This window comes from Salipiger sp. H15, assembly GCF_040409955.1.
Taxonomy (GTDB): Bacteria; Pseudomonadota; Alphaproteobacteria; order Rhodobacterales; family Rhodobacteraceae; genus Salipiger.
Window position 1 is genome coordinate 884284 of sequence record NZ_CP123384.1, and the last position, 325717, is coordinate 1210000.

General features: G+C 68.5%; 302 protein-coding genes and 2 tRNA genes (1 of these 304 cut by a window edge). 146 read left to right on the forward strand and 158 right to left on the reverse strand.

The window, feature by feature from the left end; translation table 11 throughout:
• Positions 1-447: the end of an L-lactate dehydrogenase gene (locus PVT71_RS04330; RefSeq protein WP_353473272.1), read on the forward strand. Its footprint begins 483 nt before the window's first position; the window shows 447 of its 930 coding nt (coding positions 484-930); its start codon lies off the left edge, out of view; its stop codon occupies positions 445-447.
• 59 nt (positions 448-506) lie between these two features.
• On the opposite strand, the gene PVT71_RS04335 is transcribed toward PVT71_RS04330, so the two are convergent.
• The 3 genes from PVT71_RS04335 to PVT71_RS04345 all read right to left on the reverse strand — a co-directional run bounded on the left by PVT71_RS04335 (position 507) and on the right by PVT71_RS04345 (position 3578).
• Positions 507-1007: a YbjN domain-containing protein gene (locus PVT71_RS04335; protein ID WP_353473273.1), complete on the reverse strand. Its 501-nt coding sequence runs from the start codon at positions 1005-1007 to the stop codon at positions 507-509.
• Between the two features lie 439 nt (positions 1008-1446).
• The gene (locus PVT71_RS04340) at positions 1447-1980 is read right to left on the reverse strand and encodes a DUF3859 domain-containing protein (protein WP_353473274.1); all 534 of its coding nucleotides are present in this window, start codon (positions 1978-1980) and stop codon (positions 1447-1449) included.
• Positions 1980-3578, reverse strand: coding sequence for a phosphoenolpyruvate carboxykinase (locus PVT71_RS04345; protein ID WP_353473275.1), 1599 nt, complete (start codon positions 3576-3578; stop codon positions 1980-1982). Before PVT71_RS04345 ends, PVT71_RS04340 begins: the two co-directional genes overlap by 1 nt.
• Positions 3579-3960: 382 nt before the next feature.
• Here PVT71_RS04345 and PVT71_RS04350 point away from each other — a divergent pair, with 382 nt between their 5' ends.
• From PVT71_RS04350 to PVT71_RS04380, 7 genes are read left to right on the forward strand one after another with little or no spacing between them, the layout of a single operon-like run.
• Positions 3961-4662 carry a response regulator transcription factor gene (locus tag PVT71_RS04350; protein WP_353473276.1) on the forward strand — a complete coding sequence of 234 codons (702 nt, stop codon included), beginning with the start codon at positions 3961-3963 and terminating at the stop codon, positions 4660-4662.
• Positions 4663-4665: 3 nt separating this feature from the next.
• Positions 4666-6381: a sensor histidine kinase gene (locus PVT71_RS04355; protein ID WP_353473277.1), complete on the forward strand. Its 1716-nt coding sequence runs from the start codon at positions 4666-4668 to the stop codon at positions 6379-6381.
• Positions 6382-6385: 4 nt separating this feature from the next.
• Positions 6386-6826: an HPr kinase/phosphatase C-terminal domain-containing protein gene (locus tag PVT71_RS04360; RefSeq protein WP_353473278.1), complete on the forward strand. Its 441-nt coding sequence runs from the start codon at positions 6386-6388 to the stop codon at positions 6824-6826.
• Complete coding sequence (rapZ, locus tag PVT71_RS04365; RefSeq protein WP_353473279.1) at positions 6819-7742, forward strand: RNase adapter RapZ; 924 nt, start codon at positions 6819-6821, stop codon at positions 7740-7742. The genes PVT71_RS04360 and rapZ overlap by 8 nt, the downstream gene beginning before the upstream one ends.
• A complete protein-coding gene (locus PVT71_RS04370) occupies positions 7739-8137 on the forward strand; it encodes a PTS fructose transporter subunit IIA (RefSeq protein ID WP_353473280.1) in 399 nt (132 codons plus the stop codon). Before rapZ ends, PVT71_RS04370 begins: the two co-directional genes overlap by 4 nt.
• Before the next feature lie 36 nt (positions 8138-8173).
• Positions 8174-8455, forward strand: coding sequence for an HPr family phosphocarrier protein (locus tag PVT71_RS04375; RefSeq protein WP_353473282.1), 282 nt, complete (start codon positions 8174-8176; stop codon positions 8453-8455).
• Positions 8456-8503: 48 nt separating this feature from the next.
• Positions 8504-9379 (forward strand): lysophospholipid acyltransferase family protein, encoded by an 876-nt coding sequence (locus tag PVT71_RS04380; protein ID WP_353473831.1) that lies wholly within the window; start codon positions 8504-8506, stop codon positions 9377-9379.
• A 109-nt stretch (positions 9380-9488) separates the two neighbouring features.
• Here PVT71_RS04380 and PVT71_RS04385 read toward each other — a convergent pair whose 3' ends face one another.
• Positions 9489-10364, reverse strand: a complete 876-nt coding sequence (locus PVT71_RS04385; protein ID WP_353473283.1) for a 3-hydroxybutyryl-CoA dehydrogenase — start codon at positions 10362-10364, stop codon at positions 9489-9491.
• 161 nt (positions 10365-10525) lie between these two features.
• Between PVT71_RS04385 and PVT71_RS04390 the strand changes: the two genes are divergently transcribed.
• Positions 10526-11401: a DUF6473 family protein gene (locus PVT71_RS04390; protein ID WP_353473284.1), complete on the forward strand. Its 876-nt coding sequence runs from the start codon at positions 10526-10528 to the stop codon at positions 11399-11401.
• A 24-nt stretch (positions 11402-11425) separates the two neighbouring features.
• Here PVT71_RS04390 and PVT71_RS04395 read toward each other — a convergent pair whose 3' ends face one another.
• From PVT71_RS04395 to PVT71_RS04425, 7 genes are all read right to left on the reverse strand, one after another.
• A complete protein-coding gene (locus tag PVT71_RS04395; protein ID WP_353473285.1) occupies positions 11426-12007 on the reverse strand; it encodes a phasin family protein in 582 nt (193 codons plus the stop codon).
• Between the two features lie 220 nt (positions 12008-12227).
• Positions 12228-13592, reverse strand: coding sequence for an aminotransferase class III-fold pyridoxal phosphate-dependent enzyme (locus tag PVT71_RS04400; RefSeq protein WP_353473286.1), 1365 nt, complete (start codon positions 13590-13592; stop codon positions 12228-12230).
• A gap of 4 nt (positions 13593-13596) precedes the next feature.
• Entirely contained in the window at positions 13597-14358 is a 762-nt protein-coding gene (locus PVT71_RS04405; RefSeq protein WP_353473287.1) for a carbon-nitrogen hydrolase family protein, read from the reverse strand.
• A 17-nt stretch (positions 14359-14375) separates the two neighbouring features.
• Positions 14376-15401 carry an extracellular solute-binding protein gene (locus tag PVT71_RS04410; protein WP_353473288.1) on the reverse strand — a complete coding sequence of 342 codons (1026 nt, stop codon included), beginning with the start codon at positions 15399-15401 and terminating at the stop codon, positions 14376-14378.
• 44 nt (positions 15402-15445) lie between these two features.
• Positions 15446-16255: an ABC transporter permease gene (locus tag PVT71_RS04415; protein ID WP_353473289.1), complete on the reverse strand. Its 810-nt coding sequence runs from the start codon at positions 16253-16255 to the stop codon at positions 15446-15448.
• Positions 16255-17172 (reverse strand): ABC transporter permease, encoded by a 918-nt coding sequence (locus PVT71_RS04420; RefSeq protein ID WP_353473290.1) that lies wholly within the window; start codon positions 17170-17172, stop codon positions 16255-16257. Before PVT71_RS04420 ends, PVT71_RS04415 begins: the two co-directional genes overlap by 1 nt.
• Entirely contained in the window at positions 17172-18257 is a 1086-nt protein-coding gene (locus tag PVT71_RS04425; RefSeq protein ID WP_353473291.1) for an ABC transporter ATP-binding protein, read from the reverse strand. The genes PVT71_RS04420 and PVT71_RS04425 overlap by 1 nt, the downstream gene beginning before the upstream one ends.
• A gap of 87 nt (positions 18258-18344) precedes the next feature.
• Between PVT71_RS04425 and PVT71_RS04430 the strand changes: the two genes are divergently transcribed.
• A complete protein-coding gene (locus PVT71_RS04430) occupies positions 18345-19136 on the forward strand; it encodes a helix-turn-helix transcriptional regulator (protein WP_353473292.1) in 792 nt (263 codons plus the stop codon).
• Here the strand turns inward: PVT71_RS04430 and PVT71_RS04435 are convergent.
• Positions 19133-19750, reverse strand: a complete 618-nt coding sequence (locus PVT71_RS04435; RefSeq protein WP_353473293.1) for a glutathione S-transferase — start codon at positions 19748-19750, stop codon at positions 19133-19135. The two genes, PVT71_RS04430 and PVT71_RS04435, sit on opposite strands and share 4 nt — an antisense overlap.
• Positions 19751-19947: 197 nt before the next feature.
• Between PVT71_RS04435 and PVT71_RS04440 the strand changes: the two genes are divergently transcribed.
• Positions 19948-21084, forward strand: a complete 1137-nt coding sequence (locus tag PVT71_RS04440) for an SRPBCC family protein (protein ID WP_353473294.1) — start codon at positions 19948-19950, stop codon at positions 21082-21084.
• 81 nt (positions 21085-21165) lie between these two features.
• Here PVT71_RS04440 and PVT71_RS04445 read toward each other — a convergent pair whose 3' ends face one another.
• Positions 21166-21480, reverse strand: coding sequence for a DUF1244 domain-containing protein (locus PVT71_RS04445; protein ID WP_353473295.1), 315 nt, complete (start codon positions 21478-21480; stop codon positions 21166-21168).
• A 12-nt stretch (positions 21481-21492) separates the two neighbouring features.
• Positions 21493-22230, reverse strand: coding sequence for an N-formylglutamate amidohydrolase (locus PVT71_RS04450; protein WP_353473296.1), 738 nt, complete (start codon positions 22228-22230; stop codon positions 21493-21495).
• A 199-nt stretch (positions 22231-22429) separates the two neighbouring features.
• Here PVT71_RS04450 and pyk point away from each other — a divergent pair, with 199 nt between their 5' ends.
• The 4 genes from pyk (at position 22430) to pheS (ending at position 25924) form a co-directional block, all read left to right on the forward strand.
• Positions 22430-23875, forward strand: a complete 1446-nt coding sequence (gene pyk / locus PVT71_RS04455) for a pyruvate kinase (protein ID WP_353473297.1) — start codon at positions 22430-22432, stop codon at positions 23873-23875.
• Between the two features lie 179 nt (positions 23876-24054).
• The gene (gene rpmI / locus PVT71_RS04460) at positions 24055-24255 is read left to right on the forward strand and encodes a 50S ribosomal protein L35 (RefSeq protein ID WP_092426082.1); all 201 of its coding nucleotides are present in this window, start codon (positions 24055-24057) and stop codon (positions 24253-24255) included.
• 17 nt (positions 24256-24272) lie between these two features.
• Positions 24273-24638 carry a 50S ribosomal protein L20 gene (gene rplT / locus PVT71_RS04465; protein ID WP_066102884.1) on the forward strand — a complete coding sequence of 122 codons (366 nt, stop codon included), beginning with the start codon at positions 24273-24275 and terminating at the stop codon, positions 24636-24638.
• 215 nt (positions 24639-24853) lie between these two features.
• Positions 24854-25924, forward strand: a complete 1071-nt coding sequence (gene pheS / locus PVT71_RS04470; RefSeq protein ID WP_353473298.1) for a phenylalanine--tRNA ligase subunit alpha — start codon at positions 24854-24856, stop codon at positions 25922-25924.
• Positions 25925-26011: 87 nt separating this feature from the next.
• Here pheS and holA read toward each other — a convergent pair whose 3' ends face one another.
• The 3 genes from holA to leuS are packed head-to-tail and all read right to left on the reverse strand — an operon-like array spanning position 26012 to position 30091.
• A complete protein-coding gene (holA, locus tag PVT71_RS04475; protein ID WP_353473299.1) occupies positions 26012-27040 on the reverse strand; it encodes a DNA polymerase III subunit delta in 1029 nt (342 codons plus the stop codon).
• On the reverse strand, positions 27037-27534 hold the full coding sequence (gene lptE / locus PVT71_RS04480; RefSeq protein ID WP_353473300.1) for an LPS assembly lipoprotein LptE: 498 nt from the start codon (positions 27532-27534) through the stop codon (positions 27037-27039). The genes holA and lptE overlap by 4 nt, the downstream gene beginning before the upstream one ends.
• A complete protein-coding gene (gene leuS, locus PVT71_RS04485; RefSeq protein ID WP_353473301.1) occupies positions 27521-30091 on the reverse strand; it encodes a leucine--tRNA ligase in 2571 nt (856 codons plus the stop codon). The genes lptE and leuS overlap by 14 nt, the downstream gene beginning before the upstream one ends.
• 208 nt (positions 30092-30299) lie before the next feature.
• Here leuS and PVT71_RS04490 point away from each other — a divergent pair, with 208 nt between their 5' ends.
• Positions 30300-31559: a glycosyltransferase gene (locus PVT71_RS04490; protein WP_353473302.1), complete on the forward strand. Its 1260-nt coding sequence runs from the start codon at positions 30300-30302 to the stop codon at positions 31557-31559.
• Between the two features lie 85 nt (positions 31560-31644).
• On the opposite strand, the gene PVT71_RS04495 is transcribed toward PVT71_RS04490, so the two are convergent.
• A complete protein-coding gene (locus tag PVT71_RS04495; RefSeq protein WP_353473832.1) occupies positions 31645-32025 on the reverse strand; it encodes a DUF3576 domain-containing protein in 381 nt (126 codons plus the stop codon).
• Between the two features lie 408 nt (positions 32026-32433).
• On the opposite strand from PVT71_RS04495, the gene PVT71_RS04500 reads away from it, so the two are divergent.
• The 7 genes from PVT71_RS04500 to PVT71_RS04530 all read left to right on the forward strand — a co-directional run bounded on the left by PVT71_RS04500 (position 32434) and on the right by PVT71_RS04530 (position 39850).
• The gene (locus PVT71_RS04500) at positions 32434-33483 is read left to right on the forward strand and encodes a porin (RefSeq protein WP_353473303.1); all 1050 of its coding nucleotides are present in this window, start codon (positions 32434-32436) and stop codon (positions 33481-33483) included.
• 147 nt (positions 33484-33630) lie between these two features.
• Positions 33631-35097: a sulfotransferase gene (locus PVT71_RS04505; protein ID WP_353473304.1), complete on the forward strand. Its 1467-nt coding sequence runs from the start codon at positions 33631-33633 to the stop codon at positions 35095-35097.
• Complete coding sequence (locus PVT71_RS04510) at positions 35088-35741, forward strand: YggS family pyridoxal phosphate-dependent enzyme (RefSeq protein ID WP_353473305.1); 654 nt, start codon at positions 35088-35090, stop codon at positions 35739-35741. Before PVT71_RS04505 ends, PVT71_RS04510 begins: the two co-directional genes overlap by 10 nt.
• A gap of 186 nt (positions 35742-35927) precedes the next feature.
• Positions 35928-37397, forward strand: coding sequence for a PLP-dependent aminotransferase family protein (locus PVT71_RS04515; protein ID WP_353473306.1), 1470 nt, complete (start codon positions 35928-35930; stop codon positions 37395-37397).
• Between the two features lie 10 nt (positions 37398-37407).
• A complete protein-coding gene (locus PVT71_RS04520) occupies positions 37408-38340 on the forward strand; it encodes a bifunctional riboflavin kinase/FAD synthetase (RefSeq protein WP_353473307.1) in 933 nt (310 codons plus the stop codon).
• Positions 38337-38807 (forward strand): YcgN family cysteine cluster protein, encoded by a 471-nt coding sequence (locus tag PVT71_RS04525; protein WP_353473308.1) that lies wholly within the window; start codon positions 38337-38339, stop codon positions 38805-38807. The genes PVT71_RS04520 and PVT71_RS04525 overlap by 4 nt, the downstream gene beginning before the upstream one ends.
• Positions 38807-39850: a beta-eliminating lyase-related protein gene (locus PVT71_RS04530; RefSeq protein WP_353473309.1), complete on the forward strand. Its 1044-nt coding sequence runs from the start codon at positions 38807-38809 to the stop codon at positions 39848-39850. Before PVT71_RS04525 ends, PVT71_RS04530 begins: the two co-directional genes overlap by 1 nt.
• Positions 39851-39919: 69 nt before the next feature.
• On the opposite strand, the gene hspQ is transcribed toward PVT71_RS04530, so the two are convergent.
• A complete protein-coding gene (gene hspQ, locus PVT71_RS04535) occupies positions 39920-40246 on the reverse strand; it encodes a heat shock protein HspQ (protein ID WP_353473310.1) in 327 nt (108 codons plus the stop codon).
• 221 nt (positions 40247-40467) lie between these two features.
• Between hspQ and PVT71_RS04540 the strand changes: the two genes are divergently transcribed.
• A complete protein-coding gene (locus tag PVT71_RS04540) occupies positions 40468-41064 on the forward strand; it encodes a lytic transglycosylase (protein ID WP_353473311.1) in 597 nt (198 codons plus the stop codon).
• A 71-nt stretch (positions 41065-41135) separates the two neighbouring features.
• Here the strand turns inward: PVT71_RS04540 and PVT71_RS04545 are convergent, their stop codons facing one another.
• The 3 genes from PVT71_RS04545 to PVT71_RS04555 all read right to left on the reverse strand — a co-directional run bounded on the left by PVT71_RS04545 (position 41136) and on the right by PVT71_RS04555 (position 46742).
• On the reverse strand, positions 41136-41717 hold the full coding sequence (locus tag PVT71_RS04545; protein ID WP_353473312.1) for an outer membrane lipoprotein carrier protein LolA: 582 nt from the start codon (positions 41715-41717) through the stop codon (positions 41136-41138).
• Positions 41718-42014: 297 nt separating this feature from the next.
• Positions 42015-45539, reverse strand: a complete 3525-nt coding sequence (locus tag PVT71_RS04550; RefSeq protein WP_353473313.1) for a DNA translocase FtsK 4TM domain-containing protein — start codon at positions 45537-45539, stop codon at positions 42015-42017.
• Positions 45540-45560: 21 nt separating this feature from the next.
• The gene (locus PVT71_RS04555) at positions 45561-46742 is read right to left on the reverse strand and encodes an aminotransferase class I/II-fold pyridoxal phosphate-dependent enzyme (RefSeq protein WP_353473314.1); all 1182 of its coding nucleotides are present in this window, start codon (positions 46740-46742) and stop codon (positions 45561-45563) included.
• Positions 46743-47038: 296 nt separating this feature from the next.
• Here PVT71_RS04555 and PVT71_RS04560 point away from each other — a divergent pair, with 296 nt between their 5' ends.
• Entirely contained in the window at positions 47039-48445 is a 1407-nt protein-coding gene (locus PVT71_RS04560) for an SLC13 family permease (RefSeq protein WP_353473315.1), read from the forward strand.
• Between the two features lie 15 nt (positions 48446-48460).
• On the opposite strand, the gene dapE is transcribed toward PVT71_RS04560, so the two are convergent.
• Positions 48461-49612: a succinyl-diaminopimelate desuccinylase gene (gene dapE, locus PVT71_RS04565; RefSeq protein ID WP_353473316.1), complete on the reverse strand. Its 1152-nt coding sequence runs from the start codon at positions 49610-49612 to the stop codon at positions 48461-48463.
• A 268-nt stretch (positions 49613-49880) separates the two neighbouring features.
• Here dapE and rnr point away from each other — a divergent pair, with 268 nt between their 5' ends.
• Positions 49881-52220, forward strand: coding sequence for a ribonuclease R (gene rnr / locus PVT71_RS04570; RefSeq protein ID WP_353473317.1), 2340 nt, complete (start codon positions 49881-49883; stop codon positions 52218-52220).
• Here rnr and PVT71_RS04575 read toward each other — a convergent pair.
• Entirely contained in the window at positions 52192-52902 is a 711-nt protein-coding gene (locus PVT71_RS04575) for a glutathione S-transferase family protein (RefSeq protein WP_353473318.1), read from the reverse strand. The genes rnr and PVT71_RS04575 overlap by 29 nt on opposite strands.
• Before the next feature lie 106 nt (positions 52903-53008).
• On the opposite strand from PVT71_RS04575, the gene PVT71_RS04580 reads away from it, so the two are divergent.
• Positions 53009-53716, forward strand: a complete 708-nt coding sequence (locus PVT71_RS04580) for a YafY family protein (RefSeq protein WP_353473319.1) — start codon at positions 53009-53011, stop codon at positions 53714-53716.
• Between the two features lie 131 nt (positions 53717-53847).
• Positions 53848-55137, forward strand: coding sequence for a lytic murein transglycosylase (locus tag PVT71_RS04585; RefSeq protein WP_353473320.1), 1290 nt, complete (start codon positions 53848-53850; stop codon positions 55135-55137).
• 2 nt (positions 55138-55139) lie between these two features.
• Here PVT71_RS04585 and PVT71_RS04590 read toward each other — a convergent pair whose 3' ends face one another.
• From PVT71_RS04590 to PVT71_RS04645, 12 genes are all read right to left on the reverse strand, one after another.
• The gene (locus PVT71_RS04590) at positions 55140-55574 is read right to left on the reverse strand and encodes a hypothetical protein (protein ID WP_353473321.1); all 435 of its coding nucleotides are present in this window, start codon (positions 55572-55574) and stop codon (positions 55140-55142) included.
• Complete coding sequence (locus PVT71_RS04595) at positions 55571-56053, reverse strand: RNA pyrophosphohydrolase (protein ID WP_353473322.1); 483 nt, start codon at positions 56051-56053, stop codon at positions 55571-55573. The genes PVT71_RS04590 and PVT71_RS04595 overlap by 4 nt, the downstream gene beginning before the upstream one ends.
• 126 nt (positions 56054-56179) lie before the next feature.
• Positions 56180-57544 carry a S41 family peptidase gene (locus PVT71_RS04600; RefSeq protein WP_353473323.1) on the reverse strand — a complete coding sequence of 455 codons (1365 nt, stop codon included), beginning with the start codon at positions 57542-57544 and terminating at the stop codon, positions 56180-56182.
• Between the two features lie 7 nt (positions 57545-57551).
• On the reverse strand, positions 57552-58664 hold the full coding sequence (locus tag PVT71_RS04605; RefSeq protein ID WP_353473324.1) for a peptidase M23: 1113 nt from the start codon (positions 58662-58664) through the stop codon (positions 57552-57554).
• Positions 58661-60178, reverse strand: coding sequence for a 2,3-bisphosphoglycerate-independent phosphoglycerate mutase (gene gpmI, locus PVT71_RS04610; protein ID WP_353473325.1), 1518 nt, complete (start codon positions 60176-60178; stop codon positions 58661-58663). The genes PVT71_RS04605 and gpmI overlap by 4 nt, the downstream gene beginning before the upstream one ends.
• A gap of 79 nt (positions 60179-60257) precedes the next feature.
• Positions 60258-61538, reverse strand: a complete 1281-nt coding sequence (locus PVT71_RS04615) for a TRAP transporter large permease (protein ID WP_353473326.1) — start codon at positions 61536-61538, stop codon at positions 60258-60260.
• Positions 61538-62035 (reverse strand): TRAP transporter small permease, encoded by a 498-nt coding sequence (locus PVT71_RS04620; RefSeq protein WP_353473327.1) that lies wholly within the window; start codon positions 62033-62035, stop codon positions 61538-61540. The genes PVT71_RS04615 and PVT71_RS04620 overlap by 1 nt, the downstream gene beginning before the upstream one ends.
• Positions 62036-62154: 119 nt before the next feature.
• A complete protein-coding gene (locus PVT71_RS04625) occupies positions 62155-63165 on the reverse strand; it encodes a TRAP transporter substrate-binding protein (protein ID WP_353473328.1) in 1011 nt (336 codons plus the stop codon).
• A gap of 214 nt (positions 63166-63379) precedes the next feature.
• Positions 63380-63634 (reverse strand): DUF6455 family protein, encoded by a 255-nt coding sequence (locus tag PVT71_RS04630; RefSeq protein ID WP_353473329.1) that lies wholly within the window; start codon positions 63632-63634, stop codon positions 63380-63382.
• Positions 63635-63637: 3 nt separating this feature from the next.
• Entirely contained in the window at positions 63638-63973 is a 336-nt protein-coding gene (locus tag PVT71_RS04635) for a DUF6455 family protein (RefSeq protein ID WP_353473331.1), read from the reverse strand.
• A 4-nt stretch (positions 63974-63977) separates the two neighbouring features.
• Positions 63978-64235 (reverse strand): DUF6455 family protein, encoded by a 258-nt coding sequence (locus PVT71_RS04640; protein WP_353473332.1) that lies wholly within the window; start codon positions 64233-64235, stop codon positions 63978-63980.
• A 91-nt stretch (positions 64236-64326) separates the two neighbouring features.
• Positions 64327-65040, reverse strand: coding sequence for a M48 family metallopeptidase (locus tag PVT71_RS04645; RefSeq protein ID WP_353473334.1), 714 nt, complete (start codon positions 65038-65040; stop codon positions 64327-64329).
• A 178-nt stretch (positions 65041-65218) separates the two neighbouring features.
• Between PVT71_RS04645 and PVT71_RS04650 the strand changes: the two genes are divergently transcribed.
• Entirely contained in the window at positions 65219-65452 is a 234-nt protein-coding gene (locus PVT71_RS04650; RefSeq protein ID WP_353473335.1) for a hypothetical protein, read from the forward strand.
• On the opposite strand, the gene PVT71_RS04655 is transcribed toward PVT71_RS04650, so the two are convergent.
• Entirely contained in the window at positions 65453-65710 is a 258-nt protein-coding gene (locus PVT71_RS04655) for a DUF167 domain-containing protein (protein WP_353473336.1), read from the reverse strand.
• A 164-nt stretch (positions 65711-65874) separates the two neighbouring features.
• Here PVT71_RS04655 and PVT71_RS04660 point away from each other — a divergent pair, with 164 nt between their 5' ends.
• Positions 65875-66453 carry a nitroreductase family protein gene (locus PVT71_RS04660; RefSeq protein WP_353473337.1) on the forward strand — a complete coding sequence of 193 codons (579 nt, stop codon included), beginning with the start codon at positions 65875-65877 and terminating at the stop codon, positions 66451-66453.
• Entirely contained in the window at positions 66450-67151 is a 702-nt protein-coding gene (locus PVT71_RS04665; protein WP_353473338.1) for an EI24 domain-containing protein, read from the forward strand. The genes PVT71_RS04660 and PVT71_RS04665 overlap by 4 nt, the downstream gene beginning before the upstream one ends.
• A gap of 19 nt (positions 67152-67170) precedes the next feature.
• Here PVT71_RS04665 and PVT71_RS04670 read toward each other — a convergent pair whose 3' ends face one another.
• Complete coding sequence (locus PVT71_RS04670) at positions 67171-67464, reverse strand: DUF1467 family protein (RefSeq protein ID WP_353473339.1); 294 nt, start codon at positions 67462-67464, stop codon at positions 67171-67173.
• A 9-nt stretch (positions 67465-67473) separates the two neighbouring features.
• Positions 67474-67878: a methylmalonyl-CoA epimerase gene (gene mce / locus PVT71_RS04675; RefSeq protein WP_353473340.1), complete on the reverse strand. Its 405-nt coding sequence runs from the start codon at positions 67876-67878 to the stop codon at positions 67474-67476.
• Between the two features lie 157 nt (positions 67879-68035).
• Here mce and PVT71_RS04680 point away from each other — a divergent pair, with 157 nt between their 5' ends.
• From PVT71_RS04680 to PVT71_RS04690, 3 genes are all read left to right on the forward strand, one after another.
• Complete coding sequence (locus PVT71_RS04680) at positions 68036-68755, forward strand: response regulator (RefSeq protein ID WP_353473833.1); 720 nt, start codon at positions 68036-68038, stop codon at positions 68753-68755.
• 81 nt (positions 68756-68836) lie between these two features.
• The gene (locus PVT71_RS04685) at positions 68837-69313 is read left to right on the forward strand and encodes a hemerythrin domain-containing protein (protein WP_353473342.1); all 477 of its coding nucleotides are present in this window, start codon (positions 68837-68839) and stop codon (positions 69311-69313) included.
• A 205-nt stretch (positions 69314-69518) separates the two neighbouring features.
• Entirely contained in the window at positions 69519-70151 is a 633-nt protein-coding gene (locus PVT71_RS04690; RefSeq protein ID WP_353473343.1) for an MT-A70 family methyltransferase, read from the forward strand.
• A 60-nt stretch (positions 70152-70211) separates the two neighbouring features.
• On the opposite strand, the gene PVT71_RS04695 is transcribed toward PVT71_RS04690, so the two are convergent.
• Both PVT71_RS04695 and aspS read right to left on the reverse strand, forming a co-directional pair.
• Positions 70212-70943, reverse strand: a complete 732-nt coding sequence (locus PVT71_RS04695; protein WP_353473344.1) for a BglII/BstYI family type II restriction endonuclease — start codon at positions 70941-70943, stop codon at positions 70212-70214.
• A gap of 5 nt (positions 70944-70948) precedes the next feature.
• On the reverse strand, positions 70949-72730 hold the full coding sequence (aspS, locus tag PVT71_RS04700) for an aspartate--tRNA ligase (RefSeq protein WP_353473345.1): 1782 nt from the start codon (positions 72728-72730) through the stop codon (positions 70949-70951).
• Between the two features lie 182 nt (positions 72731-72912).
• Here aspS and PVT71_RS04705 point away from each other — a divergent pair, with 182 nt between their 5' ends.
• On the forward strand, positions 72913-74145 hold the full coding sequence (locus PVT71_RS04705; protein ID WP_353473346.1) for a cyclopropane-fatty-acyl-phospholipid synthase family protein: 1233 nt from the start codon (positions 72913-72915) through the stop codon (positions 74143-74145).
• A 270-nt stretch (positions 74146-74415) separates the two neighbouring features.
• Positions 74416-77748 (forward strand): carbamoyl-phosphate synthase large subunit, encoded by a 3333-nt coding sequence (gene carB, locus PVT71_RS04710; RefSeq protein ID WP_353473347.1) that lies wholly within the window; start codon positions 74416-74418, stop codon positions 77746-77748.
• 69 nt (positions 77749-77817) lie between these two features.
• On the opposite strand, the gene PVT71_RS04715 is transcribed toward carB, so the two are convergent.
• The 5 genes from PVT71_RS04715 to PVT71_RS04735 all read right to left on the reverse strand — a co-directional run bounded on the left by PVT71_RS04715 (position 77818) and on the right by PVT71_RS04735 (position 82386).
• Positions 77818-78504 (reverse strand): ABC transporter ATP-binding protein, encoded by a 687-nt coding sequence (locus PVT71_RS04715; protein WP_353473348.1) that lies wholly within the window; start codon positions 78502-78504, stop codon positions 77818-77820.
• Complete coding sequence (locus PVT71_RS04720; RefSeq protein ID WP_353473349.1) at positions 78501-79250, reverse strand: ABC transporter ATP-binding protein; 750 nt, start codon at positions 79248-79250, stop codon at positions 78501-78503. Before PVT71_RS04720 ends, PVT71_RS04715 begins: the two co-directional genes overlap by 4 nt.
• Positions 79243-80226 carry a branched-chain amino acid ABC transporter permease gene (locus tag PVT71_RS04725; RefSeq protein WP_353473350.1) on the reverse strand — a complete coding sequence of 328 codons (984 nt, stop codon included), beginning with the start codon at positions 80224-80226 and terminating at the stop codon, positions 79243-79245. The genes PVT71_RS04720 and PVT71_RS04725 overlap by 8 nt, the downstream gene beginning before the upstream one ends.
• Positions 80223-81143: a branched-chain amino acid ABC transporter permease gene (locus PVT71_RS04730; RefSeq protein WP_353473351.1), complete on the reverse strand. Its 921-nt coding sequence runs from the start codon at positions 81141-81143 to the stop codon at positions 80223-80225. The genes PVT71_RS04725 and PVT71_RS04730 overlap by 4 nt, the downstream gene beginning before the upstream one ends.
• A 112-nt stretch (positions 81144-81255) precedes the next feature.
• Positions 81256-82386: an ABC transporter substrate-binding protein gene (locus PVT71_RS04735; RefSeq protein WP_353473352.1), complete on the reverse strand. Its 1131-nt coding sequence runs from the start codon at positions 82384-82386 to the stop codon at positions 81256-81258.
• A 191-nt stretch (positions 82387-82577) separates the two neighbouring features.
• Between PVT71_RS04735 and PVT71_RS04740 the strand changes: the two genes are divergently transcribed.
• The 5 genes from PVT71_RS04740 (at position 82578) to PVT71_RS04760 (ending at position 86382) form a co-directional block, all read left to right on the forward strand.
• Positions 82578-82982 (forward strand): winged helix-turn-helix domain-containing protein, encoded by a 405-nt coding sequence (locus tag PVT71_RS04740; RefSeq protein WP_353473353.1) that lies wholly within the window; start codon positions 82578-82580, stop codon positions 82980-82982.
• Between the two features lie 69 nt (positions 82983-83051).
• On the forward strand, positions 83052-83840 hold the full coding sequence (modA, locus tag PVT71_RS04745) for a molybdate ABC transporter substrate-binding protein (RefSeq protein WP_353473354.1): 789 nt from the start codon (positions 83052-83054) through the stop codon (positions 83838-83840).
• A gap of 3 nt (positions 83841-83843) precedes the next feature.
• Entirely contained in the window at positions 83844-84536 is a 693-nt protein-coding gene (gene modB / locus PVT71_RS04750) for a molybdate ABC transporter permease subunit (protein WP_353473355.1), read from the forward strand.
• Complete coding sequence (gene modC / locus PVT71_RS04755; RefSeq protein ID WP_353473356.1) at positions 84533-85636, forward strand: molybdenum ABC transporter ATP-binding protein; 1104 nt, start codon at positions 84533-84535, stop codon at positions 85634-85636. Before modB ends, modC begins: the two co-directional genes overlap by 4 nt.
• Positions 85637-85779: 143 nt before the next feature.
• The gene (locus PVT71_RS04760) at positions 85780-86382 is read left to right on the forward strand and encodes a GntR family transcriptional regulator (RefSeq protein ID WP_353473357.1); all 603 of its coding nucleotides are present in this window, start codon (positions 85780-85782) and stop codon (positions 86380-86382) included.
• Positions 86383-86392: 10 nt separating this feature from the next.
• On the opposite strand, the gene PVT71_RS04765 is transcribed toward PVT71_RS04760, so the two are convergent.
• The 4 genes from PVT71_RS04765 to PVT71_RS04780 form a co-directional block, all read right to left on the reverse strand.
• Positions 86393-87307 (reverse strand): DMT family transporter, encoded by a 915-nt coding sequence (locus PVT71_RS04765; protein WP_353473358.1) that lies wholly within the window; start codon positions 87305-87307, stop codon positions 86393-86395.
• A 67-nt stretch (positions 87308-87374) separates the two neighbouring features.
• Positions 87375-87761 carry a hypothetical protein gene (locus PVT71_RS04770; RefSeq protein WP_353473359.1) on the reverse strand — a complete coding sequence of 129 codons (387 nt, stop codon included), beginning with the start codon at positions 87759-87761 and terminating at the stop codon, positions 87375-87377.
• Positions 87762-87774: 13 nt separating this feature from the next.
• The gene (locus PVT71_RS04775; protein WP_353473360.1) at positions 87775-88548 is read right to left on the reverse strand and encodes a DUF6478 family protein; all 774 of its coding nucleotides are present in this window, start codon (positions 88546-88548) and stop codon (positions 87775-87777) included.
• A 136-nt stretch (positions 88549-88684) separates the two neighbouring features.
• Positions 88685-89302, reverse strand: a complete 618-nt coding sequence (locus PVT71_RS04780; RefSeq protein ID WP_353473361.1) for a dihydroxy-acid dehydratase — start codon at positions 89300-89302, stop codon at positions 88685-88687.
• Positions 89303-89494: 192 nt separating this feature from the next.
• Here PVT71_RS04780 and PVT71_RS04785 point away from each other — a divergent pair, with 192 nt between their 5' ends.
• From PVT71_RS04785 to PVT71_RS04795, 3 genes are all read left to right on the forward strand, one after another.
• Complete coding sequence (locus PVT71_RS04785) at positions 89495-90382, forward strand: CPBP family intramembrane glutamic endopeptidase (protein ID WP_353473362.1); 888 nt, start codon at positions 89495-89497, stop codon at positions 90380-90382.
• A gap of 137 nt (positions 90383-90519) precedes the next feature.
• Positions 90520-91470 carry an acetyl-CoA carboxylase, carboxyltransferase subunit beta gene (gene accD / locus PVT71_RS04790; protein ID WP_353473363.1) on the forward strand — a complete coding sequence of 317 codons (951 nt, stop codon included), beginning with the start codon at positions 90520-90522 and terminating at the stop codon, positions 91468-91470.
• Between the two features lie 53 nt (positions 91471-91523).
• Entirely contained in the window at positions 91524-92762 is a 1239-nt protein-coding gene (locus PVT71_RS04795) for a folylpolyglutamate synthase/dihydrofolate synthase family protein (protein WP_353473834.1), read from the forward strand.
• A 403-nt stretch (positions 92763-93165) separates the two neighbouring features.
• Here PVT71_RS04795 and zapE read toward each other — a convergent pair whose 3' ends face one another.
• A complete protein-coding gene (gene zapE / locus PVT71_RS04800) occupies positions 93166-94227 on the reverse strand; it encodes a cell division protein ZapE (protein ID WP_353473364.1) in 1062 nt (353 codons plus the stop codon).
• 166 nt (positions 94228-94393) lie between these two features.
• Here zapE and PVT71_RS04805 point away from each other — a divergent pair, with 166 nt between their 5' ends.
• Positions 94394-95632 (forward strand): MFS transporter, encoded by a 1239-nt coding sequence (locus PVT71_RS04805; RefSeq protein ID WP_353473365.1) that lies wholly within the window; start codon positions 94394-94396, stop codon positions 95630-95632.
• Positions 95633-95653: 21 nt separating this feature from the next.
• On the opposite strand, the gene PVT71_RS04810 is transcribed toward PVT71_RS04805, so the two are convergent.
• From PVT71_RS04810 to PVT71_RS04835, 6 genes are all read right to left on the reverse strand, one after another.
• Positions 95654-96595, reverse strand: a complete 942-nt coding sequence (locus PVT71_RS04810) for an alpha/beta hydrolase (RefSeq protein WP_353473366.1) — start codon at positions 96593-96595, stop codon at positions 95654-95656.
• On the reverse strand, positions 96592-97212 hold the full coding sequence (locus PVT71_RS04815; protein ID WP_353473367.1) for an HAD family phosphatase: 621 nt from the start codon (positions 97210-97212) through the stop codon (positions 96592-96594). Before PVT71_RS04815 ends, PVT71_RS04810 begins: the two co-directional genes overlap by 4 nt.
• Before the next feature lie 3 nt (positions 97213-97215).
• On the reverse strand, positions 97216-97665 hold the full coding sequence (locus PVT71_RS04820; RefSeq protein ID WP_353473368.1) for a YaiI/YqxD family protein: 450 nt from the start codon (positions 97663-97665) through the stop codon (positions 97216-97218).
• Positions 97662-98492: an S-formylglutathione hydrolase gene (gene fghA / locus PVT71_RS04825; protein WP_353473369.1), complete on the reverse strand. Its 831-nt coding sequence runs from the start codon at positions 98490-98492 to the stop codon at positions 97662-97664. The genes PVT71_RS04820 and fghA overlap by 4 nt, the downstream gene beginning before the upstream one ends.
• Before the next feature lie 88 nt (positions 98493-98580).
• Positions 98581-99507, reverse strand: coding sequence for an AEC family transporter (locus PVT71_RS04830; protein ID WP_353473370.1), 927 nt, complete (start codon positions 99505-99507; stop codon positions 98581-98583).
• Positions 99508-99536: 29 nt separating this feature from the next.
• A complete protein-coding gene (locus PVT71_RS04835) occupies positions 99537-99716 on the reverse strand; it encodes a zinc-finger domain-containing protein (protein ID WP_353473371.1) in 180 nt (59 codons plus the stop codon).
• Positions 99717-99790: 74 nt separating this feature from the next.
• Between PVT71_RS04835 and PVT71_RS04840 the strand changes: the two genes are divergently transcribed.
• Positions 99791-100717: an ABC transporter ATP-binding protein gene (locus PVT71_RS04840; protein ID WP_353473372.1), complete on the forward strand. Its 927-nt coding sequence runs from the start codon at positions 99791-99793 to the stop codon at positions 100715-100717.
• A gap of 178 nt (positions 100718-100895) precedes the next feature.
• On the opposite strand, the gene PVT71_RS04845 is transcribed toward PVT71_RS04840, so the two are convergent.
• Together PVT71_RS04845 and PVT71_RS04850 are read right to left on the reverse strand one after the other, a co-directional pair.
• Positions 100896-101264 (reverse strand): histidine triad nucleotide-binding protein, encoded by a 369-nt coding sequence (locus PVT71_RS04845; protein ID WP_353473373.1) that lies wholly within the window; start codon positions 101262-101264, stop codon positions 100896-100898.
• A gap of 9 nt (positions 101265-101273) precedes the next feature.
• Positions 101274-102848 (reverse strand): DUF5928 domain-containing protein, encoded by a 1575-nt coding sequence (locus PVT71_RS04850; RefSeq protein ID WP_353473374.1) that lies wholly within the window; start codon positions 102846-102848, stop codon positions 101274-101276.
• A gap of 136 nt (positions 102849-102984) precedes the next feature.
• Between PVT71_RS04850 and PVT71_RS04855 the strand changes: the two genes are divergently transcribed.
• Complete coding sequence (locus tag PVT71_RS04855; RefSeq protein ID WP_353473375.1) at positions 102985-103803, forward strand: sulfotransferase family protein; 819 nt, start codon at positions 102985-102987, stop codon at positions 103801-103803.
• Positions 103804-103819: 16 nt separating this feature from the next.
• Here PVT71_RS04855 and PVT71_RS04860 read toward each other — a convergent pair whose 3' ends face one another.
• Positions 103820-104422, reverse strand: a complete 603-nt coding sequence (locus PVT71_RS04860; RefSeq protein ID WP_353473376.1) for a TetR/AcrR family transcriptional regulator — start codon at positions 104420-104422, stop codon at positions 103820-103822.
• A gap of 77 nt (positions 104423-104499) precedes the next feature.
• On the opposite strand from PVT71_RS04860, the gene PVT71_RS04865 reads away from it, so the two are divergent.
• Positions 104500-105255: an SDR family NAD(P)-dependent oxidoreductase gene (locus PVT71_RS04865; RefSeq protein WP_353473377.1), complete on the forward strand. Its 756-nt coding sequence runs from the start codon at positions 104500-104502 to the stop codon at positions 105253-105255.
• Positions 105256-105257: 2 nt separating this feature from the next.
• Here the strand turns inward: PVT71_RS04865 and PVT71_RS04870 are convergent, their stop codons facing one another.
• Entirely contained in the window at positions 105258-105848 is a 591-nt protein-coding gene (locus PVT71_RS04870; RefSeq protein WP_353473378.1) for a DUF1285 domain-containing protein, read from the reverse strand.
• A gap of 69 nt (positions 105849-105917) precedes the next feature.
• Here PVT71_RS04870 and PVT71_RS04875 point away from each other — a divergent pair, with 69 nt between their 5' ends.
• The 4 genes from PVT71_RS04875 to PVT71_RS04890 are packed head-to-tail and all read left to right on the forward strand — an operon-like array spanning position 105918 to position 112636.
• Positions 105918-106919 carry a MoxR family ATPase gene (locus tag PVT71_RS04875; RefSeq protein WP_353473379.1) on the forward strand — a complete coding sequence of 334 codons (1002 nt, stop codon included), beginning with the start codon at positions 105918-105920 and terminating at the stop codon, positions 106917-106919.
• Positions 106916-107794, forward strand: coding sequence for a DUF58 domain-containing protein (locus PVT71_RS04880; protein ID WP_353473380.1), 879 nt, complete (start codon positions 106916-106918; stop codon positions 107792-107794). The genes PVT71_RS04875 and PVT71_RS04880 overlap by 4 nt, the downstream gene beginning before the upstream one ends.
• Positions 107791-110580: a DUF4159 domain-containing protein gene (locus PVT71_RS04885; protein WP_353473381.1), complete on the forward strand. Its 2790-nt coding sequence runs from the start codon at positions 107791-107793 to the stop codon at positions 110578-110580. Before PVT71_RS04880 ends, PVT71_RS04885 begins: the two co-directional genes overlap by 4 nt.
• Positions 110581-110593: 13 nt before the next feature.
• Complete coding sequence (locus tag PVT71_RS04890) at positions 110594-112636, forward strand: glutamine amidotransferase (RefSeq protein WP_353473382.1); 2043 nt, start codon at positions 110594-110596, stop codon at positions 112634-112636.
• A gap of 84 nt (positions 112637-112720) precedes the next feature.
• Here the strand turns inward: PVT71_RS04890 and PVT71_RS04895 are convergent, their stop codons facing one another.
• Together PVT71_RS04895 and PVT71_RS04900 are read right to left on the reverse strand one after the other, a co-directional pair.
• Complete coding sequence (locus PVT71_RS04895; RefSeq protein ID WP_353473383.1) at positions 112721-113428, reverse strand: DUF599 domain-containing protein; 708 nt, start codon at positions 113426-113428, stop codon at positions 112721-112723.
• 2 nt (positions 113429-113430) lie between these two features.
• A complete protein-coding gene (locus tag PVT71_RS04900) occupies positions 113431-113841 on the reverse strand; it encodes a CopD family protein (RefSeq protein ID WP_353473384.1) in 411 nt (136 codons plus the stop codon).
• Positions 113842-113973: 132 nt separating this feature from the next.
• On the opposite strand from PVT71_RS04900, the gene PVT71_RS04905 reads away from it, so the two are divergent.
• The 6 genes from PVT71_RS04905 to PVT71_RS04930 all read left to right on the forward strand — a co-directional run bounded on the left by PVT71_RS04905 (position 113974) and on the right by PVT71_RS04930 (position 120187).
• A complete protein-coding gene (locus tag PVT71_RS04905) occupies positions 113974-115422 on the forward strand; it encodes an FAD-linked oxidase C-terminal domain-containing protein (protein WP_353473385.1) in 1449 nt (482 codons plus the stop codon).
• Between the two features lie 72 nt (positions 115423-115494).
• Positions 115495-116592, forward strand: a complete 1098-nt coding sequence (locus PVT71_RS04910) for an FAD-binding protein (RefSeq protein WP_353473386.1) — start codon at positions 115495-115497, stop codon at positions 116590-116592.
• 24 nt (positions 116593-116616) lie between these two features.
• Positions 116617-117921 (forward strand): glycolate oxidase subunit GlcF, encoded by a 1305-nt coding sequence (glcF, locus tag PVT71_RS04915; RefSeq protein ID WP_353473387.1) that lies wholly within the window; start codon positions 116617-116619, stop codon positions 117919-117921.
• Between the two features lie 151 nt (positions 117922-118072).
• A complete protein-coding gene (locus PVT71_RS04920) occupies positions 118073-118780 on the forward strand; it encodes a trypsin-like peptidase domain-containing protein (protein WP_353473835.1) in 708 nt (235 codons plus the stop codon).
• Complete coding sequence (locus PVT71_RS04925) at positions 118777-119562, forward strand: trypsin-like peptidase domain-containing protein (RefSeq protein WP_353473388.1); 786 nt, start codon at positions 118777-118779, stop codon at positions 119560-119562. The genes PVT71_RS04920 and PVT71_RS04925 overlap by 4 nt, the downstream gene beginning before the upstream one ends.
• 148 nt (positions 119563-119710) lie before the next feature.
• Positions 119711-120187, forward strand: coding sequence for an Hsp20 family protein (locus tag PVT71_RS04930; RefSeq protein ID WP_353473389.1), 477 nt, complete (start codon positions 119711-119713; stop codon positions 120185-120187).
• A 78-nt stretch (positions 120188-120265) separates the two neighbouring features.
• Here PVT71_RS04930 and PVT71_RS04935 read toward each other — a convergent pair whose 3' ends face one another.
• Both PVT71_RS04935 and PVT71_RS04940 read right to left on the reverse strand, forming a co-directional pair.
• The gene (locus tag PVT71_RS04935) at positions 120266-120886 is read right to left on the reverse strand and encodes a hypothetical protein (protein WP_353473390.1); all 621 of its coding nucleotides are present in this window, start codon (positions 120884-120886) and stop codon (positions 120266-120268) included.
• A gap of 364 nt (positions 120887-121250) precedes the next feature.
• Positions 121251-123410 (reverse strand): esterase-like activity of phytase family protein, encoded by a 2160-nt coding sequence (locus PVT71_RS04940; RefSeq protein WP_353473391.1) that lies wholly within the window; start codon positions 123408-123410, stop codon positions 121251-121253.
• Between the two features lie 211 nt (positions 123411-123621).
• On the opposite strand from PVT71_RS04940, the gene PVT71_RS04945 reads away from it, so the two are divergent.
• Entirely contained in the window at positions 123622-124170 is a 549-nt protein-coding gene (locus tag PVT71_RS04945; protein WP_353473393.1) for a hypothetical protein, read from the forward strand.
• A gap of 34 nt (positions 124171-124204) precedes the next feature.
• Here PVT71_RS04945 and PVT71_RS04950 read toward each other — a convergent pair whose 3' ends face one another.
• Positions 124205-125005, reverse strand: coding sequence for an alpha/beta hydrolase (locus PVT71_RS04950; protein WP_353473395.1), 801 nt, complete (start codon positions 125003-125005; stop codon positions 124205-124207).
• Between the two features lie 89 nt (positions 125006-125094).
• Between PVT71_RS04950 and PVT71_RS04955 the strand changes: the two genes are divergently transcribed.
• The 3 genes from PVT71_RS04955 (at position 125095) to PVT71_RS04965 (ending at position 128901) form a co-directional block, all read left to right on the forward strand.
• Positions 125095-126570 carry an NAD-dependent succinate-semialdehyde dehydrogenase gene (locus PVT71_RS04955; protein ID WP_353473396.1) on the forward strand — a complete coding sequence of 492 codons (1476 nt, stop codon included), beginning with the start codon at positions 125095-125097 and terminating at the stop codon, positions 126568-126570.
• 288 nt (positions 126571-126858) lie between these two features.
• The gene (locus PVT71_RS04960) at positions 126859-128094 is read left to right on the forward strand and encodes a M24 family metallopeptidase (RefSeq protein WP_353473397.1); all 1236 of its coding nucleotides are present in this window, start codon (positions 126859-126861) and stop codon (positions 128092-128094) included.
• Positions 128095-128277: 183 nt separating this feature from the next.
• Positions 128278-128901: a DUF1523 family protein gene (locus PVT71_RS04965; protein ID WP_353473398.1), complete on the forward strand. Its 624-nt coding sequence runs from the start codon at positions 128278-128280 to the stop codon at positions 128899-128901.
• Between the two features lie 11 nt (positions 128902-128912).
• Here the strand turns inward: PVT71_RS04965 and PVT71_RS04970 are convergent, their stop codons facing one another.
• From PVT71_RS04970 to PVT71_RS04990, 5 genes are all read right to left on the reverse strand, one after another.
• Positions 128913-129857 carry an ester cyclase gene (locus PVT71_RS04970; protein WP_353473399.1) on the reverse strand — a complete coding sequence of 315 codons (945 nt, stop codon included), beginning with the start codon at positions 129855-129857 and terminating at the stop codon, positions 128913-128915.
• A gap of 2 nt (positions 129858-129859) precedes the next feature.
• Positions 129860-130753, reverse strand: coding sequence for a DmsC/YnfH family molybdoenzyme membrane anchor subunit (locus PVT71_RS04975; RefSeq protein ID WP_353473400.1), 894 nt, complete (start codon positions 130751-130753; stop codon positions 129860-129862).
• 1 nt (position 130754) lies between these two features.
• Positions 130755-131504: a 4Fe-4S dicluster domain-containing protein gene (locus PVT71_RS04980; protein WP_353473401.1), complete on the reverse strand. Its 750-nt coding sequence runs from the start codon at positions 131502-131504 to the stop codon at positions 130755-130757.
• 54 nt (positions 131505-131558) lie between these two features.
• Complete coding sequence (locus PVT71_RS04985) at positions 131559-134366, reverse strand: molybdopterin oxidoreductase family protein (RefSeq protein WP_353473402.1); 2808 nt, start codon at positions 134364-134366, stop codon at positions 131559-131561.
• A 106-nt stretch (positions 134367-134472) separates the two neighbouring features.
• Entirely contained in the window at positions 134473-135711 is a 1239-nt protein-coding gene (locus tag PVT71_RS04990; protein ID WP_353473403.1) for a glycosyltransferase family 4 protein, read from the reverse strand.
• Positions 135712-136017: 306 nt separating this feature from the next.
• On the opposite strand from PVT71_RS04990, the gene PVT71_RS04995 reads away from it, so the two are divergent.
• The 5 genes from PVT71_RS04995 (at position 136018) to PVT71_RS05015 (ending at position 143256) form a co-directional block, all read left to right on the forward strand.
• Positions 136018-137412 carry a hypothetical protein gene (locus tag PVT71_RS04995; RefSeq protein ID WP_353473404.1) on the forward strand — a complete coding sequence of 465 codons (1395 nt, stop codon included), beginning with the start codon at positions 136018-136020 and terminating at the stop codon, positions 137410-137412.
• Complete coding sequence (locus PVT71_RS05000) at positions 137394-138734, forward strand: glycosyltransferase family 4 protein (protein ID WP_353473405.1); 1341 nt, start codon at positions 137394-137396, stop codon at positions 138732-138734. The genes PVT71_RS04995 and PVT71_RS05000 overlap by 19 nt, the downstream gene beginning before the upstream one ends.
• 180 nt (positions 138735-138914) lie before the next feature.
• Positions 138915-140921 (forward strand): acyltransferase family protein, encoded by a 2007-nt coding sequence (locus PVT71_RS05005; RefSeq protein ID WP_353473836.1) that lies wholly within the window; start codon positions 138915-138917, stop codon positions 140919-140921.
• A complete protein-coding gene (locus PVT71_RS05010) occupies positions 140918-142486 on the forward strand; it encodes a GMC family oxidoreductase (protein WP_353473406.1) in 1569 nt (522 codons plus the stop codon). The genes PVT71_RS05005 and PVT71_RS05010 overlap by 4 nt, the downstream gene beginning before the upstream one ends.
• Positions 142483-143256 (forward strand): SDR family oxidoreductase, encoded by a 774-nt coding sequence (locus tag PVT71_RS05015; RefSeq protein ID WP_353473407.1) that lies wholly within the window; start codon positions 142483-142485, stop codon positions 143254-143256. Before PVT71_RS05010 ends, PVT71_RS05015 begins: the two co-directional genes overlap by 4 nt.
• Here PVT71_RS05015 and PVT71_RS05020 read toward each other — a convergent pair.
• A complete protein-coding gene (locus PVT71_RS05020; protein WP_353473408.1) occupies positions 143253-144017 on the reverse strand; it encodes a WecB/TagA/CpsF family glycosyltransferase in 765 nt (254 codons plus the stop codon). The genes PVT71_RS05015 and PVT71_RS05020 overlap by 4 nt on opposite strands.
• Positions 144018-144358: 341 nt before the next feature.
• Here PVT71_RS05020 and PVT71_RS05025 point away from each other — a divergent pair, with 341 nt between their 5' ends.
• The 6 genes from PVT71_RS05025 to PVT71_RS05050 all read left to right on the forward strand — a co-directional run bounded on the left by PVT71_RS05025 (position 144359) and on the right by PVT71_RS05050 (position 152149).
• The gene (locus tag PVT71_RS05025; protein ID WP_353473409.1) at positions 144359-145486 is read left to right on the forward strand and encodes a Gfo/Idh/MocA family oxidoreductase; all 1128 of its coding nucleotides are present in this window, start codon (positions 144359-144361) and stop codon (positions 145484-145486) included.
• Positions 145474-146454 carry an NAD(P)-dependent oxidoreductase gene (locus PVT71_RS05030; protein ID WP_353473410.1) on the forward strand — a complete coding sequence of 327 codons (981 nt, stop codon included), beginning with the start codon at positions 145474-145476 and terminating at the stop codon, positions 146452-146454. Before PVT71_RS05025 ends, PVT71_RS05030 begins: the two co-directional genes overlap by 13 nt.
• Positions 146451-147668 carry a glycosyltransferase gene (locus tag PVT71_RS05035; RefSeq protein WP_353473411.1) on the forward strand — a complete coding sequence of 406 codons (1218 nt, stop codon included), beginning with the start codon at positions 146451-146453 and terminating at the stop codon, positions 147666-147668. The genes PVT71_RS05030 and PVT71_RS05035 overlap by 4 nt, the downstream gene beginning before the upstream one ends.
• Positions 147665-148624, forward strand: coding sequence for a glycosyltransferase (locus tag PVT71_RS05040; RefSeq protein WP_353473412.1), 960 nt, complete (start codon positions 147665-147667; stop codon positions 148622-148624). The genes PVT71_RS05035 and PVT71_RS05040 overlap by 4 nt, the downstream gene beginning before the upstream one ends.
• 10 nt (positions 148625-148634) lie before the next feature.
• Positions 148635-150740: an NAD-dependent epimerase/dehydratase family protein gene (locus PVT71_RS05045; RefSeq protein WP_353473413.1), complete on the forward strand. Its 2106-nt coding sequence runs from the start codon at positions 148635-148637 to the stop codon at positions 150738-150740.
• A gap of 254 nt (positions 150741-150994) precedes the next feature.
• Positions 150995-152149 carry a CpsD/CapB family tyrosine-protein kinase gene (locus tag PVT71_RS05050; RefSeq protein ID WP_353473414.1) on the forward strand — a complete coding sequence of 385 codons (1155 nt, stop codon included), beginning with the start codon at positions 150995-150997 and terminating at the stop codon, positions 152147-152149.
• A gap of 51 nt (positions 152150-152200) precedes the next feature.
• On the opposite strand, the gene PVT71_RS05055 is transcribed toward PVT71_RS05050, so the two are convergent.
• From PVT71_RS05055 to PVT71_RS05090, 8 genes are all read right to left on the reverse strand, one after another.
• Positions 152201-152521, reverse strand: a complete 321-nt coding sequence (locus PVT71_RS05055) for a hypothetical protein (protein WP_353473415.1) — start codon at positions 152519-152521, stop codon at positions 152201-152203.
• A gap of 112 nt (positions 152522-152633) precedes the next feature.
• Positions 152634-153944, reverse strand: coding sequence for a chain-length determining protein (locus PVT71_RS05060; RefSeq protein ID WP_353473416.1), 1311 nt, complete (start codon positions 153942-153944; stop codon positions 152634-152636).
• A gap of 221 nt (positions 153945-154165) precedes the next feature.
• Positions 154166-154822 carry a 4'-phosphopantetheinyl transferase superfamily protein gene (locus PVT71_RS05065; RefSeq protein WP_353473417.1) on the reverse strand — a complete coding sequence of 219 codons (657 nt, stop codon included), beginning with the start codon at positions 154820-154822 and terminating at the stop codon, positions 154166-154168.
• A gap of 1 nt (position 154823) precedes the next feature.
• On the reverse strand, positions 154824-159548 hold the full coding sequence (locus PVT71_RS05070) for a MupA/Atu3671 family FMN-dependent luciferase-like monooxygenase (protein ID WP_353473837.1): 4725 nt from the start codon (positions 159546-159548) through the stop codon (positions 154824-154826).
• 5 nt (positions 159549-159553) lie between these two features.
• Positions 159554-160561 carry a glycosyltransferase family 2 protein gene (locus PVT71_RS05075; RefSeq protein WP_353473418.1) on the reverse strand — a complete coding sequence of 336 codons (1008 nt, stop codon included), beginning with the start codon at positions 160559-160561 and terminating at the stop codon, positions 159554-159556.
• Between the two features lie 3 nt (positions 160562-160564).
• Positions 160565-166975 (reverse strand): SDR family NAD(P)-dependent oxidoreductase, encoded by a 6411-nt coding sequence (locus PVT71_RS05080; RefSeq protein ID WP_353473838.1) that lies wholly within the window; start codon positions 166973-166975, stop codon positions 160565-160567.
• Between the two features lie 241 nt (positions 166976-167216).
• Complete coding sequence (locus PVT71_RS05085) at positions 167217-168584, reverse strand: oligosaccharide flippase family protein (RefSeq protein ID WP_353473419.1); 1368 nt, start codon at positions 168582-168584, stop codon at positions 167217-167219.
• Positions 168581-169447, reverse strand: a complete 867-nt coding sequence (locus tag PVT71_RS05090; RefSeq protein WP_353473421.1) for a glycosyltransferase — start codon at positions 169445-169447, stop codon at positions 168581-168583. Before PVT71_RS05090 ends, PVT71_RS05085 begins: the two co-directional genes overlap by 4 nt.
• 155 nt (positions 169448-169602) lie before the next feature.
• On the opposite strand from PVT71_RS05090, the gene epsE reads away from it, so the two are divergent.
• On the forward strand, positions 169603-170814 hold the full coding sequence (gene epsE / locus PVT71_RS05095) for an exopolysaccharide biosynthesis GT4 family glycosyltransferase EpsE (protein WP_353473422.1): 1212 nt from the start codon (positions 169603-169605) through the stop codon (positions 170812-170814).
• Between the two features lie 51 nt (positions 170815-170865).
• Here epsE and PVT71_RS05100 read toward each other — a convergent pair whose 3' ends face one another.
• Positions 170866-173847: a calcium-binding protein gene (locus tag PVT71_RS05100; RefSeq protein WP_353473423.1), complete on the reverse strand. Its 2982-nt coding sequence runs from the start codon at positions 173845-173847 to the stop codon at positions 170866-170868.
• A gap of 334 nt (positions 173848-174181) precedes the next feature.
• Here PVT71_RS05100 and PVT71_RS05105 point away from each other — a divergent pair, with 334 nt between their 5' ends.
• Positions 174182-175747 (forward strand): 2-isopropylmalate synthase, encoded by a 1566-nt coding sequence (locus tag PVT71_RS05105; protein WP_353473424.1) that lies wholly within the window; start codon positions 174182-174184, stop codon positions 175745-175747.
• A gap of 87 nt (positions 175748-175834) precedes the next feature.
• Here the strand turns inward: PVT71_RS05105 and PVT71_RS05110 are convergent, their stop codons facing one another.
• The 3 genes from PVT71_RS05110 to PVT71_RS05120 form a co-directional block, all read right to left on the reverse strand.
• Positions 175835-176737, reverse strand: a complete 903-nt coding sequence (locus PVT71_RS05110) for a hypothetical protein (RefSeq protein WP_353473425.1) — start codon at positions 176735-176737, stop codon at positions 175835-175837.
• 132 nt (positions 176738-176869) lie between these two features.
• Positions 176870-177724 carry a dTDP-4-dehydrorhamnose reductase gene (gene rfbD / locus PVT71_RS05115; RefSeq protein WP_353473426.1) on the reverse strand — a complete coding sequence of 285 codons (855 nt, stop codon included), beginning with the start codon at positions 177722-177724 and terminating at the stop codon, positions 176870-176872.
• A gap of 36 nt (positions 177725-177760) precedes the next feature.
• Positions 177761-178747, reverse strand: a complete 987-nt coding sequence (locus PVT71_RS05120) for a D-glycerate dehydrogenase (RefSeq protein WP_353473427.1) — start codon at positions 178745-178747, stop codon at positions 177761-177763.
• 106 nt (positions 178748-178853) lie between these two features.
• Here PVT71_RS05120 and PVT71_RS05125 point away from each other — a divergent pair, with 106 nt between their 5' ends.
• A complete protein-coding gene (locus tag PVT71_RS05125; RefSeq protein ID WP_353473428.1) occupies positions 178854-179354 on the forward strand; it encodes an SH3 domain-containing protein in 501 nt (166 codons plus the stop codon).
• A 6-nt stretch (positions 179355-179360) separates the two neighbouring features.
• Here the strand turns inward: PVT71_RS05125 and PVT71_RS05130 are convergent, their stop codons facing one another.
• The 7 genes from PVT71_RS05130 to PVT71_RS05160 all read right to left on the reverse strand — a co-directional run bounded on the left by PVT71_RS05130 (position 179361) and on the right by PVT71_RS05160 (position 187645).
• Complete coding sequence (locus PVT71_RS05130; protein ID WP_353473429.1) at positions 179361-179795, reverse strand: GNAT family N-acetyltransferase; 435 nt, start codon at positions 179793-179795, stop codon at positions 179361-179363.
• Between the two features lie 87 nt (positions 179796-179882).
• A complete protein-coding gene (locus PVT71_RS05135; RefSeq protein ID WP_353473430.1) occupies positions 179883-180749 on the reverse strand; it encodes a Hint domain-containing protein in 867 nt (288 codons plus the stop codon).
• 408 nt (positions 180750-181157) lie between these two features.
• A complete protein-coding gene (locus PVT71_RS05140; protein WP_353473431.1) occupies positions 181158-181874 on the reverse strand; it encodes an LrgB family protein in 717 nt (238 codons plus the stop codon).
• Positions 181871-182245 (reverse strand): CidA/LrgA family protein, encoded by a 375-nt coding sequence (locus PVT71_RS05145; protein WP_353473432.1) that lies wholly within the window; start codon positions 182243-182245, stop codon positions 181871-181873. The genes PVT71_RS05140 and PVT71_RS05145 overlap by 4 nt, the downstream gene beginning before the upstream one ends.
• A gap of 1087 nt (positions 182246-183332) precedes the next feature.
• On the reverse strand, positions 183333-185351 hold the full coding sequence (locus PVT71_RS05150; RefSeq protein WP_353473433.1) for a Druantia anti-phage system protein DruA: 2019 nt from the start codon (positions 185349-185351) through the stop codon (positions 183333-183335).
• A gap of 57 nt (positions 185352-185408) precedes the next feature.
• Entirely contained in the window at positions 185409-187196 is a 1788-nt protein-coding gene (locus PVT71_RS05155; RefSeq protein WP_353473434.1) for an ATP-binding protein, read from the reverse strand.
• Positions 187197-187273: 77 nt separating this feature from the next.
• Positions 187274-187645: a hypothetical protein gene (locus PVT71_RS05160; RefSeq protein WP_353473435.1), complete on the reverse strand. Its 372-nt coding sequence runs from the start codon at positions 187643-187645 to the stop codon at positions 187274-187276.
• Between the two features lie 310 nt (positions 187646-187955).
• On the opposite strand from PVT71_RS05160, the gene PVT71_RS05165 reads away from it, so the two are divergent.
• From PVT71_RS05165 to PVT71_RS05180, 4 genes are all read left to right on the forward strand, one after another.
• A complete protein-coding gene (locus PVT71_RS05165; protein WP_353473436.1) occupies positions 187956-189119 on the forward strand; it encodes a tyrosine-type recombinase/integrase in 1164 nt (387 codons plus the stop codon).
• Positions 189120-189318: 199 nt separating this feature from the next.
• On the forward strand, positions 189319-189912 hold the full coding sequence (locus PVT71_RS05170) for a hypothetical protein (protein WP_353473437.1): 594 nt from the start codon (positions 189319-189321) through the stop codon (positions 189910-189912).
• 311 nt (positions 189913-190223) lie between these two features.
• Entirely contained in the window at positions 190224-190835 is a 612-nt protein-coding gene (locus tag PVT71_RS05175; RefSeq protein WP_353473438.1) for a hypothetical protein, read from the forward strand.
• A 10-nt stretch (positions 190836-190845) separates the two neighbouring features.
• On the forward strand, positions 190846-192522 hold the full coding sequence (locus PVT71_RS05180; RefSeq protein WP_353473439.1) for a virulence-associated E family protein: 1677 nt from the start codon (positions 190846-190848) through the stop codon (positions 192520-192522).
• 564 nt (positions 192523-193086) lie between these two features.
• Here PVT71_RS05180 and PVT71_RS05185 read toward each other — a convergent pair.
• From PVT71_RS05185 to PVT71_RS05200, 4 genes are all read right to left on the reverse strand, one after another.
• Positions 193087-193162, reverse strand: a tRNA-Thr gene (locus tag PVT71_RS05185).
• A 180-nt stretch (positions 193163-193342) separates the two neighbouring features.
• Positions 193343-194911, reverse strand: a complete 1569-nt coding sequence (locus tag PVT71_RS05190) for a heme biosynthesis HemY N-terminal domain-containing protein (protein ID WP_353473440.1) — start codon at positions 194909-194911, stop codon at positions 193343-193345.
• Positions 194912-194929: 18 nt separating this feature from the next.
• Positions 194930-196456: a hypothetical protein gene (locus PVT71_RS05195; RefSeq protein ID WP_353473441.1), complete on the reverse strand. Its 1527-nt coding sequence runs from the start codon at positions 196454-196456 to the stop codon at positions 194930-194932.
• Positions 196457-196469: 13 nt separating this feature from the next.
• A complete protein-coding gene (locus PVT71_RS05200) occupies positions 196470-197267 on the reverse strand; it encodes a uroporphyrinogen-III synthase (RefSeq protein ID WP_353473442.1) in 798 nt (265 codons plus the stop codon).
• Positions 197268-197354: 87 nt separating this feature from the next.
• Between PVT71_RS05200 and tsaD the strand changes: the two genes are divergently transcribed.
• The 5 genes from tsaD to PVT71_RS05225 all read left to right on the forward strand — a co-directional run bounded on the left by tsaD (position 197355) and on the right by PVT71_RS05225 (position 200559).
• The gene (gene tsaD, locus PVT71_RS05205) at positions 197355-198434 is read left to right on the forward strand and encodes a tRNA (adenosine(37)-N6)-threonylcarbamoyltransferase complex transferase subunit TsaD (protein ID WP_353473443.1); all 1080 of its coding nucleotides are present in this window, start codon (positions 197355-197357) and stop codon (positions 198432-198434) included.
• A complete protein-coding gene (locus PVT71_RS05210; RefSeq protein WP_353473444.1) occupies positions 198431-199390 on the forward strand; it encodes an NAD(P)H-dependent glycerol-3-phosphate dehydrogenase in 960 nt (319 codons plus the stop codon). Before tsaD ends, PVT71_RS05210 begins: the two co-directional genes overlap by 4 nt.
• A 2-nt stretch (positions 199391-199392) precedes the next feature.
• A complete protein-coding gene (locus tag PVT71_RS05215; RefSeq protein ID WP_353473445.1) occupies positions 199393-199665 on the forward strand; it encodes a YciI family protein in 273 nt (90 codons plus the stop codon).
• 4 nt (positions 199666-199669) lie between these two features.
• Positions 199670-200089 carry an EVE domain-containing protein gene (locus PVT71_RS05220; protein ID WP_353473446.1) on the forward strand — a complete coding sequence of 140 codons (420 nt, stop codon included), beginning with the start codon at positions 199670-199672 and terminating at the stop codon, positions 200087-200089.
• Positions 200090-200166: 77 nt separating this feature from the next.
• Positions 200167-200559 carry a DUF1761 domain-containing protein gene (locus PVT71_RS05225; RefSeq protein ID WP_353473447.1) on the forward strand — a complete coding sequence of 131 codons (393 nt, stop codon included), beginning with the start codon at positions 200167-200169 and terminating at the stop codon, positions 200557-200559.
• A gap of 215 nt (positions 200560-200774) precedes the next feature.
• Here the strand turns inward: PVT71_RS05225 and PVT71_RS05230 are convergent, their stop codons facing one another.
• Positions 200775-201116, reverse strand: a complete 342-nt coding sequence (locus PVT71_RS05230; RefSeq protein ID WP_353473448.1) for a DUF2853 family protein — start codon at positions 201114-201116, stop codon at positions 200775-200777.
• Between the two features lie 264 nt (positions 201117-201380).
• On the opposite strand from PVT71_RS05230, the gene PVT71_RS05235 reads away from it, so the two are divergent.
• Positions 201381-201818, forward strand: a complete 438-nt coding sequence (locus PVT71_RS05235) for a universal stress protein (RefSeq protein WP_353473449.1) — start codon at positions 201381-201383, stop codon at positions 201816-201818.
• Positions 201819-201835: 17 nt separating this feature from the next.
• Positions 201836-203401, forward strand: a complete 1566-nt coding sequence (locus tag PVT71_RS05240) for an alanine/glycine:cation symporter family protein (RefSeq protein WP_353473450.1) — start codon at positions 201836-201838, stop codon at positions 203399-203401.
• Positions 203402-203463: 62 nt separating this feature from the next.
• Here the strand turns inward: PVT71_RS05240 and PVT71_RS05245 are convergent, their stop codons facing one another.
• On the reverse strand, positions 203464-204813 hold the full coding sequence (locus PVT71_RS05245; protein ID WP_353473451.1) for an esterase-like activity of phytase family protein: 1350 nt from the start codon (positions 204811-204813) through the stop codon (positions 203464-203466).
• A 206-nt stretch (positions 204814-205019) separates the two neighbouring features.
• Entirely contained in the window at positions 205020-206405 is a 1386-nt protein-coding gene (gene ahcY / locus PVT71_RS05250) for an adenosylhomocysteinase (RefSeq protein WP_353473452.1), read from the reverse strand.
• A 123-nt stretch (positions 206406-206528) separates the two neighbouring features.
• On the opposite strand from ahcY, the gene PVT71_RS05255 reads away from it, so the two are divergent.
• The 3 genes from PVT71_RS05255 to PVT71_RS05265 are packed head-to-tail and all read left to right on the forward strand — an operon-like array spanning position 206529 to position 208293.
• Positions 206529-207209, forward strand: a complete 681-nt coding sequence (locus PVT71_RS05255) for an FkbM family methyltransferase (RefSeq protein ID WP_353473453.1) — start codon at positions 206529-206531, stop codon at positions 207207-207209.
• A 2-nt stretch (positions 207210-207211) separates the two neighbouring features.
• Positions 207212-207805: an HD family hydrolase gene (locus PVT71_RS05260; protein ID WP_353473454.1), complete on the forward strand. Its 594-nt coding sequence runs from the start codon at positions 207212-207214 to the stop codon at positions 207803-207805.
• A 50-nt stretch (positions 207806-207855) separates the two neighbouring features.
• Positions 207856-208293: a GNAT family N-acetyltransferase gene (locus PVT71_RS05265; protein ID WP_353473839.1), complete on the forward strand. Its 438-nt coding sequence runs from the start codon at positions 207856-207858 to the stop codon at positions 208291-208293.
• Positions 208294-208380: 87 nt separating this feature from the next.
• Here the strand turns inward: PVT71_RS05265 and PVT71_RS05270 are convergent, their stop codons facing one another.
• Together PVT71_RS05270 and PVT71_RS05275 are read right to left on the reverse strand one after the other, a co-directional pair.
• The gene (locus PVT71_RS05270; RefSeq protein ID WP_353473455.1) at positions 208381-208935 is read right to left on the reverse strand and encodes an ActR/PrrA/RegA family redox response regulator transcription factor; all 555 of its coding nucleotides are present in this window, start codon (positions 208933-208935) and stop codon (positions 208381-208383) included.
• Positions 208936-209030: 95 nt separating this feature from the next.
• Entirely contained in the window at positions 209031-209657 is a 627-nt protein-coding gene (locus PVT71_RS05275; protein WP_353473456.1) for an SCO family protein, read from the reverse strand.
• Positions 209658-209792: 135 nt separating this feature from the next.
• Between PVT71_RS05275 and regB the strand changes: the two genes are divergently transcribed.
• From regB to trxA, 8 genes are all read left to right on the forward strand, one after another.
• The gene (regB, locus tag PVT71_RS05280) at positions 209793-211181 is read left to right on the forward strand and encodes a sensor histidine kinase RegB (RefSeq protein WP_353473457.1); all 1389 of its coding nucleotides are present in this window, start codon (positions 209793-209795) and stop codon (positions 211179-211181) included.
• Positions 211182-211293: 112 nt separating this feature from the next.
• Positions 211294-212799, forward strand: coding sequence for a PAS-domain containing protein (locus tag PVT71_RS05285; RefSeq protein WP_353473458.1), 1506 nt, complete (start codon positions 211294-211296; stop codon positions 212797-212799).
• A 48-nt stretch (positions 212800-212847) separates the two neighbouring features.
• The gene (gene tsaE / locus PVT71_RS05290; protein WP_353473459.1) at positions 212848-213309 is read left to right on the forward strand and encodes a tRNA (adenosine(37)-N6)-threonylcarbamoyltransferase complex ATPase subunit type 1 TsaE; all 462 of its coding nucleotides are present in this window, start codon (positions 212848-212850) and stop codon (positions 213307-213309) included.
• Positions 213306-214265 (forward strand): phosphotransferase, encoded by a 960-nt coding sequence (locus tag PVT71_RS05295; RefSeq protein WP_353473460.1) that lies wholly within the window; start codon positions 213306-213308, stop codon positions 214263-214265. Before tsaE ends, PVT71_RS05295 begins: the two co-directional genes overlap by 4 nt.
• On the forward strand, positions 214265-214939 hold the full coding sequence (locus PVT71_RS05300) for a nucleotidyltransferase family protein (RefSeq protein ID WP_353473461.1): 675 nt from the start codon (positions 214265-214267) through the stop codon (positions 214937-214939). Before PVT71_RS05295 ends, PVT71_RS05300 begins: the two co-directional genes overlap by 1 nt.
• A complete protein-coding gene (gene addB, locus PVT71_RS05305; RefSeq protein ID WP_353473462.1) occupies positions 214932-217862 on the forward strand; it encodes a double-strand break repair protein AddB in 2931 nt (976 codons plus the stop codon). The genes PVT71_RS05300 and addB overlap by 8 nt, the downstream gene beginning before the upstream one ends.
• The gene (addA, locus tag PVT71_RS05310; RefSeq protein WP_353473463.1) at positions 217859-221233 is read left to right on the forward strand and encodes a double-strand break repair helicase AddA; all 3375 of its coding nucleotides are present in this window, start codon (positions 217859-217861) and stop codon (positions 221231-221233) included. Before addB ends, addA begins: the two co-directional genes overlap by 4 nt.
• 93 nt (positions 221234-221326) lie before the next feature.
• Positions 221327-221647, forward strand: a complete 321-nt coding sequence (trxA, locus tag PVT71_RS05315) for a thioredoxin (protein ID WP_095881202.1) — start codon at positions 221327-221329, stop codon at positions 221645-221647.
• A gap of 149 nt (positions 221648-221796) precedes the next feature.
• Here the strand turns inward: trxA and PVT71_RS05320 are convergent, their stop codons facing one another.
• On the reverse strand, positions 221797-222768 hold the full coding sequence (locus PVT71_RS05320; RefSeq protein ID WP_353473464.1) for a phosphotransferase: 972 nt from the start codon (positions 222766-222768) through the stop codon (positions 221797-221799).
• Between the two features lie 100 nt (positions 222769-222868).
• Here PVT71_RS05320 and hslV point away from each other — a divergent pair, with 100 nt between their 5' ends.
• Both hslV and hslU read left to right on the forward strand, forming a co-directional pair.
• Entirely contained in the window at positions 222869-223426 is a 558-nt protein-coding gene (hslV, locus tag PVT71_RS05325) for an ATP-dependent protease subunit HslV (protein ID WP_353473465.1), read from the forward strand.
• A 22-nt stretch (positions 223427-223448) separates the two neighbouring features.
• Positions 223449-224756: an ATP-dependent protease ATPase subunit HslU gene (hslU, locus tag PVT71_RS05330; protein ID WP_353473466.1), complete on the forward strand. Its 1308-nt coding sequence runs from the start codon at positions 223449-223451 to the stop codon at positions 224754-224756.
• A gap of 174 nt (positions 224757-224930) precedes the next feature.
• On the opposite strand, the gene PVT71_RS05335 is transcribed toward hslU, so the two are convergent.
• Both PVT71_RS05335 and pip read right to left on the reverse strand, forming a co-directional pair.
• The gene (locus PVT71_RS05335) at positions 224931-226469 is read right to left on the reverse strand and encodes an ABC transporter substrate-binding protein (RefSeq protein WP_353473467.1); all 1539 of its coding nucleotides are present in this window, start codon (positions 226467-226469) and stop codon (positions 224931-224933) included.
• A gap of 109 nt (positions 226470-226578) precedes the next feature.
• Complete coding sequence (gene pip / locus PVT71_RS05340) at positions 226579-227577, reverse strand: prolyl aminopeptidase (protein ID WP_353473468.1); 999 nt, start codon at positions 227575-227577, stop codon at positions 226579-226581.
• A gap of 51 nt (positions 227578-227628) precedes the next feature.
• Here pip and ubiG point away from each other — a divergent pair, with 51 nt between their 5' ends.
• Positions 227629-228369, forward strand: coding sequence for a bifunctional 2-polyprenyl-6-hydroxyphenol methylase/3-demethylubiquinol 3-O-methyltransferase UbiG (gene ubiG / locus PVT71_RS05345; protein ID WP_353473469.1), 741 nt, complete (start codon positions 227629-227631; stop codon positions 228367-228369).
• Between the two features lie 80 nt (positions 228370-228449).
• On the opposite strand, the gene PVT71_RS05350 is transcribed toward ubiG, so the two are convergent.
• The 5 genes from PVT71_RS05350 to PVT71_RS05370 all read right to left on the reverse strand — a co-directional run bounded on the left by PVT71_RS05350 (position 228450) and on the right by PVT71_RS05370 (position 232247).
• Positions 228450-229793: a dicarboxylate/amino acid:cation symporter gene (locus PVT71_RS05350; RefSeq protein ID WP_353473470.1), complete on the reverse strand. Its 1344-nt coding sequence runs from the start codon at positions 229791-229793 to the stop codon at positions 228450-228452.
• 157 nt (positions 229794-229950) lie between these two features.
• The gene (locus tag PVT71_RS05355; protein WP_353473471.1) at positions 229951-230391 is read right to left on the reverse strand and encodes a MarR family transcriptional regulator; all 441 of its coding nucleotides are present in this window, start codon (positions 230389-230391) and stop codon (positions 229951-229953) included.
• Positions 230388-231221, reverse strand: coding sequence for a carbon-nitrogen hydrolase family protein (locus tag PVT71_RS05360; RefSeq protein WP_353473472.1), 834 nt, complete (start codon positions 231219-231221; stop codon positions 230388-230390). Before PVT71_RS05360 ends, PVT71_RS05355 begins: the two co-directional genes overlap by 4 nt.
• 12 nt (positions 231222-231233) lie before the next feature.
• Complete coding sequence (gene grxC / locus PVT71_RS05365) at positions 231234-231491, reverse strand: glutaredoxin 3 (RefSeq protein WP_353473473.1); 258 nt, start codon at positions 231489-231491, stop codon at positions 231234-231236.
• 45 nt (positions 231492-231536) lie between these two features.
• Positions 231537-232247, reverse strand: a complete 711-nt coding sequence (locus tag PVT71_RS05370; RefSeq protein ID WP_353473474.1) for a ComF family protein — start codon at positions 232245-232247, stop codon at positions 231537-231539.
• Positions 232248-232288: 41 nt separating this feature from the next.
• On the opposite strand from PVT71_RS05370, the gene PVT71_RS05375 reads away from it, so the two are divergent.
• Both PVT71_RS05375 and hemH read left to right on the forward strand, forming a co-directional pair.
• Positions 232289-233125 carry an SAM-dependent methyltransferase gene (locus PVT71_RS05375; protein WP_353473475.1) on the forward strand — a complete coding sequence of 279 codons (837 nt, stop codon included), beginning with the start codon at positions 232289-232291 and terminating at the stop codon, positions 233123-233125.
• Positions 233126-233176: 51 nt separating this feature from the next.
• Complete coding sequence (gene hemH / locus PVT71_RS05380; RefSeq protein WP_353473476.1) at positions 233177-234241, forward strand: ferrochelatase; 1065 nt, start codon at positions 233177-233179, stop codon at positions 234239-234241.
• Positions 234242-234321: 80 nt separating this feature from the next.
• Here the strand turns inward: hemH and PVT71_RS05385 are convergent, their stop codons facing one another.
• Positions 234322-234516, reverse strand: a complete 195-nt coding sequence (locus PVT71_RS05385) for a ferrochelatase (protein ID WP_353473477.1) — start codon at positions 234514-234516, stop codon at positions 234322-234324.
• A 148-nt stretch (positions 234517-234664) separates the two neighbouring features.
• On the reverse strand, positions 234665-235264 hold the full coding sequence (locus PVT71_RS05390) for a L,D-transpeptidase (protein WP_353473478.1): 600 nt from the start codon (positions 235262-235264) through the stop codon (positions 234665-234667).
• A gap of 232 nt (positions 235265-235496) precedes the next feature.
• Between PVT71_RS05390 and PVT71_RS05395 the strand changes: the two genes are divergently transcribed.
• Positions 235497-236039, forward strand: a complete 543-nt coding sequence (locus tag PVT71_RS05395) for a CAP domain-containing protein (protein WP_353473479.1) — start codon at positions 235497-235499, stop codon at positions 236037-236039.
• Between the two features lie 153 nt (positions 236040-236192).
• Here the strand turns inward: PVT71_RS05395 and PVT71_RS05400 are convergent, their stop codons facing one another.
• The 8 genes from PVT71_RS05400 to PVT71_RS05435 all read right to left on the reverse strand — a co-directional run bounded on the left by PVT71_RS05400 (position 236193) and on the right by PVT71_RS05435 (position 245185).
• Positions 236193-236717 (reverse strand): L,D-transpeptidase family protein, encoded by a 525-nt coding sequence (locus PVT71_RS05400; RefSeq protein WP_353473480.1) that lies wholly within the window; start codon positions 236715-236717, stop codon positions 236193-236195.
• Positions 236718-236814: 97 nt separating this feature from the next.
• Entirely contained in the window at positions 236815-238032 is a 1218-nt protein-coding gene (locus PVT71_RS05405) for a class I SAM-dependent RNA methyltransferase (RefSeq protein WP_353473481.1), read from the reverse strand.
• 72 nt (positions 238033-238104) lie between these two features.
• Positions 238105-239937, reverse strand: coding sequence for an ABC transporter ATP-binding protein (locus PVT71_RS05410; protein WP_353473482.1), 1833 nt, complete (start codon positions 239935-239937; stop codon positions 238105-238107).
• A 27-nt stretch (positions 239938-239964) separates the two neighbouring features.
• Positions 239965-241809, reverse strand: coding sequence for an ABC transporter ATP-binding protein (locus PVT71_RS05415; protein WP_353473483.1), 1845 nt, complete (start codon positions 241807-241809; stop codon positions 239965-239967).
• A 42-nt stretch (positions 241810-241851) separates the two neighbouring features.
• Complete coding sequence (locus PVT71_RS05420) at positions 241852-242433, reverse strand: LysE family translocator (RefSeq protein WP_353473484.1); 582 nt, start codon at positions 242431-242433, stop codon at positions 241852-241854.
• 9 nt (positions 242434-242442) lie between these two features.
• A complete protein-coding gene (locus PVT71_RS05425; RefSeq protein WP_353473485.1) occupies positions 242443-243594 on the reverse strand; it encodes a CCA tRNA nucleotidyltransferase in 1152 nt (383 codons plus the stop codon).
• Entirely contained in the window at positions 243591-244193 is a 603-nt protein-coding gene (locus PVT71_RS05430; protein WP_353473486.1) for a CoA pyrophosphatase, read from the reverse strand. The genes PVT71_RS05425 and PVT71_RS05430 overlap by 4 nt, the downstream gene beginning before the upstream one ends.
• On the reverse strand, positions 244190-245185 hold the full coding sequence (locus tag PVT71_RS05435) for an Hsp33 family molecular chaperone HslO (RefSeq protein ID WP_353473487.1): 996 nt from the start codon (positions 245183-245185) through the stop codon (positions 244190-244192). The genes PVT71_RS05430 and PVT71_RS05435 overlap by 4 nt, the downstream gene beginning before the upstream one ends.
• Positions 245186-245261: 76 nt before the next feature.
• Between PVT71_RS05435 and PVT71_RS05440 the strand changes: the two genes are divergently transcribed.
• On the forward strand, positions 245262-245699 hold the full coding sequence (locus PVT71_RS05440; protein ID WP_353473488.1) for an NUDIX hydrolase: 438 nt from the start codon (positions 245262-245264) through the stop codon (positions 245697-245699).
• Positions 245700-245705: 6 nt separating this feature from the next.
• Here the strand turns inward: PVT71_RS05440 and PVT71_RS05445 are convergent, their stop codons facing one another.
• On the reverse strand, positions 245706-246944 hold the full coding sequence (locus PVT71_RS05445; RefSeq protein WP_353473489.1) for a fused response regulator/phosphatase: 1239 nt from the start codon (positions 246942-246944) through the stop codon (positions 245706-245708).
• Positions 246945-247090: 146 nt separating this feature from the next.
• On the opposite strand from PVT71_RS05445, the gene PVT71_RS05450 reads away from it, so the two are divergent.
• Positions 247091-247480, forward strand: a complete 390-nt coding sequence (locus tag PVT71_RS05450) for an Hpt domain-containing protein (RefSeq protein ID WP_353473490.1) — start codon at positions 247091-247093, stop codon at positions 247478-247480.
• Between the two features lie 48 nt (positions 247481-247528).
• Here PVT71_RS05450 and ilvA read toward each other — a convergent pair whose 3' ends face one another.
• Together ilvA and PVT71_RS05460 are read right to left on the reverse strand one after the other, a co-directional pair.
• Positions 247529-248755, reverse strand: a complete 1227-nt coding sequence (gene ilvA / locus PVT71_RS05455) for a threonine ammonia-lyase IlvA (RefSeq protein WP_353473491.1) — start codon at positions 248753-248755, stop codon at positions 247529-247531.
• A gap of 49 nt (positions 248756-248804) precedes the next feature.
• Positions 248805-249548 carry a hypothetical protein gene (locus tag PVT71_RS05460; RefSeq protein ID WP_353473493.1) on the reverse strand — a complete coding sequence of 248 codons (744 nt, stop codon included), beginning with the start codon at positions 249546-249548 and terminating at the stop codon, positions 248805-248807.
• Between the two features lie 133 nt (positions 249549-249681).
• Here PVT71_RS05460 and PVT71_RS05465 point away from each other — a divergent pair, with 133 nt between their 5' ends.
• The 3 genes from PVT71_RS05465 to msrA all read left to right on the forward strand — a co-directional run bounded on the left by PVT71_RS05465 (position 249682) and on the right by msrA (position 252661).
• On the forward strand, positions 249682-250902 hold the full coding sequence (locus tag PVT71_RS05465; protein ID WP_353473494.1) for an argininosuccinate synthase: 1221 nt from the start codon (positions 249682-249684) through the stop codon (positions 250900-250902).
• A gap of 209 nt (positions 250903-251111) precedes the next feature.
• Positions 251112-251549, forward strand: a complete 438-nt coding sequence (locus PVT71_RS05470; protein ID WP_353473495.1) for a DUF1810 domain-containing protein — start codon at positions 251112-251114, stop codon at positions 251547-251549.
• 467 nt (positions 251550-252016) lie between these two features.
• On the forward strand, positions 252017-252661 hold the full coding sequence (gene msrA / locus PVT71_RS05475) for a peptide-methionine (S)-S-oxide reductase MsrA (protein ID WP_353473496.1): 645 nt from the start codon (positions 252017-252019) through the stop codon (positions 252659-252661).
• A 25-nt stretch (positions 252662-252686) separates the two neighbouring features.
• Here the strand turns inward: msrA and PVT71_RS05480 are convergent, their stop codons facing one another.
• Together PVT71_RS05480 and PVT71_RS05485 are read right to left on the reverse strand one after the other, a co-directional pair.
• Positions 252687-253559 (reverse strand): ribokinase, encoded by an 873-nt coding sequence (locus PVT71_RS05480; protein WP_353473497.1) that lies wholly within the window; start codon positions 253557-253559, stop codon positions 252687-252689.
• 70 nt (positions 253560-253629) lie between these two features.
• The gene (locus tag PVT71_RS05485) at positions 253630-255885 is read right to left on the reverse strand and encodes an NADP-dependent malic enzyme (RefSeq protein ID WP_353473498.1); all 2256 of its coding nucleotides are present in this window, start codon (positions 255883-255885) and stop codon (positions 253630-253632) included.
• A 134-nt stretch (positions 255886-256019) separates the two neighbouring features.
• Between PVT71_RS05485 and mutS the strand changes: the two genes are divergently transcribed.
• Positions 256020-258659 carry a DNA mismatch repair protein MutS gene (gene mutS, locus PVT71_RS05490; protein ID WP_353473499.1) on the forward strand — a complete coding sequence of 880 codons (2640 nt, stop codon included), beginning with the start codon at positions 256020-256022 and terminating at the stop codon, positions 258657-258659.
• A 122-nt stretch (positions 258660-258781) separates the two neighbouring features.
• Here the strand turns inward: mutS and PVT71_RS05495 are convergent, their stop codons facing one another.
• Positions 258782-259336, reverse strand: a complete 555-nt coding sequence (locus PVT71_RS05495; protein WP_353473500.1) for a nucleotide exchange factor GrpE — start codon at positions 259334-259336, stop codon at positions 258782-258784.
• A 9-nt stretch (positions 259337-259345) separates the two neighbouring features.
• Positions 259346-260410: a heat-inducible transcriptional repressor HrcA gene (gene hrcA, locus PVT71_RS05500; RefSeq protein WP_353473501.1), complete on the reverse strand. Its 1065-nt coding sequence runs from the start codon at positions 260408-260410 to the stop codon at positions 259346-259348.
• 114 nt (positions 260411-260524) lie between these two features.
• Between hrcA and rph the strand changes: the two genes are divergently transcribed.
• From rph to hemW, 3 genes are read left to right on the forward strand one after another with little or no spacing between them, the layout of a single operon-like run.
• Complete coding sequence (gene rph / locus PVT71_RS05505) at positions 260525-261235, forward strand: ribonuclease PH (protein WP_353473502.1); 711 nt, start codon at positions 260525-260527, stop codon at positions 261233-261235.
• A complete protein-coding gene (rdgB, locus tag PVT71_RS05510; protein ID WP_353473503.1) occupies positions 261232-261855 on the forward strand; it encodes an RdgB/HAM1 family non-canonical purine NTP pyrophosphatase in 624 nt (207 codons plus the stop codon). The genes rph and rdgB overlap by 4 nt, the downstream gene beginning before the upstream one ends.
• Positions 261845-263017: a radical SAM family heme chaperone HemW gene (gene hemW, locus PVT71_RS05515; protein ID WP_353473504.1), complete on the forward strand. Its 1173-nt coding sequence runs from the start codon at positions 261845-261847 to the stop codon at positions 263015-263017. Before rdgB ends, hemW begins: the two co-directional genes overlap by 11 nt.
• Positions 263018-263260: 243 nt before the next feature.
• On the opposite strand, the gene PVT71_RS05520 is transcribed toward hemW, so the two are convergent.
• From PVT71_RS05520 to rho, 6 genes are read right to left on the reverse strand one after another with little or no spacing between them, the layout of a single operon-like run.
• Entirely contained in the window at positions 263261-264166 is a 906-nt protein-coding gene (locus PVT71_RS05520) for a ParB/RepB/Spo0J family partition protein (protein WP_353473505.1), read from the reverse strand.
• Positions 264167-264193: 27 nt separating this feature from the next.
• A complete protein-coding gene (locus PVT71_RS05525; protein WP_353473506.1) occupies positions 264194-265003 on the reverse strand; it encodes an AAA family ATPase in 810 nt (269 codons plus the stop codon).
• A complete protein-coding gene (gene rsmG, locus PVT71_RS05530) occupies positions 264996-265616 on the reverse strand; it encodes a 16S rRNA (guanine(527)-N(7))-methyltransferase RsmG (protein ID WP_353473507.1) in 621 nt (206 codons plus the stop codon). Before rsmG ends, PVT71_RS05525 begins: the two co-directional genes overlap by 8 nt.
• Positions 265613-267490 (reverse strand): tRNA uridine-5-carboxymethylaminomethyl(34) synthesis enzyme MnmG, encoded by a 1878-nt coding sequence (gene mnmG, locus PVT71_RS05535; RefSeq protein WP_353473508.1) that lies wholly within the window; start codon positions 267488-267490, stop codon positions 265613-265615. Before mnmG ends, rsmG begins: the two co-directional genes overlap by 4 nt.
• Positions 267491-267493: 3 nt before the next feature.
• Positions 267494-268777, reverse strand: a complete 1284-nt coding sequence (mnmE, locus tag PVT71_RS05540; protein WP_353473509.1) for a tRNA uridine-5-carboxymethylaminomethyl(34) synthesis GTPase MnmE — start codon at positions 268775-268777, stop codon at positions 267494-267496.
• A gap of 24 nt (positions 268778-268801) precedes the next feature.
• On the reverse strand, positions 268802-270085 hold the full coding sequence (rho, locus tag PVT71_RS05545) for a transcription termination factor Rho (RefSeq protein WP_353473510.1): 1284 nt from the start codon (positions 270083-270085) through the stop codon (positions 268802-268804).
• A gap of 539 nt (positions 270086-270624) precedes the next feature.
• Between rho and PVT71_RS05550 the strand changes: the two genes are divergently transcribed.
• Genes PVT71_RS05550 through dnaQ form a run of 4 tightly spaced genes read left to right on the forward strand, consistent with a single transcriptional unit; the run spans position 270625 to position 273326 of the window.
• Positions 270625-271224 (forward strand): nucleoside triphosphate pyrophosphatase, encoded by a 600-nt coding sequence (locus PVT71_RS05550; protein ID WP_353473511.1) that lies wholly within the window; start codon positions 270625-270627, stop codon positions 271222-271224.
• On the forward strand, positions 271221-272051 hold the full coding sequence (locus PVT71_RS05555; protein ID WP_353473512.1) for a shikimate dehydrogenase: 831 nt from the start codon (positions 271221-271223) through the stop codon (positions 272049-272051). The genes PVT71_RS05550 and PVT71_RS05555 overlap by 4 nt, the downstream gene beginning before the upstream one ends.
• On the forward strand, positions 272051-272641 hold the full coding sequence (coaE, locus tag PVT71_RS05560; protein ID WP_353473514.1) for a dephospho-CoA kinase: 591 nt from the start codon (positions 272051-272053) through the stop codon (positions 272639-272641). The genes PVT71_RS05555 and coaE overlap by 1 nt, the downstream gene beginning before the upstream one ends.
• Positions 272634-273326, forward strand: coding sequence for a DNA polymerase III subunit epsilon (gene dnaQ / locus PVT71_RS05565; protein ID WP_353473515.1), 693 nt, complete (start codon positions 272634-272636; stop codon positions 273324-273326). The genes coaE and dnaQ overlap by 8 nt, the downstream gene beginning before the upstream one ends.
• Before the next feature lie 22 nt (positions 273327-273348).
• Here the strand turns inward: dnaQ and secB are convergent, their stop codons facing one another.
• Complete coding sequence (gene secB / locus PVT71_RS05570) at positions 273349-273858, reverse strand: protein-export chaperone SecB (protein WP_353473840.1); 510 nt, start codon at positions 273856-273858, stop codon at positions 273349-273351.
• 69 nt (positions 273859-273927) lie between these two features.
• Complete coding sequence (locus PVT71_RS05575) at positions 273928-274440, reverse strand: FxsA family protein (protein WP_353473516.1); 513 nt, start codon at positions 274438-274440, stop codon at positions 273928-273930.
• 104 nt (positions 274441-274544) lie between these two features.
• Between PVT71_RS05575 and PVT71_RS05580 the strand changes: the two genes are divergently transcribed.
• From PVT71_RS05580 to PVT71_RS05590, 3 genes are read left to right on the forward strand one after another with little or no spacing between them, the layout of a single operon-like run.
• A complete protein-coding gene (locus PVT71_RS05580) occupies positions 274545-275204 on the forward strand; it encodes a Tim44/TimA family putative adaptor protein (protein WP_353473841.1) in 660 nt (219 codons plus the stop codon).
• Positions 275201-276268 (forward strand): MltA domain-containing protein, encoded by a 1068-nt coding sequence (locus PVT71_RS05585; RefSeq protein WP_353473517.1) that lies wholly within the window; start codon positions 275201-275203, stop codon positions 276266-276268. The genes PVT71_RS05580 and PVT71_RS05585 overlap by 4 nt, the downstream gene beginning before the upstream one ends.
• Positions 276265-276855, forward strand: a complete 591-nt coding sequence (locus PVT71_RS05590; RefSeq protein ID WP_353473518.1) for a Smr/MutS family protein — start codon at positions 276265-276267, stop codon at positions 276853-276855. The genes PVT71_RS05585 and PVT71_RS05590 overlap by 4 nt, the downstream gene beginning before the upstream one ends.
• A gap of 15 nt (positions 276856-276870) precedes the next feature.
• Here PVT71_RS05590 and idi read toward each other — a convergent pair whose 3' ends face one another.
• Entirely contained in the window at positions 276871-277386 is a 516-nt protein-coding gene (gene idi, locus PVT71_RS05595; protein WP_353473519.1) for an isopentenyl-diphosphate Delta-isomerase, read from the reverse strand.
• A 149-nt stretch (positions 277387-277535) separates the two neighbouring features.
• Between idi and PVT71_RS05600 the strand changes: the two genes are divergently transcribed.
• Positions 277536-277949, forward strand: a complete 414-nt coding sequence (locus tag PVT71_RS05600) for a c-type cytochrome (RefSeq protein WP_353473520.1) — start codon at positions 277536-277538, stop codon at positions 277947-277949.
• A 79-nt stretch (positions 277950-278028) separates the two neighbouring features.
• Here the strand turns inward: PVT71_RS05600 and PVT71_RS05605 are convergent, their stop codons facing one another.
• Positions 278029-279156 (reverse strand): polysaccharide biosynthesis/export family protein, encoded by a 1128-nt coding sequence (locus PVT71_RS05605; protein ID WP_353473521.1) that lies wholly within the window; start codon positions 279154-279156, stop codon positions 278029-278031.
• Between the two features lie 143 nt (positions 279157-279299).
• Between PVT71_RS05605 and PVT71_RS05610 the strand changes: the two genes are divergently transcribed.
• Positions 279300-279911: a sugar transferase gene (locus PVT71_RS05610; protein ID WP_353473522.1), complete on the forward strand. Its 612-nt coding sequence runs from the start codon at positions 279300-279302 to the stop codon at positions 279909-279911.
• Here the strand turns inward: PVT71_RS05610 and PVT71_RS05615 are convergent, their stop codons facing one another.
• Positions 279912-280586, reverse strand: coding sequence for a YjbF family lipoprotein (locus tag PVT71_RS05615; protein ID WP_353473523.1), 675 nt, complete (start codon positions 280584-280586; stop codon positions 279912-279914).
• Positions 280583-282721: a YjbH domain-containing protein gene (locus tag PVT71_RS05620; protein WP_353473524.1), complete on the reverse strand. Its 2139-nt coding sequence runs from the start codon at positions 282719-282721 to the stop codon at positions 280583-280585. Before PVT71_RS05620 ends, PVT71_RS05615 begins: the two co-directional genes overlap by 4 nt.
• A gap of 208 nt (positions 282722-282929) precedes the next feature.
• Here PVT71_RS05620 and PVT71_RS05625 point away from each other — a divergent pair, with 208 nt between their 5' ends.
• From PVT71_RS05625 to PVT71_RS05685, 13 genes are all read left to right on the forward strand, one after another.
• Complete coding sequence (locus tag PVT71_RS05625; RefSeq protein ID WP_353473525.1) at positions 282930-283763, forward strand: flagellar motor protein MotB; 834 nt, start codon at positions 282930-282932, stop codon at positions 283761-283763.
• Positions 283764-283913: 150 nt separating this feature from the next.
• Positions 283914-285212, forward strand: coding sequence for a flagellar hook-basal body complex protein (locus PVT71_RS05630; RefSeq protein ID WP_353473526.1), 1299 nt, complete (start codon positions 283914-283916; stop codon positions 285210-285212).
• Between the two features lie 85 nt (positions 285213-285297).
• A complete protein-coding gene (gene flgK, locus PVT71_RS05635) occupies positions 285298-286758 on the forward strand; it encodes a flagellar hook-associated protein FlgK (RefSeq protein ID WP_353473527.1) in 1461 nt (486 codons plus the stop codon).
• Positions 286759-286769: 11 nt separating this feature from the next.
• Positions 286770-287294, forward strand: a complete 525-nt coding sequence (locus PVT71_RS05640) for a hypothetical protein (protein WP_353473528.1) — start codon at positions 286770-286772, stop codon at positions 287292-287294.
• A gap of 144 nt (positions 287295-287438) precedes the next feature.
• The gene (locus PVT71_RS05645; protein ID WP_353473529.1) at positions 287439-287771 is read left to right on the forward strand and encodes a flagellin; all 333 of its coding nucleotides are present in this window, start codon (positions 287439-287441) and stop codon (positions 287769-287771) included.
• Complete coding sequence (locus tag PVT71_RS05650; protein WP_353473842.1) at positions 287768-288895, forward strand: flagellar basal body P-ring protein FlgI; 1128 nt, start codon at positions 287768-287770, stop codon at positions 288893-288895. Before PVT71_RS05645 ends, PVT71_RS05650 begins: the two co-directional genes overlap by 4 nt.
• A gap of 63 nt (positions 288896-288958) precedes the next feature.
• The gene (motA, locus tag PVT71_RS05655) at positions 288959-289828 is read left to right on the forward strand and encodes a flagellar motor stator protein MotA (protein WP_353473530.1); all 870 of its coding nucleotides are present in this window, start codon (positions 288959-288961) and stop codon (positions 289826-289828) included.
• A complete protein-coding gene (locus tag PVT71_RS05660; protein ID WP_353473531.1) occupies positions 289825-292122 on the forward strand; it encodes a hypothetical protein in 2298 nt (765 codons plus the stop codon). Before motA ends, PVT71_RS05660 begins: the two co-directional genes overlap by 4 nt.
• 198 nt (positions 292123-292320) lie before the next feature.
• Positions 292321-292980 (forward strand): transglycosylase SLT domain-containing protein, encoded by a 660-nt coding sequence (locus tag PVT71_RS05665; protein ID WP_353473532.1) that lies wholly within the window; start codon positions 292321-292323, stop codon positions 292978-292980.
• A 1-nt stretch (position 292981) separates the two neighbouring features.
• Positions 292982-295069, forward strand: a complete 2088-nt coding sequence (flhA, locus tag PVT71_RS05670) for a flagellar biosynthesis protein FlhA (protein ID WP_353473533.1) — start codon at positions 292982-292984, stop codon at positions 295067-295069.
• The gene (locus tag PVT71_RS05675) at positions 295066-295833 is read left to right on the forward strand and encodes a flagellar biosynthetic protein FliR (RefSeq protein WP_353473534.1); all 768 of its coding nucleotides are present in this window, start codon (positions 295066-295068) and stop codon (positions 295831-295833) included. The genes flhA and PVT71_RS05675 overlap by 4 nt, the downstream gene beginning before the upstream one ends.
• A 6-nt stretch (positions 295834-295839) precedes the next feature.
• Entirely contained in the window at positions 295840-296934 is a 1095-nt protein-coding gene (locus tag PVT71_RS05680) for a flagellar type III secretion system protein FlhB (RefSeq protein ID WP_353473535.1), read from the forward strand.
• Positions 296931-297362: a hypothetical protein gene (locus PVT71_RS05685; protein WP_353473536.1), complete on the forward strand. Its 432-nt coding sequence runs from the start codon at positions 296931-296933 to the stop codon at positions 297360-297362. Before PVT71_RS05680 ends, PVT71_RS05685 begins: the two co-directional genes overlap by 4 nt.
• 7 nt (positions 297363-297369) lie before the next feature.
• On the opposite strand, the gene PVT71_RS05690 is transcribed toward PVT71_RS05685, so the two are convergent.
• The 9 genes from PVT71_RS05690 to PVT71_RS05730 form a co-directional block, all read right to left on the reverse strand.
• Positions 297370-297927 carry a flagellar basal body-associated FliL family protein gene (locus PVT71_RS05690; RefSeq protein ID WP_353473537.1) on the reverse strand — a complete coding sequence of 186 codons (558 nt, stop codon included), beginning with the start codon at positions 297925-297927 and terminating at the stop codon, positions 297370-297372.
• Positions 297928-297938: 11 nt separating this feature from the next.
• Positions 297939-298667 carry a flagellar basal body L-ring protein FlgH gene (gene flgH, locus PVT71_RS05695; RefSeq protein ID WP_353473538.1) on the reverse strand — a complete coding sequence of 243 codons (729 nt, stop codon included), beginning with the start codon at positions 298665-298667 and terminating at the stop codon, positions 297939-297941.
• 3 nt (positions 298668-298670) lie between these two features.
• Entirely contained in the window at positions 298671-299090 is a 420-nt protein-coding gene (gene flgA / locus PVT71_RS05700; protein WP_353473539.1) for a flagellar basal body P-ring formation chaperone FlgA, read from the reverse strand.
• A gap of 2 nt (positions 299091-299092) precedes the next feature.
• Positions 299093-299878 (reverse strand): flagellar basal-body rod protein FlgG, encoded by a 786-nt coding sequence (gene flgG / locus PVT71_RS05705; RefSeq protein WP_353473540.1) that lies wholly within the window; start codon positions 299876-299878, stop codon positions 299093-299095.
• 15 nt (positions 299879-299893) lie between these two features.
• The gene (locus tag PVT71_RS05710) at positions 299894-300607 is read right to left on the reverse strand and encodes a flagellar hook-basal body complex protein (RefSeq protein ID WP_353473541.1); all 714 of its coding nucleotides are present in this window, start codon (positions 300605-300607) and stop codon (positions 299894-299896) included.
• Between the two features lies 1 nt (position 300608).
• Complete coding sequence (locus tag PVT71_RS05715; RefSeq protein ID WP_353473542.1) at positions 300609-300878, reverse strand: flagellar biosynthetic protein FliQ; 270 nt, start codon at positions 300876-300878, stop codon at positions 300609-300611.
• Positions 300879-300881: 3 nt separating this feature from the next.
• Entirely contained in the window at positions 300882-301172 is a 291-nt protein-coding gene (gene fliE, locus PVT71_RS05720; RefSeq protein ID WP_353473543.1) for a flagellar hook-basal body complex protein FliE, read from the reverse strand.
• Positions 301173-301216: 44 nt separating this feature from the next.
• Positions 301217-301609 carry a flagellar basal body rod protein FlgC gene (gene flgC / locus PVT71_RS05725; RefSeq protein ID WP_353473544.1) on the reverse strand — a complete coding sequence of 131 codons (393 nt, stop codon included), beginning with the start codon at positions 301607-301609 and terminating at the stop codon, positions 301217-301219.
• A gap of 62 nt (positions 301610-301671) precedes the next feature.
• Complete coding sequence (locus PVT71_RS05730; RefSeq protein ID WP_353473545.1) at positions 301672-302046, reverse strand: FlgB family protein; 375 nt, start codon at positions 302044-302046, stop codon at positions 301672-301674.
• An 85-nt stretch (positions 302047-302131) separates the two neighbouring features.
• Here PVT71_RS05730 and PVT71_RS05735 point away from each other — a divergent pair, with 85 nt between their 5' ends.
• Positions 302132-303505, forward strand: coding sequence for a FliI/YscN family ATPase (locus PVT71_RS05735; RefSeq protein WP_353473546.1), 1374 nt, complete (start codon positions 302132-302134; stop codon positions 303503-303505).
• Between the two features lie 81 nt (positions 303506-303586).
• On the opposite strand, the gene PVT71_RS05740 is transcribed toward PVT71_RS05735, so the two are convergent.
• The 6 genes from PVT71_RS05740 to PVT71_RS05765 form a co-directional block, all read right to left on the reverse strand.
• A complete protein-coding gene (locus PVT71_RS05740) occupies positions 303587-304396 on the reverse strand; it encodes a DUF1217 domain-containing protein (protein ID WP_353473547.1) in 810 nt (269 codons plus the stop codon).
• Positions 304393-304797: a flagellar biosynthesis repressor FlbT gene (gene flbT, locus PVT71_RS05745; RefSeq protein ID WP_353473548.1), complete on the reverse strand. Its 405-nt coding sequence runs from the start codon at positions 304795-304797 to the stop codon at positions 304393-304395. Before flbT ends, PVT71_RS05740 begins: the two co-directional genes overlap by 4 nt.
• The gene (gene flaF, locus PVT71_RS05750; RefSeq protein WP_353473549.1) at positions 304794-305252 is read right to left on the reverse strand and encodes a flagellar biosynthesis regulator FlaF; all 459 of its coding nucleotides are present in this window, start codon (positions 305250-305252) and stop codon (positions 304794-304796) included. The genes flbT and flaF overlap by 4 nt, the downstream gene beginning before the upstream one ends.
• Before the next feature lie 83 nt (positions 305253-305335).
• Positions 305336-306646, reverse strand: coding sequence for a flagellin (locus tag PVT71_RS05755; RefSeq protein WP_353473550.1), 1311 nt, complete (start codon positions 306644-306646; stop codon positions 305336-305338).
• Positions 306647-306903: 257 nt separating this feature from the next.
• Positions 306904-307215 (reverse strand): hypothetical protein, encoded by a 312-nt coding sequence (locus tag PVT71_RS05760; protein ID WP_353473551.1) that lies wholly within the window; start codon positions 307213-307215, stop codon positions 306904-306906.
• Between the two features lie 56 nt (positions 307216-307271).
• Positions 307272-307502, reverse strand: coding sequence for a hypothetical protein (locus PVT71_RS05765; protein ID WP_353473552.1), 231 nt, complete (start codon positions 307500-307502; stop codon positions 307272-307274).
• 123 nt (positions 307503-307625) lie between these two features.
• Here PVT71_RS05765 and PVT71_RS05770 point away from each other — a divergent pair, with 123 nt between their 5' ends.
• Positions 307626-310226 carry a flagellar hook-length control protein FliK gene (locus PVT71_RS05770; protein ID WP_353473553.1) on the forward strand — a complete coding sequence of 867 codons (2601 nt, stop codon included), beginning with the start codon at positions 307626-307628 and terminating at the stop codon, positions 310224-310226.
• Between the two features lie 28 nt (positions 310227-310254).
• Positions 310255-310917 (forward strand): flagellar hook capping FlgD N-terminal domain-containing protein, encoded by a 663-nt coding sequence (locus PVT71_RS05775; protein ID WP_353473554.1) that lies wholly within the window; start codon positions 310255-310257, stop codon positions 310915-310917.
• A gap of 22 nt (positions 310918-310939) precedes the next feature.
• Here PVT71_RS05775 and ubiB read toward each other — a convergent pair whose 3' ends face one another.
• Together ubiB and ubiE are read right to left on the reverse strand one after the other, a co-directional pair.
• Positions 310940-312472 carry a 2-polyprenylphenol 6-hydroxylase gene (gene ubiB, locus PVT71_RS05780; protein WP_353473555.1) on the reverse strand — a complete coding sequence of 511 codons (1533 nt, stop codon included), beginning with the start codon at positions 312470-312472 and terminating at the stop codon, positions 310940-310942.
• A gap of 1 nt (position 312473) precedes the next feature.
• Complete coding sequence (ubiE, locus tag PVT71_RS05785) at positions 312474-313226, reverse strand: bifunctional demethylmenaquinone methyltransferase/2-methoxy-6-polyprenyl-1,4-benzoquinol methylase UbiE (protein ID WP_353473556.1); 753 nt, start codon at positions 313224-313226, stop codon at positions 312474-312476.
• Positions 313227-313307: 81 nt separating this feature from the next.
• Here ubiE and mutM point away from each other — a divergent pair, with 81 nt between their 5' ends.
• Both mutM and PVT71_RS05795 read left to right on the forward strand, forming a co-directional pair.
• On the forward strand, positions 313308-314159 hold the full coding sequence (gene mutM, locus PVT71_RS05790; protein ID WP_353473557.1) for a bifunctional DNA-formamidopyrimidine glycosylase/DNA-(apurinic or apyrimidinic site) lyase: 852 nt from the start codon (positions 313308-313310) through the stop codon (positions 314157-314159).
• A gap of 64 nt (positions 314160-314223) precedes the next feature.
• The gene (locus PVT71_RS05795; protein WP_353473558.1) at positions 314224-315000 is read left to right on the forward strand and encodes an enoyl-CoA hydratase; all 777 of its coding nucleotides are present in this window, start codon (positions 314224-314226) and stop codon (positions 314998-315000) included.
• Positions 315001-315082: 82 nt separating this feature from the next.
• On the opposite strand, the gene PVT71_RS05800 is transcribed toward PVT71_RS05795, so the two are convergent.
• Positions 315083-315265 carry a hypothetical protein gene (locus tag PVT71_RS05800; RefSeq protein ID WP_353473901.1) on the reverse strand — a complete coding sequence of 61 codons (183 nt, stop codon included), beginning with the start codon at positions 315263-315265 and terminating at the stop codon, positions 315083-315085.
• A 267-nt stretch (positions 315266-315532) separates the two neighbouring features.
• On the opposite strand from PVT71_RS05800, the gene rpsT reads away from it, so the two are divergent.
• The 5 genes from rpsT to gyrB all read left to right on the forward strand — a co-directional run bounded on the left by rpsT (position 315533) and on the right by gyrB (position 322760).
• Entirely contained in the window at positions 315533-315796 is a 264-nt protein-coding gene (rpsT, locus tag PVT71_RS05805) for a 30S ribosomal protein S20 (RefSeq protein WP_353473559.1), read from the forward strand.
• Positions 315797-316328: 532 nt separating this feature from the next.
• A complete protein-coding gene (dnaA, locus tag PVT71_RS05810) occupies positions 316329-317726 on the forward strand; it encodes a chromosomal replication initiator protein DnaA (RefSeq protein WP_353473560.1) in 1398 nt (465 codons plus the stop codon).
• Positions 317727-317917: 191 nt separating this feature from the next.
• Positions 317918-319036, forward strand: a complete 1119-nt coding sequence (gene dnaN, locus PVT71_RS05815; protein WP_353473561.1) for a DNA polymerase III subunit beta — start codon at positions 317918-317920, stop codon at positions 319034-319036.
• A 120-nt stretch (positions 319037-319156) separates the two neighbouring features.
• Positions 319157-320263, forward strand: coding sequence for a DNA replication/repair protein RecF (recF, locus tag PVT71_RS05820; RefSeq protein ID WP_353473562.1), 1107 nt, complete (start codon positions 319157-319159; stop codon positions 320261-320263).
• Between the two features lie 79 nt (positions 320264-320342).
• Positions 320343-322760, forward strand: coding sequence for a DNA topoisomerase (ATP-hydrolyzing) subunit B (gene gyrB / locus PVT71_RS05825; RefSeq protein WP_353473563.1), 2418 nt, complete (start codon positions 320343-320345; stop codon positions 322758-322760).
• A 78-nt stretch (positions 322761-322838) separates the two neighbouring features.
• Here gyrB and PVT71_RS05830 read toward each other — a convergent pair whose 3' ends face one another.
• Complete coding sequence (locus PVT71_RS05830; protein WP_353473564.1) at positions 322839-323285, reverse strand: GFA family protein; 447 nt, start codon at positions 323283-323285, stop codon at positions 322839-322841.
• 69 nt (positions 323286-323354) lie between these two features.
• A complete protein-coding gene (locus PVT71_RS05835; protein WP_353473565.1) occupies positions 323355-324338 on the reverse strand; it encodes a complex I NDUFA9 subunit family protein in 984 nt (327 codons plus the stop codon).
• A gap of 148 nt (positions 324339-324486) precedes the next feature.
• Here PVT71_RS05835 and PVT71_RS05840 point away from each other — a divergent pair.
• A tRNA-Leu gene (locus tag PVT71_RS05840) sits at positions 324487-324573 on the forward strand.
• A 92-nt stretch (positions 324574-324665) separates the two neighbouring features.
• Here the strand turns inward: PVT71_RS05840 and PVT71_RS05845 are convergent.
• Positions 324666-325142 carry a nucleoside deaminase gene (locus PVT71_RS05845; protein WP_353473566.1) on the reverse strand — a complete coding sequence of 159 codons (477 nt, stop codon included), beginning with the start codon at positions 325140-325142 and terminating at the stop codon, positions 324666-324668.
• Positions 325143-325717 lie beyond the last annotated feature (575 nt).

Genomic DNA, 325717 nt, shown 5'->3' on the forward strand with positions numbered 1-325717 from the left:
CAGTCGGTCCACGCCTACGTGCTGGGCGAGCACGGGGATTCAGAGGTGCTGGGCTGGAGCTCGGCCCGCGCCGGGGCGCTCACCGTGGGCGAGTTCGCCGAGCAGGTGCAGGCCCCGATCACCGCGGAGGTCCGCGCCCGCATCGACGAGGCCGTGCGCCGCGCCGCCTATCGCATCATCGAGGGCAAGGGCGCCACCTGGTACGGCATCGGCGCGGGGCTCGCGCGCATCGTGCAGGCGGTGCGCGACGACCAGCGCGCGGTCTTCTCGGTCTCGGTGGTGACGCCGGAGGTCGAGGGGGTCGAGGACGTGGCGCTGAGCCTGCCCCGGGTGGTCGGCGGCTCGGGCGTCATGGCGACGCTCACGCCGGAGCTCGATCCGGCCGAGGCGGCGGCGCTGCGCGCCTCGGCGGAGATGCTGAAGGAAACCGCGCTGGGGATCCGCTGAGACCGGAGGCCGATGTCCGGCCCCCGTCCCGCCTGCCCCGGCGCTATGTCAGCCCGCGCTCAGGCGCGACCGTAGGCTTCGGCGATGGCGATCTGCAGCGCCTCTTCCGCCGTCTTGCCGGCCCAGGAGATGAGCTGGAAGCAGGGGTAGTAGCGCTCGGAGGCCGCGACGGCGGCACCGATCATCGTGTCGATCTGCTCGGCGCTGGCGATCTGCCCACCGGCGAGCACGAGCCCGTAGCGATAGACCATCAGCTTGGACTCGGCCCAGTAGCAGAAGGCGCCCGCCCAGCACTGGTCGTTGACCGCGTTGAGACCGGCGTAGAGCTCGGGCAGCGAGTCCGTCGGCGGCTCCATCTCGAAGCTGCAGATCATCCGCAGGGTCTCGTCGTAGGGCGACCAGGCAAGGGTGATCGAATAGGTGCGCCACTGCCCCACGACCGCCATCGCGATCTGGTCTTCGCCGACGCGGTCGAAATCCCAGTCGTTGTACTCGGCGAGGGTCTCGACGATGTCGATGGGATGCAGCTCTTCGCTCAGGAATTCTTCGGACAATGCCATGCGCCACCTCTTATGGTTGTAGCTTCGGGGCTTGGCAGCGCCCCAGTGCTAGGTGCCTGCTCGAGAGATGTAGGGGGTACGCCCTCATCTCTTACCATATATCGTGCCTGTGGCCCGCACTCCCTGTAAAGCGAAATGTTCGTGACGCACGCAATAAGTTGTGGAGTGATCTGTTATTTAATCAACATGCGGATTCGCCCTCTGTGGGCAACTGCGGGGAGTCCCGAGGGGGGTGAGTCGAAGGTTCCGAGTCTTTTCAGCAGCCTGAGTCGCTTTGCCCCCATGTGGATGAAATCGGAGAAACGCGGGGGCTTCGTGGGACAAGATCCAAGGGCTTTGCAGAGGCGATTGAACGCGCGGATCCACCCAGATCGTGCTTAGGGCGACCAAGATTCACAGCAACTCTCGCTATAGGGGAGTCGAGCAGCCGAACCGCCCGTCAGGACATCGGCACAGGGCCGTCGCAGGCGGCCAGAACCGGCCGCGCGGCATCGGCGGGGACGACGGTGAAATGCTGCTCGAGCAACCGCTCTCCGCCCGCCTCGAGCGCCATGGTCCAGTCCCCCAGAACCATCTCGTAGGGGAATTCGAAGGTGAAGAGGCTGAGGCTCGGCGCGCCCGGCTCGGCGCCGGTGGTCCAGCTCTCGACCTCGACCCCGCGCGGGCCCATCGGCGGGTGCGTGACGATCACCCGCAGCAGCATGGGCTGCGCCGGCTCGGCGAGGGTGAAGCGGATGCCGAAGCTTATCCCCAGCGCCGCGGGCACGACCTCGGTCGCCACGTCGACGCGGCGGCCGGGCTCGATCAGGTTGATCACCCCCTGCTCGGTCTCGGGCGCGGGGCGCTCGCCTTCCGGGGTCACCTGGCAGATCACGCCGCGCTCGATCAGCATGAGCGGCGGCTCGGCAAAAGAAAGGCCGGACCCCGCCAAGGCGGGTCCGGCCAGCATCATGAGGATCGCTGCGAGGCGCATCAGCCGATCGCGGCGGCTTTCACGTCTTCGTCGATGTAGGGCACGTATTGCGCGAAGTTCTCGGCGAACATGTTCACCAGCTTCGCCGCCTGCGCGTCGAAGGCCGCCTTGTCCGACCAGGTGCGGCGCGGATCGAGCAGCAGCTCGGGCACGCCCTCGACCGAGACCGGCACCTCGAAGCCGAAGTTCGGATCCTTGCGGAACTCGACCTTGGCCAGCGAGCCGTTCAGCGCCGAGTGCAGCAGCGAGCGGGTCGCCTTGATCGGCATGCGGTGGCCGGTGCCGTAGGCGCCGCCGGTCCAGCCGGTGTTCACCAGCCAGCAGGTCGCGCCGTGCTTGGCGATCTTGTCGCGCAGCAGGTTGCCATAGACTTCCGGGCGCAGCGGCATGAAGGGCGCGCCGAAGCAGGTCGAGAAGGTCGGCTGCGGCTCGGTCACGCCACGCTCGGTGCCCGCCACCTTCGAGGTGAAGCCCGACAGGAAGTGGTACATGGCCTGCGCCGGGGTCAGCCGCGCGATCGGCGGCAGGACACCGAAGGCGTCGCAGGTCAGCATGATGATGTTCTTCGGATGCCCGCCGAGCGCGGTGGCCGAGGCGTTCGAGATGTACTCGAGCGGGTAGGCGCAGCGCATGTTCGCGGTCAGGCTGTCATCTTCGAAATCGAGCTCGAAGGTCTCGGGATCGAAGACCATGTTCTCGATCACGGTGCCGAACTTCGAGGTGGTCGCGTAGATCTCGGGCTCCGCCTCGGCCGACAGGTTGATCGTCTTGGCGTAGCAGCCGCCCTCGAAGTTGAAGGTGCCGCGGTCCGACCAGCCGTGCTCGTCGTCGCCGATCAGCACGCGCTCGGGATCGGCCGAGAGCGTGGTCTTGCCGGTGCCCGACAGGCCGAAGAAGACGGCGGTGTCGACCGGGTTGCCGGGCGCGTGGTTGGCCGAGCAGTGCATCGCCATGATGCCCTTGAGCGGCAGCATGTAGTTCAGCAGCGTGAAGACCGACTTCTTGTTCTCGCCGGCATATTCGGTGCCGCCGATGAGGATGGTCTTCTTGTCGAAGTTCAGCGCGATGACCGTGTCGGTGCGGCAGTCGTGCTTCTTCGGGTCCGCCTTGAAGCTCGGGCAGTTGATGATGGTGAAGTCGGCGAGGAACTCGTCGAGCTGCTCGCGCTCGGGGCGGCGCAGCATGTGGCGGATGAACAGGCCGTGCCACGCGAGCTCGGTCACCATGCGCACCTTGATCGAATGCGCCGGGTCCGCGCCGCCGATGAGGTCCTGCACGTAGTAGTCCTTGCCCTTCATGTGCTCGAGCATGTCGGCATGCAGCACGTCGAAGCCCTCGGGAGACATGGCGCGGTTGTTTTCCCACCAGATCTTGTCCTCGACCGAGGGGGTCTTGACCACGTGCTTGTCCTGCGGCGAGCGGCCGGTGAACTTGCCGGTGGTCACGTAGAAGGCGCCGCCCTTGCCCAGCGTGCCCTCGCCGCGTTTCAGCGCGGCCTCGATCAGCGCAGGCTCCATAAGATTGTAATAGACATTGCCCAGCCCTTCGATCCCCTGATCTTCAAGCCGGAATTGCGGGTTCACCCGTCCAAATGTCATCTGCCAAGCTCCTGTAGCCGCACTGATGGGCGGCGGTAGTCATTGGGGCGGCATAGTGCCTGCCGTCCGCCGGCGGCGCCCGCCACCGGTATCAGTGCCTTTAACATGCTGGGTTCGGCCAAGAACAGGAGTGATCCGGCCAGTTAGCGCAACCAAAACAGCTTTAGCGTTAGCAGCCGTTTAGGCTAGCGTTACCATCGGTCACGGCTTTTGCAACTTTAGCTGGCATGGTGAGGCATTTTAGCCATTCCTTACCCTATTCGCGCTGCAATTAAGTCGCAGCTCTGGACTGATTCGCAGTATGGGATTGTTGAACAATCCGAAACTCCGCATAGTGCGCGGAAAAAGAAGGCATAACAGAGCAGTACAAGGATGAAGTGCTATGTCTAAAATCGCCCTGGTGGACGATGACAGGAACATCCTGACATCCGTGTCCATGACACTCGAGGCGGAAGGGTTCGAGGTTGAAACTTACAATGACGGGCAGTCTGCGCTGGATGCATTCAGCAAGAAGATGCCCGACATGGCCGTTTTCGACATCAAGATGCCGCGCATGGACGGGATGGATCTGCTGCAACGGGTGCGCCAGAAATCCCGCATGCCGGTGATCTTCCTCACCTCCAAGGACGACGAGATCGACGAGGTGCTCGGCCTGCGCATGGGCGCGGACGACTACGTCAAGAAGCCCTTCAGCCAGCGCCTTCTGGTCGAGCGCATCCGCGCGCTGCTGCGCCGCCAGGAAGCTCAGGCCGGCGAAGTGGTCGGGGATACCGAAGACACCAAGCTGATGACCCGCGGCTCGCTCACCATGGACCCGCTGCGCCACGCGGTGACCTGGAAGGGCAAGGACGTCTCGCTCACCGTCACCGAATTCCTGCTGCTGCAGGCGCTGGCCCAGCGTCCCGGCTTCGTGAAGTCGCGCGACCAGCTGATGGACGTCGCCTACGACGATCAGGTCTACGTCGACGACCGGACGATCGACAGCCACATCAAGCGCCTGCGCAAGAAGATGCGGACCGTGGACGAGGATTTCTCCGCCATCGAAACTCTCTATGGCATCGGGTATCGTTACAACGAAGAGTAAGCGATGGCCCTGGCCGAAAGGATCTCGATGCGCGGCGACGAGTCGGGCGACAGGCAGGATGCCGATGTTGTTCTGGGCGACGACTGGGTCGCCCCGGACAGCACCGTCGAAAAGGAACTGCGTGACAGCCGCGCGCGGCGCTCGCTCTTTTCCCTGAACCGATCCCCGCTGACGCGCAAGATCATCACGTTCAACCTGATCGCGTTGAACGTGCTGGCCGCGGGCATTCTCTGGCTCAACTCCTCGCGCGACACGCTGGCCCAGCAGCGCGCCGATGCGACGCTCGCCCAGGCCGAGCTGATCGCCAACATGTTCGAGATGCAGCTGCCCGAGGGGGCGACCGTCAGCCTCGGCTCCTCCGACGGGATCGATGTCGCGGCCACGCTCGACGCGCTCGACCTGCACCGCGGCACCGACGTGCTGATCTTCGACAGCGGCAACTTCCTCGTCGGCGAGGCGGGCGGCCCGCCGCCGCTTCCGGCCGGCCCCACCGGGCGCGAGACGATGATCTCGCATTTCCTCGACCAGCTCTGGCACGGGATCTCGGGGGTCTTCTCCTATTTCCAGCAGACCGAGACGCTGGGGCTCGAGGACCGGCTGCGCCGGCAGATCGAGGCGGGCGACCCCGCCTCCGCCCGCGTCAAGGCTGGGCTGGGACCGGAGGGCGAGTCGCTCTTCACCGCCTTCACGCCGATCCACCAGGGCGGCACCGTCATCGGCAGCGTCGCCCTCGTCGCCGCCGCGCCCGAGATCGACAAGGCGGTCAGCGCCGAGCGCGAGCGCGTGCTGCAGATGTTCGTCATCGCGACGCTGGTCTCGATCGGGCTCAGCCTCGTGCTGGCCTCGACCATCGCCAACCCCATCTCCGACCTTGCCGACGCCGCCGAGATCGGCCGCGACCGCAACAAGTCGCAGGGCAATTCCCGCCGCATCCGCATCCCCGACCTGACCGCCCGCCCCGACGAGATCGGCCGCCTCTCGGGCGCGCTGCGCGGCATGGTCGCGGCGCTCTACGACCGGATCGACGCCAACGAGCAGTTCGCCGCGGACGTGGCGCACGAGATCAAGAACCCGCTCGCCAGCCTGCGCTCGGCGATCGGCAGCCTGCGCATCGTCAAGAAGGAAGAGCACCGCGACAAGCTGCTCAACGTGATCGAGCACGACGTGCGCCGGCTCGACCGGCTGGTCTCGGACATCTCCAACGCCTCGCGACTCGATTCCGAGCTGGTCAAGGAAGAGGAGCAGGAGTTCAACCTGCTCGGGATGCTCGGCAACCTCGGCCAGTTCCTCGGCGAGGACGCGCGCAAGAAGGGCATCGAGTTCATCACCGACCTGCCCGAGAAGCCGATCCAGATCAACGGGCTGGAGCCGCGGCTGGCGCAGGTCTTCGTCAACCTCATCACCAACGCCATCTCCTTCTGCGAGGACGGCGACGCGATCCGCGTCTGGGCCCGCCGCCGCGACAACCGCGTGCTGGTGGTGGTCGAGGACACCGGCCCCGGCATCCCCGAAGAGGCGCTGCAGAAGATCTTCAAGCGCTTCTACTCGCAGCGCCCGGAAAGCGATTTCGGCAACAATTCCGGCCTCGGCCTCGCCATCTCCAAGCAGATCGTCGAGGCGCATGGCGGGGTAATCTGGGCCGAGAACATCCGCCCGACCGAGGCCGACATCACCTCCGAACCGCTCGGCGCGCGCTTCGTCGTCGGCCTGCCCATCTGACCCCATGACCAGCCCCGCCCCGCTGATCCTGCACGCCACCGCGGTGGCGGTGAACGGCCGCGCGCTGCTGATCCGCGGCGCCTCGGGGGCGGGAAAATCCGGGCTCGCACTCGAGATGATGGCGCGCGGCGCGCAGCTCATCGCGGATGACCGGGTGGTGCTGACGCTCGAGGACGGGCGCCTCTGGGCCAGCCCCCCTGCCCCGATCGCCGGGCTGATCGAGGCGCGCGGGCTGGGGCTATTGCCCGTCGACCACCTGCCCCGCGCCGAGGTGGTCGCGGTGCTCGACCTCGACACCCCCGAAACCGAGCGCCTGCCGCCTGACCGGGAAATCATGCTGCAGTCGCGAATTCTCCCCTTGCTTCACAATGCCGCGCATCCCTATTTTCCCGCAGCGCTCGTTCAATATCTGAAAGGCGCAACAAGGGATCCGCAGAATGGATGACTCGCCGAAAGGACCCCAGCACGTCGTGCTGGTCACCGGCCCCTCGGGTGCCGGGCGCTCCACCGCGATCAACGCGCTGGAGGATTTCGGCTTCGAGGCGATCGACAACATTCCGCTGGGGCTGATCCCCCGGCTGATCGAGGGCCCGGCGCTGGAGCGCCCGCTGGCGCTCGGCGTCGACATCCGCAACCGCGACTTCACCGTCGACGGGCTGCTCTCGCTTCAGTCCGTGCTGGCCGGGCAGCCCCAGTTCACCGCCCAGCTGCTCTATCTCGACGCCGCGCCAACCGTGCTTGCGCGGCGATATTCCGAGACCCGCCGCCGCCATCCGCTCGCCCCCGACAGCGCCTATACCGAGGGCATCACCCGCGAGCTGGCGCTGCTCGAGCAGGCCCGTGCCGCCGCCGACATCCTGATCGACACCTCCGAGCTCAGCCCGCACGAGCTGCGCGCCCAGCTCGCCACCTGGTTCGCCGGGGAGCAGACGCAGCAGCTGGCCGTCTCGGTCGAGAGCTTTTCCTACAAGCGCGGCCTGCCGCAGGGGCTCGACACGGTGTTCGACTGCCGCTTCCTCGACAACCCGCACTGGGTCCCCGAACTGCGCGGCCTGACCGGGCTCGACGCGCCGGTGCAGGCCCACGTGAAGGCCGATCCGCGCTTCGAGCCCTTCCTGCAGAAGGTCGTCGACCTCGCGCTCTTCCTGCTGCCGGCCTGCACCGAGGAGGGCAAGGCGCACCTCTCGCTGGGATTTGGCTGCACCGGCGGACAACATCGTTCCGTCACCGTGACGGAATCCGTCGCGGGCGCCCTTGCGGACCGGGGCTGGCAGGTGTCAACTAGGCACCGGGAACTCGAACGCCGCGGCCATGCCGCCAAGGGCGTGGCAACTGGACTGGACGAGAGGTCGCAGGCGTGATCGGCATCGTGATCGTGGCGCATGGTGGGCTGGCCAAGGAATACCTTGCAGCCGTGGAGCATGTGGTCGGGGCGCAGCCCGGAATCATGGCGATCTCGATCGAGGCCGACCACGACCGGGGCAAGAAGCAGTCCGAGATCTGCGCGGCGGCGGACAGCGTCGACACCGGCGACGGCGTGGTGCTGGTCACCGACCTCTTCGGCGGCTCGCCGTCGAATCTCAGCCTGCTCGCCTGCCAGCCCGAGAACCGGCGCATCCTCTACGGGATGAACCTGCCGATGCTGATCAAGCTCGCCAAGACCCGCCAGCTTCCGGTTCCCGACGCCGTGCGCGGCGCGCTCGAGGCCGGGCGGAAGTATATTGACAGCCAGAACGTCAGACCCGATCCCGTCTGAGGCCGCGTTACGGCCCGAACAATCAAGAGACCCGACATGAGTGATACCTGCGTTCGCCGCGTTCTGAACATCGTCAACGAGAAGGGGCTGCATGCCCGCGCATCGGCCAAGCTGGTCGAGGTGGTCGAGGGATTCGACGCCCACGCGGAAGTGTCCAAGGACGGGATGAGCGCCGGCGGCGACAGCATCATGGGGCTTTTGATGTTGGCAGCCTCCAAGGGAAGCTCTATTGAGGTCAAGACCTCCGGCCCCGATGCGGCCGCGCTTGCCGACGCGCTGGAAGCGCTGGTCGCCAACCGCTTCGGCGAGGACAACTGACAGCACCAGAGACGCCTGGGTGGGTGCATGACGAAGCAGGGTGGCCAGATGCGTGACAGCTATGACGCCTCGACCGGACGGGAAGCGCCGCTGCCGCCGCCCCCTGCGCCCTATGACAAGCGCAAGCTGAGCTACGCCAACACCTTCACCAACCCGTGGAAGGCCAACACGATCCGCGCGCTGGAGTGGATGACCGGGAAGATCCCGCTGATCCGCCTCGTGCGCCGTTTCGAGCGCGCCGGCGTGCCCGACGGGCAGGACTTCTGGGCGCAGGCGCTGCGCATGATGCGCATCGAGCTGCAGACCCCCTCCGAGCAGATCGCCCGCATTCCCGCCAAGGGTCCGGTGATCGTCGTCGCCAACCACCCGCACGGGCTGGTCGACGGGATGATCCTCGCCGAGCTGATCGGCCGGGTGCGCACCGACTACCGCATCCTCACCCGCTCGCTGCTGACCGGGGTGCAGGAGATCGCCGAGTTCATGATCCCCGTCCCCTTCCCGCACGAGGCGACCGCGCGCGAGCAGAGCCTCGAGATGCGCGCCACCGCCATGGACCACCTGCGGCGCGGCGGGGTCATCGCGCTCTTCCCCTCGGGGGTGGTGGCCTCGTCGGGCTCGATGTTCGGCGCGGCGGTCGAGGCGGTGTGGAACCCCTTCACCGCCAAGATGATCCAGCGCTCGGGCGCGACCGTAGTGCCGGTCTACTTCCCCGGCCAGAACAGCCGCGCCTACCAGATCGCCAACCGGCTCTCGCCGACGCTGCGCCAGGGCCTGCTGATCCACGAGGTGATCCACGCCTGCGGCCGGCCGCAGACGCCGGTGGTCGGCGCGCCGATCAGCCCCGAGGAGGTGCGCGGCTGGAGCGGCACCCAGCGCGAGTTCGTCGCCTGGCTGCGCGAGCGGACGCTGGCGCTGAAGGGCTGAGGTTCTGCAAAGGACGTGAGGGGGCGCTGCCCCCTCTTGGCCTGCGGCCAATTCACCCCCGGCGTATTTTCAAAGCGAAGAAGGGGCGGCGGCCCCCGCCGGGCGCGGCTCAGCGGGTCGGGACAGGCTCCTCGCCGCGGTAGTCGTAGAAGCCGCGCTTGGTCTTGCGGCCGAGCCAGCCGGCCTCGACGTACTTGGTCAGCAGCGGGCACGGGCGGTACTTGGTGTCCGCCAGACCGTCGTGCAGCACGTTCATGATCGCGAGGCAGGTGTCGAGCCCGATGAAGTCGGCGAGCTCGAGCGGGCCCATCGGGTGGTTCGCGCCGAGCTTCATCGCCATGTCGATCGAGCGCACGTTGCCGACGCCCTCGTAGAGCGTGTAGACCGCCTCGTTGATCATCGGCACCAGGATGCGGTTGACGATGAAGGCCGGGAAATCCTCGGCCGAGGCGGCGGTCTTGCCGAGGTTCTCGACCACCTTCAGGCAGGCATGGTAGGTCGGCTCGTCGGTGGCGATGCCGCGGATCAGCTCGACCAGCTGCATCACCGGCACCGGGTTCATGAAGTGGAAGCCGAGGAACTTCTCGGGCCGGTCGGTGCGCGAGGCGAGCCGGGTGATCGAGATCGACGAGGTGTTCGAGGTCAGGATCGTGTGCGGCAGCAGGTGCGGCACCAGCCCCTCGAAGATCTTGGTCTTCACCGCCTCCTGCTCGGTGGCGGCCTCGATCACCAGGTCGGTGCGGGCCACCTCGACCACGTCGAGCGTGGTGGAAATCTTCGCCAGGGCGGCGTCGCGGGCCTCGGCCGAGATCTTCTCGCGGCTGACCTGGCGGTCGAGGTTGCGGGTGATCAGCTGCACCGCGGCGTCGAGCGCGTCCTGGCTGACGTCCGACAGGCGCACCTCGTAGCCCGCCAGCGCCATGACATGGGCGATGCCATTGCCCATCTGGCCCGCGCCGACGACACCGATGCTCTTGATTTCCATGGGCCCTATCCTGCTCTGATGCGCGGCAACCTTATGCGCCCGCGCCCGCCCGCCGCAAGCGGAACACCGGCAATTTTTGCGAGGATTTTCGCATTAGCGAATTGTTGGGGCGGCGCGGCGATCCTGATCCCGGGTGAATGGGAATCAATTTGGGGGGCGTCATGTCCGTTGCCGGATCCTTTCAGGGTGCACTGGAATATTTTCCATGCCGCTATGGCCGCTCGCGGCTGCTGTTCCGCGGCCCGAAACGCGCGCTCGACGGGCGTTACCTCGCCTTTCTCGGCGGGGCGGAGACCTTCGGCCGGTTCGTCGAGGCGCCCTTCCCGGTGCTGGTCGAGCGGGCGCTCGGCCCGGTGGAGGCGGCGGAGGAGCCGGGAGTGCCCTGCGTGAACCTCGGGGTGATCAACGCCGGGATCGACCTCTTCCTTGGCGATCCGGCGATCCTGAACCTCGCCGCGCGGGCGGAGCTCTGCGTCATCCAGGTGATGGGGGCGCAGAACATGTCGAACCGGTTCTACGGCGTGCATCCCCGGCGCAACGACCGCTTCCTGCGCGCCTCGGACCGGCTGCAGCAACTCTTCCCCGAGGTGGATTTCACCGAGTTCCACTTCACCCTGCACATGCTGGGGCGGCTGCGCGAGATCTCGGAGGAGCGTTTTGCCGAGGTCACCGCAGAGCTGCGGCTGGCCTGGGTGGCGCGGATGAAGCACCTGCTGACGCTGCTCGGCGGGCGCGCCGTGGTGCTCTGGGCGGCGGGCCATCCGCCGCCGGACACCCATGTCAACGCGCTCTCCCCCGCCCCGCTTTTCGTCGAGCGCGGCATGATCGAGGCGCTGCGCCCGCGGGCGGCGGCGCTGCTCGACCAGCCGCTGTCGCCCGCCGCGCTGCAGGCGGGCACCGGGGGCATGGTCTTTGCCGACTTCGAGGCGGGTGCGGCGGGCGAGGCGCTGAGCCCCGCCGCCCATGTCGAGATCGCCGCGGCGCTGGAGCCGGTGCTCCAGAGACTGCTCGCCCGGAAGCGGCGGCGCGCGCCCTGAAAGGCGGCGCGCCGGGCCCGCGGATCAGCCGGGGAAGACCGCGAGCTTGTTGCCGAGTTCGGCAAGCCGGCCCCAGTGCGCCCGGTAGTCCTCGCTCGCCTTCTGGAAGAAGGCGCTCTGGATGTGGATCAGGTCGGCCGGGGTCTTGCAGTGCAGGATCCGGTGCTGCGTCGCCACGTCCTCGCGCACGCGCTCGGCGGTGAAGCTCTGCAGCTCGGCGCCGATGTCGAGCATCGTGTCGACGAGCGCGGTGGCGGCATAGGGCTCGAGGTTCCAGCTCATGCGGAAGCTGCGCTCGTCCGCTGCGGCGGGCATCGCCTTCACCGCGACGGGTTTCGCGGCGACCGGCTTCGGGGCGGCGGGTTTCGGCGCGACCGGCGCCGGAGCCACCGCGGCCGGGGCGGGTTTCGCGGCCACGACCGTCGCCTCGGGCGGGGTCGATTCGGCGGGTTTCGCCGCACTGCGGCGTGCCGGGGCGCGGGGCGCCGGCGCGGGTTTCACCGCCTCGGGCGCGGCCGTCTCGACCGGTGCCGGGGCCTCGACCTGCGGCGCCTCGAGGGCGGGCGCGGCGGCGGTCTCGATGACCTCAGGTGTCTCTTTTGCCACGGAAGTTGCGGCCTGTGCCGGTGTCACGGAGGCAGGTTTTACTGGGGTTCTGCGACGCGTCGCGCTGCCCCGCGACGATGTTGACTGGCCACGCGCTGCGGTCTTGCGGGGGGTCGGCTTATCCATGTCCGGGCTCCTTCCAAGCAGGATGGTACTGCCCAACCCTTACCACAGGTCAGGCCCGGGCGGCACGCTGCAGGCCCCGCCCGGAGCCAATTTGTCACAGGCTGCTCTGCAATGCAGCAATGCTTTCGCGGAGAATGTCCGCAACCCGGTCGATCATCGCGTCATCCATGATGAGCGTCGGCGACAGGATGAGGATATTGCCCAGCGGGCGCGCGATCAGGCCGCGCTTCTGCGCCTCGCGGGCGACGCGCAGGCCGATCAGGTCCTCCGGCGCGAAGGGGATCTTGCGCGCCTTGTCCTTCACGAACTCGATGCCGATCATGAAGTGGCTGCCGCGCACCTCGCCCACCACGTCGAACTCCTCGAGCTGGCGCAGCAGCGCCTCGAAGCGCTTGCCGGTCACCCGCACCCGCTCGGGGATCTGCTCGCGCTCCATCAGGGCGATGTTGGCGAGCCCCGCGGCGGCGGCGGCCGGGTGGCCCGAGTAGGTCATGCCGTGGAAGAACATGCCGCCGGGGCCCGAGATCACCTCGTAGATCTCATCCGACATGATCGTCGCCGAGAGCGGCTGGTAGCCCGAGGTCAGCCCCTTGGCGGTGTTGATGATGTCGGGCTGCACGCCGAACACGTCCTTCGAGGCGAAGAAATGCCCGAGCCGGCCGAAGGCGGTCACCACCTCGTCGGTCACGTACTTGATGTCATGGGCGCGGCAGATCTCGGCCATGGCGACGTGGTAGCCCTCGGGCGGCACGATCACCCCGCCGGCGCCCATGATCGGCTCGGCGACCATGCAGGCGATGGTCTCGGCGCCGTAATGGGCGATGGTGTCCTTGAGGTCCTGCTTCAGCGCCCCGAGGAACTCGGCCTCGGTCATCTCGGGCGCCTCGCGCCAGTGGTGCGGGCTGCGCAGGTGGTGGACCAGCTCGCCCGACTTGCCCCAGCCCTCGGAATAGCCCGGCGTGGTCATCGCGACGGTGAGGTTGGTCGAGCCGTGGTAGGCGCCGAAGCGGCAGAGGATGCGCTTCTTCTTCGGTTGGCCCAGCCGGTTGAAATAGTGGTGCAGGATGCGGATCGCGGTCTCGTTGGCGACCGAGCCCGAGTTGCCGAAATGCACCTTGTTGAGGGGGCCCGGCGCCAGTTCGGCCAGCTTCACCGCCAGCGCCGCGGCGGCGGGGTGGGTGAAGTTGTAGAAGGTCGAGTAGAAGTCGAGCGTCTCGAGCTGCTCCTTGATGGCGTCGATGATCTCGGGGCGGCGGTGACCGACGTTGACGCACCAGAGCCCGCCGATGCCGTCGATCAGCTCGTTGCCCTCACTGTCGCGCACCATGGCGCCCTCGGCGCTGACGATGACCGTGCGCGCCCCCGACTGCTTGAGCGCGTTGAGATCGGCCCAGCTCTGCACGAGGTTGGTGTCGGCGGTGAGCACGCCGTCGGTGGAGATGTCGAGATCGAGCGACATGGGGTCAGACCTCCCTGAAGTCCTGGATTTGGGTGGAGCGGAGCTCGGGCGCGACGGGCGTGCCGACCTCGGCGATCAGAAGCGTCTCGGTGGTGCCGGCCCGCGCGATGACGCGCGCATCGGGGCCGACGATGACGGAGTTGCCGCCGAATTCGAGCCCGGCATCCGGGCCGCAGAAATTCGCATAGGCGATGGTCACGTTCGACTCCGCGGCGCGGGCGGGCACGAAAACTTTCGAGACATGCTCGAAGCCCGCCGGGTTGGCGGTGGGCACGAGGATCAGCTCGGCGCCGCGCTGCGCCAGCGCCCTCACATGCGGGGCGAACTCGACGTCGTAGCAGATCAGCATCGACGTGCGCATGCCCTCGAACTCGAACAGGCAATAGGCGTCGCCCGGGGCGAAGCTGGCCTTCTCCATCGGGCCGAAGAGCTGGATCTTGCGGTAGTGCCCGGCCTCGGCGCCGGTGGCGTCCCAGCAGGTCGCGGCGTTGTAGACCGTCTCGCCGTCGCGCTCGGCCCAGCCGACGCAGAGGCCGCAGCCCGCCGCAGCCGCCATGTCCGACAGGCGCCGGCACCACTCGCCGCCGCGCGGCTGCGCCAGCGCGCCGTGCAGCTCGGGCCAGTTGTAGCCGGGCAGGAAGAGCTCGGGCGCGACCAGCAGCCGCGCGCCGGCGGCCGCGGCCACGAGGAGTTGTCTTTCGAGGCGGGCAAGGCCCGCCTCGATGTCACCGCCGATCGGCGGACCCTGGTAGAGGGCGAGTTTCATCGTCACTTTCTGGGGGTTCACTTCTTCAGGTTGGTCCAGATCGCGTCATACATGACCTGCACGTCCTCCGGGCAGGCCTGCACGAACACGCCCTTGGCATCCGCCGGCGGGTTCGATTCCGGCGAGTTGGCGACCTCGGGGTCGAGGAAGGGCTCCACGCCCTTCACGCCCGAGGTGTATTGCGCGTAGTTGGTGACCGCGGCGGCATTCTCGGGCTCGAGCAGGAAGTTCATGAACTTCAGCGCGTTGTCCCGGTTCGGCGCGTCCTTGAGCAGCACCACGTTGTCCATCCAGACGATCATGCCCTCCTTGGGGAAGACGTATTCGATCGGCGCGCCCTCGACCCGGGCCTTGGCCGAGAAGCCCGACCAGATCATCCCGGCGGCAGCATCGCCCGACACCAGCACGTCCTTGGCCACGTCCGAGCCGAAGCTGGCCCAGCCCGCCTTGGCGCCTTGCACGAGGTCGTTCAGCGCCTTCAGCTGCTCGCGATCCGAGGTGCATTGCGGGATGCCGAGATAGAGCGAGCCCAGCGTCAGCGTCTCGCCCGAGGTGTCGAGCACGTTGATCTTGCCCTTCAGCTCGGCGGGCGGCTCGAAGATCAGCGACAGGCTGTCGAGCGGGCCCGAGTAGACCTCCTTGTTGACCGAGAAGGAGGTCGAGCCCCACTGGTAGGGGATCGAGGAATGCCGGCCCGGATCGAAGTCGACGTCCATCCAGCGGTCCTCGATATTGGCGAAGTTCGGGATCTCCGAGGGCTCGAACGTGTCGAGCATGCCCTCGTCGCTCATGATCTTGACCATGTAGTCGCCGGGCACCGCCACGTCGTAGCTGCCCATCTTGCCCGCCTTCAGCGCGGCCAGCAGCGCCTCGTTGCTGTCGAAGGTGTCCATGGTCACCTCGACGTCGTACTCGGCGGCGAACTTGTCGAGCAGCTCCTGCGGGATGTACTCGAACCAGTGGTAGATCGAGAGCTTGCCCTCGGCGCTGGCACCGGTCGCCAGCGACAGCGCCAGCACGGACGTGGTGAGGAAGGTCTTCATGAAGGTCTCTCCGCTGTTGATCTGTTGGATGTGTTTCTTGGTTTTTATCGTTTGGATTGCCCCGCCCGCCCGATGATCCAGGAAAGCGTGACGAAGACCACCGAAACCCCCAGAAGCAGGGTCGAGATGGCCATGATGTTGGGCTTGATGCCCTGCTTGACCGATCCGAAGATCGCCGTGGGCAGGGTCTCGACCCCGGCGCCCTTGACGAAGTTCGTGATCAGGAAGTCGTCGAGCGAGATGATGAAGGCCAGCAGGAACCCCGACAGGATCCCCGGCACCATCAGCGGCAGCAGCACCAGCCGGAACGCCTCCCACGGGGTGGCGTAGAGATCCATCGCCGCCTGCTCGTAGACGTCCGGCACGCTCTGCATCCGCGCCGAGATCGGCAGGTAGGCGAAGGGGATGCAGAACACCACATGTGCGATGAAGATGGTCAGCAGCCCGGTCTTGAAGCCGATGGTGATGAAGAACACCAGCGAGGCCACGGCGGTGACGATCTCGGGCACCATCAGCGGCAGGTTGATCAGCGCAAGGCTCGCGGTCTTGCCCCGGAAGCGCCCGGTGCGGTTCATCGCCACGGCGGCGGCGGTGGCGATGAGCGTCGCGCAGATCGCCGCCCCTATGGCGATCGAGAAGCTGTTGATCGCCGCGTCGCGGAACTTCGGCGCCTCGGGGCCGGTGAAGACATCCACGTACCACTTGAGCGAGAAGCCGCCCCAGCGGGTGATCGAGGTGCTGTCGTTGAAGCTGTAGATCGCGACGATCACCAGCGGCGCGTAGAGCACGAAGAGGCAGAGCCAGGTGATCGCGCGGAACCCGGTGAAGCGGCGCAGGTCGACGGGCTTGGCCATCACTTCTCCCCCTTCGTCTGCGCGCGGGCATGCACCAGCAACACGCCCATGACGATGGTCAGCAGGATCATCGAGGCCGCCGCGCCGAAGGGCCAGTTGCCCGCCGCGCCCTTGAACTGCTCCTCGATCAGCGAGCCGATCATGAAGGTCTTGGCCCCGCCCAGCAGGTCCGGCGCGAGGAAGGCGCCGAGCGAGGGCACGAAGACGAGGATGCAGCCCGCCACGATCCCCGGCTTCACCACCGGCAGGATCACCAGCCGCAGCGTCTGCCAGCTGCTGGCGTAGAGATCCGCCGCCGCCTCGGACATCGAGAAGTCGTAACGCTCCACCGCCGCGTAGATCGGCAGCACCATGAATGGCAGGTAGCTGTAGAAGAGCCCGAGCTGCACGGCGAAATTGGTGTTCACCAGCGCCAGCGGCCCGTCGATCACGCCCAGCGCCAGCAGAAGCTCGTTGAGCGGCCCGGTGTCACGGATCAGGAACTTCATCGACACGGTACGGATCAGCAGGTTCACCCAGTAGGGCACGGTGATCAGGAACAGCCAGACCGAGCGCTCCTTCACGTCCCGCGTGGCGATGAACCATGCCGTCGGGAAGCCGATCAGCAGGCAGAGCACCGTCGCAAGGCCGGCCTGCCAGATCGAGCGCCAGAAGATGCCGATGTAGGTCCATTCGATCGAGGCCGGCTCGTCCCCGAACAGGCCGCGGTCGAGGAAGAACTGGTCGTAGGCGGCAAGGGTGAAGTCCCAGATCACCCCGCCGCGGAACTCCTTGGTCAGCACCGAGTAGACCGCCATGATCGCCACCGGCGCCACGAGGAAGACGCCGATGAAGATCCACGCTGGCAGCATCAGCCGCGGGCCGTTGCCCCTGTAGATGTCGGATTTCGAGGCGCCCCCCGGCGCGCCGCCGGACATCAGTCCGACAGCAGGCGCGCCGCGCCCGCCTCGATCTCGAGCCCCAGCCGCGCGCCCCGCTCGGGGATCGCGCCGGTGCCGTTCTGCATCCGCACCACCAGCGCCTCGCCGCTGCCGAGTCGCGTGTGCAGCTGCGTGTCGGTGCCGAGGTAGACGTGGTCCTCGACCGTCGCCTGCAGCTGGCCCTCGCCCGGCGCGGCGATGCCCAGCCGCTCGGGCCGCAGCGACAGGTGCCCCTGCCCGACCCGCGCCCCCGGCGCCGCCGGGCAGCTGAGCCGCGCGCCGCCGGGCAGGAGGATCTCGGCGATCCCGTCCGAGACGCGGTTCGCGGTCACGTCGAGCAGGTTGGTCTCGCCGATGAAATCCGCGACGAAGCGGCTCGAGGGCGCCTCGTAGATCTCGCGCGGGGTGCCGATCTGCTGCACGTGTCCCGCCGACATGACCGCGATGCGGTCCGACATGGTCAGCGCCTCTTCCTGGTCATGGGTGACGAAGACGAAGGCGATGCCGGTCTCGCGCTGGATCGCCTTCAACTCCGACCGCACCGCCTGCCGCAGCTTGAGGTCGAGCGCCGAGAGCGGCTCGTCGAGCAGCAGCACCTTGGGCCGCGGCGCCAGCGCGCGCGCCAGCGCGACGCGCTGCTGCTGGCCGCCTGACAGCTGCGCCGGGCGGCGCTCGGCGAACGGGCCGAGCTGCACCAGTTCCAGCACCTGCCGGGCCCGCGCCTCGGCATCCGAGGCGCTCCAGCCCAGCCGCAGCAAGCCGAAGCTTGCGTTCTGCAGCACGGTCATGTGCGGGAAGAGCGCATATTGCTGGAACACCGTGTTCACCTGCCGCTTGTGCGGCGGCAGCGGCGCGATGTCCTGCCCGTGCAGCCGGATCGCCCCTTCCGAGACGTCCTCGAACCCGGCGATGCAACGCAGCAGCGTGGTCTTGCCGCAGCCCGAGGGGCCGAGCAGGGTGAAGAACTCGCCATCCCCGATCTGCATGGAGACGCCGTGCAGCGCGGTGACGAAGCCGTAGCGCTTCACCACCTTGTCGATCTCGACCGCATTCGCCGTCACAGGAGCCACGTTCTCCGACATCGATTCCCCTTGCCCTATACCCCCGGTTTTCTGAGGATCAGGCTACAAACCGGCGAAACGGGGGGTATATACCCCCAAAGAGGTATGATGCAGGAGCTTGCAGGCACCCCCGAGGCCCACCTCGGGCATACGATCACGGCCCTCGGAACCGAGGATTTCGCGCCGTCCCTCTACCGCTGGCTGACCCACAGCTACGACATCGACAACACCACGATGCTGGCCTATTTCCAGTCGCGCAAACCGCAGGTTCTGTTCACCCAGTCGCGCGCGCCGCAGGTGCATGAACGTCTGGAAGATGATTATCTTTCAGGTGCTTACCTTCTCGATCCCTTCCACGACCTGCACGTGCGCAGGGTCCCTGCGGGGCTCTACCGGCTGCGCGACATCGCCCCCGACGCCTTCCTGCGGAACGAGTATTTCGCGGCCTACTACCGGCGGACCACGCTGATCGACGAATTCGCCTACGTCGCCAACCCGGCAGAGGGGGTATCCGTGCATGTCTGCCTTGGGCGGGATGCCTCCTCGGGGCGCAGCTTTTCGCAGCGGGACATGGAGATCGCCCAGAAAATAGCCCCGATTGCCTGCGGATTGTGCGAAAAGCAATGGGCGGGACTGTCCTCCTCGGGCGACTATACCGACAACGCGCTCACCGAGAGGTTGATCGGCGCACTTCAGGACGAACACCGCATCCGCCTCAGCCCGCGGCAGGCCGAGGTCGCGCTGCTGATCCTGCGGGGGCATTCCACCGTGTCGATCGCTCTGCGGCTCGAGTTGAGCCCGCAGACCGTGAAGGTCTTCCGCCGCCAGCTCTACCGCAAGTGCGGGATCTCCTCGCAGGGCGAACTCTTCTCGCTGGTCCTGCCGCTGCTGACCGACTAGGCGGGAAACCAGTCGTCCCCGCGGGGACGCATCTGCGGCAAGGCCCGCATCCGAGCGATCCAGCCCGCCATCGCCTCCGAGGGCGCGACCCCGGCCTTGTCGAGCCATTGCACGTAGCCCCAGATCGCGCAGTCGCCGATCCCCGGCGCATCGCCATGGAAGAAGGGCCCGTCCCCCAGCAGCCGGTCGAAGTTGGCGCGGTCGGTCTCGTAGCGCCCGGTGAGCCACTCGATCGCACCGTCGGGGAAGCTGTCCCCGCCGGGACGCCGGGATTCGACCAGCTGCGGCAGGCACATGCCGATGCGGTTCGCCTCCCAGATCAGCAGCTCGGCCCCGCGGCGCAGCCCCGCGGCGCTTTCGCCGCCCAGCACCTGCCAGCGGCGGGCGATCTCGAGCAGGATGGCGCCCGACTGGGTCATGGCCTCGCCGTCCACCACCAGAGCGGGCACCTGCGCCAGCGGGCTCGCGGCAAGGAAGGCGGCGGGGCGTGTTTCGGGCGCGGCCCAGATGTCGACGAAGACGGTCTCGTGGTCGATCCCGGCAAGGGCGAGCGCCAGCGCCACCTTGCAGGCGTGGCCGCTGTCGGGGTGTCCGTAGAGGGTGATCGTCGTCATGTCGGTGGTCCTGTGCTTGTCCGCGCCCAGTGATCGCCGTCCCCGCGGGGACGGTCAAACGCGCTTTCGTGCGCCCCCCGATCACGAGGGTTGATGACACGCCGGAGTGACTTGACGGGGGCGCGATTTGCAGGCTCGGTGCGCGCCGTCCCTTAACGGTTTCTCAACGTCTTCCCGAGCCGCACCGGAGTCGCCGCATGACCTTCCACGATCCCGCCGCCGAGCTTCGCGCCAATGTCGCCGTCCCCTTCGAGAGCGCGCAGGCGATGCCGGTCTCGGTCTACACATCCGAGGACTTCCTCGCGCTCGAGCAGGCGCATGTCTTTGCGAAGAGCTGGCTCTGCGCCGGGCGGGTGGACGCGCTGAAGGCACCGGGCGACTACCTGACGATGGAGATCGCCGGCGAGCCGATCGTGGTGCTGCGCGACCGGGACGGCGCGCTGCGGGCGCTGTCGAACGTCTGCCGCCACCGCATGTCGGTGCTGCTGGAAGGGCGGGGCAACGTGCGGACCATCACCTGCCCCTACCACGCCTGGAGCTACAACCTCGACGGCTCGCTGCGCGGCGCGCCGGCGATGGAGCTGAACACCGGCTTCTGCAAGGAGAGCACCCGGCTGCCGCCGGTCCGCTGCACCGACTGGAAGGGCTGGATCATGGTCACGCTCGACCCGGGTCTGCCCGAGCCAGGCGAGACGCTGAAGGAGGTCGACGACCTCGTCGGCTACCTGCGGATGGAGGATTACGTCGAGACCTTCCGCGAGGAGCACCGCTGGGACACCAACTGGAAGATCCTCGCCGAGAACTTCATGGAGAGCTACCACCTGCCGATGTGCCACGGCGGCACCATCGGCGGCGCGGTGGACCTCAGGAAGATGACCTGCCCCGAGGGGTTCGAGGGCTTCAACTACCACCACATCCTCAAGGACGACTCGATCGCCCTGTCGATCGCCCATCCGGGCAACACCGAGCTGCAGGGCGAGGAGCGTTACCGGACCTGGCTGCTGGCGGTCTATCCCTCGCTGCTGATCACCCTGACGCCGGGCTATTTCTGGTACCTCAGCCTGACCCCCGACGGGCCGGGCCACGTGCGCATCCTCTTCGGCGGCGGGCTGCACCCGGATTTCATCGCGGACCCCGAGGCCGCCGCGCATTTCGACGCGCTGAAGGGCCTGCTCGACGCGGTCAACGACGAGGACCGGGGCTGCACCGAGCGGGTGTGGAAGGGGATGCAGTCGCGCTTTGCCGCGCCGGGCGCGCTGTCGCATCTCGAGCGGCCGAACTACGAGTTCGCGCGCTGGATCGCCGGGAAGATCCCGGCTGACCTTCCGGCCTAGCGCGGGGATCCCGGCGGCGGACCGGGGGTTTCACACCCCCGGACCCCCGTGGGATATTTGGACCATGTGGAAATCCGGGGCTCAGGGCTTCCGGGTGACGTTTTCCGCGAAGGCCTTGTCGAAGGCGGCCTGCTTCTCGGGGCTCGCCTCGGTCTGGTTCTGCGCGCGCCACTCGTCATAGGGCATGCCGTAGAAGATCTCGCGCGCCTCGGCCTTGCCCATCGCGATGCCGCGCTCGTTCGCGGCCTCCTCGTACCAGCGCGACAGGCAGTTGCGGCAGAAGCCGGCGAGGTTCATCAGGTCGATGTTCTGAACGTCGGGCCGGTCTTCCATCAGGTGCTGGCGCAGGCGGCGGAAGGCGGCGGCCTCGAGCTCGGTGCGGGTCTGGTCGTCCATGTCTCTCTCCTCTCAGTCGGGGGCGCGGGCGAGCGCGGTCTTCAGCAGCGGCGCGAGGCGGCGGCCCCAGTCCTGCTGCGCTCCGGGCTCGGCGATGAGATCGTTGCGCAGCTCGATCAGCGTGTTGTGGCGGCCGTGTTGCAGCGCGTGGCGGTGCACCGAGTCGCCCGGCAGGTGGCCGGGATAGGGCTCGTTGCGCCCCACCACCAGATCGGGTTGCGCCGCGAGCAAGTCAAGCAGCGCGTCCGACAGGCGCGAATCCCAGCCGTGCAGGATGCCCACGTGCCAGGGCCGCGGCAGGCGGCCGCGCAGCTGCGGGGTGAAGGAATGCACGGCGATCAGCGCCAGCTCGGGGCGCTTTTCGAGGAGCCCGGCCACGGCATCGTGATAGGGGCGCCAGTAGGCCTCGGTCCGGCGCGCGCGTTCGGCGTCGTCGGCGTGGCGGTTGCCGGGGATGATCGAGCCGTCGTAGAGCCGCATCAGCAGCGTCGGATCGTCCTCGCCGCGGTTGGGGTCGATGACGAGGCGCGAGAAGTCGGTCCAGACGAAGGGGCTGTCGAGCGCCTCGGCCAGGGCGCGGGCGGTGCCGAGCGCGCCGATGTCGTAGGCGATGTGGCGCGCCATGTCCTCGGGCGGCAGTCCGAGGCATCCGCCGAGCTCGGCGGGCACGCTGTTGGTCGCATGGTCGCAGGTAACGAGGAACCTGCCTTTCCGCGCCGCCCCCTCGATGTGATATGCCGTGTGAGTCATCTTCTTTTCGCAGTTTGCAGCGACTGTGGGACCGTGTGTAGATGAGTTGCACCGCGAAGGGAATTCGACAATAAAAGGGGCGCATGTTAGCGATAACTGTTGGCGGCCGGTTCAAAGTTGAACCATGACGCTGACCAGGAAGGCCCAGGCGAAGACCCCCGGATCAACCGGGCGCGGGCAGGAGGTCCAGGAGTTTCAGATGAGACGTTTGCGCAAAGTCAAGATCGTGGCCACGCTCGGGCCGGCGAGCAACACCTACGAGATGATCCGCACGCTGCACGAGGCCGGGGCGGACGTGTTCCGACTCAACATGAGCCACGGCAGCCACGAGGACATCACCAAGCTGCACCGGGCGATCCGCCAGGTGGAAAAGGACCTCGACAGCCCGATCGCGATCCTCGCCGACCTGCAGGGTCCGAAGCTGCGCGTGGGCGAGTTCGCCAATGGCTCGGAAGAGCTGGAATGGGACGAGACCTTCCGTCTCGACCTCGACACCGCGCCGGGCACGGTCAAGCGGGTCTGCCTGCCCCATCCCGAGATCTTCCAGGCGCTCGGCGTCGGCGCGCACCTGCTGGTGAACGACGGCAAGATCCGCCTGCGGGTCGAGGAATGCGGCGAGGATTTCGCCAATTGCGTGGTCGAGGCGGGGGGCACGATCTCGAACCGCAAGGGGGTCAACGTGCCCGACGTGGTGCTGCCGCTGGCGGCGCTCTCGGAGAAGGACCGGGACGATCTCGAATTCGCCGCGGCGCTCGGCGTCGACTGGCTGGCGCTGAGCTTCGTGCAGCGTCCCGAGGACGTGGAAGAGGCGCGCAAGCTCTGCGACGGCCGCGCCGCGATCCTGTCGAAGATCGAGAAGCCCGCGGCGGTGAAGGCCTTTGACGAGATCCTCAAGGTCTCGGACGGGGTCATGGTGGCGCGCGGCGATCTCGGCGTCGAGCTGCCGGTGCAGGCGGTGCCGCCGATCCAGAAGCGGCTGATCCGCAAGTGCCGCGCCGCCGGCAAGCCGGTGATCGTGGCGACGCAGATGCTTGAATCGATGATCGAGAGCCCGATGCCGACCCGCGCCGAGGTCTCGGACGTGGCGACCGCCATCTACGAGGGCGCCGACGCGGTGATGCTCTCGGCCGAATCCGCCGCCGGGCAATACCCGGTCGAGGCGGTGACGACGATGAACAACGTCGCCATCAGCGTCGAGAAGGACCCGACCTTCACCGAGGTCATGGAGAACTCGCGCAACATCCAGCGCGCCACCGTGGCCGACGGCATCGTCGCCGCGGCGCGCGAGATCGCCGAGACCGCCAACGTGAAGGCGATCTGCTGCTTCACCTCCTCAGGCACCACGGCGGCGCTGGTCGCGCGCGAGCGCCCGCGGGTGCCGATCATCGCGATGACCTCGCTGCGCGGCACGGCGCGGCGCCTGTCGCTGACCTGGGGCACCCATTGCGTGATGACCGGCGAGCTCGAGCGCTTCAAGCAGGCGGTGGTCAATGCCGCGCGCGCGGCGCGGGCGCAGGGCTATGCCGGCACCGAGGACCAGATCGTGGTGACCGCGGGCGTGCCCTTCAACATGTCGGGCACCACCAACATCCTGCGCGTCGCCCCCTGCGACGAGCGGCTGATCTACTCGACCGATCCCGAGTGATCCGCGGCTGACAGGGACGGGGCCGCGCCCGGCTGCGGGTGCGGCCCCTCCCCCCTTCCGGTGGCGAATCCGGCTTGCAAATATCCGGCCCCCCGCCTATAGGGGCGCCTCTAACCGCGCGGCCGGCCCATTGCGGCATGCCGAGTCGCGCCAGTACGCACTTCGTTAAGGAGACGAAAATGCCCAAGATGAAGACGAAGTCGAGCGCCAAGAAGCGCTTCAAGGTCACCGCGACCGGCAAGATCGTCGCTGGTCAGGCAGGCAAGCGCCACGGCATGATCAAGCGCACCACGAAATTCATCCGCGACGCGCGCGGCACGACCACGCTGTCGGCTCCCGACGCGAAAATCGTCAAGGGCTACATGCCCTACGACCGCTGATATAGGAGAGCTGAACAATGGCACGAGTCAAAGGTGGTGTCGTCACCCACGCCCGTCACAAGAAGGTCATCAAGGCAGCCAAAGGTTACTACGGCCGCCGCAAGAACACCTTCAAGGTTGCAGCCCAGGCCGTCGACAAGGCCAACCAGTACGCGACCCGCGACCGCAAGAACCGCAAGCGCAACTTCCGCGCCCTGTGGATCCAGCGGATCAACGCGGCAGTGCGCGCACATGACGAGGCTCTGACCTACTCGAAGTTCATCAACGGCCTGAACCTGGCCGGCATCGAAGTCGACCGCAAGGTGCTGGCGGATCTCGCCGTGCACGAGCCGGAAGCCTTCAACGCCATCGTCGACCAGGCGAAGGGCGCGCTGGCAGCCTGATAGGCGCCAACGGCAGACTTCAGGAAACGCCGCTCCCCCGGGGGCGGCGTTTTTCGTTTGGCGGGATCGGAGGGGGGCTCTGCCCCCGCCGCGCGGGGCGCGGCTCCCCCGGGATATTTTCGACAAGTGGAAGCGGCAGGCGGCCCCCGCCCTTGCGCGCCGGACCCGCAGCCGGTACTGCACGAACCCGAATAGATGCTCGGAAGAGGCCCGGAATGGACGACCTGCGCGACAAGTATATCGACCTGATTGGCAAGGCGGCGGATGAATCCGCGCTTGAGGATCTGCGGGTGCAGGCCGTCGGCAAGAAGGGCGAGATCAGCCTGCAGATGCGCGAACTGGGCAAGATGAGCCCCGAGGAGCGCCAGCTCATGGGGCCGAAGCTCAACGCGCTGAAGGACGAGATCAACGCCGCGCTCGGCGCCAAGAAGGCGGCGCTGGCCGATGCCGCGCTGAACGAGCGGCTGCAGGCGGAGTGGCTCGACGTGACCCTGCCGGGCCGGAGCCGCCGCGTCGGCAGCATCCACCCCGTCAGCCAGGTCTGGGAAGAGTGCACCGCGATCTTTGCCGACATGGGCTTTGCCGTCGCCGAGGGCCCGCAGGTCGAGACCGACTGGTACAACTTCGACGCGCTGAACATCCCCGGCCACCACCCGGCCCGCGCCGAGATGGACACGTTCTACATGCACCGCGCCGAAGGGGACGACCGCCCGCCGCACGTGCTGCGCACCCATACCTCGCCGGTGCAGATCCGCTCGATGGAAGCCGGCGGCGCGCCCACCCGGATCATCTGCCCGGGCCGCGTCTACCGCGCTGACTACGACCAGACCCACACGCCGATGTTCCATCAGGTCGAGGGGCTTGCCATCGACAAGGACATCTCGATGGCGAACCTCAAGTGGGTGCTGGAGGAGTTCTTCTCGGCCTATTTCGGCCGCTCGGTGAAGACCCGCTTCCGCGCCTCGCACTTCCCGTTCACCGAGCCCTCGGCCGAGGTGGACATCCAGTGCCAGTGGAAGGACGGCTCGGTCACCGTCGGCGAGGGTGACGACTGGCTGGAAGTGCTGGGCTCGGGCATGGTGCACCCCAAGGTGCTGCAGGCCGGCGGGATCGACCCGAACGAGTGGCAGGGCTTTGCCTTCGGCATGGGGATCGACCGGATCGCCATGCTGAAATACGGCATCCCCGACCTGCGCGCCTTCTTCGATTCGGACCTGCGCTGGCTGCGCCACTACGGCTTTGCCTCGCTCGACATGCCGACGCTGCACGGCGGCCTCTCGCGCTGAGGCGCGGTGCACAACGAGACAGAAGGCCCGGTGCGCAAGCGCCGGGCCTTTTTCTTTGCGGTTTTGGGACGGGTGGATGCGCCGCTGTCAGCGCCGCGAGGCGAGCCAGGCGAGGCGCACGAAGTTGCGCTCGACGAGGGCCATGGCGGGGGCGCGGGCGCCGGCGGAGCGGATCGAGAGGTCGGTCTCCATCAGCATCCCGAGCGCATCCTCGAGCCGGTCGGCGTTCCAGTTCGAGGCCTGGCGCAGCATGCGGTCGCGGCGCGGGCCGAAGAGCGGCGGGCGCAGGCGCTGCACCCCGGCCTGCGGCCCGCCCTGGGCCGAGGCCAGCGCGTAGAGCACGCGGAAGTGGCGCATGGCCATGATCAGCAGAGTGACCGGCGCGACCCCCTGCCCCGAGAGCCGCTGCATCAGCGGGCCGATCTCGGGCGAGCGGCCCTCGGCCACGACGTTGAGGATGTCGTCGAGCTCGGCCTCGATCGAGGCGGGGGCGCAGAGCGCCACCTCCGCCGGGGTCAGCGGCGCGGGATCGTCGAGCTTGTAGAGCGCGAGCTTCTCCAGCACCTGCCGGAAGTCGCCGGGCTCGAGCGCGCGGGCGAGATGCTCGAGCGCGTCGAAGGCGGCGCGGTCGACCTGGGTGAGCCCGGCCTTTGCGAGCGCCGCCTCGATCTCGTCGCGGCCCGGCGGGTCGGAATAGATGCCGATGGCCAGCGCCGCGGGCGCGGCCTCGAAGAGCTTGCGCAGCGCGGACTTGGCGGTGAGCGAGCCGGCGGTGACGATGATCTGCGCGTCGCCCGGGCGCCAGTCGGTCAGCGCCGCGCCCATCACCTTGGCGAGCCCGTCGGAGGCCTCCTCGACGAAGACCACGCGCGGGCCGGGAAAGAAGCCCTGCGCCTTCACCGCGTCGAGCAGCAGCGCGGGATCCTTGCGCAGGTCGGCACCGCCCATGCGGGTGAGGCGCATCTCGGCCTCGGCCTCGGGGCCGACGAGGGCGGCGATGATCTCCTGCCGCCGGTGCGCCACGCGCATGGCATCCTCGCCGTAGAGCAGCACGCCCGCGCGGCTTGGATCCGGCTTGCGGAAGAAGGCCTGCGCCTCGCGCCCCGCCAGCTTCATCGCGGCAGGTCCGCCGCGGCCAGCAGCAGCCGGTCGATCACCCGGTCGGCGAGCATGACCATCAGCCGCTCCTCGGCGTCGCGCTCGGCCGCCTGGGTGGCGGCGGTGGAGCCGGTGGTGGAATAGCCGGTGAAGGAGGAGGTGTCGCCCGAGCTCAGCGCCGTCTCGGTGGCGGCATCGCGCAGGGTGAAGCTGACGTCGCCGACCACGCGGATGCGCGTGGTGTTGCCGTCGGCGAGCGAGCCGTGGCCGGAGGTGCTGGTCCTCAGCCGCGTGTCGAGCCGGTAGGGCGCGCCGGGGGCGGCGCGGCCGAGCCGTTCCTCGAACCGGCGGTTGAAGAGATAGGCGTTGGGCGAGTCGGGCTCGACCAGGGCGATCTGCCCCAGCAGGCGCTGCCCGCCCCCCTGCGGCCCGTAGGCCGGGGTGAAGCCGCAGCCCGCGAGCCCGAGGGCGCCGCAGGCTGCAAGCAGGGTTCTTCGATCAGGCGACCACATTGACGATCCGGCCAGGCACAACGATGAGCTTCTTCGGCGCGGCCCCTTCGAGGGTCCGCACCACAGCTTCGTGCGCGAGGACGAGTTTTTCAATCTCTTCCTTGATCATGTCCTTGGGAACGGTGAGTTCGCCGCGGCGCTTGCCGTTGACCTGGATCGGCAGGGTGACGCTGTCCTCGACCAGCATCGCCTCGTCCGCCTTCGGCCATGCGGCGTTGGCGATGAGACCTTCGCCGCCCAGCAGCTGCCAGATTTCCTCGGAGAGGTGCGGGGTCATCGGCGACATCAGCTGCGCAAGGACCTTGGCGGCCTGCTTCTTCGCCGCCGCGCCCGCCTGCGATTTCGCGAGGGTGGCGGTGAAGGCGTAGAGCTTGGCGATGGCCGCGTTGAAGCCGAAGCTGTCCACGCCCATGGTCACGTCATGGATCGCCTTGTGCATCTCGCGCAGCAGCGCGGCATCCTCGTCCCCAGCGGGGGCGTCCGACGCGGCGATCTCGGCGGCGATGCGGTAGACCCGGGCGAGGTGCTTCGAGGCTGCCTCGGCGCCCGAGGCGGTCCATTCCACGTCACGCTCGGGCGGGCTGTCCGACAGCACGAACCAGCGCGCGGTATCGGCGCCGTACTGGCCGATGATCGCCACGGGGTCGACGACGTTGTTCTTCGACTTCGACATCTTGGCCGAGGGGATGATCTCGACCTCGGTGCCGTCCTTGAGGAAGCCCTTGCCGTCGCGCAGCTCCACCGCCTCGGGGTAGTGGTAGACCGGGCGGCCGTCGGCGTTGCGCGTCTGGTAGATCGCGTGGGTCACCATGCCCTGGGTGAAGAGTGCGTTGAACGGCTCCTTGGACTTCTCCGGCAGGTGGCCGGTGATGTTCATCGCGCGGGCGAAGAAGCGCGAGTACAGCAGGTGCAGGATCGCGTGCTCGATGCCGCCGATGTACTGGTCGACGTTCATCCAGTACTCGGCCTCGGCCATGTCGACCGGGGTTCCGGCGCGCGGCGAGGTGAAGCGGGCGAAGTACCAGCTCGAGTCGACGAAGGTGTCCATCGTGTCGGTCTCGCGACGCGCCGGGGCGCCGCAGGACGGGCAGGCGCAGTCACGCCACGAGGGGTGACGGTCGAGCGGGTTGCCGGGCACCGAGAAGTCGATCGGCTTGCCGTCCTCGTCGTAGGGCAGGCTGACCGGCAGGTTTTCCTTCTTCTCGGGCACGACGCCGCAGGCCTCGCAATGCACGACCGGGATCGGGCAGCCCCAGTAGCGCTGGCGCGACAGGCCCCAGTCGCGCAGGCGGTACTTGGTGACGCCCTCGCCGATGCCTTTCGCGGCACAGAAATCGACGGCGGCGTTCACGCCCTCCTCGCCGGTCTGCACCTCGGTCCCGGCGACGAGGCGGGTGTAGCGCACCTTCTCGGTCTTGGCGGGAACGAAGGGTTCCTTGAGGATGTCGATCTCGCCCTCGAGCGGGACGAAGGTCTCGACGATCGGCAGGCCGTACTTGCCGCAGAAGTCGTGGTCGCGCTGGTCGTGGCCCGGGCAGCCGAAGATCGCGCCGGTGCCGTAGTCCATGAGGATGAAGTTGGCGATGTAGACCGGCAGCTCCCAGTCCGGATCGAACGGGTGACGGACCTTGATGCCGGTGTCGAGCCCGCGCTTCTCGGCCTTCTCCAGCTCTTCCTCAGAGGTGCCCATGCGGCGGCACTCGGCGACGAAGGCGGCGACCTCGGCGTTGTCCTTCTCCAGCTCCTTGGCGAGCGGGTGGTCGGGCGAGATGCCGACGAAGGACGCGCCCATCAGCGTGTCGGGACGGGTGGTGTAGCACTCGATCCGCTCGAAGCCGGCGGGGGCCTCGATGGTGTCGAAGGAGAACTGCAGCCCGCGCGAGCGGCCGATCCAGTTCGCCTGCATCAGCTTCACCTTGGCGGGCCAGTCATCGAGCGTGTCGAGCGCGTCGAGCAGCTCGCCCGAGAAGTCCGAGATCTTGAAGAACCACTGGGTGAGTTCCTTGCGCTCGACCAGCGCGCCCGAGCGCCAGCCGCGGCCGTTCTCGACCTGCTCGTTGGCAAGCACGGTCATGTCGACCGGGTCCCAGTTCACCACGGCGTTCTTGCGGTAGACCAGCCCGGCCTCGAGCATGTCGAGGAAGAGCGCCTGCTGCTGGCCGTAGTATTCCGGATCGCAGGTGGCGAACATGCGCGACCAGTCGAGCCCGAAGCCCAGCGGCTTCATCTGCGCGACCATCGTGTCGATGTTGGAATAGGTCCAGTCCTTGGGGTGACCGCCCGAGGCCATGGCGGCGTTCTCGGCCGGCATGCCGAAGGCGTCGAAGCCCATCGGGTGCAGCACGTTGAAGCCGTTCTGCTTCTTGTAGCGGGCGATCACGTCGCCCATCGTGTAGTTCCGCACGTGGCCGATGTGGATGCGGCCCGAGGGATAGGGGAACATCTCGAGCACGTAGTATTTCGGCTTGTCTGCCGAGCGGGTGGCCTTGAAGGTCAGGGCGTCTTCCCAGGCGGCCTGCCATTTCGGCTCGATCGTGGCGGGGTCGTAGCGCGACATAATCTCTTGTCCCTCGGAGCGGATGGGTCTTGGCGGGTGATAGGGCAGGCCCTGCCTGACGTCCAGTGCCCGGGCCCCCGCAGCGGGCCGCACGGGCGACATTTCCGCAACCTTGGGGCGGTGAAATCAACTCCGCGGCGCTTTCGGCGTGGGCATGGGCGCGCGCCCGTGGAACACTGGGCGGATCGCCTTTGTCGTACCGAAGATCATGAAGATACTTTGTATTCACCAGAATTTCCCCGGCCAATACAAACATCTCGCGCCGGAACTCGTCCGCCTCGGACATGAGGTCACCGCCCTGACCCCGAAGGTCAAGGAGCCCACGCGCTGGAACGGGGTGCGTGTCCTGCCCTACGAGATCCGCGGCAGCAGCACCCGCGGCATCCATTCCTACCTGATGGATTTCGAGACGAAGATTCTGCGCGGGGTCAGCTGCTGCAACGCCGCGCTGACGCTCAAGCGGCAGGGCTACGAGCCCGACGTGATTCTGGCCCATCACGGCTGGGGCGAGAGCCTGTTCCTCAAGGATGTCTGGCCGCGGGCGCGGCTCGGGCTCTACTGCGAGCTCTACCACCTGACCACGCCGGACTTCCTCAGCTTCGATCCCGAGTTCGGCAAGACCATCTCGATGGGCGACGTGCAGCGGATCCGGATGAAGAACCTCAACAACCGGATGCACGAAGAGGTCATGGACGCCGGGATCAGCCCCACCTGCTTCCAGGCGGGCACCTTCCCCGAGCCCTGGCAGGACCGGCTCACCGTCGCCCATGACGGCATCGACACCGACCTCGTCGTGCCGAACCCCGCCGCCCGGCTCGAGCTTGCGGATGGCCGGGTGCTGACCCGCGACGACGAGGTGATCACCTTCATCAACCGCAACCTTGAGCCCTACCGGGGCTATCACGTCTTCATGCGCGCCCTGCCCGAGATCCTGCGCCGCCGTCCCAAGGCCGAAGTCACGCTGATCGGCGGCGACGAGGTGAGCTACGGCGCCAAGGCCCCGGACGGCACGAGTTGGAAGCAGGTCTTCATCGACGAGGTGCGCGGGCAGATCCCCGATGCCGACTGGGCGCGCGTGCACTTCCTCGGCCGCGTGCCCTATGACCGCTACCTGTCGATGATCCAGGTGAGCCGGGCGCATGTTTACCTCACCTACCCCTTCGTGCTCAGCTGGTCGCTGCTCGAGGCGATGAGCGCGGGCTGCGCGATTCTCGCCAGCGACACCGCGCCGGTGCGCGAGGTGCTCACCGAGGACGAGACCGGCTGGATGGTGGATTTCTTCGATCCCGCCGCGCTGGTCGAGCGGCTCTGCGCCCTGCTCGACGATGCGCAGGCGCGCGACCGGCTGGGGCGTGCCGCCCGCGCGCACGTCCGTGCCAACTACGACCTGCGCAGCCACTGCCTGCCGCAGCACGTGGACTGGGTGACCCGGCTCGCCGGGCTCGAGCCCCGGCCGCCCCGCGACTGAGCGACAAGGCAAAAGGCCGCAACGCAAAAGGCCCGGGCTTGCACCCGGACCTCTGCAATTCCGCCTCCGCGTGGGCGGCGAAGGATCAGATCTTGCCGTCGATGGCGCGCAACTGCCGCGCGCGGGTGAGGATCGCATCCTCGACCGCATGCACCGCCGAGGCGCTGGCCGGGCCCGAGCGGGTCATCAGCGCGACGTTGAGCGAGCGCGCGTCCAGCGCCGGGTCCGACACGAGGATGGTCGCGCGGTAGGCGGTGCCGCCGCCCGGCGGCGTGCCGTAGCCGGTGGTGATCACGCCGGTGAACGGGTCCACGGATTCCACAGGCAGGAAGTCCAGCACCTGCAGCGAGGCGTTCCAGATGTACTTGTTCACCGCGCCGACGCGGCCGGCGTCCGGCTTCGCCTTGAAAATGTCCCAGACGGTGGAATCGGGAGCGCCGCGCCCGTCGTAGACGTCGGCTTCCATGATCTCGTCGGCAGACCGGGTCTGCGCCATCTGCTGGGTTCCGCTCTGCGAGCAGGCCGCCAGACCCAGCGCCAGCGCGACGAGGGCAAGACCCTTTGCAAACCGCTCATACATCATGAAATCAAAGCTCCTGCCCGTCCGGTTCTTTGACCCTGCATACCCGCGGGCACCGCGTATAACAAGCCGTCAATCCCGGCGGCCCGGCGGGGCTCCGCGCCCACCCCGGACGCGGCGGCAGGACATTGAAACCCCCATGATATTTTTGTGGCAATTGGGCATCACTGATCCGCTTCGTGGGGCGCTGACCCAGCGACGGGTTGCCAGAGCCCGAGCCCCAAGCGCATAGAAGTGGCCATCAAGGCCGGGCTACCCGGATTGGTACGTGCCTTAGAACACATGAGGGAAACAATGAAAAAGATTCTGTTTGCTTCCACCGCGCTGGTTGCAACCGCAGGCATCGCCTCGGCGGAAGTCACGCTGTCCGGTTACGCTGAAATGGGTATCTACAACCCCGGCAACCGCTTCGATCAAAAGAACGACGAAGTTCAGTTCTTCACCGACATCGACCTGACCTTCACCATGTCCGGCGAAGCCGACAACGGCCTGGTGTTCGGTGCGAACATCGACCTCGACGAAGCACAGAAGCCGTTCACCAACCCCTGGCAGCAGGGCGGTGAGGCACTGTTCGTTTCGTACGGCGGCGCGACCCTGACCATGGGCGACACCGACTCGGCATACGACAAGATCGTTCCCGAGATGAACCTCGGCGGCGCAGGCTCGATCGCTGACGACGAAACCGTGCACGCTGGCTTCAACGACGGCGCAGAGTTCGACGGCGGCGTGAACGGCTCCGACGGCCAGATCGCACGCTTCGACTACGCCCTCGGCGGCATCACCTTCTCGGGTTCGGCCGAGCAGATCGCAGACGGCTCGAAGCCCAGCGATTTCGTGACCGCGTACGACGCAGCCACCGACACCAAGACCTTCGGCCGCGCAGACTCGGGCGAGACCCTGTGGTCGGCAGGCGTTGGCTACAAAGGCGAATTCTCGGGCCTCGACCTGAACGCTGGCCTTGGCTACCTGAAGCTCGACGAGTGGGCTGAAGTCTGGGGCGTGGGCGCGACCGTTGCCTTCGCAGGCGGCTTCGAAGTTGGCGCGACCTACAGCGACATCCAGGGCGAAGACGATTTCGCAGTCGACAGCGGCGACCATTGGGGCCTCGGCTTCGGCTACTCGATGAACGCTCTGTCCGTCGGTGTGAACTACGGCGCGTACGACTTCGATGATGCCGGCGGCCGCGAAGGCTACGGCATTGCCGTGAACTACGATCTCGGCGGTGGCCTCGTTGCACAAGCTGGCTACGGCCACTCGAGCTTCGACAACGAGCAGATCAACAGCAAAGGCACCAAGTTCGACGAAGACGATACCTTCTCGATCGGCCTGGCGATGTCCTTCTAATCTCATCTGAGATTGGACTGATCAGGGAAGAGCGGGCTTCGGCCCGCTCTTTTCTTTTGCGCGCCCAGCGGGCAGAACGGTCGCGCAAGACGACCGCCCGGCCACGGCACCGGGCGCAAGACACAAGACGCAAGACGGGGGATCCCCATGCTGCCACTCTCGGCCGCGCGCAAGGCCAGCCTGCTCGACAAGGTCCGCCCCGCCCTCGCCCAGGGCCGCCTCGGCGAGGCCCGCGCCGCGCTGGAAGAGGTGCTTCCCTCCGAGCCGGGCCGTGGCGACCTCGCCTTCCAGCTGTCGCAGATCTGCTTCGAACAGGGCGACCGCGACGCCTGCCTGCGCTACCTCGACCGCGCCGTGGCGCTCGCCCCGACGCAGCCGCAGGTCACCGCCATGGCCGCCGAACGCTACCGGGCCCTCGGCCGCCCCGAGGATGCGCTGGCCGCGCTCGACCGGCAGATCGCGGCGGATCCGAAGGCGATCAAGCCGCGCGCCGACAAGGCCCATTACCTGCAGCTGCTCGGACGCTTCGACGAGGCCGAGACGCTGTTCCGGGCGCTCATCAAGCGTCACCCCGACGAGACCGAGCTCTACCGCATCTTCCTCGCCACCAAGAAACTCGCCGCCGGTGATCCGCTGCTGGTCGCGATGGAGCGGCTCTGGGCCCGGCGCGACCTTTCGGACCGGCACCGCATGCACCTCGGCTTCGCGCTGGCCAAGGCGATGGAGGAGACCGGCCAGACGACCCGCGTCTTCCCCTACCTCGCCCGCGCCAACGCGCTGCAGCGCAAGGCCGCGCCCTTCGACAGCGCCGCGCAGGCGCGCGAGTTCGCCGCCGTGCGCAAGGCGCAGGCGGGGCTCACCCCCGCGCCCGCGGGCACCCCGGCGCTGCGCCCGGTCTTCGTCACCGGCATGCCTCGCTCGGGCACCACGCTGGTCGAGCGCATCCTCGGCGCCCATCCCGAGGTCGCCGCGGGCGGCGAGCTCGGCCACGCGCTGAAGCTGGCCTACGGCTATTTCGGCGCCGGCGAGCAGATGCGGCCGATCACGCAGGAGCCCCCCGCCCGCGTCGCCGCCTTCGCCGAGCATTACATGCGCCTCGCCGCGCGCGACGCCGGGCGTGGCACCGGCGTGATCACCGACAAGTCGATTCTCTGCCACCTGGTCTTCGGCCTGCTCGACCACGCCCTTCCCGGCGCGCGGATCATCGTGGTGCACCGCGACCCGCGCGACATCGCGCTGTCGATCTACAAGAACCACTTCGTGCTCGGCACCCACCGCTATGCCAGCGACCTCGCCGAGATCGCCACCGTCATCAAGCGCTTCCGCGCCAGCGTCGCGCATTGGAAAGAGGCTCTGCCGGACCGCATCCACCAGATTCGCTACGAGGATCTCGTCGCGGACCCCGAGGGCCAGTCGCGCGCGCTGGTCGCCGCGGCGGGGCTGGGCTGGGATCCCGCCTGCCTCGAGTCGCACGAGAGCGCGGGCGCGGTGAAGACGCTCAGCGTCAGCCAGGCGCGCCAGCCGATCTACCGCGGCTCGGCGCAGGCCTGGCGGAAATACGAAACCGAACTGGCGCCCTTCATCGAAGCCTGGGGAGAGGAACCATGGGACTGAACGACATCAAGGCACGCATCGCGAAGGCCGAGAAGAAGGCCGGCCGCGCCCCCGGCTCGGCGCAGCTGATCGCGGTCAGCAAGGTGCAGCCGGACGACCGCGTCGAGGCGGTGCTGGCGCAAGGCCACCGGCTCTTCGGCGAGAACAAGGTGCAGGAGGCCGCTGGAAAGTGGCCGGCCTTCCAGGAGCGCTTCCCCGACGCGCGGGTGCATCTCATCGGCCCGCTGCAGACCAACAAGGCGCGGCAGGCGATGCAGCTCTTCTCGGCCATCCACTCGGTCGACCGGCCGAAGCTCGCCACCACGCTGGCGCGGCTGGCGCAGGAGCTCGGCCACTGCCCCGAGCTCTTCGTGCAGGTGAACACCGGCGAGGAGGAGCAGAAGGCCGGCATCCTGCCCGCCGAGGCCGATGCCTTCATCGCCGAGGTGCGTAGCCTCGACCTGCCGCTCAGGGGGCTGATGTGCATCCCGCCGGTGGACGAGACCCCGAGCCTGCATTTCGCCCTGCTCGGCAAGATCGCCGCGCGCAACGGGCTCGAGGGGCTGTCGATGGGCATGAGCTCGGATTTCGAGCAGGCCATCGCCCTCGGCGCCACACATGTGCGCGTCGGCTCGGCGATCTTCGGCGAGCGCGACCACACCTGAGCCCCGCCCCGGCGCCGCGCACGCGGCACCGGACGGCCTGCCTCCGGCGGGGATATTTGAAACATGTGGAAGCCGGGGCGCCCCGAGGCTTCCACATGTTTCAAATATCCCGGGGGGTGAGGCGCGCAGCGCCGAGGGGGGCAGCGCCCCCCTTCCCCTCCCTGCAGCGCAGGATAGAGTGCGCCGATGGCAATCCCGGTCGAGACCTTCTTCCTGCGCCCCGGCGATCAGGGCACGCTGCAGGCGCGGATCCAGCAGATGGTGGCCGAGGGCGTGCTCTCGGGCCGGTTCCGGCGCGGCGAGAAGATGCCCTCGACGCGGCGGCTGGCGGCGCATCTCGGGGTCAGCCGGATCACCGTCGCGCTGGCCTATACCGAGCTGCAGGCAAGCGACTATCTCACCGCGCGCGACCGCTCGGGCACCTACATCTCCGACGGCGCGCCCGAGCCGCCGGACTTTCCCGAGACGCCGCGCGCCGAGCGGGTCGACTGGCAGCGCGCCATGGGGCGGCGCTTTGCCGCCGGGGCGGTGCCCGAGCGGCCCGCCGACTGGGCCTCCTTCCGCTTTCCCTTCATCTACGGCCAGGCCGACCCGCGGCTCTTCGACCATGCCAACTGGCGGCTCTGCGCGGTGCAGGCGCTGGGGGCGCGCGACTTCGGCGCGATGACGCAGGACTATTACGACCGCGACGATCCGCAGCTGGTCGAGTTCCTCGCCCGCCAGACCCTGCCCCGGCGCGGCATCCAGGCCCGGCCCGAGGAGATCCTCATCACCCTCGGCGCGCAGAACGCGCTCTGGCTCGCCAGCCAGATCCTGCTCTCGCCGGGGCGGCGCGCGGCGGTCGAGGATCCGAGCTACCCGGCGCTGCGGGTGCTGCTCGGCCAGACCGGCTGCGCGCTCTCGCCCGTCGCGGTGGACGCGCAGGGGCTGCCGCCCGAGGCGGTGCCCGAGGGCACCGACGTGATCTTCACCACCCCCGGCCACCAGTGCCCGAGCGGCGCCACCCTGCCGCTGGCGCGGCGGCGCGCGCTGCTCGAGCGGGCGCGCGAGCTGGAAGCGGTGATCGTCGAGGACGACTACGAGTTCGAGATGGCCTATCTCCAGCCGCCCACCCCGGCGCTGAAGAGCCTCGATGGCGACGGGCGCGTGGTCTACGTCGGCAGCTTCTCGAAGTCGCTCTTCCCCGGGCTGCGGCTCGGCTACCTCGTCGGGGCCGAGCCCTTCATCCGCGAGGCCCGCGCCCTGCGCGCCTCGGTGCTGCGCCACCCGCCGGGGCACATCCAGCGCACCGCTGCCCATTTCCTGAGCCTTGGCCATTACGACAGCCTCGTGCGGCGAATCGGCCGCGCGCTGGGTCAGCGGCGGCAGGTGATGGAGGAAGAGATCGCCCGCAACGGGCTCGAGGTGGCCGGGGTCGCGGCCCACGGCGGCTCGTCCTTCTGGATGCGCGCGCCGCGCGGGGTCGATACCGCCGAGCTTTCCGCCGAGCTGCTGCGGGACGGCGTGCTCATCGAGCCGGGCGCACCCTTCTTCCTGCGCCCGGACGGGCCGCGCAACTTCTACCGGCTGGGCTACAGTTCGATCCCCTCCGAGCGCATCGCCGAGGGGCTGGAGCGCATTGCACAGGCGCTTGCACGTCCCCGCAGGGAAAGCTAGGGCTTGCCCCATGCGGACGATCCGGGATTACCAGTCAACAGAGCCTCGCGACCGGGGCGCCAGCGTCGCCATCGGCAATTTCGATGGCGTGCACCTTGGCCATCGCGCGGTGATCGAGCTGGCCCGCGAGAAGGCGGACGGCGCGCCCTTCGGCGTGCTCACCTTCGAGCCGCACCCGCGCGAGTTCTTCGCCCCCGATGCCCCGCCGTTCCGGCTGATGTCGGCCAAGGCCCGCGCCTCGCGGCTCGAGAAGCTGGGCGTCGAGCGGCTCTACGAGCTGCGCTTCGACGCCGCGCTCGCCGCGCTCACCCCCGAGCAGTTCGCCCGCGAGGTGCTGACCGAGGGGCTGGGCCTGAGCCACGTCGTGGTCGGCGCCGACTTCTGCTTCGGCAAGGGCCGCGCCGGCACGGTCGAGGACCTGAAGCGCTTCGGCGCCGAGATGGGCTTTGGCGTGACCGTGGCCGAGATCCTCGACACCGACGGGGCGCAGATCAGCTCCACCGCGATCCGCCGCGCGCTTTCCGAGGGCGACCCGCGCGCCGCGCAGGCGCAGCTCGGGCACTGGCACCGGATCGAGGGCGAGGTGATCGGCGGCCACAAGCTCGGTCGCACCCTCGGCTATCCCACCGCCAACATGAGCGTCGACGGGCTGCACCCGCCGCGCTACGGCGTCTATGCCGTGCTGGTGGACGTGCTGACCGGCCCGCACAGGGGCAGCTACCACGGCGTCGCCTCGCTGGGCGTGCGCCCGATGTTCGGCGAGAACAGCGCCAACCTCGAAACCTTCCTCTTCGATTTTTCCGGCGATCTCTACGGCGCCGTGCTGTCGGTCGGCCTGGTCGAGTTCCTCCGCCCCGAGCTGAAGTTCGACGGGCTCGAGGCGCTTGTCACCCAGATGGACCGCGACAGCGCCGAAGCCCGCCGCGTGCTGGACGCGCTATGACCGACCATATCGACCGCAACGGGCTGACCCCGCGCTTCTGGGAAACCAAGCCGCTTTCCAAGCTGAACGACAAGGAGTGGGAAGCGCTCTGCGACGGCTGCGGCAAGTGCTGCCTGAACAAGCTCGAGGACGAGGAGACCGGCGAGGTCGCGCTGACCTGCGTTTCGTGCCGGCTGCTCGACGACCAGTCCTGCCTCTGCTCGAACTACGAGATCCGGCACCAGTTCGTGCCGGAATGCATCGTCCTGCGTCCCGACAACATCGACCAGCACGCCTACTGGATGCCCGAGACCTGCGCCTACCGCCTGCTCTGGCAGGGCAAGCCGCTCTACGACTGGCACCCGCTGATCTCGGGCGATCCCGAGAGCGTGCACGCCGCCGGCGTCTCGATGCGCGGCCGCACCGTGCCCGAGTTCGAGGTCGGCGAGGACGACTGGGAAGACTACATCATCGAGGAGCCCACCTGATGTTCTTTGCCTCCGACAATTCCGGCCCCGTCCCTTCGCAGGTGCTCGAGGCGATCGCCCGCGCCAACGAGGGCCACGCCTCGGGCTACGGTTCGGACGCGCTGTCGCAGCAGGTGGCAGAGCGGATCCGCGACCTCTTCGAGGCGCCCGAGGCGGCGGTCTACCTCGTGCCCACCGGCACCGCGGCCAACTCGCTGGCGCTGGCGACGCTCTGCCCGCCCTACGCGACCGTGTTCTGCTCGCCCGTGGCGCATATCCACGAGGACGAGTGCAACGCGCCCGAGTTCTACTCCGGCGGCGCCAAGCTGACACTGGTCAAGGGCAGCGACCGCATGACCCCCGAGGCGCTGCGCGCGGCGATCGAGGGCGAGGGCAACCGCGGCGTGCACGGGCCCAAGCGCGGCCCGGTGTCGATCACCCAGCTGACCGAGAAGGGCAACTACTACACGCTGGCCGAGCTGCGCGCGCTGACCGCCGTGGCGAAGGAGTACCGGCTGAAGGTGCACCTCGACGGCGCGCGCTTCGCCAATGCCGCGGTCAAGCTCGGCGTCACCCCGGCCGAGATGAGCTGGAAATCCGGCGTCGACATCTGCGTCTTCGGCGGCACCAAGAACGGGTTGATGGGCGTCGAGGCGGTGGTGATCTTCGATCCCGAGCTGGCGCTGGAATTCGAATACCGCCGCAAGCGCGGCGCGCATCTCTTCTCCAAGCACCGCTACCTCGCGGCGCAGATGGACGCCTACCTGCAGGGTGACCTCTGGAAGGAACTTGCAGAGAAGGCCAACGCGCGCTGCGACCAGCTGCTGCAGGGGCTGAAGGGGCTCGGGCTGACGGTGCACAACGACACCCACGCCAACATGATCTTCTTCGAGATGCCGCGCGCGGCGCACCGCAAGGTGCTCGAGGCCGGGGCGGTCTACTACGTGACCGGCGATCTTCAGGGCGACGATGCCGAGCTGCTGACCGGCCGGCTGGTCTGCGACTGGTCGCTGACCCCGTCGGACGTCAGCGCCTTCGTCGACGCCCTGCGCGACGCGGCCTGACGCGGCCCAAATTTCTTCGAAGAAATTTGCAAGAGCCTTCCAAGGCTCTTGCCCCTTCCGGCGACTCGCTCAGTTCAGCTGGAAGTGCAGCTCGTAGCTGCCATCGACGAAGGCCCCGAAGAGATCGGGGATGTCGGGGTGCTCCACCGGCTCGCCGGAATAATCGGCGACGAGGTTCTGTTCCGAGACATAGGCCACGTAGAAGCTCTGCTCGTTCTCGGCCAGCAGGTGGTAGAAGGGCTGCTCGCGACGCGGGCGCGAGTCCTCGGGAATGGCCTCGTACCATTCCTCGGTGTTGCTGAACTCGGGGTCGACGTCGAACACCACCCCCCGGAACGGGTGCTTGCGGTGCCGAACGACCTGGCCCAGATGATATTTGGCGCGCGCTGTGTGCATGTTCACCTCTGAGAACAATTTTTGACATTTTTGCGGCAACATGTCCAACGCCCTGCCATGCACCGGCGGAAACACACTGTGGACCCCAGGCCGACAGTTTGGCGGATATCCGCGCGAGCCACTTGAAAGAATTGTGATTCCAACGCGGGTGGCTTTGCGGTAAAATCCCTGTCAACAAAAGGCAAAAAACTTCCATAAGAGCAGAAAAAAGCGAGAGGCAGATGAGCAGATGGCTTCGCGCGGCGACGCTGGTCTTGTTGGCGGCGTCCTGCGGTGGCGGCGGTGCAGGCCGCGCCCCCAATGACCTAGAGGACGCATGCGCCATCATCCGTGAGCGCCCACAGTACATCCGCGCCTTCCGCGCGGCGGAACGCAAGTGGGGGGTTCCCGTCCACGTGCAGATGGCGACGATCTACCAGGAGAGCAAGTTCATCTCGGATGCGCGCACGCCCTTCCGGTACGCGCTCGGGGTGATTCCCTACGGCCGGCAGAGTTCGGCCTTCGGTTACAGCCAGGCGCTCGACGGCACCTGGGACGAGTATCTCAAGGAGACCGGGCGCTGGCGCGCCGACCGCGACGACATCAGCGACGCGGCGGATTTCATGGGCTGGTACATGGCCGGCAGCCGCGACCGGCTGGGAATCAGCCTGCGCGACGCGCGCAACCAGTACCTCGCCTACCACGAGGGCCGCGGCGGCTATTCGCGCGGCACCTACAACGGCAAGTCCTGGCTGCTACGCGTGGCCGAGGACGTGGGCAACCGCGCCGTGGTCTACGAGGTGCAGCTGGAGAATTGCCGGCAGGCGCGCCGCTGGTGACCCCCTGACGGAAAAAGGCAGAAGGCCGGGCAGATCGCCCGGCCTTCGCCTTTTAGGCTCCCCCTGCGGGCTCATTTCACGTTGTTCACGTCGAAGATCGAGTTCGGCAGCGAGGCATTGTCCAGCGCCCCCAGCACCACCGTGGTCTTCGAGCCGTTGCCGTCGGTGATCACCCACTGGCGCAGCTGCACCGGGTTGCCGGTGAACTTCATCTGGATCGAGCCGCGGTCGGGATGCTCGGGATCCTGCGCGGTCACCGTGGTGGCGGTGCCGTCGTAGCCGTGCCCGGTCACCATGCCGGCGCGGCCGAGGTTCACGTTCTGCGCCAAGATGATCGAGAGCGGCGTCTGGCTCAGCGGGTAGGTCTCGGGCTGGCCGCCCAGCTTCTTGTCGAAGACGTAGACCGCCCCCGCCCAGGCCAGCACCAGCGCCTGGTCCGGCGGGTTGTACTCGAAGCGCACCTTGCCCGGACGCTTGATCGAGATCGTGCCGGTCGAGATAGAGCCGTCGTTGTTGATCTGGGTGAACTGGCCCTTCGCCGACTGGATCGAGTTCAGGTACTGGGACACCTCGCCCAGCGAGAGCTTCTGCGCCGCGGCCGGCAGCGTGGTGAGCACAAGCGCCGTGAGCGCGGCGATGAGAGTGCGGATCATAGGTTTCGGTCCTTCTGCTCGGGATCTGCCGATCTGTCGCATGCCGCGCCGCGGATATGCGATAGCAGGCAGGCGTCGATGCCTATCTAGGGCAGCCCGCGGCCCGATCAAAGCCCCGGCGCGCCACGGGCGGCGTGGCTCCGCCCAGAACCCGCGCGCCGCCCCCTCCGCCACGGGCGGCTTCCGCAAGGACATTCCGACACGAAAGAAAAGCCCGGGAGCGCGCACTCCCGGGCTTCTTCTCTTTTCAAATACGCCCGCCCGGCACCTGCCAGAAGCGCGGCGCGGGGATGGGGCTCACTGCTCGGGAACGAGGATCTCGCGCTTGCCGACGTGGTTCGCGGGCGAGACAACGCCCTCTTCCTCCATCTGCTCCACGAGCCGGGCGGCCTTGTTGTAGCCGATGCCGAGCTTGCGCTGGATGTAGGAGGTCGAGCACTTGCGGTCCTTGATCACGATCGCGACGGCCTGGTCGTAGAGCGCGTCCTCGCCCTCGGTGTTGCCGCCGGTGTTGAGGCCCAGCACCGCGTCGATGTTCTCGGCCTTCTCGTCATCCGGTCCCTGCACCACGCCCGACACGTATTCCGGCGGACCGAAGGCCTTGAGGTGGTTCACCACCTCCTCGACCTCCTCGTCGGACACGAAGGGACCGTGGCAGCGGGTGATCTTGGCGCCGCCGGCCATGTAGAGCATGTCGCCCATGCCGAGCAGCTGCTCCGCGCCCATCTCGCCGAGAATGGTGCGGCTGTCGATCTTCGAGGTCACCTGGAAGGAGATCCGGGTGGGGAAGTTGGCCTTGATCGTGCCGGTGATCACGTCCACCGAGGGACGCTGCGTCGCCATGATGAGGTGAATGCCCGAGGCCCGCGCCATCTGCGCGAGGCGCTGGATGCAGGCCTCGATCTCCTTGCCCGCGACCATCATCAGGTCGGCCATCTCGTCGACGATGACGACGATGTAGGGCATCCGGCGCGGCTCGAACTCCTCGGTCTCGAACACCGGCTCGCCGGTCTCGTCGTCGAAGCCGGTCTGGACGGTGCGCTTGAACATCTCGCCCTTCTTCAGCGCCTCGGCGACGCGGCCGTTGTAGCCGTCGATGTTCCGCACGCCCATCTTGGACATCTTGCGGTAGCGGTCCTCCATCTCGCCCACGACCCACTTCAGCGCCACGACGGCCTTCTTGGGATCGGTGACGACGGGGGAGAGCAGGTGCGGGATGCCGTCGTAGACGCTGAGTTCCAGCATCTTCGGGTCGATCATCACCAGCCGCAGGTCCTCGGGGGTGAGCTTGTAGAGCAGCGACAGGATCATCGTGTTGATCGCCACCGACTTGCCCGAGCCGGTGGTGCCGGCGATCAGCAGGTGGGGCATCTTGGCGAGGTTGGCGACCACGGGATCGCCGCCGATGTCCTTGCCGAGCGCCAGCGGCAGGCGCTGGGTGCCGTTGTCATAGTCGCGGCTCGAGAGGATCTCGCGGAACGAGACCATCTCGCGCTTGTCGTTCGGGAGTTCGATGCCGATCACCGAGCGGCCCGGCACGGTCGAGACGCGCGCCGAGAGCGCCGACATCGAGCGCGCGATGTCGTCGGCGAGGCCGATCACCCGGCTGGCCTTGAGGCCCGGGGCGGGCTCGAGCTCGTACATGGTGACCACGGGGCCGGGGCGGACCGAGACGATCTCGCCCTTCACGCCGTAATCGTCGAGCACCGATTCCAGCATCCGCGCGTTCTCTTCCAGCGCCTCGTCCGAAAGCACGTGTCGCTCGATGTTGTCGGCGCTGGCCAGCAGGTGCAGCGGCGGCAGCTCGTAGTCGATGGCGCGGTGGTCGAAGCCGAGCGACGGCTGCGCCTCGGCCTGGGCGCGGCGCGACGGCTGCATCACCCGCGGCTCGGGCTTCTGCACGACCTTGCGGGGCTGCGCGACGGGGATCGCCGGGCGCGCCATGCCGCCGTGGCCCCCTTCGGCCGACCAGCTCTGCACGTCGTAGCCGTCGTCCTCGTCGTCGATGTCGAAATCGCCGCCCACGTCCTCGCCGTAGCCGGCGTCGCGGTATTCGTCCTCGCCGTAGCCGTCGTCGGAATAGTCGTCCGCGGCGTAGTCATCCTCGACGTAGTCATCCTCGGCGTAAGCGTCCTCGGCATAGGCCTGCACGGCGGGCGCCGGGCTTGCGTGGCGCGTCGCGGTGAGGACGGGCTGGGCGCGGTAGGCGGCGGGGGCCGCCGGAGCCGGCTCGTCGCCGTAATCGCCGTAATCGTCGAAGTCGCGGAAATCGTCGAAGCCCTGCGCCGCGGCATAGGGATCCTCGGCATGGGTGAAGGGCGCGGGGCCCGAGCTCCGGCCATGGCCCTGGTGCACCGAGGGCGCGGGCATGTGCTCGGGCGCGGGCGGCACGGCGCGCGATCCCGGCACCGCGGCGCGGGTGGCGGTGAGCGGCGGCTCGGGCGGCAGCGCCTGCGCCGCCTGGGCAGCGGTCAGCGGCGGCTCGGCGCGCAGGAGCTGCGTCGGCTTGTAGATCAGCGGCGCCGGACCACGGCCGCGACCCTTGGTCAGCGGCTTGCTGGGGTCCTCGGTGCGGCTGGCGCTGCCGAACGAGGGGATGGCGGGGCGTTTGCGGCTCTTCACCGCGTGGGCGATCTTGGCGCGGATCCGGTCCTCGCCGTTGTCGGGTTCGATCGGCAAGAGCTCGACCTCGTCGTCATAATTTTCGGGTTCGGGTTCAGGCTCGGCGCGGCGGGTGATGCGGGCCAGCAGGCCCGGCTTCTTCACCGGCTCGGGCGCGGGGCGCGGAATCGGCGTCGGGGCGGGCGCGTGCACGGGGGCCGCGGCCTGCTCCCAGGCCTGCATCTGCGCGTAGGCATAGGCGTCGTCCTCGTCGAGCAGCTCGGGCTCTTCAGGCTCCAGTTCGAGCGGCGGCGGCGCGGCGCGACGCACCCGCGAGACCTGCGGCGCGGCATGGACGGCGGGCGCGGCCACAGGAGCGGCAACCGGGCGCCGGATCGGCGGCTCGGGCGCGTAGTGGTGCTGCGGCTCCTCGTAGTCGTAGTCGTCTTCCGCCTCGGTGTCGCCGTAGCGGGTGTTGGCCCAGGCCTCGGCCTCGGCGGCCTCCTCGGCGCGGCGGGCGCGGCGATCGGAATGCGCCGCCTGCGCCTTCTGCGCGGCGGCCATGGCGCCCCCCGCGCCGCGGCCCAGCACCGACAGCAGCGAGGCGTAGGACATGATCAACCCGACCAGCAGGAAGCGCGACACGCCCTGCAGCTCGGGCTTGGTGAAGCCGAGCACGAAGGCCCCCATCGCCAAGAGCCCGCCGCCCAGCAGCACGGTCAGCAGTTTCAGCCCGAAGCCAGCGCTCAGCGGCAGGATGCCGAGCGCCGTGCCCATCATCATGTCGCCGAAGAGCCCGCCAAGGCCGAAGCTGTGGGTCCATTCCGGCCCGGTGGTGAGCCCGGCGGCATAGACCGAGGCGAGCGCGATCCAGATCGGGGCGAAGACGACGCGCGAGACGGCGCGCTCGTCGCCGCGGTGCAGGGCAAAGCGCACGCCCCAGACCAGCAGCACCAGCGCGAGGCCCCAGCTGCCGAGCCCGACGATCATGAACAGCGGCGCGGCGATCGAGGCGCCGAGCCGCCCGAGCCAGTTCTGCACCGGCGCGTCGGTGGCCGAGAGCCACGACGGATCGTCCGGCGTGTAGGAGCCGATCATCGCCGCCGCCAAGAGGCCGAGGAAAATCAGGGCGATGCCGCCCAGCTCCCTGCCCCGCTTTTCGATCGCGGCCTGCATGTTGCTGTCGAAGAGCGGGTCACGCCCCTTCACCTGATATGCCATCGCTCGCCTCGTCGTTTTTTCTTATTGCCCGTACAGGCAGTCCCGGATCCGGGTCAGCCCCCGTTCGGTTTCCTCGCGGGATGCCACGAGAGCCACCCTGAGGAACCCCTTCCCCGGATTCCCCGCCTCGGTATCGCGCGAGAGGTACGCGCCCGGCAGCACGCGCACGCCGGTCTCCTTCCAGAGCTTCAGCGCCGCGTCCTCGCCATCCTCGACCGGCAGCCAGAGGAAGAACCCGGCGCGCGGCGGCATGTAGCCCGGCACGTTGCCGAAGATGCGGTCCGCCAGCTCGAACTTCTCGAGGTAGAGCGCGCGGTTCTCCTCGACATGCGCCTCGTCCGCCCAGACGCGTTCCGAGACGCGCTGGATGGGCAGCGGCAGCGGCGCGCCGGCAAAGGACTTGTGCTGCTTGATCCGGCGCAGGCTCTCGGGCCCGCCCGCCACGAAGCCCGAGCGCAGCCCGGGCAGGTTCGAGCGTTTCGAGAGCGAGTGGAAGATCACCACGCGCTCGGGATCCGCACCCATCTCGGTCGCCACCTGCAGCGCGCCCACCGGGGCCTCGCCACGGTAGATCTCGGAGTAGCACTCGTCCGCGAGGATCTGGAAATCATGCTTCTCGCCAAGCGCGATCAGCGTCTCCCAGTAGGCGCGGTCCGCCACGGCGCCCTGCGGGTTGGCGGGCGAGCAGAGGTAGACCAGCGCGGTGCGTGCCAGCAGCTCCTCGGGCAGGCCCGCGAGATCGGGCAGGTGGCCATTCTCGGGCGTGGCGTTCACGTAGACCGGCTCGGCGCCGACCGAGAGCGTGGCGACCGCGTAGACCTGGTAGAAGGGGTTGGGCATCAGCACCACCGGCTGCTGCCCGTTCTTGGTCTCGGGGCAGAGCGCCATCGCGGCGTTGTAGAGCCCCTCGCGGGTGCCGTTGACCGTGGCGATCTGGGTGTCGGGATCGACGCTCACGCCGTAGCGGCGCCCGATCCAGCCGGCGATCGCCTCGCGCAGTTCCAGCGTGCCCTCGTTGGGCGGGTATTTGCCGAGCTCGTGGACATGCGCCGCCAGCACCTCTCCGACGAAGGCCGGGAAGGGATGCTTGGGCTCGCCGATGGTCATGTGGATGACCTCGCCGCCCGGCTCGAAGGAATCGAGCAGCGCCCGCAGGCGCGGAAACGCGTAAGCCGGAAGGTTCGAAAACCGTTCGGGGAACATGCCAGTACTGCCTCTGTAAGTCGGGATCGTAAGCGCCCCGTTTTGCCGTGAGGATACGCAAGGCAGCGCGGTTCGTCTACCGCAACTCCACGCAGCGGATGGGCCGTGGCAGGAATGTCGCAACGCGGCAAAATTTTCGCGCCGCCACGGGAGCGCCAGGATTTCCTTCGACGCCCCCGAGGGTTAGCGCAGGGCGGCAGGCCGCGCGCAGCCAAGCCCGCAAAGCGCGAATCGCGCCCCTGACGCAGGGGCATCCGGACGGACGCGGACGCTGCGGAAACGAGCAGGAGAGAGCGATGAAATCCGCCGTCCAGATCGCCCCGAAACCGCTCTTCCTCGGCGCGATGATCGCGTTCGCGGTCTGGCTCGGCTGGGCGCCGCCGCAGGCGCTCAGCCTCGAGCAGGGGCGCATCCTCGGCATCGTGCTGGTGACGCTGACGCTCTGGTCCACGGCACTGGTGCCGGGCTACCTCGCGAGCCTGATCTTCTTCACCGCGCTGCTGATGCCCGGGCTGGCCACGCCGGCGGTGGTCTTCTCCGGCTTCACCTCGACCGCGAGCTGGCTGATCATCTCGGGCTTCGTGATCGGCGAGGCGATCTCCGGCTCGGGCCTTGCCGCCCGGCTGGCCCGGGGCATGGCCCCGGCGCTCACCGGCTCCTACGCGCGGCTGCTGTCGGGGCTGATGCTGCTGGCCATGGCGCTCGGCTTCGTCATGCCCTCGTCGATGGGCCGCGCCGTGGTGCTGGTGCCGATCGGCATGGCGCTGGCGGACCGGGCAGGCTTCGCGCGGGGCTCGCGCGGGCGCATCGGCATCGCCGTGGTGCTGGCGACGGGCTGTAACCTGCCGAGCTGCGCGATCCTGCCCTCGAACCTGCCCAACATGGTGCTGACCGGCGCCGCCGACACGATCCTCGGCGTGCAGCTCGGCTATTTCGAGTACCTCGCCCTGCACTACCCGGTGCTCGGGCTGGTGAAGGCGGCGCTGATCGTCGCGCTGACCCTGCGGCTCTTCCCCGCCACCGCCAGCGCCCCGGCCTTGGCGCCCGCCGACGAGGCCAGCGCCGGGGCCACGCCGACCGAGACCCGCGCGCAGATCCGCGTCGCGCTGGTGCTGCTGGTGACGCTGGCGCTGTGGATGACCGACCGGCTGCACGGGATCAACGCCGCATGGGTGGGCATGGGCGCCGCGATCCTGCTGCTGCTGCCGGGCGTCGGCGTGGTGGCGCCCCCCGCCTTCCGGCAGGCGGTGGATTTCGGAATGCTGCTCTTTGTCGCCGGGGCGCTGGCGCTTGGCGCGGTGGTGCAGGGCTCGGGGCTGGGCGCGGTCGTCGGCGCGGCGCTGCAGAGCGTGCTGCCGCTCGAGCCGGGGCAGGACTTCCTCAACTACATGTCGCTGGCGGGCATGGCGATCCTGACGGCGATGCTGACCACCAACCCCGGCGTCCCGGCGGTGCTGACCCCGCTCGCGCCCGATCTCGCGCAGGCCAGCGGCTTCGGGATCGAAGCCGTGCTGATGACCCAGGTGCTGGGCTTCTCGACGCTGTTCTTCGCCTACCAGGTGGCGCCGCTGGTGGTGGCGATGCAGCTCTCGGGCGAGAGGCTCTCGCATCTCGCCCGTCTCATCCTGCCGCTGGGGCTGATCACCGTGGTGATCCTGCTGCCGCTCGACTTCCTGTGGTGGCGCCTTCTGGGCTGGCTCTGAGCCCGGCGCCCCGGTTCAGGCGAAGTAGTCGCGCAGCATCCGGGTGTAGATCGCCTTCAGCTGGGTGATCTGCGCCACCTCGACGTTCTCGTCGACCTGGTGCAGCGTCTTGCCGACGAGGCCGAACTCGACCACCGGGCAGTGGTGCCGCACGAAGCGCGCGTCCGAGGTGCCGCCCGTGGTCGAGAGCTCGGGAATGCGCCCGGTCTCGGCCTCGACCGATTTCGCCACCAGCTCCGAGAGCGGCCCCGGAGGGGTGAGGAAGGCCTCGCCCGAGATCTTGATTTTCACCTCGGTGCGGGTGCCGAACTCGGCGTCGACCTTGGCGGTCTCGGCGCGCAACCAGTCCGACAGCGAGGCGCCGGTGTGGATGTCGTTGAAGCGGATGTTGAGCGTGGCGCGGGTCTGCGCGGGCACGACGTTGGTCGCCGGGTTGCCGGTGTCGATGGTCACCACCGCCAGCGTCGAGGGGTCGAAATGGTCGGTGCCCTCGTCGAGCACGTGCGAGGACAGCCGGTCCATCAGCCGCGCCATGGCGGGCATCGGGTTCAGCGCGCGGTGCAGGTAGGCCGAGTGGCCCTGCTTGCCGGTCATGGTGAAATGCGCGTTCATCGAGCCGCGGCGGCCGATCTTCATCATGTCGCCCATTTCCTCGGGGCAGGTCGGCTCGCCGACGATGCAGATCGACATGCGCTCGCCCTCGGCGTCCATGTAATCGAGCAGCGCCGTGGTGCCGTCCACCGCGTCGCCCTCCTCGTCGCCGGTGATGGTCAGCACGATGGCCCCTTCGGGCGGGGTCGCGCGCACGAAGTCGATGGCGGCGGCAGCAAAGGCGGCGACGCCGGACTTCATGTCGGTCGCGCCGCGCCCGTACATGATCCCGTCCTTCACCTCGGCGCCGAAGGGATCGACGGTCCAGGCGGCAAGATCGCCCACCGGCACCACGTCGGTATGGCCGTTGAAGCCGAAGCTCTTCGCGTGGCCCTTCTCGCCCCAGCGGGCGAAGAGGTTGGCGACGCCGCCCCGGTCGACCCGCGTGCAGGCAAAGCCCGCCGCTTCCAGCAGGCCCTGCAGCAACACCAGCGCGCCGCCCTCCTCGGGGGTGACCGACGGGCAGCGGATGAGGTCGGCGGTCAACTGGACGGGATCGGTGGGCTGGATGGTCATGAGCGCAACTCCGGTGTGGTTTGCCCTTGGCTACAGCGCGGCGCGCGCGCGTGCAAACGCGATGAGGACGGCGCGCCGCCGCCACGCGCCCGCGGCGCCTCCCCCCGCGGATATGTTGACCTGCCAGAACGCCCGGGCGCGCGTGTCCCGGGGCTTCTTCTCTTTTCAAATACGCATATCCCTCCGGTGCCACGGGCGCGGCGTCGGGCAGCACCGGGCCGGCGAGAATCGCGATGACGCTGACGGCGGCGCGTGTTACGGCTGCGGCATGAGCAAATTGCCTTCGAAAGCCGAGATCCTCGACTGGATCATGGCGCACCCGACCCAGACCGCGAAACGTGACATCGCCAAGGCCTTTGGCATCAAGGGCTCTGCGCGGATCGACCTCAAGCGCATCCTCAAGGAGCTCGAGGCCGAGGGTCACCTCGAGAAGCGGCACAAGACGTACCGCGACCCGGACCGGCTGCCGCCGGTGTCGGTGCTGCAGGTCAAGGCGCCGGACGAGAGCGGCGATCTCTTCGCGCAGCCGCTGGAATGGCACGGCGAGGGTGTCGAGCCCATCGTGCTGCTGGTGCTGCGCGCCTCGGACCCGGCGCTCGGCGAGGGTGACCGCATCCTTGCCAAGCTGCAGGTGGTGCACGAGGCCGACCACAATTACGAGGCGCGGCTCATTCGCAAGATCGGCGTGAGCCCGCGCAAGATCGTCGGCATCTTCCGCAAGAGCCCCGAGGGCGGGCGGATCGTGCCGATCGACAAGGGCGCCGACAAGGAATGGCTGGTCGCCCCCGACGCCATGGGCGGCGCCAAGGACGGCGAGCTGGTCGAGGCCGAGCAGGCCGGGCCGCGCGCCTCGCGCATGGGGCTGCCGAAGGCGCGCATCGTGATGCGGCTCGGCGATCCCTCGGAGCCGCGGGCGGTCTCGCTCATCGCCATCCACCAGCACGGCATCCCGGACGACTTCCCCGCGAAGGTGCTGGAAGAGGCCGACCGGATGAAGCCCGCCGGGCTCAAGGGCCGGACCGACCTGCGCGAGCTGCCGCTGGTCACCATCGACCCCTCGGATGCGCGCGACCACGACGACGCCTGCTACGCCGAGCCCGACGAGGATCCGAAGAACCCCGGCGGCCACGTGATCTGGGTCGCCATCGCCGACGTGGCGCATTACGTGCTGCCGGGCTCTCAGCTCGACCGCGAGGCCAAGAAGCGCGGCAACTCGAGCTACTTCCCCGACCGCGTCGTGCCGATGCTGCCCGACCGGCTGTCGGGCGATCTCTGCTCGCTGCACGAGGGCGTGCCGCGCGCCTGCATCGCCGTGCGCATGGTGATCGATTCCGAGGGCAACAAGCGCTCGCACAGCTTCGTGCGCGGCCTGATGCGCTCGCCCGCCTCGCTCAACTACGCCGAGGTGCAGCGGGCCATGGACGGGCAGCCCAACGACAAGACCGGGCCGCTTCTGGATGACGTGATCCGCCCGCTCTACGACGCCTACTACGCCCTGCGCGCGGCCCGCGAGCGGCGCCAGCCGCTGGATCTGGAGCTGCCCGAGCGCAAGATCGTGCTGGCCGAGGACGGCACCGTCTCCTCGGTGAACTTCGTCGAGCGGCTCGACGCGCACAAGCTGATCGAGGAGTTCATGATCCTCGCCAACGTCGCCGCGGCCGAGACGCTGATCGCCAAGCGCGTGCCGCTGCTCTTCCGCGTGCACGAGGAGCCGCCGCCCGAGAAGCTCGACGCGCTGCGCGAGACGGCGATCGCCTCGGGGCTGACGCTGGCCAAGGGGCAGGTGCTGAAGACCTCGCATCTCAACAAGCTGCTGCACGACGCGGCGGGGCGCGAGGATGCCGAGCTCATCAACCTCGCCACGCTGCGCTCGATGACGCAGGCCTATTACAACCCCGAGAACTTCGGGCACTTCGGCCTCGCGCTGCGCAACTACGCGCATTTCACCTCGCCGATCCGCCGCTACTCGGACCTCATCGTGCACCGCGGCCTGATCACCGCGCATGGCTGGGGTGACGACGGGCTGAGCCCCGAGGACATCGAGCGGCTGCAGCAGACCGCCGAGCACATCTCGGACACCGAGCGGCGCTCGATGATGGCCGAGCGCGACACCACCGACCGCTACCTCGCCTCCTACCTGTCCGAGCGCGTCGGCGCGGAATTCGGCGGGCGGATCAGCGGCATCGCCAAGTTCGGGGTCTTCGTGAAGCTCGACGAGAGCGGCGCCGACGGGCTGGTGCCGATCCGCAACCTCGGCAACGAGTTCTTCCACTTCGATCGCGACGCGGGCACGCTGATGGGGGCCGACACCGGCACGCTCATCACGCTCGGCCAGCGGGTGAAGGTGAAGCTGGTGGACGTCACGCCGGTGACCGGCGGCATCGGGCTGGAACTTCTGGAGCTTGCGGGCGAGCAGATCGAGGCGCCGCGCAGCCGCAAGCCCGCGGGCTTCGGGCGCTTCAAGAAGACGCCGGGCGGGCCGAAGGGCAAGGGACCCAAGGGCCCGGGCGGCAAGGGCGGACCCGCGCGCCGCAAGGACGTGCAGGCCCGCAAGAAGGACGAGAAGACCGCCCGCAAGGTCAGCCGGACACGTAGAGCCGAGCGTTGAGCGGCGCGTAGAGCGCCTCTCGCCCGCGCGCGACGTAGTCCATGAGCGGCTGCCTCGCGCGCAGCGCCCGGCGCAGCGCGGTGTCGCCGGGCAGACGGTCGATCATGCTCAGCACCGGCAGCACCGAGGCATCCGCTGCCGTGGGCCGCGCGCCGAAGAGCCACGGCCCCTCGCCCAGCACCGCCACCAGCGCGTCCATGTCCATCGAGGCCAGCGCGCAGCGGTCCTCTTCCGAGTAGCGCGCGATGCCCAGCCACGTCATGCCCTGCCGCTGGCCCTCCTGCACCTTGGCCTCGAGCCCCTCGGGCATGCCCCTGAACACCTCGGGGAAGAAGCGCGGCCAGACCCGGGCGTCGAGCCAGCGGTCATGCGCCATGTGCGGGCGGAGGCTGTCCTCGGCCATGCGCATCACCGCCTGGGCCATGCCGCGCGCGGCGGCGTCGAAACCGGGGAAGAAATCGGCGCCGCGCGCCTCGAGCCAGCGCTGGATGAGGGCGCTGTCCGGCACCGTGCCCTGCGGCGTCTCGAGCACCGGCAGCTTGCCGTAGGGCCCCTCGGGCATCGGCACGAAGCGCGGCTCCCAGTCCTCGCCGGACATCTGCAGGAGCAGCATGGCCTTGACGCAGAACGGGCTGTTGGAGGGCTCGCCGAGGGCGGGCGGGAAGGAAATCAGGGTCAGCATGGGAAGGTCCTTTTCGGGACTTGGAAGGGAATGGGGTGCCGGCCCCTCGGACCCTAGCCGCGGCTCTTGCCGGAAACTGTCAGCAGGGTGCAGGATGATCGCATCCATGTCCCGCACCCTACGCCTCTTCCAGCTCATGCAGGCGATGCGCCGCCTGCCCTCGCCCGTCACCGCCGCCACGCTGGCGCAGGAGACGGGGGTGTCGGAACGCACGCTCTACCGCGACATCGGCGCGCTGCGCGGGCTCGGCGCGGTGATCGACGGCGAGGCGGGCTACGGCTTCACCCTGATCGAGGATCCGCACCTGCCGCCGCTCTCCTTCGACGAGGACGAGCTCGAGGCGCTGGTGCTGGGGCTGCGCGAGGTCGCGGCGCTGGCCGACCCGGCGCTGGCGCATTCGGCGCGCAACGCGCTGGCCAAGCTGCGCGCCCGCCTGCCCGAGCGGCAGGCCCACCAGCTGCGCCACGCGGTGCTGACCGCGCACCGCTTCTCGCCCCCTGCCCCGCCCACCATCGACGCGGCACTCCTGCGCAGCGCCTGCCGCGAAGAACGGCACATCCGCTTCGACTACCGCGACGCTCAGGGCGCCGCGACGCAGCGCGAGGTGAAGCCGCTGTCGCTGCTGCTGCTCGACAATTCGCACTGCCTGATCGCCTGGTGCCTGCTGCGCGAGGATTACCGCACCTTCCGGCTCGACCGGATGGCCGCGATGGAGGTGCTGGGCACCTTCTTCCGCCCCGAGCGCGTGCCGATGCTGCGCGCCTTCATGGCGCGGATGGAGGCCGAGCGGGGCAGCTGCGCCATCCAGCTCTGAGGGCCGCGCGGGCGCGAGGTCCGCGAGGTCTCGCCGATGGTGCGAAAAGTGATCGCCGCGCGCCCTTCGCAAATCGGCCGGTCCGGGGTAGCCTTTCAGGCAATAAGAACACGAGCAGTAGGTGACCCCAGATGAAACGGAGCCTTTCCGGCCTCGCGCTGTGCCTCATGGCCACGCAGGTGCAGGCCGAGCGCATAGACGACTTTACCGCCCCGGTGATCTCGCAACGCCCGTCGCTGCGCCCGATGGCCTTTGCCGCGGCGGCGCCGGCGCCGGTGGCGCAGGTGGTGCCCTCGAGCGAGGTGCAGCAGGACTTCGCGCGCTGGCTCGGCGGCTTCCGCGAGCGCGCCCGGGCCGAGGGGATCGGCGAGCGCACGCTCGACGCCGCGCTGCGCAACGTGGCGCTCGATGCCGACGCGCTGCACAAGATCAACAACCAGGCCGAGTTCACCAAGACGCTCTGGGACTACCTCGGCTCGGCGGTCTCGGACACGCGGATCGAGAACGGGCGCGCGGCGCTGGCGGCCAATGACCAGCTGCTGCGGCAGATCGAGGCGCGCTACGGCGTCGACCGGCAGGTGGTGCTGGCAATCTGGGGCATGGAGAGCGCCTATGGCACCCATCGCGGCACGCATCCGGTGATCCCGGCGCTGGCGACGCTGGCCTACGGCTCGCGGCGGGGTTCCTTCTTCGAGGGCCAGCTCATCGACGCGCTGCGCATCGTGCAGGACGGCGACACCACCGCCGAGAAGATGACCGGCAGCTGGGCCGGGGCGATGGGGCACACGCAGTTCATCCCGTCGTCCTACCGCGCGCTGGCGGTGGACTGGACCGGCGACGGCAAGCGCGACATCTGGTCGGACAACCCCGCCGACGCACTGGCCTCGACCGCGCATTACCTTGCCGAGAACGGCTGGATCCACGGCCAGCCCTGGGGCGTCGAGGTGCAGCTGCCGCGCGGCTTCGACTACGAGCTCGCGGGCAGCACCGACCGCATGCCCTCGGACTGGGCGAAGCTGGGCGTGGTCGGCATGGACGGGCGCGCGGTGCAGGATTTCGGCGCGGCCAAGCTGCTGCTGCCGGCGGGCTACAAGGGCGCGGCCTTCCTGACCTTCAAGAACTTCAAGGTGATCTCGCGCTACAACGCCGCCGACGCCTACGTGATCGGGGTCGGGCACCTCGGCGACCGGATCATGGGCGGTGCGCCGATCCACTCGAGCTGGCCCGACGACGAGCGCGCGCTGACCAGCGACGAGCGCAAGGAGCTGCAGGTACGGCTGAAGCAGGCGGGCTTCGACCCCTCGGGGGCCGACGGGCGCATCGGGCCGAACACGGTCAAGGCGCTGCGCGACTACCAGCGGGCGGTGGGCGTGGTGCCCGACGGCTACGCCTCGCTCGAGCTGCTGCACCGGCTGCGCTGAGGTCAGCGGCAGCCCGGGCCGCAGCTCTTCTCCAGCGCCTTCACCTGGCGGGCGCTGGGTTCCGGCCAGCGGTTGGCGTTGCAGGGGTCGGCGATCAGCACCAGCCGGCCCTCCTCGCGCTTCAGCAGTGCCGCCATCGGGCCGCTCTCGGCGCTGCCGCACCATGGCCCGTAGCACGAGACCCGCAGGGTGATGTGCGCATCGAAGGGGCGGCTGAACCCGCCCTTGCCGAGGCTCCAGCCCCAGAACCGCGCCGGCACCTCGCCCGCGCTGCGCGGCACCGTGCCGGTCTCGAGCATCCCGTTCACCGCGATCCACTCGGTCTGCCCGCCCTCGGCGGCGCGCACGTCGCGCGCCACGTCCGGCGGCAGGCACTTCAGCGCAAAGGCCGGCCCGGCAGTCCAGAGAAGCAGGACGACAAGCGCGCTGCGGATCACAGCTTGTCCCGGAAGGCCGCGATCACCCGCTCGTAGACCGGGCGCTTGAAGGGCACGATCTGGCCCAGCACCTCGTCCGCCGGCAGCCAGCACCATTCCGAGAATTCCGGGTGCTCGGTCTGGATGTTCACCTGCGCGTCCTCGCCGTGGAAGCGCAGCAGGAACCACTTCTGCTCCTGCCCCTTGTAGCGGCCCTTCCAGATGCGCGGCACGATGTCATGCGGCAGGTCGTAGGCGAGCCAGCCGTCGGTCTCGGCCTCGACGGTGACCAGCGAGGGGCTGACGCCGATCTCTTCCTCAAGCTCGCGCAGGGCGGCCTCCCGCGGCGCCTCGCCCTTGTCGATCCCGCCCTGCGGCATCTGCCAGGCGGGGATCTCGCTGTCGAGCCGCTGGCCGACGAAGACGTGCCCGGCGGCATTGACGAGCATCACGCCGACGTTGCGGCGGTAGGGCAGCGCGGCGATCTCTTGGGGGGTCATGGGCATCATCCTGCTTCGTGTGTCGCGGCGCACGCTAGCGCCCGAGGGGCGGATTTGGAAGTGGCGCCGCAAAAGCAAAGGCGCGCCCCTCGGGACGCGCCTTGCCGGTCTTGCGGGATCACTCCCTTACTTGTCGGTCGCCTGCGCCTGCTGCATCAGCACCTGCTCGTCGCCGAGCACGCTGAGGCCCTTCAGGATGTCGATCGCATAGGCCAGCTGGTAGTCGTCCTGGCGCAGCTTCGCGGCTTCCTCGGCCTTGGCCCGGTCTTCCTCGATCTGGCGGATCTCGTCCTCGGTCAGGCTGTCGTTGTCGAGCGCGCCGCGCAGGTCGGCCTCGGAGCGGCCGAAGCCCGGGGTCGTGGCCTCATCCTCCTGCGGCTCGGGCGGACGCTGCTCGACGACGATGTCGGGCGAGACGCCGAGCGCCTGGATCGAGCGGCCCGAGGGCGTGTAGTAGCGCGCGGTGGTCAGGCGCATCGCGCCATCGCCCCGCAGCGGCATGACCGTCTGCACCGAACCCTTGCCGAAGCTCTTGGTGCCGACGACCACCGCGCGGCGGTGATCCTTCAGCGCGCCGGCGACGATCTCGGATGCCGAGGCCGAGCCGCCGTTGATCAGCACGACCATCGGCTTGCCGTTCGACAGATCGCCCTCGGTGGCGTTGTAGCGCTCGCCGTCGGCGGCGTTGCGGCCGCGGGTCGAGACGATCTCGCCCTTGTCGAGGAAGGCGTCGGCGACCTTGATCGCCTGGGTCAGCAGCCCGCCCGGGTTGTTGCGCAGGTCGAGCACGATGCCGTTGACCTTGTCGGGGCCACCGGCGGCCTCGATCTCCTTGGCCAGCCCCTCTTCGAGGTTGGGATAGGTCTGGTCGTTGAAGGTGGTGACGCGCAGCACCACGGTATCGCCCTCGCGGCGGGTGCGCACGGCGGTCAGGGTGATGGTGTCGCGGATGATCGAGATGTCGAAGGGCTCATCCGTGCCCTCGCGCACCACGGTGATGACGATCTCGGAGCCGACCGGCCCGCGCATCTTGTCCACCGCCTCGTCGAGCGACAGGCCGAGCACCGACTCGCCGTCCACATGGGTGATGAAGTCACCGGCCTGGACCCCTGCCTCGGCGGCGGGGGTGCCGTCCATCGGCGAGACGACCTTCACGAAGCCGTCTTCCTGGGTGACCTCGATGCCGAGGCCGCCGAATTCGCCGCGGGTCTGCACGCGCATGTCGGCGGCATCGTCGGGCGGCAGGTAGCTGGAATGCGGGTCGAGCGAGGTGAGCATGCCGTTGATCGCGGCCTCGATCAGCTTCTTGTCGTCGACCTCGGTGACATACTGCGCGCGGATGCGCTCGAAGATGTCGCCGAAGAGGTCGAGTTGTTCATAGACGCTGGTGTTCTTCTCGGCTTCCTGGGCGAGCAGCGGGCCGACAAACTGCGTCGTCGCCACCACGCCTGCCACGGTGCCGCCCACTGCGGCCATCAGAAACTTGTTCATCCTCAGATCATCCCTTGTCGCTGGCGAACCATTCTAGCGGGTCCACGGGGGCGTCGCCCTCTCTTACCTCTATATACAGGGTTTCCGTGCGTCCAGCGCCGGAAGCTTCACGTGACGGTGACGCGCTGTCACCTGCCGCATCCCCCATCAGTCCGACCGGAGCCCCCTCGGAGAGGATTTCCCCAGTGGCGGCATAGGTCTCGTCGAGTCCGGCCAGCACGAAAAGCAGGTCCGGCTGCGGCTCGAGGATCGTCACCAGCCCGTAATCGAGCAGCGGGCCGGAATAGCGCACGGTGGCGGCGGTGGGCGTGGTGACGATGGCCTGCGGCAGCGTGGCGATGACGATGCCGGGGCGCGAGACCCCGGCCGCATCCGCCTCGCCCGACAGGCGCAGCACCTGCCCGCGCACCGGCAGCGGCAGCGCGCCGCGCCGCGCGTCGACCGGCGGCAGCGTGTTCGGTGTCTCGCCCTGCGAGATGTTCGACAGGCCCGAGGCGAAGCCCTCGAGCGTTTCGGTCGCGGCGATGAGGATGGCGGTGCGCACCGGGTCCTCGGTGAAGCGCATCGGCAGGTCGGTGCGGTCGGCGACCGCCTGGCTCAGCTCGGTGCGCGCCTCCTGCACCCCGGCGAGCCCCGCGCGCAGCGTCTTCGCGGCGTTTTCCTGCAGGCTGCGCAGCTGCGCCACCTCGTCGAGATCCGAGCGCAGGTCGCGCGCCTCCTGCGCCAGCCCGGGCGTCACCGCCGCCAGCAGCATTCCCGCCCGCGCCGAGCCCACCGGCCCCGCCGGGTGCAGCAGCGCCTCGGGCGCGGCGGTGGTGCCGAGGCTCGAGAGCACGCCCAGCAGCTGCGCCACCTCGCCCTCCTGCGCGGCAAGGCGGCGGCTCAGCTCGGTCTCGCGGATGGCGGCCTCGCGCAGACCGTCGCGCAGCGCGGCGAGCCCGTCCTCGTAGGCCTCGACGGTCAGGGTCAGCGCCTTCACGCGGTCGCGCGAGGTCTCGGCCTCCGACAGCTGCACCGAGGCTTCCTCGAGCGCCCGCGCCGCCGCGCGCGCGGCATCACCCGGAGCCTGCGCCAGCGCCGGGCCCGCCATCAGGCAGAGGATCAGCGCGGCGGCTCTCATTTGTCGATCAGGCTCGTCCCGGTCATCTCGCCGGGCTGCGGCAGGTTCATCAGCTGCAGCAGCGTCGGCGCGACGTCGGCAAGGATGCCGTCATGCACGGTCGCGCCCTCGGGCCCGCCGAAGAGGATCACCGGCACCGGGTTGGTGGTGTGGGCGGTGTGCGGGCCGTTCGTCTCGTCGTCCCACATGGTCTCGCAATTGCCGTGGTCGGCGATCACCAGCATCGCGCCGCCGACCTTCTCGAGCGCCGCGACCACCTTGCCGAGCCCGTCGTCCACCGCCTCGCAGGCCTTGATCGCGGCATCGAGATCGCCGGTGTGGCCGACCATGTCGGGGTTGGCGAAGTTGGTGACGATGAGGTCATAGCCCTTCTCGATCGCGTCGACAAAGCGCTCGGCCACCTCGGGCTCGGACATCTCGGGCTGCAGGTCGTAGGTCGCCACCTTGGGCGATTTGGGCATGAAGCGGTCCTCGCCCTCTTCCGGGGTCTCCTTGCCGCCGTTGAGGAAGAAGGTGACGTGCGGATACTTCTCGGTCTCGGCGAGGCGGAACTGCGTCAGCCCGTGCTTGGCCACCCATTCGCCCAGCGTGTTGACGATGACCCGTTTGGGATAGGCGGTGGTCATGTAGGCGTTGTGCCTGTCGGAATACTCGACCATGCCGAGCAGCGCCGAGAGCTCGGGCTTTTCCCGCTCGAACCCGTCGAAGTCCGGCGCACCGATGGCGGCGAGGATCTCGCGCGCGCGGTCGGCGCGGAAGTTGAGGCAGAAGAACCCGTCGCCCGATTTCAGCCCCGAGTAGCCGCCGACGACCGTGGCGGGGATGAACTCGTCGGTCTTGTCCTTCGCGTAGCTCTGGGCAACGGCGGTGACCGCGTCGGGGGCGGTCTCTCCCTTGCCGTCCACCATCGCGTCATAGGCGGTCTCGACCCGCTCCCAGCGGTTGTCGCGGTCCATGGCGTAGTAGCGGCCGATCACCGTGCCGATGCGGGCCCCCTCGGGCAGGCTTTCGGAAAGGTCCCTCACGAAGCCCTCGCCCGATTTCGGCGCCACGTCGCGGCCGTCGGTGATCGCGTGCAGCACCACCTCGAGCCCCTGATCGACCAGCAGCTTCACCGCCGCCTTGATGTGGGTGATGTGGCCGTGCACGCCGCCGTCCGAGACGAGGCCCATCAGGTGCGCGCGGCCGCCCGCCGCCTTCACCTTCGCGGCGAAGTCGAGGATGGCCTCGTTGCCGAAGAAGGTCCCGTCCTCGATCGCGAGGTCGATCTGGCCGAGGTCCATCGCCACGACGCGGCCCGCGCCGATGTTGGTGTGACCCACCTCCGAGTTGCCCATCTGCCCAGTCGGCAGGCCAACCTCGGGCCCGAAGGTGGTCAGCTTGGCATGCGGGCAGGTGGCGTAGAGCCGGTCCATCGTCGGGGTCTTGGCCAGCGCCGGGGCGTTGTACGCCGTCTCGTCGCGCAGCCCCCAGCCGTCGAGGATGGTCAGGACAACGGGTTTCGGAGTGGTCATGTCATGGCCCTTCTGCTCGCGATGTTGCGGCAGGTGTAGCAGGGCCGCGCGGCGATGTGGAGAGCCGCCGCGCGCCGCGTCAGCCGAAGATCAGTTTCGGGATGAAGAGCGAGATCTGCGGCACGTAGGTGATCAGCAGCAGCACGAGGATGTTGACCACCACGAAGGGCCAGACCCCGCCGATGATCTGCGCCACCGGCTTTCCCAGCGTCGAGGAGGCGACGAAGATGTCGAGCCCGAAGGGCGGCGTGATCATCCCCAGCGAGATGTTCAGCGTGACGATCATGCCGAAATGAACGGGGTCGATGCCCAGCGACTGCGCCACCGGGAAGAGCGGCGGCACCAGCACCAGCAGCGCCGAGTTCGGGTCGATGAACATGCCCGCGATGAAGAAGCAGAGGTTCGCCACCATCAGGAAGGTGATCCAGCCCGCGTCCACAGAGTCCAGCATGCCGATGATCCCGGCGGGCACCTGCGCCAGCGTCACGAAGAACGAGATCAGCCCGCCCATCGCCAGCAGCACGAAGATGATCGCGGTGTTGATGGCGCTGCGCTCGGTGATCGCGAAGAGGTCGGACCACGTCAGGCTGCGCAGGATGAAGGCCTCGACCACGATGGCGTAGACCACGCTGACCGCCGCCGCCTCGGTCGGGGTGATGACCCCCGAGTAGATGCCTCCGAGGATGATGACGGGCATCCCGAGCGCCCATTTCGCCTGCCAGATCGCGCAAAGCCGCTCGGCCCATGGCACGCGCGGCTCGCGAGTCACGCCGGCCTTGCCCGCCTCGAGCCAGACGAAGATCGCGAAGGCGAGGCCGAGCACGATGCCGACGGCGAGCCCGCCCGCGAAGAGCCGCGAGATCGAGGTGCCGGTCATCCAGCCGTAGACGATGAAGGTGATCGAGGGCGGGATCAGCAGCGAGGTCTCGGCGCTGGCGACCAGCAGGCCGAGGCTGAACTTGTCGGAATAGCCCGCGCGGCGCATCTCGGGATAGACCATCCGGCCCATCGCCGCGACCGTCGCCGGGGCCGAGCCCGAGACCGCGCCGAAGGCCATGGAGCCGCCCACCACCACGTGGCCGATGCCGCCGCGGGTGTGCCCCACGAGCGCCTTCACCACGTTCACCAGCTGCGCCGCGATCTGCCCCGCACCCATCAGGTTGGCGGCGAAGATGAAGAACGGAATGGCCAGCAGCGTCGTGTGGTCGATGCCGCCGACGATCTTCTGCACGATCGCCGGATCGGGCAGCTTGGCGTAGAAGAGTTCCTTGTAGGCCAGCGCGGGCACGCCCAGCACCAGCAGCATCTCGAAGCCCGCAAGCAGCAGGAGCGCGGCGAGAAGGATGATCAGGATCAGCATCACTCGGCCTCCGCCTGCGCCGCGAAGCGGTCGATGAGGCCGAAGAGGCTGAGCCCGTAGCGCAGCCCCAGCAGCAGGAAGCCGATGACCGGCGCGAGGTAGATCAGCCCCATGGGGATGCCCAGCGTCGGCGAGGTCTGGCCGGATTTCAGCACGAACTGCACCATCTGCACGCCGAGCCACGCCACGTAGAGCGAGAAGAGCAGCCCCACCGTGTCGATCACCCGCAGCAGCCAGCGCCGCGCGGGTTCGGGGAGTTTCTCGCGCAGGTTGGTGATGCCGACGTGCTTGCCGCGCTCCAGCGCGAGGCCGAGCGCAAGGAAGACGAGGAAGAGGTTCATCAGCCGCACCGCCTCTTCGATCCAGGCGAAGCGGCTGGCCATCGTGCCGCCGAACTCGCGCATCACCACGGAGCCGAAGAACAGCGCCACCATGGTCAGGAAGAGCACGACGAGGATCGTGCGCTCGACCTTTCGCAGGAGGGTGAGAAGGGGCATGGGCAATCTCCGGTTCAGCTGGCGGCGGTGGGGCGGCTTATCTTGCAAAGAGGCGCCCGGGGGTCCGGGCGCCTTTCAAGGTCTTGGAAAGGTTGCGCGCCAAGGGTGGCGCGGCGGGCTCACTCAAGCCCGGCGACCGCCTCTTCATAGGTGGCGAGCAGCGCCTTGCCGGTGTCACCGGCCATGGCGATGTAGGCCTCCGAGGCCGGGCCCCAGGTCACGTCGCGCAGCGCGGCGCGCTCTTCGGGCGAGGCGACGCGCACGTTGGTGCCCGAGTCCTTGATCACCTGCAGCGCCTCTTCGACGGCGGCGGCCTTGTGCGCGGTCAGCTCGGGGATGACCTCGGCGAAGGCGCCCTTGATCACGTCCTGGTACTCGGCCGGCAGGCTCTCCCAGAACATCGGGTTGAAGAGGACCACGTCCTCCATCGCGCCGTGATCAGAGATCACCACGTTTTCCTGCACCTCGTAGAACTTCATGTTCTTGATGGTGTCGAGCGGGTTCTCCTCGCCGTCCACGACGCCGGTCTGCAGCGAGGTGTAGAGCTCGCCGAAGGGCAGCGCGATGGCCGAGGCGCCGAGCGCGTTGAACTGCTCGATGAGGATCGAGCTGTCCATCACGCGGAACTTCTGGTCGGCGAAGGCGGCGAGATCGTCGAGCGGCTTGTTCGACGAGAACTGCTTCTTGCCATTCGGCCAGAGGGTCAGCGCGACCATGCCCTTGTCGGCGAAGGTCGCCAGCAGCGCCTGGCCGAAGGGACCGTCGCGCAGCGCCTGCGCCTTCGCGGCGTCCTCGGGCAGCAGGTAGGGAATGTCGAGGATCGAGACCGCCGGGTTGAAGCCGCCGAGGAAGGCGGCGGGGGCGACGGTGCCCTCGAGCGTGCCGAGCTGCACGCCCTCGTTCATCTGGCGCTGGTTGCCCAGCTGGCCCTGCGGGAAGATCTGCAGTTCGACCGCGCCGCCGGTGCGTTCCTTGACCAGCTCGGCGACCTTCTCGAGGTGCACGTGGCGGCTCTGCGCGGTGCTTTCGAGGTGGCCGATCTTGGCCACGAACTCCTGCGCCGAGGCGGCTCCGGATGCGAGGGAAAGCGCAAGCGCAAGCGCGGCGCCGGCAAAGCGGGTCATGACCATGCGGGGTACTCCAGAATTTTCAACGCCACTAGCTATCGGCGGCGCGGGGCGCAAGTCAAAGCGAACCGCCCAGCGCGCGGGCAGGCAGGGCCTGCGGGCCGATTATTTGGGCGCGGCGCCGGAAATCGCCCCGCGGGGCAAAAAAAGGCGGCCCGCCCAGAAGGAAACGGGCCGCAGTGTGATGCACTCCCCTCTCAAAAAAAGTGCACCAATCTCAACTCGCGCGGCGCAGCCGCATCAACGGACCCGAGATCCGGCAGCCCGGGGGCGGCGCTCCGGCGCCGCTCCGGGGCTCGGCGAGCCATTTCTCGCATTGCTCGACCAGCGCGCAGCCCCGGCAGGCGGCGACCATCACCTCGTAGTCCTCAGCACGCAGGTTGCCCCGGCGCATCTGGTCACCGAGGTTGAGCCCCATGACCCGCGCGACGCTTCGCGCCATCCAGAAATGCCGTGCCTCGTCGCCCAGCATCCGTCACACCTCGTGGCCGAGCCGGTCCTGCAGCGCGGCAAGCCCGGGTCGGTTCGCACAGTCCTCGGGGCAGGCACGCGGCGCGTCCTGCCCGTCCAGGGATTCTTCCGAGACTTCGGCCCGGAGCGTGAGCCAGTGGTCGCACTCCTCGGTCCAGAGACAGCCGCGACAGCGCAGCACCATTCCCGCCCAGTCCGGCTGCGCAAGCATCCCGAGGCGCTGCGCCTGCGCGAGGTCGACGCCGGTGGCGCGGGCCATGCGCTGCACGCGCCAGTAATGCGCCCGCTCTCCCCCGAGGGGATGCGGACGCGGACCGTTCAGCAGGCTGGCAGAGATCATCGCCTCAGCCTCCCGCGAGCTGGCGGAAGAGATCGGCGTTGCGGCAATAGGCGGGCGCCGCCTCGGCGACGCTCTCCTGCGAGTCGAGCCATGTTTCGCAGTCGCAGGGCTTGTGGCACCCGGTGCAGGCGAGGACGGCATCCTCGAGCCCGCCGAAGCTCAGCTCCCCGCGCAGCATCTTCTCCTCGAGATCGACCCCAAGCGCGCCCGCCATGCGATCGACAAGGGTGGCGTGAAGTTTGAAATCCCGGGTTTCCGACATGGCTCATCTCCCTCATGCACGGCCGAAACGGCCTTACCTGAGGTCAGAGCCTAGCCGAGTCGGAGCCTGCCGCCCTTGATGCACATCAACGTCACACCCCGCCGCCGGCCAGATAGGCCTCGGTGGTGCGGCGCACGGTGTCGATTCTCTCGGAATTCGGCGGATGGGTGCCGAGGAAGCGGTTTCCGGGATCGGGCAGGCGCTCGAAGAACCGCGCGCCGCGAATCGGATCGAAGCCGCCGCGCAGGGTGATCACCGTGCCGAGCTCGTCCGCCTCGAGTTCGTAGCCCTTGGTGAAGGTACGCGCACCGACAGAGGCGCCGAACTCCTCGGCGCTGCGCACCGAGGCCTCGTCGGCCCCGGTCATCGCGGCGATGCCCGAGAAGATGATCGCGCCGATGGCGGCATCCTCCTGCACCCGGTCGAGATGTCCGAGGATGTGGTGCGACGCCTCGTGCCCCATGACGAAGGCCAGCTCGTCGGCGTTCTGCGCCTCGCGGATCAGCGCGAGGTTGAAGGCCAGCACCGGCCGGCCCTGGCTGTCGCGGGTCTGGAAGGCGTTCGGCGTCTCGTCGGGGCGGTCGTCCACGACGATCAGGAAATCGCAGTTCGCCCCGTCGCGGGTGATGTTCCGGCACTGGCTTTCGGCCACCGGCTCGACGCGGTGCACGACCTCGGTGAACCGCTGCGCCGCCTGCGAGTCGGTGCCCGACAGGGCGTTGCTGCCACCCGTGGGCATCGAGGAGATCGGCGCGACGGCACAGGCCGAGACGAGGAAGGGCAGTAGGGGCAGAAGTCGGCGCATACGTCGGGTCGCTCCGGTTCGGGTCATGGCGCAAGGATAGGCGGCGGCGCCCGGCTGCGCCAGTGCCGCGCTGGGTCGATGGCGGCATTGTGCTTTCCGCGTCGCCCCCCGGCCCGGCGCGGGGGGCGGTACATTTTGTGGATTGTGCGGCGCCGCGCGGCAGGTCTAGGCTGATCGCATGTTCAGCATCGAGCACGAATTCGACGCCACCGTGGTCACTCTCGTCGACGAGGGCGAGCCGCATCTGCAGGAAGACGTCATTGTCTCGACCTTCGAGGAATGCGTCACGGTCGAACAGTATGATCCGCGCACCGATACGGTGAACAAGATCACGCTCTCGATGACCCAGATGCGCGATCTCGTCGCCGCGATCGGTCTGCCCGAGGGCGTCTACACCCGTCAGGGGGAGTGATCACTCCTCCACCCGGAAGGCCTTGTCCCGCGATGTCGCGCCGCGGACCAGCGTGAGCCTTGATTTCGGCACCCCCAGCGCCTTGGACAGCAGCTTCACCACCGCCTCGTTGGCCTTGCCGTTCTCCGGCACGGTGGTGACGTAGACGCGGATCTGCCCCTCCTCCTCGCGGATCTCGTTGCGCGAGGCCCTGGGCGTGACGCGCAGTTCCAGCACCGCGCCCGGCACGGCAAGATGGGAAAGGTCGGGCTTGGCCATGCGGGCTCCTTCGCGGTGGTGCGCGCAGTCATAGCAGCCGGGCCGCCGCCGCGCACCCGTTCCCGCCGCCGCACCAGCCGCCCGGGACAGGCGGCGCATCGCAAGCGGTTGAATCCCCGCGCCCGAACGCAGACATAGGAGGCGACTGACTTGAGGAGATGGTGATGCCCACCCCCAACCCGCAGGCGATGGACTTCCTGCTCAGCCGGCGCTCGCGCCCGGCCAAGACCCTGACCGGCCCGGCGCCCGACCGCACGGCGCTGCTGCCGCTGCTGACCGCCGCGGCGCGCACGCCGGACCATGGCAAGCTCGAGCCCTGGCGCTTCATCGTGCTGGAACGCGGCGCACTCGACCGGCTTGCCGCGGCGGTGACCGCCCGCGCCGCGGCGCTCAACATCGACGAGGACCAGGCCGCCAAGGCCCGCGCCGCCTTTGCCGACAGCCCGCTCTGCGTCGCGGTGATCGAGGTGCAGAAGGAAAGCCCGAAGATCCCGCCGCTGGAACAGACCTATTCCGCCGGTGCCGTCTGCCTTGCCCTGCTCAACGCCGCGCTCGCCTCGGGCTGGGGCGCCAACTGGCTGACCGGCTGGGCCTCGCAGGACCGGACCTTCGTCGCCGAGACGCTGGGACTCTCGGACAACGAGCGCGTCGCGGGCTTCATCCACATCGGCACCGAGACCTCGGCCCCGCCGGACCGCCCCCGCCCCGACCTCGACGCGATCACCACCTGGATGGACGCATGATCCCGGCCTCCTTCCTTGCCGCGATCGGCCAGATCGGCGACGCGCGCTTCCGCTCGGTTCTGCTCAAGGGGCTCGGCCTGACGGTCGGGCTCTTCGTGCTGATCTACGTCGTCTTCGTCACCGTGGTCGGCTGGCTGGTCGGCGACACCGTCTCGCTGCCCTGGATCGGCGAGGTCACCTGGGTCGACACGGCGATCAGCTGGGGCGCGGTGCCGCTCATGCTGCTGCTGTCGATGGTGCTGATGGTGCCCGTCGCCTCGGCGATCACCTCGTTCTTCCTCGACGACGTGGCGCAGGCGGTCGAGGACCGGCACTACCCCGCGCTCGGTCCGGCCACCGAGGTCGGCTTCGGCGAGGCGATGCGCGACACGCTGAGCTTCCTCGGCGTGATGATCGGGGCGAATATCGTGGCGTTGGTGCTCTACATCTTCTTCGCGCCCTTCGCGCCCTTCATCTTCTGGGGGCTGAACGGCTTCCTGCTGGGGCGGGAATACTTCACCCTCGCCGCGATGCGCCGCGTCGGGCGGGAACAGGCGGGCGTGCTGCGCCGCCGTCACCTCGTGACGATCTGGATCGCCGGTGTGCTGATGGCGCTGCCGCTGACGGTGCCGCTGGTGAACCTGCTGATCCCGATCCTCGGGGCCGCGACCTTTACCCACCTCTTCCACCGGCTGCAGGGCGAGCGCCCCGCAGGCTAAGCGCAAGCGTCTGGCGGGGTCACCCGCCAGCCGAGACCGGCGGGCCCATCCGGTTGAACATCCAGCCGTCGATGTCCCGCACCGAGATCATCCCGCTGAAGATGATCGCGGCGAAAATCCCCCAGAGCAAGACAGAGATGCCCGTGGTGATCCAGGCCTTGCGCTTGAGGTTGTGCACCTCGGGGCTGCCTGCATGGGTGCCGGGCACGATCTGGCCGAGATCGCCCTGCGTCTTCAGCCGCACGGGGATCACGCAGAGGAAGGTCATGAACCAGATGACCGCGAAGAGCACGATGCCGGAGGTGATTGCCATGATGCGCCCTCAGACCTGCTCGAGCTCGACGAGCGTGCCCTGGAAATCCTTCGGATGCAGGAACAGCACCGGCTTGCCATGCGCGCCGATCTTCGGCTCGCCGCTGCCCAGCACCCGTGCGCCCTGCGCCTTCAGGTGATCGCGCGCGGCGAGGATGTCCTCGACCTCGTAGCAGACGTGGTGAATGCCGCCCGAGGGGTTCTTTTCCAGGAAGCCGTTGATCGGGGACTCGTCGCCCAGCGGGTAGAGCAGCTCGATCTTGGTGTTCGGCAGCTCGATGAACACCACCGTCACGCCGTGATCCGGCTCGTCCTGCGGCGCGCCGACTGTGGCGCCCAGCGTGTCACGGTACATCGCCGAGGCCGCCTCGAGATCGGGCACGGCAATGGCGACATGGTTGAGACGACCGATCATGACACTCTCCCTCGAATCCTCGCGTCGCCCGGTTATCGCGCGGCGGGCCCCTGCCCCGCAAGCCGGGTGCGTCCATTAACCGCCCATTAGGCACGGGGGCGCAGGATGGGCGGGCCCGAGCACCCCAAGGACGGAGGCCAGCATGACCGAGAGCGACATGACCGAAAGCGACCGCAACACGCCCTTTCCGCCGCGCCCCACCGCCACGCGGCCCCTGCTCGGCATGACCGTGCTGGCGGTCGAGGACAGCCGCTATGCCTGCGACGCGCTGCGCCTGATGGCGCTGCGCAGCGGCGCGCGCATCCGGCGGGCCGACTGTCTCGAGGCGGCGCGGCGGCACCTGTCGCTCTACCGGCCGACGGTGGCGGTGGTCGACCTCGGCCTGCCCGACGGCTCCGGGGCCCAGCTGATCACCGAGCTGGCGTCGCAGAGCCCGCGCCTGTCGGTGGTGCTGGGGACCAGCGGCGATCCCTTTGCCGAGAACCTGATGCGCGCCGCCGGAGCCGACGGCTTTCTCGAGAAGCCGCTGAGCAGCCTGCTCGATTTCCAGAATGCGATCCTTGCCGCCCTGCCCGCCAGCCGCAGGCCCTGCGGCATCCGGCTTGTCCCCGACGATCCGATCTGCCCCGACCCGCTGGCCTATCGCGACGACATCGCCCATGCCGCCGCGCTGCTGCGCGAAGAGCCCGAGCCGGAGCTCACGGATTACCTCGCGCAGTTCCTCGGCGGGCTCGCGCGCAGCGCCGGGGACTCGGCGCTCGAGACGGCGGCGCTGCGCCTCGCCGCGGCGCGGGCCGACCCCGGCCCCGCCTCCGCCGCGCTGGCGCAGCTTTCCGCCCTGCTGCAGCAGCGGCTCGCCACCCGCGTCGCCATCTGACCCGGCAGCGGGCCGCCGCCCGGAACCGGGCGCGCGTCCTTCGCGTTTCGGCCCCAAAGCCACCCTCACGCGGAGAGCCCCATGACCTCGATCTACGACGCCATCAGGAAGGACCACGACACCCATCGCAAGCTGCTGGACCGCATCGACCAGACCCAGGGCGACAGCCCCGAGCGGCGCGAGGCCTGGACGGCCTTCTACCGGGACATCAAGTCCCACTCCGCCGCCGAGGAGGAGGAGTTCTACGCCGAGCTTATGAAGCACACCTGGGGCCAGGACGCCGCCCGCCACTCGGTGCACGAACACGCCGAGATGGACGAGATCCTCGAGGAGCTGAACGAGATGGACATGTCCTCTCCAGGCTGGCTGACCCGTTTCCGCACGCTCAAGCACGATTACGAGCACCATATGGACGAGGAGGAGGACGAGGTCTTCACCCGCGCCCGCAAGGTGGTCGGCGAGGAGGACAACGACGCCTACGGCAAGCGCTTCCTCGCGCGCAAGAAGAAGGAAATGGGCCTGATCGAGGAAAAGAAGGAAGACCACCTCGAGGACTGAACCCCGGCCCGGACCATCCCCTGCCGCAGGCCCGGCGCGCCCGGGCCAGCCGCCGCGACGGCGCCGCAACGTCGAGGCAGTTTCCCGCCTTCCCCAACGTCGAATCGTTCCATTTTTGTTCGCGAGCTGGCATAGAGCGCGAATGCCCCGCGCGGGGCACGAAAGCCGCGTGACATTCGGACGATCAGGGGTCTATATTTCGACGATGACACAAAGCGCTGCGCAACATCTGTCCGAGTTTCTGGGTGAAGACCGGTTCGCCACCGTGATGGCGGACCCGCCGTGGCGGTTTGCCAACCGTACCGGCAAGGTTGCGCCCGAGCACAAGCGCCTTGCGCGCTACCCCACGATGACGCTGGACGAGATCTGCGCGCTGCCGGTGGCCGGCCACCTGCAGGACGCGGCGCATTGCTACCTCTGGGTGCCGAACGCGCTGCTGCCCGAGGGGCTGCAGGTGCTGCGCTCCTGGGGGTTCGAGTACCGCTCGAACATCGTCTGGCACAAGATCCGCAAGGATGGCGGCTCGGACGGGCGCGGCGTGGGATTCTACTTCCGCAACGTGACCGAACTGCTGCTCTTCGGCACCCGCGGCACCGGCGTTCCCGCCGCGCTGGCGGACCCTCATCGCGTCAACCTCATGCAGACCCGCAAGCGCGAGCATTCGCGCAAGCCGGACGAGCAGTACGAGCTGATCGAGAGCTGCTCGAAGGGCTCCTACCTCGAGATGTTCGGCCGCGGCGTGCGCGAGGGCTGGACGGTCTGGGGCAACCAGGCCGACGCCGACTACAAGCCCACCTGGAAGACCTACAGCTACAATTCGAGCGTCGCGGCGGAGTGATCCGCGCCGCCGCCGCTTTCCCGTAATGTGAACTTGGCGCTGGCCGCCCCGCGCCGCGGGTCAGCCCTGCAGGATCGCGTCCGGAAGGCCGATCAACACCAGCGGACACGGGTTGCCGACGCCGCGGCGCACCCGCTCGTCGAGCTTCGACCAATGCGTGGTCGCCGTGCCGAACTTGTCGGCGACGAACTTGCGCGCGAAGGCCTCGGGGAAGGTCATGCCCTTGGCCACCTGCGCCTCGACCGCGGTGCGCTGCTTCGAGGTGCGGTCGCCGATGCCGAGCCGTTGCAGGTCTTCCTCGGACTGCAGCCCGTTCGCCTCGAGCCAGCCGCGGATGCGCGGCAGCATGCGGTCCTGCAGCGAGGAGCCGCGGGTCACCACGATGCCGAGCGAGATCGCCGACTGCGCGTGCAGGCGCTGGAAATTCTCGAGATCGCGGTCGAAGAACGGATCCTTGTTGTTCCACTCGATCTCGAGCGCCAGCCGCCCCGCCCCGGCGCGGCGCACGTGGTCGATCTCGTGCGAGATCGCCTCGCGCTCGACGCCGTCGACGATGGTCTGGACAAGGAAGTTGTGCTTTTCCCAACCGCGGGCGCTGAGCGCGCGCCGCAGCCGCTGGGTCTGCCCCGACTCGCCGCCGCCGCCGGCGATCAGCTCCGACAGTTCGATGGTGAACTCCGAGAGCGTCTCGACCAGCTCCGCCGTCTCGTCGGGGAAGTCGACGCTCAGGATCGCCGCGGCATGGTTGCGCACTTCGACATCGAAGCCGCGGGATCTGAGCGTCTCGAGCATCAAGGTCACTCCTGCGGAATGACCCGCAGGGACAGTTCCATCAGCTGGTCCGGGCTGGGCTCGGACGGGGCGCGCATCATCAGGTCCTCGGCGCGCTGGTTCATCGGGAACATGATGACCTCGCGGATGTTCTGCTCATCCGCCAGCAGCATCACGATCCGGTCGATGCCGGCCGCGCAGCCGCCGTGCGGCGGGGCGCCGTAGTGGAAGGCCTGGTAGAGCGCGCCGAAGCGGTTCTTCACTTCCTCTTCGCCGTAGCCCGCGATCTCGAAGGCCTTGATCATGATCTCCGGCTTGTGGTTCCGGATCGCGCCCGAGACCAGCTCGTAGCCGTTGCAGGCGAGGTCGTACTGGAAGCCGCGCACGTCCATCGGATCGCCCATCAGCGCGTCCATGCCACCCTGCGGCATCGAGAACGGGTTGTGCTCGAAATCGATCTCGCCGGTCTCGGCATCCTTCTCGTAGATCGGGAAGTCGACGATCCAGGCAAAGGCGAAGCGGTCGGTCTCGGTGAGGCCCAGCTCGGCGCCGATCACGTCGCGCGCCTTGCCCGCCACGCGCTCGAAGCTCGAGGGCTTGCCGCCAAGGAAGAAGGCCGCGTCGCCGACGCCGAGGCCGAGCTGCTGGCGGATCGCCTCGGTGCGCTCCGGGCCAATGTTCTTGGCGAGCGGGCCGGCAGCTTCCATCGCGCCGTCGGTCTCGCGCCAGAAGATGTAGCCCATGCCCGGCAGGCCCTCTTTCTGGGCGAAGGCGTTCATCCGGTCGCAGAACTTGCGCGAGCCGCCAGTCGGCGCGGGGATGGCGCGCACCTCAGTGCCCTCCTGCTCGAGCAGCTTGGCGAAGATCGCGAAGCCCGAGCCGCGGAAGTGCTCGGAGCAGTCCTGCATCTTGATCGGGTTGCGCAGGTCGGGCTTGTCGGTGCCGTACCACTTGGCCGCGTCGCGGTAGGAGATCTGCGGCCACTCGCCGGGCGCGTCGACCTTACGGCCGCCGCCGAACTCTTCGAAGATGCCCGCGATCACCGGCGAGACCGTGTCGAACACGTCCTGCTGGGTGACGAAGCTCATCTCCATGTCGAGCTGGTAGAAGTCGGTGGGCGAGCGGTCGGCGCGCGGGTCCTCGTCGCGGAAGCAGGGCGCGATCTGGAAGTACTTGTCGTAGCCCGACACCATGATCAGCTGCTTGAACTGCTGCGGCGCCTGCGGCAGCGCGTAGAACTTGCCCGGGTGCAGTCGCGACGGCACGAGGAAGTCGCGCGCGCCTTCCGGCGAGGAGGCGGTGATGATCGGCGTCTGGAACTCGCGGAAGCCGTTGCCCCACATGCGGCGGCGGATCGAGGCGACCACGTCCGAGCGCAGCGTCATGTTGCGCTGCATGCCCTCGCGGCGCAGGTCGAGGTAGCGATAGCGCAGGCGCGTCTCTTCCGGGTAGTCCTGCTCGCCGAAGACCATCAGCGGCAACTCGTTGGCAGCACCCAGCACCTCGATGTCGCGGACGAACACCTCGATCTCGCCGGTCGGGAGCTTGGCGTTCACCAGCTCGGGATCGCGCGCCTTCACCTCGCCGTCGATGCGGATGCACCATTCGGAGCGCACCTTCTCGACCGCCGCGAAAGCGGGGCTGTCGGGGTCGCACAGGACCTGCGTGATGCCGTAATGGTCGCGCAGGTCGATAAAGAGAATGCCGCCGTGGTCGCGGATACGGTTCACCCAGCCGGAGAGACGCACGGTCTCGCCCACATTGGCCTTGGTCAGATCTGCGCAGGTATGGCTGCGATAGGCATGCATGGCTCTTGCCCTTCGGAAACTGCTGGAAAGTTAGGCGCCGATACACCGCTAGAGCCGCGGGAAGTCAAGGGACGCCCTCGGGATTTGCCATATTTCGTTCATGTTGTAACGTCTGGGAACCTTTTTGCGATTCCAAACGTTTTCGCTCGTTTACAAACAGCAAGCATTATGGGGGTCCGGCAATGTGGCAATCCGTCCTCGAACGCATTCTCAAAAGGCTCATTGTCGAAGGCCGCTTGCGGGTCACCTGGCCCGACGGCAGCAGCCGCGACTACGGTCCCGGCGCCGGCCCGAAAGGCGAAGTTTCGCTCACCGACGACAGCATCATCCGCGAGCTCTGCCAAAACCCGGTCATGGCGCTTGGCGAAGGCTACATGGACGGCAGAATCGATTGCCCGCCGCACAAGCTCTACGAGCTGATCGCGCTGCTGGTGCGCAACCAGCAGTCGGGCCGGATGCCCAGCTGGTTCACCGCCATGGACCGGATGCGCGTGGCGCTGCGCGGCATCGAGCAGCGCAACAACCCGCTGCGCTCGCAATCGAACGTGAAGCACCATTACGACATCTCGGACGATCTCTACCGGCTCTTCCTCGACGAGGACATGCAGTATTCCTGCGCCTATTTCTCGGATCCCGGGCTCAGCCTCGAGGCGGCGCAGAAGGCCAAGAAGGACCACATCGCGCACAAGCTGCTGCTGAAGCCCGGCATGCGGGTGCTGGACATCGGCTGCGGCTGGGGCGGCATGGCGCTGACGCTGGCGCGCGACTATGGCGCGCATGTCACCGGGGTCACCCTCTCCGAGAACCAGCTGGCGACGGCGAAGCGCCGGGCCGAGGCGGCCGGGCTCGCAGGCCGCACCGAGTTCCGCCTGCTCGACTACCGCAAGATCGAGGACCGCTTCGACCGGGTGGTCTCTGTCGGGATGCTGGAACACGTCGGCTATCCGCACCTGCGCGAGTATTTCGCCAAGGTGCACGACGTGCTGGACCCGGACGGGGTCGCGCTCATCCACACCATCGGCCATACCGCGCCGCCCGCCCCCACCTCGCCGTGGATCGATCGGTACATCTTTCCCGGCGGCTACATCCCCAGCCTCTCGGAAGTCTCGTCGGCGGTCGAGAAATCCGGCCTCTGGACCGCCGATGTCGAGGTGCTGCGCGGCCATTACGGCCCGACGCTGAACCACTGGCGGCGGCGCTTCGAGGCGGCCTTGCCGAAGGTGCGCGCGCTTGGCTACGACGAGCGCTTCATCCGCATGTGGCGGCTCTACCTCGTGGTCTGCGAGGCGGCCTTCGAGGAAACCCGGCAGGGCGTCTTCCACATGCAGCTGTCGCACAAGCAATACGCCGTGCCGACGACCCGCGACTATCTCTACGGCCACCACGAGCAGGAAATGCTGCACGCCGCGCAGTGAACCGGCCCCGGCAAGCTGCCCTAGCGTGACCCGAGCCGCCGCGCGAGCCCGGATCCCGGGCGCGTCGCCGTGACCCTGCGGCAGGCCCGATGCCACCTTCCATGTCACTCCCCTGTCACCGCCATTTGCTTTGCAGAGGAAAACAAGGTGGATCTGGGGTTGCGTGCCCAAAGCTTCTGTCTATAACGCACGACAATTTGCGGGGAGCGACGACTCCAGCGCGTGCTGCCCCATGCCCGACCGCCACAGACATCACATGAAGGTGCCCCCATGCCCAAGAGAACCGATATCAAATCCATCATGATCATCGGCGCGGGGCCCATCATCATCGGGCAGGCCTGCGAATTCGACTACTCCGGCGCACAGGCCTGCAAGGCCCTGCGCGAGGAAGGCTACCGGGTCATCCTGGTGAACTCGAACCCGGCCACGATCATGACCGACCCCGAGCTCGCCGATGCCACCTACATCGAGCCGATCACCCCCGAGGTCGTGGCCAAGATCATCGAGAAGGAGCGCCCCGACGCGCTGCTGCCGACGATGGGCGGCCAGACCGGCCTCAACACCTCGCTCAAGCTCGAGGAAATGGGCGTGCTCGCGAAGTACGGCGTCGAGATGATCGGTGCCAAGCGCGACGCCATCGAGATGGCCGAGGACCGCGCCCTGTTCCGCGAGGCGATGGACCGCATCGGCCTCGAGAACCCGCGCGCCACGATCGTCACCGCGCCGAAGAAGCCGAACGGCAAGGTCGACCTCGACGCCGGCGTCGCCATCGCGCTCGAGGCGCTGGAAGACATCGGCCTGCCGGCGATCATCCGCCCCGCCTTCACCCTCGGCGGCACCGGCGGCGGCGTCGCGTACAACCGCGAAGACTACATGCACTACTGCCGCACCGGCATGGACGCCTCGCCGGTGAGCCAGATCCTCGTCGACGAGTCGCTGCTGGGCTGGAAAGAGTATGAAATGGAGGTCGTCCGCGACAAGGCGGACAACGCGATCATCGTCTGCGCGATCGAGAACGTCGACCCGATGGGCGTGCACACCGGCGACTCGATCACCGTCGCCCCGGCGCTGACCCTGACCGACAAGGAATACCAGATCATGCGCAACGGCTCGATCGCCGTGCTGCGCGAGATCGGTGTCGAGACCGGCGGGTCGAACGTGCAATGGGCGGTGAACCCCGAGAACGGCCGCATGGTCGTGATCGAGATGAACCCGCGCGTGTCGCGCTCCTCGGCGCTGGCGTCCAAGGCCACCGGCTTCCCGATCGCCAAGATCGCCGCGAAGCTCGCCGTCGGCTACACGCTCGACGAGCTCGACAACGACATCACCAAGGTGACCCCGGCCTCCTTCGAGCCGACCATCGACTACGTCGTCACCAAGATCCCCAAGTTCGCCTTCGAGAAGTTCCCGGGCTCCGAGCCGCACCTCACCACCGCGATGAAGTCGGTCGGCGAGGCCATGGCGATCGGCCGCACCATCCACGAGTCGCTGCAGAAGGCGCTTGCCTCGATGGAATCCGGCCTGACCGGCTTCGACGAGGTCGAGATCCCCGGCGCGCCCGAGAAGTCGGCAGTGATCAAGGCGATCAGCAAGCAGACCCCGGACCGCATGCGCACCATCGCGCAGGCGATGCGCCACGGCCTCTCGGATGACGAGATCCACGGCGTCACCATGTTCGACCCGTGGTTCCTTGCCCGCATCCGCGAGATCGTCGAGGCCGAGGAGCAGGTCCGCACCGAGGGCCTGCCGAGCGATGCCGACGGGCTGCGCGCGCTGAAGATCATGGGCTTCACCGACGCCCGCCTCGCCAAGCTGACCGGCTTTGCCGAGAAGGACGTGCGCAAGCGCCGCAAGGACCTCGGCGTCGTCGCCAGCTTCAAGCGCATCGACACCTGCGCCGCCGAGTTCGAGGCGCAGACCCCCTACATGTACTCGACCTACGAGATGCCGATGATGGGCGAGGTCGAATGCGAGGCGCGTCCCTCGGACCGCAAGAAGGTGGTCATCCTCGGCGGTGGCCCGAACCGCATCGGCCAGGGCATCGAGTTCGACTACTGCTGCTGCCACGCCTGCTTCGCGCTGACCAATGCCGGCTACGAGACCATCATGGTCAACTGCAACCCCGAGACCGTGTCGACCGACTACGACACCTCGGACCGCCTGTATTTCGAGCCGCTGACCTTCGAGCACGTGATGGAAATCCTGCGCGTCGAGCAGGAGAACGGCACGCTGCACGGCGTGATCGTGCAGTTCGGCGGCCAGACCCCGCTGAAGCTGGCGAACGCGCTCGAGGCCGAGGGCATCCCGATCCTCGGCACCACGCCCGACGCGATCGACCTCGCCGAGGACCGCGAGCGCTTCCAGGCGCTGGTCAACCAGCTCGGCCTCAAGCAGCCGCACAACGGCATCGCCTCGACCGACGCGCAGGCGCTGGCCATCGCCGAGACCATCGGCTTCCCGCTGGTGATCCGCCCCTCCTACGTGCTGGGCGGCCGCGCGATGGAGATCGTCCGCGACATGGCCCAGCTCGAGCGCTACATCGCCGAGGCGGTGGTGGTCTCGGGCGACAGCCCGGTGCTGCTCGACAGCTACCTCTCGGGCGCCATCGAGCTTGACGTCGACGCGCTCTGCGACGGCGAGGACGTCCACGTCGCGGGCATCATGCAGCACATCGAGGAAGCCGGCGTGCACTCGGGCGACAGTGCCTGCTCGCTGCCGCCCTTCTCGCTCTCGGACGAGATCATCGCCGAGATCAAGGTGCAGACCGAGGCGCTGGCCAAGGCGCTCAACGTCGTCGGCCTGATGAACGTGCAGTTCGCGATCAAGGACGGCGAGATCTACCTCATCGAGGTGAACCCCCGCGCCTCGCGCACCGTGCCCTTCGTCGCCAAGGCCACCGACTCGGCCATCGCCTCGATCGCCGCGCGGATCATGGCGGGCGAGAAGCTCTCGGCCTTCCCGATGCGCGCGCCCTACCCCGAGAACGCCGACTACGACACCACCCTGCCGCTCGCCGACCCGATGACGCTGGCCGACCCGAACATGCCGTGGTTCTCGGTGAAGGAAGCCGTGCTGCCCTTCGCCCGCTTCCCCGGCGTCGATACGATCCTCGGGCCGGAAATGCGTTCGACCGGCGAGGTCATGGGCTGGGACCGCTCCTTCCCGCGCGCCTTCCTCAAGGCGCAGATGGGCGCGGGCACCCACCTGCCGACCGAGGGCGCGGTGTTCATCTCGATCCGCGACGAGGACAAGACCCCGCAGATGATCGAGACCGCGCAGACCCTCGCGGACCTCGGCTTCAAGATCGTCGCCACCGTCGGCACCGCGAAGTTCCTCAAGGCGGCCGGCATCACCTGCGAACTGGTCAAGAAGGTCTACGAGGGCCGTCCGAACGTGGTCGACCTGCTCAAGGACGGCGGCGTGCAGCTGGTGCTGAACACCACCGAGGGCTCGGCGTCGATCTCGGACTCGCGGGAAATCCGCTCGGTCGCGCTCTATGACAAGATCCCCTACTTCACCACCGCGGCCGGCGCCCATGCCGCCGCGCAGGCGATGAAGGCCCGCGAAGAGGGCGAACTGGTGGTCAAGTCGCTGCAGGCCTGAGCCTCCGGGACCAAATGCAAGAAGGGGCGGGAAATTTTCCCGCCCCTTTTCTTTCGTGGCTGAAAGCGCCTAGACCCCGAGGTAGCGCTCGGCCACCTCGCCCTTCACCTCGGCGAAGCGCCCGTCCCAGACCGACCGGCCCCGCTCGAGGATCACCGCCCGGTCGGCGACCTGCGCCAGTTCCGCGAGCGCCTTGTCCACCACGAGGATCGACAGGCCGCTCTCGCGCTTGAGCAGGGCCAGCGCGTCCCAGATCTCCTGCCGGACCAGCGGGGCGAGCCCCTCGGTCGCCTCGTCCAGCACCAGCAGGCGCGGGTTGGTCATCAGCGCCCGGCCGATCGCGAGCATCTGCTGCTCGCCCCCGGAAAGCGTGGCCGAGAGCTGCCCGCGCCGTTCCGCCAGCCGGGGAAACAGCGCCTCGACCCTGGCCTGGTCCCAGGCGCCGGGCCGGGCGGCGGCGATGAGGTTCTCGGTGACCGTCAGGTCGCGGAAGCAGCGCCGGCCCTCCGGCACCAGCCCCACCCCCAGCCGCGCCACCCTGTGCGAGGGCATCCGGGCGATGTCCTGCCCGGCAAAGCGCCGCAGCCCGCCCGCCGCCATCATCCCGCAGAGGCAGCGCACCGTGGTGCTCTTGCCCATGCCGTTGCGCCCCATCAGCGCCAGCACCTCGCCCTCGGCGATCTCCAGCGACACGCCGAAGAGCGCCTGCGAGGCGCCGTAGGAGGCGGTGACCTCGTGCAGTTCCAGAAGGCTCATGCCGCGTCTCCAAGGTAGGCGTCGCGCACCTCGGGGTTGGCGCGGATCTCGTCGACGGTGCCGGTGGCGATAATGCGCCCGTAGACCAGCACCGAGATGCGGTCCGCGAGGGCGAAGACCGCGTCCATGTCATGCTCGATGAGCAGGATCGGCGCCTCGGTGCGCAGGCCTGAGAGGACCTGCGTCAGCTGCTTCGAGCCCTCGCCGCCCAGCCCCGCCATCGGCTCGTCCATCAGGAAGGCCTTGGGCTGCAGGGTCAGCGCCACGGCGACCTCGAGCTGGCGGCGCTGGCCGTGGCTGAGCTCGCTGACCACGGTGGCGGCGTGACCCGCCAGCCCCATGCGCTCGAGCGCCGCCATCGCGCGGTCCCTCAGCTCGGCCCGGCCGAGCGCCGGGCGGAAGAAGCGGTAGGGCCTTCCCGAGGCCCCGAGCGCGCCCAGCACCGCGTTCTGCAGCACCGTGTCCTCCATCGCCAGCGCCGAGACCTGGAAGGTCCGACCCAGACCGGCGCGGGCGCGGGCCATGGTGCTGAGCCCCGTCACGTCGCGGCCGAGGAAATGCACCGTGCCCTCGTCGGGCGCGATATTGCCCGAGAGCTGCTTGATCATCGTCGACTTGCCGGCACCGTTCGGGCCGATCACCGCGTGGATCTCTCCCGGGCGCAGGTCGAGCGTGATGCCGTCCGAAGCGCGCAGCGCCCCGAAGCTCTTGACCAGCCCGCGGGTTTCCAGAACCGGATCAGTCATGAGCCTTCTCCCGTCCGGCGACCAGCCCGACGATGCCGCCGCGCGCGAAGAGCACCACCGCCAGCAGCAGCAGCCCCAGCCAGATGTGCCAGAACTCCGACAGCGCCCCGAGCCAGTGCTCGAGCAGCACGTAGACCACCGCGCCGACGACCGGTCCGAAGAGCCGCCCCACCCCGCCGAGGATCACGAAGACCATGATCTCGCCGCTGGTCTGCCAGCTGAACATGGTCGGGCTAACGAAGCGGTTGAGATCGGCGAAGAGCGCCCCGGCGAGCCCGGTGATCGCCCCCGAGAGCACGAAGCCCACCAGCCGCAGCCGCACCGGGTCGAGCCCCACCGCCTGCACCCGGTCCGGGCTCTGCCGCGCCGCGCCGAGGGCGAGGCCGAAGGGGCTGCGCGCCAGCAGGCGCACGCCCAGCAGCACGAGGCAGAGTACCGCGAAGGCAAGGCCGAAGAACTGGATCGGGTCGAGCGTGTTCAGCCCCGGGAAGCCGTTGCGCACGTAGATCGACAGCCCGTCCTCGCCGCCGTAGCGGCTCCACGAGATCGAGAAGAAGTAGAACATCTGCCCGAAGGCGAGCGTGATCATGATGAAGTAGACGCCCGAGGTGCGCAGCGCCAGGAGCCCGATCAGCAGCGCCACCAGCGCCGAGACCACCACCGCCACCAGCCAGATCAGCGGCATGGAGGTCGAGCCCTCGAACAGGAAGGGCCATTCGAACATCGGCTCGTAGTCCTGCACGTGGCTGGCGAGGATGCCCATGGCATAGCCGCCGATGCCGAAGAAGGTCGCGTGGCCAAGGCTCACCAGCCCGCCGAGCCCGAGCGCGAGGTTGAGCCCGACGGCGGCCAACGCGAGGATCGCGGCGCGGGTCGCCAGCGTGATGGTGAAGGGCTCGCCCATGACATGCGCGGCCAGCGGCACGAGGCCGAGCGCCAGCAGCACCGCGGCGTTGAGAAGACGTTCGCGGTTCATGACCTGGCTCCGAAAAGTCCGGTGGGTTTCCAGACCAGCACCCCGGCCATCAGCACGTAGATCGCCATCGAGGCCAGCGCGGCACCGGTCTGCGTGGCGGCGGCGGGCTCCATGAAGAGCGCGAAGATCTGCGGCAGGAAGATTCCGCCCAGCGTGTCGGTGAGCCCGACGAGGATCGCACCCACCAGCGCGCCCTCGATCGAGCCGATGCCGCCGATGACGATCACCACGAAGGCAAGGATCAGCACCGGCTCGCCCATGCCGACCTGCACCGACTGGATGGCGCCCACCAGCGCGCCCGCCAGCCCCGCCAGCGCCGCGCCGAGCGCGAAGACCAGCGTGTAGAGCCGGGCGATGTCGACGCCGAGCGCGGCGATCATCTCGCGGTCGTTCTCGCCCGCGCGGATGCGGATGCCGAGCCGGGTGCGGGCGATCAGCCAGAACAGCAGCGCGGCGACGACGAGCCCCATGCCGATGATGAAGAGCCGGTAGAGCGGGTACTGGATGCCGCCCGGCAGGGTGACCGGGCCCGAGAGCGCAGCGGGAATGTCGAGATAGAGCGGGAAGGAGCCGAAGACCCACCGCGTGCCTTCCGAGAAGATCAGGATCAGCGCGAAGGTGGCCAGCACCTGGTCGAGGTGGTCGCGGTCGTAGAGCCTGCGGATCACCAGACGCTCGACCAGCGCGCCCGCGGCGGCGGCGGCGGCAAGCGCCGCGACCAGCGCCAGCAGGAACGAGCCGGTGGCGGCGGCGGTGGCGGCGGCGGCAAAGGCGCCGATCATGTAGAGCGAGCCATGGGCGAGGTTGATCAGCCCCATGACGCCGAAGATGAGCGTCAGCCCGGCAGCCATGAGAAACAGCATCACGCCCGATTGCAGCCCGTTGAGGACCTGCTCGGCGATGAGGATGGGGGTCATTCTGTGGTCCGTCTCAATTCAGCAGCGGGCCCCGGCCCGCGTCGCCCGACCCGCGGGCCGGGATGGAGAACGGCCCTCCGCGCTGTCGCTCGGAGGGCCGCACCCGTCTGAATTACATCTTGCACTCGGCCTCGTAGGCGTGGCCGCGATCCTCCATCGCCGTGGCGACGATCTTGTTGGTGAGGATATCGCCTTCCTTGACCACTTCGCGCACGTAGATGTCCTGGATCGGGTGGTGGCTCGGCGAGAACTTGAACTCGCCGCGCACCGACGCGAAGTCGGCCGCCTCGAGCGCCGCGCGGAAGGCGTCCTTGTCGGCGATGTCGGCCTTGTCCATCGCCGAGATCAGCAGCTGCGCGGTGTCATAGCCCTGCGCGGCGTAGAGCGACGGCAGGCGGTCGTACTTGGCGAGGTAGGCCTCGACGAAGTGGGCGTTGGCCGCGTTGTCGAGATCCTTGCTCCACTGCGAGGTGTTCTTCACGCCAAGCGCCGCGTCGCCCACCGCCTGCAGGATGTTCTGGTCGAACGAGAAGGCCGGGCCGACCAGCGGCAGGCCGACGCCGCTGTCGGCGTATTGCTTGAGGAACGAGATCCCCATGCCGCCGGGCAGGAAGAAGAACACGCTGTCGGCACCCGAGGCGCGGATCTGCGCGATCTCGGGGGCATAGTCGGTCTGGCCGAGCTTGGTGTAGACCTCGCCCGCCAGCTCGCCCTTGAAGAAGCGCTTGAAGCCGTTGAGCGAATCCTTACCGGCCGGGTAGTTCGGCGCGAGGATGAAGGTCTTCTTGAAGTCGGCGCTGGTGGCATAGGCGCCCGCCGCCTCGTGCAGGTTGTCGTTCTGGTAGGAGACCGAGAAGTAGTTCGGGTTGCAGCCCGCCCCGGCCAGCTGCGCCGGCGCGGCGTTGGTCGAGAGGTAGAACAGCCCCTGCGCAGTGGCCGCGGGCACGACCGCCATGGCGAGGTTCGACCAGACGATGCCGGTCAGCAGGTCGACCTTGTCGGACTGGATCATCTTGTCGGCGATCTGCACCGCGACGTCGGGCTTCTGCTGGTCGTCCTCGACCACCACCGTCAGATCGCTGCGGCCCGCCTCTTCGACGGCCAGCATGAACCCGTCGCGGGTGTCGATGCCAAGACCTGCACCGCCGCCGGAAAGCGTGGTGATGAGCCCGACCTTGACCTCGGCCGAGGCGGCGGAGGCGCAGGCGACGAGCGCTGCGGAGGCGAGAAGATGTTTGAACATGAATAACTCCCTGGGTTTCTTCGGGACCGCCTCTTGCGTGCGACCCGCAGTTTTTTGTGAGGGTCAGTCTTCGCCAGACGCAGTGGAAATACAATGGAAGAAACGCGGCGCGGGCGTCTCGCGTGATCTTTTCGCCCCGCCGGTGCGTCGAGTGCTTGTCAGCCCAGCCATGATGCGGGAAGACTTTAGGCATGAAAGAGTCCAGACCCGAGACGCAGAGCCCGCCGAGGCTGCGTCTGCGCATCCTCTTCGGCACCGACGCGATGCTCGGCCCGGGCAAGGCCGACCTGCTGGAGCGTATCCGCGAGACCGGCTCGATCGCCGCCGCGGGCCGCGCCATGTCGATGAGCTACAAGCGCGCCTGGAGCCTCGTCGAGGAGATGAACCGTGCCTTCCGCGCGCCGCTGGTGGACAGCAGCCGCGGCGGCGCGAAGGGCGGCGGCGCGCATCTGACCGAGACCGGCGAGGAGGTGCTGGCCAACTACCGGGCGCTCGAGGAGACCATCGCCGAGGCCGGGGCGGACCGGATCGAGACGCTGCGGGGCCTGCTGCGCGAGACGCCGCTCCCGCCCTCCGATATTCCCGAGGGGAAATAACGCTTGCCGGGCGCCCTTGCGATTGCGATATGTTTCGCCGAACATATCTATTTCCAAGGATTTTCTCCCATGCCTTTCGCCCGCTCCCTCCGCCCGGCGCTTGCCGCCGCGCTGCTCTCGACCCTCCCCCTCGCCGCGCAGGCCGAGGAGGTGGTGGTCTTCGCCGCAGCCAGCCTGAAGAACGCCATGGACGAGATCGCCCCCGCCTTCGAGGCCGGCACCGGGCACGAGGTGACCGTCTCGCTCGCCGGCTCCTCGGCGCTGGCGCGGCAGATCCAGCAGGGCGCGCCCGCCGACATCTTCATCTCGGCCAACGAGGAATGGATGGACGCGCTCGATGAGGACGGGCTGGTCCGTGAGGGCACCCGCGGCGACCTGCTGCGCAACTCGATCGTGCTTATCGCCCATGGCAAGGACGCCGCCCCCGTCGAGATCGGCCCCGGGCTCGACCTCCCCGCGCTGCTGGACGGCGGGCACCTCGCGATGGCGCTGGTCGATGCCGTGCCCGCGGGCATCTACGGCAAGGCGGCGCTGGAAAGCCTCGGGCTCTGGGACAGCGCGGCGCCGCAGGTGGCGCAGGCGGACAACGTGCGCGCTGCGCTGACGCTGGTCTCGACCGGCGAGGCGCCGCTCGGCATCGTCTACGCGACGGACGCCGCCGCGGACGAAGGCGTCTCGGTGATCGGCACCTTCCCCAAGGACAGCCACCCGCCCATCGTCTACCCGGCGGCCGGGCTTGCCGGGCGCGACACCCCGGCCGCGGCCGCCTTCCTCGACTACCTGCACGGGCCCGAGGCGCGCGCCGCCTTCGAGGCGCAGGGCTTCGTGGTGGTGCCCGCCCCCGGCGCGGGCGGCTGAGGCATGGACTGGCTTGGCCCCGAGGAATGGCAGGCGGTGCGGCTTTCGCTGCGTGTCTCCCTCTGGGCCACGCTCTGCGGCCTGCCGCCCGCGCTGCTGGCGGCCTATGCGCTGGCGCGCTGGCGCTTTCCCGGCAAGCAGCTGCTCAACGGGCTGGTGCACCTGCCGCTGATCCTGCCGCCGGTGGTCACCGGCTACCTGCTGCTGCTGACCTTCGGCACGCGCGGCCCCGTCGGCGGCGCGCTGCAGGAGATCGGCGTGGTCTTCGCCTTCCGCTGGACCGGCGCGGCGCTGGCCGCTGGCGTGATGGCCTTTCCGCTGGTGGTGCGCGCCATCCGGCTCTCGCTCGAGGCGGTGGACCCGAAGCTGGAACAGGCCGCCGCCACGCTCGGCGCGTCGAAACCCTGGGTCTTCCTGACCGTCACCCTGCCGCTGATCCTGCCCGGGATCATCGCCGGCGCGGTGCTCGGCTTCGCCAAGGCGATGGGAGAGTTCGGCGCCACGATCACCTTCGTGTCGAACATCCCCGGCCAGACCCAGACCCTGCCCTCGGCGATCTACGCCTTCCTGCAGGTCCCCGGCGGCGAGAGCGCGGCGCTGCGGCTGGTGGCGGTCTCGGTCGCCGTGGCGATGGGCGCGCTGCTGCTGTCGGAGGCGCTGGCGCGGCGGGCGCAGCGGCGGGTGGCGGGCACATGACGCTCTCGGTCGACCTGCGCCACCGCTTCGGCGGCTTCGACCTCGACGCGCGGTTCGAGGCGCCGGCGGGCATCACCGTGCTCTTCGGGCGCTCCGGCTCAGGCAAGACCACCATCGTCAACGCCGTGGCCGGGCTGCTGCGCCCCGACGCCGGGCGGATCGCGGCGGAGGAGCTGGTGCTTCTCGACACGGAGCGCGGCCTGTGGCTGCCACCGCACCGGCGCCGGATCGGCTACATCTTCCAGGAGGGGCGGCTCTTCCCGCACCTGTCGGTGCGCCAGAACCTGCGCTACGGCGCGTGGTTCTCGCCGAGCCGCGCCGCCGCCGCCGACTTCGGCCGCGTCGTCGAGATGCTGGGCATCGGGCCCCTGCTCGACCGCCGCCCCGGCGCGCTCTCGGGCGGCGAGAAGCAGCGCGTGGCGATCGGGCGCGCCCTGCTCTCGGCACCGCGGATGATCCTTGCCGACGAGCCGCTCGCGGCACTGGACGAGGCCCGCAAGTCCGAGATCCTGCCCTATTTCGAGCGGCTCCGCGCCGAGGCCTCGATCCCCATCCTCTACGTCAGCCATTCCGCCGCCGAGGTCGCCCGGCTTGCCACCACCGTGGTCGCGCTCGAGGCCGGGCGGGTGACGCGGCAGGGCCCCGCCGCCGAGGTGCTCGCCGACCCGGCGGTGACCCCGCTCGGCGCGCGGGCGGCCGGCGCGGTGCTGCACGCGACCGTCGCGCGGCATCATGACGACGGGCTGACCGAGCTCGACGCCACGGGCACGCCGCTCTTCATCCCCCGGCTCGGCGCGGCCCCCGGCACGCAGGTCCGCGTCCGCATCGCCGCGCACGAGGTGATCCTGTCGCGCGCGCGGCCCGAGGGGCTTTCGGCGCTGAACATCATCAGCGGCCACGTGCAGGAGATCCGCAGCGGCGAGGGGCCGGGGATGCTGGTCTCGCTGGAGACCGGCGCCGGGCGCGTGCTGGCGCGGATCACCCGCCGCTCCGCCGCGGCGCTGGAGCTTGCCCCCGGCGTGCCCTGCCACGCGGTGATGAAGACCGTGGCAGTTGCCCCGGAAGACATCGGCGGACCTGTCAGAAACGACAGTCCGTGATTGCGCGGAGCGCGGCGAATATATATCTTTGAGATGTATGTTTCGAGTGTCTGAAAAGGACTCACCGGGCCATGACGTCCGCGGAATTCGACCTTGCCTCCCCTCCTGAATACAAGATTTTCAAGACCTTGCGGGATGCCATTGTGCGCAACCTGATCCCCGCCGGCACGCCCATCCTGATGACCCGCGTCGCCGAGGAGAACGCCAGCACGCCCGAGGCCGTGAGCGGCGCCTTCGCTCTGCTGCACGAGCACCGTCTCGCGGTGCGCAGCGCCCCCGACCGGGTCACCGTCCTGCCGATCTCTGAGGGGCAGCTGCGCGACGCCTGTTTCCTGCGCGAGCAGGCGGAGGTCGAGATCGTCCGCATCGTCGCCGGGAACGCCGATTCCGATTTCCTCGGCGAGTTGCGCGAGCAGATCCAGCGCCAGAAGGTGGTCGGCCTGCGCAGCCCGCGCGACCTGCTGCGGCTCGACGACCGCTTCCACCTGACCCTCGCGGAACGGGCCGGTTTCGGCTCGATCTGGCCGCAGCTGGAAAGCTGGAAGCTCTGCACCGACCGTGTGCGCCATACCGTCGAGGAGAGCCTCGACCCCGAGCTGATGATCAGCCAGCACAGCGCCATCGTCGACCGCATCGCGATGGGCGACGCCGAGGGCGCGGCGGCGGCGATGCGCTACCACGTCTGCGGCGTGCTGCGGCAGGTGCCGGAGTACCGGCTCTCGCACAAGGCGCTGCTGGCCGACTGAGACGGGCGGCTCAGCCCTGCGGGGTCATGCCGCCGCGCGCCTTGAACCGCTTCAGCCCGAGCGCCCGCTCGCGCAGGATGATGGCGATGCCCGAGGCGATGATGATCGCCGAGCCGAGCAGCGTCAGGCCGGTCGGCACCTCGTCGAAGACCACGTAGCCGATGAGGATGGCAAAGAGGATCGAGGCATAGTCGAAGGGCGCCAGCAGCGCCGCCTCGGCGCCCTTGTAGGCCGAGGTCAGGAAGATCTGCGCCACGCCGCCGATCAGCCCCGCGCCGATCAGCAACGCCAAGGTCTGGGGCTCGGGCATCACCCAGCCGAAGGGAATGCTCAGCAGCGACAGCAGCGTGGTGGTCAGCGAGAAGAAGAAGACGATGGCCGAGGTCTGCTCGGTCTGCACCATGCGCCGGATGTGGATCTGCACCAGCGCCCGCAGCACCGCCGAGGTCAGCACGAAGCCGACGCCCCAGAGCACCGCCGGGCTGGCTTCCTTGACGGTGAGCAGCGGCAGCATGATCACCATGACCCCAAGCAGGCCGACGAACACCGCCGAGATGCGGAAGAGCCGGATCTTCTCACCCAGCAGCAGCGCCGCGAAGATCACCGTGAGCGGCGGCGCGGCATAGTCGAGCGCGGTCACCTCGGGCAGCGGCAGCAACCCCAGCGCCGCGAAACCGAAGCCCATGGCCGCGCCGCCGACGATGCCGCGCAGGAAATGCGCCATCGGGCTCGCGACCTTGAGCCCGGTCTTCATCTTCCCGGTCCAGACCAGCCAGGCGATGATCACCGGCATGGCGAAGAACGACCGGAAGAACACCGACTCGCCGGTCGGCACCTCGTCCGAGACGGCCTTGATCATCGCGGACATGATGACGAAGAGCACCACGGAGGTGAGTTTCAGCGCAATGCCGCGAAGGGGGGACATGGGGGCTCCGGGCGATGCGCCGAACAGGGAAAAATCCCGGGCACACTGGCGCTTGCCCGAGGCAAGGTCAACCTGCCGAAGAGCTTCCCGTCTCGAGGCAATGGCGGCGGAAGGCGCGCTTGAGCATGTCGAGTTCGGCGCGCAGCAGCGACATCTCGGCGCGGATGTCGTCGCCGAGCGCCTCGCCCGCGACCAGCGTGAAACTCTCGAGAAGATCGCCGCTCGCCGCCTCGCGGATCAGGATGGTCCGCACCCCGTCGCCGATCGCCTCGGCGGGCACCGGCACCTCGAGCGCCCATTGCCCGGGGCTGCCCATGCCCACAAGGCTCACGCCGCGCACCGGCGCGTCCTCGAGCGTCACGGCGATCTCGGGCTGGCTGCCCTCGGGCCCGGTCAGCATCCCGTGCCAGACGCCCTCGCGGAACCGGGTCTTGGTCAGGCTGTACTCGCTCATGCGCGCTCTCCGCTCAGAGTTCCGCCCGCGGGCGGCGGCTGAAGGTCAGGTCCCGCAGGATGACCTCGTTCATCTCGGGCCCCTCGAAGATCAGGTCGAGCCACATGCCGTCCACCCGCTTCTCGTTGAGCCGGGTGTAGGCGAGGTCGAACTCGACGTTGATCTCCTCGGCGTTCAGCGGCAGCTCGCGCACGATCTGCTCGACGTTCGGCCCGTGGCGGATGTTGAGCCGGGTGAAGATCTCGAGCGGCTTCTCCATCTCCACGATGGTCTCGACCCGCACGAGGTGCCGCCGTCCGAGACCGGCGCAGGCCTCCTGCGGCAGCTCGACCGCCAGCGACAGGTAGCTGCCGCAGAAGCGGAAGACGTCGAGCCGCAGCCCGAAGGGCGCAAGGTCGGCCTCGCGCAGGTTGCGGATCTGGCGCAGCGTGAGCTCGGTGCGCGGGCAGTCGTGGAACAGCGTCACCTCGGCCCCGAGCTGCGCCTTCTCCGGCACCGAGGCGATGCCGGGCTGCGGCAGCGGGCCGCGCCAGAGTTCGGGTCGCCAGGACCAGTCGGCGTCGGCGGGGCGCGGAAAGGCCTGGTTGCCGATCAGCGGCAGCGCCAGCCGCGCCTCGGCCACGTGCAGGAGCTCGTCGAGCCGGCTGCGCAGGCGGCGCGCGGCGCGGCGCTGGCGGCGCAGCTCGGGCAGGGGCATCTCGGCCGCGGCACCCGCAAGCCGCGACCAGCGCCGCAGCGCCGCCGCCTGCAGCGCCTGCCGCATCCACCCGCCCCATTGCCTTGCCATGCCCGACCTTCTTCCCTGCCCTGCCCGCCGATCCCGGCGCGCCCCCGTGTTTCCGGCACGCCGCTTCCGGCGTACGTTCCCGGTGTTATGGCAAATCCTTGCGATCGAATAAACGGGGCCGCGTCGCGTGCGTGGCTCAGCGTTGCGCCGCCGCCTCGGGGCTGAGCTGGGTGATCCGCGCCCGCACCGCCTGCAGCATGGCCGCGCCGTCGCCCCCGGCCAGCACGCCACCGCTCGGCGCGTAGAGCGCCATGACCACCAGCCGCCCGTTCAGAAGGAAGGCGCCGCGCCAGTGCCGCGGATCGCCGCCGGGCAGCGCCCGGTCACCGCCGCCGGCGAGATAGGCCACCGACAGCCCGTCGCGGATCTCGCCCCCGGCGAGGCGCAGCCGCCCCGCCTCGGCGGCCAGCGTCTCGGGCGCGGGCACCTCGCCCGCCGCCCCCGCCGGACCGACCGTCACCGTCAGCATCATCGGATCGACGACGGCGCCGGTCTCGCCGCCGCTCAGGATCTGGCACGAGGCCAGCACGGCAAAGCCGCGGCCCGCGCCCCGCTTGAGCGTGACGGGATCGACGCAATAGCCGCCCGGCCCCGCGACGACCACCGCGCCGCCCTCGAGCACCGCCTGCTGCAGCGGCGGGCGCCCGCTGCCGTTCACGGACTCGCAGGATGCCAGCGCCAGAGGCGCCAGGAGCGCCAGGAGCGCCGCGCCGCGTCGTCCGCGCAGGGCGCGGCTGGATCCCGGGATCGCCATCATGCGTTCGGGTTAGCGAAGCGCCCTGCGCCGCACAAGAAGGAAAGCCGGGCACCTGATCCTTCCGGGAATTGACAGGCCCGGCCAAGCGCCTGAACATCGGGAAGAAAGGACGGCCGACATGTACGCAGACAGACCCGGGACCGCAGCGTCTCCGGCACGCGCGCCCCGGCACCGGCGGGCCGCGGCGGAATGAGATACCACCCCTTCGTCATGCTGACCGCGACCGCAAGGCGCACCGAGCTCTGGCGGCTGGCGCTCGGGCTGGGCTTCGTGCTGGCGGTGAGCTTCGTGCTCGGGCAGTTCCTCTTCGGCCTGATCATGCTGCTGGTGCCCGCGGATCGCACCGCGGCGCTGGTGCAGGCGGTGCGCGATGCCGATGCCCCGCCGGGCATGCTGCTGCTGCTGCTCTCGATGGGCACGCTCGGCGTCGGCGCCGCGCTCGCCGCGCGGGTGCTTCACGATCGCGCGCCGGTGACGCTGGTCGGCCCGCCGCCGCTGGCTCTGGCGCAGTTCCTGCGCTGCGCCGCCGCCGCCGGGCTCGCCGCCCTGCTTGGCGCGGCGCTGATGGTCTGGGCCGTGGACGAGCCGCTGCACCCGGGCCTTCCGATGCTGCGCTGGCTGGCGCTGCTGCCGCTGACCCTGCCCGCGATCCTGATCCAGACCGCCTCCGAGGAGCTGTTCTTCCGCGGCTACCTGCAGAGCCAGCTTGCCGCGCGCCTGCCGCAGCCCTGGGTCTGGCTGAGCCTTCCCTCGGCGCTCTTTGCGCTGGGGCATTACGCGCCCGGCACCTATGGCTCGGCCGCGCCGACCGTGGTGATCTGGGCCTTCCTCTTCGGCGTCGCCGCCGCCGACCTGACCGCTCGGTCGGGCACGCTCGGCCCCGCCATCGCGCTGCATTTCATGAACAATATCGTGGCGCTCGCGCTTGTCTCCCCCGAGGGCGACATGTCCGGCCTCGCGCTTTTCCGCTGGCCCTTCGCGCTTGGCGACACCGAGGCGCTGGCCCGGATGCTGCCGATGGATCTGGTCACCCTGCTGGTCAGCTGGCTCGCCGCGCGGCTTGCCCTGAGACGCTGACGCCGCCGCGTTCCGGGGCTCCGGGCCGCGCCCCGGTGCAGGCCACGATTGCATTTCCCCCGCCTCTTGCTTAAGTCACCGCCAACAGAAAACCGCTGACGCCGCACGGAACGCTCGGAAAACAAGGGCAGCACCGCATGAACTGGATTACCAACTACGTCCGTCCCCGGATCAACTCGATCTTCTCGCGCCGCGAGGTGCCCGAGAACCTGTGGACCAAATGCGACTCCTGCGGGACGATGCTCTTCCACCGCGAAGTGGCCGACAACCTCGGCGTCTGCACCAGCTGCAGCCACCACATGAACATCACGCCCCGCGCCCGGTTCAGCGCGCTGTTCGACGGCGGCGTGTTCAACGAGATCGCGGTGCCCGAGCCGATCACCGACCCGCTGCAGTTCCGCGACCAGAAGAAATACCCCGACCGGATGAAGGCGGCGCAGAAGTCCACCGGCGAGAAGGAAGCGATGCTCGTCGCCGCCGGCGACATCAACCGCACCCCCGTCGTGGCCTGCGCGCAGGACTTCTCGTTCATGGGCGGCTCCATGGGCATGTATGTCGGCAACGCGATCATCGCCGCCGCCGAAGAAGCGCGGAAGCTCAAGCGCCCGCTGATCCTGTTCTCGGCTGCCGGCGGCGCGCGCATGCAGGAAGGCATCCTGTCGCTGATGCAGATGCCGCGCACCACCGTCGCCGTGCAGATGCTGCGCGAGGCGGGCCTGCCCTACATCGTCGTGCTGACCCACCCCACCACCGGCGGCGTCACCGCCTCCTACGCGATGCTGGGCGACGTGCAGATCGCCGAGCCGGGCTCGCTGATCTGCTTCGCCGGCCCGCGCGTCATCGAGCAGACCATCCGCGAGAAGCTGCCCGAGGGCTTCCAGCGCGCCGAGTACCTGCTCGAGCACGGCATGCTCGACCGGGTGACCGACCGCCGCGAACTGCGCACCGAGCTGACCACCATCCTGCGCATGCTGATGGGCCTGCCGCCCGCCGTCGCGGGCGACCTTCCCGCCCCCGGGGCCGAGACCGCGCCGACCCCCGCCCCGGCGGAAGAGCCCAAGGCAGAGAAGAAGAAACCCACCAAGTGACCAGCGAGAGCAGCGTGACCGGCACCCCCGGCTCGGACGTCATCCTCGAGAGGATGATGACCCTGCACCCCAAGATCATCGACCTGACGCTCGACCGGGTGTGGCGGCTGCTCGACGCGCTCGACCACCCCGAGCGCGCCCTGCCGCCGGTGATCCACCTCGCCGGGACCAACGGCAAGGGCTCGACCCAGGCGATGATCCGGGCCGGGCTCGAGGCCGCCGGCAAGCGCGTGCACGCCTATATCTCGCCGCATCTCGTGCGCTTCCACGAGCGCATCCGTCTCGCAGGCGAGCTGATCTCGGAAGAGGCGCTGAGCGCCGTGCTCGACGAGTGCTGGGAGAAGAACCGGCACGAGCAGATCACCTATTTCGAGATCACCACCTGCGCCGCGCTGCTGGCCTTTGCCCGCACGCCCGCCGATTACACGCTGCTGGAGACCGGCCTCGGCGGCCGTCTCGACGCGACCAACGTCGTCGAGCAGCCCGCGCTGACCATTCTCACGCCGATCTCGCTCGATCACCAGCAGTACCTTGGCGAGACCATCGCCGAGATCGCCGGTGAAAAGGCCGGCATCCTCAAGCGCGGCGTGCCCTGCGTCGTCGGCCCGCAGCCGGACGAGGCGATGGACGTCATCGAGGCCCGCGCCGCCCAGCTCGGCGTGCAGCTTCTGGCGCATGGCCAGCACTGGCACGTCTGGGAAGAGCGCGGCCGCATGGTCTACCAGGACGAGACCGGCCTGCTGGACCTGCCGCTGCCGAACCTGCCGGGCAAGCACCAGCTTGCCAACGCCGGTGCCGCGCTCGCCGCGCTGCGCCACCTCGGCTTCGACGAGCCCGCCTGCGAGGCGGCTGTGACCAGCGCCGACTGGCCCGCGCGGATGCAGCGCCTGACCCGCGGCCCGCTGACCAGTGCCGCACCGCTGGCCGAGCTCTGGCTCGACGGCGGCCACAACCCGGCGGCGGGCGAGGCGCTGGCCGAGCATATCGCCCGGATGCCGCGCCGCCCGACGCACCTCATCTGCGGCATGCTGAACACCAAGGACGTCGGCGGCTACCTGCGCCCGCTCGCATCCGTGGCCGACAGCCTGACCTCGGTGTCGATCCCCGACGCCCCGGCGACGCTCGAGGCCGAGGAGACCGCGCGCATCGCCCGCGCCTCCGGCCTGCGCGCCCATGCCGCCCCGAACGTGACCGCCGCGCTTGCCGCGATCACCGCCGAGGAGCCGCGCGCGCGCGTGCTGATCTGCGGCTCGCTCTATCTCGCGGGCACCGTCCTGCGGGAAAACGGCTGACAAACGGGCTGACCCAGGGGCACCAAGGGTGGTGTTTCGAAAAAAACGGACTCTTAGGGTTCGTTTAACCAACTATATCTTGACGCATCGCGCGATCGTGACCTACGCTTAGAGGTGTAAGGTTTTGCTTCACTGCAATCTGCGCGGCGGAGCACTCGGGGACAGTCAGAGTTACGGGGCGGTGCCAGCCAAGTCGGCACCCCAGGGACAGAACAGGCCGCACGGAATTATTGTGCGGTTTCCGCTGCCGGACTCTCTGCCATGCCCACGGCCCTTCCAGGCCGAAGACGATTTCTATCGCAGGCAGAAAATCTATATAAAACGAGCAGTTTGAAGGGTCCCTCGGGACCCTTCCTTTTTGCGTGCCGGCGCCCTCGCGCGCGCGGCGCGAGGCAAGCCTGTCTCAGATCGGCTTGCCCCACTCGGCGTCCTGCATCTCGCGCAGGCGGCTGGCGGTACGCTCGAACTCGAAGGCCCCCGCCCCCTCGATATAGAGGCTCTCGGGCTCGTCCACGGCGCTGGCGATCAGCTTCACCTTCGCCTCGTAGAGCGCGTCGATCAGCGTCACGAAGCGCTTGGCCTCGTTGAAGTTGCCACGTCCGAGCCGGGGAATGTTCTCGATCACCAGCACCCGCACCGCGTCGGCAAGCGCGAGGTAGTCGGCCGGGCCCAGCGGCTGGCCGCAGAGATCGTAGAACGAGGCCCGCGCCACGCCGTTCCAGTAGCGCGGCAGCTCGACCTTGCGGGTCTTGATGTGCAGCGTCAGCACTTCCTCGTGGCCGTGGGTCAGCTCCTGCCAGACGCGGTCGATCTCGGCGCGGGTCTCGGCCGTCACCGGGCAGAAATAGACCTGCGCCCCCTTCAGCCGGTCCTGCCGGTGGTCCTTTTCCGAGACCAGCTCGCGCACCTCGAGCCGCTCCTTGATCTGCTTGATGAAGGGCAGGAAGAGCTGGCGGTTGAGCCCGTCCTTGTAAAGCTCGTCCGGCACCCGGTTGGAGGTGGTCACCACCACCGTGCCCGCCGCGAAGAGCTGCTCGAAGAGCCGCCCGACCAGCATGGCGTCGCCGATATCGGTGATCTGCATCTCGTCGAAGGCCAGCACCTTCACCGTGTCCGAGACCTTTTTCGCCATCGGCACGACCGGGTCCGACACGCCCTCGCCGCGCAGCCGGTGCAGGTCGGCCTGCATCTCCTGCATGAAGGCGTGGAAGTGCACCCGGCGCACCGGCACGTGCAGGCTCTCGACGAACATGTCCATCAGCATGGACTTGCCGCGCCCCACCCCGCCCCAGAGGTAGAGCCCCTTCGGCGGCTCGGGCGCCTTGCGGAAGAAGCCCTTCTTCACCGGCCTGGCAAGCTCGGCACGGATGCGCTCGAAATGGGGAAGCGCCTCTTCCTGCGCCGGATCGCGCAGCAGCAGGCCCTCGGCCACCTTCTCGTCGTAGAGGTCCATCAGCGTGGTCATGCACGCGCCATAGCGCGGCGCGCGGGGATTGTGTAGGGCCTGCCGGGCGCTTCCGCGCCGCACCGCCGCAATCATTCCGATCCGTGATGTTTTTCATCAAGATCCGCGAATTGACCCGGCGTTCAGATGTCGTAAAGCTGCCGCGGCGCAGCAGGAGCCTTGCCGAATGACCCGCACCCCTCTCTTCACCCCCGTCCTCGTGGTGGGATGTCTCATCATCCTCGTCTCCTTCGCGATCCGCGCCAGCTTCGGCGTGTTCCAGATCCCGATCGCGCAGGAGTTCAACTGGCCGCGTGCCGAGTTCAGCCTCGCCATCGCCATCCAGAACCTTGCCTGGGGCATCGGCCAGCCGATCTTCGGCGCGATGGCCGAGAAGATCGGCGACCGCAAGGCGATCATCCTCGGCGCCATCATCTACGCCGCCGGCCTCGTGCTCTCGAGCTTCGCCGTCAGCCCCGAGCAGCACCAGATGTACGAGATCCTCGTCGGCTTCGGCGTCGCGGGCACCGGTTTCGGCGTGATCCTCGCCGTGGTCGGCCGCGCCTCCTCGGACGACAACCGCTCGATGAGCCTTGCCATCGCCACCGCCGCGGGCAGCGCCGGGCAGATCCTCGGCGCGCCGATGGCCGAGTGGATGCTGAGCATGATGCCCTGGCAGCAGGTGTTCCTGGTGTTCACCGCGGCGATCCTCGCCGTGCTGCTCTTCCTGCCGCTGATGCGCGCCCCCGCCGCCAGCAAGGCCGAGCTCGAGGAAAGCATGGGCACGATCCTGAAGCGCGCCTTCCGCGATCCGTCCTTCTCGCTGATCTTCCTCGGCTTCTTCTCCTGCGGCTACCAGCTGGCCTTCGTCACCGCGCATTTCCCGGCCTTCGTGACCGAGCTCTGCAGCCCGATCGCCGCGGGCAGCGTGCTGCACAACATCGGCATCACCAGCACCTCGGCGCTTGGCGCGGTCTCCATCGCGGTGATCGGCGTCGCCAATGTCGGCGGCACGCTGCTCGCCGGCTGGGCGGGCAAGCGCTGGCCGCGCAAGTACCTTCTGGCGCTGATCTACCTCGGCCGGACCATCGCCGCGGCGCTGTTCATCTCGCTGCCGATCACCCCGGTCAGCGTGCTGGTCTTCTCGGTGGTCATGGGCTCGCTCTGGCTGGCCACCGTGCCGCTGACCTCGGGCCTCGTCGCGCATCTCTACGGGCTGCGCTACATGGGCACGCTCTACGGCATCGTGTTCTTCAGCCACCAGCTCGGCGGCTTCCTCGGCGTCTGGCTGGGTGGGCGGATGTACGACATCTACGGCGACTACACGCTGGTGTGGTGGATCGGCGTCGGCGTCGGCGCGCTCAGCGCCATCGTGCACCTGCCGGTGCGCGAGACGCCCCGCACGGCGGTCGCCCAGCCGGCCTGAGGCCGGCCGGGCGCGCCAGGGTCAGGCGAGCTTGCGCGCGCGCTCATCCTTCGAGATGAGCGCCGCAACCTCGCCGGCATGGGTGTGCGGCAACCCGTGCCAGGCGTCCTCGATCAGCTTCTGCTCCGCCACCGGGTTCCAGACCGAGAGCTGTGCCATGCTGCCCGCCGGCACCATCCGGTCCTGCCCGCCCCAGATCGCCAGCAGCGGGATCCCCAGCTCGGCAACCCGCCGGTGCGCCGCCTCCTGCGGCTCGAGCAGGCAGCCGCGCAGGCTCGACAGGACCGAGCGCACGTAGCCCCGGCGCTCGAGCTCGGCGACGTGCTGGCGGTCGATGTCCGGCACCTCGCTGCGCGCGTCCGAGCTTTCGATGACGTTCTGACGGTGCGCCTTGGGGAACACCACGTGGAACAGCCAGTCGCCGCTCAGCGGATGCCGCGCCGTCCATTCGACGATGGGCGAGAGCTCGGACTCGATCCCCGCCGGCGCCAGCAGCACCAGCCGCGAGACCCGCTCGGGCATCTCGGCGGCGAACTGCACCGCCACCGTCGCGCCGAGCGAATAGCCGAGCAGCGTCATCGGTCCCTGCAGGTTCAGCGCCGCGAGCAGCTCGTGCAGCTGGCGGGTCAGGAAGGCCGGGGTCTGCAGCGCCCGCGGGCGGTCGGAAAGCCCGCGCCCGTAAAGATCGTAGACCAGCACCCGCTTGCCCTGCGCTGCGAGGTGACGCGCCAGCGCGTGGAACACCGCCGAAGAGGCGGTCAGCCCGTGGATGCAGACCACCAGCGGGCCCCGCTCGGGCCCCATCAGCATGTAATGGGTCTCGCCCTGCGAGAGCCGGGCAAACTTGCCCGGCGCCTCGGCACGGCGGGTGTCGTCAAGCTTCCGGCGGCGGATTTCCCCAATCCCCGGAAGTGCCGCGAGCAGCGGAAGCGCCACACCGATGGCGCCAAGAACGTAGCTCATGCGGCGTCCCGCTCCGGCAGCAGCCCGTGGGCGACAAGGCTGCGCGCCCAGCCCTCCGGCCCGTCGAAGAGGTGCACCTGCCAGCCGCGCGCCGCGGCGGCGGCGATATTGTCCTCGCGATCGTCGGTGAACAGCAGCCGCTCCGGCGCCACCCCGGTCTCGGCCTCGAGCCGCGCGTAGATCTCGGCATCGGGCTTCGTGACGCCCATGTAGCCGGAAATGAAACGGCGGTCGAATTCCTTGAGGAACGGGTAGACGTCTTCGGCGACCTCGAAGGTGCCGATGCCGAAGTTGCTCAGCGCGAAGACCGGCACGCCGCGGGCGCGCAGCGCCCTGAGCAGCGCCACCGAGCGCGGGATCTCCGGGCTCGCGAGCTCGATCCAGCTGTCGTGCCAATGCCGGATCTCGTCGTGCCAATCCGGGTTCTGCACGGCCGCCTCGTAGACGGTGTCTCGAAAGTCCTCGCCCCGGTCGACCCGGTCGTTCATCGCGTGAAGATCAACCTCCGCGAACATCGCCTTGCGGCGTTGCTCACCCATGAGGCGATCGAAGTATCGCTCGGGCTGCCACTCGATGAGCACGTTCCCGATGTCGAAGACAACAGCTTCGATGGTCATTTCCTAGTCCCCTGCAGCGCGGACCTCGCGCTCTAGAGCATTTAGGAAACGGGAACGGTCATTCTTTGTAAAGCTCCGGCCTTTCCCGCTCTGGTAGAATGGATCCGAAGCGCGGATATCTTGCATCAGGTCGCGCATCGCCAGCTGCGCGCCGATGTTGCCGGGGGTGAAGACCTCGCCGTCGGGGCGCAGCACCCGCGCCCCGCCCTCGATGCAGCGCGCCGCGAGGGGGATGTCGTTGGTGACGACCACATCCCCCCTGCCCGCGCGCTCGGCGATCCACATGTCCGCCTCGTCGGGGCCCGCCGCCACCGTCACCACCTGCACGAGCGGGTTGCGCGAGGGGCGGAGCCCGCCGTTCGACACCAGCACCATCGGCAGGCGGTGGCGGGTTGCCACGCGCTCGGCCTCCTCCTTCACCGGGCAGGCATCGGCGTCGATGTAGAGCGTCACGCGTAGAGCGCCTCTGCGTGGAAGGCGATGTGCTCTTCCATGAAGGTCGAGACGAAGAAGTAGCTGTGGTCGTAGCCCGGCTGGGTGCGGAAGCTGCCCGCCTGCCGCTTCGCCGCCATCGCCTCGGCCAGCGCCTCGGGCTTCAAGAGGTGCAGGAACTGGTCGTTGCCGCCCTGGTCGATCAGCACCGGCCCGTCAAAGCCCTTCTCGCGCATCAGCAGCGTGGAATCATGCGCCGCCCACGTGCTTTCGTCCGCGCCGAGATAGGCGCCCAGCTGCTTGCGGCCCCAGTCGCTCTGCGTCGGGTTGGCGATCGGCGCGAAGGCCGAGACCGAGCGGAAGCGGCCGGGCAGCGACATGGCCAGCGTCAGCGCGCCGTGGCCGCCCATCGAGTGGCCGGTGATTGCCTGCCGCTCCATGTCCACCGAGAACTCCTGCCCGATCAGCGCCGGAAGCTCCTCGGCCACGTAGTCCCACATACGGAAATGCGGCGCCCAGGGCGCCTCGGTGGCATTGACGTAGAAGCCCGCACCCTGCCCGAGGTCATAGGCCTCGTCGTCGGCCACGCCCTCGCCGCGCGGCGAGGTGTCGGGGAAGACCAGTGCAACGCCCGCCTCGGCGGCCCAGGCCTGCGCCCCGGCCTTGGTCATGGCGTTCTCATGCGTGCAGGTCAGCCCCGAGAGGTACCACAGCACGGGCACTTCCATGTCCCTGGCCAGTTCGGGCAGGAAGAGCCCGAAGGTCATCTCGCCGCCGCAGGCATCGGAGGCATGGGTGTAGACCCCCTGCACGCCGCCGAAGCAGCGGTTCTCGGATTTGGTTTGCATGGTGGCACTCCTGTTTGCGCCCGCGTTTCGTCGCGCAAGGGCTACCCCGCAGGGACGCCGCCGCGCAAGCGAAAGACGGGGGCAGGGATCAGGGGTGGACCCAGGCGATGACCGCGCTGACCGTGAGGATGCTCGCCGCCGTCGAGACGAGGATCGCCGCCGAGACCCGCTGCGGCGCGATGCCGTAATGCTGCGCCAGGATGAAGACGTTGCCCGCCACCGGCAGCGCCGAGGCCGAGACCATCACCGCCGCCTGGAATTCGGTGACCGGGAAGATCACGTAGGCGCCGAGCGCCACGAAGGCCGGGTGCAGCGCCAGCTTGCAGAAGCTGAGCCATCCCGCCACCGCCAGCCGCTCGGCGCTCTTCGAGGCGAGCGAGGCGCCGATGGCGAAAAGCGCGCCGGGCGTCGCGGCATTGCCGAGGATCGCCAGGAACTCGGTGACCGGCGCGGGCAGCGTCAGCCCCGAGCCCGAGACGCAGAGCCCCGCGCCGATCGAGACGATCATCGGGTTCTGCACCAACCCCAGCGCGACGCGCTTCAGCAGCGCCGGAGAGAGCCGCCCCTCGCGCGCGCCGGTGACGAGGATGACCAGCAGCGTCGAGAAGACGATGAGGTCGATCGACAGCATCAGGATGATCGGCCCGACCGCCGCCTGCCCGAGCAGCACCGCCAACATCGGCACGCCGAGAAAGCCGGTGTTGCCGATGGCGGCGCATTGCGCCTCGATCGCCGTAGTCTGCAGGTTCTGCCGCCGGGCCAGCCCCACCAGCGTCGCCACGGAATAGACCGCGGCCGTGCCGAAGAGATAGGCCGAGGCGACGCGCGGGTCGAAGATCTCGGAGATCGACAGCGTCGCGGAGAAGCGGAAGAGCATCGCCGAGAGGGCGAAGTAGAAGACGAAGCGGGTGATCGCCGCCACCGATTCCTCGGAGAAGAACCTGATCCGCGCGGCCCCGTAGCCGAGGCCGATCAGGGCAAAGAACGGCAGGACCTTGAGAAAGACGGCGAGCATGCAGGAGGGTCAGGGAGCGCGGCGCGCGCTCAGACCTTGCCCTCGAAATCCCGGTGCACGTAGCGCGCGTCGCAATAGGGGCATTCCACCACGCCGCTGTCATGCGGCAGCGAGAGCCAGACGCGCGGATGCCCAAGCGCCCCCTCACCGCCGTCGCAGGCGATGCGGTAGCTGTCGACGAGTTTGGTCTCGGGCGCCTCGGTGGCCATGCTCCGGTTCCCTTTTCACTGGCTTTGCACTACCTGCGTTATGAGACAAGTCAGGCACGGGAGCAAGGCTCGGCATGAGTGACGACGCGATCCGCATCGAGGGGCTGCGCAAGACCTACACGGGGGGCAAGGAGGCGCTGAAGGGCATAGATCTTTCGGTGCCCCGGGGCTCGATCTTCGGCCTGCTCGGGCCCAATGGCGCGGGCAAGTCCACGCTGATCAACATCCTTGCCGGGCTGGTGGTCAAGAGCGCCGGCAAGGTCTCGATCTGGGGCTGGGACCAGGACCGCAACCCCCGCCAGTCGCGCGCCTCGATCGGGGTGATGCCGCAGGAGCTGAACCTCGACCCGTTCTTCTCGCCGCGCGGCGCGCTCGAGGTGCAGGCCGGGCTCTACGGCGTGCCGAAGCACGACCGCCGCACCGACGAGATCCTCGAGCTGGTCGGGCTGACCGACAAGGCCGAGGCCTATGCCCGCACGCTCTCGGGCGGCATGCGCCGCCGGCTGCTGCTCGGCAAGGCGCTGGTGCACGCGCCGCACATCCTCGTGCTCGACGAGCCCACCGCCGGCGTCGACATCGAGCTGCGGCAGATGCTCTGGCGCAACGTGCGCCGGCTCAACGCCGAGCGCGGCATGACCATCATCCTCACCACCCACTACCTCGAGGAGGCCGAGGAGATGTGCGACGAGATCGCCATCATCAACCACGGCGAGGTCGCGGCGCGCGACAGCACGGCGAACCTGCTCGGCAACATCGACGCCAAGACCATGGTGATCACCCCCGAGACCATGCCCGAGACCCTGCCGGAGGCGCCCGGCATCACCGCCGAGCGGCGCGAGGGCGGGCTCATCGCGCTCAGCTACCACGCCCGCCGGACCTCGGCCGAGGACGTGCTGGGGATGGTGCGCGCGCATGGCATCAGCCTGCGCGACGTGCGCACCGAGCAGGCCAACCTCGAGGACGTCTTCCTCGAGCTCACCCGCAGCCGTCCCGCCGCCTGAGCCGCCGCGCCGCCTCCGGCGGGAGTATTTGGAGAAAGATGAAAGGGCGGCGCCAGACCTCCGGCGCCGCCCTTCCTGTTCGACGTTCGGCAGGGGCGCGCCCCCTGCCTTCTTCTCTTTCCAAATACGCCCGCCGGAGGCGGTCCTGCCCGCCCCGCCGGCGCGGCGCCGGGATGGGTCAGCCCTGCGACAGCATCCGGCCGAGCGGCCGCCCGGCGAGGATGTGCACGTGCAGGTGCGGCACCTCCTGCACCCCGGCCTCGCCGGCGTTGGCGATCAGGCGGAAGCCGCCCTCCGCGACGCCCTCCATCTCGCAGACCTTGCCGATGGTGCGGGTGAAGTCGAGGATCTCGGCGTCCGAGGCGGTCTGCGCGAAATCGTCGTAGCAGACGTAGGCGCCCTTGGGGATCACCAGCACATGGGTCGGCGCCTGCGGGCGGATGTCGCGGAAGGCGAGGCTGTGCTCGGTCTCGAGCACCGTGCTGTTCGGGATCTCGCCCCGGAGGATCTTCGCGAAGATGTTCTGGTCGTCGTAGCTGTAGCCCATTGGCTTCCCTCAATCGGAATAGAGTTGGTCGTCGGAGACGATCTGCCGGGCCACGCCCGGCGAGACCGAAAGGAACTGTGCCACCGCCTGCGCCTGCGCCTCGCGCGGGTCGAGCTCGCGCAGGTGCAGGTGATCGGGCAGCTGCGCGTCACGCAGCGCGTCGCTCTCGTGCAGGATGTCGTTGCGGATGGTCGGCACGAGCCGCGCCATGGCCGCCTCGGTGGTGCGCTCCCCGGCCAGCCCGATGCGCGTCGCGTGGCCGGCAAGGAAGCTGTCCGAGAACTCGCAGTCGATCTGCAGCAGCCGGGTGCGGGCGCGGTCGCGGCTGAAATCCTCGATCAGGTCGAGATTGCCCGGATCGAGGCAGATCACCAACCGCTCGCGACCGAAGGACTCGTAGAGCATCCGCATCAGCGCCCGGCGGTGGCGGTGGCGCTTGTCCATGCTCGACTGCAGCCCGCCGAGGTCGGGCAGCTCGCAGCTTTCCTCGTTGAAGAGATAGTCGATGCAGGGCAGCCCGGTCGCCTCGCGGATGCGCCCGATCAGCCGCTTGGCCACGTGCCATTTCTTGCACACGAGGATCAGCAGTTCGCGCTCGCGCCCGAGCGAGCTCTCGGTCTCCCAGAAGCGCGGCGCGAAGCGGTGCCCGTCCCGGCCCTTCTCGGTGAGGAACTGGTAGAGCGAGCGCCCCTCCCCCGAGATCTCGAACCGCACCCGCTCGGAGGAATAGAGCACGCCGAGCCGGCGCTTGAGATCGAGCGCGCCGGGGCTGATCTTGCGGGCGAAGAGGTAGTCCTGTGCCAGAAGGAGGTCGTAGTGGTCGTTGTAGAAGGTGACCGGCATCCCGTAGTCCGAGAACATCAGGAAGGTCAGCGTGCGGTTCTCGATCTCGGGCTCGGGCACGAGGTGGCGCACCAGCGTCTGGAAGAAGGTCTCGTCGGGAATCCACGTGCCGCGGAAGAAGCGCACCACGTCGGGCCGCCCGGCGATGAACGCGAGGATCGCCTCGACCGTGCGCCGCCGCAGGCACCACCATTGCGAGCCGATCATCACGTCGAGATCGGCGGGGATCTTCCGCTTCAGCCCGAGCCGCTTCTGCAGCTCGAACATGGCGTAGAAGCGTCGCTTCTGGGTGCGCTCGTTGAAATGGTGGCGGTAGATCAGCCGCTCTTCCTTCCAGCCGGTCCTGATCCAGCCGGAGGTGAAGAAGTCGACGCTCTCGATGTAGTCCGCCTCGCGCGCGTCGAGCCGCTCATGCGCATATTCGGCCGACTTGATCGCCATGCAGTCGCCCGAGACCATGTAGAAATGCGTCGCGCGCGGGAACCGCTCGAGCGCCGCCTCGACGGCGTTCAGCGTCGCCTGCACCAGCGACCAGGCGCCCCAGCCGCATTTCACCCGGCGCGAGAAGGTGACGTTAGGGTTGTCCGCCAGCGCCGCGCGGATGCGCTCGTAGTCGGCCTGCGGCGCGCCGGCGTCGAAATGGATGGCCATGCAGTCGCCCACGGCGGTCAGGCTCTGCGCCTGCTTGATGATCGCCTCGGGATCCCTGTGGCACAGCAATATGAAGGCAATCTTCGCCAAAGGATCAGGTCCGCCCAATTTTCGCCCGTTTCATCGCCTTTACCCGCGCGGAGGCGTTGAACAGGCCGATGTCTTTTGCTTTTTTGCATGCAGAGGGAGCCCGCGACAAGCCGGGCAGGTACGAGGAGCGGGCGGTATGGGGTTTCCGGGCACATGGATGACCGAGAGCGAGAGCATGGTCTATCGCGTGGTGCCCAAATGCGCCTGCTCGACCATCGGCCAGATCATGTACTACTCGGACCACGGGCAGTTCTACGACGGCGACATCCATGACGCCGGGCAGGGCCTGCACAAATGGGCCCGCGACGAGAGCCAGGGCGCGATCCGCGCCAATGTGAAGACCCGCGGCGCCTATGCCTTCACCTGCGTGCGCAACCCCTACAGCCGCATCCTGTCGAGCTTCTTCGACAAGATCTGCGGCATCCAGCGCAACGGCAACCGCTACCGCGGCAACCTCGTGCCGATGCTGGTGCAGAAATACGGGATCGAGGTCGGCGGCGAGGATGGCAAGGAAGAGTTCGACCAGGTCCGCTCGTTCCGCCGCTTCCTGCTCTTTGCCCGCGACACCATCCGCTGGCGTCGTCCGATGGACCCCGACATCCACTGGTCGGCCATGTCGGGCCATGTCTCGACCTTCATCGTGAACGGCGGGCGCTACGACCGGATCTTCTGGACGGAACGCTTCGACGAGGGGATGCAGGGCGTGCTCGACAAGGTGCAGACGCGGGTCCCTGTCGATCTGCAAGCCATCCCCCGCTTCAACGAATCCGAGGGTCACGGTCCGAAGCGCGCGCATCCGGTCGAGGACTATTTCGACGACCTGTCGATGCATCTCGTCTACGAGATCTACAAGCGCGACTTCGAGCTCTTCCGCTATGATTTCGAGAACCCGGCGAACAAGATGCCGCTCGGCGAGATCGACCTCGACGAGGTGCACGCCAAGCTCGGCGACTGAGCGCCGGGGCCGCGCGTCAGGTGATGCGCAGGTAGCCGAAGACCGCCGGGAGCAGCCGCGCCTCGATGGCGGCAAGGTCGGATTCCTCGGCCAGCAGCGCCGCGTGCACCATGCCCCGGCAGAGCGCCGAAAGATCGCGCGCGGCGATCTCGGGCTGCGCGATGCCGAAGCGCCGCAGCAGGGCCACCATCGCCGCGTCGACCTCCGCCCCCACGGCGCAGACATCGGGCCCCAGCGGCAGCTGCGTCTCGGCCTTCTCAAGCTCGCGCGACAGCACCGGCGCGCGGGCGTGGTGCAGGATGGCGGCGTGCAGCACGGTGGCCGCCGCCTCGCGCAACCCCATCGCGTGCGCCGCCGCGACCGCCTGCGCCATGTCCTCGAAGAACTGCGCCTTCTGCCGCCGGATCAGCTCGGCAAGGATTGTCTCCTTGTTGGGGAAATACTGGTAGAGCGTGCCGATGCTCACCCCCGCCCGGTCGGCCACACCATTGGTGGTCAGCGCGGCGGCGCCGCCGGCCTCAAGAATCTGAGTCGCGGCGGTCAGGATCGCCTCGACCGAGGCGCGCGAGCGGCCCTGACGCGGTGTTTTCCGGGGAGATAGCGCTGCGATCTGGGCCATGGCGGAATGCGAGTAGGAAACCTGAGGGAATGCTCACATTCTACCCCGGACAGAGGATCGCACAAGGGGAAACCGCCATGACCGGGTACTGGAACGGCCGCAAGGTGCTGCTGACCGGCGCGACGCGCGGCATCGGCCTTGCCATGGCCGAGCAGCTGGCGCGCGAAGGCGCGACGGTGCTGGGCGTGGCCCGCAACCTTGCCGCGCTCGACGAGATGGCGCGCCGGCTCGGCCCGCGCTTCGACGGGCTCGAGGCGGACCTCGGTGATCCCGAGATCCCCCGCGGCGTGGTCAACTGGGTGGCCGACGCGCATCCGGACTGCTCGGTGCTGATCAACAACGCCGCGGTGATGAGCCACCCGCTGCTCACCGACGGCGGCAACCACGATGTCGGGATCGAGGAGGAAGTGCAGATCAACCTGATCGCCCCCATGCAGATCGCCACGGCGCTGCTGCCGCGCCTTGCAGCCCAGCCGGGCGCGCGGATCGTCAACGTTACCTCGGGGCTGGCCGTCGCGCCGAAGACCGACGCGCCGATCTACTGCGCCACCAAGGCGGCGCTGCGCAGCTTCACCCGCAGCCTGCGTTACCAGGCCGAGGACGCCGGGCTGCGCATCCGCATCTGCGAGGCGCTGCTGCCCTCGGTGAACACCTCGCTGTCGCGCGGGCGGGCGGAGCGCAAGATGCCCGCCCTCGAGGCCGCCGCCGCGATCCTCGCCGGGGCCGAGGCCGGAAAGCCCGAGATCTGGATCGGTCGGACCCGGCTGCTGCGCCGGGTGATGCGCCTGTCACCCGCGCTGGCGCACGGGATCATGCGCCGGATCGAGGCCTGAGCTCAGCCCTCGAGCTCTTCCGAGGGAATCATCGGGAAGAACGCGCCGGACGACCAGAGGCCGAACCAGCGCGCGCCCTCGTGCTCGTGGTGCTGCCCGAGCTCGACCAGCCGGTAGAAGCTCTTGCGGTCGATCAGCGCCTCGAGGTTGCGGCGCACGTGGATGTAGGGCGATGGCTCGCCGGTTTCGGCATCGCGCACGACGCGGATCGGATGCTCGGGCCCGGCCACCGCGAAATCGCCGACATGGGTCTGGAAGGTCAGCACCTGCGCATCGCCGTCGCCCTCGGCCTCGAAGTCGGTGGCGACGAAGGGCGCGTCCTCGACGGTGATGCCGACCCGCTCGACCGGGGTGACGAGGAAATAATCGTCGCCGTCCTTCCGCAGGATCGACGAGAACAGCTTCACCAGCTCGAAGCGCCCGATCGGCGTGCCGAGGTAGAACCACGTGCCGTCGCGGGCGATCCGCATGTCGAGATCGCCGCAGAACGGCGGATTCCAGCGTTCGACCGGCGGCAGTCCGCGCCCGGAAGCGGCGCGCGCTGCAGCAGCAATGCCGTCAGCCGAGGGAGTCACGTAATTTTGTGTGCGCATTGCTTTTGCCATTTTTCACCCCCGCGATACACTCGCTTCGGTAAAGGATTTACGCAAGGGAGTCTCCCCATGGCCGAAGACCTGGTCGCCGAGATCGAGGCGCTGGAAGAAAAGCTCGCCGAAGCCAAGTCGGCGATCACCCGGCGCTTCATCGGGCAGGAACGGGTCGTCGACCTGACCCTCGCCGCGCTGCTCTGCGGCGGGCACGCGCTGCTCATCGGCCTGCCCGGGCTCGGCAAGACCCGGCTGGTCGAAACCCTGTCGACGGTGATGGGCCTCAACGGCAACCGCGTGCAGTTCACCCCAGACCTGATGCCCGCCGACATCCTCGGCTCCGAGGTGCTGGAAACCGCCGCCGACGGCAGCCGCGCCTTCAAGTTCCTGCCCGGCCCGGTCTTCTGCCAGCTGCTGATGGCGGACGAGATCAACCGCGCCTCGCCGCGCACGCAGTCGGCCCTGTTGCAGGCCATGCAGGAGAAATCGGTGACCATCGGCGGGGAAACGCGCCAGCTCGAGCTGCCGTTCCACGTGCTCGCCACGCAGAACCCGATCGAGCAGGAAGGCACCTACCCCCTGCCCGAGGCGCAGCTCGACCGCTTCCTCGTGCAGATCGACGTGGCCTATCCCGACCGCAAGACCGAGAAGGACATCCTGCTGGCAACCACCGGCACCGAGGAGGCGCAGGCGCACCAGGTCTTCGATCCCGCCACGCTGATGGCCGCGCAGCACCTGCTGCGCCGGATGCCGGTGGGCGACGCGGTGGTCGAGATGATCCTCGACCTCGTGCGCGCCTTCCGGCCCAGCGATCCCTCGTCCTCGGCGCGGGTGCGCGACACCGTCGCCTGGGGCCCCGGCCCGCGTGCCGCGCAGGCGCTGATGCTGACCGTGCGCGCCCGCGCGCTGCTGCAGGGGCGCCTTGCCCCCTCGCCCGAGGACGTGATGGACATGGCCCGCCCGGTGCTGGTGCACCGCATGGCGCTGACCTTCTCGGCCCGCGCCCGCGGCGAAAGCCTCGGCGCCCTCATCGACGAGGTCTGCAGCACGCTGGAGCCCTCCGAGGCCGCCGCTTGATCACCCCCGTCGCCCAGCTCCGCAAGAGCGCCCAGGAAGAGGCCGCGCGGTTCCCGGCCCTGCTGGCGCGTGCCGAGCATCTCGCCGGCACCGTCCTGCTGGGCGAGCACGGCCGGCGACGCTCGGGGCTCGGGGACGATTTCTGGCAGTACCGCCCGCTGCGCCCCGGCGACACCTACCGCTCGATCGACTGGCGCCGCTCGGGCCGCGGCGACGACCAGTATGTGCGCGAGCGCGAATGGCAGATCGCGCAGAGCGTGCAGCTCTGGGTCGATACCGGCGCGTCCATGCGCTTTACCTCGCACCGCGACCTGCCCAGCAAGGGCGACCGCGCGCGGCTGGTGGCGCTGGCCGTCGGCATCCTGCTGATCCGCGGCGGCGAGCGGGTGGGCTTCACCGGCTGGTCGCTGCCGCCGCGCAACGGCGACATCCAGATCCTGCGCCTTGCCGAGGCGCTGACGAAGGACGGCGACGAGGACTACTCCGAGCCCGAGGCGCGCGGCATGATCCCGCACGCGCGGGCCATGTTCGTCTCGGATTTCCTCGGCGACATCGCCCCGGTGGAGGCGGCGCTGACCAAGGCCGCCGACCGCGGCGTGCGCGGGGTCCTGCTGCAGGTGCTCGACCCCTCGGAAGAGACCTTCCCGTTCAAGGGCCGGACGATTTTCGAAAGCGTCGGCAAGACCCTGGCCCATGAGACGCTGAAGGCCGGCGACCTGCGCGAGCGCTATCTCGAGCGCCTCGCCGAGCGCAAGGCGCGACTGGACCATCTGTCTCGCTTAACTGGTTGGCAATTTATGTGCCATCATACGAGCGACAGCGCGCAGAACGCCCTGCTCTGGGTCTATCGCGCGATGGATGGAGGGCACGGATGACCGTACTCGGCCCGCTGGGCTTCACCGCCCCCTGGCTCCTGCTGGGGCTGCTTGCCCTGCCGGTGCTCTGGGTTATCCTCCGCGCCGTCCCCCCGGCCCCGATCCGGCGCCTGTTCCCTGGCGTGGTGCTGCTGCTCGGGCTCAAGGACGACGACCAGGTCACCGACCGCACCCCCTGGTGGCTGCTGCTGCTGCGCCTGCTGGCCGTGGCGGCGGTGATAATCGGGCTGGCCGGGCCGATCCTGAACCCCGAGGACGACTCGCAATCCGTGGGCACCGGCCCGCTGCTCGTGGTGATGGACGCCAGCTGGTCCTCTGCCGCCGACTGGCGCGCGCGTCAGACCGCGCTCGATGCGCTGCTCTCGCGGGCCGAGCGCGAGGCGCGGCCGGTCGCGGTGATCCGCCTGACCGAACCCGAGGTGCCGCAGTTCCAGCAGGCCGCCGTGATGCGCTCACGCCTGTCGGGGCTGCAGCCCGAGCCCTGGGAGCCCGGCGAGGAGCACGTGACCCGCGCACTGTCGATGCTGCCCGAGGGGGATTTCGACAGCTACTGGATGTCCGACGGGCTTGCCCGCGACAGCCGCGAGCCGCTGCTCGACGCGCTGATGGAGCACGGGCAGGTCACCGTCTTCGAAAGCCCGCGCAACCTGACCGCGCTGCTGCCGCCGCGCTTCGAGGACGGGCATGTCCAGCTGACCGCCCGCCGCCTGCACCCCGGCGCCGCGCGCGAGATTTCCATCGCCGGGCACGGACTCGACCCGGCGGGCAACCCCGCCGTGCTGGTCCGCGCGCCGCTCACCTTCGCCGAGGGTGCCTCGGAAGGCCAGCTCGACCTCTCGCTGCCCGCCGAGCTGCGCGCCCGCATCACCCGCTTCGAGATCGACGGTGCCCGCAGCGCCGGCGCGGTCAGCCTGCCCGACGACAGCCTGCGCCGCCGCGAGGTCGCGCTGATCGCCGGGAACGAGAACCGCGAGGGGCTCGAGCTGCTCTCGCCGCTCTACTATCTTCACAAGGCGCTGGAAGAGGATGTCGACATCCTCGACGGTGCGCTGACCGAGGTGCTGCCCGCCAACCCCGACGTGATCGTGCTCGCCGACGTGGCGACGCTTGGCCCGGGCGAGGCCGAGGGCGTGACCGAATGGCTCGAGAAGGGCGGCACGCTGCTGCGCTTTGCCGGGCCGCGGCTGGCCGCCTCGGACCTCTCGCGCGACCGCGAGGACCCGCTGATGCCCGTGCGCCTGCGCGCCGGCGGGCGCTCGGTCGGCGGCGCGATGAGCTGGGGCGAGCCGAAATCGCTGGCCCCCTTCCCAGAGGGCAGCCCGTTCGAGGGGCTCCGGATCCCGGCCGACGTCACCGTGACCAGCCAGGTCATGGCGCAGCCCGACCCGACCCTCGCCGAGCGCGTCATCGCCCAGCTGAGCGACGGCACCCCGCTGGTGACCCGCAAGCGCGTCGGACAGGGGCAGGTCGTGCTCTTCCACGTCACCGCCAACGCCGAATGGTCCACACTGCCGCTCTCGGGGCTCTTCGTGCAGATGCTCGAGCGGCTGGCGATCTCGGCCATGCCCGCGACCCCCGACCCCGAAGAACTGGTGGGCACCATGTGGCAACCCATTCGCGTGCTCGACGGCTTCGGCGCCGTGGTCGATGCGGGCACCCTGCCCGGCGTGCCCGGCGAGGCGCTGCTCTCCGCCCCGCTCGGCCCCGAGCTGCGCCCCGGCCTCTACCAGGGCGAGGATCGCAGCCTCGCGCGCAACGTGGTGACCGAGGACACGGTGCTCGAACCCGCCGTCTGGCCCGACACGGTGCCGGTCGAGGGGATGACCCGGCCACAGGAGACCCCGCTCGCCGGCTGGCTGCTGGCGCTGGCGATCGCGCTGCTGCTCGCCGATGTCATCGCCTCGCTCGCCCTCTCGGGCCGGCTGCGCGGCGCCCGGCCCACCGCCGTCGCGCTGCTGCTGGCGCTGAGCCTCGGACCGCTCGCCGCCCCCGGCACGGTCCGGGCGCAGGGCGCGGCGTCGGGCGGGGGCGACGCCTTTGCCGAGGCGGCCACCGCCGAGGTCACCCTCGCCCATGTCATCACCGGCGATGCGCAGCTCGACGACCTGGCGCAGAACGGGCTGCGCGGCCTGTCGGAGACGCTCTTCTACCGCACCTCGGTCGAACCCTCCGAGCCGATGGCGGTCGACCTCGAGAAGGACGAGCTGGCCTTCTTCCCGTTGCTCTACTGGCCGATCACCCCGTCGCAGCCCACCCCCTCGCCCGCCGCCTATGCCAAGCTCAACGAGTACCTGCGCTCGGGCGGGATGATCCTCTTCGACACCCGCGACGCCGATGTCGCGGGCTTCGGCACGGCCAGCCCCGAGGGGCGCAAGCTGCGCGAGCTCGCCGCCCCGCTCGACATCCCGCCGTTGGAGCCGGTGCCGCAGGACCACGTGCTGACCCGCACCTTCTACCTGCTGCAGGACTTCCCCGGCCGCTACACCAGCCGCGACGTCTGGGTCGAGGCCGCGCCGCCCGATGCTGAGCTGATCGAGGGCATGCCCTTCCGCAACCTCAACGACAACGTCACCCCGGTGGTGATCGGCGGCAACGACTGGGCCGCGGCCTGGGCGGTGGACGCGCGCGGCAACCCGCAGGTGCGCATCGGCTCGGGCTTCGCCGGCGAGCGCCAGCGCGAGATCGCCTATCGCTTCGGGATCAACCTGGTGATGCACGTGCTCACCGGCAACTACAAATCCGACCAGGTCCACGTGCCTGCGCTTCTCGACAGGCTGGGCCAATGAACGGATTGCACGCATGACCGGCGAAATCGTCTTTGACCCGCTGCTGCCCTGGCCCGTGATCTGGGCCCTCGGCGGCGTGGCGCTGGTCTCGGTCGCGCTGGCGCTCTGGCGCGGCATGCCCGGCTGGGCGCTGCGCTTCTTCGCAGGCTTCGTGCTGGTCGCGGCGCTCACCCAGCCGTCCTTCCAGGAAGAGGACCGCGCGCCGCTTTCCGACATCGTGCTGCTGCTCGAGGACCAGAGCGCCTCGCAGAAGCTCGGCGACCGGCTCGAGACCACGAAGGAAACGGCGGACGCGCTCGAGGCGCGGCTCGCCGCCCGGCCCAACACCGAGGTGCGCCGCATCACCGTGCCCGACGGCGAGGGCGACAGCGGCACGCTGCTGATGACCGCCCTCTCCGAGGCGCTGGCCGAGGAGCCGCGCGGCCGGGTCGCGGGGATCTTCCTGCTCTCCGACGGGCGGCTGCATGATCTCGAACGCGCGCCAAACCTGCCCGCGCCGCTGCACCTGCTGCTGACCGGGCACGACACCGACTGGGACCGCCGCCTGATCGTCAAGAACGCCCCGGCCTTCGCCATCCTCGGCGAGCCCGTCACCCTGACCCTGCGGGTCGAGGATGACGGCGCCGCCCCGCGCGAGATCGACACCGAGCTGCAGATCTCGATCGACGGCGGCACCCCGAGCAGCTACCGCGTCCCGCTCGGCCAGGACATCGAGCTGCCGGTGACCCTGCCGCACGGCGGGCTCAACGTGATCCAGTTCACCGTCCCCGAGGGCGAGGCCGAGCTGACCGACCGCAACAACACCGCGCTGGTGCAGATCAACGGCGTGCGCGACCGGCTGCGCGTGCTGCTGGTCTCGGGCGAGCCGCACGCGGGCAGCCGCACCTGGCGCAACCTGCTGAAATCCGACAGTTCCGTCGATCTCGTGCATTTCACCATCCTGCGCCCGCCCGAGAAGCAGGACGGCGTGCCGGTGACCGAGCTCTCGCTCATCGCCTTCCCGACGCGCGAGCTCTTCCTCGAGAAGATCGAGGATTTCGACCTGATCATCTTCGACCGCTACAAGCGCCGCGGCATCCTGCCCGCCATCTACCTCGACAACGTGCGCAACTACGTCGAGAACGGCGGCGCGCTGCTGATCGCGGCCGGGCCCGACTATGCCAGCGCCGACTCGCTCTACCGCTCGCCCCTGGCCGAGATCCTGCCCGCCGAACCCACCGCCCGCGTCATCGACCAGGGCTACCGGCCCAAGGTCACCGACCTCGGCCAGCGCCACCCGGTCACCGCCGGGCTCACCGGCGCCGACACCTGGGGCCGCTGGATGCGCCAGGTCGAGGTGACCCCGCTCGACAGCGCCGAGGTGCTGATGTCCGGCGCCGAGGACAAGCCGCTGCTGGTGCTCGACCGGATCGGCGAGGGGCGCGTCGCGCTGATCGCCTCGGACCAGGCCTGGCTCTGGTCGCGCGGCTTCGAGGGCGGCGGGCCGCAGCTCGACCTGCTGCGACGCCTCGCGCACTGGATGATGAAGGAGCCCGAGCTCGAGGAAGAGGCGCTCTGGGCCGAGGCCACCGGCCAGCACATGCGCATCATCCGCCGCACGCTCGAGGATGGCGTCGGCGCGGTCACCGTCACCCGCCCGGACGGCACCGAGGAGAGCCTGCAGATGCAGGAGGTCTCGCCCGGCCGTTTCGAGGCCACCTACGACGGGCCCGAGATCGGCCTCTACCGGTTGAAGGAGGGCGAGCAGGAGGCGGTGATCGGCCTCGGCCCGGCAGCTCCGCGCGAGTTCGAGCAGACCATCGCCAGCGGCGAGGCGCTGGAGCCGGTGGTCGCCTCCCTGCGCGGCGGCGAGGCGAATATCGAGGACGGTCTGCCGAGCATCCGCGCCGTGGGCGCCGGGCGTCCCGCCGCCGGGCGCGGCTGGATGGGCATCACCCCGCGCGAGGCCTTCGAGACCATGGACGTGACCCGCATCCCGCTGCTTCCAGCCTGGCTGACCCTGCTGCTCGCCGCGGGCTTCATCGTCGGCGCCTGGCTGCGCGAAGGGCGGCGCTGATCCTGCACCGGAACTTGGCACGCGCCGCCGGGCATGGCGCAACTCCCTTTGAAGGGAGTTGCAAAAGCCTTCGAAGGCTTTTGCTCAGGTGTCCTCGGAGGCAAGCAGCACCTCGCGCGACTGCGAGGTGAACTCGCGCCGCAGGATCACCGACAGGGTGATGACTACCGCGATCAGCAGCGGGATCGAGCCCAGCAGCCAGGCGGTGGAGCCGATGCCGTAGTAGACCGACCGCAGCCCGCGGTTGTAGCTGCGCGCGGCAAGGATGTTGATCTCGGCGGCCTTGGCGGCGCGGGAATAGGCGATCGTGCTCTCGTCGTTCGGCACCGCCCCCATCATCACCGAGCAATAGCCGAAGAGCCGGTTCGACCAGACGAACTTCAGGAAGGCATTGGCGGCGAAGGCGAGGATCAGCAGCAGCTTCGCCTCCCAGACGATGGTCGGCGCGTCGCCCCCGGCGGAAAGGTCCTCGGCCACGCCGCGCACCCGGTCGGGGTTGCCGAGCAGCGCGAAGATGCCGCCGATGGCGATCATCGAGGTCGAGGCGAAGAAGGCCGTGCTCTGCCGCAGGCTGCCGACGATGTTGGAATCGAAGATGCGCGGCTGGCGGGTGACGAAATGCTTCATCCACTGCCGCCGGTAGCGCGCCATCAGCACCGAGACCGAGGGCCGCCGCGCCGGCGGATGTTCGATCAGCCAGGAACTGCCCAGCCAGCTGACCACCAGCAGCACCACCCCCGCGAGGTCGAGCGGCGCGAAGTAGAAGAACGGGTCGAGCGAGGGAAGCGCCATGGTCAGAACGGTTTCGCCACGACCAGCCAGAGGATGGCGATCGTGCCCACCACGCTGATCTCGTTGAAGATTCGCAGGAACGTGTCCGACTCGCGGAACTCGCCCTTCTTGGCGCGGCCGACCAGCACCCCGGTCCAGACGTAATGCGCCGCCAACAACGCCACGAGGCCGATCTTGGCGTGCAGCCAGCCCGGGAAGCCCCAGAGCACGCCGAGCCAGAGTCCGGTGATCACCGCGATCACCGCCAGCCCCGCCGAGAAGCGGTAGAGCCGGTAGGTGAGATCGCCCAGCGGGCCGAACTCGCCGGTCCTGGCGTAGTCGCGTTTCCAATAGATGAGCGCACGCGGCACGGCGAAGATGGAGGTCATCCATCCCATGACGCAAAGAATGTGAATGATCTTCAGCCAGTCCATGGGCTCCACCTGCTACCATTCCCCTGCGCCGCGCAAGATGCTGCGGTGCCGCGAGAACCCGAGCGTGGCAAAAACGCTTGGCGAGCGCCGAAATTGGTTATATGAACTTACCAATTCGAGGAGGAGACCCCGATGGAGATGCCAGCCCCCGACGCAAGCATCCTCGCGCGCAAGGACGAGATCGTCGCGCGGCTGAGGGCGGTTCTGCCCGAAGATGCGGTGATCTCGGACCTGTCCGAGACCCGCGCCTACGAATGCGACGCGCTCACCGCCTACCGCTGCCCGCCGCTCTGCGCGGTGCTGCCCTCCACCACCGAGGAAGTCGCGGCGGTGCTGAGAATCTGCCATGCCGAGGGTGTGCCCGTAGTGCCGCGCGGCTCGGGCACCTCGCTGGCGGGCGGCGCGCTGCCCACCGCCGACAGCGTGATCCTCGGCGTGGCAAAGATGAACCGCGTGCTCGAGACGGATTACGCCAACCGCTTCATCCGCGTGCAGACCGGGCGCACCAACCTGTCGGTCAGCGGCGCCGTGGCCGAGGAGGAGTTCTTCTACGCCCCCGACCCCTCGTCGCAGCTGGCCTGCGCCATCGCCGGGAACATCGCGATGAACTCGGGCGGGGCGCATTGCCTCAAGTACGGCGTGACCACCAACAACCTCATGGGCGTCACCATGGTGCTGATGGACGGCACGGTGATCGAGCTCGGCGGCGCGCATCTCGACGCGCCGGGGCTCGACCTGCTGGGGGTGATCTGCGGCTCCGAGGGCCAGCTCGGCGTCGTCACCGAGGCGACGCTGCGCATCCTGCGCAAGCCCGAGGGCGCGCGGCCGGTGCTGATGGGCTTTGCGTCCAACGAAGTGGCCGGGGAATGCGTGTCGGACATCATCAAGGCGGGCGTTCTGCCGGTCGCGATCGAGTTCATGGACCGCCCCTGCATCGAGGCCTGCGAGGCCTTTGCCCATGCCGGCTACCCGATGTGCGAGGCGCTGCTGATCGTCGAGGTCGAGGGCTCGGAGGCCGAGATCGCCGAGCAGCTCGCGAAGATCATCGAGATCGCGAAACGCCACGACCCGGTCGAGCTGCGCGAGGCGAAGGACGAGGACGAGGCGGGCCGCATCTGGCTCGGCCGCAAGTCCGCCTTCGGCGCGATGGGGCAGATCAACGACTACATGTGCCTCGACGGCACGATCCCGGTCTCGTCCCTGCCCCACGTGCTGCGGCGCATCGGCGAGATGTCGGAGGAGTTCGGCCTCAAGGTCGCCAACGTCTTCCACGCCGGCGACGGCAACATGCACCCGCTGATCCTGTTCAACGCCAACCAGGAGGGCCAGCTCGAGCTCTGCGAGCGCTTTGGGGCGGAGATTCTCAAGCTCTGCGTCGAGGTCGGCGGCTGCCTGACCGGTGAGCACGGCGTCGGGATCGAGAAGCGCGACCTCATGCACACGCAATACGCGCCCGCCGACCTCGAGGCGCAGATGGCGGTGAAGGACGTCTTCGACCCGCGCTGGCTGCTCAACCCCGCCAAGGTGTTCCCGCTCGACGCCTCGGAAAGCCGCCGCCACCTCGCGGTGGCGGCCGAGTGAGCCGCAGAGGGGGCTCTGCCCCCGTCCGCTGGCGCGGACTCCCCCGGGATATTTTGACCATGTGGAAGCCTGATGAGACCTGAGACCGAGACCGACCTTGCCGAGATGATCTCCGCCAGCACCGGGCCGCTGCACATCCGCGGCGGCGGCACGCGCAGCGCCGGCGCCGCCGCGGGCGCGCCGCTGGAGACCGGCGGGCTTTCGGGCATCACGCTCTACGAGCCGGGCGCGCTGACGCTGGTGGCGAAGGCGGGCACGCCGCTTGCGGAGATCGAGGCCGCGCTCGACACCGAGGGCCAGCGGCTGGCCTTCGAGGTGCCCGACATGCGCGGGCTGCTTGGCACGGAAGGCGCCAGCACGCTCGGCGGGATCGTCGCCGCCAATGCCTCGGGGCCGCGGCGCATCGCCTCGGGGGCCTGCCGCGACTTCCTGCTGGGCGTGCGCTTCGTCGACGGCGCCGGCACGGTGGTGTCGAACGGCGGGCGGGTGATGAAGAACGTCACCGGCTACGACCTCGTCAAGCTGATGGCGGGCAGCCACGGCACGCTCGGGGTGCTGACCGAGCTCAGCTTCAAGGTGCTGCCGAAACCCGAGACCGCCGCGACGCTGCTGCTGCACGGGCTTTCGGACGCCGAGGCGGTGGCGGCCATGGCCGCGGCGCTCGGCTCGCCCTTCGACGTGACCGGCGCGGCGCATGACCCGGCGGCGCGGCGCACGCTGCTGCGCATCGAGGGGTTCGAGCACTCCGTCGCCTACCGGCTCGGCCAGCTCGCGGCGCTCTTCCCGGGGCGCGAGCTTTCCGAGGAGACCGGCGCGGAGGAAGTGGCCGCGCTCTGGGCCGGGGTGCGCGACGTGGCGCCGCTGCAGGGCCGCGCGGGGGATGTCTGGCGCATCTCCTGCAAGCCCTCGGACGCGCCCGGCCTCGCGGCACGGCTGCGCGCCGGCGCGCTGCTCTACGACTGGGGCGGCGGGCTGGTCTGGGCGCTGCTGCCCGAGGGCACCGACGCCCGCGCCCGGCTCGGTGCCTTCGCCGGCCATGCCACGCGGGTGCGCGGCGCGGGCAGTGCCCCTGCCTTCCACCCCGCCCCCGCCGCCGTCGCCGCACTCTCCGAGGGGCTGCGCCGCCGTTTCGATCCGCGCGGGGTGCTCAACCCCGGCCTGATGGCGTGACCCGCCGGAGCTGAGGACCAGGACATGCAGACCAATTTCACCGATGCCCAGCTTCAGGATCCGGGCACGCAGCGGGCCAACGAGATCCTGCGCTCCTGCGTGCATTGCGGCTTCTGCACGGCGACCTGCCCCACCTACCAGGTGCTGGGCGACGAGCTCGACAGCCCGCGCGGGCGCATCTACCTGATCAAGGACATGCTCGAGAACGAGCGGGTGCCGGACGCCAAGACCGTCAAGCACGTCGACCGGTGCCTGTCGTGCCTGTCCTGCATGACCACCTGCCCTTCGGGCGTGCATTACATGCACCTCGTCGACCACGCGCGCGCCTATATCGAGAAGACCTACACCCGCCCCTGGCATGACCGCGCGCTGCGCTGGATGCTGGCGCAGATCATCCCGCACCCGATGCGCTTCCGCGTGGCGCTGATGCTGGCGAAGCTGGGCCGCCCCTTCGCCGGGCTGCTGCCCGACCCGCGGCTGAAGGCGATGCTGCAGATGGCACCCAAGCGCATCCCGCCGGTCAGCCGCAACGACGACCCGCAGAGCTTTGCCCCGACCGCGCCGAAGCGCAGGCGCGTGGCGCTGATGACCGGCTGCGCGCAGAAGGCGCTCAACACCGACATCAACGACGCCACCATCCGCCTGCTGCGCCGGCTCGGCTGCGAGGTGGTCGTGGCGAAAGGCGCGGGCTGCTGCGGCGCGCTCACCCATCACATGGGGCGCGAGGCGCAGGCGCATGGCTCGGCCGAGGCCAACATCCGCGCCTGGAAGGCCGAGATCGACGGCGAGGGGCTCGATGCCATCGTCATCAACACCTCGGGCTGCGGCACCACGGTGAAGGATTACGGCCACATGTTCCGGACCTCGCCGCTGGCGGCCGAGGCGGCCGAGATCTCGGCCAAGGCGAAGGACATCAGCGAGCTGCTGCGCGATCTCGACATCCCCGCAGAGAGTTTCACCGCCGCCCCGAAGGGTCTGCGCGTCGCCTACCACGCCGCCTGCTCGCTGCAGCACGGGCAAAAGGTCAAGGCCGCGCCCAAGGACCTGCTGAAGCGCGCCGGCTTCGAGGTGGTCGAGCCCGCCGACAGCCACCTCTGCTGCGGCAGCGCGGGCACCTACAACCTCCTGCAGCCCGAGATCTCGCAGCAGCTGCGCGACCGCAAGGTCAAGACGCTCGAGGCCAAGGCGCCGCAGCTCATCGCCGCGGGCAACATCGGCTGCATGATGCAGATCGGCTCGGGCACGGGCGTGCCGGTGGTGCACACGGTCGAGCTGCTCGACTGGGCGACGGGCGGGCCGAAACCGCGCGCGCTGGAGGCGCTTGGCTGAGACCGCAGTCTTCCCGCAAGCGCCCAAATTTTGCCCAAGACTCTGCCTAGCCTGACCGGGCGAACAGGGAGTCATTTGCGTGAGATACCTCATTGCGCTGCTCGCCGCGCTGCTGGCACCGCCGGCGGTTGCGCAGGGTGGCCTGTTTTCCATGGAAAGCCGCGAGGACGGGCGCGGCTGGGAGGCGGTCGGACGGCTGGAGATCGCCGGCAAGGCCTTCTGCACCGGGGCGCTGATCGCGCCCGACCTCGTGCTGACCGCGGCGCATTGCCTCTATGACGCGCGCAGCGGCGCGCGGGTGCCGGTGGACCAGATCCAGTTCCTCGCCGGCTGGCGCAACGGCCGCGCCGCCGCCTACCGCCGCGTGCGTCGGGCGCTGTCGCTCGACAGCTACGACTTTGCCGCACCCGCCAGCCCCGACCGGGTGCGCAGCGACCTTGCGGTGATCGAGCTGCAGCTGCCGATCCGCAACAGCAGCATCGCGCCCTTCGGGCTTGGCCCCTTCCCCGAGGCCGGGGACGAACTCGGGGTGGTGTCCTACGCCCATGACCGCTCCGAGGCCCCGGCGCTGCAGGACTACTGCGGCGTGCTCGACCGGCAGGAGGGGATGCTGGTGCTCGACTGCTCGGTGGATTTCGGCAGCTCCGGCTCGCCGGTCTTCTCCTTCGAGGGCGGCGAGCCGCGCATCGTCTCGGTGATCTCGGCCAAGGCCGAGGCCGGGGGCGCGCCGGTCTCGCTGGCCACCGGCCTCTCGGGCCCGCTCGCCGAATTGCGCGGCGCGCTCGACGCCGACATCGTGCGCAACCCGCTCGGCGCGGGCAGCCGGCGCGACACCGGCGCGAAGTTCATCCGGCCATGAGGCTGCTTCTCCCCCTCCTTGCCCTGCTGGCCGGTCCCGCCGCCGCGCAGGCGACCTTCGACGTGATCGACGGGCGCGGCGACCTCCTCGGCTGGGAGGCGGTGGGCCGGCTCGATGCCGCGGGCGCCTTCTGCACCGGCGCGCTGATCGCCCCCGACATCGTGCTGACCGCGGCGCATTGCGTCTTCACCCCCGACGGCACGCCCCGCCCGCCCGAGAGCCTGACCTTCCGCGCCGGCTATTTCCGCGGCACCGAGGTCGTCGCGCAGAGGGTGCGCCGCTGGGTCGTCCCCCCCACCTACGTCAAGCGCCCGCACCCGACCCATGAGACGGTGGCGGTCGACGTGGCGCTGCTGAAGCTCGAGGCCCCGGTCACCAGCGCCGAGGCCGACCCCTTCCGCCTGCTGCAGGGCGCGCCCGAGGGCAGCGCGGTCACCGTGCTCAGCTACGGCAAGGGGCGCGAGGAGGTGCTCTCGCGCGAGCCCTCCTGCGCGGTCACCGCGCATTACGCCGACGACGTGCTCGGCTTCGACTGCGACGTGACCTTCGGCAGTTCCGGCGCGCCGGTCTTCCTGCGCGAGGATGGGCGGCTGCGCATCCTGTCGGTGATCTCCTCGGTCGGCGGCGGCATGGCCTACGGGCCCGGCATCGCCGCGCTGGTGCCGGATCTGGCGGCCCGGCTGCGCAACGAGGACGCGCGCCCGCCGGTCGGCACGGGCGCGCGGCGCATCACCGTAGGCGACGCCCGCGGCGAGACCGGGGCGCGGTTCGTGCGGCCGTGACGGGACGCGCCCGCGCCCCCTTGAAACCACAAAAACCCCTCCCCATCTGAGTGTTACCGGGGCGCCTGCGACAGGGCTCCGGACCAGTCCCGCGCCTGTTCCACGTGGAAAGGCGCAGCACAACGGTATCGCTCAACGGAGGATTCCCATGCGACATTTCGATCTTGCCCCGCTCTATCGCGCCACCGTCGGTTTCGACCAGATCGCCGACATGATGGACCGGGTGCTGGCCAGCGACGTGGCCCAGCCCAGCTACCCCCCCTACAACATCGAGAAGACCGCCGATGATGCCTACCGCATCTCGATCGCCGTGGCCGGCTTCGCCGACGAGGACCTGACGGTCGAGGTGAAGGAACACGCGCTGGTGGTCTCGGCCAAGAAATCCGACGAGGGCCAGGGCCGCACCTACCTGCACCGCGGCATCGCCACCCGCGCCTTCGAGCGCCGCTTCACCCTCGCCGACCACGTGCGGGTCGAGGGCGCCACGCATGAGAACGGCATGCTGCACATCGACCTGCGCCGCGAGATCCCGGAAGCGCTGAAGCCGCGCCGGATCGCCATCGCCAAGCCGCAGGGCGCGGCCGCCATCGAGACCGACGTGGTCGACGCGCAATCGGTGAACTGAGCCTCGGGCTCCGATTTCACGATCAACCGACAGGGGCCCCGGCGGGCGCGCCGGGGCCCTCTTGCATGGGGCGGCGCGTCACTCGATCGAGATCACCATGTCGAAGGTCAGCGGCGCGCTTTCGTGGCTCACCACCTCGACGATGAAATCGCCCGATTGCGGCAGCGTGCCGCGATAGGGCGTCGCGGCGTCGGTGCCCTCCAGCAGGATCGCCCCGTCCGGGCCGCGCAGGATGTAATACATCGCGCCCCCCGCGGGCACGACGCGCAGGTTCAGCACCTGCCCCTCCCGCGCGCCCAGCACGTATTGCTTGGCGCCCCCCGCCTCGAGCGTGCGGGTGATCGTGGCGCCGCTGGTGCCGGGCGCGAACTGGATGCGCTCCGGGGCCAGCGCCGCCTGCTCCGCCGCCCGCGCCCGCGCCTCGTCGATCTCGTCGTTGGTGGCGGGCTCGAGCGACTCCACGCTGCCGTCGCGATAGCCGAAGCATTTCCAGACGCGGCCATCCGCGTCCTGCAGGAAGACCATGGACCCGGCCTCGGAATACATCGTGTCGATCACCTGCCCGCCGGGGCGCGAGGCAGAGCCGCTCTCGACCAGCTTGTCGATGCAGCCGTCGATGACCGGCTGCACCAGCGGGTCCTCGGCGAGGGCCGCCTGCGCGGTGCAGAGCAAGGCCAGGATCAGGGGTAGGGCTTTCATCGTCTTGCCTCCTTCGGCGAACTGCGCACACGGCACCGGCAATCCGGTCCGACCTGTCGCGCCTGCCGGTGCCGGGCGGCTTCGACCGGCGCGCCCATGTCAGGGAGCAGCGGCAGGATGCGTCCAAACGACTTCATGAAAAGAGACCTCCGGCAAGCGGCACAATGGCGCCAAGGGTAATCGCTCGGGCCCATCGTGTCATGCCAAAGAAACACCCCGGGCGGATGCCGCCTGCCCCTCTCGCCGCGCCCGCCCCTTCTTCTCTTTCCAAATACGCCCTTTTCTGACCGTGCCACGGGCGCGGCAAAAGGCAGGGGCGCCGCGCGGTCTCCCGCACGGCGCCCCCTTCCAGCTGACCCGAGGATCAGTCGAGCTTGAAGGACCAGAAGAAGGTCTCGCCCGAGCTGTCGTCGACGCCGTCGTTGTCGGTCGAGACATAGGCCGTGCCGTCCGCCGCGATGGCGAGGCCCTCGACCTTGTCCACCACGTAGCCGCCCCAGCCCTTCAGGTCGGGGATGAGGTCACGCACCTCTTCCTTGCCGACCACCGGCAGCTCGCCGCCCAGCGGCGCGGGCACCAGCTCCGACAGCGGGATGCGGTAGACCTTCTTGGTCGCCGCCGCCGCGCCGATCTGGTTGTCGCGCTCGACCACGTAGGCAAAGTCGCCATGCGCGGTGATCTCCGACAGGCCGGTCCAGCCCTTGTCCACCGGCGCCTTGGCGTAGCGCACCGCGCCCCATTCCTCGGTCTCGGGGTTGTAGGCGACGAGCTTGACGTGATCCTTCGGATCGTCGCCCCACTCGCGCTGCACCGCCATCCAGAGCGTGCCGTCGACCATGGTGACGCCCTCGAAGCCGAAGCGGGTCTCGCCGGCGAGCAGCTCGGCGGGCAGGCCGATCTCGTCCTCGATCTCGCCCTCGGCGCTCACGTGGTAGAGCGCGTGCGGCACCAGCTTGGCGGTGTTGCCCTCGGAGGCGAGCCAGAAGCCGCCCTCGCCATCCAGAGTGATGCCCTCGATGTCGAGCTTCTGCGCCGGCATGCCCGCGCGGGTGATCTCGATGGCGCGGGTGATCTTTGCCGGTTTCGAGCTCGGGTCGATGACGAAGATGCGCGGCTGGAAGCCGTAGAAGCTGTCGTTGACCGCGTAGATCATGCCGTCATCGCCCGCGACCATGCCCGAGATCGCGCCCCAGCCGATCAGCTGATCCGCGCCGGCGGAAGTCAGCGTCGGATACATCGCCTCGCCCTCGGCATATTCGTAGATCATCACGTGGGCGCGCGCGCCGCCGTCCTCGACGAGGTCTTCCTCGTTGGCGGTGACCAGCAGGTTGCGCTGCGGGATGGCCACGGTGCCTTCGGGCGCGATGCCCGAGGGCAGGATCTGCTTCAGTACCGGGGCGGAGGGGTCGGTCATGTCGTAGATGCCGGCGACCGAGCCGCGCTCGGAAAGCAGGATCATGTAGGGCGTGCCCTCGAAGGTCGCGACTTCCATGCCCTCGGGCTCGACGCCCTTGGCGTCCGAGCGCTTGTCCGGGTAGTGGCCGACCTGGATGACCGCATGCTCGAAGCTGTTGCCGCTGTCGTAGAGCTCGGTGCCGTCCTTCCTGAACACGGTGAAGCTGCGCGAGCCGCCGTCCATGTCGCCCTCGTTGGCGATGGCGAAGGTCTCGTCGTCGATCCACTGCACCGAGTCGGGCTCGCGCAGGCGGCCGGGCTGGCTTTCCGTGAAGATCAGCGCGCCGCGCTCGTCGGTGGCGTCGATCTCCGTCAGGTCGGTGGTCCCGGCCGGGAAATGGCTCAGCACCTCGCCGGCCTTGTTCAGCACGACGATGTGGTTGTTCTCCTGCAGCGTGAGGACGATCTCGCCAAGGCCGTTGACGTCGACGAACTCGGGCTCGGGATCCTCGGGCGCGATCTCGGCAAGGCCGGTCACGTCGGCTTTCACGAGGCTGGCGCAATCCGCCGCGCCGTCGACCACGTCGAGGATCGCGACATAGCCCGCGGGCATCTGCGGCACGCGGCCATCGCCTGCGTCCTCGTCACGCTCGTTCTCGATCGCCACGGCGACGAAGCTGCCGTCCTTCGCCAGCGCCACGCTGTCCGGCTGGCCGCCGAGGTCGCATTCGCCGGTGATCTCGCCCGACGCCATGTTCACCATCTCGAGCTTGCCCGAGGGATTGGTGAAGCTCTCCGAGGTGTTCACCCCGACGAAGGCGGTGCCGCCCGAGACGGCCACCGAGGTCGGCTCGCCGCCCATCTCGATGTTGCCCAGCGGCTTCGGCGCGCGCGGGTCGGTGATGTCGATGCGGCCGATCACGCCCAGCGGGCTGTCGGTGTAGACCAGCGTGTTGCCGTCTTCCGAGGCATAGATGATCTCGGCCGAGGTCACGCGGGCGCGGTCCTCGCCCTCGCCCATGTTGTCGGGCGTGGCAAAGCTGGCAATGCGGTTGAAGGTCATGTCGGCCTGCGCGGCCCCGGCGCAGAGCGCCAGTGCCGAGGTCAGGCACAGCGAGCGGATGATCATGGGACGTCCCCCTGTTGCGGTCCGCACCGCCATGGGGCCGCAATGTAACGCGCGCGTGATGCTTGCATGACGCCTTGGTGACGCCGCGGAATTCCTCGGGGCCGGGGCACCCGCGCCCGCTGATCAGTCGGCAAGGGGGGCGCGGCGCTTCGTCCCGTTCCCCGGTCCCCGGCGCGCTCCTAAGCTTCTTGCGTCACGAAGGAGTTTCATCTTGGCAGACGCATTTCAACGCCCCGGGCACGACCATTTCCGCCCGCTTCGCCCTTTCCGCACCGCCGGCTGCGCCCTCGCCCTGCTCGGCCTCCTCGCCGGGCCCGCGCTGGCCTCCGAGCCGCTGCTCACGCTGCATGCGGCGGACGGGCGGCAGGCGGTTCTCGACCGCGACGCGCTCGAGGCGCTGCCGCAGCACGAGTTCAGCACCGAGACCTACTGGACATGGGAGGAGCAGCGCTTCAGCGGCCCGCTGCTGAGCGACGTGCTGGAGCTCGCCGGTCTGCCCGGGCCCGCCTCGGGCGGTGTGATCGAGCTGGTCGCCGACGACGGCTACCATTCGCGCATCGACCTTGGCGAGGCGGCGCAATATTTCGCGCCGACCTACCCGATCATCGCCACGCGCATCAACGGCGCGCCCTTCCCGATCGAGGAGAACGGCCCGCTCTGGGTGATGTTCCCCTATGACGCGCATCCCGAGCTGAACATAGAGCCGGTGCATCACATGACCGTCTGGCAACTGCTCGAGATCGTCGAAAAGCCGGAGTGAGGGCGCCCTGCGCGCCCTCCGCCCGGGGCGGGGCTCAGGCCCCGGTCACCGCCCGGCAGAGCGGGCTGCCCGCTTCGGCCAGCCCGTCGATCACGTCGAAATGGTGCAGCCCCGCGTCGATCACCACCTCGCAGCCGCCCGACGCGGCCCAGGCCTCGCCGAGCCAGCGCGCCTGGTCGAGGAAGGCGGGACGCTCGGCGCCGCCCACCCAGACCGTCACCGGCACCGCGGGCGCGGGCTGGAAGATCGGGCTTTCCGCCCCGGCTTCGGCCTCGTCTAGCCGCAGCCCGGCGTTCATGTCGGTCAGCATCAGCGGCCGCAGGTCCGACAGCGGCGAGATCGGCACCACCCCGGTGATCCGCGCCGCCACCGCCGCGGGCAGCACGCCCGGCGCCAGCATCCGGGCCACGAGGTGCCCGCCCGCCGAATGGCCGGTGAGCCGGATCGGCCCCGCCACCTCGCCCGCCGCGACGCTCACCGCCGCCGCCACCTGCCGGGTGATGTCCGAGATGCGCACCTCGGGGCAGAGGTCGTAGGACGGCATCGCCACCGCCCAGCCCGCCTCGAGCGCCCCGGCGGCGAAATGCGACCAGACCGAGCGGTCGAAGCGCAGCCAGTAGCCGCCGTGCACGAAGACCACGAGCCCCCTGGGCTCGCCCTCCGGCAGGAACAGGTCCAGCGCCTCGCGCGCGCCTGGCCCGTAGGCGAGGCTGCGGAAACGCCCCTGCGCCTCCATGCCGGCGCGGAAGGCCGCGGCATCGGCGCTCCAGCGCGGCGGGAAGGCGTCCGCGCCGGGAATATGGGCCGCATTGGCATATGCGTCACTGAGGTTCATCGTCTTTCTCCCAAACCGTACTACAGTCGGGCATAGCAGATGTGCTGCGCGCCGCAGCAGGAAATGCCGACCGACCCAAGGAGGATCCCATGCTCGACCAGACCACCAACCTTCCCGCCCTGCTGAAGGACCCGACCCTGCTCGAGACCCGCGCCTATGTGAACGGGGCCTGGATCGACGGCGCGGACGGCACCTACGACGTGACCAACCCCGCCCGTGGCGACGTCATCGCGCAGGTGGCGGACCTGAGCCGCGCGCAGATCGCCAAGGCCATCGACGCCGCCCACGCGGCGCAGAAGGACTGGGCGCAATGGACCGGCAAGGAACGCGCCAAGGTGCTGCGCCGCTGGTTCGAGCTGATGATGGAGAACCAGGACGACCTCGGCACGATCATGACCGCCGAACAGGGCAAGCCGCTGGCCGAGGCCAAGGGCGAGATCGCCTACGGCGCGTCGTTCATCGAGTTCTTCGGCGAGGAGGCCAAGCGCGTCTACGGCGAGACCATCCCCGGCCACGCCCGCGACAAGCGCATCACGGTGATGAAGCAGCCGATCGGCGTCGCCGCCTCGATCACGCCGTGGAACTTCCCCAACGCGATGATCACCCGCAAGGCCGGGCCCGCGCTCGCCGCCGGCTGCGCCTTCGTCGCCCGCCCGGCATCCGAAACCCCGCTCTCGGCGCTGGCCATCGCCGTGCTGGCCGAGCGCGCCGGCATCCCCGCGGGCGTCTTCAACGTGGTGCCGACCTCGTCCTCCTCGGAGGCGGGCAAGGAGTTCTGCGAGAACCCCAAGGTGCGCAAGCTGACCTTCACCGGCTCGACCGAAGTCGGGCGCATCCTGCTGCGCCAGGCCGCGGACCAGGTGATGAAATGCTCGATGGAGCTCGGCGGCAACGCCCCCTTCATCGTGTTCGACGACGCCGATCTCGACGCCGCCGTCGAGGGCGCCATCGCCTGCAAGTTCCGCAACAACGGCCAGACCTGCGTCTGCGCCAACCGCATCTACGTGCAGTCCGGCGTCTACGACGCCTTCGCCGAGAAACTCGCCGCCGCGGTGGCGAAACTGAAGGTCGGCGACGGGCTCGAGCCCGGCACCGACCTTGGCCCGCTGATCAACCGCAAGGCCATCGACAAGGTGCAGGAGCACATCGCCGACGCCACCGCCAAGGGCGGCACGCTCATCCTCGGCTCCGAAGCGCAGCAGATGGACGGCCAGTTCTTCGCCCCGGCCATCGTCACCGGCGCGACGCGCGAGATGAAGTTCGCCACCGAGGAAACCTTCGGCCCGCTCGCCCCGCTCTTCCGCTTCGAGACGGTGGACGAGGTGATCGAGATGGCCAACGACACGATCTTCGGCCTCGCCTCCTACTTCTACGCCAAGGATCTCAGCCGCGTGTACAAGGTCGCCGAGGCGCTGGAATACGGCATCGTCGGGGTCAACACCGGGCTCATCTCGACCGAGGTCGCGCCCTTCGGCGGGGTCAAGCAATCCGGCCTCGGCCGCGAGGGCAGCCACCACGGCATCGAGGACTACCTCGAGATGAAATACGTCTGCCTGAGCGTCTGAGGCGCGCAGGAACGTCCGTTCTTCCATATGTCGCAAATATCCCGGGGAGCGCGAGGGGCTGGCCCCTCGCCGCTTCGCCCTCCCCCTGCGTAACGCTCCACGTGAAACAGCACCCTTGCCAAACGCCCCGGCCCGCCGCATCCTTCGCCCCGGGCAGGCGATGGCGTCGCCGGTGCCGCAAGGCATTGCCCCGTCTCACCGCAGACGTTCCGTCCTGAACGCCGGGACCTTGCTTTGTCTCTGCGGCAGGGTCGGGTCCTCCCCCCTCCGCATCCAAAGGAGGGCCGTATGGACCACCAACTGACCAGCCGACACCTGACCGCCCGCCCCGAAACCTACCGCTTCCACAACGGCGAGAAGGTGCCCCTGCCCTTCGCGCCTGCGGAATACGACGCCCGGCTCGCCGGGCTGCGCGCCGCCATGGCGGCCGAGGGGCTCGACGCCTGCGTGCTGAGCTCGATGCACAACATCGCCTACTACTCGGGCTTTCTCTACTGCAGCTTCGGCCGCCCCTACGCGCTGGTCGTCACGCCCGGCGAAAGCGTCACGATCAGCGCCGGGATCGACGCCGGCCAGCCGTGGCGGCGCTGCCATGGCGACAGCATCACCTATACCGACTGGGCGCGGAACAACCTCTGGCGGGCGGTGCGCGGGGTGACCGGCCCCGGCAAGGTGATCGGCTACGAGGCCGACCACCTGACGCTGGCGCAGAAGGCACTCCTCGACACGTTCCTCGGGCCCCGCCGCAGCCATGACATCGCCCCCGCCACGATGCGCCAGCGGATGCTGAAATCCCCCGCCGAGATCGCGCTGATCCGGCAGGGCGCGCAGGTGGCCGACATCGGCGGCTACGCCATCCGCGAGGCGATCCGCGAGGGCGCGCGCGAGATCGACGTGGCCATGGCCGGGCGCGACGCGATGGAGCTCGAGATCGCCCGGCGCTTCCCCGACGCCGAGTACCGCGACACCTGGGTGTGGTTCCAGTCCGGGCTCAACACCGACGGCGCGCACAACCCGGTCACGTCGCGCGCCCTGCGCCGGGGCGACATCCTCTCGCTCAACTGCTTCCCGATGATCTCGGGCTATTACACCGCGCTCGAGCGCACGCTCTTCGTCGGCGAGGTCGATCCCGCCTCGCTCGCCATCTGGGAGGCCAATGTCGCCACGCACGAGCTTGGCCTCTCGCTGCTGAAACCCGGGGCGAGCTGCGCCGAGGTGACCCATGCGCTCAACGCCTTCCTGTCCGAGCGGGACCTGCTGCAGTACCGCACCTTCGGCTACGGCCACAGCTTCGGGGTGCTGTCGCATTACTACGGCCGCGAGGCCGGGCTCGAGCTGCGCGAGGACGTGGACACGGTGCTGCGTCCCGGCATGGTGGTCTCGATGGAGCCGATGCTGACCCTCCCCGAGGGCCGGCCCGGCGCCGGCGGCTACCGCGAGCACGACATCCTCGTCATCACCGAGGACGGGGCCGAGAACATCACCGGCTATCCCTACGGGCCGGGGTTCAACGTGGTGGGCTAGGGTCCGGCAGGACGCAGGGGACGGAGAGGGCCTGCCCCTGTCCGCTCCCGACGATCGTCGGGCCTTGAAGAACCGACGGGGCGGCGGCGCTCCGCCGAGCTTTCTGCGCTGAGTGGTTGATTTTCCAGCGCCGACGGGTCACCTCATGGGGATTGAACCGGGATGTGACCCAAGGAGAGCCCCATGCGCTACGTGAAATGGACCTTCATCGTGCTCTTCTGGGTGCTGGTGGCGGGCTTCCTGCATTACACCCTGCCACAGCACGACATCGCGCGGATCACCGACACCTACGAGAAGCGCGAGACGCCGGGCACGATGAACCGCTGGTTCTGGAGCCAGGCGGGCAGCAAGAGCGCCGCCGCCACCGGCGGGCGCGACGTGTTCTTCATCCAGACGCGGCTCGCCAACGACAAGGTGATGGTCTACCGCAACGAGGACACCACCTGGGGCTGGCCGCCCTATTTCAAGTTCGACACCTCGAACCTGCAGGCCGAGGCGAACGACCTGCGCTCGGGCTCGGCGCAGCCGCAATGGGTGGCGATCAAGCATTACGGCTGGCGCAACGAGTTCCTGTCGATCTACCCCAATGCGGTGAAGATCACCCCGGTCGACGGGCCGGACGTGCGCATCATCCCCTGGACCAACATCATCGTGCTGACCCTGCTGGCGGCGATCTGCTGGGCGGTCTGGGTGCGCTGGCGGCGCTTCCGCCGCGCCCGCATCGACCCGGCGCTGGACCAGATGGGCGACAACCTCGACGAGGCGGGCGGGCGCATCCGCGGCTTCTTCGGGCGCCGCAAGGGCTGAGCGCCCGCCCGCTACCCGCCCGCGGCGCGCAGGATCTGCGCCCAGACACCCGGCACGTCGTAGAGCGTCCATTCCCGGCGCAGCCCGTCGGGGCCGAACTCGGCCTGGGTCATCCCGAGGATGCGCACCGGGGCGCCGGTCGGCGTGCCGAAGGCACCGTGGCCATCATGGTTGCCGGTCAGCGACCAGCGCAGGCAAGCGCGGGGGGCGGTCAGCGGCTCTTCGGCGCCGAGCGCGTGGTCGATCTCGAACCGGGCCGAGGGGAAGGCCGCGCGCAGCCCCAGCCAGAAGGTCTCGGCGTCGCGCGGGCCACAGCCGGTTTCCCCGCCGGGCAGGACCAGCTCCGCCGCCGGGTCGTATTGCGCCACCGCCGCCAGCTCGCCGTCCATCACCCGCGCCAGCAGCCCGGCGAGCGCCGCCCCCCAGGGGCTGCCGTTGCCGGGCCCGGCGGGGCGCGGCTCGAACCCGGCGCGGGGCGCGTCGGCAAGGCGCCAGCGCGCCCCCTGCATCACGTCGACGCCGATCTGGGCGAGGATCGCCGCCTCGTCGCGCAGCACCCATTGCTCACGCAGCTGGCCCGCGACGCAATACCGCTCGGACATCTGGGTGAAGCGCAGCTTGCGGCGCGTCGGCGGGCCGTAGAGCCCCGCCCCGTCGTGTCGCGCGGTGACGTGGAAGCGCTCGGCCGCGACGAAGGCGTTCTGCGCCGTGGCCTGCCAGATCCGCTCCTCGGTCAGCAGCCGCGCACCGGTCAGCGCCGCCGCGCGTGCGGCCAGCTCGGCGCCCAGCACCTCGGGCTCGGCCAACGCGCCCAGCCCGTCATGCGAGACCACCTCGGGCGACAGGTGCTCGGCGAAGAGGTCGAGCCGCCGCGCCTCGTCGAGGTCCTGGATCAGCGCCGCGAGATAGCTGCCGACATCCGGCCAGCGCGCATCGAACCCTGCGAGAAACGGCACACTCAGCGACTCCCGTAGTAGAGCCCGACCACATGCTCGGCCTCTGCAAAGAACAACCACCGCGAAACAAGCACGCCCGCGACGTGCGCGCCAAGCGAAATGAACGTAAAAAGCTGCGGAACCGGGCCGGGCAGCGCCGATGCCAGCCCCGCGAGCAGCAGCGCCCCGGGCAGCAAAGTCGCCAGCAGGAGGGCCAGCACGCGCAGCTTCCGCGCGTGGCGCCGGGCCACGACGAAGACCATCTCGCGCAGCAGGTAGCTGCCGCCGGCATGCGGCGGGAAGAGGGCGCGGGGCGTGCCGCGATCTCCAAGGCCGGTGGCGCTGGCAAGGCTGCTGCCGCTGCGGGCAAAGCGGGTGTCGCCATCCCGCCAGACCCAGATCTGCAAGAGCGCGGTGAGCGCCAGCAGCACCACAGCCGCGATCTCCTGCCCCGCCAGCAGCGCCCCGCCCGAGAGCGCGTAGGCAAGAAAGAGCACCGGCGTCGAGCCATGGTGCCAGCGCGGCACCGACCGCAGCTGCGCGTAGATCATCCCGGTGCAGGCCACCGTGCCGAGCGCGCAGAGCGCGGTGAGCCAGCCCAGCGGCAGGACCGGGCGGCCGAGCAGCAGCGAGAGCCCGTAGCCCCCGCCCAGCAGCAGCGTCGCCAGCGCCGCCCAGGCCTCGCGCGAGAGCCAGCTTGTGCGCCACTGGCTGAAGGCCTTGAGCGCCCGTTCGCGGCGTCCGAGATGCAGGGCCGAGGCCCCGAGCCCCGCGAGGCAGAGCGCGAAGGCGAGCACCAGCAGCGCGGGACCGCCCGCGCGCGACGGCGGCGAGGGGTCGATGCCGAGCCAGGCCAGCAGCCCGAAGCCGAGCCCCGAGAGCGTGGTGAAGAAGAGGAGCGAGGGCGCCGGGTGCATCTCAGAACCTCGCCAGGGTCCGGTCGATCCAGCCGAGCAGCCCGCGCGGCTCTTCGGCCACCGGCTCGAGCCAGGGGGCGAGCGCGTCCACCTCGCCCTCCCAGCCGTCGCGCGGGCGGGGCGGCAGGTACTTGTTGGCGGGGCGGGTGCCCTGCTCGGGCATGAGATCGACCCCGCCGCGCTCTTCCACCAGCAGGCTCACGGCGCTTTCCGGGTCCGAAAGGTCGCCGAAATGCCGCGCCCCGGCGGGGCAGGTACGGACGCAGGCGGGCTCGCGGTCCTCCTCGGGCAGCGTGAGGTTGTAGATGCGGTCGACGCAGAGCGTGCATTTCTTCATCACGCCCTCGGCCAGGTCGAGCTCGCGCGCGCCGTAGGGGCAGGCCCAGGCGCAGAGGCCGCAGCCGATGCAGTCGGCCTCGTTGACCAGCACGATCCCGTCCTCGGCGCGCTTGAAGCTCGCGCCGGTGGGGCAGACCGTGACGCAGGGCGCCTCGGCGCAGTGCAGGCAGGATTTCGGGAAATGCACCACCTGCGCCGGCCCGCTTGCGGGCTGGACCTCGTAGGTGTGGACGCGGTTGAGGAAGGTGCCCGAAGGCTCTGCCCCCTGCGCGTCCTGGTCCGACAGCGGGCTCGGCTGGCTTTGGGTGTTCCAGCCCTTGCAGGCCACCACGCAGGCCTGGCAGCCGACGCAGGTGTCGAGGTCGATGACGAGGCCGAGCTGGCGCTGCACGTGGCTTGGATGGTCGGTCATTCTGGCGTCTGGCTCGCGGCTTGCGGGTGGTTCGGGCCCTGCCCGGAAAAGGCCCTAGGCGGGGCGCGGGACGGGAGAGCGGAGCGGCGGGAAGCCCGGACGGGACTCGCGGGGCGGGGCGATCCTCTCGAGCCGGACGCGCAGGTCGAACCAGGCGGCCTGGCCGGTGATCGGGTCGGAGTTGGACCGGCGGTGCCCGTCTTCGCGCGGCGGCAGCAGCTCGGGGATGAGGTGGTTGAGCAGGACGCCCCGGGTCGCCTCGGGCGCGTCCGGGTCAAGCCCCCAGGCACCCCGGCGCTTGCCGAGCGCGTTCCAGGTCCAGACGACGTCCGGGTTCTGCGCCTCCATCCGCGCGGCGGGGGCGGTGATCTCGCCATGGGCAGAGACGACGCGGACCCAGTCGCCCTCCTGCAGCCCCAGCTCGCGCCACCAGCTGCCGGGAACGTAGAGCGGATCGCTGCCGTGGATCTGCCGCAGCCAGGCGTTCTGGCTGCCCCAGCTGTGGTACATCGCCATGGGCCGCTGGGTGAGCGCATGCAGCGGATAATCCTCGGCGTCCCCGGGCGAGTCGGAGAGCGGCGGGTACCAGACCGGCAGCGGCGTCATCACCGCCGCGAGCCGGTCCCGCAGCGGCTCGGGCGGCAGGCGCTCCCCCTGCCCCTCGGCGGCGCGCTGGAAGCGGCGCAGCGGCTCGGACCAGAGCTGCACGAGATGGGGCGCGGGCGCCTCCAGCAGCCCGGTCGCCACCGCCCAGTCCTGGTAGGCGCGGTTCCACGGCTTGTAGTAGGCGGCCCCCGGCGGCACCGGGATGGCGTGGGTGCCACCCGCCGCGATGTAGCTGTCGAGCTGGGCTTCGTTCGGCGTGCCGCGCCCGTCCTGCAGCCCGTGCGGCCCCATGCGGAAGCCGGCGAGCGGGCCGATGCCGGGCCGACGCTCGTGGTTGGTGATGTAATCGGCGTAGTCGCGGTAGACCGGCCTGCCGTCCTCGGACATCCCCGGCAGGCCGAGCCGCGCGCCGAGGTCCAGAAGCACCGTCTGGAAGGGGCGCACGTCGCGGTCGGGCGTCACCACCGGCCAGCGGATCGCATCGGCAGCGGCGTCGGGTTCGGAGATCGGCCGGTCGAGCAGCGAGATGCAGTCATGCCGCTCGAGGTAGGTGGTGTCGGGCAGGATCAGATCGGCATAGGCGACCATCTCCGAGGCATAGGCGTCGGAGTAGATGATCCGCGGGATGAGGTAATTGCCCTCCTCGTCCTGGGCGGTCAGCATCTCCATCGTGCCGCCGGTGTTCATCGCCGAGTTCCACGCCATGTTCGACATGTAGAGAAACAGCGTGTCGATCGGGTACGGGTCCCCGGCCACAGCGTTGGCGATGACCATGTGCATCATCCCGTGCACCGCCAGCGGCGCCTCCCAGCTGAAGGCCTTGTCGAGCCGCAGCGGCGCGCCCTCCGAGTCCACCGCCAGATCCTCGGGCCCGAGCGGGAAGCCGAGCGGCGGACCCTCGAGCGGCTGACCGGGGCGAGCATGGGCGTGGGGGCGGCAATGCGCCTCGGGAGGTTTCGGATAGGGCGGCTTGAAGCGGAAGCTGCCCGGGGCCTCGACCGCGCCGAGCAGCGCCTGCAGCAGGTGGATCGCGCGGCAGGTCTGGAAGCCGTTCGAATGCGCCGAGACGCCGCGCATCGCGTGCACCGCCACCGGCCTGCCCGGCATGGTGGCGTGCTCGCGGCCGCGGAAGTCGGTCCAGGGGCGGTCAAACTCGAGCCGCGTGTCGAAGGCGGCGCGGGCGATCTCGGCGGCGAGCCAGCGGATGCGCTCCGCCGGCAGGCCGACGCGCCCGGCCACCGCCTCGGGTGCATAGCCCGCATCCATGTACTGCGCCGCGATCATGTGCATCACCGTGCGGTGGGTGATCCCGGCGCGGCGCAACTGGCCGGTGAGCTTCGGCATCACCCCCTCGCCGTCCCAGGGCGCGGTCCGCCCCGTGGCGGCGTCGATCACCAGGGGCCTGCCCTCCTCGTCACGCAGGAAGAGTCCGTAGTCCGCGGACCTCGGGTCGCAGTCGACCAGCACCGGGGCATTGGTGAACTGCGCGAGGAAGTCGAGGTCGATCCGCCCGGCGCGCAGGAGCTCGTGCACCAGCGACAGCACCAGCAGCCCGTCGGTGCCCGGCGTGATGCCGAGCCAGTCGTCGGCGATGGCGCTGTAGCCGGTGCGCACCGGGTTGATGCTGACGATCTTCGCGCCGCGCGCCCGGAGCCGCGCGAGCCCCATCTTGATCGGGTTGCTGTCATGGTCCTCGGCCACGCCGAAGAGCAGCAGGAGCTGGGCGTGCTCCCAGTCGGGAGTGCCGAACTCCCAGAAGCTGCCGCCGAGCGTGTAGATCCCCGCCGCCGCCATGTTGACCGAGCAGAAGCCGCCGTGCGCAGCGTAGTTGGGCGTGCCGAACTGCTGCGCCCACCAACTCGTCAGGCTCTGCGACTGGTCGCGCCCGGTGAAGAAGGCAAGCTTCTCGGGAGCGGTCCCGCGCAGCGGCGTCAGCCACGCGGTCGCGGTCTCGAGCGCCTCGTCCCAGCTGATCTCCTCGAAGGTGCCCGAGCCGCGCGGGCCGGTGCGGCGCAGCGGCGCCCGCAGCCGCGCCGGAGAGGTCACCTGCTTCAGCCCCGCCGCGCCCTTGGCGCAGAGCACGCCGCGGTTCACCGGGTGGTCGCGGTTGCCCTCGATGTAGACCGGGGTGCCGTCCTTCAGGTGGACGTCGATGCCGCAGCGGCAGGCGCACATGTAGCAGGTCGTCTTGCGGATCTCGTCCGAGATCTGCACCTGGGTATCGGGGGTTTCGAGCTGCCGTTCCGTCTGCGCCATTCGGGTCCACGTCCGTGCCTGGCAGGAAGGCTAGGGCACGCGCCCCGACCTGACCAGTTCTTTCCCGATCACGCCCGCGCGACCGGCGGCGCGGCGCCCGCCGGTTTCAGTGCCTCGCGGCCCGGCGCAGATCGGCGCCGCGGCAGGCGCGATCCGCGGTCGCGGCGGGCGCGCAGGCCGCGTCGCGCTCGGCCACATGCGCCTCGAGCAGGTCCCCGACGCGACGCCCCCAGGCGTCCCAGTTGAGCCGCGTCTCGTATTCCTCGCGGCTGCTCCGCGCCAGCGCCGCGTAATGCCCCGGCGCGTCGAGGCAGGCGAGGATCCGGGCGGCGAACGCCTCGGCGCCGCTGCCGATCGGCAGCGCGTAGCCGTTGATCCCGTCGCGCACCGGAACGCCGCCGACCCGCAGGCAGAGCGAGGGAACGCCATGCGCCGAGGCCTCGCAGAAGGCGAATCCGTAGCTCTCGAAGCTGGGCATGACGACGAAATGCGCGCGGGCGTAAAGCTCGCGGAACAGCGCCTCCTGCTCGGGCACCGACTTGTCGAGATGCGGGTGCACCTCGATGAAGGGCCCCTGCGCCTCGGGCGGGGGCACGCAGCCGATGACCGTCAGCCGGGCGTCGATGCCGCGCGCGCGCAGCAGGCACATCACCTCCTGCGCGACCGGGCCGCCCTTGGCCCACCAGTTCCGCCCGACGAGCAGCAGGTGCAGCCTGCCCGACCGCGAGAGGCTGCGCGGCGGTGGCGGCGGCGGCGGCGCGATATTGGCCCCCCAGGGCACCAGATGGGCCGAGCCGCCGGACAGGCCGTAGCGCGCCGCGGTCTCGTCCATCATCCATTGCGACGGCCAGAGCAGCAAGTCGGCGCGGCGGAAGACCTCGGCCTCGGCGCGCTCGACCCAGTCGTCCATGAGCCGCCCGCCGGGGATCAGCGCGGGGTGCGCCCGGCCGATCTCGGACTCGCGGTAGACGCTGTGCGTCGCGTCAGAGGTATAGGCGACGGTCATGGGATAGGGCAGGCGCAGGCAGAGGAGCGACTGGAAGGCATAGGCTCCGAAAAGCACGTCGTAGCAGCCCTCGCGCAGCGCCGCCTCGACGCGCCGCGCGACGATCGCGGCCAGCGCCATGTGCGCCCGCCAGCGCAGGCGCAGGCTGAGCGCGTCGGGAAGCGAGAGGATGGCGCGGCGGATCGGATCGGCGCTGCCCCAGTCCATCGGCAGGATCGTCACCTCTCCCGCATGGGCCCGAAGCGCGTCGTGAATCCGCGCGTTGCCGCCGGAATAGAGGTTCCGGTCGAGCGGCGAGAAATCACTCAGATAGGCGATCCTTAGCGGGCGACGGGCCATGTTTGACTCGCTTGCTTGCAACCTTCCTTCCGGAAAACCTGCGTGTCCAATAAGGCAGGAACATGTCCCCAAAAGAACAATCCCGCGGTTTTACAGGGATTTAAGCAAAGCAGGATACGCAGGACCAGCACCGCCCGGGCAAAGGGCGCGCGATTGTGCCAATTCTGCCAACGCGGCGGCTTTCGCGCCGGTCCGCAGGCGACAGTCGCCGCGCCGCATGCTAGGGTCCCTCCCGTACCGAAGGCTTGGGGGCTGCCGGTCGGACACTGTTCTGAGTTCACTGGTCCACGCGCGTCGCAACACGGTATGCCGAACCCTCTCGCCTATCTGATGCTGGCCCTCTGGCCGATCGTCACGGTCGTGCTGTTCCGGCGCATGGCCCCCGACCGGGCGCTGATCGCGGCGCTGCTGGCGGGCTATCTGCTGCTGCCCGAGCCGCCGGCCGCCTTCGACGCCCCGATGTTCCCGCCGCTGACCAAGCACAACATCCCGGCGCTTGCCGCCTTCGCCTACTGCCTGTGGAACCACGGCATGCCGGGCGGTCTGCTGCCGCGGTCGCTGGCCGGCAAGGCGCTGCTTGTCGTCTACGTCCTGTCGCCCGCGATGACCGCCGTCACCAACACCGAGCCGGTGTTCTACGGCCAGATCGGGCTGCCCGGGCTGACGATCAAGGACGCCGTGGCGCTGGTGCTGCAGCAGGCGCTGATGGTCCTGCCCTTCCTGCTGGCGCGGCAGTTCCTCGCGCAGGGGGGCTCGCAGCGGCGGCTGCTGGCGGCGCTGATCGTCGGCGGGCTGGTCTACACCCTGCCGATGCTGGTCGAGATGCGCCTGTCGCCGCAGCTCAACAACTGGGTCTACGGCTACTTCCAGCACCTCTTCGGCCAGTCGATCCGCGCCGACGGCTACCGGCCGGTGGTCTTTCTCTACCACGGGCTCTGGGTCGCCTTCTTCCTGATGACCGCGACGGTCTCGGCCTGGGCACTGTGGCGGCTCGAGCGCAACGGCCTGATGCTGATGGCGGCGCTCTGGCTGACGGCGATCCTCGTCCTCGCCAAGTCGCTCGGCGCGCTGATCTTCGCGGTGGTGCTGATCCCCTGCGTGCTGCTGCTGACGCGGCTCGCGCAGATCCGCGTGGCGATCCTCATCGGCCTGCTCGCGATCACCTACCCGATCCTCAAGGGCACCCATCTCGTCCCCGAGGAGGCGATCCTTGCCCAGGCCGCCGCGATCAGCCCCGAGCGCGCCTACTCGCTCGAGTTCCGCTTCGACAACGAGAACACGCTGCTCGACCGCGCCTATGAAAAGCCGGTGTTCGGCTGGGGCAGCTGGGGGCGGAACCACATCCTCGACCCGGTGAGCGGCAATATCCTGACGGTGACCGACGGGCGCTGGATCATCGTCATCGGGGTCTATGGCTGGGTCGGCTTCCTTGCCGAGTTCGGCCTGCTGCTGCTGCCGCTGCTGCTGCTCTGGCGCGAAAGCACCGCGCGCGGCCGCGACGAGGTCTCGCCCTTCATCGCCCCGCTGTCGCTGCTGCTGGCGATCAACCTCTCGGACATGGTCCCGAACGCCACGCTCACCCCGCTGACCTGGCTCGTCGCCGGCGCGCTCACCGGCTACGCCGAGGCGTTGAAGGCCGCGCGGCTGAAGCGGATCGCGCGGGAGCGGCCGGGCGCGCTCGAATGGCGGTCGATCCTGTGAGCCGCGACGTCGCACTCTCCCCGCTGGTGCAGAGCCAGACCCGGCACCGTGTGCTTGCCATCGCCGAGGCGGCGAACCCCGAATGGGTCAGCGTCCCGCTGGTCGGCTGGTCGCTGGCCACGGCGCTGCGCGAGGTGGCCGACGTCCACATCGTCACGCAGGTGCGCAATCGCGACGCCTTCCTGCGCGCCGGGATGATCGAGGGGCAGGACTTCACCGCCATCGATTCCGAGGCCTTCGCCCGGCCGATGTGGAAGCTCGCCGAGCTGCTGCGCATGGGCGAGGGCAAGGGCTGGACCATGGTGCAGGCGGTCAACGCGCTGAGCTATCCCTATTTCGAGCGGCTGGTCTGGCAGCGCTTCGGCGCGTCGATCCGCGCCGGAGACTGGGACATCGTGCACCGCATCACCCCGCTCAGCCCGACCATCGCCTCGCCGCTCGCCGGGCATTGCGCGCGCGCCGGCGTGCCCTTCGTGCTCGGGCCGCTCAACGGCGGCGTGCCCTGGCCGAAGAGCTTCGACGCCGAGCGGCGGCGCGAGAAGGAATGGCTGAGCTACCTGCGCGGCGCCTACAAGGCCCTGCCCGGCCGCGGCGCCACGCTGCGCCATGCGCAGGCGATCCTCGCCGGATCGCGTCACACGGCCTCCGAGATTCCCTCCCGATATCGGGAAAAGCTCGTCTACCTGCCCGAAAATGCCATCGACCCGGCGCGGTTCAACAAGCGCGCCGCGCCCGCGCCCGGCCCGCTGCGCGCCGGTTTCGTCGGGCGGCTGGTGCCCTACAAGGGGCCGGACATGCTGCTCGAGGCGGCCGCACCGCTGCTGCGCGACGGGCGCCTGCGGCTCGAGATGATCGGCGACGGGCCGATGCGCGCGGAACTCGCGGCGCAGGCGGCCCGGCTCGGCATCGAGGAAGCGGTCACCTTCCACGGCTGGCTCGAGCATCGCGCGGTGCAGGACGTGCTCTGCGGCTGCCACCTGCTGAGCTTCCCCTCGATCCGCGAATTCGGCGGCGGCGTGGTGCTGGAAGCCATGGCGCTGGGGGTGGTGCCGATGGTCGTCGACTATGCCGGGCCGGGCGAGCTGGTCACCGCGGACACCGGCTTCCGGCTGCCCTGCGGCGACCGCGCCGCGATCACCGCCGGGTTCCGCGCCGCGCTCGAGGCGCTTGCCGCCGACCCGGGCCCGCTTCCCGCCATGTCCGCCGCCGCGCGGGCGCGGGTGCATGACGGCTTCACCTGGGCGCAGAAGGCCGCGCAGGTGGCGCAGGTCTACGACTGGGTCGCGGCCGGACGGCCCGGCACCCCTCCGGCGCCGCTGTGACCCGCGCCCCGGCCCCGCGTCCTTCTTGCGGCGCTTCCGCGCGGGAGCCTATAGTGGCCCCCGTGTCCATGCGGGAGCCAAGCCGCATTCGTGTTGTCCGGTGTTCGGGTCCGGTGATGTATGATCTCGTCCAGTTCTCCAGAGGCTCCCGTGCGCATCCCTGATCCGGCGCATGCGCCCATGCCCTACCGCCCCGACATCGACGGCCTCCGGGCCATCGCGGTGCTGACCGTGGTGCTCTACCATTTCGGCCTTCCCTGGCTCGGCGGCGGCTTCACCGGCGTCGACGTGTTCTTCGTCATCTCGGGCTTCCTGATCGGCGGCATCCTCTGGCGCGACTACGAGGCCGAGGGGCGCATCCGCCTCGGCGCCTTCTACCTGCGCCGCTTCCGCCGCCTCGCCCCGGCCTTCTTCACCATGGTGCTGGTCACCTCGGCGCTCGGCGCGGCGCTACTGCTGCCCTTCGAGTTCCGCGCCTTCGGCAAGAGCCTGATCGCCGCCACGGTCTACCTGTCGAACGTGCTCTTCTTCCGCGAGTCCGGCTACTTCGACACCGGCGCGGCGGAAAAGCCGCTGCTGCACACCTGGTCGCTGGCGGTCGAGGAACAGTTCTACATCTTCCTGCCGCTGCTGATCCTCGTGCTCGCGCGCAACCGCACGCTGCTGTTGATGGCGCTGGCGACGATCTGGGTCGCCTCGCTGGCCTCGAGCGTCCTTGCCACCCCCAGCCATCCCGGCGCGGCCTTCTACCTCTTCCCCTTCCGCGCCTGGGAGCTGCTGTCGGGCGTGCTGCTGGCGATCTGGGGGCTCGAGACGGGGCGCGTCTGGCGCGGCCACCCGGCGCTCAGCTGGGCAGGTCTCGCGCTGGTGCTGGGCTCGGCGCTGCTGATCCCCGCCGGGCCGATGTTCCCCGGACTGCTGGCCATCCCGCCGGTGCTGGGCGCGGTGCTGCTGATCGCCAACGGCACCGGGCGCAACCCGGTCAACCGGGCCCTCGCCCATCCCGCCGCGCTGTTCTTCGGGCGCATCTCCTACTCGCTCTACCTCTGGCACTGGCCGGTGCTCACCCTGTCGCTCTACCTGCGCGGCACCTATTCCGGCCCGGCCGAGGCGCTGTGCTGGATGGCGCTTTCGGTGGCGCTGGCCTGGCTCTCCTGGCGCTATGTCGAGACCCCGATGCGCCGCGTCCGCCTGCCCTCCGCCGCGATCTACGGCGGCACCGCGCTCGCCTCGGCGGCGACGCTGGCGATCGGCGGCTGGCTCTATCTCGGCGACGGTCTGGCCGGGCGCTTCGGCCCCGCCGCGCGCACGCACATCGCCGCCTCGGCCGACTTCCTGCAGGACTGGAGCCGCTGCACCACGCCGACGAGCGGCCCGCTGATGGGCATCGAGACCTGCCCGATCGGCCCCGAAGGCGCGCCGCAGGTGCTGATCTGGGGCGACAGCCACCTGCGCGCCTTCCAGGACGGGCTCGCGCTCGCCGCGCAGGAGGCGGGGGTGCCCGGGCTGATCATCTGGCGCGCGGGCTGCCCGCCGCTCTTCGGCATCCGCAAGACCGAGAGCGCTGCAACCCCGGCGCAGGATCTCGCCTGCAGCCGCGCCAACCTGCAGATCCGCCAGGCATTGCCCGCCCTGCCCGAGTTGCAGCGCATCGCGCTGATCGGCCGCTGGACCTATTACGCCCATGGCACCGGCATCGGGCGCGACGCGAACAACACCATCACCGTCCTGCCCGCCGACGCGCCGACCCCCACGGCGGTGCCGCAGGCGCAGATCGTCGCCGAGGCCGCCCGCGCCACCGTGGCCGAGCTGCGCGGCGCGCTGCCCGAGGTGATCGTGATGCGCCAGCCCCCCGAGATCCCCGCCTATGACAGCCGCGCCGCCGCGCGCGAGGCCGCCCACGCGGGCTGGCCGCTGGCCCCCGCCCCGACGACCTCGCCCGACGTGCCCCGCGCGGCGCTGGCGCAGCGCGCGACCGAGGCCGAGGCGCCGTGGCGCGCCATGGCCGAGGCCGGCGAGATCACCTTCATCGACACCTGGCCCCGCTTCTGCGACGCCGAGACCTGCCACGCGCTGCGGGACGGTGCCGGCTGGTATTTCGACAACAACCACATCACCAACACCGCCGCCCGGGCGCTGCGCGATCTCTTTGGCCCGATCTTCGGCACCAAGGTGGCCGGCCTGTGACCACCGCGCCGAGCGACACGAACTGGGACACCATCGTCATCGGCACCGGCATCGGCGGCGGCACGCTCGGCCGGGCGCTGGCCGAGGCCGGGCAGAAGGTGCTCTTCGTCGAACGCGGCCCCGCCGGGCAACGCGCCGCGCGCAACGGGCTCTCCGAGGTCTTCGTCCCCGAGGCACGGCTGGCGCGGGGTCTCTGGCCCGAGCCCCTGCACGCGACGGTGGACGGGGTCGAGACCTCGTTCTACGCGCCGCTCGGGGCCGGGCCCGGCGGCTCGTCGGTCTTCTACGCCGCGACGCTCGAGCGTCCCGAGCGGCACGACCTCGACGACCTGCCCGGCCTGCCCCACCCCGCCGGCGGCTGGCCCGTGGGCTTCGATGCCATGCGGCCCTGGTACGACCGCGCCGCCGGGCTCTACCGCCTGCACGGCACGCCCGATCCGCTCTCGTCCGAGCCCGCGCCGCCGCTGCGCGCGCCGCCGCCGCTCACCGCCACCGAGGCCGCGCTCTTCGCCGCGCTGCAGGCGGGCGGGCTGCATCCCTACCACGCCCACACCGCCATCGACCGCACGCCGGACTGCCTGAACTGCCTCGGCACGAAATGCCCGCGCGCCTGCAAGATGGACGGGCGGTCCGCCGGGGTGGAGCCCGCGCTGGCGACCGGCAACGCCATGCTGCTCGACCGCGCCGAGGTGACGCGGCTGCTCGGGAGCGGCGACCGGGTGGAGGGCATCGAGGTCCGCCGCGACGGCGAGACCCGGGTGCTGCGCGCCCGCAGCTACGTGCTGGCCGCCGGCGCGCTCAACTCGCCGCGGCTCCTGCTCGCCTCGGCCTCCGAGGCATGGCCCGCTGGGGCGGCCAACGGCTCCGGGCTGGTCGGGCGCAACCTGATGTTCCACCTCAACGAGATCTTCGCCCTCTGGCCGCCGCGCGGCACGCCCGACGCGGGCGCGACCAAGGCCGTCGCGCTGCGCGACCTCTACCGCGCCGGCGAAACCCGCATGGGCGCGGTGCAGGCCATGGGCATCCGCGCTTCCTACGGCGAGATCGCCTTCTACCTCGACCGGCGGCTGTCGCGCTCGGCGCTGCGCCGGGTGCCGGGCCGGGGCCTGCTCACCCGCCTTGCCGCCGCCACCGCCGCCAGCCTCCTCGGCCATGCGCAGATCTTCGTCGGCCTGCTCGAGGACCTGCCCTACCCGGAGAACCGCGTGACCCACGATCCGGCGCAGCCGCAGCGCCTTTCGGTCGACTACACCCTGCACCCCGAACTGCTGGCGCGCCGCCGCGCTTTCCGCCGGGCGATCTCGGGCGCGCTGAAGGGCCAGCGCCGGCTGCTGCTCGGGCAGGGTCCCGAGCTGAACTTCGGCCATCCGTCGGGCACGCTGCGCTTCGGCACCGATCCCGCGACCTCGGTGCTCGACGCGGATTGCCGCGCCCACGGGCTGCGCAACCTGCGCGTCGCGGATGCCTCGTTCATGCCCAGCTCGATGGGCGTGAACCCCAGCCTGACCATCGCCGCCAACGCCCTGCGGGTGGCGCATTCCCTGCTCGAGGACCCGGACAGATGACCCAGCTCACCCCCGACAGCGGCATCGCCGTGGTGACCGGCGCGGGCTCCGGGCTGGGCCGCGCCATGGCCATCGAGCTTGCCCGCCGCGGCTTCACCGTCGCCGGGATCGGCCGCCGCCGGGCCGCGCTGGAAGAGACCCGCGCCATGGCCGGGCCGGACCGCTTCCACCCCTACCCCGCCGACGTCGCGCTGCCGGAGGAGGTGGCGCAGGCCTTTGCCCGCATCCGCGCCGAGCGCGGCCGCATCGCGCTGCTGATCAACAACGCCGCCACCTATCCCCGCCGCGACCTGCTCGACGAGAGCGCCGAAAGCTTCATGGCGACCGTCGCGGCGAACCTCGGCGGCACCGTCGCCTGCAGCCGGGCGGCGCTCGAGGACATGGTCGAAACCGGCCGGGGCCGCATCCTCAACGTCGCCACCTTTGCCGATCTCGCGCCGCTGCCCGCTTCGGCGGCCTATTCCGTGTCGAAGGGCGCGGCGCGCATCTTCACCCGGGCGCTGATCGCCGACCTCGGCGACCGCTTCCCCGGGATCGTCATCGGCGACTGGATGCCGGGGATGCTGAAGACGCAGATGGGCATCCCCGACGGGCTGCCGCCCGAGCAGGCGGCGGCATGGGGCGTCGCGCTTGCCGTGAACGCCGATCCCGCGCTCACCGGCGCGGTGTTCGAGATGGACCGCGAGATCCTGCCGCCGCGCGGGCTCAAGGGAAGGCTGAAGGACCTGCTGTTGCTGCGCCGCCGCAGGCCACGCCGGATCCTGCCCTAGGGCCGGAGCGTGAAGAACCGCAGCAGCAGCGCCCGCAGCGCCTGCCCGGGCAGGATGCCGAAGCAGCGCAGGTAGCGCAGCCCGAGCCGCTGCGGATTGTTCACCGCGCGCCACAGCCATTCGAGCGCCAGCTTGCGGGTCCATTCCGGCGCACGCGGCTGCGTGCCGGCAAGGAAGTCCAGCCCCGCGCCGATCCCGGCGAAGCCCACGCCGGGAGCCAGCTTGCGCCCCACCGCGCCAAAGATTTCCTGCTTGGGCGCGCCCAGCGCGACGAAGCACAGCCCCGCGCCCGAGGCCACGATCTCGTCGAACACCGCCCGCGCCTCGGGAGTCTCGGGGTCGAAGCCCATCGGCGGCGCGATCATGGCGACGACGCTCAGGTCGCGCACCTCGCGCTCGAGATAGCTGCGCGCGCGGGACAGGGCCATGGGCGTGCTGCCGACCAGCGCGACGCGCACGCCCTGCTTCGCGGCGATGCGCGCCAGCGGCAGGATCGCGTCGGAGCCGGGGATCAGCTCGACCGGACGCCCGGCAAGGCGTGACATCCAGACGATGGGATTGCCGTCGGCGACGACGAGGTCCTGCGCGGCGTAGGCGGCACGGAACTTGGCCGAGCTGCGCAGCTTCACGAGGTGGTCGAGGTTGATCGTCGCAAGCGCGAAGCCCTGACGCTGGGCGAGCCTCTCGGTCACCCGCGCCTGCAGCGCTGCCCACGTGGGCACGGTGATGGCGACGCGCTGGCCGCCAATCCTGAATTCCATCCGCGGATCCATCGGCGCGCGACATCCCCTTTTCGCCCCGCCGCGAACTCTGGCGTATCACGCTGGGCGATCCTAGCTGGCGGGCGCGATTTGCCCCTGACCGTGGCCGCCGTGCCGCAGTCGCGAAACAAATGCCGCGCAATCCGGGCGATGCTCCGAAAACGCCTGCAAATGGTCGAATTTCCGTCAAAGGTCCGCGGTCAGAGAGGGGGTTGTCACCTCCTCGAAGCGGGCATCCGGTTTCTTTGTACGGTCCATAGTCTAGGTATCCCGATGATCGCCTTCCCCTCCCCCGACAGCGCGCGCCCGACCGGCGCGCCCCGCGCCGCGCCGGCCGTCCGATGACGGGAACCATCGCCCTGCTCGGCTGCGGCTTCGTCGCGGATCTCTACATGCGCTCGCTGAAGGTCATGGGCGGGATCACGGTGCATTCGGTGCATGACCGCGACACCGCGCGCCTGACCCGGTTCTGCGACCACTGGCAGCTGCGCGCCGAGCCCGAGCTCGCGACCTTCGTCGCCGGCCTGCCCGAGGGCTGCGTCGTGCTGAACCTGACCAACCCCGCCGAGCATTACGCGCTGAACAGGGCTCTGCTCGAGGCCGGGCACCACGTCTATTGCGAGAAACCCCTCGCCATGGACCTTGCCCACGCGCGCGAGCTGCACGCGCTCGCCGATGCGCGCGGGCTCCTGCTCGCCTCGGCCCCCTGCTCGATGCTGGGCGAGGCGGCGCAGACGCTTGGCCATGCGCTGCGCAGCGGCGTCGCGGGCACGCCCCGCGCGATCTATGCCGAGCTTGACGACGGGTTCATCCCGCAGGCCCCCTATGCCCGCTGGCAGAGCGAGTCCGGCGCCGCCTGGCCGCATGAGGACGAGTTCCGCGTCGGCTGCACGCTCGAGCACGCGGGCTATTACCTCACCTGGCTGATCTCGTGGTTCGGCACGGTGCGCAAGGTGATCGCCGCCTCGGCCGAGACGCTGCCCGACAAGGCGGGGCTCGGCCCCACCGCCCCCGACCTCTCGGTCGCCACCCTGTTCTTCGAGAACGGCCCGGTGACGCGGCTCACCTGCTCGATCGTCGCGAGCCACGGCCACCCGATCCGCATCTTCGGCGATCGGGGCGTGCTGAGTTGCGACGCCTCCTGGAACAATGCCGCGAAGGTGCGCTTCGCGCGGCGCGGCGCGGTCCGGCGGCGGCTGGTCGAAAGCCCCTTCCCCCGCCGCATCCGCCTGAAGCAGCCGACCCATCCCAAGGTGAAGCGCACGGGGGCGGCCTCGATGAACTTCATGCTCGGCCCGGCCGAGATGCTGGAGTCGCTGTGCGAGAACCGGCCCTGCCGCCTGTCCTCGGACTTTGCGCTGCACCTGACCGAGGTCACGCTGGCGATCCAGAACGCCGGCGAGGATGCGGGCGTGCAGGTGATGACCACCCGCTGCGATCCGATGGAGCCGATGCCTTGGGCGATCTGACCGGCGAGAGCCGCATCCTGCTGACCGGCGCAAGCGGCTTCGTCGGCCGCGCCGTGCTTGCCGAGGCCCGCGCGCAGGGCGTGCAGGTGGTGGCGGTCAGCCGCTCCGCCGCGCCGGGCCAGGTGCCGCAGGGCAAGGGGCTGACCTGGATCGAGGCCGACCTCTCGGACCCCGCCAGCATCCCGGCGCTGCGCGCCGCCGCGCAGGGCTGCACCGCGGCGATCCATGCCGCGGCGCATCTCGGCAGCGACGAGGGCGCGGTCAGCGCCGCCACGATCGGCGGCACCCGGCACCTGCTGGCGGCGCTAGACGGGCTGCCGCTGCATCTCGTGCTGGTCAGCTCCATCGCCGTCTACGACACCGCGCGCCTGTCCCCGGGCAGCGAGGTGACCGAGCAGACGCCACTCGAGTCCCCCGCCAGCGCCCGCAACGCCTATGTTTCCGGCAAGCTGACGCAGGAGGCGCTCTGCCGCGCCTCGGGCCTGCCGCTCTGGATCCTGCGCCCCGGCGCGATCTTCGGCGAGGGGCGGACCTGGAACGCCCATCTCGGCCCGTCGCTCGGCCCGGTGCTGCTGCGCGTCGGGATGAAGGGAGAGCTGCCGCTCGCCCATGTCGGCCACGTGGCGAGGCGCCTGCTGCAGGCCGCGCGGCGGCGCCCCGACGGCGTGCGGGTGGTCAACGTCATCGACCCCGACCGCCCTGACCGCACCCGCTTCCTGCGCGCCCATGCCGCCTCGGGGTGGCCGAAGCTGGTGCTGCCGCTGCCCTGGCCGCTGTGGATGCTGGCCGCGCGCCTGCTCGCGCCCTTCGCCGCGCGCCTTCCCGGCCTGCTGCGGGTGCCGGTGATCAAGGCGCGGATGATGCCGCTGCGCTACCCCGACAGGGGGCTGCAGGCGGCACTCGGCCCGCTGCCGCAGCCACGCTTCGGCACGCTGATGGCGCAGTCGGTCAGGGAGGGCAAGGAATGAGCCTTCCGAAGATCGCCTACCTCACCGGCGAGTATCCCCGTGCCTCGGACACGTTCATCCAGCGCGAGGTCGCCGCCCTGCGCATGCTCGGCCACGAGGTGCTGACCTGCTCGATCCGCACCACCGGGCCCGAGCATCTGGTCGGACCCGAGCAGCGCGAGGAGCACGCCCGCACGTTCAGGGTGCTGGCGGCCTGCCGCTCGCCGCTGCGGCTCCTGCGCGCCCATGCCCGCTGGCTGCGCCACCCCTCCCGCTACCTCCGCGCGCTCTCCCTCGCGTGGCGCACCGCGCCAAAGGGCATCCGGGGGCGCTGCTTCAACCTGATCTATTTCGCCGAGGCCGGGGTGCTGGCGTCGCATCTGGCGGAAGCGGGCGCCCAGCACCTGCACAACCACATCGCCAAGGCCTCCTGCACCGTCGCCATGCTCGCGTCGGAGCTCTCCGGCATCCCCTACAGCTTCACCATCCACGGGCCGGACATCTTCTTCGAGCCGCTGCACTGGCGGATCGACGAGAAGGCCCGCCGCGCGCGTTTCGTCGCCTGCATCAGCGCCTTCTGCCGCGCGCAGCTGATGTGCTTCGCCGCGCCCGGGGACTGGGACCGGCTGCACATCGTGCATTGCGGCATCGACCCCGCCCGCTACGCCCCCTCTGCCCATGACGGGCAGGACCTGCTCTTCGTCGGCCGCCTCGCCGGGGTGAAGGGCGTGCCGCTGCTGCTGCGCGCGCTCGCGAGCCTCGCCCCGCGCCACCCGGCGCTGCGCCTGCGGCTGATCGGCGACGGGCCCGAGCGCGCGGCGCTCGAGGCCATGACGCGCGACCTCGGCATCGCCGGGCGCACCGAGTTCCTCGGCTACCGCTCGCAGGCCGAGGTGGCCGAGGCGCTGGCCGGGGCGGATGTCTTCGTGCTGCCGAGCTTCGCCGAGGGCGTGCCCGTGGTGCTGATGGAGGCGCTGGCCGCGCAGGTGCCGGTGGTGACCACCCGCATCGCCGGGGTGCCCGAGCTGGTCGAGCACGGCACCAGCGGGCTGCTCGTCCCCCCGGGCGACGCCGAGGCGCTGGCCGCGGCGCTGGAGGTGCTGCTGGCCGATCCCGACAGGCGCCGCGCCATGGGCGCCGCGGGCCGCGCCAGGGTCGAGGCCGAGTTCGACGTGACCATCGAGGCGGCGAAGCTCTCGGCGCTTTTCACCCACGGCCCGGAGGCGCGGCCATGACCCCCGTCGACGTCGTGCTCATCGGCCGCAACGAGGGCGCCCGGCTGGTCGCGGCGCTGGCCTCGGTGCGGGGACAGGCGCGGCAGGTGATCTACGTCGACAGCGGCTCGACCGACGACAGCCTCGCCGAGGCCCGCCGGGCCGGGGCAAGGGTGGTGGAGCTCGACCTCTCGACCCCCTTCACCGCCGCCCGCGCCCGCAACGCCGGCTTCGAGGCGCTGGACGATCCGCAGCTCGTGCAGTTCATCGACGGCGACTGCGCGCTGGTGCCGGGCTGGCTGGACCGTGCCCGCGCCCATCTCGAGGCCCATCCGCAGACCGCCATGGTCACCGGCTGGCGCTCGGAGATCCACCGCGACGCCAGCCTCTACAACCAGCTCTGCGATGCCGAATGGCGGCGCCCGGCGGGGGTGATCCTTGCCTGCGGCGGCGACATGATGGTGCGCGCCGGGGCCTTCCGCGCGGTCGGCGGCTTCGATCCCGTGGTGATCGCCGCCGAGGACGACGAGTTCTGCACCCGCCTGCGCAAGGCGGGCTGGACGCTCGAGCGCCTCCCGCACGAGATGACCCGGCACGACGCCGCGATGACCCGCTTCGGGCAATGGTGGCGACGGGCGGTGCGCACCGGCCACGGCTTCGCGCAGGTCGGCGACCTGCACCCCGAGTATTTCACCACCGAGCGCAGGCGGACGCTGGTCTACGCGCTGGCGCTGCCGCTGCTCGCCATCATGGGCGCATGGCTCTTCTGGCCGCTCGCCCTCGCCGCGCTTGCCGCCTACCCGCTCAACTGGGCGCGAACCGCGCAGGGCCTGCGCCGCGACGGCCTGCCCGCCCCCGAGGCGCGCCGCCACGCGCTGCTGCTCACCCTCTCCAAGTTTCCCAACCTCGTCGGCATGGCCACCTATCACTGGCGCCGGCTGAGGCAGGCGCCCATGCGCCTGATCGAGTACAAGTAAGGAGCCTCCCATGCCCCAACCCGTCCGCGTAGGCCTGATCGGCGCAGGCTACATCGCAAGCTGGCACGGCGATGCGCTGAGGGCGACGGAGGGGGCGCAGGTCACCGCCGTCTGCGACCTCTCGGAGCCCGCGGCCGAGGGGCTGGCCATGGCCTACGGCGCGGTGCCCTTCACCTCGGTCGAGGCGCTGATCACCTCCGGGGCCTGCGACGCGGTGCACATCCTCACCCCGCCCGCGCACCATGCGAGGATCGCCGAGCAATGCCTGAAGGCCGGGCTGCACGTGCTGGTGGAGAAGCCGGTGGCGGTGAGCCTCGACGAGACCCGCGCCATCGCCGCCGCGGCGCAGGCCGCGGGCAGGCGCTTCCACCCCGGGCACAATTTCCTCGGCCTGCCGTCCTACCTTCGGATGAAGGCGGCGCTGACGGCGGGCGACTATGGCCGCGTCTCGCAGGCCGAGATCACCTGGGCGCTGCCGCTCGCGCCGCTGCGCTCGGGTCCTTTCAACCTGTGGCTGCTGCGCGAGCCGAAGAACCTGCTGCTCGAGCTGGGCCCGCATCCCTTCGCCTTTGCCGTCGACCTCTTCGGCCCGCTGGAGATCCTCCATGCCGAGGCCAGCAAGCCCATCGCCCTGCCCGGCGAGGACATCCGTCCACAGGGCTTCCGCGTGCTCGCCCGCGCCGGCGGGGTCGAGATCAGCTTCACCCTGTCGATGGTCGAGACGGTGGATGACCGTTCGGTCACGCTGCGCGGCTCCTCGGGGCGGGCGCGGCTCGACTTCGCCGCCGACACGCTGGTGGTGGACCGCGAGAACGCCTCGGACCTCGTGGTGAACCCGCTGCGCCGGCAGATGGACCAAAGCTGGCAGCACCTGCGCGAAGGGCTGCGCAATGCCGCGATCCAGACCTCCTCGCTGAACCAGAAGGGCCCCTATGCCCAGAGCTTCCGCGGCATGATGGCGGCGGTCTACGGCCCCCTCGCCAACGGCCAGCCGCAGGACAGCCGCTTCTCCGCCGAAAGCGCGCTCGCGGTTATGGAAGCGCTCGACGCCGCGCTCGCGAAACTGCCGCCCGAGGCGCTGGCGGTGAAGGCCCCGGCGGTGCAGACCCGCAAGCCGAGGCCCACCGCCATGGTGATCGGCGGCACCGGCTTCATCGGCCGCGCCCTCACCCGGCGGCTGGTGGCCGAGGGGCAGGACGTGCGCGTGCTCTCGCGTGGGCGCAGCGGCCCCTTCCCCGACCTGCCCGACCGGGTCGAGACCGCCGCGGTCTCGCTGCACGACCTCGACGGGCTGACCGAGGCGATGCAGGGCATCGACGTGGTCTACAACCTTGCCCGCGCGCTGGAAAAGAATTGGGCCGCGGCGCTGGTGAACGACGTCGGCGTCAGCACCCGCATCGCCATGGCCTGCGAGGCGGCGGGGGTGAAGCGCCTTGTCTACACCGGCACCATCGCCAGTTACGACATGTCCGACCCGCATGTGCAGATCACCGAGGAGACGCGTTTCCCGGACGACATGACGGACCGCAACCTCTACGCCCGGTCCAAGGCGGAATGCGAGCGCCAACTGATGAAGCTGCACGCCGAGCGCGGCCTGCCGGTGACCATCGCCCGGCCCGGCATCGTCGTCGGCCATGGCGGGCCGCTGCAGCACTGGGGCATCGGGCGCTGGCACGGTGCGGGGGCGGTGCGCATCTGGGGTCCGGGGCGGAACATCCTGCCCTTCGTGCTGATCGACGACGTGGCGGACGGGCTCTTGCGCATGGGGCGGGACCCGGCGGCCGTGGGTGAAAGCTTCAACCTCGTCGGAGAGCCGATGCTGACCGCGCGCGGCTATTTCGACGCCATCGCCGACACGCTCGGGGCGAAGATCCGCGTGAGCCCGGGCAATCTCACCGCCTTCTACGCCAGCGATGCGGTGAAATACGGGCTGAAGAAGGTCGCGCTGCGCAAGCAGGGCCTCGTGCGCCCCTCGCTGGCCGACTGGCAGAGCCGGGCGCATTTCTCGCCCTTCGTGAACGACAAGCCCAAGAAGATGCTCGGCTGGCAGCCTGAAACCGACCGGGCGGCCTTCATCGACAGGGCGATCACCGGGGCGAATCTCTTCGGGTTCTAGGCGGAGTGCGGAGGATTGCGGCGCGCGCGGCCTGCCGCGGGGCGTGAACAATCCCCGCAATTCCTCCTTATTCTTGACCGAATCTCGTGGTGATCTGGCCCCAAGGTTCAAGTTTGCGTGCAGGGCGCGCGTCCCGGGACATCCGGCGGGACAGCCCAGCGGTCACGCGGTAGTCTTGCCCGGTCCGGCGCCGACGGCGCCCTCCGGACAAGTCGAGGGTACGGCGCCTGCGTGTGGGGTGCGGAGAGACGAGTATGGTAGAACGCCGAAAATTCCGCCGTCGCAATCGGAGCGATGAGACCCCCGAGGATCCGCCGATCGCGCCGCTCGAACGCCGCGAGGAGCGGCTCGCCCGCCGACAGGCCGACCGCGAGGCCGAGGAGGCCGCCCTCCTCGAAGCGCGCCGGGCCGAACAGCTTCGCGCCGAACAGCTTCGCGCCGAACAGCTTCAGGCAGAACGGCGCCGTGCCGAGGCGGAGGCCGCGCAGCTCGAGCTTGCCGCGACCCGTGCCCGGGCCGTAGCCGAACAGCCCGCCCCGCCTTCGATTGCCCCGGTGCGCCCGGAGCGTGTCCGCGCAAGCGCGCCCGCGCGCCCCGCGCCGCAGGCTGTCGCCGAGGCGCCGCCCGCCGAGCCGCGTGCCGCCTTCCGCCGCCCGATCACCCATCGCACCGCGCCGCAGGCCGAGGCGCTCTGGGACCGGCTTCCGGTCTTCGACGTCGATGCCGATCACCTCGACCGCAACCGCATCATCACCGCCAGCCGCGAGGATCCCGCCCACGCGGTCTTCGACGTGCTGCGCACCCGGCTGACCCAGGCGCTGGCCGAGCACGGCTGGACCCGCGTCGGCATCACCTCGCCCAGCAAGGGCTGCGGCAAGACCTTCACCGCCGCCAACCTCGCGATCTCGCTGTCGCGGCAGGAGGGCGTGCGGACGCTGCTGATGGACCTCGACCTGCGCAACCCGTCGCTGCACAAGGTGATGGGGATGCGCACGCCCGGCGCCATGGGGGCGCTGCTGCGCGGCGTGATCTCGCCCGAGTCGCACCTGACGCGCATGGGCCAGAACCGCGTCCACGCCGGGCAGAACATCGCCTTCGGTTTCAACGAGGTGGTCGAGCCCTATGCCGCCGAGCTGCTCAGCACCCCGACCACGGCCGAGGTGATCACCTCGATCGAGGCGCGGCTGCAGCCGGACATCATGCTCTTCGACCTGCCGCCCGCGCTCTATTACGACGACGTGCTGGCCTTCCGGCCGCAGATCGACGGCGTATTGCTGGTGGTGGGCGGCGGGCTGACCACCGAGAAGGAAATCCGCGAGGTCGAGCGCCGCCTCGGCGCCAACACGCCCCTGCTCGGCATGGTGCTGAACAAGGCCGAGGGCACGGACCTCAAGAAGTACCAGTACTGAAGGACCGCGTGGGCCCGGCAAGACCGGGCCTCGTGCCCCGCGGCAAGGCGCTCAGCCCGCCGCCCGGTCGAGGATGACCTCGTAATGCTGCGAGCGCGCGTCGAAGCGCGACAGCACGGCCCGCGCCCGCGGCGGCACATGGCTCCGCTCGACGTCGTCACCGACGAAGGCGCGCACCGAGGCCATGTCCCGGAACCACATCACGGTGATGAATTCCACCTCCTCCGCGCGGTCCTGCCTGAAAAGCTCGATCCGCTCGAAGCCGGGAATCCTCATGTCGAAGATCCCCGGGATCACCTCGCCGGTCACGATCGCCTGGTAGCTGTCGGCGTTCCCGGGGGTCGTGTAGCCATGCCAAATGCGGGAAATCATCCTGCACCCTCCTCGCGACGCGGCCGGGCGCGCGCCCGGCCCTGCGACAGCAATAGCATGTGACCCCGCGACGGGTGTGGCCAAAGACGACGGCGCCGTCAGTCCGGGCGGGTCACGCCCCGACGCGCGGCAGGAAGCGCTCGATCAACGGCAGCCGGTCACCCAGCAGGCGCAGCACGCCCCAGAGCACGGCCCCCAAGGCCAGCGCCAGCGCGGCGATGCCGAGCCCGGTCCGGCGCCGGTCGCGGCGGGCCTTCACCGGCGGAATGGCGACCACCGGCTGCACGCCCAGCACCCGCTCCATCTGCGCCGCGCTGCGCAGCGCGGGGTTCAGGAACTCGGCGCCGAGACCGCTCAGCAGCCCGGCGATCAGGCTCGCCACCGCACCGACGGCCAGCAGCTTGCGGCGGCTCTTCGAGGTCGAGACCTCGGGCACCAGCGCGGTTTCCAGCACCTCGAAACGGTCCGACTGCTGGCGATCCTCGAGCATCTGGCCCATCTCGGCATCGGCCTTGCGACGGGTCACGGCGCTGTACTGTTCCTGCAGCTGGCTGCGCTCGCGCTCGAGCCCGCTCAGCTCGCGCTCGATCTCCGGCGCCCGGCGCAGCATGTCCTCGATCGTGTCGACACGCGCCGCGATCAGCTGCTTCTGTTCGCGCAGCAGCGCCAGCTGGCGGGCCTGCACGTCTTCGCGCTGGCGCGAGGCATTCGCCTCGAGCGCCACGATGTCGCGGTCGAGCGAGAGCTTGTTGTCCTCGAGCGTCGCCAGCTGGTCGCGCATGGCGCCCACACCCGCCGGCAGCGCCTCGGAATTCTGTTTCTTGAACTCGGCGATCCGGGCATCCATCGCGCCGATCTCGCTCTCGACCCGCGCTTCCTCGGATTCGAAGAAGGAGAGGGCGTCGCGGGCGCGGGTCTCGCTGCGGCTGCGCGACATCTCGATAACCGAGTGCATCAGTTCGTTGGCGACATCCGCCGCCTTCTGCGCATCGTCGAGCCGCACGGTGATCATCAGCCCCGAGGGTGCGTTCTGCGGCGCATAACCGTTGGTGTTCGCGCGGATTTCCTGGATCGACGCCGACTCGCGCATGTAGAAGACGCGCTGGTTCATCGACAGCGACGGATCCTCTGCAAAGAGGTCATGCGCCTGCATGATCCGCACGAGATTGTCGCGCGACATGATGCGCTGCTCGATCAGCTGGAGCCGGCGCGAGGCATCCTCGCTCGCCGTGGCGGGGCTGGTGGGATTGGCCGCCACCCGGGCTTCCTCGATCTGCACCACGGCCGTCGCCTCGTAGAGCTTGGCCTGGTTGAGGGCGAAGAACCCCGAGATCCCCGTGCCGACCACGAAGATCAGCGCGATGAGCCCAAGACGGCGACGCAGTGCGGAGAGCACTTCGGAAAACGATTGCAACTGGTTCACGACTACACTCCCGCAAAGGCCCCCAATGCGTTCGGAAAGCGGCGCATCCGAACCGGCCAATTTGGGGTTGGGACCGGAAACGAGTGCGCCGCTTTCATGTCAAAATCTAACAAAATCGCCCAGTTTACGCCATGTTTATACGCGCCATTTTGGGAAACACTTCGTGTCTGGAACCGGGATCAGGAACACATTTCCGACATAAAGCGCGGTATTTGCGCGCTTCACCCGTGCGGAAGGGCGCAGACCGACAAGATGAGGCCAAATTTCGCGTGCTGCAGCATGGGAAACTGCGCCCCGGAGCCCAGCCCAATTTCCGCCACCATGCGCATCCCGCCTTCGGGCAGGCGCGATTCCATCGCCGCGAAGCCGAAAAGCGTCTGGGTCAGCGGGTACTGCGCCTTGTAGGCGGCCTCCTTGGCGCTGAAGATTCGCATCGCGGCGCGCGAGAAGGGCAAGGGCGACAGCCGGGCCAGCTCGGTGACGCTGGCGATGGCCGGGATCATCTCCGAGCGCATCGGCTCGTCGCGCTCGAGGTCGACCCCCAGCCCCCGCCAGTCCCGCGCGCGGGCCGCCATCGCAAGGCAGATGCCGCCGGCATGGGTGATGCTGGCGACGACCCCCTCGGGCCAGACCGGCGCGCGGTCCTGGGCCTTGGGGATGGCGCGCGCCGGGAAACCCAGCTGGCGCAGCGCGGCGCGGGCCGCCAGCCGGCCGCCGGCGAATTCCGCCTGCCGCTTCGGCACGGCGCGGGCGATGCAGTCGCGCTCCTCGGGGAAGAGCTCGCCAAGATCGGCGACGGGCTCCGAGACGGCCCAGGCGATGCCCCTCGGCAGGTCGAGCCCGCCCAGCAGGTCGCGAAGGTCCTCGGGGCCCGCCATGTCAGGCGGTTCTCCTTGCGCGCATCTCGCGGCGGCGCGCCATGGCATCGGTGCGGATGCGGGCGCGTTCGTTGAGCGGCGGCGCGGGGGTGTCCTCGGGCTCGGACACGGCCAGCGGCGGTGCGGGCTCGGGGGCCGCGGCGACGGGCTCGGCCTGAACGGGCGGGGCGACAGGGCGCGCCGGGGCCGGACCGGCCAGCGCGGCGACGCGGCCCGCAAGATCGGCCAGCACCGGGAAGCGGAAGATGTCAGTGATCGACAGCGCCCGCGCCCCCAGCTCGTCGCGGATCGCCCGGTGCGCCTGCACCGCCAGCAGCGAATGCCCGCCCAGCTCGAAGAAATTGTCCCGCCCCGACAACCCCTCGACGCCCAGCACGCCGGACCAGATCGCGGCGATGCGCGCCTCGGTCCTCGCGAGATCGGCCTTTCCGGGTGCGGCCTCGGCAGCGGCAACCGGGCTCGCCTCGGGCCGGGGAGCGACCGGCGCGGCCACCGGGGCGGCGGGCGCGGCTTTCGGTGCAGCGGCCCGGCGCGCGACCGGCGCGGGCAGCGCCTTGCGGTCGACCTTCTTGTTCGGGGTCAGCGGGAAGGCGTCGAGCCTGACGAAATGCGCCGGCACCATGAAGGGCGGCAGCGCGCCGCCCATGCCGGCGCGCAGCGCGGCCTCGGGGATCTCAGCGGGGCCGGTGTAATAGCCGACCAGCCGCAGGTCGCCGGGCGTGTCCTCCCGCGCCGAGACCACCGCCTGCGCGATCCCCGGCTGCGCCTCGAGCACGGCCTCGATCTCGCCCAGCTCGATGCGGTAGCCGCGCAGCTTCACCTGCGTGTCGACACGGCCGATGAAGTCGATGCGCCCGTCGATGCGCCGGCGCACCAGATCGCCGGTACGGTACATCCGGCCCTTGTGGAACGGGTTCGGCACGAAGCGCTCGGCGGTCAGCTCCTCGCGGCCCCAGTAGCCGCGCGTCACCCCCTCGCCGCCGATCCAGAGCTCGCCCGGCACGCCCACGCCCACCGGCTGCCGGTCCTCGTCCAGCACATAGAGCTGCTGGTTGGCGAGCGGCAGGCCGATGTTGACCACGCCCTCCGTGCCGCGCGCCTCCTCGGTCGAGGACCAGATCGTCGTCTCGGTCGGCCCGTACATGTTGGTGAGGCTTGCGCCGGTGATGCGGCCGAACTCCTCGACCAGCGCGCCGGGCAGCGGCTCGCCGCCAAGGAAGAGGTGCTGCACCCTGGAAAGGGCAAAGCGCGCCTCGTCGTTCATCGCGATCATCCGCGCCATCGACGGGGTGCATTGCAGGTGCGTGACGTCGTGGCGCAGGATCTGCGCGGCGATCGAGAAATCATCCGCCGCCAGCTCCGGCGCGACATTGGCGCGCTTCACCACCTCGGCGAGCGGCTTCAGCCCCTCGAGCACCGTGTCCACCGGGATGCCGTAGTCGATCAGGCAGGCGATCTCGCCGACGCCGATGCGCTTGAGCTGCTCGGCGCGCGCCAGCGCGTCCTCGACTGTGCCGAAGAGCCCGCTCTCGTTGAAGTAGCGCTCGAAGGCGAAGTCGAGGATGGCCTCGAGATCCTCGGGCTCGAGGATGTCGAGGTCGAGGTCGAAGGCGTTGTTCACCCCCTTCGGCCGCTTGAAGGCGGGGAAGGCCCAGGCGTATTGCCGGATCAGCGCGGCGGCCGAGCGCAGGTATTCGCGCATCGGCCCGCGCGCGGTCTCGCGCGCCTCCTCGCGGGTCCCGGCGACGTAGCTGTGCAGCATCAGCGTGACGGTGAAATCCTTCGGATCGCGCCCGGCCTCGCGCAGCGCGGCATGGTAGAGGCGGATCATCTCGGCCACGTCGTCGATGCTCTGGCCCAGAAGGTGCGTCAGCACGTTGCAGCCGAGGGTGCCGGCGTCCTTCCAGGTCTGCGGGCTGCCCGCGACGGTCAGCCAGATCGGCAGCTCGGGCGACACAGGACGCGGCTGGGTCACCACGTCGAAGCTGCTGCCGTCCTTGCGCGGGAAGGCGACGGGCCGTCCGGCCCAGAGTTCCCTGATCTGGGAAATATTCTCGATGACCGCCTTCTTGTTGTCCGGCGGGGTGTTCTCGGGGCGCAGCACGAAGTCGTCGGGCTGCCAGCCCGAGGCCAGCGCCAGCCCGGCGCGGCCGTTCGTCAGGTTGTCGATCACAGCCCATTCCTCGGCGATGCGCGCCGGGTGGTGCAGCGGCGAGACCACCGAACCGGCGCGCACGGCCAGCGTCTCGGTCACCGCGGCCACTGCCGCGCCGGTCACCGAGGGGTTCGGATAGGGCCCACCGAAGGCGTGGAAGTGGCGCTCGGGGGTCCAGACCGCGCAGAAGCCGTTGCGGTCGCCGAACTTCGCGCCCTCGAGCAGAAGCCGGTACTTGTCGCGCCCGACGCCGTCGTCGTTGCCCCAGTAGTAGAGCGAGAAATCCATGCGCCGGTCCGAGAGCGGCATCGGCCCCTTCGAGATCAGCCCGCGGTCCTCGTCCGAGCTCAGCACGACGCGGAAGCCGCGCGCCAGCGTGTAGAAGATCTCGAGCACCGAGATGTCGAAGCTGAGCGAGGTCACCGCGAGCCAGGTGCCGGCGGGCGCGTGCGGCACGATCGCGTCCATGCCGGTGAAGAAGTTCACCACGTTGCGCTGCTCGACCATCACCCCCTTGGGCGTGCCGGTCGAGCCGCTGGTGTAGATGAGATAGGCCAGGTCCTCCGGCGCGCTGGTCATCTCGGGGCGGGTCCCCGGCGCCTGCGCGAGGCGCGGGTCGGCGTCGAGCAGCAAGAGCTCCGCACCGTGCTCCGGCAGCGCGCCCGCCAGCGCCGATTGCGTGACGATCACCGGCGCGCCGCTGTCGGCGATGTAGTGCTTCAACCGGTCCGCCGGGTAGGCCGGGTCGAGCGGCAGGTAGGCGCCGCCCGCCTTGAGGATGCCGAGCGCGCCGACCACCAGGTCGACCGAGCGGCGGGTGCAGAGCCCGGCCACCACGCCGGGGCCGACGCCCATGGCCTGCAGCACGTTCGCGGCGCGGTTGGCGCGGGCGTCGAGATCGGCGTAGCTGAGGCTCTGCCCCTCGAAGACCAGCGCCACGGCCTGCGGCGTGCGGGCCACCTGCGCCTCGAACGCGGCCTGCATGGTCAAACTGCGGTCATGCGCGACGCCGGTGGCGTTCCACAACTCGACGACCATGGCACGCTCGGCCTCGGGCAGGATCGGCAGGGCGCGGATCGCCGCGCCGCCCGCGAAATGCGCGGCGATGAGCTCGAGCCGGGCCGCGACAAGCTCGGCCTGGGCGGCGGGGATGCGGCCGGTGTCGGCGTGCAGCAGCGCGCCCTCGGCGGTCTGCTCGACGGTCAGCACGGTGCCGGGAATCATTCCCGCGGCCATGCTCAAGCCCAGCTGCGGCACCCGCGGCGCGCCGCCGAGATCGGGGGCGCGGGCAGGCAGGTCGGTGGCGAAGCCCCTGCGCTGCCGCGCCTCGTCCAGCGCCGCGGCCATGCGCGCCTGCAGCGCCGCGGCATCCCCCTCGACCTCGGCGCGCAGCGGCACCCAGGGGGCGATGATGCCGGTCTTGGCCAGCCCGCTCAGCGCCAGCGTGGCGAAGGCGATGTCGCAGGCGCCGTGCTCGTCGTGGCGCGCGGCAAAGGCGGCCACGACCGCGGCGATGTCGGCCGCGCCGAGCGAGAGCGGCCGCGTGAGCATGCCGCCCGGCCCGCGCCCGAGGCCCGGCATCTCGAAGGGGCGCAGCGCGGCGAGGCGGCGGCGCCAGAAGGGCTCGTGCGGGGCGACGGCGCGGATCGCGCCATCGATCCGGGCGCGCTCGTCGGCGGCGACGATCTCGAGCGCCCCGCCGGCCGCCCCGAGCAGCGCCGCCGGCGCCGGCGCGCCGCAGACATGGGCGATGCCCGAGAGCCGCAGCGCGCCGCTGCCGCAGGCGACGGTGAGATGGTCCTCCCCGGCCGCGAGGATCTCGCCCGGTGCGCCCTGCCCTTCGGCCTCGCGCGCCTCGGCGACGATCCAGAGGCGGTTGCCGGCGCGGACCTTGGGCGCCGAGAGCGGGTTGGCATAGCCGCCATGGTCGAGCGCCCGCACCAGCCGCGCCAGCTCGGGCGCGGGGCGGGTGAAGTCGAGCAGCCCGTGGCCCGAGGGCCTGTCGGCCAGCGCGTGGTAGCTGCGCTGCGAGAGGTCCTGCGGCAGGCGGCGCAGGCCGGAGGCAAGCTGCTCGATCACCTCGTCGAAACTGTCGATCGCCGCCTCGAAGGCCTTGGCGTTCAGCGTCAGCGCCGTGTCGCTGGCCGAGATGTCGAAGCCGCGGCTGACGAGGATGTCTCCCTCGTCCACGCCGCCCTCGATCATGTGCCAAGTGATGCCGTGGCGGGTCTCGCCCTCGATCAACGCCCAGACCGGCGCGTTGAGCCCGGCATGGCGCGGCAGCGGCCCGTCGTGGAAGTTGACCGCGCCCTTCGCGGGAAGGGCGAGCACGTCGGCGGGAATGATGCCCAGATTCGAGATCGACAGCAGGAAATCGAAGTCCCTCGGCAGCCGCGCGGCGAGGTCCTGCCCGGGGGCCACCACGTCGATTCCCTGATCCGATGCCCATTTCCCGATATCGGGATTGCGCGTCACCACGGCGGCGATGCCATGCCCGGCGTCGCGCAGCTTGCCGCAGCATTGCACCAGCAGGGACTCGTTGCCGATCACGACAGAGGTAAACCGGGTCATCATGCTCACTCCGCGTTTGCCCCCGCGCGCGCCGTCCCCGCGGGGACGCGCCGGGCGACGCCCGGCCGGACCAGCGCGCGCAGGTCATGGGAAAGAAGGTCGCGCAGGAAATGCGCGGGATCGGCGGCGGGCCTGCGCTGCAGCAGCCGCCGCAGCTGCCAGAGCGTCCCGCCGCAGAGATGGGCAAGCGTCGCCAGCGCGGCATAGCCCCGCCCGTGGGTCTTGCTGAAATAGTGCCAGCGGCTGTCGAGCCAGAAGCCGGGGATCCGCGTCCAGCGCTTCATGCCGGTCGAGACCGAGCCGATGTGCATGACCTCGCTGCCGCGCACGTAATGGGTCGGGTGACCGGCGCGGGCGGCACGGTGGCAGAGCTCGGTCTCCTCGAAATAGAGGAAGAAGGTCTCGTCGAAGAGGCCGATCTCGGACAGCACCCGGTCGCGCATCATCAGCGAGGCCCCGGCCAGCCAGTCGACCGCCTGCGTCCCCACGGGGACGGGCAGCGGCACGACCTTGCGCCGCAGCAGCCGCGACACCGGGCCGAGGCGGATCGCCCCCTCGAACTCGGAGGCGATCGAGGGGAAGCGGAAGGCGGTCACATGCGCCGCGCCGTCCTCGCCATGGATGTAGCTGCCGGCGAATGCGGCCTCGGGATGGGTCTCGAGGTGATCGGCCAGCGCGCGGATCGCCCCCGGCGCGGGAAAGGCGTCGGAGTTCAGCAGGTAGACGTAATCGGGCCGGCTGCCGTCGCTCATCCCGGCGCGGATGCCGATGTTGTTGCCCGCGCCGAAGCCGCCGTTGTGGCCCGACGCGATCAGCCGCACCGGCGCGCCCCGCGCCCAGTCCTCGGTGGCGAGCGCCGCCTTCATGGTTTCGTAGGATCCGTCGCCGCTGGCGTTGTCGACGATGACCAGCTCGGCGTCGAGCCCCTGCATCGCGCGCAGCGCCGCCTGCACCGAGCGCAGGGTCATCTGCGCCGTGCGGTAGTTGAGCGATATGACGAGGATGCGCGGCATGGGTTACTCCGCCGCCCGGACGCTGAGGGCCGGAAGCGCGCCCTCGTCCGGCGCGGCCTCGGCCCCGGCGATGGCCCGGCGCAGCTGCGCCGCCAGCACCCGGACGTTGGGCTCGAGCACCATGGAATCGTGATCGCCCGGCACCTCGTGGACCTCGACCTGCGGCGCGTATTGGCCCCAGTCGTTGTCATGCAGCACGTAGGCGCGTTCCGAGTTCACCATGCGGCCCGCGCCGACCCGCCACTTGCCGACCAGCGGCGGGCGGTAGAGCACCAGCGGCCCGTCCCAGCGGCGCATCCGGTAGCCCGCCACGGCCTGCAGGAAGGCGGCCTCGATCTCGGCGTTGTGGAAGGCGTGCCCGGCCTCGGCCCCGGTGCCGGTGGCGGCCCGGCGCCTGGCGATCTCCCAGCGCAGGCGGTTGCGCGCCCAGACGAGCGGGTAGAGCGGGCCCTTGGCCCGTGCCTCCTGCCACTGGATGCGCAGCCGGTCGCCGCGCGCCAGCGGCCGGCGCACCGGCAGCGGCGTGTCGAGCAGGACGCAGAGCGCGACCTCCTCGCCCATCGCCTCGAGCTGGCGGGCGATCTCGAAGGCGGTGATGCCGCCGCCGGAGAAGCCGCCGACCATGTAGGGCCCCTCGGGCTGCACCTGCCGCATCTCGGCGATGTAGTCCGCGGCCGCCGCCTCGATGGTCTCGTGCGGGGCCTCGCCGCCGTAGAGCCCCTTTGCCTGCAGCCCGTAGAAGGGCCGGTCGGCGCCGAGCAGATGCGCGAGGTGGCGCAGGTTGAGCACGTTGCCGAACATGCCCGCGACGAGGAAGAACGGCCGGCGCGGCCCGCCCTCGCCGTCGTGCATCGGCACGAGATGGGTGAAACGGCGCTCGGGGGTCTGCGCCTCCGCCGCGCCGCCCTGCGCGCCCGGGGCCTCGCGATGGCCGGTGCGCGCGGCGATGAGCGCGGCGCAGCTGCGGATCGTCGGCGCCTCGAACAGCACAGAGATCGGGAAGTCGACGCGGAACGCCTTCTTGACCATGGCGAAGAGCCGCACGGCGATCAGGCTGTGCCCGCCAAGGTCGAAGAACCCGTCCTCGGCGCCGACGTTCTGCACCCCCAGAAGCTCTTCCCAGAAGCCGGCGAGGGTGCGCTCGATCTCGCCCTCTGGCGCGACGTAGTCGCCGTCGAGCTGCGGGCGGTCGAACTTCTGCCCCTCCGCCTTCTCGGCGGTGGCGGCGGCGGTCTGGCGGGTCAGCGCGACGAGGTCCAGCGACGAGACCACCACCTGCGGCAGGCCCAGCGACAGCGCCCGGGCAAAGGCCTCGACCCCCTCGGCGGGCAGGATGCCCTGGCCGAGATTGTGGGCGAGCCGCTCCTCGGCGGGCGAAAGCGGCTGCGTCGTCCCGGCCTCGTCGAACTCGACCTCGGCGGCGGTGAGCCGCGGCGCGGCCTTCAGCAGGTCGGGCGAGGCAAGGCGGCGCAGGGTGAAGCCCGAAACCTCGAGCAGCACGGTGCCGTCGGGGGCGGAGAGCGTGACGTCGAAACTGGCGGTCTCGGACGCGGCGCTGTTTTCAGCGGCGCTGCGCACCCAGCTCACGATGCGGTCGGTCAGCGGCGCGTGGACACGGACCCGGGCATAGGAGACCGGCACCCACAGATGCGTCGGCTCCCAGCCCGCGATCAGTTCCATCGCCCAGCCGGTCGCGATGTCGAACAGCGCCGGGTGCAGCAGGCAGTCGTCGCCCGCCGCCTCGGGGGCCAGAGACAGCTCGGCGAGCCCCTCGCCCTGCCCGAGCGCGCGGCTGTCGAGCACCTTCCAGCGCGGCCCGAAGCGCAGCTGCACCTCCTGCGCGGCGGCGAGCCTGCCGCCCGCCGGGTCGCGCAGCGCGGCGCCGCAACGGGCGCGGATCGCCGCGAGGTCTAGCGGCGCCGGGCTCGGCATCGGCAGCAACGCCAGCGTCGCCTGCGCGGTGAGCGCAAAGCCGCGGCGGCTGTTCAGCGTGGCATCGGCGAGAACCTCGAAACCGTAGCCCTCGTCGCGGCGGGTGAGGCGCAGGCGCATCTCGCGCGCGCCGCCCTCGGCGACGCGCAGCGGCCGCAGGAAGGTCAGGTCGCGGATCTCGAAGGGCCGCTCCTCGCGCTGCGCCTTCAGCGCGTGGGCCGCGAGAGTCAGGTAGCCGGTGCCCGGCAGCAGCGCGTCGCCGTCGCGGGTGCGGTGCTCGTCGATGATCCAGTCCGCGGCCGAGAGGCGGGTGGTGAAGAGCCGGTTGCCGCGCGCGTCGAAGGTCGCCTCGTCCAGCAGCGGCAGGCCGGTGGGTTCGACCGGCGGCGCGGGCAGCTCGCCGCGCCGCGCCGCGACCGCCTCGGCGGCCATGCCGACCTCGTTCCAGATGCCCCAGTTGATCGCGGTGACCCGCGTCTGCCCGCCGGCACGGGCGCGGGCGAAGGCGTTGAGATACTCGTTGGCGGCGACGTAATCGACCTGCCCCGCCGGGGCGGTGACGGTGGACGAGGAGGAAAAGAGCGCGATCCAGTCGCAGGCGCCGTCGGGGAAGACCTCGCCCAGAACCTCGGTGCCGTGGATCTTCGGCGTGAAGACATCCTCGACCGAGGCGGGGGTCTTGGTCAGCAGCGGCGCGTCGTCGATCACCCCGGCGCCGTGGATCACCCCGGTGATGCGGCCGAAGCGCGCCTCGGCCACGTCGCGCACCGCCTGCAGCTGGGCGCGGTTGCAGACGTCGGCGGCGGCGACCATGACCTCGGCCCCGGCGGCCTCGAGCGCCTGCACCGCGCGGATGCGCCGCGACAGCACGTCCTGCGGCGCATGGCGGGCGAGGTGCTCGGCCCAGAGCGCGCGGTCCGGCAGGGCCCGGCGGGCGACGAGCACCAGCTTGGCGCCCTGCCGCGCGAAATCCATGCCGAGCGTGAGGCCGATGCCGCCGAAGCCGCCGGTCAGCAGGTAGGTGCCCTGCCCCGGCCGTGCCACGCCCCCGGGCAGGGCGGCGGGCGCCATGGTGCTTTCGAAGCGCCGCCCGCCGCGCAGCGCGGCGATGGCGTTGCCGGGCGTGGCGAGCAGATCCTCGAGCACGAGGTCGGCAAGCTGCGCCAGTTCCGCCTCGCGCGCCGCCTCGGCCCGGCGGCGGGCGCGCAGGCGGCCGGTTGCGGGCGCGGGCAGCTGCAGGTCGAGCGTGGTCACGCTCACCCCCGGCAGCTCGCGCGGGATGACCCGGGCGGGACCGGCGATGGTGGCCTTGGCGGGATGGGTCAGCGGCTCGGCCCGCACCTGCGCCGCGCCGGATGTGAGCACGGTCAGCGGCAGCGGGCGCGGCAGCGCCTCCTCGGCCATGGCCTGCGCGAGGAACAGCAGCGAATAGAAGCCCTGCTCCTGCACCCGGTGGAAGAAGCTCGAGCCGGGGCGGTGCGTCTCGCCCTCGGTCACCAGCCAGAAATGCGCGAGGCGCGTGGGCAGCCTTCCGCGCAGCGCGAGATCGCGCAGCAGCAGGTCATAGCCCTCGCGGCCACGCTCCGGCGGCAGGATGTAGGCGCTGTCCGAGAGCCGCGCGAAGGCGTCGCCGGGCCGGACCTCGACCACCGCGTGCCCGGCGGCGACCAGCCGCGCGGCGCAGCGGGCGGCGAGCCCCGCCTCGTCCATGAACATCAGCCAGACCTGCGGCTCGGCCCCGGCAAGCCCGGTCGCGACGTCGAGCTCGACCTCGGCGGCGCGCGGCCGCCAGACCGGCTTCCAGCCCCAGGCGCCAACGTCGTCGCTGCGCATCAGGTACTGCGGCGCAACCTCGGCCTGCGTCCTGCCCGGCGCGATGAAATAGGGGGCGCGCTGGAAGGCGTAGCCCGGCAGCACGACGCGGTTGCGCCGCGCCCCGCCCCAGACCTGCTCCCAGTCAATCGCCGCGCCGAGCGCCCAGAGACGGCCCAGCACCTCGAACATGTAGCGGTCGTCGGCGATCTGCTCATCGGGGTGGCGCAGCGAGCTCAGCACCTGCTGCCCCGGCACGTCGGGATGCTGGCGGGCGAGCGAGGAGAGCGCCTTGCCCGGGCCCACCTCGAGATAGACCCGGCTCCGCTCGGTCGCCAGCGTGGCGACGCAGTCGGCGAAGCGGACCGTGCCGCGCAGGTGCTGCACCCAGTAGTCGGGGCTGGTGGCCTCCTCGGGGGTCATCCACGTGCCGCTGCGGTTCGAGGTCAGCGGGATCTGCGGCGGCGAGAGGTCGATCGAGCGCAGGTAGGCTCGGAACTGCTCGAGGATCGGCTCGAGCATGCGGCTGTGCGCGGCGATGTCGATGGCGATGCGCCGGCACTCGATGCCCTCGGATTTCAGTCTCTGTTCAAGGGCAATCAGGGCCTGCTGCGGGCCGGAGGCGACCGAGAGCCCGGGCGCGTTGACCGCGCCGAGATCGAGATCGGCGCCGAGATGGCCCCGCAGCGTCTCGGCAGGCAGGCTGACCGAGAGCATTCCGCCCGCCGGCACGGAATCGAAGAGCCGCCCGCGCAGGTGCACCAGACCGATGCAATCCTCGAAGCTCATCACCCCGGCGAGGCAGGCGGCGGTGTTCTCGCCCATGGAATGGCCGGCAAGCGCCGCGGGGGTGATCCCCCAGCCCATCCAGAGCCGCGCCAGCGCGACCTCGGTGATCAGGATCAGCGGCAGTTGCAGCGACGGCGTCTGCAGCGCCGCGTCGGCCGCTGCCTCCTCGCCGGGCGCGGGCAGCCAGAGCGCGCGGATGTCCGCGTCGGTGATCTCGGCCAGCGCCGAAAGCCCGCGGTCCATCCACTCGGCGAAGACCGGCTCGGTCTCGTAGAGATCGCGCGCCATGCCGGCATATTGCGCGCCGCCGCCGGGGAACATGAAGACCACGTCGGGCCGATCAAGCGCGCTGTGCGAATGCACCCGGCGGGGATTGTCCTCCTCGAGCAAGCGCGCGGCCTCCTCGTGGCTCCCGGCCACCACGACGCGGCGCTTCTCGAAGGCGTGGCGCCCCTCCTTGAGGGTAAAGGCGACATCCGCCAGCGGCTGCTCGGGATGGGCGCGCAGGTGCGCCGCGAGCCGGTGGGCGTTCGCGTCCAGCGCCGCCTTGCTGCGGCCCGAGAGCGCGAGGATCTGGAACGGCCAGTCGCTTTCCTCCGAGGCGGCGCGCGGCGGCGCCTCCTGCAGGACGACATGGGCATTGGTCCCGCCGACGCCGAGCGCGTTCACCCCGGCGCGGCGCGGATGGTCCCGGCGCTCCCACGGGGTGAGCGCGTCGTTCACCACGAAGGGCGAAGTTTCGAAGTCGATGGCCGGGTTCCGCGCCTCGTAGCCCAGCGAGGGCGGGATCTGCGCGTGGTGCAGCGCCAGCGAGGTCTTGATCAGCCCCGCCACCCCGGCCGCCGTGTCGAGGTGGCCGATGTTGGTCTTCACCGAGCCGATCCGGCAGTGTCCCTGCCCCGAGCCGCTCTGCGCGAAGGCCTGGGTCAGCGCCGCCACCTCGATCGGATCACCAAGATAGGTGCCGGTGCCGTGGCATTCGACGTAGTCGATAGTGTCCGAGCCGACCCCCGCCACCGCCTGCGCCTCGGCGATCGCCTGCGCCTGCCCGTCGACGGAGGGCGCGAGGTATCCCGCCTTGCCCGCGCCGTCGTTGTTGATCGCCGAGCCCTTGATCACCGCCCAGACGTGGTCGCCGTCGGCCAGCGCGTCCTTCAGGCGGCGCAGCACGACGACCCCCGCGCCGGAGCCGAACACCGTGCCCTGCGCGCGGTGGTCGAAGGCGTGGCATTCGCCGTCGGGCGAGAGGATCTCGTTTTCCTTGTAGAGATAGCCGCGCGTCTGCGGCAGCTCGATGGTCACCCCGCCCGCCAGCGCCATGTCGCATTCGCCGTTCAGCAGCGCCTGCACGGCGAAATGGGTGGCCACCAGCGAGGTCGAGCAGGCGGTCTGCACGTTGACCGAGGGCCCGTGCAGGTCGAGCACGTAGCTCAGCCGCGTGGTCAGGAAGTCCTTGTCGTTGCCGGTATGGCGCAGCAGGAACATCCCGGTATTCTCGACGAGGTCGGGGTTCGAGCAGAGGTTCACGTAGAAATAGCTGCCCATGCCGACGCCGCCGAAGACGCCGATCGCGCCGTCGAAGCTTTCCGGCACGTGGCCGGCGCTCTCCAGCGCCTCCCAGGCGGTCTCGAGGAACTGGCGGTGCTGCGGGTCCATGATCGCCGCGTCCTTCGGGGCGAAGCCGAAGAACTCCGCGTCGAAGTACTCGAACCCGTCGAGCGGCGCGCCGAAGGGCACGTAGTCGCGGTGGCGCAGCAGGCCCGGGTCCTCTCCCGCGGCGAGCAGCTCAGCCTCGCTGAACCGGCGGATCGAACGGACACCGGAGCGCAGGTTCTCCCAATAGGCAGAGATGTCCCCGGCCCCCGGAAGATGCGCCGCCATCCCGACGATGGCTATGTCCGTTTCGGCAACATCCAGACGCAAATCCAAGAACCAACCCTCACTCGCACGAACCCGCGATGTCACGTGCCGTAAAATAAGAATACGGAGAAAATTGGGCGCAAACCCGACCGCCCCACCCTCCGGGGAAACAAAGCAGCACCTTTGCGCTGCACTGTCCGCCTTGTTCGAGGTTACCAAGAAAGGGCGGCGCTGTCTGCCGCCCCTCCCGGCCGCCGGAGACTCACCCCCCCTGCGCGACCAGTGCCAGGATGGCCGGCCAGTTGAGCATCACCGCCAGCCCCGCCAGCGCCGCGCCGAGCAGCGCGAAGACGAGGTCGTGCAGCGGGTCCCAGACGCCCATGCGCCGCGCCAGCCAGACCACCACCGGGTAGGCCAGCAGGAAGGCCGCGCCATAGCCGAGCAGCGCGCCGATCAGGCCGTAGCTCTCGAGCCCGACGAGGATGCAGACCACCATAAGCACCGCCCGCGCCAGCGCCAGCGTGAAGAAGCTGCGGCTGTCGCCCGCCGCCAGCGCCGCCTGGTCGTAGGTCTGCACGACGATCTGCGGCATCTGCATGCAGGCGATGATCACCGTGACCGCCCCGGCGGCGAGGTAGCGGTCGTCGTACATCAGCGCGACCAACCAGTGCCCGCAGACCGCGAAGCTGGCGACCAGCAGCAGCAGCGGCCCGGTGACCGAGCAGCGCATCTTGCGCAGGCGCAGGAAGTTCCGGCGGCTCTCGCGCGGGGGGCTCTCGCGGTAGATCGGGATCAGCACCTTGCGGGTGACCATCCCGCCCAGCAGCATCGGGAAGGAGGCGAGGAAATAGCCGATGTTGTAGACCCCGAAGGCATCGAGGCTGAGGTACTTGCCGATCAGGATCTTGTCGCCCTGGCTGAAGAAGAAGCCGCAGACGGTGGACAGGAAGATCCACTTGCCGAAATGCACCAGCTCGTGCCGCGCCTCGGCCTCCATGCGGAAGCGGTTGCGCTGGCCCGGCAGCAGCAGCGAATTGGCGATCACCTCGAAGAGGCTGCTGACCAGCCCCGAGACCACCAGCGCCCAGACCGAGCCCGTCGCCCAGGCCAGCAGCACCGCGCTGACGACGCCCACGCTTTGCGTGAGCAGGTCGATCAGCGTGACCCGCCCGAGCAGCAGGTGCCGGTTGGCGCTGTCCATCCGCGTCGGGCGGAAGCCGACGATGAGCAGCGACAGCGCCGCCGCGGGCAGAAGCTGCAGCAGCTGCGGCTCGTCGTAGAAGGCCGACATCGGCCAGGCCAGCGCGCAGGCCGAGAGCCACAGCCCCGCCCCGCGCAGCACCTGGATGGTCCAGGCCGTGTCGAGGAAGTCGCGGTCGTCGCCGCGGCGGCTCTGCAGGATGGCCGGGGTGACGCCCACGTCCGAGAACTGCATGAGCCCCATCAGGAACACCGAGACCAGCGCCATGAGGCCGAAGGCCTCGGGGAAGAGCAGCCGGGTGAGCAGCAGGTTGCTGGCCAGCCGCAGCATCTGCGCAAAGCCGAATCCCCCGACGGTGAGCAGCGACGAGCGCAGCACGCGCGCGCCGAGCGAGGCGCCGGAGAATCTCTGGAAAAGGGCTGTGGTCACCGGCTGCGGCTCCAATCGGGGCGGGCCTGCGGGGTCAGCCGCACCAGCAGCGCGACGCCGGTGTAGACGGCGAAGCCCAGCGGGTCGCGCAGCGCCATGCGCAGCTTGCCATGCGCCGACAGCGGCAGCTTGTCGTCGTTGCCCAGCAGCCGCGGGTAGAGCGCGCCGACCTGCGCCACGCCGGCATCCTGCCGGCGCCGCACGCGGACGAGGGCGCGCAGCCCCTCGGCGATGGGCCATTCGTAATGGGCGGTCACGGCGACGCGCTCCTCGGGGGTGAAGCTCAGCCGCACGAAAGTGTCGTCCGAGATGATGTCGGGGAAGTCCTGCCAGCGGGCGCGGCCCTCGGCATTGACCGCGAAGACGCCGCAGCCGGGCACGCCGCGGGCCATGAAGGGCACCTGCCGCCAGGTGCGGGCATAGGCGCGCGCCGCCCAGCCATGGGCGGTGATCCGCAGCCGCCCGCTGGCATAGCGCGCCCCGGGGCGCGACAGCGCGGCGTGGAGCTGCGCGAGCAGCCCCCTGCTCACCGTGACGTCGGCGTCGAGGTAGATGCGGTTGCCGGATCGCGCCGCGGCGTCGCCGGCGTTGAGCGCGGCGAGCTTGCCGCCCTCGGCGCGCTCGATCACCCGCAGGCCCCAGCCGCGTGACGCGAAGTCATCCGCGACGGCCCGCGCGCGGTCCGCAGTGTCGTCACGGCAGCCGTTGGCGACGACGATCACCTCGGGGGGCGGCGCTTCGCCGGGCCAGTCCGAGGCCAGAAGCGCCTTCAGGCACGCGCCGATCAGCGCGCTTTCATTGCTGGCCGGCAGGATCACCGAAACGGCGGGATCGCCGGAGAACCGAAACTCGTCAGACGCCATGACCCGTACCAAGGACGACACACCTGCAGAACTCTTGCACCAGCACAGGGTGGCTTTGCCAGCAAACTGTGGCCAAAGAATGATGACAGGCAATGTGTTGTGTATTTGCCGGGCGGAAGTGCCGCAAGGTCCGCCCGGAGCATGTGGGGGGTCGATTGCCTCAGAAACTTCGCATCGGGTATCTCGTGCCCCAGTTCCCGGGGCAGACGCACATCTTCTTCTGGCGGGAGGTGCAGGCGCTCGAACGGATGGGCCACGAGGTGCACCTGCTGTCGACCCGCGTGCCGCCGCTGGGGCTGATCGCGCACAGCTGGTCCAAGGAGGCCATCGCCCGCACCACCTACCTCGGCGAGGTCCGGCCGCTGAGCGCCGCCGGGGCCGCGGCGCTGCTGCTGCCGCGCGGCCTGCTGCTCGACCTGCTGCGCGAAGGGCCGCGCTTTGCCAGGGACGTGGCGCTGACGCTCTCGGCCGCCGCGGCGCTGCGCGACTATGCCGCCGCGCACCGCCTCGACCACGTGCACGTGCACAGCTGCGGCCGCGCCGCGCTGGTGGCGAACCTCGCGCACCGGCTCGGCGGCGTGCCCTACTCGCTGACGCTGCACGGGCCGCTTTCGGACTACGGCCCCGGCCAGCGGGTGAAATGGCGCGGCGCCGCCTTTGCCACGGTGATCACCCGCAGGCTGACCGAGGAGCTGCACGCGGCGCTCGCCGGGCACCTGCCGCCGCGGCTGGTGATCCGGCCGATGGGGGTCGATACCGACGTGCTGCGCCGCGACCTGCCCTATGTCCCGCCCGAGAAGGGCCGACCGGTGCGGCTGTTCTCCTGCGGGCGGCTGAACGTGGTGAAGGGCCACCAGGACCTGATGTCGGCCATGCGCCAGCTGCTCGACCAGGGCGTGGACGTGCGGCTCGAGATCGCCGGCGAGGATGACGCGGGCGGCTCGGGCTACCGCAAGGAGCTCGCGGCGCACCTGCGCAAGCTGCGGCTGCAGGACCACGTGAAGCTGCTCGGGGCGATCGACGCCGGGGCGGTGCGCGACAAGCTGCTCTCGGCCCATGCCTTCGTGCTGGCCTCGTGGCACGAGCCGCTCGGCGTCGCCTACATGGAGGCGATGGCCTGCGGCGTGCCGACGATTGGCACCGACGCGGGCGGCGTGCGCGAGCTGATCGACGACGGCCATAGCGGCAAGCTGGTGGCGCCGAAGGATCCGACCGCGCTGGCCCGGGCGATCCGCGAGCTGGCGCAGAACCCCGAGAGCGCCCGGCGCTTCGGCGAGGCGGGCCGGGCCCGCGTCGAGGAAGGCTTCCGCGCCAGCCTCGGCGCCGAGACGCTGGTCGAGGAGATCCTCCGCGCGCGGCAGGGATAGGGCCAACGGCCTTGGAAGGCCGTTGCAAATCCCTTCGAAGGGATTTGCGGCTCAGAGCCCGGCGGCGGGGACTTCCTCGCCCGGCGCGTCCTCGAAGCCCAGAAGTTCGACCGAGAAGAGCGTCACCCGCCCCGCCGGCCCGTCGGCGATGAGCCGCCCCGAGGCGTCGCGGGTGAAGCTGTAGCCCTGCCGCGATCCCGGCAGCAGCGCCCGGTCCTGCCCGGGGCCGCCGTGCAGGTGATCGTCGCCGCCGCCCCCGACCAGCACGTCGTCCCCCGCCCCGCCGAGCAGGATGTCGGGACGCGCCGTGCCCTCGAGCCGCCCGCCCTCCGGCGCGGCGCGCAGCAGCAGCCCGTCGTCGAAGGTGCCCGCCTCGCGCGTCTCCCAGCCGGTCGGGGCCGAGGCGTTGTAGCTCATCAGCATGTCCCAGCGCGGGTTGGCGTCGTCGAGGTGGCGCAGCGCGCCCCAGCTGCCCCATTGCGAGGCCTGCGCGACATCGACGAAGGCGTTGAACAGCGTGCCCCCGGCGGCGATCCAGCCGGTCAGCAGCTGCTCGTAGAGCTTGGCCATCTCGGGCGTGTAGTTGAAGGTCTCGAAGAACCCGGTGAGCCGCGCATCCTGCAGGCGCTCGGCCTGCGCCGCCACGTGGGTGCCGCCCTCGTACATCACCAGCCGCAGCCCGGCCGCCTCGGCCACCCCGGCGTGATAGGGCAGGATCTCGCCCGTCAGTTCCGCCAGCGATCCCTCCTGCAGCGCCAGCGCCACCGGCAGGATCGCCGCGTCGAAGCGATGCTGGCGCACGTATTCGCGCAGGGCGACGCGGCGCAGCCCCTGCGCCTCGCCGTCTTCCTGCGCCTGCATCTCGGCGCGCGAGAGCCAGTCGTCCATCTGCGCCGCCATCTCCTCGCCGCCGAGCTCGTAGCCGAAGTATCCGGCCACGGCATAGGCGTCGAAACTCTCCTGCGGCGGGCGGTCGAGCGCGAGATAGGCGAGCGGCGCGGTGAGGATCTGCTCCTCGAGCCCCGGCCAGCCGGTGTGGGTGGAGATCACCCGCACGAGCCGGTCCGCCGCCTCGTCGCCGTAGACGTCGGACCAGATGTCCATCACCTGCGCGGCGCGCAGCCCGTAGAACTGGATCCAGCCCGATTCGGAATGGCCCCAGCGCGCCTCGGCCTGCTGCGCGGCCCAGCCGGCCTGCGGGAAGATGTGGTTCCAGACCTCGTTGGAATACTCGACATAGGCCTTGAGCCGGGGATCGAGACGCGCCTTCACCAGCTCGGCGAAGCGGCGGACATAATCGTCGTCGGCCATGTGCGGCAGGGTGAACCAGGGATCGGCGCCGACCTCGTTGGCAAGCGCGATCATCACCTCGGGCGGCACGCCCCAGGCGGTCCAGGTGGCATCGCTCATCCGCGGCCGGTCGTCCCAGCCCTGCACCGGCGAGCCGTTGGTCATCATCCAGTCCATGAAGCGCAGCGCCCGCAGGTCGTGGATGCGCGCCAGCCAGTCGGGGTTGAACAGCGCCCCGGCCTCGTAGAGCGGCATCTGGTCCTCGCGCACCACGTGGATGTCGCGGATCGGGTCGGCGGGGTCGGTGGCCGAGATCGAGATGCCGACCGAGCCCTCGCCCGGGGCGTAGTCGAAGAGCGCCCGCCCCTCCTCCATCCGCACCCGGCTGGCGCGGCCGGTGAGCTCGAGCTCGCCCTTGCCCTGCCACAGCACCACGTAGGTGCCGCGCAGGTGCCGCGCCGCCTCGGGCTGGTCGGTGAGCAGCAGCGCCTCGAGCCGCTCGACCCCCTCGGGGATTCGCAGCGGCCAGCCGTCGTCGTCGAGCACGCCCTGCGCCCGCAGCGCGTCGATCTCGACCCCGCCCCACTGGCCCGGCAGGTGGCCGACCCAGACGCGCGAGGATTTCATCAGGTCGACGAAGGGATGCTGCGTCGACCAGTCCGAGAGCCCGCTCAGCCCCATGGCGAGCGCCGGCGCCCCCTCGGGATGCGCGCCCGGCCCCGGCAGGGCAAGCTCGGGCCGCGCCGGAAGCGGCTCGGTCGCGGCGGGAGCGGGCCCTGCCTCGGCAGCCTTCTGCGGCTCCGCGGGCGGCGCGGCGGGGGCAGCGGCGGCCTTCTCGGGCAGGAGAGCGGACACCACCTGCCAGACGTGGTCCGCGATCTGCGGATAGGCCTCGGCGATGGCGGTGTCGATCTCGGGCGGTGGCGCGAAGCCCTTGGGCGGCGGCGCGGCGTAGAGCGCGCTGTAGGAGACCATGGCGGCAAGGAAGTAGAGCGAGGGCGTGCCGTGCGGCGCGTCGTCGACGTAGAGCGCAAGCGCCGGCACGTCCTGCAGCAGGCCGCCCTCGTCCAGCAGCTCCGACAGCACCCGCGCCACGGGAATCACCTGCACCGGGCGCCCGGGCCGGGCCTCGCGCAGCTTGCGCAGCAGGTCGTCGTACCAGACCCCGTAGGCGCCCAGCGTGTAGTCGTGGTAGCGCCGCATGCCGCGCGCCGAGGGTGGAAACTCCCCGGCAACTCCCGCCATGTCGGGCCAGCCCTCGTAGACCCAGAGCGGCGTGCCGGGCGCGTGGCCCTCGACCCAGTCCGCGACGGTCAGGATCGCGTCCATCGGGCTGGTACCCGAGGGGTTGTTGCCGGGATAGGGCGCATCCGGGGCCTGGTACTGCAGGAAGTTGGCGGGGGTGATCACCACCGCGTCGTAGCCGGCGTCGCCGAAGCTGCCGCGCCCCTGGTCCCAGTTGTTCGCCACGCCGGGGATGGTCCAGTTGGGATCCGGCGGCAGCCCGTCCGAGAAATCGCGCAGGAAGCCCCATTGCCCGTCGAGTGCAAGCCGCGCGCCCGCCGCCTCGGCCAGCCGCGCCATCCAGTAGGGGGTGTTGCTGTGGTCCTCCTGCCCGAGGAAATGCACCAGCGAGTTGCCGAAGACATAGACCTCGCGCGAGGGGGTCCCGCCCGTCTGCGCCAGGGCCGCCAAGGGCCAGCCGGCGGCGAGAACCGCCGCCCTCAGGAATCGCCAGACCATGAAACTCCCCTGAACCAAACCCTTCACATGAAACATATGGGCACCCGGCGCGGCCACTCAAGCGCCGCGCATCGCCTCGCTGCGCCGCGGCGAAACTTTCCGCCAGCCGGGCGGCTTTTGCGGTTTTCATTTCTTTCGCCGCGCGTATAGTCGCGGCCATGATGACCCTTGGCCATATCCCCGCTGCTGCACGTGCGTTCCGCGCGCCGGTTGCGCTTGGCCTGCGTCTAGTCCTAATCCGCCTCTGAGCGCGCATCTCGGCGCGACCGCTCAGAGGAGGACCGTTTCGCGCCGGCGAACCCTTTCCAGGACGACGACTCAAGAGAGCCGAAAAATGACCGACCAAGCCAAAGACCGCGTGTACATCTTCGACACGACCCTCCGTGACGGCGAACAGTCGCCCGGCGCGACCATGACCCATGACGAGAAGCTCGAGATCGCCGAGCTGCTCGACGAGATGGGTGTCGACATCATCGAGGCGGGCTTCCCGATCGCCTCCGAGGGCGACTTCCGCGCCGTCTCGGAGATCGCCGAGCGCAGCCGCAACGCGGTGATCTGCGGCCTTGCCCGCGCCCAGATCCCCGACATCGACCGCTGCTGGGAGGCGGTGAAACACGCCGCCCGCCCGCGCATCCACACCTTCATCGGCACCTCGCCGCTGCACCGCGCCATCCCGAACCTCACCAAGGACGAGATGGCCGACCGCATCCACCAGACGGTGACCCACGCGCGCAACCTCTGCGACAACGTGCAGTGGTCGCCGATGGACGCGACCCGGACCGAGCATGACTATCTCTGCCGCGTGGTCGAGATCGCCATCAAGGCCGGCGCCACCACGATCAACATCCCCGATACCGTCGGCTACACCGCGCCGCGCGAATCGGCGGACCTGATCCGCATGCTGCTCGAGCGCGTGCCGGGGGCGGACAACATCATCTTCGCGACCCACTGCCACAACGACCTCGGCATGGCGACGGCGAACAGCCTCGCGGCCGTCGAGGCCGGTGCGCGGCAGATCGAGTGCACGATCAACGGCCTCGGCGAGCGGGCGGGCAACACCGCGCTCGAAGAGGTGGTGATGGCGCTCAAGGTGCGCGGCGACATCATGCCGTATGAGACCAGGATCGACACCCGCAAGATCATGCACATCTCGCGCCGCGTCGCGACGGTGTCGGGCTTCCCGGTGCAGTTCAACAAGGCGATCGTCGGCAAGAACGCCTTTGCCCACGAGTCCGGCATCCACCAGGACGGCATGCTCAAGAACAAGGAGACGTTCGAGATCATGCGCCCCGAGGACGTGGGCCTTGCCGGCACCTCACTGCCGCTCGGCAAGCACTCGGGCCGCGCCGCGCTGCGCGCCAAGCTCAAGGATCTCGGCGTCGAGGTGGGGGACAACCAGCTCAAGGACATCTTCGTGCGGTTCAAGGACCTTGCCGACCGCAAGAAGGAGGTCTTTGACGAGGACATCCTCGCGCTGGTGACGGCGGCGATGACCGATGGCGCGGATCACCTCGAGATCGTCTCGCTGAAGGTCATCTGCGGCACCGGCGGGCCCGCCGAGGCGACGCTCGAGATGGAAGTCGGCGGCGAGGAGAAATCCTGCGTGATGGAAGGCGATGGCCCGGTCGACGCCACCTTCAAGGCGGTGCGCGCGCTCTATCCGAACGCGGCCCGGCTGCAGCTCTACCAGGTGAACGCCGTGACCGAGGGCACCGACGCCCAGGCCACCGTGTCCGTGCGCCTCGAAGAGGACGGCAAGATCGCCACCGGCCAGTCGGCGGACACCGACACGGTCTATGCCTCGGCCAAGGCCTACGTGAACGCGCTCAACCGCCTGCACGTGCGCCGCAGCAAGACCGGAACCGACCAGAAGGAAATCAGCTACAAGGACGTGGGCTGACCCGGCCCGCGCCCCCGGCGTGACGGATCGAGGCCCGCTCCCACCGGAGCGGGCTTTTTCTTGCGCCGGGCGCGGCAGCGGTGCGGCTCAGGCGAAGAGCCCATCGCCGAAGGCGCCGTGCCCCTCGTGATCGTGGGTGCCGGGGCGATGAGAGTGCGAGAAGCCCTCCTCCGCCAGCCCCGCGTCCCCGGCCATGCCGTCCTGCCCGTCCCAGGCGGCGTCACCGTCGAATAGCGCGCCGTGCAGCGCGGCATACTGGCTTTCGACGAAGAGAAGCTCTTCCTGGGCATGATGCCCGTCCGGGGCGTAGGCGCCGCCCTGCGCCTGCTCTGCCGCGTGCCAGTCGTCCGGCGCGCCGAAGACGAAGCTGTCGGCCGCGTCCTCTTCCTCGCCGGCCAGCATCCGGGCGAGGAAGGCGCGGCCCTCCTCCGTGAGGTCGGGCCCGGTCACGTCGGTCGCCACCGCCGACAGGCCGCCGTGGAACGGGTCCGGGATCGGCTGGCGCAGCGGCACGTGGCCCATCGCCTCGAGCGGCCCGTCGACCGAGAGTTGCATGATCTCCGGCAGGAGCTCGGCCCAGCCGATGCGCCAGCTCTCGGCATAGCCGCCGGTGTCGGGCGCCGCGACGGTTCCGCCGGGGGCGTGGTCCATGTCGTGCCAGTGCCCGAGGCTGATGACCGCGTTGCGCAGCCCGCGCACGCTGCCGTCGGACTCGCCGCGCAGCAGGGCAAGCTTGGACTTGCGCCCCTGCGCCAGCGACGCCTGTTCCTGCGAGAGCATGTCCTCGGCGTAGAGCGACTCGAGCCGCGCATCGTCGAGCGTTTCGAACCGGGCCGCGTCGCGCGGCTCGGCCAAGTCATAGCCGAAGACACCGGCACCGATGCCGGCGTCAACCAGCGCGAGCGCCTGTGCCATGTCCGGGAGGTGGACGCCGTTGCCCACGCTCCGCACCTGCCACGAGGACAGGCCGTATTCCGGTATCCGTTCCATGGGAGTCTCTGCTTCCGCAACCCTTGCGATGCCGCCACAATCGCGCGGAGAGGGGGCGGAAGCGGAGCCGGATCATGGCCGAATAGCGGAGATTCCCCCGGTTTTTACATGAACTCGCGGGATCCCAGGCGCTCAGTCGCGCCTGGACTCCAGTTCCCTGAGGATATCCGCAAGGCCCTTGCGCCAGTCCGGGCGCGGCAGGCCGAAGGCCGCCTCGGTCGCGCTGTTGTCCAGCCGCGAATTGGCCGGGCGCCGCGCCGGGGTCGGGTAGGCCGAGGCGGGGATGTCCACCACCTGGCAAGGCAGACCCGCCTGGGCAAAGATCTCGCGGGCGAAATCGGCCCAGCTGACATCCGGCCCGCCCGACAGGTGATAGGTGCCCGACTTCTCGGGCGCGTCGACCAGCTGCTGCGCCGCCGCGAGGCAGAGCTCGGCGATGTCGGCAGCCGGGGTCGGCCCGCCCACCTGGTCGGCGACGACGTTCAGCGTCTCGCGCTCGGAGCCGAGCTTCAGCATGGTCTTCACGAAGTTCTTGCCATGCGCCGAGACGACCCAGCTGGTGCGGATGATCGCGTGGGTGCAGCCGGCGGCGCGCACCGCCTCCTCGCCTGCCAGCTTGGTGCGGCCATAGGCGCCGAGCGGCGCGGTGGGCGCATCGGGGGCAAAGGGCTGATCGCCCGCGCCGTCGAAGACGTAATCGGTCGAGATGTGGATGAAGGGAATGCCGAGGTCGGCGCAGGCCCGCGCCATGGCGCCGGGCGCCTCGCCGTTCACCTGCGCGGCGGTGACCTCGTCGCTTTCGGCCGCGTCCACCGCGGTGAAGGCCGCGGCGTTGATGACCACGTCGGGCGCTTCGGCCCGCACCGCCTCGGCGCAATCGCCGGCGTCGGTCAGATCGACCTCGTCCCGGCCGAGCGCCACCACCGGGCTCCGGCGCTGTATCTCGCGCGCCACCTGTCCCGTCGCGCCGAACATCAGTATCCGCATGTCATTTCCGTCTGGTTTTCTGGAGGTCCTGGAATTTCAGAGCATCGACGGCACGACCTGGTCCGGCGGGCGGTGCCCGTCGGCGAAGGTCTTGACGTTGATGATCACCTTCTCGCCCATCTCGATGCGCCCTTCCAGCGTGGCGGAGCCCATGTGCGGCAGCATCGCCACGTTCGGCATGTTCACCAGCTCGGGGTTGCCCCTGATCTTGTGCTGGTAGACGTCGAGCCCGGCCCCGCCCAGCTCGCCGGACTTCAGCATCCGGGTCAGCGCCGATTCGTCGATCACCTCGCCGCGCGAGGTGTTGATCAGCACCGCCGAGGGCTTCATCAGCCTTAGCCGACGCGCGTTCAGCAGGTGGAAGGTCGAGGGCGTGTGCGGGCAGTTGACCGAGACCACGTCCATCCGCGCCACCATCTGGTCGAGGCTCTCCCAGTAGGTCGCCTCGAGCGCCTCCTCGGTCTCCTCGCGCAGGCGGCGGCGGTTGTGGTAGTGGATCTGCATCCCGAAGGCCGAGGCGCGCCGCGCCACCGCCTGGCCGATCCGGCCCATGCCGAGGATGCCGAGCCGTTTTCCGCCGAGCCGCGTGCCGAGGAAGGCGGTCGGCGCCCAGCCGGCCCAGTTGCCCTCCTGCATGGTGGCGAGCCCCTCCTGCATGCGGCGCATCACCGCCAGCATCAGCCCCATCACCATGTCGGCGGTATCGTCGGTCATCACCCCGGGCGTGTTCGACACCATGATGCCCCGCGCGCGGGCGGTTTCCACGTCGATATGGTCCACCCCGGCGCCGTAATTGGCGATCAGCTTGAGTCGCGCACCCGCCTGCGCGATCAGCCCGGCGTCGATCTGGTCGGTCAACGTGGGCACGAGCACGTCGGCCTCGGCCATTGCGGCGGTCAATTCCGCGCGAGTCATCGCGACGTCCTCGGTGCGCAGTTTGACGTTGAAAAGCTCGCTCAGGCGGGTTTCCACCACCTCCGGCAAACGTCGCGTGACGACAACAGTCAGGCGTTTCTGCGGCATTCCGGTCAGGGCCTCCCTTTCCTTACGCTCTCCGCTTTGGCACACTGTCGCAAGCATGCACGGGGCACAAGAACCCCGGCGTAAAATCTCGAGCAGGACAGACACGATGGTCAGGACTTCTGTGTTGGCGGGGCTGCTTGCCGCCCTGCTCTGCGGCGCGGCCGCACAGGCGGCCGAAGAGCGCGGGCCGGTCACCAACCTGCCGCTCCCCCGCTACGTTTCGCTCAAGACCAACGAGGGCAACGCCCGGCGCGGCCCCTCGCTCACCCACCGCATCGACTGGGTCTTCACGCGGCGCGACATGCCGCTGGAGATCACCGCCGAATACGGGCACTGGCGCCGCGTGCGCGACAAGGACGGCGCGGGCGGCTGGATCCACTACGCGCTGCTGTCGGGCGTGCGCACCGTGCTGGTCGAGCAGGACATGCTCGAGCTGCACCTGCGCCCCGATCCCGGAACCCCGGTCGAGGCCAAGCTGGCGCTCGGCGTGGTCGCCCATCTCGAGCATTGCGAGAAGGACTGGTGCGAACTGTCCGCCGGCGGCTACGAGGGCTGGGCGCCGAAGACCGCGGTCTGGGGCGTCACCCCGGACGAGATCCTCGAGTAGGCACGCTCAGGGCTGCCAGCGATAGAGGATGTCGAACGTGTCCTCGCCGACCGGCTCGAAGCCGCAGGCGCGGTAGAAGGCATTGGCCGGGCTGCCCTTCAGCGCCATGAGCCGGATCGGCAGGCCCGCCGCCCGCGCCTGTTGCTGGACCTCCGCCACCACCGCCCGCCCGAGCCCCCGGCCCCGGCTTCCCGCCCCGAGGTAGAGGTGATCGAGGTAAAGCTCCTCCGGCCTTTCGCGCAGCACGAGGAAACCCGCGATCCGCTCCCCGTGCATCAGTACCGTGGTGTCTTCGGGAACGAACCCGTCAAGGAACCGCCGCCGCACCCGCTCCGGGTCGTAGCGCCCGAGCGCCTCGAGGCTCGGGCGCATCGCCTCGGCGCGGATCTCCGCCAGCGGCTCTGCGTCGGACGGCTCGGCGGGGCGCCGCGTGAGGGTCATGTGGCATCGCTCCTTGGCGCCGGGGTCTTCCCTGCTTAGCCGCCGCGCTCCGGCGGGGAAACCGCCATCCGCCGTCCGGGGCGCGGCTCAGGCCGCCTGCTGCATGTAGACCGCCGCCTCGCGCGCGGTGAGGTTGCGCCGGGCATGGCCGCCGTAGCCCATGGGCCGCAGGTCGATGCCGGGCAGCAGCGCCAGAAGCCGGGTGCGGTCGCCCTCCGAGAGGCTCGACAGCGCGGTGTTCGCCGGGTGGAAGCTCTCGGTCTCGACGCCATTGGCAAAGACGATGCCGTGGCGCGGCAGCAAGAGGTGCACGTAGGTCACCTCGCGCACCCGCAGGTCGCGGCAGATGGTCGAGCCGTTCACCAGCTGCTTGGCCGCCACCAGCACCTCGTCGGTGCCGAACAGCGCCCGCGCCACGTCGCCGCGGATCAGCATCCGGTGCTCGGGCGAGACGAGGAACTCGTCATCCGGCCGCTCGATGCCGAAGGCCCCGGCGCGGATCCGCACCGGCCGCAGCTCGGGCAGCACGTGCAGCCGCGCGCCGCTCATCCGCCGGCTGCCGACCCAGTGCACCGGCTGCGCGCCATCGTCCTTGGTCTGCACGAGGTCGCCCTCGCGCAGCGTCTCGACCGCCACCGCACCGCGCGGGGTGAGGATGCGCGTGCCCGCGGCAAAGCAGATCACCCCGCCCTCGTCGGGCCGCATCGCCGCGCCCGGCCCCGGCCCGAGGCTGCTCTGCACCACGCGCAGCTCCCTGCCGCGCGGCGGCACCGCGCCGTGGAACATCAGCAGCGGCCGCGGGCTCTCAGCCACCTCGATCCTTGTGACCGTGTAGGCCTGCCGCCCGTCGCTCACCACAAAGCTCGAGTCCTCTGGGGGATGCCGGACCGCGCTGCCCGCGCCGGTCTTCGCCGAGGGTGCGGCCAGCGCCGCCCCCAGCAGATCGCGTACCAAACGGGCCGCGCGCCTGGGGCACGCCGCCTCTCCGTCTCGCTGGTCAAACCCGTACGGACCCGAAAGCCCGTCTACCCTAACAATGTCACCAAACCAGGCCCAGGAGGCCCCGACTTGCAGGGAGGACGCTGGCGCGGCCTTCAGGCCGTCTGTGCGCGTCTGTGACCAGGAGACGACGAACGTGCCGAACAAGGCCGTTGTCATGTCCTGAATTCCTGCTCTCGTTTTCTTCTTGTATGCAGGATTCAGGATACCAAGCGGGAGCGACCTCTCCCAGCGTAATGACGCGGAACAGAGGCAGCTTCCGGACTCATTTTGTGTCAGTTTCTAGCCCCGGCGGAGCCGAACGGAATGGCCTGCAACCTCCGGGCGTAGCACGGTAAAATCGCCGACACAGCCCGCCCCGCGCTACTGGAACCAGCGCAGCACCAGCGGCGCCAGCAGGCCGGTCAGCACCGCGTTCATCCCCATGCCGATGCCGGCGAAGGCCCCCGCGGTCGGGTGTACCTGCAGCGCCCGCGCCGTGCCGACCCCATGCGCCGCGACCCCCGTGGCAAAGCCCCGCCCGCGCCAGTCACGCAGCCCCAGCGCGTTCAGCATCGGCGTCACGGCGATGGCCCCGATCATCCCGGTCAGCAGCACCAGCACCGCGGTCATCGCCGGATCGCCGCCAAGCTTTTCCGAGATGCCGATCGCCACCGGCGCGGTGGCCGATTTCGGCGCCAGCGAGGCCAGCAGCCCGCCGTCCGCGCCCAGCAGCCAGGCCAGACCCAGCGCCGAGACCACCGCCGTCGCCGAGCCCGCGACCAGCGCCAGCGCCATGGGCAGCGCCGCCTTGCGCACCCGGCGCAGGTTGGCATACAGCGGCAGCGCCAGCGAGACAGTGGCCGGACCGAGCATGAAGTGGACGAACTGCGCGCCCTCGAAATAGGTCTCGTAGGGCGTGCCCGTGGCCAGCAGCAGCGCCCCGAGCGCGATCACCGACAGCAGCACCGGGTTGAACCAGGGCTTGCCGCGCGACAGGCGGAAGATGCGGTCGCCGATCCAGTAGGCCACCAGCGTCGCGGTGAGCCAGAGCAGCGGCCCGCTCTCGAGATAGGACCAGATCAGCAGCGGGTCGGTCATGCCGCGTCCTCCTCGTCGACATTGCCGGTGAGCCGTGCCACGTATTCGAAGGTGATCGCCCCGACGCAGATCGCCAGCAGCGTCGAGACCACCAGCGACACGCCGATCGCCAGCGCATGGGCCGACAGCTCGGAAAGCCGCGCCACCGCGCCCACGCCGACCGGCACGAAGAGCAGCGAGAGGTTCTGCAGCAGGAAGGTCGCGACGGGCCGGATCAGCTCGAGCAGCCGTTTCGAGAGCACCATGCCGACGACCAGCGCGACCATGGCCAGCACCGGCCCGGGCAGCGGCAGGGCGAACATGCGCGAGACCACCTCGCCGCAGAGCTGGAAGAGCAGGAGAAGGATGATTCCGGAGACGATGACGGGCACGGGCCTGACCTCTTAGCGGTGGGGGACGGGAGATGGCGCCAGATTGCGTCTCCCCGCGCGGCAAGTCGAGGGGCGCCGCCTACCGTCCCTGCGCCGAAGCGCTCCGCGGCGCCTTTGGCGGGCAATTTTAACCGGAGAGCGTCTCCCGCACCCCCTTCCCCGCGTTCCGGCGACGCCCTGAAGATCAGGAATTCCCAACGAAAAAGGCCACCCGCGCGGGGTGGCCTTTTCTCTGGTCGGGCCTCCGGGGAGACCGTGGTGCCGGTGAAGGGACTCGAACCCCCGACCCCATCATTACGAACTGTTTGTTGGTTTCCCTAGACAGTGTTGCACATAGGCGCAACAGCCTTTCTCGAAGCGTACAACATCCTGGGAAAACTGACAACTTTTCAGGCTATGCCTCGCATCATTTCGCAACCAGTGGTCTTCGGTTTCGACGTGCTCCCCTACTAATCCCCTACAGGATTTGTTTTGCCCTACTAATCCAGAAAAAGCCCAGCCCAGGCGCTTCTTGAACGCTCCCTTGAACACACCCCACCCCATGCACGGCGACAGCTAAGCGAGGCAGGAGCGACCACTCCCAGAGAGGCCCCTCTTGGGCAAAGTTCACCGGTTCAGCACCCTTTTCGTTGGCACGCAAAACGGAAGCCGGTTTTGCAAAGCTGATCCAGCGTAGTGGTGAGCACGAGATACCCAAAGACAGCCTCGGAACGTAATGAAGATTTTTCGATACATTTCAGACAGTTTTGGTAATTTGCCTGCAATTTTAGATTGAGGACACCGATGAGACGACGCGCTTGGATTGTAGCAGATACCGTGAGAACGGATAGGAAAGACATCTTCTGCTTCGCGGAAGGAGACCAGCACCATGTTGGCACGATAATTTCTGGAAGCAGAAGGTATCTTCATCGATTTGAGACAGAAGTTTCTCTCATCCGTAGATGCCCCGAAATGAAACGAATTCTCCAGTCTTTGGCAGATGAAGGGCGCTCCAACAGCATCTCACTTGATCGCATTCGACAACTCGCACAAGATGCTAGGATCATACTCGACGAGATAGACGCACCCTATGGGGAAGGCTAATCCATCAATCCAACCTTAGCTTGGAAAACTTTTCAGATCGAGATCTTAGGGATTCCGAGATGTGAATCGGCTTAAATTCCGCAAGTTGTTCGAGCACCTTTTGACTCTTAATGCGCGGCAAAAACCAGCGCCTCACCCAGCCATCAGAAATCGCAGCAGCGGAATTCGAAATTTTTCCTGTGTCGCTCTCGAAACCACTAAACCCAAGTAGTTGCTCTCGCGCTCCCTGGAACATTTCACAACCATAGACCTTCTTCTTGTTAGGTTGCTCAAGAAGTTCGCTATTGTTGATGCCTAAGAGGTTTAGACCCTCTCGAATCTGGCGCGTTCTCGGACTGCTACCTTCACCAAAAACACTGTTAATTCTGCGGCGCCCATATTCCGCGATACCTAAATTACGCATCATTTGGACTGTTTCGTCGCTGATGTGGGTAACCGTAAAGCCAGTGCTACTGTCAATCTTTGTCCAGACAACGTCACACGCAAGTTCTGGGCACCTTGACGCACGTAGGGTCAAACTACTGTACTGGTTGCTTCCAACACCATATAGCGCTGTGGTCGTCAGTAATTTCAGGTCAGATGACCTCTGAACCCGCTGCCCTTTGATCTGAGAGGAAATTTCGCTTACCTGTTTACCATACCTTTTTTTGTAAATTTCTCGCACTTCTTCCGAAGCCATCACCGCGGTAACAAGCTTTCCACCAATTAGCATGTTATAAGGAGCAACCGCACCACAAACCGAAAGATCCGCAACCTCTGAAGCCAGATGTACCTTCTTTATTTCTCCAAGTGCGGTTTGCACCGCCTGCCTTCCGTCTTTTTCGACGAGCGCCTCATACAAGGACGATCCGGGCTCTTTATCGAAGCCATATTCCTTCATTACTCCAAGCGCCTTCAGCAATGGAATAAGTTGTTCGGCCCTCTTTTTTCGGAACAAAGCTGTTTCCGAAAGTTCCTTCCACTGCTTGTTGGTAATCTTCGATTTGTCCATACCCCTGATATCAACAAGGTAATCAGTAGATTCAGCCTGCAAATCTCTCGCCCGATCTTGCAGCGCTTTGTGAACTGCTTGATCTAGAGCGAAGAAGTGTTCTGGCCTTGGGTGATTTAGAGCACTTCGAGGAACAAGGTCATCGGTGCGAATCTGCTTGATTGCAGACTTAATCGCATCAAAAAGCTTACGACCTACACTATCGGCGTTCCACCGACCTTCTAGAAGTCCGGAAATAACTTTCTCAAGCGTCCAACCAATCCATTTGTCGCGACTCAGAAGGTTCGCCGTTGGGCTCGCCAACAAAACGATGCCTATTACTGGCTTATTTGGACGCGCCGCATTTCTAATAAGAAGCCTCAAAGTGCGACCGGGAAGCAACTTGTACTCAAGGGACCAAGTATGCCGAAAGTATCGCCAAATATCTTGGAGCCTATACCCCGTATAGGGGCATTTCTCGTCTCCTCGGCACTCCACCAATTCAGGACAAATAATTTCTTTCGCGCTGTTTAATGCTTTTTCGACCGGCTCTGCTGCAAGTTTCTCAAGCTCCAACGCAAGCTCCGCGCCATCGTCAACAAGGTCGAGCACGGACACCGTCCGACCTTCGAATTCCCTTGAAGCCTCCATTCGGCGGATAAATTCCCGATTGGCGGGGTCTGCAAGCTGACGATTACTAACAGCCTCGAAACCTTTCCGAATTCTTCTCTTTATCTGCTCTTCAGTTTCGTTCCCACTTCCCTCTATAGACGGTTGCTCCACATAGATGCGGTCGTCCTGAGTGGTGACAATCCATCCTTGCTCAGTAAAATCTGCCAGCATTGAGTAGCAAATGGCGAGGCGGGTCTGATCTGAATAGGTGCTCTCTGCGTGATCTGTGGAGGCGTGTTTCCGCGCGTGGATTCTATAATTCGCGGCCGCATCGTGCGCATCTTCTTGGGCCTGACCTTTGACCGTCGCGGCAAGCTCGGTGAGCATCTTCGTTTGCAGCTTTTTGGGAGCGAACGACTTTTTCTGGTTTTTGTTTTTCATAGTTCACGCCAGCAAAAAGAGCCCACTAAAGTGGGCTCTTTCGCTGTTCCTCGAAAGTTATGCGGCTTCTTCGTCGTCTTCGTCCGCGTACTCACTCAGCGCGCCGAGCATCACGTTCATCTTCTTCGACCACTCAAGTTTCTCTACGTGGTAAAAGCTCTCTTTGCTTACATTTCCGATGGCATCCAGTTCGCCTTCACCGATCGAAAAGAGAACGACCTCCAAGGCATAGCGCATGAAACTGGTGGCCGACTGGTTCGCATAAATGTCGAGGTAGAACCTGTGGGCCATATTGACCTTGAGAACCTTCATCGCCCCGCGCTGTTCCATTCTATAAAACGGCGCATCAGGCATGGTTTCAAACTCGACCTTATAAGGACGTTCCTTTGTCTCCGCCTCCAATTCCTCTTTTGCTACGTTTTCTGGGACCTTTCGTTCCTTCGCAGCGTTTTTGTAGAATTCCTCGAAGTTTTTCTTGGCCTGCTCCCCACGCTCCTGCGACATGGGATGAACGCGACCAGGGCGTGATTGCTCTGAACCTTCCTTTGCAGCCAATTCCGATGGGCGCGGCTTGTTCTCTCCCTCAGCCGGTTTGGACTTATCTGCAGCTTTAGCTTCTTTGTACAATCTCTTCAGCGACTTTAGGCCCGAAAGCACGCCGCCTTCCTTGAGAAGCTGCCAAATCCGATCAGACATAACCACGTCTTGCTTGGAGTTCGAGATCGTGAATTCTTCATCCAAGTCAGCAGGAAAGTCGATTTCCAGACCCCAATATCGGTCATCGTTATTAGAAAGGCTACCAAGGCCCTCCCAACCTTGCGTCCCATCGTTAGCGGTAATCTTGTCGACAACGTGGATTTGCCGACCCATGCGGCACACCACTATACCAAGATTTTGATTCTTTACGCGGAATCGTGCGTTGCCATTCTTTCCAGAAGCGCCCTTCGATTTATCTACAGAATAGAAACCGAGCGGCATTGAAGCAAAGCGAACTTTGATTTTGCACATGTTACCTGTTCGCGCTGAACGAACAGAAATTTCTCCCGGTTCAAGAGCAACGGCCCGTTGGGAGTCTTCATCAAAGAACCGAGCGCCAGGCGTAATGAAAAGCGGATCGACTGCTCCGACAATCGTGTTGTCGAACACGATCTGCGTTTGAGAGAGGTAGTTCCGGTAAATTGTTCCGAAGTGCGAGAGCAAATTGTTCCGCAATCCATTCACAGTGGACCACGTCAGGCGATCCAATTTCTCCCAGACAACTATCGTCCCGTGATTAAGCTTGCCTTCCGGGAAATTTTCCTCGACGTCTTTCAAAACCCAGTCGGGCGGGGTCTCTTTCCGATAAACAGGAACCTCCACCTTTCCGGGAACAGGCGAATACTTGAGCGCGGCCACGTCATCCAGGTCGACGGTAACTGCATACCAATCTTCGCCTCGCAATTTTGAGAAAATTGTGAATCTCTTCCCCTGATTGACAGAGGCGCTAGGCAAACCGAAGCCAAAGCGCCCCATGCCCTCGCGGGTTTCGTTCCGGTGACGGTGTGTCCCCCCCCAAGATGCAGCCCGGCGGACCATATTAGGCGGCATACCATGTCCATTGTCTATGATTGCGATGGCATTTGGCTTTTTGTCGCCATTCTTCTGAAAGCCAAAAGCAACACTAATGGTGTTAGCGCCAGCCTCGATTGCATTGTCAATAAGCTCATCAACAGCGGTGCCAGTGTGCTTGTAGTGGGTGGAACGCATGCTTTCTACAAAAGCTTCGCCAATGGCAAATGTGTAGTCAACACTGTTCTCATCAAGGGCGTTCGCATATTCAATCTGCAGCTCAAGCTGAGTCGCCATGATCATTTCCTTCATATTTGCAGCCATTTTCGGCCGCGCTGACTGAGTGGTGGCCCAATTGGGCCACCACTTAGCTTTTACTGAGCGAGCACAGGCGCCAGGTCACGCTTGCCCAGGCGCGCAACACGAGCCAGCGCATCGTAGATGGCGGGTCGGCGGCGACCGAGGTCATCGGCGATTTTCTGGGGCGAATGATTCATCCAAAAACGGCGGATGACAACACACTGCAGGTAGGGCGTAAGACCTTCCACGAACGCGCGAACTTCGCCACGCATGTCTTCGAGGATCATCTGTTCTTCGATCGTCGGCTTAGGGTCGGCGATGGTATCAACAACCTCGACCTTGGAGCCGTCTTCGAACTGTAACGTTTCATTGATCGAGCCGACGTTTGCCAGTCCGTACAGGGACTCAAACCCCGCGTTACACATAGGATAAAAGTGGGGATCCATAGGGGAACCTCCTTACTCAAGAGCCATCATTGAGGAGGTTCACAAAATCAGTGTACTCAGTTCTTTGTCATACATGCAGCCATTTTCGACCGCGTCGATCCGAAGAACCTCCGACGTATTCTCAATATAGCAGCGATCTGGGCAGATTCGAGTTGCTTGTTTAGAAAATTCTGCGTGCTCAAGCTCTTGCTGGACTTGGATGGACCTTCATTCTCTCTCAACACGCCGCCACACGGTGCATAACCCAATGAAAAGTCGATATTTTCCCAGGAATGTGCGTACACTCGAGCGTGGCCAGAAGGAGGTCACGATGCCTAGTCTACGTCTTACCCGCCGTGCGATTGACGAAATTCCCTTCGCCCAGAAGGGGCAAGTGTTCTACCGCGACACAACGCTACCCGGCTTCGGTCTGCCTGTTGGCGCTCAATCCAAAGTGTTCTTCGCTGAAGGCCAAGTGAACCGCCGCACGCGGCGCGTCACGATAGGCCGAGCCGATGTCTTTGCGCCAGAGATTGCCCGCAAGAAGGCGCTGACGATCTTGGGCGACATGGCCGAAGGTCGCGACCCTAACGCCGAAAAGCGCGAAGAGGCTGTCGAGCAGATAACGCTGGAAATGGCGCTGGATCGCTTCTTCGAAGTCCGCAGCCTGTCACCGCACACTGTCAGCCACTATCAGCGCACCCAGCGGCTTTACCTCAAGTCCTGGCGCAAAAAGCCGCTGAACGAGATCACCCGCCAGATGGTTCTGAAAAGGCATCAGGACATTGGCAATATACATGGGGAAACCACCGCGAACAACGTGATGCGGCACATCCGGTCAATCTACAATTTCGTGGCAGCAACTCAAGATGACTTCCCGCCGAACCCGGTGCAGATTCTGACCCAGGCGCGTGCATGGTATAAAGAACGGCGGCGCCAGACTGTAATCACAGCGCTGGACCTGCCAGCATGGTGGAAAGCTGTGATGGCGGAGCCGGAATACTCACGTGATTTCCTCCTGACCGCATTGTTCACTGGCATGCGCCGCGGTGAACTGACCAAGCTCCGCTGGGAAAACGTTGACCTGTGTGGCAGAGTACTCCACCTGCCGACCACGAAGAACGGTGACCCGTTGAATCTACCGCTTTCGGCGTTTCTTGCCGACCTTCTTGCTCAACGGCGCGAGGCTAATCATGCCTCTCCTTGGGTGCTCCCTGGACCGGACAAGAGTGGTCATCTGGTCGAGACCAAGAAATTCCTGCTGCGTGTGTCCACAGGGTCAAGTGTCAACTTCACCCTGCACGACCTGCGACGTACCTTTATCACCATCGCTGAAAGCCTCGATGTACCCTACTATGCTCTGAAACGCTTGCTGAACCACCGCACCAACGGTGATGTGACTGGCGCCTATATTGTGGTGAACGCCGAGCGCTTGCGCGAGCCGGTGGAACTGGTCGCCAAGCGTATTCTTGAGCTGAAAGAGCCCTGCGACTGAACGAGGCTAGTTCGCCACGCCGGTCAGCTCTCACGCAGTGAAATGTCGAACTAACGGCTCCGGCGGAAACCGGGGCCGTTTTGCCATACTTTTCGAGGAGATGAATGTGTATAACTGGCGATCATCTGGTTGCCCCCTCGCGCGCGCGCCTAGGTAAGCTCCCGGATTGGTACCGCTCTTTATCGCTTGGATTGAACTCGTGGAAAACGGCAACCAAAACAATTCGCAATCAGACAGCGAAAGTCCTGCTGTTAGAACACGGTTCGGCCGAACACTTCTGGAGAAGATTCTGCTGGCGATTATTCGCGCCCATCCTTTTGGGGAGGACACACCGGAGAGACGCCTCAATATTGCACTACGCGCCCTTACTGGCGAGGATTCCAAAGTCGAGACCGTCGCACAAGACTGCGACCTACCCGCCTTGCGATTTATGGCGCAGGAGCGCCATCGTGACAAAGGCAATCGGTTTCTTTTGTACATGAAGCAGCGAAAGGAAGACATGCCAATTAAGCTTCCTCGACTGCGTTCAGACCTAGCACTTGCGAAGGAAGCTGCTGACAAGTTTTTCAATCCTCCCAATGAGCAGTCACGGAAGAGCACATACGACCGCTTGCGGGAAAAGTTCAGCGGCTCATATTACAGGAAGCAAGGTAAGGGTGATGGCGTAAACTTCAGAGAATACTTCATCTATCAAGCAGTCGAGCATGACTATATAGCAGAATCCTTTGAATATCAAAGTCTTGACACAGTTTTTGAAGCGCTTCGGAAGAACGGGGTGAAAGTCGAGAGATAGCCGGCATCTGCGTTGCGCAAGAAACAGGTTTTGTTTCGCAACTTTGCGCCCCTCTTCGGGATGAAGGTCCTCGTCATCAACGATGACAAAGGAAGACTCAATGTCCACTCATACTGAACTTTTGACTACGAAGCAGCTCCCGGCGATCACCGGGTTCAGCGCTAGCTACTTTGAAAAAGGTCGTATCCTTGGGTATGGCCCGCGCTTCATCCGCTCCAAGACCGGAGGTCGCGTTGGCAAGATTCTTTACCGCCGCACCGATGTTGGGAACTGGCTGTCCGGCATGTTGTGTGAGCCGAAAGGGGGCGCAGATGACCGGTAATCTGAAACCCAACCCGACCCGCGCCATTGAGTTCCTCAGATGGCTCAACCCTAGGGCTCCTTTGTACCTTGAGACGATGGCGAGCAAGGGCAAAGCGACTCCGAATGCGAAAGTCTTCAGCTTTACTGACAACGCAAAAGCCGCGTCCTTCGTTGCGTCTGGGAACTCGAACGAGACCCAGTTCAACATCTATTTCCTGCCGAATGCCGAGTTCTTGAAGGGCAAGCGTAAGAAAGAGAACGTTGCCGCCGTACGCTTCCTCCATGTCGACCTGGATTATAAAGACTATCCCGGTGACGGGGACGAAAGAGCAAACTACTTCATGGAAATCCTCCTCGACGCAGAGAAGCGCCCGAAAGGAATACCGCTGCCTACCGCGATCTGGTTCACGGGTGGCGGCTGTCAAGCGGTGTGGAAGCTGGAAGAGCCGTCGCACATCGAGGAGGCCGAAGGTCTCAACAAAGCCTTGTTGTGTGCACTTCAGGGCGGGCCGGGAACCCACAACGCCGACCGCTTGCTTCGCCTGCCTTGGACGATGAACTGGCTGAACGATAAAAAAACGAGCGGATGGTCGCGAGCCGGCCTTGGCGTGGCCGTTTGAACCTATGGCCTTGGGCAAGCCGCCCCGCACCTTTTCGGTGCGCGACTTCCGGTTGAAATTGCCCAAAGAAGTAAGCAAGGCCTCAGGGAAGTCCACGATTACGGTCGCACCTGCGATCGAGGTCGAACCGCTCCCGCTCCCCGACCATCTTTATGACCTGTTGCCGCCGGAGCCGGAATGGGCCGAGGCGATCATGACCGGGAGCAAACCCCCTGGAAAGGACTACGCATCCCGTTCGGAACTAGTTTACGCGGCTGTGATCTGGATGCTCGGCAAAGGTGTGCAACCGGGGCACGTCTTGTCGATCATTCTGTCGCCTGATGCAGGTAATAGCGCTCATGTGCGTGACAACGCTGCTCCGCTTGCCTACGCGCGCCGTCAGGTGGTGCGTGCGATGAGCGCTATAGAAATAAGCACCGACTGCTGGCCGATCCGCGATGACGATAACCGCCCCATTCGGAATCTCCCTCAGAACATCCGCTATGCACTGGCCAAGCTCGGCGTCGATGCTCAGCGCAACACGTTCACGCATACAGACGAGTTCCGTGGCTATGGGCTCGATGGGCGTGACCTGAACGATATCGTCGAAATTCTGTCCAGCGCGTTCAGCCGCGATTTGGATATCACCGCAGCACCGGCGTATATCAAGCGTGAGTTGCTGGCGATTGCGCATGAGCAGAAGTACCACCCCGTCGAGGACTATCTTGATGGTCGTGTGTGGGACGGTACGCCTCGGATTGACAAATGGTTGGCCGAGTATTGCGGTGCCGAAGACAGCGAGTTGAACGCCGAATTCGGCAGCAAGCTTCTGATTGCAGGGGTGCGCCGAATCAAGGAGCCCGGTGTAAAATTTGACACGATGCTCGTACTCGAAGGCGCGCAAGGTGCGGGCAAGTCCCAAGTCGCACAGCGCCTTGCCATCTGCGACGAGTGGTTCTGTGGCAGCCTCGATCTCAAGAGCGATGACAAGACCAAGGCCGAGATGATGACCCGCGCGTGGATTGTCGAATGTCAGGAATTGGACGACATGAACAAAACGACGAGTCAGAGCTTGAAGAAGTTCTTGAGCACCGCCGTCGATATGTTTCGCCCGGCCTATGCCCGCAACGCTACGGAGTTTCGCCGTCACTGCATCATCTTGGGCACGACAAATGAACTCGCGTATCTGCGCGACCTTACGGGCAATCGCCGCATCTGGCCGGTGACCGTCGGGAAGATAGATCTGGCGCGGTTCAGCTCAGATGTAGATCAGCTCTGGGCAGAGGCAGTCGTGCGCGAGGAGGCGGGCGAGTCGATTGAATTGTCTCCGCATTTGTGGGCTGCCGCCTCGAAGTTGCAGGGTGAGCGCATGGTTGAGGACGCCATCGCGGACGTTCTGGAGGACGCTTTTGCCCAGAAGACGGGACGCGTATCGATGGATAGCGTTAAGCTCCTTGTCGACATCGACACTGCGCGTATGACACCGATGGAGGCCCGGCGGATAAAGGCGGTCATGACCGGGTTGGGGCGGGAGTATGGCACCCATCGCCTTCATGATCTCGGTAAGCAGGAAAAGGCTCAGCGCAGGGGGTTCGCACGCGGCAACCCGGATGAGCGCAAGTCCGAGTTCATCGCGAAACGCGTCGACAGGGGCGTGGTCGTCATCCTGCCTCTTGATACCAGGTGTGATGATGAACCGCCGTTTTGAGCCGCCCAGCGCAACCCGAAACGTTAAATAGGGCCCAACCTGGCCCGCATACTACCAGGCGGGGCGCTACGGTGCCTCGCCATTTTGATATTCTGAAACCTTTCGAGCTAAGTAACTGTTACAAGTTACAAAAGTGCCGTTGGCGGGCAAGTTGGGCTTTAGCTTCACAGCGCGCAGGAGAGGGGCGCACAGCGCGCCTTGGGCTTATTGGCAGGGGGTGGTAAGGCAACACCCAATGTGGCTTGTCCGGCCCGCTCCTGGCCCCTCTGGTAGGCATGGCCGTGTCTAGAAGGACCTTGCTCTACAGCTCGTCATTCGGCCACGTGGCTCTTGATGGGGGCGTTCGCGTTGGTCTGTTGCAAAATGACCTCGAAACCATTCGTCGGGGGGAGTAGCCCTCATCTTTAGGAGGGAGAACTCGTAAGCAGTGTGCCTTTGGAAAACAGCGCTCGAAGCGTCCTGAAGCAAACGCTTGATGCCCGCTGGGCCGGCTACGAGAGGTGTCCCCATCCGCAATATGGCGGAGGAGAAAAAGCGTTCCGTATGCGATTGTGTTTTGAGAAGTGGTGCCGCTGAAGGGACTCGAACCCCCGACCCCATCATTACGAATGACGTGCTCTACCAGCTGAGCTACAGCGGCAACCTTCTCTGTCGTGGCCCTACTATGGCCCTACTAACACCCACGCGCCGCTTCTAAGCTATTGCCTAGAAAGGTCAATCCTAAGCAGACCCGCTACTTACGAATGACGTGCTCTACCAGCTGAGCTACACCGGCACTGGTGGGCGGCCTCTTAGCATCGAGGCCGCCGCAGGAAAAGGCCTATTTTGCCTTCTCGTGCTCGAGCTCCTGCGCGGTCATCCCGGGCGCGTCCTCGACCGTCTCGGCATCGGGGACGTCGGGCCTGGCCGCGGGCGCGGTTTCGAAGGACTCCTCCGCCATGTCCGGCCGCGGCGTCAGCACCTCGGGCGCCTCGGCGGCGGCCTCCGCCGCGGCCCCCTCGGCCCTGCGGTCCTCGAGCGAGCCGATGATCAGCGGCAGCATCTCGGCCCCGGCGGGGGCGACGTCGGACTGCGGCGGGCTGCGCCAGCTGAGCGTGTCGAAGCCCTCGCAATTGGCGCAGACCGGCACCCATTCGGCGTGGATGTGGTTGCACTTGTCGCAGACCCACTGCGGGCCGCGCGGCGCCAGCAGCGCCTTGGCGAGCCATCCGCGCACCACCGGCTCGGCCGCGCCCTCGCCCTTGGCGATGGCCGCCATGACGGTCAGCACGCGGGCATCGGGCTCGGTCTCGGCGAGGTTCCCCACGGCACGGCGCGCCTCGGGGAAGTCCTCGGCGGCCAGCGCCAGCTCGGCCTTGAGCAGCTTGGTCTCGCGGTGATCGGGGTTGATCGTGGTGAGCGTGCCGAAGCGCTTCATCCGCGCCGCCGGGGTCTCGTCGGGGGCGATCTCGGCGAAGGCGGCGGCGAGGTCCGGGTGCGGCTGCACAGACCAGGCCTTCTTGAGGATGCGGGTCGCCAGCTTCGGCTTGTCCTGCGCGATGTAGGAGCGCGCCGCCATGGCCGCGCCGGGGATCAGGTCGGGCGAGCCCTTGGACGCGGCGATCGCCGCCTCGCGGGCCTCGATCGGCTTGTCCTCGTCCATGATGTCCTTGGCTTCCGACAGCGCCAGCACGGCGTCGCGGCGGCGGTAGACGTCGCGCGGCAGGGCGCCGTGCTTGAGCTTGGCCGAGAGCGTCTTGCGCGCGCCCTGCCAGTCATGTTTCGAAGCCTGCAGCTGCAGCAGCACGTCCTGCACTTCCTCGTGCTTGGGCTTGAGGGCAAAGGCGCGCTCGGCCAGCTTCAGCGCCGTGTCCGTGTCGCCCTTGGCGAGCTTCTGCTTCATCATCCCGCGGATGCCGACGAATCGGGTCTGCTCGTTGGTGATGAGCTTCTTGTAGACCTCCTCGGCCTTGCGCGTGTCGCCGGTCATCTCGGCGGCCTGGGCGGTCAGCAGCTGGGTGACCTCGGGCTTGTGCAGGTAGCGCTCGGCCTTCTCGGCCTTGGCCATGGCGAGCTTGCCCTCGCCCGAGGCGAGCGCGAGCAGCCCCTCGGACATGGCCTGGTAGCCCTTGCGCTCGCGGTTGCGGTCGAAATAGCGCGACAGCGCCGTGTCGTCGCCGTTGATGAACTTCAGCACCGCGATGAGCAGCGAGACCAGCTTGAAGACCACCCAGAGCACGAAGACCAGCACGATGGCCGCGATCACCGACTGCAGCGGCCCGAGGGTGAATTCCATCCCGCCGGCGGTGATCTGCACCCCGCCCTGGCTTTCCATGAGGTAGCCGGCCCCTAGGGTAAGCCCCGCCACGGCGGCGACGAAGAGAACGATTTTCAGAAGTGACCAAAGCATGAAAACGATCCCCTACCCTCAGTTCTGGTTCAGTGTCTGTGCAACGGCATCCGCGCCGTCGAGCGCCGCCTTGCGCGCCTCGGCGCGGGCGGTCCAGCCGGCAAGCTCGGCCTGCGCGGGCTCGGGCAGGGCCGAGAGCTCGGTCAGCGTCGCGTTCAGGTCGCCCGAGCGCAGCGCCGCCTCGGCGCGCGAGAGCACCGCGTCCGGGTCATCGCCCTCGCGCGGCTCGACCGAGCGCGCGCCAAGCTGGTTGGCGAAGAAGGTGGTGAAGCGGCTGGCGGTGTCCTCGGTGGTGGCCTCGGCGCGGCGCGCGGCCGAGAGCGCCTCGCGCGCGGCGGCCGGGAACTCGGCCACCAGCACCGCATGGGTCGGGGCGCCGTCGCCGGCGGTGGCGGCCAGCCCCTCGGGCACCGTGACGCCGTTGGCCTCCAGCACCTGCAGCGCCTCGCCATAGGGCGTGCCGTCACGCAGCGCGGTGTTGATTTCCGAAAGCGCGGTGCGCGACTTGGCCAGCATCGCCTGGTCCGAGGCGGTCTGCTTGGCGGCCAGCGCCTCCTGCGTCATCTGCTCGACCTCGGCGCGCTGCGTCTCGATCGCGGTGCGCACGTCGGCCAGCGCCTTTTCATAGGCCGCCATGGCCTCGGGCGAGACCGACTCGGACAGCCACTGGGTCTGCATCTCCTCGATGCGGCCCTGCAACTGGGTGACCTGCTCGGTGAGCGACGCGGCAGAGCCCTCGGCGGCCTGCATCCGCTGGCCGAGATCGGCGGTGGAGCTTTCGAGGCCCGACAGGTCGATCCCGCCCACCTGCGCCGCGGTCTGCTCGACCGTGCCGCTGAGCGCGGTGATCCGTTCGGACTGCTGGGTCAGCGAGGCGGCGGTCTGCGCCTCGAAGGCGGCGCCGCCATCGCCGAAGGGGAAGCTGCCGGACTGGTAGCTCGACGCGCCCCAGCCGAGCGCCGCGGCGAGGATGCCGCCAAGCGCCATGGGCACGAAGCCGCCCTTGCGCTCGACCACGGTCTCGCGCACCACCTCGGGCTGCGGCACGAAGACGGGCTCGGCAGGGATGTCCTGCGCGGGAAGCGTGTCGTCCCCCGCGGCGATCAGGGTCTCGGCCTCCTTGCCGACATCGGCCTCGCTGTCGAGATCGACCGCCTCGCCGACGGAGTGGATCGATTCCATCGAGTTTGCGGGTTCCTGCGCGACGGTGTCCGGCGCCTCGCCGCTGGACAGCGAGTCGTCGCCCTCCAGCGTGTCGGTGCGATCCGACGCGACGATGGTGTCGACGTCTTCGGCGGGCAGGGTGTCCGGTGCGCCGGTCCCGAGAACTTCGGGCTCCGCGGTCACGGTCTCTGCGACCACCGTCCCTTCGGGCACCGTCTCCTCGACCGCCGTCTCCTCGGCAAGCCTGTCCCCGGTCACCGGGGTGACCGTGTCCGGCGCTTCGGCCGCGGGGGTCTCGGTTTCGGGGGTTTCGACCTCGGGCGTGCTGCCCGTCTCCGGCTTGTCCCTGGCGTCGTTCACAGGCTTCTTCTTGTCGGCCACGCGGTCCACCCTTTCAATCTGTCGCTTGCGGATCCCTCGGGGACCTCGCGTCACTTCCATAACTTTTCACGGCCCCGGGACGATCCACAAGCGATCGCGCGCATTCTAGGAGCTTTTCCACCGACTTACGCATCAGCCGGCCGTCGGGTCGCAAAACAATCTCTGAGTCGAGAACATAGAGGCCGGAGAGGGCCGCTTCCACCTCTGCGCTCATCAATGCGGCGAAAAGCGGCGCGGTAGCGTTAACGACCCCGGCGGCCTCTGCAAAAATCGCGGCGCTGCGCGGTGAAAAAAGCGGCACGACCACCGGCACCTGGCCGCGCAGGGCGGCGACGGCCTCGGCGGTAAGGGGGCGAGTCGGCTGGTCGTAGATCACCGCCTCGGCGCAGGGCTGGCCCGCGGCGGCCAGACGCGCGGCGACCTCGCCGCGGGCATGGGTGCCGCGCAGGTGCAGCAGCCGTCCGCCCGGCGCCTCGGCGAGCACCAGCGCCAGCAGCGACTCGGCATCGCCGCCGGCGACGCGGGGGGTCATGCCGGCCTCGCGCAGGGCGCGGGCCGTGGCCTCGCCCACCGCATAGGCGGGCAGCGCCGGGCCACCCAGCTCGGCATAGGCCCGCACGCCGTTGGCGGAGGTAAAGACCAGCCCGGTGATCCCCTCCATCGCGGGCAGCGCGCCACGGGTCTCGACCTCGATCAGCGGGCTGAGGATCGGCGTGAACCCGGTGACACCCTCGTCCAGCAGCTCCGCGACGAAACGCTCGGAGGCCGCGCGCGGGCGCGTGAGCAGCAGGAAGGGCTGGGATTCTGGCATCCTTGCTCCGGGATTCTGGGGGCCGGGATTGTGGGGCCGGTGTGCAGGTGGTAGCTGCAAGGACACCATGATGCAACGGACGCGCCGATGCCTGAACTGACGATCCTGGGACTGGAAAGCAGCTGCGACGACACCGCCGCCGCCGTGCTGCGCGGGCAGGAAATCCTGTCTTCGGTGGTGCTTGGTCAGGCGGAGCTGCACGCGGCTTTCGGCGGCGTGGTGCCCGAGATTGCCGCCCGCGCCCATGCCGAGAAGCTCGACCTGGCGATCGAACAGGCGCTGGCGCAGGCCGGCGTTCCGGTGAGCGAGCTCGACGCCATCGCGGTGACCGCCGGCCCGGGCCTCATCGGCGGCGTGCTCTCTGGCGTGATGATGGGCAAGGGCATCGCGGTCGCCACCGGCAAGCCGCTGATCGGGGTCAACCACCTTGCCGGCCACGCGCTGACACCGCGGCTGACCGACGGGCTGGCCTATCCCTATCTCATGCTGCTGGTCTCGGGCGGGCACTGCCAGTTCCTCGTCGTGCGCGGCCCGCAGGACTTCACCCGGCTCGGCGGCACCATCGACGACGCGCCTGGCGAGGCCTTCGACAAGACCGCCCGCCTGCTCGGCCTGCCGCAACCCGGCGGCCCCTCGGTCGAGGAGGCGGCACAGGACGGCGACGAGAAGCGCTTCCGCTTCCCCCGCCCGCTGCTCGACCGCGAGGGCTGCGATCTGTCGTTCTCCGGCCTGAAGACCGCGCTTCTGCGGATGCGCGACAAGCTGATCGACGAACAGGGCGGGCTGCACCGTCAGGACGTGGCCGACCTCTGCGCCGGGTTCCAGGCGGCCGTGCGCGACGTGCTGGCCGAGAAGACCCGCCGCGCTTTGCGGGTCTATCTCGGGGAAAATCCCGCCGAACCGGCGCTGGCCGTGGCCGGGGGCGTCGCCGCCAACAAGGCTCTTCGCGGCGCGCTAGAGGCGGTCTGCGCCGAGCATGGAACCGCCTTCACCGCGCCGCCGCTGCGGCTCTGCACCGACAATGCGGCGATGATCGCCTACGCCGGCGGCGAGCTTCTGGCGGCGGGCGAGGTGTCGGACATGAGCCTTGCCGCGCGGCCGCGCTGGCCGCTCGACAAGGCCGCGGCGCCGCTGCTCGGCTCGGGCAAGAAGGGAGCCAAGGCGTGATCGGGGTTCTCGGCGCGGGCGCCTTCGGCACGGCACTGGCCGTGTCGCTGGCGCGCGACGGGCGAAAGGTCATGCTCTGGGGACGCAGCGCCGCCTCGATGGACGAGATGGCGCGCAGCCGTCAGACCGACCGGCTGCCCGGCGTGACCCTGCCCGAGGGCATCGAGATCACCGCCGACCTCGACCGCGCCGCTTCTGCCGAGACACTGCTTCTGGCGGTGCCGATGCAGACGCTTTCCGCCGTGTTGGGGTCGATTCAAAGCCCGCTCGAGGGGCAGAAGCTCGTCGCCTGCTGCAAGGGCATCGACCTTGCCACCGGCGAGGGTCCGAGCCACGTCATCACCCATGCCAAGCCGGGCGCCCTGCCGGCGATCCTCACCGGGCCGAGCTTTGCCGCCGACATCGCGCGCGGCCTGCCCACGGCACTGACGCTGGCCTGCGAGGACCCCGAGGCGGGGCTCGTGCTGCAGCACGTGCTCTCGACCCGGACCGTTCGGCTCTACCGCAGCACCGATGTCACCGGGGCCGAGGTCGGCGGCGCGCTGAAGAACGTCATGGCCATCGCCTGCGGCGCCTGCATCGGCGCGGGCTTCGGCGATTCCGCCCGCGCCGCGCTGATGACCCGCGGCTTTGCCGAGATGACCCGGCTGGCGGTGCATCTTGGCGCCAAGCCCGAGACCCTTGCGGGGCTCTCGGGTCTGGGCGATCTTGCGCTCACCTGTACCTCGGACCTGTCGCGCAACTACCGCTACGGGCAGGCGCTCGGCCGGGCCGAAGGCTTCGATCCCTCGGTCACAGTCGAGGGCGCCGCCACCGCCCGGGCCGTCGCCGCGCTGGCCGACCGCGAGGGGCTGGCGATGCCGGTCTCGAAGGTGGTCGCCGCGCTGACCGAGGGACAGGTCACGATTTCCGAAGCTCTGGAGGAGCTTCTTTCCCGACCCCTGAAGGAGGAATGACCATGCTCGTCGCACTCGTCGCCAAGGACAAACCCGGCGCCCTCGACATCCGCAAGCACACCCGCGCGGAGCACCTCGCCTATATCGAGCGCACCGGCGTCGTGTCGCAGGCCGGCCCGCTGCTGGACGAGGCGGGCGAGATGGCGGGCAGCCTTGTGATCCTCGACGTCGCCGACATGGCCGCCGCGCAGGACTGGGCCGACAAGGACCCCTACGCGCTGGCGGGCCTCTTCGAGAGCGTCACGCTGACCGCCTGGAAGAAGGTCATCGGGTGATCCCATGAGATATTGGCTCTTCAAGTCCGAGCCCTCGACCTGGTCCTGGGAGGACCAGGTCCGCAAGGGCGACGCGGGCGAGGAATGGGACGGCGTGCGCAACTACCAGGCCCGCAACTTCATGCGCGAGATGAAGCTCGGCGACCGCGGCTTCTTCTACCACTCGCAGAGTGAGAAGGCGGTGGTCGGCATCGTCGAGATCTGCGCCGAGGTGCACCCCGACAGCAAGGCCGATGACCCGCGCTGGGAATGCGTGGACATCCGGGCGGTCGAGAAGCTGCCGCAGCCGGTCACGCTCGACGAGATCAAGGGCGACCCGGCGCTGGCCGAGATGGCGCTGGTCAAGCAGTCGCGCCTGTCGGTGCAACCGGTGACCGAGGCCGAGTTCCTGCATGTCTGCGCGAAGGGTGGCCTCAGGGGCTGAAGCCGCCGGGCCGCGAAACCCGCTAGGCAGCGCGCCGCCTTTGCGGCAGGCTTCCCGCGAGAGCGAGGGAGGCCCTTATGGAATTCATCAGCGTGATCGTCGCGGCGCTGGCCGGGTGGCTGTTCGGCGCGGCCTGGTACATGAGCCTGTCGAAGCCATGGCTCGCCGCCTCGGGCATCGAGTGCGATGCCAATGGCAAGCCGAAGAACTCGAGCCCCCTGCCCTTTGCGCTCTCGGCCATCGCGATGCTGCTGGTGGCGGGCATGATGCGCCACGTCTTCCACGAGGCGGGCGTGGTCACCGCCGGGGCCGGGCTGCTTTCTGGGCTCGGCATCGGGCTCTTCTTCATCTCGCCCTGGATCATGATCAACAACGCCTATGGCCAGCGCCCCTTCCGGCTGACGCTGATCGACGGCGGCTACGCGACCTTCGGCTGCGCGGTGATCGGGCTGGTGCTGGGGCTGTTCTGAGAGGCCCGGGGCGCTCGGCGCCTCCAGCGGATCAAGACTGGAACAGCCAGAATAAAGCCAGGGGTCCCGCCAAAGGCCGGACCCCTGCACCACCCAGCGTGCTCCCACACACGTCTCGGAGAGAATGGATCCGACCGTTCTGGCCGATCCCTCAACATCGCAGCTTCCCCGCCCGGGGGCAAAGGCGAAGTGCCTAGAATTCTAGCGAGCCCGGCTCAGGCGTAGGCGCCATCCTTGCCGAAATGCTTCACCAGCATGTAGTAGACCACCGCCCGGTACTTGTTGCGCTCGGAGCGGCCATAGGTCTCGACCACCGCGTTGATCGCGTCCATCAGCTCCGGCCCGTCCTCGAGCCCCAGTTTCTTGACGAGGAAGTTGTCCTTCACCGTTTCCAGCTCGTGCTCCTGGCTGGCGGCGACGGTCGCCGCGTCGGCATCGTAGATCGACGGACCGCAGCCGATGGTGACCTTGGTCAGCAGATCCATGTCGGGCTCCATGCCGCACTTGTCGCGCAGGTCCTCCGCGTATTTCTCGATCAGCTCGTCTCGCTTGCCCATGTCACTCTCCCATACGACAGGTTGTCCCGGCCCCACCATCGCGACCGTCACGCCGAAGACTACAGTTGCCGAGCATTGTTGAAAAGAAGGATGGAATTGTCTCAATCCGGCCCCTGAACCCTAGGGCACGATGGCATTGACCTTTTTTTGGTGACAAAGGCGTGATGCGACCCCCAGCATGGGGGCGGGGGAGTAAAAGCTCATCCAGACCCGGATAACGGGCAAAGCAGCCTGCTCCCCAGACGCACAAACCGGGGAATACCAATGGCAACAGAAACGTTTGTCGTCGCCTACGAGAACAAGGAAGGTGATGACGGCCTGCTCGATTACGCAATCGCGCGGGCCAAGAAGGACGATGCGGCGCTGCTGCTCGTCCATATCCTCGAATGGTCGCCCTACAAGTTCCTGACCCCTCAGGAACTCGAGGAACGCCACGCCCGCCGCAAGGAGGAGCTGACGCGGGCCAAGGAGGTGATCCTCGATCCGGCGCTTGCCAAGGTGCAGGCCGCGGGGCTCGAGGGCGATTGCCGCATCCGCTACGGCTCGGTCGTAGAGCTGGTGGCCGAGATCGCCGCGGACGCGGGCGCAAGCATGATCTTCGTCGGACGTTCGGGCACGCAGTCCATGGCCGCGCGCATCTTCGGATCCGTGCCGCTGGGCCTCGCGCAGATCGCCACCGTGCCAACCGTCATCGTGCCCTGAGCCGCAGGAGACCTCCTATGAAACGCACTCTCAAAGCCTCTCACGCCGTCCTGCCGGGCCTCGGCGCGGCGCTTGCCGCCGTTCCCGCCCAGGCGCAGGACGCGGCGCACAGCATCGACGAGTCGATCAACGAATTCGTCGGCGGGCTGACCGGCCCCTTCGTCGGCTTCATCTTCGCCCCCTTCCCCGGCACCTCCTTCCCCTGGATCGTGCTCTGGCTGGTGGTCGCGGCTGCGATCTTCACCTTCTACTTCCTCTTCGTGCAGTTCCGCGCCTTCCCGCATTCGATCGCGCTGGTCTCGGGCAAGTATTCCGACCCGAACGACGCGGGCGAGGTCAGCCACTTCCAGGCCCTGGCCACGGCGCTCTCGGGCACGGTCGGGCTCGGCAACATCGCCGGCGTCGCGGTGGCCGTGTCGATCGGCGGGCCGGGCGCGACCTTCTGGATGATCCTCGCCGGGCTCATGGGCATGGCGTCGAAGTTCACCGAATGCACGCTCGGCGTGAAATACCGCAATGAATACGCCGACGGCACCGTCTCGGGCGGCCCCATGTACTACCTCAGCAAGGGCATGGCGGAGCGCGGCTTCGCGGGCCTCGGCAAGGTGCTCGCGGTGATCTTCTCGATCTTCTGCGTGCTCGGCTCGCTCGGCGGCGGCAACATGTTCCAGGCCAACCAGGCGCATGCGCAGCTGGCCAACATCCTCGGCGACTACCCCGGCTGGATCACCGGCGTGATCTTCGCCGCGATCGTCTTCGCGGTGATCGTCGGCGGCCTGAAGAGCATCGCCCAGGTGACCGAGAAGATCGTGCCCTTCATGGGCATCCTCTACTGCGGCACGGCGCTGATCATCATCGCGATCAACTACGACCGCATCGGCTGGGCGCTCGGCCAGATCTTCGAGGGCGCCTTCACCGGGCTCGGGGTCGCCGGCGGCCTTGCCGGGGCGCTGATCCAGGGCTTCAAGCGCGCCGCCTTCTCGAACGAGGCGGGGGTCGGCTCGGCCGCCATCGCCCATTCGGCGGTGCGCACCAAGGAGCCGATCACAGAGGGCTTCGTGTCGCTGCTCGAGCCCTTCATCGACACGGTGGTGATCTGCACCATGACCGCGCTGGTCATCGTGATCACCGGCGTGCTGCAGGTGGATGCCGAGACCGGCCAGTACATCTGGAACGCCGACCTCGGCCGGGTCGAGACAGTCGGCGACGTCTCGGGCGTGGCGCTCACCTCGGCGGCCTTCGAATCCGCGATCAGCTGGTTCCCCTACGTGCTCGGCCTCGCGGTGATCCTCTTCGCCTTCTCGACGATGATCTCCTGGAGCTACTACGGGCTGAAGGCCTGGACCTACCTCTTCGGCGAAGGCCACGTGCAGGAGCTGAGCTTCAAGATCCTCTTCTGCATCTTCGTCGTCATCGGCGCGGCGATGAACCTCGGCCCGGTGATCGACTTCTCGGATGCGGCGATCTTCGCCATGGCGCTGTTCAACATCATCGGCCTCTACTTCCTGATGCCGATCGTGAAGGCCGAGATGCTGAGCTACACCGCGCGGCTGAAGTCCGGCGAGATCAAGCGCTACGCCTGATCCCGGCCAGTTCGGACGACAAGGGGGCGCCTGCGGGCGCCCCCTTTTTCATTTCCACCGGCTCACTTCGCCGCGAGCAGCTCCGGCACCTCGAGCAGGATGAACTCGTTGTGCGCCGCCTCGCCCGGCACGCGCCCGCCCGAGAAGGGCAGGTTGTTGTCGTTGGCGACGATGATGTGGGTCTCGTCCACCGCGATCACGTCCTCGATGGTGAAGAAGGGGAAGCTGAAGTGCTCGCCGCCCGCGCCCATGCCCTCGAGCGCCTTGGCGTCCGGATCGGCGATGTTCAGCAGGTCGACCTGGCCGATGCGGCGGACAAGGCCCTCCTCGTCGGTGTCGGCCATGTCGACCAGCACGATGTTCTTCACCTTCGCCGGGTTCGGATAGCAGTCCGCCGTCTCGGCCGCGCCCTCGGCGCAGGCCATCGAGAGGTCGCCCTCGCCGTTGTCGCGCTCGATGACCAGCGCGCGGGTCTCGTCGATGAAGTTGAAATCGCCGATCGCGGTCGCGCCCTCGGCCAGCTGGAACTTCACGCTCTCGCCGGTCCATTCCCCCGCCTTCGGGTCGAAGGCGATGACGCGCAGGAACGGGCCCTCGGTCTCGCCGCCCTCGATGAGGATCGGCTTCTCCAGCATCGCCCAGAGCAGGTTGGTGCCCGGCTGCAGCGCCATGCCCTCGTAGCCGCCCGAACGCTGCACCTGGAAATCGGTGCCCGGGGTGGCGGGGACGAAGACGCTGTAGGTGTCCGGCCCGTGCAGTTCCTTGCCGTCGAGTTCGGTGGCGAAGACCTCCTTCACCACGCCGTCAAGACCGACGCGGAGGATGTAGGGGCCGAATTCCTCGCCGATCCACACCTCGCCATCCAGCACCTGGATCGACTCGGGGTCGAAGTCGGCGCCGGTCAGGTAACGGGCCTCGGTGCCCTCGTAGGCGATGCGGAAGGGCACTTTGTGATCGGGGTCCGACAGGAAAACGGTCTCGCGGCGCTCGACGGTGCCGGTCTCGAAATCCGGCGCCATGCGGTGGAAGAACAGCATCGCGTCGGGCGAGTTGCGCTTGGTGCCGAAGCCGTTGTCGGTCAGCGTGTAGAGGCTGCCGTCCTCGGCGCGGGTCATGGCAAAGCCCGACATGCCCTGCACCGGCTGGCCGATGAAGGGCAGCGAGATGCCGGTGCCGTGGTTGCCGTAGGCCTTGCCGACATTGCCCTCGACGCTCATCGCCGCCTCGTTGCGCACGGCGCCGGTGAACTTGCCCGAGAGCCAGGCGTCGCGCGGCGCGTCGGCCGGCGGCTCGACCAGCGACAGCGCGGGCAGGAAGGCGTGACCGGCAAGCTTGGCCGGGAAGATCTCCTGGGCCGTGGCGGGCGCGGCAAACGCGCTGGCGAGGGCGAGAAGGGAAAGCGAAAGGCGCATCGGGAACTCCTCGTGGATGCTGCAATGCGCCGCTGCTACGGGCCCCGCGTAACGATCACGTGGCCGTGATGTGACGCCCGGGTGAAACCGCGCGCCCTTTCATCTTTCCCCAAATACTCCCGCCGGAGACGTCTGCCCGCACCAAAAGCGAAACGCCCCGCCGAAGGGGCGGGGCGTCTGCAAGAAAGCCTTGGACAGGCTCTGCCTCAGTAGCGGTAGTGCTCGGGCTTGAACGGGCCCTCCGGCGTCACGCCGATATAGGCCGCCTGCGCCGGCGAGAGCTTGGTCAGCTTGGCGCCGACGCGGTCGAGGTGCAGCCGCGCCACCTTCTCGTCGAGGTGCTTGGGCAGGATGTAGACCTTGTTCTCGTACTGCGCGCCGTTCTTGTAGAGCTCGATCTGCGCCAGCACCTGGTTGGTGAACGAGGCCGACATCACGAAGCTCGGGTGGCCGGTGGCGTTGCCGAGGTTCAGCAGGCGCCCTTCGGAGAGCAGGATGATCTTGTTGCCCGAGGGCATCTCGATCATGTCCACCTGTTCCTTGATGTTGGTCCACTTGTGGTTGCGCAGGTTGGCCACCTGGATCTCGTTGTCGAAGTGGCCGATGTTGCCGACGATGGCCATGTTCTTCATCTCGCGCATGTGCTCGATGCGGATCACGTCCTTGTTGCCGGTCGTGGTGATGAAGATGTCGGCGTCGGCGACGACGTCCTCCAGCAGCACCACCTCGAAACCGTCCATCGCCGCCTGCAGGGCGCAGATCGGATCGGCCTCGGTGACCTTCACCCGCGCGCCGGCCCCGGCCAGCGAGGCGGCCGAGCCCTTGCCCACGTCACCGTAGCCGCAGACCACGGCGACCTTGCCCGCCAGCATCACGTCGGTGGCGCGGCGGATGCCGTCCACGAGGCTCTCGCGGCAGCCGTACTTGTTGTCGAACTTCGACTTGGTGACCGAGTCGTTCACGTTGATCGCGGGGAAGGGCAGCAGGCCCTTCTTCTGCAGATCGTACAGGCGGTGCACGCCGGTGGTAGTCTCTTCCGAGACGCCCATGATGTCGGCGCGGGTCTTGGTGAACCAGCCCGGGCTCAGCTCCATGCGCTTCCGGATCTGCGCGTGGATCACCTCTTCCTCTTCCGAGGTCGCAACGCCCAGGTCCTCACCCGCCTCGGCGCGCGCGCCGAGCAGGATGTAGAGCGTCGCGTCGCCGCCGTCGTCGAGGATCATGTTCGCGCCCTCGGGGAACATGAACGAGCGGTCGAGGTAGTCCCAGTGCTCGGTAAGGGTCTGGCCCTTCACCGCAAAGACCGGCGTGCCGCCCGCGGCGATGGCGGCGGCGGCGTGGTCCTGGGTCGAGAAGATGTTGCACGAGGCCCAGCGCACGTCGGCGCCCAGCGCCTTCAGCGTCTCGATCAGCACGGCGGTCTGGATGGTCATGTGCAGCGAGCCGACGATGCGCGCGCCCTTCAGCGGCTGTGCCTCGCCGAATTCCGCGCGGCAGGCCATCAGGCCCGGCATCTCGGTTTCGGCGATGTCCAGCTCCTTGCGGCCGAACTCGGCCAGCGAAATGTCCTTGACGATATAGTCTTCAGCCATGGTCCGGCGCTCCAATTCGAATATCGGGATTGCTGCGCGGGGTAGCATCCCTTGCTATGCCCCGCAACGTGCATCACAATCCTGCCCGAACGGAAGCATAATCCGCCGCGGAACAGGCCAAGCGTGAACCAGCAAATCCACAGCAACCAGTACGGGTGCTACTGCCTGCCGCACGGGCTCGACAGCCGCCCGGCGGTCAGGGCCGTTCTGGCCGGAGAGGTCTACGAGCCGCAGACCATCGCCTTCATGCGCGCCCGGGCGGGGCGGGGCGACGTGATTCATGCCGGCACCTTCTTCGGGGATTTCCTGCCCGGCGTCGCCTCGGCGCTGGCGCCCGGCGCGGTGCTCTGGGCCTTCGAGCCGAACCCCGGCAGCTTTGCCTGCGCGCAGGAGACGGTCCGCCTCAACGCGCTCGGCAACGTCACCCTCGCCAATGCCGCCCTGTCGAGCGCCGAGGAAAGCGTGCTCTTCCGCACCCATGACGCAACCGGCGCGCCGCTTGGCGGGCTGTCGCATTTCACCGAGACCCCCGGCCCCGGCACCACCCCGGTGCAGGCACTCATGCTCGACTACGTGATCCCCCGCGACCGGCAGGTCTCGATCCTGCAGCTCGACGTCGAGGGCCACGAGAAGCGCGCGCTGAAGGGGGCCTATCACCTCGTCCACCGCTGCCGGCCGATCCTGATCCTCGAGAACCACGGCAACGCGACCTGGATCCAGCGCACGTTCCGCGGCCTCGGCTACGAGATGCGCGGAAAGCTGCACGGCAATTTCGTCTACGCCACAGAAGACCTCGAGGTCTGACCATGCCCAAGCAACCCCGCGCCTGGCAGCGCATGCTCTCCGGCCGCCGCCTCGACCTGCTGGACCCGACCCCGGTCGATATCGAGATCGAGGACATCGCCCACGGCCTCGCCTTCGTCGCCCGCTGGAACGGCCAGACCAAGGGCGACTTCCCCTATTCCGTCGCCGAGCACTCGCTGCTGGTCGAGACGCTGTTCTGCCGCCTCTGCCCCGCCGCCAGCCCCGCCGAGAAGCTCTTTGCCCTGCTGCACGACGCGCCCGAATACGTGATCGGAGACATGATCTCGCCGGTGAAGGCGGCGGTCGGCCCGGGCTACGGCGAGCTCGACAAGCGGCTGGCGGCGGCGATCCACCTCCGCTTCGGCCTGCCCTCCGCGCCCTCGCCCGCGCTGAAGAAGCAGATCAAGAAGGCCGACAACGTCTCGGCCTGGATGGAGGCGGTGCAGATCGCCGGTTTCTCCGAAGCCGAGGCCTCGCGCTTCTTCAAGCGCCCCGACGCCGCCCTGACCGAGGGGCTCGACATCCACCTGCGCCCGCCCGTGGAGGTGCGCCGCGCCTACACGGCGCGCCACGCCGAACTCCTGGAGCTGCTGTGACCGCCTCCCCGATCTCCGTCCGCCGTGCCGGCGCGCTCGATGCAAGGCCGATGGCCGAGCTCCTCAACGAGGTGATCACGCAGGGCGGCACCACCGCCCTGACCGAGCCGGTGACCGGCGACGATCTGCGCCGCTGGATGGCGACGCCCCGTGCCATCTGGCACCTCGCCGAGGCCGGGGACGGCGAGCTGCTCGGCTTCCAGTGGGTCGAGCCGCACCGCGAGCTCGGCGACAGCGTCGCGCAGATCGCCAGCTTCGCGCGGGTCGGCCGCACCAAGCTCGGCATCGGCTCGGCGCTCTTCGAGGCGACCCGCGCCGCCTGCGCCCGCGAGGGCTATGCCTGGATCAACGCCGAGATCCGCGCCGACAACGAGGGCGGGCTGATCTACTACCAGAGCCGCGGCTTCGAGGATTACGGCCATATCCGCGGCTACCGGCTCGGCGACGGCAGCACCGTCGACAAGGTGCTCAAGCGCTACGATCTCTGAGCCGCGCCACGCCCCCGTCTTCCACTTGTCGAAAATATCCCCGCCGGAGGCATGCGCCCGCAGGGCGCACACGTCCGGCGCGCCGCCCTACTTCGGCGAGCGCTTCGCGAGGATGCGCTGCAGCGTCCGGCGGTGCATGTTGAGCCGCCGCGCGGTCTCCGACACGTTCCGGTCGCAGAGCTCGTAGACCCGCTGGATATGCTCCCAGCGCACCCGGTCGGCGCTCATCGGGTTTTCCGGCGGCGGCGGCAGGTCGTCGCCGCGCGACAGCAGCGCGTTGGTGATGTCGGTGGCATCGGCGGGTTTCGACAGGTAGTCGGTGGCGCCGATCTTCACCGCCGCCACGGCGGTGGCGATGGCGCCGTAGCCGGTCAGCACGACGATGCGGCTGTCGGGCCGACGTTCGCGCAGCGCCTCGACCACGTCGAGCCCGTTGCCGTCCTCGAGCCGCAGGTCGACCACCGCGTAGGCCGGCGGACGGGCCTTGGCGATGGCGATGCCGCCGGCGACGGACTCGGCGGTCTCGACCTCGAAGCCGCGCTTCTCCATGGCCTTGGCCAGCCGCTTGAGGAAAGGCTCGTCGTCATCGACAAGCAGCAGCGAGCGATCGTCGCCCAGATCGTCTTGTGTCAGTTCCGCCACGGGGGCCCCCGTTCTTTGGAGCGGCATGAAGCGCCGTATGAGAATTTCTCTTATCCCGCCCGCGACATGCGGTCAAATCGTGGGCGCGTTTCGCGTCACGTCCGGTCGATGAAACAGGCGGCGCGCTCGGCCAGTTCCTCGGGTGTCACGTCACGGCGGAAGAACTCGGCAAAGCCGCTGCCGGGCAGCACGAGGTAGGTGAAGGCCGAGTGGTCCACCGAGTAGTACTCGGGATCGTCGTCGTTCTTCTTGTAGTAGGCCTTGTAGGCCTGCGCCGCCTTTGCGATCTGCGCCTCCGACCCGGTCAGGCCGATCATCTTGGGATGGATGTTGGCGGCATATTGCCCCATCACCTCGGGCGTGTCGCGCGCGGGATCCACGCTGATCATCACCGGCGTCACAGAATAGCCCCTCTCGGCCAGCAGGTCGACCGCCTCGGCGTTGCGCATGTTGTCGAGCGGGCAGACGTCGGGGCAGAAGGTATAGCCGAAATAGAGCAGCGTCGGCTCGGTGATCACCTCGGCATCGGTCACCGTCCTGCCGTCCGGCGTCACCAGCTCGAAGGGCCCGCCGATCGCCCCGGTGCCGCCCGCCACGGCACCCTCGCGGCACTCGGCGAAGCGGTCGTCCCCCTGCCCCAGTTGCGTGGCCACCCACATCCCCGCCGAGAGCGCGACGAGTCCGCCGGCGACGGCGATGGCGAAAAGCGCGGCTGGTCTCATGGCACTCTCCTTCGGAACAGGGCAGGAGATCGCGGCGCGGCGCATTGCAAATCCCCGCCCGGGAATTAACACTCCCAGACCTAACAACTGCCCCCCGGGGATCAAGCGGGAAAGCACTGGAAAGAAGGCATTGGCATGAGCCCGACGGACCAAGGCCTGCTCTGGCAGGAGGAACGCAGCACCTTCATCCGCCTGCGCACGATGATCCTGCTGCGCTGGGTGGCGATCTGCGGCCAGATCGCCGCGCTGGTCGTCGCGCAGTCGATCTACGACCTGCAGCTGCCGCTCGGCCTGTGCTACCTCGCCGTCGGCATCTCGGTGATGGGCAACCTCGTCGCCAGCCTCGTCTTCCCCGAGACCAAGCGCCTGTCGGAAGCCGAGAACTTCCTGATGGTGATGTTCGACCTCCTGCAGCTGTGCTTCCTGCTCTACCTCACCGGCGGGCTGCACAACCCGTTCTCGGTGATGGTGCTTGGGCCGGTCACCGTCTCGGCGGTGATGCTCTCGCTGCGCTCGACCATCGTGCTCAACATCACCGCCTTCCTGCTGATCTCGGGCATGGTCTTCGCGCATGTGCCGCTGCACACGGTCGACGGGCAGGTGCTGCAGATCCCCGACCTCTTCGTCTTCGGACAATGGGTCGCGGTGGCCATCGCGCTGGTCTTCCTGTCGGTCTACGCGCGCCGGGTGACCACCGAGATGAACGCCATGTCCGACGCGCTCAACGCCACGCAGATGGCGCTGTCGCGGCAGCAGAAACTGAACGACCTCGGCGGCGTCGTGGCCGCCGCGGCGCATGAGCTCGGCACGCCGCTGGCGACGATCAAGCTGACCTCGGCCGAGCTCATCGAAGAGCTCGACGACCGGCCCGAGCTGCAGGAGGACGCGCGGCTGATCCGCGCGCAGGCCGACCGCTGCCGCGACATCCTGCGCTCCATGGGGCGGGCCGGGAAGGACGACCTGCACCTGCGCCGCGCGCCGCTGACCGAGGTGATCCGCGAGGCCGCCGAGCCGCACGAGAACCGCGGCAAGCTGGTCTCGCTCGACACGATCGAGGGCACCGAGCTGCCGATGCCGCAGATCCTGCGCCACCCCGAGGTGATCCACGGGTTGCGCAACCTCGTGCAGAACGCCGTGGATTTCGCCCGCAGCCGGGTCTGGATCGAGGCCGGATGGGACGCGCGCAGCGTCACCGTGCGGATCATCGACGACGGGCCGGGCTTTCCGCCGCAGATGATCGGCCGGATCGGCGATCCGATGATCCGCCGCCGCCGCACCGAGGCCGAGCGCCGCGCGCGGCCGGAATACGAGGGCATGGGGCTGGGCCTCTTCATCGCCAAGACCCTGCTGGAGCGCTCCGGCGCCGAGCTGAGCTTTGCCAACGGCTCGGACCCGACCGCGCCCGAGCCGCCGGGCACCCGCCGCGGCGCGGTGGTGGAACTGGTCTGGCCGCGCGACGCAATCGTCGCTCCGGACCTGCCGCCGGGCACTCCGCTCGGCGAGAACCCGGTGTTCGACGGCTGAGGATCCCGGGCCATACCGCGCCCGCGCGAACTTGATCACTCGCTCAAGATTAAGGAAAAATTAACCTTTCTGGCATTAGTGAGGCAGGACGTCCTGACTTGCGGAGATGGGCTTGGACCTGACAGTTGCGCTCGCCATCGGTATCGGCGCCTGCTTCGCCGCCCTCACCGGCGCGCTCATCCTGCGCGAGCCCCGCGACACCAACGGCCCTGCGCGCTCTCCCGAACCGGGGCCCGCATCGGCTGCCGACACCCAGATCCTGATGGCCGGCGGACGGGTGATCGACATGACCCGCGCCGCGCGCCACATGCTCGACCTCGCCCCCGAGGATGCGCCGGGCTGGCCCGACCTGCGCCAGCGGCTCGAGCCCTTCTTCGGCCCCCTGCCCGAGACCGCCCCAAGGGTCTCCGCCAGCTACGCCGCGCTCCATGCGCCGGGCAGCGAGCTGGTGCTTTCGCCCGAGGGCACGTCGCTGCGGCTCTCGGTCCGCGCCCCCTTCCTGCCGGCGGGCCAGCAGCTGAAGCTGCTGCAGGAGCAGCAGGACCTGCCCCGCCTGCGCCGCGCGGTCGCGCTGGTGCCGAGCCCGATCTGGCAGAGCGACGAGGCCGATGCCGTGATCTGGTACAACGCCGCCTACGAGGACGCCTGCGCGCAGGTGGGGGCCGATCCGACCGGCCCCGCGCCGTTCGAGCTTGCGGTCGCCAACGGCAGCGACACGCGCCGCAACCGCACCGCGCTCGGCGCGCGCGGCGAGGAAAGCCAGTTCTGGTACGAGGTCCAGTCGCACCGCACCCGCAACGGCTGGATTCACTTCGCGACCAATATCGACGCGATCATCCGCTCCGAGGTGAACCAGCGCAATTTCCTGCAGACCCTGACGCGCATCTTCGCGCACCTGCCGATCGGCCTCGCCGTCTTCGACCGCGACCGCCGGCTGGCGCTGTTCAACCCCGCGCTGATCGACCTCACCAGCCTTCCGGCCGAGTTCCTCTCCACCCGGCCCAACCTGATGAGCTTCTTCGACGCGCTGCGCGAGGGGCGGATGATGCCCGAGCCGAAGAACTACCAGAGCTGGCGCGAACACCTGTCGGGGGTGATCGCGGCGGCCTCCTCCGATCTCTACGTCGAGACATGGGAACTGCCCTCGGGCCTGACCTACCGGATCACCGGCCGCCCGCATCCCGACGCCGGCATCGCCCTTCTCTTCGAGGACATCAGCTCGGAGATCTCGCTCACGCGCCGCTTTCGGCAGGAGCTCGAGCAGGTGCATTCGGTGCTCGACTGCCTCGAGGACGCGGTGGCGGTGTTCTCGCACCAGGGCGGGCTCAGCTTCTGCAACGAGGCCTATGCGCGGCTCTGGGACGATGACCCCGACACCCGCGTCGCCGAGCTTTCGGTCGCCGGGGCGACCGCCCGCTGGCAGGCCGCCTGCGCGCCGAGCCCGATCTGGGGCGACATCCGCGACTTCGTCCTGAGCTTGCGCGAGCGGGCCTCCTGGGACGCGCCGCTCGACATGCTCGACGGCACGCCCCTGCTCTGCCGGGTGGACCCGATGCCCGGCGGCGCGACCCTCGTCCGCTTCACCGAGCGCACCGTCGCCGCACACGCGCCCGGCTGACGTCCGGATGCCGCTTGCGCGCGCGGGCGGGGGCGGGATCTTCCCGCCATGACGACGCGCGCCCTGTCCCTGCCCTCCCCAGACGCCACCTGCGCGCTGGCCGCCACGCTGGCCCCGCGCCTGCGCCCCGGCGACGTGCTGCTGCTGATCGGCGGCATCGGCGCGGGCAAGACCCATTTCGCCCGCTGCCTGATTCAGTCGCTGATGGACGAGCCCGAGGACGTGCCCTCGCCCACCTTCACGCTGGTGCAGGTCTACGACGTGCCCACGGGCGAGCTCTGGCACAGCGATCTCTACCGGCTCTCGAACCCCGACCAGGTGGTCGAACTGGGGCTGGACGAGGCCTTTGACGAGGCGATCTGCCTCGTGGAATGGCCCGACCGGCTGGCCGATCTCACCCCCGCCTCGGCCCTGACGCTGAGCTTCGAGGTGACCGGCGACGAGACCCGGCAGGTGACGCTCGACTGGCAGGACGCGCGCTGGGACAGCCGCCTGGAGGGGCTTTCGTGAAAGATTTCCTGTTCACCGCGGGCTGGGGTGGCGCCGAGGCGCAGCCGCTGGCCGGGGATGCCTCGTCGCGCCGCTACACGCGGCTGGCGCGCGGGGCCGAGACCGCGATCCTTATGGAGGACCCCGAGGGCGACGTGGCGCTGTTCGCCCGGCTCGCGCGGCACCTGCTGCAGATCGGCCTCAGCGCGCCGCGGGTGCTGGCCGAGGCGCCGGGCCTGCTGCTGCTCGAGGATCTCGGCGACGGGCTCGTCGCCCGGCTCTGCACCGATGCCGCGACCGAAAAGCGGCTCTATCTCGGGGCAACCGACGCGCTGATCGCGCTGCACCGCCACGCCCCGCCCGAGGATCTGCCGGTGGCCGACGCGGCGCACCTGTCGCGGATCACCGGCCTTGCCTTCGACGCCTACGTGCCCGGCACCGGCGCACCGCACGATCCCGCGACCCGCGACCGGGTGATCGCCGCCTTCGACGCGCTGATCGCCGAGCACGCCCCCGAAACCGACGTGATGATCCTGCGCGACTACCACGCCGAGAACATCCTCTGGCTGCCCGAACGCGAGGGCGCGGCCCGGGCCGGGCTGCTCGATTTCCAGGACGCGCTGAAGGGCCACCGCGCCTATGACCTGATCTCGCTGATCCGCGACGCCCGCCGGGATGTCTCGGACGCCACCGCCGAGGCCTGCATCCGGCACTATCTCGACCAGACCGGCACAGACGAGACGCCGTTCCGCACCGCACTCGCCGTGCTCGGCGTGCAGCGCAACCTGCGCATCCTCGGCGTCTTCGCCTCGCTGGCGAAGAAACGCGGCAAGCCGCAGTACATCGACCTCATCCCGCGTGTCTGGGACCACCTGCAGACCGACCTCGCGCATCCGGCGCTGGCCGGGATCCGCGCCCTGCTGGACCCGGCGCTGCCCGCGCCGACGCCCGAGACCCTCGAAAGGCTCAAATCCTGATGCCCCATGCCGTGATGCTCTTTGCCGCGGGCTTCGGCACCCGCATGGGCGCGCTGACCGCCGACCGCCCCAAGCCGCTGATCGAGGTGGCCGGAAAGCCGCTGCTCGACCACGCGCTGGCGCTGACGACCGGCCTGCCCACGCGCGTCGTGAATGCCCATTACCGCGCCGAGCAGGTCGTCGCGCATCTCGACCGCAGCGGGGTCGTCGTCTCGGTCGAGCAGCCCGAGATCCTCGACACCGGCGGCGGGCTGCGCCATGCCCTGCCGCTGCTGGGTCCGGAGCCGGTTTTCACGCTCAACACCGATGCGGTCTGGGCCGGGCCGAACCCGCTGCGCCTGCTGGCCGAGGCCTGGGATCCCGCCCGCATGGACGCGCTGCTGCTCTGCGTGCCGCTGGCGAACGCCGTGGGCCGCAAGGGTGCCGGAGACTTCACGCTGCAAGGGGATGGCCAGCTGCGCTGGAAAGGCGATCACGTCTACACCGGCGCGCAGATACTCAAGACCGAGCTGCTGGCGGAAATCCCCGAGGAGGTGTTCTCGCTGCGCACGCTCTGGCAGCGGATGGGGGACGAGGGCCGGCTCTGCGGGCTCGACTACCCCGGACACTGGGCCGATGTCGGCCACCCCGAGGGCATCACCCTCGCCGAAGAGATGCTGGCCCGCCATGTTTGAGCCGAGCGGCACCCCCCGCGTCTACGGGCTTGCCCCCGGCATCGATTTCCCCGCCGCGCTGGTCGCGGGCCTGCGGGACCGCATGGCCGGCCGCCCGCCCGAGGAGATGGCCAAGGTCGAACTGATCCTCAACACCAGCCGCATGGCGCGGCGGGTGAAGGCAATCTTCGATTCCGGTCCCGCGACGCTGCTGCCGCGCATCCGCCTGCTGACCGACATGGCCGACCCGGCCGCGCTGCGCGACCTGCCCGCGCCGGTGCCGCCGCTGCGCCGCAGGCTCGAACTGACCGGCCTCGTGTCGCGGCTACTCGACGCGCAGCCCGACCTCGCCCCGCGCGCCGCGCTCTTCGATCTGGCCGACAGCCTCGCCACGCTGATGGACGAGATGCAGGACGAGGGCGTCTCGCCCGACCAGATCGCCCAGCTCGACGTCAGCGACGAGTCCGGCCACTGGCAGCGCGCGCTCAGCTTCCTCAGCATCGTGCAGCGCTATTTCGAGCAGGGCGAAGAGGCGCCGGACACCATCGCCTTCCGCCGTTATGCGCTGGAAGAGAGACTGAAACGCTGGGAAGAGACCCCGCCCGAGCACCCGGTGATCCTTGCCGGCTCCACCGGCTCGCGCGGGGGCACGCACCGGCTGATGTGCGCGGTCTCGCGCCTGCCGCAGGGCGCGCTGGTGCTGCCGGGCTATGATTTCGACATGCCCGGGCCGGTCTGGGGCGGGCTGACCGACGCGCTCTCGGGCGAGGATCACCCGCAGTTCCGCTTCGCCCGGCTGCTGCACGAGCTGGCACTCGACCCGGTGACCCTGCCGCACTGGCACGGCGAGGCCCCGCCCAGCGCGGCGCGCAACCGGCTGGTCTCGCTCGCCCTGCGCCCGGCGCCGGTCACCGACCAGTGGCGCTCCGAGGGCGTGCACCTGCCCGATCTGACCGAGGCGACGGCAAAGCTCACGCTGGTCGAGGCCAATTCGAAGCGCGAGGAGGCGATGGCCATCGCCCTGCGCCTGCGCGAGGCGGCGGAAAGGGGCACCACGGCGGCGCTGATCACCCCCGACCGGATGCTGACCCGGCAGGTGACCGCCGCGCTCGACCGCTGGGACATCGTGCCCGACGACAGCGCCGGCATCCCGCTGCAGCTGACCCCGCCGGGGCGCTTCCTGCGGCAGGTGGCGGCGCTCTTCCAGCGCGAGCTGACCGCCGAGAGCCTGCTCTCGCTGCTGAAGCACCCGCTCACCCACAGCGGATCCGAGCGCAACAACCACCTGCGCGCCACCCGCGAGCTGGAACTGCACATCCGCAAGAAGAGCTGGCCCTTCCCCAAGCCCGAGCTGATCGAGGCCTGGGGCGCGGCCGCCGGCTTCCCCGACTGGGCGCACTGGGTCGCCGAGACCTTCTGCCAGCCGCCGCTTCACGGCACCCGCGCGCTGAGCGACTGGCTGGCCCATCACGTGGAGCGGGCCGAGGCCATCGCCGCCGGGCCCGAACACGGCGAATCCGAGCTCTGGAAGGAAGGCGCGGGCCGCAAGGCGCGGCAGGCAGTCGCCGAGCTCGAGGGCGAGGCGAGCCACGGCACCGACCTCGACGCGCGCGACTATGCCGACCTTTTCGGCGCGATCCTTGCCAAGGGCGAGGTGCGCGACCGCGACGCGCCGCACCCGCGCATCCTGATCTGGGGTACGCTCGAGGCCCGCGTCATGGGGGCCGAGCTGCTGATCCTCGGCGGGCTCAACGAGGGCAGCTGGCCGGAAATCCCCGGCGCCGACCCGTGGCTCAACCGCCGGATGCGCCACAAGGCGGGCCTGTTGCTGCCCGAGCGGCGCATCGGCCTTGCCGCGCATGACTTCCAGCAGGCGGTCGCCGCCGAGGAGGTCTGGATCACCCGCGCGCTGAAATCCGACGACGCCGAGACCGTGCCCGCGCGCTGGGTGAACCGCCTGATGAACCTGATGAACGGCCTGCCCGCGAAGCAGGGGCCGCAGGCGCTCGAGGCGATGAAGGATCGCGGCAGGCACTGGCTGGCGCTGGCCCGGCAGGTCGAGGCGCCGATCAAGACCCCCGCCGCCGCGCGCCCCTCGCCGGTGCCCCCCGTCGCGGCGCGGCCAAGGCAGCTCTCGGTCACCGAGATCAAGACGCTGATCCGCGACCCCTACGCGATCTACGCCAAGCGCGTGCTGCGGCTGCGCCCGCTCAACCCGCTGCAACGCGCCCCCGACGCCCTGCTGCGCGGCATCCTGATCCATCAGGTGTTCGAGGAATTCGTGCGCGAAACAGTCTCTGATCCGGGGCTTCTGAGTGCCGAGGCGCTGCGCGCCAAGGCCGCGACGGTGATCGGCGATCGCGATGTGCTGCCCTTCCCGGTGACCCGCCACGTCTGGCAGTCGCGCATCGGCCGTATCGCCGAGTGGTTCACCCGCACCGAGGCGCAGCGTCAGCAGATCGCCCGCCCGGCGCATTTCGAGACCAGCGGCTCGAGCGACATCGCCGCGCTCGGCTTCACCCTCAAGGGCACTGCCGACCGGATCGACATCGACGAGAAGGGCAACGCCCATCTTTACGACTACAAGACCGGCGCCGCCCCGACGGCCAAGCAGCAGAAGAACTTCGACAAGCAGCTGCTGCTCGAGGCCGCCATGGTCGAGCGCGGCGCCTTCCCGAACCTGCAGCCGCGCCACGCCGCGCGGGCGGTCTTCGTCTCGGTCTCAGTCAACCCGAACGAGGTCGAGGCGCCGCTCGACGAGGTGCCGCCGTCGAAGGTCTGGAGCCAGTTCGAGACCCTGATGACCCGCTGGTTCGAGCCGGATCGCGGCTACACCGCCCGCGCCGCCATGCTGAGCGAGAACGACTTTTCCGACTACGACCACCTCTCGCGCTTCGGCGAATGGGACGTGATCGACGCCGCCGAACGGGAGATGCTGGAATGAGCCGCAACGAGGCCAGCGAAAAGCAGGTGCAGGCGGCCCGCCCGGATGCCTCGACATGGCTTGCCGCCAACGCGGGCTCGGGCAAGACCCGCGTGCTGACCGACCGGGTGGCGCGGCTGCTGCTCGACGAGGTGCTGCCCGAGCACATCCTGTGCCTGACCTACACCAAGGCCGCCGCCACCGAGATGCAGAACCGCCTGTTCAAGCGGCTCGGGGACTGGGCGATGCGGGACGATGACGATCTCGTCCGTGAACTCCGCCAGCTCGGCCTCGACGGCGCGCTGCCGCCCGAGCGGCTGCGACAGGCCCGCACGCTCTTTGCTCGCGCCATCGAGACGCCCGGCGGCCTGCGCATCCAGACCATCCACTCATTCTGCGCGAGCCTGCTGCGGCGCTTCCCACTCGAGGCCGGGGTCTCGCCTCAGTTCACCGAGATGGAGGACCGCGCCGCCGAGATGCTGCGCGCCGAGGTGCTGGAACGCATGGCCGAAGGGCGCGACGCCCATCTCATCGAGGCCATGGCCCCTTTCCTCGGCGAACAGCCCGAGGCGCTGCTGGCCGAGCTCTGCGGGCGCAAAGCCGCCTTCCTGCCGCCCCGCACCGCCGAGGACATCCGCGCGCTCTACGGGCTGCCCGGCGACATGGACGAGGAGGCGGTGCTGGCCGAGGTCTTCCTCGGCAGCGAAACGGACCTCATCGCCCGGGTGATCCCCGTGCTGCAGGCCGGCAAGAGCACCGACCAGGGCGCGGCGGACAAGCTTGCACGCTTCACCGGGCCCGACATGGCCGGGATGCTCGCGCTGGAAGATGCGCTGCTCACCCAGAAGGGCACGATCAGCAGCCGCGTGCCGACCAAGGACAGCAAGCAGGCGCTCGGCCCCGACGCGCCGCGGCTGGAGCAGCTGGCGCAAAGGGTGGAAGAGGCCCGCGAGGCGCGGCTCGCCGTCGAGGCGGTGAAGCGCGAGATCACCCTGCACCGCTTTGCACAGGTCTTCCTTCCGGCCTACGAGGCCGAGAAGATGCGCCGCGGCTGGCTCGACTTCGACGATCTGGTGGTGCGCGCCCGCGACCTGCTGGCCGACGACCGGGTGGCGGACTGGGTGCTCTACCGCCTCGACGGCGGCATCGACCACATCCTCGTCGACGAGGCGCAGGACACGAGCCCGGTGCAGTGGCAGGTGATCGAGCGGTTGGCGCGCGAGTTCACCTCCGGCGAGGGGGCGCGCGGCGACGTGCGGCGGACGATCTTCGTCGTCGGCGACAAGAAGCAGTCGATCTACTCCTTCCAGGGTGCCGACCCGCGCGAGTTCGACCGCATGTGCGACGACTTCGCCGAGCGGCTGCAGGGCACCGACGCGCCGCTGTCGCGGATGATGCTGGAATATTCCTTCCGCTCCGCCGGGCCGGTGCTGAAGCTGGTCGATGCCACCTTCGAGGGCCGCGAGGAGTCAGGGTTTTCCCCGGAACAGAGACACAAGGCCTTCAAGTCCGAGATGCCGGGAAGGGTCGATCTCTGGCCGCATATCGAGCCCGCCAAGGAGGAGGAGGAAGACGCCGAGTGGTACGAACCGGTCGACCGCATCGGCGCGCAGCATCACACGGTGCGGCTCGCGAACCGCATCGCCACCTTCATCGCCGAGACCATCGGCACGCCGCTCCCCGTCGAGATCGGCAACACCGGCAGCTACAAGGCCCGCCCCGCCCATGCCGGCGACTTCCTGATCCTCGTGCGCCGGCGCGGCACGCTCTTCACCGAGATCATCCGCGCCATCAAGACCCGCGGCCTTCCCATCGCGGGCGCCGACCGGTTGAAGGTCATGTCGGAACTGGCGGTGAAGGATATCGGCGCGCTGCTGGCCTTCCTCGCCACGCCCGAGGATGACCTCTCGCTCGCCACCGCGCTGCGCTCGCCGCTCTTCGGCCTGACCGAGAAAGCGCTCTTCGACCTCGCCCACCACCGCAAGCCCGGCAGCTACCTCTGGGTCGCCCTGCGCGACCGGCGCGAGGAGTTTCCCGCCGTGCTGCGGGTGATGGACGACCTGCTCGGCAAGACCGACTTCCTGCGCCCCTACGACCTCATCGAGCGCATCCTCACCCGCCACCGCGGCCGGCAGAAGCTGCTCGGGCGGCTCGGCGAAGAGGCGGAGGACGGGATCAACGCGCTGCTGCAGCAGGCGCTGGCCTACGAGCAGAGCACCGTGCCCTCGCTCACCGGCTTCCTCGAGTGGATGCAGTCCGACGATCTCGAGATCAAGCGCGCCCCCGACAGCGCCGGGGCCCGCATTCGGGTGATGACGGTGCATGGCTCCAAGGGCCTTGAGGCGCCGATCGTCATCCTGCCCGACTGCGCCCAGCCCACCAAGACCATCCGCGAGCGCCTGCTGCCCGCCGGGAGCGGCGAGACCGCCGGCATGGTCTGGCAGTCGAGCGCCGCGGCGCAGCCGCAGGTGCAGGCCGAGGCGCTGGAGACCGCCAAGGCCGCCGCCGAACGCGAGCGCGACCGGCTGCTCTACGTCGCCCTGACCCGCGCCGAGAAATGGCTGGTGGTCGCCGCCGCCGGTAATCTCGGCAAGGACGGCAGCGCCTGGTTCGACCAGGTGCAAAGGGGTATGGAGCGCGCCGGGGCCGAGGCCGTCGGCTACGATTTCGGCAAATGGGGCTCGGGCGAGGGCCTGCGTCTGGGTCAGGCGGACTGGTCGCACCTGCCCTTCGAGCAGGTCACGGTGCAGGCCCCGGTGCTTCCGGAGTTGCCGCCGCACCTGCTGACCCCTGCGCCCCTGCCCGCGCCGCTGCCCGAAAGCCGCTCGCCCTCCGACCTCGGCGGCGCCAAGGCGCTCTCGGGGATCGAGGGGCTCGACGAGGAGGAAGCCAAGCTGCGCGGCACGGTGCTGCACCTGCTGCTCGAACATCTCGCGCCGCTTTCCGCGCCCGAGCGCGCCGAGGCGGTGCCGCACGTGCTGACCCTGGCCGAGGACCTGCCGGAGGAGACAGACAGCATCGTCACCGAGGCGCTGGCCGTGCTCGCCGCCCCCGCGCTGGCCCCGGTCTTTGCCGGCGAAGCCCTCGCCGAAGTGCCGATTTCCGCCGGGATAGAGCCTTTGGGACGCATCCACGGCGTCATCGACCGGCTGCTGGTCACCCCCGGCAAGGTCATCGCGCTCGACTTCAAGTCGAACCGCACCGTGCCCCGCACCCCGGCCGAGGTGCCCGAGGGGCTGCTGCGCCAGATGGGCGCCTATGCCGCCGCGCTGGCACAGGTCTTCCCCGGGCGCGAGATCGAGACCGGGCTCATCTGGACCGCGACGCAGGAGCTCATGGTGTTGCCACACGATCTGGTGTGTGCGGCGCTGCACAGGACTACTGCAACTTGACGACTCCCCGGGGCGTGCCTACCTTCGCCCCCCGAACACCGGGTGCGCCCTGCCGCGCGCCCTGCTGCCAAACCCCTGCCAAGGAGACCTCCCATGGCCACCGTCCCCGTCACCGACGCGACCTTCGACGAAGAAGTGAAGAACTCCGACATCCCCGTTGTGGTGGATTTTTGGGCCGAATGGTGCGGCCCCTGCAAGCAGATCGGCCCGGCTCTGGAAGAGCTCGCCGCCGAGTATGAGGGCAAGATCAAGATCGCCAAGGTCGACGTCGACCAGAACCCGAACACCGCCGCCATGATGGGCGTGCGCGGCATTCCTGCGCTCTTCATCTTCAAGGACGGCCAGGTGATCTCGAACCGCGCCGGCGCCGCCCCCAAGGCCTCGCTGGCAAGCTGGATCAACGAGTCGATCTGAGCCTTCCGGCCCAGCGTTCTAGAGAAATGCGCCTCCCTCTGGGGGCGCATTTTTCATTGATAAGCCCCGGCCCCCGCCGCACGGCAATCTTTCATCTTTCCCCAAATACTCCCGCCGGAGGCGTCGCAACACCGCGACCCGCGCCGCGCTCAGGCGCCGGGAAACACCCGCCCCGCCAGCGCCTGCACCCCGGCCCAGCGCCGCGCCTGCGCCGGTCCCCGGTCCTCGGGCCTCGCCGGAAGCCCCCACCATTCCGCCAGAACCCGGTTGCGCAGCAGCAGCTGCACCGAGGGATCCTCCGCCGTCACCAGCCCGTAACCCGCGAAGAAGGCGCCGAGCGCCTCGGGCGGCAGCACCTCGCCTGCGGGGATCGCCTCCTTCGGCGCGTGCAGGATGGCGTAATCTGCAAGCAGCCGGGCGATGTCATGCCCCACCGGCACCACCCGCCCCCCGGCGAAGTCGATCCCCCAGCAGGCCGCCTCGCCGAGCACGAGGTTGCGCAGGTGCAGATCGCCATGGGTCCGGGCGGTGAGCGTCCCGCGCCCCTCGTAGCGCGCCTGATCGGCACAGAGCGCCCCGGCGCAGGAGATAAACCGCTCCGGCTCCGCCACAGCCCGCGCACCCGAGGCGACCTCGGCCATCACCCCGCGCAGGAAGCCCAGCGTGTGCTTCGGCTGGAACACCCGGCGCTCCCCCGGCAGAGCGCGGTGAAACCCGCCCATCCAAGCCCCCGCCCGCCGCAGCAGCGCCGCCTGTTCGGCCAGAGGCGCCCCCTCCAGCAACACGGAGAGCGGCCGCGCCTCGAGGAACTCCATGGCGCAGGCGCGCCGCTCGACGTCAAACGCCAGCAGCGCCGGCACCCCGGCCGCATAGGCCTCCTGCACTTCCAGATGGGCGGCCATCGCGGCGGTGAACTTCGCCGGATCATCGGGGCGGAGCTCGTGCTTCAGCACCAGCCGCCGCCCCTCCGGCCCGTCCAGACACAGCAGGATCCGCGCCACCCGCGCATCCTCGCGCCGGGCCAGCGGCGCGGGACGCCAGGACGCAGGGTCAAGCCCCAGCTCGCGGGCGAGAACCGGCCAATGCGCCAGCGCCGCGCGCCCCAGATCCCCCGCGATCATTCCCATTTCCCGTCCCCTGCGCTATCTGCCCCGGCAAGGGCAGCGCCTTGCGAGGGAGAGTTTCAGCCCCCATATGGCGCCCAGCAAGAAAGGAAAGACAATGTCCGATCAGGAATTTCCGGGCTGGCACGGCACCACGATCATCGGCGTCCGCAAGGGCGGCCGGGTGGTCGTCGCGGGTGACGGGCAGGTGAGCCTCGGCCAGACTGTCATCAAGGGCACCGCGCGCAAGGTGCGCCGGCTGGCGCCCGGCGGTCACGAGGTGGTCTGTGGATTTGCCGGCTCCACCGCCGACGCCTTCACCCTGCTTGAGCGGCTGGAGGGCAAGCTCGAGAAATCCCCCGGCCAGCTGCAGCGCGCCTGTGTCGATCTCGCCAAGGACTGGCGCACCGACAAGTACCTGCAGAAGCTCGAGGCGATGCTGATCGTCACCGACGGGCGCGAGCTCTACGTGATCACCGGCGCCGGCGACGTGCTCGAGCCCGAGCATGACATCGCCGCCATCGGCTCGGGCGGCAACTTCGCCCTCGCCGCCGCGCGCGGGCTCTACGACTACGAGGACGACGCCGAGAAGATCGCCCGCCGGGCCATGGCGATCGCCGCCGACATCTGCGTCTACACCAACGGCAAGCTGACCGTTGAGAGCATTTCGGCCTGAAAGAGAGCCTGAAAGGACGACCATGACCGACCTTACCCCCCGCGAGATCGTCTCGGAACTCGACCGCTTCATCATCGGCCAGAACGACGCCAAGCGCGCCGTCGCCGTGGCGCTGCGCAACCGCTGGCGGCGCAAGCAGCTCTCGGCCGACCTGCGCGACGAGGTCTACCCCAAGAACATCCTGATGATCGGCCCGACCGGCGTCGGCAAGACCGAGATCTCGCGCCGCCTTGCGAAGCTCGCCCGCGCCCCGTTCATCAAGGTCGAGGCCACCAAGTTCACCGAGGTCGGCTACGTCGGCCGCGACGTCGAGCAGATCATCCGTGACCTCGTCGACGCCTCGATCGTGCAGACCCGCGAGTGGATGCGCGAGGACGTGAAGGCGGCCGCGCACAAGAACGCCGAGGAGCGCGTGGTCTCGGCCATCGCCGGGCAGGACGCGCGCGAGGGCACCCGCGAGATGTTCCGCAAGAAGCTCAAGAGCGGCGAGCTCGACGACACGGTGATCGAGCTCGACGTGGCCGAGACCGCCTCGCCCTTCCCGATGATGGAGATCCCCGGCCAGCCCGGCCAGAACATGGGGATGATGAATCTCGGCGACATCTTCGGCAAGGCCTTCGGCCAGCGCACCACGCGCAAGAAGATGACCGTGGCGGAAAGCTACGAGGTGCTGATTTCCGAGGAAGCGGACAAGCTGCTCGATGACGAGCAGGTCAAGCTCGCCGCGATCGAGGCGGTGGAGCAGAACGGCATCGTCTTCCTCGACGAGATCGACAAGGTCGCGGCGCGGCAGGAAGCCCGCGGCGGCGACGTTTCCCGTGAGGGCGTGCAGCGCGACCTGCTGCCGCTGATCGAGGGCACCACCGTCAGCACCAAGCACGGTCCGGTGAAGACCGACCACATCCTCTTCATCGCCTCGGGCGCCTTCCACATCGCCAAGCCTTCGGACCTGCTGCCCGAGCTTCAGGGCCGCCTGCCGATCCGGGTGAACCTGCGCGCGCTGACCGAGGAGGATTTTGTCCGTATCCTGACCGAGACCGACAACGCCCTCACCCGCCAGTACACGGCGCTGATGGCCACCGAGCAGGTTGAAGTCAGCTTCACCGAAGCCGGCATCCGCGCGCTGGCGAAGATCGCCGCCGAGGTGAACGAGAGCGTCGAGAACATCGGCGCGCGGCGGCTCTACACGGTGATGGAACGGGTCTTCGAGGAACTGAGCTTCACCGCCCCCGACCAGGCCGGCATCTCGGTCACCGTGGACGAGGGCTTCGTCGAGAAGCACCTCGGCGAGCTCACCCGCTCGACCGACCTCAGCCGCTACGTGCTCTGAGCCAAGGTGGCGGGGGGGGTGCCCCCCGCCACCGCACTTGCCGCGGGGGGCCAGCCCCCCGCACCCCCCGGCGTATTTTCAAAGAGAAGAAGAGGCCGTGGAGAGACCGCGGCTTCTTCTCTTTCCAAATACGCCTGCCGGAGGTTGCCTCCCGGCGCGGCGCCGATCAGGGGATCAGGCCATCCACCAGCGTTCGGCCATGCGCGAATCGTCCATGGCGCGCACGGCGCCGACGCGCGCGGGCGTGGCGATGCGCGCCGAATGCGCCTGCAGGTGGTTGGCGTACATGGGCAGGATCAGCCCGCCCTCGTCGCGGCTGAGCCGCTGCATCTCGGCATAGAGCTCGGCGCGGCGGAAGCTGTCGAACTCGGCCCGCGCCTCGCGCAGCAGCTGGCCGAAACGCCCGGAGCCGCCGCGGGTGGCGTTCCACGGCGCGGATTCGGTCAGCACGGTCGAGAAGGCCCAGTCCTCGGTGGCGCGTCCCGACCAGCCGCCGGCGCGGAAACCGGCGCTCTCGCGCGGCCACCGGGTCTCGGAGGGCAGAAGGCGCAGCTCGAGCGTGATCCCGGCCTGCGCGGCGCTCTCGCGGTAGAGCTCGGCGGCGCGGGTCGCGCCGTCGAAGGCCGCCTCGGAGACCAGCATCGGCAGGGCGATGCCCTCGTGCCCGGCCTGCGCGAGGTGCCAGCGGGCGCGCTCCGGGTCGAAGCCCTGCGGCTCGAGCGCGGTGAAATAGGGGTTGGCAGGGCCGATCGGGCTGTCCTGCCCGACGCTGCCGTGGCCGTGCAGGATCCCCGAGACCATCGCCTCGCGGTCGACCGCCGCCTTCAGCGCCCGGCGCAGGTGCGGGTCGGCGAAGGGCGCAAGATCGGTGCGCAGGGCAAAGCCGTAGTGCTGGTTGCCCGCGAGGCTCTGCACGGTGATCCGCGGCTCGGCAGCCAGCGCGGCGGCCTCGGCGGCAGGCAGGCGGTCGATGGCGTCGACGCGGCCGGAGCGCAGCGCCTCGAGCCGCTCGGCGGGATCGTTCATCGCGAGGAAGTCGATGCCGTCGAACCAGCCCGCGCGGCCGTCCTTGTAATGCTCGGCGACGCGGCGGCCGATGAAGCGGCGTCCGGGTTCGAACCGCTCGACCCGGTAGAGCCCGGTCCCGATGCCGCGCGCCATGGCCTCGGCGATCTGCCCGGCGGGGTAGATCAGCAGGTGGTAGTCGGCCATGAGATAGGGGAAATCGGCGTTGCCGGTGGCGAGGGTGAACTGCACCTGGTGCGGGGTCACCGCGCGCATCATCTCGATCTCGGCGACGATGGGCCGGGCCGGGGAGGCGGCATCGCGATGCAGCGCCAGCGAGGCCAGCACGTCCTCGGCACCGAAGGGCTTGCCGTTGTGGAAGGACACGCCGCGGCGCAGGTCGAAGGTCCAGACCCGCGCGTCGGGCGAGGCGCTCCAGCCGGTCGCCAGTTCGCCGCGCAGCGCGCCGTCGGCCCCGACCTCAGTCAGCGTGTCGAAGACCGCACCCTGCGCCGCGGCGCTCATGAAGAGCCCCGCATGGGTGCGCGCGTCCCAGCCATCGGTGCCGCGGGCGCCACCCAGCGCGGCGCGGAAGTAGCCGCCGCGGGTCGCCCCGGCCATGGCGCCGCCACCGGCCAGTCCCGACGCGCCGAGGACGGCGGCGGCGAGGGCCGATTGCAGCACGCGGCGGCGGCGGAGGACGGTCATCGGGCGGGGCTCTCCCCAAGGGCGGTGTCGATTGCGGAGCCCACTCTGCACGGCGGCAGGGCGCGATGCAACAGCACCCCGCTCAAACCTTCGCCATCCGGCGGCGGCGTCAGAGCTCGTGCCGGTTCGACAGGCTCTCGAGCATGGCGATCTGGTCCATCGCGCGCACCAGCTCGGCGCTGATCCCCGGCTCGGACAGCGCGTGGCCGGCGTTGCGGATCATGCGCAGCTCGGCTTCGGGCCAGGCGCGCGACAGCTCCCAGGCGCGGCGCGGCGGGCAGATCATGTCGTAGCGGCCCTGCACGATGATGCCGGGAATGCCGCGCAGCTTGGCGGCGTTCCGCAGGATCCAGCCGTCTTCCTCGAGGAAGCCCGCGTTGACGAAATAGTGGTTCTCGAGCCGGGCGAAGGCGCGGGCATAATCGGCCGGGGCCTCGCCGCCGTGGCCGTTCGAGTAGACCGAGGCGAGAGCATTCTCCCACGACGACCAGGCGCGGGCGAATCGCACCTCCTCGCGCAGGTCGCCGGAGAAGAGGCGCCGGTGGTAGGCGCCGACGAGATCGCCGCGCTCTTCCTCGGGGATCAGGCTCTCGAACCGTGCCCATGTCTCGGGCCAGAACTGCCCCGCGCCGCCGCCGTAGAACCAGTCGAGCTCGGCCTGGGTCATCATGAAGACGCCGCGCAGCACCAGCTGGCGCACGCGGGTCGGGTGGGTGATCGCATAGACCAGCGACAGCGTCGCGCCCCAGCTGCCGCCGAAGACGATGAACTTGCCGATGCCCAGCGCCTCGCGGATGCGCTCGATGTCGGCGACGAGGTGCCAGGTGGTGTTGTTCTCGACGCTGGCATGGGGCGTGGAGCGCCCGCAGCCGCGCTGGTCGAAGAGCACCACGCGGTAGACGTCGGGGTCGAAATAGCGCCGCATCGCCGGGCTGCAGCCGCCGCCGGGGCCGCCGTGCAGCACGATGACCGGGATTCCGGTGGGGTTGCCGCACTGTTCCACATAGAGCTTGTGCCCGTCGCCCACGTCGAGCATGCGCTGGTCGAACGGGTCGATCGCGGGATAGAGATGTTGCACTGCGCTCTTTTGGCCCGGGTATTTGTCCATGGAACCTCTATATTGGCTGATGAGCCCAAAAGAAAACGGGATACCTGCACTATGACCCTGACCGTCGATCCGTCCGAAGTCGCCAAGTTCGAAGCCATGGCGGCAGAATGGTGGGACCCGAACGGAAAGTTCAAGCCGCTGCACATGATGAACCCCGTGCGTCTCGATTATATCACGGCGCAGGTCGCCGGGGAGTTCGATCGTGACCTGTCGACGCCGCGTCCCTTCGAGGGGCTGCGCATCCTCGATATCGGCTGCGGCGGCGGGCTGCTCTGCGAGCCCATGGCCCGGCTCGGGGCCGAGATCGTCGGCGTCGACGCGGCCGAGCGCAACATTCCCGTGGCGCGCACCCATGCCGAGCAGTCGGGGCTGGAGATCGACTACCGCTTCTCCACCGCCGAGGCGCTGGCGGCGGCGGGCGAGCAGTTCGACGTGGTGCTGAACATGGAGGTGATCGAGCACGTGGCCGATCCGCAGGCCTACCTCGATGCCTGCCACGCCCTGCTGAAGCGCGGCGGGCTGCACCTCTGCTCGACGATCAACCGCAACGCCAAGAGCTTTGCCATGGCCATCGTCGGGGCGGAATGGGTGATGCGCTGGCTGCCCAAGGGCACGCATGACTGGGCGAAGTTCATCACCCCGGACGAGCTTTACGAGCTGCTGCGCAAGGCCGGGCTCGAGCCGGTGGACCGCAAGGGCTACGTGTTCAACCCGGTGAGCTGGCGCTGGTCGATCTCGGACCGGGACCTGTCGGTGAATTACGTGACGGCGGCGCTGAAGCCGCGGCGCTGAGGCTCGAGAACAGACCCTTTTTCAGGGAAAAGGCGCCTGTCCGGACCCCGGGCAGGCGTCTTGCTTTTTGACCCGCTCGATCACTCCGCCGGGCGCTGCGCATGGGTCGCGAGCTCGGCCTCGGCCTCGGGGTCGATGTGCAGGTCGGCCTCGGTCTGGCCGGCGTCGGGGTCGCGGTAGACGGCCATGTCGAGCTGCCCCTCGGTCCTTGCGACGATGGCGGTCACCACCGCGTCGCCGGTGATGTTCACCGCGGTGCGGATCATGTCCATCAGCCGGTCCACCCCGAGGATCAGCGCGATGCCCTCGATCGGCAGGCCCACCTGCCCGAGCACCATGGTCAGCATCACCATGCCCACGCCCGGCACGCCCGCGGTGCCGATCGAGGCCAGCACCGCCATGCCGATCACCGTGAGATAGCCCGTGACGCCAAGGTCGATGCCGTAGACATTGGCGAGGAACACCGTCGCCACGCCCTGCATGATCGCCGTGCCGTCCATGTTGATCGTCGCGCCGAAGGGGATGGTGAAGGAGGCCACCGAGTTAGTCGCCCCCATGCGCTCGGTCACGCAGCGCAGGGTGACGGGAATCGTGGCGTTCGACGAGGCGGTGGAGAAGGCGAAGATCTGCGCCGGGCGGATCTTGCGCATGAAGATGAAGGGATCGAGCCCCGAGAAGGCCTTGAGGAACAGCATCAGCGTCACGAAGAGGTGCAGCAGCAGCGCCCCCACCAGCACCAGAACGTAGGTCATCACCGGCAGGAAGAGCCCGATGCCCTGCTCGGTGAAGGTCTTGGCGATCAGGCAGAAGACGCCGTAGGGCGCAAAGGCCATGACGATCTCGACCACCTTCATCATCAGCTCGTTCATGTACTCGCAGGCATCGACGAACTTGGTCGAACGCTCGCCAAGCATCAGCACCGCGATGCCGAGGATGATCGTGTAGAAGATGATCTGCAGCATCTCGCCGGCAGCGAAGGAGGCGACCGGGTTGCGCGGCACGATGGCGGCGAAGGTCTCCCAGATGGTCGGGGCCTGCGACGCCGCGACGCCCGAGGTGTCGACCCCCTCCATGGTGAAGCCGTTGCCCGGCGCGACGACGATGGCGATGATGATGGCGACCGCGATGGCCGTGGCCGTGGTCAGCAGGTAGAGCCCGAAGGAGCGGCCGCCGACCCGGCCCAGGATGCGGATGTCGCCGATCCCGGCGACGCCGCAGATCAGCGAGAAGAACACCAGCGGCACGACCAGCATCTGCAGGGCGTTGACGAACATGCGCCCGACCATGCCGAAGAAGCCGCCGACGATGTTGGCATTGATCCAGCCGATCTGCAGCGTGTTGAGGAGGACGCCGAGGACGAAGCCCGCCCCCATGCCGATCATCACCTTGGTGGTCAGGGAAAGTCGTCCGCTTGCTGTGCTCATTTCACCCTCCATGTGTCATGGCGCCAGTGTCGCGAACTGGCGGACCCGGAGGCGGAAAATCTGGCACTACATCGTCAAAAGGTGAACTGGCGCAGCCGGATCACCCTCAGATTGCATAGAACTTCGGCAGAATTCCACAGAAACCGCTGACGCGGCGTCAGTCGCCCTCGAGCTTTAGCCGCAAGTCGCGCAGCACCGGCAGGGCGGCCCGCACCTTGTCGGCTCCGAGGTCCCGGACCATTTCCGAGATCACCGGCGCCATCGCGGCCAGCGCCGCCTCGCGCGCACGCTTGCCCGCCGGGCTGATCGAGACCATCTTGCGCCGCGCGTCGTCCCAGTCGGGGCGGATGTGCACGTAGCCGGCGATCTCGAGCTTTGTCAGCGTGTTCGTCATCGCCCCGCGCGTGACGTGGAAGCTGCGCGCCAGCTGCGCCGGGCTGCGCTCTCCCTGCACGCGGGCAAGGTGGTTGAGCACCGAGAAATGCGAGATCTCCATGCGGTCGGGCAGCACCCGGGTCAGCCGGTTGCGCAGGAGCTGGTCGGCGGTCAGCAGCTCGCTGAAGAGCGAGATGGCGAGGGCGTCGGCAGGAGAGCTCATGCGGGCCCCGCGAACTGGCGGTCGTGGGTCAGCACGGGGATCTGCGCGCGGGCCTTCTCGACCTGCGCGAGGTCGATCTCGGCATAGACGATGCCGGGCTCGGTGCCGCCGTCGGCGACCACCTCGCCCCAGGGCGAGACGACCAGCGAATGGCCATGGGTCCGGCGCGGCTTGCCCTCGGAGATCTTGTGCGCCCCGCATTGCGCCGGGGCCAGCACCCAGGATCCGGTCTCGATGGCACGGGCGCGCAGCAGCGGCTCCCAGTGCGCCGGGCCGGTGGCAGGCGAGAAGGCCGCGGGCACCGTCAGGATCTGCGCCCCGGCATGGGCGAGCGCCCGGTGCAGGTAGGCGAAGCGCACGTCGTAGCAGATGGTGAGGCCAAGCGTGCCGAAGGGAGTCTCGGCCACCACCGCCGCGTCACCGGGGGCGAAGCCCTCGGATTCGCGGTAGGTCTCGGTCTCGGTCACCTGCACGTCGAACATGTGGATCTTGTCGTAGCGCGCGGCGATCGCGCCCTCGGGGGTGATCAGGAAGCTGCGGTTCGCAAAGCGCGTCTCGGGCGGATCGGACTTCACGCCGAGCGAGCCGACCAGCAGCCAGACGCCCAGCGCCTTCGCCTCGGCGCGCAGCCCGGCGAGGGTCTGATCCTCATCCTCGGACTGCAGCACGGAGCGCTGGTGGGCGCGGCTCGACGAGACGCAGTTGGTCACTTCCGGCGTCAGGATGAACCCCGCGCCCTGCCCGGCCGCCTCGCGCATCATGGCGCGGACGGTCTCGAGATTCTCCGCCGGGTCGTCCGACGAGCTGATCTGCAGCAGCGCGGCCTTCATCCTCGGTCTCCGTCAGTCGGCCAGCAGCGGATCGAGCTTGCCGTCGCGCTCCATGGCATAGAGATCGTCACAGCCGCCCACGTGGAACTCACCCACGAAGATCTGCGGCACGGTGCGGCCGCCATTGGCGCGCTGCACCATCTCGGCGCGGCGCTCGGGCTCGCGGCCGACGTCGATCTCGATGAAATCGGCACCCTTCTGGGTGAGCAGGCGCTTGGCGGCGTGGCAGTAGCCGCAGGTGGGCGAGGTGTAGATCTCGATCGGTTTCATGCAGGGTTTCCTATCCAGCGGGCTGGCAGCCCATCTTTCAGGGATTTAGGTATCCTTTGCAACGCGCGCCAGTACCCCGACCACCACCTGTGCCGCGCCTGCGGCCTTGCAGGCCCGTGACGCTGCGGAAAGCGTCGCCCCGGAGGTCATCACGTCGTCCACAAGCAGCACGTCGCGGCCTGAAAGTACCGCCGCGCCCCGCGACGTCGGCAGGATCGCCCCGTCGAGCACCGCGAAGCGCTCGTCCCGCCCCTTGCCGTCGAGCGAGGGCGTGGCGCGGCAGCGGCGCAGCGCATCGGGGACATGGTCGAGCCCCAGCTCGCCCGCCAGCGCCGCGCCGAGCAGCGCCGACTGGTTGTAGCGGCGGCGCAGGTGGCGGCGCAGGTGCAGCGGCACCGGCACGACCAGCGCGCCCTCCGTGATGCCGCGCAAGCCACGCGCCATCCAACGCGCCGCGGGCCGGGCGATGTCGGTCCGGTCGGCGTGTTTCAGCATCAGCACCAGCTGCCGTCCGTTGTCGCGGTAGAGCAGCGCCGCGCGCCCCTTCTCCCAGGGCCGCCCCTGCGCGCGGCATTCGTCGCAGAGCTCCGCCACGTCCGAGCTGCCCGGCAGCGGCGCGCCGCAGAGATCGCAGCCGAGCCCGCCGAGAAAGGGCGTGTCGCGCCAGCACGGGCCGCAGAGCCCGTGATCGCTTTCGACCAGCCCGCCGCAGATCAGGCAGCGCGGCGGGTAGACCAGCCGCAGCGCCCCGCGCATCAAGGTTTGCAACCGCTCACGGCGCATCCTATCTAGCCTCCATGTCCAGCCAGGCCCCGCAGCTCATCGACCGCTCCGCCCTCGCCCAGCACCGCGCCCGCGCGCGCCGTGCGCCCGATCTTGCACGCGCGCTGTTCCTGCACGAAACCGCGCGGGACGAAGCGCAGGATCGGCTCATGATGGTTAACAGGGAGTTCAAATCCCCGGCCATCGTCACCCCCTTCCCCGAGATCTGGCAGGGCGCGATCCCCGGCGCCAAGGTCATCCCCGACGACGAAGTTCTGGACCTCGAACCCGGCGGCCATGACCTCGTGATCCACGCGCTGGCGCTGCACTGGGCGAACGACCCGGTGGGCCAGCTGATCCAGTGCCGCCGCGCGCTGAAATCCGACGGGCTCTGCATCACCATCGCCTTCGGCGGCGAGACCCTGTCCGAGCTGCGCGCCGCCATGGGTCAGGCCGAGATCGACGTGACCGGCGGGCTGTCGCCGCGGGTGCTGCCGATGGGCGAGATCCGCGACCTCGGCGCGCTTCTGCAGCGGGCCGGGCTGGCGCTGCCGGTGGCCGACTCGCTGCCGCTCGACGTCAGCTACGAAAGCGCGCTGCACCTGATGCGCGACCTCCGCGCCATGGGCGAGGCCAACGCGCTTTCCGCCCGGCTGCGCCGCCCCACCCGCCGCGCCGTGCTGCTGCGCGCCGCCGAGATCTACGCGCAGAGCTGGGCCCGCCCGGATGGCCGGCTGAAGGCGACGTTCGAGCTGGTCACGCTGACCGGCTGGGCCCCGGACGAGAGCCAGCAGAAGCCGCTGCGCCCGGGAAGTGCGGCGCATCGTCTCGCCGACGCCCTCGGCGCGAGGGAAACGCCGCTGAAGGATTGAATCATTCTAAATTCGCGTTAACTAGCGCCAGACTTTGAGGGAACAGAACGCATGAACGACATGACCACAGGCCCGATCCGTCCCGCTCAGGCCCCCGCCGATCACCCGGCGCTCCCACGCGAAAAAGTCGGCATCCTGCTCGCCAACCTCGGCACCCCGGACCATTACAGCTACTGGCCGATGCGCCGCTACCTCTCCGAGTTCCTCTCGGACCAGCGCGTCATCGACTACCCGAAGTGGAAATGGCAGCCGCTGCTGCAGCTGATCATCCTCAGCAAGCGGCCCTTCTCCTCGGGGAAGAACTACAAGTCGATCTGGAACGAGGCGCTGAACGAGAGCCCCCTCATGACCATCACCAAGGCGCAGACCGCCGCCATCGAGGCGCGGCTGAAGGCGCGCTACGGCGATCAGGTCGTGGTCGATTTCTGCATGCGCTACGGCAACCCCTCGACCGCGTCGAAGGTCAAGGCGATGACCGAGGCCGGCTGCCGCAAGATCCTGTTCTTCCCGCTCTACCCGCAATATGCCGGAGCCACCTCGGCCACCGCCAACGACGCCTTCTTCAAGGCGCTGATGGCCGAGCCCTGGCAGCCCACAGCGCGCGTCGTCGATCCCTATTTCGAGAACCCGCTCTACATCGAGGCGCTCGCGCAGTCGGTCGAGCGCGCCTATGCCGCCAAGGCGGAGAAGCCCGAGATGCTGGTGGTCTCGTACCACGGCATGCCGAAGCGCTACCTGATGCAGGGCGATCCCTACCACTGCCAGTGCCAGAAGACGACGCGGCTGCTGCGCGAGCGGCTCGGCTGGGACAGGACGCAGATCTGCACCACCTTCCAGTCGGTCTTCGGCCCCGAGGAATGGCTGCGGCCCTACACGGTCGAGGAAGTGGCGCGGCTGGCGAAGGACGAGGGCAAGAAGCGCATCGCGGTGATCGCCCCGGCCTTCTCGGCCGACTGCATCGAGACACTGGAAGAGATCAACGAGGAGATCCGCGAGAGCTTCGAGCACGCGGGCGGCGAGGAGTTCACCTATATCCCCTGCCTCAATGACGAGCCCGCGCATGTCGAGGCGCTGAGCCGGGTGATCGAGGACAACCTGCAGGGCTGGCTCGACTGAGCCGCGGCGAAGCATCTTCCGGGCAACAAAAAAGGCGGTGCGAAAGCACCGCCTTTTCCGTTTGAAGGCCTGTGGCCCGATCAGTCGGTCGATGCGGCTGCGGCAACGACGGCGATCAGGAGCAGCGGGATCAGGATGCCGGCCGAGGACGACGATGCCTGGGTCTCTTCGACCACCACGGCGGGTTCCATCACCATGTCGTCCTTGGCGTAGGAGCCGGCCATTGCGGTGGTCGCGGAAGCTGCGAGTGCGGCGGCAAGAGCGAGTTTCTTCATGATATTCTCCAGATAAACGCTCACCGCGGCTTCACGAACCAGTCGCGGCAAGCTTCAAGACTTACCTCGTGCGGATTGTGTAAGCAGCAATCCGCCGATATTGCAAATCCCAGTTATCTAAAGATTTTATCAACCCCTTGACCCAGCGTTAAATCAGCAACACCTGCGTGCCGACCTGTGCCATGTCGTAGAGCGCCTCGACGTGCTCGTTGTAGAGGCCGATGCAGCCGTTCGACGAGCGACGGCCGATCTTGCGCGTGTCGTGCGTGCCGTGGATGCGGTAGTACTGCCAGCTCAGGTGCAGCGCACGGGTGCCGAGGGGGTTGTCCGGGCCCGGCGGAACGTAGTCCGGCCACTCGGGGTTGCGGACCTTCATCGACGGCGTCGGGCGCCAGTCGGGATGCGGGTCCTTCAGGACCACTTGCGTGCGGCCCTTGCGGGTCAGGTCGTCGGTCAGCGGAACCGAGGAGGGGTAGAGGTGGTAGGTGCCGTTCTCTTCCCAGAAGTGCAGCGCGCGCGACGAGATGTCGACGAGGACGGCGCCCTTGTTCAGGTTGCTGAAGTAGGGCTGCCAGTCGAGCGTGCGGAAACTCGAGATGTTGTGTCGGATGACCTTGGAGATGTCACTCTCCATCTCGACCGTTGCCGCACCGTTGTAGCTCTGCGCAAAGGCCGGTGACGCAGCGGCACCGGCAAGCGCGGCCGATCCGGCGAGGAAGGCGCGACGGGAGTAGGGCGATTTTGCCATGGCGGAAGTGTCCTTTGGAGCCACGAAAAACGAAAAAACAGGTACAGGGCCTTGGAGGCGTACGCCTGAAGGCCGTTAAGAGTTCCGTAATCATATTGCGAGACCGCCGCAGTCGCAAATCAAACACAGGTGTACACGCCCGATCACATGCATGTGGGTTTGATCACGACCGCGGCGCGAGCTATGTGTGTCCCTCAATAGTGAACCAGCGGCACTTGAAGGTCAGCCAATCATGAACAGACGCACGTTTCTCCTGCTCTCCACCGGGCTCCTGGCGGCGGCCTGCGCGCCGGCGGTAACCACCCCGCAAGTCGGGCCCGACGGGAAGCCGCTTCCGCGCGTCTACCGGATCAGCGAAGCCGACAGCGGCAAGATCGAATACTCGATGCTCGATTCGGTCAACGCGCTGCGCCAGGCGCGCGGTGTGGCGAGCGTGTCGCTCGACCCCCAGCTCAACGCCGCGGCCGCGACCCATTCGCGCGACATGTCGGTGCAGAACCGCCCCTGGCACTTCGGCTCCGACGGCTCCTCGCCGATCGACCGGGCGCAGCGCGTCGGCTACCGGGGCCGCCTGCTCGGCGAAAACATCTCGGAAACCTACGAATCCGAGCTCGAGACCCTTGCCGCCTGGATGGACGAGGCGCCGACCCGCGACGTCATCCTCGACCCGAACGCGCGCCAGATGGGCTTTGCCTGGTTCCAGGAGCCGGGCGGCAAGATCTGGTGGACGCTCGTCATGGGCACCTCCGGCCTCGCCCCGACGCCGGGCGCCTGATCGGCTCCAGAGCCGGACACGGATTTGCAAGGGCCGTCCCCCGGGGCGGCCCTTTTGCTTGCGCGGCGCTTTCCCCGGGCACCTCATTCGCCTGAACGGCCCGAATGCAAAAGGCCGCCCCTGGGGACGGCCTGTCGGTCACGCGGCGCCTGCTTACGGCATGATGAGAATCGGTGTCGGCCGGTCGGTGCGGATCATCGAGTAGATGTCCTCCATCTCGCGGTCGCTCACCGCGATGCAGCCCCAGGTCCAGTCCCAGATGCCGTTCTGGTAGGCCGGCGGGCGGCCGTGGATGAAGATGTCCCCGCCCGGGCTCTTGCCGAGGAAGCGCGCCTCCGCGACGTCGGCGGCGTTCGGGTAGTCGATGCCGAGACTCAGGTGGAACCGCGAATTCGGGTTGCGCCGGTCGATCATGTAAAGACCCTCGGGCGTCTTGCCGTCGCCCTCGATCTTCTTGTCGCCGTCGGGGCTGAACCCGAGACCGACGTTGTAGACCCTCATGATCTGGTCGTGGTGAAGCAGGTACATCTTGCGCGCCTGCTTGTGCACCACGACATGCGTGACCGCAGGGCCGCCGTAGGACCTGAACTTCGAATCCACGCGCTCGTTGCGCCCGCCGCCACAGGCGGCCAGCAGCAACACCGCTGCGAGCACGAGGACGTGCCTGCCAATAAACATCTTGCCTGTCTCACTCGTTCTTATTTTGCCACAGTTATACATGACCGCGGGGCATCGCGATAGGAGGAGATGGCTGGAAGGTGTCGGATTCTCGGCACTATTGCCTTTTGAATCCTGCAACGAGCTCGATATGGGTCGACCAGCGGAACTGGTCCACCACGCGCAGCCCGTCCAGCACGTATCCCGAGCGCAGCAATGCCGCCGCATCGCGCGCAAAGGTGACCGGGTTGCACGAAACGAAGGCAATGCGCGGAATCCCCGCCTCGCAGAGCTGCGCCACCTGCGACTCGGCCCCGGCGCGCGGCGGGTCGATCACCGCGGCATCGAAGCGCGCCAGCTCGGAGGGCAGCAGCGGGTTTCGGAAGAGGTCGCGCGCCTCGGTGGTCACATGGCGCAGCCCTTGCGCGTGGCGCCAGCCCTGGTCGAGCGCCTGGGTCATCGCCTTGTCGCCCTCGACCGCGTGCACCCGCGCGCGCTCGGCGATCGGCAGCGCGAAGGTGCCGCAGCCAGCAAACAGGTCCACCACGTGGGTCGCGCCGTCGATATGTTCGAGCACGTCGGCCAGCAGCGCCGCCTCGCCCTGCGGCGTCGCCTGCAGGAAGGCACCCGGCGGCGGCGAGACCTCTGCCCGGCCCATCTTCTGCATCGGCGGGCGGCGGGTCAGCACCACGTCATCGCCCCAGGCGATGCGCGCGCATTCGTAGGCGCGGGCCAGTTCCGACAGGCCCTGCTGCATCTGCGGATCGGCGTCCTTGCCGCCCTTCACCACCACGTCGAGCCCGCCAAGGCTGGTGGTGACCATCACCGACAGCTCGCCCTTTCGGCTTGCACCCAGCACGGCCAGCGCCTCGACCAGCGGCAGCGCGGCGGCCAGCTTGGGGTCGACCACGCGGCAGTCCGGCACCTCGACGATCACGTCCGAGCGCTTGCGGTGGAAGCCCACCTGCGCGCCCTTCTTGGTGCGCTTGGCCGAGAACCCGGCGCGGCGGCGGGTCTGCTCGGGCGAGGTCGCGATCTCGCGGAACTCGGCCTCGATCCCGTGGGCGGCAAGCGCGTGGCGCACAACGGACTGCTTCCACTCGGCGACGAAGTCGGGCCGGGCGTGCTGCAACTGACAGCCGCCGCAGGTCTTCGCGTGCCGGCAGGGCGGGCTGACCCGCATCTCCGAGGGCCGCAGGATGCGCGGCGCGTCCATCGTGCCGCCGGTGATCTCGCCCTCGACGAGCTCGCCGGGCAGAGTGCCGGGCACGAAGACGGGACCGGCGGCGATGCCGTCCCCCTGATGCCCGAGCCGTTCGATTGTGACCTGTTCCATGCGCCGCCTCATGCCCCCATCGGACCTTCCGCGCAAGCCTGTTAAGCCGGGCGCAATGCCGCACCGCAGACCCTATTCCGCGGCTTCTCGCGGGTCGATCACGCCGCCGCTCTGGCGGTTCCAGTAGCGCGCGTAGAGCCCGTTCCGCGCCAGCAGCGCCTCGTGGCTGCCCTGCTCGACGATGCGCCCCTCGTCCAGCACCACGATCCGGTCCATGCTGGCGATGGTCGAGAGCCGGTGCGCGATGGCCAGCACGGTCTTGCCCTGCATCACCCGCTCGAGCGCGCGCTGGATCGACGCCTCGACCTCTGAATCGAGCGCCGAGGTCGCCTCGTCCATGACGAGGATCGGCGCGTCCTTGAGGATCGCCCGCGCCAGCGCGATGCGCTGCCGCTGGCCGCCCGAGAGCTTGACGCCGCGCTCGCCGAGCCGCGCGTCGTAGCCGGTGCGGCCGGTGTGGTCGCGCAGCCCGAGGATGAAGCCATGCGCCTCGGCCTTCTCGGCGGCGGCGATCACCTCCTCCATCGTCGCGCCCGGACGGCCGTAGCGGATGTTGTCGAGCGCCGAGCGGTTGAACATGGCGGTCTCCTGCGTGACCATGCCGATCTGCCGCCGCAGGCTTTCCTGCGTCACGTCCGAGATGTTCTGCCCGTCGATGAAGATGCCGCCCTTTTCCGTGTCGTAGAGCCTGAGCAGCAGCGCCACGAGGGTCGATTTCCCCGCCCCCGAGGCGCCGACGATGCCGACCTTCTCGCCCGGCGCGATGTCGAGCGAGATATGCTCGACCCCGCCTTCCTGGCGGCCGTAGGCAAAGCCCGCGTCGCGGAACTCGATGCGCCCGTCCGGCACCTGCAGCGCCGGGGCGCCCGGCGCGTCGAGCAGGGTGTGGTCCGGGGTGATGGTGCGGATGCCGTCCTCGATCTCGCCGATGTTGGCGTAGATGCCCATCAGCGTGAAGCTGACCCAGCCGGTCATCTGGTTGAGCCGGATCGCCACCGTGCCCGTCGCGGCGATGTCGCCCGCGGTGACGAAGCCCTGGCTCCAGAAGGCCAGCGCGCCGCCGATCAGCACCACGGGCAGCGTGCCCGCCAGCGCCATCAGCCAGAAGCGGAAGGCCGAGGCGATGTGCCCGAAAGCGATGAACCGCTCGCGGTAGGTCGACATGGCGTCGAGCGCGGCGCGGTCCTCGAACTCGTCATGGGCGAAAAGCTTCACCGTCTTGATGTTGGTGACCGTGTCGACCAGCTGCCCGGTGACCATGGCCCGCGCCGCCGCCCGCGCCTTGGAGCGCACGCGGATGCGCGGCATGAAGTGGCGCAGCAGGAAGCCGTAGGCGACGACCCAGGCCACCAGCCCCAGCCCGATGCGCCAGTCGATGGCGCTGACCAGCCAGATCGAGCCCAGCACCGAGGCAAGCGCGAAGAGCACCGCCTGGATCACCTCGGAGATCACGTCGTTCAGCGCCCGCGCGGTCTGCATCTCCTTCTGCGAGATCCGCCCGGCGAAATCATTGTCGAAGAAGGTGACCGCGTGGCCGAGCGTGTAGCGGTGCACGCGGCTGAGGATCAGGTTGAAGACGTTGGGCTGCATGACCACCGACTGCAGGTAGGCCGAAAGCCCGGCGATCCCCGGCCGCAGCACCACGAAGAACAGCGCCGCGACCAGCAGGAAGACCCAGTGGTCGGCGAAGACCTCGCTCGGCGAGCTGCTCAGGGTCTTGTCGATCACGTCGCCGAGCAGCTTGGCCGAGATCACCTCGAAGGCCCCGCCCAGCACCGACAGCAGCGCCGCCGGGATCAGCACCGGCCAGGCGCCGCGCAGCGCCCAGAGCACGAAGCGCCCCAGCGTCTGCGGTGGCGGCGTGTCGGCGCGGGAAAACGGGTCGATGATGTCGGAAAGGCTCATGCCCTGCCCTCTCTCGCTCGGTCTCTGTCAGCTGCTCCCGGGCGCGTCGGGGTCGAGGAAGCCGCCGGACTGGCGCGCCCAGAATCCTGCATATAGGCCAGCTTGGGCCAAAAGCGCGTCATGTGCACCCTCCTCGACGATCCGGCCACCGTCCATCACGAGAATGCGATCCATGGCCGCGATGGTCGAAAGCCGGTGCGCGATGGCGATCACCGTCTTGCCCTCCATCATGCCGTAGAGCGTGTCCTGGATCGCCGCCTCGACCTCGGAATCGAGCGCCGAGGTCGCCTCGTCGAGGATCAGGATCGGCGCGTCCTTGAGGATCACCCGCGCCAGCGCGATGCGCTGCCGTTGCCCGCCCGAAAGCTTCACGCCGCGCTCGCCGACATGGGCGTCGTAGCCGCGCCGGCCCTGCCCGTCCTCGAGCGTCAGGATGAACTCGTGCGCCTGCGCCTGCCGCGCGGCCTCGATCATCTGCGCCTCGGAGGCGTCCGGCCTGCCGTAGAGCAGGTTCTCGCGCACCGAGCGGTGCAGCAGCGCGCTGTCCTGCTGCACCATGCCGATCTGCCGCCGCAGGCTGTCCTGCGTCACGCGGGTGATGTCCTGCCCGTCGATCTCGATCCTCCCGGTCTCGGGGTCGTAGAAGCGCAGAAGCAGCTTCACGAGGGTCGATTTGCCGGTGCCCGAACGGCCGACGAGGCCGATCTTCTCGCCCGGGCGGATGGTCAGGCCGATGCGGTCGAGCCCGCCCGAGCCGCGCCCGTAGTGATGCGACAGATCCGAGACGGTGATCTCGCCCGTCGTCACCGCGAGCGGCCGCGCGCCCGGCGCATCCACCAGCTCGATCGGCTGGGCGATGGTCTCCATCCCCTCGGACACGACGCCGAGCTGGCGGAAGAAGGTGGTCAGCGCCCACATGATCCAGCCGGTCATCGCGTTGAGCCGCAGCGTCAGCGCCGTCGCCGCCGCCACCGCGCCGGTGCTCGCCTCGCCCTGCATCCAGAGCGAGAAGGCCCAGCCGACGACGCCGACGATCAGCAGCCCGTTGAGGATCATCAGCCCGAGATCCATCAAGGTATAGAGCCGCATTTCGGCCTGGAAGGTCTGTCGCGCCTCCTCGATCGCCTCCTTGGCGTAGTCGAGTTCCTGCCGGTCATGGGCGAACATCTTCACCGAGTGGATGTTGGTATAGGCATCCACCACGCGGCCCGTCACGAAGCTGCGCGCGTCCGAGGCGGCCTTGGACGCGGCGCCGACGCGGCGGATCGTCCAGCGCATCAACGCGCCGTAGAGCCCGAGCCAGAGCAGCATCGGGATCACCAGCCGGGGGTCGGCATCGCCGAGCAGCACCAGCGCCCCGACGAGGTAGGAGATCGAGAAGGTGATCGCGTCGAAGACCTGGAACACCGCCTCGCCCGCCGCCGGCGGCGTCTGCATGATGCGGTTGGCGATGCGCCCGGCAAAGTCGTTCTCGAACCAGCCGATCGACTGGCGCAGCACCTGCTTGTGCGCCCGCCAGCGCACCAGCGTGCCGAAGTTGGGCATGATCGCGTTGTTCAGCAGCAGCACGTCCAGCGCCTGGAAGAGCGGGCGCAGGAACAGGATGAAGAGCGCGAGGCCGATCAGCTGCCAGCCGTGCTGGTCCCAGACCTGCGCGGGCTCGCCGCCGAGGATGTCGACGACCCAGCCCATCGCCCAGATCAGCCCGATCTCGACGCTGGCCACGACCACGGACAGGAGCCCCGTCCAGACGAAGACGCGGCGGAACGGCCGCGCATAGTCCAGCATGAAGGGCAGAAGCTTGGTCGGCGGTCGGTCCGTCTGCGGGTAGTCCACATAGGGATCGACCATGGTCTCGAAACGGCGAAACATCGGTCAGGTCCTGATTTCAGGAAGGAAAATCCTGCCTGGACCTTACAGAAACACCATGACGGAAAAACTTGCCAGTGCCACGGCCATGGCGCGGGTGAACCAGCGCCACGCCGCCGGGGTTGCAAGAAGGTAGGTCAGCAGCGCCCCCGCCGCCGTCCAGAACAGGCAGCAGAAGAGGTTGAGACCCGAAAACGCGCTGCCGAGCCGCAGCGCCTCGTCCCAGGGCGCCAGCGCCGAGGGATAGGCCGAGGCAGCCGCCAGCGCCACCGCCCAGACCTTGGGGTTCACCCACTGGAAGAGCGCGCCCTCGACCAGCGTCATCGGCCGCGCCGCCTCGGACTTCTTGCGGCGCTCGGAATTCCAGAGACCCCAGGCCATGTAGAGCATCCAGAGGCTGGCCGCGATGCGCAGCGCGGTCTCGAGCCGGGGCATCTGCTGCAGCAGCGCGGCGATGCCGAGCCCGGTGAGCCCGGCGGTGATGCCGACGCCGGTCACCACGCCGAAGAGATGCGGCAGGGTGCGCTTCACGCCGAAACGCGCGCCCGAGGCGGTCAGGAGGATGACATTGGGACCCGGCGAGAAGAGCCCGAAGAAGACAAAGGCGTAGAGCGGGTCGAGAGTCATGTAGTGCGCTTACTCGTCAGACAGAAGTTCCGCCTTGGTAAGCGTGAAACCCGACGCGATCCAGCGTTTCTCTGCTTCGCGCAGCGCCTCGCCCAGCGCGGGGCCCTTGCGCGCGGGCATGAAATCCTTGGCCGAGAGCGGAAACGCCACCTCGGTGCCCTTTGCCATGTCGAAGAGCGCCTCCTCGGGAACCGGCTGCTGGAAGCTCGCGGCGCGCAGCAGCAGCACGCTCTGCGCGACCTCGGCACTATGGCGGTAGGCCAGCTCCGCCGGGCCCTGCGGCGCGCCGATCAGGCTCTGCAAAAAGGCAAGCTGGCGCTGCTGGAGCTTCGACAGGCGCAGGTCGGGTTCTTCCACGCCGAGGCTGGCGAGCCTTCGCAGCGCATCCGGGGCAACGGACAGTCTCTGTTCCTCCGCCACCAGCGGACCCAGCGCGATCACCGAGGCGCCGGGCAGCACATGCGCCAGCACCCCGACCTGTGCCATGACCGAAACCGCCGGCACGGGGTCGGGCGCGGCCAGCAGGCGCAGCATCTCCTGCCCGACGCGCTCGCGCGAGAGCGTGTCCAGCCCGTCCAAAGTCTCGGCGATACCCGCCAGCGCCTCGGGGTCGAAACCTTCGTCCGGATCGCCGTACCAGGCGGAGAAGCGGAAGTAGCGCAGCGTGCGCAGGTAATCCTCGCGGATGCGGTCCGTCGCCGCGCCGATGAAGCGCACGCGGCGGGCCCTGAGGTCCGGCAGCCCGTTCAGCGGGTCGCGGATCAGCCCCCGCGCATCGGCATAGAGCGCGTTCATGGTGAAGTCGCGCCGCGCCGCATCCTCGGCGATGTCGTCCGAGAAGCGCACCACGGCGCGGCGGCCATCGGTCTCGGTATCGGCGCGGAAGGTGGTGATCTCGTGGCCGATGCCGCGCGCGACGACCGTGACCGTGCCGTGCTCGATGCCGGTGGGAACGGGCTTCAGCCCCGCCGCCTGCGCCAGCTCGACGACCCGCTCGGGGCGCGCGTCGCTGGCGATGTCGACGTCGCTCACCGGCACGCCCATCAGCGCGTTGCGCACGCAGCCGCCCACGACGTAGCCCTGGTGCCCGCCCGCCTCGAGCATGGCCAGCACCTCCTGCGTCGCCGCGCAGGTCAGCCAGTCCCCGGTCACCGTCGTCATTGCATGCGCTCCGCCAGCCCGCGCAGCATCCGTGCCGTCGCGCCCCAGATGTAATAGGGGCCGAAGGGCACCGTCCAGTAACGCCGTGTCCCGCCATGCCAGGCGCGGCTCTGGATGCTGTAATTGCCAAGCTCGGCGATGTGAGCGAAGGGCACGCGGAAGACCTCGGCGACCTCGCCGGGCTCCGGCACGGGGTCGAAATCGCGCATCACGAGGCCGATGACGGGCGTCACGACAAAGCCGGTGACCGTCTCGTGCGCGGGCAGCGTGCCCAGCACGTCGACCCGGCTTTCGGCCAACCCCACCTCCTCACGCGCCTCGCGCAGGGCGGCGGCCACTTCATCCTCGTCGCCGGGATCGACCTTACCGCCGGGAAAGGCGATCTGGCCGGGGTGGTGCTTGAGCCGCGAGCTGCGCTTGGTCAGCACCAGCTCGAGCCCCTGCTCGCCGGCGATGAAGCCCGCGAGGACGCCGGCGGGACGCAGCTTGCGCCCCTCCGGCAGGACCGTGCCCGGGTTCAGATCGAAATCGGACGAGGCGCCGGAGCTTGCCTCCAGCGCCCGTTTCAGCAGATCGATCTGATCCCGGACGCGGCTCACTTCTTGGCCTCGAACCCGACCGTTTCCGGGTCGAGCTCGTAATGCGCGCCGCAGAACTGGCAGTCGGCGGTGACCTTGCCGTCGTCGGTGGTCATCTTCTCGATGTCGCGGGCCGAGTAGATCGACAGCGACTGGCGCACGCGGTCTTCCGAGCAGGTGCAGCCGAAGCGCACCGGCTGGGCGTCGAATACGCGCGGGCCTTCCTCGTGGTAGAGACGCACCAGAAGGTCGGTCGGCGGCAGGTCCGGGCCGATCAGCTCGAGCTCGTCCACCGTGTCGAGGTGGAAGTTCACGCGGCGCCAGTTCTCGCCGTCGTTGTCATCCTTCAGCAGGTCCTCGGGACGCAGCACGCCGCCTTCGCCGCTGCCGCCCTCGCCGTCGATCTGCGGCTTGGCGAAGGGCGAGGCCTTGGGCATGTGCTGCAGCATCACGCCGCCCGCGCGCCAGTGCGACGAGCCGTCGGCCTGCGGCACGTTGCCGAAGTTCAGCATGAAGCGGGTCGGGATCTGCTCGGACTGGGCGAAATAGCTTTCCGCGCAGCGCGCCAGCTTGCCGCCCGCGAGCGGGGTGATCCCCTGGTAGGGCGTGGTGCCCTTGCCTTGGTCGATGAGCACGGCGAAGTAACCGTCCTCGAGCTGGTCGTAGGCCGGGGCGTCGGTGACCTGGTCGCGGTCGAAGCTGGCATAGGCGCGCAGACGGGCCGGTTCGCCCTCCTTGGTGGGGGCGAAGTAGTCGGTCGCGATCATGCGCAGCGCGCCGCGGGTCTGCACCTGCAGCGAGAGCTTCCAGCGCAGCTTCATGGTCTGGCCGATCAGCGCGGTCAGCAGAGTCATCTCCGCGATCAGCGCCTCGACCGGCTCCGGGTAATCGTGTTGACTGAGGACCCCGTTCAGCACCCCGTCGAGCCGCGCCACGCGGCCCCGGATGTCGGCGTGATCCAATTGGAATGGCAGGACGGTATCGTCCCAGGCGAGTTTGCTGCCGATGGTCATGGGGTTTCCTTATCTGCCGGATCTTGGCATATCGGCCCCATATAAGCAGCAAGACCACGGGAACCAAGGGGGACCTATGACGGCACGATACGGCGAACCGCCCGAATCCGGGCGCCGCTACACGCTCCGGCCCGGAGCCTACGCGATCCTGCCGCGAAACGGGGCGGTGCTGGTCACGCATCAGGCAGAGCCCTGGCCCGAGTACCAGCTTCCCGGCGGCGGCATCGACGCGGGTGAGTCGCCGCTTGCCGCGCTGCACCGCGAGGTCTTCGAGGAGACCGGCTGGAAGATTGCCGAACCGCGCCGTCTCGGGGCCTTCCGCCGCTTCACCTACATGCCCGAATACGACCTCTGGGCCGAGAAGCTCTGCATCATCTACGCCGCCCGCCCGGTGCGGGCGCTCGGTGCGCCGAGCGAGCCGGGGCACCAGGCGGTGTGGATGGACCCCGAGCTGGCGGCCGAGATCCTCGGCAACCCCGGCGACCGCGACTTCCTGCGCCGCGCCCTGCGCTGAGGCGTATCAGCCACCGAACTCCAGCAGCGCGGCCGAGACATCGTCATCGAGCCGCGCGCCGTTGCGGGTGCGTTGGGTGAGCCGCCAGAAGAGATCGTCGAGATACTCGGTGCCCTGCCCGGCCACCCCTTGCGCCAGCGCGCGCAGCCCCTCCGTGTCGAGCTGCGCGCCCGAGGGCAGCAGCGCCTCGGTGAACCCGTCGGAATAGAGCAGCAGCCGGTCGCCGGGCGAGAGCTGCAGGCGCAGCCGCTCGTAGCGCGCGCCGGGGATCAGCCCCACCGGCAAGCCGCCTTGCCCGATGAACTCGGCCGCGCCACCCGCGCGCAGCAGCAGCGGCGGCGGGTGCCCCGCCTGCACCAGCTCGACCCGGCCGGAATCGAGATCGGCCACCGCATAGGCCATGGTCAGGTATTCCCCGACCCCGGGATCGGCTGCCAGCCGTTCGTTCAGCCGCCGCGCCACCTCTTCCGGCGGGCGGAAGAGCGTGCCGTGCACGATCCGTTCGAGCGCGATGTTCTGGTCGGGAAAGTCGCCGCCCAGCAGCCCGGCGATGCGCGCGGTCATCAGCGCCGAGGTGATGCCATGGCCCGAGACGTCGATGCTGTAGATCCCGACGCTGCGCTCGCAATGCGAGAAGCTGCCCACCAGATCACCGCCGACATGGCCGCAGGGCTTGAGCAGCAGGCTCACCTGCGAGCGGCCGATGCGCCGCGTCCGGCGCGGCACCAGCGCCTCCTGTATCGTCCGGGCCTGCCGCAGGTCGCGGTCCACCGCGTCATAGGCCGCCTGCAACCGTCCGAGTGTCGCCGCCAGCGTCCGCTGCATCTGCAGGATCCGCGCGCCCGCGTTGATCCGCGCCCGCAGCTCGCCCGCATTCACCGGCTTGGTGAGGAAGTCATCCGCCCCCGCATCGAGCCCGCGCGCGATCTCTGCCTTGTCGCTCTTGCTGGTGAGCAGGATGAAATAGCCGTAGCGCTCGCCGCAATGGGCGCGGAACAGGCGGCAGAATTCCAGCCCGTCCATGCCCGGCATCATCCAGTCCGAGAGCACCGCGTCGGGCCGCATCTCGGCGCAGAGCCGCAGCGCCTCGGCGCCGCCCTGCGCCTGGAACACCTCGAGCCCCCAGCGCTGCAGCATCGAGGAGAGGATCTTCAGCTGCAGCGGGCTGTCGTCCACGACGAGGACGCGCCGGATCGGGGCCGGACCCGGTATCGGTTCGAGAGTTTCCGCCGCGAAGGGGGTCACCGCGCGTCCTTTCAAGCTATTGCCGACCGCAGCGCAGACTAGACCGCCGGCATTAACGGGCGCTTTCATCCGCTGCCCGCGCCAATCCTGCCCGCGAAAGGTTTCGTTCAGCTTTTCCTGCCAGCCTGTCGGCAGGAGGTATCCCGATGACCAGCCCGCCCAGCGCGTCCGCCGCCTATCCGCACGAGCCGCCCGGCCCGCTGATCGACTGGCACCGGGTCGCCGAACTGCGGCTCGAGATCGGGGCCGAGGATTTCGACGAGGTGGTCGCGCTCTTCCTGACCGAGGCGGAGGCGACGCTCGAACGCCTGACCCTGCCCGGGACCGAGCTTGCCGCCCTCTCCGAGCAGCTGCATTTCCTGAAGGGCAGCACGCTGAACCTTGGCTTCGCGCGGCTCTCGACCCTCTGCGAGGCGGGGGAACTGGCGATCAGCGCCGGGCTCGGCGCTGCGCTCGATCCCGAGCTCCTGCGCCAGTGCTACGCCCGCTCGCGCGAGGAATTCCTCGAACGCCTGCCCGCGCTGCGCGCCGCCTGAGTTCCGAATGAGAAACGGTACGGGCCGACAGGACGGCCCGCGCCGCGATCAGATGACGAACTGCGCGAGGACCTCGTCGTCGGTGATGTCGCGATAGCCGTAGCCATGCGCGTCGAGCGCCGCGAAGAGCCGGTCGAAATTCTCGGATTCCACCGTCTCGATGCCGATCAGCACCGAGCCGAAGTTCCGCGCCGATTTCTTCAGGTACTCGAAACGGGCGATGTCATCCTCGGGGCCGAGCAGCGCGAGGAAATCCTTCAGCGCGCCGGGGCGCTGCGGCAGCCGCAGGATGAAGTACTTCTTCAGCCCAGCGTAGCGCTGCGCCCGTTCCTTCACCTCCGGCAGGCGCTCGAAGTCGAAGTTGCCGCCCGAGGTGATGCAGACCACGGTCTTGCCACGGATCGCCTGCCCGAGGTCCTTCAACGCGTCGATCGACAGCGCCCCGGCGGGCTCCAGCACCACGCCCTCGACGTTCAGCATCTCGAGCATGGTGGTGCAGAGCCGGTCCTCGCTGATCGCCAGCGTGCTGGCCAGCCCGACGTCCTTCAGCACCTCGAAGGTCTTCGCCCCGATCCGGGCCACCGCCGCGCCGTCGGCGAAATTGTTCACCTTCGGCAGGGTCACCGGCTTGCCCGCCTCGAGCGCCGCGCGCAGGCAGGCGCCGCCCAGCGGCTCGACGAAGGTGTAGTTGGTCGCCGTGCCGAAATAGCTCAGCAGCCCCGAGCCGAGCCCGCCGCCGCCGACCGGGATCACGATGTGATCCGGCACACGGCCCAGCTGCTGCTCGATCTCGACTGCCACGGTGGCCTGACCCTCGATCACGTCCTCGTCGTCGAAGGGCGACAGGAAATGCCCGCCGATCTCGGCGCAATAGGCCTGCGCGGCGGTGAGGCATTCGTCGAAATAGTCGCCGATCAGCCGGATCTCGACGTTCTCGCCGCCGAACATGCGGGTCTTCTGGATCTTCTGCTGCGGCGTGGTCACCGGCATGAAGATCACCCCGGTCTTGCCGAACTGGCGGCACATGTAGGCCACGCCCTGCGCGTGGTTGCCGGCGCTGGCCGCGACGAAGGTCTGGGCCTCGGGGCGCTTGCGCATGGCGTTGAAGGCGCCGCGCAGCTTGTAGCTGCGCACCGGGCTCAGGTCTTCGCGCTTGAGCCAGATGTCGGCGCCGAAGATCGCCGAGAGGTGATCGTTGCGCAGGAGCGGCGTCTCGGGAAAGACCGAGCGCATCTCCTCCGTGGCGGCGCGGGCGTGAGCGAGAAAATCATCCATGGCCTACGCAGTGGCGCATCGGCGCGCGCTGCGCAAGCCCGGAGCTGTCTCAGTCGATCGGACGCCGCTCGATGAAATGGCCGTAGAGCGAGGTCAGAACGGAAATGCCGATCATCGTGGCGAACCAGTTGATCACCAGCCCGTAGACGAGGTTGACGATCGAGCCCGCGCTGTCGTCGATCAGCGCCGGCAGCTCGACCAGCAGCGAGCCGGCGATCACCACGAGCGCGAGGGTGACCACCGCGCCGTCGTCGTCCCGCGTCGCCGACCAGGCCTCCTTGAGGCGCAGCCGCTCGCCCACCGCCGCGGCCGGCAGGATGAGCCCGAGGCGGAAGAACAGGTAGCCCCCCAGCCCGACGAGGCCGAAGACCAGCACCGGCCCCAGCGCCGGAATGGCCGCGCCGATCAGCGCCACCGGGATCGCGGCGACGACGAGGCTGACGAAGATCGCGAAGGCGATGAGGATCGACCGGCCGAAATAGCCGAGGATCTCGCCACCGTGCCAGCGCGGCAGCCAGCCGCGCGGCTCCTCGCCGGTGAGCACGAAGCGGTGCCAGGCCACGGCGATCCAGAGGCTGGCCAGCACGGCGAGTACCGCCAGCACCAGCGCCGGCACGCCGATCACCAGCGGCGAGGCGGGCATGCCGTCGGGCCCGGTCTCGGTCGGATGCAGGTAGGTGGCGATCTGGCTGGCCACCTGCACGAGGTACAGGACCAGCGACACCCGCAGCGCCGTGCCGATATTGTCGATCACCATGCGCAGCGAATGCAGAAAGATGCGCCAGCCCTTCATGTGAACCCCTCACCCGTTTCACGTCACACCGCCGACCGCTAGCACATGGGGACCACAGGTCAACGGGCGATCCTTGATACCTGTGCTAAAACCCAGTAAGGCGCGGGGCCAGTTCATACGTGAGGGAAAGCCCATGTCCGCGCCCAAGAAAGTCGTCCTGGCCTATTCCGGGGGCCTCGACACCTCGATCATCCTGAAATGGCTGCAGACCGAATACGGCTGCGAGGTCGTCACCTTCACCGCCGATCTCGGCCAGGGTGAGGAACTGGAGCCCGCCCGTGCCAAGGCAGAGATGCTGGGCGTGTCGAAAGTCTACATCGAGGACCTGCGCGAGGAGTTCGTGCGCGACTTCGTCTTCCCGATGTTCCGCGCCAACGCGCTCTACGAGGGTCTCTACCTGCTCGGCACCTCGATCGCCCGCCCGCTGATCTCGAAGCGGCTGGTCGAGATCGCCGCGGCCGAGGGCGCCGACGCCGTGGCCCACGGCGCCACCGGCAAGGGCAACGACCAGGTGCGCTTCGAACTGGCCGCCTACGCGCTGAACCCCGACATCAAGGTGATCGCGCCCTGGCGGCTCTGGGACCTGACCTCGCGCACCCGCCTGCTGGAGTTCGCCGAGCAGAACCAGATCCCCGTCGCCAAGGACAAGCGCGGCGAGGCACCCTTCTCGGTCGACGCGAACCTGCTGCACACCTCCTCCGAGGGCAAGGTTCTGGAGAACCCGGCGCAGGAAGCGCCCGACTACGTCTACCAGCGCACCGTCAGCCCCGAGGATGCGCCGAACGAGGCGGAATTCGTCGAGATCACCTTCGAGAAGGGTGACGCCGTGGCGATCAACGGCGAGGCGATGTCGCCCGCGACGATCCTGACCAAGCTCAACGAGCTCGGCGGCAAGCACGGCGTCGGCCGCCTCGACCTCGTCGAGAACCGTTTCGTCGGCATGAAGTCGCGCGGCATCTACGAGACCCCGGGCGGCACAGTGCTGCTCGAGGCGCACCGCGGCATCGAGCAGATCACGCTCGACTCCGGCGCGGGCCACCTCAAGGACTCGATCATGCCGCGCTATGCCGAGCTGATCTACAACGGCTTCTGGTTCTCGCCCGAGCGCGAGATGCTGCAGGCGCTGATCGACAAGAGCCAGGAGCATGTCTCGGGCACCGTCCGCGTGAAGCTCTACAAGGGCTCCGCCCGCACCGTCGCGCGCTGGTCGGATCACTCGCTCTACTCCGAGGCGCACGTGACCTTCGAGGACGACGCCGGCGCCTACGACCAGCAGGACGCCAAGGGCTTCATCCAGCTCAACGCGCTGCGCCTGAAGCTGCTCGCCGCCCGGAACCGCCGCCTGAAGGGCTGATCCCCTTCCAGCCGCAACGCTTCATGATCCCCGCCGGACAGCCTCCGGCGGGGATTTTTCTTGGCGGCGGACCGATCCGGCGCCATCCCCGGCTTCCAAGTGGTCGAAATATCCCGGGGAGTCCGCGCGCCGCGCGGGCGGGGCAGAGCCCCGGGCTCGCTTTCCGCCCGTGCCGCGCTAGACTGGCGCGCAACGCGGGAGGTGCCGCCATGGCAGAGCTTCAGGAATTTCTCGACGCGCAGGCGCAGGACTGGCCGCAGGTCACCTTCGAGCTTCGCTCCGGGCAGAAGGTGAGCCACTGGATCTGGTGGGTCTTCCCGCAGCTCGCAACGCTCGGCCGCTCGCCCCGCGCCCGGCATTTCGGCATGCGCGATCTGGGCGAGGCCCGCGCCTATCTCGCCCACCCGGTGCTCGGCCCGAGGCTCGCCGAGGCCTCGGGCTGGCTGCTGCAGCACCCCGGAAGGAGCCCCGAAGCCATGCTCGGCCCGGTCGATGCGCTGAAGATCCGCTCCTGCATGACGCTCTTCGAGGCCGTGCCCGGCGCGCCCGGCGTCTTCGCCGAGGTGCTGGAGCGGCTCTACGGCGGCAACCGCTGCCCGCTCACGCGCGCGGCGCTGGAGGGCGGAGACATGGAGCCCCAGAAATGAAAATGCCGCCTCCGGTCACGACACCGGAGGCGGCCCAGAACACGCCGAGGTGGGGATACGCACGCGTGTCCTAGTTTCGAGGCACCGGAGCCGGGGCCCTATGCCGAGCCGCGCCTTGCATCCGATGCCAAGGGCATTGCCCGTTCCTGATCAAAGCTCCGTCCGTTCCCGCGCCGCAAAATGACCGTCCTTCGGAGAGTGACGGAAAATCGTTAACAACATCTGTACTTTGGCCGCGGATCGGACCGGTTTCACTCGTTACCCTTCCCGCCGCGTCTCGGTGCGCTGAAGCGGACGCCCGATCTCCACGGCATTGCTTCAGTCACGCAACTTCGCGGCGAGAAGTTTCAGGCCCGCGCAACTTTTTTCGCATGGCACCTCCGGAAGGGTCCGGCGGCCCCGGAAAAACCGTTGATCGGCGCGGGGCGCAGGCGCAGGCTCGTGGCAAAGAGGAGGAAGGGAGAGCGATGAAACGCCTTGCGTCGGCTCTGGTCCTGGCGGCGCTGGCCGCGTTTCCGGCGGCCCTGCCCGCCGCTGCCCGGCAGCGCGAGATCATCGTCGCCGGCGGCTGCTTCTGGTGCGTCGAGGCCGATTTCGAGAAGGTCCGCGGCGTGACCTCGGTGATCTCCGGCTATACCGGCGGGCAGCTCGAGACTCCCAGCTACAAGCAGGTCAGCCACGGCGGCACCGGCCATTACGAGGCGGTGCGGATCCTCTACGACGACGATCTGGTCTCCGCCGACAAGCTCTACGCGCTGTTCTTCCGCTCGATCGACCCCACCGATGCCGGCGGCCAGTTCTGCGACCGCGGCGACAGCTACCGCAGCGCGATCTTCGTGAACGGCCCGGCGCAGAAGAAGGCAGCCGAGACGGTGAAATCCCAGGCGCAGGCGGCGCTCGGACAGAAGATCGTCACGCCGGTACTGCAGGCCGGGCGCTTCTGGCCGGCCGAACCCGAGCACCAGGACTATTACAGGGGCACGGGCCTCGTGCTCACCCGCTTCGGGCCGTTGAAACAGTCCTCGGCCTACAAGCGCTACCGCGAGGCCTGCGGGCGCGACGCGCGGGTGCGCGCGCTCTGGGGCAGCGCCGCGCCCTTTGCCGGCGGCTGATCCGGCCTGCCGGAAAAGGGCGCGCTCAGAAACGGTGTTCGGTGACTTCCTTGAGGTCCGGGATCACGTCGGCCGTGCCCTGGCGCGTGACCATGATCGCGGCGGCGCGCTGCGCCATCTCGATCGAGGTCGGCATCGGCAGCCCGCGGTCGAGCCCGGCCAGCAGGTAGCCGGTGAAGGTGTCGCCCGCCCCGGTCGTGTCCACCGGCGTGACCGGCAGCGCCGCGAAGTTCCGGCTCTCGCCAGCGTCGGTGTTGATCCAGCGGCAGCCGCGCGCGCCCAGCGTCACCACCACGTCGCGCACCGGGATCGTGTCGATGCCCTGCCCGGTCGCCGCCTCGAGCTGCGCCGCCTCGACCTCGTTGAGCACCAGCAGGTCAAGGAGCGGCAGCACCAGCGTCACGGCATCCGCATCGAAGGGCGCCGCGGCATAGGCGACGCGCAGCCCGCGCGACGAGGCAAGCTCGGCCGCCTCGCGCTGCGCGTTGGTCTCGTTCTGGAAGACGAAGATGTCCTCGGGCGCAGCCCCGGCCAGCCCGGCCTCGATCCGGTCGACCGAAAGCGCGCGGTTGGCGCCGGGATAGATCAGGATGCAGTTCTCGGCCGCGGCGTCGAGCATGATGATCGCATGGCCCGTCGCCTCCTCGAGCACCGCGATCTGCCTTGTATCGACACCGTATTCGGTCAGCCGGTCGATCGCCCAGCGCCCGTCCTGCCCGACCGCGCCGAGATGGCGCACCTGCGCCCCGGCCCGCGCCGCCGCCACCGACATGTTGGCGCCCTTGCCGCCCAGCCCGCGGGTCAGCGAGGTGGTCGCCAGCGTCTCGCCCGGCGCCAGCAGGTGCGGCACGCGGTAGGTCAGATCCGCGTTGATAGACCCGAGATTGTAGATCGCCATGCTGCGCCCCGTGCTTTCATCTTTCCAAAAATACTCCCGCCGGAGGCGTCCGGCGGGAGCCGTGATCGCATCAGCCGACCTTGCAGGCCGCCAGAACCGCCATGTTCAGAATGTCATTGGCGGTCATCGTCGTCGAGCAGATCTGGATCGAGCGGTCGAGCCCGGCGAGGATCGGGCCGATCACCGTGGCGCCGGCCATCTCCTGCATCAGCTTGACCGAGATCGAGGCTGAGTGGCGCGCCGGCACGACGAGGATGTTGGCCGGACCTGTCAGGCGCTGGAACGGGTACTGCTCCTGCGAGCGCGGGTTCAGCGCCACGTCGACGGTCATCTCGCCCTCGTACTCGAAGTCGACGCCGCGGGCGTCGAGCACCCTCGGCGCGCGGTGCATCTTCGAGGCGCGCTCGGAGATCGGGTAGCCGAAGGTCGAGAAGGAGACGAAGGCGACCCGCGGCTCGAGCCCGAGGTGCCGCGCAACGCCGGCGGCGCGCTCGGCGATGTTGGCGAGATCCTCTTCCTCGGGCCACTCGTGCACCAGCGTGTCCGAGATCAGCACGATGCGCCCCTTGTGCAGCAGCGCGGTGACCCCCGCCACGCCATGTTCGGCATCGGCGTCGAAGACGTGGTTGATCGCCTCCATCACATGCGCCGACTTGCGGGTCGCGCCGGTGATCAGCCCGTCGCCGTGGCCATGCGCCAGCATCAGCGCGGCAAAGACGTGGCGGTCGCGCGCCGCGAGACGGTGCACGTCCTGCCGGTCGAAGCCCTTGCGCTGCAGGCGCTGGTAGAGGAAGGCCTTGTAGGTCTCGAGATGCGGCGTGTTGGCGGCGTTGATCACCTCGATCTCGCGCACCGCGTCGCCAAGGCCGCTGGCCTCGAGCTTCTCCTTCACGTCCGCCTCGCGGCCGACGACGATCGCCTTGCCGAAGCCGCTGCGCTGGTAGGTCACCGCGGCGCGCAGCACGCGGGGATCGTCCCCCTCGGCAAAGATCATCCGCGACTGCGCGGCGCGGGCGCGGCTGTTGATGCCCCGCAGAACCGCGGCGGTCGGGTCCATGCGGCCGCGAAGCCCGGCTTCATAGGCCTCCATGTCGATGATCGGACGGCGCGCCGCGCCGGTGTCCATGCCCGCGCGCGCCACGGCGGGCGGGATGCGGTGGATGAGGCGCGGGTCGAAGGGCGTCGGGATGATGTAGTCGCGGCCGAAGCTCAGCGTCTTGCCATAGGCCAGCGCCACCTCGTCCGGCACGTCCTCGCGCGCCAGCTCGGCCAGCGCGTTGGCGCAGGCGATCTTCATCTCGTCGTTGATCGCGCGGGCGTGGATGTCGAGCGCGCCGCGGAAGAGATAGGGGAAGCCGAGGACGTTGTTCACCTGGTTCGGGTAGTCCGAGCGGCCGGTGGCGACGATGGCATCCTCGCGCACCGCGTGGGCCTCTTCCGGGGTGATCTCGGGATCGGGGTTCGCCATGGCGAAGATCACCGGGTTCGGCGCCATGCTGCGCACCATGTCCTGCGTCACCGCGCCCTTGGCCGAGACGCCGAGGAAGACGTCGGCCCCCGCCATCGCCTCCTCGAGCGTGCGCAGCGAGGTGTTCGCCGCATGGGCCGACTTCCACTGGTTCATGCCCTCGGTGCGGCCCTGGTAGATGACGCCCTTGGTGTCGCACATGATGCAGTTGTCATGTTTCGCGCCCATGGACTTCAGCAGCTCGAGGCAGGCAATGCCCGCCGCGCCCGCGCCGTTGAGCACGATGCGCACGTCCTCGATCCTCTTGCCCGAGAGCTGCAGCGCGTTGATCAGGCCGGCGGCGCAGATCACCGCGGTGCCGTGCTGGTCGTCGTGGAAGACCGGGATGTCCATCTCTTCCTTGAGGCGCTGCTCGATGATGAAGCATTCGGGCGCCTTGATGTCCTCGAGGTTGATGCCGCCAAAGGTCGGGCCCATGAGCTTGCAGGCCTTGATGAATTCCTCGGGATCCTCGGTGTCGAGCTCGATGTCGATCGAGTTCACGTCGGCGAAGCGCTTGAAGAGCACCGACTTGCCCTCCATCACCGGCTTGCCGCCCAGCGCGCCAAGGTTGCCGAGACCCAGCACCGCGGTGCCGTTCGAGATCACCGCGACGAGGTTGCCCTTGTTGGTGTAGTCGTAGGCCAGTTCGGGGTTGGCGGCGATTTCCTCGCAGGGCACCGCGACGCCCGGGGAATAGGCCAGCGACAGGTCGCGCTGCGTGGTCATCGGGACCGTCGCCTGCACCTCCCACTTGCCGGGAGTCGGATCGAGGTGGAAGGCAAGCGCCTCTTCACGGGTGAATTTTGTTTTTGTCATTGGCCTGCGTTCCTCCAGTATGAGCGGCGTTTCTCTTAGCGCAGGGGAAGGCTTGGCTCAACTGGGCGCATTTCGCCTTTCACCGCCCCCGCGCGCTTTGGTATGTCTGCGCCAAGCAGACCTTGGGGGACTAGATGACGGCAGTCACGCCGATGATGGCGCAATATCTTGAGATCAAGGCGCAGTATCCGGACGCGCTCCTGTTCTACCGGATGGGCGACTTCTACGAGATGTTCTTCGACGACGCGGTCGCCGCGTCCGAGGCGCTGGACATCGCGCTGACCAAGCGCGGCAAGCACGAGGGTGACGACATCCCGATGTGCGGCGTGCCGGTGCACGCGGCCGAGGGCTACCTGCTGACGCTGATCCGCAAGGGCTTCCGCGTCGCCGTGGGCGAGCAGCTGGAAAGCCCGGCCGAGGCCAAGAAGCGCGGCGCGAAATCGGTGGTGAAGCGCGACGTGGTGCGGCTGGTGACCCCCGGCACGCTCACCGAGGAGTCGCTGCTGGAGGCGCGCCGTCACAACTACCTTGCCGCATTGGGCCGTGTTCGGGACGATTGGGCGCTCGCCTGGACCGACATCTCGACCGGCGCGCTGCATGTCATGCCGCTGAACCGCGCCCGCATCGGCGCCGAGCTGGCGCGGCTGGCCCCGTCCGAGGTGCTGGTCTCGGACAGCACCGATGACGAGCTGCGCCCGGTGCTGAGCGATCTCGGCATCTACCCCACCGTGCTCGGCGGTGCCTCCTTCGACAGCGCCGGCGCGGAAGAGAGACTGAAACGGCTCTTCGGCGTGCAGACGCTCTCCGGCTTCGGTGCCTTCGAGCGGCCCGAGCTTTCGGCGCTCGGCGCGCTGGTGGACTATCTCGACATCACGCAGAAGGGCCGCCTGCCCCTGCTGCGCCCGCCGCAGCGCGACGCGGTGTCGAACCTGCTGCAGATCGACGCCGCCACAAGGCGCAACCTCGAGCTCACCCATTCGATGAACGGCGGCCGCGCGGGCTCGCTGCTGTCGGTCATCGACCGGACCGTGACGCCGGGCGGCGCGCGCCTGCTTGAGAGGCGAGTTTCCTCTCCATCACGCAATCTGGAGGTGATCGAGGGCCGCTTGCAGGCTCTGGACTGGGCGATGGAAAGCGCCGAGACCCGGCTGCTGCGCGACAGCCTGCGCAAGGTGCCCGACCTCGACCGCGCGCTGTCGCGGCTCGGCCTCGACCGGGGCGGTCCGCGCGATCTGGCCGCCGTGCGCAACGCGCTGGTGCAGGCCGAGGAGATCGCCGCGACCCTTGATAGGGCCGAATTGCCGCCGCTCCTGCGTGATGCACGTGAAACACTGACCGGCCATGACGAGCTCATCGCCCTGCTCGAGACCGCGCTGGTCGCCGAGCCGCCGCTGATGGTGCGCGACGGCGGCTTCATCGCGCCGGGCTACGACGCAGCGCTCGACGAGGCGCGCACGCTGCGCGACCAGGGTCGCGGCGTCATCGCCTCGATGCAGGCGAAATACGTCGAGATGAGCGGCGTGAACTCGATGAAGATCAAGCACAACAACGTGCTCGGCTACTTCATCGAGACCACGGCCACCCACGCCGAGAAGATGATGTCTCCGCCGCTGAACGAGACCTTCATCCACCGCCAGACCACCGCCAACCAGGTGCGCTTCACCACGGTCGAGCTGACCGAGCTCGAAAGCCGCATCCTGAACGCCGGGAACGAGGCGCTGGAGATCGAGAAGCGGCTCTATGACAGCCTCAAAGGCGCCATTCTCGAGCGCGCGCCGCAGGTCTCGGAAACCGGCCTGTCGCTGGCCGAAGTCGACGTGGCACTCGGGCTCGCGGATCTTGCCAAGGCGCAGAAATGGAGCCGCCCGCAGGTCGATGGCAGCCGCGCCTTCGAGATCGAGGCGGGCCGTCACCCGGTTGTCGAGCGCGCGTTGAACCAGCAAGGCGGCACGCCCTTCATAGCCAACGACTGCCGGCTCAATGCCAATGGCGAGGGCGCGGCGGTGACGCTGCTGACCGGCCCGAACATGGCGGGCAAGTCGACCTACCTGCGGCAGAACGCGCTGATCGCGCTGCTGGCGCAGATGGGATCCTACGTGCCTGCGGACCGCGCGCATCTTGGCGTGGTGAGCCAGATCTTCAGCCGCGTCGGGGCCTCGGACGACCTCGCGCGCGGGCGCTCGACCTTCATGGTCGAGATGGTCGAGACCGCGGCGATCCTCAACCAGGCCGACGACCGGGCGCTGGTGATCCTCGACGAGATCGGGCGAGGCACCGCGACCTATGACGGCTTGTCGATCGCCTGGGCAACGCTCGAGCACCTGCACGGGGTCAACCGCGTGCGCGGGCTCTTCGCTACCCATTACCACGAACTCACCCAGCTCGCCGCCAAGCTCGAGGGCGTCGGCAACGCCACCGTCGCGGTGAAGGAATGGGAAGGCGAGGTGATCTTCCTGCACGAGGTGCGCGAAGGTGCCGCCGACCGCTCCTACGGCGTGCAGGTGGCGCAGCTCGCCGGACTGCCGCCCGCGGTGATCGCCCGCGCCCGCGACGTGCTGAGCGCGCTCGAGGAAGGCGAACGCGGCCGGACCACGCCCAAGGCACTGATCGACGACCTGCCGCTGTTCTCGGCGGCGGCGAAACCAGAGCCCGTTGCGGTGAAGAAGGGGCCGTCCGAGGTCGAGGAGAAGCTCGGCGCGCTGCTGCCCGACGAAATGACCCCGCGCGAGGCGCTGCAGGCGCTCTACGAGCTGAAGGCTCTGATGAAGGGCTGAGAGCGTTTCACGTGAATCCGAACGCGACGTAAGGATTCACGTGAAACCAAACTCGGGCGCACGCCCAAAGAAAAACCCCCGGTCGCGAGACCGGGGGTTTTGCGTTTCCGTCGATGAACCGATCAGCCCGGCATCGAGCTGACGCCGACCTGCGCCGGACGCAGCAGGCGATCGTAGAGCAGGAAGCCCTCGGCCGAGACCTGGATGATCTCGCCGGCCTTGGTGCCGGGCACCGGCGCCTCGAACATCGCCTCGTGCTGCTTGGGGTCGAACTTGTCGCCGACCTCGGGCTTGATCGTGGTCATGCCGTGACGGGCAAAGACGTTGGTCAGCTCGCGCAGGGTCAGTTCCACGCCCTCGATCAGCGCCTCTCCGGCCTCGGCCTCGCGCGCTGCGTTCAGCGCGCGGTTCAGGTTGTCGTAGACCGGCAGCAGGTCACGGGCGAGCTTCGAGCCGCCGTATTGCTGCGCCTCGCGGCGGTCCTTGTCGGCGCGCTTGCGGGCGTTCTCGGCATCGGCGAGGGCGCGCATGAAGCGGTCCTTGTACTCGTCGCGCTCGGCGCGCAGCGAGTCGAGCTCGATGGCCTCGTCGTCCAGTTCTTCCATTTCGCTGGCCAGGGCCTCGGCCTCTGCCGCCTCGATGTCGTCGAGGAATTCGTCTTTCTTCGCGTCTGCCATGTCTAACCTCTAGCTCCGCTCGGCAATCAGCCTGCCGACCAGCTGTGCCGTGTAGTCCACGATGGGTACGATCCGCCCGTAGTTGAGCCGCGTGGGTCCAATGACCCCGACCGCACCGATGATCTTTCGATCCGCGTTCATATATGGAGAGACCACCAGAGAGGAACCCGAAAGTGAGAAAAGTTTGTTCTCGGAGCCGATAAAAATACGGACCCCGTCGCCGCTTTCGGCGAGTTGAAGAAACTCGGCGATATCCCGCTTGCGTTCGAGGTCGTCAAACAGCGACCGGATGCGGTCCAGCTCCTCGGCCTCGGCCTCCTGCCCCAGAAGATTCGAGGTGCCGCGCACGATCAGCCGGGCGGAATTGTCGGCGTCCTTCTCCCAGGCGGCCATGCCCGTCTCGATGAGATCCGCGGCCAGCGTGTCGATCTCCTGCCGGCGCGACGCGATCTGTCGGGTGATCTCGCCGCGCAGCTCCGAGAGGGTCTTTCCCTCGATCAGCGCGTTGAGGAAATTCGCCGCCTCGCGCATCGAGCTGGGGGTCTGCCCGGCGGGCGGGCGGAAGAGCCTGTTCTCGACGCTGCCATCGGCGAAGACCAGCACCACCAGCGCCCGGTCATGGCCCAGGGAGACGAACTCGATATGCTTGACCGGGGCCTCGTGCTTCGGCGTCAGAACCAAGGAGGCTCCGTGGGTTACCCCCGAAAGCGCGGCGCCCACGCGGTCGAGCAGCCCGCCCATGTCGTCGCCGCCCTGCGTCGTCGTGGCATCCAGCGCCTGCCGGTCGGAACTGTCGAGATCGCGCACCTCCAGCAGCCCGTCGACGAACATGCGCAGGCCCACCTGCGTCGGCACGCGCCCGGCCGAGACATGCGGGCTGTCGAGCAGGCCGAGGTATTCGAGATCCTGCATCACGTTGCGGATGGTCGCGGCAGAGACCTTTTCCGACAGGCTGCGCGTCAGGGTGCGCGAGCCGACCGGCTCGCCCGTCTCGAGATAGGATTCAACCACACGGCGAAACACCTCGCGCGAGCGATCGTTCATTTCATCGAGAAGACGGCTACCCTCTTTCATGCACATGCTCCCGCTGTTCAGGGTCATTAAAGGCCCCCTTCGGCACCCGTCAATCGGGGTTGCGAGACAGGGTCAGCCCCAGTATCCCGGCAGCAACCGAGAAGAGAGGCACTCATGAGACCTTCTGGACGAGATTTAAGCGAAATGCGCACCGTTTCAATCGAGACGGGTGTCACGAAACATGCCGAAGGGTCCTGCCTGATCAAGATGGGCGATACCCACGTGATCTGCACCGCCACGCTCGAAGAGCGCGTCCCCCCCTTCGTCAAGGGCACCGGCCTTGGCTGGGTGACCGCCGAGTACGGCATGCTGCCGCGCTCGACCGGCTCGCGGATGCGCCGCGAGGCGACCAGCGGCAAGCAGGGCGGCCGCACCGTCGAGATCCAGCGCCTGATCGGGCGTTCGCTGCGTGCCGGTGTCGACCGCGTTGCACTTGGCGAACGCCAGATCACCATCGACTGCGACGTGCTGCAGGCCGATGGCGGCACCCGCTGCGCCTCGATCACCGGCGGCTGGGTCGCGCTCCGGCTCGCGGTGAACAAGCTGATGAAGACCGGCGCGATCATCACCGACCCGCTGACCCCGGTCGCGGCGGTGAGCTGCGGCATCTACGCCGGGCAGCCGGTGCTCGACCTCGACTATGCCGAGGACAGCGAGGCGGGCGTCGACGGCAACTTCATCCTGCGCGGCGACGGCCAGCTGGTCGAGGTGCAGATGTCGGCCGAGGGCGCGACCTTCAGCCGTGACCAGATGAACAAGCTGATGGATCTCGCCGAGGGCGGTATCTCGCAGCTGGTCGAAGCGCAGCTGGCGGCCTGCAAATGACCCGGGTGTTCAGCGACAGGAAACTGCTCGTCGCGACCCACAACGCGGGCAAGCTCGAGGAGATCACCGAGCTGCTCGCGCCCTACGGGGTCGAGGTGGTGGGTGCGAAGGAGCTGAACCTTCCCGAACCCGAGGAAACCGGCACCACCTTCGTCGAGAACGCGCGCATCAAGGCCCATGCTGCCGCGAAGGCCACCGGCCTTCCGGCGCTGGCCGACGACAGCGGCATCTCGGTCGACGCTCTTGATGGCGCCCCCGGTGTCTACACCGCCGATTGGGCCGAAACGCCCAACGGTCGGGACTTCATCATGGCCATGGGCAAGACCCATGACGCCCTGCTGAAGACCGGCACCGCCCAGCCCTGGACCGCGCGCTTCAACTGCACGCTGGTGCTGGCCTGGCCCGATGGAACCGATGCCGTCTTTCCCGGCGTGATGGAAGGCCAGGTGATCTGGCCGATGCGCGGCGACAACGGCCACGGCTACGACCCGATCTTCCAGCCGCAAGGCTATGACATCACCTTCGCCGAGATGACCGGCGAGGAGAAGAACCGCATCAGCCACCGTGCCGATGCCTTTGCCAAATTCGTGAAAGGCTGCTTTGCCCGCGATGACGCCTGAAGCCAGGCCTGAAACCTGGCGAGAAGGAGGCTTCGGCCTCTACGCGCATTGGCCTTTCTGCGAGGCCAAATGCCCCTACTGCGACTTCAACAGCCACGTCGTCCGGTCGATCGACCAGACCCGCTGGGCAGACGCACTCAGCTCCGAGGTCCGCCGCTACGGCGAGATGACCTCGGGGCGCATCCTCAACTCGATCTATTTCGGCGGCGGCACGCCCTCGCTGATGGAACCGGCCACGGTGCAGGCGGTGCTGGACGCCGCCAAGGAGCACTGGACCTGGGCCAACGACATCGAGATCACGCTCGAGGCGAACCCGCGCTCGGTCGAGGTCTCGAAGTTCGAAGGCTTCCGCGAGGCGGGCGTCAACAGGGTCTCCATGGGCATTCAGAGCCTGCGCCCGGACGATCTGCGCCGGCTCGGGCGGCTGCATGACGTGGACGAGGCCATCGTCGCGCTCGAGACCGCGAAGTCGGTCTTCGAAAGGGTCAACTTCGACCTGATCTACGCGCGCGAGAACCAGACCCTGAAAGGCTGGGAAACCGAGCTGCGCGAGGCGCTCGATCTCGCCGCCGATCACCTCTCGCTCTACCAGCTGACGATCGAGGAAGGCACGATGTTCTGGGAACGCGCGCAGCGTGGCCAGATGAAACATCTGCCGGACGAGGATCTGGCCGCCGACATGTTCCTCGCGACGCAGGAGATCACTTCGAAGGCGGGTTATTCCCCTTACGAAGTGTCGAACCACGCCCTGCCCGGCGCGCAGTCGCGGCACAATCTCGTCTACTGGCGCGGCGGCGATTATGTCGGCGTCGGTCCGGGCGCGCATGGCCGTGTCACGGTGAACGGCACCCGCCACGCCACCGAGGCCTGGAAGATGCCCGGCGCCTGGATCGAGAAGGCCGAGGCCGGTCGCGGCGACAGCGTCTTCGACGCGCTCACCACCGAGGACATCATGACCGAATTCGTGATGATGGGCCTGCGGCTCGGCGAAGGGATCTCCCTTTCGCGCCTCGCCGCGATCTCTCCGAAACCCCTGCCCGCCCACAAGCTGGCCGAGCTTCAGGATCTGGGTCTGATCTGGCGCGAAAACGACCTGGTCGGCGCCACGACCGAGGGCCGGCTTGTGCTCAACGGCGTGCTGTCGGAACTGCTGACCAACTGATCCACGTGAAATGTTCTCCACAGGATCCTGTTAGGATCCGGCGGAGATCCTGTGGAGAGATCTCTCCGCTTCAGGGACCTGAATACAACAAAGGCCGAGCGCAGTGGCTCGGCCTTTGCTTTTCTGGACAGATCCGTCGGATCCGGTCAGATCTAGTGGACAATGCGCCCCTCTGAAACCAGCGCGCCGCGTTTCATGTGAAACGGCGCGAGATCTCTCCACAGGATCCTGTGGAGAGATCCGTCAGCGCGCGGCGCTGAGGATGGCACAGAGACGGTCGAGTTCCTCGAAGCTCTGGTAGCTGATCACCAGCTTGCCACTCTCCTGCCCCGGCAGGTTCTGGATCGCGACCTTCATCCCCAGCGCCGCCGAGAGATCGCCCTCGAGCGCACGGGTGTCCGCGTCTTTCTGCCCTTCGCCAAAGCTGGTTTGACCCTGTTTCGGGGCTTTCTGTGTCTGCGGCTTTGCCAGCTGCTCTGCCTGGCGGACCGAGAGCTTGCGCCGGACGATCTCTTTCGCGAGCTCTTCCGGGTTCTCCGAAGTGATCAGCGTGCGCGCGTGGCCGGCGGTCAGCACCCCTTCGACGACCATGGTCTGGACCGAATCCGGCAGGTTCAAGAGGCGCAGCAGGTTCGCGATGTGGCTGCGGCTCTTGCCGAGCGCTTCCGCGATCTTCTCCTGCGTATGGCCGAAGCGGTTCATCAGCTGCTTGTAGCCCGCCGCCTCTTCGATGGCGTTCAGATCCGCGCGCTGGATGTTCTCGATGATCGCGACTTCGAGCACCTCGATGTCGTCGAACTCGCGCACCAGAGCCGGAACTTCGTGCAGCTGCGCCATCTGCGCAGCCCGCCAGCGACGTTCCCCGGCGACGATCTCGAACTCGCCTTCTGCGTTGGGACGCGGGCGCACGATGATCGGCTGGATGATCCCCTTGGCGCGGATCGATTCCGAGAGCTCGTTCAGCTGTTCCGGAGTGAAGGACCGCCGCGGCTGGTCCTTGTTCGGAAAGACCTTCTCGATCGGGATCATCCGATCCGGCTGGCGCGGGGTCGCCTCTTCCTCGACCGCGGCGGGCCGAACGTCCACATCCGACATCAGCGCCGACAGTCCTCGCCCGAGTCCCCGCCGCATTTCGCGTTTCTCTGCCATAACTGCCCTCACGTCACGTTTTTATGCTTATGCCGCCATCTGCGCATTGTTGCGCAGCAGTTCTTCCGCCAGGGCCCGGTAGGCCACGGCGCCTTTCGAGGTCGGATCGTACGTCAGCACCGGGCAGGCATAGGACGGCGCCTCGCTGACCCGCACGTTGCGCGGGATCACCGTGTTGAACACCAGGTCGCCAAGGTTCGCCCGGGCATCCTCCTCGACCATGCGCGACAGGTTGTTGCGCGCGTCGAACATGGTCAGCACCACCCCCTCGATCCGCAGATCCGGATTGGCGCTCTGCCGCACTTCGCGGATCGTCAGCATCAGCTGCGACAGACCCTCGAGCGCGAAGAATTCGCTCTGCAGCGGCACCAGGATCGAATGCGCGGCGACCATCGCGTTGACCGTCAGAAGGTTCAGCGACGGCGGGCAGTCGATCAGGACATAGTCGAAATTGAACTCCGCCATGTCCGCCTGGCGCAGCGCGTCGTGCAGCAGGAAGCTGCGCTTTTCATTCGCCACCAGCTCGATGTCCGCCGAGGCCAGATCCACCGTCGCCGGGATCAGCGACAGGCCCTGGGTCTCGGTCTTCAGGATCATGTCCGAGAGCGGCGCGTCTTCGAGCAGCAATTCGTAGGCGGTGTATTCCCGCGCTTCCGGCTCGATTCCGAGCCCTGTCGACGAGTTGCCCTGCGGATCGAGATCGACGATCAGCACCTTCATCCCGCGCTCCGCAAGCGCCGCGCCGAGGTTGATCGTCGTCGTGGTCTTCCCCACCCCGCCCTTCTGGTTGGCAATGGCAACGATCTTGGCCGCGCCGGGCCGGGGGGTATCAGACATGAGTCAGCGCTCCGATTTGCAAGACAACCGCGTGGGGATCCGTCAGGCTTGTATGCCGTACCAGCTCAAACTGCCACATCTTGCGTGCCTCCGCGATTTCTTTTTCGGCCTGCGCGCCTTTCGGGAAGAGCGCCGTGCCATTCTCGCACAGGTGCCGGTCCGCGAACCCCAGCAGCTTGTCGAGCGAGGCCAGCGCCCGGGCGCTCAGCAGATCCGCGCCAAGCGGCGGGATTTCCTCGATCCGCCGCGCCTCGACCGTCGCGGGCACGCCGGTCTCCCGAAGCACCGTCCGCAAGAAGGCGCATTTTCGCTGGTCGCTTTCCACCAGCGTGACGGCCATCTCGGGCGCAAATTCATCGCGCAGGATGGCAACCACGAGCCCGGGAAATCCGCCGCCGCTGCCCAGATCCGCCCAATGCTGGGGATATCCCTGTGGAATTCCCCAGATCTGCGCGGAATCCACGATGTGGCGCGTCCACGCCTCGGCCAAAGTGGTCGGCGAAACGAGGTTGATCCGCGGATTCCACTTCTTCAAGAGGTCCGTGTAGTGCTCGAGGCGGTCCCATGTTTCACGTGAAACACTGAGCCCGCCTCCAAGGTCCATCGCGCTCATGCGCTGCGCGCCCGCTCGTTCCGGCGAAGGCGGATGAGAAGCAGCGAGAGCGCTGCCGGGGTCATCCCGTCGACTTTCGCGGCCTGCGCCAGCGTCGAAGGTTTCGCACGGCCGAGTTTCTGTTTCAGTTCGGTCGAAAGGCCTTCGATCGTCGAGAAATCGAAGTCGGAGGGCACCTGGTAGGTCTCGTCCCGCTTCAGCGCCTCGACATCGCGCTTCTGGCGGTCGATGTAATTGGCGTAGAGCGCGTCCTTCTCCAACTGTTCACCGGTTTCCGCGTCGATTCGGTCGAGATCAGGCACGTGCTGGCGCAGGAAGTCCATCGAGATGTCCGGGAAGGCGAGGAGCTGGAAGAGACTCCGCCGTGCGCCATCCGCGTTCATCTTGAGGCCAAGGTCGCCAAGCTCGCGCGGCGTCATGGTGATTTCGCTGAGGACTCCCCTGCCCTGCTCGAGCTTTTCGGTCTTGTCGAGGAAGGCCGCCTTGCGGGTCTCGGAGACGCAGCCGAGGTCGATCGCCATCGGTGTCAGGCGCTGATCGGCGTTGTCGGCGCGCAGCGACAGACGGAATTCCGCGCGCGAGGTGAACATCCGGTAAGGTTCGGTCACGCCGCGCGAGGTCAGGTCGTCGACCATGACCCCGATATAGCTGTCGGCGCGGCTGAAGGTGATCGCGTCGCGGCCGAGGCTCTCGGCGGCGGCGTTCAGGCCCGCGACCATGCCCTGCGCAGCGGCTTCCTCGTAGCCCGTGGTGCCGTTGATCTGGCCGGCGAGGTAGAGACCGGGCGCAGCCTTGACCGAAAGGCGCAGGTCCAGCGCGCGGGGGTCGACGAAATCATACTCGATGGCGTAGCCCGGCTGCAGGATCTTCGCCTCTTCCAGCCCCAGGATGGAGTGAACATAGGCCTCCTGCACGTCCTCGGGCAGCGAGGTCGAGATCCCGTTCGGATAGACCGTGAAATCGTCAAGTCCTTCTGGCTCAAGGAAAATCTGGTGAGAGTCCTTGTCCGAGAAGCGCACGATCTTGTCTTCGATCGAGGGGCAATAGCGCGGGCCTATGCCCTCGATATGGCCGCCGTACATCGCCGAACGCGAAAGGTTGTCGCGGATCAGCTCATGTGTCCGGGTGTTGGTATGGGTGATCCCGCAGGAGATCTGGCGGACGTAAGGCGCCTTTGACAGGAACGAGAACATCGCCGGATCCTCGTCGCCGGGCTGGCTGTCGAGGATGTCCCAGTTGATCGTCCGCCCGTCAAGCCGCGGCGGTGTGCCGGTTTTCAGGCGTCCGAGCGGCAGCGCCATCGCGTCGAGGCGCTCCGCGAGCTTGACCGCGGGCTTGTCGCCCATGCGCCCGCCGGGGCGCTTCTGATCTCCGATGTGGATGACGCCGCGCAGGAAAGTGCCCGTGGTCAGCACCACGGCAACAGATTTGAGTTCGGATCCGTCGCCGAGAACGACGCCGCGCACGAGATCCCCGTCCTTGATCAGGTCGGTCACCTCCCCTTCCACGATGGAAAGGTTGGGCGCGGCTTCCATCTCGCGCAGCATGGCTTCGCGGTAGAGCTTGCGGTCGGCCTGGGTACGCGGGCCTTGCACCGCGGGGCCCTTGCGACGGTTGAGAAGCCGGAACTGGATGCCCGCCTGGTCCGCGACGCGGCCCATGACACCGTCCATGGCGTCGATTTCGCGCACCAGGTGGCCTTTTCCGAGCCCGCCGATCGCCGGATTGCACGACATGACCCCGATCCCTCCTCGGGTCAGGGTGACAAGCGCGGTTTTTGCGCCCATCCGCGCCGAGGCGGCTGCGGCCTCGGTGCCAGCATGTCCGCCGCCAACGACGACGACGTCGAAATCGAGTTGTTTCACGTGAAACACTCCTTACTTACCCAGGCAGAAGCTCGAGAAGATCTTGTCCAGAAGATTTTCCACGTCGACGCGGCCGATGAGGGCTTCGAGGCGGCGAATCGCGACCCGGACTTCTTCTGCAGCGATATCGTACCGCTCGGGGCCGAAATCAAGCAATTCCAGCGCGGTTTCCAGTGCAAAGGCGCCTTCCTGAAAGGCGATCCGGTGCCTTTCGCGTGTCGCGAGGCCGCTGGATTGCACCCTTTCGGAGAGGGTGGCGCCGATCTCGGTGATCAGCGCCTCGATCCCCTGCCCCGTCGCGGCGGAAATCGCCTTCGCGTCGCCCGAGAGATCCCCCTTCGAGCGGCGGACGATGTCGCCATGACGTGGCGTCACGTCGAGTTGCTCGTCAGCCTCTAGCAGGAAGACGCGAAGATCCGCGAGTTCCGCACGGTCACGCGCGCGCTGGATGCCGATTTTTTCGACCGGATCCGCGGCCTCGCGCAGTCCGGCGGTGTCGAGCAGCGTCACCGGAAGCCCGGAGATTTCCATGCGGACCTCGATCACGTCACGGGTCGTGCCCGCGTGTTCCGAGGTAATCGCCGCGTCCCGTCCAGCCAAGGTGTTGAGAAGAGTTGATTTTCCGACGTTCGGACGGCCGATGATCGCGACCTCGAAGCCGGATCTGATACGTTCCGCCGCGTCAACGCCGGCGAGCTCGCGTTCCAGCTCGGCCTTTACCTTGAGGAGCGCCGCACGCACGTCCTCGGTGACGTCGACGGGAACCTCCTCGTCGGCGAAATCTATGGTGACCTCGAGCAGAGAGGCGGCGAAGATCAATTCCTCGCGCCAGGCGTCGACCTTCTTGCCGAGCGCGCCGACGAAGATCGTCATGGCCTGGTTGCGCTGACTCTCGGTTTCCGCCTCGATGAGATCGGCGAGCGCCTCGACCTGCGTGAGATCCAGACGGTCATGTTCCAGCGCACGGCGGGTGAACTCGCCGGGCTCGGCCTGGCGGATCCCGTCCATCGCGGCAAGTTCGCGCAACACGGCGCGCAGGATCGCGATGCTGCCGTGCAGGTGGAACTCGACCACCTTTTCACCGGTGAAACTGCGGCCTTCGTCGAAGACCAGGACCAGCGCCTCGTCGAGCACCTGCCCTGCCCTGTCGGTCAGACGGCGCAGCGCGGTGCGGCGCGGCTCGGGAACGGATCCGCAGAGACGGGAACAGGCGTCCCATGCGGAGGGTCCGGAGACCCTCACCACGGAAACGCCTGCTTTGCCGACCGCGCTGGCAAGTGCGAAGATCGTATCCATCCCCGCCTCCTTTGCGGCTTGTCTTTAGCTGTTCATCGAGTCGAAGAACTCGCCGTTCGTCTTCGTCTGCTTCAGCTTCGAGAGCAGGAATTCGATCGCATCGGTCGTGCCCATCGGGTTGAGGATGCGGCGCAGCACGAAGGTCTTCTGCAGGTCGACCTTGTCGGTGAGCAGATCCTCTTTCCGGGTGCCCGACTTGAGAATGTCGATGGCCGGGAAGACGCGCTTGTCCGCGACCTTGCGGTCGAGCACGATTTCCGAGTTACCGGTGCCCTTGAATTCTTCGAAGATCACCTCGTCCATGCGCGAGCCGGTGTCGATCAGCGCGGTGGCGATGATGGTGAGCGAGCCGCCCTCCTCGATGTTCCGCGCCGCGCCGAAGAAGCGCTTCGGACGCTGCAGCGCGTTCGCATCGACGCCACCGGTCAGGACCTTGCCCGACGACGGCACGACGGTGTTGAACGCCCTACCAAGTCTTGTGATCGAGTCGAGAAGAATCACAACATCTCGTTTATGTTCAACGAGGCGCTTGGCTTTCTCGATGACCATTTCCGAAACGGCCACGTGACGGGTCGCGGGTTCGTCGAAGGTCGAGGAGATCACCTCGCCCTTCACCGAGCGCTGCATGTCGGTGACTTCCTCGGGACGTTCGTCGATCAGCAGGACGATCAGGTAGCACTCGGGGTGGTTCTTCTCGATCGAGCTGGCGATGTTCTGCAGCAGCACCGTCTTACCGGTGCGCGGCGGCGCCACGATGAGCGACCGCTGGCCCTTGCCGATGGGCGCGACCAGGTCGATGATCCGGGCCGACTTGTCCTTGATCGTCGGATCCTCGATTTCCATCTTCAGGCGCTCGTCGGGATAGAGCGGCGTCAGGTTGTCGAAGGCGATCTTGTGGCGCGCGCGCTCCGGATCCTCGAAGTTGATCGCCGAGACGTCGACCAGCGCGAAGTAGCGCTCTTCGTTGTCGGGGGCACGGATCTCGCCCTCGATCGTGTCGCCGGTGCGCAGCGAGTACTTCCGGATCATGTCCGGCGAGACATAGATGTCGTCGGGACCCGGCAGGTAGTTCGCCTCGGGCGAGCGCAGGAAGCCGAAACCGTCCTGCAGAACTTCCAGAACGCCGTCGCCGAAGATGATCCAGCCCTCGTCCGCGCGCTCGCGCAGGATCTGGAACATCATCTCGCCCTTGCGCATGGTCGAGGCGTTCTCGATCTCGAGTTCCTCGGCCATCGCCAGGAGATCCTTCGGGCTCTGCGCCTTGAGATCGGACAGGTTCAGACGCTCGATGCTTTCGGCATCAGTCATGCATTCCTCCGGGCCGGGGTCGGCCGTAGCTTTCGCAGGTATATTCTTGGTCTTCTGGGAAGGTCCCACCCGGACGGGTGTTGAGAAGATGCCTATCCCCTCCCCCCCTCGAAGTCAATTCCTGCCCGGACACAGGCTCGCGGCGCGGCCTTACGAAAAATTAAGAAAGAAAAAAGAAGAGATGATTTTGGTTAAGGGTAACCCGACTCCAGTGGATAAAATGTTTCACGGAGCTCTGTCCACGGCGGATCCCTCTGTGGATAGATCTGCGGAGATCTGTCGGCGGAGCTTTGGGCGAATCTTCGTTCGGATCATGTAAAAAAGGCCTTTGAATGGATAGACCCCCACTGGGGATAGATCTTTGAAAGATCTCGCGGGATCCGGTTCTCCACAGTGGGGAGTTATCAAAACCCACAGACTCAGGAATCACCGTGACTCTGCGGGAGCCTGAAGAGATCTCCCCAGCCTTGAAACCGGGGGCGATTTTCCCCAGAAGCTTCCCCTGACAAAGACCCAACTGTGCGAACAGGTTTATCCCCATGAGTCTTCCGCTGATCCTCGCCTCCGGCTCGCAGATCCGTGCCGATCTGCTGCGCGCCGCGGGCGTTCCCTTCGGAATCGAGGTGGCGCGGGTCGATGAATCCTCGATTCGCGACTCGCTCCTGCAGGAGGGCGCGCCGCCGCGCGACGTGGCGGATGCGCTGGCCGAGTACAAGGCGCGCAAGGTGGCCGCCCGCAATCCCGGCGCGCTGGTGCTTGGCTGCGACCAGGTGCTGAGTTGCAACGGCAAGCTCTATTCGAAGCCGGAAAGCCCGGAAGAGGCGCGCGCGCAGCTCATGGAACTGCGTGACCAGCGGCTTCACCTTCTTTCCGCCGCGGTGATCTACGAGAATGCCGAGCCGGTCTGGCGCCACGTGGGTGTCGCGCGTCTCAAGATGCGCGCCTTCTCCGAGGCCTATCTCGACGACTATATAGAGAGAAACTGGGACAGCCTGCGCAGCTCGGTCGGAGGCTTCAAACTGGAGGAGGAAGGCGTGAGGCTTTTCGCGAGTATCGAGGGCAGCCATTTCACCATCCTGGGCCTGCCCCTGCTGGAGCTTCTCGGGTTCCTCGAAGTTCGCGGGGTGATTGCGGGATGAGCGGCGAAAAGATCCCCCTGGCGGGCGTCATCGGCTCGCCCATCTCCCATTCGCGCTCTCCCCTGCTGCACGGTCACTGGCTGCGGACCTACGGCCTGCCCGGTCACTACATCCCGATGGACGTGCCCGCGGCAAAGCTTGAAGAGACGCTGCGGCTGCTGCCGCAGATCGGCTTCGTGGGGGTGAACATCACCATCCCGCACAAGGAGCGGGTGATGGAGATCGCCGACGTCGTGTCGGACCGCGCCACGCTGATCGGGGCGGCCAACACGCTGACCTTCCGCGAGGGCGGCATGATCTATGCCGACAACACCGACGGATACGGCTTCATCGAGAACCTTCGGCAGGGCGCGCCCGGCTGGCGGGCCGATACCGGCCCGGCGGTGGTGCTGGGTGCGGGCGGAGCCGCGCGGGCGGTGATCGCCTCGCTGCTCGAGGCGGGCGTGCCCAAGCTCTATCTCAGCAACCGCACCCGGTTGCGCGCCGAGAAGCTGCGCGAGGACTTCGGCCAGCGCGTGCACGTGATCGACTGGGTGCACGCGGGCAACGTGCTCGAAGAGGCGAACCTGGTGGTCAACACCAGCTCGCTCGGCATGGTCGGGAATGCCGAGCTGCGCGTGCCGCTCGACGGGCTCCGGCCGGGCACCTTCGTCACCGACATCGTCTACACGCCGCTCGAGACCCGGCTCCTGCGCATCGGGCGCGAGATGGGCTGCACCTGCGTCGACGGGCTCGGCATGCTGCTGCACCAGGCGGTGCCCGGCTTCGAGCGCTGGTTCGGCAAGCGCCCCGTGGTGGACCAGGCGACGCGGGCCGCGGTGCTCTGATGCGCTTCCGGCTCGGCCTCACCGGCTCGATCGGCATGGGAAAGTCGCAGACGGCGGCCTTCTTCGCCGAGGCCGGTTGCCCGGTCTGGGACGCGGATGCGGCGGTGCACCGGCTCTACGGTGCCGGCGGCGCGGCGGTCGGCCCGATCGCGGCGGCCTTTCCGGCGGCCGTCACGGACGGCGCGGTTTCACGTGAGGCGCTGCGCGGGATTATCGCGGCGGATCCCGGCGCGCTGGCGCGGATCGAGGCGATCGTGCATCCGCTGGTGCGCGAGGACCGCGCGCGCTTTGCCGAGTGCCATCCCGGGGCCATCGGGGTCTTCGACATTCCCCTGCTCTACGAGACCGGATCCGAGGCCGAGTTCGACGCTGTGGCCTGCGTCACCGTCCCCGGGGAGATCCAGCGCGAACGGGTGCTGGCGCGCGGCACGATGAGCGAGGCGGATCTCGACCGCATCCTTGCCCGCCAGATGCCGACTGCCGAGAAATGCGCCCGCGCGGATTTTGTGATCACAACGGACACGCTGGACCATGCCCGCGCGCAGGTTCAGGATGTGCTGAAGGAAATCGAAAGGCGGACCGATGCGTGAGATTGTTCTCGATACGGAAACAACGGGCTTCGAACCGGAGCAGGGCGACCGGATCGTCGAGATCGGCGCCGTCGAGCTCTACAATCACGTGCCCACGGGCAAGGTCTACCACCAGTACATCAACCCCGAGCGGTCGATGCCGCAGGAGGCCTTCGAGGTGCACGGGCTGGGTGACGACTTCCTGCGCGACAAGCCGGTCTTCGCGAAGATCGTCGACGACTTCCTTGCCTTCATCGGCACCGATGCCAAGCTGGTGATCCACAACGCCACATTCGACGTGAAATTCCTGAACGCCGAGCTGAAATGGGCGAACCGCCCGCTGCTGCCGAAGGATTGCGCCATCGACACGCTGATGATCGCGCGCAAGAAGTTCCCCGGCTCGCCCGCCTCGCTCGACGCGCTCTGCCGCCGCTTCGGCATCGACAACTCGAGCCGGACGCTGCACGGCGCGCTGCTCGACAGCGAGATCCTCGCGGATGTCTACCTGGAACTGATCGGCGGCAAGCAGCCCGACCTCGTGCTGGCGCCGGTCTCCGCCGGGCGCTCGAACTCGGGCACGGACGAGGAATGGCGCCCGGCGCGGCGCCCGGTGCCGCTGGCCTCGCGGATCACCGATGAAGAAAAGGCGGCTCACGCCGCCTTTGTCGAGAAACTCGGAGAGAAGGCGCTCTGGTCGCGGGGCTGAGGCCCCGCCACCCTGCCCGCGCTCAGGCGTCGAGCTTGCGCTCTTCCGGAGCCGGCGCGCTGGCCTGCTGACGGCGGAGGATCTCGTTGCGGTAGAGCGCGACGAAATCGATGGTCTCGAGGTTCAGCGGCGGGAAGCCACCGTCGCGGGTCACGTCCGACACGATGCGGCGCACGAAGGGGAAGAGCATCCGCGGGCATTCGATCAGCAGGAACGGGTGCAGCTGCTCCTGCGGCACGCCTTCGATGTTGAACACGCCGGCATAGTCGAGCTCGAGCAGGAACAGCATGTCGCCGCTGGCCTTCGACTTGGACTCGACCTTCAGCTTCAGCACCACCTCGTACTGGTTCTCGGCCGAGCGCTTCTTGGCGTCGAGGTTGACCTGCACCTGCACATCGGGCTGGACCTCGCCGCTCACACCCTTCTGCGCGAGGATGTTCTCGAAGCTCATGTCGCGCACGAACTGCGCAAGCACGTTCATCTTCACCGCCGCCGGGGCCTGCTGCGCCGCTGCCGCGCCGTTTTCGTTCATTTCGCTGATTTCAGCCATGAGAAGCTCCTGTTGGATTTTCCTCCGGAATAGCAGCCCCCGGCTAACGGCTCAATGCTTAGTCCAGCCTGACCCAGGGTGATTGGGGCGCTTGGAGCCCGGGATCTCGGTGAATTCCCCCTCGATCACGTCATCTTGTGCGGCGGGGCCCGGACGGTAGGGCTCGGTGCGCGGTCGTGCGCCCGTGGTGCTCTGACCACCCATCTCGATGCGCTGCACCTTGATGCGGCTCGACAGGTACCGCATCACCCAGTCCCGCACCGCCGGGATCAGCAGCGCGAAGCCGCAGGCGTCGGTGAAGAAACCGGGGGTCAGCAGCAGCGCGCCCGACAGCAGGATCATCGCGCCATGGGCCAGCGGCCGCGTCGGATCCTGCAGCCGCGAGAACGAGCTCTGCAGGTCGGTCAGCGCCCGCAGACCCTCGCGCCGGACCAGCGACGTGCCGAGGATGGCGGTCAGCACGACGATCAGCAGCGTCGGCCAGAGACCGATCAGCCCCCCGACCTGGATGAACAGCGTGATCTCGATCAGCGGCACCGCGACGAATGCCAGAAACAGCCACATGGCCTCTCTCCTTTTCCGTGGGAGCGCACCGGTAGACTTGGCCGCGCCCAGTGCCTACATAGGAAGGCACCAAGAGATTTTCCATGTTTGCCCAAGAGGTGCCGATGAATATGCCGATCGTCCAGCTGCTGGTACTTGCCGCGATCGCGATCTTCCTGATCCTGCGTCTGCGGAGCGTGCTGGGCACACGCGACGGGTTCGAGAAACCGCCGGTACAGGCCCCGAGCCGCCGCGACGACAGCCGTCGGGGCTTCGAGGTGATCGAGGGCGGACCGGATCACGACATCATCGACCACGCGCCCGAGGGCAGCCCCGCGGCCAAGGCGCTTGCGCGCATGAAGGCGGTGGAGCCCAGCTTCAACGTCGGGGAGTTCCTCGGCGGTGCCCGCGGCGCCTACGAGATGATCCTGATGGGCTTCGAGCGCGGCGAGGTCGAGGAGCTGAAGCCCTTCCTCGCGCCCGATGTCTATGACAGCTTCGCCGAGGTGGTCGAAACCCGCCGCCAGCAGGGGCTGACCATCGAGTCCGAATTCGTCGGCGTGCGCGAGATGTCCCTCGTCGACGCGAGCTTCGACGAGGACAGCGGCCTTGCCGAGATCACCGTGCGCTACACCGGCGAGCTGACCTCGGTGGTGAAGGATGCGACCGGTTCGGTGATCGAGGGCAGCCCGACTTCGGTGAAACGTCAGAAGGACGTCTGGACCTACGCCCGCAACATGGGTAGCGACGATCCCAACTGGCAGCTGGTCGCGACCGACGAATGAAGGGCGCGATCCGGGCGGCCGTGCTGACAGGAGCGATACTGACAGGTGCCATGGCCGCTGCGGAAAGCGATACCAGCTACGAGATCCTGAGCTTCAGCGATCTCGACGGATGGGCGACGGATGATCATTCCGCCGCCCTTTCGGTTTTTCTAAATACCTGCCGCGACATGAACGATCCCGACTGGGTGTCGCTCTGCGCCTTGGCGCGCGATGCCGGCGACGCGCGGGAGTTCTTCGAGCTGTTCTTCCGCCCGGTGCTGATCTCCGGCGCGCCCGAGGATGCCGAGGAAGGCACCGGCGGGCTCTTCACCGGCTATTTCGAACCCGAGATCGACGGCGCGTTGCAGCCTGACGAGCGCTACAGCCACCCGATCTACCGCCTTCCGCCCGAGATCGGGGAAACCGAGGGCCCCTGGCTCACCCGCCGCGACATCGTCACCGGCGACGCGATGAAGGACCGCGGGCTCGAGATCGCGTGGATCGCCGATCCGGTGGAGCTGTTCTTCCTGCAGGTGCAGGGTTCGGGCCGCATCCGCCTGCCCGACGGGCATCACCTGCGGGTGGGTTACGGCGGTGCCAACGGCCATCCCTACCGCTCGATCGGCAAGGAGCTGGTTGCGCGCGGCACCTTCACCCCGCACGAGGTCTCGGCCCAGGTCATCAAGACCTGGGTGCGCGAGAACCCCGAGGACGGGGCCGAACTGCTGATGCACAACCCCTCCTACGTGTTCTTCCGCGAGGTGAACGAGGTTCCGGCCGATCTCGGCCCGCTCGGCGCGATGAACCGCTCGATCACCGCGCTGCGCTCGATCGCCGTGGACCCGGCCTTCGTGCCGCTGGGCGCGCCTGTCTGGATCGAGAAGGAAGGCGCGGAACCCATGCACCGGCTGATGATCGCGCAGGACACGGGGTCCGCCATCAAGGGCCCGCAGCGCGCCGACATCTTCATGGGCACCGGCGACGAGGCCGGGCGCCGCGCCGGCACGATGAAGGATCCGGGCCGCCTCGTGGTGCTGCTGCCGATCCAGCGCGCCTATGCGCTGTTGCCGGAGTCGGTGCTGTGAGCCGCCGCAAGCTGCGCCCCGAGGAGGTCGAGCTCTGGGAGCTTGTCGCGCGCAGCGCCGAGAAGCTGCCCGGGCGCAAGCTGGCGCCCGAAGCCCCTGCCGCGAAACCCGCCAAGCTGCGCAAGCCGGTGCTGCCGCGCGACCCGGTGCCCGACTTCGCGCTGGGCGTGCGGGCGCCGAGCCCGCAGGAGCGCCACGACTTCTACGCCTCGACCTCGGACCGGCTGTCGCAGGAGCCGGTGCGCATGGACGCCAAGGCCTTCGGCCGGCTCAAGCGCGGCAAGCTGCAGCCCGAGGCACGCATCGACCTGCACGGCATGACGCTGGACCAGGCGCATCGCGAGCTGGCGGGCTTCATCCTCGGCACGCATATGCGGGGGTTCCGGCTGGTGCTGGTGATCACCGGCAAGGGTATGCGCGAGGACCCGCATGACCCGATGCCGCGTCGGCGCGGCGTGCTGAAGACGCAGGTGCCGCTGTGGCTGCGCCTGCCGCCGCTTTCGGCCTGCGTGTTGCAGGTCGCCGAGGCGCATCTCAAGCACGGCGGCGGCGGGGCTTATTACGTCTATCTCAGCAAGCGTCGCTGACGCGCCGCGCCGGGCTCAGCCGAGGATCATCTCGACATGCTCGGCAAGGTAGATGCGCAGCCACGGCGTGAAGGCCTCGGGCCTTGCCTCGATCCGGGCCCGCAGCTCGGGCAGGGTGAGCCAGTCCGTGTCCATGACCTCGGCGGCGTTCGGGGCGGGCTCGGTCCCTGCCCCGGCCTCGGCGACGAAGATGTCCACCAGCTCGTGCTCGGTCATGCCGCCGCCCACCTCGGCGCGGTACTCCACCTGCCCGCGATACACCGGGTTCAGCCCGTGCAGGCCAAGCTCCTCGTCGAGCCGGCGCAGCGCGCAGTCGCGCGGCGTCTCGTCCCAGTGCGGATGGGTGCAGCAGGTGTTCGCCCAGAGACCCGGCGTGTGGTACTTCCCGAGCGCCCGGCGCTGCAGCAGCGTGCGGCCCTCGCGCATGACGAAGACCGAGACCGCCTTGTGGCGCAGCCCCCGGAAATGCACTTCGAGCTTGTCCGCCGGCACCAGCTGGCCGTCGATCCATGCGGGGATGTCCTGAGCCATGCCGCGCCTCCTTCTGAGGCGCCTGTTTCCCTTGTGCCCGCGGCAAGGTCAAGAAGCGGCGATTTCGCGGTCGCAGGCATTACGTCGCAGCGCATCCTGCGGCAATGTGATCTAAGCCCGTCCCAGGAGACGCGTACCGGGAGATGTGTATGTACAACAAGATGATACTGGCTGCCGCATGGGTGCTCGCCGCGGGAGCCGCGCAGGCCGGTGACGCCGAGGCCGGCAAGACCGTCTTCGAGCAGCGCTGCCGCGCCTGCCACATGATGCAGGCCGCCGACGGCACGCTCGTGCAGAAGGGCGGCAAGACCGGCCCCAACCTCTACGGGGTGATCGGCCGGGTCGCGGGCAGCGAGGACGGCTACCGCTACAAGGCCTCGATCGTCGCGGCGGGGGAAAAGGGCCTCGTCTGGGACGAGGCGAGCTTCACCACCTACGTGCAGGACCCCTCGGCCTTCCTGCAGGACTATCTGGGCGACGCCGGCGCGCGCTCGGGCATGACGTTCAAGCTCAAGAAGGGCATGGAGGACGTCTTCGCCTACCTCGCCTCGGTCTCCGAGTAGGAATTTTCCGCGACACGGAACGACAAAGGGCACTCCCGCGGGAGTGCCCTTTCCTTTTCGGTGCGTGCGGATGGCGCCGTCAGAACGCGTTCGCGACGTTCACCGTGCGCTGCGTCGTGGAGACGCCGGTGTTCACGATGCTCAGCAGCGTCTGCAGGCCGGCCATCGGGCTTTCGGTGGCGAGCACGACGTCGTCGGGGTAGATCTGGAACTTGCGCGCGGCAAAGAGACCGTCGGCGCTGGTCAGGTCGAAGGTGAAGACCACCTGCTGCATGTTCGGCGCGCTGCCGTCGGAGCGCAGCTGGCGCGGGCTGTATTCGCGCAGCACCATGACCCCGGTGGGATCGGCGCGCACATCATAAAGACCGCCGACCAGCGACAGCGCCTCGAGCGCGTTGATCTCTTCCTTGGGGAAGTTCACCAGCGTCTGCCGCGACGAGGCGCCGATGCCGGTGAAGGTGCGGTAATCCTCCTCGACGACGACGGTGTCGCCCGGCAGCAGCAGCGTGTTGTAGCGCGCGTCCTGCATCAGCGTGCGGGCCGAGATCTCGTAGGTCGCACCCTGGCGGATGAGCCGCACCAGCGGGTTCTTCAGGCTGGTGCTGATCCCGCCGGCGTCGGCGAAGAGCCCGAGGATCTTGTAGTTGCGCGAGGGCATCGGGAAGCTGCCGGGCTTGGACACGCCGCCGACCATCTCGATGGCATTGCCGCGGCCCTCGGTGAGGCTGACCTGCACCTGCGCGGTGGGCACGATCGTCTCGAGCTTTTCCTGGATGCGCTGGCGGGCGACGTTGGGGCTGAGCCCGCGCACGAAGACCTCGTCGACGTAAGGCAGGAAGATCGCGCCGTTCGGGCCGACCTCGATGCCGGGAAGGATCGTCGATTTCTCCGACCCGTTGGTCAGCAGCGAGTTCTCCTGGCTGTCCCAGATGCGGACCTCGAGCAGGTCGCCGGTCTGGATCACGCTCTGGTTCACGCCGGTCGAGGTGCCGAGCCAGTTGCTGTCCATCTCAGGGCCGGTGCGCGGCCACGACGCGATCAGCGGCATGTTCGCCCGGCTCACCTTGATCACCTGGAAGCTGGGATGCGCCTTGTCGGGCTGAGACAGGATCTCGGACTGCACCGCCGCACCGCGTGGCAGAGCGCAGCCCCCGAGAAGAGCAAGGCTCGCCGCCAGGGCGATGAAACGTCGCGAGAAAGTCAGCACGGTGAACTCCAGGTCATTCGGAGGGTTTCTAAAGCTCTGACCGGGGTGATAGACAGTTTCAAGCTTCGGGAAAAGGCGATGGTATCCCGGGTGGGCATTTCTTCGCAACGCGTTGCGCGGTTGCATGCTGGGAGAGGACGGGAATGACGGTCACGAAGCGGTTGCTGGACATTGCAATTGCCGCATTTCTCCTGATCCTCCTGTCGCCCCTGATCCTCGGAATCTGCCTCGTCATCCTGCTGCGCGACGGCGGGCCGGTTCTTTACCTTTCCGAAAGGATGAAGACGCCGGACGAGGGCTTCCGGCTGTGGAAATTCCGCACGATGCGCCCGGATGCGGGCGACCGGGGCGTGTCAGGCGGCGACAAGTCCAGCCGAATCTCTGAAACGGGAAAATTTCTCAGGCAGTATCGGCTCGACGAGCTTCCGCAGCTCTGGAACATCCTGCGCGGCGACATCAGCTTCGTCGGGCCCCGCCCGCCGCTGCGCCGCTACACCGAGATGTTCCCGGAGCTATATGCCGAGGTGCTGCGCGCCCGGCCCGGGGTGACCGGCCTTGCCACCCTCGCCTTCCACCGCACCGAGGAACGGTTGCTCGCGCCCTGCCGCAATGCCGACGAGACCGAGGCGGTCTATTGCCGGCGCTGCGTGCCGCGCAAGGCAAGGCTCGACCTGATCTACGCCCGCCGCCGCAGCCTCTGCTACGATCTTCGCCTGATGGCGGCGACCGTGGTCAGGCGCATTGGGCTGCACTGATCAGCGCTGGAGCTGCTGCATCGTGATGTAGCCGGTGGTCTCGCCCAGCCACTGCCGCGAGGCGACGATCTCGCCGCCGTCATCGACCACGTAGTAGTCGACGAAGGGCGCGCCGGTCTCGCTGGTGCAGGCTGCGACCATCTCGGTGCCGGTGGTCCGCACCTTGCCCTGCGCCGCCTCGACACGCTTGTCCGGCTCGACGTTGCAATGGTAGCTGATCTCTTCGGTCACGTCCTCGGGGGTGAGGAAGCGCTGCACGTAGACCGCCTGCCCCGCCTTGCGCCCGCGCACGAGGCCGAGCACGCGGTCCTCCTCGACCGACATCAGGTCACCGCCGAGACCGCGCGTGCCGGTGATCATCCCGTGGCGCAGCACGATCGCCTGGCGCTCGGCCGTGGCATAGGTCCGGTGCTCGCCGTTCTGCTCGATCTGCAGCGCCAGCGCCTCGGACTTGCGCTCGACGATGCGCAACCGGATGACCGGCAGATCGGTGGCCGCGAGCGTCTGGGCGACGGCCTTCTCGGAGATGCCCGCGGGCTCCTTGTCGTCGCCGCCGAAGATGGTGGCATAGGCGCTTTCCAGGATCGGGTCGCGGCGCTGGTCGTTGCCGCAGGCGGCCAACGAGGCGATCACCCCTGCAAGAAGCGCGACGCGGCAGGTTTTTTCGAAGGTCATCGCCAGAATCTTCCCCAGGAAGCGGCCACGTCGGGCTCGTGATTTTCGCGGATACGCTCGTAGAGCCGGTTGTCGATGGCCAGTTTCGCGCCGCCGTCCCGCTGCACCGAGCGCAGGGTCAGCGTGCTGTCGTTGCGCGACGGCTGGCCGGTGCCGATGGCGACCGGGATGGTGAACATCAGGCCCTTGTCGAACGAGCCCTCGCCGAAGTCCTCGGTCGAGACGTCGGTGACCGTGGCAAAGGCGCCGATGCGCCAGCCGTTGACGAACTCGCGGGTGAAGGTCAGCGTCGCGCCGGTGTCGCCGGCGATGTAGCGGCCGACGTCGAGCTGCGCGTTGAAGCCGCCACCGATGTCGTAATAGGCCGAGACGTGGCCGTTCACGTGCGGGAAGCTGCGGGTGATGCCCGAGACCGGGTCGGTGGTCTCGTTGCCCTGCAGGCCGAACAGCATGTCGAAGTCGCGCCGTTCGACGTAGTTGAGCTCGGCGCCGAGCGCGAAGCGGCTGTCGACCGGCTTCCACAGGAGCTCGGCCGAGGCGCCGGCGTACATCGGCTCGAGATAGCCGAGCGTCAGGCGGCTGTAGAGCTGCGAGGCGGGCTTGCCGTAGAAGGCCAGCGTCAGGCGCGGGATCTTCGGATCGGCCTCGCGCGCGTAGTCGCCGTAGTCGGTGCGCACGCGCGGCAGGTGCGATTCCGAAACCCGCGTGACCTCGTCGAGGTTGCCGACCACCTTCTTGTTGATCGAGCCCGAGGCGATGATGTTCGGGGTGATCTGGAATTCACCGCCCAGCGACGCGCCGATGTCGATGCGGAACGGGCCGTCGGGGTCGAAGGTGCTGTAGCTGTAGTAGGGCGCCAGCGACCACAGGAAGCGCGGGTATTCCTCGAGCTCCATCCGCGGCGTGTCCTTCGGCGCCTCGTCGAAGCGCGTGCGGGCCAGCATGTCGACCGCGGCCTCGTTCTCGAGCGCCTCGAGATCCGAGCGGCGCAGCGTGATCGCCGAGGCGGGCATGCCGCGCTCGGAGGGAACGATGACGAATTCCTCGACCGAGCCGGGCAGGATGCGCGACATGATCCGGGCGGCACGACCGACGGCCTGCGCCGGTGCGCCGTAGGTGTCGTTGCGCAGGCGCAGCGTGGCCCGGCGCGGCTGCAGGTCGAAGCCCTCGAGCGCGAGGTCCTCGCGGTCGAGGCTGCGGGCGAGCCGGTCGCGGGTCGAGGCTTCGGCCGAGACCATGTCGGCGGTCCAGCCGAGATCCGCGGCATCGGCGGCAGAGCGCGGGCTGACCGGGGTCGGCGCGCTTTCGATGCCGCCCGGGATGCCGAGCGTCTTGGGGTTGATCGCGTAGGTGACCTGCGCTCCGAACGTGTTGCCGTAGGCGTAGTAGAGCGACAGCTGCGTGCCGTTCTTGAAACGGTAGTCCATGCCGAGGTTGATCGGCGACTCGTGCTCGAACCCGGCAAGCTCGGTCTCGGTGACATACTCGTCCGAGGAATATTCGAGCTTGAAGGTCAGCCGCTCGTTCGGCGACCAGGAGATGCCGCCGAAGGGCGCGATGTCGCCGCGGAACCAGCGGTCGGTGGTGGGCTGGCCGCCGGTGCCGAGGATCTCCGCGGACCGATCGCCGAAGCCCTCGAAGCCGTTGTGGCTGGCAAGGCGCCCCCAGCCGAGACCGCCGGTCACCTGCACGCCGCGGCCGAGCGTCTTGGTCGCGACGAGGTACTCGGCGCTGTAGATGCCGGTTCCGATGAAGTCCTGCAGGCCGACCACCACGGAGGGCCGCCAGCCGCTCTCGGTCAGGATCTGGAAGCGCAGGTCGAAGCTGCGGTCGTAGTAGATCCCGTCCGCCGAGGCGCTGTGGTCGAAATCGCCGATGCCGGTGTAGCGGAAGGTGCCGACCAGCCGCGGCATGATCTGGAAGCTCACCGAGCCGCGGTTGGCCGTGTCCATGCGACCGTAGGTCATCCCCAGCGTCGCATCCGGTGCCATGTTGGCATCGGGCATGTCGATCAGGCCGGGAAGGCCGTAGAGGTTGAAGCTCGGCACCGTGTCCGCACGGACGGCGCCGGCCAGCACCGTTGCCAGTGCCGTGGCTCCGGCCAGCATTGCCGCGAATCCTGCCCGTCGTGCCATCACGTCCTCACTGCTCTTGCTCTCGCGCGTTTTGGACAGAGCTAGAGCCAAACCGGGCGACTGTCCATTCATCCGCGACCGAGCGGCGCGCGGTTGTGGGTTCTGCGGCACGGTGCCCGGAGGGCATTCTCCGAAGATTTCGATCTTTTAAGCCAGGGGTAACCGCACCCGGGCTATCCCGGTCCGGGGTGCTTGGAAGGTGGTGGACATGACGGTCGACAGCAATGTCGCGCCAGTCATCATCAAGCGGAAGAAGAAGGGCGGCGGCCATGGTCACCATGGCGGCGCCTGGAAGGTCGCCTACGCGGATTTCGTGACCGCGATGATGGCCTTCTTCATGCTGATGTGGCTGCTCAACGCGACGACAGAGAAGCAGCGCAAGGGTCTGGCGGACTACTTCAACCCGACCATCGCGGTCGCCCGCATCTCGGGCGGCGGCGACGGGCTGATGGGGGGCGAGAGCACCTTCTCCGAGAACGTCCTGCCGCGCATGGGCACCGGCGCGACCGCGATGGAGGCGACCGAGAAGGACGCCGCGCGCGGCAGCGAGACCACGGGCAAGTCCGATCCCGACAGCGCCGAGCAGGCGGCTCTCGAAGAGCTGCGCGACCGGCTTACCGGCCGCACTGGCGAAAGCATGGTGGACGACGGGCTGATGCGCCACGTGGTGACCCGGGTCACCGACGAGGGGCTGGTGGTCGAGCTGTTCGAGACCGCGGACGCGCCGCTCTTCGGGCCGGACGGCAGCCCGACCTTCCTGCTGCGTCGGCTCGCGCAGATCATCGCCGGGGCGGGCAGGGCGGTGCGCAACCCGGTGGCGATCGAGGGCCACGTTCCCGCGTCGCCCATCGTGCTCGCACAGGACAGGTCCTGGGATCTGTCGGCGGACCGCGCCGCCTGGATGCGCGAGCTGTTGCAGGAGGCGGGCGTGCCCAAGTCGCGCATCGCCCGGACCACGGCGCATGCCGACCGCGAACCCGCGCGCAGCAACCCGATGGACGCCCGCAACAGCCGGGTCGAGGTGATCTTCCTGCGCAAGTGAGGGCAGGGCGGCGCGCCGCGCGCGTTCGTCGCACGCTGGGCGCTGCACCGGCCCCGGATATTCCCGCGATTTTACCTGTTAGCCCGCCGTTAAGTCCCCGCCCGTACTGTCCTCGGAGACGGGAACGGATGACAGCAGAAAGGCGCGCCCATGACCATCTCTTCGTCTCTCAACGCAGGCGTCTCGGGGCTCACGGCGAACGCCAGCCGCCTGGCGGCGATCTCGGACAATATCGCCAACTCCTCCACCTACGGCTACCGCCGGGCAGAGACCGAGTTCAACTCGCTGGTGATGACCGATGGCGGGCGCTCCTACACGGCAGGGGGCGTGATGTCCTCGAACCTGCGGGTGATCGACCAGAAGGGCTCGCTCGTCACCACGAGCAACGCGACCGACCTTGCGGTGCGGGGCAGGGGCATGCTGCCCGTCGTCGCCGGCTCGCAATACGAGGCGAACCCGACCGAGCCCGAGCTGCTGCTGACCTCCACCGGCTCCTTCCGGATCAACGAGGAAGGCTACCTGGCGAACGAGCTCGGCTATTTCCTGATGGGCTGGCCCGCCGACATGGACGGGACGATCCCCAACTTCCCGCGCGACACGGTGGACGGGCTCGAGCCGGTGCGCTTCAGTCTCAACCTGCAGGGCGATCCGACCACCGCCGTGGAAATGAGCCTGAACCTGCCCGCCACCGCCACGATGTCGGATTCCGACGGCGCGTCGGAAACGCTCTCGGTCGAGTATTTCGACAATCTCGGCGTCTCGCAGAACATCTCGATGACCTTCACCCCGACCGTGCCGGCCACCGGCATGTCCAACGAGTGGACGATCGTGATGACCGATTCCGCCTCGGCCGGCGCGGTGATCGGCGAATACGTGGTGACCTTCGACGACACCCGCGCCGCGGGCGGCAAGATCAGCACCGTCACCACGGTCTCCGGCGGCGCCTACTCCGCGGCGACGGGCATCGTCACCGTGACGGTCGACGGCGGCCCGATCGAGATCGACATCGGCGCGGTCGGCGACACCAACGGGCTGTCGCAGCTCTCGAACAGCTTCGCCCCGATCTCGATCACCAAGGACGGCTCGCCCGTGGGCAACATGGTCTCGGTCGAAGTGGACGAGAACGGCTTCGTGAATGCGCTCTACGACAGCGGTGTGAGCAAGACGCTCTACCAGATCCCGCTCGCCGATCTGCCGAATCCGAACGGCATGATCCCGATGGACAACCAAACCTTCAAACCCTCGCCGGAAAGCGGATCCTATTTCCTCTGGGACGCGGGCGACGGCCCGACCGGCGACATCAAGTCCTACGCGCGCGAGGAATCCACAACCGACGTGGCGCAGGAACTGACAGACATGATCCAGACGCAGCGCGCCTATTCCTCGAACGCCAAGGTCATCCAGACGGTCGACGAGATGCTGCAGGAGACGACGAACATCAAGCGCTGACCACGATCCCGCGCCGCGCCTGACCTGGCGGCGCGGCGGGGCGACACCGCAGCTCGCGACAGTTTCAGCCCGAGGAGGCACGCGCATGTCCCTGACCGGAGCCCTTTCCAACGCGACGAGCGGTCTCGTCGCCAACAGCCGGGCGGCCACCGTGGTCGCGTCCAACATCGCCAATGCCACCACTGAAAGCTATGGCCGGCGCGAGCTCGACACCGCCTCGCGGGGCAGCGGCAGCCATGGCGGCGTGTCGGTGCTCGGGGTGGTGCGCCTCGTCGATGCCGCGGTGCTGTCCGACCGGCGCCTTTCGGACGCGGGCACCGGCTTCGCCTCGGACATGCAGACCTTCGCCACGCGGTTCGAGGCGCTGGTCGGCGAGAGCGGCGCGCTGGGCTCGCTCACCGGGCGCTACGCCGCATTTGAGACGGCGCTGGTCTCCGCCGCGGCCGACCCGGCCTCGACCCAGCGCCTCGAGACGCTGGCGCAGGCCGCGCTCGACTTCACCGACAAGCTCAACGCGCTCAGCACCGAACTGCAGCAGGGCCGGGTCGAGGCCGACGCCTCGGTCGCGGGGCAGGTGGACAGGCTGAACACCGGGCTCGACCGGGTGCGCTCACTGAATGAGGCGATCTCGGCCGAGGTGATCCGCGGCGGGGACGCGTCCTCGCTGCAGGACGAACGCCAGCGGGTGATCGACGAGCTGGCGGACATCGTGCCGCTGCGCGTCGTCGACCGTCCCTTCGGGGCGCAGGCGCTCTACGCCGCCTCCGGCACGGTGCTTTACGACCCGACGATCAACAGCGCCCCGGTCGAGATCGGCTTCACCGCCACCGGGGCGATCGACGCGACCATGACCCTTGCCGGCGGGGCGCTGTCCGGGCTGACCATCAATGGCGTCGCGATCTCCAGCGGCAACAGCGGCCCGCTCGGCGGCGGCACGCTGGGCGCGCAGCTGCAGATTCGCGACGGGCTCGCGCCCGAGCTGCAGGCCGGGCTCGACGGTCTGTCGCGCGACCTCATCGAACGCTTCGCCCCGGGCGGGCCGGACGGAACGCTCGCCGCGGGTGACCCGGGGCTCTTCACCGACGCGGGCGCGGCCTTCGACCCGCTCGACGAGGCCGGGCTGGCGGGGCGGATCACGCTGAACGCGCTGGTCGACCCCGAGGGCAACGGCACCTGGCGGCTGCGCGACGGGCTCGGCGCGACGAGCCAGGGCGCGGTGGGGGACGCGACGCTGCTCAGCGGCTACATGACGGCGCTGGAAACCCTGACCGTGCCCTCCTCGGCGAGCCTTGGCGCCGGAAGCAAGGGCTTTGCGCAGCACGTCGCTGAATTCCATTCGGCGCTGTCGCTGACCCGGGTGCGGGCCGAGGACGAGCTGAGTTTCACCCAGGCCCAGAACACCGCGCTGCGCGAGATCGAGCTGTCCAACGGCGTCGACAGCGACGCCGAGCTGCAGGCGTTGATCAGGATCGAACAGAGCTATGCCGCGAATGCCCGGGTGATCAGCGTGATCGACGAGCTGATGCAGCGGCTTCTCGCCATCTGAGGAGGATGAAGATGGAATCCGTGGGAGACCTGGCGCGCAATCTCGTCCTGACCGCGCATCACACCCGGCTCAACCGCGAGCTAGACCAGCTCGGGGTCGAGATCGCGACCGGCTTCGTGCGCGACCCGGCGCGGCACCTCCAGGGCGACGTCACCGGGTTGGTCGCGCTCGACCGCGACCTCTCCCGGCTCGAGGCCTTCCGCGTCAGCACGACCGAGGCGGGCGCTCGGGCCGCCACCATGCAGACCACGCTCGACGAAATACAGAGCCGCGCCGAGCTTCTCTCGCAGGTGCTGCTCTCGGCCGAGCTGACCCCCACGCAGGAAATGCGCGAGACCTTCTCGGAAGAGGCGCGCAACGCCATGGGGCAGGTCCTGAACGGGCTGAATCGCAACATCGGCGGGCGGTTCCTCTTCTCCGGCACGGCCAGCGACACCCCAAGCGTCGCGGGGCTCGACACGATGCTTGCGGACCTGCGGACCGCCCTGGCCGGGCAGGCCACGGCGGCGGATGTGGACACGGCGCTCGACACCTAGTTCGACGCGGCGGGCGGCGGTTTCGAGACCAGCGGTTATCTTGGCGCCACGGACGACGCGAGCCCGATCCGCATCGGCAGCGGCGAGTCGGTCGCGCTGGACATCCGCGGCGACGATCTGGTCTTCCGTAGGCTGCTGAAATCCGTGGCCAAGGCGGCGCTTGCCGCAGACAGCACCCTGGCCCTCGCGCCCGAGGTGCAGACCGAGCTTCTCTCGCAGGCGGGTCGCGAGCTGCTCGGCGACCAGCAGGGGCTGGTCGAATTGCGCGCCGGTCTGGGTGCCAAGGAAGCCCGGATCGAAGAGGTCACCACGCGCAATTCCGCCGAACGCAGCGCGCTCAGCATGACGCGGGTCGATCTGGTCGGCGCGGACAGTTTCGAGGCGGCGGCGCGCTACGAGAACGTGCGGACGCAGCTTGAAAGCCTCTATGCCATCACCGCGCGCTCGTCGCAGCTGTCGCTCGTGGACTTCCTCTGATGCGGGCCCTGCTGCTCCGCTCGCTCCTGGCGCTGTCTACAGTAGCCCTGCTTTTCGACGTGGCGGAGCCCTGCGCGGCGCAGGCCGTCCGGATCAAGGACCTCGTCGAGCTTGACGGTGTCCGGTCCAACGACCTGGTGGGCTACGGGCTCGTGGTCGGCCTCAACGCCACCGGAGACGGGTTGCGCAAGGCTCCCTTCACCGAGGAGATCATGCAGAACATCCTCGAACGGCTCGGCGTCAATGTGACTGGCGAACAGTTCCGGCCCCGCAACGTTGCGGCTGTCTTCGTGACCGGCCGCCTGCCGCCCTTCGGCCGTGCCGGAAGCCAGATTGACGTCACCGTCTCCGCCATCGGCGACGCCAGCAGCCTGCTCGGCGGGACATTGATCATGACCCCGCTGAACGCCGCGGACGGCGAGATCTACGCTGTGGCGCAGGGAACGGTGATCGCGGGAGGGGCCTCGGCGCAGGGCGACGCGGCGCGGGTCGTTCAGGGGGTTCCGACATCAGGCGTCATACCCGCCGGGGCCCGGATCGAGCGCGAGGTCGATTTCGACTTCACCCAGATCTCGACGCTGCGCCTTGCGTTGCGCGAGCCTGATTTCACGACGGCCGGGCGGATCGAGCGCGTGATCAACGGCGCGGTCGGCGGTGGGGCCGCGCGCATGCTCGACGCGGGGACGGTGGCGGTCGACCTTCGCCGCACCGGCGCCGGCTCACCCGCGCGCGCGGTCGTGGCGATCGAGAATCTACCTGTCGAGCCGCAGCGCCGTGCCCGTGTGGTGGTCGACCAGCGATCCGGCACGATCGTCATGGGTGAGGATGTGCGGATTTCCCGCGTCGCGGTTTCGCAGGGCAATCTCACCCTGCGCATCGACGAGACGCCGCTGGTCGTCCAGCCCAACCCCTTTGCCGAGGGTCAGACCATCGTCGTGCCCAGAACAAACGCGAACATCACCGAGGATCCGGGGGTCTCGCTGGCCGAAGTGCCGGGCGGCACCTCGCTGTCCGAGGTGATTGCCGGACTGAACGCGCTTGGGGTCTCGCCGCGCGACATGATCGACATTCTCAAGAGCATCAAGGCGGCGGGCGCTCTCCATGCTGAATTCGTCGTCATGTGAGACGGGCCAGGGACCGGCGCCGTGCCTGTCCAGGCCGAAAACCTGTGGTGAAGGAGTCACCGGATGCTCGGCATCATCGGCATAGTGGTCATCTTCGGCATGGTTTTCGGCGGGTATCTCGCCGCCGGTGGCAAGATGGCGATCATCCTGAAGTCGCTTCCCTTCGAGATGATGATGATCGGCGGCGCGGCGGCGGGTGCTTTCCTGCTGGGCAACGATGGCGGCGTGGTGAAGCACACGTTCAAGGACATCGGCATGGTGTTCAAGGGCGTGAAGTGGAAACCGAATGATTACAAGGAACTGCTCTGCCTGCTCTTCGAGCTGATCAAGCTCGCGCGGCAGAGCCCCGTGGCGATCGAGGAACACGTGGAGTCGCCCGGCGAGTCCGCGATCTTCTCGAAATATCCCAAGATCCAGGGTGACAAGGTCGCCATCGAGCTGATCTGCGACACCATGCGCTCGATGTCGATGAACTACGACGATCCGCACCAGGTGGAAGAGGTGCTCGACAAGCGGATCGAGGCGCTGGAAGAGCACCGCATGCATTCGAGCCACGCGCTGCAGAGCATGGCGGATTCGCTACCCGCGCTGGGCATCGTGGCGGCGGTGCTCGGTGTGATCAAGACCATGGCCTCGATCGACCAGCCGCCCGAGGTCCTGGGCAAGCTCATCGGCGGTGCGCTGGTCGGCACCTTTCTCGGCGTGTTCCTCGCCTACGGGTTCATGGGCCCCTTCGCCAACAAGGTGAAGGCAGTGGTCGGCGAGGATCTTCATTTCTACAAGCTGATCCGCGAGGTGCTGGTGGCGAACCTGCACAACCACGCGACGAACATCTGCATCGAGGTCGGGCGGCAGAACACCCCGGCGCATTTCCGTCCCAGCTTCGTCGACCTCGAGGAAGCGCTGAAATCCGTCAAGCAGGAGGCGGCATGAGCCGTGGGAGGCGGACATCCGGCGGATGGCGCCTTCTAATTGCCGTTCTGGCGTCCTGGCTGCCGGAGTTGGCGGTCGCGCAACAGATCGAGATGCGCAGTGGCGAGCACGGCGGGTTCACGCGGCTTGTGCTCGACATTCCCGCCGGGCTCGGCTGGCGGGCAGGGTCCTCGGGTCCTGCATCCTACCGGGTGGAATTCGACAAGGGCGGTTTCCAGTTCGGGTTCGACGCCGTGTACCGGCGCATCACGCGCGACCGGGTCAGCAATGTCGCGGCTCTTGCAGATGGTGCCGGCGTGGACCTCGCCCTTGCCTGCGACTGCGTCGTCGAGGCCTCTCAACAGGGTGGAGGGATGATCGTGATGGATGTCCGGCCTCGCCGCGCCGGAGACCCGCCACCCGCGCCTCTTCCGGTACCGGTTGCACAAGTGGATGAACCGACGCCACTGGTATCGCCGAGCGCGGCACCCGTTCTCGATCTTGGCATCCTTCCCGGAGATATCGGTCATTCCGCTGCGCGGGCTCTGCTGCCTTCCTTCGATCCGGGGCCGCGGCTTGCCGCGGAAATCGGGACATCGCCTGAGGATCGGGCGATTGCCGAGAGTTTTGGCCAATCGCTGGCCGAGCAGCTGGCGCTGGGTGCAACGCGCGGCCTGCTCGACGCTGACGGACCGCTCTCGCAGCTGCCGGCAACGGAGGAGCTGCCGAAGCATGGTGATGGCGAACCCGGGGTGGCACGGGATCCGCCCGGAGCGGCGCCCGACCATTCGATGAGTGCCGAGATGCTGACCGGCCCAGCCTCCCGCGGGTTCGGAGCGTCCTCGGTCCTGCGCATCGGCGGTCAGAAGGCCTGCCTGGACGATCGGCGGCTCGACCTTCCCGGCTGGTTCGGGTCCGACGGAGAAGAGGCCGCCCTCGCGCGGCTGGGGGCGTTGCGCGCCCGTCTGGTGGGAGAGTTCGATCGCATCGACACTCGCGTGCAGCGCGAGCTGGCGCAGCTCTACATCTCGCTCGGCTTCGGGGCCGAGGCGCGGGCGCTCCTTCAGCTCGAAGACGATATCCCCGACCCGGTGCTCATGACCCTCGCCACGCTGGTCGACGGCGGTGGCGATCCGGCTGGCGTCTTCGCCGGGCAAAGCGAGTGCCACGGCCGCGCCGCGCTCTGGGCGGTGCTGGGAGCGAAGGAACTGCCCGCCTCGGCGGAAATCGCGGCGCCCGCGGTCCTCGCCACTTTCGAGGAGCTGCCGCTTTCCCTGCGCAGGACCCTCGGCCCACGGCTCGCGGAACGGCTGACCGAGGAGGGGCAGGCCGATCTTGCCAGCAACGTGCTCGCCCGAATGGCGCGCGCGCTCGGGCGCACGACAGAGGAGATGCAGCTTGCGGCGGCTGGGATCGCCCGCGCGAGTGGCGCCCCGGACCGGGCGGAGGCCTTGCTCTCGGGCCTGATCTCGGCCCCCGGCGAGCTCGGCGTCGCGGCTGCCGTAGCAAGCGTCGACCTCGCCACCGAGGAGGGGCGACCGGTCGCGCCGGCCATGGTCGATCTGACCGCCGCCTACAGCACTGAGGGGCGCAGCACCGAAGATCGCGATGCACTGTGGCTCGCTCACGTGCGTGCCGCCTGGGCAAATGCCGAGTTCGACCGGGCCTTCGGCGAGATCGACGCCCCCGGCGAGGTTGTGGCCGAGACCCGCCTGAAGGCGCGGATCGAGGCGCTGGGCGCGCTCGCCACCTCGGGCGACGACGGCACCTTCCTGCGCCTTGCGCTCGATCCGGGCAATATTGCCTTGGCGCCCGCTGCCGCGGCCCTCGCGCTCGAGATCGCGGGGCGGTTCCTTGCGCTGGGCCTTCCCGACCCGGCCGGCCGCTGGCTCGCCGGGCCCGTTCCACCCGGAAGGGAGCATGACTGGCGTCTGCTGGAGGCGCGCCTGTCCCTCGCGAAGGGGGACGCCCAGGCGGCGGAAATCGCGCTGGTCGGGCTGCAAGGCGAGGATGTTCTGCGGCTGCGGGCGGAGGCGCGCGAGGCGATGGGGGACTACGCGTTCGCCCGCTCCGCCTATGCCGAACTTGGCGACAGTGCCAACGCGGCGCGCCTGGCCTGGCTCGCGGGCGATCTCGCGGCAAGCACGGCTGGCGGTGACCCGGTCCGCGCCGAGGCGGCAGCGATCGCTCTCGCCGAGCCCCCCGTCACCGCGGCGCCGTCGCTGGCCGAGAGCAAGGCTCTGGCCGACAGCGGCGGTGCCACGATCGAGGCGATCCGGGCCCTGCTCGCGCAGAGCGCGATCCCCGAGATGTGAGGCCAAGGCAGAGCGGAGCCCTTCACGACCCGCAAGGAAATCGAAAGCTTTCGCCGCTAGAGCGGAAGCAGGTCTGCAGGATGCGGAATGACGATCTTGGAACAGAGCTCACCCCTTCGATGCGCCATGCCCCCTGCCGCCACGTCCGGCGCCCGGAGCGTCCGGCGGCGCGGCGGTGCGGGGGGAGGTCTCCGCAACATGGTCCTTGGCGTGGGACTGGCGCTGGGGCTGGGCATGGCAGGGACCATCGCGCGCGCGGCAACCGATGACACCCTGCGCTGCGACCAGGCCGCGGTCCGGGCGGCGCACACGCTCGGCGTGCCCGACCCGGTCATGCGCGCCATCACCCGGGTGGAGACCGGGCGCAGCCGCGATGGCGGCCTGCAGCCCTGGCCCTGGACGGTGAACCTCGGCGGCGACGGGTTCTGGTTCGACAGCGCGGCCGAGGCGCGGGCCTTCGCCGCGGGGCAGGTGGCGCGCGGCAGGCGGAACATGGACATCGGCTGCTTCCAGGTGAATGTCCGTTGGCACGGCGAGGCCTTCCGCTCCACCGACGAGATGTTCGACCCCGAGACCAACGCGCTCTATGCCGCGGGTTTCCTCAAGCGGTTGCACGACGAGCACGGCGACTGGGACAGCGCGGTCGCCGCCTATCACAGCCGCACGCCCGAATATGCGCAGCGCTACATCGCACGCTATCGCAGCGTCCGCGCCGCGCTCGAGTCGCTGCCGCCCTTGGCGCAGCCGCGTGCCGCGAACGGGTTTCCGCTGCTGCTGGGTGGCGGCGCGCGCTCGCCGGGATCGCTGACGCCGCTGGCCGGGGCGGGGCGGCCGCTGATCGACTTCTCGGGGGGCTGAGATGGCCGAGACCGCCGCCGCCCCAAGCCTTTTCAAGCCCACCGTGCTGCTTGCGGTGGCGCTGATGGCGATTATCGTCATGATGATCCTGCCGATGCCCTCGATCGTGCTCGACCTCGGCCTCGCCGCCTCCTTCGGCCTCGCCATCCTGATCTTCACCGTCACGCTCTTCATCGAGCGGCCGCTGGATTTCTCGTCCTTCCCGACCATCCTGCTCGGCTCGCTGATGCTCCGGCTCTCGCTCAACGTCAGTTCGACCAAGCTGATCATCGGCCAGGGCCACACCGGTACCGGCGCCGCCGGCGACGTGATCGAGGGATTCGCCAATTTCGTCATGGGCGGCAGCGTTTTCCTCGGCCTCGTGGTCTTCGGCGTGCTGATGATCGTGAATTTCGCGGTGATCACCAAGGGGGCCGCGCGCATGGCCGAGGTCGGGGCGCGCTTTGCCCTCGACGGCATGCCGGGCAAGCAGCTGGCGATCGACAGTGACATGTCGGCCGGAGCCATCGACCACGCCGAGGCGAAGCTGCGGCGCGAGCGCGAACAGCAGGAGACGACCTTCTTCGGCTCGCTCGACGGCGCGTCGAAATTCGTCAAGGGCGACGCGGTGGCGGGGCTGCTGATCACCCTTCTGAACCTCGTCATGGGCATGATCATGGGGGTCTTCGTGCATGGCATGGCCCTGCGCAATGCCTTCGAGACCTACGCGATCCTCACCGTGGGCGACGGGCTGGTCTCGCAGATCCCGGCGGTGATCATCTCGATCGCCTCGGGCCTGCTGCTCGCGCGCGGCGGCGCGACCGGCGCGACCGATGTCGCCGTGGCGGGGCAGCTCGCGCGGTACCCGGCGGCGCTCGGCACCGTCGGCGTGCTCATGGCGCTCTTCGCGCTGGTGCCGGGCCTGCCCTTCCTGCCCTTCATGCTGGGCGCGGCGACGCTCTGCGGGCTGGTGCTGCGCCTGCGACGGCGGATGATCGAGGCGGCGACCGCCCCGCCAGCCGCCGCGCGGGCCGAGGCACCGCGCGACCGGCCGATCGGCGACGTGCTCGACCTTGACGAGATCCATCTCGAATTCGCGCCGGACCTCGTCAACATGGTGCTCGATCCCGGCACCGGGCTCGACATCCGCATCGCCAACATGCGGCGTCACGTGGCGGCGAGCTACGGGCTGATCCTGCCAGAGATCCGGCTCACCGACGCCCCCGCGCGGCCAACCGGGGTCTACGTGATCCTCGTGCATGGGGTCGAGGTCGCGCGGGGTGAGCTGAACCCTGATCTCGTGCTCGCGCTGATGCCCGACGACGCCCGCGCCCTGCCCGACGGGCGCGACGTGAGCGAGCCGGTCTACGGCGCCCCCGCCCGCTGGATCCGACCCGAGGACCAGGACCGCGCGGCGCTGACCGGCGTCACGATTGTCACCCCGGCCGAGGTGCTCGCGACGCACCTGCTCGAGGTGATCAAGCGCAATTTCGGCCGTCTCCTCACGCTCAAGGCGCTGCGCCGGCTGCTCGACGAGATGGTCTCGCTCACCGATGCCGCAAGGGCCGAGGCCAACCGGCGGCTGCTCGACGAGCTGATCCCCGACAAGGTGCAGGTCGACACGCTGCACGCGGTGCTGCGCCTGCTGCTCGAGGAACAGGTGAGCATCCGCAATCTGCCGCTGATCCTCGAGGCGGTGGCCGAAATGCGCGGCCAGCAGGGTACGCCCGAGGCGATCTGTGAACACGTCCGCCAGCGGCTCGGCTTCCAGCTCGTCGCCGGGATGCGGCGCGAGGACGGGACGATCCCGCTGATCCAGCTCGCCGCCGAGTGGGAGGACACCTTCGCCAGCCACCAGGTCGACGGTGGCCGCGGCGTGCTCGACGTGGCGCTGCCGCCCGAAACCTTCGAGGCGCTGACCCGGGGCATCGCCGAGGAGGTGGGCAACGCGGGCAGCCGCGGCATCTACCCGGCGCTGGTGACCTCCTCGCGCCGCCGCCGCTTCCTGCGCACGATCATGGCCGCCAAGGGCCTGTCGACCCCGGTGCTCTCCTTCGAGGAGATCGGGCTCGAGGCGCGGCCTGCGCTGGTCGGGCTGGTCGCCGCATGACCGGGCTCGCGGCGCTGCTGGAACTCGGCGGTCAGGGGCTCTGGCTCGGCCTGCTGGTCTTCCTGCGCGTCGGCGCCGCGCTCTTCGCCCTGCCGGGGCTGGGCGAGTCCTGGGTGCCGCTGCGGTTGCGACTGGCGCTGGCCCTGACGCTGAGCGCCGCGATCCTGCCGGCGGTCGCCGCGGGGCTTCCGTCGGACCCGCCGTCGCTGCCGCTCTTCCTGCGCGCGGTGGCGAGCGAGACTCTCGCCGGCCTCTTCCTCGGGCTCATGCTGCGGCTCTTCGTCTTTGCCCTGCAGACCGCCGGCACGATCGCCGCGCAGGCGACCTCGCTCTCGCAGCTTCTCGGCAATGCCGCGGCCGAGCCGATGCCGGCGCTCGGGCATATCCTCAGCGTCGCCGCGCTCGCCCTACTCATGGCCACGGGCTTTCACGTCAAGGCGGCGGCCTACCTCATCCTGTCCTACCGGCTGCTGCCCGCGCTCGCGCTGCCGGACCCGGCGGTGCTGGCGCAGGCCAGCCGCGCTGAGGTCAGCCACGCCTTCGCGCTCGCCTTCTCGCTGGCGGCGCCCTTCGTGATCCTGTCGGCGCTCTACAACCTGACGCTCGGCTTCATCAACAAGGCGATGCCGCAGCTGATGGTCGCCTTCGTCGGCGCGCCGGTGATCACGCTCGGCGCCGTGGCCCTGATGGGGCTGGTCGCGCCGCTGCTGCTGGCGGCCTGGCTGGCGCAGGTCGACGCCTTCCTCTCGGCGCCGTTCCGGTAGCGCGTCATGGCGGCCGAGGACGGCGGGGAAAAGAGCCACGAACCCTCCCAGCGCAAGCTCTCCGAGGCCCGGCGCAAGGGCGACATCGCGCGCGCGCCCGACCTGCTCACGGCCGCCGCCTACCTTGGCCTGCTGCTGGTCGCGGACGCCTTCGGCCCGGGCTCGCTGGAGGCGCTTGGCGCGGTGCTGATCGCGCCGATCGACCGGCCGGACCGGCTTCTTCCGCTGATCTTCGAGGACCCGGCCGCCGGCCCGGTCGGCGGGCTGATGAGCGGGGTCCTGCAGGCGATATGGCCCTGGCTTCTCGCCCCGGCCCTCGCGGTGCTGCTGGCGCTGCTGGCGACGCGCGGGCTGGTCTTCACCCCGTCGAAACTTGCGCCGAAGCCGTCGCGCCTCTCGCCGCTGGAGAACGCGCGCAACAAGTACGGGCCGCGCGGGCTCTTCGAATTCTTCAAGAGTTTCGGCAAGCTCTGCCTCTACTCGCTGGTGCTGGGCGTCTTCCTCAGCTCGCGGCTCGAGCAGATCACCGCCAGCGTCGCGCTCTCGTCGGGTGCGGCGGCGGCGCTGCTGGCCGGGCTCATGCGCGACCTTCTCGGGCTGGCGGTGCTGCTGGCGCTGGTGCTGGGCGTCGTCGACCAGCTCTGGCAGCGCGAGGATCACCTGCGGCGTCACCGAATGTCGCAGAAGGAGCTGCGCGACGAGCAGAAAGAGGCGGAGGGCGACCCGATGTTCCGCCAGCACCGCCGCGCGCGGGCGCAGGAGATCGCGCTCAGCCGGATGTTCGCCGACCTGCCGCGCGCCGACGTGGTGATCACCAACCCCACCCACTACGCCGTGGCGTTGCGCTGGGAGCGGACGCCCGGCTCGGCCCCGGTCTGCGTCGCCAAGGGCCAGGACGAGGTGGCGCGGCGCATCCGCGAGGTCGCCGCCGAACACGGGGTGCCGCTGCATTCCGATCCGGCGACGGCGCGGGCGCTCTACGCGACGACCGAGATCGGTGCGCAGGTCGCGCCGGAATTCTACCGGCCCGTCGCCGCCGCCATCCGCTTCTCGGAGGACATGCGCGCCCGCGCCCGCCGGGGCTGGAGGCGCGGGCGATGACGGTCCCGGATGCCGAGCTGCTGCGCGTCTCCGAGGTCCTGCGTGATCGCGCGCTGGCGCGCTTCCGCCGCGATCTCGAGGCCGAGGCCCGGCTGGGCGCCGAGCGGGAGCGGATCGACGCGCTGCGCCGCGCCGCGCTCGCCGAGGCCGGCGCCTTCGGCGCGCACCAGATCACCGGGATGAGCGGGCTCTGGCAGGGGGAGCTTCTGCGCCGGCGCGCGGCGATCCAGCTGGGCATCGCCGAGGCGCGCGCCCGGCAGGGCTACAGCGGCGCGGCGGCCCGCGCGGACTTTTCCCGGGACGCGGCGGCGCGGGCGCTGGCCGAAGCGGCGCGCGCGGCCCGCGCCGCGAAGCGCCTCGCGGCGGAGGAGCGCGCGCTCGAGGAACTGGCCGTCCTGCGTCTCTGGCTGAGCGGGGACAGGGGGTGAGCCGGGGTCAGTTGTCCTGCCGGGCGATGTCGGTGATCAGCACGTCGCGCACCCGGGCGCCAAGGATGTTGCGCGCGGTCTCGAACAGCACGCGGCGCAGCGCATCCATGCGCGGGGTTTCGGTGAAATTGCCGTCGAATCCGCCGATATTGGCGTGATCGAAGAGCGTGCGGAGGAACCCGTCGCGCAGCTTCGGCTCTTCCTCGAAGGTGGCGGCAGCGCTGCCGGCAGCGACCTCGAGCGAGATCGACAGCACCACCAGCGCGGCGACGCGCGAATCCTCGACCACGGGCACGACGAACTGGTTGTTGAGCTTGACGTATTCCGTCCCGCTTTCGCCCTCGCCATGCTCCGATCCGCCATGCTCCGAGGCGCCCTGATCCGCGGCGGTGTGATCGCCGGACCCCGCGGCGGGCTCGGCCGGATGACCGCCGTCCTGCGCGGTGCCGGGCTCGGCCGAGGCATGCTCGGCGCCGCTGTCGGGGGAAGGTGCGAGGAAGAGCCCCGCGCCGATGCCCGCGCCGGTGCCGATGAGGGCGAGGAGGAGGGGGAGAAGCTTCTTCACGCGGCGCCCCTTCAGAACGGCAGGATCATGTCGAGCGCCTGCTGGCCGTAGCGCGGCTGCTGCATGTCGGTGATCTGGCCGCGGCCGCCGTAGGAGATCCGGGCCGAGGCGATCTTGTCATAGGTAATCTCGTTCTGGCGCGAGATGTCCTCGGGGCGCACGAAGCCTGTGACGTTCAGCTCGCGCAGCTCGAAATTCACCCGGACCTCCTGCAGGCCCGAGATCTCGAGCACGCCGTTGGGCAGCACCTTGGTGATCGTCGCGGCGATGCGCAGGGTCAGCTTCTCGTTGCGCTTCACCGATCCGTCGCCGCTGGCGCTGCTCGAGCCGGAAATGTCCACCGCGGTCGCCAGCGAGGTGCCGTCGGTCATCGTCGCCTCGTGGCGCTGCGGGTAGCCGAAGAACTCGGGGATGCCGAGGCTTTCGGAGCCGGAGCGCGACCGGTCGGTGGAATTGGAAATCTCGGCCTGGTCGTCGATCTCGATCACCACGGTGAGGATGTCGCCGGTCTCCATGGCGCGGCGGTCGCCGAGCAGCGAGCCGCGGCCGCCGCTCCAGAGCGAGGCATGATCGGTGACCCGCAGCGGCAGGCCCGGGTCGCGCGCCGAGGAATAGGCCATGGCGGCATGTTCGGCGCCGCTCTCCGTCGGGGTGAAGCTGGGCGGGCGCCCGAGGTGGTCGAGCCGGTCGCAACCGGAAAGGCAGAGGACGGCGACGAGCAGGGTGCGGCGGTTGGTCATGGTCTACTCCGGCGAGACGTCGATGCGGCCGCCCGGGCCGATCGTGCCGACGAGAAGGCTGCGGGAGGCCAGGTTCATCACCCGGATGCGGTCCCCTGCGGCGCCGCGCGACATGGCGCGCCCCTCTGTGACGATGCGCAGCCCGGCGTGTTCGTAGACCAGCTCGACCAGCTGGTTGCGCTCGACCAGCGCGGGTTCGGTCAGCTGCGCGGTCATGACGGGCTGGCCGGCATAGACGGCGACGAGGCTCTCCCGCCCGATCGCGGCGCCGAGCGCGTCTGCGGCACCGGACACCACCCGCGGGTCGAGCCGGACCGCGTCGGCCGCGATAACCTCCTGCGCGCGGATCGTGCGCGTCGCCACGACGCTTTCCGCCCCGGCCGGCGCGGCGACAAGCAGCAGGAGGAGGGTGCCGCGCCGCATGGTCAGCGCACCTGCACGGTCGCGGCGAGCATCTGGTCCGCGGCGGTGATCACCTTCGAGTTGAGCTCGTAGCCGCGCTGCGCCTCGATCAGCTCGGTGATCTCGTAGATCGGATCGACGCTGCTTTCCTCGAGATAGCCCTGCCGCAGCATGCCCAGCCCGTCCACCCCGGCGGTGCCCTGCAGCGGCGGGCCGGAGGCCTCGGTCTCGGTGAAGAGGTTGCTGCCGATCGCCTCGAGCCCGCGCGGGTTGGTGAAGCCGGTCAGGGTGAACTGGCCGAGGAGCTGCGCGGGAACGGTGCCGTCGAAATAGGCGTAGACCTCGCCCTGCTGGTTGATCGAAATGCTCTTTGCATCGCCCGGGATGGTGATCTCGGGTGCCACGGGCAGGCCCTCGGAGGTGACGATCAACCCGTCGGCGCTGCGCTTGAGCGCGCCGTCGCGGGTATAGGCCGCCGCGCCCGAGGGCAGCGTGACCTCGAGATAGCCCTTGCCCTCGATGGCGACGTCGAGGTCGCCGCCGGTGGCCGAGGAACTGCCCTGCGCGAGGTTCACCGAGACCGCCGCGGGTCGGACCCCGAGGCCGAGCTGGACGCCTGTGGGCAGCATGGTGCCGTCCGAGGCGCTGATCGTGCCGGCGCGGTGCAACTGCTGGTAGTGCAGGTCGGCAAACTCGGCGCGGCGGGCGTTGTAACCCGTGGTGCTCATGTTCGAGAGGTTGTGCGAGATCACCTCGACCCGCATCTGCTGGGCACTCATTCCTGTGGCGGCGATTTTCAGGGCACGCATGGGCGGCTCTCCGGGTCAGGTGAACAGGGTCTTGATGGCGGTCTTCAGGCGATCGTCCTCGCGGTCGAGGAAGTTCTGGCCCATCTCGTAGGCGCGCTGGACCTCGATCAGCCGCGCGAGCTGCAGGATCGGATCGACGTTGGAGGATTCCAGCGCCCCCTGGATGATCTTCGGGTCGTCGACCGGCTCGGTGCCGCCGGGCGCGCGGAAGAGCGTCCCGCCCTCGCGCTCGAGGTCCTTCGGGTTGGGCGGGCGGACGAGGCCGATCTGGCCGACCGGCTGGCCGCCGCTGCTGAGCGTGCCGTCGCGCGCCACCGCGAGGTCGGCCGCGCCGGGCGGCACGAAGACCGGCCCGCCCCCTGCGCTCAGCACCGGGTAGCCGTCATGGGTGACGAGATCGCCCTGCGCGCTGGTGGTGAAGGCGCCGTTCCGGGTGAGCCGCTCGCCCGCGGGGGTCTGCACCAGGAAGAAGCCCTCGCCCTCGATCGCGAGATCCAGCGCCGCCCCGGTGCGGGTGATCGCCCCCTGGGCGAAGGAACTGTCGCGCACATGCGCTGCGCTCATCGAGACCGAGCCGCCGCGGCCCGTCTCGCGGATGTATTCCGAGAAGATCAGCCCCTGCTGGCGGTAGCCGGTGGTGTTGGCATTGGCGACGTTGTTGGCGATCAGCTGCAGCTCGCGCATGAGCCCGGTCTGGCGGGAGAGGACGGTGTAGCCGGCGGTTTCCATCTCAGCCTCCGTTAATCATCGGGATGACGCGGGACTGGAAGAAGGCCACCAGCGTCTCGGTCATGAAACTCATCGAGATCCAGAAGGTGATGACGATGGCGAGGAGCTTCGGCACGAAGGTGAGGGTCATTTCCTGGATCGAGGTGAGCGCCTGGAAGAGCCCGACGCCGACCCCGGCGAGCAGCGCGGCGGTGAGGATCGGCAGCGAGGTGAGCGTGGCGACCCAGAGCCCCTGGCGCAGCGTGTCGAAGAAGATGGTTTCGGTCAGCATGGGTCAGACCGGCATCCGCAGGATTTCCTGGTAGGCTTCGACCACCTTGTTGCGGATCGTCACCACGGTCTCGACCGCGAGCTCGGACTGGGCGAGGGCCTGGACCAGCGCATGCGGATCGGCATCGCCGGTCATCGCCGCGGTGGAGGCCCGCTCGGCCTCGCCGAGCGTCGCGGTGAAGTCCTGCACCGCGGCGGCAAGCCGGGCGCCGGCACCGCCGCCTTCGGTCTCGGGGTCTGTGGCGGGACGCGCCGCCGCGTATTGCTGCGCGGCGAAAAGCGATCGGATATCCATTCTGAATTCCTTTCACGTTTGGTCTGTGGCCTGGCCGCGAGGGATCACCGTCGCAGCAGGTCGAGAAGGTCCGAGCCCATCCTTCGGGTCTGCTCGAACATCTGCAGGTTGGCCTCGTAGCTGCGCTGCGCCTCGCGGGCGTCGGCGATCTCGATCAGCAGGTCGACGTTCGAGCCGAGGTAATGCCCGGTCGCGTCGGCGAGCGGGTGGGCAGGGTCGTAGATCTCGGCAAGGTCCTTGCGGTCGAGCGACACGCGGCCGGGCCGGACAAGGGACATGTCGGTGCCGCCGTCCTCCTCCGTCTCGAAGGGGATGGTCTTGCGCCGGTAGCCTGGCGTGTCGGCGTTGGCGATGTTCTCGGCGAGCGTGCGCAGCCGCAGGGACTGGGCCCGCAGCCCGCTCGCGGTGACCGAGAGGGCATCCGAAAAGGCGCTCATCCTGTGCTCCTTTCTGCGTGGGGTTCGCCGCGATTTCAGCAGGCGCTTGCGTGGCGGGAGGGTCAGGTGCCGAGGCTGGTTCGCAACAGTGTGAGGTTCGAGCGGTAGATCGCGAGCGCTCGTTCATGGGCCCGCTGCGCTTCGACGGCATCGAGCATCTCGGCCTCGAGCGAGACGGTGTTGCCGTTGGGATCCTCCGCCCGCCTGCGTTCCACGAGTTCGAACGCATCGGGCGGGTCACCTCCTAGATGGCCGGGCCGCGTGCTTCGCATGGCGTTCTGCGGGTGACGGAGCGTGTCCTCGAAGGCCGGCAGCGTCACGCCGCGGTAGCCGGGCGTGTCGGCGTTGGCGATGTTCTGCGCGCTTGCTGCCTGTGCGGCGCCGGCGTGGCGGGCCATGGCAATGGCGGTACGAAACACGTCCAGGGTCTGGAACATCGGGGCTTCTCCCTCGATTGGCTTCAACCAAGGCTTAACGGTGATTCCTTTAGAAATGGTTTGAACCTGGGGAAGGGATCGCCCGATGGAAGAGAGCGAGATCGCCTCGCTGCGCCGACGCATTGCGGGGGTGCAGCCGGTGCGAGCGGTAGGGCGCGTGCGCTCGGTCGAAGGGACGATCATCTGGGTGCGGGGCCTGGCGCACCAGGCACGGATCGGGGATCGGCTGAGGTTGATGCGCGCCGCCGGTCCGCTCGGGGGCGAGGTGTTGCGCATCCGCGAGGAGCTAGTCGCCATGCTTCCTGACGACGGGGTCGAGGGCGTGTCGCAGGGGGATCGCGTCGCGGTGCTGGGCGCGCCGGGCCTCGCGCCGTCGGATGGCTGGATCGGTCGGGTGATCGACCCCTACGGCGTGCCGCTCGACGGTGCGCCGATCGCGCCCGGACCGCAGCTGCGCTCGATCCGCGGCAGCCCGCCCCCCGCGGCGTGGCGGCGTGGGCTCGGCGCGCGGCTGGCCACGGGCCTGGCGGCTTTCGACACCTTGCTGCCCATCGTGCGCGGTCAGCGGATCGGCCTCTTCGCCGGCTCGGGGGTCGGCAAGTCGCGGCTGCTCGCGGCGCTGGCACGGGGCATGGCGGCCGAGGTCGTGGTGCTTGCCCTGGTCGGCGAACGTGGCCGCGAACTGCATGATTTCGTTCACGATGTCCTGGGGCCAGAGGGCATGGCGCGGGCGGTGGTCGTGGCGGCTACCTCGGACCGGTCACCACTTGAGCGCCGGCGCTGTGCCATGGCGGCGATGACGGTGGCCGAGCATTTTCGCGACCAGGGTCGGCAGGTGCTCTTCCTGGCCGATTCCATCACCCGTTTCGCCGAGGCGCATCGCGAGGTGGCTATCGCCGCGGGCGAATTGCCGGCGCTGCGGGGGTTCCCACCCTCAACCGCGCACCAGATCATGCGGCTCGCCGAACGGGCCGGGCCGGGGGTGGCGGGCAGCGGCGACATCACGGCGGTGTTTTCGGTCCTCGTCGCCGGGTCGGACATGGAGGAGCCGATCGCCGACATCCTGCGCGGCGTGCTCGACGGGCACACGGTGTTGAGCCGCGAGATCGCCGAGCGCGGGCGCTACCCGTCGATCGACATCCTGCGCTCGGTCTCGCGCAGCCTGCCCGAGGCGGCGAGCCCGGCCGAGAACGAGATCCTCCTGAAGGTGCGCCAGCTGCTCGGGGCCTATTCGAGGTCCGAGGCGATGATCCGCGCTGGGCTCTACCGGGACGGAGAGGATGCCGTGCTCGACCAGGCGATCCGCATCTGGGCCGAGCTGGACGGGTTCTTCGCCGAAGCGTCGCCGCACGGGCCGGCGGCGGCATTCTCGAGGCTCGAATTGCTTCTGCGCCGCGCGGGCTCCGGCACAGCAGGGAGTTTTGGTGCAGCGGTCGGGCGCGGTCGGCAGGTGGGGTAGGCTCGAATTGCGTGTTTCGCGGGCTGTCTGCGGGTGTCGCTCCATGGACTCTGCTTGGGGCGCAGACCTGTGCCCTCGGGCCTAGAGCGCGTCCCATCGCGGCAAGTTCTGCAAGAGGGTTAGTGCGATTTGCCCAGTTCCGGCGGCCTTGAAATCCTTGACCTGCTCCTGCAGCAGGTAGGTCTGCGCGATCTTGGCCAGGGTCTCGTGCGCGGACAGCTCGGAGACGTCGCTGGATCCGAACCGGGCTGCGGCCTTGTCCTTGAACACCTCGAGTTGCTGATCGATGTCGAGCTGGCCCAGCGAGCTTGGCAGGCCGAGCGCGCCCTCGAACACGGTGCGCAGCGGTTGGTTCCCCATGATGCGGAACCACTTGGTATCGTTGGAGACCGCGGCTGAGCCAATTTCCGGGAGGCTGCGCTGCAGCGCGAGGGAGAGACGCAGGGCATTGTCCTGCTCGCCGACAGCGACCTCGAACTGCTGGGCACGGAACTTGGCGATGATCTCTTCCGCGAAGTCCGGGTAGCCGGTGCGCGGTCCGCCGAGCCGGTCGAAACCGAAGCTCCGCGTCATTGCCTTGTAGCGCTCATCCGCCAGTTTGTTGGCCAGCGCATCCGTCGCGGTCGTCCCTTCCTCGAGCAATTTGCGGATGAAGAACTTGCTGTCGATGTCATCCTGCAGGCCGAAGGCCCCGAGCGCGACGCGCAGGAGGCGGCGGTCGGCCACAAGATTCTCAGCCGTGGTGATCCCGGCGATCTTTTCCGCGAAATAGTCGGTGTCGCGGACAAGCGAAGGGCTGGCGTCGAAGCTCGCCTGTTGGACGTCGCGCGTGCTCCGAAGGAACTGCCAGGCGACGAGGCCACTGCCGACGATGATGGGTTGAAAGCTCATGCGCGACCCGCCGCCAGGAGCCTGTCCTCGCGCGGGATGAGCGCGCGGAGCGATTTCAGGCATTGGTAGAAATGTTCGTCGAGCAGCGCTTCGGTCGCGCGGGTGAGCAGCGTGCGGCTGTCGGGATCGGTGAGGATGCGGCTCAACTCCTCGATATTGCGTAGAAGATCGGCCTTGGTCCTTTCCGCCGGTACGTCGCCGGTCAGGACGAGCTGCGCGGTGTAGCACAGGCGCCGCACGGGCGTGAGCGCCTCGTCAGGGTGGATCGCATCCTTGAGCCGCAGGATGTTTGCGCCCGGGGTCATGATCGACAGCTTGCTGCGGCGATCACCATTTTCGATCACCGCGCCGTTGATCAGCAGGCGTTCGTGCGGGCCGAGCTTGAGAACCAGGCCACTCATCGCATCTGCGCCTGGGAAACCGCGCCGGCCTGGTGTCTCGGAGCGATCTGAGCCGCAGGGGAGGCGGACTCGGCGGTGACGCTGCGTGCCGGGCGGGCGTTGAGACCTGCGAGAATGGCGCTGTTCACCTCGATGAGCGGCGCGAGTCTGGCCTTTCGCGAGAGCACCTTGGCCGTGTGAACCTGGACGAATTGCGACAGGTAGAAGATCTGCGCCCGCAGGTCCGGCGGCAGCTTGTTGTCCTGGTCGGCCACGTCCACGGCCAGCGCGGTCCAGAGCTTGCAGTTGTCGTGCAGCGCGGCGACGAGGGCGGGGTAGTGGCGCGGACCGGCTTCGGCGGCGCTCTTGATGCGGTGGGTGATCCGCGCGATCAGCTCGTATTCGATGGCGCGGTCGGTGCGTGTGCTGGCGTTCGAGTGCGCATAGGCGCGGCGCGCCATGAAATTTGCATTCATCACTAGGCCCTTCATCCTTGGTCCCGTGCCATCCGCGTGGGTGAGGACCCGGGGCCGGGCAGGCCAGCCCCGGGAAGGTCACGTCAGCGGAAGAGCGACAGGAGCGATTGCGGTGCCTGGTTGGCGATCGACAGGGCCTGCACGCCGAGCTGCTGCTGGACCTGAAGCGCCTGCAGGCGGGCAGAGGCCTCTTCCATGTCGGCGTCCACCAGCGTGCCGATGCCCGACTTCAGCGCATCCGTGAGGCCCGAGATGAAGGCGGTCTGCGTTTCGATCCGGCCCTGGGTCGAGCCGAAAGCAGAGGCCGAGTCGATGGCCGTCTGGATCAGCCCCTCGATCTGGTCGAGCGCGGAATCCACCCCGGACTGCGTGGTCACGTCAAGGTTGCTGAGCTGCTCGAGCTTGCCGCCGATGGTGTTGCCCTGGGAGGCGTTGACTGAGGACATGGTCACCGCGACCGTGTCGGTCGCATCGGTGATGGCCGAGGTGAAGGTCAGCGTGTCGCCGGAGACGGCAACGTCGATCACGTCGGTATCAAGCTCGTTGGAAGCCATGAAGCTCTTGAACGAGGCCTGCAGACCCTTGGCGACGTCAGTCGCGGTGTCGCCTTCACGCGCAACATAGACGATCGAGAGGGTCGGCACTTCGGTGGCCGTGGGGCCGGCAGCGCTGGTCTCGCGATAGTCGGTCTGCGTGAACTTCGAGTTGTCGGCATCGGTGCCGAAGACGTTGAGCGTGTAGGCGGTTCCGGCGGTGAAGCCGCTGTTGGTGGTGCCGATGTCGATCGTGTCGCTTTGCGTGGCGTTGAGCGTCACGCTGTCGACCGAGGCGGTGAGCGCGGTCGCGGCGACGGTCGACGCGATCGCGGCGGCGCCGGTGCCGAGGTCCTGCTTGGTCACGTTGATGTCGGAGGCGGTGACGCCGGTCACCGAGCGGTCGAGCGAGGCCAGCACGTTGATGCTGCCGGAGCCCACGGTTTCATCGACGTTCGACAGCAGGTTCAGGCCGTTGAATTGCGCGGCGCTGACCACGGCGCCGATCTGGCCCCGCAGCGCGTCGATGTCGGCCTGGATCTTCACGCGATCGACGTTCTCTTCCTGGGCGGCGACGATCTTGCCCTTCACGTCGGTCAGCAGCTCGGTCACCGTTTCGGCGGCCTGGCGGGCCACGGCGACGGTGGACTGGCCGAGGTTGAGGCTGTCGGAAATGCCCTTGAAGCCCTTCACATCGGCTTCCATCACCTTGGAAATCGCCCAGACGGCGGCATTGTCCTTGGCGCTGGCGACGCTCTTGCCGGTCGAGATCTCGCCCTGCGTGGTGGCCAGGTTCATGTTGATCGTCTTGAGGGTCTGCAGCGCGACCATCGCGCCATTGTTCGTCAGGATGCTAGACATGTTTTTCGTCCTTGAATGCGGCGCTTTGCGCCATTCCTGTCACCGGTCGCGAGCCACCTGTCTCGCGGCGGTGCCAACAGGCACCGACCCGCGGGTCTGCGTAGGTCGCGACCTCTCCGGACGCCTTTCTGACGAAGCAGTCAGGGACCCTGTCCCCCTGCGCCATCCAGTCATGGATGCCGCGTCACGCTAGCGCGGAAGGTCTTAAGCCAAGGCTAAGCCGGAACCCGATTTCGCGGCGTGACGCCCGAGGATGATTAAAGTTTCTTTTGAATCCTGCCGATTTGACCCTGCCCGATCGGGGTCCTTCGGCCCTTGGGACCGTAGGTGTCCATCTGCTGCAGAAGCGCCTGTTGCGACGCGAGCCTGGCCCGCGCCGCGGCGAGCCCCTGCATCGCGCATTCCAGCAGGCGCTGGTTGCGCCGCAGCGCCGCAAGGAGCCGGGGCGCGTGACGCAGCCCCGCCTTCTGCGCCGCGAAATGCGCAAGCTGAGCCTCCTTCGCGCGCGCGTAGTCCGCCAGCCCGGCCAGGTCGCCGGAAAGTAGCGCGCGCCGTTCGGCGTCGAGCACCGCGGCCAGCTCCGCCGCATGGCGGTCGGCGCGCGACCGGGAGGCAGATGACCCGCTCATCCGCGGGGCCCGCGTGCGACCGACGCCTCCGGCAGGAACTGCACCCGGTCGGCGAGGCGCGCGGCATATTCCTCGCGCAGGAAGGAGGCGAATTGCGCCTCGCCGTCGCCGCCCCCAAAGGATCCGCGCGCGGAGAAGGCATTGGAAAACTGCAACATCTGCGAGATGAAGAGCCGGTTCATCAGGCTGCGCTGCGTGGAAGCTGCCTGGTCGATCTGCGCGGACATGTCGTCGCTCCTCCGGTCGAGTCGGATACGTGGTTGCGGCAATGTTTAAAATGACCGGGGTAAAGGTATTCTTAGCGAGTCCCGGGTTAGCGTCGCGGCATCGCAGGAACCGGGATCGACAGAATGCTCCCCATGCCCTTGGATACGCCTCCGCCCTCAGCGCGGCCCTGGCCGACGACCCAGCCCGGAGTCGAAACCCGCGCGGAGATGCCGGACGCGCTTGTCGTCGGCGCGACGCGCGTCTCGGGTGCGGATTTTGGGACGGCCTTCCGGGAGGCGATGCGGGATATCCAGCCCGAAGAGCTCGGAAACGAGGCTGGGCCCGTCATGAGTGATACGCCAATGGCCACGTGCAAAGATGATCTCATCGCGGCTCGTTCCGAGGCGCCTGATCAGAGTGCCGGGATGGGGGAGAGTCCGGAGGTCACTGAGGAGGAGCATCGCTGGTACGGAATTGAGCCCCTCGACGACATTGCACTTCCCGAACTCGTTGAAAAGAACATTGGGACACCTGAGATACTGCGGGGCCTAAATATTCTTTCGCCCGAGCCCGACGAAGAAGGGGTGGGCGACCCGAGCATTGTGAGCATCCAGCGGTCCGGTCCCGACAATGCGTTGCAGATGACGACTGGGCCACGCTTAGGAGGTCCGATGGTGCTGCAGCACTTTCTGGAGGCCGTTCTCTTCCAGGCCGATGCGGAAGCCGCACCGCCGAAGAACCCTGCCTTGCGGGAGGCCGACTGTGGCTATCGAACCAGCGAGCCGAGGCTGGCGGGCGACGAGAGCGCGTCGCCCGCGCTGCCCGAAGTGAGCCGGGCTCAGGACGGGATTCCAAATGTCTCGCCCATGGCTATGCCCTTGCTGCCGCGGTCGAAATCACCCGAAGTTATTTCCTCTGTGCTGCGTGAAGCGCGTCCGGACGGACAAAAATCCCAAGAGGGCTCCGAGCAAGAGATGGCGGATTCAGGCGTCTTGGCAAAGGACGAAATCGCTTCTGGAGAGTTCCCCGCGCGCTGGCGCCCGGATCCCGGCCACGTGCGGCCTGCGGACGAATCTCCTGCGCCAGTCCGGCGGGTAAATTCCGATGGGGATAACGCATATCCGCGCAAAGCGTTCGAGGAGACCGAGGCCATATCCGCAGGACCACGCGCGCTGCTCGCGTGGGACGCGGCTCGCGAGCGGAAGGCCAATCCCGATCGCCCACCGTCAGGCAGACAGAGGGTTCATACCGCGCACCAACAGGTCGCCGCCCGCAAACTCGGGGAGGAGTCCGAGGCGCGCGGACGATCCACGCCTTCCGGCAAACCACGCTCAGATGCGCGGTCGATCCAGCCAGCCAGCGAGTCTCAAAGTCTGTCTGTGGCTGTTGGCGCCAGTGCGAGCGCACCGGGCGTCATGCTTTCGAACGTCTCTCTTCCAGTCATTCAACATGGGAAGGGCAGTGCCCACCGATCCTCAGGGGCCGAGCCTCGGTCCGCGGAATTGCAGGAGAAGATAATGGCTCGGAGCGTTTCCGCCGTCCGCGCGCCCTCCGAGCCATCGGCCTCAACGGGCCCGGACGTCGAGCGTCGCGCACGTCCTTGGGAGCAGCGACCGTCGCCAGAATTGCCGGCGACGGTCACTGCGGTGATCGAACCGGAGGACCGCGACAGCGAGAGTGTGCAACCAGAAGCGCGTCGCCTGCGCGGCACTGCAGCACCCGCGCCGTCGATCTCCGAAACACTTCAATCCGAGTCGGACGTGAGACCCGCAGATGTCCGATCACGCGACCGGCGTCCGGTAACTCCTCGCGCGTCGGGCAAACTGCCAGCGAGGCTGGGGACGGACAGACAGTCAGAAGCGGGGTTCCCGGTGGCAGTTCGTCCAGACCGAACAGAGACCGGCGGATCCATGTCGGCGGATGGGCGTGGTTCAAGCGCCCCTGAATGGAGGGCCTTGGGCTGGGGTAAGGCGGGCGGACGCGATCCGGAACTTGCGGAGGGACATTCGAGAGGGGATCCTGCCGACGTGAATAAGCAAATTTTCCTGCGGAAAGAACCGGGAAAGGCTCATGTATCGGCGGTTGAGATGCGATCAACGCGCTTGCATCCCCCAAGCAACGCTGCGCCTCCGCAGCCCTTGCCAGACATGTCGGTTCGTGACGCGGGGCAGAGCAAATCTTCGGTCGCCAAGCCGGAGACGCGCGCCGTCGTCGAGGCGGTGAATGGGTTGCTCTCCGAGCCGAAGCCTCTGCGCAGCCGCGACAGCGACGAGCCGTTAAGCGAGGCCCTGTTGCCCCGTGCCCCGGCTTCGGTGCTTCCCGCAAGAGACTCGGGTCCGGTGCCGCGAAACGTGCCGATGTCGCCGCTTCGTCAGGTCGCGGAGGCGATCGTTGCCGGCGCGGAGGGAGAGGTGGATATCCGACTCGAACCCGAGGAGCTGGGGCGGGTCAGGTTTCATATCCAGCTCACCGACCATGGTGTCGCGCTGCATGTGAGCGCGGACCGACCCGAAACGCTCGAGATGCTGCGGCGGAATGTCGACCAACTTGCGCGGTACCTGTCGGAGTCGGACATACAGAGCAGCAACTTCAGCTTTTCCGGGGAGCGCCGGGGCCGGCCCGCCGCCGCGCCAAGTACAAAAGGCCCCGGAGCCCAGGCCACCTCCGAACGCGTGTCGGGAGGGAGGTCGGACGCCGTGGCGCACTGGCGGATTTCGCCGAAGGGAATGGATCTCAGGCTGTAGTCACGGCCCAGTTCAGCAGGAGGACGACATGGATCTTTCGGCACTGACGCAGGTTTCGACCGGCACCTCGAGCACGGGAACTGCCGCGAGCAGTGCAAGTGCCAGCGATTTCGACACGTTTCTGAAGATGCTGACCACCCAGGCGCAGAACCAGGACCCGTTCAATCCGGTCGACGCGACGGAATATGCCTCGCAGCTCGCCAGCTTTTCCGCCGTCGAGCAGCAGGTCATGACCAACGAGCTGCTGAGCAGTCTCACCGCGCTGGCGGGGGCTGGCGGGTTCGAGCGGCTGGCGTCCTGGATCGGGCTGGAAACCCTTGCACCGGGGGCGGCGCGGTTCGACGGCGCGCCGGTCGATCTCTATTTCGATCCCGTGGAAGAAACGGAAAGCGTGGTGCTGGTCCTGCGGGACGCGTCCGGTTCCGTGCAGAGCCGGATCACCCTGCCGGCGGGCAGCGACAGCTATACCTGGGAGGGCAGCGACCTCGCCGGTGCTGCCCTGCCCGACGGGATTTACGGGGCAGAGATCGAGGTCACCCGCGACGGTGTGCTGGCCGAGACGCGCGACGCCTATTCCTACATGCGGATCGACGAGGTGAGCCGCGGTGAGGACGGTCTGGTGCTCACCCTGCGCGGGGGCGACACGCTCGACGCATCGTCGGCGGCCGCGGTGCGCCGCCCGGCAACGTGACCGGACGGCGGCTCCGGCAGTGTCAGAAGATCGACAGCAGGACCAGCGTCAGGCCGGCCCCGGAAATCAGGCCGCCGATGCCCCAGCCGAGGCGGCGCGTCCATTTCGACTCGAGTTCGTTCGCGATGCCCTGGGTCTGGCGGATCAGCGCTTCCTCGACGAGCCCGGGCAGGCGCGGGCCGAAACGCGCCATGACCCGCGCGGTCTTGGCGAAGTCGCGCAGCGCGGCGCGGGGGCCGATGGAGGTCTTGATGTATTGCTCAACCACGGGGCGAGCAACGCTCCAGATGTTCATATGGGGATTCAGCGAACGTGCGACGCCCTCGACAACCACCATGGTGCGCTGCAGCAGGATCAGCTCGGTGCGGGTCTGCATGCCGAAACGCTCGGTCACCTCGAAGAGGTAGTTCAGCAGCCGGCCCATGGAGATGCGGGTCGAATCCATGCCGAAGATCGGCTCGCCAACGGCGCGCAGGGCGCGGGCAAACTCGTCGACATCCTGGTTGGCGGGCACGTAGCCGGCCTCGAAATGCACCTCGGCGACGCGGCGGTAGTCGCGGCGGATGAAGCCGTAGAGAATCTCGGCATAGACCCGGCGCGTGTACTCGTCGATGTGCCCCATGATGCCGAAATCGTAGGCGATGATGTCGCCGTCGGGGGCGACCTTCAGGTTGCCCTGGTGCATGTCGGCGTGGAAGAAACCGTCGCGCAGGGCGTGGTTGAGGAAGAGCTGCAGCACCCGCTCACTGAGCAGCACCCGGTCATGCCCGGCAGCGTCGAGCGCGGCATTGTCGCCGAGCGGCACGCCCTCGGCCCAGCTCATCGTCATCACGCGGCGGCCCGACAGGCCCCAGATCACCTCGGGCAGCTGGAAGCCTTCGTCATCGACCGTGTTGGCGGCGAACTCGCTGGCCGAGGCGCTTTCGAGCCGCAGGTCCAGCTCGCCGTTCACCACGCCCTCGAAATGGGCGATCACGTCGCGCGGGCGCAGCCGGCGCGAGGCGGGCGACAGGAAGTTGATCGCGTCGGCGGCCAGCCAGAAGGCGTCGATATCCTTGCGGAAGGCGCGCTCGATCCCGGGGCGCAGCACCTTCACGGCGACGGTCTCGCCGGTCTCGGCCAGCCGCGCCTTGTGCACCTGCGCGATCGAGGCCGCGGCAACGGCTTCGCTGAACTCGGAATAGACCTCGTCGACCTTCACGCCGAGCTCGGTCTCGACCTGAGCCTTGGCGGCCTCGACGGGGAAGGGCGGCAGCTTGTCCTGCAGCACGCGCAGCTGGTTCGCCAGCTCCTCGCCAACCACGTCGGGACGGGTCGAAAGCACCTGGCCGAACTTGATGTAGGCGGGGCCAAGCGCGGTCAGCGCACGGGTGACCGGCGGCATGGCGGGATCGCCCTCGTAGCCGAGCCACTTGAAGGGCCAGGCGAGGATGCGGGAGGCAGCGCGCAGGGCCGGCGGCGCATCGACGGCATCGAGCACGACGCGCATCGCGCCGGTGCGTTCGAAGGTGGCGCCGGTGCGAACCAGCCGCAGGATGTTGTGCGGGCCCTTCACGTCAGAGCTTCCAGCCGGAATGCAGGCAGGCGATGCCCATGCTCAGGTTGCGGTACTTGGCGTTGCCGAAGCCGGCGGCGCGCACCATGCCGAGGAAGGTCTCCTGGTCGGGGAACTTGCGGATCGATTCCACCAGGTACTGGTAGCTGTCGCGGTCGCCCGCGATCACCTGGCCCATGCGCGGGATCAGGTTGAAGGAATAAAGATCGTAGACCTTCTGCATGAGGTCGTTCGGGATCTGGCTGAACTCGAGCACCATGAGCCGTCCGCCGGGTTTCAGCACCCTGTAGGCCTCGTTCAGCGCCTCCTGCGGCCGGGTCACGTTCCGGATGCCGAAGGAGATCGTGTAGACGTCGAAGGTGTTGTCGGCGAAGGGCAGGGCCATCGCGTCCCCCACCACCCAGTCGAGCTGGCTGGCCATGGCATCCGCCTCGGCGCGCTTGCGGCCCTCGACCAGCATGGGCTCGGTGAGGTCGCAGACCGTGGCATGGCCATGGCCCGCGCGCTTGAGGAAGCGGAACGAGATGTCGCCGGTGCCGCCCGCCACGTCGAGCAGTTTCTGCCCGGGGCGCGGTGCCAGCCAGTCCATCATCGCGTCCTTCCAGATGCGGTGGATGCCGAAGGACATGGCATCGTTCATCACGTCGTATTTCGACGCGACCGAGCCGAAGACCCCGCGCACGCGGCCGGCCTTCTCCTCTTCGGGGATGTCGGTGAACCCGAAATGGGTGGTTTTTCCGGTCTCTTTGGTCATGGGCCTTGCCGTCCTGTGTCCGACACTCCTTATAGAGCCCGCGCGCCGCGCTGCAATGCGGCCCATTGGAAAGGATCCGTGATGCCCGAACTTCCCGAGGTGGAAACCGTCCGTGCGGGGCTGGCCCCGGTGATGGAAAACGAGGTGATCGCCGAGGCGAAGGTGAACCGGCCCGACCTGCGCTGGCCCTTCCCCGAACGCATGGCCGAGCGGCTGACCGGCGCGCGGGTGCTGCGGCTGCGGCGGCGGTCCAAGTACATCCTCGCCGACCTCGACACCGGGGAGACGCTGCTGATCCACCTCGGCATGTCGGGGCGGATGCTGGTCTCGGGCGATCCGCTCGGGCGCTTCGTGCATGAGCATCCCGCGCCGGAAAAGCACGACCACGTGGTCTTCGAGATGGCCAGCGGCGCGCGGATCACCTTCAACGACCCGCGACGTTTCGGCGCAATGGATCTGATGCAGACCGCCGCCGCCGAGGCGCATCCGCTGCTGGCGGCGATCGGCCCCGAGCCGCTGGGCAACGCCTTCAGCGAATCCCATCTGGTGGCGGCACTGAAGGGGCGCAGCATGCCGATCAAGACCGCGCTGCTTGACCAGAAGATTGTTGCCGGTCTGGGGAATATCTACGTCTGCGAAGCCCTGTTCCGCGCCGGCATCCGTCCTTCACGCCGCGTCAACCAAATCTCGGAAAAGCGCATCGCCTCGCTGGTGCCGATCATCCGGCAGGTCCTGACCGACGCCATCGCTGCGGGCGGCTCCTCGCTCAAGGATTACCGCCAAGCCGATGGAGAACTTGGATATTTTCAGCACAGCTTCGATGTCTACGGGCGCGAGGGCCAGCCCTGCCGGGGCGATGGTTGCGCCAACATGGTACACCGAATCGTGCAATCCGGCCGGTCCTCCTTCTACTGTCCGAGCTGTCAAAGATAACTTGATTGCGAGGGGCAAGTTGGTAAGGCTGCGCGACAATGCCAACGGACGGGAGCCCGAAGACATGGCCTATGAGACGATTATCGTCGAAGTAGAGGACGATGTTGCCACTATTACCCTGAACCGCCCGGACGCCCTGAATGCGCTGAACAGCCAACTGCTTGGCGAGCTCGCGCAGGCGCTGACCGAGGCGGATGCCAACGAGAAAGTGCGCTGCATCATCCTCACCGGGTCGGCCAAGGCCTTCGCCGCCGGGGCGGACATCAAGGAAATGTCGGAAAAGACCTTCGTCGAGATGTTCCTCGGCGATTTCTTCGAGCCGGCGACGGAGGCGGTCGCGAAGGTGCGCAAGCCGGTGATCGCGGCGGTCAGCGGCTACGCGCTCGGCGGCGGCTGCGAGCTGGCGATGATGTGCGACTTCATCATCGCGTCGGAGACCGCCAAGTTCGGTCAGCCCGAGATCAACCTCGGTGTCATCGCCGGGATCGGCGGCACGCAGCGCCTTCCGCGCTACGTCGGCAAGGCCAAGGCGATGGACATGCACCTCACCGGGCGCTTCATGGATGCCGAGGAGGCCGAACGGTCCGGCCTCGTCAGCCGTGTGGTGCCGGTGAAACAGCTCATGGAAGAGGCGCAGAGCGCCGCGGCCAAGATCGCCGAGAAGTCGATGCTGGCCTCGATCGCCGCCAAGCAGGCAGTGAACCGCGCCTACGAGACCACGCTCAGCGAGGGGCTGCTCTTCGAGCGGCGGCTGTTCCACTCGCTCTTCAACACCGAGGATCAGAAGGAAGGCATGTCGGCCTTCCTCGAGAAGCGGACCGCGCAGTTCCGCGACCGCTGAGGCTTCTGCGGCCAATCTTGCGGCCAATCTTGCGGCCAATCTTGCGGCCTGTCCCCGCGGGGACGGGCCGCATCTTGAATCGTCAGGATTGCAGCGGACCGCGCGCCTGACGGATGGCCGCCTGGATGGCGCGCCAGGTTTCGGCCTCCTGCTTTGCCCCCCTCCGCTCGTTCTCGCGCACCTTCGCGGCGGCCTCGGCCTCGGCCTTGCCGCCATGGGCGCGGTAGAGCGCCTGGGCGGTCTGGTTGATCTGCATCGCGTTCACGGCTGATTCCTCCTTTTCAGTCAGAAGCGCCCCGCGGCAGGGGCCGCAGGGGGCTCCAGACTAGCCGATTCCCACCCGGATCCCCAAGTTTTGCTGCCAGCCCCTTTGCAACCGGCGGAAAATGGGCTATGCGCCCCGCCTACATGCGTGTGATGCCCGCTCAGGCAAGAATCGGTCCGGCGACGACAGATCCGGGTCTGGTGGATATTGCACGTCCGAAATTCAGACCCAGGCCTTGTCGGCCACAGACACACAGGACCGATCATCATGGCAAATTCGCCCCAGTCCAAGAAGCGCGCGCGTCAGAACGAGAAGCGCTATGCCGTCAACAAGGCACGCCGTTCGCGCATCCGCACCTTCCTCCGCAAGGTCGAGGAAGCAATCGCTTCGGGCGACAAGGAAGCAGCAACCGCAGCCCTCGTCGCAGCTCAGCCCGAGCTGATGCGCGGCGTGACCCGCGGCGTCTTCCACAAGAACACCGCCTCGCGCAAAATGTCGCGCCTCTCCTCCCGGGTGAAGGCGCTCGGCTGAACACGCCAAGTGTACGGCTGAAATGACACACCTATAAAGTGTGTGACCGAAAAGGCATCGCCAACGGTGGTGCCTTTTTTCATGACTCACACCATATTTTGAAGGCCGAGATTCTTTTTTCGGATTCCATTGAGTCAAGTTTGAAGTTCGGTTGCTGCCCTTCTCGGAACAGGAGTAATTTCATCGAGCGAGTCACATCGCTGGGGGGACAGGCAATCGGGGACCAAGCCACTTGTAGAGTGGAAATGTTTCCGTCGATTCGGTCGTCTGATCAAAGGACGCCGAAACCGGGGTGATTTCATCCTGCCAGTCCAATTGTAAAACGGGTGAGTAGTGCGCCTTGACAGGTCGCTTCGGGATACTGGGAGTCCCGGGGAGTCCTTTTGCGTCGCTATTTCACCGGGCGGGAAAATCGCCCGACTCATGCCTCTGGCATGGGACCGTGTTTTGCGTCCCCGCGATGTCTCGAACGGGCGTGTGTGTGTTGCCCGAGGGACAGAGAAGAACCGGTGAAGACACGGAGCGGGGATAAATGACGCAGGAACAATGGGGCGCGCTGCAAGACAGGCTGAGCAGCACGATCGGGGAAAACAATTACCGAACCTGGATCAAGCCCCTCGAATATAAAGGTCTGGAGGCCGACGGGGTGGCGGTCTTCCTGGCACCAACGAATTTTATCGGCACCTATGTGTCGCAGAATTTCGGCGATCTGCTGCTGTCGCAGATCTCGACCGTGGATTCGCAGGTCAGACGCCTGCAGTTCCGCGTGAGCAACGCGCCGCGTCCGGCGGCGGGCCGTCCGAGCCCGCGCCCGGTGGCGGCGCAGCCCGAGCAGATGGCGCAGGCCAATGGCGGCGCGGCGCAGGCCGCGCAGGGCGGAAGTGACCTGCTGCCGAGCGCGCCGCTCGACGCACGCTTCACCTTCGACAACTTCATCGTCGGCAAGCCGAACGAGCTGGCCCATGCCGCCGCGCGCCGCGTGGCGGAGGCCGAGACCGTGACCTTCAACCCGCTGTTCCTCTACGGCGGCGTGGGCCTCGGCAAGACGCACCTGATGCACGCGATCACCTGGGAGCTGCGCAACCGCCGCCCCGACCTGAACGTGCTCTATCTCTCGGCCGAGCAGTTCATGTACCGCTTCGTGCAGGCCCTTCGCGAACGCCGCATGATGGACTTCAAGGAACTGTTCCGCTCGGTCGACGTGCTGATGGTCGACGACGTGCAGTTCATCGCCGGCAAGGACTCGACGCAGGAAGAGTTCTTCCACACGTTCAACGCGCTGGTGGACCAGAATAAGCAGATCGTCATCTCGGCCGACCGCGCGCCGGACGAGATCAAGGATCTCGAGAACCGCATCCGCTCGCGCCTGCAGTCCGGCCTCGTGGTCGACCTGCACCCGACGGATTACGAGCTGCGCCTCGGCATCCTGCAGTCCAAGGTCGACACCTACCGCAAGCAGTACCCGTCGCTGCAGCTCGACGCGGGCATCCTCGAGTTCCTGGCGCACCGGATCTCGACCAACGTGCGCGTGCTCGAGGGGGCGCTGACCCGTCTCTTCGCCTTCGCCTCGCTGGTCGGCCAGCCGATCACCATGGAGCTGACGCAGGACTGCCTCGCGGACGTGCTGCGCGCCTCGGACCGCAAGATCTCGATCGAGGAGATCCAGCGCAAGGTGGCGGACCACTACAACATCCGCCTTTCGGACCTCATCGGCCCGAAGCGCGTGCGCAACTTCGCGCGCCCGCGCCAGGTCGCGATGTACCTGTGCAAGCAGCTGACCTCGCGGTCGCTTCCCGAGATCGGCCGCCGCTTCGGCGGGCGTGACCACACCACCGTCATGCACGGGGTGAAGCGGATCGAGGAACTGCGCATGCAGGACAGCCAGATCGCCGACGACATCGAGCTGCTGCGCCGCGCGCTCGAGGCTTGAGGCCGGCATCTGGGACCCGGGCCCGGGAGCTGGGCCTGAGACCGCACGACCACATTTGGGAACGGGGCTGCCCTCGGGCAGTCCCGCGGCCTTGACGCTCGCGACAATCCGTCGGATCAATCAGCAAAGAATTTTGGAGTAGCTTCGCAAAAGCGCCAAGCTGCCCCTTCGGCCAACCGAGGAACAGGGCGATGAAAGTCAGCATAGAACGGGCGACGCTGCTCAAGGCAGTCAGCCAGGCACAGTCGGTGGTCGAACGCCGGAACACCATCCCGATCCTTGCGAACGTCCTGATCGAGGCCGAGGGCAACACCGCGAGCTTCCGCGCCACCGATCTCGACATCGAGGTGCTCGACCGCGCCCCCGCGGTGGTCGAGCAGGCCGGTGCCACCACCGTCTCGGCGGTGACCCTGCACGAGATCGTCCGCAAGCTGCCCGACGGCGCGCTGGTCCAGCTGACCGCCGACAACGCCGCGGGCCGCCTGACGGTGGCCGCGGGCCGTTCGAACTTCAGCCTCGCGACGCTGCCGAAGGAAGACTTCCCGGTCATGGCAACCTCGGAATATTCCTCGAACTTCACCGCCAAGGCCGAGGTGCTGCGCCGGCTCTTCGACAAGTCGAAATTCGCCATCTCGACCGAGGAGACCCGCTACTACCTCAACGGCGTCTACATGCATGTCGCCGAGAGCGAGGATGGCCGGGTGCTGCGCTGCGTCGCCACCGACGGGCACCGCCTCGCCCGGATCGACGCGCCGCTGCCCGCCGGGGCCGAGTCGATGCCCGGCGTGATCGTGCCGCGCAAGACCGTGGGCGAGCTGCGCAAGCTGCTCGACGAGGATGACATGGACATCGCCGTGTCGGTCTCGGAGACCAAGGTGCGCTTCGCCACGCCCGACATCACCCTGACCTCGAAGGTCATCGACGGCACCTTCCCGGACTATTCGCGCGTCATCCCGATGCACAACACCCGCCGGCTCGAGGTCGACGCGGGCGAGTTCGCCAAGGCGGTGGACCGCGTCGCGACCGTCTCGTCCGAGCGCTCGCGCGCCGTGAAGCTGCAGCTCGACGAGGACCGGCTGGTGCTCTCGGTCAATGCGCCCGACAGCGGCGCCGCCGAGGAAGAGCTGGCCGTGGCCTATGGCGACGAGCCGCTGGAGATCGGCTTCAACGCCAAGTACCTGCTCGAGATCGCCAGCCAGGTCGACCGCGAGAACGCCGTCTTCATGTTCAACTCCTCGGGCGATCCGACCCTTATGCGCGAAGGCACCGACACCTCGGCCGTCTACGTCGTCATGCCGATGCGGGTCTGACGGCACCGCCGCGACATGAGTATTTGAAGAAAGATGAAAGGCAGGGGCGCGGCTTCTGCCTTTCATCTTTCCAAAAATACTCACTTCCCGACCGCGCCGCATCGCGCTACCGCCTGAGCCATGTCCCTGCACCTCACCCGCCTCACGCTTTCGCATTTCCGCTCGCACCGGGACGCCTCGGTCGCGGTGGATGCGCGGCCCGTGGCGCTTTACGGGCCGAACGGCGCGGGCAAGACCAACCTCATCGAGGCGGTCTCGCTGTTCTCGCCCGGGCGGGGAATGCGCCGCGCCTCGGCGCAGGAGATGGTGCGCCGGCCCGAGGCGCTGGGGTGGAAGATCGAGGGGCTGTTGCAGACCGGCGGGGCGTTGCACGAAATCGCCTTCCGCTCGGAGGCGGGCGCGGCCCGCACCGTGCAGATCGACGGCAAGACTGCGCCGCAGGTGGCGCTGGGGCGGCTCGCGCGGGTGCTGTGGCTGGTGCCGGCGATGGACCGGCTCTGGATCGAGGGGCCGGAGGGGCGGCGGCGTTTCCTCGACCGGATGACGCTGAGCTTCTTTCCCGATCACGCCGACCTGTCGCTGGCCTTCGAGAAGGCGATGCGCGAGCGCAACCGGCTGCTGCGCGACCAGGTGCGCGACGGCTTCTGGTACGCCGCGCTGGAAAGCCAGATGGCCGAGGCCGGGGCCGCCCTGCAGGCCAACCGCCGCGCCGCGCTGACCCGGCTCGCCGAGGCACAGGCCGGGGCCGAGACGCAGTTCCCCGCCGCCGATCTCGAGCTGGTGGATGCCGAGACGCCGACCCCCGAGGACACCGCCGAACTGCGGGCCGCGCTCGAGGCGAGCCGCCCGCGTGACCTGATGGCCGGGCGCACGCTGGTCGGGCCGCACCGCGCCGACCTGCGCGGGGTGTTCGCCGCCAAGGGTGTGCCGGCCGAGGATTGCTCGACCGGCGAGCAGAAGGCGCTGCTGATCTCGCTCATCCTCGCCAATGCCCGGGCGCTGGCCGAGGAGACCGGCGCCGCGCCGATCCTGCTGCTCGACGAGGTCGCCGCGCATCTCGACGCGGGCCGCCGCGCGGCGCTCTACGACGAGATCTGCGCGCTCGGGGCGCAGGCTTGGATGACGGGCACGGGACCGGAGCTTTTCGCCGAACTGGGAGAGCGGGCCCAGTACCTGGAAGTGACCGAGCGGGACGGGCAATCATTGGTTGAAAACCGCACGGTTTGATACCAAATCTTGTGGCAGCGGCGTGACAATCCTGCCTGAACACCGTATAAAACCAGCAAAAATCATGAAGGATCGCGGCATGGCCGAACCGGCAAGCGCACAGCAGGAATACGGCGCGGATTCCATCAAAGTTCTCAAAGGCTTGGAGGCTGTCCGCAAGCGCCCCGGGATGTATATCGGGGACACGGATGACGGATCGGGCCTGCACCACATGGTCTACGAGGTGGTGGACAACGGCATCGACGAGGCCCTGGCGGGCCACGCGGACTTCGTCCGTGTGAAGATCCACGCCGACAACTCGGTGTCCGTGCGCGACAACGGCCGTGGCATTCCCGTCGACCTGCACGCCGAAGAGGGCGTCTCGGCGGCAGAGGTCATCATGACCCAGCTGCACGCGGGCGGGAAGTTCGACCAGAACTCCTACAAGGTCTCGGGTGGCCTGCACGGCGTGGGCGTCTCGGTGGTGAACGCGCTGTCGGTCTGGCTGGAGTTGCGCATCTGGCGGAACGGCAAGGAGCATTACGCGCGCTTCGAGCATGGCGACACCGTCGAGCACCTGCGCGTCGTGGGCGATGCCGAGGGCGAGCAGGGCACCGAGGTGCGCTTCCTTGCCTCCACGGGCACGTTCAGCAACCTCGAGTACAGCTTCGAGACGCTGGAGAAACGCCTGCGCGAACTGGCCTTCCTGAACTCGGGCGTGCGCATCATCCTCGAGGACGAGCGCCCCGCCGAGCCGCTGAAATCCGAGCTGCACTACGAGGGCGGCGTGAGGGAATTCGTGAAGTACCTCGACCGTTCCAAGCAGCCGGTGATGACCGACCCGATCTACATGACCGGCGAGCGGGACGGCATCGGCGTCGAGATCGCCATGTGGTGGAACGACAGCTACCACGAGAACGTGCTGCCCTTCACCAACAACATCCCCCAGCGCGACGGCGGCACCCACGTGGCCGGCTTCCGTGGCGCGCTGACCCGGACCATCAACAACTACGCGCAGTCCTCGGGCATCGCGAAGAGGGAGAAGGTCTCGTTCACCGGTGACGACGCGCGCGAGGGCCTGACCTGCGTGCTCTCGGTGAAGGTGCCGGATCCGAAGTTCTCGTCCCAGACCAAGGACAAGCTGGTGTCTTCCGAGGTGCGCCCGGCGGTCGAGGGGCTGATGAACGAGCGCCTGGCCGAGTGGTTCGAGGAGAACCCGAACGAGGCCAAGCAGATCGTCGGCAAGATCGTCGAGGCGGCGCTGGCCCGCGAGGCCGCGCGCAAGGCGCGCGAGCTGACCCGCCGCAAGACCGCGATGGACGTGAACTACCTCGCCGGCAAGCTCAAGGACTGCTCCGAGAAGGACCCGTCCAAGACCGAGCTCTTCATCGTCGAGGGCGATTCCGCAGGCGGCTCGGCGCAGACCGGGCGCGACCGGGGCACCCAGGCGATCCTGCCGCTGAAGGGCAAGATCCTCAACGTCGAGCGCGCGCGTTTCGACCGGATGCTCGGCAGCCAGGAGATCGGCAACCTGGTGATGGCGCTCGGCACCGGCATCGGTCGCGACGAGTTCGACGTCTCCAAGCTGCGCTACCACAAGATCATCCTGATGACCGACGCCGACGTCGACGGTGCGCACATCCGGACCCTGCTGCTGACCTTCTTCTACCGGCAGATGCCGGCGCTGATCGAGGGCGGCTATCTCTACATCGCGCAGCCGCCCCTCTATAAGGTGACCCGCGGCAAGTCTGAGGTCTACGTGAAGGACCAGAACGCGCTCGACGAGTACCTGATCAATCAGGGCATCGACGGCGCGCATCTGAAGCTCGGCAATGGCGAGGTGATCGCCGGGCAGGACCTTGCCCGGGTGATCGACGAGGCGCGCCAGCTCAAGCGCGTGCTCGATGCCTTCCCGACGCACTATCCGCGCCACATCCTCGAGCAGGCGGCGATTGCCGGCGGCTTCGTGCCCGGCGCGGTCGAGAGCGATCTTCAGGGCGTGGCCGACAAGGTCGCCGAGCGGCTCGACCTGATCGCGCTGGAATACGAGAAGGGATGGCACGGCCGGATCACCCAGGACCGCGGCATCCGCCTTGCGCGCATCCTGCGCGGGGTCGAGGAAGTGCGCACGCTGGACGGGGCGATGCTCCGCTCGGGCGAGGCGCGCCGCACCGGCAGCTTCACCAAGGCGCTGCAGGCGATCTACACGACCCCGGCGACGCTGGAACGCAAGGACCGCCGCCAGGCGGTGCACGGACCGCTCGACCTGCTCGAGGCGATTCTCGAGGAGGGCGAAAAGGGCCTCGCGCTGCAGCGATACAAGGGGCTGGGCGAGATGAACCCCGGCCAGCTCTGGGAAACCACGCTGGATCCGGATGCGCGCACGCTGCTGCAGGTGAAGATCGACGACATGGCCGAGGCCGACGATCTCTTCACCAAGCTGATGGGCGACGTGGTGGAACCGCGCCGCGAATTCATCCAGCAGAACGCGCTGAGCGTCGAGAACCTCGACTTCTGATCCGCGCGACAGCGAAGACTTGAAGACGGCGCGCAGGGACCTGCGCGCCGTCTTTTCATGTGCGGAAGGGGCGGGGCCTCAGCGCCGCGTGAAACCTTCGAGCAGCATCGGGAAATCCGCCTCGGGCGGGAATCCCTCGTAGCTGTGCTGCGCCGGGGTCGCGGCCCAGGGCAGTTTCTCGGCGGTCATCGTCTCGATGAAGGGCACGCACCAGTCGGGCACGTCGAACATCGTGGGTCGGACGTTCACGAAAAGATCGAGGCCGGTGATGCGGGTGAACATCCAGCTGCCGCACTCGGGGCACATGTAATGGTCGAGCTGCGGGCCCTTGATGCCGCCCTTCACCGGGTCCCCCGAGACCACCCGGATCCCCTCGGACGGAATCATCATCGTCAGGGAAAAGGCGCTGGCGCTCATCTTCTGGCAGCCGCGGCAATGGCAGGCGGCGGTCATCATCGGTGGCGCGCTCACCTCGATCCGGGTTGCGCCGCAGCGGCAGCTTCCGGTTTGGGGCAGGTCGGTCATGACGGTCTCCCTCGGTGCGGGCGGCGATCGCCCAAAGAAAAAGCCGGCCCCGGGGCCGGCTTCCTGATCTCACTCGGTCCGCAGGCCGGCAGCCGATTCCTTGATCGCGTCGTATTGCCCGCCCGGGCGGAAGCGCCACAGGTAGTCCGGGATGACCGCCTCGGGGGCGACGGGGGTGATGCCGAGATCGGCCAGCCCCTTCGCGCCTTCGGAGACGACGTTGTCCTTGCGCAGCATCACCACCTGGTCGCGGGTGATCGGCGCGGTGAAGAGCCCGCCGGTGATCCGCTGCGCGAATTCCGACACGCGGCCGATCACCGAGGCGAGCCCGTAGGGCAGGTTCACCAGCATCTTGCGGCGACGGATGACGGTCAGCATCTCCTCGATGAAGGCGCGGAAGCTCTTCACCTCGGGACCGCCCAGCTCGTAGATGCCCGCGGGCGCCTCGCCGGTCAGCCCCTTGGTCGCGGCCTCGGCGACGTTGTCCACGTAGACCGGCTGGAAGTTGCGGTCGGCACCGACCAGCGCCAGCACCGGGCCCATGCGCGACATCGAGGCGAAGCGGTTGAAGAACTTGTCCTCCATCCCGAAGATCACCGAGGGGCGCAGGATCATCGCGCCAGGGAAGGCGGCCAGCACGGCCTCTTCGCCAAGCGCCTTGGTCCGCGCGTAGCCGCTGCGGCTGTCCTTGTCGGCGCCGATGGCCGAGACATGCACCAGCGCGCCGACACCCTGCTCGGCCGCGATCCGCGCGATGCGGCCCGCACCCTCGACCTGGATGGCGTCGAAGTTGTTCTTGCCGCGCGCGGCAAAGGTCCCGACGCAGTTCACCACCGCATCGGCGCCCTGCATCACGCTGCGCACCGACTCGTCGTCGCGGATGTTGCAGAACACCGGCTCGACCTGGCCGACGGAGCCATAAGGCTTCACGAAGAGCGCTTCGTTGGGACGGCGGACGGCGACGCGGACGCGCCAGCCGAGCTTGGCCATCCGGCGGGCAACATAGCGTCCGACAAATCCGGATCCGCCGTAAATGGTGACGAGCTTGCTCATCTGGCTACTCCTGCTCCGAGGTTCTGAGACCTTGAATACCGGCCCGTCCGGCACCCGGCAAGGCGGCTCCGTAAGGTAAGTTGCACAAATTGAAAAATCTGCGTTGACACTCCCTGCGGACATATTTAAACGCCCCTCTACCACCTGTGCCCAGGTGGCGGAATTGGTAGACGCGCTGGTTTCAGGTACCAGTGGCTTAACGGCCGTGGAGGTTCGAGTCCTCTCCTGGGCACCATGGAAAGCCCTTGGAAATCGCAAGATTTCCAAGGGCTTTCTTGTTTCCGGAACAGGGCTTTCCCCGGCGCGCGCGACCGTCCCGTCCGGCCGCTACTGCCAGAAGCCGCGGTGCCCCTCGGCGACCTCTTCCTCGATCTCGACATAGGGGCCGCGGGTCTCGACCTTGCGCTGGCCCGCGCGGAACACCTCCTCGCAGGGCAGGTCGAGCGTCAGGTTCTCGGGGTTGTCGCCGGTCAGCATGGCAAGGCGCTTCTCGGTCATGCCGTAGACCACGGTGCCGATCCCGGCCCAGTAGCAGGCGCCGGCGCACATGCAGCAGTGCTCCACCGAGGTATAGAGCGTGCAGCTCTCGAGGAACTCGGGCGCGTAGCGCCGGCTCGCCTCCTGCGCGACGAGCAACTCGGCATGGCCGACGCCCTTGTCGTCCGCGTAATTGTTGCCGTGCCGCAGGAGCACCGACCCGTCAGGGCCGACGAGCATCGCACCGAAAGGATGGTTGCCGGCGTCGCGGCTTTCCTGGGCGATGCGGATGGTCTCGCGCAGGTGTCTGAGGTCGTCGTCCTTCATGACGGCTCCTTGCTCTGGACCCGTCCGCGCCTCGGGCGCGCCGGCACCCTGGCCGGACCGGGAGGGTTGCGGCGTCTGTCAGGGAAACCAGAGCACACATCGAAACGCGGCTCCAGATCCCCGAACTGCCGGTGTCGCGCCTTCCATGCATGGCAGGGCGTTCGACCCGGCGGCGCGCGTGGGCCCGCCGCAGTCTTCAGTCACACATATATATGCGCCAAAAGAACCAGGGCGGATCGCCTGTCTCAGGGTAGGCGGCACCGCCGACTCTCCGCCGCAGACGGGGTGATTTCCGCAAATCCCCCATGGAAGAGCGTGCGCGGTCCGGTCCCAAGCTTCGCAGGGCTGGCACATCGCGGCTTCGGGGCTCGGGCCGGGAGGTGCGCAGGCCCTGTTTTTAAGCGATTCCGGGGCTCCATGCATTTTTTATGACGAAAAATGAAAAAAGGGGTTGCGGGCCCCGCGTGGAGTACGTAAATAGCCCCTCACCGGCGGCGCTGAGGCGCGCGACGGGACGCCAGACGGGGCGGCGGCGAGCGGAAACGCGGGGCCGACGATCCGGAGGCGGAACGGAA

Coding starts and splice junctions, on each gene's coding strand:
- PVT71_RS04335 (WP_353473273.1), bottom strand. CDS start 1,007: ATGGCATTGTCCGAAGAATTCCTGAGCGAAGAGCTGCATCCCATCGAC.
- PVT71_RS04340 (WP_353473274.1), bottom strand. CDS start 1,980: ATGCGCCTCGCAGCGATCCTCATGATGCTGGCCGGACCCGCCTTGGCG.
- PVT71_RS04345 (WP_353473275.1), bottom strand. CDS start 3,578: ATGACATTTGGACGGGTGAACCCGCAATTCCGGCTTGAAGATCAGGGG.
- PVT71_RS04350 (WP_353473276.1), top strand. CDS start 3,961: ATGTCTAAAATCGCCCTGGTGGACGATGACAGGAACATCCTGACATCC.
- PVT71_RS04355 (WP_353473277.1), top strand. CDS start 4,666: ATGGCCCTGGCCGAAAGGATCTCGATGCGCGGCGACGAGTCGGGCGAC.
- PVT71_RS04360 (WP_353473278.1), top strand. CDS start 6,386: ATGACCAGCCCCGCCCCGCTGATCCTGCACGCCACCGCGGTGGCGGTG.
- rapZ (WP_353473279.1), top strand. CDS start 6,819: ATGGATGACTCGCCGAAAGGACCCCAGCACGTCGTGCTGGTCACCGGC.
- PVT71_RS04375 (WP_353473282.1), top strand. CDS start 8,174: ATGAGTGATACCTGCGTTCGCCGCGTTCTGAACATCGTCAACGAGAAG.
- PVT71_RS04380 (WP_353473831.1), top strand. CDS start 8,504: ATGCGTGACAGCTATGACGCCTCGACCGGACGGGAAGCGCCGCTGCCG.
- PVT71_RS04385 (WP_353473283.1), bottom strand. CDS start 10,364: ATGGAAATCAAGAGCATCGGTGTCGTCGGCGCGGGCCAGATGGGCAAT.
- PVT71_RS04390 (WP_353473284.1), top strand. CDS start 10,526: ATGTCCGTTGCCGGATCCTTTCAGGGTGCACTGGAATATTTTCCATGC.
- PVT71_RS04400 (WP_353473286.1), bottom strand. CDS start 13,592: ATGTCGCTCGATCTCGACATCTCCACCGACGGCGTGCTCACCGCCGAC.
- PVT71_RS04405 (WP_353473287.1), bottom strand. CDS start 14,358: ATGAAACTCGCCCTCTACCAGGGTCCGCCGATCGGCGGTGACATCGAG.
- PVT71_RS04410 (WP_353473288.1), bottom strand. CDS start 15,401: ATGAAGACCTTCCTCACCACGTCCGTGCTGGCGCTGTCGCTGGCGACC.
- PVT71_RS04415 (WP_353473289.1), bottom strand. CDS start 16,255: ATGGCCAAGCCCGTCGACCTGCGCCGCTTCACCGGGTTCCGCGCGATC.
- PVT71_RS04420 (WP_353473290.1), bottom strand. CDS start 17,172: ATGTCCGGCGGCGCGCCGGGGGGCGCCTCGAAATCCGACATCTACAGG.
- PVT71_RS04425 (WP_353473291.1), bottom strand. CDS start 18,257: ATGTCGGAGAACGTGGCTCCTGTGACGGCGAATGCGGTCGAGATCGAC.
- PVT71_RS04430 (WP_353473292.1), top strand. CDS start 18,345: ATGCAGGAGCTTGCAGGCACCCCCGAGGCCCACCTCGGGCATACGATC.
- PVT71_RS04435 (WP_353473293.1), bottom strand. CDS start 19,750: ATGACGACGATCACCCTCTACGGACACCCCGACAGCGGCCACGCCTGC.
- PVT71_RS04440 (WP_353473294.1), top strand. CDS start 19,948: ATGACCTTCCACGATCCCGCCGCCGAGCTTCGCGCCAATGTCGCCGTC.
- PVT71_RS04445 (WP_353473295.1), bottom strand. CDS start 21,480: ATGGACGACCAGACCCGCACCGAGCTCGAGGCCGCCGCCTTCCGCCGC.
- PVT71_RS04450 (WP_353473296.1), bottom strand. CDS start 22,230: ATGACTCACACGGCATATCACATCGAGGGGGCGGCGCGGAAAGGCAGG.
- pyk (WP_353473297.1), top strand. CDS start 22,430: ATGAGACGTTTGCGCAAAGTCAAGATCGTGGCCACGCTCGGGCCGGCG.
- rpmI (WP_092426082.1), top strand. CDS start 24,055: ATGCCCAAGATGAAGACGAAGTCGAGCGCCAAGAAGCGCTTCAAGGTC.
- rplT (WP_066102884.1), top strand. CDS start 24,273: ATGGCACGAGTCAAAGGTGGTGTCGTCACCCACGCCCGTCACAAGAAG.
- pheS (WP_353473298.1), top strand. CDS start 24,854: ATGGACGACCTGCGCGACAAGTATATCGACCTGATTGGCAAGGCGGCG.
- holA (WP_353473299.1), bottom strand. CDS start 27,040: ATGAAGCTGGCGGGGCGCGAGGCGCAGGCCTTCTTCCGCAAGCCGGAT.
- lptE (WP_353473300.1), bottom strand. CDS start 27,534: ATGTGGTCGCCTGATCGAAGAACCCTGCTTGCAGCCTGCGGCGCCCTC.
- leuS (WP_353473301.1), bottom strand. CDS start 30,091: ATGTCGCGCTACGACCCCGCCACGATCGAGCCGAAATGGCAGGCCGCC.
- PVT71_RS04490 (WP_353473302.1), top strand. CDS start 30,300: ATGAAGATACTTTGTATTCACCAGAATTTCCCCGGCCAATACAAACAT.
- PVT71_RS04495 (WP_353473832.1), bottom strand. CDS start 32,025: ATGGAAGCCGACGTCTACGACGGGCGCGGCGCTCCCGATTCCACCGTC.
- PVT71_RS04500 (WP_353473303.1), top strand. CDS start 32,434: ATGAAAAAGATTCTGTTTGCTTCCACCGCGCTGGTTGCAACCGCAGGC.
- PVT71_RS04505 (WP_353473304.1), top strand. CDS start 33,631: ATGCTGCCACTCTCGGCCGCGCGCAAGGCCAGCCTGCTCGACAAGGTC.
- PVT71_RS04510 (WP_353473305.1), top strand. CDS start 35,088: ATGGGACTGAACGACATCAAGGCACGCATCGCGAAGGCCGAGAAGAAG.
- PVT71_RS04515 (WP_353473306.1), top strand. CDS start 35,928: ATGGCAATCCCGGTCGAGACCTTCTTCCTGCGCCCCGGCGATCAGGGC.
- PVT71_RS04520 (WP_353473307.1), top strand. CDS start 37,408: ATGCGGACGATCCGGGATTACCAGTCAACAGAGCCTCGCGACCGGGGC.
- PVT71_RS04525 (WP_353473308.1), top strand. CDS start 38,337: ATGACCGACCATATCGACCGCAACGGGCTGACCCCGCGCTTCTGGGAA.
- PVT71_RS04530 (WP_353473309.1), top strand. CDS start 38,807: ATGTTCTTTGCCTCCGACAATTCCGGCCCCGTCCCTTCGCAGGTGCTC.
- hspQ (WP_353473310.1), bottom strand. CDS start 40,246: ATGCACACAGCGCGCGCCAAATATCATCTGGGCCAGGTCGTTCGGCAC.
- PVT71_RS04540 (WP_353473311.1), top strand. CDS start 40,468: ATGAGCAGATGGCTTCGCGCGGCGACGCTGGTCTTGTTGGCGGCGTCC.
- PVT71_RS04545 (WP_353473312.1), bottom strand. CDS start 41,717: ATGATCCGCACTCTCATCGCCGCGCTCACGGCGCTTGTGCTCACCACG.
- PVT71_RS04550 (WP_353473313.1), bottom strand. CDS start 45,539: ATGGCATATCAGGTGAAGGGGCGTGACCCGCTCTTCGACAGCAACATG.
- PVT71_RS04555 (WP_353473314.1), bottom strand. CDS start 46,742: ATGTTCCCCGAACGGTTTTCGAACCTTCCGGCTTACGCGTTTCCGCGC.
- PVT71_RS04560 (WP_353473315.1), top strand. CDS start 47,039: ATGAAATCCGCCGTCCAGATCGCCCCGAAACCGCTCTTCCTCGGCGCG.
- dapE (WP_353473316.1), bottom strand. CDS start 49,612: ATGACCATCCAGCCCACCGATCCCGTCCAGTTGACCGCCGACCTCATC.
- rnr (WP_353473317.1), top strand. CDS start 49,881: ATGAGCAAATTGCCTTCGAAAGCCGAGATCCTCGACTGGATCATGGCG.
- PVT71_RS04575 (WP_353473318.1), bottom strand. CDS start 52,902: ATGCTGACCCTGATTTCCTTCCCGCCCGCCCTCGGCGAGCCCTCCAAC.
- PVT71_RS04580 (WP_353473319.1), top strand. CDS start 53,009: ATGTCCCGCACCCTACGCCTCTTCCAGCTCATGCAGGCGATGCGCCGC.
- PVT71_RS04585 (WP_353473320.1), top strand. CDS start 53,848: ATGAAACGGAGCCTTTCCGGCCTCGCGCTGTGCCTCATGGCCACGCAG.
- PVT71_RS04595 (WP_353473322.1), bottom strand. CDS start 56,053: ATGACCCCCCAAGAGATCGCCGCGCTGCCCTACCGCCGCAACGTCGGC.
- PVT71_RS04600 (WP_353473323.1), bottom strand. CDS start 57,544: ATGAACAAGTTTCTGATGGCCGCAGTGGGCGGCACCGTGGCAGGCGTG.
- PVT71_RS04605 (WP_353473324.1), bottom strand. CDS start 58,664: ATGAGAGCCGCCGCGCTGATCCTCTGCCTGATGGCGGGCCCGGCGCTG.
- gpmI (WP_353473325.1), bottom strand. CDS start 60,178: ATGACCACTCCGAAACCCGTTGTCCTGACCATCCTCGACGGCTGGGGG.
- PVT71_RS04615 (WP_353473326.1), bottom strand. CDS start 61,538: ATGCTGATCCTGATCATCCTTCTCGCCGCGCTCCTGCTGCTTGCGGGC.
- PVT71_RS04620 (WP_353473327.1), bottom strand. CDS start 62,035: ATGCCCCTTCTCACCCTCCTGCGAAAGGTCGAGCGCACGATCCTCGTC.
- PVT71_RS04625 (WP_353473328.1), bottom strand. CDS start 63,165: ATGGTCATGACCCGCTTTGCCGGCGCCGCGCTTGCGCTTGCGCTTTCC.
- PVT71_RS04630 (WP_353473329.1), bottom strand. CDS start 63,634: ATGCTGGGCGACGAGGCACGGCATTTCTGGATGGCGCGAAGCGTCGCG.
- PVT71_RS04635 (WP_353473331.1), bottom strand. CDS start 63,973: ATGATCTCTGCCAGCCTGCTGAACGGTCCGCGTCCGCATCCCCTCGGG.
- PVT71_RS04640 (WP_353473332.1), bottom strand. CDS start 64,235: ATGTCGGAAACCCGGGATTTCAAACTTCACGCCACCCTTGTCGATCGC.
- PVT71_RS04645 (WP_353473334.1), bottom strand. CDS start 65,040: ATGCGCCGACTTCTGCCCCTACTGCCCTTCCTCGTCTCGGCCTGTGCC.
- PVT71_RS04650 (WP_353473335.1), top strand. CDS start 65,219: ATGTTCAGCATCGAGCACGAATTCGACGCCACCGTGGTCACTCTCGTC.
- PVT71_RS04655 (WP_353473336.1), bottom strand. CDS start 65,710: ATGGCCAAGCCCGACCTTTCCCATCTTGCCGTGCCGGGCGCGGTGCTG.
- PVT71_RS04660 (WP_353473337.1), top strand. CDS start 65,875: ATGCCCACCCCCAACCCGCAGGCGATGGACTTCCTGCTCAGCCGGCGC.
- PVT71_RS04665 (WP_353473338.1), top strand. CDS start 66,450: ATGATCCCGGCCTCCTTCCTTGCCGCGATCGGCCAGATCGGCGACGCG.
- PVT71_RS04670 (WP_353473339.1), bottom strand. CDS start 67,464: ATGGCAATCACCTCCGGCATCGTGCTCTTCGCGGTCATCTGGTTCATG.
- mce (WP_353473340.1), bottom strand. CDS start 67,878: ATGATCGGTCGTCTCAACCATGTCGCCATTGCCGTGCCCGATCTCGAG.
- PVT71_RS04680 (WP_353473833.1), top strand. CDS start 68,036: ATGACCGAAAGCGACCGCAACACGCCCTTTCCGCCGCGCCCCACCGCC.
- PVT71_RS04685 (WP_353473342.1), top strand. CDS start 68,837: ATGACCTCGATCTACGACGCCATCAGGAAGGACCACGACACCCATCGC.
- PVT71_RS04690 (WP_353473343.1), top strand. CDS start 69,519: ATGACACAAAGCGCTGCGCAACATCTGTCCGAGTTTCTGGGTGAAGAC.
- PVT71_RS04695 (WP_353473344.1), bottom strand. CDS start 70,943: ATGCTCGAGACGCTCAGATCCCGCGGCTTCGATGTCGAAGTGCGCAAC.
- aspS (WP_353473345.1), bottom strand. CDS start 72,730: ATGCATGCCTATCGCAGCCATACCTGCGCAGATCTGACCAAGGCCAAT.
- PVT71_RS04705 (WP_353473346.1), top strand. CDS start 72,913: ATGTGGCAATCCGTCCTCGAACGCATTCTCAAAAGGCTCATTGTCGAA.
- carB (WP_353473347.1), top strand. CDS start 74,416: ATGCCCAAGAGAACCGATATCAAATCCATCATGATCATCGGCGCGGGG.
- PVT71_RS04715 (WP_353473348.1), bottom strand. CDS start 78,504: ATGAGCCTTCTGGAACTGCACGAGGTCACCGCCTCCTACGGCGCCTCG.
- PVT71_RS04720 (WP_353473349.1), bottom strand. CDS start 79,250: ATGACTGATCCGGTTCTGGAAACCCGCGGGCTGGTCAAGAGCTTCGGG.
- PVT71_RS04725 (WP_353473350.1), bottom strand. CDS start 80,226: ATGAACCGCGAACGTCTTCTCAACGCCGCGGTGCTGCTGGCGCTCGGC.
- PVT71_RS04730 (WP_353473351.1), bottom strand. CDS start 81,143: ATGACCCCCATCCTCATCGCCGAGCAGGTCCTCAACGGGCTGCAATCG.
- PVT71_RS04735 (WP_353473352.1), bottom strand. CDS start 82,386: ATGTTCAAACATCTTCTCGCCTCCGCAGCGCTCGTCGCCTGCGCCTCC.
- PVT71_RS04740 (WP_353473353.1), top strand. CDS start 82,578: ATGAAAGAGTCCAGACCCGAGACGCAGAGCCCGCCGAGGCTGCGTCTG.
- modA (WP_353473354.1), top strand. CDS start 83,052: ATGCCTTTCGCCCGCTCCCTCCGCCCGGCGCTTGCCGCCGCGCTGCTC.
- modB (WP_353473355.1), top strand. CDS start 83,844: ATGGACTGGCTTGGCCCCGAGGAATGGCAGGCGGTGCGGCTTTCGCTG.
- modC (WP_353473356.1), top strand. CDS start 84,533: ATGACGCTCTCGGTCGACCTGCGCCACCGCTTCGGCGGCTTCGACCTC.
- PVT71_RS04765 (WP_353473358.1), bottom strand. CDS start 87,307: ATGTCCCCCCTTCGCGGCATTGCGCTGAAACTCACCTCCGTGGTGCTC.
- PVT71_RS04770 (WP_353473359.1), bottom strand. CDS start 87,761: ATGAGCGAGTACAGCCTGACCAAGACCCGGTTCCGCGAGGGCGTCTGG.
- PVT71_RS04775 (WP_353473360.1), bottom strand. CDS start 88,548: ATGGCAAGGCAATGGGGCGGGTGGATGCGGCAGGCGCTGCAGGCGGCG.
- PVT71_RS04780 (WP_353473361.1), bottom strand. CDS start 89,302: ATGGCGATCCCGGGATCCAGCCGCGCCCTGCGCGGACGACGCGGCGCG.
- PVT71_RS04785 (WP_353473362.1), top strand. CDS start 89,495: ATGAGATACCACCCCTTCGTCATGCTGACCGCGACCGCAAGGCGCACC.
- accD (WP_353473363.1), top strand. CDS start 90,520: ATGAACTGGATTACCAACTACGTCCGTCCCCGGATCAACTCGATCTTC.
- PVT71_RS04795 (WP_353473834.1), top strand. CDS start 91,524: ATGATGACCCTGCACCCCAAGATCATCGACCTGACGCTCGACCGGGTG.
- zapE (WP_353473364.1), bottom strand. CDS start 94,227: ATGACCACGCTGATGGACCTCTACGACGAGAAGGTGGCCGAGGGCCTG.
- PVT71_RS04805 (WP_353473365.1), top strand. CDS start 94,394: ATGACCCGCACCCCTCTCTTCACCCCCGTCCTCGTGGTGGGATGTCTC.
- PVT71_RS04810 (WP_353473366.1), bottom strand. CDS start 96,595: ATGAGCTACGTTCTTGGCGCCATCGGTGTGGCGCTTCCGCTGCTCGCG.
- PVT71_RS04815 (WP_353473367.1), bottom strand. CDS start 97,212: ATGACCATCGAAGCTGTTGTCTTCGACATCGGGAACGTGCTCATCGAG.
- fghA (WP_353473369.1), bottom strand. CDS start 98,492: ATGCAAACCAAATCCGAGAACCGCTGCTTCGGCGGCGTGCAGGGGGTC.
- PVT71_RS04830 (WP_353473370.1), bottom strand. CDS start 99,507: ATGCTCGCCGTCTTTCTCAAGGTCCTGCCGTTCTTTGCCCTGATCGGC.
- PVT71_RS04835 (WP_353473371.1), bottom strand. CDS start 99,716: ATGGCCACCGAGGCGCCCGAGACCAAACTCGTCGACAGCTACCGCATC.
- PVT71_RS04840 (WP_353473372.1), top strand. CDS start 99,791: ATGAGTGACGACGCGATCCGCATCGAGGGGCTGCGCAAGACCTACACG.
- PVT71_RS04845 (WP_353473373.1), bottom strand. CDS start 101,264: ATGGGCTACAGCTACGACGACCAGAACATCTTCGCGAAGATCCTCCGG.
- PVT71_RS04855 (WP_353473375.1), top strand. CDS start 102,985: ATGGGGTTTCCGGGCACATGGATGACCGAGAGCGAGAGCATGGTCTAT.
- PVT71_RS04860 (WP_353473376.1), bottom strand. CDS start 104,422: ATGGCCCAGATCGCAGCGCTATCTCCCCGGAAAACACCGCGTCAGGGC.
- PVT71_RS04865 (WP_353473377.1), top strand. CDS start 104,500: ATGACCGGGTACTGGAACGGCCGCAAGGTGCTGCTGACCGGCGCGACG.
- PVT71_RS04870 (WP_353473378.1), bottom strand. CDS start 105,848: ATGCGCACACAAAATTACGTGACTCCCTCGGCTGACGGCATTGCTGCT.
- PVT71_RS04875 (WP_353473379.1), top strand. CDS start 105,918: ATGGCCGAAGACCTGGTCGCCGAGATCGAGGCGCTGGAAGAAAAGCTC.
- PVT71_RS04885 (WP_353473381.1), top strand. CDS start 107,791: ATGACCGTACTCGGCCCGCTGGGCTTCACCGCCCCCTGGCTCCTGCTG.
- PVT71_RS04890 (WP_353473382.1), top strand. CDS start 110,594: ATGACCGGCGAAATCGTCTTTGACCCGCTGCTGCCCTGGCCCGTGATC.
- PVT71_RS04895 (WP_353473383.1), bottom strand. CDS start 113,428: ATGGCGCTTCCCTCGCTCGACCCGTTCTTCTACTTCGCGCCGCTCGAC.
- PVT71_RS04900 (WP_353473384.1), bottom strand. CDS start 113,841: ATGGACTGGCTGAAGATCATTCACATTCTTTGCGTCATGGGATGGATG.
- PVT71_RS04905 (WP_353473385.1), top strand. CDS start 113,974: ATGGAGATGCCAGCCCCCGACGCAAGCATCCTCGCGCGCAAGGACGAG.
- PVT71_RS04910 (WP_353473386.1), top strand. CDS start 115,495: ATGAGACCTGAGACCGAGACCGACCTTGCCGAGATGATCTCCGCCAGC.
- glcF (WP_353473387.1), top strand. CDS start 116,617: ATGCAGACCAATTTCACCGATGCCCAGCTTCAGGATCCGGGCACGCAG.
- PVT71_RS04920 (WP_353473835.1), top strand. CDS start 118,073: ATGGAAAGCCGCGAGGACGGGCGCGGCTGGGAGGCGGTCGGACGGCTG.
- PVT71_RS04925 (WP_353473388.1), top strand. CDS start 118,777: ATGAGGCTGCTTCTCCCCCTCCTTGCCCTGCTGGCCGGTCCCGCCGCC.
- PVT71_RS04930 (WP_353473389.1), top strand. CDS start 119,711: ATGCGACATTTCGATCTTGCCCCGCTCTATCGCGCCACCGTCGGTTTC.
- PVT71_RS04935 (WP_353473390.1), bottom strand. CDS start 120,886: ATGAAAGCCCTACCCCTGATCCTGGCCTTGCTCTGCACCGCGCAGGCG.
- PVT71_RS04940 (WP_353473391.1), bottom strand. CDS start 123,410: ATGATCATCCGCTCGCTGTGCCTGACCTCGGCACTGGCGCTCTGCGCC.
- PVT71_RS04950 (WP_353473395.1), bottom strand. CDS start 125,005: ATGAACCTCAGTGACGCATATGCCAATGCGGCCCATATTCCCGGCGCG.
- PVT71_RS04955 (WP_353473396.1), top strand. CDS start 125,095: ATGCTCGACCAGACCACCAACCTTCCCGCCCTGCTGAAGGACCCGACC.
- PVT71_RS04960 (WP_353473397.1), top strand. CDS start 126,859: ATGGACCACCAACTGACCAGCCGACACCTGACCGCCCGCCCCGAAACC.
- PVT71_RS04965 (WP_353473398.1), top strand. CDS start 128,278: ATGCGCTACGTGAAATGGACCTTCATCGTGCTCTTCTGGGTGCTGGTG.
- PVT71_RS04975 (WP_353473400.1), bottom strand. CDS start 130,753: ATGCACCCGGCGCCCTCGCTCCTCTTCTTCACCACGCTCTCGGGGCTC.
- PVT71_RS04980 (WP_353473401.1), bottom strand. CDS start 131,504: ATGACCGACCATCCAAGCCACGTGCAGCGCCAGCTCGGCCTCGTCATC.
- PVT71_RS04985 (WP_353473402.1), bottom strand. CDS start 134,366: ATGGCGCAGACGGAACGGCAGCTCGAAACCCCCGATACCCAGGTGCAG.
- PVT71_RS04990 (WP_353473403.1), bottom strand. CDS start 135,711: ATGGCCCGTCGCCCGCTAAGGATCGCCTATCTGAGTGATTTCTCGCCG.
- PVT71_RS04995 (WP_353473404.1), top strand. CDS start 136,018: ATGCCGAACCCTCTCGCCTATCTGATGCTGGCCCTCTGGCCGATCGTC.
- PVT71_RS05000 (WP_353473405.1), top strand. CDS start 137,394: ATGGCGGTCGATCCTGTGAGCCGCGACGTCGCACTCTCCCCGCTGGTG.
- PVT71_RS05005 (WP_353473836.1), top strand. CDS start 138,915: ATGCCCTACCGCCCCGACATCGACGGCCTCCGGGCCATCGCGGTGCTG.
- PVT71_RS05015 (WP_353473407.1), top strand. CDS start 142,483: ATGACCCAGCTCACCCCCGACAGCGGCATCGCCGTGGTGACCGGCGCG.
- PVT71_RS05020 (WP_353473408.1), bottom strand. CDS start 144,017: ATGGAATTCAGGATTGGCGGCCAGCGCGTCGCCATCACCGTGCCCACG.
- PVT71_RS05025 (WP_353473409.1), top strand. CDS start 144,359: ATGACGGGAACCATCGCCCTGCTCGGCTGCGGCTTCGTCGCGGATCTC.
- PVT71_RS05035 (WP_353473411.1), top strand. CDS start 146,451: ATGAGCCTTCCGAAGATCGCCTACCTCACCGGCGAGTATCCCCGTGCC.
- PVT71_RS05040 (WP_353473412.1), top strand. CDS start 147,665: ATGACCCCCGTCGACGTCGTGCTCATCGGCCGCAACGAGGGCGCCCGG.
- PVT71_RS05045 (WP_353473413.1), top strand. CDS start 148,635: ATGCCCCAACCCGTCCGCGTAGGCCTGATCGGCGCAGGCTACATCGCA.
- PVT71_RS05050 (WP_353473414.1), top strand. CDS start 150,995: ATGGTAGAACGCCGAAAATTCCGCCGTCGCAATCGGAGCGATGAGACC.
- PVT71_RS05055 (WP_353473415.1), bottom strand. CDS start 152,521: ATGATTTCCCGCATTTGGCATGGCTACACGACCCCCGGGAACGCCGAC.
- PVT71_RS05065 (WP_353473417.1), bottom strand. CDS start 154,822: ATGGCGGGCCCCGAGGACCTTCGCGACCTGCTGGGCGGGCTCGACCTG.
- PVT71_RS05070 (WP_353473837.1), bottom strand. CDS start 159,548: ATGACCCGGTTTACCTCTGTCGTGATCGGCAACGAGTCCCTGCTGGTG.
- PVT71_RS05075 (WP_353473418.1), bottom strand. CDS start 160,561: ATGCCGCGCATCCTCGTCATATCGCTCAACTACCGCACGGCGCAGATG.
- PVT71_RS05080 (WP_353473838.1), bottom strand. CDS start 166,975: ATGGCGGCGCATCTTCCGGGGGCCGGGGACATCTCTGCCTATTGGGAG.
- PVT71_RS05090 (WP_353473421.1), bottom strand. CDS start 169,447: ATGGCGTCTGACGAGTTTCGGTTCTCCGGCGATCCCGCCGTTTCGGTG.
- PVT71_RS05100 (WP_353473423.1), bottom strand. CDS start 173,847: ATGGTCTGGCGATTCCTGAGGGCGGCGGTTCTCGCCGCCGGCTGGCCC.
- PVT71_RS05105 (WP_353473424.1), top strand. CDS start 174,182: ATGACCGACCAAGCCAAAGACCGCGTGTACATCTTCGACACGACCCTC.
- PVT71_RS05110 (WP_353473425.1), bottom strand. CDS start 176,737: ATGGAACGGATACCGGAATACGGCCTGTCCTCGTGGCAGGTGCGGAGC.
- rfbD (WP_353473426.1), bottom strand. CDS start 177,724: ATGCGGATACTGATGTTCGGCGCGACGGGACAGGTGGCGCGCGAGATA.
- PVT71_RS05120 (WP_353473427.1), bottom strand. CDS start 178,747: ATGCCGCAGAAACGCCTGACTGTTGTCGTCACGCGACGTTTGCCGGAG.
- PVT71_RS05125 (WP_353473428.1), top strand. CDS start 178,854: ATGGTCAGGACTTCTGTGTTGGCGGGGCTGCTTGCCGCCCTGCTCTGC.
- PVT71_RS05130 (WP_353473429.1), bottom strand. CDS start 179,795: ATGACCCTCACGCGGCGCCCCGCCGAGCCGTCCGACGCAGAGCCGCTG.
- PVT71_RS05140 (WP_353473431.1), bottom strand. CDS start 181,874: ATGACCGACCCGCTGCTGATCTGGTCCTATCTCGAGAGCGGGCCGCTG.
- PVT71_RS05150 (WP_353473433.1), bottom strand. CDS start 185,351: ATGAAAAACAAAAACCAGAAAAAGTCGTTCGCTCCCAAAAAGCTGCAA.
- PVT71_RS05155 (WP_353473434.1), bottom strand. CDS start 187,196: ATGGCGACTCAGCTTGAGCTGCAGATTGAATATGCGAACGCCCTTGAT.
- PVT71_RS05160 (WP_353473435.1), bottom strand. CDS start 187,645: ATGGATCCCCACTTTTATCCTATGTGTAACGCGGGGTTTGAGTCCCTG.
- PVT71_RS05165 (WP_353473436.1), top strand. CDS start 187,956: ATGCCTAGTCTACGTCTTACCCGCCGTGCGATTGACGAAATTCCCTTC.
- PVT71_RS05175 (WP_353473438.1), top strand. CDS start 190,224: ATGACCGGTAATCTGAAACCCAACCCGACCCGCGCCATTGAGTTCCTC.
- PVT71_RS05190 (WP_353473440.1), bottom strand. CDS start 194,911: ATGCTTTGGTCACTTCTGAAAATCGTTCTCTTCGTCGCCGCCGTGGCG.
- PVT71_RS05200 (WP_353473442.1), bottom strand. CDS start 197,267: ATGCCAGAATCCCAGCCCTTCCTGCTGCTCACGCGCCCGCGCGCGGCC.
- tsaD (WP_353473443.1), top strand. CDS start 197,355: ATGCCTGAACTGACGATCCTGGGACTGGAAAGCAGCTGCGACGACACC.
- PVT71_RS05215 (WP_353473445.1), top strand. CDS start 199,393: ATGCTCGTCGCACTCGTCGCCAAGGACAAACCCGGCGCCCTCGACATC.
- PVT71_RS05220 (WP_353473446.1), top strand. CDS start 199,670: ATGAGATATTGGCTCTTCAAGTCCGAGCCCTCGACCTGGTCCTGGGAG.
- PVT71_RS05225 (WP_353473447.1), top strand. CDS start 200,167: ATGGAATTCATCAGCGTGATCGTCGCGGCGCTGGCCGGGTGGCTGTTC.
- PVT71_RS05230 (WP_353473448.1), bottom strand. CDS start 201,116: ATGGGCAAGCGAGACGAGCTGATCGAGAAATACGCGGAGGACCTGCGC.
- PVT71_RS05235 (WP_353473449.1), top strand. CDS start 201,381: ATGGCAACAGAAACGTTTGTCGTCGCCTACGAGAACAAGGAAGGTGAT.
- PVT71_RS05240 (WP_353473450.1), top strand. CDS start 201,836: ATGAAACGCACTCTCAAAGCCTCTCACGCCGTCCTGCCGGGCCTCGGC.
- PVT71_RS05245 (WP_353473451.1), bottom strand. CDS start 204,813: ATGCGCCTTTCGCTTTCCCTTCTCGCCCTCGCCAGCGCGTTTGCCGCG.
- ahcY (WP_353473452.1), bottom strand. CDS start 206,405: ATGGCTGAAGACTATATCGTCAAGGACATTTCGCTGGCCGAGTTCGGC.
- PVT71_RS05260 (WP_353473454.1), top strand. CDS start 207,212: ATGCCCAAGCAACCCCGCGCCTGGCAGCGCATGCTCTCCGGCCGCCGC.
- PVT71_RS05265 (WP_353473839.1), top strand. CDS start 207,856: ATGGCCGAGCTCCTCAACGAGGTGATCACGCAGGGCGGCACCACCGCC.
- PVT71_RS05275 (WP_353473456.1), bottom strand. CDS start 209,657: ATGAGACCAGCCGCGCTTTTCGCCATCGCCGTCGCCGGCGGACTCGTC.
- regB (WP_353473457.1), top strand. CDS start 209,793: ATGAGCCCGACGGACCAAGGCCTGCTCTGGCAGGAGGAACGCAGCACC.
- tsaE (WP_353473459.1), top strand. CDS start 212,848: ATGACGACGCGCGCCCTGTCCCTGCCCTCCCCAGACGCCACCTGCGCG.
- PVT71_RS05300 (WP_353473461.1), top strand. CDS start 214,265: ATGCCCCATGCCGTGATGCTCTTTGCCGCGGGCTTCGGCACCCGCATG.
- addB (WP_353473462.1), top strand. CDS start 214,932: ATGTTTGAGCCGAGCGGCACCCCCCGCGTCTACGGGCTTGCCCCCGGC.
- addA (WP_353473463.1), top strand. CDS start 217,859: ATGAGCCGCAACGAGGCCAGCGAAAAGCAGGTGCAGGCGGCCCGCCCG.
- trxA (WP_095881202.1), top strand. CDS start 221,327: ATGGCCACCGTCCCCGTCACCGACGCGACCTTCGACGAAGAAGTGAAG.
- PVT71_RS05320 (WP_353473464.1), bottom strand. CDS start 222,768: ATGATCGCGGGGGATCTGGGGCGCGCGGCGCTGGCGCATTGGCCGGTT.
- hslV (WP_353473465.1), top strand. CDS start 222,869: ATGTCCGATCAGGAATTTCCGGGCTGGCACGGCACCACGATCATCGGC.
- hslU (WP_353473466.1), top strand. CDS start 223,449: ATGACCGACCTTACCCCCCGCGAGATCGTCTCGGAACTCGACCGCTTC.
- PVT71_RS05335 (WP_353473467.1), bottom strand. CDS start 226,469: ATGACCGTCCTCCGCCGCCGCCGCGTGCTGCAATCGGCCCTCGCCGCC.
- pip (WP_353473468.1), bottom strand. CDS start 227,577: ATGGACAAATACCCGGGCCAAAAGAGCGCAGTGCAACATCTCTATCCC.
- ubiG (WP_353473469.1), top strand. CDS start 227,629: ATGACCCTGACCGTCGATCCGTCCGAAGTCGCCAAGTTCGAAGCCATG.
- PVT71_RS05350 (WP_353473470.1), bottom strand. CDS start 229,793: ATGAGCACAGCAAGCGGACGACTTTCCCTGACCACCAAGGTGATGATC.
- PVT71_RS05355 (WP_353473471.1), bottom strand. CDS start 230,391: ATGAGCTCTCCTGCCGACGCCCTCGCCATCTCGCTCTTCAGCGAGCTG.
- PVT71_RS05360 (WP_353473472.1), bottom strand. CDS start 231,221: ATGAAGGCCGCGCTGCTGCAGATCAGCTCGTCGGACGACCCGGCGGAG.
- grxC (WP_353473473.1), bottom strand. CDS start 231,491: ATGAAACCGATCGAGATCTACACCTCGCCCACCTGCGGCTACTGCCAC.
- PVT71_RS05370 (WP_353473474.1), bottom strand. CDS start 232,247: ATGCGCGGGGCGCTGCGGCTGGTCTACCCGCCGCGCTGCCTGATCTGC.
- PVT71_RS05375 (WP_353473475.1), top strand. CDS start 232,289: ATGTCCAGCCAGGCCCCGCAGCTCATCGACCGCTCCGCCCTCGCCCAG.
- hemH (WP_353473476.1), top strand. CDS start 233,177: ATGAACGACATGACCACAGGCCCGATCCGTCCCGCTCAGGCCCCCGCC.
- PVT71_RS05385 (WP_353473477.1), bottom strand. CDS start 234,516: ATGAAGAAACTCGCTCTTGCCGCCGCACTCGCAGCTTCCGCGACCACC.
- PVT71_RS05390 (WP_353473478.1), bottom strand. CDS start 235,264: ATGGCAAAATCGCCCTACTCCCGTCGCGCCTTCCTCGCCGGATCGGCC.
- PVT71_RS05395 (WP_353473479.1), top strand. CDS start 235,497: ATGAACAGACGCACGTTTCTCCTGCTCTCCACCGGGCTCCTGGCGGCG.
- PVT71_RS05400 (WP_353473480.1), bottom strand. CDS start 236,717: ATGTTTATTGGCAGGCACGTCCTCGTGCTCGCAGCGGTGTTGCTGCTG.
- PVT71_RS05405 (WP_353473481.1), bottom strand. CDS start 238,032: ATGGAACAGGTCACAATCGAACGGCTCGGGCATCAGGGGGACGGCATC.
- PVT71_RS05410 (WP_353473482.1), bottom strand. CDS start 239,937: ATGAGCCTTTCCGACATCATCGACCCGTTTTCCCGCGCCGACACGCCG.
- PVT71_RS05415 (WP_353473483.1), bottom strand. CDS start 241,809: ATGTTTCGCCGTTTCGAGACCATGGTCGATCCCTATGTGGACTACCCG.
- PVT71_RS05420 (WP_353473484.1), bottom strand. CDS start 242,433: ATGACTCTCGACCCGCTCTACGCCTTTGTCTTCTTCGGGCTCTTCTCG.
- PVT71_RS05425 (WP_353473485.1), bottom strand. CDS start 243,594: ATGACGACGGTGACCGGGGACTGGCTGACCTGCGCGGCGACGCAGGAG.
- PVT71_RS05435 (WP_353473487.1), bottom strand. CDS start 245,185: ATGACCATCGGCAGCAAACTCGCCTGGGACGATACCGTCCTGCCATTC.
- PVT71_RS05440 (WP_353473488.1), top strand. CDS start 245,262: ATGACGGCACGATACGGCGAACCGCCCGAATCCGGGCGCCGCTACACG.
- PVT71_RS05450 (WP_353473490.1), top strand. CDS start 247,091: ATGACCAGCCCGCCCAGCGCGTCCGCCGCCTATCCGCACGAGCCGCCC.
- ilvA (WP_353473491.1), bottom strand. CDS start 248,755: ATGGATGATTTTCTCGCTCACGCCCGCGCCGCCACGGAGGAGATGCGC.
- PVT71_RS05460 (WP_353473493.1), bottom strand. CDS start 249,548: ATGAAGGGCTGGCGCATCTTTCTGCATTCGCTGCGCATGGTGATCGAC.
- PVT71_RS05465 (WP_353473494.1), top strand. CDS start 249,682: ATGTCCGCGCCCAAGAAAGTCGTCCTGGCCTATTCCGGGGGCCTCGAC.
- PVT71_RS05470 (WP_353473495.1), top strand. CDS start 251,112: ATGGCAGAGCTTCAGGAATTTCTCGACGCGCAGGCGCAGGACTGGCCG.
- msrA (WP_353473496.1), top strand. CDS start 252,017: ATGAAACGCCTTGCGTCGGCTCTGGTCCTGGCGGCGCTGGCCGCGTTT.
- PVT71_RS05480 (WP_353473497.1), bottom strand. CDS start 253,559: ATGGCGATCTACAATCTCGGGTCTATCAACGCGGATCTGACCTACCGC.
- PVT71_RS05485 (WP_353473498.1), bottom strand. CDS start 255,885: ATGACAAAAACAAAATTCACCCGTGAAGAGGCGCTTGCCTTCCACCTC.
- mutS (WP_353473499.1), top strand. CDS start 256,020: ATGACGGCAGTCACGCCGATGATGGCGCAATATCTTGAGATCAAGGCG.
- PVT71_RS05495 (WP_353473500.1), bottom strand. CDS start 259,336: ATGGCAGACGCGAAGAAAGACGAATTCCTCGACGACATCGAGGCGGCA.
- hrcA (WP_353473501.1), bottom strand. CDS start 260,410: ATGAAAGAGGGTAGCCGTCTTCTCGATGAAATGAACGATCGCTCGCGC.
- rph (WP_353473502.1), top strand. CDS start 260,525: ATGAGACCTTCTGGACGAGATTTAAGCGAAATGCGCACCGTTTCAATC.
- rdgB (WP_353473503.1), top strand. CDS start 261,232: ATGACCCGGGTGTTCAGCGACAGGAAACTGCTCGTCGCGACCCACAAC.
- hemW (WP_353473504.1), top strand. CDS start 261,845: ATGACGCCTGAAGCCAGGCCTGAAACCTGGCGAGAAGGAGGCTTCGGC.
- PVT71_RS05520 (WP_353473505.1), bottom strand. CDS start 264,166: ATGGCAGAGAAACGCGAAATGCGGCGGGGACTCGGGCGAGGACTGTCG.
- PVT71_RS05525 (WP_353473506.1), bottom strand. CDS start 265,003: ATGTCTGATACCCCCCGGCCCGGCGCGGCCAAGATCGTTGCCATTGCC.
- rsmG (WP_353473507.1), bottom strand. CDS start 265,616: ATGAGCGCGATGGACCTTGGAGGCGGGCTCAGTGTTTCACGTGAAACA.
- mnmE (WP_353473509.1), bottom strand. CDS start 268,777: ATGGATACGATCTTCGCACTTGCCAGCGCGGTCGGCAAAGCAGGCGTT.
- rho (WP_353473510.1), bottom strand. CDS start 270,085: ATGACTGATGCCGAAAGCATCGAGCGTCTGAACCTGTCCGATCTCAAG.
- PVT71_RS05550 (WP_353473511.1), top strand. CDS start 270,625: ATGAGTCTTCCGCTGATCCTCGCCTCCGGCTCGCAGATCCGTGCCGAT.
- PVT71_RS05555 (WP_353473512.1), top strand. CDS start 271,221: ATGAGCGGCGAAAAGATCCCCCTGGCGGGCGTCATCGGCTCGCCCATC.
- coaE (WP_353473514.1), top strand. CDS start 272,051: ATGCGCTTCCGGCTCGGCCTCACCGGCTCGATCGGCATGGGAAAGTCG.
- dnaQ (WP_353473515.1), top strand. CDS start 272,634: ATGCGTGAGATTGTTCTCGATACGGAAACAACGGGCTTCGAACCGGAG.
- secB (WP_353473840.1), bottom strand. CDS start 273,858: ATGAACGAAAACGGCGCGGCAGCGGCGCAGCAGGCCCCGGCGGCGGTG.
- PVT71_RS05575 (WP_353473516.1), bottom strand. CDS start 274,440: ATGTGGCTGTTTCTGGCATTCGTCGCGGTGCCGCTGATCGAGATCACG.
- PVT71_RS05580 (WP_353473841.1), top strand. CDS start 274,545: ATGAATATGCCGATCGTCCAGCTGCTGGTACTTGCCGCGATCGCGATC.
- PVT71_RS05585 (WP_353473517.1), top strand. CDS start 275,201: ATGAAGGGCGCGATCCGGGCGGCCGTGCTGACAGGAGCGATACTGACA.
- idi (WP_353473519.1), bottom strand. CDS start 277,386: ATGGCTCAGGACATCCCCGCATGGATCGACGGCCAGCTGGTGCCGGCG.
- PVT71_RS05600 (WP_353473520.1), top strand. CDS start 277,536: ATGTACAACAAGATGATACTGGCTGCCGCATGGGTGCTCGCCGCGGGA.
- PVT71_RS05610 (WP_353473522.1), top strand. CDS start 279,300: ATGACGGTCACGAAGCGGTTGCTGGACATTGCAATTGCCGCATTTCTC.
- PVT71_RS05615 (WP_353473523.1), bottom strand. CDS start 280,586: ATGACCTTCGAAAAAACCTGCCGCGTCGCGCTTCTTGCAGGGGTGATC.
- PVT71_RS05620 (WP_353473524.1), bottom strand. CDS start 282,721: ATGGCACGACGGGCAGGATTCGCGGCAATGCTGGCCGGAGCCACGGCA.
- PVT71_RS05625 (WP_353473525.1), top strand. CDS start 282,930: ATGACGGTCGACAGCAATGTCGCGCCAGTCATCATCAAGCGGAAGAAG.
- PVT71_RS05630 (WP_353473526.1), top strand. CDS start 283,914: ATGACCATCTCTTCGTCTCTCAACGCAGGCGTCTCGGGGCTCACGGCG.
- flgK (WP_353473527.1), top strand. CDS start 285,298: ATGTCCCTGACCGGAGCCCTTTCCAACGCGACGAGCGGTCTCGTCGCC.
- PVT71_RS05640 (WP_353473528.1), top strand. CDS start 286,770: ATGGAATCCGTGGGAGACCTGGCGCGCAATCTCGTCCTGACCGCGCAT.
- motA (WP_353473530.1), top strand. CDS start 288,959: ATGCTCGGCATCATCGGCATAGTGGTCATCTTCGGCATGGTTTTCGGC.
- PVT71_RS05660 (WP_353473531.1), top strand. CDS start 289,825: ATGAGCCGTGGGAGGCGGACATCCGGCGGATGGCGCCTTCTAATTGCC.
- PVT71_RS05665 (WP_353473532.1), top strand. CDS start 292,321: ATGGTCCTTGGCGTGGGACTGGCGCTGGGGCTGGGCATGGCAGGGACC.
- flhA (WP_353473533.1), top strand. CDS start 292,982: ATGGCCGAGACCGCCGCCGCCCCAAGCCTTTTCAAGCCCACCGTGCTG.
- PVT71_RS05675 (WP_353473534.1), top strand. CDS start 295,066: ATGACCGGGCTCGCGGCGCTGCTGGAACTCGGCGGTCAGGGGCTCTGG.
- PVT71_RS05680 (WP_353473535.1), top strand. CDS start 295,840: ATGGCGGCCGAGGACGGCGGGGAAAAGAGCCACGAACCCTCCCAGCGC.
- PVT71_RS05685 (WP_353473536.1), top strand. CDS start 296,931: ATGACGGTCCCGGATGCCGAGCTGCTGCGCGTCTCCGAGGTCCTGCGT.
- flgH (WP_353473538.1), bottom strand. CDS start 298,667: ATGACCAACCGCCGCACCCTGCTCGTCGCCGTCCTCTGCCTTTCCGGT.
- flgA (WP_353473539.1), bottom strand. CDS start 299,090: ATGCGGCGCGGCACCCTCCTCCTGCTGCTTGTCGCCGCGCCGGCCGGG.
- flgG (WP_353473540.1), bottom strand. CDS start 299,878: ATGCGTGCCCTGAAAATCGCCGCCACAGGAATGAGTGCCCAGCAGATG.
- PVT71_RS05710 (WP_353473541.1), bottom strand. CDS start 300,607: ATGGAAACCGCCGGCTACACCGTCCTCTCCCGCCAGACCGGGCTCATG.
- PVT71_RS05715 (WP_353473542.1), bottom strand. CDS start 300,878: ATGCTGACCGAAACCATCTTCTTCGACACGCTGCGCCAGGGGCTCTGG.
- fliE (WP_353473543.1), bottom strand. CDS start 301,172: ATGGATATCCGATCGCTTTTCGCCGCGCAGCAATACGCGGCGGCGCGT.
- flgC (WP_353473544.1), bottom strand. CDS start 301,609: ATGAGCGCCTTTTCGGATGCCCTCTCGGTCACCGCGAGCGGGCTGCGG.
- PVT71_RS05730 (WP_353473545.1), bottom strand. CDS start 302,046: ATGTTCCAGACCCTGGACGTGTTTCGTACCGCCATTGCCATGGCCCGC.
- PVT71_RS05735 (WP_353473546.1), top strand. CDS start 302,132: ATGGAAGAGAGCGAGATCGCCTCGCTGCGCCGACGCATTGCGGGGGTG.
- PVT71_RS05740 (WP_353473547.1), bottom strand. CDS start 304,396: ATGAGCTTTCAACCCATCATCGTCGGCAGTGGCCTCGTCGCCTGGCAG.
- flbT (WP_353473548.1), bottom strand. CDS start 304,797: ATGAGTGGCCTGGTTCTCAAGCTCGGCCCGCACGAACGCCTGCTGATC.
- flaF (WP_353473549.1), bottom strand. CDS start 305,252: ATGAATGCAAATTTCATGGCGCGCCGCGCCTATGCGCACTCGAACGCC.
- PVT71_RS05755 (WP_353473550.1), bottom strand. CDS start 306,646: ATGTCTAGCATCCTGACGAACAATGGCGCGATGGTCGCGCTGCAGACC.
- PVT71_RS05765 (WP_353473552.1), bottom strand. CDS start 307,502: ATGTCCGCGCAGATCGACCAGGCAGCTTCCACGCAGCGCAGCCTGATG.
- PVT71_RS05770 (WP_353473553.1), top strand. CDS start 307,626: ATGCTCCCCATGCCCTTGGATACGCCTCCGCCCTCAGCGCGGCCCTGG.
- PVT71_RS05775 (WP_353473554.1), top strand. CDS start 310,255: ATGGATCTTTCGGCACTGACGCAGGTTTCGACCGGCACCTCGAGCACG.
- ubiE (WP_353473556.1), bottom strand. CDS start 313,226: ATGACCAAAGAGACCGGAAAAACCACCCATTTCGGGTTCACCGACATC.
- mutM (WP_353473557.1), top strand. CDS start 313,308: ATGCCCGAACTTCCCGAGGTGGAAACCGTCCGTGCGGGGCTGGCCCCG.
- PVT71_RS05795 (WP_353473558.1), top strand. CDS start 314,224: ATGGCCTATGAGACGATTATCGTCGAAGTAGAGGACGATGTTGCCACT.
- rpsT (WP_353473559.1), top strand. CDS start 315,533: ATGGCAAATTCGCCCCAGTCCAAGAAGCGCGCGCGTCAGAACGAGAAG.
- dnaA (WP_353473560.1), top strand. CDS start 316,329: ATGACGCAGGAACAATGGGGCGCGCTGCAAGACAGGCTGAGCAGCACG.
- dnaN (WP_353473561.1), top strand. CDS start 317,918: ATGAAAGTCAGCATAGAACGGGCGACGCTGCTCAAGGCAGTCAGCCAG.
- recF (WP_353473562.1), top strand. CDS start 319,157: ATGTCCCTGCACCTCACCCGCCTCACGCTTTCGCATTTCCGCTCGCAC.
- gyrB (WP_353473563.1), top strand. CDS start 320,343: ATGGCCGAACCGGCAAGCGCACAGCAGGAATACGGCGCGGATTCCATC.
- PVT71_RS05830 (WP_353473564.1), bottom strand. CDS start 323,285: ATGACCGACCTGCCCCAAACCGGAAGCTGCCGCTGCGGCGCAACCCGG.
- PVT71_RS05835 (WP_353473565.1), bottom strand. CDS start 324,338: ATGAGCAAGCTCGTCACCATTTACGGCGGATCCGGATTTGTCGGACGC.
- PVT71_RS05845 (WP_353473566.1), bottom strand. CDS start 325,142: ATGAAGGACGACGACCTCAGACACCTGCGCGAGACCATCCGCATCGCC.